At 66.8% G+C, this 461,373-nt stretch carries 429 protein-coding genes, 6 tRNA genes and 2 pseudogenes (2 of these 437 cut by a window edge); 285 read left to right on the top strand and 152 right to left on the bottom strand.

Annotation, left to right across the window (positions count from 1 at the left end):
* Positions 1-589, bottom strand: partial view of a DUF72 domain-containing protein gene (locus OM977_RS16530; RefSeq protein WP_264354976.1) — the 5' portion only. Its footprint begins 143 nt before the window's first position; 589 of the gene's 732 nt are visible here — the first part of the coding sequence; its start codon is at positions 587-589; its stop codon lies beyond the left edge, outside the window.
* 73 nt (positions 590-662) lie between these two features.
* On the opposite strand from OM977_RS16530, the gene OM977_RS16525 reads away from it, so the two are divergent.
* The 4 genes from OM977_RS16525 to OM977_RS16510 all read left to right on the top strand — a co-directional run bounded on the left by OM977_RS16525 (position 663) and on the right by OM977_RS16510 (position 4,065).
* Entirely contained in the window at positions 663-2,456 is a 1,794-nt protein-coding gene (locus OM977_RS16525; protein ID WP_264354975.1) for a glycoside hydrolase family 15 protein, read from the top strand.
* A gap of 90 nt (positions 2,457-2,546) precedes the next feature.
* Positions 2,547-2,924 (top strand): VOC family protein, encoded by a 378-nt coding sequence (locus OM977_RS16520; RefSeq protein ID WP_264354974.1) that lies wholly within the window; start codon positions 2,547-2,549, stop codon positions 2,922-2,924.
* Between the two features lie 111 nt (positions 2,925-3,035).
* Positions 3,036-3,344: a hypothetical protein gene (locus OM977_RS16515; protein ID WP_264354973.1), complete on the top strand. Its 309-nt coding sequence runs from the start codon at positions 3,036-3,038 to the stop codon at positions 3,342-3,344.
* On the top strand, positions 3,331-4,065 hold the full coding sequence (locus tag OM977_RS16510; protein ID WP_442960663.1) for an HAD family hydrolase: 735 nt from the start codon (positions 3,331-3,333) through the stop codon (positions 4,063-4,065). Before OM977_RS16515 ends, OM977_RS16510 begins: the two co-directional genes overlap by 14 nt.
* A 16-nt stretch (positions 4,066-4,081) precedes the next feature.
* On the opposite strand, the gene OM977_RS16505 is transcribed toward OM977_RS16510, so the two are convergent.
* Positions 4,082-4,975, bottom strand: coding sequence for a CHAD domain-containing protein (locus OM977_RS16505; RefSeq protein WP_264354972.1), 894 nt, complete (start codon positions 4,973-4,975; stop codon positions 4,082-4,084).
* 60 nt (positions 4,976-5,035) lie between these two features.
* Here OM977_RS16505 and OM977_RS16500 point away from each other — a divergent pair, with 60 nt between their 5' ends.
* A complete protein-coding gene (locus tag OM977_RS16500; protein ID WP_264354971.1) occupies positions 5,036-5,347 on the top strand; it encodes a hypothetical protein in 312 nt (103 codons plus the stop codon).
* Between the two features lie 157 nt (positions 5,348-5,504).
* On the top strand, positions 5,505-6,266 hold the full coding sequence (locus tag OM977_RS16495) for an SDR family oxidoreductase (RefSeq protein ID WP_264354970.1): 762 nt from the start codon (positions 5,505-5,507) through the stop codon (positions 6,264-6,266).
* A 36-nt stretch (positions 6,267-6,302) separates the two neighbouring features.
* Here OM977_RS16495 and OM977_RS16490 read toward each other — a convergent pair whose 3' ends face one another.
* The gene (locus OM977_RS16490; RefSeq protein WP_264354969.1) at positions 6,303-6,662 is read right to left on the bottom strand and encodes a sterol carrier family protein; all 360 of its coding nucleotides are present in this window, start codon (positions 6,660-6,662) and stop codon (positions 6,303-6,305) included.
* 419 nt (positions 6,663-7,081) lie between these two features.
* On the opposite strand from OM977_RS16490, the gene OM977_RS16485 reads away from it, so the two are divergent.
* The 4 genes from OM977_RS16485 (at position 7,082) to OM977_RS16470 (ending at position 12,903) form a co-directional block, all read left to right on the top strand.
* The gene (locus OM977_RS16485; RefSeq protein WP_264354968.1) at positions 7,082-8,362 is read left to right on the top strand and encodes a glycosyltransferase; all 1,281 of its coding nucleotides are present in this window, start codon (positions 7,082-7,084) and stop codon (positions 8,360-8,362) included.
* Positions 8,359-10,359, top strand: a complete 2,001-nt coding sequence (locus tag OM977_RS16480) for a right-handed parallel beta-helix repeat-containing protein (RefSeq protein WP_264354967.1) — start codon at positions 8,359-8,361, stop codon at positions 10,357-10,359. The genes OM977_RS16485 and OM977_RS16480 overlap by 4 nt, the downstream gene beginning before the upstream one ends.
* Entirely contained in the window at positions 10,356-11,420 is a 1,065-nt protein-coding gene (locus OM977_RS16475; RefSeq protein WP_264354966.1) for a right-handed parallel beta-helix repeat-containing protein, read from the top strand. The genes OM977_RS16480 and OM977_RS16475 overlap by 4 nt, the downstream gene beginning before the upstream one ends.
* Positions 11,421-11,493: 73 nt before the next feature.
* On the top strand, positions 11,494-12,903 hold the full coding sequence (locus OM977_RS16470) for a UDP-glucose dehydrogenase family protein (protein ID WP_264354965.1): 1,410 nt from the start codon (positions 11,494-11,496) through the stop codon (positions 12,901-12,903).
* 64 nt (positions 12,904-12,967) lie between these two features.
* On the opposite strand, the gene OM977_RS16465 is transcribed toward OM977_RS16470, so the two are convergent.
* The 3 genes from OM977_RS16465 to OM977_RS16455 form a co-directional block, all read right to left on the bottom strand.
* A complete protein-coding gene (locus tag OM977_RS16465; RefSeq protein ID WP_264354964.1) occupies positions 12,968-14,368 on the bottom strand; it encodes a right-handed parallel beta-helix repeat-containing protein in 1,401 nt (466 codons plus the stop codon).
* A gap of 262 nt (positions 14,369-14,630) precedes the next feature.
* A complete protein-coding gene (locus OM977_RS16460) occupies positions 14,631-15,647 on the bottom strand; it encodes an asparaginase (RefSeq protein WP_264354963.1) in 1,017 nt (338 codons plus the stop codon).
* 35 nt (positions 15,648-15,682) lie between these two features.
* Positions 15,683-17,272, bottom strand: coding sequence for a molybdopterin-dependent oxidoreductase (locus OM977_RS16455; protein ID WP_264354962.1), 1,590 nt, complete (start codon positions 17,270-17,272; stop codon positions 15,683-15,685).
* A 653-nt stretch (positions 17,273-17,925) separates the two neighbouring features.
* Here OM977_RS16455 and purD point away from each other — a divergent pair.
* Complete coding sequence (purD, locus tag OM977_RS16450) at positions 17,926-19,236, top strand: phosphoribosylamine--glycine ligase (protein WP_264354961.1); 1,311 nt, start codon at positions 17,926-17,928, stop codon at positions 19,234-19,236.
* Between the two features lie 2 nt (positions 19,237-19,238).
* Complete coding sequence (locus tag OM977_RS16445) at positions 19,239-20,195, top strand: phosphoribosylaminoimidazolesuccinocarboxamide synthase (RefSeq protein ID WP_264354960.1); 957 nt, start codon at positions 19,239-19,241, stop codon at positions 20,193-20,195.
* Between the two features lie 8 nt (positions 20,196-20,203).
* Here the strand turns inward: OM977_RS16445 and OM977_RS16440 are convergent, their stop codons facing one another.
* Positions 20,204-21,484 (bottom strand): helix-turn-helix domain-containing protein, encoded by a 1,281-nt coding sequence (locus OM977_RS16440; RefSeq protein WP_264354959.1) that lies wholly within the window; start codon positions 21,482-21,484, stop codon positions 20,204-20,206.
* A 128-nt stretch (positions 21,485-21,612) separates the two neighbouring features.
* Here OM977_RS16440 and OM977_RS16435 point away from each other — a divergent pair, with 128 nt between their 5' ends.
* Complete coding sequence (locus OM977_RS16435) at positions 21,613-21,852, top strand: hypothetical protein (RefSeq protein ID WP_264354958.1); 240 nt, start codon at positions 21,613-21,615, stop codon at positions 21,850-21,852.
* A gap of 121 nt (positions 21,853-21,973) precedes the next feature.
* Here OM977_RS16435 and OM977_RS16430 read toward each other — a convergent pair.
* The 5 genes from OM977_RS16430 to OM977_RS16410 all read right to left on the bottom strand — a co-directional run bounded on the left by OM977_RS16430 (position 21,974) and on the right by OM977_RS16410 (position 29,317).
* Positions 21,974-22,050, bottom strand: a tRNA-Pro gene (locus tag OM977_RS16430).
* 98 nt (positions 22,051-22,148) lie between these two features.
* On the bottom strand, positions 22,149-23,978 hold the full coding sequence (locus OM977_RS16425) for an ABC transporter ATP-binding protein (protein WP_264354957.1): 1,830 nt from the start codon (positions 23,976-23,978) through the stop codon (positions 22,149-22,151).
* On the bottom strand, positions 23,975-25,792 hold the full coding sequence (locus tag OM977_RS16420) for an ABC transporter ATP-binding protein (protein WP_264354956.1): 1,818 nt from the start codon (positions 25,790-25,792) through the stop codon (positions 23,975-23,977). The genes OM977_RS16425 and OM977_RS16420 overlap by 4 nt, the downstream gene beginning before the upstream one ends.
* Before the next feature lie 262 nt (positions 25,793-26,054).
* Entirely contained in the window at positions 26,055-27,002 is a 948-nt protein-coding gene (locus tag OM977_RS16415) for a metallophosphoesterase (protein ID WP_264354955.1), read from the bottom strand.
* Positions 27,003-27,004: 2 nt separating this feature from the next.
* Positions 27,005-29,317, bottom strand: coding sequence for a transglycosylase domain-containing protein (locus OM977_RS16410; protein WP_264354954.1), 2,313 nt, complete (start codon positions 29,315-29,317; stop codon positions 27,005-27,007).
* Positions 29,318-29,354: 37 nt separating this feature from the next.
* Between OM977_RS16410 and OM977_RS16405 the strand changes: the two genes are divergently transcribed.
* Genes OM977_RS16405 through OM977_RS16395 form a run of 3 tightly spaced genes read left to right on the top strand, consistent with a single transcriptional unit; the run spans position 29,355 to position 31,023 of the window.
* On the top strand, positions 29,355-29,510 hold the full coding sequence (locus OM977_RS16405; RefSeq protein ID WP_003797879.1) for a DUF4177 domain-containing protein: 156 nt from the start codon (positions 29,355-29,357) through the stop codon (positions 29,508-29,510).
* Between the two features lie 2 nt (positions 29,511-29,512).
* Positions 29,513-30,091, top strand: coding sequence for a RidA family protein (locus OM977_RS16400; protein WP_264354953.1), 579 nt, complete (start codon positions 29,513-29,515; stop codon positions 30,089-30,091).
* Positions 30,092-30,108: 17 nt separating this feature from the next.
* Positions 30,109-31,023, top strand: coding sequence for an NUDIX hydrolase (locus tag OM977_RS16395; RefSeq protein ID WP_264354952.1), 915 nt, complete (start codon positions 30,109-30,111; stop codon positions 31,021-31,023).
* A gap of 386 nt (positions 31,024-31,409) precedes the next feature.
* On the opposite strand, the gene OM977_RS16390 is transcribed toward OM977_RS16395, so the two are convergent.
* Positions 31,410-32,087 carry a Crp/Fnr family transcriptional regulator gene (locus OM977_RS16390; protein ID WP_011693220.1) on the bottom strand — a complete coding sequence of 226 codons (678 nt, stop codon included), beginning with the start codon at positions 32,085-32,087 and terminating at the stop codon, positions 31,410-31,412.
* 205 nt (positions 32,088-32,292) lie between these two features.
* Between OM977_RS16390 and OM977_RS16385 the strand changes: the two genes are divergently transcribed.
* The gene (locus OM977_RS16385; RefSeq protein WP_264354951.1) at positions 32,293-33,477 is read left to right on the top strand and encodes a MarP family serine protease; all 1,185 of its coding nucleotides are present in this window, start codon (positions 32,293-32,295) and stop codon (positions 33,475-33,477) included.
* 22 nt (positions 33,478-33,499) lie between these two features.
* On the opposite strand, the gene aroQ is transcribed toward OM977_RS16385, so the two are convergent.
* Together aroQ and acs are read right to left on the bottom strand one after the other, a co-directional pair.
* Positions 33,500-33,973: a type II 3-dehydroquinate dehydratase gene (gene aroQ, locus OM977_RS16380; RefSeq protein ID WP_264354950.1), complete on the bottom strand. Its 474-nt coding sequence runs from the start codon at positions 33,971-33,973 to the stop codon at positions 33,500-33,502.
* Between the two features lie 272 nt (positions 33,974-34,245).
* On the bottom strand, positions 34,246-36,294 hold the full coding sequence (gene acs, locus OM977_RS16375; RefSeq protein ID WP_264354949.1) for an acetate--CoA ligase: 2,049 nt from the start codon (positions 36,292-36,294) through the stop codon (positions 34,246-34,248).
* A 346-nt stretch (positions 36,295-36,640) separates the two neighbouring features.
* Between acs and OM977_RS16370 the strand changes: the two genes are divergently transcribed.
* Both OM977_RS16370 and OM977_RS16365 read left to right on the top strand, forming a co-directional pair.
* A complete protein-coding gene (locus OM977_RS16370; protein ID WP_264354948.1) occupies positions 36,641-37,294 on the top strand; it encodes a hypothetical protein in 654 nt (217 codons plus the stop codon).
* 173 nt (positions 37,295-37,467) lie between these two features.
* The gene (locus tag OM977_RS16365) at positions 37,468-38,931 is read left to right on the top strand and encodes a hypothetical protein (protein WP_264354947.1); all 1,464 of its coding nucleotides are present in this window, start codon (positions 37,468-37,470) and stop codon (positions 38,929-38,931) included.
* Positions 38,932-38,945: 14 nt separating this feature from the next.
* Here OM977_RS16365 and OM977_RS19770 read toward each other — a convergent pair whose 3' ends face one another.
* The gene (locus tag OM977_RS19770; RefSeq protein ID WP_442960662.1) at positions 38,946-39,125 is read right to left on the bottom strand and encodes a hypothetical protein; all 180 of its coding nucleotides are present in this window, start codon (positions 39,123-39,125) and stop codon (positions 38,946-38,948) included.
* Positions 39,126-39,214: 89 nt separating this feature from the next.
* On the opposite strand from OM977_RS19770, the gene nth reads away from it, so the two are divergent.
* Both nth and OM977_RS16355 read left to right on the top strand, forming a co-directional pair.
* On the top strand, positions 39,215-39,985 hold the full coding sequence (gene nth, locus OM977_RS16360; protein ID WP_442960734.1) for an endonuclease III: 771 nt from the start codon (positions 39,215-39,217) through the stop codon (positions 39,983-39,985).
* Positions 39,982-40,662, top strand: a complete 681-nt coding sequence (locus OM977_RS16355) for an NUDIX hydrolase (RefSeq protein WP_264354945.1) — start codon at positions 39,982-39,984, stop codon at positions 40,660-40,662. The genes nth and OM977_RS16355 overlap by 4 nt, the downstream gene beginning before the upstream one ends.
* 53 nt (positions 40,663-40,715) lie before the next feature.
* Here the strand turns inward: OM977_RS16355 and OM977_RS16350 are convergent, their stop codons facing one another.
* Together OM977_RS16350 and OM977_RS16345 are read right to left on the bottom strand one after the other, a co-directional pair.
* Positions 40,716-40,976, bottom strand: a complete 261-nt coding sequence (locus tag OM977_RS16350) for a YegP family protein (protein ID WP_264354944.1) — start codon at positions 40,974-40,976, stop codon at positions 40,716-40,718.
* A gap of 141 nt (positions 40,977-41,117) precedes the next feature.
* Positions 41,118-42,833, bottom strand: a complete 1,716-nt coding sequence (locus OM977_RS16345) for a bifunctional 3'-5' exonuclease/DNA polymerase (RefSeq protein WP_264354943.1) — start codon at positions 42,831-42,833, stop codon at positions 41,118-41,120.
* 91 nt (positions 42,834-42,924) lie between these two features.
* On the opposite strand from OM977_RS16345, the gene ssd reads away from it, so the two are divergent.
* The 8 genes from ssd to OM977_RS16305 all read left to right on the top strand — a co-directional run bounded on the left by ssd (position 42,925) and on the right by OM977_RS16305 (position 50,406).
* Positions 42,925-44,046 carry a septum site-determining protein Ssd gene (ssd, locus tag OM977_RS16340; RefSeq protein ID WP_264354942.1) on the top strand — a complete coding sequence of 374 codons (1,122 nt, stop codon included), beginning with the start codon at positions 42,925-42,927 and terminating at the stop codon, positions 44,044-44,046.
* 35 nt (positions 44,047-44,081) lie between these two features.
* Positions 44,082-45,302 carry a TadA family conjugal transfer-associated ATPase gene (locus OM977_RS16335; protein ID WP_264357455.1) on the top strand — a complete coding sequence of 407 codons (1,221 nt, stop codon included), beginning with the start codon at positions 44,082-44,084 and terminating at the stop codon, positions 45,300-45,302.
* A gap of 263 nt (positions 45,303-45,565) precedes the next feature.
* Positions 45,566-46,189: a hypothetical protein gene (locus OM977_RS16330; protein WP_333473985.1), complete on the top strand. Its 624-nt coding sequence runs from the start codon at positions 45,566-45,568 to the stop codon at positions 46,187-46,189.
* Complete coding sequence (locus OM977_RS16325; protein ID WP_264354940.1) at positions 46,186-46,794, top strand: type II secretion system F family protein; 609 nt, start codon at positions 46,186-46,188, stop codon at positions 46,792-46,794. The genes OM977_RS16330 and OM977_RS16325 overlap by 4 nt, the downstream gene beginning before the upstream one ends.
* A gap of 172 nt (positions 46,795-46,966) precedes the next feature.
* A complete protein-coding gene (locus OM977_RS16320; RefSeq protein ID WP_264354939.1) occupies positions 46,967-48,817 on the top strand; it encodes a hypothetical protein in 1,851 nt (616 codons plus the stop codon).
* Positions 48,818-49,055: 238 nt separating this feature from the next.
* Positions 49,056-49,430 (top strand): DUF4244 domain-containing protein, encoded by a 375-nt coding sequence (locus OM977_RS16315; RefSeq protein WP_442960661.1) that lies wholly within the window; start codon positions 49,056-49,058, stop codon positions 49,428-49,430.
* Positions 49,431-49,594: 164 nt separating this feature from the next.
* On the top strand, positions 49,595-49,960 hold the full coding sequence (locus OM977_RS16310; RefSeq protein ID WP_264354937.1) for a TadE family type IV pilus minor pilin: 366 nt from the start codon (positions 49,595-49,597) through the stop codon (positions 49,958-49,960).
* Complete coding sequence (locus tag OM977_RS16305; protein WP_333473984.1) at positions 49,957-50,406, top strand: Rv3654c family TadE-like protein; 450 nt, start codon at positions 49,957-49,959, stop codon at positions 50,404-50,406. Before OM977_RS16310 ends, OM977_RS16305 begins: the two co-directional genes overlap by 4 nt.
* A 91-nt stretch (positions 50,407-50,497) precedes the next feature.
* Here the strand turns inward: OM977_RS16305 and OM977_RS16300 are convergent, their stop codons facing one another.
* The gene (locus OM977_RS16300) at positions 50,498-52,987 is read right to left on the bottom strand and encodes a DEAD/DEAH box helicase (protein WP_264354936.1); all 2,490 of its coding nucleotides are present in this window, start codon (positions 52,985-52,987) and stop codon (positions 50,498-50,500) included.
* 54 nt (positions 52,988-53,041) lie between these two features.
* Positions 53,042-53,734 (bottom strand): GNAT family N-acetyltransferase, encoded by a 693-nt coding sequence (locus OM977_RS16295; protein WP_264354935.1) that lies wholly within the window; start codon positions 53,732-53,734, stop codon positions 53,042-53,044.
* Between the two features lie 295 nt (positions 53,735-54,029).
* Between OM977_RS16295 and trhO the strand changes: the two genes are divergently transcribed.
* A complete protein-coding gene (gene trhO / locus OM977_RS16290; RefSeq protein ID WP_264354934.1) occupies positions 54,030-54,923 on the top strand; it encodes an oxygen-dependent tRNA uridine(34) hydroxylase TrhO in 894 nt (297 codons plus the stop codon).
* A gap of 52 nt (positions 54,924-54,975) precedes the next feature.
* Here the strand turns inward: trhO and OM977_RS16285 are convergent, their stop codons facing one another.
* From OM977_RS16285 to srmL, 4 genes are all read right to left on the bottom strand, one after another.
* On the bottom strand, positions 54,976-55,527 hold the full coding sequence (locus tag OM977_RS16285; protein ID WP_264354933.1) for a hypothetical protein: 552 nt from the start codon (positions 55,525-55,527) through the stop codon (positions 54,976-54,978).
* Between the two features lie 85 nt (positions 55,528-55,612).
* Positions 55,613-56,191, bottom strand: a complete 579-nt coding sequence (locus OM977_RS16280) for a hypothetical protein (RefSeq protein WP_264354932.1) — start codon at positions 56,189-56,191, stop codon at positions 55,613-55,615.
* A gap of 40 nt (positions 56,192-56,231) precedes the next feature.
* Positions 56,232-56,693: a hypothetical protein gene (locus OM977_RS16275; protein ID WP_264354931.1), complete on the bottom strand. Its 462-nt coding sequence runs from the start codon at positions 56,691-56,693 to the stop codon at positions 56,232-56,234.
* A gap of 108 nt (positions 56,694-56,801) precedes the next feature.
* Positions 56,802-57,959: a PheS-related mystery ligase SrmL gene (gene srmL, locus OM977_RS16270; protein WP_264354930.1), complete on the bottom strand. Its 1,158-nt coding sequence runs from the start codon at positions 57,957-57,959 to the stop codon at positions 56,802-56,804.
* Between the two features lie 275 nt (positions 57,960-58,234).
* Here srmL and OM977_RS16265 point away from each other — a divergent pair, with 275 nt between their 5' ends.
* The 7 genes from OM977_RS16265 (at position 58,235) to proC (ending at position 67,378) form a co-directional block, all read left to right on the top strand.
* Positions 58,235-59,005 (top strand): MerR family transcriptional regulator, encoded by a 771-nt coding sequence (locus tag OM977_RS16265; protein WP_264354929.1) that lies wholly within the window; start codon positions 58,235-58,237, stop codon positions 59,003-59,005.
* A gap of 9 nt (positions 59,006-59,014) precedes the next feature.
* Positions 59,015-60,652: a DUF7059 domain-containing protein gene (locus OM977_RS16260; RefSeq protein ID WP_264354928.1), complete on the top strand. Its 1,638-nt coding sequence runs from the start codon at positions 59,015-59,017 to the stop codon at positions 60,650-60,652.
* Positions 60,653-60,774: 122 nt separating this feature from the next.
* A complete protein-coding gene (locus tag OM977_RS16255; RefSeq protein ID WP_264354927.1) occupies positions 60,775-61,485 on the top strand; it encodes an ArsR/SmtB family transcription factor in 711 nt (236 codons plus the stop codon).
* Positions 61,486-61,643: 158 nt separating this feature from the next.
* Entirely contained in the window at positions 61,644-64,382 is a 2,739-nt protein-coding gene (topA, locus tag OM977_RS16250) for a type I DNA topoisomerase (RefSeq protein ID WP_264354926.1), read from the top strand.
* 119 nt (positions 64,383-64,501) lie between these two features.
* Positions 64,502-64,954 carry an SseB family protein gene (locus OM977_RS16245; RefSeq protein ID WP_264354925.1) on the top strand — a complete coding sequence of 151 codons (453 nt, stop codon included), beginning with the start codon at positions 64,502-64,504 and terminating at the stop codon, positions 64,952-64,954.
* A 42-nt stretch (positions 64,955-64,996) separates the two neighbouring features.
* Positions 64,997-66,007, top strand: coding sequence for a Ppx/GppA phosphatase family protein (locus OM977_RS16240; RefSeq protein ID WP_264354924.1), 1,011 nt, complete (start codon positions 64,997-64,999; stop codon positions 66,005-66,007).
* 537 nt (positions 66,008-66,544) lie between these two features.
* Positions 66,545-67,378: a pyrroline-5-carboxylate reductase gene (proC, locus tag OM977_RS16235; RefSeq protein ID WP_264354923.1), complete on the top strand. Its 834-nt coding sequence runs from the start codon at positions 66,545-66,547 to the stop codon at positions 67,376-67,378.
* A gap of 38 nt (positions 67,379-67,416) precedes the next feature.
* Here the strand turns inward: proC and OM977_RS16230 are convergent, their stop codons facing one another.
* Both OM977_RS16230 and OM977_RS16225 read right to left on the bottom strand, forming a co-directional pair.
* On the bottom strand, positions 67,417-68,055 hold the full coding sequence (locus OM977_RS16230) for a potassium channel family protein (RefSeq protein WP_264357453.1): 639 nt from the start codon (positions 68,053-68,055) through the stop codon (positions 67,417-67,419).
* A 43-nt stretch (positions 68,056-68,098) separates the two neighbouring features.
* Complete coding sequence (locus tag OM977_RS16225; RefSeq protein ID WP_264354922.1) at positions 68,099-69,529, bottom strand: TrkH family potassium uptake protein; 1,431 nt, start codon at positions 69,527-69,529, stop codon at positions 68,099-68,101.
* 103 nt (positions 69,530-69,632) lie between these two features.
* On the opposite strand from OM977_RS16225, the gene OM977_RS16220 reads away from it, so the two are divergent.
* Together OM977_RS16220 and OM977_RS16215 are read left to right on the top strand one after the other, a co-directional pair.
* Complete coding sequence (locus OM977_RS16220; RefSeq protein WP_264354921.1) at positions 69,633-70,856, top strand: acetoin utilization protein AcuC; 1,224 nt, start codon at positions 69,633-69,635, stop codon at positions 70,854-70,856.
* Positions 70,857-70,934: 78 nt separating this feature from the next.
* Complete coding sequence (locus OM977_RS16215) at positions 70,935-71,504, top strand: ArsR/SmtB family transcription factor (RefSeq protein ID WP_264354920.1); 570 nt, start codon at positions 70,935-70,937, stop codon at positions 71,502-71,504.
* A gap of 10 nt (positions 71,505-71,514) precedes the next feature.
* Here OM977_RS16215 and OM977_RS16210 read toward each other — a convergent pair whose 3' ends face one another.
* The gene (locus tag OM977_RS16210; protein ID WP_270103041.1) at positions 71,515-72,840 is read right to left on the bottom strand and encodes an alpha-hydroxy acid oxidase; all 1,326 of its coding nucleotides are present in this window, start codon (positions 72,838-72,840) and stop codon (positions 71,515-71,517) included.
* Positions 72,841-72,959: 119 nt separating this feature from the next.
* On the opposite strand from OM977_RS16210, the gene OM977_RS16205 reads away from it, so the two are divergent.
* The 4 genes from OM977_RS16205 (at position 72,960) to OM977_RS16190 (ending at position 75,719) form a co-directional block, all read left to right on the top strand.
* Positions 72,960-73,649 (top strand): FadR/GntR family transcriptional regulator, encoded by a 690-nt coding sequence (locus OM977_RS16205; RefSeq protein WP_264354919.1) that lies wholly within the window; start codon positions 72,960-72,962, stop codon positions 73,647-73,649.
* A gap of 259 nt (positions 73,650-73,908) precedes the next feature.
* Positions 73,909-75,021 carry a 3-deoxy-7-phosphoheptulonate synthase gene (locus tag OM977_RS16200; RefSeq protein WP_264354918.1) on the top strand — a complete coding sequence of 371 codons (1,113 nt, stop codon included), beginning with the start codon at positions 73,909-73,911 and terminating at the stop codon, positions 75,019-75,021.
* Between the two features lie 194 nt (positions 75,022-75,215).
* On the top strand, positions 75,216-75,428 hold the full coding sequence (locus OM977_RS16195) for a helix-turn-helix domain-containing protein (RefSeq protein ID WP_264354917.1): 213 nt from the start codon (positions 75,216-75,218) through the stop codon (positions 75,426-75,428).
* Between the two features lie 192 nt (positions 75,429-75,620).
* Positions 75,621-75,719 (top strand): 30S ribosomal protein bS22, encoded by a 99-nt coding sequence (locus OM977_RS16190; protein WP_003792170.1) that lies wholly within the window; start codon positions 75,621-75,623, stop codon positions 75,717-75,719.
* 95 nt (positions 75,720-75,814) lie between these two features.
* Here the strand turns inward: OM977_RS16190 and OM977_RS16185 are convergent, their stop codons facing one another.
* A complete protein-coding gene (locus OM977_RS16185; RefSeq protein WP_264354916.1) occupies positions 75,815-76,633 on the bottom strand; it encodes an HAD family hydrolase in 819 nt (272 codons plus the stop codon).
* A 101-nt stretch (positions 76,634-76,734) separates the two neighbouring features.
* On the opposite strand from OM977_RS16185, the gene OM977_RS16180 reads away from it, so the two are divergent.
* Entirely contained in the window at positions 76,735-77,007 is a 273-nt protein-coding gene (locus OM977_RS16180) for a glutaredoxin family protein (protein WP_264354915.1), read from the top strand.
* 73 nt (positions 77,008-77,080) lie between these two features.
* On the top strand, positions 77,081-77,776 hold the full coding sequence (locus OM977_RS16175) for a redox-sensing transcriptional repressor Rex (protein ID WP_264354914.1): 696 nt from the start codon (positions 77,081-77,083) through the stop codon (positions 77,774-77,776).
* Between the two features lie 46 nt (positions 77,777-77,822).
* Here the strand turns inward: OM977_RS16175 and OM977_RS16170 are convergent, their stop codons facing one another.
* From OM977_RS16170 to OM977_RS16160, 3 genes are all read right to left on the bottom strand, one after another.
* Complete coding sequence (locus tag OM977_RS16170; RefSeq protein WP_264354913.1) at positions 77,823-78,530, bottom strand: hypothetical protein; 708 nt, start codon at positions 78,528-78,530, stop codon at positions 77,823-77,825.
* Between the two features lie 234 nt (positions 78,531-78,764).
* A complete protein-coding gene (locus OM977_RS16165; RefSeq protein ID WP_264354912.1) occupies positions 78,765-79,499 on the bottom strand; it encodes a hypothetical protein in 735 nt (244 codons plus the stop codon).
* Positions 79,500-79,742: 243 nt separating this feature from the next.
* Positions 79,743-80,291, bottom strand: coding sequence for a YceI family protein (locus OM977_RS16160; RefSeq protein WP_264354911.1), 549 nt, complete (start codon positions 80,289-80,291; stop codon positions 79,743-79,745).
* Positions 80,292-80,501: 210 nt separating this feature from the next.
* Between OM977_RS16160 and OM977_RS16155 the strand changes: the two are divergent.
* From OM977_RS16155 to ccsB, 5 genes and pseudogenes are all read left to right on the top strand, one after another.
* Positions 80,502-81,166, top strand: a pseudogene (locus tag OM977_RS16155) (histidine phosphatase family protein).
* 53 nt (positions 81,167-81,219) lie between these two features.
* Positions 81,220-81,810: a TlpA family protein disulfide reductase gene (locus tag OM977_RS16150; RefSeq protein ID WP_264354910.1), complete on the top strand. Its 591-nt coding sequence runs from the start codon at positions 81,220-81,222 to the stop codon at positions 81,808-81,810.
* 12 nt (positions 81,811-81,822) lie between these two features.
* Entirely contained in the window at positions 81,823-82,578 is a 756-nt protein-coding gene (locus OM977_RS16145; protein ID WP_264354909.1) for a cytochrome c biogenesis CcdA family protein, read from the top strand.
* Complete coding sequence (gene resB / locus OM977_RS16140; protein ID WP_264354908.1) at positions 82,578-84,488, top strand: cytochrome c biogenesis protein ResB; 1,911 nt, start codon at positions 82,578-82,580, stop codon at positions 84,486-84,488. The genes OM977_RS16145 and resB overlap by 1 nt, the downstream gene beginning before the upstream one ends.
* The gene (gene ccsB / locus OM977_RS16135; protein ID WP_264354907.1) at positions 84,488-85,603 is read left to right on the top strand and encodes a c-type cytochrome biogenesis protein CcsB; all 1,116 of its coding nucleotides are present in this window, start codon (positions 84,488-84,490) and stop codon (positions 85,601-85,603) included. The genes resB and ccsB overlap by 1 nt, the downstream gene beginning before the upstream one ends.
* A gap of 92 nt (positions 85,604-85,695) precedes the next feature.
* On the opposite strand, the gene OM977_RS16130 is transcribed toward ccsB, so the two are convergent.
* Together OM977_RS16130 and OM977_RS16125 are read right to left on the bottom strand one after the other, a co-directional pair.
* Positions 85,696-86,355, bottom strand: coding sequence for a hypothetical protein (locus OM977_RS16130; RefSeq protein ID WP_264354906.1), 660 nt, complete (start codon positions 86,353-86,355; stop codon positions 85,696-85,698).
* A 717-nt stretch (positions 86,356-87,072) separates the two neighbouring features.
* Positions 87,073-87,504, bottom strand: coding sequence for a PLD nuclease N-terminal domain-containing protein (locus OM977_RS16125; protein WP_264354905.1), 432 nt, complete (start codon positions 87,502-87,504; stop codon positions 87,073-87,075).
* A gap of 133 nt (positions 87,505-87,637) precedes the next feature.
* On the opposite strand from OM977_RS16125, the gene OM977_RS16120 reads away from it, so the two are divergent.
* Positions 87,638-87,946 carry a DUF4229 domain-containing protein gene (locus tag OM977_RS16120; RefSeq protein WP_264354904.1) on the top strand — a complete coding sequence of 103 codons (309 nt, stop codon included), beginning with the start codon at positions 87,638-87,640 and terminating at the stop codon, positions 87,944-87,946.
* Positions 87,947-88,058: 112 nt separating this feature from the next.
* On the opposite strand, the gene OM977_RS16115 is transcribed toward OM977_RS16120, so the two are convergent.
* The 5 genes from OM977_RS16115 to OM977_RS16095 form a co-directional block, all read right to left on the bottom strand.
* Positions 88,059-88,940: a 1,4-dihydroxy-2-naphthoate polyprenyltransferase gene (locus OM977_RS16115; protein ID WP_264354903.1), complete on the bottom strand. Its 882-nt coding sequence runs from the start codon at positions 88,938-88,940 to the stop codon at positions 88,059-88,061.
* Positions 88,941-88,988: 48 nt separating this feature from the next.
* A complete protein-coding gene (locus OM977_RS16110; protein WP_264354902.1) occupies positions 88,989-90,140 on the bottom strand; it encodes an AMP-binding protein in 1,152 nt (383 codons plus the stop codon).
* A gap of 8 nt (positions 90,141-90,148) precedes the next feature.
* On the bottom strand, positions 90,149-91,102 hold the full coding sequence (locus OM977_RS16105; protein ID WP_264354901.1) for a 1,4-dihydroxy-2-naphthoyl-CoA synthase: 954 nt from the start codon (positions 91,100-91,102) through the stop codon (positions 90,149-90,151).
* A gap of 21 nt (positions 91,103-91,123) precedes the next feature.
* Positions 91,124-91,564, bottom strand: a complete 441-nt coding sequence (locus tag OM977_RS16100; protein WP_264354900.1) for a VOC family protein — start codon at positions 91,562-91,564, stop codon at positions 91,124-91,126.
* 61 nt (positions 91,565-91,625) lie between these two features.
* Entirely contained in the window at positions 91,626-92,387 is a 762-nt protein-coding gene (locus OM977_RS16095; protein ID WP_264354899.1) for a CPBP family intramembrane glutamic endopeptidase, read from the bottom strand.
* 52 nt (positions 92,388-92,439) lie between these two features.
* Between OM977_RS16095 and OM977_RS16090 the strand changes: the two genes are divergently transcribed.
* The 4 genes from OM977_RS16090 to OM977_RS16075 all read left to right on the top strand — a co-directional run bounded on the left by OM977_RS16090 (position 92,440) and on the right by OM977_RS16075 (position 96,816).
* Positions 92,440-93,408 (top strand): metal ABC transporter substrate-binding protein, encoded by a 969-nt coding sequence (locus tag OM977_RS16090; protein ID WP_264354898.1) that lies wholly within the window; start codon positions 92,440-92,442, stop codon positions 93,406-93,408.
* Entirely contained in the window at positions 93,405-94,193 is a 789-nt protein-coding gene (locus OM977_RS16085; protein WP_264354897.1) for a metal ABC transporter ATP-binding protein, read from the top strand. Before OM977_RS16090 ends, OM977_RS16085 begins: the two co-directional genes overlap by 4 nt.
* A 3-nt stretch (positions 94,194-94,196) precedes the next feature.
* Positions 94,197-95,072: a metal ABC transporter permease gene (locus tag OM977_RS16080; protein ID WP_264354896.1), complete on the top strand. Its 876-nt coding sequence runs from the start codon at positions 94,197-94,199 to the stop codon at positions 95,070-95,072.
* 286 nt (positions 95,073-95,358) lie between these two features.
* A complete protein-coding gene (locus OM977_RS16075) occupies positions 95,359-96,816 on the top strand; it encodes an amino acid permease (RefSeq protein WP_264354895.1) in 1,458 nt (485 codons plus the stop codon).
* 132 nt (positions 96,817-96,948) lie between these two features.
* On the opposite strand, the gene OM977_RS16070 is transcribed toward OM977_RS16075, so the two are convergent.
* Positions 96,949-97,125 carry a CsbD family protein gene (locus OM977_RS16070; RefSeq protein ID WP_264354894.1) on the bottom strand — a complete coding sequence of 59 codons (177 nt, stop codon included), beginning with the start codon at positions 97,123-97,125 and terminating at the stop codon, positions 96,949-96,951.
* A gap of 140 nt (positions 97,126-97,265) precedes the next feature.
* Between OM977_RS16070 and OM977_RS16065 the strand changes: the two genes are divergently transcribed.
* The 5 genes from OM977_RS16065 to OM977_RS16045 all read left to right on the top strand — a co-directional run bounded on the left by OM977_RS16065 (position 97,266) and on the right by OM977_RS16045 (position 101,503).
* A complete protein-coding gene (locus OM977_RS16065) occupies positions 97,266-97,724 on the top strand; it encodes an SRPBCC family protein (RefSeq protein WP_264354893.1) in 459 nt (152 codons plus the stop codon).
* Positions 97,724-98,401: a pentapeptide repeat-containing protein gene (locus OM977_RS16060; RefSeq protein WP_264354892.1), complete on the top strand. Its 678-nt coding sequence runs from the start codon at positions 97,724-97,726 to the stop codon at positions 98,399-98,401. Before OM977_RS16065 ends, OM977_RS16060 begins: the two co-directional genes overlap by 1 nt.
* A gap of 182 nt (positions 98,402-98,583) precedes the next feature.
* On the top strand, positions 98,584-99,813 hold the full coding sequence (locus tag OM977_RS16055) for a thiolase family protein (protein ID WP_264354891.1): 1,230 nt from the start codon (positions 98,584-98,586) through the stop codon (positions 99,811-99,813).
* Positions 99,813-100,625, top strand: coding sequence for an enoyl-CoA hydratase/isomerase family protein (locus OM977_RS16050; RefSeq protein ID WP_264354890.1), 813 nt, complete (start codon positions 99,813-99,815; stop codon positions 100,623-100,625). The genes OM977_RS16055 and OM977_RS16050 overlap by 1 nt, the downstream gene beginning before the upstream one ends.
* A 5-nt stretch (positions 100,626-100,630) precedes the next feature.
* On the top strand, positions 100,631-101,503 hold the full coding sequence (locus OM977_RS16045; protein WP_264354889.1) for a 3-hydroxyacyl-CoA dehydrogenase family protein: 873 nt from the start codon (positions 100,631-100,633) through the stop codon (positions 101,501-101,503).
* Positions 101,504-101,515: 12 nt separating this feature from the next.
* Here the strand turns inward: OM977_RS16045 and OM977_RS16040 are convergent, their stop codons facing one another.
* Entirely contained in the window at positions 101,516-101,746 is a 231-nt protein-coding gene (locus OM977_RS16040) for a DUF6480 family protein (RefSeq protein WP_264357451.1), read from the bottom strand.
* Positions 101,747-101,866: 120 nt separating this feature from the next.
* Here OM977_RS16040 and OM977_RS16035 point away from each other — a divergent pair, with 120 nt between their 5' ends.
* Positions 101,867-102,475 (top strand): GNAT family N-acetyltransferase, encoded by a 609-nt coding sequence (locus OM977_RS16035; protein WP_264354888.1) that lies wholly within the window; start codon positions 101,867-101,869, stop codon positions 102,473-102,475.
* Positions 102,476-102,484: 9 nt separating this feature from the next.
* On the opposite strand, the gene OM977_RS16030 is transcribed toward OM977_RS16035, so the two are convergent.
* Positions 102,485-103,348, bottom strand: a complete 864-nt coding sequence (locus OM977_RS16030) for an SGNH/GDSL hydrolase family protein (RefSeq protein ID WP_264354887.1) — start codon at positions 103,346-103,348, stop codon at positions 102,485-102,487.
* Between the two features lie 270 nt (positions 103,349-103,618).
* Between OM977_RS16030 and OM977_RS16025 the strand changes: the two genes are divergently transcribed.
* Both OM977_RS16025 and OM977_RS16020 read left to right on the top strand, forming a co-directional pair.
* On the top strand, positions 103,619-104,320 hold the full coding sequence (locus OM977_RS16025; protein WP_264354886.1) for a tyrosine-protein phosphatase: 702 nt from the start codon (positions 103,619-103,621) through the stop codon (positions 104,318-104,320).
* A gap of 9 nt (positions 104,321-104,329) precedes the next feature.
* Positions 104,330-106,966, top strand: coding sequence for a trypsin-like serine protease (locus tag OM977_RS16020; protein WP_264354885.1), 2,637 nt, complete (start codon positions 104,330-104,332; stop codon positions 106,964-106,966).
* A gap of 38 nt (positions 106,967-107,004) precedes the next feature.
* Here OM977_RS16020 and OM977_RS16015 read toward each other — a convergent pair whose 3' ends face one another.
* The gene (locus tag OM977_RS16015; protein ID WP_264354884.1) at positions 107,005-107,421 is read right to left on the bottom strand and encodes a PaaI family thioesterase; all 417 of its coding nucleotides are present in this window, start codon (positions 107,419-107,421) and stop codon (positions 107,005-107,007) included.
* 158 nt (positions 107,422-107,579) lie between these two features.
* Between OM977_RS16015 and paaZ the strand changes: the two genes are divergently transcribed.
* Together paaZ and OM977_RS16005 are read left to right on the top strand one after the other, a co-directional pair.
* Entirely contained in the window at positions 107,580-109,691 is a 2,112-nt protein-coding gene (paaZ, locus tag OM977_RS16010) for a phenylacetic acid degradation bifunctional protein PaaZ (RefSeq protein ID WP_264354883.1), read from the top strand.
* 180 nt (positions 109,692-109,871) lie between these two features.
* A complete protein-coding gene (locus OM977_RS16005; protein ID WP_264354882.1) occupies positions 109,872-110,279 on the top strand; it encodes a VOC family protein in 408 nt (135 codons plus the stop codon).
* 84 nt (positions 110,280-110,363) lie between these two features.
* On the opposite strand, the gene OM977_RS16000 is transcribed toward OM977_RS16005, so the two are convergent.
* From OM977_RS16000 to OM977_RS15985, 4 genes are all read right to left on the bottom strand, one after another.
* Positions 110,364-111,209, bottom strand: a complete 846-nt coding sequence (locus OM977_RS16000; protein WP_264354881.1) for a DUF427 domain-containing protein — start codon at positions 111,207-111,209, stop codon at positions 110,364-110,366.
* 68 nt (positions 111,210-111,277) lie between these two features.
* Positions 111,278-111,883, bottom strand: coding sequence for a TetR/AcrR family transcriptional regulator (locus tag OM977_RS15995; RefSeq protein ID WP_264354880.1), 606 nt, complete (start codon positions 111,881-111,883; stop codon positions 111,278-111,280).
* Between the two features lie 24 nt (positions 111,884-111,907).
* Positions 111,908-113,236, bottom strand: coding sequence for a phenylacetate--CoA ligase PaaK (paaK, locus tag OM977_RS15990; protein WP_264354879.1), 1,329 nt, complete (start codon positions 113,234-113,236; stop codon positions 111,908-111,910).
* Between the two features lie 16 nt (positions 113,237-113,252).
* A complete protein-coding gene (locus OM977_RS15985) occupies positions 113,253-113,804 on the bottom strand; it encodes a hotdog fold thioesterase (RefSeq protein ID WP_264354878.1) in 552 nt (183 codons plus the stop codon).
* A gap of 185 nt (positions 113,805-113,989) precedes the next feature.
* On the opposite strand from OM977_RS15985, the gene pta reads away from it, so the two are divergent.
* The 4 genes from pta (at position 113,990) to OM977_RS15965 (ending at position 119,229) form a co-directional block, all read left to right on the top strand.
* Entirely contained in the window at positions 113,990-116,134 is a 2,145-nt protein-coding gene (gene pta, locus OM977_RS15980; RefSeq protein ID WP_264354877.1) for a phosphate acetyltransferase, read from the top strand.
* A gap of 8 nt (positions 116,135-116,142) precedes the next feature.
* Entirely contained in the window at positions 116,143-117,312 is a 1,170-nt protein-coding gene (locus OM977_RS15975; protein WP_264354876.1) for an acetate kinase, read from the top strand.
* A 59-nt stretch (positions 117,313-117,371) separates the two neighbouring features.
* Entirely contained in the window at positions 117,372-117,947 is a 576-nt protein-coding gene (locus tag OM977_RS15970; RefSeq protein WP_264354875.1) for a GNAT family N-acetyltransferase, read from the top strand.
* Between the two features lie 316 nt (positions 117,948-118,263).
* Complete coding sequence (locus OM977_RS15965) at positions 118,264-119,229, top strand: hypothetical protein (RefSeq protein ID WP_264354874.1); 966 nt, start codon at positions 118,264-118,266, stop codon at positions 119,227-119,229.
* 177 nt (positions 119,230-119,406) lie between these two features.
* On the opposite strand, the gene OM977_RS15960 is transcribed toward OM977_RS15965, so the two are convergent.
* The 7 genes from OM977_RS15960 to OM977_RS15930 form a co-directional block, all read right to left on the bottom strand.
* Entirely contained in the window at positions 119,407-121,857 is a 2,451-nt protein-coding gene (locus tag OM977_RS15960; protein ID WP_264354873.1) for a hypothetical protein, read from the bottom strand.
* Between the two features lie 7 nt (positions 121,858-121,864).
* Complete coding sequence (locus tag OM977_RS15955) at positions 121,865-122,575, bottom strand: peptidoglycan-binding protein (protein WP_264354872.1); 711 nt, start codon at positions 122,573-122,575, stop codon at positions 121,865-121,867.
* 118 nt (positions 122,576-122,693) lie between these two features.
* Positions 122,694-123,893 (bottom strand): NAD(P)/FAD-dependent oxidoreductase, encoded by a 1,200-nt coding sequence (locus tag OM977_RS15950; protein WP_264354871.1) that lies wholly within the window; start codon positions 123,891-123,893, stop codon positions 122,694-122,696.
* Positions 123,894-123,897: 4 nt separating this feature from the next.
* Positions 123,898-124,104 carry a DUF2945 domain-containing protein gene (locus tag OM977_RS15945; RefSeq protein WP_264354870.1) on the bottom strand — a complete coding sequence of 69 codons (207 nt, stop codon included), beginning with the start codon at positions 124,102-124,104 and terminating at the stop codon, positions 123,898-123,900.
* 163 nt (positions 124,105-124,267) lie between these two features.
* The gene (locus OM977_RS15940) at positions 124,268-126,499 is read right to left on the bottom strand and encodes a S9 family peptidase (RefSeq protein WP_264354869.1); all 2,232 of its coding nucleotides are present in this window, start codon (positions 126,497-126,499) and stop codon (positions 124,268-124,270) included.
* A 27-nt stretch (positions 126,500-126,526) separates the two neighbouring features.
* Entirely contained in the window at positions 126,527-127,522 is a 996-nt protein-coding gene (locus tag OM977_RS15935) for an LCP family protein (protein ID WP_264354868.1), read from the bottom strand.
* 73 nt (positions 127,523-127,595) lie between these two features.
* A complete protein-coding gene (locus OM977_RS15930; RefSeq protein WP_264354867.1) occupies positions 127,596-128,201 on the bottom strand; it encodes an arsenate reductase/protein-tyrosine-phosphatase family protein in 606 nt (201 codons plus the stop codon).
* A gap of 223 nt (positions 128,202-128,424) precedes the next feature.
* Between OM977_RS15930 and paaA the strand changes: the two genes are divergently transcribed.
* From paaA to galU (OM977_RS15895), 7 genes are all read left to right on the top strand, one after another.
* On the top strand, positions 128,425-129,450 hold the full coding sequence (paaA, locus tag OM977_RS15925) for a 1,2-phenylacetyl-CoA epoxidase subunit PaaA (RefSeq protein ID WP_264354866.1): 1,026 nt from the start codon (positions 128,425-128,427) through the stop codon (positions 129,448-129,450).
* Positions 129,447-129,896, top strand: coding sequence for a 1,2-phenylacetyl-CoA epoxidase subunit PaaB (gene paaB / locus OM977_RS15920; RefSeq protein WP_264354865.1), 450 nt, complete (start codon positions 129,447-129,449; stop codon positions 129,894-129,896). The genes paaA and paaB overlap by 4 nt, the downstream gene beginning before the upstream one ends.
* Positions 129,893-130,843 (top strand): 1,2-phenylacetyl-CoA epoxidase subunit PaaC, encoded by a 951-nt coding sequence (gene paaC, locus OM977_RS15915; RefSeq protein WP_264354864.1) that lies wholly within the window; start codon positions 129,893-129,895, stop codon positions 130,841-130,843. Before paaB ends, paaC begins: the two co-directional genes overlap by 4 nt.
* A gap of 11 nt (positions 130,844-130,854) precedes the next feature.
* Positions 130,855-131,409, top strand: a complete 555-nt coding sequence (gene paaD / locus OM977_RS15910) for a 1,2-phenylacetyl-CoA epoxidase subunit PaaD (protein WP_264357450.1) — start codon at positions 130,855-130,857, stop codon at positions 131,407-131,409.
* A gap of 15 nt (positions 131,410-131,424) precedes the next feature.
* Positions 131,425-132,663 (top strand): 1,2-phenylacetyl-CoA epoxidase subunit PaaE, encoded by a 1,239-nt coding sequence (gene paaE / locus OM977_RS15905; protein WP_264354863.1) that lies wholly within the window; start codon positions 131,425-131,427, stop codon positions 132,661-132,663.
* A gap of 44 nt (positions 132,664-132,707) precedes the next feature.
* Complete coding sequence (locus OM977_RS15900; protein WP_264354862.1) at positions 132,708-133,487, top strand: enoyl-CoA hydratase/isomerase family protein; 780 nt, start codon at positions 132,708-132,710, stop codon at positions 133,485-133,487.
* A 97-nt stretch (positions 133,488-133,584) separates the two neighbouring features.
* Positions 133,585-134,475, top strand: a complete 891-nt coding sequence (gene galU, locus OM977_RS15895; protein WP_264354861.1) for a UTP--glucose-1-phosphate uridylyltransferase GalU — start codon at positions 133,585-133,587, stop codon at positions 134,473-134,475.
* Between the two features lie 36 nt (positions 134,476-134,511).
* Here galU (OM977_RS15895) and OM977_RS15890 read toward each other — a convergent pair whose 3' ends face one another.
* The 4 genes from OM977_RS15890 to OM977_RS15875 all read right to left on the bottom strand — a co-directional run bounded on the left by OM977_RS15890 (position 134,512) and on the right by OM977_RS15875 (position 138,469).
* Positions 134,512-135,486 carry a GDP-L-fucose synthase family protein gene (locus OM977_RS15890; protein WP_264354860.1) on the bottom strand — a complete coding sequence of 325 codons (975 nt, stop codon included), beginning with the start codon at positions 135,484-135,486 and terminating at the stop codon, positions 134,512-134,514.
* The gene (gmd, locus tag OM977_RS15885; protein WP_264354859.1) at positions 135,486-136,514 is read right to left on the bottom strand and encodes a GDP-mannose 4,6-dehydratase; all 1,029 of its coding nucleotides are present in this window, start codon (positions 136,512-136,514) and stop codon (positions 135,486-135,488) included. Before gmd ends, OM977_RS15890 begins: the two co-directional genes overlap by 1 nt.
* Positions 136,511-137,848 carry a glycosyltransferase family 4 protein gene (locus tag OM977_RS15880; protein ID WP_264354858.1) on the bottom strand — a complete coding sequence of 446 codons (1,338 nt, stop codon included), beginning with the start codon at positions 137,846-137,848 and terminating at the stop codon, positions 136,511-136,513. The genes gmd and OM977_RS15880 overlap by 4 nt, the downstream gene beginning before the upstream one ends.
* Positions 137,849-138,004: 156 nt before the next feature.
* Entirely contained in the window at positions 138,005-138,469 is a 465-nt protein-coding gene (locus OM977_RS15875; RefSeq protein WP_264354857.1) for an Lrp/AsnC family transcriptional regulator, read from the bottom strand.
* A gap of 159 nt (positions 138,470-138,628) precedes the next feature.
* Here OM977_RS15875 and pdhA point away from each other — a divergent pair, with 159 nt between their 5' ends.
* Genes pdhA through OM977_RS15860 form a run of 3 tightly spaced genes read left to right on the top strand, consistent with a single transcriptional unit; the run spans position 138,629 to position 142,433 of the window.
* Entirely contained in the window at positions 138,629-139,882 is a 1,254-nt protein-coding gene (gene pdhA / locus OM977_RS15870; RefSeq protein WP_264354856.1) for a pyruvate dehydrogenase (acetyl-transferring) E1 component subunit alpha, read from the top strand.
* Positions 139,879-141,003 carry an alpha-ketoacid dehydrogenase subunit beta gene (locus tag OM977_RS15865; protein ID WP_264354855.1) on the top strand — a complete coding sequence of 375 codons (1,125 nt, stop codon included), beginning with the start codon at positions 139,879-139,881 and terminating at the stop codon, positions 141,001-141,003. The genes pdhA and OM977_RS15865 overlap by 4 nt, the downstream gene beginning before the upstream one ends.
* A 2-nt stretch (positions 141,004-141,005) precedes the next feature.
* Positions 141,006-142,433 (top strand): dihydrolipoamide acetyltransferase family protein, encoded by a 1,428-nt coding sequence (locus tag OM977_RS15860; RefSeq protein WP_264354854.1) that lies wholly within the window; start codon positions 141,006-141,008, stop codon positions 142,431-142,433.
* A gap of 13 nt (positions 142,434-142,446) precedes the next feature.
* Here the strand turns inward: OM977_RS15860 and OM977_RS15855 are convergent, their stop codons facing one another.
* Complete coding sequence (locus OM977_RS15855) at positions 142,447-143,049, bottom strand: TMEM175 family protein (protein ID WP_264354853.1); 603 nt, start codon at positions 143,047-143,049, stop codon at positions 142,447-142,449.
* 223 nt (positions 143,050-143,272) lie between these two features.
* Between OM977_RS15855 and OM977_RS15850 the strand changes: the two genes are divergently transcribed.
* The 4 genes from OM977_RS15850 to OM977_RS15835 all read left to right on the top strand — a co-directional run bounded on the left by OM977_RS15850 (position 143,273) and on the right by OM977_RS15835 (position 147,587).
* Complete coding sequence (locus tag OM977_RS15850; protein WP_264354852.1) at positions 143,273-144,088, top strand: MBL fold metallo-hydrolase; 816 nt, start codon at positions 143,273-143,275, stop codon at positions 144,086-144,088.
* A 239-nt stretch (positions 144,089-144,327) separates the two neighbouring features.
* Complete coding sequence (locus OM977_RS15845; protein ID WP_264354851.1) at positions 144,328-145,506, top strand: MinD/ParA family ATP-binding protein; 1,179 nt, start codon at positions 144,328-144,330, stop codon at positions 145,504-145,506.
* A 69-nt stretch (positions 145,507-145,575) separates the two neighbouring features.
* Positions 145,576-146,313, top strand: coding sequence for a GAF and ANTAR domain-containing protein (locus OM977_RS15840; protein WP_264354850.1), 738 nt, complete (start codon positions 145,576-145,578; stop codon positions 146,311-146,313).
* A gap of 59 nt (positions 146,314-146,372) precedes the next feature.
* Positions 146,373-147,587, top strand: a complete 1,215-nt coding sequence (locus OM977_RS15835) for an MFS transporter (RefSeq protein ID WP_264354849.1) — start codon at positions 146,373-146,375, stop codon at positions 147,585-147,587.
* A gap of 65 nt (positions 147,588-147,652) precedes the next feature.
* On the opposite strand, the gene OM977_RS15830 is transcribed toward OM977_RS15835, so the two are convergent.
* Positions 147,653-148,552, bottom strand: coding sequence for a phosphatase PAP2 family protein (locus OM977_RS15830; RefSeq protein ID WP_264354848.1), 900 nt, complete (start codon positions 148,550-148,552; stop codon positions 147,653-147,655).
* A 59-nt stretch (positions 148,553-148,611) separates the two neighbouring features.
* Between OM977_RS15830 and OM977_RS15825 the strand changes: the two genes are divergently transcribed.
* From OM977_RS15825 to OM977_RS15800, 6 genes are all read left to right on the top strand, one after another.
* Positions 148,612-149,952, top strand: coding sequence for a glycoside hydrolase family 32 protein (locus OM977_RS15825; RefSeq protein ID WP_264354847.1), 1,341 nt, complete (start codon positions 148,612-148,614; stop codon positions 149,950-149,952).
* Between the two features lie 21 nt (positions 149,953-149,973).
* A complete protein-coding gene (locus tag OM977_RS15820; protein WP_442960660.1) occupies positions 149,974-151,053 on the top strand; it encodes an o-succinylbenzoate synthase in 1,080 nt (359 codons plus the stop codon).
* A gap of 63 nt (positions 151,054-151,116) precedes the next feature.
* Positions 151,117-153,201, top strand: a complete 2,085-nt coding sequence (locus tag OM977_RS15815; RefSeq protein ID WP_264354846.1) for a PhoX family protein — start codon at positions 151,117-151,119, stop codon at positions 153,199-153,201.
* Positions 153,202-153,299: 98 nt separating this feature from the next.
* The gene (argS, locus tag OM977_RS15810; RefSeq protein WP_264354845.1) at positions 153,300-155,105 is read left to right on the top strand and encodes an arginine--tRNA ligase; all 1,806 of its coding nucleotides are present in this window, start codon (positions 153,300-153,302) and stop codon (positions 155,103-155,105) included.
* Entirely contained in the window at positions 155,102-156,808 is a 1,707-nt protein-coding gene (gene menD / locus OM977_RS15805) for a 2-succinyl-5-enolpyruvyl-6-hydroxy-3-cyclohexene-1-carboxylic-acid synthase (RefSeq protein WP_264354844.1), read from the top strand. The genes argS and menD overlap by 4 nt, the downstream gene beginning before the upstream one ends.
* A gap of 213 nt (positions 156,809-157,021) precedes the next feature.
* Positions 157,022-157,981 (top strand): hypothetical protein, encoded by a 960-nt coding sequence (locus OM977_RS15800; protein WP_264354843.1) that lies wholly within the window; start codon positions 157,022-157,024, stop codon positions 157,979-157,981.
* Positions 157,982-158,103: 122 nt separating this feature from the next.
* Here OM977_RS15800 and OM977_RS15795 read toward each other — a convergent pair whose 3' ends face one another.
* The 4 genes from OM977_RS15795 to OM977_RS15780 all read right to left on the bottom strand — a co-directional run bounded on the left by OM977_RS15795 (position 158,104) and on the right by OM977_RS15780 (position 162,132).
* Positions 158,104-158,907: an amino acid ABC transporter ATP-binding protein gene (locus OM977_RS15795; RefSeq protein WP_264354842.1), complete on the bottom strand. Its 804-nt coding sequence runs from the start codon at positions 158,905-158,907 to the stop codon at positions 158,104-158,106.
* Positions 158,908-158,920: 13 nt separating this feature from the next.
* Positions 158,921-159,712, bottom strand: coding sequence for an amino acid ABC transporter permease (locus OM977_RS15790; protein ID WP_264354841.1), 792 nt, complete (start codon positions 159,710-159,712; stop codon positions 158,921-158,923).
* A gap of 116 nt (positions 159,713-159,828) precedes the next feature.
* Positions 159,829-160,632, bottom strand: a complete 804-nt coding sequence (locus OM977_RS15785) for an ABC transporter substrate-binding protein (RefSeq protein WP_264354840.1) — start codon at positions 160,630-160,632, stop codon at positions 159,829-159,831.
* Positions 160,633-160,794: 162 nt separating this feature from the next.
* The gene (locus OM977_RS15780; RefSeq protein WP_264354839.1) at positions 160,795-162,132 is read right to left on the bottom strand and encodes an isochorismate synthase; all 1,338 of its coding nucleotides are present in this window, start codon (positions 162,130-162,132) and stop codon (positions 160,795-160,797) included.
* 140 nt (positions 162,133-162,272) lie between these two features.
* Between OM977_RS15780 and OM977_RS15775 the strand changes: the two genes are divergently transcribed.
* The 4 genes from OM977_RS15775 to OM977_RS15760 all read left to right on the top strand — a co-directional run bounded on the left by OM977_RS15775 (position 162,273) and on the right by OM977_RS15760 (position 166,263).
* The gene (locus OM977_RS15775) at positions 162,273-163,064 is read left to right on the top strand and encodes a demethylmenaquinone methyltransferase (protein WP_264354838.1); all 792 of its coding nucleotides are present in this window, start codon (positions 162,273-162,275) and stop codon (positions 163,062-163,064) included.
* Between the two features lie 12 nt (positions 163,065-163,076).
* The gene (locus OM977_RS15770) at positions 163,077-164,432 is read left to right on the top strand and encodes a geranylgeranyl reductase family protein (RefSeq protein WP_264354837.1); all 1,356 of its coding nucleotides are present in this window, start codon (positions 163,077-163,079) and stop codon (positions 164,430-164,432) included.
* Complete coding sequence (locus OM977_RS15765; RefSeq protein WP_264354836.1) at positions 164,429-165,529, top strand: polyprenyl synthetase family protein; 1,101 nt, start codon at positions 164,429-164,431, stop codon at positions 165,527-165,529. The genes OM977_RS15770 and OM977_RS15765 overlap by 4 nt, the downstream gene beginning before the upstream one ends.
* Before the next feature lie 557 nt (positions 165,530-166,086).
* Complete coding sequence (locus OM977_RS15760; protein WP_264354835.1) at positions 166,087-166,263, top strand: endonuclease domain-containing protein; 177 nt, start codon at positions 166,087-166,089, stop codon at positions 166,261-166,263.
* Between the two features lie 103 nt (positions 166,264-166,366).
* Here the strand turns inward: OM977_RS15760 and OM977_RS15755 are convergent, their stop codons facing one another.
* A complete protein-coding gene (locus OM977_RS15755; protein WP_264354834.1) occupies positions 166,367-166,795 on the bottom strand; it encodes a hypothetical protein in 429 nt (142 codons plus the stop codon).
* A 13-nt stretch (positions 166,796-166,808) separates the two neighbouring features.
* Entirely contained in the window at positions 166,809-167,480 is a 672-nt protein-coding gene (locus OM977_RS15750; protein WP_264354833.1) for a trimeric intracellular cation channel family protein, read from the bottom strand.
* Between the two features lie 61 nt (positions 167,481-167,541).
* Here OM977_RS15750 and OM977_RS15745 point away from each other — a divergent pair, with 61 nt between their 5' ends.
* From OM977_RS15745 to OM977_RS15705, 9 genes are all read left to right on the top strand, one after another.
* Complete coding sequence (locus OM977_RS15745; RefSeq protein ID WP_264354832.1) at positions 167,542-168,252, top strand: sirohydrochlorin chelatase; 711 nt, start codon at positions 167,542-167,544, stop codon at positions 168,250-168,252.
* Between the two features lie 142 nt (positions 168,253-168,394).
* Positions 168,395-170,143, top strand: a complete 1,749-nt coding sequence (locus tag OM977_RS15740; RefSeq protein ID WP_264354831.1) for a nitrite/sulfite reductase — start codon at positions 168,395-168,397, stop codon at positions 170,141-170,143.
* 203 nt (positions 170,144-170,346) lie between these two features.
* Positions 170,347-171,045: a phosphoadenylyl-sulfate reductase gene (locus OM977_RS15735; RefSeq protein WP_264357448.1), complete on the top strand. Its 699-nt coding sequence runs from the start codon at positions 170,347-170,349 to the stop codon at positions 171,043-171,045.
* A complete protein-coding gene (gene cysD / locus OM977_RS15730; RefSeq protein WP_264354830.1) occupies positions 171,042-171,989 on the top strand; it encodes a sulfate adenylyltransferase subunit CysD in 948 nt (315 codons plus the stop codon). Before OM977_RS15735 ends, cysD begins: the two co-directional genes overlap by 4 nt.
* Positions 171,989-173,449: a sulfate adenylyltransferase subunit 1 gene (locus tag OM977_RS15725; protein ID WP_264354829.1), complete on the top strand. Its 1,461-nt coding sequence runs from the start codon at positions 171,989-171,991 to the stop codon at positions 173,447-173,449. Before cysD ends, OM977_RS15725 begins: the two co-directional genes overlap by 1 nt.
* Before the next feature lie 165 nt (positions 173,450-173,614).
* Complete coding sequence (locus OM977_RS15720; protein ID WP_264354828.1) at positions 173,615-174,781, top strand: RtcB family protein; 1,167 nt, start codon at positions 173,615-173,617, stop codon at positions 174,779-174,781.
* Positions 174,782-175,004: 223 nt separating this feature from the next.
* A complete protein-coding gene (locus OM977_RS15715) occupies positions 175,005-176,198 on the top strand; it encodes an ABC transporter substrate-binding protein (RefSeq protein ID WP_264354827.1) in 1,194 nt (397 codons plus the stop codon).
* Positions 176,199-176,240: 42 nt separating this feature from the next.
* Positions 176,241-176,966 carry an ABC transporter ATP-binding protein gene (locus OM977_RS15710; RefSeq protein WP_264354826.1) on the top strand — a complete coding sequence of 242 codons (726 nt, stop codon included), beginning with the start codon at positions 176,241-176,243 and terminating at the stop codon, positions 176,964-176,966.
* Positions 176,956-177,927 carry an ABC transporter permease gene (locus OM977_RS15705; RefSeq protein WP_264354825.1) on the top strand — a complete coding sequence of 324 codons (972 nt, stop codon included), beginning with the start codon at positions 176,956-176,958 and terminating at the stop codon, positions 177,925-177,927. The genes OM977_RS15710 and OM977_RS15705 overlap by 11 nt, the downstream gene beginning before the upstream one ends.
* 87 nt (positions 177,928-178,014) lie before the next feature.
* Here the strand turns inward: OM977_RS15705 and OM977_RS15700 are convergent, their stop codons facing one another.
* Positions 178,015-178,476: a DUF4383 domain-containing protein gene (locus tag OM977_RS15700; protein WP_264354824.1), complete on the bottom strand. Its 462-nt coding sequence runs from the start codon at positions 178,474-178,476 to the stop codon at positions 178,015-178,017.
* A 196-nt stretch (positions 178,477-178,672) separates the two neighbouring features.
* Between OM977_RS15700 and OM977_RS15695 the strand changes: the two genes are divergently transcribed.
* On the top strand, positions 178,673-179,416 hold the full coding sequence (locus tag OM977_RS15695; protein ID WP_264354823.1) for an MBL fold metallo-hydrolase: 744 nt from the start codon (positions 178,673-178,675) through the stop codon (positions 179,414-179,416).
* 71 nt (positions 179,417-179,487) lie between these two features.
* On the opposite strand, the gene OM977_RS15690 is transcribed toward OM977_RS15695, so the two are convergent.
* Entirely contained in the window at positions 179,488-180,852 is a 1,365-nt protein-coding gene (locus tag OM977_RS15690; protein ID WP_264354822.1) for an ABC transporter substrate-binding protein, read from the bottom strand.
* A gap of 255 nt (positions 180,853-181,107) precedes the next feature.
* Here OM977_RS15690 and OM977_RS15685 point away from each other — a divergent pair, with 255 nt between their 5' ends.
* The 5 genes from OM977_RS15685 (at position 181,108) to OM977_RS15665 (ending at position 186,955) form a co-directional block, all read left to right on the top strand.
* On the top strand, positions 181,108-182,007 hold the full coding sequence (locus tag OM977_RS15685) for a carbohydrate ABC transporter permease (protein WP_264357447.1): 900 nt from the start codon (positions 181,108-181,110) through the stop codon (positions 182,005-182,007).
* On the top strand, positions 182,007-182,975 hold the full coding sequence (locus OM977_RS15680; RefSeq protein ID WP_264354821.1) for a carbohydrate ABC transporter permease: 969 nt from the start codon (positions 182,007-182,009) through the stop codon (positions 182,973-182,975). The genes OM977_RS15685 and OM977_RS15680 overlap by 1 nt, the downstream gene beginning before the upstream one ends.
* 85 nt (positions 182,976-183,060) lie before the next feature.
* Positions 183,061-184,341, top strand: a complete 1,281-nt coding sequence (cobA, locus tag OM977_RS15675) for a uroporphyrinogen-III C-methyltransferase (RefSeq protein WP_264354820.1) — start codon at positions 183,061-183,063, stop codon at positions 184,339-184,341.
* A gap of 98 nt (positions 184,342-184,439) precedes the next feature.
* Positions 184,440-185,906, top strand: a complete 1,467-nt coding sequence (locus tag OM977_RS15670; RefSeq protein WP_264354819.1) for an FAD-dependent oxidoreductase — start codon at positions 184,440-184,442, stop codon at positions 185,904-185,906.
* Positions 185,907-185,953: 47 nt separating this feature from the next.
* Positions 185,954-186,955 carry a DNA topoisomerase IB gene (locus OM977_RS15665; protein WP_264354818.1) on the top strand — a complete coding sequence of 334 codons (1,002 nt, stop codon included), beginning with the start codon at positions 185,954-185,956 and terminating at the stop codon, positions 186,953-186,955.
* Positions 186,956-186,970: 15 nt separating this feature from the next.
* On the opposite strand, the gene OM977_RS15660 is transcribed toward OM977_RS15665, so the two are convergent.
* Positions 186,971-187,798, bottom strand: a complete 828-nt coding sequence (locus OM977_RS15660; RefSeq protein WP_264354817.1) for a DUF1206 domain-containing protein — start codon at positions 187,796-187,798, stop codon at positions 186,971-186,973.
* A gap of 38 nt (positions 187,799-187,836) precedes the next feature.
* Positions 187,837-188,127, bottom strand: coding sequence for a hypothetical protein (locus OM977_RS15655; protein ID WP_264354816.1), 291 nt, complete (start codon positions 188,125-188,127; stop codon positions 187,837-187,839).
* 193 nt (positions 188,128-188,320) lie between these two features.
* On the opposite strand from OM977_RS15655, the gene OM977_RS15650 reads away from it, so the two are divergent.
* The gene (locus OM977_RS15650) at positions 188,321-188,857 is read left to right on the top strand and encodes a hypothetical protein (RefSeq protein ID WP_264354815.1); all 537 of its coding nucleotides are present in this window, start codon (positions 188,321-188,323) and stop codon (positions 188,855-188,857) included.
* A 228-nt stretch (positions 188,858-189,085) separates the two neighbouring features.
* Here OM977_RS15650 and OM977_RS15645 read toward each other — a convergent pair whose 3' ends face one another.
* The 3 genes from OM977_RS15645 to OM977_RS15635 all read right to left on the bottom strand — a co-directional run bounded on the left by OM977_RS15645 (position 189,086) and on the right by OM977_RS15635 (position 192,512).
* Positions 189,086-189,766 (bottom strand): FadR/GntR family transcriptional regulator, encoded by a 681-nt coding sequence (locus tag OM977_RS15645; protein WP_264354814.1) that lies wholly within the window; start codon positions 189,764-189,766, stop codon positions 189,086-189,088.
* Positions 189,763-190,992, bottom strand: coding sequence for an MFS transporter (locus tag OM977_RS15640; protein WP_264354813.1), 1,230 nt, complete (start codon positions 190,990-190,992; stop codon positions 189,763-189,765). The genes OM977_RS15645 and OM977_RS15640 overlap by 4 nt, the downstream gene beginning before the upstream one ends.
* A 77-nt stretch (positions 190,993-191,069) precedes the next feature.
* Positions 191,070-192,512, bottom strand: coding sequence for a PucR family transcriptional regulator (locus OM977_RS15635; protein WP_264354812.1), 1,443 nt, complete (start codon positions 192,510-192,512; stop codon positions 191,070-191,072).
* Positions 192,513-192,653: 141 nt separating this feature from the next.
* Between OM977_RS15635 and OM977_RS15630 the strand changes: the two genes are divergently transcribed.
* Positions 192,654-194,084 (top strand): gamma-aminobutyraldehyde dehydrogenase, encoded by a 1,431-nt coding sequence (locus OM977_RS15630; protein WP_264354811.1) that lies wholly within the window; start codon positions 192,654-192,656, stop codon positions 194,082-194,084.
* A 53-nt stretch (positions 194,085-194,137) separates the two neighbouring features.
* Positions 194,138-195,493, top strand: coding sequence for a 4-aminobutyrate--2-oxoglutarate transaminase (gabT, locus tag OM977_RS15625; protein WP_264354810.1), 1,356 nt, complete (start codon positions 194,138-194,140; stop codon positions 195,491-195,493).
* A 65-nt stretch (positions 195,494-195,558) separates the two neighbouring features.
* Here the strand turns inward: gabT and OM977_RS15620 are convergent, their stop codons facing one another.
* Positions 195,559-196,350: an AMIN-like domain-containing (lipo)protein gene (locus OM977_RS15620; protein ID WP_264354809.1), complete on the bottom strand. Its 792-nt coding sequence runs from the start codon at positions 196,348-196,350 to the stop codon at positions 195,559-195,561.
* Between the two features lie 200 nt (positions 196,351-196,550).
* On the opposite strand from OM977_RS15620, the gene OM977_RS15615 reads away from it, so the two are divergent.
* Positions 196,551-197,420: a universal stress protein gene (locus OM977_RS15615; protein WP_264354808.1), complete on the top strand. Its 870-nt coding sequence runs from the start codon at positions 196,551-196,553 to the stop codon at positions 197,418-197,420.
* Positions 197,421-197,456: 36 nt separating this feature from the next.
* On the opposite strand, the gene rarD is transcribed toward OM977_RS15615, so the two are convergent.
* Complete coding sequence (gene rarD / locus OM977_RS15610) at positions 197,457-198,482, bottom strand: EamA family transporter RarD (RefSeq protein ID WP_264354807.1); 1,026 nt, start codon at positions 198,480-198,482, stop codon at positions 197,457-197,459.
* Positions 198,483-198,656: 174 nt separating this feature from the next.
* On the opposite strand from rarD, the gene OM977_RS15605 reads away from it, so the two are divergent.
* The 5 genes from OM977_RS15605 (at position 198,657) to OM977_RS15585 (ending at position 205,424) form a co-directional block, all read left to right on the top strand.
* Positions 198,657-200,093 carry an FAD-dependent oxidoreductase gene (locus tag OM977_RS15605; RefSeq protein ID WP_264354806.1) on the top strand — a complete coding sequence of 479 codons (1,437 nt, stop codon included), beginning with the start codon at positions 198,657-198,659 and terminating at the stop codon, positions 200,091-200,093.
* Between the two features lie 90 nt (positions 200,094-200,183).
* Positions 200,184-201,566: a GAF domain-containing protein gene (locus OM977_RS15600; RefSeq protein ID WP_264354805.1), complete on the top strand. Its 1,383-nt coding sequence runs from the start codon at positions 200,184-200,186 to the stop codon at positions 201,564-201,566.
* Positions 201,567-201,691: 125 nt separating this feature from the next.
* A complete protein-coding gene (gene exaC, locus OM977_RS15595) occupies positions 201,692-203,215 on the top strand; it encodes an acetaldehyde dehydrogenase ExaC (RefSeq protein ID WP_264354804.1) in 1,524 nt (507 codons plus the stop codon).
* A gap of 83 nt (positions 203,216-203,298) precedes the next feature.
* Positions 203,299-203,706 (top strand): DUF779 domain-containing protein, encoded by a 408-nt coding sequence (locus OM977_RS15590; RefSeq protein ID WP_264354803.1) that lies wholly within the window; start codon positions 203,299-203,301, stop codon positions 203,704-203,706.
* A 140-nt stretch (positions 203,707-203,846) separates the two neighbouring features.
* Positions 203,847-205,424, top strand: a complete 1,578-nt coding sequence (locus OM977_RS15585; RefSeq protein ID WP_264354802.1) for an APC family permease — start codon at positions 203,847-203,849, stop codon at positions 205,422-205,424.
* 179 nt (positions 205,425-205,603) lie between these two features.
* On the opposite strand, the gene OM977_RS15580 is transcribed toward OM977_RS15585, so the two are convergent.
* The 4 genes from OM977_RS15580 to OM977_RS15565 all read right to left on the bottom strand — a co-directional run bounded on the left by OM977_RS15580 (position 205,604) and on the right by OM977_RS15565 (position 210,186).
* The gene (locus OM977_RS15580; RefSeq protein WP_264354801.1) at positions 205,604-207,172 is read right to left on the bottom strand and encodes an HNH endonuclease; all 1,569 of its coding nucleotides are present in this window, start codon (positions 207,170-207,172) and stop codon (positions 205,604-205,606) included.
* Between the two features lie 230 nt (positions 207,173-207,402).
* Complete coding sequence (locus tag OM977_RS15575) at positions 207,403-208,038, bottom strand: DUF2461 domain-containing protein (protein WP_264354800.1); 636 nt, start codon at positions 208,036-208,038, stop codon at positions 207,403-207,405.
* A 137-nt stretch (positions 208,039-208,175) separates the two neighbouring features.
* Positions 208,176-209,693, bottom strand: a complete 1,518-nt coding sequence (locus tag OM977_RS15570; protein WP_264354799.1) for a catalase — start codon at positions 209,691-209,693, stop codon at positions 208,176-208,178.
* 25 nt (positions 209,694-209,718) lie between these two features.
* Positions 209,719-210,186 (bottom strand): Fur family transcriptional regulator, encoded by a 468-nt coding sequence (locus OM977_RS15565; RefSeq protein ID WP_264354798.1) that lies wholly within the window; start codon positions 210,184-210,186, stop codon positions 209,719-209,721.
* A 92-nt stretch (positions 210,187-210,278) separates the two neighbouring features.
* On the opposite strand from OM977_RS15565, the gene OM977_RS15560 reads away from it, so the two are divergent.
* Both OM977_RS15560 and htpX read left to right on the top strand, forming a co-directional pair.
* A complete protein-coding gene (locus OM977_RS15560; protein ID WP_264354797.1) occupies positions 210,279-211,550 on the top strand; it encodes an MFS transporter in 1,272 nt (423 codons plus the stop codon).
* A 67-nt stretch (positions 211,551-211,617) separates the two neighbouring features.
* Complete coding sequence (gene htpX / locus OM977_RS15555; RefSeq protein WP_264354796.1) at positions 211,618-212,487, top strand: zinc metalloprotease HtpX; 870 nt, start codon at positions 211,618-211,620, stop codon at positions 212,485-212,487.
* A gap of 8 nt (positions 212,488-212,495) precedes the next feature.
* Here htpX and OM977_RS15550 read toward each other — a convergent pair whose 3' ends face one another.
* Positions 212,496-212,987, bottom strand: coding sequence for a YajQ family cyclic di-GMP-binding protein (locus tag OM977_RS15550; RefSeq protein WP_264354795.1), 492 nt, complete (start codon positions 212,985-212,987; stop codon positions 212,496-212,498).
* Positions 212,988-213,189: 202 nt separating this feature from the next.
* On the opposite strand from OM977_RS15550, the gene OM977_RS15545 reads away from it, so the two are divergent.
* Together OM977_RS15545 and OM977_RS15540 are read left to right on the top strand one after the other, a co-directional pair.
* Positions 213,190-213,444 carry a hypothetical protein gene (locus OM977_RS15545; protein ID WP_264354794.1) on the top strand — a complete coding sequence of 85 codons (255 nt, stop codon included), beginning with the start codon at positions 213,190-213,192 and terminating at the stop codon, positions 213,442-213,444.
* Positions 213,445-213,593: 149 nt separating this feature from the next.
* Positions 213,594-213,675, top strand: a tRNA-Tyr gene (locus OM977_RS15540).
* A 113-nt stretch (positions 213,676-213,788) separates the two neighbouring features.
* On the opposite strand, the gene OM977_RS15535 is transcribed toward OM977_RS15540, so the two are convergent.
* From OM977_RS15535 to OM977_RS15525, 3 genes are all read right to left on the bottom strand, one after another.
* Positions 213,789-214,316, bottom strand: a complete 528-nt coding sequence (locus tag OM977_RS15535) for a hypothetical protein (RefSeq protein WP_264354793.1) — start codon at positions 214,314-214,316, stop codon at positions 213,789-213,791.
* 496 nt (positions 214,317-214,812) lie between these two features.
* Positions 214,813-215,079, bottom strand: coding sequence for a hypothetical protein (locus tag OM977_RS15530; protein WP_264354792.1), 267 nt, complete (start codon positions 215,077-215,079; stop codon positions 214,813-214,815).
* A 136-nt stretch (positions 215,080-215,215) separates the two neighbouring features.
* A complete protein-coding gene (locus OM977_RS15525; protein ID WP_264354791.1) occupies positions 215,216-215,401 on the bottom strand; it encodes a hypothetical protein in 186 nt (61 codons plus the stop codon).
* Positions 215,402-215,499: 98 nt separating this feature from the next.
* Here OM977_RS15525 and OM977_RS15520 point away from each other — a divergent pair, with 98 nt between their 5' ends.
* Genes OM977_RS15520 through OM977_RS15510 form a run of 3 tightly spaced genes read left to right on the top strand, consistent with a single transcriptional unit; the run spans position 215,500 to position 217,491 of the window.
* On the top strand, positions 215,500-216,114 hold the full coding sequence (locus tag OM977_RS15520; RefSeq protein WP_264354790.1) for a DinB family protein: 615 nt from the start codon (positions 215,500-215,502) through the stop codon (positions 216,112-216,114).
* A gap of 52 nt (positions 216,115-216,166) precedes the next feature.
* The gene (locus OM977_RS15515; RefSeq protein WP_333473983.1) at positions 216,167-216,343 is read left to right on the top strand and encodes a DUF1059 domain-containing protein; all 177 of its coding nucleotides are present in this window, start codon (positions 216,167-216,169) and stop codon (positions 216,341-216,343) included.
* Positions 216,340-217,491, top strand: coding sequence for an EAL domain-containing protein (locus tag OM977_RS15510; protein WP_264354789.1), 1,152 nt, complete (start codon positions 216,340-216,342; stop codon positions 217,489-217,491). The genes OM977_RS15515 and OM977_RS15510 overlap by 4 nt, the downstream gene beginning before the upstream one ends.
* A 41-nt stretch (positions 217,492-217,532) precedes the next feature.
* On the opposite strand, the gene OM977_RS15505 is transcribed toward OM977_RS15510, so the two are convergent.
* Positions 217,533-217,982, bottom strand: a complete 450-nt coding sequence (locus tag OM977_RS15505) for a DUF1810 domain-containing protein (protein ID WP_264354788.1) — start codon at positions 217,980-217,982, stop codon at positions 217,533-217,535.
* A 235-nt stretch (positions 217,983-218,217) separates the two neighbouring features.
* On the opposite strand from OM977_RS15505, the gene OM977_RS15500 reads away from it, so the two are divergent.
* The 4 genes from OM977_RS15500 (at position 218,218) to OM977_RS15485 (ending at position 220,575) form a co-directional block, all read left to right on the top strand.
* Complete coding sequence (locus OM977_RS15500; RefSeq protein ID WP_264354787.1) at positions 218,218-218,946, top strand: MgtC/SapB family protein; 729 nt, start codon at positions 218,218-218,220, stop codon at positions 218,944-218,946.
* Positions 218,936-219,475: a GNAT family N-acetyltransferase gene (locus OM977_RS15495; RefSeq protein ID WP_264354786.1), complete on the top strand. Its 540-nt coding sequence runs from the start codon at positions 218,936-218,938 to the stop codon at positions 219,473-219,475. Before OM977_RS15500 ends, OM977_RS15495 begins: the two co-directional genes overlap by 11 nt.
* Before the next feature lie 78 nt (positions 219,476-219,553).
* On the top strand, positions 219,554-220,099 hold the full coding sequence (locus OM977_RS15490; protein ID WP_264354785.1) for an acyl-CoA thioesterase: 546 nt from the start codon (positions 219,554-219,556) through the stop codon (positions 220,097-220,099).
* 68 nt (positions 220,100-220,167) lie between these two features.
* The gene (locus OM977_RS15485; RefSeq protein WP_264354784.1) at positions 220,168-220,575 is read left to right on the top strand and encodes a thioredoxin family protein; all 408 of its coding nucleotides are present in this window, start codon (positions 220,168-220,170) and stop codon (positions 220,573-220,575) included.
* Positions 220,576-220,602: 27 nt separating this feature from the next.
* Here OM977_RS15485 and OM977_RS15480 read toward each other — a convergent pair whose 3' ends face one another.
* Positions 220,603-220,881, bottom strand: coding sequence for a putative quinol monooxygenase (locus OM977_RS15480; RefSeq protein WP_264354783.1), 279 nt, complete (start codon positions 220,879-220,881; stop codon positions 220,603-220,605).
* A gap of 101 nt (positions 220,882-220,982) precedes the next feature.
* Between OM977_RS15480 and OM977_RS15475 the strand changes: the two genes are divergently transcribed.
* Complete coding sequence (locus tag OM977_RS15475) at positions 220,983-222,659, top strand: AMP-binding protein (protein WP_264354782.1); 1,677 nt, start codon at positions 220,983-220,985, stop codon at positions 222,657-222,659.
* A 66-nt stretch (positions 222,660-222,725) separates the two neighbouring features.
* On the opposite strand, the gene OM977_RS15470 is transcribed toward OM977_RS15475, so the two are convergent.
* Positions 222,726-223,706, bottom strand: a complete 981-nt coding sequence (locus OM977_RS15470; RefSeq protein WP_264354781.1) for a DNA-3-methyladenine glycosylase family protein — start codon at positions 223,704-223,706, stop codon at positions 222,726-222,728.
* Positions 223,707-223,855: 149 nt separating this feature from the next.
* On the opposite strand from OM977_RS15470, the gene OM977_RS15465 reads away from it, so the two are divergent.
* From OM977_RS15465 to OM977_RS15435, 7 genes are all read left to right on the top strand, one after another.
* The gene (locus OM977_RS15465; protein WP_264354780.1) at positions 223,856-224,296 is read left to right on the top strand and encodes a VOC family protein; all 441 of its coding nucleotides are present in this window, start codon (positions 223,856-223,858) and stop codon (positions 224,294-224,296) included.
* Between the two features lie 66 nt (positions 224,297-224,362).
* Positions 224,363-225,748, top strand: coding sequence for a cystathionine beta-synthase (locus OM977_RS15460; protein ID WP_264354779.1), 1,386 nt, complete (start codon positions 224,363-224,365; stop codon positions 225,746-225,748).
* A gap of 72 nt (positions 225,749-225,820) precedes the next feature.
* The gene (locus OM977_RS15455; protein WP_264354778.1) at positions 225,821-227,023 is read left to right on the top strand and encodes a cystathionine gamma-synthase; all 1,203 of its coding nucleotides are present in this window, start codon (positions 225,821-225,823) and stop codon (positions 227,021-227,023) included.
* A gap of 6 nt (positions 227,024-227,029) precedes the next feature.
* Positions 227,030-228,304 (top strand): glycosyltransferase 87 family protein, encoded by a 1,275-nt coding sequence (locus OM977_RS15450; protein ID WP_264354777.1) that lies wholly within the window; start codon positions 227,030-227,032, stop codon positions 228,302-228,304.
* A gap of 123 nt (positions 228,305-228,427) precedes the next feature.
* The gene (locus OM977_RS15445; RefSeq protein WP_264354776.1) at positions 228,428-228,967 is read left to right on the top strand and encodes a winged helix-turn-helix transcriptional regulator; all 540 of its coding nucleotides are present in this window, start codon (positions 228,428-228,430) and stop codon (positions 228,965-228,967) included.
* On the top strand, positions 228,964-230,310 hold the full coding sequence (locus OM977_RS15440) for an MFS transporter (protein ID WP_264354775.1): 1,347 nt from the start codon (positions 228,964-228,966) through the stop codon (positions 230,308-230,310). Before OM977_RS15445 ends, OM977_RS15440 begins: the two co-directional genes overlap by 4 nt.
* 138 nt (positions 230,311-230,448) lie before the next feature.
* Positions 230,449-231,912 carry a glycosyltransferase 87 family protein gene (locus OM977_RS15435; RefSeq protein WP_264354774.1) on the top strand — a complete coding sequence of 488 codons (1,464 nt, stop codon included), beginning with the start codon at positions 230,449-230,451 and terminating at the stop codon, positions 231,910-231,912.
* Here OM977_RS15435 and OM977_RS15430 read toward each other — a convergent pair.
* From OM977_RS15430 to OM977_RS15415, 4 genes are read right to left on the bottom strand one after another with little or no spacing between them, the layout of a single operon-like run.
* A complete protein-coding gene (locus OM977_RS15430) occupies positions 231,795-232,985 on the bottom strand; it encodes an acyl-CoA dehydrogenase family protein (protein WP_264354773.1) in 1,191 nt (396 codons plus the stop codon). The genes OM977_RS15435 and OM977_RS15430 overlap by 118 nt on opposite strands.
* Positions 232,986-232,994: 9 nt before the next feature.
* Positions 232,995-234,518, bottom strand: coding sequence for an APC family permease (locus tag OM977_RS15425; RefSeq protein ID WP_264354772.1), 1,524 nt, complete (start codon positions 234,516-234,518; stop codon positions 232,995-232,997).
* Positions 234,515-235,732, bottom strand: a complete 1,218-nt coding sequence (locus OM977_RS15420; RefSeq protein ID WP_264354771.1) for a glutathionylspermidine synthase family protein — start codon at positions 235,730-235,732, stop codon at positions 234,515-234,517. The genes OM977_RS15425 and OM977_RS15420 overlap by 4 nt, the downstream gene beginning before the upstream one ends.
* Positions 235,733-235,734: 2 nt before the next feature.
* Positions 235,735-236,370 (bottom strand): Tat pathway signal protein, encoded by a 636-nt coding sequence (locus OM977_RS15415; RefSeq protein ID WP_264354770.1) that lies wholly within the window; start codon positions 236,368-236,370, stop codon positions 235,735-235,737.
* A 131-nt stretch (positions 236,371-236,501) separates the two neighbouring features.
* Here OM977_RS15415 and OM977_RS15410 point away from each other — a divergent pair, with 131 nt between their 5' ends.
* From OM977_RS15410 to OM977_RS15360, 11 genes are all read left to right on the top strand, one after another.
* Entirely contained in the window at positions 236,502-237,155 is a 654-nt protein-coding gene (locus OM977_RS15410) for an MOSC domain-containing protein (protein ID WP_264354769.1), read from the top strand.
* A 410-nt stretch (positions 237,156-237,565) separates the two neighbouring features.
* Complete coding sequence (locus tag OM977_RS15405; protein ID WP_264354768.1) at positions 237,566-239,677, top strand: DEAD/DEAH box helicase; 2,112 nt, start codon at positions 237,566-237,568, stop codon at positions 239,675-239,677.
* A gap of 221 nt (positions 239,678-239,898) precedes the next feature.
* A tRNA-Thr gene (locus tag OM977_RS15400) sits at positions 239,899-239,970 on the top strand.
* Positions 239,971-240,032: 62 nt separating this feature from the next.
* A tRNA-Met gene (locus OM977_RS15395) sits at positions 240,033-240,109 on the top strand.
* Between the two features lie 456 nt (positions 240,110-240,565).
* On the top strand, positions 240,566-243,676 hold the full coding sequence (locus OM977_RS15390; protein WP_264354767.1) for a discoidin domain-containing protein: 3,111 nt from the start codon (positions 240,566-240,568) through the stop codon (positions 243,674-243,676).
* 1,301 nt (positions 243,677-244,977) lie between these two features.
* The gene (locus OM977_RS15385; protein WP_264354766.1) at positions 244,978-247,347 is read left to right on the top strand and encodes a discoidin domain-containing protein; all 2,370 of its coding nucleotides are present in this window, start codon (positions 244,978-244,980) and stop codon (positions 247,345-247,347) included.
* Between the two features lie 234 nt (positions 247,348-247,581).
* Positions 247,582-250,179 carry a discoidin domain-containing protein gene (locus OM977_RS15380; RefSeq protein ID WP_264354765.1) on the top strand — a complete coding sequence of 866 codons (2,598 nt, stop codon included), beginning with the start codon at positions 247,582-247,584 and terminating at the stop codon, positions 250,177-250,179.
* 122 nt (positions 250,180-250,301) lie between these two features.
* The gene (locus OM977_RS15375; RefSeq protein WP_333473982.1) at positions 250,302-252,014 is read left to right on the top strand and encodes a multicopper oxidase family protein; all 1,713 of its coding nucleotides are present in this window, start codon (positions 250,302-250,304) and stop codon (positions 252,012-252,014) included.
* Between the two features lies 1 nt (position 252,015).
* Positions 252,016-252,828, top strand: a complete 813-nt coding sequence (locus OM977_RS15370) for a hypothetical protein (RefSeq protein WP_264354764.1) — start codon at positions 252,016-252,018, stop codon at positions 252,826-252,828.
* Positions 252,829-252,866: 38 nt separating this feature from the next.
* Positions 252,867-253,526, top strand: a complete 660-nt coding sequence (locus OM977_RS15365) for an SDR family oxidoreductase (protein WP_264354763.1) — start codon at positions 252,867-252,869, stop codon at positions 253,524-253,526.
* Positions 253,527-253,623: 97 nt separating this feature from the next.
* A complete protein-coding gene (locus OM977_RS15360; RefSeq protein ID WP_264354762.1) occupies positions 253,624-255,195 on the top strand; it encodes a Na+/H+ antiporter in 1,572 nt (523 codons plus the stop codon).
* On the opposite strand, the gene OM977_RS15355 is transcribed toward OM977_RS15360, so the two are convergent.
* Positions 255,182-256,372, bottom strand: a complete 1,191-nt coding sequence (locus tag OM977_RS15355; protein WP_264354761.1) for an ROK family protein — start codon at positions 256,370-256,372, stop codon at positions 255,182-255,184. The two genes, OM977_RS15360 and OM977_RS15355, sit on opposite strands and share 14 nt — an antisense overlap.
* Positions 256,373-256,476: 104 nt before the next feature.
* On the opposite strand from OM977_RS15355, the gene OM977_RS15350 reads away from it, so the two are divergent.
* The 8 genes from OM977_RS15350 to OM977_RS15315 all read left to right on the top strand — a co-directional run bounded on the left by OM977_RS15350 (position 256,477) and on the right by OM977_RS15315 (position 266,721).
* The gene (locus OM977_RS15350; protein WP_264354760.1) at positions 256,477-258,183 is read left to right on the top strand and encodes a glycoside hydrolase family 13 protein; all 1,707 of its coding nucleotides are present in this window, start codon (positions 256,477-256,479) and stop codon (positions 258,181-258,183) included.
* 56 nt (positions 258,184-258,239) lie between these two features.
* On the top strand, positions 258,240-259,181 hold the full coding sequence (locus OM977_RS15345) for an aldo/keto reductase (protein ID WP_264357444.1): 942 nt from the start codon (positions 258,240-258,242) through the stop codon (positions 259,179-259,181).
* A gap of 80 nt (positions 259,182-259,261) precedes the next feature.
* Positions 259,262-260,125 carry an HpcH/HpaI aldolase/citrate lyase family protein gene (locus tag OM977_RS15340; RefSeq protein WP_264354759.1) on the top strand — a complete coding sequence of 288 codons (864 nt, stop codon included), beginning with the start codon at positions 259,262-259,264 and terminating at the stop codon, positions 260,123-260,125.
* A gap of 283 nt (positions 260,126-260,408) precedes the next feature.
* Positions 260,409-261,953, top strand: coding sequence for an ABC transporter substrate-binding protein (locus tag OM977_RS15335; RefSeq protein WP_264354758.1), 1,545 nt, complete (start codon positions 260,409-260,411; stop codon positions 261,951-261,953).
* Between the two features lie 43 nt (positions 261,954-261,996).
* Complete coding sequence (locus OM977_RS15330) at positions 261,997-262,938, top strand: ABC transporter permease (protein WP_333473981.1); 942 nt, start codon at positions 261,997-261,999, stop codon at positions 262,936-262,938.
* The gene (locus tag OM977_RS15325) at positions 262,931-263,776 is read left to right on the top strand and encodes an ABC transporter permease (protein ID WP_264354757.1); all 846 of its coding nucleotides are present in this window, start codon (positions 262,931-262,933) and stop codon (positions 263,774-263,776) included. The genes OM977_RS15330 and OM977_RS15325 overlap by 8 nt, the downstream gene beginning before the upstream one ends.
* Positions 263,769-265,412 (top strand): ATP-binding cassette domain-containing protein, encoded by a 1,644-nt coding sequence (locus OM977_RS15320; RefSeq protein WP_264354756.1) that lies wholly within the window; start codon positions 263,769-263,771, stop codon positions 265,410-265,412. Before OM977_RS15325 ends, OM977_RS15320 begins: the two co-directional genes overlap by 8 nt.
* Complete coding sequence (locus tag OM977_RS15315; RefSeq protein WP_264354755.1) at positions 265,402-266,721, top strand: MFS transporter; 1,320 nt, start codon at positions 265,402-265,404, stop codon at positions 266,719-266,721. Before OM977_RS15320 ends, OM977_RS15315 begins: the two co-directional genes overlap by 11 nt.
* A gap of 20 nt (positions 266,722-266,741) precedes the next feature.
* Here OM977_RS15315 and OM977_RS15310 read toward each other — a convergent pair whose 3' ends face one another.
* Together OM977_RS15310 and OM977_RS15305 are read right to left on the bottom strand one after the other, a co-directional pair.
* Positions 266,742-267,353, bottom strand: coding sequence for an NADPH-dependent FMN reductase (locus OM977_RS15310; protein WP_264354754.1), 612 nt, complete (start codon positions 267,351-267,353; stop codon positions 266,742-266,744).
* Between the two features lie 173 nt (positions 267,354-267,526).
* Entirely contained in the window at positions 267,527-267,688 is a 162-nt protein-coding gene (locus OM977_RS15305; protein WP_264354753.1) for a hypothetical protein, read from the bottom strand.
* A 16-nt stretch (positions 267,689-267,704) separates the two neighbouring features.
* On the opposite strand from OM977_RS15305, the pseudogene OM977_RS15300 reads away from it, so the two are divergent.
* The 6 genes and pseudogenes from OM977_RS15300 to OM977_RS15275 all read left to right on the top strand — a co-directional run.
* Positions 267,705-267,839, top strand: a pseudogene (locus OM977_RS15300) (response regulator transcription factor); the annotation flags it as partial.
* Between the two features lie 51 nt (positions 267,840-267,890).
* Complete coding sequence (locus OM977_RS15295; RefSeq protein WP_264354752.1) at positions 267,891-268,115, top strand: DUF3188 domain-containing protein; 225 nt, start codon at positions 267,891-267,893, stop codon at positions 268,113-268,115.
* 22 nt (positions 268,116-268,137) lie between these two features.
* Positions 268,138-268,611 (top strand): FAS1-like dehydratase domain-containing protein, encoded by a 474-nt coding sequence (locus OM977_RS15290; RefSeq protein ID WP_264354751.1) that lies wholly within the window; start codon positions 268,138-268,140, stop codon positions 268,609-268,611.
* Between the two features lie 2 nt (positions 268,612-268,613).
* The gene (locus OM977_RS15285; protein ID WP_264354750.1) at positions 268,614-269,057 is read left to right on the top strand and encodes a MaoC family dehydratase; all 444 of its coding nucleotides are present in this window, start codon (positions 268,614-268,616) and stop codon (positions 269,055-269,057) included.
* A gap of 84 nt (positions 269,058-269,141) precedes the next feature.
* On the top strand, positions 269,142-270,350 hold the full coding sequence (locus OM977_RS15280) for an MFS transporter (RefSeq protein WP_264357442.1): 1,209 nt from the start codon (positions 269,142-269,144) through the stop codon (positions 270,348-270,350).
* A 55-nt stretch (positions 270,351-270,405) separates the two neighbouring features.
* The gene (locus OM977_RS15275; RefSeq protein WP_264354749.1) at positions 270,406-271,473 is read left to right on the top strand and encodes a UDP-N-acetylmuramate dehydrogenase; all 1,068 of its coding nucleotides are present in this window, start codon (positions 270,406-270,408) and stop codon (positions 271,471-271,473) included.
* Positions 271,474-271,513: 40 nt separating this feature from the next.
* Here OM977_RS15275 and OM977_RS15270 read toward each other — a convergent pair whose 3' ends face one another.
* On the bottom strand, positions 271,514-272,005 hold the full coding sequence (locus tag OM977_RS15270) for a hypothetical protein (protein WP_264354748.1): 492 nt from the start codon (positions 272,003-272,005) through the stop codon (positions 271,514-271,516).
* A gap of 76 nt (positions 272,006-272,081) precedes the next feature.
* On the opposite strand from OM977_RS15270, the gene OM977_RS15265 reads away from it, so the two are divergent.
* Entirely contained in the window at positions 272,082-273,191 is a 1,110-nt protein-coding gene (locus OM977_RS15265) for a winged helix DNA-binding domain-containing protein (protein ID WP_264354747.1), read from the top strand.
* Between the two features lie 3 nt (positions 273,192-273,194).
* Here OM977_RS15265 and asd read toward each other — a convergent pair whose 3' ends face one another.
* From asd to OM977_RS15215, 10 genes are all read right to left on the bottom strand, one after another.
* Positions 273,195-274,337: an aspartate-semialdehyde dehydrogenase gene (gene asd / locus OM977_RS15260; protein WP_264354746.1), complete on the bottom strand. Its 1,143-nt coding sequence runs from the start codon at positions 274,335-274,337 to the stop codon at positions 273,195-273,197.
* Between the two features lie 76 nt (positions 274,338-274,413).
* Positions 274,414-274,632: an NF038396 family protein gene (locus OM977_RS15255; protein ID WP_264354745.1), complete on the bottom strand. Its 219-nt coding sequence runs from the start codon at positions 274,630-274,632 to the stop codon at positions 274,414-274,416.
* Positions 274,633-274,634: 2 nt separating this feature from the next.
* Positions 274,635-275,225 (bottom strand): dihydrofolate reductase, encoded by a 591-nt coding sequence (locus OM977_RS15250; protein ID WP_264354744.1) that lies wholly within the window; start codon positions 275,223-275,225, stop codon positions 274,635-274,637.
* Positions 275,222-276,025 (bottom strand): thymidylate synthase, encoded by an 804-nt coding sequence (locus tag OM977_RS15245; protein WP_264354743.1) that lies wholly within the window; start codon positions 276,023-276,025, stop codon positions 275,222-275,224. The genes OM977_RS15250 and OM977_RS15245 overlap by 4 nt, the downstream gene beginning before the upstream one ends.
* A 33-nt stretch (positions 276,026-276,058) precedes the next feature.
* Positions 276,059-276,457 carry a GntR family transcriptional regulator gene (locus OM977_RS15240; protein WP_264354742.1) on the bottom strand — a complete coding sequence of 133 codons (399 nt, stop codon included), beginning with the start codon at positions 276,455-276,457 and terminating at the stop codon, positions 276,059-276,061.
* Positions 276,454-278,109: a hypothetical protein gene (locus tag OM977_RS15235; protein ID WP_264354741.1), complete on the bottom strand. Its 1,656-nt coding sequence runs from the start codon at positions 278,107-278,109 to the stop codon at positions 276,454-276,456. Before OM977_RS15235 ends, OM977_RS15240 begins: the two co-directional genes overlap by 4 nt.
* 100 nt (positions 278,110-278,209) lie before the next feature.
* Positions 278,210-279,187, bottom strand: a complete 978-nt coding sequence (locus OM977_RS15230; RefSeq protein ID WP_264354740.1) for an NUDIX hydrolase — start codon at positions 279,185-279,187, stop codon at positions 278,210-278,212.
* A gap of 11 nt (positions 279,188-279,198) precedes the next feature.
* The gene (locus tag OM977_RS15225) at positions 279,199-281,463 is read right to left on the bottom strand and encodes an RNA degradosome polyphosphate kinase (RefSeq protein ID WP_264354739.1); all 2,265 of its coding nucleotides are present in this window, start codon (positions 281,461-281,463) and stop codon (positions 279,199-279,201) included.
* A 133-nt stretch (positions 281,464-281,596) separates the two neighbouring features.
* Positions 281,597-282,598, bottom strand: a complete 1,002-nt coding sequence (gene mshD, locus OM977_RS15220) for a mycothiol synthase (RefSeq protein WP_264354738.1) — start codon at positions 282,596-282,598, stop codon at positions 281,597-281,599.
* Positions 282,599-282,859: 261 nt separating this feature from the next.
* A complete protein-coding gene (locus tag OM977_RS15215) occupies positions 282,860-283,558 on the bottom strand; it encodes a winged helix-turn-helix transcriptional regulator (RefSeq protein ID WP_264354737.1) in 699 nt (232 codons plus the stop codon).
* Between the two features lie 229 nt (positions 283,559-283,787).
* On the opposite strand from OM977_RS15215, the gene OM977_RS15210 reads away from it, so the two are divergent.
* The 7 genes from OM977_RS15210 (at position 283,788) to OM977_RS15180 (ending at position 289,929) form a co-directional block, all read left to right on the top strand.
* Positions 283,788-284,522 (top strand): permease, encoded by a 735-nt coding sequence (locus tag OM977_RS15210; protein WP_264354736.1) that lies wholly within the window; start codon positions 283,788-283,790, stop codon positions 284,520-284,522.
* Between the two features lie 184 nt (positions 284,523-284,706).
* A complete protein-coding gene (locus OM977_RS15205; protein ID WP_264354735.1) occupies positions 284,707-285,321 on the top strand; it encodes an FABP family protein in 615 nt (204 codons plus the stop codon).
* 64 nt (positions 285,322-285,385) lie between these two features.
* Positions 285,386-286,120: a flavodoxin family protein gene (locus OM977_RS15200; RefSeq protein WP_264354734.1), complete on the top strand. Its 735-nt coding sequence runs from the start codon at positions 285,386-285,388 to the stop codon at positions 286,118-286,120.
* A 22-nt stretch (positions 286,121-286,142) separates the two neighbouring features.
* Positions 286,143-287,225 (top strand): CAF17-like 4Fe-4S cluster assembly/insertion protein YgfZ, encoded by a 1,083-nt coding sequence (gene ygfZ / locus OM977_RS15195; protein ID WP_264354733.1) that lies wholly within the window; start codon positions 286,143-286,145, stop codon positions 287,223-287,225.
* Positions 287,222-287,617, top strand: coding sequence for an ankyrin repeat domain-containing protein (locus tag OM977_RS15190; protein ID WP_264354732.1), 396 nt, complete (start codon positions 287,222-287,224; stop codon positions 287,615-287,617). Before ygfZ ends, OM977_RS15190 begins: the two co-directional genes overlap by 4 nt.
* A 145-nt stretch (positions 287,618-287,762) precedes the next feature.
* Positions 287,763-288,326 carry a PadR family transcriptional regulator gene (locus tag OM977_RS15185; protein WP_264354731.1) on the top strand — a complete coding sequence of 188 codons (564 nt, stop codon included), beginning with the start codon at positions 287,763-287,765 and terminating at the stop codon, positions 288,324-288,326.
* A gap of 73 nt (positions 288,327-288,399) precedes the next feature.
* The gene (locus OM977_RS15180; protein WP_264354730.1) at positions 288,400-289,929 is read left to right on the top strand and encodes a DHA2 family efflux MFS transporter permease subunit; all 1,530 of its coding nucleotides are present in this window, start codon (positions 288,400-288,402) and stop codon (positions 289,927-289,929) included.
* A gap of 16 nt (positions 289,930-289,945) precedes the next feature.
* Here OM977_RS15180 and OM977_RS15175 read toward each other — a convergent pair whose 3' ends face one another.
* From OM977_RS15175 to OM977_RS15155, 5 genes are all read right to left on the bottom strand, one after another.
* Positions 289,946-290,656: a GNAT family N-acetyltransferase gene (locus OM977_RS15175; RefSeq protein WP_264354729.1), complete on the bottom strand. Its 711-nt coding sequence runs from the start codon at positions 290,654-290,656 to the stop codon at positions 289,946-289,948.
* A gap of 35 nt (positions 290,657-290,691) precedes the next feature.
* On the bottom strand, positions 290,692-291,717 hold the full coding sequence (locus OM977_RS15170) for a 6-phosphofructokinase (protein ID WP_264354728.1): 1,026 nt from the start codon (positions 291,715-291,717) through the stop codon (positions 290,692-290,694).
* A gap of 200 nt (positions 291,718-291,917) precedes the next feature.
* Complete coding sequence (locus OM977_RS15165; RefSeq protein ID WP_264354727.1) at positions 291,918-292,172, bottom strand: PspC domain-containing protein; 255 nt, start codon at positions 292,170-292,172, stop codon at positions 291,918-291,920.
* Between the two features lie 3 nt (positions 292,173-292,175).
* Positions 292,176-292,472 (bottom strand): hypothetical protein, encoded by a 297-nt coding sequence (locus tag OM977_RS15160; protein ID WP_264354726.1) that lies wholly within the window; start codon positions 292,470-292,472, stop codon positions 292,176-292,178.
* A gap of 1 nt (position 292,473) precedes the next feature.
* A complete protein-coding gene (locus OM977_RS15155; protein WP_264354725.1) occupies positions 292,474-294,102 on the bottom strand; it encodes a PspC domain-containing protein in 1,629 nt (542 codons plus the stop codon).
* A 124-nt stretch (positions 294,103-294,226) separates the two neighbouring features.
* Between OM977_RS15155 and OM977_RS15150 the strand changes: the two genes are divergently transcribed.
* Both OM977_RS15150 and OM977_RS15145 read left to right on the top strand, forming a co-directional pair.
* The gene (locus tag OM977_RS15150; protein WP_264354724.1) at positions 294,227-295,636 is read left to right on the top strand and encodes an ATP-binding protein; all 1,410 of its coding nucleotides are present in this window, start codon (positions 294,227-294,229) and stop codon (positions 295,634-295,636) included.
* Positions 295,633-296,307, top strand: coding sequence for a LuxR C-terminal-related transcriptional regulator (locus tag OM977_RS15145; RefSeq protein ID WP_264354723.1), 675 nt, complete (start codon positions 295,633-295,635; stop codon positions 296,305-296,307). The genes OM977_RS15150 and OM977_RS15145 overlap by 4 nt, the downstream gene beginning before the upstream one ends.
* A gap of 83 nt (positions 296,308-296,390) precedes the next feature.
* Here the strand turns inward: OM977_RS15145 and OM977_RS15140 are convergent, their stop codons facing one another.
* Complete coding sequence (locus OM977_RS15140; protein WP_264354722.1) at positions 296,391-297,608, bottom strand: pyridoxal phosphate-dependent aminotransferase; 1,218 nt, start codon at positions 297,606-297,608, stop codon at positions 296,391-296,393.
* A gap of 287 nt (positions 297,609-297,895) precedes the next feature.
* Between OM977_RS15140 and OM977_RS15135 the strand changes: the two genes are divergently transcribed.
* The 9 genes from OM977_RS15135 (at position 297,896) to rplL (ending at position 304,472) form a co-directional block, all read left to right on the top strand.
* Positions 297,896-297,968 (top strand) — tRNA-Trp (locus tag OM977_RS15135).
* Positions 297,969-298,046: 78 nt separating this feature from the next.
* Positions 298,047-298,331 carry a preprotein translocase subunit SecE gene (secE, locus tag OM977_RS15130; protein ID WP_264354721.1) on the top strand — a complete coding sequence of 95 codons (285 nt, stop codon included), beginning with the start codon at positions 298,047-298,049 and terminating at the stop codon, positions 298,329-298,331.
* Between the two features lie 114 nt (positions 298,332-298,445).
* Positions 298,446-299,282, top strand: coding sequence for a transcription termination/antitermination protein NusG (gene nusG / locus OM977_RS15125; protein ID WP_264354720.1), 837 nt, complete (start codon positions 298,446-298,448; stop codon positions 299,280-299,282).
* Positions 299,283-299,412: 130 nt separating this feature from the next.
* Entirely contained in the window at positions 299,413-299,844 is a 432-nt protein-coding gene (rplK, locus tag OM977_RS15120) for a 50S ribosomal protein L11 (protein WP_248759567.1), read from the top strand.
* 141 nt (positions 299,845-299,985) lie between these two features.
* Entirely contained in the window at positions 299,986-300,693 is a 708-nt protein-coding gene (gene rplA, locus OM977_RS15115) for a 50S ribosomal protein L1 (RefSeq protein WP_264354719.1), read from the top strand.
* 84 nt (positions 300,694-300,777) lie between these two features.
* Positions 300,778-301,875 carry a GNAT family N-acetyltransferase gene (locus OM977_RS15110; protein ID WP_264354718.1) on the top strand — a complete coding sequence of 366 codons (1,098 nt, stop codon included), beginning with the start codon at positions 300,778-300,780 and terminating at the stop codon, positions 301,873-301,875.
* A 107-nt stretch (positions 301,876-301,982) separates the two neighbouring features.
* Complete coding sequence (locus tag OM977_RS15105; protein ID WP_264354717.1) at positions 301,983-303,092, top strand: GNAT family N-acetyltransferase; 1,110 nt, start codon at positions 301,983-301,985, stop codon at positions 303,090-303,092.
* A 301-nt stretch (positions 303,093-303,393) separates the two neighbouring features.
* Positions 303,394-304,017 carry a 50S ribosomal protein L10 gene (rplJ, locus tag OM977_RS15100; protein WP_264354716.1) on the top strand — a complete coding sequence of 208 codons (624 nt, stop codon included), beginning with the start codon at positions 303,394-303,396 and terminating at the stop codon, positions 304,015-304,017.
* Positions 304,018-304,094: 77 nt separating this feature from the next.
* Entirely contained in the window at positions 304,095-304,472 is a 378-nt protein-coding gene (gene rplL / locus OM977_RS15095) for a 50S ribosomal protein L7/L12 (protein WP_264354715.1), read from the top strand.
* 160 nt (positions 304,473-304,632) lie between these two features.
* On the opposite strand, the gene OM977_RS15090 is transcribed toward rplL, so the two are convergent.
* Positions 304,633-305,148, bottom strand: a complete 516-nt coding sequence (locus OM977_RS15090) for an aminoacyl-tRNA deacylase (RefSeq protein ID WP_264354714.1) — start codon at positions 305,146-305,148, stop codon at positions 304,633-304,635.
* 7 nt (positions 305,149-305,155) lie between these two features.
* Positions 305,156-306,355: an acetyl-CoA C-acetyltransferase gene (locus tag OM977_RS15085; RefSeq protein WP_264354713.1), complete on the bottom strand. Its 1,200-nt coding sequence runs from the start codon at positions 306,353-306,355 to the stop codon at positions 305,156-305,158.
* 397 nt (positions 306,356-306,752) lie between these two features.
* On the opposite strand from OM977_RS15085, the gene rpoB reads away from it, so the two are divergent.
* The 7 genes from rpoB to OM977_RS15050 all read left to right on the top strand — a co-directional run bounded on the left by rpoB (position 306,753) and on the right by OM977_RS15050 (position 319,567).
* Positions 306,753-310,271: a DNA-directed RNA polymerase subunit beta gene (gene rpoB, locus OM977_RS15080; RefSeq protein ID WP_264354712.1), complete on the top strand. Its 3,519-nt coding sequence runs from the start codon at positions 306,753-306,755 to the stop codon at positions 310,269-310,271.
* A gap of 100 nt (positions 310,272-310,371) precedes the next feature.
* Entirely contained in the window at positions 310,372-314,271 is a 3,900-nt protein-coding gene (locus tag OM977_RS15075) for a DNA-directed RNA polymerase subunit beta' (RefSeq protein WP_264354711.1), read from the top strand.
* A 505-nt stretch (positions 314,272-314,776) separates the two neighbouring features.
* Positions 314,777-315,151, top strand: coding sequence for a 30S ribosomal protein S12 (gene rpsL / locus OM977_RS15070; RefSeq protein WP_011692814.1), 375 nt, complete (start codon positions 314,777-314,779; stop codon positions 315,149-315,151).
* A gap of 1 nt (position 315,152) precedes the next feature.
* Positions 315,153-315,623, top strand: a complete 471-nt coding sequence (gene rpsG, locus OM977_RS15065; RefSeq protein WP_011692813.1) for a 30S ribosomal protein S7 — start codon at positions 315,153-315,155, stop codon at positions 315,621-315,623.
* 69 nt (positions 315,624-315,692) lie between these two features.
* Entirely contained in the window at positions 315,693-317,807 is a 2,115-nt protein-coding gene (gene fusA, locus OM977_RS15060) for an elongation factor G (RefSeq protein WP_264354710.1), read from the top strand.
* Between the two features lie 242 nt (positions 317,808-318,049).
* Positions 318,050-319,240 carry an elongation factor Tu gene (tuf, locus tag OM977_RS15055; RefSeq protein WP_055797147.1) on the top strand — a complete coding sequence of 397 codons (1,191 nt, stop codon included), beginning with the start codon at positions 318,050-318,052 and terminating at the stop codon, positions 319,238-319,240.
* A gap of 201 nt (positions 319,241-319,441) precedes the next feature.
* Positions 319,442-319,567, top strand: a complete 126-nt coding sequence (locus tag OM977_RS15050; RefSeq protein ID WP_264354709.1) for a hypothetical protein — start codon at positions 319,442-319,444, stop codon at positions 319,565-319,567.
* Positions 319,568-319,576: 9 nt separating this feature from the next.
* On the opposite strand, the gene OM977_RS15045 is transcribed toward OM977_RS15050, so the two are convergent.
* On the bottom strand, positions 319,577-321,004 hold the full coding sequence (locus OM977_RS15045) for a GH1 family beta-glucosidase (protein ID WP_264354708.1): 1,428 nt from the start codon (positions 321,002-321,004) through the stop codon (positions 319,577-319,579).
* Between the two features lie 439 nt (positions 321,005-321,443).
* Between OM977_RS15045 and rpsJ the strand changes: the two genes are divergently transcribed.
* The 31 genes from rpsJ (at position 321,444) to OM977_RS14890 (ending at position 339,839) form a co-directional block, all read left to right on the top strand.
* A complete protein-coding gene (rpsJ, locus tag OM977_RS15040; protein ID WP_038464699.1) occupies positions 321,444-321,752 on the top strand; it encodes a 30S ribosomal protein S10 in 309 nt (102 codons plus the stop codon).
* Between the two features lie 17 nt (positions 321,753-321,769).
* A complete protein-coding gene (gene rplC / locus OM977_RS15035; RefSeq protein ID WP_264354707.1) occupies positions 321,770-322,420 on the top strand; it encodes a 50S ribosomal protein L3 in 651 nt (216 codons plus the stop codon).
* A 4-nt stretch (positions 322,421-322,424) separates the two neighbouring features.
* Complete coding sequence (gene rplD, locus OM977_RS15030) at positions 322,425-323,048, top strand: 50S ribosomal protein L4 (RefSeq protein ID WP_264354706.1); 624 nt, start codon at positions 322,425-322,427, stop codon at positions 323,046-323,048.
* Positions 323,045-323,350, top strand: a complete 306-nt coding sequence (rplW, locus tag OM977_RS15025) for a 50S ribosomal protein L23 (protein WP_018773664.1) — start codon at positions 323,045-323,047, stop codon at positions 323,348-323,350. The genes rplD and rplW overlap by 4 nt, the downstream gene beginning before the upstream one ends.
* Positions 323,351-323,379: 29 nt before the next feature.
* Complete coding sequence (rplB, locus tag OM977_RS15020) at positions 323,380-324,219, top strand: 50S ribosomal protein L2 (RefSeq protein WP_024366131.1); 840 nt, start codon at positions 323,380-323,382, stop codon at positions 324,217-324,219.
* Positions 324,220-324,231: 12 nt separating this feature from the next.
* Complete coding sequence (gene rpsS, locus OM977_RS15015; RefSeq protein ID WP_120951155.1) at positions 324,232-324,513, top strand: 30S ribosomal protein S19; 282 nt, start codon at positions 324,232-324,234, stop codon at positions 324,511-324,513.
* Positions 324,514-324,551: 38 nt separating this feature from the next.
* Complete coding sequence (gene rplV / locus OM977_RS15010; protein WP_003803798.1) at positions 324,552-324,917, top strand: 50S ribosomal protein L22; 366 nt, start codon at positions 324,552-324,554, stop codon at positions 324,915-324,917.
* Positions 324,918-325,763, top strand: coding sequence for a 30S ribosomal protein S3 (gene rpsC / locus OM977_RS15005; RefSeq protein WP_264354705.1), 846 nt, complete (start codon positions 324,918-324,920; stop codon positions 325,761-325,763).
* Positions 325,764-326,180: a 50S ribosomal protein L16 gene (rplP, locus tag OM977_RS15000; RefSeq protein WP_123257072.1), complete on the top strand. Its 417-nt coding sequence runs from the start codon at positions 325,764-325,766 to the stop codon at positions 326,178-326,180.
* Between the two features lie 2 nt (positions 326,181-326,182).
* Positions 326,183-326,518, top strand: a complete 336-nt coding sequence (rpmC, locus tag OM977_RS19630) for a 50S ribosomal protein L29 (RefSeq protein ID WP_270103040.1) — start codon at positions 326,183-326,185, stop codon at positions 326,516-326,518.
* On the top strand, positions 326,515-326,823 hold the full coding sequence (gene rpsQ, locus OM977_RS14990; protein WP_035739337.1) for a 30S ribosomal protein S17: 309 nt from the start codon (positions 326,515-326,517) through the stop codon (positions 326,821-326,823). Before rpmC ends, rpsQ begins: the two co-directional genes overlap by 4 nt.
* A 392-nt stretch (positions 326,824-327,215) precedes the next feature.
* Entirely contained in the window at positions 327,216-327,584 is a 369-nt protein-coding gene (gene rplN, locus OM977_RS14985; RefSeq protein ID WP_024366126.1) for a 50S ribosomal protein L14, read from the top strand.
* 3 nt (positions 327,585-327,587) lie between these two features.
* Positions 327,588-327,947: a 50S ribosomal protein L24 gene (rplX, locus tag OM977_RS14980; protein ID WP_264354704.1), complete on the top strand. Its 360-nt coding sequence runs from the start codon at positions 327,588-327,590 to the stop codon at positions 327,945-327,947.
* The gene (rplE, locus tag OM977_RS14975; protein ID WP_264354703.1) at positions 327,947-328,528 is read left to right on the top strand and encodes a 50S ribosomal protein L5; all 582 of its coding nucleotides are present in this window, start codon (positions 327,947-327,949) and stop codon (positions 328,526-328,528) included. The genes rplX and rplE overlap by 1 nt, the downstream gene beginning before the upstream one ends.
* Positions 328,529-328,620: 92 nt before the next feature.
* Entirely contained in the window at positions 328,621-329,019 is a 399-nt protein-coding gene (gene rpsH, locus OM977_RS14970; protein WP_056425243.1) for a 30S ribosomal protein S8, read from the top strand.
* 18 nt (positions 329,020-329,037) lie between these two features.
* On the top strand, positions 329,038-329,574 hold the full coding sequence (gene rplF, locus OM977_RS14965) for a 50S ribosomal protein L6 (protein ID WP_264354702.1): 537 nt from the start codon (positions 329,038-329,040) through the stop codon (positions 329,572-329,574).
* A gap of 2 nt (positions 329,575-329,576) precedes the next feature.
* Complete coding sequence (gene rplR / locus OM977_RS14960) at positions 329,577-329,960, top strand: 50S ribosomal protein L18 (protein WP_018773674.1); 384 nt, start codon at positions 329,577-329,579, stop codon at positions 329,958-329,960.
* 26 nt (positions 329,961-329,986) lie between these two features.
* Complete coding sequence (rpsE, locus tag OM977_RS14955; protein ID WP_264354701.1) at positions 329,987-330,673, top strand: 30S ribosomal protein S5; 687 nt, start codon at positions 329,987-329,989, stop codon at positions 330,671-330,673.
* A gap of 3 nt (positions 330,674-330,676) precedes the next feature.
* Positions 330,677-330,883, top strand: coding sequence for a 50S ribosomal protein L30 (gene rpmD, locus OM977_RS14950; protein ID WP_160664304.1), 207 nt, complete (start codon positions 330,677-330,679; stop codon positions 330,881-330,883).
* Positions 330,884-331,375, top strand: coding sequence for a 50S ribosomal protein L15 (gene rplO, locus OM977_RS14945; protein ID WP_264354700.1), 492 nt, complete (start codon positions 330,884-330,886; stop codon positions 331,373-331,375).
* 186 nt (positions 331,376-331,561) lie between these two features.
* Positions 331,562-332,872, top strand: coding sequence for a preprotein translocase subunit SecY (secY, locus tag OM977_RS14940; RefSeq protein WP_264354699.1), 1,311 nt, complete (start codon positions 331,562-331,564; stop codon positions 332,870-332,872).
* Positions 332,873-332,877: 5 nt separating this feature from the next.
* Entirely contained in the window at positions 332,878-333,447 is a 570-nt protein-coding gene (locus OM977_RS14935) for an adenylate kinase (RefSeq protein WP_264357441.1), read from the top strand.
* Positions 333,448-333,550: 103 nt separating this feature from the next.
* On the top strand, positions 333,551-334,378 hold the full coding sequence (map, locus tag OM977_RS14930; RefSeq protein WP_264354698.1) for a type I methionyl aminopeptidase: 828 nt from the start codon (positions 333,551-333,553) through the stop codon (positions 334,376-334,378).
* Positions 334,379-334,531: 153 nt separating this feature from the next.
* On the top strand, positions 334,532-335,482 hold the full coding sequence (locus tag OM977_RS14925) for a P1 family peptidase (RefSeq protein WP_264354697.1): 951 nt from the start codon (positions 334,532-334,534) through the stop codon (positions 335,480-335,482).
* 169 nt (positions 335,483-335,651) lie between these two features.
* The gene (gene infA / locus OM977_RS14920; RefSeq protein ID WP_009358723.1) at positions 335,652-335,873 is read left to right on the top strand and encodes a translation initiation factor IF-1; all 222 of its coding nucleotides are present in this window, start codon (positions 335,652-335,654) and stop codon (positions 335,871-335,873) included.
* A 69-nt stretch (positions 335,874-335,942) separates the two neighbouring features.
* Entirely contained in the window at positions 335,943-336,056 is a 114-nt protein-coding gene (rpmJ, locus tag OM977_RS14915) for a 50S ribosomal protein L36 (protein WP_009358722.1), read from the top strand.
* Between the two features lie 182 nt (positions 336,057-336,238).
* Positions 336,239-336,613, top strand: a complete 375-nt coding sequence (gene rpsM, locus OM977_RS14910; protein WP_264354696.1) for a 30S ribosomal protein S13 — start codon at positions 336,239-336,241, stop codon at positions 336,611-336,613.
* A gap of 99 nt (positions 336,614-336,712) precedes the next feature.
* Positions 336,713-337,114: a 30S ribosomal protein S11 gene (gene rpsK / locus OM977_RS14905; protein WP_018773682.1), complete on the top strand. Its 402-nt coding sequence runs from the start codon at positions 336,713-336,715 to the stop codon at positions 337,112-337,114.
* Positions 337,115-337,247: 133 nt separating this feature from the next.
* Complete coding sequence (locus OM977_RS14900; protein WP_024366109.1) at positions 337,248-338,258, top strand: DNA-directed RNA polymerase subunit alpha; 1,011 nt, start codon at positions 337,248-337,250, stop codon at positions 338,256-338,258.
* Positions 338,259-338,335: 77 nt separating this feature from the next.
* The gene (rplQ, locus tag OM977_RS14895; protein ID WP_264354695.1) at positions 338,336-338,917 is read left to right on the top strand and encodes a 50S ribosomal protein L17; all 582 of its coding nucleotides are present in this window, start codon (positions 338,336-338,338) and stop codon (positions 338,915-338,917) included.
* 31 nt (positions 338,918-338,948) lie between these two features.
* Positions 338,949-339,839, top strand: coding sequence for a tRNA pseudouridine synthase A (locus OM977_RS14890; protein ID WP_264354694.1), 891 nt, complete (start codon positions 338,949-338,951; stop codon positions 339,837-339,839).
* Positions 339,840-339,890: 51 nt separating this feature from the next.
* On the opposite strand, the gene OM977_RS14885 is transcribed toward OM977_RS14890, so the two are convergent.
* Positions 339,891-341,390 (bottom strand): sensor histidine kinase, encoded by a 1,500-nt coding sequence (locus OM977_RS14885; protein WP_333473980.1) that lies wholly within the window; start codon positions 341,388-341,390, stop codon positions 339,891-339,893.
* A gap of 431 nt (positions 341,391-341,821) precedes the next feature.
* Between OM977_RS14885 and OM977_RS14880 the strand changes: the two genes are divergently transcribed.
* A complete protein-coding gene (locus OM977_RS14880; RefSeq protein ID WP_264354692.1) occupies positions 341,822-342,670 on the top strand; it encodes a response regulator transcription factor in 849 nt (282 codons plus the stop codon).
* A 19-nt stretch (positions 342,671-342,689) separates the two neighbouring features.
* On the opposite strand, the gene OM977_RS14875 is transcribed toward OM977_RS14880, so the two are convergent.
* From OM977_RS14875 to OM977_RS14830, 10 genes are all read right to left on the bottom strand, one after another.
* Positions 342,690-343,148: an Hpt domain-containing protein gene (locus tag OM977_RS14875; RefSeq protein ID WP_264354691.1), complete on the bottom strand. Its 459-nt coding sequence runs from the start codon at positions 343,146-343,148 to the stop codon at positions 342,690-342,692.
* A 146-nt stretch (positions 343,149-343,294) separates the two neighbouring features.
* On the bottom strand, positions 343,295-344,179 hold the full coding sequence (locus OM977_RS14870) for a type II secretion system F family protein (protein ID WP_264354690.1): 885 nt from the start codon (positions 344,177-344,179) through the stop codon (positions 343,295-343,297).
* Positions 344,180-344,205: 26 nt separating this feature from the next.
* Entirely contained in the window at positions 344,206-345,138 is a 933-nt protein-coding gene (locus OM977_RS14865; protein ID WP_264354689.1) for a type II secretion system F family protein, read from the bottom strand.
* 13 nt (positions 345,139-345,151) lie between these two features.
* Entirely contained in the window at positions 345,152-346,660 is a 1,509-nt protein-coding gene (locus tag OM977_RS14860; RefSeq protein WP_264354688.1) for a CpaF family protein, read from the bottom strand.
* A complete protein-coding gene (locus tag OM977_RS14855; protein WP_264354687.1) occupies positions 346,660-347,859 on the bottom strand; it encodes an AAA family ATPase in 1,200 nt (399 codons plus the stop codon). Before OM977_RS14855 ends, OM977_RS14860 begins: the two co-directional genes overlap by 1 nt.
* A complete protein-coding gene (gene cpaB, locus OM977_RS14850) occupies positions 347,856-348,572 on the bottom strand; it encodes a Flp pilus assembly protein CpaB (RefSeq protein ID WP_264354686.1) in 717 nt (238 codons plus the stop codon). Before cpaB ends, OM977_RS14855 begins: the two co-directional genes overlap by 4 nt.
* A gap of 11 nt (positions 348,573-348,583) precedes the next feature.
* Positions 348,584-349,492, bottom strand: coding sequence for a pilus assembly protein TadG-related protein (locus OM977_RS14845; RefSeq protein WP_264354685.1), 909 nt, complete (start codon positions 349,490-349,492; stop codon positions 348,584-348,586).
* Complete coding sequence (locus OM977_RS14840) at positions 349,480-349,860, bottom strand: TadE family protein (protein ID WP_264354684.1); 381 nt, start codon at positions 349,858-349,860, stop codon at positions 349,480-349,482. Before OM977_RS14840 ends, OM977_RS14845 begins: the two co-directional genes overlap by 13 nt.
* A gap of 85 nt (positions 349,861-349,945) precedes the next feature.
* Complete coding sequence (locus tag OM977_RS14835; RefSeq protein WP_264354683.1) at positions 349,946-350,149, bottom strand: Flp family type IVb pilin; 204 nt, start codon at positions 350,147-350,149, stop codon at positions 349,946-349,948.
* Positions 350,150-350,319: 170 nt separating this feature from the next.
* Positions 350,320-350,985 (bottom strand): prepilin peptidase, encoded by a 666-nt coding sequence (locus OM977_RS14830; protein WP_264354682.1) that lies wholly within the window; start codon positions 350,983-350,985, stop codon positions 350,320-350,322.
* 307 nt (positions 350,986-351,292) lie between these two features.
* Between OM977_RS14830 and rplM the strand changes: the two genes are divergently transcribed.
* The 4 genes from rplM to OM977_RS14810 all read left to right on the top strand — a co-directional run bounded on the left by rplM (position 351,293) and on the right by OM977_RS14810 (position 354,780).
* Positions 351,293-351,736: a 50S ribosomal protein L13 gene (rplM, locus tag OM977_RS14825; RefSeq protein WP_015937805.1), complete on the top strand. Its 444-nt coding sequence runs from the start codon at positions 351,293-351,295 to the stop codon at positions 351,734-351,736.
* Between the two features lie 38 nt (positions 351,737-351,774).
* The gene (gene rpsI / locus OM977_RS14820) at positions 351,775-352,281 is read left to right on the top strand and encodes a 30S ribosomal protein S9 (RefSeq protein ID WP_264354681.1); all 507 of its coding nucleotides are present in this window, start codon (positions 351,775-351,777) and stop codon (positions 352,279-352,281) included.
* A 149-nt stretch (positions 352,282-352,430) separates the two neighbouring features.
* Positions 352,431-353,792, top strand: a complete 1,362-nt coding sequence (gene glmM / locus OM977_RS14815; protein WP_264354680.1) for a phosphoglucosamine mutase — start codon at positions 352,431-352,433, stop codon at positions 353,790-353,792.
* Positions 353,793-353,880: 88 nt separating this feature from the next.
* Positions 353,881-354,780, top strand: coding sequence for a glycosyltransferase family 87 protein (locus OM977_RS14810; protein ID WP_264354679.1), 900 nt, complete (start codon positions 353,881-353,883; stop codon positions 354,778-354,780).
* Here the strand turns inward: OM977_RS14810 and OM977_RS14805 are convergent.
* Both OM977_RS14805 and coaA read right to left on the bottom strand, forming a co-directional pair.
* Positions 354,771-355,679 (bottom strand): M15 family metallopeptidase, encoded by a 909-nt coding sequence (locus OM977_RS14805; RefSeq protein WP_442960659.1) that lies wholly within the window; start codon positions 355,677-355,679, stop codon positions 354,771-354,773. The two genes, OM977_RS14810 and OM977_RS14805, sit on opposite strands and share 10 nt — an antisense overlap.
* A gap of 5 nt (positions 355,680-355,684) precedes the next feature.
* The gene (gene coaA / locus OM977_RS14800) at positions 355,685-356,650 is read right to left on the bottom strand and encodes a type I pantothenate kinase (RefSeq protein ID WP_264354678.1); all 966 of its coding nucleotides are present in this window, start codon (positions 356,648-356,650) and stop codon (positions 355,685-355,687) included.
* A gap of 135 nt (positions 356,651-356,785) precedes the next feature.
* On the opposite strand from coaA, the gene glmS reads away from it, so the two are divergent.
* The 8 genes from glmS to OM977_RS14760 all read left to right on the top strand — a co-directional run bounded on the left by glmS (position 356,786) and on the right by OM977_RS14760 (position 369,590).
* Positions 356,786-358,678, top strand: a complete 1,893-nt coding sequence (gene glmS, locus OM977_RS14795) for a glutamine--fructose-6-phosphate transaminase (isomerizing) (protein WP_264354677.1) — start codon at positions 356,786-356,788, stop codon at positions 358,676-358,678.
* A gap of 4 nt (positions 358,679-358,682) precedes the next feature.
* Positions 358,683-359,030, top strand: coding sequence for a holo-ACP synthase (locus OM977_RS14790; RefSeq protein ID WP_264354676.1), 348 nt, complete (start codon positions 358,683-358,685; stop codon positions 359,028-359,030).
* A gap of 74 nt (positions 359,031-359,104) precedes the next feature.
* Positions 359,105-360,619, top strand: a complete 1,515-nt coding sequence (locus OM977_RS14785) for an NAD(P)H-hydrate dehydratase (protein ID WP_264354675.1) — start codon at positions 359,105-359,107, stop codon at positions 360,617-360,619.
* An 89-nt stretch (positions 360,620-360,708) separates the two neighbouring features.
* Complete coding sequence (glgX, locus tag OM977_RS14780) at positions 360,709-363,147, top strand: glycogen debranching protein GlgX (protein ID WP_264354674.1); 2,439 nt, start codon at positions 360,709-360,711, stop codon at positions 363,145-363,147.
* On the top strand, positions 363,144-365,468 hold the full coding sequence (gene treY, locus OM977_RS14775) for a malto-oligosyltrehalose synthase (protein ID WP_264354673.1): 2,325 nt from the start codon (positions 363,144-363,146) through the stop codon (positions 365,466-365,468). The genes glgX and treY overlap by 4 nt, the downstream gene beginning before the upstream one ends.
* A gap of 39 nt (positions 365,469-365,507) precedes the next feature.
* A complete protein-coding gene (gene treZ / locus OM977_RS14770; protein ID WP_264354672.1) occupies positions 365,508-367,283 on the top strand; it encodes a malto-oligosyltrehalose trehalohydrolase in 1,776 nt (591 codons plus the stop codon).
* 15 nt (positions 367,284-367,298) lie between these two features.
* Positions 367,299-368,336: an L-glyceraldehyde 3-phosphate reductase gene (gene mgrA / locus OM977_RS14765; RefSeq protein WP_264354671.1), complete on the top strand. Its 1,038-nt coding sequence runs from the start codon at positions 367,299-367,301 to the stop codon at positions 368,334-368,336.
* Positions 368,337-368,504: 168 nt separating this feature from the next.
* A complete protein-coding gene (locus OM977_RS14760) occupies positions 368,505-369,590 on the top strand; it encodes an inositol-3-phosphate synthase (RefSeq protein ID WP_264354670.1) in 1,086 nt (361 codons plus the stop codon).
* A gap of 160 nt (positions 369,591-369,750) precedes the next feature.
* Here OM977_RS14760 and OM977_RS14755 read toward each other — a convergent pair whose 3' ends face one another.
* From OM977_RS14755 to mshA, 3 genes are all read right to left on the bottom strand, one after another.
* Positions 369,751-370,467, bottom strand: a complete 717-nt coding sequence (locus OM977_RS14755) for an endonuclease domain-containing protein (protein WP_333473979.1) — start codon at positions 370,465-370,467, stop codon at positions 369,751-369,753.
* Between the two features lie 467 nt (positions 370,468-370,934).
* On the bottom strand, positions 370,935-372,695 hold the full coding sequence (locus OM977_RS14750) for a formate--tetrahydrofolate ligase (protein ID WP_264354668.1): 1,761 nt from the start codon (positions 372,693-372,695) through the stop codon (positions 370,935-370,937).
* Between the two features lie 59 nt (positions 372,696-372,754).
* On the bottom strand, positions 372,755-374,041 hold the full coding sequence (mshA, locus tag OM977_RS14745; protein WP_264354667.1) for a D-inositol-3-phosphate glycosyltransferase: 1,287 nt from the start codon (positions 374,039-374,041) through the stop codon (positions 372,755-372,757).
* 124 nt (positions 374,042-374,165) lie between these two features.
* Between mshA and OM977_RS14740 the strand changes: the two genes are divergently transcribed.
* Entirely contained in the window at positions 374,166-374,702 is a 537-nt protein-coding gene (locus tag OM977_RS14740) for a GNAT family N-acetyltransferase (RefSeq protein ID WP_264354666.1), read from the top strand.
* Here OM977_RS14740 and OM977_RS14735 read toward each other — a convergent pair.
* Complete coding sequence (locus tag OM977_RS14735) at positions 374,699-376,153, bottom strand: family 4 glycosyl hydrolase (protein WP_264354665.1); 1,455 nt, start codon at positions 376,151-376,153, stop codon at positions 374,699-374,701. The genes OM977_RS14740 and OM977_RS14735 overlap by 4 nt on opposite strands.
* A gap of 107 nt (positions 376,154-376,260) precedes the next feature.
* Here OM977_RS14735 and OM977_RS14730 point away from each other — a divergent pair, with 107 nt between their 5' ends.
* The 6 genes from OM977_RS14730 to tsaD all read left to right on the top strand — a co-directional run bounded on the left by OM977_RS14730 (position 376,261) and on the right by tsaD (position 381,894).
* On the top strand, positions 376,261-377,352 hold the full coding sequence (locus OM977_RS14730) for a PfkB family carbohydrate kinase (RefSeq protein WP_264354664.1): 1,092 nt from the start codon (positions 376,261-376,263) through the stop codon (positions 377,350-377,352).
* Positions 377,353-377,710: 358 nt separating this feature from the next.
* Complete coding sequence (gene alr / locus OM977_RS14725; RefSeq protein WP_264354663.1) at positions 377,711-378,964, top strand: alanine racemase; 1,254 nt, start codon at positions 377,711-377,713, stop codon at positions 378,962-378,964.
* Positions 378,961-379,590 (top strand): tRNA (adenosine(37)-N6)-threonylcarbamoyltransferase complex ATPase subunit type 1 TsaE, encoded by a 630-nt coding sequence (gene tsaE, locus OM977_RS14720; RefSeq protein WP_264354662.1) that lies wholly within the window; start codon positions 378,961-378,963, stop codon positions 379,588-379,590. Before alr ends, tsaE begins: the two co-directional genes overlap by 4 nt.
* Positions 379,590-380,261, top strand: a complete 672-nt coding sequence (tsaB, locus tag OM977_RS14715) for a tRNA (adenosine(37)-N6)-threonylcarbamoyltransferase complex dimerization subunit type 1 TsaB (protein ID WP_264354661.1) — start codon at positions 379,590-379,592, stop codon at positions 380,259-380,261. Before tsaE ends, tsaB begins: the two co-directional genes overlap by 1 nt.
* Positions 380,262-380,293: 32 nt before the next feature.
* Positions 380,294-380,788, top strand: coding sequence for a ribosomal protein S18-alanine N-acetyltransferase (rimI, locus tag OM977_RS14710; RefSeq protein ID WP_264357439.1), 495 nt, complete (start codon positions 380,294-380,296; stop codon positions 380,786-380,788).
* On the top strand, positions 380,785-381,894 hold the full coding sequence (tsaD, locus tag OM977_RS14705; RefSeq protein ID WP_264354660.1) for a tRNA (adenosine(37)-N6)-threonylcarbamoyltransferase complex transferase subunit TsaD: 1,110 nt from the start codon (positions 380,785-380,787) through the stop codon (positions 381,892-381,894). The genes rimI and tsaD overlap by 4 nt, the downstream gene beginning before the upstream one ends.
* A gap of 93 nt (positions 381,895-381,987) precedes the next feature.
* Here the strand turns inward: tsaD and OM977_RS14700 are convergent, their stop codons facing one another.
* A complete protein-coding gene (locus OM977_RS14700; protein WP_264354659.1) occupies positions 381,988-383,139 on the bottom strand; it encodes a glutamate--cysteine ligase in 1,152 nt (383 codons plus the stop codon).
* Positions 383,140-383,295: 156 nt separating this feature from the next.
* Between OM977_RS14700 and OM977_RS14695 the strand changes: the two genes are divergently transcribed.
* Together OM977_RS14695 and OM977_RS14690 are read left to right on the top strand one after the other, a co-directional pair.
* Complete coding sequence (locus OM977_RS14695; protein ID WP_264354658.1) at positions 383,296-385,014, top strand: glycoside hydrolase family 3 N-terminal domain-containing protein; 1,719 nt, start codon at positions 383,296-383,298, stop codon at positions 385,012-385,014.
* 63 nt (positions 385,015-385,077) lie between these two features.
* Positions 385,078-385,902, top strand: coding sequence for a shikimate 5-dehydrogenase (locus OM977_RS14690; RefSeq protein WP_264357438.1), 825 nt, complete (start codon positions 385,078-385,080; stop codon positions 385,900-385,902).
* A 43-nt stretch (positions 385,903-385,945) separates the two neighbouring features.
* On the opposite strand, the gene OM977_RS14685 is transcribed toward OM977_RS14690, so the two are convergent.
* Positions 385,946-387,178 carry a class I SAM-dependent methyltransferase gene (locus OM977_RS14685; RefSeq protein ID WP_264354657.1) on the bottom strand — a complete coding sequence of 411 codons (1,233 nt, stop codon included), beginning with the start codon at positions 387,176-387,178 and terminating at the stop codon, positions 385,946-385,948.
* Between the two features lie 55 nt (positions 387,179-387,233).
* Here OM977_RS14685 and OM977_RS19700 point away from each other — a divergent pair, with 55 nt between their 5' ends.
* The 6 genes from OM977_RS19700 (at position 387,234) to OM977_RS14655 (ending at position 395,857) form a co-directional block, all read left to right on the top strand.
* On the top strand, positions 387,234-387,710 hold the full coding sequence (locus OM977_RS19700) for a hypothetical protein (protein WP_333473978.1): 477 nt from the start codon (positions 387,234-387,236) through the stop codon (positions 387,708-387,710).
* Between the two features lie 238 nt (positions 387,711-387,948).
* Entirely contained in the window at positions 387,949-388,245 is a 297-nt protein-coding gene (groES, locus tag OM977_RS14675) for a co-chaperone GroES (protein WP_024367421.1), read from the top strand.
* Positions 388,246-388,321: 76 nt separating this feature from the next.
* Positions 388,322-389,932: a chaperonin GroEL gene (gene groL, locus OM977_RS14670; protein WP_264354656.1), complete on the top strand. Its 1,611-nt coding sequence runs from the start codon at positions 388,322-388,324 to the stop codon at positions 389,930-389,932.
* A gap of 199 nt (positions 389,933-390,131) precedes the next feature.
* Positions 390,132-392,213: an acyltransferase family protein gene (locus OM977_RS14665; RefSeq protein WP_442960658.1), complete on the top strand. Its 2,082-nt coding sequence runs from the start codon at positions 390,132-390,134 to the stop codon at positions 392,211-392,213.
* A gap of 180 nt (positions 392,214-392,393) precedes the next feature.
* Entirely contained in the window at positions 392,394-393,905 is a 1,512-nt protein-coding gene (guaB, locus tag OM977_RS14660; RefSeq protein WP_264354655.1) for an IMP dehydrogenase, read from the top strand.
* A gap of 101 nt (positions 393,906-394,006) precedes the next feature.
* Positions 394,007-395,857 carry an ABC transporter ATP-binding protein gene (locus OM977_RS14655; protein ID WP_264354654.1) on the top strand — a complete coding sequence of 617 codons (1,851 nt, stop codon included), beginning with the start codon at positions 394,007-394,009 and terminating at the stop codon, positions 395,855-395,857.
* On the opposite strand, the gene OM977_RS14650 is transcribed toward OM977_RS14655, so the two are convergent.
* Positions 395,844-396,464 carry a hypothetical protein gene (locus tag OM977_RS14650; RefSeq protein WP_264354653.1) on the bottom strand — a complete coding sequence of 207 codons (621 nt, stop codon included), beginning with the start codon at positions 396,462-396,464 and terminating at the stop codon, positions 395,844-395,846. The two genes, OM977_RS14655 and OM977_RS14650, sit on opposite strands and share 14 nt — an antisense overlap.
* A gap of 54 nt (positions 396,465-396,518) precedes the next feature.
* Between OM977_RS14650 and OM977_RS14645 the strand changes: the two genes are divergently transcribed.
* The 7 genes from OM977_RS14645 (at position 396,519) to OM977_RS14615 (ending at position 407,713) form a co-directional block, all read left to right on the top strand.
* Entirely contained in the window at positions 396,519-397,655 is a 1,137-nt protein-coding gene (locus tag OM977_RS14645; RefSeq protein WP_264354652.1) for a GuaB3 family IMP dehydrogenase-related protein, read from the top strand.
* 73 nt (positions 397,656-397,728) lie between these two features.
* A complete protein-coding gene (locus OM977_RS14640) occupies positions 397,729-399,480 on the top strand; it encodes a glycerol-3-phosphate dehydrogenase/oxidase (protein WP_264354651.1) in 1,752 nt (583 codons plus the stop codon).
* 75 nt (positions 399,481-399,555) lie between these two features.
* Positions 399,556-400,044, top strand: coding sequence for a PTS sugar transporter subunit IIA (locus OM977_RS14635; RefSeq protein ID WP_264354650.1), 489 nt, complete (start codon positions 399,556-399,558; stop codon positions 400,042-400,044).
* Positions 400,045-400,135: 91 nt separating this feature from the next.
* On the top strand, positions 400,136-401,029 hold the full coding sequence (locus OM977_RS14630; protein ID WP_264354649.1) for an SURF1 family protein: 894 nt from the start codon (positions 400,136-400,138) through the stop codon (positions 401,027-401,029).
* A complete protein-coding gene (locus OM977_RS14625; RefSeq protein ID WP_264354648.1) occupies positions 401,026-401,538 on the top strand; it encodes a DUF3817 domain-containing protein in 513 nt (170 codons plus the stop codon). The genes OM977_RS14630 and OM977_RS14625 overlap by 4 nt, the downstream gene beginning before the upstream one ends.
* Positions 401,539-401,688: 150 nt before the next feature.
* Positions 401,689-403,278, top strand: coding sequence for a glutamine-hydrolyzing GMP synthase (guaA, locus tag OM977_RS14620; protein WP_264354647.1), 1,590 nt, complete (start codon positions 401,689-401,691; stop codon positions 403,276-403,278).
* A 256-nt stretch (positions 403,279-403,534) separates the two neighbouring features.
* Entirely contained in the window at positions 403,535-407,713 is a 4,179-nt protein-coding gene (locus OM977_RS14615) for a DUF4011 domain-containing protein (protein ID WP_264354646.1), read from the top strand.
* 51 nt (positions 407,714-407,764) lie between these two features.
* Here the strand turns inward: OM977_RS14615 and OM977_RS14610 are convergent, their stop codons facing one another.
* The 3 genes from OM977_RS14610 to OM977_RS14600 form a co-directional block, all read right to left on the bottom strand.
* A complete protein-coding gene (locus OM977_RS14610) occupies positions 407,765-408,364 on the bottom strand; it encodes an RcpC/CpaB family pilus assembly protein (RefSeq protein ID WP_264354645.1) in 600 nt (199 codons plus the stop codon).
* Positions 408,365-408,723: 359 nt separating this feature from the next.
* Complete coding sequence (locus tag OM977_RS14605; protein WP_264354644.1) at positions 408,724-408,981, bottom strand: FmdB family zinc ribbon protein; 258 nt, start codon at positions 408,979-408,981, stop codon at positions 408,724-408,726.
* 135 nt (positions 408,982-409,116) lie between these two features.
* Positions 409,117-409,755 (bottom strand): 5-formyltetrahydrofolate cyclo-ligase, encoded by a 639-nt coding sequence (locus tag OM977_RS14600; RefSeq protein ID WP_264354643.1) that lies wholly within the window; start codon positions 409,753-409,755, stop codon positions 409,117-409,119.
* A 110-nt stretch (positions 409,756-409,865) separates the two neighbouring features.
* On the opposite strand from OM977_RS14600, the gene galU (OM977_RS14595) reads away from it, so the two are divergent.
* The 4 genes from galU (OM977_RS14595) to OM977_RS14580 all read left to right on the top strand — a co-directional run bounded on the left by galU (OM977_RS14595) (position 409,866) and on the right by OM977_RS14580 (position 412,840).
* The gene (galU, locus tag OM977_RS14595) at positions 409,866-410,783 is read left to right on the top strand and encodes a UTP--glucose-1-phosphate uridylyltransferase GalU (RefSeq protein WP_264354642.1); all 918 of its coding nucleotides are present in this window, start codon (positions 409,866-409,868) and stop codon (positions 410,781-410,783) included.
* A gap of 5 nt (positions 410,784-410,788) precedes the next feature.
* Complete coding sequence (locus tag OM977_RS14590; RefSeq protein WP_264354641.1) at positions 410,789-411,409, top strand: GNAT family N-acetyltransferase; 621 nt, start codon at positions 410,789-410,791, stop codon at positions 411,407-411,409.
* Positions 411,410-411,809: 400 nt separating this feature from the next.
* Positions 411,810-412,511: a hypothetical protein gene (locus OM977_RS14585; protein WP_264354640.1), complete on the top strand. Its 702-nt coding sequence runs from the start codon at positions 411,810-411,812 to the stop codon at positions 412,509-412,511.
* A gap of 253 nt (positions 412,512-412,764) precedes the next feature.
* A tRNA-Ala gene (locus OM977_RS14580) sits at positions 412,765-412,840 on the top strand.
* Positions 412,841-413,059: 219 nt separating this feature from the next.
* Here the strand turns inward: OM977_RS14580 and OM977_RS14575 are convergent.
* The 3 genes from OM977_RS14575 to OM977_RS14565 all read right to left on the bottom strand — a co-directional run bounded on the left by OM977_RS14575 (position 413,060) and on the right by OM977_RS14565 (position 414,955).
* Positions 413,060-414,100 carry an AAA family ATPase gene (locus OM977_RS14575; RefSeq protein WP_264354639.1) on the bottom strand — a complete coding sequence of 347 codons (1,041 nt, stop codon included), beginning with the start codon at positions 414,098-414,100 and terminating at the stop codon, positions 413,060-413,062.
* Between the two features lie 233 nt (positions 414,101-414,333).
* Positions 414,334-414,621, bottom strand: a complete 288-nt coding sequence (locus OM977_RS14570; RefSeq protein WP_264354638.1) for a hypothetical protein — start codon at positions 414,619-414,621, stop codon at positions 414,334-414,336.
* Between the two features lie 205 nt (positions 414,622-414,826).
* Positions 414,827-414,955 carry a hypothetical protein gene (locus OM977_RS14565; protein ID WP_264354637.1) on the bottom strand — a complete coding sequence of 43 codons (129 nt, stop codon included), beginning with the start codon at positions 414,953-414,955 and terminating at the stop codon, positions 414,827-414,829.
* Positions 414,956-415,384: 429 nt separating this feature from the next.
* On the opposite strand from OM977_RS14565, the gene OM977_RS14560 reads away from it, so the two are divergent.
* On the top strand, positions 415,385-415,645 hold the full coding sequence (locus OM977_RS14560; RefSeq protein ID WP_264354636.1) for a hypothetical protein: 261 nt from the start codon (positions 415,385-415,387) through the stop codon (positions 415,643-415,645).
* Between the two features lie 59 nt (positions 415,646-415,704).
* On the opposite strand, the gene OM977_RS14555 is transcribed toward OM977_RS14560, so the two are convergent.
* Entirely contained in the window at positions 415,705-416,250 is a 546-nt protein-coding gene (locus OM977_RS14555) for a hypothetical protein (protein WP_264354635.1), read from the bottom strand.
* Positions 416,251-416,735: 485 nt separating this feature from the next.
* On the opposite strand from OM977_RS14555, the gene OM977_RS14550 reads away from it, so the two are divergent.
* A complete protein-coding gene (locus OM977_RS14550; RefSeq protein ID WP_264354634.1) occupies positions 416,736-417,731 on the top strand; it encodes a patatin-like phospholipase family protein in 996 nt (331 codons plus the stop codon).
* Positions 417,732-417,812: 81 nt separating this feature from the next.
* Here the strand turns inward: OM977_RS14550 and OM977_RS14545 are convergent, their stop codons facing one another.
* The gene (locus tag OM977_RS14545) at positions 417,813-418,721 is read right to left on the bottom strand and encodes a neutral zinc metallopeptidase (RefSeq protein ID WP_264354633.1); all 909 of its coding nucleotides are present in this window, start codon (positions 418,719-418,721) and stop codon (positions 417,813-417,815) included.
* 347 nt (positions 418,722-419,068) lie between these two features.
* On the opposite strand from OM977_RS14545, the gene OM977_RS14540 reads away from it, so the two are divergent.
* Complete coding sequence (locus tag OM977_RS14540) at positions 419,069-420,661, top strand: ABC-F family ATP-binding cassette domain-containing protein (RefSeq protein WP_264354632.1); 1,593 nt, start codon at positions 419,069-419,071, stop codon at positions 420,659-420,661.
* An 85-nt stretch (positions 420,662-420,746) separates the two neighbouring features.
* Complete coding sequence (locus tag OM977_RS14535; RefSeq protein WP_264354631.1) at positions 420,747-421,070, top strand: hypothetical protein; 324 nt, start codon at positions 420,747-420,749, stop codon at positions 421,068-421,070.
* Between the two features lie 41 nt (positions 421,071-421,111).
* On the opposite strand, the gene corA is transcribed toward OM977_RS14535, so the two are convergent.
* Positions 421,112-422,107: a magnesium/cobalt transporter CorA gene (gene corA, locus OM977_RS14530; protein ID WP_264354630.1), complete on the bottom strand. Its 996-nt coding sequence runs from the start codon at positions 422,105-422,107 to the stop codon at positions 421,112-421,114.
* A gap of 75 nt (positions 422,108-422,182) precedes the next feature.
* Positions 422,183-422,698 (bottom strand): Lrp/AsnC family transcriptional regulator, encoded by a 516-nt coding sequence (locus OM977_RS14525; RefSeq protein ID WP_264354629.1) that lies wholly within the window; start codon positions 422,696-422,698, stop codon positions 422,183-422,185.
* Positions 422,699-422,856: 158 nt separating this feature from the next.
* Between OM977_RS14525 and OM977_RS14520 the strand changes: the two genes are divergently transcribed.
* Positions 422,857-424,098, top strand: a complete 1,242-nt coding sequence (locus OM977_RS14520; protein WP_264354628.1) for an MFS transporter — start codon at positions 422,857-422,859, stop codon at positions 424,096-424,098.
* A 60-nt stretch (positions 424,099-424,158) separates the two neighbouring features.
* On the opposite strand, the gene OM977_RS14515 is transcribed toward OM977_RS14520, so the two are convergent.
* Positions 424,159-424,665 carry an Lrp/AsnC family transcriptional regulator gene (locus tag OM977_RS14515; protein WP_264354627.1) on the bottom strand — a complete coding sequence of 169 codons (507 nt, stop codon included), beginning with the start codon at positions 424,663-424,665 and terminating at the stop codon, positions 424,159-424,161.
* Between the two features lie 132 nt (positions 424,666-424,797).
* On the opposite strand from OM977_RS14515, the gene OM977_RS14510 reads away from it, so the two are divergent.
* A complete protein-coding gene (locus OM977_RS14510) occupies positions 424,798-425,961 on the top strand; it encodes a trans-sulfuration enzyme family protein (protein ID WP_264354626.1) in 1,164 nt (387 codons plus the stop codon).
* On the opposite strand, the gene OM977_RS14505 is transcribed toward OM977_RS14510, so the two are convergent.
* On the bottom strand, positions 425,958-427,232 hold the full coding sequence (locus OM977_RS14505) for an MFS transporter (RefSeq protein ID WP_264354625.1): 1,275 nt from the start codon (positions 427,230-427,232) through the stop codon (positions 425,958-425,960). The genes OM977_RS14510 and OM977_RS14505 overlap by 4 nt on opposite strands.
* 89 nt (positions 427,233-427,321) lie before the next feature.
* Between OM977_RS14505 and OM977_RS14500 the strand changes: the two genes are divergently transcribed.
* Positions 427,322-428,305: a LysR family transcriptional regulator gene (locus tag OM977_RS14500; RefSeq protein ID WP_264354624.1), complete on the top strand. Its 984-nt coding sequence runs from the start codon at positions 427,322-427,324 to the stop codon at positions 428,303-428,305.
* A gap of 209 nt (positions 428,306-428,514) precedes the next feature.
* Here OM977_RS14500 and OM977_RS14495 read toward each other — a convergent pair whose 3' ends face one another.
* The gene (locus tag OM977_RS14495) at positions 428,515-429,564 is read right to left on the bottom strand and encodes a nitronate monooxygenase (RefSeq protein WP_264354623.1); all 1,050 of its coding nucleotides are present in this window, start codon (positions 429,562-429,564) and stop codon (positions 428,515-428,517) included.
* Between the two features lie 36 nt (positions 429,565-429,600).
* On the opposite strand from OM977_RS14495, the gene OM977_RS14490 reads away from it, so the two are divergent.
* A complete protein-coding gene (locus tag OM977_RS14490; RefSeq protein ID WP_442960657.1) occupies positions 429,601-430,554 on the top strand; it encodes an N-acetylglucosamine kinase in 954 nt (317 codons plus the stop codon).
* Positions 430,555-430,613: 59 nt separating this feature from the next.
* On the opposite strand, the gene OM977_RS14485 is transcribed toward OM977_RS14490, so the two are convergent.
* Complete coding sequence (locus OM977_RS14485) at positions 430,614-431,651, bottom strand: pirin family protein (protein WP_264354622.1); 1,038 nt, start codon at positions 431,649-431,651, stop codon at positions 430,614-430,616.
* 66 nt (positions 431,652-431,717) lie between these two features.
* Between OM977_RS14485 and OM977_RS14480 the strand changes: the two genes are divergently transcribed.
* The 8 genes from OM977_RS14480 (at position 431,718) to OM977_RS14445 (ending at position 439,571) form a co-directional block, all read left to right on the top strand.
* On the top strand, positions 431,718-432,170 hold the full coding sequence (locus tag OM977_RS14480; RefSeq protein ID WP_264354621.1) for an NUDIX hydrolase: 453 nt from the start codon (positions 431,718-431,720) through the stop codon (positions 432,168-432,170).
* Positions 432,171-432,416: 246 nt separating this feature from the next.
* Entirely contained in the window at positions 432,417-433,583 is a 1,167-nt protein-coding gene (gene rsgA, locus OM977_RS14475) for a ribosome small subunit-dependent GTPase A (protein WP_264354620.1), read from the top strand.
* A gap of 153 nt (positions 433,584-433,736) precedes the next feature.
* Positions 433,737-434,831 carry an ABC transporter ATP-binding protein gene (locus OM977_RS14470; RefSeq protein WP_270103039.1) on the top strand — a complete coding sequence of 365 codons (1,095 nt, stop codon included), beginning with the start codon at positions 433,737-433,739 and terminating at the stop codon, positions 434,829-434,831.
* Positions 434,831-435,565, top strand: coding sequence for an ABC transporter permease (locus OM977_RS14465; RefSeq protein ID WP_264354619.1), 735 nt, complete (start codon positions 434,831-434,833; stop codon positions 435,563-435,565). The genes OM977_RS14470 and OM977_RS14465 overlap by 1 nt, the downstream gene beginning before the upstream one ends.
* Positions 435,562-436,308: an ABC transporter permease gene (locus OM977_RS14460; RefSeq protein WP_264354618.1), complete on the top strand. Its 747-nt coding sequence runs from the start codon at positions 435,562-435,564 to the stop codon at positions 436,306-436,308. The genes OM977_RS14465 and OM977_RS14460 overlap by 4 nt, the downstream gene beginning before the upstream one ends.
* Positions 436,305-437,267 carry an ABC transporter substrate-binding protein gene (locus OM977_RS14455; protein WP_264354617.1) on the top strand — a complete coding sequence of 321 codons (963 nt, stop codon included), beginning with the start codon at positions 436,305-436,307 and terminating at the stop codon, positions 437,265-437,267. Before OM977_RS14460 ends, OM977_RS14455 begins: the two co-directional genes overlap by 4 nt.
* Before the next feature lie 162 nt (positions 437,268-437,429).
* Positions 437,430-438,650, top strand: coding sequence for a pyridoxal phosphate-dependent aminotransferase (locus tag OM977_RS14450; RefSeq protein WP_264354616.1), 1,221 nt, complete (start codon positions 437,430-437,432; stop codon positions 438,648-438,650).
* A gap of 66 nt (positions 438,651-438,716) precedes the next feature.
* Positions 438,717-439,571, top strand: a complete 855-nt coding sequence (locus OM977_RS14445; protein ID WP_264354615.1) for a PPK2 family polyphosphate kinase — start codon at positions 438,717-438,719, stop codon at positions 439,569-439,571.
* Positions 439,572-439,603: 32 nt separating this feature from the next.
* On the opposite strand, the gene OM977_RS14440 is transcribed toward OM977_RS14445, so the two are convergent.
* Both OM977_RS14440 and xseA read right to left on the bottom strand, forming a co-directional pair.
* Complete coding sequence (locus tag OM977_RS14440) at positions 439,604-439,849, bottom strand: exodeoxyribonuclease VII small subunit (RefSeq protein ID WP_264354614.1); 246 nt, start codon at positions 439,847-439,849, stop codon at positions 439,604-439,606.
* A gap of 78 nt (positions 439,850-439,927) precedes the next feature.
* Complete coding sequence (xseA, locus tag OM977_RS14435; RefSeq protein ID WP_264354613.1) at positions 439,928-441,214, bottom strand: exodeoxyribonuclease VII large subunit; 1,287 nt, start codon at positions 441,212-441,214, stop codon at positions 439,928-439,930.
* A 245-nt stretch (positions 441,215-441,459) separates the two neighbouring features.
* Between xseA and OM977_RS14430 the strand changes: the two genes are divergently transcribed.
* Both OM977_RS14430 and OM977_RS14425 read left to right on the top strand, forming a co-directional pair.
* Positions 441,460-442,302 (top strand): hypothetical protein, encoded by an 843-nt coding sequence (locus tag OM977_RS14430; RefSeq protein WP_264354612.1) that lies wholly within the window; start codon positions 441,460-441,462, stop codon positions 442,300-442,302.
* A gap of 87 nt (positions 442,303-442,389) precedes the next feature.
* On the top strand, positions 442,390-443,481 hold the full coding sequence (locus OM977_RS14425; RefSeq protein WP_264354611.1) for a 4-hydroxy-3-methylbut-2-enyl diphosphate reductase: 1,092 nt from the start codon (positions 442,390-442,392) through the stop codon (positions 443,479-443,481).
* Here OM977_RS14425 and OM977_RS14420 read toward each other — a convergent pair.
* Complete coding sequence (locus tag OM977_RS14420; protein ID WP_264354610.1) at positions 443,478-444,698, bottom strand: DNA recombination protein RmuC; 1,221 nt, start codon at positions 444,696-444,698, stop codon at positions 443,478-443,480. The two genes, OM977_RS14425 and OM977_RS14420, sit on opposite strands and share 4 nt — an antisense overlap.
* Before the next feature lie 118 nt (positions 444,699-444,816).
* Here OM977_RS14420 and ychF point away from each other — a divergent pair, with 118 nt between their 5' ends.
* The gene (gene ychF, locus OM977_RS14415; RefSeq protein WP_264354609.1) at positions 444,817-445,902 is read left to right on the top strand and encodes a redox-regulated ATPase YchF; all 1,086 of its coding nucleotides are present in this window, start codon (positions 444,817-444,819) and stop codon (positions 445,900-445,902) included.
* A gap of 79 nt (positions 445,903-445,981) precedes the next feature.
* Here the strand turns inward: ychF and OM977_RS14410 are convergent, their stop codons facing one another.
* Positions 445,982-446,416 (bottom strand): DoxX family protein, encoded by a 435-nt coding sequence (locus OM977_RS14410; RefSeq protein WP_264354608.1) that lies wholly within the window; start codon positions 446,414-446,416, stop codon positions 445,982-445,984.
* A gap of 60 nt (positions 446,417-446,476) precedes the next feature.
* Positions 446,477-447,499, bottom strand: a complete 1,023-nt coding sequence (locus OM977_RS14405) for a hypothetical protein (RefSeq protein WP_264354607.1) — start codon at positions 447,497-447,499, stop codon at positions 446,477-446,479.
* A 184-nt stretch (positions 447,500-447,683) separates the two neighbouring features.
* Here OM977_RS14405 and OM977_RS14400 point away from each other — a divergent pair, with 184 nt between their 5' ends.
* The 8 genes from OM977_RS14400 (at position 447,684) to OM977_RS14365 (ending at position 458,276) form a co-directional block, all read left to right on the top strand.
* On the top strand, positions 447,684-448,157 hold the full coding sequence (locus OM977_RS14400; protein ID WP_264354606.1) for a hypothetical protein: 474 nt from the start codon (positions 447,684-447,686) through the stop codon (positions 448,155-448,157).
* 149 nt (positions 448,158-448,306) lie between these two features.
* Entirely contained in the window at positions 448,307-449,005 is a 699-nt protein-coding gene (locus tag OM977_RS14395; RefSeq protein ID WP_264354605.1) for a response regulator transcription factor, read from the top strand.
* Positions 449,002-450,411 (top strand): sensor histidine kinase, encoded by a 1,410-nt coding sequence (locus OM977_RS14390; RefSeq protein WP_264354604.1) that lies wholly within the window; start codon positions 449,002-449,004, stop codon positions 450,409-450,411. The genes OM977_RS14395 and OM977_RS14390 overlap by 4 nt, the downstream gene beginning before the upstream one ends.
* 314 nt (positions 450,412-450,725) lie before the next feature.
* Complete coding sequence (locus tag OM977_RS14385) at positions 450,726-452,528, top strand: ABC transporter family substrate-binding protein (RefSeq protein ID WP_264354603.1); 1,803 nt, start codon at positions 450,726-450,728, stop codon at positions 452,526-452,528.
* A 251-nt stretch (positions 452,529-452,779) separates the two neighbouring features.
* The gene (locus OM977_RS14380) at positions 452,780-454,426 is read left to right on the top strand and encodes a peptide ABC transporter substrate-binding protein (protein WP_264354602.1); all 1,647 of its coding nucleotides are present in this window, start codon (positions 452,780-452,782) and stop codon (positions 454,424-454,426) included.
* Positions 454,427-454,640: 214 nt separating this feature from the next.
* Positions 454,641-455,570 (top strand): ABC transporter permease, encoded by a 930-nt coding sequence (locus OM977_RS14375; RefSeq protein WP_264354601.1) that lies wholly within the window; start codon positions 454,641-454,643, stop codon positions 455,568-455,570.
* Positions 455,560-456,549: an ABC transporter permease gene (locus OM977_RS14370; protein ID WP_264354600.1), complete on the top strand. Its 990-nt coding sequence runs from the start codon at positions 455,560-455,562 to the stop codon at positions 456,547-456,549. Before OM977_RS14375 ends, OM977_RS14370 begins: the two co-directional genes overlap by 11 nt.
* Positions 456,550-456,560: 11 nt before the next feature.
* Positions 456,561-458,276 carry an ABC transporter ATP-binding protein gene (locus tag OM977_RS14365; protein WP_264354599.1) on the top strand — a complete coding sequence of 572 codons (1,716 nt, stop codon included), beginning with the start codon at positions 456,561-456,563 and terminating at the stop codon, positions 458,274-458,276.
* Positions 458,277-458,395: 119 nt separating this feature from the next.
* Here the strand turns inward: OM977_RS14365 and OM977_RS14360 are convergent, their stop codons facing one another.
* Positions 458,396-459,196, bottom strand: a complete 801-nt coding sequence (locus OM977_RS14360) for an SGNH/GDSL hydrolase family protein (protein WP_264354598.1) — start codon at positions 459,194-459,196, stop codon at positions 458,396-458,398.
* A gap of 272 nt (positions 459,197-459,468) precedes the next feature.
* On the opposite strand from OM977_RS14360, the gene typA reads away from it, so the two are divergent.
* Positions 459,469-461,373: the 5' portion of a translational GTPase TypA gene (gene typA / locus OM977_RS14355; RefSeq protein WP_264354597.1), read on the top strand. It continues 24 nt past the right edge of the window; the window shows 1,905 of its 1,929 coding nt (coding positions 1-1,905); it begins with the start codon at positions 459,469-459,471; the stop codon falls past the right edge of the window.

Raw genomic sequence — 461,373 nt, 5'->3', positions numbered from 1 at the left:
CCGAATACGACCCACCATAGAGGTACTGGTGATCCGGGCCGTGCAGCCGGACGTACACGAACGGTGCTGTGGCGCGGAGGATGCAGGGAAGCCCGGCGCCGCTCATGACGCAATACGCGGCCCCGTGCCGTTCCAGCAGCGCATAGACCTCGGGGTGGTCCCAGCTGGGGTGGCGGAACTCGACGCTGACGCGGATCCACTCCGGCAGCGCGGCGAGAAAATAGTCCAGGCGGGCGTCGTCGCGCGCGAAACCCGGCGGCAGCTGGACCAGCAGCACGGCCCGCTTGTCGCCCAACTCGTGCCAGCACTTGGCGATCCGCTCCACCCAGACCTCGGGGGAGTGGAGCTTCTTGGCGTGGGTCAAACCGCGCGGGGCCTTCACCGATAAGAGGAATCCGGCCGGCAGCCGGCGGCGCCAGCTCGCGAAGGAAACGTCCCGCGGCCAGCGGTAGAAGCTGGCGTTCAGTTCCACCGTCGTGAACCGGGCCGCATAGTGCGCCAGCCGGTCCCGCGCAGGCATCCCCGGCGGGTAGAGCACGTTTTCCCAATGGTCGTAGCTCCACCCGGAAGTGCCGATCTGCAGTGTCACCTGTGGCAGCCTCCGTTCCCATACCCTCCCTGGATCCTAGTCCGGGAGCAAGGGGTGTGGCACTGTATGTCCCATGGCCCTCATCGAGGATTATGCAATGGTCGGAGATCTGCACACCGCAGCGCTGATCAGCACCGAAGGCTCCATCGACTGGTTGTGCCTGCCGCGATTCGACTCGCCGGCCTGCTTCAACGCCCTTGTTGACACCCCAGAGGCAGGGCGCTGGCTCCTGGCGCCGGAGGGCGGCGGCGAATGCACCCGACGGCACTACCGCAAGGGCACGCTCATCCTGGAAACCGAGTGGGAGACCCCCACCGGCAAGGTCAGGGTCATCGACTTCATGCCGCCGCGCGACGGGGTCGCGGACATCGTGCGGATCGTGGTGGGGGTCCGCGGTGCTGTCCGGATGCGCGGCGAGCTGGCCCTGCGTTTCGACTACGGGCACATCGTCCCCTGGGTTCGCCACGACAAACACGGGATCCACGCCGTCGCCGGACCCGACGCCGCCTACCTCGTGACCGACGCGCCACTACGGGGCGAGCGGATGCACACGATCAGCGATTTCACCGTCGAGGCCGGGGAGCGGGTGCCGTTCGTGCTGACCTGGACGCCGAGCCACCTGTACCGCCCTCGCGCCGTGGACCCCGAGAAGGTCCTCGCCGCCACCGAGTCCTTCTGGCAGGAGTGGTCCGCCAAATGCACCGTCACCGGCCCCTACCGTAAGGCCGTCCAGCGCTCGCTGATCATCCTGAAGGCCCTGACGTTCGCTCCCACCGGCGGGATCGTGGCCGCGGTGACAACCTCGCTGCCGGAGGACCTGGGGGGCGCCCGCAATTGGGACTACCGCTTCTGCTGGCTCCGCGACGCCACCCTGACGCTCCAGGCGCTGCTGGCCGCCGGCTACACGGAGGAGGCAGCCTCGTGGCGTGACTGGCTGCTCCGGGCCGTGGCCGGAGACCCCGCGGACCTCCAGATCATGTACGGCATCCACGGCGAGCGCAGGCTGCCGGAGATGGAACTTCCCTGGTTGCGGGGCTACGAGGGCTCGTATCCGGTGCGGATTGGAAACGGCGCGGCCGGGCAGCTCCAGCTGGATGTCTGGGGCGAGGTTCTGGACTGCCTGTCGCTGACGAGGAACTCGCTGCTGGAACACACGGACGAATCCTGGGACGTGCAGGTGGCGCTGATGGAGCATCTCGAAAAGGCCTGGACCTGGCCGGACAACGGACTCTGGGAGATGCGCGGCCCCAGACGCCACTTCACCCATTCGAAGGTCATGGCCTGGGTCGCGGCAGACCGGATGGTCAAGGGCGTCCGGGACTTTGGTCTGGCCGGTCCGGCTGACCGGTGGGAGGAACTCCGCGACACCATCCGCGCCGAGGTGATGGAGAAAGGCTTCGACGCCGAACGCAACACGTTCGTGCAGTCCTACGGAAGCCCGGAACTGGACGCCAGCCTGCTGCTCATCCCCCGGGTGGGATTCCTGCCGCCGAATGACCCGCGGGTGATCGGAACGATCGAGGCGGTCCAGCGCGAACTCACGCATGACGGTTTCCTGCGCCGTTACAAGCCAGCGGAAGCCGACGACGGCCTGCCGGGTGGGGAGGGAGTTTTTCTTGCGTGTTCGTTCTGGTTGGTCGAGGCCCTGCTGGGGGCCGGCCGGCATCACGAGGCCAGGAAGCTGTTCGAGCGGCTGCTGGCGCTGCGCAACGACGTCGGGCTCCTTAGCGAGGAATGGAGCGTGGAGGACGGCCGGCAGCTGGGGAACACCCCGCAGGCGTTCAGCCACTTCGCCCTCGTGCTGAGTGCCCTCGAACTGCATGAAGACGCCGTGCACCGCAGCGACACCCCGCTCCCGGGCGGCTGAATCCCGGCTTCCCCGAACCCGTAGCCTGTGCCGCCCGGTTGTGGCACTCTTTGCCGTATCAAACCGGCAACGACCACGAAGGAGAGTGCCATGTTCACGGCGAAGGATGCGTTTTCGAGCTTCAGTGTTGATGACCTGGAAAAGGCCAAGCAGTTCTACGGCGTGACCCTCGGGCTGACCGCCGAGGAAAACGCCATGGGCGTTCTCGATGTCCGGCTGCCCTCGGGCCCGCGGGTGATGATCTATCCGAAGGACAACCACGAACCGGCTTCGTTCACCGTCCTGAACTTGGTTGTCCAGGATGTCGAGCAGGCGGTCGACGAGCTCAACGGGCTCGGTGTGAAGACCAAGATCTACGATGATCCCGAGCTGCCTACCGACAGCAAGGGGATCATGGTGGGAGAGGGGCCCCGGATTGCCTGGTTCAAGGACCCCGCCGGGAATGTCCTCTCCGTGATCCAGAGCTAGCGCTTCGCCGTCCACTTGGCCAGGGCGGCGGGCAACTGGTGGGCATCCACGCGCGTCAATAAGTATACTTACTAATATCCCCGCGTGGGGAGGAGGATTAAGGAGTATGCGATGGCTGGATGTTTCGAAATCGTGGACGCGCCCGACGGCGGATACCGGATTCGGATGCTGGACGGAGCCGGGCACCTGATGGCGGTCTCGGTCACGTTCCCCACCAAGCGCGCCGCCGTTGCCGGTGTGGCACAGGCCCGCGAGATCGCCGGAACGGGCCTGATCAGGGACAGCAGCACTGGCGGCCAGTCCGCGGTGAAGGCCCCGTTTCCCCGGATGGTTCGGAGGGCTTCAGGCGGAACCAGCCGCGGCACCCCGCTGAGCGGTGGGGCGCTCGCGGCCGGAAAGAGGGCACGTGCACACTACTGATCCAGCCGAAAACGGCCAGCCGGAGCATGGGGGCCAGTGCAGAGCCGCGGTATTGTTCGACGTCGACGGCACCCTGGTCGATTCGTCCTATATCCATACCTTGGCTTGGTGGCAGGCCTTCCGGCAGGCGGGCTACGACGTTCCGATGGCCCACATTCACCGCTCAGTGGGGATGGGCGGGGATCGGATCCTCGACAGCCTGCTCCCATCCGACCGGGATGCCTCCGAGGACAGCACCATCATGACCTCGCACGCAGCCGTGTTCTCCACCTTCTGGCCTGCCCTGCGTCCCTTGGACGGCGCCAAGGAGCTGCTCGCGGGCTGCCAGAAAAGCGGTCTCGCCGTCGCACTGGCTTCTTCGGCCCGTGAGCGCGACCTTCAGGCGCTGCGGTCGACGATCGGTGCGGACGCCTTCATCGACGCGGCCACGAGCTCCAGTGACGCGAAGGAAAGCAAGCCCGCCCCGGATATCCTCGTCGCTGCCCTGAAGGCCCTGGGCGTGCAGGCCTCGGATGCCGTCTACGTGGGCGACGCCGTCTGGGATGTCTACGCCGCCGGGAAGCTCAATATCCCGACGATCGGTCTGACGTGCGGCGGCACCAGCGAAGCGGAACTGCGCGACGCCGGCGCTGTTGAGATCTACGCGACCCCCCGGGCGCTGCTGGAGAATCTTGGGACCAGCGCGATCGGGAAGCTCAGCGCCCGGTTCCAGCAGCGCTGACCGCCAGCTCCCGACGCTAGGGGCGACCCGGAAACTTCCGCCACATCCTGGCGAAGTCCGCGTCCGCGCCAGCCGCCAGGCTTTCCTCCCGGGCATGCAGCCGGCCGAAGCTGAAACTGCTCTCTCCGGCGGGCAGGGATCGCAGGCCCAGCTCAACCAGCACGGTCCGGGACATCACGGTGTCGTGGTGCAGGCCCAGCGTGGTCTGGATCCGGCGCGCTGCCTTGGCGGTCTTCCGGGACCGCTTCCCGGCCTGGCCGCGGCCTCCGCGGATGGTGGCCGCGAGTTCGGCGCAGTAACGCAGCCGCTTTGCCGCCTTTCGGACCTCGTGCAGGCGTGCGTCCCGGGCGGGGGTACTGCCGTCGGAGGCGGCGGAAAGGTCCGCCACAGCACGGACCAAGCGGGCGGTATCCCTGGAAACGGCCTTCTTGAAGACCCTGCGCGCGGGCCGGGAGGCCCGATCTGACAGCTTGCCCGTGGCGGTCAATGCGTCAAGGCCGGTGAGCAGCCGGGCGTAGCGCTGGCTGTCGAGTGCCGCGAGGACGCCCTGATGTCCGGCCGCTGCCGCCGCGTCGAGTACCTCGTCAATGAGCCGTGCGGGCCGACCCTCGGTGAGTTCCTTGGGTTCGGCCGCGAGCAGCTCCCGGAGCCTCGCCTGGACCACCCGGGCGTCACGGACGGCGCCCAGCGCTTCGGAGAGCCACCGCAACTCGGAGCGGACGTCCTCGGCCTCGCAGGTACTAAACAGCTTGCGGCTGCTGGCCAGCAGGGATCGGACCCTGCGGGCCGCCACGCGCATCTGGTGCACGGATTCGGCCTCGTCTTCCCGGACGCCCGGTTCATGCCGCCGCAGTTCGCTGAGCTGTTGTTCCAGATAGCCCAGCAAAACGTCCCCGGCGGTGGTGGCCATGCTTCACTTTACGTCTTGGACGCAACCCCCGGTGCCTCGGACCGGCGTTAGAGTGTGTCCATGAATCCAATAGGGGATGACCGCGCGGCGCCGGGCCGGAGGCAGATTATTGCCGACCTGGCGGCACCACTGCTTGCCGTGCTGTTGCTCCTGGCGGGGCTGATTCTGACGTCGCTGCCGGTGCGCTCGCAAGACGCCGGCTGGTTTGCCTATGCGCCGCTTTCGCAGCAGGCCTTCCAGCTCCAGGGTCTCGTGCTGATCGGTCCCGAGGTCTGGACGGGAATCGCCATGATCAGCCTTGGGCTGCTGATCCTCGCCTTCTGGTCCGGCTACCGCGTCGGTGCCCGGCGCCGGCACCTGGGCAGCGGCTAGCGGCCCCGCGACCCTGCAAGATGACAGCCGCGAGATGACAGTCCACGGCAATGTTTGCGCCGGATACTGCCGTGAACTGTCATCTCGTCCTACGCTGGCCGGGAACCCGGCGTCCCGCACCCGTCCCGCCACCACCATCACCACCAAGGAGCTCCGCATGACACGACAGCACCAGCCCGGCCGCGTCGCCGTCGTCACCGGCGCAGGCTCGGGAATTGGACGGGCAGTCGCCCGGCTGATGCTGGCCGAGGGTTACCGGGTGGTTCTCGGCGGACGGCGGGAGGCTCCGCTGGAGGAGACCGCCGCGGGTCACGCCCAGGCGTTCGTGGTGCCCTGCGACGTCACCGTGCCCGACGACGTCGAGCGGCTGTTCGCCGCGGCGCAGGGACGCTGGGGCCGGGTGGACGTGCTGTTCAACAACGCGGGGGTGTTCGGCCCGGCCGCCTCGGTTGACGAGATCAGCCTCGCGGAGTGGGACGCGACCGTGGCGGTTAACCTCACCGGATCCCTGCTCTGCGCCGCTGCCGCGGTCCGGGCCATGAAGGCCCAGTCCCCGCAAGGCGGTCGCATCATCAACAACGGCTCCATCGCCGCGCACTCGCCCCGGCCGCGAACGGTCGCGTACACAGTCACAAAGCACGCCATAACCGGCCTGACCAAGAGCATCGAGCTGGACGGGCGGGACTTCGGCATCACCTGCGGGCAGATCGACATCGGAAACGCGGCCACGGAACTCATGGACGAGATCGGAGTCGGCTCCGGCGCGCTGCAGGCCGACGGCAGCCGCCGCAGGGAGCCGACGTTCCCGGTGGCGGACGCCGCCCGCGCCGTGCTGTTGATGGCCGGGATGCCGCCGTCGGCATGTGTCGGGTCCGTGGTGATCACGGCCACGGGAATGCCGTTCATCGGGCGCGGCTAGGCCTGCCGCGACTGGCCCTTTGGACCCCCGCGGGGGCTAGAGCGGCAGCAGTCCGGACAGGTCAGCGCGCAGTCCCGAGGCAGCGACGCGGCCGCTGCTGACGGCATCCGCCCAGCTCAAGTGCCCGCTGACCATGGCCAGCCAGGTGGCGGCGTCGCACTCGATGACATTCGGGGGAGTGCCGCGGGTGTGCCGCGGTCCTTGCACGCATTGCGTGACACCGAACGGCGGGACGCGGACCTCGACGGAGTTTCCGGGCGCCCGGGCGGCGACTTCCTCGAGCGAGTAGCGCACCGCCGTCGCGATGGTGCTGCGGGGGACGGTGCCAGCTTCCAGCCACGCGGCCAGCGCCGAGCGGCCCTCCCCGACGGCGATCCGGCGTCGTTGAACTGTCACTGACCTGTCTCCTGCCTGGTGTCACCATGGGCTCCAACTGGAGCCCATCCCACCCTACGTCACAGCCGGAATTGGTCTGGCGAGTAGGCGCTATTTCCAAAACGGGAGGCCCGCCGGCACTTTCAGGGATAAGTATGTCTGCATTGTGTGGCCAGTAATTTGCAACCCAAACACAAGTGGAATTTGGTGCGATTCACGTAGTCCAATCGCTAGCGTGGCGCGGAGCGGGACCGCCATGCTCGAATCAACGCTCGCCAAAGAGGGGTTAGCAGTGGGCGGTGCAAACGTCACCAAGAAGTCCATATTGACGTAAGGCGCCGAATACCGACTGTAGATAGCGGCAAAAGACAAATCCAGACGACACGCGGGGATGTTCGTTTTCTGTCACCTCGCATCGGCCTATTGACCGGAGTCCGATTATGCGTTCCTTCCTTCCCCAGCAGAACTCCACTCCATCGACCTTCGACTGGTCCACTCTTAGTGACTTCTATGCCGAGGCTATCCCGTATTTCCCGTTGGCCATTGCCGGGGTTATTGTCTGGGGCCTGTGGCTTTACCGATTCATCCTCTCCCACCGTGCACGGCCGATTGTGTCCGACTTTCGCGCCTCAACCTCGGTCATTGTCCCGTCATTCCACGAGGATCCGGACATCCTCATGAGCGCTCTGGAATCCTGGCGCGAACAGCGGCCCGACGAAATAATCATCGTGCTCGATGTGGAAGACCTCGAAGCCTACGGGCGCATCAAGGCCTTGGGCGACAAAACCATCAAGCCCGTTCTCTTTCACCACGTCGGGAAACGGTCGGCGCTCGGCGCGGGCGTGCGGCTGGCGCAGCACGACATCCTGGTGCTGACTGACTCCGACACCTGGTGGAGGCCGGGTCTGCTGAAGAACGTGCAGATGCCGTTCGTGGACCCGATGGTCGGTGCCGTGGGAACACAACAGAACGTCTACATGCGGGACACGAGCATCTGGCGCCGGATCGCTGACTGGATGGTGAATCTGCGGTACCTGGATTATGTTCCGGCCATGGGCCAAGCCGGTGCCGTACCGTGCATCTCCGGACGCACCGCTGTCTACCGCCGCGAGGCCGTGCTCATGGTGCTCGAGCATTTGGAAAACGAGTACTTCCTAGGCCGCCGCTGCATCTCCGGCGACGACGGGCGATTGACTTGGCTGGTGCTGGCCTCCGGCTACAAGACCGTCCACCAGTCCTCCGCCCGGGCGCTCTCCATGTTCCCGTCGAGCTTCCGTGCGTTCGTCAAGCAGCGGGTGCGCTGGAGCCGGAACTCCTACCGGTGCTACCTGACCGCCATCGCCATGGGCTGGCTGTGGCACGTCCCCTTTGTGACCAAAGTGTCGGTTTTGCAGATCCTGCTGACCCCGCTCACGATGGGCCTGACGCTCTTCTACCTGATCTTCAACCGGCTGGACCCAACCCCCCTCGGCTTCGCGGCCGCTGCGGCCTGGATGCTGCTGGGCAGGGGTATCCGGGGCTCTTCCCACCTGCGCCGGCATCCGAAGGACCTGCTGATCCTGCCCGTCATGGCACTGACAGTCATCCTCGTGGCCCTGCCCATCAAAATGTATGCCTTCGCCACGATGAACAAGCAGGGCTGGCTCACACGCCACGCCGACCAGACGGGGGGCGACGGCCAGGACGCCCAGACGCTGCTTCCCAAGGAGGCATCGGCATGAAGTTGAGTCGCACGGCATGGTTCTCCATCCTCGCAGCAGTCCTCATGGTGGCGTCCGGGACGCTGATCCTCCAGGCCGGCAGGCTGTGGAATACCCCGGGCGCCGGATCGTCCGGCACAGGCCAGGCCACGACCCATCCGGCGGGCGGGGCCACGGGTGCCGGATCCGGTTCCGACGCAGGGGCCACCCCTGTCGGGAGTTTGCGGGCCGGCGCTACCAGCGGTCCTGATGACATCTTTCCGGGGACCGGCGCCGCCGGTTTCGGCAAGTACCTCGGCGAAGTCCAGAAAGGGATCTATCCCGGTGATCCGGAACGCGAGGCGCGGCTGGTAGACCAGGAAGCCGAACGGCTCATCTACGTGCGCACCGTGGCGTCGGCGGCCCGCTGGCGGGTGGACAGCCTGGAGGGGCCATACCGTCTCCGCACCGGCTCCACGTACACCCTGGTGCTGCCGGCCCGGGCCGAGGCGTACACGGTGGCCGATCTCGCAGCGCTCACGCCGCAGGCCTTCGTCCGACAGCCTGGCGGGGCCTATCTTCTGTCCGAGAACGTTGTGGTCCTGGCCGGCGCAACTCTTTCCCTGAAGGCTCCGGACGGTCTTCAAGGCCTCGACATCCGGCTCGAAAGCGGCCGGAACTACTTCGTTTCCATCGTTGCCCTGGGCGGGTCCCTCGAACTGTCCGGTTCAGAGACCGCGGATCTCCGCCTCACCAGCTGGAACAGCGAGGCAGGGGCGGTGGACACGTTCACCGCAGACGGCCGCTCCTATGTCCGCATCCTGGGCGGCCACGCCTCGCTGGCCCATGCCCGCCTCTCCAATCTTGGGTTCTGGAGCGGCAATACCGGCGGGCTTTCGCTGACCGGAACGGATGAAGTGGGCACGTTCCAGGGCGGACCGCCCACTTCGCCCCCGGCCTTTGAAGCGTCCGCCACCGGCGCCCGGGTGCTCCCGGAGGAGGCCCTGGCCGCGTGGACGGAACGAACGGAACAAAACTACAGCGTGGTGACCGCCGGGATCGACGACGTCAGTTTGGTAGGCAACGCCTTCGGTCTCTTTGTCTCGAACGCCCGGGATGTCGTCATCGAGGACACCACCATCACCCGCAGCCTGGTGGATGGCCTGGTCCTGCACCGGGCCGTGACGGACACGACCATCACCCGGACGTCGTCATCGGACAACGCCGTGGACGGGTTCACGGTCGGCAGTTCCACCACCCGGATTTTGCTGAAGGACGTTACTGCAAAAGGCAACACTCGCAACGGCATCTCCCTCGACGGCCGGCCGCTCGCCGAGGGGCCCAACGCCGTCGGAACCGCCACCCAGTCCTATGGCGGAAACCGGGTCACCGAAAGCACCTTGGAGCGGAACGGGCGCTACGGTATCGAGCTCAGCGGCGGCACCGACCTCGACGTCGAAAACAACTTCATCGCGGACAACGAGGTTGGCGTGGTGGTCAACCATGGCGCCACCGGTGTGGCAATCAGCCGAAACGAGTTCCGGAACCAGCGGCTCCAGGCCGTCGCTATCCGCGACGAGTTGGCCTCAGCCTCGGTGGCCGGGAACACGATCCGCGGCGGGGACACCGGGATCTACGTACGGAACGCGACGGCAGAGGTGACCGCCAACGTCTTGGAGTCCATCTCGAACCATGGCATTACGCTGGTGGGTGATGTGAGCGCCACAAGCGTCGAGGGTAATACCCTGTCTGGCAGCGGCAGCACCGCAATCGCTGCCGAACAGTCCTCGGGCGCCGTGGTGACTGATAACAATCTGCTCGGCTGGGCACCCGCCTACACGGTGGAGAAGGCGGTCAGCTCCGTCTTCCAGCCGCTGACCCTGATCTGGATCCTGCTCGGCGGCCTCCTGCTGGTGACGGCACTGACCCGACGGAAGCGGGTAACGCGGATTCGCAGCCCGTATGCCGAGCGGGTGCCGCTGGCGTCCCTGAGCCGGGGCTTCATGAGGCCCGACGACGCGACCGGGACCCGGACGTGAGATCCCCGGTCCAGCCGTGGGTCCTCGCCTTGGCTTTGGTGATAGTGCTGGTGGTCGGGGCGCTGATCTGGTTCACAGTCAGCCTCGTCCAGGACAACCAGGCTCGGCCCCCCGCCGGGAGCTCAAGCCCCAGCGGGACGCCGGACGCGCTGGCCTCGACCGCCCAGGCCGGGGGCTGCCCCGAGGCAACCGTCACGGTAACCAATGCCGCGGAGCTACGAACGGCCCTCGCAGGGACCGGGCCCGGCGCCGTGATCCGCCTCGCCGACGGCGTGTATGCAGGGAACTTCGTCGGCACCGGCAACGGCACCCCGGAGAAGCCGATCATGCTTTGCGGCACGGCAGGCAGCATCCTGGACGGCGGCCAGTTGGAGGACGGTTACGTCTTCCAACTGAACCGTGCCTCCCATTGGGTACTCCAGGGATTCGCCGTACGCAACGGCCAAAAAGGCGTCATGGTCGATGAAACTACGAATTCCACGCTCCGCGGCCTCACCGTCAGCACCACCGGTGACGAGGCCATTCATCTCCGGAAATTCAGTACCGATAACAAAGTGCTGGACAACTCGATTAGAGACACCGGCTTGCGCAAACCCAAGTTCGGCGAAGGGGTCTATATCGGGACGGCGGAGAGCAACTGGTGTGAGATCAGCAGCTGCGAGCCGGACAAAAGCGACCGGAACGAGGTTGCGGGCAACGACATTTCCGGAACGTCCGCGGAAAGCGTCGATATCAAAGAGGGCACCTCCGGCGGCATCCTCCGCGACAACAAGTTCGACGGCTCAAAAATAGCCGACGCTGACTCCTGGGTCGATGTCAAGGGTAACGGATGGACGATCGATAACAACTTTGGCCGAAACGCTCCTGTTGACGGATTCCAAACCCACGAGATTCTCGACGGATGGGGGACGGGCAACGTGTTTCGAAACAATACCGCCGAAGTGAATGGCCCCGGTTTCGGGTATTCCCTGAAGCCGGTGCGCGACAACGTTGTCGAGTGCAGTAATAAAGCCTCTCAAGCCGGAAAGGGCCTCTCCAATGAGCCCTGCAAAACCGTCTAGAGGAAAAACGGACAGTGCAGCAGCGCCAGTCCAAGCAAGCTCAGGTGCTTTCCCTGACGAAAAGAGAAAACAAATGCGCAACACTCCGTCAACCCCTCCGCCCCTTCCCAAAGTTAGCGTCGTTGGTACCGGCTACCTCGGCGCCACGCACGCCATCTGCATGGCCATCATGGGCTTCGATGTCCTTGGCGCCGACGTGGACCAGGCCAAGATCGAGTCGCTGCGCGCCGGCCGCATCCCCTTCTTCGAACCGGGACTCCCCGAACAACTCGATGAGGCGCTGGCATCGGGCCGCCTGCACTTCACCACGGACTTCGACGAGGTGGCGCAGTTCGGCGACGTCCACTTCGTCTGCGTCGGCACCCCGCAGGCAGCCGGATCCGCAGCGGCGGACCTCCGATATGTCGAGGCGGCTTTTACTGCCCTCGCCACGCGCATCACACGGAAGGCACTGCTCGTCGGCAAGTCCACAGTCCCGATCGGGACGGCGGCCCGCCTTACCAAGATGGTCCAGGAGATTTCGCCCATCGGGGCGGAGCTGGAACTTGCGTGGAACCCGGAGTTCCTCCGCGAGGGGTTCGCAGTCAAGGACACCCTCCACCCGGACCGGCTTGTGTTCGGGGTGCAGTCCGACTGGGCGGAAGCCCAGCTCCGCGCGGCTTTTGCCCCTATCCTTGCCGCCGACACACCGCTGATCGTGGCGGACCTGCCCACTGCGGAACTGGTCAAAGTCGCGGCCAACTCCTTCCTCGCCACGAAGATCTCCTTCATCAATGCCATGGCTGAGGTCTGCGAGGCCACCGGTGCAGACGTAAGCCTGCTCGCGCAGGCCCTCAGCCTGGATGACCGCATCGGCCGGAGGTTCCTGAAGCCGGGCCTCGGCTTCGGCGGGGGGTGCCTGCCAAAGGACATCCGGGCTTTCCGGCACCGTGCTGAGGAACTGGGCGTCGGACAAGCGGTCAGCTTCCTCGGTGAGGTCGATTCAATCAACAACCGCCGCCGGATCCGCACCGTGGACCTGATCCGGGAACTCGCCGGCGGCGACCTGTCCGGTGTCCGGGTGGCGGCCCTCGGGGCGGCGTTCAAGCCCAACTCGGACGATGTGCGCGACGCGCCGGCCCTCGACGTCGCCCGGCTGCTGTACCTCGAAGGCGCGCTGGTGACGGTCTATGACCCCGAGGCAAATGCCAATGCGCACCGTCTCTACCCGGACCTGAACTATGTGGGTTCGCTGGAGGAAGCGGTGGCCAATGCGGACGTGGTGGCCCTGCTCACCGAATGGGAAGAGTTCCGGCGTGCCGATCCGGACTATCTCGCGTCCCTCGTAAGCCAGCGCTTGGTCGTGGACGGACGGCACGCCCTCGATGCCAGCGACTACACGGCCAAAGGCTGGGAATACCGGGCCCTCGGGCGGCCATACCAGCCGCGGACGGTGCAGCTACTGGAGGACGCGCGCGACGGCGCCAACGGCCTTCCGCTGTGAGCGGAAGCTGCCGGCACTGCCGGACCCGTTTGGCGGTAACGCCGAACGGTCCGGCAGTGTCCGGTCAGGGCGAGCAGGTGACGTTCGTCAGGCCCCGGCCGGCGGCGCTGCCCTTGCATCCGACGATGTTGCCCAGTTTCGCGGACTGCACCCACACCTCGTAGCCGGGCACACCGCCCACCACGGTATTCCCGGACAGCTTATTGTCCCGGCCCCACCCGTCCAGGACGCTGTGGACCTGAAGGGCGTCGAGTTTGGCCGTTGTGCCGGAGTTGCCGGTCACTGTATATCCGTTGCCCTTGATATCCATCCAGGAATCCGCGGAGTTCGCTCCGGAGAGACCGGCTTCGGCGAAGGTGTTGCCAACGATAAATCCTCCGGTGCTGCCTTCCTTGATGTCGATACCTTCGGCAGAGGTACGGGAGATCCGGTTGTTCCGGATCTGGACCCGGTCCGAACGGTCCGGTTGCGACGCGGAGCCCATGACCGTGCGCCAGTTGCTGTTGGCGCTGCCCACGTAGATTCCCTCGCCGAATCCGGGCTGGGCGAGCCCCGTATCATGGATGTCCGAGTCCAGGATGGCGCTGTCAGCGCTGTTGGCGCGGAAATGGACAGCCTCGTCGCCGATCCTGCCGACGTCGAGGTTGCTGAGGACGGTATGCGTGGATCCGTCCAGCACGATTCCCTTGGCTGATTCCGTGACTGAAAATCCCGACACACGCCAGTGGCTTCCCGTCACGTGGAGTGCGTAGCCCGACTTAATAGACCCGGTGCTCAGAACGGCGGCTCGGGAGCCGGTCAAGGTGATGGGGGCAGCCGCCGTTCCGGGGGCGGCCGCAACGAACTTTCCTCCGTACCGTCCGTCCCGGAGTTGGATGATCTGCCCCGGCTTTGCTGCCGCCAGGGCGCTGGCCAGCTCCGCGGAGGTGGCCACCAAAACGGTGCCGGCGGCGCCGGAGGCGGGCGCCGTGGGTTGTGGCGCTGCAGCGGTGGGGGGCGCGCTGACGGACGGCGCTGCCGCGCCCCCCGACAGGACCTCGAACGTCGCCTCAACCCTGCTGCCGCCCTCCGCGTCCCAGCGGGCTTCGAGTTTGTGGGTTCCCGGTCCGGTTTGCACCGGCCAGGTGTACGGGGCGGTACTGTCCTGGCCGAGGTACGTTCCGTCCATTTTGAACTTCACCGTGGCACTCCCGGGGGCGTTGACGCTTGCCGTGAATGTGCCGGCCGCCCGTTTCGAGCCGTTCAGGGGGCTGCCGTCCGCGGACAGCGCCGGTACCGCCAGCTGCCCTGAGGACTGACCCGGGCTCACAGCGGAGGATTGCCCCGCGCCGCCTGTTGTCCCGGCGGAGCGGCCCGGAGCAGACAAAAGCTGTGTTGTTATCGCGGTGCCCAGCAGCAGCACTGAGAGGCCGGCAGCCACGAGCAGCCAGGCCGTCCGCGCGTGGGGCTTCTTGCCATCCATCATGCTGTTCCGATCTCTTGCAGGACCCGAGCGCGCCCCCGGGCGTGAGGCCCAGCGGGCGCCGTCCCTACGGACCGACAAGGGCCCGTAAGCCCAAGTTCCCACCGCAGCTGCAACCAGCTTATCCGCGCCGACTCCAGCCCAACCGGATCCAGCCCCGCCTAATATCGTCACGCTTAGTCCCCCCACACTTGATCCCTCTTATTGAGTCCGGCAGCGTTCAGTTGAGCGGTGCCCGGTTCAGCAGCGCCTAGTCCGGCGGTGTCTAGTCCAGCAGTGCCGAGACGGCGCGTCCCAGACGGATCCTGCCAACCTGGCGGCCGCCACCCAGCACAGGGTCAACCACCTTCTCCAGCACGCTGGAGACCTCGGGGATCTCGACGGCGCCGGCGGCAGCAAGCATGGTCAGGGCCACGAGCGTCGTGGCCCGGGTGTTGCCGTCGAGGACTTTGACAGCAACGGAGACGCCCTGCGGGGTGGCCATCACCAGGACGCCTTCGGCGCCGACCTTCGCGAGGATGCCGAGCTCGTCCATGACGATGGTGTTGGACTCTCCCCGGCCCTGCACCGCCCAGGGGTAGTCCAGCATGGACGTGGCGATGGTGGCGGCCCGGGCGTTGGAGTTCTTGTCTCCGGGAGACTTGGCCAGCTTCGAGAACGCCCGGGCCAGTCCGGTCAGCGAGACGGCCGCCACGGGGGCGCCACAGCCGTCAATCCCGAGGTGGGCGATGCTTTCCTCGCAGTACTCCTCGATTACGGACCGGATCCGCTGCTGCAGCGGGTGGTTCGGCTCCAGGTAGCTGTGGGTGTCCCAGCCGTTCTCGGTGCAGGCCCAGAGGAACGCGGCGTGCTTGCCGGAGCAGTTGAACGCCAGCCGCGACTTGCCCCGCTCGGAGTGGACCAGCCAGTTCCTGGCGGTCTCGTCGTGCGGCCAGTCGGCCGGACATTGCAGTTGTTCTTCCTTGACCCCGGCGGCCTTCAGCATGCCCTCGACCACGTCCATGTGGTCCAGCGAGCCGACGTGACTGCCGCAGGCAATCGCCACCTGGGCGCCGCGCAGGGGGACACCGGACTGCATCGATGCCAGGGCCTGCAGCGGTTTGAGGGCCGATCGGGCGAAGATCGGGGTGGTGATGTCGCCGAGTTCGGTGACGACGGTGCCGTCGGCGGCCATCACGACGGCGGAGCCGATGTGCCGGGACTCGACGAAACCGCTGCGTTCAACGACAGCCAGTTCGACGGCGGACTCGACGGTGAATGTGGCATGCGAGTTCAGGGGCATGTGGCCAGTCTATGGTGCCTCAAGGGATACTCCCGTTATTGCACGGTCACCATAACCGACTGCCAGCCGGAGGCGCCGTCGGGGACCGGATCCGCGCGCTTGTCGGTCTGGACTTCGCCGGTGCCGTCGGTTGCTCGGGCCTTGATGTAGTGCGGGCCGGGGGTCGCCTCCCAGTCGAAGGACCACTGCCGCCAGGTGATGAGGGAAGCCTCGTCGGAGAGCGTCGCCTCGGTCCAGGGTCCGTCGTCGATCTGCACCTCGACTTTGGTGATGCCGCGGGTCTGGGCCCAGGCGGTGCCGCCGATCGCGACGCGGCCGGCGGGTACCTGTGCGAAGGATTTGGGGACCTCAATGCGGGCCATGGTCTTGATCGGTCCGCGTTCGGACCAGCCGCGCTGCGTCCAGTAGGCCTTGCTGTCGGCGAAGCGCGTGACTTCGAGGTCCACCACCCATTTGGTCGCGGAGACGAAGCCGTACAGGCCGGGGACCACCATCCGCACCGGGTAGCCGTGTTCGAGGGGGAGGGGTTCGCCGTTCATGCCGATGGCGAGGATGGCGTCGCGGTCATCCGTCAGCACTTCCAGCGGGGTGGAGGCGCTGAAGCCGTCGATCGAGGTGGAGAGCACCATGTCGGCGCCCTCTTTGGGCCGGGCCATCTTGAGCACCTCGCGGATGGGCAGGCCGAGCCATTTGGCGTTGCCCGCCAGGTTGCCGCCGACCGGGTTGGAGACGCAGGTCAGGCTCACGTGGGATTCGATCAGTTCCGCGTCCAGCAGGTCCTGGAACGTGAGCCGGACCTCCTGCTCCACCAGCCCGTGGACGCGCAATTCCCAGTCCTGGACGTTGATTTCCGGCACACTCAGGGCGGTGTCGATGCGGTAGAAATCCTTGTTGGGCGTCAGCCACGGCGTCACGCCCGGTGCCTTCGACTGCACCCCGGCGGGCACGGGCGGCGCGGCCTTGGCCGGCGTGGGCAGCTGCAGGGATTCGCGGGCCTGGGCCACGTTGCTGCGGGCCGCGCTGAGCAGTCGGCCGCCGGTTGCGGCGATGGCCGAAGCTGCCGCGGTGATGCCGGTCGCAGCGAAAAAGGCGCGCCGGCTGGTGGCGGGCCGGTCCGGTTCCTTCGCCGCTACATCCGCGGCCGCGTCGGGCCATTCACGCATCCGCCATAGCCGGGTGATCAGGAGCCGGAGCACGAGCAAGCCGGCGGCAGTGCCGATCAGCGAAGGAACCGCGTCAAGCGGCTTGACGCTGGCCCGAGTGACCACACTGGCCACGATCACGCCGCCCATCAGCAGCACCCCGGCGACGCCCAGCGCCCACTTGCGGTAGGCCACCACGCCCAGCACGCAGGCGAGGAGCAGGATGGTCACTCCCATGCCGACGAAGAGCGCGGCTTTGTCGTTCGTGCCGAAGGTGGCGATCGCGAAGTCTTTCATCCACGGCGGCGTGAAGTCGATGAAGGTCGAGCCGAGGGCGATCAGCGGGGTCGCCCGTGCCGTGAAAAAGGCGCCGATCAGTTCCGCCACGGACAGGACGACGCCGGCGGCGGCCACACCTGCCAGCGCGGCCAGCGCGTTGGCACCTCCGCGCTGCTTCCGAGGCTGCCGGGTGTTGTTCTGCATGCTGGGCTTCTTCATACAGGGTGTTCGTAGCCGCGAGCCCCGCGGATTGTCCGCGTCCCACGGAACATGCTCTCCGCTCGCGCCCAGGGATGGACATAGTGCCATTGTGTCCATTGCTCGCGGCCAGGACTGGGCATGTCCAGCGCGTCCGTTCCAGCGCGTACAAGCCCTCGGCCCGCGGATTGTCCGCGTCCCACGGGACATGCTCTCCGTTCACGCCCAGGGATGGACATAGTGCCATTGTGTCCATTGCTCGCGGCCAGGACTGGGCATGTCCCGCGCTCGCAGGCGTGAGGACTGGACATGTCCCGCGGCCGGTACGAGGACTCGGCATGCCCTCCGGCCATGGACCACGGGACTGGGCATGTCCAAGCAGAATCCGTTCGAGCGCGCACGAGCCCTCGGACCGCACTGTCGCCGGCGCACGGGACATGCCCTCCGCTCGGGCCCAGGGATGGGCATAGTGCCATTGTGTCCATTGCTCGAGGCCAGGACTGGGCATGTTCCGCGCTCGCAGGCGTGAGGAATGAACATGTTCCGCGCCCGGTCCGAGGACTGGGCATGCCCTCCGGCCATGGACCACGGGGCTGGGCATGTCCAGTGGTGGACACAGCTTAGGAGCCTGCCGGGTCCACAAAGTACCCTTGGGAAGTGTGAAGGTACTCGTCATCGGCCCCGGCGGCCGCGAACACGCCATTGTCCGATCCCTGCTTGCAGACCCCAACGTTTCCGAGGTCCACGCGGCCCCGGGCAACGCCGGCATCAGCAAGCTGGTCCCCACGCACGCGATCGACGCGAACGACCCCGACGCCGTCGCCGCCCTTGCCACCAAGCTCACCGTTGACCTCGTGGTCGTCGGACCCGAGGCGCCGCTCGCCGCGGGTGTTTCCGATGCCGTGCGCGACGCCGGCATCCCGGTGTTCGGTCCGAGCAAGGCAGCCGCCCAGCTGGAAGCCTCCAAGGCCTTCGCCAAGGAAGTCATGGCCGAGGCAGGCGTGCCCACCGCGATGGCGCGCGTGGCCGGCAACGCCGAGGAAGCCGCCGACGCGCTCGACACCTTCGGGGCGCCCTACGTGGTGAAGGATGACGGCCTCGCCGCCGGGAAGGGCGTCGTGGTCACCCAGGACCGCGGCGAGGCCCTCGCCCACGCGCAAAGTTGCTTCGATGCCGGCGGGACCGTCGTGATTGAGGAATTCCTGGACGGCCCCGAGGTCTCGGTGTTCGTGCTCTGCGACGGCAGCAACACCGTGGCGCTCTCCCCGGCCCAGGACTTCAAGCGCATCTTCGACAACGACGAAGGGCCCAACACCGGCGGCATGGGCGCCTACACCCCGCTGGAGTGGGCCCCCGAAGGCCTCGTCGAGGAGGTTCTCGACCGCATCGCCCAGCCCACCGTCAACCAGATGGCCCACCGCGGCACCCCGTTCGTGGGCGTGCTTTTTGTCGGCCTGGCCCTCACCTCCCGCGGCACCCGCGTCATCGAATACAACGTCCGCTTCGGCGACCCGGAGACGCAGGCCGTCCTAGCCCGGCTCAAGACGCCCCTCGGCGGCCTGCTGATGGCCGCCGCGAAGGGCGAACTGGACAAGGTCCAGCCGCTGCGCTGGTCCAAAGAGTCCGCCGTCGCCGTCGTCGTGGCCGCGGAAAACTACCCCGGAGCCCCGCGCACGGGGGACCGGATCCGCGGGCTCAAGAAGGTTGAAGCCATCGAGGGCGTCCACGTCATCCACGCCGGCACCAAGCTCGACGCCGAAGGCAAGGTGGTGTCCGCCGGCGGGCGCGTCCTCGCCGTGGTGGCGCTGGGAACCGACCTCGTCGAGGCCCGGGAACGGGCGTACGACGGCGTCGAACTGGTCCAGCTGGAGGGCGGCCAGTTCCGCACCGACATCGGCGGCAAGGCGGCCCGCGGCGAGATCAAGGTCAAGACGCCCGGCGTAGCGGCCAGCACGAAAGCGAAGGCCTGAGCATGACCAACACCGACTCCTCCCGGCCCGGCGACGCGTCGAAGGGCCTGGACACCGCCACGCTGGACCTGCCGGGCTGGAAGCACGTCTACTCCGGCAAGGTCCGCGACCTGTACGTTCCGGAGGATGGGATTATCACCGAGCGGACGGGCCACGAATGCGTCCTGGTGGTGGCGAGCGACCGGATCAGCGCCTTCGACCACGTCCTGGCCAGCGAAATCCCGGACAAGGGCAGCATCCTCACGCAGCTCAGCCTGTGGTGGTTCGAGCAGCTGGGGGTTGAGCACCATGTGCTGGCGTCTACGGTCGACGGCGGCGTCCCCGCCGCCGTGGCGGGCCGGGCCATGATCTGTAAGAAGCTGGACATGTTCCCGGTCGAGTGCATCGCCCGCGGCTACCTCACCGGATCGGGGCTGGCCGAGTACCGGCAGACGCGCACCGTGTGCAGCATCCCGCTGCCGGAGGGCCTCGTGGACGGATCCCGGCTCGAGCCGGCGATCTTCACCCCCTCCGCCAAGGCTGAGGTGGGCGAGCACGACGAGAACATCACCTACGACGCCGTCGTTCAGCTGGTGGGCGAGGACGTCGCGGCGCGTCTGCGCGAGCTCACCCTGGAGATTTATACAAAGGCCGAAGCAACCGCCCGGGACCGCGGCATCATCCTGGCCGACACCAAGGTGGAGTTCGGCTTCGACGCCGCCACCGGCGCCATCACCCTGGGCGATGAGGTGCTGACCCCGGATTCCTCCCGGTTCTGGGATGCCGCCACCTATGAGCCTGGCCAGGCCCAGCCGTCCTACGACAAGCAGTACGTCCGCGACTGGCTGACCTCGGCCGAATCCGGCTGGGATAGGTCCTCCGACGTGCCCCCGCCTCCGCTGCCGGCCGACGTCGTGGCCCGCACCCGCAGCCGCTACGTCGAGGCCTACGAGAAGCTCACCGGAAGGGCGTTCAGCTAGCTGTTCGGCTAGCTTTTCGGCGAAGTGCTCGCCGAGGCGGCCGCCTCGGCACGGCGCTTCGCCAGCCGGATCTCGAGCACCGCGTCCAGGGCCTGCTGGACCCGGTCCGAGGCTCCGGCTGCGCTGAACTCCTGCTGCGCCTCGTCGAGGTAGATCAGGGCCTCATCGGATTCGCCGGCGGCCTTGAGCGCCTTGCCGAGCAGGAGAGCCACCTCGCCGGCGATGTGCCGGGCCAGGGCATCGTGTTCGGCGTGGATCTCGCGCAGCTTCTGGACTGCCGCGACAATGTCCCCGGTCAGGTAGAGCCAGCGGGCCCGGATGAAGGCCACTTCAAGCTGGTCCGTCCTGTTGCCGCCGACAATGGAAAGCGCCAGCTCGGCGCGTTCGATCGAGGTCAGCGTCTCCGGTTCCACAATGCCCGAGGACAATCTCACGGCGGCGGACGCCTTGTTGAAGCGCGCCCACAGATCGATATCGTTCGCGGGGGAGAGCATCTGCGCGGCGCGCTCGTGGTACTTGATCCCTTCCGCGTAGTCGTGCCGCATAAAAGCGACGTTCCCGATTACCCAGGCGACTTCGCCGGCGAGCTGGGTCATCGAATGATCGTCCATCTGCGCGTTCATGTCCTGACAGTACTGCCAGGCCTCGTCCAGCCGCCCGCTTTCGGCCAGCGCCCCGATCAGCGCCCGAAGCGCCCCGATGATGAGGGTGGATCCCTTGGGCAGGTCCGCGCACAGCCGCACCGCTTCCTGGGCGTGCGCGACGGCGACTGCAAGTTCCCCGCGCCCGTGGCAGACGGCAGCCAGCATCTGCCGGGCCCGGACGCCCAGGCCGGCCGATTCGGCCGCCATGGGGTGGTCCAGCAGCCGCTGCACGAGGTTCTGGCATTCCTTGAGCTCGCCTTGCTTCATGAGGCATTCCGCCTGCATGTAGGTCATGTTCCACCAGGCGCTGGTGTTCTTGGCCTCGAGTGCGATCTGGGCCGCTGCGGCGGCGTGGGTGGCCGCCAGCGGGTAGTCCCTCAGGTCCCAGGCCTGCCGGGCATACAGCCCGGCCAGCACGTACTCGGCGTCGCTGACGGAGACCGGTTGGCTCCAGGCCTCCAGGGCCTTGGGAGCAAGTTCGAGGCGGCGGGCAAGCTCTTCGATGACATCAGCGGTCGGTTCGCGGCGTCCGGTTTCGAGCAGAGAGATATAGCTGGGCGAGTACAAATCCCGGCCCAGTTCCGCCTGCGTGAGTCCCCGATCCAGCCGTTCCGCGCGGAGCTTCTCCCCAAATCCGTTCCCCACGGATACCTCCTAATTCCGGACATTCTTTGTACTAAATGCTTGACAGTCTCTGTGGAAATCATTTTACAATGTGTGTCAACAAGGTAGTGCTGACTTGGTGAAGACCCCGACGCTTATTGAGGATCTCTATGTTGAAGAAGATTGCAGCCGGCGCCCTGCTGGCGGGTGCCCTGGCTTTCGCCGCGGCGGCCCCGGCGGCGCTGTCAGTAAGTGCCATAGGTAACTGGCCGGATCCCATGGGCCACACCTCGGCGATCGGCAACTGGCCGGACCCGATGAGTTCGAAGGGCAGCCTTTCGGCGATCGGCAACTGGCCGGACCCGATGACGTCCTCGCCCGACATCGGCAACTGGCCGGACCCGATGTAGGCAGAACCTGCAGAGGAGCCCCGGGACATGCGCGAAGCATGCTCCGGGGCTCTTTTTGTGTGGAGCCCTACCCGGGACACAAAAGAAGAGGGCCTTCCGATTGGAAGACCCTCTTCTTGATTGGTCGGGATGACAGGATTTGAACCTGCGACCTCGTCGTCCCGAACGACGCGCGCTACCAAGCTGCGCCACATCCCGATCCGCTGCTACAAAAGCAACTTCACAAGAGTATCCGATGTGTGCCCCGGATGCGAAATCGGCCGGCTGTCCGCCCCGGACGCATCCGGAGAAGGGGCTCAGACCAGCGAGTCTTTCCAGGCTCCGTGCAGCTGGGCAAAGCGCCCTCCGCCGCCGATCAGTTGCTCCGGGGTGCCGTCCTCGACGACGCGACCGTCGTGCACTACCAGCACCCGGTCTGCGGTCTCGACCGTGGACAGGCGGTGCGCGATGATAAGTGCGGTCCGGCCGGCGTCGCTGCCGATGCCCTGCAGGAGCCGGGCGAGGCCGTTCTGAACGAGCCGTTCGGACGGGATGTCCAGCGAGGACGTCGCCTCGTCGAGGATCAGCACGGCCGGACGCGCGAGGAAGGCCCGGGCGAAGCTGATCAGCTGTCGCTGGCCGGCCGAGACGCGGCCGCCGCGCTTGTTGACGTCCGTGTCATAGCCCTCCGGGAGTTCCTCGATGAACTCGTGGGCACCCACCGCCCTGGCGGCATCCTCGATCTCCTGCCGCGACGCCTCGGGGCGGCCCAGGGCGATGTTGTCCGCCACGGAGCCGCTGAACAGGAACGCCTCCTGGGTGACCATGACAACGTTGCGCCGCAGATCCGCCGTCGTGAGCTGGCGCAGGTCCACGCTGTCGAGCAGCAGGGACCCGGAGGAGACGTCGTAAAACCGGGCAATCAGTTTGGCGAGCGTCGATTTCCCGGCTCCGGTCTGGCCCACCAGGGCCACGGTTTGGCCGGCGGGGATGTGCAGGTCCATGGTCGGGATGATCACCGGACCATTCCCGTAACGGAATTCGACGCCGCGGAACTCGATGCTGCCCTTCGCATCGTGCAGGGCCACCGGGTTCTTGGGCGGGCGGACGGTGGGGACTTCCTCGAGCAGCCCGGAGACCTTTTCGAGGGCGGCCTGGGCGCTCTGGAAGGAGTTGTAGAACATGGCCATCTGGTCGACCGGCTGGAAGAAACGTTTGGTGGACAGGATCAGGGCCAGCAGCACGCCGACGGCGAGGTCGCCGCTCAGCACCCGGAAGCCGCCGAAGAGCAGCACGACGGCGACGCAGACGTTCCCGATCAGCACCAGGCCGGGCTGGAAGATGCCGTTGAGGTTGATCGAGCGGACGGTGACCTTGCGGTAGTCCTCGGCGAGCTCGGTGTAGCGGACGGTGTTTTCGCGTTCCTTGCGGAAGGCCTTGACCGCGCGGATGCCGGTCATGGTCTCCACGAAGTGCACAATCAGCCGGGCGGAGACCACGCGTGACTCGCGGAACGCGATCTGGGAGTGCTTCTGGTACCAGCGGGCCAGGAAATACATCGGCACGCCCGCCGCCAGCACCAGCAGCCCGCTGCGCCAGTCCAGCGCGAACACCGTGGCGGCCGTAAACATCATGAACAGCATCCCGGACGCGAGCGAACTTACCCCCGAGTCCAGCAATTCGCGGAGTGCCTCAAGGTCCGAGGTCTGCCGGGCGATGATGCGTCCGGAGGTGTATTTTTCGTGGAACTCCAGGCTAAGCCGCTGGGTATGGCGGAACACCCGGACGCGCAGGTCCAGCAGCATCCCCTGGCTGAGTCTCGCCGTCGAGGTCACGTACAGGGCGGTGAGCCCCGCCGTCGCGACGGCGGCGGCGAGGTAGGCGGCGCCGGTGAGCACCAGCGGGAGATTGTCGCCGGCGCGCAGGGCCGGCAGGGCCCGGTCGATGCCGAACGCGATCAGGGCAGGTCCGGCCACGCGTGCGGCCTGGGAGAGCACCACCGCTGCGATGGTCAGCCAGAAGCGGCGCCGGACCGGGCGGATCAGGGAGCCCAGCAGGGCCAGTGAGCGCCGCCGGACGGTCTTGCTCTCGCTCTTGGACAGGTGTGCGTTGTCCTCGTTGGCGGTGCCGAAGGTGGCGGCGCTCATCGGGAAACCTCCTCGGCGTCGAGGTCTGACAGTTCGGAGTCGAGGTCCCGCGGTTCGGGGTCGAGGCTGGCGATGACGTAGCGGTAATGGGTGTTCTGCGCCAGCAGTTCGGCGTGGGTGCCGACGGCGGTGATTCGGCCGTCCTCGAGCAGCGCCACCCGGTCCGCCAGCGCCACCGTGGACGGGCGATGGGCGACGATCAGCGTGGTCGTGTCCGCGAGGACCTCCCGCAGCCGGTGCTCGACGAGTTCCTCCGTGTTGACGTCCAGGGCAGAGAGCGGGTCGTCGAGGACCAGCACCTTCGGCCGGGCGGCGATGGCGCGGGCCAGGGCGATGCGCTGGCGCTGGCCGCCGGAAAGGCTGAGCCCCTCCTCGCCGATTAGTGTGTCCAGCCCGCGGGGGAGGGAATAGGCGAAGTGGGCCTGGGCGACGTCGAGCGCCTCCTCGAGGGCCTCCTCGCGGTGCGCTTCGGAAGCGGTGCCGGGGGCACCGAGCAGCACGTTGTCCCGGACCGAACTGGAAAACAGGGTGGTGTCCTCGAAGGCCACGGCGACGACGGTCCGCAGTTCCTCCACGCTGAATTCGCGCAGGTCCACGCCGTCGATCGTGATGGAGCCGGACGTGACCTCGAAGAGCCGGGGGACCAGCTGGAGCAGGGCGCTCTTGCCGCTGCCCGTGATGCCGACGAGCGCCATGGTCTCGCCCGGGTGGATGTCCAGGCTGATGTCCTTGAGAATCGGCTTGTCGGCGGCGTCCTCGAAGGCGAAGGCAGCGTTGCGGAAGCTTAGGGCGCCCTGGAGCTCGGCGGGGCGGCGGGGGTCCTGGGGGCTGGTGATGGTGTTGACCGAATCCATGACCTCGAAATGGCGGTCTATGGCGGTCTTTGCCGTCAGCGCCATGGCCAGCAGCATGCCGCAGAACTCCACCGGAGCCGCGATCACGGCGGCGGTGGCGAAGAACGCCACGAGCGCACCGATGCTGAGTTCCCCGGTGGATGCCAGCAGCACGCCGACGACGAGCCCGGCGCCGAGGGCCAGTTCGGGCAGCAGGGTGACCACCAGGCTGAAGACGGCCAGGTGCTTGGCCTTGGCGATCTCGGTCTGGCGGAGCTCCTCGGCCTGTTCATTGAAGTTCTCCAGCGCCTCCCGGCTGCGGCCGAAGGCCTTGAGCACACGAATGCCGTGCACGGACTCCTCGACCGTGGTGGCGAGGTCCCCGGCCTGGTCCTGGCTGCGGCGGGCCACCTTGCTGTAGTGGGTGCGGAAGCGGAAGCCATAGATCATGATCGGCACCGCGGCGGCCAGGAAGATCAGGGCCAGCTGCCAGCTCATCGAGAACATCACGACGACGCCGATCGTGACGGTCAGGGTGGTGACCACGAGCATAATTGCGCCGAAGGCCATCCAGCGGCGCAGGAAGTTCAGGTCGGTCATGGCGCGGGAGAGCAGTTGTCCAGATCCCCAGCGGTCATGGAAGGACACCGTGAGGTCCTGGAGCTGGCCATAGAGGGACACCCGCATCCGGGTCTCGACCGTGGTGGCCGGATTGATCACGAACTGCCGCCGCAGCGCTACAAGGCCCGCCTCGGCGACCCCCAGGCCCAGGATCACGAGGGAGGCGATCCAGACCGCGTCCGTGCTCCCGCCCGGGCGGAGGGATTCATTGACCAGGACCCGGAGCACCTGCGGGATCGTCAGGGCCACTACGCTGGCCAGCAGCGCGCAGAGGAGGCCTAGGACAAGGCGCGGCAAGATGGGTCTGATGTGGGGGTAGAGACGGCTGATGGAGGAGAAAAACGGAGTCTGCTTGGCCATGCCTGCTTCTTTAAAACGTGCCTGCGAAGTTACTAACGCAACTGGATGTAGTTTCCTGTAGCAACTACCCTAGGCCATCGGGTGACCCGGTTCACAGGAAACCAGGTGGCAAAAGAATCTCGTCCAGTTATTACGCTACACAATGCACGGCCCGGGCGCGGCGGGGGACATGTCCAGTCCTGGCGGCCGCGGGTGGGCATATTCCCGTTATGTCCATTCGTGGGGCCCGGGGGAGGGCACGCTCCCAGCCCGGGGGCGGGGTTTAGGGGCGGGGCGTGAGGGTGAGGAGCACGGCCTCGGGCCGGCAGGCGATGCGGACCGGTGCGAAGCGGGAGGTGCCGATGCCGCCGGAGACGTTGACCGGCGTCGTGCGTCCATTGCTCTGCCAGTCGTTCAGACCCTTGGCACGCCAGGTGGGGAGGTCACAGTTGGACACCAGGGCGCCGTAGCCCGGCAGGCAGATCTGTCCGCCGTGCGTGTGGCCGGCGAACAGCAGGTCCGCCCCGTCCTCGGTGAAGTGGTCCAGGACGCGCTGATACGGGGCGTGGGCGACGGCGACGCGCAGGTGCGCTGAGGCGTCTTGGCCCTTGGTGCCGCGCGGCCAGCCCGCGTAGCGCTCGAGGCCCAGGTGCGGATCGTCCACGCCGGAGAAATCGACGCGCAGGCCCCTGATGACCATGGACTGGGACCGGTTGGTGAGGTCCACCCAGCCGCCCATTCCGAAGCCGGAGCGCAGCCGCGGCCAGTCCAGCTCGACCGGGTTCTGGCGCTCACCGGACGGCCCGCGCAGGTAGGAAGCGGGGTTCTTGAGTTGCGGGCCGAAGTAGTCGTTGGACCCGGGCACAAAGACGCCCGGAAACTCCATCAGGGGCTGCAGCGCCTGCAGCAGGGGTTCCACCGCCTTGACGTGGCTAAGGTTGTCCCCGGTGTTGACGACGAGATCGGGCTTCAGATCCGCCAGCGAGGCGAGCCACCCGGCCTTCCGGCGTTGGCCCGGCACGAAGTGGATATCGCTGAGGTGCAGCACCCGAATCGGACTCTGGCCCGGCGGGAGAATGGCCAGGGATTCCTCGCGCAGGACGAACTGGTTCTTCTCCCACAGCCCGTAACAGGCTGCGGCGGCACCCGTGGCGGCGCCGAACGCCGCGGTCACGGCAAAGCCGCGCCCGATGCCCTGGACGCGGCCTGCCAGCGTGGTTCCCCCGGCCACAGCTACTTCTTCTTGTCGCTGGGGCTCGGTGACGGCTCCGGTTTCTCGGTGGGCGTGGGTGCCGCCTCCTTAGTCGCCGGGGTGGTGGGGCGCACGACCGGTGCCGGGCCGGTGACCAGGTTGGACGGCGGGGCGGGGAACGGATTCGTTCCGTACGTCGGGGCCACCGTAGACATGAAGTTCGAGAACTGCGGACCGGCGATCATGTAACCGTCGACCCCCCGGTAGAACTTGCCGTTGATGGTGACGTTCTGGCCCGCCCGCTGCTGCGATCCCAGGGCATCACCGAACCACGATGCCGTCGCCAGTCCGCTGGTGTGGCCGACCACCCAGGTGGAGCCGTTGTTGTTCGAGGTACCGGTCTTGGCCGCGATCGGGAAGGAGGTACGGGTGGAGATCCGGGGCTGGATCAAGGAACCGGAACCCCGGTTGAGGACTTCTTGCAGGGCGAAGTTCACGCCGCGGGCCACCTCGGGCTTGAGCGCGTCGCGGCAGTTCGTCGCCTGGGCCGGAAGCTGCGCGCCGGTCTGGTCCGTCACCTCGGTGATGGCGATCGGCTCGCAGTACTTGCCGTCGTTGGCGAAGGTGGCGAAGGCGCTGGCCATGGTCAGCGGCGACGTCTGTGTGGAGCCCAGCAGGTTGGCTGTGGTGAACATGTTGATCTTCGGATTGGGGTCCGTGAGCTTGCCCGAGGCATCGCGTGTCGGCTGGCCGGAGCCGTCCCGGGCCGGCAAGCCCGAGTGGAGACCCACGGCGTCGACGGTCTTCTGGATGCCACAGAAGTCCAGCTGAGCGGCCGAGGCGAACGTGACCGTGTTGATGGAGTTGTAGAGCCCCTCCAGCACGCTCATGGAGCGGTAGTAGTTCTCCTCGGCGTTCTGCAGGTCCTCGGCGGCACCGAGACCCTTCTCGGCGGTGTTGTAGGCGCCGGTGGTCACGCCGCAGGAGTTCCGCCACCGGAAGTTCAACGGGTACTTGCGCACGGCACCGTTGACCACGGTGTTCATCGACTTGCCCTCGTTCAGCCATTCGGCAAACGTGAACGGCTTCATGGTCGAGCCCGGCTGCGCACCGCCGAGGCCGTTCAGGTCATTGCCGTCGACGTCATACTGGTCGACGCTGAAGTTCAGCTGGGAATCGAACTTGCCCTCGGCGGGGAACCACACCGTGTTTTGGGCCATGTTGGTGATCTTGCCGGTGCCGGGCTGGACGGAGACGAGCGCCGCGCCCCACTTGTCCGGATTGGCGCCGGCAGACCCGTCCACCTGGGCCTGCGCCACAGCCTGGGCGCCCGGGTCGAGCGTGGTCTTGATGGTCAGGCCGCCGCGGAAGACTTTTTTCGCCCGCTCGTCGGCGTCGGCGCCGTACGCCGGGTTGTTCAGCAGCAGGTGAAGCACGTAGTCACAGAAATACGGTGCCGTGGTGGAGTAGGCGCAGCCCTGCCGCGCCGGGGTGACCTTGGTTTCCACCGGGGTGGCGACGGCGGCGGCGTACTCCGCCTGCTGGATCTTTCCGGTGCTGAGCATCGACCCGAGCACGAGGTCGCGGCGGTTCTTCGCGTTTTCCGGATTGGCGATGGGGTCGTAGAAGGACGGGCTGTTCACGACGCCGGCCAGCAGCGCGGCCTGCGGCAGCGTCAGGTCCTTGGCGGTGGTGCTGAAGAAGAACTTGGAGGCGGCTTCAATCCCGTAAGCGTCACGGTTGAAGAACACGATGTTCAGGTAGCCCTCAAGGATCTGTTCCTTGGTGAACTTCTTTTCCAGCGCGATGGCGAGCTTCATCTCGCGGAGTTTGTCTCCGACACCCTTGTTGACGCCGTTCAGGAGGACCTGGTCGCCCTTGCCCTCGGCCTCGAGCGAAGAGTTTATGACGTTGTTGACGTACTGCTGCGTGATGGTCGACGCGCCCTGCTTGTTGCCGCGGGCGGTGCTGATGAGGGCCCGCATGATGCCGGTGGTGTCCACGCCGCCGTGCTCGTAGAAGCGGCTGTCCTCAATGGCGATCACCGCGTCCTTGATGTATGGCGACATCTGGTCCAGGGATACCCGGGTGCGGTTCTCGGCGTAGAGGTTGGCGATGACGCTGCCGTCCGCCGCCAGCACGGTCGTCGACTGGCTAGGTGGATCCACCTGCAATTCAGCCGGAAGGGTGTCGAAGAATTTGATCGACCCGCTCGCCGCGCTGCCTGAAACGGCAGCGGCCGGGACCAGCAGCCCCGCCACCAGGACACCACAAATGGCGCTCACGCCGAGGAAAAGAAGGATCTTTCCGAGGGTGGTGGCCGTGTCGAATAGAGGGTTCTTACCAGTCGCCATGTTTTCCACTTTACCGGCAAGTACTAGGCTTACGTTCATGACGAAATGGGAGTACGCCACGATTCCGCTCATTATCCACGCTACAAAGCAGATCCTGGATCAGTGGGGCGACGACGGCTGGGAGCTTGTCCAGGTTGTCCCCGGTCCGGACGGAAACGGCTTGGTTGCCTACCTGAAGCGGGAGAAGCAGTAGTCATGAGCACCCCAGCAGCGGCCACACCCGGCTCCTCGGCGATCCCGGCGCAGGCGGAAAACAACGCGGCCGGCACCGATAACGCGGGCGCGTCGTCCGCCGTCGAACAGCGACTGGCCGAGCTCGGCCTGACACTGCCGGAGGTCGCCGCTCCGGTGGCCGCCTACGTTCCCGCCGTCATCTCCGGCAATCATGTCTACACCTCCGGCCAGCTGCCGTTCATTAACGGAAAGCTCCAGGGCACAGGCAAGGTCTCCTCCGGTACGGAAGGTACCTCGGACGAGCCGACTGTTTCCCCGGAAGCCGCGCGGGACTACGCCGCCGTGTGCGCCGTGAACGCGCTGGCCGCTGTGAAGAGCGTCATCGGCGACCTGGACCGCATCACGCGGATCGTTAAAGTGGTCGGCTTTGTCTCCTCGGACCCGTCCTTCACCGGTCAGCCCGGGGTCATCAACGGCGCTTCTGAACTGCTCGGCAAGGTCCTCGGCGACGCCGGCCAGCACGCGCGTTCCGCCGTCGGCGTCGCTGTCCTGCCGCTCGACTCTCCCGTTGAGGTCGAACTGATCGCCGAATTCGCCTAGAGGGCCGGTCACTTCCCTTGCCTCAGTTAGCCCGACGACTTTTCGTTCTACCCGCCGATCTCGAAGGGGCGGCACGCAGTTGGCTGGAACACGGCGAACGGACGCCGCGCGCCGCCCGGTACGCGTCGTCGGTGGTCCTTCTCCGGGATTCCCCGACGGGTCTGGAGACCTGGCTGGGTTACCGTCCGGGGTCTTCGCCGCTGGGTGTGCTCGCCTTCCCGGGCGGCTCCCTGGAGGCGTCCGACGACGACGCTCTCGGCTGGCTGGGCCCGTCGCCCCAGCATTGGGCTGAGCAGATGGGCACGGACGACGTCGGGCTGGCGCGCCGCCACGTGGTGGGCGCCATCCGTGAACTGTTCGAGGAGACCGGCGTCCTGCTGGCCGGCCCGGACCAGTCCAGTACCGTGGAGGGCACGTCCACCCCGGAGTGGATGCGCGCCCGGGAAGCCGTGGCCGCGCAGGAGAGGTCGTTCACCGAAGTGCTGGCCAAACGCGGGCTGTCGGTGCGGACGGACCTGCTGAAGCCGCTGGTCAATTGGCTCAGCCCAGATTTTGCGCACCGACGGTTCAACACCCGCTATTTCGCGGCCACGGTGCCGATGAACCAGCAACCAACGCTGCTGGCCAGCAAGGGCGTCTGGGGCCGGTGGGTCTGCGTCCGGAAGGTCATCAACGAGCGGGACACCACGGCACTTGGCGACGAGGCGGGCCAGGAGAACACCGTCGGGCTGCCACTGGGCCAGCTGCTGGTGCCAGGCTCCGAGATCATGCTCGAAAAGATGGCCGCCGCCAACGGCTGCATCGCGTACCTGAGTTACAAACGCAAAGCCCACGTCTACCAGCCCAAGCTCGTCGAGGAAGATGACGGCCGGCTCCTGCTTGAGGTGGAGGCCGCTAAAACCGTAGCGGGGGAGCCTCAGCGGGAACGCTGACCAGGCCCGGGAGACGGGCGGTGGGTGTCGGGCTGGAGGGCAGGCCGGTGCGCACCCGCGTTCCAGCCGATGGACATGCTCTCCCCTCGTCACACCCGATGGACCTGCCCTCCCCTCGGCCCGGAGTCCACGGGACATGTCCACGCCTCGGCCCAGCCGGTGGACATATTGGCATTATGTCCAACTTTCGATCCAGGGACTGAGCATGTCCCGCGCACCTGTGAGCCATCACTGAGCATGTCCTGTCCACGATCCGGGGATTGAGCATGTCCCGCGCAGGTCTGCGCGACGGGTGTGTGGGCATGCGCCGCGGTTGGTTCTCGGCCTTAAACGCGGAAAGCCGGTCCCGTTTCACGGGCCGGCCTTCGTTGTGCTGCTGGAAACTGTTAGCGGGAACGCTGACGGAGGCGCTGCATGTCGAGGATGACGACGGCGCGGGCCTCCAGGCGCAGCCAACCGCGCTGGACGAATTCGGCGAGGGCCTTGTTGACGGTCTCGCGGGACGCGCCGACCAGCTGGGCCAGCTCTTCCTGGGTGAGCTCGTGAGCCACCAGGACGCCGTCGGTCGCCGGGCGGCCGAAACGGTCCGCGAGGTCCAGAAGGGCCTTTGCCACGCGGCCCGGAACATCGGAGAAGACCAGGTCGGACAACGAATCGTTGGTGCGGCGCAGGCGGCGGGCCAGGGCCTGCAGCAGCTGCGCGGAAACTTCCGGGCGTGTGCGCAGTAGCGCGTTGAGGCTTTCGTTCTTCAGTCCGGCGAGGCGCGTTTCTGAGACGGCGGTGGCCGTGGCGGTCCGGGGGCTCGGATCAAACAATGCCATTTCGCCAAACAGCTCGCCCGGTCCGAGGATGGCCAGAAGCGATTCCCGGCCGTCCGGAGACGTGCGGCCGAGCTTTACCTTGCCGGAGACGATGAAGTACAGCTGGTCACCCTGATCGCCTTCCCGGAATACCGAGGCTCCGCGTGAGAGGTCCACCTCGGTGAGTTCGTCCGTCAGCAGACGGAACGCCTCGTCGTCGAGCGTGGCGAAAAGTGGGGCGCGGCGCAATACCTCGATGTCCATGAAATCTCCTGACTTACTGTGTCGGCTGGGGCGCTTCAGCCATTCTTCCAGAATTTTGGCACTCCTGTGACGTAGTTGGCACCGGAAGGCGCGAAAGGGAGCTGCGGGGGCCGCTGTACTACCGGCGCAGTCAGTCCGCCGGTGCGCGGCAAACTGTCAGCCACCGCCGGTAGAATTAGTCCCTACCCGCCCCTAAGGAGGCCCGGTGTTCGGCATGACCATTCTGGACTTGGCGTTGATCCTAACGCTGCTGTCCTATCTGATCTACGGCCTGCGCAACGGCTTCCTGGTGACCCTCGGAGGTATCGCCGGCTTCGCCGCGGGTGCCGTTGCCGCCTTTTTTTCCGTCCCGATCGTCAGCGATCTCGTGGACAACCCCGGGTGGCGGCTGACGGCCGTCGTCGCTACCGCAGTCCTGTTGATGGTTATGGGCCACGGTCTCGGCACCATGATCGGGCGCAGAATCCGCAGCGTCGTGAAGATCAGCCCGCTCCGTGCCGCGGACCGAGTGGTGGGCGGCGGCGTAAACGTGGTCGTCTCCGCCCTGGTCATGTCGCTGCTGGCCTTCAGCATTGGCGCCTTGGGCGTTCCCTTTGCCTCGCAGCAGATCGCCGAGTCCAAGGTGATTCGGTTTATCGACGGAATGACGCCGAACCCCATCAAAACGTCGATGGCGCAGCTGCGGTCTGCGGTGATCGGCGAGGGTATCCCGACGCTTTTCGAGGGCTTTGCCCAGGGCCAGCCGGTGTCCGTCCCCGACGCCAGTACTGACACTCCTGCGCTGAATGCTGCGGCGGATTCCGTTTTGAAGATTGCCGGAACCGCATATCAGTGCGGACAGAACCAGACGGGCACCGGCTTCGTGGTGTCACCGGGCCGGGTGGTGACCAACGCCCACGTGGTCGCTGGGGTACCGGAGCCGGTGGTCGAGGTTCCGGGCGGGGGTGCCCTGCCCGGGCGCGTCGTGTACTTCGACAGCCAGCATGATCTTGCGGTCCTTGCCGTGGACGGACTGCGCTCCGCGCCGTTGCCGTTCGGTTCCGACCTGCCCCCCGGCAGCCCCGCAGCGTTTGCCGGCTATCCGCACGGCGGGCCGTTCCAGTCCAAAGCGGCGACGGTGCAGGACATCACCACAGTGCTCGTTCCGGACATTTACGGCAACAACGCAGCGCCCGAGGACGTCTACCGCCTGGCCGGAGACGTGCAGCCGGGAAACTCCGGAGGGCCCCTGCTTAGCACCGACGGGCAGGTCGCCGGCGTGGTGTTTGCCAAGGCCACGACCGGATCCTCACTCGGCTACGCGATCACGATGGCCGATCTGGGTCCGGTCGCCGCCCAAGCGCCGGGACTCGACAACCCAGTCTCCGCGGGGCAGTGCATCAGGAAGTAAGCCGCCGGAGCCGGGGACATGCTCAGTCGTGGCTGGCGGGCAGCCCGGCGAGGTATTCCACCGCGAATCGGTAGCCCAGGATCCCGGCCCCGGCAATTACTGCCCTGCTGATGTCCGAGAGGTAGGAACGATGCCGGAACTCCTCCCGGGCGTGGACGTTGGTGATGTGGACCTCGACGGCGGGCAGTTGAACCGCGGAAATCGCGTCCCGGATCGCGACTGAGGTGTGCGTGTACGCGCCGGCGTTGATGACAATGCCGATCGCCTTGCCGCGGGCTGCATGGATGGCGTCGACAAGGGCGCCTTCGTGGTTGGACTGGAAACACTCGACGTCCAGTCCGTGGGCAGCGCCGGCGTCCTTGGCGAGCTGTTCGACGTCGGCCAGGGTGGCGGTCCCGTACTTCTCCGGTTCGCGGGTGCCGAGCAGGTTCAGGTTGGGCCCGTTGAGGACAAGTATGGTGCCGCGGCCGGCACCGGCGGGGGTGGCTTCGCTCATGCCTGCCAATGTATCGCAGAGAGCCCCGCGGATTCCCCGGGCCCATCCCGCCGCGCTGGGCCTCACGTGACCGGACGGACTCGCGCCTAGAGCTGTCGGGCCGGATGGCTCGCGGGGAATACCGGACGCAGGAAGGTCATCAGGCGCAACATTGCGGCCGGTACGGGTGTCCGCCTGCCGGAAACGGCGGCGCCTTCCCCTGGGGGTTGCCGGCGCCGCCGTCGGTGCGTATTTGGCTGGTGCGTATTTGTCTGGTGCGGTCGGCCCGATCGCTACTTCCTCAGCGACTGTGCGATCTGGGCCATGACGGTGTTGTCGGCCAGGGTGGTCGCGTCGCCGACTTCGCGGCCTTCAGCGACGTCCTTGAGCAGGCGGCGCATGATCTTGCCGGAGCGGGTCTTCGGCAGTTCGGGCACCACGAGGATGGTCTTGGGCTTGGCGATCGGACCGATTTCCTTGCCGACGTGGTTGCGGAGCTCCTGGACGATTTCGTCGCCGGAGTCCACCGCGTCCCCGCGAAGGATCACGAAGGCGACGACTGCCTGGCCGGTAGTCTCATCCGCTGCCCCGACGACGGCGGCCTCGGCTACCGCGGGGTGGCTGACGAGGGCGGATTCAATTTCCGTGGTGGAGAGCCGGTGGCCGGAAATGTTCATCACGTCATCCACCCGGCCCAGCAGCCAGATGTCGCCGTCCTCGTCCTTCTTCGCGCCGTCGCCGGCGAAGTACATCGTCTCGAAGCGGGACCAGTAGGTGTCCTTGAACCGTTCCGGGTCGCCCCAGATGCCGCGCAGCATGGCCGGCCACGGTTCGCGGATCACCAGGAAACCGCCGTGGCCGTTGGGAACGGACTCGCCGAGCTCATCCACGACGTCCACGGCGATGCCGGGCAGCGGTACCTGGGCCGAGCCGGGCTTGGTGGCCGTCACGCCCGGCAGCGGGGCGATCATCTGCGCCCCGGTTTCGGTCTGCCACCAGGTGTCCACGATCGGCGCCGGGTTGTCTTTCCGTTCGCCGTTCTTGCCCGCGTTGGCGCCGATGACCTCGCGGTACCACATCCAGGCTTCCGGGTTGATGGGTTCGCCGACCGATCCGAGGACGCGGATCGAGGAGAGGTCATACCGGGCCGGGATCTCCTTGCCCCACTTCATGAAGGTGCGGATGGCCGTCGGGGCGGTGTAGAGGATGGAGACCTTGTACTTCTCCACGATTTCCCACCAGCGGCCCTGGTGCGGGGAGTCCGGGGTGCCCTCGTACATGACCTGGGTGGCGCCGTTGAGGAGCGGGGCGTAGGCGACGTAGGAGTGCCCGGTGACCCAGCCGACGTCGGCGGTGCACCAGTAGACGTCTGTCTCCGGGTGCAGGTCGAAGACCGCCTTGTGCGTGTAGGCGGTCTGGGTGAGGTAGCCGCCGGTGGTGTGCAGGATGCCCTTGGGCTTGCCCGTGGTGCCGGAGGTGTAGAGGATGAAGAGCGGGTGCTCGGAGTCGTGCCCCACAGCGGTGTGCTCCGGGGAGGCCATCCCCACGGTGTCCGCCCACCAGTGGTCGCGGCCCTCGTGCCAGTCCACGTCCTGGCCGTTGCGCTTGACGACGACGACGTTCTGGACGGTATGGCCGTTGTGGGCCAGGGCCTCATCGACGGCCGGCTTTAGGGCGCTGGGCTTGCCCCGGCGGTAGGTGCCGTCCGCGGTGACCACGAGCTTGGCCTCGGCGTCGTCGATTCGGGAGCGCAGGGCGTCGGCGGAGAAACCGCCGAAGACCACGGAGTGGATGGCGCCGATCCGGGCGCAGGCCAGCAGCGTGATCACGGCCTCGGGAATCATAGGCAGGTACACGGCGACACGGTCACCTTTGGCCACGCCCAGGGATTCGAACCCGTTCGCGGCCTTCTTCACCTCTTCTGTGAGCTGCGCGTAGGTGTAAGTCCGGGTATCACCGGGCTCGCCCTCGAAATAGATTGCGACCCTGTCTCCGTTGCCGGCTTCGACGTGGCGGTCCAGGGCGTTGTAGGCGGCGTTGACCTCTCCGCCGATGAACCATTTGGCGAAGGGAGGCGTGGACCAGTCCAGCGTCCGGGTGAAGTCTTTGTTCCAGCTCAGGAGGTCGCGGGCCTGCTTCGCCCAGAATGCGGGACGGTCCGCGTTTGCGTCCGCGTAGTCGGCTTCGGTGACCACGGCATTGCCGGCGAACTCGGCCGAGGGCGCGAATTTGCGGTTCTCGTGCGACAAGTTTTCGAACGCGTCGCCTTGTTGCGGCGTGCTGGCGGAAGGCGTAGCTCCGGGGGCCTGGGTCGTCGCGGCGCCGGGGGTTTGCTGGGACATGGTGAACCTCATCATTCATCGATCCGTGCTGCGCGGGCGTCCGGATGTCCTCCGCGCCGGGCCGCAGGCGCGACGTCGGGCGGCGGTCGATCACGGCCGTACCGCAAAGAACTGTTCCGCAACAAACACTAATGCCTGGGTGCGACAGAAAGTGCTCCCCGTCACAGATGCGAGCCGTGAGCGGTGCTTGTTAAGCGCCAAATGGCATCGGTCAGGGGTCCGGTCCCCCCCGCCCGCCTCCGGTTCCGGTCCCGCCGCTGCATCGGCTCTGGCGTTGCCCGTCACCGTTGGACAAAATGGAGCCAGGAACCGTTGAATTAGAGGCAAAATGAGACTCTGGGGCCCGATGCCGAGCACGGCCTGGCCCGCCGGCATGACCATCAGTGTGGACGACACTCCGCACCATCTGACCATCCTGCTCTTTGCCCGTCATGCCTGGGGGATCGCGGCGGATGCTGACGTTCCGCGGTTGGATCCGGTTCCGGACCCCGGCAGTTCCCGGTTGCCCGGCTCGGCGGACAAGGCCGAGTGGGAAGGCCGGTGGCACCGTGCCTGGCGGCGGGCCTGGGACTGGTATGCAGTGCAGGAGCCGGATCCGACGATCCACCCGGAGCCAGGATTCATCCGCGCAGCCACGCAGCCCGGCCAAGGTCTCAACCCCCTGATTCCGCCCTTGTGGCAAGCGGACTACGGCTGGGACGGACTCGACGCTGCGGCTTTCAGCGCGTGGGAGCGGGAATGCCGGCCGCGGGCCGACGGGCATGCCCGAACAAGGCTCCGTAGATCGGCGGCCGCATTGCCCGAACCGCAGAGCCTTCCAGCGCTGATCGCCGCCTGGGAGGGCGGTCTCGACACTGTCATCGTTCTGCCTTACGCAGGGTACTTTGCCCGCCGCGTCACGCAGCGCCACCTCGCTGTGTCGGCCGCGGCACGCAACGATCCCGTCAGCTACAGCCGAGCGCTCGGCACGGCGCCGGTCAGCGGCGGATCCGAAGGATGACGCGGATCTGGCGGTGCCGCGCACGGCTTGTCAGCTAGTGATCGGACGGGCACTTGGCTAGGCTGAGATGGAGTTGCGACATCCGATGGAGGCGACCTGTACCGCGCGCGGGCCAGCGTCAGCCCGCCGTTCCGCGGCGCCGTCCTGGGTTGCACCATGCTAAGGAGAACAGAATGAACGAGCAAGCTAATGGGCAGCTCCCCGCGCCCTCCGACAGCCACGACGCCGGGCCAGCCCGTCCTGCCGGCTTCGGGGACGCTCCCCGTTTCACAGTGGACAAGGCGAAGGGAAAGTCCGGCATGAAGAACGAGGCCGTCCTCGGCCCGTTCACGGTCCGGGACCTGACCGTCTTCGGCTCCACGCTAATTCTCTTCATCGCTTCCCTGATTCCGATGTTTGCCGTCCGCTACAACCTGTGGAACCTGGGGAGCCTCTTCTTCCTGGGCCTCGGTATCCTGCTGCCGCTGATTGTCAGCGCCCTCTTCGTGGCGCGCCGCGTCAGCCCCGGAACGAGGATGCGGATCGGATCCTTGTCCGTGGACCAGTTCGCCTCCGTGGTGGCGTCCTTCGCCGTGGCATTCTTCTTCCTCGCCGTGGCCGGTGCCTACGTGCCGAGCATGCTGCTGGCCCTCGTCGGGGCACTGGGACTCTTTGCCGCTACCGTCCTCGCGCGCCTGATTCCCTACCTGGCCGGCGACTTCCTGGACCGCGAGGAGGCTCCGGCGCATGTGGTGGCACGCGACGCCGCGGCGCCAGCCCGCAAGCCCCGTGCCCCCAAAGCTCCCAAGGAGCAGACGAAAGCCAAGGATCACCAGGACAGCGGCACGGGGGCCGTTGCAGGCTGGGCTAAGCGGATGACCTCCGGCGGCCCGGCGGCAACCGCGGGCTCAGCCCCGCGCACCGACGAGCCCCGTGCCGAAGCTGCGGACGACGCCGTTGCAGGCACCGCCGCCGTTGTTCCGTCTGCGACCGCGCAAGCCGCGGAAGCCGCGACGGCCCCACAGGCCGCTCCTGCGCCTAGGGCCGGTGCTACGGCGACCGGTGCGCCGGCGACCCAGATGTCCGGTGTTGTTCCTGGCACGGCGGCAGCCCCGACTGCTGCTGCGGCGCCGGCAGCCACGGCGGCCGCACCCACTGCAGCTGCTGCCCGGCCGGAGGTCGGAGGGCCGGCCGGCCCGTCCGCCGCCGAGCAGACCCGGGCTCCCGGCGTCGTGCAGCCCGCCGGGAACGCTGCGGCCGCCACGGCGGCCGCCGCTGAGCGGACCCGGGAGGAACAGCAGGCAAAGACCGCAGCCGCTGCCGAGCAGACGCGCGCGGCGGACGTCCCGGCGGCCGCCAGCAACAGCGCTCCGACCACCGTTAACCCGCAGGTTCGGTCCCAAGAGCCGATCGGGGCCACCGTCGATCCCGCGGGTCGGACAGCGCCGAACCAGGCCCAGCCCGTCCACGAGGCCTTCTGGTTTGCCGTCGCCCAGCCGCGCACCGCTGTCGATGAACTCACGGGCGTTCCGGCGTTCGTGATTGAACCCGGCGGCTGGGTCCTGGCCCTGGAAGACCGGGGAAGCGAGTTCCTGGTCCAGCACACCGACGGCAGGGTGGGCGTGCTGCGCGATCTCAGCAATATCGAGCGCGGTTAGCCGGACGCCGGTGGTCACCGCGGAGGAGTCCCAGCCCGGCAGCGTCGGGCCTGCCAGCCTTGGCGCGTCCGGGTTGGCAACGCCCGCTGCCGCCAGTCCGGGAATGGCCGGACCCGTACCCGCTGGAGCCGCACCCGCTGGAGCCGCACCCGCTGGAGCCGCACCCGCTGGAGCCGCACCCGCTGGAGCCGCACCCGCTGGAGCCGCACCCGCTGGAGCCGCACCCGCTGGAGCCGCACCCGCCGGCACCAAGGCCGCGGGCATCAAGGCCGCGGGCGAGTCCCTGCTCGGACTAAAGCGGCGGGCGCGCCGGATCAACCGGGCATTGGCGGAGCAGTACCCCTACGCGCACGCTGAACTGGATTTCCGTAATCCCTTTGAACTTGTCGTGGCCACGGTGCTCTCGGCGCAGACCACCGATGTGCTCGTCAACCAGATCACCCAGTTGCTGTTCGCCCGGTACCCGGATGCACGGAGTTTGGCGGAGGCGGATCCGGCCGAGCTTGAAGCCATCATCAAGCCCACCGGGTTTTTTCGCGCGAAGGCCCGGAGTCTCTTGGCCCTGAGCAACCGTCTGGTGGATGAGTACGACGGCGAGGTGCCCGGACGCCTGGAGGATCTCGTGACACTGCCCGGCGTCGGGCGGAAAACCGCCAACGTCGTGTTGGGGAACGCCTTCGGTATCCCCGGCATCACCGTCGATACCCACTTCGGCCGGCTGGCGAGGCGGTTCGGCTGGACGGACTCGGAGGATCCGGTGAAGATCGAATTCGACGTCGCCGAGCTCTTCGAGCCGAAGGACTGGACCATGCTCTCCCACCGGGTCGTCTTCCACGGCCGCCGGGTCTGCCATTCGCGTAAACCGGCCTGCGGGGCCTGCCCGGTGGCCAACTGGTGCCCGAGCTACGGGATGGGCGAGACCGACCCGGCGAAGGCGAAGAAGCTGCTGAAGTATGAACTGGCCCCGGGCCAGGAGGAGCTGCTGGCGAAGCTGCTTGCCGAGACCCACCGGGCCGCGGAAATCCGGATGGCATCACAGAGGAAGCCGCAGTGACGGCTCGCCAGGATCTCATCGATCTGGCGGCCGGTGTCGCGGCCGGCACGGCCCCGGCGCCGGATCCGCGCTGGCGGGAACTCACTGTCGAACCGGGGGAGCGCGTCCGCCGCGCCGCCGTCCTGATGCTGTTTGGTGCCCTTGACTATGTCCCGGCGGCCTCGGGCAAGAAACTTGCACCGGCGGAACTGGACGTCCTGCTGCTGCAGCGCGCCCAGACCTTGGATGACCATCCCGGACAGGTAGCCTTCCCCGGCGGCGGTATCGACGCCGGGGAATCGGTGATTGACGCCGCCCTGCGGGAAGCCCGGGAGGAAACCGGGCTGGACCCGTCCGGCGTCGAGGTGCTCGGAGTCATGCCCGAGTTGGCGCTGCCCCGCGGCAACTTCCTGGTGACGCCCGTCCTGGCCTGGTGGGCCGCCCAGTCACCTGTGCGGGTGGTGGACTACGGCGAGTCTGCCCAGGTCTTCCGCGTGCCGGTCCGTGACCTGCTGGATCCTGATAACCGGGTGATGGCCACCGTCAGCCGGGCCGGGCAGACCTTCCAAAGCCCCGCCTTTACCGTCAACGGAGTGGTGGTGTGGGGCTTCACCGGAATGATCCTTAACCAGCTCTTCGAGCAGCTGGGTTGGGCGGTTCCCTGGGACCGAACGCGGCTTTACGGGATCGACGTCTGAGGGGGCAGGAAGGCCCGTCAGCCGGTCCCGGGCAAGGCTAGCGTGGGACTACGCTAGCGTGGGGCGAGCCGCGGGCTCGTCCGCGTGCTGCCGGGCCGGGTTGCCTCCCGGCCGGCCGGCGCGTTCTTCCTGGGCCTCGACTTGTCGACGACCAAGCCGGTGGCGGCGTTTTCGCGCACAGCGGTAATGCCCGCGGCAGCGGCCTTGATGGTATTGAACAATGGCGAAACGGCGACCACCGTTCCATCCGGTGCGGTCAGCTTGAAGAAGTAGGCTTTCTCTCCAGCCTCGGCGATCTCAAAAATGCCAGCCAATCTGCTGCCTTCCCAAATCCATGCGTCGTTGCATCGGCCGGTGCAACCAGAACGGCTGTCGGCCTTTTCGAGCCTAACCGGGCTGATGGACCGGACACAACGCTACCGACGGGTACGTTACGGGCGGCGGTTTCCGTTGCCCTATTTCGCCTTGTCGTAGGAGTCCACAACGGCCACGCTGACAGGGAACTCGACCGGTATGCGGCCGAAAAGCAGCTCCTTGGCGGCATTAGCAGCCTCCTCGATGGCCACGATGCAGTCCCCCACCGCTTCGTCCGGGCAATGGACCATGACTTCGTCGTGGAGGAAAAACACCAGTTCCCCGGCGGGCACGCCGCCCGTGCGCATGGCCCGCAACCGCCGTCGCAATTCGGCCAGCCAGCATGCCGCCCAATCCGCGGCTGAGCCCTGCACCACGAAGTTGCGGGTGAACCGGCCCCGCGACCGGGCCAGGGAATCGGCACGGCGCTGTTCTTCGGCGGTGGCGGACCGCTGGCTCCGCAACCACCCCTCCGACGGCGGCGGGGTGCTGCGGCCGAGCCGGGAAGTGACAGTTTTCCCGGCCTCACCCTGGCGCGCTGCGTTCTCCACAAACCCGACAGCCCGGGGATAGGTGCGGGCAAGCTGGGGCATGAGGCGCCCGGACTCGCCCGTCGTTGCCCCGTAGATGGCCCCCAGGAGCGCCCCCTTTGCCTTCGCGCGGTCGCCACCGAAACCCTGCGCCGCGATGCCGGCGTAGAGGTCCTTGTCCCGGGCCGCCTCGGCCATCTTTGAGTCCTGGGCGAGCGCCACCAGCACCCGCGGTTCAAGCTGGGAGGCGTCCGCGACGATCAGCTTGTGGCCCGGATCGGCGTGCACGGCGCCCCGGATCTGGCGCGGGATCTGCAGCGCCCCGCCGCCGCGGGAGGCCCAGCGGCCCGAGACCACACCGCCGACGACATACTCCGGCTGGAACCGGCCGTCCTTGACCCATGCATCGAGCCAGGCCCAGCCGTTGGCCGCATGGAGCCGGGACAGCTTCTTGTACGCCAGGAGCGGCCCGATCGCCGCATGCGACGATTCCTTCAGCTCCCACTGGCGGGTGGTCTTCACTTCGATCCCGTTCCGGTGCAGGGCTCGCATGAGCTCCTGGGGCGAATCCGGGTTGAGCGAAGGGGAATTGAGCAGTTGCCGGAGCTCCGTGGTGAGCGCCTCAAGTTTTGCCGGACGGTGGCCCTGGGGAGGGCGCGGTCCTAAGTGGTCGGCGAGAATCTCCTCATGCAGCTCCGTCCGCCAGGGAACCCCCGCGTGTTGCATTTCCGCGGCGATCATGGCCCCTGCGGACTCTGCCGCCAGGAGCAGCTGGAGCCGCTGTTTACGGTTGTCCGGCTGGCTTCCTGCCCCCGCCTGGCTGAGCGCGTCCTGCTGCGCGGCGTATTCTTCACGCAGCTCCTCGACGCTGTGGCGGGGCGCCTGCCGAAGTGCCGGGTCGTCAAACAAAGCGCCCTGATCCGCGGGCGGAGGCGGCGGCTGGAGCACTCGCGGCGGCTGCTGCAGCTCATCGTCCTGGGTCAGCTTCTCCGCGTTTCTCGCGTACGCCGTGTGGGCTGTGAATTCCGAGTGTGCCAGGATCGCGCCGCACAGTGCGAGGTCGTAGCAGCGTTCCAACTCCACCCCGGCGGCCAGCAGGGACGGGTACCAGTCCTGCGTGCGGTGCCAAATCCAGCGCGGACGCCGCTTCTCGAGTTGGAGTACGACGCCGGCCAGTTCCGCTGCGCCGATGACCCTCGGTTCGGGGCTGGCCGGGTGGGGGGCACCCCCGGCGGCGAGTTCCAGCAGGGCTGCGCCGTCAGCGTGGGCGGCCAGCAGCAGATACATAGGTCAATTCTGCCCTGTGGCTGGGTGCGGCTTGTCCACATAGCCCGGCGCGCGGCTTACGGCCGGTCCGGCCCGGGGGCAGAGTGGCCGTATGAGCCGGCATGAGCTATTTCGCCCCGACACCCCACACCGGCGAAGCGCCGGACCCGGTGAAACGGGCTGGCTGCCGGACGCGTCGGCGGAGACGCTGCTGGTAACCGGGGACGAGGTGCTCCGCGGTGAAGTGGAGCGCATCGTGGCGGCGGCCGGGGGCACGTTGCGGACAGTGCTGGACGCAGTGGAGGCGGCGCCGTTCTGGGACCCTGCCGCGGCGGTGCTGGTGGGCAGCGACATCACCACACTCCCGCCGCGGCGCCGGGCGCCCGCCGTGCTGGTCGGACTGAACGCAGACGGGGAGGGCCTCTGGCAATTGGCAGCCGCGATAGGGGCGGAGTGCGTCGCCGTGCTGCCCGACGCCGCGGCCTGGCTTGCCGCGCACCTCAGCCGCTCCCGATCGCCCGTCGCAGGCGGGCTCGTCCTCGGCGTCAGCGGCGGTTGCGGCGGGGCGGGAGCCACCACCGCCGCCATCTGGCTGGCACAGGCCGCTGCACGGCGCGGCGCAAACGTCCTCCTCGTGGACGGGGACCCCCGCGGCGGTGGCCTTGAACTCGCTTTGGCGGCCGAGGACACGCCTGGCCTCCGCTGGCCGGACCTCGCCGGGGCAAGCGGCAGCATCGATCCGGGCCAGCTGGCCGAGTCCCTGCCGACCGCAGGAGGTTTCTCCTTCCTGTCCTGGCCGGGCAGCCGCGACGGTGCCACGGCTGCGGAGACCAGCACGGTGTCCGTCGTCCTGGAAGCTGCCCGGCGCGGCTTTGAACTGGTGGTGCTGGACATCGGTCGTGGATATGAGCCCTTGCGCGCCTTCGCCTGGGACTGCGACCGGCTCCTTCTCATCGTCCCCGCCCAGCTGCGCGCGGCCGTCGCCACCGCGCGGCTGCTGCACGATCTCCCTCCCGTGGAAACCTCCCTTGTGGTCCGGGGCAAGCCCGGAGCCGTGCTGGACGGAGGGCTGATTGCCGACTCGGTCGGACTTCCATTGTCCGGGACCATGCCGGAAGTCCGGGGCACGGCTGCGGCAACTGAACTTGGACGGCTCCTGGTTTCGGGGCAGCAACGCGTCGTTCGCCGTTTCGCCGCAGCGGTACTTGAGCAGAGCGTCGGGGAGCTCCGGTGAGCGCGCACGCAGCGGCGGGGCCCCCGGACGCAGCTGTGCACGGCAGGCGCCGCCTCGGCAGCCGGGCAGGGGCGGGCAGCCCAGCGGACGAGCACCTGCTGCAGACGGTGCGGGAGTCCGTTCTGTCCGAGGCGGGTCCGGTCACTCCGACCCGGGTGGCGGCCGCCGTGCAAGCGACCGGACGGCTGCTCGGCACCGCGGGTGCCCTGGCCGCGGTGGACAGCATCAGCGCGGAACTCACCGGACTGGGTCCGCTGCAGGCACTCGCAAGGGATCCTGCCGTGACGGACATCTTCGTCAACGGCCCGGACTCGGTCTGGCTTGACCGCGGAAACGGCCCGGAGAAGGTGCCGGTGTTCTTCTCTGGTGAGTCACAGATCCGTGCGCTGGCCGCCCGGCTCGTCGCGGCGGGCGGGCGGCGCCTCGACGACGGATCTCCGTGCGTGGACGTCCGGCTCGACGGCGGCTATCGGGTGCACGCGGTCCTGCCGCCGATCTCCACGACGGGCACCCTGCTGAGCGTGAGAATCCGGCGGGAAAGAGTGTTCACGATGCTGGAGCTGCGGCAGATCGGCATGTTCGGCACCCTCATCGGGACGGTACTGGAACGCATGATCGATCGCCGGTTGGGTTTTTTGATCAGCGGAGCCACCGGTACAGGAAAGACGACGCTGCTCGCCACGCTCCTCGGCCTGTGCCTCCAGGGGGAGCGGCTCGTCCTGATTGAAGACGCTTCCGAGCTCAACCCCGTGCACCCGCATGTCGTGTCGCTGGAGACCCGGCATGGAAACCTCGAGGGAACCGGTGTGGTGGACCTGGGCGAGCTGGTCCGCCAGGCGTTGAGGATGCGGCCCGACAGGCTGGTCGTGGGCGAATGCCGGGGTGCCGAGGTCCGGGAACTCCTGACGGCCATGAACACCGGCCACACCGGAGGCGGCGGAACCATCCATGCGAATACCGCTGGAGCCGTCCCCGCCCGGTTGACGGCGCTGGGCGCACTGGCGGGCATGGACCAGGACGCCGTGCGCCTGCAGGTGGCGAGCGCGCTGGACGCCGTGGTCCACGTGGGCCGGACCGGGAACCGGCGGCACGTGGCGAGCATCGGAGTCCTCGAGGACCTCGAAGGAGGCTTGGCTGTCACCGCGGCTCTCGAGGCGGAGGAGGGTGCGAAGGGCGGCGTCCGCTGCGGCCCGGCGTGGCCGAGGCTGGCGGAACGCCTGGGGCTGGACCTAGGGGCAGAGGGAGTCCCGGAGTGACGCCCGCGCTGATCGGAGTGTTGGCCCTCGCCGTTTGGTTGGCGCTTTCGCCGCCCGGCCGTCCGGGCCGGCGGCTCCGACGTCGGATTCCCCCGGCGTCATGGGCGGCGTCGGGGAGGGGGCCGGCCGCCAACCGTCGGGGACCCGGCACGTTGCGAGCCCGGGAACCCGCGGCTGCCCTGCGACGCGGCGCGATGGGCGTGCCGGTGCTCCCCGGTCTGCGGCCGGCGTCGTGGACTCGGTCCGGGCCGCGACACGTACCGATGGCCCAGCTGGTCGAGCAGTCCGCCGCGCTGCTCAGAGGCGGCCGCCCGCCCGCGCGGCTCTGGGATGAGCTGTGGCTGCTCTATGGCGGCGATCCTCGGCCGGGCAGGTCCGCGGCCGATGCCCCACCCGCAGGGCTCGGCTCGGCCTCCCGGGCCATCCTCGCCGCCGCCCGCGCTGCCGCGAGGTGCGGAGTGCCTGTGGGGGAGGCCATCCGCAGGGCAGGCACGGTCCCGGTCTCCGGCGAAGTGCCGGGAAGCCGTGTGTCCGACCAGGAACGCCGTGCCTGGATCGAGTTCGCCGCGTGCTTCGATGTGGCGGAGGCGAGCGGCTGTCCGTTGGCCGACGTTTTGACGCGTTTCGGCGCCCAGTTGGAGGCCGAGGAGGATGCGGAAGCGGCACGACAGACTGCCCTAGCCGGTCCGCGGGCCACTGTTCGCCTGCTCGGCTGGCTGCCCGTCCTCGGATTGGGACTCGGCGTTGTGCTGGGCGTGGACCCGATAAATATCCTGCTGGGGGAGCCGGCAGGCCTTGCAGCGCTGACGGCGGGCGTAGCACTCACAGTGACCGGACGGATCTGGTCGGCGGGGCTTGTCAAGGCAGCGGCCGGACAAACGCGATGACTGCCGAGCTGGCAGGCCTCGCCGTCGCACTACTGCTGGCGGGGGCCGCGGCGGTGGCACTTTCCGACCGCTCCCGGGCCAGGCAACGGCTCAGGCGGCGGCAGCACGAACCCTGGCGGGCAGGGGCCGAAATCCCTCGAACCGCCGAGGGCGACGCGCTGACGGCCGACGCCGCAGGCCTTGGCGACACCGCCATGATGCTCGAGCTGATCGGGGCCATGCTGGACGCAGGGTCCGGACTCGGACGGGCGTTGGAACTGGTCGCGAACCTCGCCGCCCAGGAGTTCCGCCTGCCGCTTCGCCCGGTTGTGTCAGCGCTGGCTATCGGTGCGGACTGGGACGCCGCCTGGCGTAGTTCGAACGTCCGATCGCCCCAACTGCTGGACCTGCAGGACGCCCTGGGCTTCGCCGCCCTTACCGGCGCGCCGTCGTCCGCGGTTTTGTATGCCCAAGCGGCCCGGATCCGCCGGGAACGCTTCAGGTCCGCCGAGAAAAGGGCCGCCGCCCTTGGTGTAAAGCTCGTCGTCCCCCTGGGCCTCTGCTCACTGCCGGCCTTTGTATGCCTCGGCATCCTGCCCGTGTTCCTGGCAATGATGCCCGGCTGACCCCTGGCCCATCCAAGGTTTTCCAAAGTGCACACCGGTACTGTGCGGTAGGCATCGCAGTACGAGCGCCCTCGTGTGTGACCCAGTCATTGCTACCCGCTCAGGGCGTCCGGTATCTCGGTACGTCTGAAAAAAATAATCGGGAGTTGTAGTCAAGGCAGGGGGCAGATCAATGATTCGACTGCGAAGGGCCGGCGTTATTGCGGCGCTTAATCTGTTGGTGGTGGCCGGGCTGGCCGTTGGCGCCACGCCGGCTCATGCCCTCACCTGCACCCCAGCAACGCCGGCACCTACCAACAACTTTCCGGGCACAACAGCGCTGGCCACGAGTTTCGAGGCCCAAACAATCGCAGCGTCCGGCTTCGCCGCCCCCCTCACCTCGGGATCAGGCACGGCCACGATTTCCGAGGTAACTGCCCATTCCGGTCGGTGCGCCGCCAAGCTGCACGTGACCACCGCGGCGGGCTCCCTGGCAAACTTTTCCGCGCCCCTGCCCGCCGGGAGCAAGGACGTCTACGCTGACGGCTGGTTTAACGTCACCGCGAAGGGCGTGGACGGCAACAACGTACCCTACTTCCGCTACTTCACCAATGGCACCCGGGTCCTCGACGTGTACCGCTCCAACAACGGAATCGGCCCACTGTGGCTGCGGGTCGCGTCCCCAACCGGGACCCCCACGTACACCCGGCTGGTGCCCAGCGTGAAACTGGGCAGCTGGCATCACCTGCAACTGCACGCCATCGCCAACGGAGCATCGACCACCGTGGAGATCTGGTTCGATGACAAGCTGGTGTTTTCCAGCGGCCAGGTCGCCATCGACGTCAACACCGTGTCGGCCGTGCAGATGGGCGCTGAACACCGGCGGCAGGCAGGAGACGTCTACATCGATGACGTCGTCATCAAGAGCTCGAAGGGTGTGACCGGCCAGCCCGGAACCTTTGCTCCGATCACTCCCGCCCGGATGCTAGACACCAGGAACGCCTCGGCCGTGGGTGCCGATTCCGCGGTGTCATTCCAGGTCGCGGGCGTAGGGGGCATCCCGGCCAAGGTGGCATCCGTAGTGTTCAACCTGACGGTCACGTCGCCGCGGTCCGCAGGCTTCATCACTGCCTACGCGTCCGGCACTGGTCGCCCGAACGCGTCCAACCTCAACTTCGCCGCCGGGCAAACCGTTCCGAACCTTGTGACGGTCCCGGTAGGGGCCGACGGAAAGGTCACTCTCTTTAACCGATCTCCCGGGAGCTCCCAGCTGATCGCTGACGTTACGGGCTACTACATCACCGGCGCCCCGGCAACACCTGGGTCCTTCAAGTCCCTCGCACCCTCCCGGATCCTGGACACCCGAAACGCAGCGCCCGTCGGTGCGGATTCACCGGTGTCCTTCCAGGTCGCCGGCGCCAACGGCATCCCTGCGTCTGTGGCGTCGGTGGTCTTCAACCTCACCGTGACCGAGGCCCGGTCCTTCGGTTTCATCACAGCCTATGCCTCCGGAACCGGACGCCCCAACGCCTCCAACCTGAACTTTTCTGCCGGTCAGACCGTGCCCAACCTGGTAACCGTTCCTGTGGGAGCGGACGGAAAAGTCACGCTGTTCAACCGCTCCGGCGGTACCGCCCAGCTCATCGCAGATGTCGCCGGGTACTACCTTCCCGGCACGCCGACGGCGCCAGGCGCCTTCAAGGCCATCGGGCCGACCCGGGCACTGGACACCAGAAATGCCGCGGCCGCCGCGGCGGACGCAGCGGTTGCCTTCCGGGTCGCCGGCGCCAACGGCATTCCCGCCAACGTCTCTGCCGTGGTCTTCAACCTGACCGTCACGGCGCCTCAGTCCTTCGGTTTCGTCACCGCCTACGCTTCCGGTACGGCGCGTCCCAACGCGTCCAACCTGAACTTCTCTACTGGGCAGACGGTTCCGAACCTGGTCGCAGTCCCAGTCGGCTCCGACGGGCGGGTTTCGTTGTTCAATCGGTCCACCGGCAGCTCCCAGCTCATCGCCGACGTGGCCGGTTACTTCCTCCGATAGGTACTGAGCAGGGACAGAATCAGGGTCCCGGATGATTGAGGGCCTCCTAGCCTGGTGCGTACCGCCAATGCTAGGAGGCCCACTTCATGTCCCGTGGCCGGTGTTGCCGCCGTGGCCGGTGTTGGAACGGGCGGCCCGGCGATTTTAGGCGGCGCGGGGCGGAGCCGGGCCGGGGCCGACTCGGGGCAGACCGTCCGGAGTCATCCTCCACAGCCTGCCGGATGGCCACGTTTTCCACTTGGCCGTTTTCCGGCCTTACCGGTCTGGCCGGGGTCAGGGAGAGTCGAAGGAGCCGGCGGTTCAGCCGGGTCCTTCGAAAGGAAATCACATGTCGATTCACCGAGACGCCCCGGCCGGAAACCCCCGGGAAGCCGCCGAGCCTGGCACCGCGGAGGTCCGCGAAATTTATCCCGGAGCACGCGCCGCCAACCCGGTCCACGGCAGCCGTCGAAGGCGGAGCGGGGGTTCCGAAGCCGGAATGGCGACCGCCGAGTACGCCATCGCCACCCTGGCTGCCGTGGGCTTTGCCGGGGTCCTCGTGTTCATTATGCGAAGTGACGAGGTCCGCGGGTTCCTGCTCAATCTCATCCGCACGGCACTGGCGTTGCCATGAAGCCCGGACGGCCCGAAACCGAGACTGCCCGCGGTCGGCCGCTCCGGCCCGCACTCTCCGCATACCCAGCAGTCGCCTCTCCACAGGCAGGTGACCGCCTACAGGCGGCGCGTGCCGTTTCCCCGGACAGCTCCTGCCGCGGCGCTATTACCGCCGAATTTGCCGTGGCCTTGCCGGCTGTCGTTCTCCTGCTGGCCATGGTCCTGACCGGCTCGGCCGCCGGGGTGACACAGCTTCGCTTCGAGGAAGCCGCCCGGGCGGGTGCGCGTGCCCTCGCGCGGGGCGAAAGTGCTGCCGCCGTTGACGGGATCGTGCGGCGGCTGGCCGGGGAATCAGCCGGGTCGGCGGTGACTTCCGACGGCACCTGGAGCAGTGTCACTGTCTCGGGCCGGGTCCAAGGCACCGTCGGTTCGCTCATGCCGTGGACTCTCTCCGCCAGCGCCTGGACGCGGCGAGAGACCGCCGTGGCTGCGGGCCCTGTCCGGATCGTACCGGGGCAGCGCCACCAATCGCTGGGGCTGAGTTCGTGAAGCCGCCCCCGACTTTCCCTGCGGAGTCGGCCCCGCTGAGCCACCCTGACCGCGGCTCGGGAACAGTTCTGGCTCTGGCCCTCGGGTTGGTCCTGCTCATGGCGGCGGTCCTGATCGCGCTGCTGGCGCAGGCGGCAGCGTTGGCGTCCCGGGCGGCAGCAGCAGCCGACCTTGCGGCGCTGGCGGCAGCGGATGCGGCCAGGGGGATCACCGACGGCGAGCCTTGCGCTGTTGCCAGCGAGGTCGCAAGGCGCCACCATGCGAGGGTACTGACCTGTTCCGAGGGAGAGGGGGAAACCGTTCAGGTCCGGACGCAGCTCGACTCCGGCACGATGTTCGGGGCGGCCACCGGACTCGCCCGCGCCGGTCCGCCGCCCCCGGAGCCGCCTCCCCCGGAGGCGGTGCCGCCGCCCCCGGAGCCGCCTCCCCCGGAGACGGTGCCGTAGCGTCGCGAGGGAGCGTGCCAGTGCAGATTGCCAGTACCGGCCATGGCCTAAAGAATCAGTGCAGGCTAAGACCCGGAGAGCCAGTGCGGGCTCAGGCCTGGAGGGGAGCCACGTTCAGGTCCGCGCCGCCGTATTTCCCGTTCGACCCTGACATGTCTCCAGCTGAGCCGTCGCCCGCTTGGCAGCCTCCTCCTACGTCGGAGGCACTTATTTCGGCCGTGCCGCCCGCATCCATGAAATCGGAGGCGTCCTTCAATAGGACATCGATCAGCGTGACGGCGGCATCCTTGTCCAGGGGGTTGTTCTTGTTGCCGCATTTGGGGGACTGCACACACGAAGGACAGCCGGACTCGCATTCGCAGGCATTGATCGCGTCGCGGGTGGCGGACAGCCATACCTTCGCCTTCTCGTAACCGCGTTCGGCGAAGCCCGCGCCGCCGGCATGCCCGTCGTAAACGAAGATCGTGGGCACCCCGGTGTCCGCATGGATGGCCGTGGACACGCCGCCGATGTCCCAGCGGTCACTGGAGGCAACCAGCGGCAGGAGCCCGATGGCGGCATGCTCGGCGGCATGCAGGGCGCCGGGGAACTGCGCCTCGATCAGCCCGGCTCCAGTCAGTGACCGGTTGTCCACCACGAACCAGACGGCTTTGGTGAACAAGTCCCGGGCGCCGAGCTGCAGCGGTTCCTCACCGAGGATTTCATTCGAGATCAGTGCCTTGCGCTGGAAGGAGACCACCTGTGTTGTTACCTTCACGTCGCCGAAATGCACCGCCACGTTGCCCCACCGGGTGGTGCGCTGGGTTTCCAGCACCTCGATCTGCGTCACGTCCCGGGCGGTGGTGTAGTAGTCCGGGTTGGCGCGGCGCACCACCACGCAGTGCTCGTCCTCGTTCAGGTCCTCGACCACGTAGCTCTCGCCCTGGTGCACGTAAACGGCTCCGGTGTGCGCCTGGTAGTGCGTCTGCGGCGAGTCCATGGTCCCCAGCAGGGAACCGGTGTCGGCGTCGACTATGCTCACCGGCCCGCCGCCGTCGGCCCGCAGGTTCACCATGGCCGCCGCACTCTGCGGGTGGGTCCAGAACCAGCCGGCGGGGCGTTTTCGCAGGTAGCCCTGGGCCACGAGCTGGTCCAGCAGCTTCTCTGCCGTACCGCCGAACAGCTCCAGTTCGGCGAAGCCCAGCGGTAGTTCGGCGGCCGCGGCGCAGAGGTGCGGACCCAGCACGTAGGGGTTGGAGGGATCGAAGACGGTGGCTTCCACCGAAACGTCGAAGATCGCCTCGGGATGATTCACGAGATACGTGTCCAGCGGATCATCGCTCGCCACAAAGGCGGCGATGGCATCCTGGCCGGCCCGGCCCGCCCGGCCGATCTGCTGGAACAACGACGCGCGGGTTCCCGGCCAGCCTGCCACCAGCACCGCGTCCAGCCCGGAGATGTCGATGCCGAGTTCCAGGGCCGACGTGCTGGAGACGCCCAGGAGCTCGCCGGAGCGCAAGGCCTTCTCGAGGGCGCGGCGCTCTTCCGGCAGGTAGCCCGAGCGGTACGCCGCGACCCGCTGCGGCAGGCTGGGATCCACTTCGTCCAGGAGCCGCTTCGTGATGGACGCAATCGTCTCGGCGCCCCGCCGTGACTTGATGAAGGCAATGGTCCGCACCCGTGAGGAGACCAGGTTGGCCAGCAGGTCCGCGGTTTCCGCCACCGCAGTCCGGCGTTCCTTTGCACCGTTCTCGCCCCGGAGCTCCGTCAGGGCAGGCTCCCAGAATGCGACAGTGGTGGAGCCGTGTGGGGAGGAGTCTTCAGATACGGCGCGGACCGGTGCCCCGATAAGCCTGCCGAAGGACGTCCCCGGCTCCGAGGCGGTGGCCGAGGCTGCGATGAACACGGGTCCGGGGTGCGAACCGTCCGGGCTGTAGTAGGCGCAGATACGGCGAAGCCGGCGCATCAAGTTGGCCACGTGGGAACCGAACACGCCGCGGTAGCTGTGGGCCTCGTCGACGATCACGTAGCGCAGCCGGCGGAAAAACCGTGCCCACCAGGCGTGGTTGGGCAGAATCCCGAAGTGCAGCATGTCCGGATTGGCGAGGATAAAGTTCGCGTGGTCCCGGATCCAGCGCCGCGACGCCGGATCCGTGTCGCCGTCATAGGTCTCGGCCCGCACGGTTGGGAGCTTCAGCGACCGGATGGCGGCCAGTTGGTCGGCAGCCAAGGCTTTGGTGGGAGACAGGTAAAGCGTGACCGCGCCGTCGTCATGAATCTTGCCCGGATCCGCCAGGACGCGCAGCTCCGAGCGGTGGATCGCGTCCAGCGCCGGCAGCTGGTAGGCCAGCGATTTGCCCGAAGCGGTCCCGGTGGCGATCACGACGTGCTCTCCGGCATGGGCCAGATCAGCGGCCTGGATCTGGTGGCGGTACGGCTCATGGATTCCGAGCGAGCCGTAAGCGGTTACCAGATCGGGATGCGCCCACTCGGGCCACGGCGTGTTCACCGCCGGGCGGGAGGGGATAGTGCGCACATGGCGGAGCTGTTCCGGGTCCGGGCCGCGGCCCAGCAACGGAATCAGGGACTCATGTGGGTTCACTCAAACATTCTTTCACCCGGGCTCAAATCGGCCGGGCGCGGCCCCACAGGCAGGTCAGCCCACGGACAAGTCCGAACCCTCATCCGACGCCGAAAGCATCAGCACTCGGCAGACGGTGCTCCAGCCGAGGTGGGAATACAGCTTCTGGCCGTCCAGGGAGGCCAGCAGCAGTCCGGTTTCCACCTCATACTCGAATGCCTGCGCGGCCAGCGCCCGCATGATGAAACTGCCGAGCCCGCGCCGCTGAAAGCCCGGCTCGGTGACGATTTTGTCGAAGATCGCCGTGCGGTCCACCACAAATACCCGTCCGCTCGCGGCTACCTCCTCGCCCGCGCTGACCACGGCGTGGTGTACACCGTCGGTCCTGGACACCTCGAGTTTGAGCTCGTCGTCGGAAAGCCAGGGGTCCTCCGCGTCCTGGGTTTCCATGTCCACGATCATCATGTTCTGGGAAACCGAAGTGACATTGAGGGCGTGTCGCTGCGCCAGTGACGTATAGCGATCCAGATCGTTGGTGAAGATGGTTAGGATCCGGGCGGGCACTTCCGCGGTCCGCGCGGCCAGTTGGGCAAACTCCGGATCCGAGGGATCATGGGCGAAATACTCCCACTCACGGGTTGTATCAGCGCGCAGGGCCGCCGGGAACCGGCCTTCCCTGCGCGTCTCATAACCACGGCAACCGGCCCAGCCGGCCACCCAGATTTCCACCAGATGGGTCGTGTCTTCAACCATGGCGTCCAGACTCATGAGATGAGCGTATTCCAGCCCCGCCGCAAGCAACAGTGGCCGGGTCGGGGAAGCGGGCACGCTTATGAAATTGTGACTGACCCGGAAGGCCGCCCGCGCCCCCGTCCGCCGCGCCGCGGCGGCCCCGCATCGGCACCCGCGCCCCCGTCCGCCGCGCCGCGGCGTCCCCACATCGGCACCCCCGGCACCCCAGGCTTGGCCGGATTGGCCGGGGCCGGATTCGCCGGTCCCGGCCCCCGGCCCCCGCGGCGCCGCCGGTGTCGGCGCCGTCGGACCCTCCAGTACCCTTAAATACGTGGCTTTGAATCGAATTGTGCTCTTTTACGGCTTTACCCCCCTGTCGGATCCGGATGCCGTCCGGCTCTGGCAGCGTGCCCTGTGCGAGAAACTCGGGCTGACCGGGCGCATCATCATCTCCAAGGACGGCATTAACGCCACTGTCGGCGGCGAACTGCAGGCTGTCAAGCAGTACGTGAAGACCACGCGCGAGTACAAGGCGTTCCACGGCATCGACGTGAAGTGGTCCGATGGCGGCGCCGAGGACTTCCCGCGACTCAGCGTCAAGGTGCGGGACGAGATCGTGTCCTTCGGCGCCCCCGGCGAACTCAAAGTGGACGCGAACGGCGTCGTGGGCGGCGGCAGGCACCTCACCCCCGCGGAAGTCCACGAGCTGGTCGAAGCCAGGAAGGCCTCCGGCGACGAGGTCGTCTTCTTCGACGGCCGCAACGGCTTTGAGGCCCAGATCGGCAAGTTCAAGGATGCAATCGTTCCTGACGTCGCGACCACCCATGACTTCATCAAGGAACTCGATTCCGGCAAGTACGACGGCCTCAAGGACAAGCCGGTCGTCACCTACTGCACCGGCGGCATCCGGTGCGAAGTGCTCTCCAGCCTCATGGTCAACCGCGGTTTCAAGGAGGTTTACCAGCTCGACGGCGGGATCGTCCGCTACGGGGAGACGTTCCGGGACCAGGGCCTCTGGGAAGGCTCGCTCTACGTGTTCGACAAGCGCATGCACCTTGAATTCAGCGAGGATGCCAAGACGATCGGCCAGTGCGTCCGCTGCGCGGCGCCAACCAGCAAATTCGAGAACTGCTCCAACCCGGTGTGCCGCACGCTCACACTGTATTGCGCTGAGTGCGCCGCCAGCCCCGAGACGCTGCGTTGCCCCGAAGGTTGCGCAGCCTAGGACCCGGCCGGGCCGGGCACGCTGCTGCCTGGTGCGCTCCGGCCGGCTGTCCTCAGATGCGGCTTATGCGGTAGGCGTAGTTTGCCGGGGCGTTCGCATCCACCTTGAGGCTGAGGATCGCGTCATCGGGGAGGGTCACCACACTCACCCGTGAGGTTCCGCACCGGAGACTGAGGTCCACCAGCTCGGTTTCACCGTTTTCTATGGAAAAGGACACCCGGCGCGCACTCCGGCAGGCGAGCGTCAGGGCGTAGGTGCCCTTGGGCAACTGCGCCGTCGTATCGCCCCGCTCCTCGTCGGCCTCCAGGGACCCGAAGCCGGTGTGGAAGGTCTCTCCCTTGGCATCGGGCAACACCTGCAGTACCCAGGCATCAAGTTCCGCCCCTGACACGGGCTGGTTCAGACTGGGATCCTGCGGGATTGCGGCATCGCTGCGGGTTGGCGCGGCGGACGGACCGCCGCCTTCACCGGATAGGCCTTCGTCGTACTCGTAGGCGCAACCGGTCAGGACGCCGGCAAGCAACGCAACGGCGGTCGCGGAGGCGGCTGCTGTGCAGCGCATCCGCGGCATCATTTTTCCCCGCGCAGTTTCCGTGCCAGGCATGCCCTGACTTTAGATGCGCCGAAACTGATCCGATAGAGCCGAACGGCCCAGTGTTGGACCGCCGGTCTCCCACTCCCAGCCGGACCTACGGAGGCGGGCCACTCCCGCTGATCCGGACGCCAGCAACGGCACCGGTTCCGGGACCGGAGCCCGCCGGGAACTGCACTAGATGGGCCGAGACGGAGCCGGTCTCAAGCGTGACTTCCGAAGTGGCGACTCCGCCACACTCAAGGTTGAGCTCGAGCAGGGTGCTCGCGGTTCCGCCCTGCCGGGATCCCTGGGTCACGCTCAACTGCGCGCCCGGCGCGCCGATGCACGCCGCCGTGACGGTGTACCGACCCGCCTCGATGACCTGGACAGATGTCGTGGTACCTCTGCTGGCGCTGGTGCCAAGGCCGCCGGCGCCGCTGATGATCAGCCCGTCGGGCGGGGCCCCGAGCACCCGTTCAAGCTCTGCTGTGTTCCGGGCCTCCGCGGCGGCGAGTCCGGCGTCGCGGGAAGCCCGTGGAGCGTCCGGTCCGGCCGGGGCAGACGGGCTGACAGCGGCTGGGGCCATGCCAACGTCGTCCGCGTATTCGCACCCCGCGAGTCCGGATGTACCGGCGGCCAGCGCCACCAGCAGCGCCGCTTGGCGCCGCCATCGCGGACCCCCGGCGGCTGACATGCACCTGAGCATACTGGCTGGTGCCAGAAACGCAAAGGCGCTAAGCGGCGGGAGCGAGGTGGTAGGCATAGATGAGCGGGGCGTCCACACTGGCCGTACTGATCTCCACTGCGCCGGCCGTCGGCACCGAAATGCGCGCCGTCTCGCGGCTGCCGTTGCAGGCCGCTCCCGCCTCCGTCAGCCTGCGTCCGTCCAGCGAGACCTCGAAGAAGGCCTTGCCGCCGCCCTCGCAGCTCGCAGTAAGCGTGTACAGGCCGGCAGGGACTCCTGCGGCCGCCTTGACGATCGGGTCGCGGTTGAGGATCTTACCCGCGTCCTCCAGCACAATTCCGCTGGCCGCGGGCAGCGCGGTCGCTCGCCAGGCCGGCACATCGGCGGATTCGATGGAACGGACCGGCGAGCATGCCGAGGCGGCGAGCACGACGGCGGCGCCGGCCGCCGCGCCGGCGAACCGCCGCCACGGGCCGGGGTTGCGGAGGGAACGGGAGGTACGGAAGGGCATTACTCCAACCTACCCCGCGCCAAGGGGGTCCCGCCCGACAGCCAGGGGTCCCGCCGATTCCCCGGGAGGACGGCGCTGGGACCGCGCTGGGACCGCCCCTTGCCGGCGCTAGCCGGCACTGAGTTCGAGCATCTTTCCCCGGTGCAGGGCACGGTACACCCTGTCACGCAGCCGGTTCGCTTCCCCATCGGTGAGCGTGCGGTCCAGCGGCTGCAGCACCAGTCGAAGGAGCACGTTCACTTGCTCCGGCCCCATCCGCAGGCGTTCGACGGCGGCAGGCGGTAGCGCCGCTGCCGTCGTCACCGCCACGATCTCCAGGGCCGCGAGCACATCGGCCTCCGCTCCCAAGGCGGTGCGGGCCAGATCACCCAGCAGCTCGACGTCGGCCTCGTCCGCAGTGTCCAGGACGAGGGACAGGTCGCGCCGGACCTCAGGCAGGACCGAGACCGGCCGGTACGGGTGCAGGTCCAGCATCTGCGTCCGGACGCCGGGTTTATCCGAGCGGAGGAGCCGGATGTCGGGGATGCCCTTGCGCAGCATGACGGCGCGGTCCAGCCCCAAACCCAGAGCCAGCCCGGCCCACCGCCCGGGGTTCAGCCCGGAGCCCCGCAGGATTGCCGAGTCCACCATTCCGCACTCGGCAAGCTCCAGCCATTCCCGGCTGCCGTCGGGCTGCCGGACCAGCACGTCCAATTGCTGGCCGCCGGCGGTGTAGCTGTGGTTCGACGCGGTGGCACGCCACCGCACATCCGGGTACTGGGAAGGCGGCAGCACCGCTTCCACCACCGCGGCCATCATGCTTTGGAGCTCGGCCGGCCCCAGCAGCCCGCGGGCCTTGAGCCGCCACAGGTCCACCTGGTGCGGGGCGCCGACGTGGGTGCGGTCAATCGCGTCCCGCCGGTACACCACTCCGGGCAGAACGTGCAGCCGGTCATAGTGGCCCAGTTCGCCGCGGAGCGAGTCCAACAAGGCCGGCATGCCCGCGGAGGTATGGCTGCGCAGCATGACCGTGGGGCTGACATGGCGCGAGTAGCGCGAGTCCCTTGTGACGTCGTCGGCGGAGTAACCCAGTCGGTCGTAATTGTCGGCCGTCGCCACGAGGGGACTGAGCCGGTGCGTCGAAGCCTCGACATGCCAGAGCCGCTGGAGCCCTGAGGTCACCTCGTCCAGCAACAACTGCAAGGCGTGCGGGCCGCCGGACGGATCGCTGAGGTCGCGGAGCGCGAGGGCGGACTGCAGTTCGGTAGGGGTCAGGTATTTGTTCACGGGGGGTCCTTAAATGTTCGGTGCGGGAGGGGGAACTCACTCACCCTCAGCCGCTGCGCCGGACGGACCCCGGCGGCTGCAGTTATGCGCGCGTCAAGTAGCCCGTACGGCTGGAAAGCGGCCGAGGGCTGATAAATCGCTGCTGCATCTGCATAGCTCCATGGTACGGGACTGCCGAGCAGCGCCGAAGGCCACTTGACCTTGACGCAACGTCAACCTTTAGAGTCAGAGAACAAGGCCAGGAAGCTCACAAGATCAGGGGAGGAAGGCCGCCCATGGACTGGTCAGTGCAACAAATCGCAAGGCTTGCCGGCACAACAAGCCGGACGCTGCGCCACTACGACGACATCGGGTTGCTCAAGCCCAGCCGCACCGGGGACAACGGATACCGGTACTACGACGAAGCAGCGCTTGTGCGGCTCCAGCGCATCCTGCTCCTGAGGGAGCTCGGGCTAAGCCTGCCGGCCGTTGCAGAGGTCATTGGCCAGGAAGCGGACGCAGGGAAGGCCCTGGGCCGGCACCTCGAGTGGCTCCGGCAGGAGCAGGAAAGGCTGACCCGGCAGATCGCCGCGGTCCGGCAAACCATGGAAGCTGTGAAGAAAGGAACTGGAATCATGGCAGAGGAAATGTTCGACGGCTTTGACCACACCCAGTACAAGGAGGAGGTCGAGGAGCGGTGGGGAAAGGACGCCTATGCCGCGGGCGACGCCTGGTGGCGGGGAATGCGGGCCTCGGAAAAGGACGCCTGGAAGCGGCGCTCCAAGGAACTGGGCAGCGACTGGACCGCGGCCGCGGCGGCGGGTGTCGCGCCGGACAGCCGAGAAGCGCAGGAGCTGGCCCGGCGGCACGTGGAGTGGCTGACCGGCATCCCGGGGACGCCCGCGGCAGCATCCGCCACGGGCCGTAACAGGGACATCAAGGGATACGTGACCGGTCTCGGCGAGATGTACGTGGCCGATCCCCGCTTCGCTGCGAACTACGGCGGCGAGGCGGGAGCGGCGTTCGTCCGCGACGCCCTGCGGATCTACGCGGAGAAGCACCTCTAAACTTGTCCGGTGACCGACTCAACGCACTTCATCGCCGGCAACATCCCTGACGCGCCCCGCAGCGACCTCCCGGCCCTGCTCGAAGCGCTCAGCGCGGACTTGCGGAGCATCGGCTACACCGTTGACGGGGTGGCGGAGCTCCTCGGCGAAGCCGCGCATTCCGCCCTTGGCCGGGACCAGCTGATCCCGGCGCTGATTGTCACCGGACGCGCCCTCGGCGGGGAGCCGACGACGGCGGCGCTCGCCGCCGTCGTCCGGCTCTGGCTGCTGGCGGAGCCGCAGCGGGCCGAGACCGTTGACGCCGCCCTCCCGGGCGTCCGCACCCAGGGCCTGCTGCAGCTCGGCCTGGTGGAGCCCGCCGAGAATGGCTTGGTGCGGGCAAAGGTGGACCTGCGGCCGTACGGCTGGGCCGGCATCCCGGGGGAAGGCATCGTCAGCAGCGGCGGGGCGGACCTGTGGGTCGCCAGCGACCTCGCCGCGCACCAGCGCCCGGGCGTCCTCCGCCACGACCATGTGCTGGGGATCGGCCAGGCCTCCACCACCCTGGTGCAGGTCACCGCCCGACGGCATGTTGCCCGGGCACTGGACCTCGGCACCGGCTGCGGCATCCAGACTTTCCACCTGCTGCACCACGCGGAGCACGTGACCGCCACCGACATTTCCGAGCGCGCCCTCGCGTTCACCCGCTTCAATCTCCTGCTCAACGCCCCTGAACTGCACGTGGACCCCGCCAACCTGGCGGACCGCGTGAGCCTGCGCCTGGGTTCCATGCTGGAACCGGTGGCGGGCGAGGAGTTCGAACTGGTGGTCTCCAACCCGCCGTTCGTCATCACGCCGCGCAGCACGGACGAAGCCGCGGCCGATCAGTTCACCTATCGCGACGGCGGCCTGCCGGGGGATGACATCGTCGCCTCGCTGGTCCGGGCGTTGCCCTCGGTCCTGGCCCCGGCGGGTACAGCCCAGCTTTTGGGCAACTGGGAAATCCCGGGCGGTGCGTCCTGGGACGAACGGCCGCAAAGCTGGGCCGGTCCGGACGTGGATGTGTGGTTCATCCAGCGCGAACAGGTCGGCCCCGAACAGTACGCCGAGACCTGGCTGCAGGACGCCTCCGAATCCCGGGACCGGCGGCTCTACCAGGATTCCTACACGGCCTACCTTGACGACTTTGCCTCCCGGAACGTCCAGGCCATCGGCTTCGGGATGATCTGGCTGCGGCGCCCGGAGCAGGGCGCCGGCCCGGTACTCTCGCGCTTCGAGGAAATCACCTACCCGATCGAACAGCCCGTCGGGCCGCACCTCGGCGCCGCCGTCGAACGCGCCGACTGGCTGGCCGCCCACGAACTGAATGACGCGCACCTGCTGGTGGCCGAGGATGTCACCGAGGAACGGCATCAGCGCCCCGGCGCCGAACACCCCGGCGTCATCCTGCTGCGCCAGGGCGCCGGCCTGCGCCGCACCAACCTGCTGAGCACCGAGCTGGCCGGCTTTGTCTCAGCGTGCGACGGCGACCTGTCCGTCGGCCAGATCATCGGCGCCCTGGAGGCCCTGCTGGGCGGATACGACGGCTTCGACGCCGAGTCCTTCCACGGCGGACTCCGCGCGGAAGTGGAAAACCTGGTCCGCGACGGCTTTCTGCTGCCCGCCTGACGGGGAGCCGACTGACTGTCCCTGCCAGTGGTGGCCCGGCAGGCAGGAGCGGCCGCGCGCCCACCCGGTTGAGGTGTCAAGCATTTCTTTCATGGTTTGGCGATGCTGGATAGACTGGTTGGGTGAATGCAGAAACCCCAAAGGCGGAGTCCGTCGTTCCGCCGGTTGCCAAACGCAGGCCCCGCCCGGAAAAGAAAGTGGAAATCACTGATCCGAAGGCGATCCGGGCCCTGGCCCATGCCGCCCGGCTGGAAGTTATCTCCGAGCTGTATTCCACCCAGGTCAGCCGTACGGCCACCGAACTCGCTGCCCAGACCGGCCTTACCCCCAGCGCCATGAGCTACCACCTCCGCGCCCTGCAGAAGTGGGGCATCGTGGTTCCGGCCGCTACTGCCGGAGACGCCCGCGAACGCCGCTGGAAAGCCGCAGGCACCGACTTCACCATCAACTCCGGCGGGGGAGTGGCGAGCCCGGAATTCGCCGTACTGGACCTTGAGCTGGATGCGTTCCGCCGACGCGTCAACGCCTACGCCAGAACCCGGGACGAACGCCGCGAGCGGGGCGGGGCCACGGACGGCCCCTCGTCCGTAGTGCTGGCCAGCAACCTGCTCTACCTGACCCCGGCCCAGCGGACCGAGCTGACCGAACGGTTGTTCGATTTACTGCGGGACTATGAGCTGGAGGACCCGGACCGGGTACCCGAAGGCGCCCAGCGAATGGCGACGATGTGGTCGATGATTCCGGATGACCGAGGCAACGCCGCGGCCGCGGCAGCAGGTTCCCCGAAGCCGGTCCCCGAAGCGGCCGCCGGCAGCGGCGACGGCCCCGCCTGACGGGGCTTTCAGGGGCCGGAGTGCGGCGCCGCACCACGGCCGGAAGTCGTCGCGGGAAGCCCGTGATTTCCACCCGGATGCGCGGGAATCGGCAAAATATGGTGAACTAGGCGGGTATGGGCGCATCTGCCCGAGCAACCTTTTTCTGTAGGAGCACCGTGCCAAGCAAGGCCAAAACCGGCAAGAAACTCGTGATCGTAGAGTCTCCCGCCAAGAGCAAAACCATCGCCAAGTACCTCGGCGAAGGCTTCATTGTGGAGGCCTCCATTGGTCACATCCGCGACCTTCCGCAGCCCTCGGAGCTCCCCGCGGAACTGAAGAAAACCCCGGTCGGCAAGTTCGCCGTCGACATTGAGAACGACTTCAAGCCCTATTACGTGGTGTCCCCGGACAAGAAGAAAAAGGTGGCCGAACTCAAGGCCCACCTCAAAGACGCTGACGCGCTCTACCTCGCAACCGATGGGGACCGCGAGGGCGAGGCCATCGCGTGGCACCTGCTGGAAGTGCTCAAGCCCAAGGTTCCCGTGTACCGGATGACCTTTGGTGAAATCACCAAGGAAGCCATCCACCGCGCCATGGACAACCTGCGCGACGTCGACCAGGACCTGGTGGACGCCCAGGAAACCCGCCGTGTGCTGGACCGGCTCTATGGCTACGAGATTTCCCCGGTGCTGTGGCGCAAGGTGGCCCGCGGCCTCTCCGCCGGCCGCGTGCAGTCCGTCGTCACTCGTATGGTGGTGGACCGGGAACGCGAGCGGATGGCCTTCAAGGCCGCGTCCTACTGGGACCTCACCGGCCAGTTCGGCGCCGGTTCCGGTTCGTTCAAGGCCAAGCTCGCGGCCGTCGACGGCACCAAGGTGGCCTCCGGCCGCGACTTCAACGACAACGGCGAGCTCACGTCGCGCAACGCCGTCCACCTGAACGAGGAACTCGCCGCGTCGCTCGCGGCGGGCCTGCAGGACGCGGACTTCCGGGTCCGCTCCGTCGACACCAAGCCGTATACGCGCCGCCCGGCAGCGCCGTTCACGACGTCGACCCTGCAGCAGGAGGCCGGCCGCAAGCTGCGCTTCTCCTCGAAGAGCACGATGCAGGTGGCCCAGCGCCTGTACGAAAACGGCTACATCACCTATATGCGTACGGACTCGTCCGCTTTGAGCAACGAGGCCGTCACGGCGGCACGGCGCCAGGCCTCGGAGCTGTACGGACCCGAGTACATTCCGGCGTCGCCGCGCGTCTACAGCGGCAAGGCAGCCAACGCGCAGGAGGCCCACGAGGCCATCCGCCCCGCCGGCGACTCCTTCCGGACCCCCGCCCAGGTGGCCAAGCAGCTCTCGGGCGACGAATTCCGGCTCTACGAGCTCATCTGGAAGCGCACCGTCGCCTCGCAGATGGCCGACGCAAAGGGCTCCACCGCCACCATCCGCCTCGGCGCGGTCACTGTTGGTGACGCGTCCGACCGCCGGGACGCCGAGTTCTCGGCCTCCGGCACGGTCATCACCTTCCCTGGCTTTCTCGCCGCCTACGAAGAAGGCAAGGACGAAAGCCGCGGCGACGAGGATTCCGAGGAAGCACGCCGGCTGCCCAACGTGGCCAAGGACGACGCGCTGACCGCCTCCGAGATTGTCGCCGTCGGCCACGAGACCTCTCCGCCGCCGCGCTTCACCGAAGCCTCGTTGACCGCGGAGCTGGAGAAGAAGGGCATCGGCCGCCCGTCGACCTACGCCTCGACCATCTCCACGATCCAGGACCGCGGCTACGTGCGGAAGCAGGGCTCCGCGCTGGTCCCGAGCTGGATCGCGTTCTCCGTAATCCGGCTCCTCGAGCAGCACTTCCACGACTACGTGGATTACGAGTTCACGGCCGACATGGAAGCCGACCTCGACAAGATCGCCAACGGCCAGGCGGCCGGACCCGCCTGGCTCAAGCACTTCTACTTCGGTGAAGACTCCGAGCCGGGCCTGCTGAGCATCGTGAACAACCTTGGCGAGATCGACGCCCGGGAAATCAACTCCATCCCCATCACGGACGAAATCACCCTGCGGGTCGGCAAGTTTGGACCGTACCTGGAAAGCTCCACTGCGACCGTGGATCCGGAGACCGGCGAAGTGGTGGAAGCGGCCCGCGCCAATGTTCCCGAGGACCTGGCCCCGGATGAGCTCACGGCCGCCAAGGCCGTCGAACTGATGGAAACCGCGGCGCCGGAAGAGCGCGTGCTCGGCAAGGACCCGCACACCGGGCACACCGTCGTGGCGAAGAACGGCCGCTACGGGGCCTACGTCACGGAGGTCATCCCCGAGATGACCGAGGAGCAGCTCGCCAACCAGCCGGTGGAGTACTACAAGAACGGCAAGCCCAAGCCCGCGAAGAAGCCCGTCAAGGCCAAGCCGCGCACCGGATCCCTGTTCGCCTCCATGAGCGTTGACAGCATCTCCTTGGACGAGGCGCTGCAGCTCATGAGCCTGCCCCGCGTGCTTGGCCAGGACGCGGAGGGCAACCCGATCACGGTCCAGAACGGCCGCTTCGGCCCGTACCTGAAGAAGGGCACGGACTCCCGGTCGATCGGCTCCGAGGAGGAAATCTTCACCATCACGCTGGAACAGGCGCAGGAGATCTACTCCCAGCCCAAACAGCGCGGCGCCCGCGCCGCTGTCCCCCCGCTCGCGGAATTCGGCCCGGACCCGGTCTCGGAGAAGAACATCGTGGTGAAGGAAGGCCGCTTCGGCCCCTACATCACCGACGGCGTCACCAACATCACCGTGCCGCGCACCACGTCGCTGGAGGAACTGACCCGGGAACGCGCCGTCGAACTCCTCGCCGAAAAGCGCGCCAAAGGACCGGTCAAGCGCACGACGACGGCCCGCAAGGCTCCCGCACGCAAGGCTGCCGCGAAGAAGTAGGAACAGCCACACCGAATTCGCCGGAAGCGCGCGGGTTCGCCGGAATTTTCCGGCGAACCCGCAGCGGACCGGCGATTTCGCGTTTGCGGAGCCGGTCGGAATCGTGATCGAGTAGGAACATGACTGAACAGCAGACTCCCTTGGATCCCCAGCCGCTGAACGATCTCGAAGAGCAGCTCGCCCGGGGCGAGCAGCCGGACGCCAACCCCGTTGACGTCATCCTGGCCTTCCTCAACAACGAGGTCTACGTGGTCAGCTCCGACGCCCTCGAAGGGGCCGACTCGCAGGTCGAGCCGCTCGTGCTCGCCAACTCCTCCGGGAAGCCCGTGCTGGCCGTATTCTCACACCCCAGCCGGGTCGGCGAGCAGTACCTCGAGGCCGCTCCCAACGTGCTCGGCACGCAGGGTGCAGCGATCATCGGCAACCTCGGAGACGAGCTCGGCATGGTTATCAACCCCGGCGCGGCGTTCGGTTTCGAAATCGATCCGGAAGGCGTCGCCAACATCCGCCGCGACTTCAAGCCGGCCGACGACGCGGGCGACGCCGCCGGGCCCGACGGCGAGCAGGGCTGACGGCGGTTAGGCCCGCAGCTTCGACCGGGGAATAATGGCAGCATGCGTCTTGGCGTCCTCGATATCGGTTCAAACACCGTGCACCTGCTGCTGGTTGACGCGCACCCGGGCGCACGCCCGGTGCCTTTCGCCTCGCACAAGCGCCCGCTGTCCCTCGTCCAGTTCCTCGACGGCGACGGCAACATTAACGACGCCGGCCAGCACGAGCTGATCGAGTTCGTCCTGGAAGCCTGGGAATTCGCGGCCAAGCACAAAGCCGACGACCTTCTGGCCTTCTGTACCTCGGCGATCCGCGAGGCCACCAACGGGCTTGCCGTCCTGGCCCGCGTCAAGCATGAGACCACCGTGACGCTGCAGGAGCTCACCGGCAGTGAAGAAGCGTCCATGACGTTCTTCGCTGTCCGCCGCTGGTACGGCTGGGGCGCCGGCCCTGTCCTGGACCTCGACATCGGCGGCGGATCCTTCGAGATGGCCTACGGGCAGGACGAACTGCCGGAACTCGCGATGTCCGTCCCGCTCGGAGCCAGCCGGCTTACCCGGGATTGGCTGCTTGAGGACCCGCCCTCGGCCAGGAGCGTCAAGGAACTTCGGCGCTACGTCCGGGACACGCTCAGCCCCGTGGTTCGCAACTTCGGGAAGTTGGGCCGGGCGAACCTCGTGGCCGGAACCTCCAAGACCTTCCGTTCGCTGGCGCGCATCGCGGGGGCCGCGCCCAGTGCCGCTGGGCCGTACGTCAAACGGGAGCTGTTCGCGACGGATTTGGGCCTGTGGGCACAGCGCATCTCGGCCATGCAGGTGGAGGACCGGCTGCACCTTCCCGGCGTCTCGGAAGCCCGTGCGCCCCAGTTGCTGGCCGGGGCGCTCGTGGCGGAGGCCGCCCTGGAACTGTTCGAGTTTCCCAGCATGGAAATCTGCCCCTGGGCCCTGCGTGAGGGACTTATTCTCCGGCGCCTGGACCAGCTGGTCTTCGACGGACCGCTGGAGCCCGCGCCCCACGTGGGCCAGCTCGCAGACAGTGGTCGGAGCAACAACCGGGCCGCCGACGTCCGCTGACGGTGCGGAGCCGGCCGGGCGGACAATCTGGCCCGGGCAGCCACCCTGCCCTTTGAAGTGCGGCCAATCCGGGGCTAGGGGGCCAGGCCCTCGTCTGGGTGTCCGGCCGGCGGCGTTAAACGAGTTAGCGCCGGGCGGCTCCGCAGGGGAACTGGGGGGATCCCTTCTGCAGCCGCCCGGCGCTACTATCATCACTCGCACCTGGTTGAGGCACTTCCTAAAGTAGCGGCCCACCTTGTGAGTTCCAGGAAATTCAGCTGGGTATTGGCTGGCAAACCGGCTCGGAGTTGATTCGCTCCTACGGCGCCGGGCCCTGTACCCGGCGTGGCGTTAAACGGCGAAGGCACCGGCCGTTCGCTTCGGGAAAATGGGGGAAAACCCGCTGCAAACTGCCGGTGCCAGGCAACCATCCGCATGGTTGCGGTATCACTCGCACCCTCAATGAGGTAATTCCTAACGTAGTCCCGGAGTTTGGGAAAAGGCTGCGCCGTGGATGTGAGCTGGCTGGGAATCCTGCCGGACTGCAATGATGGGGGCATGAGCAACCGAATTGCATTCCTGGGCTGTGGGTCAATGAACGAGGCAATCCTGGGCGGCCTGATCGCGGGCGGCGCCGACCCGGCGGACATCGTCGCTACAGTCCGCCGCGCCGAACGCGCCGCAGAACTCGCCGAACGGCACCAAGGCATCACGGCAATTGCCGGGGAGGAAGAGCCGGAGAACAACAAACAGGCGGCCACCGGATCCAATGTCGTGATCCTTGGCGTCAAGCCCGTGGGCATCGCCGACCTTGCCCGCGAGATCGGTGATTCGCTCGCGCCGGACACTATCGTGATCAGCGTCGCCGCCGCCGTGTCGCTTGAGCAGCTGGAAGCGGCCCTTCCGGCCGGCCAGCCGGTCATCCGCACCATGCCGAATACCCCGGCGAAGCTGGGCCGGGGCGTCGTCTCCGTGTCCCCGGGCACCCACTGCACCGCACAGCAGCTCCAACTGGCCAAGGATCTCCTGGCCGCCGCCGGCACCGTCGTCGAGATTCCCGAGGACCAGGTCGACGCCCTGTCAGCGGTCAGCGGCTCCGGCCCGGCCTACGCCTTCTACCTGGCCGAAGCCATGGCCGCCGCCGGCGTGGAGCTTGGGCTGGACCCGGACCTGTCGCTGCTGATCGCCCGGGAAACCGTTGCTGGGGCAGGTTTCATGCTGGCCGAGCCCGGCGCGGATCCGGCAGCGCTGCGGAGGGCCGTCACGAGCCCCAACGGCACCACGGAACGAGCCATTGCCACCTTTGACGAGCGCGGTCTTCCCGCGATCGTGGCCGACGGCGCACGGGCTGCCGCCGCGCGGGCAGCCGAAATCACGAAGCAACTCGCCTAGCGGGGAGCCGACTTCCGGCCTTGCGTTCCGCCCGCGCCTTACGGCCTCGCGGCGAACCTCTCGAGCAGGTCCACGTGGCCCGAAACAATGAGCATGTCCCGGGCGGAGACCTTCGTCTCCGGCCGGGCATAGGTGAAGTCCTCGCCCGGGGATTTCACGCCCACAATCGTGACGCCGTATTTGGACCGGACCTTGGACTCCTCGAGGGTGAAGCCCACTGTTTCGCGCGGCGGGTACATCTTCACAATCGCGAAGTCGTCGTCGAACTCGATGAAGTCCAGCATCCGGCCGGAGACCAGGTGCGCGGCGCGGACGCCCGCGTCCGCCTCCGGGTAGATGACGTGGTGCGCGCCGATCCGGGTCAGGATCTTGCCGTGCGAGGGCGTGATCGCTTTGACCCAGAGGTGCTGGATGCCGAGGTCCACGAGATTGACCGTGATCAGCACCGAGGACTCGATTGAGGTGCCCACCCCCACCACAGCGGAACTGAACTCCTGCGCGCCGAGCTGCCGAAGGGCATCGATGTTGGTGGCGTCGGCCTCGACGACGTGCGTCAGGACGCTGGCCCATTTCTGCACCAGGTTCCGGTCGCGTTCGATGGCGAGCACCTCACGGCCCTGCTTGACCAGCTGCTCGGCGGTGGACGAGCCGAAGCGGCCCAGCCCAACGACCAGCACCGGGGCGTTGTGGGCGGGCCGGTCGACGGCGCCTGTTGATGAACTAGCCAATGATGGGTCTCTCTTCCGGGTAGTGGTACAGCTGGCTGCGCTGGCGCAGGGCGAGGGCGGCGGCAAGGGTGACTGTCCCGACGCGCCCAGCGAACATCAGGGCGCTGAGGACATAGACCCCCGACGGCGGTAGTTCGGCGCTGAGGTTGGTGCTCAGGCCCACCGTGGCGAAGGCGGAAATGGTTTCAAACAGGACCCGGTCCAGGGACGCACCGCTGATCTGCAGCAGCAGCAGGGCCGAAACCGCCACGAGGGTGGCGCCTGCGACGATCACGGAGATGGCCACCCGCATGGTGCCCTCCGGGATGGTGCGGCCGTAGATTTTTACGTCGGAGTCGCCGCGGGCCTCGGCCACGATCGCCAGGAACATGACGGCGATTGTGGTGACCTTGATGCCGCCGGCGGTTGACGCGGAGCCGCCGCCGGCGAACATCAGGGCATCGGTCAGCAGCATGGTGGTCGAATCCATCTGGTTCTGGTCCACCAGGTTGAATCCGCCGGACCGGGTCATCACGGACGCGAAGAGCGAATGGATGACTTTGTCGGCGTCGTCCATGCCGCCGATGGTCCGGACGTTTTCCCACTCCATCAGCCCCCAGAGCACCGTACCGGCGCCGAGGAGGATAAATGACACCTGTATGGTCAGCTTGGTGTGGAGGTTCCACTTCTTCCAGTTCAGGCCGTTCTGCTGCAGCACCATGACCACGGGGAAGCCCAGGCTGCCGAGGAAGACACCCAACATGAGCGGGACGAGAATCCACAGGTCGGTCTCATAGGGAACGATGCCGTCGGAGTGGGGGGTGAAGCCGGCGTTGTTGAACGCGGAGATGGAGTAGAACACCCCGTGCCAGACCGACTGGCCGAAGCTCTCGCCGAGTGCGAGGAACCGCGGAATCAGTGCGAGGGCGAGCGCCGCCTCAATCACCACGGACGTGACGATGACGATCCGCAGCAGGGTGCCGACCTCGCCCAGCCGGCCGGCGTTCATGGCCTCCTGAGCAATCAGCTTGCCGCGGACTCCGAGTCTTTTGCTGACCATGAGCGCCAGCAGGGATGCCAGCGTCAGGGTGCCCAGCCCGCCGACGAAGATGCCGATCAGGATGATGAGCTGTCCGAAGAAGGACCAATGCGCGGCCGTGGACACCACCGTCAGGCCGGTGACGCAGACGGCGGACACCGCGGTGAAGAGCGCCTGGTGCAGGGGGGTTACCGTTCCCGTGGCTGAGGAAAGCGGCAGCGACAGCAGTGCCGTAAAGACCAGGATCACCACGGCGAACGTGGTCAGCGCGAGGCGTGCTGGTGAGCTGTTGGCGATGTTGTCGATGAAGTCGCGCAGCCGCGTGAAGATCCACAGGCCCTCCCGCTCCGGAGGGCCGGGCTGCCAGCTGACCGCGCTCTCGGACCTCGACTGGCGTTGCGTCATGTGTGGCTTGTCCTCGGTTGAAACTTCTTCCTTCAGTAGTAAACCACTAAAGTCCGCGCGATGACGGGGCTGAGGGCCCCTCGGCTCGGGTAGCCTGTGATTGATGACATACCTGCCCGGCCTCACCAAGACCGCATTGCCGACGACGGTGGTGTGGGACCCGGACATGACTGCCTACAATTTCGGCCATGGCCACCCCATGGCGCCGGAGCGGATGGAACTCACGGCCCGGTTGGCCAGGAGTCTTGGCCTGCTGGATCTGGACCACGTCAGCGTGGCGGCCCCCGAGGTGGCCTCCGACGAGGAACTCCGCACCGTGCACAGCCCCGAGTTCGTCGCCGCTGTCCGCCGCGTCAGCGAGGACCCGGACAGCATCGACCTGGAACGCGGGCTCGGCACCGAGGACGACCCCGCCTTCGCCGGCATGCATGAGGCCAGCGCCCGGCTGGCCGGGGGCTCGCTGCTCGCCGCCGCCGCCATCCTGGACGGCAGCGCGGTCCGGGCGGTTAACTTCGGCGGGGGGATGCACCACGCCTCGCGCGAGCGGGCGAGCGGCTTCTGCATCTACAACGACGCCGCCCTGGCGATCCAGCGCCTGCTGGACGGCGGCGTGCAGCGGGTCGCGTACCTCGACGTTGACGCGCACCACGGCGACGGCACCCAGAGTATCTTCTGGGACGATCCACGGGTGCTGACCGTCTCGCTGCACGAGACGGGACTGACCCTCTTTCCGGGCACCGGCTTCGCCAACGAGATCGGCGGACCGAGCGCCGTGGGCAGCGCCGTGAATGTGGCCCTCCCGGCCGGCACCGGCGATGCCGGCTGGCTCCGGGCGTTTCACGCGGTGGTGCCGCAGCTGGTCGGAGCCTTCGCGCCGGAAGTGATTGTCAGCCAGCACGGCTGTGACTCGCACCGGCTGGATCCGCTGACGCACCTGAACATCAGCGTGGACGGCCAGCGCGAGGTCACCACGGCGATCGGCAACCTTGCGGCCCGGTACTGCGACAACCGCTGGATCTCCACGGGCGGCGGCGGCTACAACGTCGTCACCGTCGTGCCCCGCTCCTGGAGCCACCTGATCGCGATCGCGGCGGGGCGTCCCGTCCCGCTCCGTACCCCGGTCCCGGAGGACTGGCGCCGCTATGTGCAGGAGACCTACGGGGCCCGCTACGGTGTGGAACCGCCTCAGTTCATGGGGGACGACGTCGACCTGTGGTGGCGTTCCTGGGAGGTCGGCTTCGACCCCAATGACGACGTGGACCGCACCGTGATGGCCACCCGCAAGGAAGTATTTCCGCTCTACGGACTGGACCCCTGGTTCGACTGACGCGACCGCGGGTCCCCGTTGCCCGCCAGCTTGAAATAGTTGATGCCATCCGGCGTATATGTCGCTAGTGTGGAGGGCATGGTGACAGACGACGTATTTGCCGTCATTGCTGAGGCAACCCGGCGTGACATTCTGGTGGCCCTCCGCAAGGGGGATAAGGCGGTGGGGGAGCTGGTCCAGGAGCTTGAGGCAAGCCAGCCCACCATTTCCAAGCATCTCAAAGTCCTCCGAGAAGCGGACCTCGTCAGCATGCGCGCCCAGGGCCAGAAACGCTACTACGCGTTGAACCCGAAACCCCTCGCGGGCATCGCCAGCTGGCTGGCAACGTTCGACGTCGGCAGGCCGGTGGTGGTTTCCGAGTCATCCGCGGACCGCGTCCCCGACAAGCTGCTCCAGACCGCTCCGGACGGACTCGCAGCCGCAGCCGCCCCGGCCGCGCCGCAGCCCGCTTCACCCACCGCGCCGCAACCCGCCGCCGCCCTGGCGGGGCGCGCCGCGGGCAGCCCGCTGAGCCCCGCCGTCGTTATCCCCGTCGGTTCCGCCGGCGAGGACAAGATGCCGCAACAGATCGGACGCACAGTCGGCCGCGCCGCCACGAAGGCCGCCGACCTGCTCGCCAACCTGCCGAAATTCGGCCGGAGGAAGTAAGCCGCCCGGGCTACCTCGGAAGCAGCCGCACGTGGTCCGGGGTCAGCTCGGAGAGCCGGCTGACGCCCAGCAGTGCCATGGTGCGGACCATGTCCTTTTCCAGGATCTGGAGGGCGCGGGCTACCCCGGCCTGCCCGCCGGCCATCAGCCCGTAGAGGTAGGCGCGGCCGATCAGCGTGAAGTCCGCGCCGAGAGCCAGCGCAGCGATGATGTCCGCGCCGCTCATGATGCCGGTGTCCAGGATGACTGCGGCATCACTGTGATCCGCATCCAGCGCTGCTGTCACGTCCGGCAGCAGGTGGAAGGGGATCGGTGCGCGGTCCAGCTGGCGGCCGCCGTGGTTGGAAAGGATGATGCCGTCCGCGCCGTGGTCCACCACCCGGCGTGCGTCCTCCACGGTCTGGATGCCCTTGACCACGAGCTTGCCTTTCCAGGTCTCGCGCAGCCAGTCAAGGTCGTCGAAGGTCAGGGTCGGGTCGAACATGGAGTTGATGAGGTCCGCCACCGTTCCCGTATAGCCCGAGAGGGAGGCGAAGGTCAGCGGCTCATGGGTGAGGAAATTGAACCACCAGGCCGGGCGGTAGGACGCGTCCAGTACGGTCTTGAGCGTCAGCGCCGGCGGGATGGTCATGCCGTTGCGCACATCGCGGAGCCGGGCGCCGGCGACGGCGGTGTCCACCGTGACCATGAGGGTATCGTTGCCGGCCTTGGCGGCCCGCTCGATCAGTTCCAGCGAGCGGTCCCGGTCCGTCCACAGGTAGAGCTGGAACCAGTTTCGGCCGTCCGGGGCCGCCGCGGCCACGTCCTCGATGGACGCGGTCCCCATGGTCGACAGGGTGTAGGGGATGCCCGCTTCCGCGGCGGCACGGGAGCCTGCATACTCTCCCTCCGACTGCATCATCCGGGTGAATCCGGTGGGTGCGATTCCTACCGGCAGCCGGGACGGCTTTCCCAGGATCTCCGTGCCAAGGTCCACCTTGGAGACATCCCTCAGGATGCCGGGCCGGAACTCGATGTCCAGGAACGCCTGGCGGGCCCGGCGCAGCGTGATCTCCGCTTCTGCAGCGCCGTCGGTGTAGTCGAAGGGAGCCTGGGGCGTGCGCCGCTTGGCCATGTCGCGGAGGTCCCAGATGGTGCTGGCGCGACGGAGCCTGGCGGCCCGGCTGAACTCCGGCCTTTTGAACTGCATCAGCGGAGCAAGGTCCGCGTACTTCGGCACGCGGCGCTTCAGGGCGGCCGGAACCAGCCCGGCCGCAACAGGGGGCCGGCCGTTCGGCGAGGCGTCCGGCGGGGTGGTGGGCGCCTCGGGGTTGCCGGGCTCGAGGGTGTGCGTCATGGTTGCCTCCGGGCAGGTTTGGTGGTGCGCGGTGCTCTGGTGCCCGGCAAAGCTTCACCGGGGTGTGGTCCAACCACAGTCTAGGCGTGTGGTCCAACCACATCAAGTACGATGGGCCCATGCGAACGCACCAGCTTGTCCTGAAGTGGATCGAGGGGCAGCTCTCCAATGGGGAGCTGGCCGTGGGGGGCCGGCTCCCGGCCGAGCGGTCGCTCGCCGAGCAGCTCCGGGTGTCCCGTACCTCCGTCCGCGAGGCCATCCGGGTCCTTGAGGCCATGGGTGTGCTCCGCGCCGGCGTGGGTTCCGGCCCGGACGCCGGCACGGTCGTGATCGCCGACCCCACCGCAGCCCTGGGTTCGGCCCTCCGCCTGCATGTGGCCACCTCGCACCTGCCCGTGCAGGACATCGTGGAGACGCGGGTGCTGTTGGAGTCCTGGGCGGCGTCGCGGGCCCGGCCCGGGTCTCCGGCGCTCGCCGAGGCCGCCCGGCTGCTGGAGGCGATGGACGGCTGCAACGGAACCGACGAGTTCCTTGCCCTGGACGTGCGTTTCCACCTGGCGCTGGCGGACGCGGCGGGCAACGCCGTGGTCAGCGCCATGATGGGTTCCCTGCGCGAAGCCATCCAGGACTACGCCGGCCGGCTCACCGGGAACGTGCCGGACTGGAACGCCATGGCGGCGCGGCTCCGGGCGGAGCACCGGGGCATCCTGGCGGCCATCGCCAACCACGACGGCGGCCGTGCAGCGCAGCTGGTGGCGGACCACATCGAAGGCTATTACGCGGCGGCCGGGCTGGGCGCCGGGAACTAGTTCCGGGAAACCAAACGGGCGGCCGCAGTGCAATGTTACGCAGCCAGGTTTGCCGCAGGGACGTTCCCGGGGCTATGGTCGGGGCTATGACAAACCGTTGGTATGCGTATTTTTCGTTGGCTCTGGAGGGGCCCGCGTCTAACTGACACGCATCCAACTTTCCTTCAGAGCCAACAGGGCAGAGATCATTCTCTGCCCTTCGCCATTTCTCGGCGGGTTCTGATCAGGGCCCGCTCCGCATCCCGGAACAGGACCGAACATGAGCATCGACGCAGCCCCCGAATCACAGCAGTCCACGTCCAACCTCCGTGTCAGCGAGTTCACTCCGCTGCCCACGCCGCAGGCCGTGATGGCCGAGCTGCCGCTCGACACCCAGGCCGCCGAGGTCGTCGGACGCGGCCGGGACGAGGTCCGCGCCATCCTGGACGGCGTCGATGACCGGCTTCTGGTGATTGTCGGTCCTTGCTCGATCCATGACCCCAAGGCAGGGCTGGAGTACGCCCGCCGGCTGGTCAGCCAGGCCGAGAAGCACCGCGAAGACCTGCTGATTGTGATGCGCACTTACTTCGAGAAGCCGAGGACCACCGTCGGCTGGAAGGGCCTGATCAACGATCCCCGACTCGACGGCAGCCACGACATTGCCGCCGGGCTCCAGGCCGCCCGCCGGTTCCTCCAGCAGGTCACCGCGCTCGGGCTGCCCACGGCCACCGAATTCCTTGAACCGATCAGCCCCCAGTACATGGCGGACCTCGTCTCCTGGGGAGCCATCGGGGCGCGGACCACCGAAAGCCAGATCCACCGGCAGCTTGCGTCAGGGCTTTCCATGCCGGTCGGCTTCAAGAACGGGACCGACGGCGACCTCCAGGTCGCGCTGGACGCGTGCAGCGCCGCCGGCGCGGCCCAGGCTTTCCTCGGGATCGACGACGAGGGCCGGGCGGCGCTTGTGGCGACGGCCGGCAATCCGGATGCGCACGTCATTCTCCGCGGCGGGCGCAAGGGACCGAACTACTCAGCTGCAGACGTCGAGGCTGCCTCCGCCGCCTTGGCCGCGCGGCAGCTGAATCCGCGTCTGATCGTGGATGCGAGCCACGCCAACAGCGGCAAAAGCCACCACCGCCAGGCCGAGGTTTCCCTTGAAATCGGTTCCCAGCTGGAAACCGGGGGAGCGTCGGCGGGCGCCATTGCGGGCGTCATGCTTGAGAGCTTCCTGGTCGGCGGGGCGCAGAACCTGGACGTTGCGGCGCACGCAGCGGGACGGGACGACCTGCTCTACGGCCAGAGCGTCACCGACGCGTGCATGGACTGGGAAGTGACGGCGTCGGTGCTGGCGCAGCTGGCCGCGTCGGCCCGGACCCGCCGCACCCGGAGTTAGGCGCGGATTCCGCGGTGAGGCCGGAGTTTCCGCAATTCCTGCGGAAACTCCGGCGGGATTACTGCGGAACTCTTTCACAGGGGCACCATGAGCACCTAGAGTATCTATCACATGGTTGTTGGATAGCTCAGCATCGGCACACCGCCATGTCATCTAGATGGGGCTGCCGCTTGTTGAATAAAGGGATAAAAGAAATGTCACCGGAGGCCAATTTCTCCAATGCACGATTCCTGACCGTGGCGGAAGTCGCGGAGGTCATGCGCGTGTCCAAAATGACGGTGTACCGTCTCGTGCACTCCGGCGAGATGCCCGCCGTCCGATTCGGCCGCTCGTACCGGGTGCCCGAAAGCGCCGTCGAACAGTATCTCAAGGGTGCCGTCGTCGACGGTCACACCGGGACTGCCTGAAACCTGTAGGTCTGAGGACCCCGACCGCGGGCCCCGTGCCGCGGCGTCGGTCATGGTGTGCCCCGGATAGGCGGTACCCTGTTAAGGAACGTTTTACGTCATTGTAAGAACCTGTCCGTTGTACAGTCTGCTGCTTAGCCCGCGGACCCTTACCAACAGGCAGGTACTACATCTAGCCGGTAAGGAACTTTCGTGGGTTCAGTTATTAAGAAGCGTCGCAAGCGTATGGCCAAGAAGAAGCACCGCAAGCTGCTTCGCAAGACGCGCCACCAGCGCCGCAATAAGAAGTAGCAATACTTCGAACTGCGGAAGAGATGCCCGTTGCCTTTCAGGCGGCGGGCATCTTTTTTCGTCTGCCGCGGGGGAAGCAGCCGGTCAGCCCCAGGTCACCGGGTGGGGCCCCGGAAGCGGGAGAATCCCCGCCATAGGCCATAGATGGCACCGCCGAGCGTTGCAGCCTTGAGGCCCAGGGTGGCGGCTCGCCGCCCGGCGCGGAAGTCGTACACAGGCCAGTTGTTTTCCCGGGCGTGGCGTCGGAGCCGGGCGTCGGGGTTGATCGCTACGGGGTGCCCCACCATGCTCAGCAGCGGAATGTCGTTGTGCGAATCGCTGTAGGCCCAGCACCGGTTGAGGTCCAGGCCTTCGACCCGCGCTATCTCCCGGACTGCCACGGCCTTCGCCGGGCCGTGCAGGATGTCGCCCACCAGCCGCCCCGTGTACGAACCGTCCAGGATCTCGCCGACGGTCCCGAGGGCTCCCGTGAGTCCCAGCCGGCTGGCGATCACCGTGGCGACCTCGATCGGCGTGGCGGTCACCAGCCAGACCCGGCGCCCCACCCTGAGGTGCTGCTCGGCCAGGGCCTTGGCACCCGGCCAGATGCGGGATTCGATCATCTCGTCGTAGACCTCTTCGCCGAGCGCCTCCACATCTTCGACCGTGAAGCCGGAGGCCAGGGTCAAGGCAGAGTCGCGCACGGCGTGCACGTCGTCCATGTTTTCGCCGCGCAGCACGAACATGAGCTGCTTCCACGCAAAGCCGGCCGCCTGCGGGATGGTGAACGCCCCGCGCTGATGCATTTTGCGGGCCACGTGGAACAGGCTGGCGCCCTTCATGAGGGTGTTGTCAACGTCGAAGAAGGCCGCTTCGCCGTGCTGCGACGATGCAACAGGGTTCGTGGCCACAGCGACGTACTTCTCCTCGGGCATGCATCGAGTCTAGTTCCTGCCGGGGCGGGGCCTTTCGCACCGGACCGGAGCGCGACGGCCGGGCGTCGACGCCGGATGGCCGGCCGGGCTACGGTGGAACCATGTCCAAGCCCGCGCGCCTCCCCGATGTCGTTCTGGTCACCAAAGCCGACTGCCACCTCTGTGCCGAGGCGCGCGCCGCCGTCGGGCGTGTCACCGCCGCCCTCGGCATCGGCTGGACCGAGCAGTCGGTCGATCAGGACGCGGCGCTGCGGGAGCGCTTCGCCGAGGAGATTCCCGTGGTGCTCGTCGACGGCATTCAGCGGGATTTCTGGAAGATCGACGAAGTCCGGCTTGCCCGCACCCTGCGAAGGGCGCTGGACACGCAGTCCTGAGCGCCATTGCTTTGTTGGCTGAACTGCGTGGGCTCTAGAGTGGGAAGCACAACGCGACGCAATGGAGCAGATAGTGACTTCGCTGGATTCATCTCCCGAGGCTTTGCCCGGGGGAGCCGGGACTGCCTCTAAGCAGATTCCGCCCGCGGCCGTGGCCCGGCTGACAATTTATCTGCGCGCCCTCACCACCCTGCTGGCGGAGGGGGTGGACCGGGTTTCCTCGGAGTCCCTCGCCGAGGCCTCCGGCGTCAGCTCGTCTACGCTGCGCAAAGACCTGTCCTACGTGGGCTCCTACGGGACGCGCGGGGTGGGCTACGAGGTTCAATACCTCAACCGGAATATTGCCGCCGCGCTGGGGCTGACGCACGACTGGAGGGTTGCGATTGTCGGCGCCGGCAACCTGGGCAAGGCCCTGGCCCGGTACGGCGGCTTTGAGTCCCGTGGATTTGAGATCGTCGCGATCTTTGATGCCGACCAGATGGTGGTCGGCAGCGAAGTGGGCTGGCTGCGGGTCAGCGACGCGGCGGACCTCGAGTCGGTCCTGTTGCGGACGGGCACGAACATGGTGGTGCTGGCACTCCCCGCCGCGGTAGCGCAGAGCGTGTGCGACCGCGTTGTTGCCGCCGGTGTGCGCAGCATCCTCAGCTTTGCCCCGGTGATGCTGCAGGTCCCGCCGGGCGTTAACCTACGCAAGGTGGACATGGCGACCGAGCTCCAGATCCTTGCCTATCACGCACAAAGGGCGCAGGATCCGGAGGACGCAGACTAGGGTCTGACGTTCCGGTTCCTGCGCCCAGTGCGCCGGAGGTGGCGGTCTACTTCTGGAACGGGCCGCCCGGCTGTCCGTAGGGATTGGCGAAAGGCTGCTGCTTGCGGAAGTACGGGGAGGTCGCAGGCAGGTAAAGCATGACGATGCCCGCGATACCGGCCAGCACCGCAAGGGTGCCGATGCTCAGCGGGAACAGGCTGAAGACCGAGAGCGCGGCGAAGACCGTGCCCAGAATCCGTGCCCAGTTCTTACCCTTGCGGACGTTCAGCGCCACGAGGGCGTAAAGGGCCGCGCTGATCAGGGCGAACACGACGATGGTCCCGACCAGGAAGGGCTTGATCTCATTGAAGTTGACGTCCGCGCCGCTTGCCGCCATCTGCTCCTGGAACATGTCCCGCACGGCGGGGGTGTCCAGGGTGCCGATGGACAGCAGGAGCGAGAGCAGCCAAACCACTCCGGAGCCGACAATCAGCCAGAAGGCAATGTTGACGAGCTTCGGCACACCGTCGCCCGATTGCTGCTGGCCTGCCGGGTACTGGGCATAGGGTGATTGGCCGTATTGCGGCGCGTTTTGGCCGTACTGGGGTGCGTTTTGACCGTACTGCGGCGCGTTTTGGCCGTACTGCGGGGCGTTTTGGCCGTACTGGGGTGCGTTCTGGCCGTATTGGGGTGCGTTTTGACCGTATTGGGGCGCGGGCTGATCGCCCGGAATGGGACCGTCCGGGTTTGACGGCGGGACTGGAGGAATACTCATGGTCGGTCCTTTGTAAGTCGATCTGGATCGGCTACCGGGACCAGTAATCCTGCCCTGCCCCCAGCATGGTTTTAGTTCAACCGTACAGCGGACCAAGCGCTGCGCGGATCATTCCCGAGAGGTATTCTCGGCCACGGATTCCCAGACGGAACCCGGATGCCGGCAGGGCACCATTTTCGGCGCCGCGAAGCGGTTTTTCAGCGGTGCGGCCGGGTCCTCCGGCCGCACCGGCGGTCAGACACGGCCGCGCAGTGACGCGAACCAGGCCTGCGAATTAGGCAGCCACATCAGCACGGTCGCCGCCAGGCTGATGATGAAGCCCGGCCAACTGCTGCCGCTTCGTCCGTCCGTGGCGCTGGCGCTGATGATGGTCAGGAGCAGGGATACGCCGGCCAGAATCGTGAGGGCGAGCCGGGCCCATTCACGGCCTTCCTTCATTTTCATGGCCAGGATGAACTGGGCGGCGGCCAACGCAAGCGCCACCAGCACGAGCAGCAGCACCACGATGCCGATGCCGGGAGCGACGGTAAGAAGGACGAAGGATCCGAAGAGGCCAATAACGCCACCCAGCAGCCCGAGCAGACCTCCGATGAGCCAGATCCAGTAGGACACTTTCAGCTCGGTCGGCATGCTGGCGACGCTGAACATGCCGGAGAAGCCCCCTTGGGGCAGAACATCGTTGACGTTCCGGGGCCGGTCGGCAGGCATTTCGAAGCGGAAGCCCCCCGGCGCTCCGGGCTGCCCCGGCGGCTGGTATCCCGGAGCCTGGCCGTGGCCCTGCGGCGGTGGCTGATAGCCCTGCGGCGGTACGTAGTGACCCTGCTGCGGCGGCTGGTATCCCGCTCCTGCCGGAGGGCCGGCCGGAGCTCCTGCCGGAGCCGGTTCGGAGCCGGTGGGCGGTAGATTGCCGGGCTGCGGGGGCTGGGCACCCGGCTGCTGCGGCGGCCGGACATCATCAGGGTTGCTCATGGCTCTCACTGTAGACCGCGATACCCCCGTTATCTAGGGAATTTGAGCCCGGTCAACAGCACGTCGGAACCATTCCTGGTTTGGTCGGCAAAGCCGGAGGCAACCAGGTGGGAGGTCGGGCGCCGGGGCTGCGTTCTACGAAGCCTCGCCGGCTGCCCCGCAGCTTCACCGCACCCGTACGCGGTTAAACAAAGCACCCCGCTCCATCCCAAGGATGAAGCGGGGTGCCGCTGCAGCGGATGATTATGCTGCGGGAGCGATGAAGGCCAGTTCGAGGTTGACGGCAACCTTGTCGCTGACGAGTACTCCACCCGCTTCAAGTACTGCGTTCCAGGTCAGACCGAAGTCCTTGCGGCTGATCGTGGTTTCGGCGGACAGGCCGGCGCGGGTGTTGCCAAACGGATCAACAGCAACGCCGTTGAACTCGGTCTCCAGGGCCACCGGGCGGGTTACGCCCTTGATGGTGAGATCGCCCTGGAGTTCGTAGGCGTCGCCCTTGGGGACGATGGTGTTGGACACGAAGGAGATTTCGGGGAAGGTCTCGACGTCGAAGAAGTCTTCGCCGCGGACGTGGCCGTCGCGGTTGACGTCGCCGGAATCGAAGCTCGCCGTTTTGATGGTGGCGTTCACCTTGGAGTCGGCGATGTTCTCGGCGAGCTCGAGGGTGGCCTCGGCGTCCTTGAACTGACCGCGGACCTTGCTGATGCCTGCGTGGCGGACGGTGAAGGCGATCTCGCTGTGCGAGTTGTCGAGGGACCAGGTGCCGGTGGTGACGTTGGCGGGAAGAGCCATGATGTTTTCTCCTTGAGTCGGTTGGGTTGTGCGGTAGGTCTGATCGCTGGTCGAAACGATTCGTTGAAGTCTCAACTAACTGCTTCACCCAGTATAAACATGCATTTGCATCTTTTATTCCAACAGCAGGGAACATTTCTTCAAACTCTTCAGTTCTACCTCTTGTAGAAGATTTCGTCATTGACGCTGCCCTTTGAGAAACTGGTACACATGCCCCAAGCCATCGTTCATCTGCTCCGCCACGGCGAGGTCCACAATCCCGACGCCGTCCTGTACGGCAGGATGCCGGAATTCCACCTCTCCGAGCTTGGCCGGCAGATGGCGCTGACGCTCGCGGAGCACTTCCAGGACCGCGTAGCCCAAGGGGCCAACATCGTCCATGTGGCCGCCTCTCCGCTGACCCGTGCGCAGGAGACGGCGCAGCCCATCGCCGAAGCGCTCAATCTCGAAATCACCACCGATGACCGGATCATCGAGGCTGCGAACTACTTCGAGGGCCTCCACGTCTCCAAGGCGGAACTCCTTCGGCCGAAGCACTGGCCGATGCTGCGTAACCCCTTCCGGCCCTCCTGGGGGAGCCCTACAAGCAGCAGGCTGCCCGCGTCATTGCCGCCGTGCAGGACGCGCGGCTGCGGGCCATCGCCCTAGGCGGCGGGGACGCCGAGGCGATCCTGGTCAGCCACCAGCTGCCCATCTGGGCCACCCGGCGCAGCGCCGAAGGCAAGCCGCTCTGGCATGACCCGCGGAAGCGGGAATGCACCCTGACTTCGGTCACGTCCCTCGTGTTCGACGACGCCGGCAACCTCGTGCGCGTCGACTACAGCGAGCCCGCCGCCGCCCTCCTGCCCGGCGCGTCAAGCACCCCGGGGGCCTGAGCATGACCGGACAAAACGCACCAGGGTCCGGCGCGCAGCCGGCCAATTCGGCTATGAGCCGCCGCAACGTCCTGACGGCGGGCGGCGCCGCGCTCGCCGTCGTACTGGGGCTCTCCGGCTGTGCCCAGGAAGATGCGCTGGCCAAACAGGCCAGGGCAGGTGACAACAAGAACTACGTCGCCGGTGACGGGTCGGTGACGGAGTTCGCCGCCGCGGACCGCAAGAGCCCCGTTGACCTTCACGGCACGCTGTTCGACGGCAGCACGGTGGCTGCAGCGGATTTTCAGGGCAAAGTCACTGTGCTTAACTTCTGGTTCGCCGCCTGCGCCCCCTGCCGGGTGGAAGCGCCCTCGCTGGAGGCCCTGCACCAGGAGTTCCAGAGCCAGGGTGTGCAGTTCTACGGAGTGAACCTCCGCGACGAGAAAGCCACCGCGGAGGCCTTCGACAAGACGTTCAACCTGACTTACCCCAGCTTCAACGACAAGGACGGCGCCGTGCTCCTCGCCGTCTCCGGCCTCGTGCCCCCGGGGGCCGTCCCCACCACCCTGGTGCTGGACAAGCAGGGCCGGGTCGCATCCCGGGTCCTCGGCGAGATCCAGAAAGGGACGCTCAAATCCCTTATCGCCGCTGCCGTGGCAGAGTAGCGGCCTGCCACCATGAACAGTCCCTTCGCCGAAGCCATCCTCAACGGTTCGCTCCTGCTGGCCATCCCGGTGGCGCTGCTGGCCGGGTTCGTCTCCTTCCTCTCGCCCTGCGTGCTGCCCCTCGTCCCGGGCTACCTGGGCTACGTCACCGGGCTGACCGGCGTCGACCTCCAGAAGCAAAAGCGCGGCCGCATGCTGGCAGGCATCGGGCTCTTCGTCCTGGGCTTCTCGGTGATCTTCGTGTTGCTCGGCGGCGCTTTCGGCCAGCTGGGGACCCTCATCACGGGCTCGGAGAACAGGTGGATCACCCAGGTTCTGGGAGTCCTGGTGATCATCATGGGTGTCGTGTTCATGGGCGGGTTCGGCTGGTTCCAGCGCGACGCGAAGATCCATGCCAAGCCGCCGGCCGGGCTGTGGGGTGCACCATTGCTTGGCATCACGTTCGGACTCGGCTGGGCGCCGTGCATCGGGCCGACTTATTCCGCGGTGCAGCTCCTCAGCCTCTCCGGCGGATCTTCAGCGGCCAAAGGCGCGTTCCTGGCCTTCGTATATAGCCTGGGCCTGGGCATCCCCTTCCTGCTGATTGCCTTGGCCGTGCGCCGCGGTGTCGGTGTGATGTCCTTCTTCCGCAAGCACCGGCTCGCCATCCAGCGCACCGGTGGCGGCATCCTGATCGTGCTGGGCCTGCTGATGGCCAGCGGCGTGTGGGGGACCTGGGTTTCCGGGTTGCAGTACTGGTTCCAAACCGATGTGAAATTGCCGATCTGATGAGCGAGCGAGTGAACGTAGAGAAGAAGTCCCCGGCCCCCGGCAACCCGCCCGACGCCCCCGCTACGGCAGACCCCGCCGGTATGAAGGGCGCGGACGGCAAACCCGTCCCGGACGGCACGCGCACCGCTGCCGCCAAGGCGGAAGCTGTCCTGCCCGCGCTCGGACCGCTGGGCATGCTCCGCTGGGCGTGGACCCAGCTGACCAGCATGCGCACTGCACTGTTCCTCCTGTTGATGCTCGCTGTCGCGGCGGTGCCCGGCTCGCTGTTCCCGCAGCGGCCCGCCAACCCCTCCACCGTCACCCAGTACATCAAGGACCACCCGGACTACGGCAAGCTCCTGGACACGCTGCAGCTGTACGACGTGTACTCCTCGGCGTGGTTTTCCGCCATCTACATCCTGCTGTTCATTTCCCTGATCGGCTGCGTGGTTCCCCGGGCCATCGCGCACTACAAGGCCATGCGCTCCCAGCCGCCGCGCACTCCGGCACGGCTCTCCCGCCTGCCCGAGTACGGCACGCTGGTCATCCCCGGCGACGCCGGGATCCCGGCGTCGCAAGCCATCACCGAGGCCGCCGGACTGCTGAAGAAGCGCGGTTACCGGGTGGATGTCCGGGACAGCGACGGCGCGCGCCCGTCCCTTGGCGCGGAGCGCGGCTTCCTGCGCGAAGTGGGCAACCTCGTCTTCCACACTGCGCTGATCGGTGTGCTGGTGTCCGTCGCCATCGGCGGGCTGTTCGGCTACAGCGGGCAGCGGATCCTGGTGGAGGGCGACACGTTCGTGAACACCCTCGTCGGCTATGACCAGTTCACGCCCGGGACGAACTTCCAGAGCAGCCAGCTACAGCCCTACTCGGTCCAGCTGGACAAGTTCCAGATCACCTTCGACCGTGAATCGCAGGGCAAATTCGGCCAGCCCATCGACTTCAAGGCCGAGGTGACCACCAAGGAGTCCCCGGACGCGCCTGCCAAGAAGGAGGTGCTCAAGGTCAATGATCCGCTGACCCTGGGCGGCACCAGCATGTACCTCACCGGCAACGGCTACGCTCCTGTCGTCACCATCCGCGACGGCGCCGGGAACATCGCCATGCAGGGCCCGGTTGTCGCCAAGCTCCAGGGCGAGAACTACTACTCCTCGGCGGTCATCAAAGTGCCGGACGCCAAACCCGAACAGCTCGCGTTCGCCGGCTTCTTCTTGCCCACGGCCTTCGTCACCGAGGAAGGCGTGTCCTTCAGCGGCGATCCGGAGCTGATCAACCCCCAGCTGACGCTGAACTCGTACTTCGGAGACCTCGGCCTGGACGACGGCGCCCCGCAGAACGTCTTCGAGCTCGACGTGGAGAAGCTCACGCCGCTCAACGCCCGCAACCTCGACGCCGGCGGCATCACGCTGACGCCCGGCGCCAGCTACACACTGCCCGACGGCAAGGGCTCGATCAGCTTCGACGGCGTGAAGCGCTACGTGGGCGTCGACATCCACCACAACCCGGGCCAGCTCTACGCCCTGATTTTCGCGCTCCTGGCGGTCGCCGGCCTGGTGACATCCCTGTACGTCAGCCGCCGCCGCGTCTGGGTGCGGACCGGAACGCACGCGGACGGCCGCACCATGGTGGAATACGGCCTGCTGGCCCGCGGCGAGGACCACGGGCTCGCCGGCGAAGCTGCCAGGATCCGGGCGTTGCTCGTGGAGGAATGGGAGCTCCGCGATGCCGGTCCCGACGCTGCCTCCGAACCCGGGGGGACCGGGTCCACCACTGACTCCCAGTCAGCTCCCAGCGCGGTGGCGGATAATGACCGGGCGGATGCGGACGTGCCCGGCGCCAGCAGCGAGCCGGCCTCCCAGGACCATCCCGAAACAGACTTCATCCCGTCATCAGCCGGCTCGCCTGAGTCAAAGAAGGATTCGTAATGCTCCCCATCAACGAAACCATGGGCCAGTACAGCGAGCTGTTCATGCTCCTCGCGGCCGGAACTTATACGGTGGCGTTCATCGCGTTTGCCTGGGACCTGGCCAAGAGCAGCAAGGTGCTGCGCGCGGTGGACCTCAAAGCCGCGGAGCTTTCGGGTGCCACCGGTCCCGGGACCTCCCGCGTCCCGGTTGCTGCCGGCGTCGGGTCCGCTGGTGCCGTTGACCGCGCCGAGTCCGACGTGGCCGGGCCGGTGGGCCGCGCCGAGCGTCCGTCGTCGTCCGTCTCCCGCAGCGCATCCGCGGGAGGTGCCGGAATAGGCGGGACTGCCGACGGCGGCATGCAGTACGACGCCGAACGCCGAGTCCCGGCCCGGGTTGCGGTCGCCCTGACCGTCCTGGGTGCGGCGATCCACGCCGCCGGCGTCATCACCCGCGCCATCGGTGCGGGCCGGGTGCCGTGGGGCAACATGTACGAGTTCCTCACCACCGGCGCCTTCGTGGCCGTGGCCGTCTTCCTGCTGGTGCTGATCCGTCGCGACCTCCGCTTCCTCGGCACCTTCGTGATCGGCCTGGCCGTCATCATGCTCGTCGCGGCCGCCGTGGCGTTCTGGACGCCCGTGGGCCACCTGGTTCCCGCCTTGCAGAGCTACTGGCTCATCATCCATGTCTCCATCGCGGTGATCTCCTCCGCACTGTTCACCCTGACCTTTGCGATGTCCGCCCTGCAGCTGGTCCAGGCCCACCGGCAGAAGACCGTTGCCGCCGGCGGCGGGGACAAGCTGGGCTTCATGCGCCTGGTGCCGTCCGCGCTCAGCCTCGAGAACCTCTCGTACCGGATCAACGCCATCGCTTTTGTCGGCTGGACCTTCACGCTCATGTTCGGCGCCATCTGGGCCGAGAAGGCCTGGGGACGGTTCTGGGGCTGGGACACCAAGGAAGTCTGGACCTTCGTGATCTGGGTGGTTTATGCCGGCTACCTGCACGCCCGCGCCACGCGCGGCTGGACCGGAACCCGCGCAGCCTGGCTGTCGGTTGTCGGCTACCTCTGCGTCGTCTTCAACTTCACCATCGTGAACCAGTTCTTCAACGGCCTGCACTCCTACTCGGGGCTGTAGGCGCAGCGCACGTAGCCCGCCGCCAGCCGGGCGGCCTTTACACCGGGCCCGGACGCCTCGATTTGCCACGGACGGCCGCTAAGTGACCTCGCTTAGCGGCCATTTGTGTCAGATGGGCGGGCTGGCGCCCGGGTTGGCTTCGGATTCTTCGCGTCGGCGGGTGCCCAGCCGCGCTCCCTCAGTGCCGCCCGGACGCGGGTCACTGCACTCGGCTCCATCCCCGGCGCGAAGGGCGTCAAGTCCCACTGAGTCAGGACAACGACGCGCCAGCCGGCGTCTTTGGCGTTCTCATCCCGGAAAATGTCGCTTCGGCGCTGTGCTGGCGTTGCATGGTGGCCACCGTCGTATTGGATCGCCACTTTCTCATTGTCATAGGAAAGATCCGGGTCCTGGATCCAGCCGCCGGACTGGTCGAAGATCGGGGCGTTAATGTCGGGTTCAGGCAGCCCATGACGGAGCAAAAGCAGGCGCAATTCGGTCTCCTTGGGCGAGTCGGTGTCCGCCCGGATCAGCGCCAGGGCTCGCATGGCCCGCCGGTAGCCCGGGTATCCCCGCTTGCCGTCGAGGTAGGCATCCAGTTCCCGCTGGGTGGTCAACGGGTTTCTCCGTCGCAGCAGGAAATCTCCGGCAACCACCAGTTCATCAAGGCTGAGGATTCCCGCGAGGTCGAACCAAGTCCGCAGTGGAGACGTGCAGGCCACATGACGTCCCGGCGTGATCTCCTCGGGCTGGAGGGCCTGTTGGTGACCCACTACACCCCTGCGTCGAACAGCCCGCCTCCCCGGCAGAACGGTCAGATGGATAAGCACCAGATGTTGCAGCGCGAGTGGCAACGGGAATCCCCAGAGCACCGCGGCCGAGGCATGGCTCACGACGGCGCCGGTAACGCAGGTGAGGGCACGAACACGTTCCAGCAGGCCCTCGCCGGCGCAGGCTGTGGCGCGTACTCCGTGGCAGGGGGTCACCAAGTCGGCGGCGCGCGTCCGACGCCGGCTCAGCCCGGCGGAGCGAGCCTGGGACACCGTGAAGGGCTGGCATCGGAGGTGACTGGGAAGCTCTCGGGGACGGCGCATGTGAGCATTCTCCGCCGACATCGGAAGGCCTCAGCGGTTGTCCACAGCGCGGGCAGGGTGTGGGGGAGGAGTCGGCAGCCGCGGGATCCATTCGGTGGCGCGGGCCGGGGACGGCGATTCACCGATAGGGGCCGCTACCGCTCCTCGGATTCCGGCCGGATGCGGCAAACGGGCGAGAAACGCGCGGCGCATCCCGGGCCGGACCTGGCCACCTGCCGCGGACCTCAGCGTGGCGCGGCCGGGGACGGCGATTCACCAAAAGCGGCCGCTACAGCCTCGCGGATTCCGGCCGGATGCGGCAAACGGGAGGGGTTCCGGCAACGAATCGGGCTGCGGACGTAGCCGGCGTGGTCCGGCCGTGGAAGGAAATGCTGGCAAGGAAGAGGCAGGAACGCCTTACTTGACCTCGTCGGTGCCCGGCGTGCCGGCGTCGCCGGAGCCGTGGGTCTCGCCGGATTCGGCGTCGTGGCTCCCGGCTGGGCCGTCGCCGTCGCCGAGCTTGCGGTCCTTGGCGTCCAGTTCTTCCTTGAGCTTCTTGAGCCGATCCGCTTCGGCCTGGTTGCGGCGACGGAGTTCAAGGTTGCGCAGGAAGTCCGGGTCGTCGTCGGGCGCCACGGGGTGGCTGTAGGTGGCAGGGGTTGGGCCGGTGCCGCGGGGGCGTCCGATGAGGAACCACAGGACGGCACCGATCACCGGAAGGACGATCTGCACCACAATCCAGGCCGGCTTCGAGATGCCCTTGGTCTGGCGTGGGTCAGTGCGAATCACGTCGACGAGTCCGTAGACAAATACGACGAGAACGGCGACGGTGACCACTACACGGAGCATGTAATCAGTCTAGCGTCAGGGTGAGTCTCCGGCGTTGCCAGGTGTTCCCGGTCCGCGAGGCAGCGGCCCGGTGCAGAGAGTCCCATGGGCCGCTTGGCCGGATGGGCCGGCCGCCGGCGGCTAAACTTGGAGTGTGGCCTTCCTCAAATACTCCCTGATCCGGCTCGCACTGTTCGTGCCATTGTTCGTGCTGTTCATTTACCTGCAGTTGGGTTGGCTGCTCGCCGTCCTCTGCGCCGGCATGATGGCTTTCGCCATCAGCTACCTTTTCTTCCAGAAACAACGCGATGCGGCGACGGCAACGCTCCATAGTCGTTTCTCGGGCAAGGCCAAGCCGCTGCGTTCGGCCAATGAAGTCGCCGACGCCGACGCCGAAGACCGTCTCGTCGACGCACATCCGGACATCACCGTCCAGCCGGTCAACCGCCCCAAGGATGCCTAGAAACCGCGGCCCAATCCGCGGCCCAATACGCGGCTAGGGCGCGGCCGCCGCCCAATACGCGGCTAGGGCGCGGCCGCGCGCGCGCGGCCAAACGCAGGGCGAAGCCCCGGGCTTAGAACCCGTGGCTCAGCACGAGTCCCAGCGAGAACAGCACGGCGTAGCCGAGGTTGATCAGCCCGGTCTGCTTGAGCACCGGAATCAGGCTCTTGCGCCGCCGGCCCGCGATCATCAGCCAGGATGGCATCAGACTGGCCGGGATAAGCAGCAGCACAATGAGCATCCAGGGCCGTCCCGGCGCCAGCACAATCACCAGCAGGATGGCGACGGCGAGCATCAGCACGTAGCTTTCCCGGGCATGCTTGTCCCCGAGCCGCACCGCCAGGGTCTTCTTCCCGGCCTTCCGGTCCGTGGGGATATCGCGGACGTTGTTGGCCATCAGCAGGGCGCAGGCAATCAGGCCAGTGCCGATGGCGCCGATGATGGCCGCGAGGCTCAGTTGGCCGGCCTGTGTGTACGTGGTTCCGAGCGTGGCGACGAGTCCGAAGAAGACGAACACGAACACATCGCCCAGGCCCAGATAGCCGTAGGGGTTCTTGCCCCCCGTGTAGCCCCAGGCCGCGAGGACGCAGCCGAGGCCGACGAGGATCAGCCACCAGGTCTGGGTCATGATCACCAGCGCGAGACCGAACAGCATCGCGAGACCGAACGCAGCGAATGCCGCGTACTTGACCTGTTCGGGCTTGGCTGCGCCGGAGCCGACGAGCCGCATCGGGCCCACCCGGTCCTCGTCGGTGCCGCGGATGCCGTCCGAGTAGTCGTTGGCGTAGTTCACGCCGATCTGAAGCAGCAGGGCAACGAGTGCGGCCAACACGGCGTTGAGCGGGCGGAAGGCGCCCATCTCGAACGCGGCGGCGGTACCGATCAGGACGGGCGCGATCGCGGCGGGCAGGGTGCGCAGACGGGCGCCTTGGATCCATTGAGCGGCTGTGGCCACGTTCAGTACCTCGTGTTGGTTCGGCGACGCCGGGAGTGCCCGGCCTATCTATTTTCCCTGATGCAGCTCGGTGAGCCGAACCGTCATGCCCAGCCGGTCGGGTTTCCCGTTGGGCAGCATCAAGAGTTCGCCGGTGGCGAGCACCGTCTTCGGGGCCAGCTGGCCCAGCCCCGGCGCCCAGGCGGCGTCAGCGGTGAAGTCCGCAATGCTCTCCGGGGAGCTGTCGACAAGCGCCACATAGGCGGCGAGGGCCTGGCCCCACTCGGCCGACGGGACGCCGGCCACAAAGGCCGCCAGCACGCCGTCGAGCTTCTCCAGCTCGGCCTGCACGTGCCCGGCGGACACCTTCACACCGCCGGTGATGACGACGTCGTCCGCCCGGCCCGCAACCACCAGGCTGCCATCACGGTCCAGTTCGCCGAGGTCGTTCGTGCGGTACCAGCGGACCCCGCCGTCCTCCACGAACGCCTCCGCGGTGAGTTCCGGGGCATCAAGATATCCGGCGGCCACGGTGGCGCCGCCGAGCAGGATGCGTCCGTCGGCGGCCAGCCGGACCTCGACGCCGTCGAGCGGCACGCCGTCGTAAACACAGCCCCCGCACGTCTCGGCGGAGCCGTAGGTGGTCACCACCCGCACGCCCGCCGCCCGCGCCGAGGCGAGCAGCTCCGGGGCCGCCGGGGCGCCGCCGAGCAGCACCCCGTTGAAGCGGCGCAGCACCGCGAGCGTGTCGGCCGAAGGGGAGTCCAGCAGCCGCTGCAGCTGGGTGGGAACGAGCGAGGTGAACCGGATTTTGTCCGTCAGTTCGAGTGCGGCGGCGGTGAAGGCCTCCGGGGTGAAGCCGCCGCTGAGGTCCATGACCCAGGGCCGGGTTCCGGCGAAAAGCGAGCGGACCAGCACCTGCACGCCGGCCACGTACTGCACCGGCAACGCCAGCAGCCACTGGCCCTCGCCCTTGAGCGCCAGCGCAGTCGCCATCGAGGAGGCCGCCAGCGCATCCACGGTCAGCACTGTCGCCTTGGGCGTGCCGGTGGAGCCGGAGGTCCGCACCACGACGGCGGCGTCCTCGAAACCCGGGGTTTCAACGAACTCGACTACCGGCGCGCCGTCCGGGCCGGCGGACAGTTCGACGGCGGGACCCTCGCCGCGGAGGGCGGCGGCCAGCGCCGCGAGGGCGGGTTCAATCTTTCCAGCTGAAGTCACAGGTGGCCTTAGAAGTAGTAGGGGAACTGCGACCAGTCGGGATCGCGCTTCTCGAGGAAGGCTTCCTTGCCTTCCACCGCCTCGTCCGTCATGTAGGCCAGCCGGGTGGCTTCGCCGGCGAAGACCTGCTGGCCCGCCAGGCCGTCGTCGGCGAGGTTGAAGGCGAATTTCAGCATCCGGAGGGCCTGCGGTGACTGCCGTGCGATGTCGGCCGCGTATTCCAGTGCCACCTCCTCGAGCCGGGAGTGGTCCACCGCCTCGTTGACGGCGCCCATCCGGACCATGTCGTCAGCCGAGTACTCGCGGGCCAGGAAGAAGATCTCCCGGGCAGCTTTCTGGCCGATCTGCCGGGCCAGCAGCGCCGAGCCGTAACCGGCGTCGAAACTGCCCACCGTGGCATCGGTCTGCTTGAACTTGCCGTGCTGGCGGGAGGCGATGGTGAGGTCCGAGACGACGTGCAGCGAGTGCCCGCCGCCGGCTGCCCAGCCGTTCACGACGGCGATGACCACCTTGGGCATGGTGCGCATGAGCCGCTGGACCTCGAGGATGTGAAGCCGGCCGGCACGCGCCGGATCGATCGTCTCCGTCGTCTCACCCTCGGCGTACCTGTAGCCGTCGCGGCCGCGGATCCGTTGGTCCCCGCCGGAGCAGAACGAGTGGCCGCCGTCCTTCGGGGAGGGGCCGTTGCCCGTCAACAGGACGGTGGCCACGTCCGGGGTCATCCGGGCGTGGTCCATGGCGCGGTAGAGCTCGTCCACGGTGCCGGGGCGGAACGCGTTCCGGACCTCGGGCCGGTCGAAGGCGATGCGGACCGTGGGCAGGTCCCGCACCACGGTGCCGTCCTCGGCGCGCTCCACCTGCCGGTGGTACGTCATGTCCTGGAAGTCGTCGAAACCGGACACGGTGCGCCACCGGGTGGGGTCAAAAACGTCGGATACCTTGGCGGGAATTTCGTTGCTCACTGTCCGAGTCTAGTAATCGCGTCAGCTGATGCAGAACTCGTTGCCCTCCGGGTCCGCCATGGTGTGCCAGGAATGCGGCCCCTCGCTGGCGGTCCACAGGAACTTCGCGCCGCGTGCCTCCAGCGCAGCCCGCACCGCGTCCTTGTCCGCACCCGCGAGCCTCACGTCCCAGTGCACCCGGTTCTTGATGGTCTTTTCCTCCGGGACCGTCTGGAAGAGAATGCGGCGTGCGGGGGACTTGGCGTCCAGTTCGTCCGGCGGGCGGATGGCGGCGCCGTCCCGCCACACGAGTTTGCCGTTGTGCCGCGAGGTTTCGTCTTCGGTGGCAAAACCCTGGTCGATCATGGAGCGGATGAAGTCCTCGTCCTGCGGCTCCACGGCCCATTCCAGGGTTTCGGCCCACCAGTCGGCAAGCTCATGGGGTTTTCTGCAGTCCACGGCGATCTGGATGTTGAGTGTCATGGAAAGAACCTACGACGCCGGGCCCTCCCGCCGGAAGAGCCAGGGCGCTGTTGTTGCCGCGTCAGCCCTGCATGCGCTGCAGCTGCTCCAGAACCTCGGGCGGGATGGCGTAGATGAAGATGACGGCCAGCAGGTTCTTCGAGGCGTGGACGAAGTACGAGAACATCACGTTCTTGCCGGTCCAGACGTAGACGAACACCAGCACCGCGCCCATCGCGACGTAGGGCATCAGCACCGGCAGGGTCAGGTCTTCCTGGCCAACAATGTGGAGGGCCGCAAACAGCACCACAGACAGGGCACAGCAGATCCAGATATTGACCCGCCGGCTGAGCTTGCCGATCAGCAGGTGACGGAAGATGTACTCCTCCACGAACGGGCCCACCACCACCAGCAGCGGGACCATCAGCCAAGCCGGAACCTGCTGCATGAGGGCCTGCAGCCCGGCCTGGTTGGCGGAGGTCTGGACGGGCCCGCTGAGGGCAACGAGGATCGCGGTGAGGACCATCATGACCACAACCGCCAGCGGGATCATGAGCAGCGTAAACCACGGTCTCGTGGCCAGGACGCGGAGGTCGCGCACGGCGATTTTCCGCGCCGCGGCCACTGCCAGGACACCGATGGTTCCGTAAAAGAGCAGGTTGACCGAATAGGACGCCACCGCCGGGTTGCCCGAAATCTGGAGCATCAGCGGGGCCAGCAACTCGCCGGCCAGGGTAAAGAATGCGGCCACGGCAACGTAGAGCCCGGCGGTGGTGAGATCGAGCCGGGAGAACCGGTAGAGCTCCGGCCGGGGAGCGGGTGGTGTGCGGAGAGCGGTGCCCATGCCACCAGCCTAGCGCCGACGCCGGGCGCCAAGGGCAAGTACAATATTCGGTATGCCTAAACTTTCGTTTCGGTGCGCCAAAGCTGCCGCCCGAATCTGTAGCCTCCGCACCGCCGGAGCCGCCGTCGTCGCCATTCTTCTGTGCCTGTCCCTGGCCGCCTGCGGGGGTGCCTCCCTGGGGCAGGGTTCCACGGCCGAGAAACCCGTGGTGCTGACCACCTTCACGGTGTTGGCCGATGTCGCGCAGAACGTGGCGGGCGACAAGCTGCAGGTCGAGTCCATCACCAAGGCCGGAGCTGAAATCCACGGCTATGAGCCCACCCCCGGGGACATCCGAAAGGCGTCCAAGGCGGACCTGATCCTGGACAACGGCCTGAACCTGGAGGCGTGGTTTGCCCAGTTCGTCGAGGGCCTGGACGTTCCGCACGCCGTGGTGAGCGAAGGCGTGGAAGTCATGTCCATCAGTGAAGACTCCTACCAGGGCAAACCGAATCCGCACGCGTGGATGTCGCCGGTCAACGTCCAGATCTATGTGGACAACATGGTGGAGGCGTTCTCGAAGCTCGATCCGGACAACGCGGCGGCCTTCGAAGCGAACGGCGCGGCGTACAAGGCCAAGCTGCAGTCCGTGAAGGACGAGATGGTCCAGAAGCTCGCGACCGTCCCCGAGGCGCAGCGGGCCCTCGTGACGTGCGAGGGAGCCTTCTCCTACCTGGCGCGGGACGCCGGCCTCCGGGAGGTCTACATCTGGGCCGTCAACGCCGAACAGCAGGCCACCCCGCAGCAGATCACCAAGGCGATCGAATTCGTGAAGGCCAACAAGGTCCCAGCCGTATTCTGCGAGTCCACGGTCTCCGACGCCCCGATGCGCCAGGTCGTCGGAGCCACAGGTACGACGTTCGGCGGGGTCCTCTATGTGGATTCGCTCTCGAAGTCGGACGGGCCGGTCCCCACATACCTGGACCTCATCCGGCACGACTCGAAAGTCATCACCGAAGGCCTGACGGGAGCGGCATCATGAGCAATCCGGCCATTCTGGTGGAAAACGTCACCGTCCATTACGGCGAGGTCCTGGCGCTCGACGCCGCGTCGCTGTCCCTTGACGCTGCCCGGATCTGCGGTCTGGTGGGCATGAACGGCTCCGGCAAGTCCACGCTCTTCAAGGCAATCATGGGAATGATCAAACCCGACGCCGGCAGAGTGCTGATCAACGGCGAACCGCCCGCCAAAGCACGCAAAGAAGGCGGAATCGGCTACGTCCCGCAAAGCGAAGACGTGGACTGGCAGTTCCCGCTGTCCGTCCGCGACGTGGTGATGATGGGCCGCTACGGGCACCAGGGCTTCACCCGACGCGCGTCCAAGGCGGACCGCGCCGCCGTCGACCTCGCCCTGGACCGGGTGGAACTGTCCGAATTCGCCAACCGGCAGATCGGCCAGCTCTCCGGTGGCCAGAAGAAGCGCGCCTTCGTGGCCCGGGGGATCGCCCAGGGAGCCACCATGATGCTCCTGGACGAGCCGTTCGCGGGCGTGGACAAGCGCTCCGAGGCCACCATCACCCGCCTGCTGAAGGAGCTCGCCTCGGACGGCTGCACCATCCTGATCTCAACCCACGACCTTCACGCCCTGCCCCAACTCTGCGACGAGGCCGTGCTCCTGATGCGCAGGGTCCTGATGCACGGCCCGCCCGAGGTGGTCCTGCAGCCAGAGCACCTGGCGATGGCCTTCGGCCTCGACGTCCTCAACCGCGACCTTCCGCACCGGGATCTCCCCAGACTTGACCCTTCGAACCCGCAAGGCAGGAGCTGAGCCATGGACCTCTTCGATATCCTGCTGGAACCGCTGGGCTACGACTTCATGGTCCGCGCCATCGCCACGACTGCGCTCGCGGCCATCGTGTGCGCCGTGTTGAGCTGCTGGCTGGTGCTGATTGGCTGGTCCCTGATGGGTGACGCCGTCTCCCATGCCGTGCTGCCGGGCGTTGTGCTCGCCTACATCGTCGGGGCGCCCTTCGCTTTGGGGGCATTGGTGTTCGCGTTGATTGCGGTGACTCTGATCGGCGTGGTCCGCAACACCAGCCGGGTGAAGGAGGACGCCGCGATCGGGATCGTGTTCACCTCGCTGTTCGCCCTGGGCCTGGTGCTCATCTCCGTCACCCCCAGCCAGACGGACCTGAACCACATCATCTTCGGCAACCTGCTCGGCGTCAGCATCCCCGACCTTATCCAGGTCCTTGTGCTGGGGGTGGTCGCCTTCACCATCCTGATCCTCAAGCGGCGTGACCTGACGCTGTACGCCTTCGACCCCACGCACGCGCACGCGATCGGGCTGTCTCCGAAGCGCCTCGGAGCCCTGCTGCTGGGCCTGCTGGCGCTGACCTCCGTCGTGGCGCTGCAGACCGTGGGTGTGGTGCTGGTCGTTGCCATGCTGATCATCCCCGGAGCCACGGCCTACCTTCTGACGGACCGGTTCTCCCGCATGCTGGTGATTGCCCCGGTCGTTTCCGCGGTGTGCTCCGTCGCCGGCATCTACCTCAGCTACTACCTCGATACCGCGTCCGGCGCGATGGTAGTCCTGACGCAGGGGGCCGCGTTCGCCCTTGTCTACCTGTTCAGTCCCAGGCAGGGGCTGATCGGTACCCGGCTGGCGAAGGCCCGGCACAGGAAGTCCGTCGCGCTCAGCGCCTGAGCCGGGAGGCGAACCGCTGCCCCGTCAGGGCGCCAACGTGCGGCGTCCGGCAGAACAATATTCTGCGAAACGGACGCAGCGCCGTCCTTAATTAGCGGTGTATCGCGATTGGTGTTGTCCGCGTCACGTCAGGCCGGCAAACCTAGTACGATAGTTGAGCCGCGCGAAGCTTCGACCCTTTGTGAGGTTCGGTACACGTTGTTGTCCCCCCAGGACAATTCATCGAATTTTGTGTATCCGGATCCCGGTCCAGTCCCGGCAACACTCCGACCTACAAGGAACACCTGTGCCATCACTTACCCCCACAGAACTTAAGAGCGCGCCGGCGCAACCCGCCGTCGACTCGACCCTCAGCGCCGAGGGCTACAAGAAGACCCTGAGTGGCCGCCACGTGACCATGATTTCCATGGGCGGCGCCATCGGCGTCGGCCTGTTCATGGGAGCCGGCGGACGCCTGGCCTCGACCGGCCCGGCTCTGATCTTCTCCTACGCCATTGCCGGCGTCATCGCGTACCTGCTGATGCGGGCGCTGGGCGAGCTCATCATGTACCGCCAGACCTCGGGCTCCTTCGTCAGCTATGCCGGGGAGATGTTCGGCAAGAAGGGCGCCTTCGTTGCCGGCTGGATGTACTTCATCAACTGGGGTATGACGGGCATCGCCGAACTCATCGCAATCGGCCTGTATTTCCAGTTCTTCTTCCCCAATGTGCCGGTCGAAGCGTCCGCCATAGCCGCACTCGCGCTCCTTGTCGCTGTCAACCTGCTCAGCGTCAAGGCGTTCGGCGAGTTTGAATTCTGGGCGTCCTGCCTCAAGGTCGGCGCCATTGTGATCTTCCTGGCTGTCGGCACCTTCATGGTGGTCACCAACGCCCGGGTGGGCGACGGCAACGCATCCGTGGCGAACCTGTTCCACGACGAAGGCGGCATGTTCCCCAAGGGTGCCCTCGTGATGGTGCTCGTCCTGAACGCGGTCATCTTCGCCTACAACGGCATCGAACTCGTCGGCATCACCGCCGGTGAAATGCAGAATGCCAAGCGTGAAGTGCCCAAGGCGATCCGCGCCGTCGTGCTCCGCATCGTCGTGTTCTACGTCGGTTCGGTGCTGCTGCTGGCCATGCTGCTGCCGTCCGACCAGTACAAGGCCGGGGTGTCGCCGTTCGTCACGGTCTTCGGGCAGATGGGTCTCGGCTGGGTCGGCGACGTCATGAACATGATCGTCATTACCGCGGCGCTCTCCTCCTGCAACTCCGGCCTGTACTCGATCGGCCGCGTTTTCCGGACCATGGCCAACAACGGCCACGCCCCGCAATGGCTGACCCGGATGTCCTCACGGCACGTGCCGTACATGGCGATCCTCGCCATCGCCGCCTTCTACCTCGTGGGCATCATGCTCAACATCTGGCTCGGTGGCTCGCACGCCTTCGACCTCGCGCTCAACACGGCCTCCATCGGTGTTATCTTCACCTGGGGCGCCATCTTCGCCAGCCAGATCGCGCTGCGCCACCAAAAGGGACGGGTCTCGAGCCTGCCGATGCCGGGTTCACCCTGGACCAGCTGGGCGGGCCTCGTCGCCCTCCTGGCCATCACCGTGCTGATCGGCTTCGACACCATGACCAGCAAGACCGGAGAGGTGTTCCACCTCGGACTGTGGACCCTGGCCACTATCCCGTTCTTCGCAATCGTGCTGTGGCTCGGTTGGCAGAAGGTCAAGAACAACGAACCCAAGAGCGAGCTCTTCAGCTAGCCCCTGGCTCTCGTCGAACAAAAAAGCGGGCACTCCTCCGGGAGTGCCCGCTTTTTTCGTCGCCCTGGGGCGGCACAAAAAAGCGGCGCCGGCCTTCCCCCAAAGGAAAGTCCGGCGCCGCCGTTCTGCAAATCAATCCTTCTTGAAGGAGTCCTTGACGTCCTCGCCGACCTTCTTCGCGTCGGCAACAACCTGGTCCTTCTGGCCCTCGGCCCGCAGCTGGTCGTTATCCGTGGCGTTACCCGTAGCTTCCTTGGCCTTGCCGCCGAGGTGCTCTGCCTGGTTCTGAATCTTGTCTCCGATACCCATGGTGTAAGCCACCTTTCGTTTCCGGTTGAAATTCAACGAGGTTTCACCATAACACAAAGCATACTTACTAATTCAAGGGGCCCCCGGCGGGCCGTGGAAAAGGATGAATTTTTCCGCCGCACCCGGCTAGGCTCGAAGTCATGGACCACAAAACCAGCCTTACCCAGCACATCAACGCCCCGGCGGACAAGGTATGGGCGGTCATTTCGGACATCCCCGGCTCGGCCGCAACGCTGTCCGGGATCGACTCCATCCAGATGCTCACCGACGGACCCTACGGGGAGGGCACCCGCTGGAAGGAAACCCGCACCATGATGGGGCGCGCCGAAACCGTGGAATTGTGGGTTGCCCAGGCTGACCCTCCGCGGAGCACCACGGTGAAGGCGTTGCAGGGCGGGGCCGACTACACCACCCGCTTCGCGCTGGACGAGCGGGACGGCGGCACGGACGTCACCCTGACGTTCGGTGCCGAAGCGCTCAAGCCGACGCGGCTCAGCAAGGTTCTCATGGCCGTTTTTGGGCCCATGGGCATGCGGATCACTCGTAAGGCCCTCGCCAAGGACCTGGCAGAAATTGCGGTCAAGGCCGAGTCGCTCTGATGGCAGCAGTTTCCCGCGCACCCAGGGCCTCCAAGGTCACGGCGCCGCGGCTGGCAGCCGTCCGCCTGAACGACCTGCGGGAGGACCCGTCGCCGGATTTCCGGCGGGGGGAGCGGTACGACGGCGTCCGGTACAGCCGCGCACTCGCCGACGGCCTGGAACTGAGCGGCACGGACTTCGCCGAGTGCGAGTTCGCCGGCGCCTCCTTCAACGAGACCCAGCTGCGCGGTGCCAGCTTCCGGGACTGCATCCTGTCCGAGCTGTACGCCCCGGTCTTCACCGCGGCCCGGAGCAGCCTGCGCGACGTCGAGATCCGCAACCCCCGCTGGGGGTCCGCCGAACTCTATGAAAGCGGCTGGCAGTCGGTGCGGATCGACGGCGGCAAACTCGACTACCTGAACCTGCGCGGCTCCAAGGTGGCTGATGTGCAGATCAGCGACTGCATCATCAACGAGCTGGATCTCGGATCCGCTACTGCAATCCGCGTGTCGCTTAAAAACTGCACCATCGGCACCCTCGATGTGACCGGCGCAAAACTCAAGGACTTCGACCTCCGCAGTACGGACTTCCGCATTCTCAGCGGACTGGGCAGCCTGGCCGGCCTCGTGATTGACGAATACCAGCTCGGACTCCTGGCGCCGCTGCTGGCCGGTCACCTCGGCGTCGTCGTCGCGTAACCCTGCGGCGGTCCGGTTGACCGCCCTGCCCTGCCGTGTAATCTTTATAGAACGAACGGTCGGTAAATTAGTGCACTTGCCGGCCAGCGCCGACCGCCGCCGCCGGCCAGCGCCTGCCGCCGCCACTGACCGTTCGCTTGGCTTTCGATGACAGAGACGTTAATCGCGGAAAGGGTGTACCCATGGCATCAGCAGTTGCAGGACCACAGGCATTTCTCGTGGGCGGGGCCCGCACGCCCGTCGGCCGCTACGGCGGAGCGCTTTCCGCCGTCCGTCCCGACGACCTGGCGGCGCTCGTGGTCCGCGAGGCCGTGGCCCGCGCCGGCGTCGACCCGGATGCCATTGACGAGGTGATCCTCGGCAACGCCAACGGCGCCGGAGAGGAAAACCGCAACGTCGCGAGGATGGCCACCATCCTGGCCGGGCTGCCCCTGCACATCCCCGGCATCACGGTGAACCGGCTGTGCGCCTCGGGCCTCAGCGCCATCATTCAGGCCAGCCAGATGATCAAGTCCGGCGCGGCGGACATCGTGATCGCCGGCGGCGTTGAATCCATGAGCCGGGCCCCGTGGGTCCAGGAAAAACCACAGACGGCCTTCGCCAAGCCGGGCCAAATATTTGACACCTCCATCGGCTGGCGGTTCGTCAACCCGCAGTTCCAGAAGGGCGAGCTCGCCCGCGGGGGCAAGATGACCTACTCCATGCCGGAGACGGCCGAGGAGGTCGCCCGCATCGACGGCATCTCCCGCGAGGACGCCGATGCGTTCGCGGTCCGCTCGCATGAGCGTTCCCTCGCCGCCATCGCCGCGGGCCGGTTCGCCGGGGAGATCGTCCCGGTGACCGTCAGGACCCGTAAGGGCGAGACCGTCGTGGATACCGATGAGGGTCCCCGCGCCGGGACCACCATGGACGTCCTCGCCGGGCTCCGCCCCGTCGTTGCCGGTGGGTCGGTTGTCACGGCCGGAAACTCGTCCACCCTCAATGACGGTGCTTCCGCGATCATCGTGGCCTCCGAAGCCGCGATCAAACGCTTCGGTCTCACGCCCCGGGCCCGCATAATCGACGGTGCCTCGGCCGGCTGCGAACCGGAGATTATGGGCATCGGCCCCGTCCCCGCCACACAGAAGGTGCTCGCCAGGGCCGGCCTCAGCGCCGGTGACCTCGGCGCCGTCGAGCTCAATGAAGCGTTCGCCACCCAGTCACTCGCCAGCATGCGGCGGCTCGGCCTGGACCCGGAGATCGTGAACCGCGATGGCGGGGCGATCTCGCTGGGGCACCCGCTCGGTTCCAGCGGGTCGCGGCTCGCCATCACCCTGCTTGGCCGGATGGAACGCGAGGATGCTGGCGTTGGCCTCGCCACAATGTGCATCGGTGTCGGCCAGGGTACTGCCATGCTGCTGGAGCGGGTCTAGTGGCGGCCGCCGGCGCGGGGCTCAACCCGGACGACTTCGGCACCCTGAAGGTTGAGGAGCGCGCGGACCGGCTGGTGGTGCTGCTCAACCGTCCCGAAGTCCGCAACGCCATTGACCAGCAGATGGTCGATGAACTCCACCTGGTCTGCGCCTACCTGGAGCAGGTCCCCAAGGTGCTCATCATCGCCGGTACGGACGGCGTTTTCGCCTCCGGTGCGGACATCGGCCAGCTCCGCGAACGCCGCCGCGACGATGCGCTGCAGGGCATCAACTCCACCATCTTTGTCCGGATCGCCAGGCTTCCGCTGCCGGTCATCGCCGCCCTCGACGGCTACTGCCTCGGTGGGGGCGCCGAACTCGCGTACGCCGCGGACTTCCGGATCGGCACGCCCGGCGTCCGGATCGGCAATCCCGAAACGGGTCTGGGCATCCTGGCCGCGGCCGGTGCCAGCTGGCGGCTCAAGGAGCTGGTGGGTGAGGCTGTGGCCAAGGAAATCCTGCTAGCCGGAGCCGTGCTGCGCGCGGAGCGAGCCCTCGCGGTCAACCTCATCACGGAGATCCACGAGTCCCCTGAGCTGATGGACGCAGCCCACGCCCTCGCCGACAGGATCGCCCGGCAGGACCCCCTGGCGGTGCGGATCACCAAGTCCGTCTTCCACGCCCCCGCGGAGTCCCATCCCCTGATCGACCAGCTCGCCCAGGGCATCCTCTTTGAGTCCCAGGCCAAGTTTGACCGCATGCAGGCGTTCCTGGACAAGAAATCAGATAAGAAGTCGGCCACAAACCCCTCCACGACCTCCGAGCGGAAGTAGTAGACATGAGCGACACCGCAATCCCAGCGAACCTGCCCGCAACCGTCGGCGTGCTGGGCGGCGGCCGCATGGGCGCCGGCATTGCCCACGCTTTCCTGATCAACGGGGCCGGCGTCCTCGTGGTGGAGCGGGACGAGGAAGCCGCGAGGGCTGCCCGCCAGCGGGTAGAGGGTGCGGCAGCCAGAAGCATCGAACGCGGCACCACCGGCGCCACCCTCGATGAGCTGGTCTCCCGGCTGTCCGTGACGGCGGACTACGACGATTTCAAGGACCGCCAGCTGGTCATCGAGGCGGTGCCCGAAGACTGGGACCTGAAGGTTTCGTCGCTCCGCGGGATTGAGGAGCGACTGGCCGCTGACGCCTACCTCGCGTCCAACACATCCTCGTTGTCCGTCAACGGGCTGGCCCGCGAACTGGCGCGGCCGCAGAATTTCCTGGGCCTGCACTTCTTCAACCCGGTGCCGGCGTCGACTCTCATCGAGGTCGTACTCGGCGAACACACCTCCGAGCAGCTGGCCCGGGCGGCGCGTGGCTGGGTGGCGGCGCTCGGCAAGACCGCCGTCGTCGTCAAAGACGCCCCGGGCTTCGCGTCCTCCAGGCTGGGCGTGGCCATCGCCCTTGAGGCGATGCGCATGGTGGAAGAAGGCGTGGCCTCGGCCGAGGACATCGACAACGCCATGGTGCTTGGCTACAAGCACCCCACCGGCCCGCTGCGGACCACGGATATCGTGGGCCTCGACGTCCGCCTGGGCATCGCGGAATACCTTGCCTCCACCCTGGGCGAACGCTTTGCGCCGCCGCAGATCCTGCGCGACAAGGTGGCACGCGGCGAGCTGGGCCGGAAGACCGGCAAGGGCTTCTTCGAGTGGGCCGACTAGCCTGCCCTATGGCTAGAGCAGGCCCACGATGTAGCCGACGAAGTAGAGCAGGAACAGCAGGACGCCACCTAGGATGGCCGCGATCCAAAAGACCTGCATGCCTTTTCCGGACCCGCGCTGGGTAGGCTCGTGCGTGCCCGCGACGGAGCCTTCTCCGGGCGGTGTCTCGCCCGGAGGGACACCGCCGCCGGGTTCCAGACCTGTGATCTTGTCGTCCTGCGGATCCGGATTAGGTCCTGACACGTCGACTCCCTCGCTGGCTGCGCTGATGCGGTCCGCCGGAATGCCGGTGTTATCCGGCATCATCCGGCGGTGGACCTTTTCAGCCTACGGTGCGGCGCGGGGCTGGCCTAGGCTGGTGGAGTGACTTTTCTGGAACCCCTCACCCTGACCGGCAGGTACGTCGTCCTTGAGCCGCTGCGCGAGGACCACCACGACGGCCTCGTCGAGGCGGTCCGGGACGGCGAGTTGTGGAAACTTTGGTACACCGGGGTCCCCGCACCCGAACAGATGGCGGCTGAAATCAGCCGGCGCGTGACTCTCCAGGAACGCGGCTCCATGCTCCCCTTCACCACGAGGTTGGTTGATCCGGCCACCGGAGGCCCGGGCAAGGTGATCGGGATGACCACCTACATGAACATCGACGCCGACACGCCCCGAGTGGAGATCGGCTCCACCTGGAACGCGGCGTCCTCGCACGGCAGCGGCAGCAACCCGGACTCCAAGCTGCTGCTGCTGGCGCACGCCTTCGACACGCTGGGCTGCCCAGCGGTCGAGTTCCGGACACACTGGCTCAACCACCAGTCCCGGGAAGCCATCGCACGGCTCGGGGCCAAGCAGGACGGCGTGCTGCGCAGCCATTCCCGCTCCGCCGACGGCGCCCTGCGGGACACCGTGGTCTTTTCCATCCTGGAACACGAATGGCCGATGGTCCGGAACGGGCTGGAATTCCGGCTGGCCGGGCGACGCTAGCGCGCCTGGCTAGGGGATCCGTGCCGCAGCCAGCGCTGCGGCGTAGCCCTGGGAATAGCCGGTTGCCGTGGGATGGAAGGGATCGAACGGGCTCGGACTGCAATTGACTGCGGGGTCGCAAAGTCCCGCCGGCGGAACGATCCAAGGATCAGCGGAACCGATTCCGTGGCCGGTGAACCGCTCGGTGACGCTGACATACTTGACCCTGTTGACCAGGGCCGAGTAGCCGATAGTGGCGTTGAGCAGATCGGCGGACGCATTCATCATCCGGACCGCCTGGTTCTGCTCGGCCGTAAACGCCGCGCTGACGGTGAACAGCCGGGGGTACCCGGTCAGGACAATCCGCGCCTGGGGTGCCTTCTTCTTGACGGTGTCCAGCATGGCCTTGATCTTGCCGGGCAATTCGCGAAGCTTCACCCCGAGGGAGTTGTACAGAGCAGCGGTGCAGGCAGCCGAGCCGGGCGAGACCGTACATGCGACGGCGGACTGGACGGCGTCGACGTCGTTCCCTCCGACCGTCACGGTTACCACCGAGGCGCTCTTCAGGGCCGGGGCATAGCGCTCAGCGACGGCGGCCACATCGAGGGTGGTGGCCCCGGCGCAGCCCAGATTAAGCGTGGCGTTTCGGAGAACCGGATAGGCCGCCGCGGTCTGCAGGCACTCACCCGGGAGGCCGGACGGGGGCGCGATGTACGCCCCGCCGCCTGTGCCGGCGGCATAGGAGTCGCCCAGGGCGATGTAGACGGGCGGGGGAGCCTGCGAAGTGCCCGGCGCGGCGGTTGCGGGTGCGGCGGTGAAACCGGCTACCAGCGCGAGCGCGGCCCCGGCGGCCGCGAAACGCGCCGACCAGCGCGCGAATGACAAGTCGTTCATGAGTGAGTCCCCTTTGAATCCGGTCCAGCGGGAGAATCCAGCGGGCGCACCGAGCGGCGGCGGCCAACGGAATCTCCCGGGAATCCCGCTGGCGGACAGACCACCGGAGCGTACCTGCCTTGCGCGCCCCCGACAGTCATGCGGCCACATTACGCGCGGGGCCAAGGGCAGGACACGGTGGTTAATACTTGTTTGCCGGGTCGCGTAGCCGGCCCCACTACTTTGTTTTTCCGATGCCAACTACCCGGTTGCCTGTGATTAGCTGGCGGCATGGAAGAATCCGGGCGTTCCGTGCAGTGGGAGGGAGCGGTGAACGGGTGGCATGTTGCCGGCGGCGTGTTCCGCATGGGCCGCCGGGAATGGCTCACCGAAGCAGGCTGGCGGCAGGCCTTCGACGTGGGCGTCCGTACGGTCATCGACCTTCGAAACTCGGAGGAGCGGCAGGGCCGGGAGACCGACCCGCCGGTGAGCGCGGCGACGCTGGCGGCGTTCGACGTCGTACTGGCTCCCACGGAGGACGCCGGGAACAGCGAGTTCCGGCAGATCTGCGGGCCGTACCTGAACAATCCCGCGTCCTACGCGGACAACGCCCGGATTTTCCCCGACAGGTTGGCGGGGGTGTTCAAGGCAGTCGCGGCGGCGCACGGCGGCGTCGTGATCCATTGTTCGGCGGGACGGGACCGGAGCGGGATGATCGCCGCCATGCTCCAGGAACTCGCCGGAGACAGCGAGGAGGCGATTGTGCGCGGCTACCAGCGCGCAATGCAGGGAATCAACGAGCATCACCGGCGGTCCGCCACGCCGCATCCGCACGAACGCTACCTGCCGGAAGAGGTGCTGCGGCCCCTGCTCGAGGAGCGCGGCGAAAGCCTCCTCGGATTTCTCCGCGCCCTGAAGACGGAGGAGTTTCTCCGACGCAACGGCGTGACGGAACGGGAGCTTACAGCCATCCGGATCCACCTGGGCAGATAAGGTAGCCGGGTGAAGACTCCGAAGATTCAGCTGGCCCTGCGGGCAGTATCGGCTGCCGCCCTTGCCCTGGCCGGCTCGTTCAATGCCGTTCCGGCGCTCGCCATTGGTGATCCGGAACCCGCGACGGCGGCGTCCGCCTCCGCGACGGCGCCGGCCTCCGCGACGGCGGCGGTGGCGTCTTCTGCTGCGCCGAAGGCGCCGGCGCCGGCGACTCCGGCCCCCAGCGATGCCGGTCTCGCGCAGGCCGTCCTGCGGGACCTCGGCATGACGCTCGGCGAATTCAATGCCGCGGGTGAACAGGCAAAGCGCGCCGCCGACGCGTTGCCGTCGCTGCAGAAGCTCCCGGGCTACGCCGCGGTGAAGCTGAACGGTGGCCGGATCGTAGTCGAGGGCGCCGGATCCGAACTGCAGTCCCGGGTGGACGAGTTGAACCAGGCGGGCCCGGCAGATTTCATGCTCGCGGCCCCGGGGACCGTCCCGGCAACCGCAGCAACCGCAGCCCCGGCAGCAACCGCAACCCCGGCCGCGGTTCCCTCGGATACGCCGCTAGCGCCGGCCGCCACGCCTGAGGCCAAGAGCTCGGCGGCCGAGCTTGTGGCCTCCAGCACCGAGCAGCTGTTCGAGGCCTTCGTCCGCGAGGTCGGCACCGCCGGACTCCAGGCGGTCGCTTACTCGGACGGCCGCTTCATCATCCGCACCGGGGGAGAGAACACGGCCGAGGCCGGACTGTCTGCCGAAGCCGTCCTGGCCGGCGGGGCCGGTTCGAAGGCGGCGCCAGCCGGAACAGCGCCCGGGAAGGTTTCGCCGGCCGACTTCGTGGCCCGCTACGCCAACGTGGCGCTGGAGAAAGGTTCCCCGATTGCCACCGAGGAGGACGTCTTCGGCGGGCAGGGCTACGTCACGGAAGCGAACGCCATCTGCTCGGCCGGATTCGGCGCCTTCGATCCCGACGGCAAGCCGGTGGTGCTGACGGCGGGACACTGCACCCAGGACGGCAACGCCAAGAGAGCGAGCGTCGAGCCGCGGAGCTCGGCCCCTGCCTCCGGAACGGCCGTCCCCTCGGCTCCCAGCTACCCGGCACTCGGCACCTTCGGTTTCAGCCAGTTCGGCGGCGACCAGAGCTCCTGGATCACCGGCGACGAGAACAACCCGGGCAACGTCGGAACTGACATCGCGGTCATCGAATCGCTCCGGAAGGGCATCGACATCCAGCCTTCCGCGACCGTGTGGGCTGCCGGCAACCCAGTCGACCCTGCGTCCGACCCCGGCCCCACCGCCGTCAGGATCATCGGAATGGTTGCCCCGTTCGAGGGCCAGCAGGTGTGCCGCTCCGGACGGACCACGGGCTGGTCCTGCGGCACGGTGCAGGAACTGGGAATCTATGTCGTCGGGGGCACCACCCCTGATCCGGCCGACCTTCGGGCATTCCGGGGCTTCCTGTCCAAGGATGTCCAGTCCAGCGGCGGCGACTCGGGCGGCCCCTGGATCAGCGGCAACTTTGCCGTGGGAACCCATTCCGCCGGCGACGGCGTGGGGGCCACCGAAAACTTCGCCATCGCAACAACACTGGAAGACTCCCTTGCCCGGATTCCCGGCGGCGTTCAGCTGCAGCTCTTCCTGAACAAACCGGAGCTCCTGGCGCCCGAGGACCAGACCGTGACGGCGGGGCAACCCGTCGCCGGCCGCGTACCGGCTGCCCCGGCCTCTGCCGTGGCAGCCAACTCGAAAGTCCGCGTGACCATTGCCGGTGATCCCGCTGTTCCGCCGGTTGAAGTTCCGGTCGACGCCTCGGGAAACTGGTCCTTCCCGGCGCCGTCGTCCACCGGACCCCTCCGGTTTTCCGCCGAGACCGTGAACGGGTTCAGCGGGTCAGGAAAGGCCTCGTTCTCGATCGAGGTCTCCGAGCTGGCCGCACCGGTCATCACCAGCCCCGCCGAGGGAGCTGCCCTCAAGAGTGTGGACCGCATTGACGGGACAGGAACGCCCGGGCTCACGGTGACGCTTACCGGCGACGCCACCGGAACGGACACGGTCTCGCCGGACGGCCGCTGGAGCATCGGATTGGCCGGCAAACCGGTCTACGGCCAGCTCACGGTGACGGCAGCGCAGAACGCCCCGCAGCATACAGACAGCCCACTCGCTGTCCGTAACTTCACCGTCGCCCCGCCGGCCCCGGCCGTCTCCACAGTCCACGAAGGCGGACAGTTCGAACAGTCCTCGCTTCCCGGAACGATCTCGGGGACCGGCCTTGACGGCGCTCAGGTGACGCTCACAGTCGACGGGTCGCCCGCGGGGACCACTACCGCCGAGGGCGGCCGCTGGAGCCTGCCGTTCCCGGCGGGACTGGCTCCCGGAGTTCACGGTCTATCCGCGAGCCAGTCGGTCGAGGGCGTGGCTTCAGACGCCTTGCTCGCCACGTTCACTATCAATGCGCAGGCCGAGCCGGCCGCGCCCGCCGCTCCGTCGGAGCCGGCCGTGCCGGCGCCGGCCGCCGTGTTCCCGGCGGGCACCCCGGGCCAGCTGGCCAATACCGGGGGCGGTTCCATCCTGCCGACGGCCGTTCTCGCGGCCGGTTCGCTCCTGCTCGGCGCGGCGCTCCTTGTGCTGGGCCGGCGCAAGCGGACGGCGACGGCGCCCCAAGCCTGAGGTCGCCTCTCCGCCGAACGTCCCCGCGAAGCCAGGACTCAGTCCTTGCGGTCCAGCAGCAGGTTGGTGATCCGCAGCGTGCAAAGCCGCTGGCCGGCCTCGTTGGTGATCACGACTTCGTGGGTGGTCACAGTCCCGCCGAGGTGAATGGGGGTGGCTGTGATGGTGATGATCCCCTCCCGCGCGGATTTGTGGTGGGTGGCCGAGACGTCCACGCCCACGGCCGTCTTCCCGAGCGTACTGGCGTGAATGACGGCTGCCCAGGAGCCCACCGCCTCGCCGACGGCCAGCGAGGCGCCGCCGTGGAGCAGGCCGAATGACTGCCGGTTCCCCTCCACCGGCATGGTCGCAACGACGCGCTCGACCGATTCCTCGACGATTTTCACGCCCATCTTCTCGTCCAGTTCGCCGAGCGTGATCTTCCACAACTCTGCATTCCGCGGCTCGGGCATCATGGCTTCTCCTTTGTGGCCGGATGGCTCAGGCCGGTCTGTGCTGCCCCAACTAGTGTGCGGCAGGCCTCATTCATGTACTGTAGACATATTACCGAACGGACGGTCAGTAATGTTCTGGCCGTGTTGATCTTGCCCCGCGTTGGAAGGACCCGTCAACGATGACCACCACTGCAACTGCCCCGGAATCCACAGTAGACACTGTCGACATCGTTCCCAGTTTCATTCGGGATTCCTGGTGGACTCCCGAGGCCGGCTCCGCGGCGGGTGCGTCTCCCGTCCTCGACGCAAGTACCGGCGAACTCCTGGCCAGGGTGAGCACCGAAGGGCTCGACCTCGGCGCCGTCGTCGACTACGGACGCTCCACCGGGCAGGCGGGACTGGGCAAGTTGACCTTCCACCAGCGCGCGCTCAAACTCAAGGAGCTGGCGCAGTACCTCAACGGCCGCCGCGACGAGTTCTACGCTCTTTCGGCCCAGACCGGCGCCACGAAGATCGACTCGATGATCGACATCGACGGCGGCATCGGCGTGCTCTTCACCTTCGGCTCCAAGGGCCGGCGTGAGCTTCCCAACTCCCAGGTGGTGGTGGACGGCCCCATGGAGGTGTTGTCCAAGGACGGCTCCTTCGCCGGCGAGCACATCTACACGCGCATCCCCGGCGTGGCCGTGCAGATCAATGCCTTCAACTTCCCGGTCTGGGGCATGCTCGAGAAGCTCGCCCCGGCCTTCCTCGCCGGTGTGCCGACCATCGTCAAGCCCGCCACCCCCACCGGCTACGTGGCCGCGGCCGTGGTCAAGGCCATCGACGAGTCCGGCATCCTGCCCAAGGGCTCGCTGCAGCTGATCTCGGGGTCCGTCCGCACCTTGCTGGACCACCTCGACTACCGAGACCTCGTGGCCTTCACCGGCTCCGCGTCCACTGCGAACACGCTCAAGTCCCACGCCAACGTGGTCCAGGGCGGGGTCCGCTTCACCTCCGAAACCGACTCGCTCAACGCCGCGATCCTGGGCCCGGATGCCGTCAAGGGCACGCCGGAATTCGACGCCTTCGTCAAGTCCCTCGTCACCGAGATGACGGCCAAGGCCGGCCAGAAGTGCACCTCCATCCGCCGCGCGATCGTGCCGCAGGAACTGGTATCCGACGTCGTTGCCGCCGTCGGGGCGCGGATCCGGGAACGCGTCGTGCTGGGCGACCCCCGCGCCGAGGGGGTCACCATGGGTGCCCTGGCCTCCCGCGAGCAGCTCGCCGACGTCCGCGCGGCCGTCCAGACCATGCTCGACGCCGGCGGTGAACTCGCGTACGGCACGCTCGATTCGCCGAAGGTCACCTCCACCGACGGGACGGTGGGCGTTGTCGAGGACGGCGCCTTTATGTCCCCCGTGCTGCTGAGCTGGGCCGATCCGGAAGCCGAAGAGGTCCATTCGCTTGAAGCATTCGGCCCCGTGTCCTCGGTGATCGGCTATACGGACCTGGCCGACGCCGTCCGCCTCGCCGCCCGGGGCGGCGGCTCCCTGGTCGCCTCGGTCTGCACCAACGACCCGGACGTGGCCCGTGAACTCGTCACAGGCATCGCCGCCCACCACGGCCGTGTCCTGATGCTCAACCGCGAGGATGCCCGCAGCTCCACCGGCCACGGCTCACCGGTCCCGCACCTGGTCCACGGCGGTCCGGGCCGCGCCGGCGGAGGCGAGGAGCTTGGCGGCATCCGCTCGGTCATGCACCACATGCAGCGCACCGCCATCCAGGGCTCCCCGAACATGCTGACCGCCGTCACGGGCGTCTGGCATACCGGTGCGGACCGCAACTTCACCCTGGACACGGAAGGCCTGCACCCGTTCCGGAAGTCCCTGAGCACGCTGCACATCGGCGACGCCATCCGCTCCGAGCTGCGCGAAGTCTCCCTGGAGGAGATCACGAAGTTCGCTAACTCCACCGGTGACACCTTCTACGCCCACACCAACCAGGAGGCGGCAGCGGCCAACCCGTTCTTCCCGGGCATCGTGGCGCACGGCTACCTGCTGCTGGCCTGGGGCGCCGGACTCTTCGTGGAGCCCGCACCGGGCCCTGTCCTGGCCAACTACGGCCTGGAAAACCTGCGCTTCATCACCCCGGTGGCCGCCGGCGACTCCATCCGGGTCACCCTGACGGCCAAGAAGATCACCCCGCGCGAGACCGACGAATACGGTGAGGTGGCCTGGGACGCCGTCCTGACCAACCAGAACGACGAAATCGTGGCGACCTACGACGTCCTGACCCTCGTGGAGAAATAGCTCTCCGGACCCCCCTCCCGTTGCTCTATCACTCGTGGCTGCCAAAACGCCGGAATGGCAGCCACGAGTGATAGAGCAACCAAAGAGGGGGCAGAGGGTGCGTCGCCTGTTCGGGGGCGCAAGTAGCAGGCTCTTTCCACCCCGCCCCGGCGTAAAATCTTGATCGTAGGAGGTGGCGAAATGACCCTAGTACTCAACAAAGCCACAACAGTCCTGCCAGTCGATGATGCAGAACGCGCGCGGCGTTTCTATGCAGAGACGCTCGGTCTCCCGCACCGTGGAGTGGCGGACGATGGGAGCGAACTATTCGGCAGCGGCGACGGCCCCATGCTGCAGCTCATGCCGGTCAGGGACGGAAAGCATTCCGAGCACACCGCCCTGAGCTTCGAAGTCAGTGAGATTGAGAAGACAGTCCAGGAGATGGAATCCAAGGGAGTCCGGTTCCAGGACTACGACCTCCCGGACCTCAAGACCGAGAACCACATTTGTACAACAGATTCGGAGAAGTGCGCCTGGTTTATGGATTCGGAGCACAACATTCTCTGCGTGCACGAGAACATCACCACGCAGGCGGATTACCAGCTCTGAACCCGGCTGCTGGAAGCGAGCAGGCGCCAGTTACGCGGGATGACAGATGACGGCAGTACCGGACCCCCGGACTGCCGTCATCTGTCATTTCGGTGGGGCGGACCACGGCGTCACGGGGCGGGGCTGGAGCACGCCATCGACACTCAGGTCCACTCTCTCGTTGAAGAAACTGATAAGGCCGTGGATCTGGACGGCGTCGCGGAACCGCCGGTCATAGCTCCATGCGACGTTCAGGCCCTGCCCGGACGCCGGGTAGCTCCAATAACTCGCCTGGCCCTTGTAGGGGCAAACGGTCCGCTTGGGGCTCTCCTTCATCAGGTCCAGCCGCACATCCGACGGCGGGATGTAGTACCGCACCGGAAGCAGCGTCTCGTAGAGCAACTGCGCGCAGTTCGTCTTGGCCAGTGTCACGCCGTCGAGCGCCACCTCCACGGCTGCGGACGACGCGCGGATATCGACGCGGTGGAACGGATCACGGGGATGGCCGATGATCTCCTCGTCGTCCTCGAGCCAGTCGAATGAGGTGAAATCCAGCACCACGTAGCCGGCCAGGTCCGGGTCCTCGGGACGGAAGGCCCCCCGGGGAACCGTTGCCGCTGACGTTACGACGTCGAGTTCCTCGCCAGCGCAGGTGTGCCTGCCAAACTTCGTCCCGGGGTCGAGCGAGGTTGGGGCCTCCCCTTTCCGAAGGGCGAAGGCGTGCTCCTCGACAGCAGCCGCCGGCAGTGCCGGTGGGGCGAGTTCCGCCAACAGCTCCCGCTCCGGCACGGCAAAGATGGGAGTGACCCGCCGGGGCTCCCAAACCAGCCAAGCCCGTACCGTATCGACGACGACTTTTCCGTCGAGACTTGCACGGATCCTTTTGGCAGTGGGTTCGTAACGCAACTGGGGGAAAGTGCCGGTGAGCACCTTCGATAATCTGGTGGCCATCCTGACAGCGTGGCCCAGCGGCCCGCTGCCGTCAATGAGCCCCGGGGGACGGTAGGGGAGGTCCCGGCCTAGCGGGGGACGTGCAGGCCGTGGAACGCCATGGTGATGACGTCGTCGGCCAGCTTTTCCGGGGACAGCGAGCCGCCGGGCTTGTACCACTCGACGATCGAGTTGATGGTGCCGAACAGCAGGCGGGTGACGGTGCGGGGGTCGATATCCTGGCGGAGCGTGCCCTCGTCCCGGGCCTCGGAAATCAGGGCGGCTACCTTGTGGTCGAAGGTGCGGCGCCGTTCCAGCGCGTCCCGCTCGATCTCCGTGTTCCCGCGCAGGCGCAGCAGCAGCGTCACGAAGGGCAGCCGCTCAACCAGCACCGAGATGGTCTGGCGGACCACGAACTCCAGCCGCGCATCGGCCGAACCGGTGGTGGCCCCGGGCTGGTCCAGGATCGCCTCGAGCCCGCCAAGGGCATGGTCCAGGGCAAGTTTCAGGAGGTCGCCCTTTGACGGCACGTGGTGGTAGATCGCGGACTTGGAGATACCCAGGTTCTCGGCAAGGATGCCCATCGAGGTGGCGTCGTAGCCGTGGCGGTTGAAGACGTCGACGGCGATCAACAGCACCGACTGCTGGTCATAACCGGGGCGGCCGCGCTTCGTGGTGGTTGCTGTGCTGGGCATAGTGGCTAGTTTCTCACGATCGGTTCAGGCCTTCGGCCGCAGGTCGTAGATCCGGCGCAGCTTGCCGTTGGACCGTTCCAGGGATCCGGGCTCCACGACGTCCACGCGGCACGTCGATCCCACCTGGATCTTGATTTGCTGCTGGAGCGCTTTGGCCGCCGCGGCGCTTCCCGCCAGGGTGACGGATTCGCGGCGTTCGATCTTCACCGTGAGCTGGTCCATGCGCTGGCCCTCAGGGCGCGTCAGCTCAAGCTGGAAGTGCGGGCTTAGCTCCGGGATGCGCAGCGCGATCTCCTCGATCTGCGAGGGGAACAGGTTCACGCCGCGCAAGATGATCATGTCGTCGCTCCGGCCGGTAATCCGGCCCATGCGGCGGTGCGCCGGGCGCGCCGTGCCGGGCAACAGCCGGGTGAGGTCCTTGGTGCGGTACCGGATGATCGGCAGCGCTTCCTTGGTGAGCGAGGTGAAGACCAGCTCGCCGTGCTCTCCGTCGCCGAGAACGACGGAGGGGTTAAAGGCGTCAATGATCTCGGGGCGGAAGTGGTCCTCCCAGATGTGGCTGCCGTCCTGGGTTTCCACCGCTTCGCCGGCCACGCCTGGGCCCATGACCTCGGAGAGGCCGTAGATGTCGCAGGCCTTGATGTTCATCGTCACTTCCAGCTCGTGGCGCATTTCCTCGGTCCACGGTTCGGCGCCGAGCACGGCGTACTTCAGCGACGTGGAGGCCGGGTCGATTCCCTGCTTGACCATGGCATCGGCAATCGTCAGCAGGTACGTCGGCGTGGCCAGGATGACGTCGGGCTCGAAATCCTGGATGAGCGTGATTTGGCGTTCAGTCTGGCCGCCGGAGATGGGGATGACCGTGCAGCCCAGGGCTTCGGCGCCGGCGTGGGCGCCCATACCGCCGGTGAACAGGCCGTAGCCGTAGGCGTTATGGACCTTCATGCCGGGACGGACCCCGGAAGCGCGGAACGAACGCGCCACCAGCTTGGCCCAGTCAGCGAGGTCCTTCTTGGTGTACCCGACCACGGTGGCGCGCCCCGTGGTGCCGGAGCTGGCGTGGATCCGGGCCACTTCGCGCTGCGGTACGGCGAACATGCCGAAGGGGTATTCGAGGCGGAGGTCTTCCTTCGTGGTGAACGGGAACTTGGCGAGGTCGGCGAGCTCGCGAAGGTCCGTCGGGTGGACGCCGGTCTCGTCGAACTTGCGCTTGTACAGGGGCACGCGGTCGTACGCGTAGGCCACGGTGTGCTGCAGGCGGCTGAGCTGCAGCGCCTCGAGCTCGTCGCGGGAGATCGTTTCTTCGCGGTCCAGGACGGCATCACTGGTGGCGGCGACGGTTTCTTGGGTCATCTGGGGTCCTAAGTTTCTATTTCTTGGAGATGGTGCGGCTGCGGCCGCGGAACTCGGCGATGAGCTCCCCAGCTGCGGCGGCACCGGTGGCGGTGTCGGCGGGCAGCTGGCCGGGTAGGGTGGCTGCGGGAGCCGTGGCTGTGTCGGCCCCGGGGGTGTGGGGCGCCGCGCCGGGGACGGGAGGGGCGGGATCGGCGGCGTAGATCTGGATGTCGTACAAGCCGCTGCGTCCAGTGCTGGCCCGGCGGTTTGCGACGGCGGTCAGCACTTGGCCGCGGAACGCCGGCTTCAGGAAGTTGATGTCGACGCCGGCGGCGACGGTGATGTTGGCGTCCTCGCCTGGCAGGGGGTTGACGGGGTTGCACGCCAGCGCGAAGGCGGTGTCGCCGAAGGCGAAGATCATTCCGCCGTGGGCCATACCGAAGCCGTTGAGCATTTCCTGCCGGAGGGTCATGCGGACCGTGGCGTGACCATCGTCCAGTGCCACGACCTCGATGCCCATCCATTCCGAGGCATAGTCGTCCTTCAGGATCGGGTGGATGTTCCCGGAAATCGTCAGTTCAGCCATGCGCCATTGCCTCCAGCTTTATTTACCGAATGTTCATTAGGTAATCCCATTTGGGTGCCCACTGTCAAGAGGAGACAGGGTGTGCAGCCGCCACCGCACCCGGCACGGCAGAGCGGGTGTGGGCTTGTCGGCCGGAGAAAGTAGGGTGGGATGAAGCAGCACCACATTCCAGCAAAGGGCGGGCCATGGCTAAAGGAATCTATGTCAGTGCGACCACTCCGGGCTCGGGAAAGTCGCTGGTCGCGCTGGGCCTGGCGGACACCCTGCACCGGCACGCGGACCGCATCGGCTTCTTCAAGCCGGTGGTCAACGGCTCCGATGTTGCCTCGGACCCCATGGTCGCCTTGATGAAGGCCCGGTTCGACCTCGACGACGACCGCTGCCGCGGCGCGCTGACCTTCGCCGAGGTCCGCGGCCTGCTCGCCGAAGGAAAACGCGAGGAAATCGACTCCCGCTGCGTGGAGATTTTCGCCGAGATGTCCCGACACTGTGACGTCGTGATCGTCGAGGGGACCGACCTGACCGGCCAGGATGCCGCCGTCGAGTTCGACCTCAACGCCCGGCTCGCGAACAACCTGGCCGCACCCGTCGTCGCCGTCGTCGGGGCGAAGGGCCTGACCGTGGCGGAGGCCGTTGACGCCGTCGAGGTGGCCCGCAAGGAGCTCCTCGCCGAAAGGTGCGCACTCCTGGCCATCATGGTCAACCGCGCCGAACCTGCGGCCGTCGACGCCATCGCCGCGGCAGTTAGGCCCGGCAGCAGCGGCCGGCCCGTCTATGTCCTCCCGGAGCTCGAGGACATCGCCCGCCCCACCACGGGTGAGGTCGCCGCGGCCCTGGGCCTCGGCCAGGTGGCCGGGCTGCCCGACCTGGAACGCGACGTGCACTCCATCAAGGTGGCCGCCATGAGCGTTGCCAACTTCCTGCACGTGCTCGACGACGGCGCGCTGGTGATTGTGCCGGGCGACCGGGCGGACGTGCTGGTCGCCTGCCTCGCGTCCTCCTTCTCGCCCGAGTTCCCGGTGCCGTCCGCGCTCATCCTCACCGGCGGCCTGGCCCCGGAGGCCAACATCTATTCGCTCCTGGCGCAGGCGCCGTTTCCGGTGTTCGCCGCCCGGGACGATACCTATGTCACGGCCAAGCGGGTCTCCGAGGTGCGCAGCGAAATCTGGTCGGGGCACCGCCGCAAAGTGGCTTCAGCCCTGGGCCTCTGGTCCAAACGTGTGGACGAGGCCGAATTGATCGAACGGCTGCACCTGCCGCGGCCCGAGCGGATGACGCCGCTGCGCTTCCTGCACGAGCTTATCGAGCGGGCCCGCTCGCAACGCCGGCACATCGTCCTGCCGGAAGGCAAGGATGCCCGGATCCTGCGGGCGGCCGAAATCCTGCACCGCCGCGACGTCTGCGGGCTGACCGTCCTGGGCCGGGAATCCGAGGTCCGCGAGGTCGCATCCACCCAGGGCATCGACCTCACAGGCATCGACATCATCGACCCGGCCACCTCGGAGCTCCGCGAACGGTTCGCGCAGGAATACGCGAAATTGCGGGCCCACAAGGGCGTGGACCTGGCCAAGGCGCAGGAAGTCATGCTGGACGGCAGCTATTTCGGCACCATGATGGTCCAGCTGGGCGTGGTGGACGGCATGGTGTCCGGAGCCGCGCACACCACTGCCCACACCATCCGCCCGGCGCTGGAGTTCGTGAAAACCCGCGAAGGCGTCAAGATCGTCTCTTCTGTGTTCCTGATGCTGATGCCGGACCGGGTGCTGGTGTACGGCGACTGCGCCGTGAACCCGGATCCGAACGATGAGCAGCTGGCGGACATCGCCCTGGCCTCCGCCGAGACCGCCGCGCAGTTCGGCGTGGAGCCGCGCGTGGCCATGCTTTCTTACTCCACCGGTGGTTCCGGGACCGGCGAAGCCGTGGACAAGGTGCGGCAGGCCACCGAGCTGGTCCGCAGCCGGCGCCGGGACCTCCCGGTGGAAGGACCCATCCAGTACGACGCCGCAGTCGACGCCGCCATCGCCGAATCCAAGATGCCCGGCTCCTCGGTGGCCGGGCAGGCGACCGTCTTCGTCTTCCCGGACCTGAACACCGGCAACAACACGTACAAGGCGGTGCAGCAGTCCTCCGGGGCCGTCGCCGTCGGGCCGGTGCTGCAGGGGCTGCGCAAGCCGGTGAACGATCTCTCCCGCGGGTGCACCGTCGAGGACATCGTCAACACGGTTGCCATCACCGCGATCCAGGCCCAGTCCACCGAAATCCAGTCCACCGACATCCCGTCCGCCACCCCCAGCTCTGTCGAAAACCAGCCCACGGAAGCCAAGGCTTAGGAGGCCCCATGCTCGTGCTCGTCATCAACTCAGGCTCGTCCTCGCTCAAGTACCAGGTCCGCGACGTCGAAGCCGGCAGCGTGCTGGCCGAGGGGCTCGTCGAAAGAATCGGCATGGGCAACGGCGGCGAGGGCGACGGCGAAATCGTGGGTCCCCGGGACCACGCGGAGGCCCTGGAACAGGTGGACGCCGCCATCCACGCGGCACTGGGGGACCGGGTGCTGGACGCCGTGGGCCACCGCGTCGTGCACGGCGGAGAACGCTTCGCCGAGCCGATGCTCGTCAACAACGAGATCACCCGGGCGATCGAGCGGCTCAACCCGCTCGCGCCGCTGCACAACCCCGCCAACGTGCTCGGCATCCGCGCCATCTCGAAGAAGTGGCCGGACCTGCCCCAGGTGGCCGTGTTCGACACCGCCTTCCACCGCACCTTGCCCGAGTATGCCTGGCGCTACGCGGTGCCGGAAACGCTGTACACGGAGCACGGCATCCGCCGCTACGGCTTTCACGGCACCTCGCACGGGTACGTGGCGCACCGGGCTGCAGCGCTGCTGGATGTCCCGGTGGACGAGTTCGACGCCGTCATCGCCCACCTCGGCAACGGCGCCTCCGTCACCGCGATCCGCGGGGGCGAGTCAGTCGACACCTCGATGGGCTTCACGCCGCTGGAGGGCCTCGTGATGGGCACCCGCTCGGGCGACCTGGACCCGTCCATCCTAGTGTTCCTCGCGCGGGCCGGGTGGTCCCCGGAGGACCTCGATTCCATGCTCAACCGGCAGTCCGGCCTCAAGGGCCTGGCCGGCAACAACGACATGCGCTCGGTCGTCGAGGCGGCGGAAGCGGGTGACGCCAAGGCTGCCATGGCTCTCGCCGTCGCCTCCTACCGGCTCGCGAAGTACATCGGCGGCTACCATGTGGCAGTCGGCGGGGCGAAAGCCCTCGTGTTCACTGCCGGTATCGGCGAGAACTCGCACCAGTTCCGTGCCCTGGTGGCGGAACGGCTCGGTGCGCTGGGCGTGGAGCTTGATGCGGGCCTGAACGGCCAGCGGTCCAAGGAACCGCGGGTGATTTCCACGCCCTCCTCGGCCCTGCCGGTGCTCGTGGTGCCCACCGACGAGGAACGCGCAATCGCCGAGGCAACGGCCGCCGTCGTCGGTGCCGCGTCGGTTGCTCCGTAACGGCCCTTTTGAGGGCTCATAACGGCAGCTACGGAGCAATCGATGGGTAGCGTGAGGGCATGACCGAACTGAACCTGCCCATCCGCACCGCCCGGCTGGTGCTGCGCCGCTTTGAGGCCACTGACTTGGACGCGTACCACGCCTACCATTCACTGCCCGAAACCGCCCGGTTCCTGCCCGGGGAGGCAAAGAGCTACACCAAGTCCATGGAGTCCGTGGGCAAGTACGCGAATTTTGTCTTCGAGAAAGAGGGCGACTGGATCTGCTTGGCCATCGAGGCCGCGGCTGCGCCGGGCATGCTGCTCGGCGAGGTGGTGCTGAAATGGCTGCCCGGCTGTGGTCAGGCCGAGATTGGCTGGAGCCTCGCCCCGGAGGCGCGGGGACGGGGCATCGGCGCGGAAGCGGCCGGGGCGCTGCTGAAGCTCGGATTTGAGGACCTGGCCTTCCACCGGATCGACGCCAAACTGGACGAGCTCAATACCGCGTCGGCCGCCCTGTGCGAACGCCTTGGCATGCGGCTGGAATCGAGGCAGGTCGACAAGTGGCACTACAAGGGTGTGTGGGCCACGGAACTGGTCTACGCCGTCCTTGCGGAGGAATGGCGGGCACGCAAGCCGGAAGATCCTGCATCCTGATGATCTGACGGCAAGGGCCGGAATAAGAGCTCCCATTCCGGCCGGATTCGTCCAACGGTGGTCCCGGCCAGCCCAAACGGGCCGGCGGGGCGCTGGGGATCCGCGCGCCGCCTTGGCGGAGCATTGGCGCCCGGGTTCCGTTCCCTCGCCAGGGCGGGGCTGCCGGGTGCTCTCCCTCCCACACCCCAGTAGGGACTACTCGTTTTGTCACGGAAGTCTCGCGCTACCCTGTCGTGCAAAAGCACCAGCCCACCTCCGTTGCCAAATTTCGCCGGATGCCATGAGGAGAATCCAAATGAAAAGATTTGCACGATTGGTGGGCGTTGGCCTGGTCCTTGGCCTGGGCATCTCGGGAAGTGTGAACGGGGTTGCCGGCGCCGCCACAACTTACAGTTTCGCGGTGATCGGTGACCTTCCCTACGGCAGCCCGGAAGTAAGTTTGTTTCCCCGCAAAATCAGTCAGATCAACGCGGACCCCGATGTGCGCATGGTCGGCCACCTTGGTGACATCGGCACGGGCAATTGCTCCACGACCTACTACCAGGGGATCAAAACCAACTTCGAAAGGTTTGCGGACCCTCTCGTCTACACCCCGGGGGACAACGAGTGGGCTGACTGCCACAGGGCGAGCGTCGGCCGAGCCAATCCCTTGGAGCGGTTGTCCGCCGTACGCTCCGTCTTCTTCCCCACAGCCGGGCGGACCTTGGGTCAGAACAAATTGTCCGTGACGGCGCAATCAGGCTACAAGGAGAACGTCTCCTTTGCGGCCGGGGGGCTGACCGTTTCGACGCTGCACGTGGTCGGATCGCAAAACGATCTGGTGCCCTGGAACGGCTTGGGCTATACACAGGCGACCACTGCCCAGCTTGCCGAGGTATCCGCCCGGGTAGCCGCCGTCACCGCCCAGATCCGCAGCGTGTTCTCCTCGGCGAAGGCGGCCAACAGCCGCGCCGTCGTCCTCATGACCCAGGCCGACATGTTTGCACCGGGCACTCAGAGTGCCGGGTACCGCAACGCGTTCCAAAACATTGTGCGCACCATCGCGAGCGAAAGCAAGAGCTTCCAGCGTCCTGTCTTCCTGTTCAACGGCGACACTCACGTGTACCTGCAAGACCGGCCGCTGACGAGTGCAAAATGGCTGTCCTTCTACGGTATCTCGGGGAGCGTGCCCAACCTTACCCGGGTCACCATCGAAGGCGCAGCCGGCGTGAACGAATGGATCAAGGCCAACGTGGTGGCAGGACCTGAAGTGCTGCAGATCCGGCGCGTGGCATACCAGTAACCGCCACGTACCGGACCACGGGGAGGAACCGTACCGGACCACGGGGAGGAACCAGGGAGCTGGCCCTCGGGAATCTGGCGGCTACACCCTTGGTGATATGACAAGTCCGACCGGAACGCCCACTCGCATTCCGGTCGGAACTGTCCAGCGGCGGAGGTGACGCCCGTCCTTGCGTCCCTAGGGTTTCGGGGCCGCCGTGGCGGGTGTCACCGGCGGCCCCTGGCCTGCGCCGGAGGTCCGAGTCGGCGTCGTGCCCGGTGACGGGGCCGTGGTATCTATAAACGGGGTGGGCTGCGACCCGGTCGTCGGCACGCCGCCTGTGGGAGCCGGCGCCGGAGCAGTCGTGGCGGAGCCGCCCGAAGGCCGCGGGGTTACATCGGCTCCCGATGACGGTGACAGCGTGCCGCCTGGCGTCGGGCTCGCACTCGTGGACGGCGTGGTGGATGGCGTGGGCGTCGCGGTCGTTGACGTGGACGGGCGGGCAGGACTGCCCGGCCGGGCCGTCGGATCGCTTTTGATGACGTCCATGATCTGCAGCTTGAACGCGTTCAGGCGTCCCTGGATTTCCGAGAGCGGGACCTGCTGAAGGGTCCGGCCGAAGTCCGCGATCTGTTGCCACAGCTCATTCAGCCGGGCCGCTCCGTCCGCACTGAGCGGCCCCTCCAGCGTAAGAACCAGCTGGTCCGCCAGGGCGTAGGTGAGGCACCGGAGGCAGTTGACGTTGGCGGCGGCCGAGAGGTTCTCCGGGACGATCACGTCGGTCTGGCCCACGATCAGGACCACCTGGAATCCCACCGCCACCGCGGAGCAGTCCGCGCAACTGGCGAAGGCGTAGGCCTCATTGCGGGTTTGGACGTCTGTACCGTCGTCGGCCCAGACCAGTGCGAAGGCGACGTCGTAGACGACGGAGCCGTCGGTGGTGTTGACGGCGAGCGACTGGTTGCCGTCCTCCTCGGGCGCGGCCGGCCGGTCGAAGGGGAAGACCCAGGACGGCGCCGCCGCGGGTCCGGCTTCTCCGGACGCGCCGGTCTGCCGGGGCACGAGGACCAGGCTGAGCTGAGGTTCGTCCCTGGTCGGCTTCCTCGCACCTTCCGGCCACAGCGCGACGGTCCTGCCGGCCTGGCCTTCCCTCATTCCGGGGCTGGCAGCTGCCGGGAAGACTGCCGTGGTGGCGTCCGCGAGGGTGCCGCGCTCGTACGGCTGGATGGGACGGTAGCTCTCCCCGCCCGGCCACCAGGCCCAGGTGAGGCCGGCCAGTACTGCGGCGATGGCAATGAGTCCGGTGGCCCGCCGCAGGGCGTTGCCCCTTGTCTTCTGCCAGAGACCCGTCAGGACCTGCCGGCCGAGGCGCAGCAGGACGTAGAGGACCGCCAGCACGGGCAGCGCCACGGCGGCGATGGCGAGGACGCGCAAGGATGCGTCGAGAACGTCGCCGTCGCCCAGGCTGGCGCTGAGCATGGCGAATTGCCTCTGCGTGCTCGCCCAGGCGGTGCCCAGGAGCCGCGGCAGGGACAGGACCATCAGGACCATGCTGAAGAGGAGCAGCGGTACGGTAACGAGCACCCAGAGCGTCACGACGGCGCGCGCCCACGGTTTGAGCGCCTGCGCCGCGGGGTCTTTCCGGCGCCAGGGCAGGAGGCTGAGCAGGGTGGGTTTGATCCGCTGGAAGAGGTCCGGCACGCCGGTGGCGTCGGCAAGGATATGGTATCCGTCGAAGCGCACCAGCGGGAGGAGCTGGCGGACCATCTGCAGGAGCTGGGTGACGATGACGAGCAACAGGGCGTCGTAACCGGTGGCCCACCAGATCGCCAGAATGGCCACGGCCACGATTGCGTTGAAGTACAGGCCGCCAAGGTCTGTCCGGATGCGGCCGCCCCGGCCCAGCCGGTACGAGTCGGTCACATCCGTGTAGAACGCCGGCCAGATCAAGTAGAGCCCGGTACCCATGGCTCCGGGTGTCGCGCCGCCGCGCCGGGCCGCGGCCGCGTGGCCGAACTCGTGGAAACCGGCGGACAGCACGGTGACCAGCAGGATCAACAGCAAAAGGCCGGGATTGGCAAAGGCATCATGGGTGGCCGAAGCGAGTCCCTTGACCATCAGCACCCACCAGCACGTCGCGATGAAGGCCACGGTGACGGCAGCCACGATCAGCGGGTTGAACAGGACAGCAAAGGGCGCGGTGAGCTTGCGCGTGCGCTCGGGGTCCGTCACCGTGTAGCGGAAGCGCATCCCGAGTAAGGGGTCCGCTTTCCGAAGTTCGGGTTGCGAGCCGTCCGCAAGTTGCAGCAAGCCCAGCGGCAGCAGCTGGGAGTCGATCAGGGTCCGGACGTTGTCGGCGCTGACCAGCCTGCCGGATTCGGAACTGGCGTGGCCGGCGATTTCCTCCAGCCCGCGCCGGCCGTCAACCGCTTCGAGAATGAGGTAGAGCAGGCGCGTCAGCTGGAGGGTCTGGCCATCGGCGCGCCTGACCAGCGATGGTGCTTCGCGGTAGCCGGAACCTTTGGTCTGGCCGATTAGTTGCACTCCGTCGGCCCGGACGGGGATCTGCTTGGTGTCGACGGCGGAAGCTGGCGCCGAGGAGGCCGGCGGGCCGTCCGCTGTGGACGGCCCGCCGTGCGTGGTACTCATTCAGGAACTACTGACGGAGGTCGGACTGCTGGTCGGCGGCGGCCGTGGCCTCACCTTCGATGTCCTGGTTGATGATCGCGTCCTGCTGTGCCACGGCAAAGGCGTCACTGTCGATCGAGCCGATGTTTGCCGCCACGGCAGCATCGATCGGTGCGGCGACGTTGGCGTTGGCGGCCACTGCGCCGTTGATCGGAGCAGCGATGTCCGCGTCGGCGGCGAGGTCCACGTTCACGTTGAGCAGGTTCGAGTTGACGGCGCCGGCAGCGTCCGTCGGCAGTGCGCCCAGATCGGGAGCCGTCGATCCGGGGGCGGCCGTGTCGGGAGCCGTCGTACCGGGCTCGGCCGCGCCGGGCTCGGCAGAGCCGGTGTCGGCGCCGTCATCGGCGGTGCCGGTGGCCTGGTCAATGGTGCTGTCCTGCGCGGACTCCGCAGTGGCGTCTGCCTCGATGCCCTGGTTGATGATCACGCCTTGGTCGGCGAGGGCCTGGGACTCGGATCCGAAGGACAGGATGTTCGCGGAGGCCGCGGCGTCAATCGGAGCCGCGACATTGGCGTTGGCCGCCACGGCGAGGTCGATCGGTGCGGCCGCGTTGATACCTAGGTCCAGGTCGGCGTTGAGGTCCAGCACGGATGCAACTTCCTTGTCCGGAAGGGCGGTGCCTGCCTCGGCCATCAGTTCATCCTCGGACAACGGGGTGAGTTCCTGCTCGGTGCTCATGGCAAACTCCATCTCTGGCACCTGGGGTGCCCGGTAATGGTTCTACGGCGACCCGTCCCCAGCGGACGGGTTCCACGCCATCATGCCAGTAAATAGTAAGCAGGGTGATCATTCAAGCTTAGGCGCGGCCCTTAAGGATCAAATTCCAGTAGACCCGGGGGAAGATGTCACGGTCCACAATCCACGATGCGCGGCTCTCTTTCCACGTTGGCACCTTCGGGATTGACGGCATCGGCCTGTACTTGTCGTCGAATTCGGCGAAGACAACGGTGGAGCGGGAAACCGTGAAGGGGCACACGGAGTAGCCGTCGTATTTTTCCGGCAAAGGTTTGCCCTGCCGGGCGGCTACCAGGTTCTTCGCCAGCACCTTCGTCTGCTTCCGCAGCGCCCCGCCGGACTTGGAGTTGGTGGTTGCCGCCGCATCACCCAGGGACCAGATGTTCGGAAAACGGACGTGCCGGAGGGTCTGCGGATCCACTTCCACGAACCCGCCGGAGTCGCCCAGGGCGGGCAGCTCCGTGGCCTTGAGCCAGTCCGGGGCCGACTGCGGCGGCACGGCGTTGAGCACGTCATAGCGCAGCTCCTCCGTGGCGCCGGTTGCGTTGTTCCGGATCAGCGCCGTTTGTCCGGTGGCATCAACCGAGGTCACCTCGCTGTTGCAACGCAGTTCAATGCCGTACTCGGCAATCTTCCGGTTCAGCTCGTCATCCACGCCGGCTACCCCGAAGACCGTGCTGGTCGGCTGGACCATCACCACCCGGATGTCCGGGAGCACCCCCTGCTCCCGCCAGTAATCGCAGGCCAGGTACATCGGTTTCTGCGCTGCGCCGCCGCACTTGATAGGCCCGGCGGGCATGGTGAAGACGGCAGTGCCGGCCTTGAGGCCACTGAGCAGCGTCCAGGCCTTGGATGCCAATCCGAATTCGTAGTGGGACGCGCCGAACGGGGAATGGACGGCCTCGGCCAGCCCCGGGATCCTGTCCCAGTCCAGCTGCAGGCCGGGGCAGACCACCAGGTGGCCGTATGCAACTTGGGCTCCGGACGCCAGCGTCACTGTATTGCCGGCCGGGTCGATGTCCACGGCACCGTCCCGGATCCACGTCACGCCTTTGGGAGTGACGGAGGCCTGGGAACGGACGGCCTCGGACGGCTTTGCCCTGCCGCCGGCGATGTGGGAAAACAGCGGTTGGTAGTGGTGTTGGTCTTTAGGTTCCACCAAGGCGACGTCTTTAACGCCGTAGCGCTCCAGACGTGCCGCGAGGGAAACACCGGCGTTCCCGCCGCCGATGATGAGGACCTCATGGTGCTGCCCGGCCATGGCCTTACTTCTTTTCAGTCAGGGCAGAAGCCTTGTGCGCAGCCCTGGCACCGGTTTTGGCGGACTCCACCACATACTGCGGCTCGTCCTCACTGGCCCGGTGTTTACGTCCGTCCAGCTCGAAATCACTGACTTTTTTCTCCACGATCTTGCCGTGGGTGGGGCCTTGGGGCGTGTTCCATTCCACGGGTGTTCCCTTGCTCAGCGACATAGGTGCTCCTCAACTAGGGCGGTTCCGGCGGCGTATGCAGGGCCAGCAACCGGATCCTCAATAGTAAGCAGGATGAGCTTTCTGCGGTACCGGTGCGGTACCGGGCCGTACCGGCGGGTACCGGCCGTACCGGCGGGTACCTGTGCGGGCTGACAGAATCCCGCTACTTCAGCCCCGCTCCCGGCAGCAGTTCGGTGGCGCCCAGGGAATCGGCGACGAAGGCGTAGTCCCAGGCCCGCTCACGCCAGTGCACGTACCGGCCTGAAGCGCCGCCGTGGCCGCCTTCCATCTCGATCTTCATCACGATGGGATTGCGGCCCGTGGTCGATTCGCGCAGCCGCTGCACCCACTTGGCCGGCTCCACGTAAAGGACCCGGGTGTCGTTGAAGCTCGTGACGGCGGCGATCTTGGGGTACGCCACGCCTCGGACGTTCTCGTACGGGGTGTACGACTTCATGTAGGCGTACACCGACGGGTCTGTGATCGGGTTTCCCCATTCCTCCCATTCGAGCGCGGAGAGCGGGAGCTCCGGGTCCAAAATGGTGGTCAGGGCGTCCACGAACGGCACGGCGGCGACTATTGCGGCGTACTTTTCCGGGGCGAGGTTGGCGACGGCGCCCATCAGCAGGCCGCCGGCGGAGCCGCCCATGGCCGCGACCCGTGCCGGGTCCACCCAGCCGGACTGCGCGAGCCAGTCGGTTGCCGCGATGAAGTCCGTGAAGGTGTTCTTCTTGTGCAGCTTCTTTCCCTTCTCGTACCAGTGCCGGCCGAGCTCGCCGCCACCACGGACATGGGCGATCACAAACACCACCCCGCGGTCCAGCAGCGAGATCCGGGGGATCGCGAAGCCCGGGTCCATGCTCAACTCGTAGGATCCGTAGCCGTAAACGAGGCCGGCCGCCGTCGCGTCCTGTTTCACGGAGGCGTGTCGGAGTACGGAGAGGGGGATCCGGGTGCCGTCCGCGGCCACGGCCCACTCCCGCTCGGCGACGTAGTCACCGGGCGTGTAGCCGCCCAGCACCGGGTTTTCCTTGCGCAGGAGCAGCTCGCCGTCGGGCAACCCCGGCGTCGGAAGCACGAAGTCGTAGATCCGCGACGGGGTGAAGTAGGAGGTGTAGCCCATCCGGATGACGGGAGCCTCGTAGTCGGAACCGGCGACCTCCGCCGTGTAGAGCTCCTCCTCGAAGGCGGGCTCCACCGGCGCGGCCTGCTCCGGTGTGCCGAGCCCTGCCAGTGCAAGGACCTGCACCCGCTCGATCGTGTCCTTGCGGACGGAGACAACGACATGCGTCGAGGTGACGCCGGCACCGTTGACGCGGACGTCGTCGGAATGCTCGACGACGGTGGTCCAACGCTGCTCGGCGAGCGGCCTGGCGAGTTCCGCCGGGTCCACCAGGGAGATCATGGAGTTGATCGCATCCCGGTTGTGGGTGAGGAGGATCCGCTCCTCCGCGGACCCGGAAGCATTCTCCAGCAGGAACGGCTCCGCCTCGTACAGGATGCGTTCGCCGCGGGAAATCACGGTGCTGAGCCCGGCGTCGAGCGCGTCAAAGCGCAGCAGCCTGGTTTCGCTGAACTCCGAGCATCCGATGCTCAGCACGAGGTGGCGCCGGTCCGAGGAGAGCTCGAAGCCGAGCCACATGGCGACGTCGTCCTCCTGGTAGATGACCTCGTCGTCGGTGACGGGCGTGCCCAGCACATGGGACTTCACTTGGTACGGCCGCCACGAGTCGTCGACCACGGTGTAATAGATCCGCGTGCCGTCCGGGGAGAAGGCGATGCCGTAGAAGACATTCTCGATCACATCGGGGAGCAGCGCGCCGGTCCGGAGATCCTTGAAGCGCAGCGTGAAGCGCTCGTCGCCGGCGTAATCCGCGGCGTAGGCGTACAGCGTCCCGTCGATGGTCACGGCGGCCCCGCCCACCGAGAAGAAGGGCTTTCCCTCCGCCTCCACGTTGCCGTCCAGCAGGACTTCTTCCCCGGGGATGTCGACGCCGGCCTCCACGGCAGGGGGAGTCCAGTCCTCGACACGGTCTCCGGTGTCCTGGGCCTGCACGCGGCACTGGATGCCGTATTCCTTCCCTTCGACCGAGCGGGTGTAATACCACCAGCCGTCCTTGCGGTACGGCACGGAGAGATCGGTTTCCTGGGTGCGGCCCTTGATCTCCTGGAAGATGGCCTCACGCAGCGGCTCCTGGTGGGCGGTCACCGCCTCCTGGTAGGCGTTTTCTGCCTTGAGCAGGTCCACGACCTCCGGGGACTCCTTGTCGCGCAGCCACTCGTAGTTGTCCTCGAACGAGTCGCCGTGGTGGGTGCGGAGGGAGGGAACCTTCCTGGCGACGGGAGGCTGCACTTCGTCAAGGTGCGCAGCGGGCTGCGAAGGAGTGTGGGTCATTGACCCAATGTACCGAAAAGCGCCGACTCAGTTGCCGTTCTGCAGATTGTTGGCGGCCACATACTCGGCCAGCGTCTGCCCGGCCAACGCGGCGGACACCGCCGCGGTCGCGGCCGGGTCCTGCAGCACGATCGACTGACCGTCCCGGCTGGTGCCTGTTCCCGCCGTCGGAAGTGTGAAGAACACGCCGCGCCCGGGTGTGATGCTGCGGAGGCTGTAGACAAGGTTTTCCAGCGACTCCAGGCTGAAGCCTGGGCTCAGCGTGACGTGTGGCAGTACGGTCTGGACCAGTTGGCGGACGGTGTCGCGGTCCGCCAACCCGCCCTCGTTCAGCAGCTTCGCGAGCGCGGCTTTCAGGAAGGTCTGCTGGTTGCGGACCCGCTGGTAGTCACCGTCGACGAAGGCGTGCCGCTCCCGGACAAAGGAGAGCGCCTGGGCACCGTTAAGCCTGTTCAGGCCGGCCGGAAAATGATACGGGGTGTCCACCGTGGACGAGAACGGCAGCTTGACGTCGACCTCAACGCCGCCGAGGGCATCCGTCAGGGCGCTGAAGCCCTCGAAGTCCAGCATCAAGGTTTGGTCGATACGCTGGCCCAGCAACGCCGCCACGGTCTGTGTCTGAAGCGGCAAGCCACCCAGTTCGAGGCCGGCGTTGGCTTTTGCGGGACCGTACCCGGGGATGTCCACCCACAGGTCCCGCATGATGGAAATGCCGTAGACGCTCTGCCGGTCAGCGGGGAGGTGGATGAACACGAGAACGTCGCCGCGCTGGTCGGAGAGGGCGCCCGAGGCGGCGTCGGCACGGGCGTTCACCCGGCTGTCGCTGCCCACGAGCAGAATGTTCAGGGCGACGGGCGGAGGCTCCGGCGTCGGCGTCGGCGTCGGCGTGGGGCTCGGGGCCGATGAGGTCTCCGGGGCGGCGGCAGGGGGGACGGCGGTCTCTGCGGGGGCCGAAGTCTCGGCCCTTGGCCGGCTCAGGAGGTATGCCGCGCCCGCGACGGCGAGGACCAGCAAGGCGGCCACCGCAATAAGGAGGGGGCGCTGGTGGCGCCTGCCCGCGGGAGCCGCAACCCCGCCCACCGCCGGCCCGCCCACGTCAGACCCCCGCCGGTGCGGTCCGGTGGGCGAAGCGGAGGATGGTGAGGACCGCCGGCGCCAGCTCGTCCTCCATCCGCTGGTAGGCCTCCGGTCCCAGCCGGTAGGGGTCCGCCACGTCATTGTCTGCGGCGTCGTTCACCAGGGCGAGGTGCCGCACGGCTGCGGCCCGTTGCGGAAGCGCCTTCCACCACGTGACCAGGTCGGCGTCCGGCGCCGGGCCGGCATCGCGCTCCTCGAGGGCCTTCAGCATTCGCGCGAATTCCCGGATCGTGAAGGTCCGCTTGAGCGCTGACGGCTCCAACCTGACGACGGCGCTGCGGTGGCTCGCTGTCATGGTGAGGACGATGTCCGCGCCGCGGAGCATTTCCGGGGTCAGTTGGCGGGCTGCGAAGCCGTCGGGCCTTCCGCCGCGGGATTCGATGATCCGGGCCGAGGGGAGCTGGACCGGGGCGCCGACCACGGCCAGGGTTCCGGCGCTTGCGACGAGGAAGGTACCGGACCTGACCGCGTCGAGCCCGGCCTGGAGCATCCGCTCGGCGACGGGCGAGCGGCAGATGTTTCCGGTGCAGACCGTTAGGATCCGGACATTTGAGGAGTTTTCCACAGTTCCTAGTTTCCGTCGCCCAGTTCCCGGTGGCCACGCGGTCACCCCGTTGTCCGCCGTCAGGGCAGCTTCGGCGGCGTGTTCCAGAGGCTACCACCACGGACCCCGGCAAAACTTGGAAATCGCTGGTACCGCCGTGGTGCTTCGCTTGACCATCTCGGAACCTCCGCATATCCTGAACGAACGGTCGGTAATTATTTATCGGAAATGCATAGGAGCAACCATGGCATCGCAGACCCTGCAGTCAGCGCCCGCAGAGCCAACACCGGGACGGCAGAACCTGAGCCCCGAAGATGCGGCGCAGCGGGACGCGGAGGGACAGGCCTACTTCGACAAGGTCATGGCGGACGATTCACGCATCGAGCCCCGCGACTGGATGCCGCCGGCCTACCGCAAGACCCTGTTGCGGCAGATCTCGCAGCACGCGCACTCGGAGATCATCGGCATGCAGCCGGAGGCCAACTGGATCTCCCGCGCCCCGAGCCTCAAGCGCAAGGCCATCCTGATGGCCAAGGTCCAGGACGAGGCCGGCCATGGGCTGTACCTCTACTCCGCCGCCGAAACGCTCGGCCAGCCCCGCGACCGGATGATGGCCGACCTCATTGCCGGCAAGGCCCGCTACTCGTCGATCTTCAACTACCCGGCCCGAACCTGGGCGGACATGGGCGCGATCGGCTGGCTCGTGGACGGCGCCGCCATCTGCAACCAGGTGCCGCTGTGCCGTGCTTCCTACGGACCCTATGGCCGGGCCATGGTCCGGGTCTGCAAGGAGGAGTCCTTCCACCAGCGGCAGGGTTTCGAGATTTTGCTGGAACTGTCCAAGGGAACACCGGAACAGAAGCAGATGGCGCAGGAGGCGGTGAACCGCTGGTACGCTCCGGCGCTGATGATGTTCGGCCCGCCGGACGATGATTCGCCTAACTCTAAGCAGTCCATGGCCTGGAACATCAAGCGCTTCGGCAATGACGAACTCCGCAGCCGGTTTGTCGGCATGATGGTCGAGCAGGTCAGGGTCCTCGGGCTCACCCTCCCGGACAAGGAAATCCGATTTAACGAGGAAACCAGGAAGTGGGAGCATGGCCCGCTCGACTGGAACGAGTTCAAGGAAGTCCTCGCCGGCCGGGGCCCCTGCAACGCCCAGCGCCTGGAGCGCCGCCGCGAGGCCCACGAGAACGGCGCCTGGGTGCGCGAGGCCGCAGCCGCCTATGCGGCGAAACAGTCAATGAAGACAAAGGAATACGCAGCATGAGTCCCCACGGCAACCCGGAAGTCCCGGCAAGCTCCGCCCCAGAAATCAACCGCGACGCCGAGAAGGTGCCGGCTGGCCCGGACTCGACAGCTTCGTCAAGCTCAGCCACCGGAACCCCGGCGGCCCAGCCCACCGAGACCCGTCCCGCGCCCACCGAACACACAGGTAACGCCTGGGGCCTCTGGGAGGTCTTCGTCCGGTCCAGCCGGGGTCTCTCCCACGTCCACGCCGGTTCCCTGCATGCCCCGGATGCCGCCATGGCCCTGCGCAACGCCCGCGACCTGTACACCCGCCGCAACGAAGGGGTGTCCATCTGGGTGGTTCCGGCCGACGCCATCGCCGCCAGCGATCCGGACTCCAAGGGGTCTTTCTTCGAGTCGCCCCAGGGCAAGGACTACCGGCACGCCACGTATTACACCAAGAGTGAGGGCGTGAAGCACCTGTGAGTTCCGTACCCGAAGCTGCCGGAACGGCAGCATCCGCAGCAGCAGAGCACGGCGGCCATGGCGACATCTCCGTCGGTGTCGCCGGAGCCAGCGGCGACGGCGCCGCGAGCGCCACCCGCATCACCCCCGGCAACGCCCTGCGTCCCGAGGACATCGCCCTGGCGGTGACCCGGGGCACCGCTAAGCCAAGCGGGGACGTCGCCGAGTACGCCCTGCGCCTGGGCGACGACGCCCTTATCCTCGCCCAGCGGCTGGGCCACTGGATTTCCCGCGCGCCCGAACTGGAGGAGGACGTGGCCCTGGGGAACATCGCCCTGGACCAGTTGGGCCATGCCCGGTCCTTCCTGAGCTACGCCGGAGGCGCCCTCGACGGGGACGGCGGAGGTAAGACCGAAGATGACCTGGCCTACTTCCGCCGCGAGCACGAGTTCCGGTCCGCGCATCTGTTCGAGCAGCCCAACGGCGACTTCGCCGTCACCATTGCCCGCCAGTTTGCGGTGAGCTACTACCAGTTCGAGCTGTACCGCCGGCTGACGGAGTCCACGGACGCCACGCTCGCGGCCATCGCGGCCAAAGCCGTGAAGGAAGTGGACTATCACCGCGACCACAGCGCGCAGTGGATCCTCCGCCTGGCGCTCGGCACCGAGGAATCCCGCCGGCGCATCATCCACGGGCTTCGGCTCATCTGGCCGTACCTCGGCGAGCTCTTCGAGGACGACGAGCTGACCACCCGCCTGGCCGAAACCGGTGCCGCCGTCGAACCGTCCAGCCTGAAAGCGGATTTCGACCGCCTGACCGGTGAGGTCCTGGCCGAAGCGGAGCTGGAGGTGCCAGAGGTGCCGTTCGCGCCGGGCGGCGGCCGGCGCGGCCAGCACTCCGAGCACCTGGGTTACATCCTCGCCGAGATGCAGGTGCTGGCCCGGGAACATCCCGGGGCAAGCTGGTGACCGCCGTGGACATGTTCGTACAGGACGGCGGGACCAGAACCCGGGAAGCCACCGCGGAGCAGAAGGCCTGGGCCGTCGCCGCCACGGTCTGCGACCCGGAGATTCCGGTCCTCACCATTGAGGATCTTGGCATCCTCCGCGACGTCCGGCTATTCGACGACGGCGGAATGGTCCCGGCCGTCGGAGTCACCATCACGCCGACTTACTCGGGTTGCCCGGCCATGGACGCCATACGCGACGACCTTAAGGCGGCGTTCCAGGCAGCGGGTTACCCCAGCGTGCATGTGGAACTCGTGCTCGCCCCGGCCTGGACCACGGACTGGATGAGCGAGGCCGGCAAGGCCAAGCTGCGGGAGTACGGCATCGCCCCGCCCTCAGGCCGCGCCGCCGCCGGCGGCGCGGGACACACCTCCCGGGGAACCGTCCGCCTCAGCCTGGCTGTGAAATGCCCGCAGTGCTCGTCGTTGAACACCAAGGAACTCACCCGCTTCGGTTCCACCTCCTGCAAGGCGCTGTATGTGTGCCAGGACTGCAAGGAACCGTTCGACTACTTCAAGATTTTGTAAGGAACAGGTGCTCCCATGCCCGTTGTCCGCCAGACTGCCGCCGAATCGGCGCAGGCCACCGGCCGCCGTCGTCCGTCCTTCCATGCCCTGACGGTGAGCGAGGTCCGCCGGCTCACCGAGGACGCCATCGAGGTGACGTTCGCGGTTCCCGCCGAGCTGGCCGGGCAGTTCGATTACCTTCCCGGACAGTACGTGGCCCTGCGCACCACCCTGACGGACGCGGACGGTGAGCCGCACGAGGTCCGCCGCAGTTACTCCATCTGTGCCGAGCCGCGCAGCTTCGCGGACGGCAGCAGTGAGATCCGCGTCGCCATCAAGAAGGACCTGGGCGGCCTGTTTTCCACGTGGGCCAATGCCGAGCTCAAGGCCGGCGACGTCCTGGACGTCATGAGCCCGATGGGCGCGTTCGTCTCCAGGCACGGCCGCGACGGTAAATCTGTCGAGCAGAACGTCATGAACTCGATGAACCGTCCGCAGGTCATGGCAGACCAGCTGGCGGGGGAGCCGGGCTCCTTCGTGGCCATTGCCGCCGGATCCGGCATCACCCCGGTGATCAGCATCGCCCGCACGCTGCTGGCTGCGCACCCGGAAACGCGCTTCGATCTGGTCTACGCCAACAAGGCCGCAATGGACGTGATGTTTTTGGAAGAACTCGCGGACCTCAAGGACAAGTACCCGTCGCGGCTCGCCCTGCACCACGTGCTCTCCCGCGAGCAGCGGATCGCGCCATTGCTCAGCGGCCGGATCGACGCCGAGAAGCTGCAGGGGCTGCTGAGCACCGCCATCCACAGCGACGACGTCGACGAGTGGTTCCTGTGCGGGCCTTTTGAGCTCGTCCAGTTGTGCCGCGACACCCTCGCCGCCCGCGGCGTCAAGCCGGAACATGTCCGCTTCGAACTGTTCACCTCGGGCAAGCCGGACCGTCCGGAAGGGAACATCGGCCGACCCGTGATCGCTGACCAGTCCAAGGAAACGTTCAAGATCACCTTCAAGCTGGACGGGCTGCAGGGTGAGGTTGCCAGCCCCACCCACGCCCGCGAATCCATCCTCAACGCCGCGCTCCGGGTCCGGCCGGATGTCCCCTTCGCCTGCGCCGGCGGGGTCTGCGGAACCTGCCGTGCCAAGGTGGTCACCGGTGCCGTCACCATGGACGAGAACTACGCGCTGGAGCAGGATGAGCTGGACAAGGGCTACGTCCTCACCTGCCAATCCCACCCGACGACGCCGGAAGTCACCGTCGACTTCGACGTCTAGCCCGGTCCCGAGACCCGCCGTCCCCCACTCCACCGAGGAGCCCCATGATTTCCCTCTCCATCGCCGACGGCATTGCCGAAATCGTGCTGGACGCGCCGTACAAACTCAACTCGCTGGACGAGCAGGCGCTGGCCGACCTTGGGCAGGCGTACGACGACGCCGCTGACGCCGCCGTGCGCGGCGAGGTCAGGGCGCTGCTGCTCCGAGGGGAAGGGCGGGCCTTTTGCGCCGGCCGGGACATCGCCGGAGTGACACCGGAGAGCGACGACGCGGAGGCCTACCTTGGCGGGCTCGTGCAGCCGCTGCTGCAGAAGATGAGTTCCTTTCCGGCACCGACCTTCGCCGCCGCCCAGGGCGCCTGCCTCGGTGTCGGGCTCGGGCTGCTGCTGGCCACCGACGTCGTCTATGTCGCGGAAAACGCCAAGTTCGGGTCCCCGTTCGCCAAACTCGGCGCCACGCTGGACTCCGGCGGGCACTGGTACTTCACCGAACGCCTCGGCATGCACCGGACCCTGGACCTTATCTATACGGCCGAGCTCATCAGCGGTGCCGAGGCCGTGGCGCGGGGTCTGTTCAGCCGGGCCATGCCCGCGGACGCGCTGCTGGAGAACACCCGCGCCATTGTGGCCGGCGTGGCCACCGGTGCCACCGGGGCCTTCAAAGCGAGCAAGGAACTCGTGGCACACATCCGGGACCAGCGCCTCGGGCTATGGGAAGCGATGGCTGAGGAAAACGCGGAGCAGGCGCGGCTGTGCAAGAGTGCGGATTACGCCGAGGGATTCCGCGCGTTCCAGGAGAAGCGGCCACCGGTTTTCAGGGGCTAGGACTTCGGCTGCCTTGGTACTGGAGACCAAGTTGTCTCTATACCTGTCTTTCGCTGGGACCATTCTCATTTGGAAATTGCGCTTGTAGGGTTCGGGTATGACTTCGGGGAAACGAGTAATCAAGGCTGTCATTCCGGCCGCAGGGCTCGGAACACGCTTCCTTCCCGCCACCAAGGCGATGCCCAAGGAAATGCTGCCGGTGGTGGACCAGCCGGCCATCCAGTATGTGGTGGAGGAAGCAGTCCGCGCCGGGCTGACCGATCTGCTGATGATCACCGGCCGCCAGAAGCGCGCCCTCGAGGACCATTTTGACCGGGAGCCCGCCCTGGAACGCGCCCTCGAGCTCAAGGGCGACCTCGACCGGCTGGACGCGGTCCGGCACGCCTCCAGCCTGGGCCCGCTGCACTACGTCCGCCAGGGCGACCCCAAAGGCCTGGGCCATGCGGTCCTGTGCGCCCGCCAGCACGTGGGCCATGAGCCCTTCGCCGTACTTTTGGGAGACGACCTGATCGACGAGCGTGACGAGCTGCTGAGCACCATGATTGATGTGCAGGCCAGGACCGGAGGTTCGGTGGTCGCCCTGATCGAGGTCTGCCCGGCCGAAATCAGCGCCTATGGTTGTGCCGACGTGTCGGCCATCCCCGGCGAGGACCACGTGAGGGTCAACGGCCTGGTCGAGAAGCCGGACGTCGCGGATGCCCCCTCGAACCTGGCCGTGATCGGCAGGTACGTGCTGCACCCCGCGGTATTCGATGTCCTGGAAGGCACCGGGCCCGGCCGCGGCGGAGAGATCCAGCTGACCGATGCGCTGCAGACCCTGGCGGTCTCCGACGGCGAGGGCGGTGGCGTCTGCGGTGTGGTCTTCAAGGGCCGCCGCTACGACACCGGCGACAAGCTGAGCTACCTCAAGGCTGTGATCTCGATAGCTGCGGAGCGGGTGGAGTTTGGCGAAGAGCTGAGGTCGTGGATGAAGGGCTTCCTCAGCTGATCGGCCAACTCCACCACGCTCCACCACACGCGGCGTTCAGGCCCTGAGGTGGCCGCTGTTTGCGCGGTACCACTCGACGGTGCTCTTGACGCCGTCGATCAGGCTGATTCGCGCCGACCAGCCGGCCGCTGCAAGCCTGGAAACATCCAGCAGCTTTTGCGGCGTGCCATCGGGTTTGCTTGCATCCCAGCGAATCTGCCCATCGTAACCGACAGCGTCCGCCACGATTGAGGCCAACTCCTTGATCGTGACGTCGGAACCTGTTCCCACATTCACCTGGTCCGGACCGTCGTAGTGCTCCAGCAGGTGCAGGCAGGCGGACGCCATGTCGTCCACATGCAGGAACTCGCGCCGCGGGGAACCCGTTCCCCAGTTGGTGACACTGCCGGCTTTGGTCGCGGCCGCCTCGTCGAAGCGGCGGATCAGGGCAGGCAGGACGTGGGAGCCCTCGGGGGAGAAGTTGTCCCCCGGCCCGTACAGGTTGGTCGGCATCGCGGAGATCCAGGGCAGCGAATATTGGCGCCGGATCGCCTGGACATGCATGATGCCGGCAATTTTTGCTATTGCGTAGGCGTCATTGGTGGGCTCAAGGTGGCCGGTCAGCAAAGACTCTTCACGAATGGGCTGCTCAGCAAATTTGGGGTAGATGCAGGACGACCCGAGAAACAGGAGCCTCTCAACCCCGTGCTCGCGCGCCGCGTCCAGCACATTCACCTGGATGCGAAGGTTGTCGCTGAGGAAATCCACCGGGTACGTGTTGTTGGCCAGAATACCGCCCACCTTGGCCGCGGCGAGGACCACGTAGCGAGGCTTGGCGGAGGCAAAGAAGTCGAAGACGTCCGTACGATCCTTGAGGTCGAGCTCCCCGGAGGTGCGACCGACCAGGTCGGTGAACCCTTCGTCCTCGAGCTTCCGCCAGATAGCCGAACCGACCAGCCCCCGGTGGCCCGCTACATAGAACGTCGAGGATCGGTCCAGCGGCGCGGGTTCGAAGCTGGCCTTCGCCCCCACTAGTATTTCCAGCTTTCAAGGTCGACGGTGTCGATCCAGCTGTCACCCGAATGCTTCAAGGCCTCGATGTCGGCGTCCACCATGATGCGGGCGAGCTCCGGCGTGTGGACGGAAGCCTTCCAGCCGAGTTTTTCCTGTGCCTTGGAGGCGTCGCCGATCAGGGCGTCAACTTCCGTCGGTCGCAGGTATCGTTCGTCGAACCGGACGTGGTTCTCCCAGTTCAGGCCCGCGTGGTCGAAGGAGATCTGCAGGAAGTCACGGACCGTGTAGTTGCCGCCGGTCGCGAGCACGAAGTCCTCGGGCTCGTCGGCCTGGAGCATCCGCCACATGCCTTCAACATACTCCGCGGCGTAGCCCCAGTCCCGGACGGCGTCGAGGTTGCCCATGTAGAGCAAATCCTGCTTGCCTGCCTTGATCGCGGCGACGGCGCGGGTGATCTTGCGGGTGACGAAGGTTTCGCCGCGGCGGGGGGACTCGTGGTTGAAGAGGATGCCGTTTACCGCGAACATGCCGTAGGCCTCGCGGTAGTTCCTGGTGATCCAGTAGCTGTAGACCTTGGCCGCACCGTACGGGGACCGCGGATAGAAGAGCGTCTCCTCGTTCTGGGGAGGAGGGGTGGCGCCGAACATCTCGGAGGAGGATGCCTGGTAGAACTTCGTTTCTATGCCCGACATCCGTACGGCCTCCAGGAGGCGGATCGTGCCGACACCGGTCGTATCTGCCGTGTGCTCGGGTTCATCGAACGAAACGCGAACGTGGGACTGGGCGGCGAGGTTGTAGACCTCGTCGGGATTGATTTGGGCCAGCAGCGTGACGAGTCGAGCACCGTCACTCAGGTCTCCGTAATGGAGGAAGAGCCTGGCATTGGGATCGTGCGGATCGACATAGAGGTGATTGACCCTGGCCGTGTTGAAGGTCGATGCCCGGCGGATGAGACCGTGCACCTCATACCCCTTGCTCAGGAGCAGTTCTGCAAGGTATGAGCCGTCCTGGCCCGTAATGCCGGTGATAAGCGCGCGCTTGGTCATTTTGCCCCCCATATGTGCGAAAGAATAAAGTGAGCGGGCTTTAGGCGGCCCGCGGGTATAAAGCTGTGAATGAATTCGTCGTACTGGGCCATCGCCGTGGCTTCGGACAGGGTCAACTGCCGGAACCTCAGCCCGTTTTCCCCGAGTTCCCTAGAGAAACTCTCGTCGGAGCCGAGCGCCTCGGCCGCCGCGACCAGCGCGGCCGGATTATCCGCATCGACCCGTACTCCAGCTGCCGCTGAGGCGATCTCCTCGGCCGTCACGCTGCTCGGGTCCGTCGCGGCGAGAACCGGCACGCCTGCGTTGAAATAGGAAGTGAGTTTGCTCGGCACCGACATTTCTTTTACGCCGGGGAGTTCGTTCACCAGAAGGACATCAGCGGCGGTAAGCGCTGTTTGGAATTCGGCGTCAGGAAGTGAATCAACGAACGATATGGTGCCGATTCCTTCGGCGGCCCGTTCCAGGGCCGGCCGCTGATTGCCATCCCCCATCAGGACGAACCGCACGGTGCTCTTGCCTGCTTCTGCGAGGCGGGCAGCCGCGATGACGTTTTCGAGTCCCTGCTTCTTCCCCATGTTCCCGGCGTGCAGAACGATCGTCTCGTCGGCTTTCCAGCCGAGTTTTTCCCGAAGATCCTGCTGCCCGGTGGCCGGAGCCGGCGGGAGATGGGTCCAGTTCCGGATCACGCGCACGTCCCGACCGGAAATATCCAGGGTGTCGGTGATGTAGGTCCGGAACCGTTCATGGATCGCCACCACACCGTCCGCGCTACCCAGGATCGCTGACTCCAGGCGGATGGCGAGGCGGGCGAACGGCCCTGCTGCCATCTTGGTCTCCACCACGCCCCGGCTGTACAAGTCCTGGACCCAGATAAGGCACGGGGTCCTCTTCCAGGAAAGCCGGGCCCGCAACGCTGCGAGGCCGGTGGAGATGAGAGCCGGGCTGACCAAGACGATGACGTCAGGCCTGTCCCACCGGGCAGTCACAACCCGCAAACCGAAAGTCAGTTCCAGAAGAATTCTCCGGAAACCGGTGGGCTTTCGTGGAATGTAGTGACGGAGTCTTTTTATCTTGACCCCATCACGCGACTCAGTCTGCTGCCAACCGTCATAGCCTTCTTGACGTTGCCATTCGGGGTAGTGCGGAAAACCGGTCACGACACTAACCGAGTGGCCGGCAGCGGCGAGGTTTTTAGCCAAATGAGTGGTGTACGGGGCATTACCGGATCGCTCCGGAGCATAATTTAGCCCGATGATAGTGATTCTTGTCATTTTGAGACCGCCAAATAACTGGTTACGAATTACCGCGGATGTAGCATCGACTGCGCCCTTCACACCGCCGATGCAACTGCGTGTTGCTGACGATCTTAGGAAGGGCGTGACGTGCCCGGCACGAGTACCTACTACTTGTTTTTGCAGGGAGCTACCCGTGCCGAAGGACGGGGAATTTCCGCGTAAATTCGAGGTCACATGGCGGTGTAACCGAACGTCCTAACGTGTATCCACGTCTTCAAAGACGAGGAAGGTCTGCGTGTCGAGCACGCCGGGCATCGACTGGAGTTGGTCGAAGATGACGCGGCGCAGGTCGATGTTGTCCACGGCGCGGACCAGCAGGATGACGTCGAAGTCCCCGCCCACCAGGGCGATGTGATGGACCTCTGGGATGGCACGGAGCAGCTCGCGCAGTTCCCGCCAGGAATGCTGGCGGACCTTGAGGGTCACGTACGCCGACGACTTCAGCCCTGCCTTGATGGGGTCCACGAGCGCCGTGAACTTGGTCAGCACCCCTTCGCCGGTCAGCCGGGCGATCCGGGTGTAGGCGTGCGCACGCGAGATGTGGACATTCTCAGCCACCTGCGTCACCGACATCCTGCCGTCCCGGGTCAGCTCCGCGATGATGTCCCGGTCTACATCGTCCAGCGGCACTGCCGCCGGCTCGGACTCCGTCTGCGCCATTCGTCTACAACTCCCGCGGGTAATCCAGCTCACACTTACGATTCGTCTTCCAGAGTAGGCCCAATTTAGAGACTTCTCCACGATTTCCCGCGGAGGTGGATACGAAACATTGGCCGGCAGCATACTGGGAGTGAATAGTGGCTACAGAAGGACGGACCAATGACGATCTCCGCAGACCACACTGCACAGCACCCTGCCGCTGAGAACGCGGGTCTCGGGGCCACAGCGGCGGGCCAGGCCGTAGCGTCGGACCGGACGCCGGAGGACGCCGCTACCGAGGCCGTCCGCAAGTTCGGCATCACGGTCGAGGACTATATGCTCCCGGCGCGGCACCAGATCCAGATGGTGGGTCCGGACGGAACCCTGAACCCCCACACTGAACAGGGCGCCCAGCCCGGCCACGAGTACAGCCTCCCCGGCGACGACGAACTTGTCGCAGCTTACGAGCAGCTCGTCGTCGGACGCCGGGTCAATGACCAGAACTCGGCCCTCGTCCGGCAGGGCCGGATGGCCGTCTACCCCTCGAGCCACGGCCAGGAGGCCTGCCAGGTCGCGGCCGCGCTTTGCCTCTCCGAGGGCGACTGGATGTTCCCCACGTATCGCGACTCGGTGGCCGTGATGGCGCGCGGCGTGGACCCCGTCCAGACCATGACGCTCTTCCGCGGCGACTGGCACGGCGGCTACGACCCCGCCAAGCACAAGGTGGGCATCCAGTGCACGCCGCTGACCACGCAGTTGCTCCACGGCGTCGGCGTGGCCCACGCCGCCAAGCTGCGCGGCGAGGACACGGTTGTCCTTGCCATGTGCGGCGACGGCGCCACGAGCGAGGGGGACTTCCACGAGGCTCTCAACTTCGCCGCCGTATTCCACCTGCCGGTGGTCTTCTTCGTCCAGAACAACCAGTACGCCATCTCTGTCCCGCTGGCGCACCAGTCGGTAGCACCGTCGCTGGCGCACAAGGCCGTGGGCTACGGGATGGCCGGTGAACGCGTGGATGGCAACGACATCGTGGCCCTGCTCGCCGTGCTGCGCCGCGCCGTCAAACTGGCCCGCGAAGGTTCCGGACCCCTGCTCGTGGAGGCGCACACTTACCGGATGCAGGCCCACACCAACGCCGACGACGCCACCCGGTACCGCCAGGACAGTGAAGTCGCGGAGTGGGTGGCCAAAGACCCGCTCAGCCGGATGAAGACCTACCTGACGGACCGCGGACTGCTCGATGACGAACGCGCCGCCCGGATCGCCGGGACCGCCGAAACGGTTGCCGCGCAGCTGCGCGAGGGCCTGAGCGAGGAGGTCCCGGTGGAACCCCAGGACCTCTTCAAATACGTCTTCGCCACGCCCACGCCGCAACTGAAGGAACAGTCCGCCCTGCTCGCCGACGAGCTCTCCCGGGAAGAGGCAGCAAAATGAGCACCTCGATCGCCACCTCCTCCGAGGCAAACGGCAACGTCAGTTCCGCGACAGCACGCGCGGCGGCCAAGGCGGCAGGCGCGGCAGCGCAAGATGCAGACCAGACCGGCCCGCAGTCCATCACGCTCGCCAAGGCGCTTAACACGGCCATGGCCGACGCCATGCACGCGGACCCCTCGGTCCTGGTCTTCGGCGAGGACGTCGGCATGCTCGGCGGCGTCTTCCGGATCACCGACGGACTCACCAAGACCTTTGGGACCAGCCGCTGCTTTGACACCCCGCTGGCGGAATCCGGAATCGTGGGCATGGCGGTCGGCATGGCCATGAACGGCATGCGCCCGGTCATCGAGATGCAGTTCGACGCGTTCGCCTACCCGGCCTTCGAACAGATCGTCAGCCACGTCGCCAAGATGCACAACCGCACCAAGGGGGCCGTCAAGCTGCCCATGGTCATCCGGGTGCCGTACGCGGGCGGAATCGGGGGAGTGGAGCACCACTGCGATTCCTCCGAGGCCTACTACGCCCACACCGCCGGCCTGAAGGTCTTCACCCCGGCCACCGTGGCGGACGGCTACCGGATGCTCCGGGAAGCCATCGACTCGGACGATCCGGTGATGTTCATGGAGCCCAAGAAGCTTTACTGGTCCAAGGACCAGGTGGACCTGGACGCGCTGCGGGCCGAGCACGCCGCGAACACCGAGCGCGGGACCTCCTCCGAGGGCCGCGCCGCCGTCGCCCGCCCCGGCACAGACGCCACGCTGATCGCCTACGGGCCCTCCGTGCCGACGGCGCTCGCCGCCGCCGCCGCGGCCGCTGAGGAAGGGCGGTCGCTGGAAGTGATCGACGTGCGGTCGATCGTGCCGTTCGACGACGAAACGGTCTGCGCCTCGGTTCGAAAGACCGGCCGCGCCGTCGTCATCGCCGAGGCGCACGGCTTCGCGTCCGTGGCCTCCGAGATCGTCGCCCGGGTCCAGGAACGCTGTTTCCACCACCTCGCCGCGCCGATCCGCCGCGTCACCGGCTTCGATGTGCCGTACCCGGCGCCGAAACTCGAGCACTACTACCTGCCCGGCGTGGACCGCATCCTCGACGCCGTTGACGACCTCCAGTGGGAAGACTGACCATGAGCGAAACGAAAGTATTCCTCCTCCCGGACCTCGGCGAAGGACTCACCGAAGCGGAGCTCGTCAACTGGCTTGTGGCCGTGGGCGACGAGATCCGCGTGGACCAGCCGATCGCCGAGGTGGAGACCGCGAAGTCCATGGTGGAGGTGCCCTCCCCGTACGCCGGCACCGTCGCCGTGCTGCACGGCGAGCCCGGCCAGACGCTCGACGTCGGCAAGCCGCTCATCTCGGTGACGCCTGTGGGTGCCGGTGGGGCCGCCGCGGATGACGCCGCTTCGGGTTCTGCACCTGCCGCTGTTGCTGCCGAAACTTACCGTGAGGAGGAGAAGGCCGGGTCCGGGAACGTTTTGATCGGGTATGGGACGCCTGGCGGGCATGGGGTTGCCCGGCGGACCCGGGCTCCTAAGCGATCCGTTGCCGAACGGGTTCCTGAGGTGTCCGCCGCCGAGAAGGCTGCCGATGATTTGATGCTGTTGCGGACCCGGGTGCCTGGCAAGTTGGGGGCTGTTATTTCTCCGCTGGTCCGGCGGATGGCGCGTGAGCATGGGGTTGATTTGGGCGAGCTCCAGGGGTCGGGGGCCAGCGGGCTCATAATGCGGCGTGACGTCGAGGCCGTGATCAAACCGCCGGTGGTGCTTGGGCGCCCGGCGGTGGAGCGGCCGGCCGCGGAGCCTGCGGCACAGACCGACACCGATTCCCGCACCGGTCTGGGCATCACCGGACGCACGGCAGTCCGGGGAGTGCGGAAGGCCGTTGCCGCGAACATGTCCCGCAGCCGCTCCGAGATCCCGGAGGCTACCGTCTGGGTGGATGTGGACGCTACGGCGCTCATCGAGATGCGCGCCGCCCTGAAGAAGGCGGATCCGCACCACACGCCAGGACTGCTCGCCTTCATCGCCCGCTTCGTCACCGCGGGGCTCAAGAAGTTCCCGGAACTCAACACCCGGATCGTCACCACGGAGGACACCACGGGCGGGGCAAGCCAGGAGATCGTGGCCTTCGACGGCGTCAACCTGGGCTTTGCAGCCCAGACCGACCGCGGCCTGATGGTGCCGTCGGTACGCAACGCGGACAAACTCAGCGCCCGCGAACTGGACGCCGAGATCCGCCGGCTCACCGCCGTCGTCCGGGAGGGCAAGGCAACCCCCGCGGAACTTGGCAGGGGCACCTTCACGCTCAACAACTACGGCGTATTCGGGGTGGACGGTTCGGCCGCGATCATAAACCACCCCGAGGTGGGAATCCTCGGCGTCGGGCGGATCATCGACAAGCCCTGGGTGGTCAACGGCGAACTCGCGGTCCGCAAGGTCACCGAGCTGACCCTCACCTTCGACCACCGTGTCTGCGACGGCGGCACGGCCGGCGGCTTCCTCCGCTACGTCGCCGACGCAATCGAGAACCCGGGATCGGCGCTCGCGGACATGTGAGGCCGGCGGGCCACTACGCCGTCGCAGAAAACCGGCGGGTCAGCCATGACACCGGCACAAGCAGCAGCCACAGGAACGGCGTGAAGGCGTTGAGGGCAAACGCCGCCGGAATCGACACCAGGAAGACCAGCGCCCCGGCCACCCGGGCGTTGAACACCTTCCGGTAGCGGTGGGCGGCCGTGTCCCGGTCCATCAGGCCTGCGTGCCTGGCGTAACCCCAGATTGCCGCCATCGTCAGGTATACGGCGGCGATGTTGGCCGCGTAGAGGACACTCGGCCACGGGGCGGGGTCGTCCCCGTACTCGCTGAGCACTGACGTGGGGCCGGGCAGCATGGCGATGAAAAACAGGAGGGCGAGATTCAGCCGTCCCAGGTTCACGTTGAAACGGAGGATCCCGGCGAAGTCCGCGTGGTGAGCCATCCAGGTCCTGGCGATGATGAGGAATGACAGCGCATACGCGAGCAGTTGCGGCAGCGCCGCGACCAGGGCGTCGTCCAGCCCGTCCGCCGGGATGCCGGTAGGCAGCTTCAGGTCCAGGGCCAGCAGCGTCAGCGCGATCGCGAAGACCGCATCGCTGAAGAACACCATCCGGTCCAGTGACGTGCCGGAATCCATCGGGAGCCACCTCCGATCATCCGGTGGAGGAAGTGGGCGGGCAAGCGGCCGAGCAACTGGAGTAGCCATAGGTTACACGCCGGGCGCGCCCCAGGCGATGGCTTCCCGCCGGGGACCCGGCGTCGGGCATGCCTCCGGGAATTGTCGGTGGGCCATTGGTAGAATCGAGGCCTGCACATCGCAACACCAACGGCGCTTAACAGCGTTGGAATATGGAGATTTCATGTCACGATGGCTCGAGGTCGGTCCGGACAACTACGTTCTGACAACCCAAGGATCCCTGCTGAACACAGGCCTGGTGGTCGGTACCGAACGCGCCATGGTGATCGACACCGGTGGCGGCCCAAGGCAGGGACGCGAGATCCTGGCCGCCGTTCGGGAGAAGACAGATCTTCCCCTCATCGTGGTCAACACCCACGCGCACTATGACCACTTTTTTGGCAACGCTGTCTTTGCGGACGACGGCGCGTCTGAGTTCTGGGCGCACGAAAACTGCGCCGCGGAGATCGAAGAGAGCGGGGACAGCCAGCGCCGGGCCGTGGCCGCCGAGGAACCGGAAATGGCCGCCGGTGAAGGCAGCGACGTCGAACTGGTGGTGCCGAACGCGATCGTCCAGGACCAGCCGGTCCTGGTGGACCTCGGCGGCCAGGCCGTCACGCTCTTCTACCTGGGCCGCGGGCACACCGACGGGGACCTCCTCGTGGGAACAGCCACGACGCTCTATGCCGGTGACCTCGTGGAGCAGGGTTCGCACCCCTCGTTTGAGGACTCGTACCCGGAGGAATGGGCGGGCGCCCTCCGGCACCTGTCCGCGCTGCGCCACCGCTACGAATTTCTGGTTCCTGGCCATGGAGCGCCCTGCAGCGACCAGTTCGTCAAGACCATGGCCAACACCATGAGCACCGCCGTGAGGCAGGCGATCCAGGCTACCCGGGAAACCCCCGATGACGCCACCAAGGCAATCCCGATCCTTCCCTATGGCCCCGAGCAGTCACGATGGTTCATCACACGGCTGCAGGAGACACGCGCGCACCACTGACGCGGTCAATTTCGTCCCGATGATAAGGGTACTCACCTTCCTCGCCTAGACTTGCCCTTTGAACGACGTCAAACAAGCGCCGCAGCGTGCCCCGCTGTGAGTCCTGGGAGAAATCAACGATGCCCGAATCGGTGGAAGACAATACAGCTGCCACTACTGACAACTCAGGACAGCCTGAAACCCGCCGTCGACGCGACTTGCGTCGAGCCGACGGCGAGGACGCTGCCCGGACAGGAACCATGCCGGTCGTCAATCCCCGCACCAGCCCCACCGAACCCGCAGTCCCGAAGCGCCGCAGTTCCTGGGCCGAGGCCGCCGAAGCCGCCGATGAACGCAATTCGTCGCCGGACACCGGCCCTGCACCCGTGATCCGCCCGGTCCTCGCGGCTCCGCTGCCCCCCGCGCCGGAGACAGCACCTGCCGTGCCAGCCCAGCCCGGCCGCTCCACCCGCACCGCCACCCGGGCAGCCGCCCTGGCGACTGCCCCGGTTCCCGACTTCATCAGCTCACCCGGACTGTTCGTCCGCGAGCAGAAGCCCAAGCCTGTCGGCGGCTTCCGCGGTGCCGTGTACCAGATGACCGGCGGCGGGATCAATCTCGGTCCGAGCGCACGCCAGCGCGAAGAGGACGAACTCGCGCGGCGCATTTCCCGCCAGCTCCAGGGCAGCTACAACACCGCCGTCCTGAGCCTCAAGGGCGGCATCGGCAAGACCTCCACCACCGTCGGCGTGGGACTCACCCTGGCGGAATTCCGTGGGGACCCGCCCTGCGCAATCGACGCGAACCCGGACTCCGGCGACCTCGTGGAGCGCGCCCTGGGCGAGGGCCTCTACCAGCAGCAGAGCCCGCGAACCATCACGGACTTGCTCAAGAACATCGAGTCGGTCGACTCCCTCACCGCCCTCGCGCGGTACATGCACCATGCCGGACGGCTCCACCTGATCGCCGGAGAACAGGACCCCGAGGTCTCAGACTCGCTGACGGCCGAGGAGTACCTGCGGATCCGCAAACTCGTCTCCGGCTACTACTCGGTGGCCCTCACGGACTGCGGCACGGGCGTCACGCACAACGCCATGAGCGGCATCCTGCAATCCGCGGACAACCTCATCATCGCCGCCGGCTACGCGGTCAGCGGAGCCAAGCGGGCCCGCAGCACGCTGCACTGGCTGGCAAGCCACGGCTACGAGGAGCTGGCGCGCAACGCCGTCGTCGTCATCACGGACAAGGACGAGGTTTCCTCCCGGGTGGACAAGGACGCGATCGAGGACCACCTGTCCGGAATTTGCCGCCAGCTGATCGCGGTCCCGCACGACCGCGGGGTGGCCGACGGCGACCTGGTCACCCTCGATGTGCTCCGGCCGGAGACGCGGCGCGCCTACCGGGAGATCGCGGCTGCGATCGTGGACGGCTACGTCTAACCGATCTGAAGGGGAGGGGTCGGCCCTGCCCGCAAAGTCCGCCCGCCGGCGACCGACTACCATTTAGGGATGAACAACAACTTCGCCGGGGATGAAGCAGTCCTACAGCTGCAGGAACTCCTCTTAGGTACCGCGAATGTGGAGGATTTCCTCAATCGTCTCGCGGAGTTCTCGGCTGCAACGCTAAGCCGGTCCGTCGGCGCCGAGATCGAATGCGGTGTGACGCTGCAGCGCCGGAAGCGGTCCATGACGGTGGCGGGGAGCAGCCCGCGGGCAATCATGCTCGACCGGATCGAGCACAACATAGGTGATGGTCCCTGCATCGCGGCGCTGCGGAGCAAGGCTGTGGTCCTGCTGGCGGACGTGGACACGGATCCCCGCTGGCCCGCGTACCAGCGGGAGCTTGCCGCGCAGGAGTGTCACAGCACCCTGGGTGTACCGCTCGAAATCGGCGAGGATGCGTCCGCCGCGTTGAACTTCTTCGCCTCGGACACCGGCATCTTTACCGACGAGATCATCAAGGAAGCCGCGGGTTTCGCCGACCTTGCCGGCCGGTCCCTGCGGCTGGCCGTCCGGATCGGGACCGCCCAATCCCGGGCCGAAGACCTGCAGGCCGCCATGGAGCACCGCACTTCGATCGATCTGGCCTGCGGAGTCGTGATGGCCCAGAACCGTTGCTCCCAGGAAGATGCCATGGCCATCCTCACCAAGGTCTCCAGCAACCGGAACCAGAAGCTCCGGGATGTTGCCGCCGACGTCCTGCGGAACCTCACCAAAGTTGAGGTCCGGACCCACTTCGAGGCCTGAGGCGGCCGGCGCCGGGACTTCGCGCCACGGCGTGCGGAGCCCGCCTTAGGATGAAGGGGATGACCACCACACACCCCGCCCCCTTCAGCCTCCGCAGCATCGCCGTGCCCGCCTTCGGACCGGCCCTGCTGTTCAGCGTCGGCGAAGGGGCAATCCTTCCGGTCGTGGCGCTGTCAGCCCGCGACCTGGGCGCCTCGGTGGCCGTGGCCGCGCTGGTTGTCACCCTGATCGGGCTCGGATCCTGGTTCTTTAATCTTCCGGCCTCGCTCATCACCCTGAGGTTCGGCGAACGCTGGGCGATCGTGGGGGCCGCCACCGCCAGCGCCATCGCCCTGGCGGGTGCGGCCCTGTCCGCGCTCGTGCCCGGCGGGCTCTGGCTGCTCGCGGCGGCAATGCTCGTCGTCGGTATGGCCGCCAGCGTCTTCAGTCTCGCCCGGCAGAAGTACCTGACCGAGGCGGTGCCGGTGATCCTCAGGGCCCGTGCACTGTCCACCCTCGGCGGCGTAAACCGGATCGGCATCTTCATGGGCCCGTTCATCGGCGCCGCCGTGATGCAGTTTGCCGGTATCCCCGGAGCCTACTGGGCCGGCGTCGTGGCCATGGCCGCGGCAGCGGCACTGTCCGTGACCATCCCGGACCTCGTGACGAAGCCCGCTCCGGTGGACGGCGCCCCGCAGGAGCAGGCGACGATGCGGGGCGTAGCCGCATCCCATGCCGGGGTCTTCCTGACCGTCGGGATGGGCGTGATGCTCCTCAGCGCGCTGCGCGCCTCGCGCCAGGTTGTGATCCCGCTTTGGGCTGATCACCTCGGCATGGACGCCACCCAGGCCTCCCTCATCTACGGCCTTTCCGGTGCAATCGACATGCTGGTGTTCTACCCTGCCGGCAAGCTGATGGACCGAAAGGGCAGGCAATGGGTCGCAATTCCATCAACGCTCATCATGGGCACCGCGATGCTGTTGATCCCACTCAGCACCGGCTTTGTAGGCCTGCTCCTCGCGGCGCTCCTGATCGGCTTCGGGAACGGCATCAGCTCCGGCCTGAACATGACCCTGGGGGCCGACTTTTCGCCCGACAACGGCCGCGGCCAGTTCCTGGGGATGTGGCGCTTTCTGGCCGATGCCGGCTCCACCGGCGGCCCCGTGCTGCTTTCCGGAGTCACCGCCGTCGCGTCACTGGGGGCTGGCGTGGCGGCTACCGGCGTGCTCGGATTCGCTGCTGCCGCCGTTTTCGGCGTCACCATTCCCCGCCTCAAACACCGCCGGAACTACTAGGCGCCCCAGACCAGGGTGTGCGCGATCGCTGCCCCGAAGTACGGCAGGACGCGCCGGATCCCGCCTCAGCGCCGCGGTGCCCCATGCCGTCGTGCGGCATGTCCGAACAGCCACACCCCGGCCACCGTCGCGAGGTACCCGGCAATCACTATCAGGGAGGTTCCGGCCCAGAAGTAGTTGGTGGTGCTGCCTTCCTGGCCCGGACCGGGTGCGATCCTCAGCAGTGCGAAGCTCGCCAGGGCGGCGGAGGCGAGTCCTGCCAGCATGGGCAGCGCGAGCCACAGCCGGGAGGCTGCCCAGTGTTCCCCGTAACCGGTCCAGGCATTCCAGCGCGGTCCGGTGCGGATGATCAACCAACCGGCCGGGAGCATGAACGCCGCCACCACGAGGAAGGCGGCTACGACGTCCGCGGGTCGGTGCCACTGGTTGATCAGGGTGGAAACGCCGGTGGCGACGGCGAAGCTGCCGCCCAGGAACCCGGCCAGCGGGCGCCAGCGCGGCGAAACCACCAGGAACACAGCCGCCGCGGCCGACGCCGCCAGCGTCGTGTGTCCCGACGGCAGCGAGTTGAACTCCAGCGTCTCAATTCCGCGGTACGGCCGGACGGGGACCAGATCCTTGAGGATTTGGGTCGTCACGTTGGCGCCCACGCAGGCCGCCATGGCTATCCCGGCAGCGGTCCAGCGCCGCCGCAGGATGGTGACAAAGAGGACGACGACGGTGGCGATCAGGACGGACACGGCAGGCAGCGAGTCCAGCAGCTTATTGGCGGCCTTGCCCGCCGTGCCATGGATTTCGACGGCCTCGACCAGCGCCGATTCATCGATGAACTGGCCCGTGGTGGTGCGGACAAAGAAAAAGTAGGTGGCGGCAAGCGCGGCCAGGCACGCAAGCGTGGCCACTACGAACGTTCGGCCGAGGCCCCTGCCCGGGTGCTGGTCTGTGGGTTCAGAACGAAAATCCATCGCTATCAGGGTCCCACAGAACGCTGCGAGGCGCCTGAGCACGCGGGTAGTGTGTGGCCATGGACACCGTGGCGAATCACCCGGACCCCGCCTTTCCCCGCTTCCATCCCCGGCCCGCAAAGGGCTGGATCAACGATCCGAACGGCCTGAGCTACGTCGACGGCCGCTATCACGTCTTCTTCCAGTACAACCCTGACTCCGCGCGCCACTCCGCCATCCGATGGGGACACCTGAGCTCGCCGGACCTGGTCCGCTGGGTCGAGGAACCGGTAGCGCTCCGGCCCCAGCCCGGTGGTCCGGACGCCCTCGGCTGCTGGACCGGGGTGGTGACCGACGACGACGGCGTCCCCACCGCCGCCTACTCCGGCGTCGACTCCACGGACGGGAAGTCCCGGGTCGTCCTGGCGCGGGGCTCCGGCGACCTGACCGCCTGGACGCAGGATGGCCACGTGGCGGCCGGGATGCCCCCGGACCCTCAGGTCACCGCGGTGCGGGATCCGTTCATCTTCCACTTCCAGGGCCGGCGTTACGCCCTGCAGGGAGCCGGCCTGGCCTCGGGCCGGGCTGCCGTCCTGCTCTACGGCGTGGACGAACTCAGGACCTGGAAGTATGAGGGGGTTTGGTTCAGCTCCGACCAGCCGCTCGCTGCCAGGCACTTGCCCGCGGAGATCTGGGAGTGCCCCCAACTGGTCCGCGTCCCTGATTCCTCCGGTGCGGAGACCTGGCTGCTGATGGCTTCGTTGTGCCTCTCCGGGGACCTCCACGAACACGCCAATGGTGTCGGCTACCTCCTGGGCTCGGTTGTGCCCGGGATCGCCGGGCAGCCGGTCTTCGCCCCGGAGACGGGCGGAAAGGCGGATCTCGGCCGGGATTTCTACGCGCCGCAGATCCTGCCGCTGCCGAAGCGGACTTTGCTTTGGGGCTGGTCCCCGGAAGCGGCGCGCGGCGGGGAGCGGCCGGGACGCAGCCAGGAGCAGACGGACGACGCGGGCTGGGCCGGCATCCTGACGTTTCCGGGGCAGCTCTCCGTCCACGGCGGTGCGCTCGCCGTGGAACCGGCGGCAGAACTGCAGGCCTACCGCGGTGCACGACTGTACGCGGGCGCCGCCGGAACCCTGAGCCTGCCCCGGTATGCCGAGGCGCACGTCTCCGGGGGCGAGGGCCGGATCCGGCTCATCCTTCGCTCGATGCGGGGCCAGCGCACCGTGTTCACCGAAGAAGCGGCAGGCGGTGACGACTTTCGGATCTTCGTGGACGCCTCGATCGTGGAGGCCTACCACCACGGTTCCGTGCCCACCACCGTGCGCGCGTACCCGGACCCCGATGAGGCGTGGCAGCTGGAATTGCCGCATGGCGCGTCGGCCGATGTCTGGGAGCTGCGGTACCCGGACGACGCATAGCGCCCCGGGTAGAGTGAAATGATGCCCAGCCATCCGTCCCGGCCCGCTCCGGATCTCCCCCCGAACCCGGCCCTGTCCCGTCCCGGGCACATCCCTGAGCTGGAAGAACTCCTTGCCGGCGCCCGGGTGGTGAGCTTGCCGATGCGGGTGAAATTCCGCGGCATCCTGCACCGCGAGGCCCTGCTGCTGCGCGGGCCGCTCGGCTGGGGCGAGTTCTGCCCCTTCCCCGAATACGGCGACGCTGAGGCTTCCCGCTGGCTTGCTTCCGCCATCGAGGCCGGCTGGCAGGGGTTCCCCGTACCACTGCGGACCACCATCCCGGTCAACGCCACCATCCCCGCGGTTTCCGCCGACCGGGTGCCGGAGATCCTCGCCCGGTTCGGACGGGTGGACGCCGTCAAGGTCAAAGTCGCCGAACGCGGCCAGCCTCTGGCGGACGACGTTTCCCGCGTCGCAGCGGTCCGCGAGGCCCTGCCGGACGCCCGGATCCGGGTCGACGCCAACGGCGGCTGGGACGTCCCGACCGCGGTCGAAGCGCTGACCCGGCTCTCCGCCGTCGGACTCGAATACGCCGAACAGCCGGTGCCCGACATTGCCGGCCTCGCCGAGGTGCGGCGCAGGCTGCACGACGCCGGGAACCCCCTGCTCATCGCCGCCGACGAAAGCGTTCGCAAGGAGGAGGACCCGCTCAAGGTGGCGCGTGCCGGCGCCGCGGACCTGATCGTGGTGAAAGTGGCACCGCTCGGGGGAGTGCGCCGCGCCCTGGACATCGTGGCGCAGGCCGGGCTCCCCGCCGTCGTAAGCTCGGCCCTTGACACCTCGATCGGGATCCGCGCGGGGCTCGCGCTCGCCGCCGCACTCCCGGACCTGCCGTACGCGTGCGGGCTCGGGACCGTATCCCTGCTGGCGGCCGACGTCACCCGCGACCCGCTGCTGCCCGCCGACGGCGCCATCCGGCTCCGCGAGGTATCCGCGGACCCGGCATTGCTGGCGGAGCACGCTGCCGCCCCAGAGCGCAGAGACTGGTGGCTGGACCGGCTGCGCCGGGTCCACGCAGAGTTCATAAGAACACTGGAGTTCACCGCACCTTCATCTGGGTGACGGCTATCGGTTGGTAAAGGCTGACACGGTGGGCGGGCACATCCCACCCATGGAAGGTCTCCCATGTCTGTCATTCCCGGCCGCAAGTTCACCCTGCTCCCCATGCTCGGCCACACCAAAGGCAAGCGCAGCGCCGTCACCTGCGCACTGAAGTGCGACAACGCCTGCTCCGGCGAAGTCTGCAACACCAGCTCCAATGACTACTTCCGGGACATCGCTTCCGCCACCATGTCCCGCCGGGCCGTCCTCGGCTTCGGGGCCGCGGGAGCCCTCGCTGTCGCGTTCGGTGGCGCGCTGGCCTCGGCAGAGTCGGCCGTGGCCGACGGCGGTCCGGGCCTCGCGGCCGCCGCCAAGAACGGCTTCGGCCGGTCCAAGCTCACGTTCACGGCGATCGCGCCGGTGGACGCCGCCGTCGACGCCTTCACTGTGCCGCAGGGCTTCGGCTGGCGGCCGGTCATCCGCTGGGGCGACCCGCTGTTCAACGACGCCCCGGACTTCGACCTCAACAACCAGACCGCCGCCGCGCAGGCCCGGCAGTTCGGCTACAACAACGACTACACGGACATCCTCGAAGTTCCCGGCAGCAAAGGCCGCCGTGCGGTGCTCTTCGCGAACCACGAATACACGAATGAGACCATCATGTTCCCGGCCACGATGCCCGCCGCCGAGGTCCGCGCCGTTGCGGCCGCCGCGCACGGGCTCACCGTCGTGGAGCTGGAACGCGGGAACAAGAACCAGCCGTGGAACTACGTCAAGGGCGCCAGGCTCAACCGCCGCTACCTCAACGACACCACCTACGAACTGACCGGCCCGGTGGCCGGTTCCGCCCTGGTCCGGACCGTCGCCGATCCCGCCGGGCGCTCCATCCGCGGCACCCTGGGCAACTGCTCCGGCGGCACTACCCCCTGGGGGACCGTCCTCTCCGGCGAGGAAAACTTCAACGGCTACTTCGTCTCCGCAGGCACCTCGGCGGCGGACAAGCGCTACGGGCTCACCAACAAGCCCACCGCGCGGCAGTGGGAACTCGATGATCCGCGGTTCAACACCAACAACCCCGGCTACGAAAACGAGGCCAACCGCTTCGGCTGGGTTGTGGAAGTGGACCCCTTCGACCCCACCTCCACGCCGAAGAAGCACTCCGCCCTGGGCCGCTTCAAGCATGAAGGCGCCAACGTGATCGTGGCCAAGTCCGGCCACGTGGTGGCCTACATGGGCGACGACGAACGCTTCGACTACCTGTACAAGTTCGTCTCGGCCGGCACGTACCGGGAAGGCGACCGCGCCCACAACATGACCCTGCTCTCGGACGGGGACCTGTATGTGGCCAAATTCGCGGGCAGCTCCCCGGCCCTCCAGCTCGACGGGACCGGCACCGTTCCTTCCGACGGCGGCTTCGACGGTACCGGGCAATGGCTGCCGCTCGTGGTGGACGGCAAGTCCGCGGTGGCGGGGATGTCGGTCGAGGAGGTCCTCGTCTACACGCGCCTGGCCGCGGACAAGGTTGGACCCACCAAGATGGACCGGTGCGAGGACGTTGAACCGAGCCTGCACACCGGCAAGGTCTATGTCGCCTGCACCAACAACTCGGACCGCGGCAGCTTCGGCAAGGAGGGGGCCACCGAGGTCAACCCGCGCAACAACAACCGTGACGGCCACATCGTCGAAATCACCGAGACCGGCGACCAGACGTCAACGGCCTTCACCTGGAACCTCCTGATGGTCTGCGGCGATCCTTCCCAGGGCGATGTCACCTACTTCTCCGGCTTCCCGGTGGACCAGGTCTCGCCCATCTCCTGCCCGGACAACCTCGCGTTCGACTCCGTCGGCAACCTCTGGATCTCCACGGACGGCGCCCCGTCCGGCATCGGCAAGGCGGACGGACTGTTCAAGGTCACCCTGGATGGCGCCGAGCGCGGCCGGGTGGAGCAGTTCCTCGCGGTTCCGCGCGACGGCGAAACCTGCGGGCCCATCATTCACGACGAGGAACGCATGGTGTTCGTCTCCGTGCAGCACCCGGGCGAGGACGGCTCGTTCGACGCGCAGCTGTCCTTCTTCCCGGACTACGTCGCGGCCGGGACGGCAGCCGCGCCGGGCCAGGCCCGGGCCCCGCGCCCGTCCGTGGTGCAGGTCTTCCGCACCGGCGCCTGACCCTCCGGCTATCGGGTCCCGGGGCTCGGGTCCCGGGGCAGGGGCCTCGGGGCCCGGGCTGAACTGCTAATTTGAACAGTGTGAATAATCCGGCCGAGATGGTTGTCCCCAGAGTCCAGGCAGCGATTGCCAGCGCCTTCGGCGAAGAGTACCGCGGCACGGATCCTGTGGTCCGGCCCTCGCAGTTTGCGGACATCCAGGTCAACGCCGCCATGGCGCTGGCCAAGAAGGTCGGTATGCCGCCCCGGGATGCCGCCGCAAGGATCGTCGGCGCCCTGGACCTGGACGGCATCTGCACCGCCGTCGAGATCTCCGGGCCCGGCTTCATCAACCTGACCTTCGACGGGACCTGGATCGAGGAACTGCTAAACGACGAGGCGACCACGGCGGCCGGTGCCGCAACGCCCGCCGGGCCGGTCCGGGAACCCCGACGCGTCGTCGTCGACTATTCCTCCCCCAATGTGGCAAAGGAGATGCACGTCGGGCACCTGCGCACCACCGTCGTCGGCGACAGCCTCGTCAAGGTGCTGGAGGCGCTGGGGGACACGGTCATCCGGCAGAACCATATCGGGGACTGGGGCACCCCGTTCGGGATGCTCATCGAGCACTGGCTCGAAGTCGGCGAGGACTCGCCGGAGGCGGCCCTGCTGGTGGATGACCCCAGCGCCTTCTACCAGGCGGCGCGCGCCAAGTTCGACGCCTCCGCCACCGAGGACGACGGTTTCGCCACCAGGGCAAGGCTCCGCGTGGTCGCGCTGCAGAGCGGCGACGAAGCGACGTTTGCGGTCTGGCAGCGGCTGGTCGCCCAGTCGAAACGCTACTTCAATGCCATCTACTCCACGCTGGGCATCAGCCTCACCGACGACCACATCGCCGGCGAAAGCTCCTACGACGCGCATTTGGCGCAGCTGTGCCAGGAACTTGAGGAGCTCGGCATCGCCCGGGTCAGCGACGGCGCCCTCTGCACCTTCCCCGCAGGGTTCACCGGCCGGGACGGCCAGCCGCTGCCGCTCATCATCCGCAAGTCCGACGGCGGCTACGGTTACGGCACCACCGACCTCGCCACCATCCGGTACCGGGTCCGCGACCTGCAGGCCGACCGCATCCTCTACGTCGTGGGCGCCCCGCAGAACGTGCACCTGCGGATGGTTCTGGCCACGGCGCGCGATGCCGGCTGGCTGCCGGACACCGTCGAGGCCGTGCACGTGCAGATCGGCAATGTCCTGGGCGACGACGGGAAGATCCTGAAGTCCCGCTCCGGCGCTCCGGTCAAGCTCATGGCCCTGCTGGCGGAAGCCGTGGACCGGGCCCGCGCCGTGATCGACGCCAGCCGGCCCGAGCTGACCGAGGAGGAACGCGCGGTGACCGCCCGGCAGGTGGGCATCGGCGCCGTCAAGTACGCGGACCTGTCCGTGGGGCATGACACCGAATACGTCTTTGACTTCGACCGCATGCTGGCTCTCAGCGGCAACACCGGACCCTACGTGCAGTATGCCGCAGCGCGGATCCGTTCAATCCTGCGCAAGGCCGGAGTGCTGGAGCAGCACGTAGCCGCCGGGACGGACACGGCCGCCGCCGGCCTCGACACGGCCGGCCTGAACGCGGACGGCGGGGCCCCGGCGACGGCCATCGCCGTCGTCGAGCCCGCCGAACGGGCCCTTGCCCTGCACCTGCTGGAGTACGGCGCCACGCTCAGCCGGGTGGGTGAGCTGCTCGAGCCGCACCGGCTGTCCACGTACCTGTTCGAGCTCGCGCAGCTTTTTACGGCGTTTTACGACCAGTGCCCGGTGCTGAAAGCCGAGGAATCGGTCCGGGACTCGCGCCTGGCCCTGTGTGCTTTGGTGCTGCGCCGGCTCTCCGGCGGCCTGGAGCTGCTGGGCATCGAGACGCCGGAGAACATGTGAGTGCGGCCAGCGGGCTGGGTGCCCTGGACGCGGCGCGCATCGCCGTCGCCGCGCTGCTGGACGCGGGGGTGCGCTGCGTGGTGGTGTCGCCCGGCTCGCGGTCCGCACCGATGGCGTACGCCCTGGCCGAGGCGGATGCCGCCGGACGGGTGGAGCTGCTGGTCCGGATCGACGAGCGTTCCGCGGGCTTCACCGCCCTCGGCCTGGCCCTGGCCACCGGGGCGCCCGCGGCCGTACTGACCACCTCCGGGACCGCCGTCGGGAATCTGTTGCCGGCCGTCATGGAGGCCAACCACGCCGCCGTGCCGCTGGTAGTGATTTCGGCGGACCGGCCCGAGGAACTCCGGGGTGCCGGGGCGAACCAGACCACGATGCAACTGGACCTGTTCGGGGACCACGTGCGCTTCGCCGTCGACATCCCGGCCGGCACTGACCCGCAGCGCGCCGTGGAGACCGCCCTGAGCGCGGCCACCGGCGCCTTCGAGGACACCCCGCCCGGGCCGGTGCAGCTCAATCTGGCGTTCCGCGACCCGCTGGTCCCGGCCCCGGCCGAGAAGCTCCCGCCCGAATCCGGCCGCCGGGTGTACCGCGCCGCCCGCGGACCCCTGGCTTTGGACTTCCCGCCTGCTTCCGGCGAGCTCCCGAAGCGGCGCACCGTGGTGCTGGCCGGGCATGATGCCGGTCCGGTCGCCGAGGCGTTCGCCCGCGCCCACGGCCTGCCGTTGCTCGCCGAACCGTCCTCCGACGCCCGCTTCGGGCCGAACGCGGTGGGGCCCTACCGGCTGTTGCTGGAGCACTTCGGGCCGGAGTCGGCGCACCCGATCGAACGCGTGGTGCTGTTCGGCCGGCCCACGCTCTCCCGGCCGGTGAGTGCCCTGCTGGCCCGCGCCGACATCCCCTCGGCGCTGTACCAGCCGGTCCCGGTGGCCTGGTACGAACCCGGCCGGCGCACCGAGCTGCCGCTGAACAACCTGACCGACCTGGCCGACTTCGCGGGGCGGGGCTCCGCGGCCTGGCTGGATGCCTGGCTGCTCGCCGGGGCCGCCGCGCAGCACACCGTCGACTCCGTGCTGGCGGGAAGTGCCGCCGCCACCGGACCGTCCGTGGGCGCCCTGGTCTGGCAACACTCGCGGGGGCAGCTGGTGCTCGGGTCCTCCAACGGCATCCGCGACGTCGACCTCGCCGGCGCGCCCGCACCGGAACCCCAAGCCACCGTCTTCGCCAACCGTGGCCTGGCCGGGATCGACGGGACCATCTCCACGGCCACCGGCATCGCCCTTGGCGGCCGGCAGGAGACCACCGTGCTGCTGGGCGACGTCACCTTCCTGCATGACGCCGGCGGACTCCTGCTCGGCGCGGGGGAAGCCGAGCCCGCCCTGCGGATCGTGGTCCTCAACGACGCCGGGGGCGCCATCTTCGGGCTCCTGGAACACGGTGCCGTCGAGTCCTCGGGCCGTTACGGGGACTCCGTGGAGCGCCTCTTCGGCACGCCCCACTCCGTGGACCTTGCCGCCCTCGCCGCGGCGTACGGTGTGGCGCACCGCCGGGTCAGCACGACGGCGGAGCTCGCCACGGCGCTGGTGGAACCGTGGCAGGGCCGAAGCATCATCGAGGTGCGCACAGACCGGCACGGGCTCCGCGAACTCCACGTCCGGATTCGGGCCGCCGTCGGCGCGGCCGTCGCACCGATCCTCCAAGCCTAGCTGCACAGGGAACCGCGGGGCGGGCAGGCTGGGCGACGCGCACATTGCCTCGCGACGCGGAACATACCCTTCGACGCGATAACGCGCTGGCGCGGCCCGAATTCCAGTAGCGTCAGGGCATTTGCGCGTCGCAGAACGAACGGAGCATCGAAGTTCTCCACATTGCCGCGCAACGGGATGGTGCCTACGTGCACGGGCTGCGACAGTCGTCGCATGAACGAGCTGCCCAGGCTGATCCTGTCCCGTGACCATGTGCACCATGGGATCACGCCCAAAGAGCTCGCCCGGAGGTGCGGTTCGGGCTCCCTCGTCCGGTTGCGCCAGGGCGTCTATGTCGACGGGCCGTCCTGGCAGGCGCTCCAGCCCTGGGAACAGTACCGGATCCGAGTCGGCGCAGCGGCGGAAACGTTTAGGGGGCCCACGGTGTTCGCCAGGCACTCCGCTGCCTCTGTGTGGGGGATACCGACCATGGGACGCCGCCACACGGTTCACGCCCTTACCCTTCAGAACGACGGCGGCCGCTCGCGTGCGGGCGTGCAGCGGCACTATGCCTTTCCGGCTGGGCTGAAGGTGGTCCGGCGCGATGGGCTGCTGATCACCGGGAGAGTGCGGACCGTGCTTGATCTGGCCGCGTTCACACCGTTTGCCGAGGCAGTAGTTCCCCTGGACCACGTGCTCCGACCGGACGCCGCGCAGGGCCTGGCGGGACTCACCAAAGAGACGCTCCTGGCGGGGATCGACGGCAACTACACCGCGGCCTCCGCGAGGCGGATACGGGCGGCGGTGGATTTCGCGGACCCCCGGTCCGGCTCTGTTGGCGAATCCTACAGCCGGGCACTGATGCGCGTTGCAGGCTTCGAACCGCCGGACTTACAACACGAAATCCGCGACCGTACCGGGCTTGTGGGCTACACGGATTACTACTGGGACGGCCCGCGGATGGCCGGAGAGTTCGACGGCATCGAGAAATACCTGAAGTCCGCGTATCTGCAGGGCCGGACCGCCTCACAGGCCGTCGTGGACGAAAAACTCAGGGAAGACCGGATCCGGGCGGCGGGGAACAAGGTAGTCCGCTGGGTCTGGGCGGACCTGATGGCGGCCGGGCAGCTGGAGCGGAAGCTGGCAGCGGCCGGTGTGCCCCGGCGTCGGGCCAGATCCGCGCGGTGGCCGTAGCGCCCCTCGACGCGCGACTTGCCTCATGACGCGCAAACGCCCTGGCGCGACGGGAATTCCAGTAGCGTCAGGGCATTTGCGCGTCGTCACGTCCGAAAACGGTGCGGAAAGAGGCGCGGAGCCTACTCCGCGATGTCGATGTGCGTCGGGTCCAGCACCCGCCGGAGGAATTCCTTGGTGCGGGCCTGGGTTGGTGCGCTGATGACCCGTTCGGCCACGCCTTCCTCCACCACGACGCCGCCGTCCATGAACACCACGCGGTCGGCCACCTCGCGGGCGAAGCCCATCTCGTGGGTCACCACCAGCATGGTCATGCCTTCCTTCGCCAGGTTCCGCATCACGGCAAGCACATCGCCCACGGTCTCCGGGTCCAGGGCAGACGTCGGCTCGTCGAACAGCATGAGCTCGGGGTCCATGCTCAGGGCGCGGGCGATCGCCACCCGCTGCTGCTGGCCGCCGGAGAGCTGGTCCGGGAAACGGTCCGCCAGGTGCTCGAGGCCCACCCGCTCCAGATTCTTCATGGCCACGGCGGACGCATCGGCCTGGCTGCGCTTGAGGACCTTGGTCTGTGCGATCGTGCAGTTCTGCAGCGCGCTCAGGTGCGGGAACAGGTTGAACTGCTGGAACACCATGCCCACCTTGCGGCGCATCTTGTCGATGTCCACATCAGGGTCGGTGGACTCGAAGCCGCCCACGTGGATGGTGCCCACATTAGGCTGCTCCAGCAGGTTGACGCAGCGCAGCAGGGTGGATTTGCCCGAGCCCGAGGGCCCGATCAGGCAAACCACTTCACCCGGCGCGACGTCCAGATCGATGCCCTTCAGCACCTCGTTGGAGCCGTAGGACTTCCGTAGGTCCTTGATGGAGACCCCGGCGGCATTGACGGCCCCGCTGCGGCCGTTGGCGTTCTGTACGACGTCGTTCATGAGACTGTCCTGCCTATCGCTTCGTCCGCGCGGAGCGGCTTTCGAACTTCCGGGCCAATAGGCTCAACGGGATGGTGATCACCAGGTAGAAGGCGCCGGCCACCAGGAGCGGCGTGAGGCCCGCGCCCAGACTGGAGATGCCATCGCGACCGAACTTGGTGAGCTCGTACTGTGAGGCGGTCAGGCCCAGCACGTAGATAAGCGAGGAGTCCTTGGTCAGCAGGATGACCTCGTTCGTCAGCGGCGGCAGGACGATTTTGAACGCCTGCGGGATGACGATGGACACCATGGCCCGCCACTGCGGCATGCCGAGGGACCGTGCGGCCTCCAGTTGTCCCTTGGGCACGGCCTGCAGGCCCGCGCGAAGGGTTTCAGCGATGTAGGCCGCTGCCACCATGCCCAGCGAAACCATCACCACGACTGTCACGTTCCAGGAAACGCCAAACGCGAGCGGAACGCCGTAGCCGAAGGCGATGAACACGAGCAGGGCCGGGATGCCGCGGAAGAACTCGATGTAGCCGGTGGCGATCCAGCGGTAGAGCGGGAAGGACGAGAGCTTCATCAGGGCCAGCAGCAGGCCGCCCGACAGGCCAACGATGAAGCCGAGTGCCGTGTAGATCAGGGTGTTCTTCAGGCCGACCAGGAAGATGTCCGGGAACATCGGGCCGATTTTGCCAAAGTTGAAGACGCTGTTGCCGATGGTCTTCCAGTCTGTCGCCAGAATCAGGGCGACCAGCGCCACTACAAAGATTGCGGCCTGAACATACAGGCTGACTCTGGCTCGTTGACGTGCGGTCATTGCCATGGGGTGCTCACATTCGTTATGCGTGGCTGAGGCCCCGGACGGGCTGCGGTGCAGCTTGTCCGGGGCCCCGGCTGCGTGGATCTCAGGGCTGCGGAGGCGTCAGGCCGAAGCGCTGGCTACTTGGCGGTCTCGCCGAACCAGGTGGTCTTGAACTTCTCCAGGGAGCCGTCGTCGGTCAGACGCTTGAGCGTTCCGTTGACCTTCTCGGCCATGGCGGAGTTGCCCTTCTTGATGGCGATACCCAACTGCTCGCCCGTGGCAAACTTTTCGACGCTCTTGAACTTGGAGTCGTCCTTGATGGCGTAGCCCAAGACGGACTGGTTGCCCAGGGCGGCATCGATGGTTCCGGCCTGGAGGGCCTGGACCAGGAGGCCGGTGTCCTCGAACTGCTGGGCGTCGAGACCCTTTTCGGTGGCGTAGTCCGCGCCGGTGGTGGCCTGCTGGACGCCCACCTTCTTGCCCTTGGCGGCGTCCAGGCCGGTGATGCCGGACGAGTCGCTGGCTACGAGGGCGAGGTCGTCGTCCAAGTACGGGGTGGAGAAGTCCATGACGGACTTGCGGGTGTCCGTGATGGAGATGGAGGAGATGGAAACGTCACACTGGGTGAGCGCGGTGCCGGTCTCGATGGCCTCGAAGGAGCTGTCCACGACGTTCAGCTCGGCCTTCAGGTCCTTGGCAACCTCGGCTGCGATGTCCATGTCGTAGCCGACGATCTTGCCGTCCTTCTGGAATTCGAAGGGCTCATAGGGAACATCCGAGCACACGGTGAGCTTGCCGGCGTTGATGAGTGACACGCCACCCTCCGGGGAGGCTGCCGGCGTGGAGCTTCCGCCGCAGGCGGTCAGGGCGAGGGAGCCGACGGCGAGGATTGCGGCTGCTTTGGCGGCAAGCCGTGCCGTGGCGAGGGACTTGAGCTGCATGGATTTTTACCTTTTGTTGCGGGGGCAGACGTGACTTGGTCGGCTTATAGTGTAACGCCTATAAGAGATGTGCATCACAGAAAACTTCTATTGACCATTGGATAACTAAAACTAGGGCTGGCGCAAGCCGGGCCGGGCCCCGACTGTCTGCCATCCCGGAATCTAGGAGCTGATGCCGAGGGACTCCAGCATCGGCCGGAATTTCGCCCAGGTTTCGGCGAGCTCGGCCTCGGGCACGGAGCCTTCCACCACGCCGCAGCCGGCATACAGCCTGACGCTGTCTGGCGACTCGATGACCGCGCCGCGCAGGGCGATGCCCCATTCGCCGTTCCCGGCCGCGTCGAGCCAGCCCACCGGTCCGGCATAGGGCCCGCGGTCGAGGTGCTCGAGCTTGCGGATCAGGGCGCCTGCCACCGTGGTGGGGGTGCCGCAGACCGCCGCGGTGGGGTGCAGCGCGTTGATCAACGCGAGGCACGTCGGCACATGGCCCTCAATCTCGGCCAGCTCTGCCTTCACGTCGGAGGCGAGATGCCACACGTTGGGCAGTTCGAGGATGAACGGCTCGCTGTGGGCAGTCAGGGCCTCCGAAAACGGGGCCAGCTGGGTGGTCAGGGATTGGATGGCGATGTCGTGTTCGTGCCGCTGCTTCTCCGAGCCAGCCAGCACACGCTCGGCGAACTCCAGGGGCGAGCCGGCCATCCCCTCGGCATCGCGGCGGTCCAGGGTGCCGGCCAGGACCCGGGCCTGCGCGGTGCGGCCCTCCACCTGGATCAGCATCTCGGGCGTGGCGCCGACCAGCCCGTCCACGCCGTAGGTCCAGCACTCGCGGTAGCGGACGGCCAGCTGCCGCAGGATCTCCGCGGCGTTCACGCCGTCGGGCACGGTGGCCACGATGTCCCGGGCCAGCACCAGCTTCTCCAGCGCCCCGGTCCGGATTTCCGCGACACCGGCGGACACGGCCGCCATCCAGTCATCTTCGCTGAGCGACCCGGTCACCAGCTTTGCCTCCCGGGCGGGAACCTGGGCGGCAACGTCCACCGGGAGCGCGACGTCGGGAGCGTCCAGCCAGCGGTCCAGCGCGGCGCGGGCGCCCGCTTCGGTGAGTCCGGCGTCGTCGAACGTCAGCTGGGTCAGCCACGCCTTGCCGTCGCGCAGGCCCACCACAATCTCGGGAACGATCAGCCGGGATTCGTGGGTGGACGCCTTGGAGAAGGCGAAGGAACCGAAGGCAACCGGGCCGGTGCCGGGGCATTCCACGGCATCGGTGATGTCCGCCTCCAGCACCAGGTGGCGCCACCAGATGTCAGCCTCGAGGAAACGCTCGGGGCCGGTGGCCGTGAACCGGGCGACTTCGCCGAAGCCCACCAGGCCGGCCTCGCGGCGGGTCCAGCAAAGGACATCGTCCCGGACCAGAAACGACGGCAGCCCCCCGGGGAATGATTCTGCATCGAGGGGGACTGTCAGTGTTCTGATAATTCTGGTACGGAACGCGCTCGTCATGATGAGACAACATTACTCCCGCCCCGGACGCGGCCCGTCCGGGGCGCTTCCGGTCCCCGCGGCGGTCCGGTTCCGGCCCTGCTCCGGCCCTGTTCAGGGGGTGGTTCGTGGGGGTGCCGAACATTTGAGACAATGACAAGGTGAACCGAGCATCCTTGGATAAGCGTCCGGACGAAGTGGCCACGATGTTTGACGACGTCGCCCCCAAATACGACGTCGTAAATGACGTCCTGTCCATGGGGCAGACGCGGCGCTGGCGCCGGGTCGTGGTCGACGCGATGGATGTGCAGGCGGGCCAGCGGGTACTCGATCTCGCCGCCGGCACGGGGACCTCGAGCGAGCCGTATGCCGACGCCGGCATCGACGTGATCGCCTGCGATTTCTCCCTCGGCATGCTGAAGGTTGGGAAGCGCCGCCGCCCGGACATCGACTTCATCGCCGGGGACGCCACCCGTCTTCCGTTCGCGGACAACACCTTCGACGCCAGCACCATTTCCTTCGGCCTGCGCAACGTCAACGAGCCGAAGAAGGCCCTGGCCGAAATGCTGCGGGTCACCAAGCCCGGCGGCAAGCTGGTCATCGCCGAGTTCTCCCAGCCCGTGGTGCCGCTGTGGCGCACCATGTACACCGAGTACCTCATGCGTGCCCTGCCCGCCATCGCCGTCAAGGTCTCCTCCAACCCGGACGCCTACGTCTACCTCGCCGAGTCCATCCGCGCCTGGCCGGACCAGGACCACCTGGCCGCCTGGCTGCAGGAAGCCGGCTGGGAGAATGTCACCTACCGGAACCTCAGCGGCGGGATCGTGGCCGTGCACCGCGCCGAGAAGCCGGCAGGCCCGGCGGCCGGCCCCGCAGCTGGCGCAAACGCCCTGGCCGCCCACACCGGTCCCGTGGCCAAGCTGCGCCGCAACATCAACCGGACCGCGCGTTAGCTTGCAGCCGCTGTGAAAGTACTGATCGTCGGAGCCGGTCCGGCCGGATCCACCGCCGCGTATTACCTGGCCCAGGCAGGCGTGGACGTCACGGTGCTGGAAAAGACCAGCTTTCCCCGCGAAAAGGTCTGCGGCGACGGGCTGACCCCCCGGGCCGTCCGTGAAATCCAGAAGCTTGGCCTGCCGCACCCCGAGGCAGAGGGCTGGCGCCGCAACAAGGGCCTGCGCTTGATCGCGGGCGGCCGCACCATTGAATTGCCCTGGCCTGAAGTCTCGGACTTTCCGCAGTACGGCCTGATCCGCACCCGGCTGGGCTTCGACGAGGAGCTGGCCCGGCATGCGCAGTCCGCCGGCGCCGTCGTCCTGGAACGCCACAGCGTCACGGAGGCGCTGCGTTCCGAGGACGGCCGCGTGACCGGCGTCCGGGCCGCGTTGTTGGACGCGTCCGGCCGCAAGACCGGTGAAGTCCGGGACTTCGACGCCGACGTCGTCCTGGCCGCGGACGGAAACTCCACCCGGACCGCCGTCTCGCTCGGCATCCCGAAGCGCGATGACCGCCCCCTCGGCGTCGCCGTGCGTACCTACTTCACCAGCCCGCGGCACGACGACGACTGGATGGAAGGCTGGCTGGAGCTTCCCGGCCGCGACGGCAAGCTGCTGCCCGGCTACGGCTGGGTGTTCGGCGTCGGCGACGGCACCTCCAACGTGGGCCTGGGCATCCTGAACTCCTCAAAGGAGTTTGGCAAGCTCGACTACAAGCAGGTGCTCCGCGAGTGGACCGCCGGCATGCCCGCCGAGTGGGGCTTCACGCCGGAGAACCAGGTGGGCGAGATCCGTGGCGCCGCACTCCCGATGGGCTTCAACCGCACGCCGCACTACTCGCCCGGGCTGCTGCTGCTGGGCGATGCCGGCGGCATGGTCTCGCCGTTCAATGGCGAAGGCATCTCCTACGCGATGGAATCCGCCCGCTTTGCGGCCGAGTTCATCATCGACGCCGCCGCCCGGCAGCGCACCGGAGCCTGGGATACCGGCTCAGCGTCCGACGCCGACGCTCACCTCGCTCGCTACGCCGACTACGTCCGGGGCCAGTGGGGTTCGCACTTTACCCTGGGCCGCGCCTTCGCCGCCGTGATCGGCCGACCGGCCGTGATGAAACTCGCGCTCCGGACGGGCATGCCCATCCCTCTGCTGATGCGGTTCGTGGTGCGGCTGCTGGCCAACCTGACCGACCCGGCTGCCAACGGCTTCGAGGACCGCGTCATCCGCGTCCTGGAACGGCTGGTTCCGGCCACCTCCAATACCGGCGGCCCTCCGCCCTTCAGCACCAACTCCGCGGTTTCCGCAACAAAAGTTAGGGTTAACCCGTGACCAACTCTGCAGACCAAAGCTGGACGCACGCCGGACACGGCCTGCCGAGCTCTGAACCCAACCTCAACACCACCGCCATCGCCACCGGCCTCCAGCTGCCGGCCGGTTTCGCGGCGATCGCGGGGGACCCGGAACTGGGGCCCGCCATTACGACGAACCTGGCGCGCGTCGAGAAGAAGCTGCGCGAAGCCATTGCCAACTCCGATCCGCTGGCAGACGCGACGTCGCGTCACCTCGTGGAAGCCGGCGGCAAGCGCATCCGGCCGCTTCTGACGCTGCTCTGCGCCCACCTCGGCGACGCCTCGCTGCCGGCCGTGGTGCAGGCCGCCGTCGTTGTGGAGCTCACGCACCTGGCAACGCTCTACCACGACGACGTGATGGACTCCGCGCCGTTCCGCCGGGGCGCGCCCACCGCGCACGAGGTCTGGGGCAACTCGGTCGCCGTGCTCACCGGCGACCTCATCTTCGCCCGGGCATCCATCCTGGTTTCCGAACTTGGCTCCCGCGCACTCGGCATCCAGGCCCGCACCTTCGAGCGGCTCTGCCTCGGCCAGCTGCACGAGACCGTGGGCCCCCGCCCCGATGAGGATCCGGTGGAGCACTACCTGTCCGTGATTGCTGACAAGACGGGCTCGCTCGTGGCCGCCTCTGGGCAGCTCGGCGCGATCTTCGCCGGCGCTGACGAGGCCTACGAACCCCTGCTCGTGGAGTACGGCGAAAAAGTCGGGGTGGCGTTCCAGCTCGCCGACGACGTCATCGACGTCACCGGCATCAAGGTCAAGTCCGGCAAGTCACCCGGCACGGACCTCCGCGAAGGCGTTCCGACCCTGCCCGTGTTGCTGCTCCGCAAGGCCGCCCGGGAGGGCGACCAGTCCGCCGTCGAACTCCTGAAACTGATCGACGGCGATCTCAGCTCCGACGAGGCGCTTGCCGCGGCCGTGGCCGGCCTGCGGGAGCACTCCGTCACCGCGGAATCCTGGGTTGTGGCCCGCGCCTGGGCCGATGAAGCCATCGCCGCCCTGGCCCCGCTGCCCGAAGGTGTGGTGAAGGCCTCGCTGTCGAGCTTCGCGCGGGCCGTGGTGGACCGCAGCAGCTGACCGCCTTTCCGGATTCGCCCGGCTGGCCCCGCTTAAACGGAATGGCCCCGGTTCCTCACAACGTTCGAGTCAACCGTTGTGTCGAACCGGGGCCATTTCTCCGTTCGCATCAGGTCCACCGGAGGCATTTGGTGAACCCAGAAATGAGCCTATGACAAAAATGTCACAGTGTCTAGGGTTGCTGTAAAACAATGTGTCACAGACATTCAGTGCGGTCCGGGGGCAGGGTTTCCCCACCTTTCACTGGCACGAGGCGCCGGACGTCGGCAACTCGCGGGGACGCGCCGTCGGAGGCGTCCAAAGGTGGGGAATTCGGGGACGCGGGCTTTGCACATACGACGCCGACGGACTCCCTGGAGCGGGTATCGGACGCTGTGCTGGACCCATGGAACTCACCACGTACCTCAATCACGCCACGGGCTCCTGTCCTGTGTGTCGGCGGCCGGCCACCACAGGCTCTGGCGGCTTCACCCACCCGAGCGGCTGCATTTGCTGTGTCGCCACGGCAACGCGGCCGGCGTCGTGATCCACCGCGGCAGCGTGGTCCGGCCCGGGAGTTGGACGGCGCCTCGCACCTCGAGGCGAATCAGGTCCGAAAGGACCGGCGACGGAACAACGCCAGCACCCTGACGGGCTATGCCGTGCTGCGGTACGGCTACGAGGACGTTGTCCATAACCCGCAGAAGGTCGTGGATGAGGTGTGGCAAGTACTGCGTGGCCGGGTCATCCACTGAAATTCCCCAGCTCTGGACCGAGGACTCCACGACCAGAGGGCAGTTGGCCGGACACGCCGGCAGGGCAGTCCAAAGGTGGGGAGATTCCGCCAGGCGCGGAGGCCTAGTCCTCGTCTTCGTCGTTGAAGGCCCACTCGAACATATCGAAGACGAACTCGGAGAACGTTCCCTCTTCGCTCTTCCACTGTCCGCGGGCGTTGTTGCGGCGGTACACGATCGGGTCCGGGATGCTGAGGTCGCCGATGCGGAAGCCCCAAGTGAACTGTTCCTCCTCGTCCTCGAGGAACATCAGGAAGCCTTCGTCATCGACTTCGAGCTCTTCGGGGTCCCAGAAGTAGTGGTACGCCTCCATGATGTCCTCGCAGCCGCCCACGGCCAGGTAGAACTCGCGCAATACCAGCGGCACCTGGAACTGGTGCTCGGCGAGGGCCGCATCCACCTCGTCCGCCGGGAGCCCATCCTCTTCCTGCCATTCGTCTTCGAGATACTTCGGAACAAGCGCGCGGAATTTCTCGAGGAACATGTCAGTCATGGTCTTATCCTAGCTAATCCTTGGCTCCACTTTCCGCCGCGTCCAGGCCCAGGCGGTGCCAGCCGCGGACGGCCAGCGGAACGTACCAACGGCGGCGCCAGGCCGTGACCCGGAAGGCGAAAACGACGGCGGCCACCGCACTCGCGGTGAGCGCGTTGAAGGTCCCTGTGACGGACAGCAGCACCGTCAGGGACGCCCCCGCGAATGCCGGCAAGGCATAGAGGTCCTTGGGGTCGAACAGCTGGGGCACCTCGTTGGCGGTGATATCCCGCAGGAGGCCGCCGCCCACCGCCGTCGTGACCCCCAACAGCACCGCCGCTATCGGGTGCATGCCGGCGGCCAAAGCCTTGAGCGTGCCGCTGATGCAGAAGAGGGCCAGGCCGCCGGCGTCGAACAGGATCAGCAGCGAGGTGAAGCGCTGGACGCTGGAGAACAGAAAGTACACCAGCACCGTGGCCAGCAGCGGCGGGGCCAGATAGGCCGGATTCGTGAAGGCCGCCGGCGGGCCCGCGTTGATGATGATGTCGCGGATGACGCCGCCGCCCAGGCTGACCACCGAGGCGAGCAGCAGCGAGCCGATGATGTCGAACTGTTTCCGCGCCGCGAGCAGGGACCCGGAGACCGCGAAGAAGAAGACACCTGCCAGGTCCAGCCAGACCAGGACGAGGCTAAAGGAAAAAGTCATGGAGCGTCCCGGTCGGTTATCAGGGGGCGGATGGGGCGGCTCCAAGGTTACGCTAACGGCTATGAATAGCCCCATCCTGATCGCCTGCGCCCACGGCACCTCCAGCGTCCTCGGTGCCGCCGAAGTCAACGCCCTCCGCGACGGGATCGCCGCCCTGCGGCCGGGACTCGACGTCCGCGAAGCCTACGTCGACGTGCAGGACCCCGAACTGCCGGCAGTCGTGGCCGGGCTGCCCGCGGGGGAGGCCGCCGTCGTCGTTCCCCTGCTGCTCAGCGTGGGCTACCACGTGAAGGTGGACATCGCCCGCGCCGTTCGGAGCCGGCCGGATACCTTTGCCGCCGCGCCGCTCGGGCCAGATCCGCGGCTGGCGGCAGTCCTGGACCAGCGTCTGCGGGAGGCCGGGGTGGTCGAGGGCGACACCGTGATCCTGGCCGCCGCCGGCTCCTCCGATCCCTCGGCCGCGCTGAACGTGGAGGAGCTCGCCGGGCAGCTGCGGCTGCTGCGGCCCAACCGCGTCATTGCCGCGTACGGCGCGTCGGCCAAGCCGTCGGTGCAGGACGCCGTGCATGCAGTCCGCGAGGAAGGCGCGCTGGTGGCCGCGGGGCCGCAGGGCCGGGTGGTCATCGCCTCCTACTTGCTGGCCCCGGGCTTCTTCCATGACCAGCTGGCGAAGGCCGGCGCTGACCTCGTCACCGCCCCGTTGCTGCCGTCCCCGGTGCTCGCGGAAATCGCCCTGGAACGCTACGACGCGGCTCTCGCGGCCCGGTCCTGAGCCGGTCCGGCGTACCGGGAATCATGCACACGGATCGGTCCACTTCAAGGCTCCCCGGCGATTCGTGACGATTTGTTTCCCTAGGTGACCTCCCGTTTCCGGCCCTTTGTGACGGGATTACGGCCACCCCTACAGTCGATGCATGACTGATACAGCTCTAGCCGGAGCGTCCCCGGACCAGGCTGCCCCAGGCCGCGCCAAGCGCCCCACCTCCCGCCCCGCTGCGAAGCCGCACGGCCAGTGGAAGGTGGACGGGACCGCCCCACTGAATGCCAACGAAACCTGGAAGCAGGAAGACAACGGCCTGAACGTCCGCGAGCGTATCGAGTCCGTTTACTCCAAGCACGGCTTCGACTCGATCGACGGCACCGACCTGCACGGCCGCTTCCGCTGGTGGGGCCTGTACACCCAGCGCAAACCCGGGATCGACGGCGGCAAGACCGCCACGCTCGAACCGCACGAACTCGAAGACAAGTACTTCATGTTGCGCGTCCGGATCGACGGCGGCGCCCTCACCACCGAGCAGCTCCGTGTCATCGGCCAGATCTCCGTGGACTTCGCCCGCGACTCGGCCGACCTCACCGACCGCCAGAACATCCAGCTGCACTGGATCCGGGTGGAGGACGTCCCCGAGATCTGGCGCCGACTGGAGTCCGTGGACCTGTCCACTACCGAGGCTTGCGGCGACGTTCCGCGCGTCATCCTCGGCTCCCCGGTTGCCGGCATCGCCAAGGACGAGATCATCGACCCCACGCCGCTGATCCACGAGCTCGCCGAACGCTTCATCGGCGACCCGGAACTGGCCAACCTGCCGCGCAAGTTCAAGACCGCGATCACCGGCCACCCCAGCCAGGACGTGGTCCACGAGATCAACGACGTCGCCCTCGTCGGCTTGGTACACCCCGAGCTCGGCATCGGCTACGACCTTTGGGTGGGCGGCGCGCTCTCCACCAACCCCATGCTGGGCAAGCGCCTCGGCGCCTTCGTCCGGCCGGACCAGGCCGCCGACGTGTGGCTCGGCGTAACGAGCATCTTCCGCGACTACGGCTACCGCCGGATGCGCACCAAGGCCAGGCTCAAGTTCCTGCTCGCGGACTGGGGGCCGGAAAAGTTCCGCCAGGTCCTCGAGGACGAATACCTCGGCTACAAGCTTGCCGACGGCCCGGCAGCCCCCAAGCCCTCCTCCCCGGGCGACCACATCGGCGTCCACGAACAGAAGGACGGCAGGTTCTTCATCGGCGCCACCCCACTGGCCGGCCGCCTCTCCGGCAGCCAGCTGGTGAAGCTTGCCGCTACCCTGGAGGCCCACGGCTCGCAGCGGCTGCGCACCACCCCGCACCAGAAAATCGTCGTCCTCGACGTCCCCCAGGCGCAGGTCGAGCCGCTGGTGGCAGAACTCGATGCGCTGGGCCTCTCCGCCCGGCCGTCCGTGTTCCGCCGCGGCACCATCGCCTGCACCGGCATCGAATTCTGCAAGCTCGCCATCGTGGAAACCAAGCTCACCGCGGCCACCGCCGTCGCCGAGCTGGAGCGCCGCCTCGCCGACCTCACCGCGAGCAAGCAGCTGCCCGAGGCACTGTCCCTGCACATCAACGGCTGCCCTAACTCCTGCGCACGGATCCAGACGGCGGACATCGGCCTGAAGGGCATGATGCTGCCGACGCCCGACGGCGACCCCACTCCGGGTTTCCAGGTCCACCTCGGCGGCGGGCTGGCATCCGTGGAACGTGAAGAAGCGGGCCTGGGACGCACCGTCCGCGGCCTCAAGGTCACGGCGGACGAGCTTCCCGACTACGTTGAACGCGTCGTCCGGAAGTTCGTTGCGGACCGGTCCGCAGACCAGACCTTCGCCGAATGGGCCTTCGCCGCCGACGAAGGAGACCTGCAGTGATTCCCCAGCCGCTCCCTAGCCTCGCAAGTCCCCAGCCGCTCCCTAGCCTCGCAAGCTCGGCCAGGGAACCCGGCGGCCGTGGGCCCTCGGCCAGGGAACCCGGCGGCCGTGGGCCCTCGGCCAGGGAACCCGGCGGCCGTGGGCCCTCGGCCGGGGACCCCGGTGGCCGTGGCCCCTCCGCGGATACGGCGCCGCCTGCGGTACTGCGTTCCCACGGGGAACTCAAGGCCGTGGCCGAAGCCGGCGCCGCAGAGCTCGGCTGGGACGCCCCGGCCCGCGAAGTCATCGCCTGGGTGGCACGGAACTTCGACCTGCCCGCCGTCACGGTCGCCTGCTCGATGGCCGACGCCGTGCTGCCGGCCCTCGTCGCGGACCAGCTTCCCGGCGTCGACGTCCTGTTCCTCGAGACCGGCTACCACTTCCCGGAAACCTACGCCACGCGCGACGAAGTGGCCGCCAACCTCCGCGTCAACGTCGTCGACGTGCTGCCGGAGAACACGGTCGAGCAGCAGGACCGGCTCCTGGGCAAGGACCTCTTCGCCCGCGACGCCGCCCAGTGCTGCGCGCTGCGCAAGGTTGCCCCGCTGCGCCGCACCCTCGCCGGCTATGAGCTCTGGTTCACCGGAGTCCGCCGCGACGAGGCCCCCACCCGGACGAACACCCCGCTGGTCACCTGGGACGAAGCCAACGGCCTGGTCAAGGTCAACCCGCTCGCGGCCTGGAGCTTCGACCAGCTCGTCCAGTACTCCGATGACAATCTCCTCCCCGTCAACCCGCTGCTTTCACAGGGCTACCCGTCCATTGGCTGCCAGCCCTGCACCCGCAAGGTGGCGCCCGGCGATGATCCCCGCGCCGGACGCTGGGCAGGAACCGACAAGACAGAATGCGGACTACACGTATGAGCACTTTCCTAACCGAGGAGACCCCCCAGGTGACTGAAGCAGCCGATTTCACGCGCCTCTCCAGCCTGGACACCCTTGAGTCCGAGGCCATCCACATCATCCGCGAGGTTGTGGCCGAGTTCGAGAAGCCTGCGCTGCTGTTCTCCGGCGGCAAGGACTCCGTGGTGATGCTGCACCTGGCCACCAAGGCGTTCTGGCCGGGCAAGGTTCCGTTCCCGGTGCTGCACGTTGACACCGGCCACAACTTTCCCGAGGTCATCGACTTCCGCGACCGGACGGTGGAGCGGCTGGGCCTGAAGCTGGTGGTGGGCTCCGTGCAGGAGTTCATCGACAGCGGCGAGCTGGCCGAGCGTGCCGACGGTACCCGCAACCCGCTGCAGACGGTGCCGCTGCTGGATGCGATCCAGCGCAACAAGTTCGACGCCGTCTTCGGCGGCGGCCGACGGGACGAGGACAAGGCCCGCGCCAAGGAGCGGATCCTGAGCCTGCGCGATGAATTCGGCCAGTGGGACCCGCGCAACCAGCGCCCCGAGCTGTGGAACCTCTACAACGGCCGGCACACCGTGGGCCAGCACGTCCGCGCGTTCCCGATCAGCAACTGGACCGAACTGGACGTCTGGCGCTACATCGAGCGCGAAGGCATCGAACTGCCCGGTCTTTACTACGCCCACGACCGCGAGGTCTTTTCCCGCGACGGCATGTGGCGCGCTGTCGGCGAGGTTTCCCAGCCGCGGGACTCCGAGGAAGTCCTCACCAAGACCGTCCGCTACCGGACCGTGGGGGACATGTCCTGCACAGGAGCGGTCGAATCCGCCGCTGCCACCGTGCGCGAGGTCGTGATTGAAGTTGCCGCCTCCACCATCACCGAACGTGGCGCGACCCGGGCAGATGACCGCATCTCCGAGGCCGCCATGGAAGACCGCAAGAAGGACGGCTATTTCTAATGAGCACCGACACCTCGTTCCTCGGCACAGACCTGTCCTCGCCGGTCCTGTCCACGACGCTGTTCCGCTTCGCCACCGCAGGCTCGGTCGACGACGGTAAATCCACCCTCGTAGGCCGGCTCCTGCACGACTCCAAGGCCATCCTCGCCGACCAGCTCGACGCCGTCGCCCGCACGTCCGCGGACCGCGGCTTTGGCGGGGAGGGCGCCACAGACCCGGACGGGAAACAGCGGATTGACCTCGCCCTGCTGACCGACGGCCTGCGCGCCGAGCGTGAGCAGGGCATCACCATCGACGTCGCCTACCGCTACTTCGCCACTGACCGGCGCAGCTTCATCCTGGCGGACTGCCCCGGGCATGTGCAGTACACCAAGAACACGGTCACCGGCGCGTCCACCGCGGACGCCGTCGTCGTGCTGATCGACGCCCGCAAGGGTGTCCTGGAGCAGACCCGCCGGCACCTGTCCGTGCTGCAGTTGCTGCGCGTGGCCCATGTCATTGTTGCCGTGAACAAGATCGACCTCGTCGACTTCAGCGAGGACGTGTTCCGCGGGATCGAAGCCGACGTCCAGCAGGTGGGCCGCGAGCTCGGGCTGGGCCGGGACGATTCAAACTCCGGCGGGCTCTCCGATCTCTTCGTCATTCCGGTGTCCGCGCTCGACGGCGACAACGTCGTGGACCGCTCGGACCGTACGCCCTGGTACGACGGCCCGGCCCTGCTCGAAGTCCTGGAGACGCTGCCCGCCGCGGACGAGCTCGAGAGCCACCTGGAGAGCTTCCGTTTCCCGGTTCAGCTCGTGGTCCGGCCGCAGGGGGCGCTGGCCCCCGACGCCGTCGCCGCCGGGCTGGACGTGGCGGCGTACCGGGATTACCGCGCCTACGCCGGCCAGATCACCGAAGGATCGGTGAAGGTGGGGGACAAGGTCAGCGTCCTGACCCCCGGCCAGTCACCGCGCACCACCACGGTGACCGGCATCGACTTTGCCGGACGTGAGCTCACCGAGGCAGTGGCTCCGCAGTCAGTGGCGTTGCGCCTCGCGGACGAATTCGATGTGGCCCGCGGTGACACGATCGCGGCCGCCGGGCCCGCCGGTGGCAAAGTATTGGAGGCCTCGGCTGACCTGTATGCGGCGCTCTGCTGGCTCTCGCCGAAACCGCTCCGCGAGGGCACCAAGGTTCTGGTCAAGCATGGCACCCGCACGGTCCAAGCCCTGGTCCGGAACGTGACCGGAAAACTGGACCTCGCCAGCTTCCAGCTGGAACCGACCTCCACGCTGGAACTCAACGACATCGGCCACGCCCAGCTGCGACTCGCTGCGCCGCTCCCGCTGGAGAACTACCTGCACCACCGCCGCACCGGCGCGTTCCTCGTGATCGACCCGCTCGACGGCAACACCCTTGCAGCCGGGCTGGTCAAGGACCACCCGGGAGACCACGAGGACGAGCGCTACTCGATCTGAGGCCTGCTCGAAGTGGCTGAACGTAGCCCGGCAAGTTTGCGAGTCGCCGGAAACGCGCGGGGTCGCCGTAGGTTTACGGCGACCCCGCGCGTTTCCCGCGTATTCGCCGCTTTTGGCCCTTGCCTCCCGGCCGGCTGACCCTGATCATCGTCATGGAGGGGTGCCGTGGAAACCATTAACAGCCGGCTCATCAGCTGGGCCTCCATCCTGGACGAGCAGACCCGCGCGCAGGCCGTGTCCACGTCCCGGCTGCCCTTCATCCATCCGCATATTGCGCTCATGCCGGACGCCCACCTGGGCATGGGGGCCACCGTCGGCTCCGTCATTCCCACGCTTGGCGCCATCCTGCCGGCGGCGGTTGGCGTCGACATTGGCTGCGGCATGATCGCTGTCCGGACCCAGTACGTGCTGCCGGATCTGCCGGCGGACCGGAAGCCCCTGCGGGAGGGCATCGAGCGGGCCGTGCCGCTGTCCGCCGGCCACAACAACCGCCAAATCACTGCATCCGCCGAACCCCGGCTGGCCGAGCTGCGGGGGCTGGCAGCCAAGGCCGGCTTCGACCCCGCACGCTACACGGCGAAGTGGGAACTGCAGCTCGGGTCGCTGGGGTCCGGCAACCACTTCATCGAGGTGTGCGTGGACGAGACCGGCGCCGTGTGGCTTTTTTTGCATTCGGGCTCCCGCGGGGTGGGCAACAAGATCGCCCAGTGGCACATCGCCGAGGCCCAGAGCGTGGTGAAGCGCAGGGGCGTCGTCCTGCCGGACCGGGACCAGGCCTACCTGGAGGAAGGCACGCCCGAATTCGACCGGTACATCCGGGAACTCCGCTGGGCCCAGCACTTCGCCCTGCTGAACCGTGAGGAAATGATGGACCGGGTGGTCCGGCAGTTTGAAAGATGGATCGGCGGTCCCGTCCGGGAGACCGAGCGGATCAACTGCCACCACAACTTCACGGCCAAGGAAGAGCACTTCGGCAAGTCCGTCTGGGTCTCACGCAAGGGTGCCATCCGGGCCGAAGCCGGCGACCCGGGGCTCATTCCCGGCTCCATGGGCACGGCGTCCTATGTCGTGGTCGGGCTGGGGAACCCCGTTTCACTCAACTCCTCGCCGCACGGAGCCGGGCGGGAGTACTCCCGGAACGCCGCGCGGAAGACCTTCACGCTCGCCGAGTTGAAGACGGCCATGCGCGGTATCGAGTTCCGTCCCAGCGAGGCGTTCATCGACGAGATCCCGGCCGCCTATAAACCCATTGACCAGGTCATGCGGGACGCCGCGGACCTCGTCACAATACGGCACAAGCTCCGGCAGCTAGTCAACGTCAAGGGCGATTGACGGGCCCGGGAACCGGGATGCCGGTCCGAATATGACGCTCCGTGAACCCCTGTGACCCCCGGTTTCCGGACCATTGAACCGCGTTAAGAACACTCCCTATGGTGAAACCATGACAACCCGAAAAAGCCCCTCCGGCCGCCCGCGCCGGACTTTCCGGGGGCGATGTCGCCGGAGCTGACCACCCGCCCGGCCAACCCGCCTTCCCGAGAACAGGACTTCCGCCATGTCATCAACGCCCGAAAACCCCACCTCCGCCCCGCAGGACCCGCAACCGACGCCCGGCACCACGCGGATCGTCGCCGGCGAGTCCGGCAAGCCCAAGCGCAAGCGCACCCTTGAGATCAGCCTCGCCGCCGGACTTGCGGTGCTGATCGGCGCGGGCGCCTCGGTGGCGTCCACCGTGTCCCGCAGCAACGCTGAGGCCGCCGCTCCGGCCGCCGTCGCGGCGGCGCCCGCCACCGAACTCAAACTCGGTTACTTCGGCAACATCACCCACGCCCCGGGGCTGGTCGGCGTCAGCCAGGGCCTGATCGCCAAGCACCTCGGCGACACCAAACTCAGCACCCAGGTCTTCAACGCCGGCCCGGCCGCCATCGAGGCCCTCAACGCCGGCGCCATCGACGCCACCTACATCGGTCCCAACCCGGCGATCAACTCCTATGTCAAGAGCAAGGGCGAATCGATTAACATCATCGCCGGCGCCGCGTCCGGCGGGGCGCAGCTGGTGGTGAAGCCGGAGATCACCTCGGCTGCGGACCTCGTGGGCAAGAAGCTCGCGTCGCCGCAGCTCGGCGGCACCCAGGACGTGGCCCTGCGCGCCTGGCTTGGCAAGCAGGGCTACAAGACGTCCACCGACGGCAGCGGCGACGTCGCCATCAACCCCACCGAAAACGCCCAGACCCTGAAGTTGTTCCAGGACGGCAAGCTCGACGGGGCGTGGCTGCCGGAACCGTGGGCGTCCCGGCTGGTCCTTCAGGCCGGCGCGAAGGTCCTCGTCGACGAGAAGGACCTGTGGGATAAAGGCGAGTTCATCACCACGGTCCTGATCGTCAACAAGAACTTTGCGGCCCAGCACCCGGACACCGTCAAGGCTCTGCTGAAGGGCCACACCGAGTCCGTGGACTGGCTCAATGCCGCCTCCGACGCCGACAAAGCCGCAAGGCTGAACGCGGCCCTGAAGGAAGCCGCAGGGGCAACCCTGCCGCCCGAGGTGATTGACCGTTCGCTCAAGAACATCGCCTTCACTGTCGATCCGCTCGCCGGGACGTACCAGAAACTGCTCCAGGACGGGGTGGACGCCGGCACCACCAGCCAGGCCGATATCAACGGCATCTTTAACCTCACGGCACTGAACAGCGTCGTGGGCGAGGGCTCCTCGGGGAACAGGATTTCCGCGCAGGGACTCGGCAAGGACTAGTCCACTTCCGCTCCACCCGCTCAAAATAGTAAGGACGTGACCATGCCAGTCGTACTGGAAAACCTGGGCAAGCGCTTCGGCGACGGCGCCCCGGTGCTGGACGACGTCAATGCCACCATCGAGCAGGGCGAATTCGTCGCCCTGCTCGGTGCGTCCGGCTGCGGCAAGTCCACCCTGCTGAACATCATGGCGGGACTGGAGGCCCCGACGTCGGGAGCGCTGGAGGTGCCCAGCGACGGAGCCGCCTTCATGTTCCAGGACGCGGCGCTCTTCCCTTGGCTCACGGCCCGGGAAAACATCGAACTGGCACTGAAGTTGCGCGGCGTCGGGAAGGCCGACCGCCGGGTGAAATCCGATGAGCTACTCGAGCTTGTGCATTTGGACGGGGCGGGGGACAAACGCCCGCATGAGCTGTCCGGCGGGATGCGCCAGCGCGTGGCCTTGGCCCGCTCGCTGGCGCAGGACCGGCAACTGCTGCTCATGGACGAGCCGTTCGCGGCCCTGGACGCGATCACCCGGGACCTGCTCCACGATGAGCTGGAACGGATCTGGAAGGAAACCGGCCGCACCATCGTCTTCGTCACGCACAATGTCCGTGAGGCTGTGAGGCTCGGGCAGCGCGTGCTGCTGCTCTCCTCCCGCCCCGGCCGTGTTGTGCAGGAATGGCACGTCAGCGAAGAACACCGTACCGACGCCGGCCTGGCCGGCCAGCTCACGGGTGTCATCACCGCCCGGCTTCGCGAGGAGATCCGCCGTCATGCCAAGTAAGTCCTTGTTCTCCGCCGCGGCCGATGCCGCCGCGGACCCCGCGCGCAACGGCGCCTCGCCCAGGGCGGCGTCCGTCACGGCGGCGCTGACCCGGTCCTCCACCGGAAAGGCCGACCTTCGTGAGCTGGAATCCGGGCTGGACTCGCTGCAGTCCGACGCCGGGCACAAGGCCCGCATCGACTGGAGCCGGATCCTGCTCCCGGTCGCCGCGGTCGTGGTGCTCGTTATCGTCTGGCAGCTCTACGTGTCGATGGGCTTCAAGCGGCGCGATCTGGTTCCCGGCCCGCTGGACGTGCTGGAACAGTTCGGCAATCTCTGGGCAGGGGGCAAGCTCCAGGAAGCCGTCTGGACCTCGCTGCAACGCGGACTCCTGGGGTTCCTGATCAGCGTGGCCATCGCCACTCCGATCGGACTCCTGCTGGCGCAGGTGGCACCGTTGCGCCGCGCGTTCGGCCCGCTGATTTCAGGGCTCCAGGTGCTGCCGTCCGTGGCCTGGGTGCCGGCCGCCATCATCTGGTTCGGCCTCACGGATGCCACCGTGTATTTCGTGGTGTTCATGGGGGCCATCCCATCGATCATCAACGGGCTGATTTCCGGGGTGGACCAGATCCCGCCGCAGTACCGCAGCGTCGGCACCGTTCTTGGCGCCTCGCGCCTGCAACTTGCCCTGCAGATCATCCTCCCCGCCGCTCTGCCCGGCTACCTGAGCGGACTAAAACAGGGCTGGGCGTTCTCCTGGCGTTCCCTGATGGCCGCGGAAATCATCGCGGTCGGCGGAAGCATCGGCTTCGGGTTGGGTTCCATGCTCAACCAGGGCCGCGACCTCTCGGACATGACCGTGGTGATGTCCGCGATCCTGCTGATCCTCGCCGTCGGCATCCTGATCGAACTGCTCGTCTTCGCACCGATTGAAAAGCGGCTGCTCCGCCGCCGCGGCCTCCTCGCCGGTAGCACCCGCTAGCCAGCGGCACGGCTCAACGGGGAATCCCGCGGCTTTGGCCGCATGTGGCCTGTCATGGTGTCTCCGTCGTAGCAGGCTCCGTCGTCGTCAGAGTGTCCGCGTCGTCGCGGTTCCGCGGCGGCTGGACGAGAGCGCCAGGCCAATGGCGATCATGCCAAGGCCCAGAACCAGGTGCAGCCAGTTGTCCGCAGTGTTCACCGGGACGAAGTTGGCCGGAGAATTGTGGTCTACCAGGAGCCCGTACAGCCACAGCACGATGTAGATGGCACCCCCGCCGACCAGGTAATTCCGGGCCTGGGCTGGCGTCCGGCCGAGCAGCAACCCCGCCACCCCGAAGAGCAGGTGGACGATGTTGTGCAGGATAGAGACCTGGAACACGCCCAGCAGCAGTGCCCCCGACTCATGCCCGGCCATGCCGAGTGCCTGATAGTTGGCGGTGATCCCGGGGATGAAACCCAGGATGCCGACCAGCACGAATACTGCTCCAACCGCTTGCGCCGCTTTTTGAATGGCGGTGCTACCCGCCGCAGGGCGGCTTGCCGTTGTCATGGTGAACTCCATTTCGCTAGCGGGCCGTCGGGTCCGCGAGCGGAGCCCGACGTCGCTTTTGGTCGCAAGGGCTGGGCGGGATGCCCGACCTGCCTAGATAATAAGACTACTTACTAGCAATCTCCAGAGCCGAAGGTCCCCTCCAAAAGCCTGCAGGCCCTCGGCACTCGAACGAGGACGACGGGAAGGAACATCCATGTCGATAACTGCCGTAGCCGAGGGTGTGCACCTCATTTCGGAAGCACACGTCAATTTCTATCTTGTGGAAAGTGATGAGGGAGTGACGGTGGTTGATTCCGGGCTCCCGGCCATGTGGGGAACGCTCCTCGATGCGCTGCGGAGCCTGGAACGCCGGCTGGACGACGTGCAGGCGGTGGTGCTGACCCACGCCCACTTCGACCATCTCGGATTGGCTCGAAGGCTCCGCACCGACCACCAGGTGCCAGTCTGGGTGCACCGCGAGGATGCCTACATTGCCCGGCACCCGTACCGCTACCGTCACGAGAGATCACGCTTGGTCTTTTCGCTGAGCCACCCGTCCGGTTTGCCGGTGCTCGCCAAGATGGCCCGGGCCGGGGCCCTCCGGGTGCGCGGACTCGAAGACCTCAGCTTCTTCCCGGCCGAGGGTGCACTGCCCGTCCCAGGCCGACCGGAAGTCGTGTTCTCGCCGGGGCACACGAGCGGCCACTGCGCGTTGTTCCTTCGCAGCCGGGGCGTTCTGTTCAGCGGCGATGCCCTGGTGACCCTCGATCCCTACACCGGACGCACCGGGCCCCGGATTGTGGCAGGGGCAGCCACCGCCGACAGCGGCCAAAACCTGGAGTCCCTTACCGCGCTGGAGCGGACCGGGGCGGGGTTGGTGCTACCCGGACACGGTGATCCCTGGACCCGCGGCATTGAGGAGGCCGTTGCTATCGCGCGGCACCATGGACCCGCATAGCCAGGACGCAGGCGGGACCTATCAAGCCGGTCCCGCCTGCGTCGTGCGCGTTAGGCCACGAGGCGTTCTGGCTAGGACCCGGCCTGGTCGAAGGCCCGCTTGGCTGCCGCCTGGGCGTCCGCCAGCGCTTTCTCCGCGCTCTTCTCGCCGAGCAAGGCTGAGGCCACCGCGTTCTTCAATTCGGTCTTGATCGCCTGGCCCGCCGGCGATGCTCCGAGGGACTTCCCGGTGGGCAGGACGTCGTAGAACGTCGCGATCGTTTCGTCGAAACCGGCGTTGCCGCTGGCCTTGACGAACTTGTCCCGGATCAGCTTGTCCGCCGAGGGGGACCCGGTGAAGAGCCCGGTGTTGATGGCTCCTGGGGTGGCCGCGATCTTGTCCGCCCGTGCCGCACCGGCGGCGGACCAGGCGTCATCGGTTACCAGGGACGTCATCCAGGCGCAGGCAGCGTTCGGGTTCTTGGCGCCGGCCGGGATGACGAAGGACGTTCCGCCGGCCACGGTGACCGGGCTCCCGGATTTGTCCTTGAACGGCACGGCGGAGATGTTCAGGCTCTGGGCGTAGGGGGCGAGCACGTTGACGTACCACTGGGCATTCACCTGCGCGGCCACCTGGCTCTTGACGTACTGGTTGTCCTTTCCGAAGGTGTCAAAGGCGTCGGTGAAGCTCTTGACCTTGGCGTAGCCTCCCTGGGCGTCGAGGATCTCCTTCAGGAGGTCAAGGGCCCCGGCGTTTGCGGGGTCATCGAGGGCGGGCGCCCCGTTTTCGTCCATGAGCCGGCCTCCGTTGGCGAGCAGCCACAGCTCGGGCTGGCCGGCGGCAACCGGATCAAGTCCGAGGGTGCTGGGGTTGTCACCGCTGGTCTTGTAGGTCTTGGCGACGGCCGCGAGGAGTTTGTCCTTGTTCGACGTGTCGATCTGGTCCTTGTCCACGCCCGCGGCCTGCAGTACCGACTGGTTGAGGATGATGGCGGCCGGCTGGTAGAACTGCGGCACCGCCCAGATCTGGTCCTTGTATGTGATCTGTTCCGTCACGGCCGGGTAGAACTGCTTGGCCGGGTCCATGCCCTGCGCCGTGAAACAAGCGTCGAGGGGCTTGATCAGTCCCTGCGCGGCGTAGGTGGCCACGAAGGCGCGATCCATCTGCACCACATCCGGCACGTCGCCACTGGCGGCGCGGGTGGTGAATTTCTGGGCGTCGAAAGCTGTCTGGTCCATGGTGATCTGCAGGTCTTTGTGCTGGTCCGCGGCATAAGCCATCCGGGCTTTCCCGACGTCGTCCGCGTTGTCGAAACCCCAGGCATTCAGTGCCCCGGACGCCTCCTTGGAGAATTCCGGCTTCTCCTCCGCACTACCGCTGCTTTGTCCGCCGCATGCCGTGGTAGCAGCCAGGGCCGCTACTACGGCAAGGGCCAGCACAGTCTTCCTTGCGCCCATGGGTTTCCTTCCGTCCATGTTCCAGCCACAATGCCAGAACAAATATGAGTGGAAAGACAGTTGTCTTTCAAAATGTAAGTACACTTGCTATTTCGAAAGCTAGCGTAACCCGGGAGGGCGCGCAAGGCGGCGGGCGGGCCCGCGGTCAGGCGTGCCCACTGCTCCGGGACGGAAGAAACGGAGCACTCTGTGAGCGCAGACCTGGCCCGGAGATCGGGGTCGCAGAGCACTAAACGCCGTGCGCGCAGCGGGAGGGTGAAGTACAACCGCCGCGAAGCGCTGGCCGGCTACCTGTTCATTTCGCCCTGGATCATCGGATTCGTCGTGTTCATGCTGGGAGCGATGGCCTACAGCCTGGTGATCTCCTTCAGCCGGTACAACCTGGCGACCAACGTGGCACGGCCGGTGGGCACAGCCAACTACGCGCTCCTGTTCGACGATCCCAAGGTGGCGCTCTCGCTTGCCAACACGCTTTTCTACGCGGTGCTGGCCGTGCCGCTGGAGATCTGTGTGGCCCTGGGGCTGGCGCTGCTGCTGAACCGGGTTGGCCGGGGTGCCGGCTTCTTCCGGACCGTCTACTACCTCCCCAAGATGACGCCCTCCGTGGCCACAGCGTCGGTGTTCCTGCTGCTGCTCAATGGAAATACCGGGGCCATCAACCAGGCGTTGGGCTTCTTCGGGATCGCCGGTCCGCAGTGGCTGATCGACCCGGCATGGGTGAAACCCTCAATCGTCCTGATGACACTCTGGGGAGTCAGCGGCACCATGGTGATCTTCCTGGCCGCACTCAAGAGCGTGCCGAGGGATCTGTACGAGGTCGCCGCCCTCGACGGTGCCGGGCCGGTACGGAAGTTCTTCTCCATCACGGTCCCGATGATCTCCGGCGCCCTCTTCTTCAACGTCATCGTGCTGACGATCGCGGCCCTGCAGGTGTTTGACCAGGCCTATCTGCTGTTCTGGCGGGACCAGACGAATTCCTCGCCGGAGTCCTCGCTGTTCTACGGCATCTACCTGTTCCAGCAGGCCTTCCGCGAATTCAACTTCGGCTTTGCTTCGGCGATGGCGTGGGTGCTCTTCGTGATCATTCTGCTGATCAGCCTGTTGCAAGTGAAGATCGGCAACCGGTTTGTCTACTACGAGGGGGACAAAAACTGATGGCAACCATAGGAACCACCCCGCCAGGTTCGACGGCCGACGCGCCAGAGGGGCCGGATGCCGCCGGACCGGGCGGACATGCGGGCCAGGCCCGACCAGCCGGGCGGCGGAAGCGTCGCCGGTCGCCGCGTTCGACTGCTGCCCAAGTGGCATTGTGGGCCCTGCTCATCGTCATCAGTGCTGCGTTCCTGTACCCCCTGGTCTGGCTGATCTCGGCGAGCCTGAAACCGCGCGCCGAGGTCTTCGACAACTCCCTGATACCGCGGACCTTCGCTCCCGAGAACTACGTCGAAGTATGGGATCAGTTGCCCCTCCTGCACTGGGTGGGCAACAGCTTCATCATTGCCCTGCTGGCCGCGCTGCTGGTCACCGTCTCCAGTTCAATGGTGGCGTTCGGCTTCGCCTATTTCCGTTTCCCCGGCCGCACCCTCCTGTTCGGCCTGGTGCTCGCCACAATGATGCTGCCGGGCGCCGTCACCATGGTCCCGCAGTACCTGATCTGGAAGAACCTCGGGGTGCTGGGGACCTGGATCCCGATGTTCGGCATGAACCTGTTCGGCTCAGCGTTCTACATCTTCCTGCAGCGCCAATTCTTCCTGGGCCTGCCCCGGGAGCTCTTCGAGGCCGCCCGGATAGACGGTGCGAGCTACTTCGGCCTGTTCCGCCGGATCGCCCTGCCGCTGTCCATCCCCTCGCTCGTGGTGATCTTCATCTTCGAGTTCCAGGCCAGCTGGAACAACCTCCAGTCCGCCCTGATCTACCTCAACGCAGGCTCGGTGGAAGGGTTCACGGCCCCGCTCGGGATCGCCTACGCCATGACCAAATTCAGCCCGACCAACGGCGGCCAGGGCGACTACCAGTACGTCATGGTGGCGACGCTGCTGATCACGCTGCCGATGCTGGTGCTCTTCGCCGTCGGCCAGCGGCACTTTATCGAGGGAGTGGCCACCGAGGGCAGGAAGGGCTGAAACCTATGTGACGGAACGTTACCCCGCGTGAACGGGTGTTTCCGCGCCGTTGTTCCGCTTCAGAACGGGGCCCTATCGTCGATGCATGGCAATTCAGGACATTTACCCCACGGCGCTGCGCCTCCTCGGCCGCCCCGTGCTGGTGGTGGGCGGCGGCCCGGTCGCTGCCCGCCGCGCCAGGGGACTGCTCGACGCCGGCGCCCTCGTCACCGTCGTGGCCCCGCTCGCCTCGCCGGCGCTTCTTGGCCTTGCCGACGCCGGCCTCCTCACCTGGAAGCCGCGCCCGTACCGGACGTCCGACGTCGACGGCGTCTGGTTCGTCCAGACCGCCACCGGCATCCCCGCTGTTGACGCGCAGGTCTCTGCCGACGCGGAAGCGCAGCGCGTCTGGTGCGTCAACGCCTCCGACCATGAATCCTCCGCAGCCTGGACCCCGGCCGTCGCAGTCGTGGACGATATCAAGATCGCCGTAAACGCCGGCGGAGACCCGCGCCGCGCCATGGCCCTCCGCGACGCCGTCGCCACTGCCCTGGAAACCGGCGACCTGCCGTTGCGCCGGCGGCGGGCGTCCGGCGGTTCCGTGGCCCTGGTCGGCGGGGGACCCGGCGACACCGGGCTTATCACGGTCCGCGGACGGCGGCTGCTCGGCCAGGCCGACGTCGTGGTGGCGGACCGTCTGGGCCCCCGCGAACTCCTCGGCGAGCTGGCCCCGGACGTCCGCGTCATCGAAGTTGGCAAGACCCCCGGACACCATCCGGTCCCGCAGTCGGAAATCAACCGGATCCTGGTTGACGAGGCCGTGCAGGGACACCGCGTAGTCCGGCTCAAGGGCGGCGACCCCTACGTTTTGGGCCGCGGCGGCGAGGAAGCCGAGTTCTGCCGGCAGAACGGCGTCGAGGTGGAAGTGGTCCCGGGCGTGACCTCGGCCATCTCCGTTCCGGCCGCCGCGGGAATCCCGGTCACGCACCGCGGCCTCGCCAAAGGCTTCAGCGTGGTCACCGGCCACGAGGAGCTCTCCGAGGTCCCGGCCCGCGCCGATCACACCGTGATCCTGCTCATGGGCGTCGGCCAGCTCCGTGACTCCGCCGCTTCCCTGGCCCGTGCCGGTTTGCCAGCAGGGACACCTGTTGGCATCGTAGAGAATGGCTACCTGCCGAACCAGCGGGTGACCATCGGAACGCTCGGGACAATTGCGGACCAGGCGGAGGCCGCCGGCGTCGCGAACCCTGCCGTGATCGTCATCGGCGACGTCGTCCGCGTCAGCCCGTTCGCGCCGTCGCACTTCAAGACCGCAGACTACAGCACCACCTCCCCGAACGCTCCCCGCACGCCCCGCACCACCAAGTCCCGCGCACTGACCCCGTAGCCCGACCCAACGAGCTCGCAGCAGAGGCCGTTATGAGCCCTCATAACGACCCTTAGCTGCGAATCAGTTGGGCCGGAACAGAAAAAAGGAACACAGCCGTGTCAATCAGCACCCCTGTAGGAACCGCTGCCCGCCCGCTGCGCATCGCCGTCGTCGGCTCCGGACCGGCCGGCGTCTACGCCGCCGACATCCTCACCAAGAGCGAGGCCGTCAAGAGCGGCGAGCTCACCGTGAGCATCGACCTCTTCGACCGCTACCCGGCACCCTACGGCCTGATCCGCTACGGCGTTGCCCCGGACCACCCGCGCATCAAGGGCATCGTCAACGCCCTGCACAAGGTCCTGGACCGCGGCGACATCCGCTTCTTCGGCAACGTGGACTACGGCACGGACCTCTCGCTCGAGGACCTCCGCACCCACTACGACGCCATCATCTTCGCCACCGGCGCCATCAAGGACGCGGACCTGAACATCCCGGGCATCGAACTCGAGGGCTCCTACGGCGGCGCCGACTTCGTCTCCTGGTACGACGGCCACCCCGATGTTTCCCGCGAATGGCCGCTGGACGCCAAGGAGATCGCCGTGATCGGCAACGGCAACGTGGCCCTCGACGTGGCCCGCATGCTCTCCAAGCACGCGGACGACCTCCTGGTCTCCGAGATCCCGGACAACGTCTACGCCGGGCTGAAGTCCTCGCCCGTCACGGACGTGCACGTGTTCGGCCGCCGCGGCCCCGCCCAGGTCAAGTTCACGCCCTTGGAACTGCGCGAACTCTCCCATTCCAAGGACGTGGACATCATCCTCTACGCCGAAGACTTCGAGTTCGACGCCGAATCGGACCGCCAGATCCAGAGCAACAACCAGACCAAGACCATGGTTGGCACCCTCACCAACTGGATCGCCGAACAGCCCGAGGAGCTCTCCGAGCTGACGGCCTCCCGCCGGCTGCACCTGCACTTCCTGCACAGCCCGGTTGAGGTCTACGACGACGCCGAAGCCCCCGGCCGCGTCGCCGGCATCAAGTTCGAACGCACCGAACTTGACGGCACGGGCAACGCCCGCGGCACCGGCGAGTTTGTGGATTACCCGGTCCAGGCCGTGTACCGCGCGATCGGCTACTTCGGGTCCTCGCTGCCGGAGGTGGAGTTCGACCACAGCAAGGGGGTTGTGCCGAACGACGGCGGCCGCGTCCTCGACGCCGCCGGCACCCACGTGCCGGGCATCTACGCGACCGGCTGGATTAAGCGCGGACCCGTGGGCCTGATCGGCCACACCAAGGGCGACGCACTGGAAACCGTGACCTACCTGCTGGAGGACCGCGCACAGCTGCCCCTCGCTGCCGCCCCCGCGCCGGAGGCTGTCGTCGAGCTCCTCACGGGCCGCGGCGTCCAGTACACCAGCTGGGAAGGCTGGCTGGCCCTGGACGAGCACGAGCGTGCCCTGGGCGCCAAGGCAACGGCTGCCGGCGAGTCGCACGGCGTCCCGGTCCAGCGCGAACGCATCAAAGTAGTGCCCCGCGAGGACATGGTGGAGATCTCCCGCGGCGGGGTCGCAGCCCAGCTGTAAGCACCGGGGCTGCCCATTCGCCGTCGGTAGTCAGTAGGCTTACCGTCATGAGGCTCCGTCACAGCAACGCGTCCGGCCGCGGCTACCGCCGGGTTCCCGCCGGTACCGGGTTCAGTTACAAGGACCTGGACGGGTCCACACTGCCCCCGGGACCGGTGCGGGAGCGCCTGGAAGGCATCGGGATCCCGCCGGCCTGGACGGACGTCTGGATCGCCCCGTACGACAACGGGCACATCCAGGCCACCGGCCTCGATGCCGTGGGCCGGCGGCAGTACATCTACCACCCGTCCTGGCGCGAACGGAAGGACCGGCTGAAGTTCGACCGTTCGCTCCAGCTGGCCGAGACGCTCCCTTCCGCGCGCCGCCTGGTGACCATGGACCTGCGCTCCGAGGGCCTGACCCGCGAGCGGGTCCTGGCAGCCGCCTTCCGGATGCTCGACAGCGGGTCCCTGCGGGTCGGCTCGGAGCGCTACACCAACGAAAACGGCAGCCACGGCCTGGCCACCCTGCTCTGCGCCCACGTCAAGGTGCACAAGGACGAGCTCAGACTCAGTTTCCCCGCCAAGAGCGGCAAGACCTGGGAGTCGCGGATCAAGGACGCCGACCTTGCCGCGGTCGTGCGGCAGCTCAAGCGCCGTGGCGGCAACGCGCGGTTGCTGGCCTACAAGGACGGCCGGAGCTGGCACCCGGTAACCAGCGCCGACATCAACGAGTACGTCAAGGAGCGCACGGGGGAGGACTTCACTGCGAAGGACTTCCGCACCCTGCGGGGCACGGTCGCCGCAGCTGTCAGCCTGGCGAAGAGTGGCCCGCAACCCAAGGTGGCGGCCCGGAAGAGTGCCGTGAGTAGCGCCATGCAGGACGCCGCCGCCGTCCTGGGCAACACACCGTCGATCGCCCGGAAGAGCTATGTGGACCCGCGCCTGCTGGACCATTTCGCCGAGGGGGAGACGATCGACGCGAAGCGGCTCGACTCCGCCGAATCCGAGCTCCGGTCGCTGCTCTATCAGGAGGGCGATGTGGTCCCGCTGCGGAAGGCCGCCGGCTGAATCTCCGAGCCGCGGCTACATCCGGCCAAAGCGCGCGCGGACCAGCGCGAACGCCCCGTAGGCAATGAATCCGGCCCCAATGGCCACCAGCAGAACCGGGCCGAAGGGGTGGTCCTGCAGGGCCTTGAGGCTGCCGTCGAGCCCGGTGGACGAGCCCGGGTCATTGGTGGCCGCGGCAATGACGAAGAGCAGCCCGGTCAGGATCAGGGCCACACCCTTGGCGATATGGCCGGCGACGCCCAGGACGCTGACGAGATGGCCGCGGTGCGTTCCCTCGAAATAGCGCAGCTCGTCCTTAAACTTCTTCCCGGCCCCCTTAATGATGAAGTACACCCCGATCCCGATGATTGTCAGGCCGAGGGCGATCAGCACCGGGACGCCGAAGGGGCTCTGCACGAGCGCCCTGCTGAAGTCCCGGGTCGAGTCGCCCGAATCACCCCGGTTGCCGACCGCGAAACCTGCGAAGCTCAGCCCGACGCTGCCGTACGCGATGCTCAGGAAGCCGGAGGAGACGAGCTTTCCCAGCCGCTTGCCGCGCGGGAGGTGGCGGGCGCGCAGCGTTGCCTCGCTGAGCTGCCAGAGCGACAACCCGGCGCAGCCGATGAATCCGGCCCACATCACGGCGGGCCCCCAAGGGTTGGCGGCGAGTTGCTCGATGGCACCGGTCGGCTCGGCCTGGCCCGGGGCACCCAGCACAAGGGCGACGGCGATCGCGCCGATGACGATGTGCAGCAGCGCCATCACGGCGAAACCGGCGCGCGCGACGACGTCGAGCACGGTGCTGTTCGACGCGGCCTCCGCGGCGTCGGCGGCTTCCCCGATGGCCGTTTCATTGGATGGCATCCGCTTGGTCCCCGTTCGTCCGTTCAACTGTTCAATTTTTACCCGTTCATGGGCCCCTCGGGGTGGACTTTTCCCGCGCCCGCACCCACGATCGTCACGGTGCACCGGACGATGAGTCCGCCGGGCGCGGAGTCCACCTCGATCAGGGTCTCGCCCTGTTCGATCACCGCGTACGTTTCCATCCCCGCTTCCACGTCGAAACCGCGCGAGGCGGCGTCCTGCTTCGCGTTCGCCAGCGCCGCTCCGCGGAGGCTGTCCAGGTAGCCCGGCTCGTGGGCCCGCGACGGGTCGCCGAAGGACCAACCGAAGAGGTGACCAGTTTCTTTCATGGCCATGATCTTACGCGCCGGTGCCGCTCTTCCGGGGTTGTCGGCCGCCGAACTCCGGGACTACCAAGATGTTGGTAAGTGTGCTTACTATAGCGGGATCATGCCCGCGGTTTTGGACATGCTCCCGGCGGCAACGGCGTCGGCGGCTGCCGCCGGTACTCCGGATTCGACTAAAAACGATAGGAAGCTCGACATGGCAGGTAATCTCATTGCCCGATCCATTCACGACCTGACGGCTGGCGCCTGGTTCGGCGGCTCGCTGATGGGCGCCATTGGGCTGAACGGTGCCGCGGCGGAGGCCAAGGACCCCGCCGAACGTACCCGGCTTTCGAGCCTGGGCTGGAAGAAGTGGGCGCCCGTCCAGACGGCCGCGTTCAGCGCGCATATCCTTGCCGGGCTCGCCGTCATCTGGGAGAACAAGGACCGGATGGCCAAGCAGGACGGCGTCACCCGGCTGACCATCTACAAGTCCATCGTCACCCTTGCCGGCGCCGCCGTGACGCTGTACGCAGGCCTGCAGGGCACCAAGGTCGAGAAGCTGGCCAACGAGGGCGCTGAAGGGGCAACGGAGCCGAAGCCCGGCGCATCCGACGAACTCCGTTCCGCGCAGCAGCAGTTGAAGGTGCTGCAGTGGGCCATCCCGGTGTTCGCCGGCTGGGTGATCGTGCTCGGTGCCAAGCACGGCGAGATGCAGCGCCCCAAGAACGTCTTCAAGGGCCTCTCCCGCTGATCGGCGGCGCGCCGCTGCCGGGATAGACACAAAGGCCTCCGGACGGAACGTCGGTTCCGACCCGGAGGCCTTTGTCGTGCCGGGCCCCTGCTGCTGGGCGCAGGGGCCGGCCGTTCGAATCCGGCATTGGCAGGCGCCGATGTCAACTCCGGTCAGCGGGCGATTGGGGGCGCTTGGGCTGACCGCTGAGTTGAGCATCTTCCCGTGACCTTGGGAAACCCTTGAACGTTACTCCCGGAGCCACTCCGCACAGGAATTCAGGTTCCGGGTGACGCTCTCGACGGCGGCGGCCTCGTCCCGCGCGGAAATCGCCTCCAGCAACTCACCATGACCCTCATGCGGCAGTCCATCAAACCCTTTCCGGCGCTGCTGCCGGAGCAGATCGGCGGAGAACACGACGCCAAAACTGACATAGAGCTCATGCAGCAGGGGGTTGGCGGACGCCTTGGCCACCATCAGGTGGAAGTCCCAGTCGGCGCTGGCCCAGGTGGAAAAGTCTTCGGCCAGCCAGGCGACGCGGCGCGCCGCCAGCAGTTCGTGCATGGCGGCGATGTCCCCGGCCGTCGCATGGCGGGCAGCGAGCCGTGCCGCCTGGGTGTCGAGCCCCACCCTGACTTCGAGAATGTGCTCCCCGGAATGGTCCTGGTACATCCGCTGGGCGGCGCCGGAAATCTCGCTGGTGGCCCGGACGTAGGTGCCGTCTCCGCGGCGGACGTCCAGCATGCCGCTGTGGGCGAGGGCCTTGATCGCCTCGCGCAGGGTCCCGCGGGAGATCCCGAGGGCGGCCATCAGCTCCGGTTCGGCCGGGATGCGCTGCTGCAGCGGCCATTCCCCGGAGTGGATCAGGGCCCGCAGCTTGGCGGTGACCTCTTCCACCAGCGGGGGCCGGTGCGAAGCGGTGAGGCTCATCGTTGCTCCTTGGGTGAGGCGGTGAGGAGATGGCCGACGGCGATCTGGCCGAGGGCCACCGCCAGCAGCAGAATCAACGGGAGCAGCCAGGAACCGGTGGCGCTGTGCAGCAGGCCCATGCCGAAGGGGCCGAGGGTCGCCAGCAGATACCCGGCCGACTGGGCCACGGTGGACAGCGCGGTGGTCTCCGCGGTGGTCCGGCCGCTGCGGCTGATCATCACCATGACCAGGGGGAAGATGCCGAGCCCGAAGCCGAGCAGGACCGCCGTGAGCGGAGCCCAGTCGACGGGCAGGACCAGCATCGCCAGGACACCGAGCGCCATCGTCACCGTGGCCAGGTAGAACGCGGTCCGCAGCCGCCGGGGGCGGGAGCCGATTCCGACCAGGATCATGCCGGCGGGGACGGACACGAGCTGCATCAGCCCGAACATCAGCCCGCTGCCGGAAGTAGTCATGCCCATGGTGACCAGCAGGTAGGGAAACCAGCTGAGCACCGCGTAGGCCAGCAGCGCCTGCACGGTGAAGCCAAGGGTGATCAGGGCCCCGGTGCGGGTGCGCAGCAGCGGCCAGGGCGCTACCCGGGCTGCCTTGGCCGCGGATGCATTGCGGTGCGCGTACAGGGCAATCGGGACGAAGCCGAGGCACGCGCAGAGGGCCAGGAAGCCGATGGACCCGAGGCCCGCGGAGGCCGATCCGAGCCCCTGCGCCACGGGGACGATCAGTACCGCCACCACCGTGGCGCCCGTCGTCATGGTCACCGTGTAGAGGGCGGTCATGAGCGAGGTGCGGTCCGCGAAGTGCACCCTGATGAAGGACGGCATCGCCACATTGCAGATGGCCAGCCCGGACATGCCCACCACGGTCCCGGCCAGCAGCATCCCGGTCGACGGGACGCCGCGCAGCAACAGGCCAGCGGCCAGCATCACCAGGGACAGCAGGATGGCCTTCTCGAGCCCGAGGCGCCGGGTGAGCCAGGACGTGGCGGCACCCGCCACGGCGAAACACAGGGTGGGGATGGACGGGATGACGGCGGCGATCAGCGGCCCGTAGCCCAGCACTGCCTGCAGGTCGTGCAGCAGGGCGGCCGCCCCGGTGATTCCAGCCCGCAGGTTGAGCCCGATCAGCACGAGCGCGACGACGCCGGCCACAAGTGCGCCCCGCGGCCGGGCTGGTGCGGTGGAGCGTGCGTTCTCGGAAAGGGCGGACTCCGCCGTGCTGCTAGCCATGCTTACCATGTTTAAAGGTTAGACGTTTGACGTTTGGGCACCCGACTTTTATGACGCACGCCTCACCGGGATGCCCGTCAGCGCGGGTGGCGGGCCCCCAGCCGTTGCACGGCGAGCGCCAGCCACAGCTGCACCCGGTCCGGCGTCTGGGCGGGGTCATAGCCGGTCAGCTCGGTAATCTGGGCCAGCCGGTAGCGGACGGTGTTCCGGTGCAGCGTCAGTTCCTCGGCGACGGCGGCCACCGAGCCGTTGTTGGTGAGGTAGCTTTCCAGGGTGGTCATCAGCTCCGCCCCGTGCGTGGCGTCGAAAGTGCGGAGCGGATTCAGGGACTCGTTCGCCATGTCGGCCAGCGGCACATCCTCGCTGGCCAGCAGCAGCGAGGTCAGGCTGAGCCGCTCCGGCTCGTTGACGGGCAGGCCGTGGCTGACCGCATCGCGGGCCTCGAAGTAGCTCCAGCGCAGGCCGTTCGGCTTTGTGTAGGCCCCGCCGATTCCGATTGTCGCGTGGAGCCCGGCCTCGGCCAGGTGGTCGCTGAGGCCGCGGGCCAGCGCGCTGGCCCCGCTGCCGTCGTCGGGAATGACCGCGATCAGATCCTTGCCGACGACGGCGCTCACCGCCTTGTCCAGCGGCTGCGGCAGCGAGGTGCTGCCGAGCTGTTTGGCGTGTGCCGCAGATTCGGCGAGCAGCACCACGTTCTTGCGGGTGCTGTTGATGCCGATGCCGGCGAGCCGGCGGGTGGCCTCACTGGAATCAAGGGTTCCGTGGATCACGTCCTCGAGGACCTGCCCGGCCAGGGCGCGCTGCGACTGCCGCTGCTTGACCATGTTGTTCAGCTCGACGCTGATCAGGTTCTGGGCGTAGCCAACGATGCCGGAATCTTCGAAGGGCTGCTTGATCCAGAGGGTGCAGGCGTCGCGGCGGCCCGTGGGGATGGGGTACGAAGCCCAGCCGTCCGCGTTGGGAGCGGGATTGCCGGCCACGCTGTTATAGAGCTGGGCGGTGAACTGGGTCAGTACAATCTCGGTGCGAAGCATCGAGCCGAGGTGCTTGAGCAGCTCGGCCAGGCCGCCGCCGGTCAGGAGGGCCCGGGCAAGGATCTGGTGCCCGGCGATGAGGCGCTCCAGCTTGCCGTAGTGGTCCGCGGACTGTGCGTCGGCCACGAGTTTCCCGATGGCGATGAAAGGGGTCTCGTACGGGACTTCCACCACCGGCAGGCCCCAGCGGTTGGCCTCGGCGACCAGGGCCGGAGGTACCACCTCGTGCGTCAGTCCGATTCCGAAGCCGATTCCCACGGCGCCGGCCCGCTGGACCTGCCGGACGAAGCGCCGCTGGTCCGCCGCGCTGCGCAGCCGCATGCCCGTGGTGAGGACGAGTTCACCGCCGTTGAGGAACCGCTGCGGGTCCTCCTGCTCGGTGACGGCCACCCAGTGGATGTCCTGGTGCCAGGTGGTTTCGGCGAGGCCTGCCTTGGTGAGCTGCAGGGACGGGACCCCGAGCAGGGCGGCGAGTGAAATGGCCATGGCTTCAGGATAGCGGGGGCTGGTCAAGCGCACTAAACTCCGGCGGATACGGTGTGCAGGTGACTATTCCCTGCGGATCGGCGCTGGCATAGGCTCGGAGCAGTCTAAATGGGCCCTCCAGCACGAAAGAGGTTGTACACCGTGGTTCAAACCTTGCAGAACTTCATCAACGGCGAGTTCGTTACTCCCGCCGGCACCGGGACACTGGACATCGTCAATCCCACCAACGGTGAAGTGGTGGCGAAATCGCCCATCTCCGGGGCCGCCGACGTCGACGCCGCCATGACGGCGGCGCAGGATGCCTTCAAGAGCTGGAAGCACGCGACGCCCGCGCACCGCCAGCTTCTGCTGCTCAAGCTTGCCGACGCCATCGAAGCGAACAGCGACGAAATCGTCGAGGCCCAGCACCGGAACACCGGTCAGGTCCGCTCCCTGATCGCCGCCGAGGAGGTTGCCGCCGGCGCGGACCAGCTGCGCTTCTTTGCCGGCGCCGCCCGCCTCCTCGAAGGCAAGTCCGCCGCGGAGTACCTCGAGGGACACACCTCCTACGTCCGGCGCGAACCGATCGGCGTCGTGGCCCAGGTTGCGCCGTGGAACTATCCGTTCCTGATGGCCGTCTGGAAGATCGGTCCCGCCCTGGCGGCCGGCAACACCGTGGTGCTCAAGCCCTCGGACACCACGCCCGAGTCCACCCTGGTCCTGGCCCGCCTGACCGGCGACATCTTCCCGGCCGGCGTCCTGAACGTCGTGCTCGGCACCGGCGAGACCGGCGCCATGATGGTGGAGCACAAGGTTCCCGGGCTGGTCTCCATCACCGGGTCCGTCCGGGCCGGCATCGCCGTCGCCTCGGGAGCCGCCAAGGGACTCAAGCGCGCCCACCTGGAACTCGGCGGCAAGGCCCCGGCCATCGTGTTCAAGGACGCGGACGTCAAGAAGAGCGCCGCCGCCATCGCAGAATTCGCATTCTTCAACGCCGGCCAGGACTGCACCGCGATCACCCGCGTGCTGGTCCAGGACGAAGTGCACGACGACGTTGTGGCGGCCATGGTGGAGCACACCAAGACCCTGCACACCGGCTCGCAGAACGACGAGGACAACTACTTCGGCCCGCTGAACAACGTGAACCACTTCAACGCCGTCACCGCCGTCGTGGCGTCCCTGCCCGAGAACTGCAAAATCGAAATTGGCGGCCACCGTGCAGGCGAAAAGGGATTCTTCTTCGAACCCACCATCGTCACCGGGGCAAAGCAGAGCGATGACATCGTCCAGCAGGAAACGTTCGGGCCGGTCATCACGGTGCAGAAGTTCAGCACCGAGGCGGAAGCCGTTGAGCTGGCCAACGACGTCGAGTACGCCCTGGCCTCCAGCGTCTGGACCACCGACCACGGAACCGCCATGCGCGTGAGCCGCGACCTGGACTTCGGCGCGGTGTGGATCAACACGCACATCATGCTTACCGCCGAAATGCCGCACGGCGGCTTCAAGCAGTCCGGCTACGGCAAGGACCTGTCCATGTACGGCGTCGAAGACTACACGCGCATCAAGCACGTGATGTCTGCGTTGGACGCATAACGCAGTCACTCAAACGCCGTCGCATAACTCCCCCCGCTGAGAAAGGCTTTCCCATGACCACCACCGCACATGACATCACCTACCGTCTTGAGCAGAAACGCCGTGTCCAGGCGGACTTCCCGGGCCCCAAGTCCCTCGCCTTGACCGCCCGCCGCAAGGCCGTTGTGGCCGCCGGCGTTGCGTCCAGTGTCCCCGTCTTCGTCGCCGACGCCGACGGCGGCATCATCCACGACGTCGACGGCAACTCCTTCATCGACCTCGGCTCCGGCATCGCCGTGACCAGCGTCGGCGCCTCGGATCCGGCCGTCGTCGGAGCCGTCAAGGAGGCCGTGGAGCACTTCACCCACACCTGTTTCATGGTCACGCCGTACGAGGGCTATGTCGCCGTCGCCGAGCAGCTGAACCGTCTCACCCCCGGCGACCACGAGAAGCGCACGGTGCTCTTCAACTCCGGCGCCGAGGCTGTCGAAAACGCCGTGAAGGTGGCCCGGCTGGCCACCGGCCGGGACGCCGTCGTCGCGTTCGACCACGCCTACCACGGCCGCACCAACCTGACCATGGCGCTGACCGCCAAGGCCATGCCGTACAAGACCAATTTCGGCCCGTTCGCGCCCGAGGTCTACCGGATGCCGATGAGCTACCCGTACCGCGAGGAAAACCCGGAGATCACCGGCGCCGAGGCCGCCAAGCGCGCCATCACCATGATCGAGAAGCAGATCGGCGGCGAGCAGGTTGCCGCGATCATCATCGAGCCCATCCAGGGCGAGGGCGGCTTCATTGTCCCCGCCGAGGGCTTCCTTCCGGCGCTGGCAGCGTGGGCCAAGGACAAGGGCATCGTCTTCATCGCCGATGAGGTCCAGTCCGGCTTCTGCCGCACCGGCGAATGGTTCGCCGTGGACCATGAAGGTGTGGTGCCGGACATCATCACGATGGCAAAGGGCATCGCCGGCGGCATGCCGCTGTCCGCGATCACGGGCCGGGCTGACCTGCTCGACGCCGTTCACCCGGGCGGCCTCGGCGGCACCTACGGTGGCAACCCGGTGGCGTGCGCCGCGGCGCTGGCCTCAATCGGCTCGATGGAGCAGTACGACCTCAACGCCCGCGCCAAGCACATCGAGGAGCTCGCCCTCGGCAGGATGCGGGACCTCGCGTCTGAGCAGTCGGTCATCGGTGACGTCCGCGGCCGCGGCGCCATGCTCGCGATCGAACTGGTCCAGGCCGGCTCCAAGGAACCGAACCCGGAACTGACCAAGGCCGTTGCCGCGGCCTGCCTCAAGGAGGGTGTCATCATCCTCACCTGCGGCACCTACGGCAACGTCATCCGGCTGCTCCCGCCGCTGGTCATCAGCGACGAGCTGCTGCTGGACGGACTTGAGGTCCTGGCCGCGGCCATCAAGGCCAACGCCTAACAGGCAAGCAAGCCAGCAGAAGAGCCGCCGACCACAGGTCCGCGGCTCTTCTGCCGTATCAGCCGCTATTTCCAGGGGGAAGAGTCCAGCTGAAGAGCCACCACGTACAGGTGCTGGCCCTGCTGGATCTTTTCGACCTCGTACACGCGCACCCTGGTCTCCGGAACAGCCGGCATCGGGCGGCCGACGCCGAGTCCGTAGCTGAGCACCCCTTCGAAGTCGCCGGCCGGCGCATAGCTGGTGAGGGCCTTATAGCCGACGCCGGGTGGGGGAGCGCTCGTGACGGTGCTCGCGGTCCCGTCGGCGGTGTGCGCCTGGGCGCCGCGGAACACCACCTTGAGGATGGCGCCCGCGCCCGGCAGCGGGACGGGCAGTCCGCTGCCGTCGGCGAGCAACTCGGGCACAAACTCGATGTCGTAGCTCGGGAAGCCTCCGGTGAACCGGAAGCTCAACTGGTCATAAGGCGGGGTCTCGGACGCGTGCTGGCCAGCGCCGATCGCGTACAGCGTGGGCAGCGGAGCCGCCGGCGGGGATGCGATCGGCACCGGATTGTCGTGCGTGGCCTTGAACGTCCGGCCCGGCCCGGGCCAGGACCAGTCGAGGGCGATACTGCTCGCGATCACCCTGTCGCCGCTCTGCGGCGGCCCGATCTCGTCCGTGTCCCCGGGCGGCGCCGCCATGGACGGAACCGCGGTGGGCGTGCCGGTGGGCGTTGCCGGGGCTGACGCCGTTCCGGTCTGGCTGGTGCCGCCGGGCTGCGGAGCGGGCGGGGTGCAGGCCGGCAGGAGCAGCAGCAGTCCCAGGATCCCCGGCACGAAGGTGCTGGCCCGAAATTTCCGACTACTGGCTGCACTCACGCTGAGCTCCCCTCGACCGTCCCAGCGTAGGCCGGAAGAGATTCCCCTGCTCAGGGCCGAAAGTCACCTGCCTCACGGGATATTCGACGCACCGCTGGACTAGAGTCGTTCCTACCACTGCAGAAACGCAGACCGGCCAATGTCGCCCGGAAACCCCGGAGCATGGCTGGCTTCTGCCCAGACCCATAAGGGGTTCATCCATGCGATACGTAGTTGGCTATACACCCAACGAACGCGGCGCCGACGCCGTAGCCCTGGCCTCGGCCATGGCCCGCGCCCAGGGGGCGCACCTTGACTTGGTTTATGTGGCGGACCGGCGTGCCGCCAGCGCCGCTCCGAAGGCCGAGGGGACCGGCAGCGCCGCCGGGCAGGAAGCGCTGGCCGCGGAGCGCGAAGGGCTGGCGCTGGTACCGACGGACCTCGAGGCAAAGTTCCACGTCCGGCAGGCCGAGTCGTTCGCCGCGGGCCTGATCGATGCGGCCGTGGAATTCGAGGCCGGCCTGATCGTGGTGGGCGCGGCGAACAACGGTCTCTTCAAGCGGTACAGCGTGGGAAGCGTGGCCAACGCCCTGCTCCATGCGTCGCCTGTCCCGGTGGCGCTGGCGCCGCGCGGCTACCGCCGCACGGACCCGATCACGCGGCTGACTCTCGCCGTGGGCCGGCGCACCGGCGCGGAGGCGGCGATCGACGTGGCGATCGAATCCGCGGGACGCCGCGGCGTCCCGTTGCGGCTCGTCTCGCTCGTGGAGCTCGATGCCGCAGGGGACAGCGGGGAGAACATCAACGCTGCCCATATCCACGCCAACACAGTTCTGACGGAGGCTTCACGCCGGCTGCCGGCGGGACACAACGCCGGCGTTGAAGTGGCACACGGCAGGACCATCGAGGAAGCAATCGACGACCTTGAGTGGGACGGCGGCGAAATCCTGATCGTGGGCTCGTCGCGGCTCGGGGAAAAGAACAAGCTCTTCATCGGCAGCACGGCCAACAAGGTCCTGCGCGCCCTGCCGGTCCCGATGGTGGTGGTCCCGCGGGACTACGAACCCGTGGCTTCCAGCCCGGAGGTATGACCGCCGCACCGACCGGTGCCGCCGTCGGGGGATACCTCAGGCGGCGGCGCGGGCCTGCTTCCGGCTGACGGAGTTCTTCCGGGTGGTGAGCAGCATGTCCACGGTGAGGACCAGGAGTGCAAGCCAGACGACGCCGAACCCGATCCAGCGCTCAGTGGTCATGGCTTCCTTGAACACGGCCAGGGCCACGATGAACTGCAGGACCGGCGCGAAGTACTGCAGCAGTCCGATGGTGGTCATCGGCAGGCGGCGCGCGGAGGCACCGAAGAACAGCAGCGGCACGGCGGTGATGATGCCCGACGCCGCGAGCAGCCAGAAGTGGCCGGCACCATTGGTGGACAGCGTGGCGGCCCCGCTGACCGCCAGGAAGATCATGGTGGCCGCGGCGAGCGGCGCCAGCACAATCGTCTCCACGGAGAGGCTGGTGATCGCATCCGCGCGGGGCCCCACCCGCTTTTTGACGAAGCCGTAGAGGCCGAAGCTCAGGGCCAGGGTCAATGCGATCCACGGCAGTTTCCCGTAGGAGACAGTCAGGACGCCGACGGCAACGAAACCGATGACGACGGCGGCCCACTGCAGCGGGCGGAGCTTCTCTTTAAGCACGAAGACGCCCAGCAACACGGAGACGAGCGGATTGATGAAGTAGCCCAGCGAGGCCTCCACGGCCTGGCCGGTGGTCACGCCGTATGTGTAGGTCAGCCAGTTCACCGCAATCAAACCGGCTGCGAGGGCAAGCGGGCCGATTACCGTGCGGTTACGGAACGCGGCCCCGAGCACCCGCCAGGAGCGCGTGACCGTGATCAGCAGGGTGCAGAACAGCAGCGACCAGACCACGCGGTTGGCGACGATCTCGACCGCGCCGGCCGGGGCCAGCACGAAGAAATACAGCGGCAGCAGCCCCCACAGCCCGTAGGCGCCGATGCCGAACAGGACGCCCGCCGTCGTGTCCTTGTCCACGGCCTTGAGCGCCGCAGGCTGCGTCCGCGCAGGGCTTCCCGATGGTGTGGCGGCATCCGGGGCGGTCAGCGTGGCTGGGGAGAACGATCCGTCGGGTTTAGGCACAAGATCAATAACACCACCGCTGCCGCCGGTATTCCGGCCGATTGGTTCCCGGCGCAGGGCACGGGCCCTGCGATCTCAGTCACCCGGCACCCCACCGGTTCCCGCGGACATTTAGAATAGGGAGTTGTGCGCTGCATGACCTGGCGCAGTCGCCAAGACTCAGAAGGGCTACCGGTGTCCAACTCGGCCGAATCCACGTCCAAACGTCCGCTCCGCGTTGCGATTGTCGGCGCAGGACCGGCCGGCGTCTATGCCGCGGACATCCTGACCAAATCCAATGAGGTCAAGGACGGCGATTTCGAGGTCAGCATCGACCTCTTCGAGGCTTACCCGGCGCCCTATGGCCTGATCCGGTACGGAGTGGCCCCGGACCACCCCCGGATCAAGGGCATTGTCAACGCCCTGCACAAGGTGCTGGACCGCGGCGACATCCGGTTCCTCGGCAACGTAACTTACGGCCGCGACCTGACCCTGCACGATTTCCGCTCGTTCTACGACGCCGTGATCTTCTCCACCGGCGCCATCAAGGATGCGGAGCTTGACATCCCCGGGATTGGGCTCGAGGGCTCCTTCGGCGGGGCCGATTTCGTCTCTTGGTACGACGGCCACCCGGACGTGCCGCGCGACTGGCCGCTGGAGGCCAAGGAAATCGCGGTGGTCGGCAACGGCAACGTGGCTCTGGACGTTGCCCGCATGCTGGTCAAGCACGCCGAGGAACTCCTGGTCACCGAAATCCCCGACAACGTCTACCGGGCGCTCAGGAATTCCCCGGTCACGGATGTCCATGTGTTCGGCCGCCGCGGCCCGGCCCAAGTGAAGTTCACCCCGCTGGAACTGCGCGAACTCTCCCATGCCAAGGACGTGGACATCGTCCTGCACCCGGAGGACTTTGAGTTCGACGAGGCCTCCGACGAGGCGATCCGCAGCAACAACCAGATCCGCACCATGGTCAACACCCTGACGAACTGGCTTGTCGAGGAGCATGCTGAGGCCGAGGAGCCGTCCTCCCGCCGGCTGCACCTGCACTTCCTGCATAGCCCGGTCGAGATCTACGACGATCCCGCCAGCCCCGGCAAGGTTGCGGGAATGAAGTTCGAGCGGATGCAGTTGGACGGCACCGGAAACGTCAAGGGCACGGGGGAGTTTCTCGACTACCCGGTGCAGGCCGTCTACCGGGCGATCGGCTACCACGGCTCGCCGCTGGACGAACTGGAATATGACTCCAAGCGCGGCGTCATCCCCAACGAGGGCGGGCGGGTGCTCAATGCCGAGGGCAACCCCGTGCCCGGCATCTACGCCACCGGCTGGATCAAACGCGGGCCCGTCGGCCTGATCGGCCACACCAAGGGCGACGCGCTGGAGACCATCGGATTCCTGCTTGAGGACCGGCTGACCCTGCCCCCGGCACAGAACCCGGACCCGCAGGCCATCATCGATCTCCTCGAGGAACGGGGCATCGAATACACGACGTGGGAGGGCTGGATCAAGCTCGACGCCCATGAGCTGGCACTGGGGGAGGAGTGGTCCGCCGCGGAGGACGCCAGCGGCATTGTCCGCGAACGCGTCAAGGTGGTTCCTCGCGAGGACATGATCGAGATCTCCCGCGGCTAGCCGGGCCCTAGCCGGGGCGCGGTCAGGCCATTAGACTTGCCGGACGCGGCTGCCTCCGGCAGGTCGTCGTGCCCGTCAGGTGGGAGTTCAATGAGGAATCCGGTCCATCCGGCAGCGCCCGGTGGCTACACCGTTGACCTGCGCCAAAAGTTTGCCCGCACTGGCCATGAGCAGCTGGACTCCCGGGGCCTGCTCTTCCCGGACCCCCGGCAGCTGCCCGGGCTCAGCCCCGTAATCCAGGAATCATGGCGGCGGTCGGCCCAGCTGCGCGCCAATCCGGACAATCCCGAGGCGCCGCTGGCAATGGACCGCGAGGAACTGGAAGAGTACCGGCGCCAGCATCCGCTGGCCGCGATCATGCCGGTCATCCACAAGCTGCTGGTCCTGCCCAGCCACGACAGCGGGATGCTGGTGGCAGTGGGCGACGAGCTGGGCCGGCTGCTCTGGGTTGAGGGCGACGCCGACATGCAGCATAAGGCCGAGGGCATGATGTTCGTTCCGGGCGCGGACTGGTCCGAGGCGACCGTTGGTACCAGTGCCCCCGGCACCGCGCTTGCCCTGGGCCGCGGGATCCAGATCTCGGGAGCGGAGCACTACAAGCGCTCCGTCCATCCGTGGAGCTGCACGGCCGTGCCGTTCCACGATCCCGATTCCGGCGCCCTCCTCGGCGTCGTCGACATCACCGGCACCGAGTCTGCCGTAGCGCCGCACACCCTGTCCCTGGTCGAAGCCACTGTCGCCGCGGCGCAGGCCCACCTGCGGGTGGAACGGCTCCAGCAGGCCGCAGCGAATCGGACGCCGCCGGCCCGGCGGCGCGGCCCGGCCGCTCCGGCGGCTGCCGGCGCCGGGGCGGCCACGCGGGACGCCACGAGCCTGTACCGCAACAGCCTCCAGCTCCTCGGCCGGGACCAGGCGCTGCTGAGCATCGACGGCCGGACCGTCGCCCTGTCCGCACGGCACAGCGAAATCCTGGTGCTGCTGAGCACGCACCCGGAGGGGCTGAACGCCGAAGAGCTCTGCTCGCTGCTGTACCCGGGGGCGGCGTCCACCATGACGCTGCGGGCCGAGATGGTGCGCCTGCGCAAGGTCCTCCAGCAGCTCAACCCGGACGCGGTCCCCGAATCCCGGCCCTACCGGCTGCCCGTGGATCTGGTGCCGGACGCCGGCCAGGTCCTCAGTTGCCTGCAGCGGGGCGCCCACCGGATCGCCTTGGAGATCTACCGTGGCGCGGTCCTCCCACGCTCGGAAGCGCCCGGCATCACCGAATTGCGGAGCCGGGTCTCCTCCCTGCTGCGGGAGGCAGTGCTGACCGACGGGAGTGCCGAGTCACTGCTGAAGTACGCCGGGCTGCCGGAGGCAAGGGACGACGTCGAGGTCCGGCTCGCGGCGCTGAAGCTGCTGCCGCCCCGCTCGCCCCGGCGGGCCGCCGTCGTCGCCGATCTTGAACGGCTGGACGCGGAACTCAGCGCGTGACGCCAGGGCGTGATCCGGCTCACTTAGGTTGCAACCTGACTGCAACCTCCCCGCTCCTAGGCTGAGGGCTACGGCAACTGCCATCGTCAGTTCGCCATCGATCTTGCACAGCAAAGGAGCTAGCAATGACTGTCTACGCACAGCCCGGTACCGAGGGCTCGAAGGTCACTTTCAAGGACCGTTACGAGAACTGGATCGGCGGCGAATGGGTTGCCCCGGTCAAGGGCCAGTACTTCGAGAACATCACCCCCGTGACCGGCAAGGCCTTCTGCGAGGTTGCACGAGGCACGGCGGAGGACATCGAACTGGCGCTGGACGCGGCCCACAAGGTGGCACCGTCCTGGGGCAAGACTTCCGTCGCCGAGCGCGCCGCCATCCTGAACAAGATCGCGGACCGGATCGACGCGAACCTCGAAATGCTCGCCGTCGCCGAAACCTGGGACAACGGCAAGCCGATCCGCGAAACCCTCAACGCCGACCTCCCGCTCGCCGCGGACCACTTCCGCTACTTCGCGTCGGCCGTCCGGGCCCAGGAGGGCCGCCTCTCCCAGCTCGACGACGACACCACCGCCTACCACTACCACGAGCCGCTCGGCGTCGTCGGCCAGATCATCCCCTGGAACTTCCCGATCCTGATGGCCGTCTGGAAGCTTGCGCCGGCCCTCGCCGCCGGCAACGCCGTGGTCCTGAAGCCGGCCGAGCAGACGCCGACCTCCATCCTCGTCCTGATGGAGCTCATCGGCGACCTCCTTCCCGCCGGTGTCCTCAACGTCGTCAACGGCTTCGGCGTCGAAGCCGGCAAGCCGCTGGCCTCCAGCCCCCGCATCCGCAAGATCGCCTTCACCGGCGAGACCACAACCGGCCGCCTGATCAGCCAGTACGCCAGCCAGAACCTCATTCCGGTCACCCTGGAACTCGGCGGCAAGAGCCCCAATATCTTCTTCAACGACGTCGCCGACACCAACGATGCGTTTTACGACAAGGCCCTTGAGGGCTTCACCCTCTTCGCCTTCAACCAGGGCGAGGTCTGCACCTGCCCGTCGCGCGCCCTGGTCCAGGACGGCATCTACGACTCCTTCATGGCCGACGCGCTGGCCCGCACCCAGAAGATCATCCAGGGCAACCCGCTGGACACCGACACCCAGCTCGGCGCCCAGGCCTCCAACGACCAGCTCGAGAAGATCCTCTCCTACATCGACATCGGCAAGCAGGAGGGCGCCAAGGCACTCACCGGCGGCGCCCGGGCCGAGTTGTCCGGAGACCTTGCCGGCGGCTACTACGTCCAACCGACCATCTTCGAAGGCCACAACAAAATGCGCATCTTCCAGGAGGAGATCTTCGGCCCTGTGGTATCCGTGACCCGCTTCAGCGATTACAACGACGCCATGGGCATCGCCAACGACACCCTGTACGGCCTGGGTGCCGGCGTCTGGTCCCGCAACGGCAACGTCGCCTACCGCGCCGGCCGTGAAATTCAGGCCGGCCGGGTGTGGGTCAACAACTACCACGCCTACCCGGCAGGGGCCGCGTTCGGCGGGTACAAATCCTCCGGCATCGGCCGCGAGAACCACTCGATGATGCTCGACCACTACCAGCAGACCAAGAACCTGCTGGTCAGCTACAACGAGAACAAGCTCGGCTTCTTCTAAGCCGCACCGACCCGGGCGGGGACGGATCAGAACTGATCCGTCCCCGCCCGCACCACTTCCCAGACAACCCAGATGAGGCCCCGATGTCCCAGACCCGGCTCGACGCCGCCGTGACCCGCCCCGGAGAGGACTTCTCGCGGGTGGCGCTCACCCCTGAGTCCGTTGACCTGCTGCGCAAGCTGTGGAAGCAGCATGGGCCGCTGATGTTCCACCAGTCCGGGGGCTGCTGCGACGGTTCCTCGCCGATGTGCTATCCGGCCGGGGAGTTCATCACCGGCGACTCGGACGTGCAGCTCGGGCTGTTCGACATTTCGGACGGGTTGCAGCCCCAGCCGGTGGAATTCTGGATGTCCAGGGAGCAGTTCAATTACTGGAGCCATACCCACTTGACCGTGGACGTCGTACCGGGCCGGGGGAGCGGGTTCTCGGTGGAAGCTCCCGAGGGCAAACGCTTCCTAATCCGCTCCACCCTGATGGACTGGCCGGTCTGAGGCCGCGCCAAACCGGTACGGATCATCCTGGCGACCACCGTGAGCGTCTCAGTATGTGGGACAAAAATGGTCGTCCACTGGATGGACACTACGATGGATAGGTCTGTTTCCAACAAGTTATCGAGATTGTGGACTTTCCTATGAACCTATTCCGGACCAAAACCATCGAGCAGTCCATGGCTGACGCCGATGAACCGGGACGTACGCTCAAGCGGTCACTCAGTACCTGGGACCTCATGATTATGGGCGTCGCCGTTGCTGTCGGCGCCGGAATCTTCTCCGTAGGGGCCAAAGCCGCCGCGAACTTCTCCGGACCGGCAGTGACGATATCTTTCGCCATCGCCGCCGTCACGTGCGCTCTCGCTATCATGTGCTACGCCGAGTTCGCCACGGCCATCCCGGTGGCAGGCTCGGCCTACGTGTTTACCTACGCCACCATGGGTGAATTGCTCGCATGGATCATCGGCTGGAACCTGATCCTGGAACTCTTTACGGCCGGCGCCGTGATCGCCAAGTACTGGGGCATCTACCTCAGCAAGGTGTTCGCGCTGATGGGCGTCGACATTCCGCCGTCGATCTCCCTCGGCGGGGTCGACCTCTACTGGGGTGCCTTCCTGATCGTGGCGGTGTTCACCGTGCTGCTGGTGCTGGGGACCAAGCTGTCGGCCCGCGTCGGAAACGTTTTCACCCTGATCAAGATCGCCGTCGTGCTGTTCGTCATTGTGGTGGGCTTCACCTACGTGAAGTTTGAGAACTACGCACCGTTCGTGCCGGCCTCGGAGCCGACCGGCGGCACCGGAACCGCCGACGTCCTCAAGCAGTCCTTCTTTGGATTCCTGACCGGCGCGGCGCCCGCTCAGTACGGCACGCTGGGAATCTTCGCCGGCGCTGCCCTGGTCTTCTTTGCCTTCATCGGCTTCGACGTCGTGGCCACCTCGGCCGAAGAGGTCAAGAACCCGCAGAAGACGCTGCCCCGCGGCATCTTTGGCGGTCTCGCCGTCGTCACCGTCCTCTACATCCTCGTGTCGCTGGCCTTGACCGGCATGGTGTCCTACACCGAGCTGGCCGAAGCCGAGAATCCGACACTCACCACCGCCTTCGAGGCCGTGGGGAATACCGACGCGGCCAAGATCATCGCCTTCGGATCCCTCGTTGGCCTCACCACGGTGATCATGGTGCTGCTGATGGGTCTTTCCCGGGTGGTCCTGGCAATGAGTCGCGACGGCCTGCTGCCGCGTTCCCTGTCCAAGACCAGCGCCACCCGCGCGACGCCGGTCCGCCTCCAGATCATCTGCGGCGCAGGCGTGGCCCTCGTTGCCGGGTTGACGAATGTGGACCTGCTGGAGGAAATGATCAACATCGGCACGCTGTCCGCGTTCGTGATGGTGAGCCTGGGCATCCTGGTGCTGCGCAAAAAGCGCCCGGACCTCAAGCCGGCGTTCCGCGTGCCGTTCGGTAAGGTGCTCCCGATCGTCTCGGCGGTCCTGTGCCTCTACCTGATGACGAACCTCGCCGTTGAGACCTGGATCTTCTTCGCCGGCTGGCTCGTGATCGGTGTCATCATCTACTTCTCCTACGGTCAGCGCCACTCGCGGCTGAACGAGAAGTTCGCCGACGCCAAGGCTTCCGTCAACGGCCCGGCGGTCGTCGCCGCTCCGGCCGCGGAACCGGTGGACCAGAAGGTGCAAGACAACGACGACGAGTTCACCCGCGCCTAAGCTTCCGCGCTGTCCGTGGGAACTGTCCCGCGTTGTGATTCCCCGCAAGTGACCCAAACCGCCCGTCGATCACCTGATCGGCGGGCGGTTTTGCGTCCTCCGGCACCGACGCGGACTGCGCGGGATGCTGACCGTGCCTGCCTGCCTGCCTGCCGGCCGGCCTGTCCCTTGCGTTTCTGTCAGCAGCGGCGGATCAGGCTGCGCCCGGGGAAGCCGCCCGGACCCGTTTGAGTGTCTTGGCATGGTGCCGGAGTTCGCGTCGGAAATGTCGGGCCGTTTGAAGTCATAGCTGCCGGGGCGGTGAGTGGACTTCGGGCACCTGAGCTTTGGGCACTTGATCGCCGGAGGGGCGTGCCGGGCTGGGGTGGTGCGGTGGAATGGTAGGTGTGGCCGGTGGGGGTGGTGACTTCGAGGGTGTGTCGCCGTCTGGGTTCGTCGCCGCCGGCGGGTCCGGGGCATGGACGGCTGGTCCAGCCGGGGGTTTCTTTGGTGTGGTTGCAGGCTTCGCAAAGCCCGGCGCCGTTGGCCGCGGTGGTGGGTCCTCCTTCGGCCCAGGGGAGGACGTGGTCCATGTGGCGGATCGGGGCGTCGCAGTAGGGGGTGCGGCAGGTCTGATCGCGGGTCTGGAGGAAGCGGCGGAGCCCGGGCGGAAAGAGCCGGGCGCGGGAGTCCATTCCGACGAGGTCCCCGGTGCCGGGGGCGGTGTAGAGCCGCCGCAGCCAGATCTGCAGGTAGCGGTTGCCGGGGTCCCCGTCGGTGCCCCGGCCGCCTTCCGTGCCGGGATGCGAGCCGGCGGGCAGGCCGGAGCCGCCACCGGGCGCCGAGCCGGAGCCGGCACCCTTGATCAGTTCGCGGGCCCAGCCGGCGGGGACGATGCCGTAGCCGGGAAGCCGGGCTGGTTCGGAGTCGCCCTGAAACAGGGTGCGGTCGGTCAGAACGAGCTGGATCTCGATGCCGCTGATCCCGCCTGCCCTGCCGGTGGTGCGTTCGACCAGGGCGTCCGCCATCAGCTGGCCGCGGCCGCGGGAATCCCCGGCGGTGCAGGCGGTGTCGGCGTGCCGGGACAGGGCGGTGTAGGCCGCGACACCCTCCGCAACCGGCAGCAGCGCGGTCAGGTAGGTCATGGTGTCCGGCGCGGGACGGAGGCTGACATGCCGGTCGGCGGCGGCATGGGCCGCCCGTTGGGTGACGGACCGCGGGTCCCGCCGATACGCCGCCGCGCGGGCCGCGGCGACGATGGTCCGGTCCCCGGCGCCGGTGAAGGTGCCTGTGTCGGCGGCGAGTTCCTCGTCGACGGCGGCCCGGTCCGCCGCGGGCAGGCAAGCGGTCTCCTTCACAAGCAAAGTGGCGCGCCATTCGTTGAGCTGGCCGGTCTCCAGCGCGCCGAGGGTGTGCGGCATTTCGGTCACGAGGGCCTTGGCCAGGCCCAGGAGCCGGCCGCCCTTAGCGGGGGATTCGCGCCGGGCGAGCGCGATCTGCGCCGCCACCCCGGTCCCGAGCCCGCCGACGGGGACGCCGGCGGCCTGCTGGGCGCGGCGCTGGGCTAAGTCGAAGGCGACGGCGTCCCGGGCCTGGCGGGCGGCCAGGGCGGACTTCAGGTCCTCCAGGCAGCGCAACTCGTTGATGAGGGCGGCAGGGCTGTCCGGGGCAGGCAGGGCGGCCACGAGCCGGACCAGGTCCGCGACGGTCACGCCGTCTCCAGCGCCGTGCCCTGCCCGAACCACTTCGGGCTTCCGATTGCCGTCCATGTCCCTAGTCTTTCAGGCACCTGTGACAATAAGAGGATCCTGCACCCGCTCCCGCCGAGACTCAGGCCGGCCGAGCAGGCGGACGGGATCGGAGCGTAAGTGGCTGTGGTGACCCCGATGCCGTTTGAGCCAACCACCTATTGGTCGAACATCGCGTTCACCCTCGCCTGACCGGTTCTGGTTCTGACCCCTTCTGGCTCTGAGCGACTTCGGCGTTTGTCCGGTCACCGTTAGGGTGCGGCGTAGCGGCTGATCCACTCCACCAGCGGCCGCAGCTCCTCCCAGCGCCGGGCCACCTGGTCGGCTGCTGCAGGCGTGGCGAGCCAGCCGGGCCGGCCCACGTTCATGCCCGCGGTGAGTGACTTGTGCTTGAGCAGATCGGCCCGTGGATGATCCTTGTCGAATCCCCGCGGGACAGTCTTGAGGCGCTCGCCCTCCACCTCGAAGCCGGACGAAGCAATCGCCTCCACGATCCTTTGCAGCTCCTGGCCGCTTGATTCGGCATCGACGGAGCCACGCAGGCGTGCGAGCTGCGCCGGCGAGTGGGTGTGACAGCCCCCGCCAATGAGAAGGCCATCAGCGCTGAGCTGGACGTAGAAGCCCACACCCTCCGCCGTCGAGGCGAACGCCCCCTGGGCCGTCTTGTAGGGTGATTTATCGAGCGAAAACCGGACATCCCGGTTGGGCCGGAAGAGCTTCGCCGCACCAAAGGCCGGCTCCAGTTCGGCAAGCAACCGCGTCAGCGGTGCTTTCACCGCGGCGTCGTAGATTGCCTTGTGTTCCAGCCACCAGTCGCGGTTGTTGTTTCGTTCGAGGTCGGAGTAGAACCGGAAGGCGGCATCCGGGATGCCTTCGAATGGGGTCATGGATGAATCGTACGGACGTGGCTGGCCACACTGCGAGGGATGCGGCGTCCATGTGGAAAAACGCAAACACCCCGCCGCGGCTGGTCGAGTTCCAGCCGCGGCGGGGTGTTTCATTGTCCGGAAGACGGAATGGGGTGTTAGCCGATCTTGTTCGCCGCTTCGGCGTCGGAGGTGCCGCCGACGACGCCGGCGTCAGCCGCGCCCAGGTTGGCGCGCAGCTTCGCGCCGAGCTCGGCGTCGACGTTGGTCCAGTACTGGATGGCCCGTTCCTTGATGCCGGCGTTCTTCACGCCGCCCACAGCACCGGTAATGGTGTCGAGCAGGCGGGCCTTTTCGCCGTCGTTGAACACTTCGCGGTATAGCGTGCCCGCCTGGCCGAAGTCGCCGTCCTCAGCGTGGAGGGAGTGCGCGGAGAGCGTCAGCGCCCCGTCGTTCTCCCAGCCGCCGGCCGGGCTCTGCGGCTCCACTGCAGCCGGACCACCGACGGAGTTGGGAGCATAGACCGGAACCGAGGGAGCGTTGAAGTGGTAACGCCCGGCGCCGTCCTGGCTGTAGTTGTTGACCTGGCTCTTGGGCAGGTTGACGGGGAGCTGCGCGTGGTTGGTGCCCACGCGGTAGCGGTGTGCGTCCGCGTAGGAGAAGATGCGGGCCTGCAGCATCTTGTCCGGGGAAGCGGCAATGCCCGGCACGAAGTTCGAGGGTGCGAAGGTGGCCTGCTCGATCTGCGCGAAGTAGTTCTCCGGGTTCCGGTTCAGCTCCATGGTGCCGACCTTGATCAGCGGGTAGTCCGCGTGCGGCCATACCTTGGTGAGGTCGAAGGGGTTGAAGCGGTACGTCTTGGCGTCTTCATACGGCATGACCTGGACGTGCAGGTCCCAGGACGGGAAGTTGCCGGCGGCAATGTTTTCCTGCAGGTCGCGGATGTAGAAGTCCGCGTCCGAGCCGGCCAGTGCCTCGGCCTCGTCGCCCGTGATGGAGTTGACGCCCTGGTTGGACTTGAAGTGGTACTTGACCCAGAAGCGCTCGCCCTCGGCGTTGATCCACTGGTAGGTGTGCGAGCCGTAGCCCTGCATTTCACGCCAGGAGGCCGGCAGGCCGCGGTCGCCCATGAGCCAGGTGACCTGGTGTGCGGACTCGGGGGAAAGGGTCCAGAAGTCCCACTGCATGTCGGCGTCGCGCAGGTGGCTGCCCGGCAGGCGCTTCTGCGAGTGGATGAAGTCCGGGAACTTGATGCCGTCGCGGATGAAGAAGACCGGGGTGTTGTTGCCGACGAGGTCGTAGTTGCCCTCGGTGGTGTAGAACTTCACGGCGAAGCCGCGGGGGTCGCGCCAGGTGTCGGGGGAGCCGCTCTCGCCAGCGACGGAGGAGAAGCGGATCAGCATCTCGGTCTCAACACCGGGCTGCAGGAAAGCAGCCTTCGTGTACTTCGAGACGTCCTCGGTGGTCTTGAAGGTACCGAACGCGCCGCCGCCCTTGGCGTGCACTACGCGCTCCGGAACCCGCTCACGGTTGAACTGTGCCAGCTTCTCGATCAGGTAGTGATCGGTCAGGATGATTGCGCCATCGGCGCCGGTTGCCTGGGAATGGGCATCGGACGTGACCGGGGCGCCTGACTGGGTTGTCGACACTGCGGGCGCAGAGATGTTCTGGGTCATCTTTCTCCTATTTCTAGTTTCTTGCTTAGTTTCGTTCGGAGGGAAGTTTTTGGCTGCGCTGGCAGTCCTCGCAGATGCCTTGGTACATCACATCGGCGATCTGGATGGTCATCGGCTTGGTGCCCTCGTCCCAGTGCGGGGTGAGGCACGGAGCGTGACCGACGGCGCATTCGACGTCTTCGACGCGGCCGCAGCCGATGCACACGGCGTGGTGGTGGTTGTCGCCCACGCGCGTCTCATACAGCGCTGGGGAATGCGGGGGCTCGAAGCGGCGCAGCATCCGCAGATCCGTCAGGTCGCCCAGGACCACGTAAACGGACTGCGCCGTCAGTTCGGGCAGCTCCTGGCGGGCGGCGGCGAGAATGCTCTCGGCCGGGGAGTGCGGATGGTGTTCGACGGCGGCGAGCACGGCGAGGCGCTGCTTCGTCACCCGGCGTCCGTGGGCGCGCAGGGCTGCAGCCCATGCATCGTGAGTGCCCGCGGAAACTGTCATGACCCCATTCAAGCACTTATTATGATTGCCTCACAATAAGGCAAGGCTAACCCGGTTCCACGGCAGCGTTCGCGGCCCTCTAAAGTGACCGGGTGGGGAAATTTTTGGCGGACATCACGCCGTTGCGGGAAAGTCCGGCCTTCCGCCGTCTATGGCTGGGCTCAGCCGTCTCCGCGCTGGGCAGCCAGCTGACCCTCGTGGCGGTCAGCCTTGAGGTCTACCGCCTCACCCAGGACAGCCTCTATGTGGGGCTGCTCAGCATTTTCGCCCTGGTGCCGCTGGTGTTTGGCGGCCTGATCGGCGGTTCGATCGCGGACGCCCACGACCGCCGCAAGGTGGCACTGCTGGCCTCCTCCGTCCTCTGGTTGACCACCGCCTGCCTGGCGCTCCAGTCCTGGCTGCAGCTGGGGAACGTCTGGCTGCTGTACGTCCTCGTTGCCGTGCAGAGCGGCGCCCAGGCCATCAACCAGCCTGCGCGCAGCGCCATCATCCCGGTGCTGGTCCGCAAGGAACTGCTGCCGGCCGCCAACGCCCTGAGCATGATGAGCTTCGGCCTGAGCATGACGGCCGGGCCCCTGCTGGCCGGCGTGCTGGTGGCCTCGATCGGCTTCGCTTGGACGTATTCGATCGACGTCGTCAGCTTCGCCTTCGCATTCTGGGCGCTCCTGAAGCTGCCGCCCATGCCGCCGGGAGAGCATGCACGGCCCGCGGGGCTGCGGTCCGTTATCGAGGGCTTCCGGTTCCTGGGTACACGGCCCAACCTGCGGATGACCTTCATCATCGACCTTGTCGCCATGATTTTCGCCCAGCCCCGGGCCCTGCTGCCCGCAATAGGTGCGCTAATGATCGGCGGCGGCGAAGCCACGGTGGGAATCCTGCTGGCGTCGACCGCCGTCGGGGCCTTCCTGGCGGGGCTTTTCTCCGGGCCGTTGGGAGCCGTGCGCCGGCAGGGGGTCGCCGTCGTGTGGTCCGTGATGGGCTGGGGAGCATCGATTGCCGGCTTCGGCCTGGTGGTGGTGTTTGCCGGTCGCTCGGGCGAGAGCGGGGTGACGCTGTGGCTCCTGCCCGCGGCACTATGTTGCGCGCTCGCTGGCATCGCCGACTCCATCAGCGCGGTCTTCCGCACCACCATTCTGCAGGCCTCCGCCCCGGACCACCTGCGGGGGCGGCTGCAGGGTGTCTTCATCGTCGTGGTGGCCGGTGGCCCGCGGGTGGGGGACATGCTTGCAGGCGGCGGGACTAAACTTTTGAGTGAGGGTTGGGTCCTGTTGCTCGGTGGTTTGTTGTGCATCGCAGTGGCATGGGTGGTGGCGCACCTGCAGTCGGGCTTCCTAAAGTACGACGCGCGGAACCCCGTCCCGTAGCGGCTCGTTTTCCGGAACAAAGCGGTTCCCGGAACGCCACAACCGGGAGCCCGGTGTGGGAGGGACAGTGCATCGACATCACAATGGCCTGAAGACCGCGGCCCTCTTCGGTGTGCTGTGGGCGGTGTTGCTCGGACTGGGCGCGCTGATCGGATCCAGCACGCGCAGTTCTGCCCCGATCTGGATCATGGCCCTGGTCGGGGTGGCCACGACGGCTTACGGATATTGGAACAGCGACAAGATCGCCATCAGGGCGATGCAGGCCTTCCCGGTGAATGAGGCCGAGGCGCCGCAGCTGTACCAGGCCGTCCGGGAACTGTCCGGCCGGGCACAGCAGCCGATGCCAAGGATCTACATTTCGCCAACGATGGCCCCGAACGCCTTTGCCACCGGACGGAACCCGCAGAACGCGGCGGTGTGCTGCACCGCGGGGATCCTCCGGCTCCTCGATGCCCGGGAGCTCCGGGCGGTGCTGGGCCACGAGCTGATGCACGTCTACAGCCGGGACATCCTGACCTCCTCAGTGGCCGCCGCCGTCGCCGGCGTCATCACCTCGGTGGGGCAGCTGCTGCTGTACTTCGGCGGTGGTGACCGGCGCAATGCGAACCCGCTGGCCACACTTGCCATGGCCCTGCTGGCCCCGTTTGCCGCGTCATTGATCCAGATGGCCATTTCCCGCACCCGGGAGTTCGACGCCGACGAGGACGGTGCCGTGCTGACCGGGGACCCGCTGGCCCTCGCCTCAGCCCTGCGCAAGATCGAGCAGGGCGTGCAGTTGGCGCCGCTGCCGACGGACCAGCGGCTGGTCAATGCCTCGCACCTGATGATCGCGAACCCGTTCCAGGGTGGCGGAATGGCGAAGCTGTTCTCGACCCACCCGCCAATGGATGAGCGGATCGGGCGGCTGGAGCGGATGGCCGGGAGGCCGCTGGCCTAGCCAGCCTGCTAGCTGCGGAAGTTCACGAACTGCAGGTCGGCCTCGTCGAAGCCCTTCAGGATATTCATGGTCTCCTGCAGGTCGTCGCGGGACTTGGAGGTCACGCGCAGCTCGTCGCCCTGGATCTGGGACTTGACCGACTTGGGGGCCTCGTCACGGATCAGCTTGTTGATCTTCTTGGCCAGGTCCTGGGCGATGCCTTCCTTGATGGAGGCTTCCAGCCGGAATTCCTTGCCGGAGGCGTAGGGCTCGCCTGTGTCGAGGGACTTCAGGGAGATGCCGCGGCGGATGAGCTTGGACTGCAGCACGTCCAGGACCGCAAGCACCCGCTCTTCGGAGTTGGCTTTCATCAGGATTTTCTCGTCGCTGAAATCGACCTCGGCGCCCACGCCCTTGAAGTCATAGCGCTGGACGAGTTCCTTTTGCGCCTGATGCAGTGCGTTGGCGACCTCCTGCTTGTCTACCTTGCTGACGACGTCGAACGTGGATTCGCCTGCCATGACTGTCCTCCTGGTGGTTGTTGGGCGCCTGCTGTTAGGCCCTGGTGTCTGCATTCCAGCCTAGTACGGATGCTCCGGATATGAAGGCCGGAGAGGCGGTGCCGGATTCACAGTTTCCTTAAAGCCGAGGCAGGGCGGGAACGAAGCTTGGGCGGCCATAGTTGCAAGGGTTGTTGTTAGAACTGCTCGAAAGGCGATGAGCATGCACCGCAAGGCCATCCGATATGTCACCCGTTCCACCGCTGCCGCCGCCGGAAGTATCGCCACGGCCGCGACGACGGTTGCCGCTGCGGCGCTGGCCGCCTCCATCATCTTCAGTCCTGCCGCGGATGTGTCCTCCCGGCTGGACGGGGTCCAGGCGGACCTGGCGCGTGCCGTCCAGCTAAATCAGATCACGGAGGAGCAGGCGTCCAGGTTCGAGGCAAAGATCGCTGCGCGCATCCTTGGGGACGCCTGATATTCCGGGCTTTTTGGACCCGCATGGCGCCGATTCGATTCTTCGGCGGAAGTTCTGTAAAGTTGTCTTGCCCGCGGTTGCTGGAAGCGGAACGGACTGGAAACAGGCGTTCTGAAGCCGAAGCCGCGAGTGATCTTCATTTGAAGTTCGGCAGATTACCCGAGCGGCCAAAGGGGGCTGACTGTAAATCAGCTGGCAACGCCTACGGGGGTTCGAATCCCTCATCTGCCACCCTTGGAAAAGCCTCCGGAACCACCAGGTTCCGGAGGCTTTTTCTTTGCCTGAATCAAGGTTCCGTGTCCGGGGACTCCCGATGGGAAGCCCGACAAACCGAAGCCGGCTCCCTACGAGTACTTCAGGCTGAGCAGGAGCGACTTCAGCTGTTTGTACTGTTCCGTCGCCATCCAGGCTTTCGCCGCGTCGGGTGTCGCGAACACGGGCTGCCGGGTGTAGTCAAAGACCACGTAGGCGGCCATGATCCCGTTGGCGAGGGGGACCTGGTTGGATCCGGAGCTCTCCTGGCTGGGCAGGAACTCGGCGGCGAGCCGGACATCCATGAAATAGTACGAGCTGCCGTCGGGCTGGACCTCGTCGAGGGCGAAACCGAACTCGGCGGGTTTGCCGGTGGCATCGATGACCCCAGGTACCGGTGCCTGGTCCAGGACAGTCCGCTTAACCGGGCCCGCGGCGCCGTCGCCGTACATGCCGCTGGAGATGCTGGCGACTTCAGCGCCGGTCTGGTCCTGCACCAGCGCCTCCACGGATCCTGCCTTGGACGCCTCGTCCAGGTACGGGCCCTGCTTCGTCTGTACCGTCCATCCCGCGGGGTACGCGAAGGAGATGTGTCCGTCCGGAAAGGTGAAAGTCTGCACCCGGGCGGCTTCGGCCGGCGCCCCACCGGACGGTGCCGGAGCGGGGATCGGCGCCGACGCCGTCGTCGTCGCGCCTGCGGTTGCTGACGCGGCCGCTGCTGGTGACGCGGCCGCTGTTGGTGACGCGGGCGCCGTAACGGGTGGCGCAGTGCCGCCCGCGGACGCCGTCCCGGAGCCCTGTGTGGAGCAGCCGGTGGCGGCTAGAAGGGCGGCAACTGTAGCCGAAGTTAGGGTGTTGCGGAATCCGGATGCCGGTATTTTCAAAGTGTCCCCAATGTTCGTCCGTCTGGCCAGGCCGTGTTTCTTCCTATTATTGGGCCCTTCTGCCGGGAATACACCGAATAGGTGGGGCTAGACTCATCGCGACTACGCCTGGCCGTCGCATCCCTGGTGACGGCCGGGACGGCCTTGCTGGGTGTCGTCCTTGCGTCCGTCGGCGTCCTCGCCGCCATCGGGTATGCGATTGCCGTCCTGTGCAGCGGGGGCCCGCAGGCGGCTAGTCCGCCATGCCGGGGTGAACGGCCACGAACTCGATCTTGTGGGCCGGCTGGACCGTTTTCTTAGGTGCCCGGGAGTATCCCTTCGCATCCAGATGGTTCTCAGCCCGGTACACGGCCAAGGCTTCGTCATAGGCCTTGTTGAGCTGGCGGCCCAGGAACTGCTCCGTGGACCCGTCATTGAAGGTGATGGAGATGAGCGTGCTGCCGGGAAAATGCCGGTTCATGCGGATGAAGCCGTCGGCGTCCTGCTGCAGATTAATCAAGGTGGTCCTGCCTTTGTGATCGGAAGCTTCCAGTCTTCCGTATGTTTCCCGATGCGACTGTTTTCCTGAGACGACGGCGGTGCCCACCGGGACGAGCGGAAGGCCCCTCGTGGAGGAGCCTTCCTTGTGCTGCGGGCTAAACCTTCTCGCGGGTGCGGTCAACCGGTGCCGGTTCCTCGACCGTGAACTCCCTGCTGCGGCGGGGGAAGGTCCAGAACTTGAAGTCCTTCTCTTCCACCCGGGTCTCGGGGCGCTCCTCAGATTCCTTTGCGGCATCCTTCTGGACGTCCTGCCGGAAATCCCTATGGTACTGATAGCACATCACTAACCTCCTTATGGTGACTGCCCTTTTAATCCTCCTCCGCCTCGGCCCGTCCGTCGATACCCGGACTGGCACAGGCATTGGGTATAGTCCGCGTCATGGATGAAAAGGCGACTTTGCACCGGTACCTGCGCGTCCGCCGGGCCGACCTGTTGGGGAAGCTCGACGGCGTCAGCGAGTACGATGCCCGTCGTCCCTTGACGGCAACCGGGACGAACCTCCTGGGCCTGGTCAAGCATGTCGCGAGCGTTGAGCTTGGCTACTTCGGCGAGGTTTTCGGCCGGCCGAGCGGGCTGGAGCTCCCCTGGCTGGCAGACGACGTCGAACCGGATGCCGATATGTGGGCGGCCGCGGATGAATCGCGGGAGCAGATCCTCGAGTTGCACCGGCTGTCGGCCGCTCACAGCGATGCGACGATCGAGCAACTGCCGATCGACGCCGGAGGCGAGGTGCCGTGGTGGCCCGAGGAGCGGCGCCACGTGACCCTGCACCAGATCCTGGTCCACATGTGCGTCGAGACGGCCCACCACCTCGGGCATGCGGATATCCTCCGCGAATTGATCGACGGGACAGCGGGGCAGCGCCCCGGCGACCCGAACCTCACCGGGCGGACGCCGGCCGAATGGGCCGCGCACCGCGCAAGGATCGAGGCGGCGGCGCGAGAAGCAGCCGCCCTGGCCCCGCGTGTTCCGCCGAAAATCGGCGGGATTTGAACGAACCCGGGAGTAGTGTTAGGCCATTCGCGTCAAAACATAAGGAGCCTTAGTGAAGTCATTTGCCTGCGGTGATGTGGTACCCGGTTGCGAAGCCCGTTGGGTGTGCAGCACGGACGACGAAATCCTGGTCAAGGTGGCAGCGCACGCCGCCTCCGCCCACGGACTTGCTGAACTGCCGGCGGACCTGGTCCAGTCGGTGCACAGATCTATCGTTCCGGTTAGTTGATTCCCGCGGCGGACGGTCCGCCTCCCAGCGCCGGCGCTTCTCCCGGCACTAACTGGGACGAGCTCCTGGCGGCCGCCTGCCGCGGCGAAGGACTGTCCTCGGCGTACCAGCCGATTGTCGATACTTCCCGCGGCACCGTGGCGGGGTACGAAGCCCTCGCCAGGTTCCCCGGATTCATCGAGAAAAACCCCGAAGTGTGGTTCGCGGCCGCGCGGTCCCACGGCAGGTCCGCGGAACTGGAAGCGGCCGCCTTGCGGACCGCGCTCGCGGCCCGGGATACGCTGCCGCCGAACTGCTTCCTGACGGTGAACGTCTCACCCGAACTGCTCCCCACGGAGAACATCCGAAGCGTGTGGCGGGAAGAGGGCAACCTGGGCGGCCTCGTCGTCGAACTGACCGAGCAGACCCCCATCGACTCCTACGTCGGGCTGGAACCGGACCTCAACCAGCTGCGCGCAGCCGGAGCGCTGATCGCCATCGACGACGCCGGTGCCGGCTACGCGGGACTGCGGCACCTCCTGGCGCTGCGGCCCTCGCTGATCAAGATTGACCGAGAACTCATCCAGGACGTCGACCGGGATGAGGCAAAGCGGGCCCTGATCAGCATGCTCGGAACTTTCGCCAGCCGCGTGGATGCCTGGATCCTCGCCGAGGGGGTGGAGCGCGTGGAAGAGCTCGATGCCCTGGTGTCCCTCGGTGTGCCGCTGGTGCAGGGATACTGCCTGGCCCGGCCCGCGCCGCCGTGGTCACCTATCGACCTTGACGTGGCGCACCGGCTGGCCTCGAAGCGGCCCGTGGCACACAAGACCGTGATCCGGGACGTCCTGGAAACGGCGCCGACAGCCACCACAGCTGCCCTCGCGGCGGAAGCCTTCGCGGGGAACCCCGCACTGCAGTCGATTGTGCTGCTTGGCGACCATTTGCGGCCGGTTTCCGTGCTGGACGCGGACACCGCCGGATTCGGTCTGGTGAGCCCGGGGATGCGCGTGAACCTCGATACACCGCTGAGCGAAGCCCTGGCCCGCTCAATGACGCGGACGAAGGCGAGCCGCTTCGAGCCACTGCTGGTGACTGACAATGCCGGCCGTTACGTCGGCGTCGCGCGGCTGGAACGCATGATCATCGCGTTGACGGAGCCCGACGGGTAGGGCTTCGCCGAGGGGAGCGGCGCCTTGCGGGACGGGGCGCCCTAGCCTCGTCCGCCGAGGAGCTGGTCGGTGGCGGCGTCTGGCAGGCCCTCGAAATACTGATCAAGCAGGCGCTGGAAGATGGCTTCCTCCGGATCTGCCCGCAGGAACAGGGTGATCGAGGAGCGCAGCTTTTTCTCATCCGTGCCGCCGAAGATCTGCCCGGCGGTACGCCCCGTATGGCCGGCCACAGCCGCGGCGCTTTCGAGCAGGCGTGGACCAAGCACGGGGTGCCGGAGGTAGGCCCGCGCCTCGTCCAGGCCGGACACGGCGTATCGCCTGGCCGTGGGGCTGTGCCCGAGGCCCGCCAGCTGGGGGAAGACGAACCACATCCAGTGGCTTCGCTTGGAGCCCTGGCGAAGCTCCGCCAGCGCCTCGCGGTAGGTTCCGCCGCCATCCTGGGCGCTGACAAAGCGGTCAAGATCATAGGGGTCATCGACGCTTTCCTCCACGGTTTCCTCCTCCTCCGGAGTCCTTGGTCGATGCTACTGCTCGGGACGCAGTGAAGGGAGGGGGCTCCCTGCAGGACGTCGGCGGCGATGCCGTGGAGCCGGGTGTCTGAGGCCGCGGTTGGTGCAGCAGTTCCATCCCTACAGCTGGCCAGGGTGTCGTTGCTAGAGTCGGCTGTATACGCGGATGGCACCGGCCGGGCCCGCTCGTCCCGCCCAGCCAGGAAGGGCGCACGGCATGGTCGAAATGCTGGGACTGTTCACCGACACGAGCCTGGTGGAACTCCTGCTCCTGCTCGCCACCTTCGTGCTGACCTCTCTGATCGGGATTGAACGGCAGATCCGGCAAAAAAGCGCCGGCTACCGGACCCACGTGTTGGTGGGGTTGGGCTCGTGCGCGTTTACGCTGATCTCGGCCTACGGATTTGCCTACGTACTCGACCCCGGAGTGACGCTGGATCCGTCCCGGATAGCTGCGCAGATCGTGAGCGGCATCGGCTTCCTCGGCGCCGGCGTCATCTTCAAGGGCCGCGACGTCGTCAGGGGACTCACGACGGCCGCGACCATCTGGGTGGCCGCGGCGGTGGGGATGGCCTGCGGTGCCGGAATGGTCTCCCTTGCCGTGGCGCTGACGCTCTTCCACCTCATCACGTTGTTCCTGGTGGCCCCGGCGGTCCGGAAAATCCCCTCGGTGGACCGGAACCGGGTCCTGCACATCACCTACGCCGACGGCCGGGGCGTGTTGCGGCAGGTGCTCGAAGTCGCCACCACGATGGGGTTCAGCTCCTCGATCCTGCGCACGAGGCGTACCGGCGAGGAGCAGAAACCGATGGTCTCGATGGACGTGCGGTTTTTCGGGCACCACCCGCTGCGGAACCTTGTTCCGCAGCTGATGGACCTTCCCGGCGTGGAGAGCGTAATCGTCCGCGGTATCGACACGAACGGGGACGACGACGATGCAGCCTGAGTCTCTGCTCGTGGGCGGCGTCCGGGTAAGGGTGGTGCGGCTGTCCGACGCCGAACGGCTGAGCGCCGCGTATCAGCGCAACCGGGAACACCTCGCTCCGTGGGAGCCGCGGCGGAACGAGGACTTCTTTACCGTGGCCGGGCAGACGGCCAGCATCGAGTCGAAGCTGGCCTTGTTCATCGCCGGCTCCGATGTTCCGTGGGTGCTGCTGGACGCGGGGCGCATCATCGGAGTAATGACGCTGAGCGGTATTGTCCGTGGCCCGTTCCTCAGCGCCCACGTCGGCTACTGGGTGGACAAGGAGTACAACGGGCAAGGAGTCGGCTCCGCGGCCGTGGCCTACGCTGTCGGCGTGGCGCGCACGGAACTGGGACTGCACCGGCTCCAGGCCGCGACCTTGCCGCACAATGCCGCCTCGCAGAAGATCCTGAAGCGCTCCGACTTTGAGGAGATCGGGCTGGCGCCCGCCTACCTCAAGATTGCCGGGGCCTGGCAGGACCACATCCTGTACCAGCGCGTTCTGTTCTAGACGGCCCGCCAGGGGGCGCTATGGGGAGCAAGAGCGGAATGCTTGGCCCCGTTGTTACTGGCGGGTAACATAATGCCCATGCACCTGCTCTTCCGCACCCTGGTCCTGCTGTTTACGTCGTCCCGGAGGACCGCGCTCAGCATCTGGGACACCTCGTCCCTGCCGCTGCGGGTCCTGCCGACGGACATTGACATCGCGATGCATGTCAACAACGGCATGTACTTTTCCTTGATGGATCTGGGCCGCTTTGACCTTCTGGCCCGCAGCGGCACGTGGAAGGCCATGCGCCGGCGCGGCTGGAGCCCGGTGGCCGCAGGCGAGACAATTGCTTTCCGCCGCTCGCTGCAGCTCTGGCAGCAGTACAGCATTGAAACGAAGATCATCGGCCTCGATGCAAAGGCCATTTACTTCGAGCAACGGATGGTAGTGGACGGGGAAATCTACGCCCGGGCCTACATCGCCACCCGGTTGGTCAGCAAGGGAAAGCCCGTCAGCCAGGAGGAGATCCTGCGCGAGTTCGGCGAGCCGCCGGCCGGCCTCGAGCTGCCCGGCTGGATCCACGAATGGCGGGAAACCAACGGGCTGCCCGGGGCCCGGCGTCCCGCCCCGCACGCCTGGGTTTGAGCCGCTCGCCGCTGAGCCATCAGCGAAATGCGAGGGACAATCCCCGGCGGCTCGCGTACCGTTGACCCATGGCTACCGTAGACATCACAGGTGAACAATTCGCATCGACCGTCGAGGGCAACGACATTGTGCTCGTTGATTTCTGGGCAGAATGGTGTGGGCCCTGCAAGCAGTTCGGCCCTACGTACGCGGCAGTTTCCGAGAAGCACCCCGATGTGGTGTTCTCCAAGGTGGACACCGAGGCCGAGCAGCAGCTCGCCGCCGAGGCCGGAATCACGTCGATCCCCACGCTGATGGCTTTCCGCGAAAAGGTGTTGGTCTTCTCGCAGCCCGGCGCCCTGAATGCCCAGCAGCTCGAGCAGGTTGTCGACGCAGTCAAGGCCCTGGACATGGAAGAAGTCCACGCCCACGTGGCCCGCTCGCAGGCCGCCGCCGCAACGAACACGCAGGACGGCACACAGATCCCCGAAGCGTAAGCTCCAGCTTCCTGGTGCCCCTGCCGGCTAGAGCCGCTCGAGCCGGACGGGCTCGGCCAGCAGGGCGCTGAGGGACTCGTTGAGGTCCTGGACGGCGGTGCCCTTGGAGTGCTTGTCCAGGTCCTCCTGTGAGGCCCACTTTTCGGTCAGCACCAGCCGCTGCTCGCTGGCTTCGGTGAGCTCGTAGCGGATGCAGCCGGGTTCGTTGACTACCTCGTCAATCGCGATTTCCAGCGCGAGCTTTACGCGGAAGAATTCGCCGTCGTTGGGGATGAAGATGGCCTGAAGGTCAATAGGTGCGCTCATGGTTTTCACCATACCGGGCCCGGGCGCGCACGCCGGAACATTTCGTAGGACCTCCTAGCTTCGCTCTTCTCTTGGCGCTGGACTGTTGGTAGCGTCGCAGCATGCTTGCTTACACAGCCGGGGACACTGACGTTCCGCTGCTCGAGGAAACAATCGGCGACAACTTTGAAACGGTTGTTCGGAAATTTCCCCTTCACGACGCCTTGATCGAGGCGGCGGCGGTGCCGGGGGAGGAAGCCCGCCGGTGGAGTTACACCAAACTGAACGACGACGTCGACCGCGTTGCCCGCGCGTTGCTGGCGCTGGGTGTCGCCAAGGGCGAGCGGGTCGGGATCTGGAGCCCGAACTGCGCGGAGTGGACGATCCTGCAGTACGCGACGGCCAAGATCGGCGCCATCCTGGTCAATGTCAATCCGGCCTACCGCAGCCACGAACTGGAGTTCGTGGTCAAGCAGAACGGCATGCGCCTGCTGGTGGCCGCGCCGTCGGACCGCAACAGCGACTACACCGGGATGGCGCGGCAGGCGCTGGGGGTATGCCCCGAGCTGCGCGAGCTGGTCTTCCTGCCGGATGCGGGCCTCGCCGAGCTGACGGCCGGCGTCCCGGAATCAGCGGCCGAGTGGACGTACGGGGAACTGCTCAGGCGGGCCGACGACGTCGCGCACTCAGCCCTCAAGGCCCGGATGGCGGAACTGGACCCGCACGACGCCGTCAATCTGCAGTACACCTCCGGAACCACCGGCTTTCCCAAGGGCGCCACGCTGACGCACGTCAACATCCTGAACAACGGCTACTCGATCGGGGAGCTGCTGGAGTACACGGAGCATGACCGGGTGGTGCTGCCGGTGCCGTTCTACCACTGCTTCGGCATGGTGATCGGGAACCTGGCTGCCCTCAGCCACGGTGCCGCCACTATCATCCCGGGCCGCGGGTTCACTCCTGCTGCGGCGCTGGAGGCGGTGCAGGACTTCGGCGGAACCTCGTTGTACGGGGTGCCGACGATGTTCATCGCTGAGCTGGCCCTGCCTGACTTCGCCTCCTATGACCTTTCCACCCTGCGCACGGGGGTGATGGCCGGATCGCTGTGCCCCATCGAGGTGATGAACCGGGTCATTTCGGAGATGAACATGGTGGATGTTGCCATCTGCTACGGCATGACCGAGACCTCGCCGGTGTCCACCATGACCCGGAGCGTGGACACCCTGGCCCAGCGCACCGAGACCGTGGGACGCACCATGCCGCGGCTGGAGAGCCGGGTGGTGGACCCTGTCACCGGGGAGGTGCTGCCACGCGGAGAGATCGGCGAGCTGTGCACCCGGGGCTATGCCGTGATGCAGGGCTACTGGAACGAGCCGGACAAGACCGCCGAGGCGATCGACGCCGAGGGCTGGATGCACACCGGTGACCTGGCCCGGATGGACGCGGACGGCTACCTCGTGATCGAGGGCCGGATCAAGGACATGGTGATCCGCGGCGGTGAAAACGTCTACCCGCGGGAGATCGAGGAATTCCTCTACACCCACCCGGACATCCAGGATGTGCAGGTGATCGGTGTCCCGGATGCACGGTACGGCGAGGAGCTGATGGCCTGCGTGATCCTGAAACCCGGGTCGGCGCCGTTGGACGCGGCAGCCGTGGCGGAGTTCTGCCGCGGCAAGCTCGCGCACTACAAGATTCCGCGCTACGTCGACGTCCGGGACAGCTTTCCGATGACGGTTTCCGGCAAGATCCGCAAGGTGGACATGCGGCAGGAAGCGGTGGCCCGGCTGGGTCTCTAGTTGGTGTTCCGGTTGATCGTCCGCGTGCCGGCCACCAGGCCGACTGCTGCAGTAAGCACGGCGGCCTCAGTGCCCGCGGTGGTCCTGAATCGTCATGCGGGCGCCGAACGTGGGCTTGCGGAAGCCGCTAAGCCCGATCATCCGCACAACACGCTGCCGGTGGCCGGCCCACGGCGCCAGCAGGCGGAGCATTCCGGCGTCGTCCGTCCTGCGGCCGGTCAGTGCCGCACCCACATATGCCGCCAGGTGGTAGTCGCCCACCGAGACCGAGTCGGGGCAGCCATGGGTGCGTTGCACCACCTCCGCCGCGGTCCAGACGCCGATCCCGGGAATCGCCTGCATCTTCTGCGCCGCTTCTACGGCCGGCAGGGCGGCAAGGCGTTCCAGCGCGACGGCGGAACGCAGCGCGCGCATCACGGTCGCGGAGCGCTGGGGTCCTACGCCCGCCTTGTGCCATTCCCACGACGGAATACGGAGCCATTGCTCGGCCGTGGGCTGGACCATCAGGTTGGCGGGGGCCACGCTGCCGGCGCCGGGGGCCGCGGTCCCGAAGCGGTACATCAGGTAGCGGTAGCCGCGGCGGGCCTCGATGAGGGTGACCTTCTGCTCCATGATCGTCGGGACCAGCGCATCGATCATCCGGCCGGTGGCGGGCAGCCGTAGGGCCAGGTTCCGGCGTCGGGCTTCGGTGACCATCCGGGGGAGCGTGGCGGAGAACCCGGGCTCATCGAAGCCGGACCAGTCGTCGTCGCGCCCCAACATGCGGGGGACGGCCTCCACCGCGCAGGCCGCTCCCGGCCCCCAGGCGAGGGCGTCGACGGCCATATCGGCACGGGAGCCGAGCGTGGCCAGGCGCAGCGTGGCCGGACCGGCCGGCGTCGTGAAAGCCAGCCACGTCCCGTCCGGCGCCGTGCGGACGGACGGATCACCGTGGCCGCGGAGGAGTGTGCCGATGGTCTGCTGCAGGTCGACGGGGCCGTCCGGGCGCCAGCGCAGCGAGGCGTCCGCCGCGGCGGCCAGGCCCGCGGGGGTCTCTGCGATGGTCATTCAATCATGTTCCCACGCCCGGACTGCGGCTCCGGAACCGGGGGCGGACGGCCCTGATTACCCCGGAGGTCCGGGACTAGAATCTGGGTGTGGCGTGGACCGCCCGCGCCTGGCCTTTTGGCCCTACTTTTGAATGTCAGGTGAGCGCGATGGCCCGAGGAGTAGTGCACTTCGAGATCCCGGTGGACGACGAAGAACGTGCAGGGAAGTTCTATAGCTCCGCGTTCGGCTGGGATGTGCAGCCCATGCCTGAGCTGAGCTACACCATGATTAGGACCACGCCGACGGATGACAAAGGCATGCCGTCCACACCGGGCATCATCAACGGCGGCATGTTCCGGCGCGAGGGAAACATCACCTCTCCAGTGGTCACCGTGGACGTTGACGACATTGATGCGGCGCTCGAGAAGATTGGTTCCCTGGGCGGCAGCACCGTCCTGCCACGCCAGGAAGTAGGCAGCATGGGCTGGGCCGCCTACTTCAAGGACACCGAAGGCAACGTCGTGGGGCTCTGGCAGAACGCGGCACCCGAGGGCGGGCCCTCAGAGGCCACCGGCACGGGGGCGAGTGCAAACGACATCGGCGCCTGAGCGCGGCCGGAGCGCGTCAGGGCTCCGCGACGGCCCCCGGTCGCGGGAGACGGTAACTTTGTACCTATGAAGTACGCCCAGTCCATCCTGGACCTCATCGGCCACACGCCGCTCGTCAAGCTGAACCACGTCACCGACGGCATCGGGGCCACGGTCCTGGCAAAGTTGGAATACCTGAATCCCGGCGGTTCCATTAAGGACCGCATCGCGGCCAAGATGATCGAGGAGGCCGAACGCACCGGCAAGCTCCTGCCCGGCGGCACCATCGTGGAACCCACCTCCGGCAACACCGGTGTGGGGCTGGCCCTCGTCGCCCAGCAGAAGGGCTACCGCTGCATCTTCGTGGTCCCGGACAAGGTGGGCGAGGACAAACGGGCGGTGCTGCAAGCCTACGGCGCCGAGGTGGTGGTGACTCCCACCGCTGTTCCCCCGGACAGCCCGCAAAGCTACTACGGCGTCTCGGACCGGCTGGTCACCGAAATCCCGGGGGCGTACAAGCCCGACCAGTTTTCCAACCCGGCCGCGCCGGCCAGCCACTATGAATCCACCGGCCCGGAAATCTGGCGGGACACCGACGGCACCATCACGCACTGCGTCATCGGGGCCGGCACCGGCGGCACCATCACCGGCACCGGCCGGTACCTCAAGGAAGTTTCCGCCGCGCGTGCCGAGGCCGACGGCGGCGTGGTCAAGATCATCGGCGCGGACCCGGCAGGTTCCGTCTACTCCGGCGGCAGCGGCCGCCCGTACTTCGTCGAAGGCGTCGGCGAGGACATGTGGCCGGCCAACTACGACAAATCCGTTCCGGACGATGTCATCGCGGTCAGCGACGCCGACTCCTTCGCGATGACGCGCAGGCTGGCGCGGGAGGAAGGCCTGCTGGTCGGCGGATCCTCCGGCATGGCGGTCGTCGCCGCACTGCAGATCGCCAAGGATCTGCCCTCGGACGCCGTCGTCGTGGTCATCCTGCCTGACTCCGGCCGCGGATATCTTGCCAAGATCTTCAACGACCAGTGGATGCGCTCGTATGGCTTCCTCGCCAGCGGCGACGACGCCTCGGTGGGGGAGATCCTCAAGGCCAAGACCGGCGAACTGCCGGACCTCGTGCATATCCACCCCAACGAGACAGTGCGCGACGTCATCAACATCATGAACGAGTACGGGGTCTCGCACATCCCGGTGCTCTCCCAGGAGCCGCCGGTAGTCATGGGCGAGGTCCTTGGCTCCGTCGACGAACGCACCATCACCGCCAAGCTCTTCCGCGGCGAAGCGAAGCTGACGGACAAGATTTCCGAACACATGGAAGCCCGGCTGCCCGTCATCGGTTCGCTTGAGTCGATCTCGACCGCCCGCGAACTCCTCTCCGACGCCGACACCCTGATGGTGACGTTCGTCGGTGCCCCGGTGGGGATCCTGACCCGCCACGACCTCCTCGCCTACCTCAGCAACTGACCTCAGCCAACTGACCCGGAGACCGGAGCCGCCCTGCCGGGCGCTTTGGGTCGCCGGCCGAAAGGACCGCCCATGTCTGTGCCTAAGAACTCCGGTTTCAACACCCGCGCCGTGCACGCCGGCCAGGCCTTCGAGCCGCGCACCGGCGCCGTCGTGCCGCCGGTCCACTTCTCGTCCACCTACGCGCAGGAGGCCATCGGCGTGCTGCGCGCCGGCTACGAATACGGCCGGGGGACCAACCCCACCCGTGATTCGCTGCAAGAGCAGCTGGCCGCGCTGGAAGGCGGGGCCGCCGCGTTCTCCTTCAGCTCCGGCCTGGCGGCCGAGGACTCCATGATCCGTGCGCTGACCCGGCCGGGCGATCACATCGTGCTCGGCAACGACGCGTATGGCGGCACCTACCGGCTGATCAGCCGGGTCCTGGGGGAGTGGGGCATCGGGAACACGCCGGTGGACATGTCCGATCTTGACGCCGTGGCGAAGGCCGTCGCGAACGGTGGCGCGGCCGACGGCGGCGGCAAGACCCGCCTCGTCTGGGTGGAGACGCCGTCGAACCCGATGATGAAAATCACCGACATTGAGGCGCTCGCCAAGCTGGCTCACGACGCCGGCGCCCTCCTCGTGGTGGACAACACATTCGCCTCGCCGTACCTGCAGACCCCGCTGGCCCTCGGCGCCGACATCGTGGTGCACTCCACCACCAAGTACATCGGCGGCCACTCCGACGTCGTCGGCGGCGCCATCATCGTCAACGACGCGGAGCTGGCCGAGAAGATCGGCTTCGTGCAGTTCGCCGTCGGCGCCATCTCCGGACCGATGGATGCTTTCCTCACCACCCGCGGCCTCAAAACCCTTGGCGTCCGGATGGACCGGCACAGCGACAACGCCCAGGCCGTGGCCGAATGGCTGCTCCAGCGCCCCGAGGTGGAAGCCGTGCTGTACCCGGGACTGCCCTCGCACCCCGGCCACGAGCTTGCCAGGAAGCAGATGAAGAAGTTCGGCGGCATGATCTCGGTGCAGTTCAAGGGCGGCGAGGCCGCGGCCCGCAAGGTGGCCGAATCGACCTCCGTGTTCACCCTCGCCGAATCCCTCGGCGGCATTGAGTCCTTGATGAACTACCCGTCCGAGATGACGCACGCCTCGGTCAAGGGCACGGAACTGGCTGTCCCGGTCAACTTGATCCGGCTCTCCTGCGGCATCGAGGACGTCGAGGACCTCATCGCAGACCTGGAGCAGGCCCTCGACGGCCTCGCCGACGCCGAGTCGGGCAGCTAGCACGCAGTGACCACCACCACCCGGGCCATCTCCTCCACCACCCGCGGCTGGCTCGCGACGGCGGCCGGTGCGCTCGCCGTCGTCGCAGCGCTGGTGGTGCTGTACAGCGCCTACATCCCGCTGATGAACGACTTCGAGGTCTACTTCTACGGCGGGAGCCGGGTGCTGCAGACCGGCGAGACCGGCGTCAACGAGCTGTATGCCCCGCGGGACGGGCTGCCGTTCACCTACCCGCCGTTCGCCGCCTTGCTGTTCGCGGCGCTCGCCTCGCTTGGCCAGGGTGTTGCAAGCATGGTGTTCATCAGCACAGCGCTGCTGGGCGCCGGGATTGTTTCCGCCTGGCTGGCCCGGCACTATTTCGGCCTCGGCCGCTGGCGGGACGCGGTTGCCGACTGGCGCTTCCGGGCGGTGGCGCTCGCCGGAACCGCCGCGATCCTGCTGCTCGGGCCCTGGCGGGACACCTTCGACTTCGGCCAGATCAACATCATCCTGATGGGCCTGATCCTCGCCGACTTCGCGCTGCACGGCAAGGCCCGGGCCGGGGAGATCCGCTGGCCGGCCGGGCTGCTGATCGGGATTGCGGCCGGAATCAAGCTGACCCCGCTGGCCTTCGGGCTGTACTTCCTGGTCCGCCGCGACTTCAAGGCGCTCGGCTGGATGGCCGCCGGGTTCTTTGGCTCGATCGGCCTGGCCTGGGCGCTGCTGCCCACCGCCTCGGTCACCTTCTGGACCAAGATCCTGCCGGACACCGGGCGGATCGGCGGACCGGCCTATGTGGACAACCTCTCCGTCAAGGGCCTGCTGCTGCACCTGGGCCTGCCGGACTCCGGCCTCACCAGCATCGTGTGGCTGGTGGTCGCGCTGGCCCTGGCCGCGGTGGCGGCGCTAACGATCAAGTGGGCCGTGGACGCCGACGAGAACTTCGTGGCCGTGTCCGCCACCGCCGTGCTGATGCTCCTGATCAGCCCGGTGTCCTGGTCGCATCACTGGGTGTGGATGGCCGTGGCACTGCCCTGCATGGGCTTCGCGATCCACCGGGTGCCGTCGCGGGAAGGGAAGATGCGCCTGGCCGGCTGGATCATTGTGGCGTTCTCGGCCGTGGCCTTCTATCTGACGCCCAAGTACCTGGCGGTGATGGCGGGAGCGCAGGAGTGGGGCAAGGACCCGCAGACCCAGTGGCAGCTCATGATCGCCAGCCTCGGGGTGCTCTGCGGCGTCGCCATGCTGGCCTATTGGGCGCTGGCCTACCGGCCCTCCCGGTCCGCCCTGCGCCAAGGCTGACGCTCCGGCGCTGGCCGCCGCGAGATGACATTTCGCGGCAGTCTTCAGCGGGAACATCGCCGTGTGCTGTCATCTGGGCGCGAAACCCTAGCTTTCTCCAAGAGAGTCAGCTAGGGTTTCGGCATGGCACTTCGATCCGACTGGTCCGCGCGGACCTGCAGCATGGCCCGCGGCCTGGACATCCTGGGCGACCCGTGGGGCATGCTGGTCCTGCGGGAGATCTTCTTTGGCAATGGGCGCTTTGACGCCATCAAAGAGCGGCTGGGGGCAGCGGATTCCGTGCTCACCCGGCGGCTCGCGGCGCTGGTCGCGGCCGGGCTGCTCACCCGCCGCCCGTACGACGACGGCGGCCGCACGCGCCAGGAGTACGTGCTCACCGCCAAGGGTGAGGACGCCCTGCCGGTGCTCAACGCCGTCGTGCTCTGGTCCGAAAAGCATCTCCCGGCGCCGTCCGAGCAGGCCCATATGTTCGTGGTCCATTCCACATGCGGTGCCCGCACTTCCTCTGCCGACAGCTGCACGGCCTGCGGGCAACGCCTCACGGCCGACAACACCAGTTGGCACAGCCTTACGCGCAGCACCGACCCCGTTCCGCTCGCCACCGCACCCTCCACTCCGGGCGATTCCCGGACGGCCTCCTCCCAGAACGGAACCGCCGCATGAGCGCTCCCAAGACCACCCTTCTGCCCGCGCCCAAACGGCGGCTGCACCCGGCGTGGATCGTGGCGGCTGTCGCTTTCCTCGCGCTGGTGGGTGCCGCCGGATTCCGCGCGGCACCCGGCGTTCTGATGGTGCCCCTGCAGAACGAATTCGGCTGGTCCACCACGGTGCTGTCGGCCGCGGTCAGCATCAACCTCGTGCTTTTCGGACTCACCGCGCCCTTCGCGGCCGCGCTGATGGAGCGCTTCGGCATCCGTGCCGTCACGTCGGTGGCGCTCGTGCTGATAGGCGCCGGGAGCGCCCTGACCGTACTGGTGAACCAGTCCTGGCAGATCCTGCTGACCTGGGGGCTGCTGATCGGGCTCGGAACGGGCTCGATGGCGCTGGTCTTCGCTGCCACCATCGCCAACACCTGGTTCGCCAAGAGCCGCGGCCTGGTGATCGGCATTCTCACGGCCGGCAGCGCCGCCGGGCAGCTGGTCTTCCTGCCCTTCATCGCCGCGCTGGCCCAGAACCCGGGCTGGCGCCAGGCCTCCCTGCTGATCGCCGCGGGGGCGCTGGCAGTGGTCCCACTGGTACTGAGGTTCCTCAAGAATTCCCCGGCCGACGCCGGTGTGTTGCCTTATGGTGCGGAACCCGAGGCGCGGGCCGACACGGACGGCGAGCCCTCGACGGACGCGCCGGAGAGCCCCGAGGGGCCCGCGGAGCCGCGCCGTAACGCTGCCGTGCGGGCGCTGCAGGTGCTCAAGCGCGCCAGCAAGGTCCGGACGTTCTGGGCGCTCGTGGCGGGATTCGCGATCTGCGGGGCGACCACCAACGGGCTGATCGGCACGCACTTCATCCCCTCGGCGCACGATCACGGGATGCCTGAAACCACGGCCGCGGGCTTGCTCGCCGTCGTCGGGATCTTCGACATCCTGGGCACGATTGCCTCCGGCTGGCTCACGGACCGTTTCAACCCGCGGATCCTGCTCGCCGTGTACTACCAGTTCCGCGGCATCGGGCTGCTGGTGTTGCCGCTGCTGCTCAGCGCCACGGTCCAACCCAGCATGATCGTGTTTGTCGTGATCTACGGACTGGACTGGGTGGCCACCGTGCCGCCGACCGCGGCGATCTGCCGGCAGGTGTTCGGCGCCGACGGCAGCGTGGTGTTCGGCTGGGTCTTCGCGGCCCACCAGCTTGGAGCCGCGGCGGCTGCCCTCGGAGCCGGTGTCATCCGGGACGCCACCGGCCAGTACACCTACGCCTGGTTTGGCGCCGCGGCGATGTGCACCATCGCCGCCGTGATCAGCGCAACCATCCGCAAAGACGCCGGAAAGAAGGAAGCGGTCCCCGTCCCGGCCTAGCCGGCAACGGCCCCCCGACACGGTGCGCCGCCGAATTCGGTGTCGTAATTCGCCCTCTGTAGGATGAAGCAGCGCGGCCAGCCCGCCGACGACCGGCTCCCAGGGACGCCGCGCCGCATTCAATATTGGGGGACACGAATGTCACTGCTCGACGCCGAAAAATCGCACGCACCGCCCGCCGGGACTTCCCGGAAGGCCCTGCGGCCGCTGCTGCGAATCGCCACGTCACTGTTCCTCGCCGCTGTGGCCTTCCTCGTGTGGACCTGGCTCGCGGCCTGGGCCAAGCACGGCCTTGACTTCAGCGTCTACTGGTACGGCGGGTCGATCCTGAATGAGGCGGGCCAGTCGCCGTCGGACCTCTACGAAGGCAACGTTGACCGGGCCGGCGGGCCGAGCCTTCCGTTTACTTATCCGCCGTTTGCCGCCCTGCTCTTCAGCCTCCTGGCCCGGATGCCCCGCCTGGTCGCCTTGAATCTCTTCAACGCTGCCGGTGTTGCCGTGGCGATCTGGGTGGCCATCCGGTGCGTCCACTACTGGACTGCCAAGGCGGACTGGCGCAGTATGGTCCGGTCGACCCGCAACCGCTGGGGCGCCGGAGTCGTGCTCCTGGCCGTCCTGAACCTGGGCCCGTGGCGCGAGACCCTGGCGTTTGGCCAAATTAACATCCTGCTGATGGGACTGATGATGGCAGACCTGCTGGCCCGCAACCGGCGGTGGAACCGGGGCCTGCCCGGGAGCGGCTTCCTGGTGGGCGTTGCCGCCGGCATCAAGCTGACGCCGCTGGTGTTCGGGCTGTACTTCCTGGTCCGCAAAGATTGGCGCGGGCTGCTGAACATGGCCGCGGGGTTCGCCTCCACAGTCCTGATCGGTTTCCTGCTGCGTCCCGCCGAATCCCAGCAGTTCTGGCTCGAGATCCTTCCCGACACCTCCAGGATCGGCGGCGCCGGCTATGTGGACAATCTGTCGATCAAAGGTGCGCTGCTGCATTTCGGCGTCCCCGGCCCGGCGGTCACCGAGCCGTGGCTGGTGTTGAGCCTGCTCGTGGTCGCCCTGGCCGCGGCGATCATCAGGTTGGCCAGCGACCAGGGTGCCCGCGTTGTCGCCATTTCGACGACGGCGCTCGCCATGCTGCTGATCAGCCCTGTGTCCTGGTCGCACCACTGGGTCTGGGTGGCGGCGGTCCTGCCCGCGTTCGCCTGGACCCTGCGCGAAACCCCGCACCGCTACCACGGGCTCCGCTGGCTCATGGGCGGGGTGCTGGGCGTTTCCGTCCTGGTGTTCCTCTTTTCGCCGAAGACCATCGGAACAGCGCTCGGCGCGGAGAACCTCGACGTCCAGACACCGGGCCTCTGGATCATTGCGTCCAGTGCCGGCGTCTTCTGCGCGCTCGCCATTCTGGTGTGCTGGCTCATCGTCCTTCGGCGGGGCTCCCTGGCTCCGGCCTTCGGCGCCGTCCGCGCCGGGGAAACCACGGGGAGAACGAGCTACCGGAAGGCCGCGAGGCCGGTGATGTGCTGGCCCAGGATCAGGGTGTGGACCTCGTCAGTGCCCTCGTACGTGCGCACCGATTCGAGGTTTGCGGCGTGCCGGAGCGGCGAATAGTCCAGGGTGATCCCGTTCCCGCCCAGGATGGTGCGGGCCTCGCGGGCAATGGCGATCGCCTCGCGCACATTGTTCAACTTGCCCAGCGAGATCTGCTCGGGCCGCAGCTTGCCGGCGTCCTTGAGCCTGCCTAGCTGCAGCGCCAGCAGCGTGCCTTTCTGGATTTCCAGCAGCATGTTCACCAGCTTTTCCTGCGTCAGTTGGTAGCCGGCGAGGGGCTTGCCGAACTGCAGCCGTTCCTGGGAGTACTTCAAGGCCGCCTCGTAGGAATCCCGGGCCGCGCCCATGGCGCCCCACGCGATCCCGTACCGGGCCTCGTTCAGGCAGGTGAACGGGCCCCGGAGGCCGAGGGCAGCCGGCAGCAGTGCCTCGGGACCCAGCCCGACGCCATCGAACCTGATATCGCACTGGATCGAGGCGCGCATCGAAAGCTTCTGCCCGATCGGCGTCACCGTCAGCCCGGGGGTTCCTGCCGGGACCAGGAAGCCGCGGACGCCGTCGTCGGTCCTCGCCCAGACCACCAGCACGTCCGCCACCGAGGCCAGCCCGATCCAGCGCTTGGCGCCGTCCAGGATCCAGCCGGCGTCCTCGCCCGGGCCGTCCCGCCGGGCGGACGTCGTCATCGAGGCTGGGTCCGAGCCGGCGGTGGGCTCGGTCAGGGCGAAACTGCCGATCAGTTCACCGGCGGCCATCCGGGGGAGCCACTGCTGCTTTTGCTCCTCGGAGCCCCAGGTGTGGATCGCGGTCATGGCGAGGGAGCCCTGCACCGAGACGAAGGTGCGGATGCCGGAATCGCCCGCCTCCAGCTCCATCGCGGCCAGACCATATTCGACGGCGGTGCGGCCGGGACAGCCGTACCCTTTCAGATGCATGCCGAGGACGCCGAGCTCGCCCAGTTCCGGAGCCAGCTCCACCGGGAAGACGCCGTCGTCGTACCATTTCGCGATGCCCGGACGGATCCGCTGGTTCGTGAAGTCGCGGACCTTCTCCCGGACGCCCAGCTCGGCGGCGCTCAGCAGGGAATCGATCGCCAGGACGTCCGAAGCATCGGAAAATTCAGCAGGTCGGCTCATTCCAGCATCCTACGGCCGCCCCGGCTGAAGCGCGCCGGCCGCGGGCTGGCGCTGCAGGAAGTAGTTCCGGGTTGACGGGGCGAAACGGCAGACGGCGGCCAGCACCACGCCCAGCGCCAGCAGCACCACGCCGCTGACAAACGCCCCGCCGACTCCGAAGATCTGGGTGTCGCCGTAGGCCGGATCCCACATCTGCACCGCGGAGACGAAGAAGGCAGCGGTGAGCAGGAGGGCCCCGATCAGCGGCAGGATCCCGCGGAACCACAGGTTGCGGGCCGAGCCGCGAAGGGTGGCACGGAAGTACCAGACGCAGGCGAAGCCGGTCAGCGCGTAGTAGAAGGCGATGAAGAGGCTGATGGAGCTGATGGAGTCCGCCAGCAGGTTCTCGCTCAAGAGGCTCATCAGCACGTAGTAGCCGACGGCCGCGGCGCCCATGACCTGGGTGGAGAATCCGGGCGTCTGGTTGCGCGGGTGGACCTCGCCAAACTTCGGCGGCAGCGCCCCGTGAACACCCATGGACAGGGTGCCGCGGGCGGTGGGAAGAATGGTGGTCTGGGTCGAGGACAACACGGAGGCCAGCACCGCGACGACGATCAGCCAGCCCCAGGGGCCCAGCACCACGTCCTTCATTGCGAGGAAGACGTCGCCCTGGTTGGCTTCGTTTCCGAGGCCGATCCCTTCCGTGCCCACTGAGGCATACATCATCACCAGCAGGGCCACGGAGACGTAGATGGCCACCAGGACGAACGCCGAAATGACCGCGCCGCGGCCGGGTGTCGTGGCGGGATTCTCGGTCTCCTCGTTCACGGCGAGGCACGTGTCCCAGCCCCAGTAGATGAACAGTGCCAGCAGCGCGCCGTGCACCACGGCGCCGGGGTCGGCGAAGGCGCCGACCGGGTTGAACCACTCGACGTCGAAGGCCTGGCCGGCCGTGGACCCGCCGGACGCATCGCCCGCGATGTGGACGATGATGGCCACGGCGAAGACGCCGAGCGAGACGTACTGCACGTACGTCAGGACACGCTGGACATGTTCCCCGAGCCGGATGCCGCGGTAGTTCACCAGGGTCATGAAGACGATGAACAAAACCCCGGTGGCGGTGACCAGCAGGCTGTTCCGGGCCAGGGAACCGTCGCCCACCAGCAGCCACAGGTACTGCCCGGCTATCTGGGCCAGGTTCGCGAGGACCACGACGCCGGCCAGGGCCACGCCCCAGCCGCCCAGCCAGCCCGCCCACGGACCGAAGGCGCGGCGGGCCCAAATGAACGTGGTCCCGCAATCCGGCATGGCGCTGTTCAGCTCGCGGAAGGCGTAGGCGATGAAGAGGACCGGCACGAAGCCCAGCAGCAGGATCAGCGGAGTGTAATTGCCGTTGACGGCCACGATCAGGCCAAGGGTCGCCGCAAGCGAATAGACCGGTGCGGTGGAGGCCAGCCCCAGCATGACGGAGTCGCCCAGGTCCAGGATTCCGGCCCGCAATCCCTTGGCGGGAACCGGCACCGGGCCGCCGGGCGTCGTCGTCTGCGTGCTCATAGGGTGATTCCTGCCTTGCTGGAGTGCTGATTCGAAGTCGGGAGAACGGGCGCCGGCGCGTCGATCGTGTTGGGCACGAAACGGCAGAAGTAGTCGGTGATCGGACCGTCAGACTCGCGGATGCCGCAGCCGACCGATTCGCCGTCGACCACCCATAGACCCAGCACCGGGCGGTTGCCGTCGAAATCAGGCAGCGCGTGGAACTGCTGGTAGCACCAGCCTTCCCGGCCATAGTCGCCGGGCTGTTCAAGATTGATGCCGGCGGCGTGGATCTTGATATTGTCCCCTTCCCGGCCGTGCAGCGGTTTGGCGACCCATTCGGTCAGCGGCCCGGGCCCGTCCAGGTACGCCGGCAGCAGATTGGGGTGGTCCGGGTAGAGATGCCACAGCGCGGCGAGCAGGGCTTTGTTGGACAGGAGCATCTTCCACGCCGGTTCCACCCAGCGCGGATTGTGGGCGCGCTGGAGCAGCCGGGGCCCGAACGGCTCCTTCATCATCAGTTCCCAGGGGTAGAGCTTGAACATGGTGCTGATCAGGAAGTTGTCCAGGTCCACGAAGCGGTTTAGGTTGGGGTCCCAGCCGATGTCGGACATGTTGATGCCGATGGTGGTCCAGCCCGCCTGGCTGGCCACGTCCCGCATGTAGGCCGCCGTCATCCAGTCCTCACCGGATTGCTCCGCTTCGGAGTGGGCGACGTGGAGCGTGCTCATCCCGGTGCGGTACTGCAGCTTCTTCCATTGCCGGATGAGGGCTTCATGGATGCCGTTCCACTGGTCTTTTTCGGGAAAGACGTCCTGCAGCCAGAACCACTGGGCGACGGCGGCCTCAATAAGTCCGGTGGGGGTGTCGGCGTTGTATTCGAGCATCTTGGCGGGGCCGCCCCGGCCGTCGTAGATGAAGTCGAAGCGGCCGTAGACGTCCACGTCACCGGCCTGCAGCGATTCGGCCGCCAGCTCCAGTGCCTGCGGCCCGATCCCGATGGTGCCCATGGCGCCGGTCGCGAGGAACTTGGCGGCCTCCACGCACATGCGGTGCATGTCCTCCGCGGTCTGTTCGAGCGTTTCCACCTCGTCCATGGTGAATTCGTAGTACGCGGCCTCGTGCCAGTACTCCACGTTGGTGCCGTCGGGCAGCGTGGTGGTGGAGAAGACCAGGCCCTGCTCTTCGATCCGCTTTTTCCAGTCCGGCCTCGGCTCGGATCGCAGTCGTTTCATTCCTAGCCCCCCGTGCTTCCGCCCTTGGAGCTGCCGCCGAAGCCGCCCCTGCTGACGGTGCCGCCCTTGGTGCTGTAACCCGTCGACGTCTTGGCCCCGGTCGGGACCGTCCTGGTGTAGCTCGGGTATGCCGAGCGGTTCTGGCCCAAGCCGGGCACGCTGGCGCCACGGGAGTAGAAATACCAGGCATAGATGCCGGAGCTCCGACCGTCCGTGCTGCTGTTGTCGCACTGCGTGTCCTCGACGCGCTCGCCGGTGTCGTCGTTGAAGCACACCTGGGCGTAATCGGGGTCCTGCTCGTTGCTGGCCACCATGGCCGTGATCGTGCCGGCCAGGAGCGCCGTGACGCCCAGGCCCACGACGACGGTGCGTCGCTGGGAGCGTTTCTTCCGCGCCGCGGCAGCGGCCACCTCGCGTTCCCGTTCGCGTTCGAACGGGTCGAACACGGCGTCTGGCGGTGTTGTGTGTGCCGTGGTGTCATCCGGACGGCCCGGTGAAGCGTCCTGGGGGTGCGGGGGCTGGCTGGCCGGGTGTTGCAGATCCGGCCGGAGTTCAGGCTTGGGCACCTGCCATGGCGGAGGCTTAGGTCCGCCGTTTTTCCTTGGCAGGTCATCGCCCTCGTGCTTGCCCTTATCCATCGTCTCCCCCTGCTTCCGAATTCTGATGCCAGCCTAACCGGCTTACCGGCTCGGGTCAGCGGAATCAACCGGCAAACCTGCCGGTGGCCGCTGCTTCCCCCGGTTGGCGGGGGCAGGCCTACACTGGTCCCATGGACACCGCAGCTGTGCTTGCCGTGTGCCGGGTTCACCAGCTGCTGGCGGATCCCGGCAGCGTCGGCGTGACCGCAATCGACAAGCGCGCCGTGGACGGACCGGTCCGGGTGCACAAGCTCGGACTGCACGGCGATATCCAGGCCAGCCGGATCCATCACGGAGGCGAGGACCAGGCGCTGTACGCCTACTCCCAGGATGACGCGGACTATTGGATCGGCGAGCTGCAGCGCGAGTTGCCGCCGGGAATTTTTGGCGAGAACCTGCGTATCACAGGGATCAACACCACAAACGCCATCATCGGCGAACGCTGGAAGATTGGGCTCGACGTCGAGGTGGAGGTGACCTCGCCCCGCACCCCCTGCGCCACATTCCAGCGGCGGATGGATGAGCCGCAGTGGGTCAAGAGGTTTGGCGACGCGGGCAGGGTGGGCACCTATCTCCGCGTGGTCCGCACCGGAAGCATCCGGGCGGGGGACCACATCCACCGGATCTTCGTCCCGACGCACGGGGTGACGATCGGCAAGTGGTTCAGTGACCCCACGCTCGAGGACATGGAGGCGCTGCGGGATGCGGACGCCGACGGCCAGATCCGCCTGCAGCCCGAGTACCACGAGGAATTCGCGAAACTGCAGCGCCGTCTCGGAGTGTAGCGGGCGGCCTTCGGGCCGCTGCCGATGCTGCCCGTGTGCGCAAGCTCACCGCCGTCGTCGGCCGCTCAGTTACCTAAGTGCGGATCTATACCCTACACTTGAACTATCCCCCACTCCGGAAATCCCTTATTTCCTGCCCAATTCTTGAGGCAAGACTGGTAAGTGTTGGGGCCCGCGCAATTGAGATGCGGGCATTTTCATAGGGAGAGCCGGCTAAAGAAAACGCTGTACAGACTGCTGGGATAGCAGCCAAGAGATGCAGCGGGAAGTCCTGCCACGGGATTGCGAAAGCGCCGGACTTCTATGTGACCGGCCGGTCAAAGTATGCCCGGCAATTACGGCACGCGTACTGCGGCTCCGCTCACCTCGGGTTGTGCCGCTTGGCCCCTATGGATGAGGAAAATTCACCTATGCCCGAAAATCAGAACAACTCCGCCGACACCGAAAACAATCAGGTCGACGTCGAGACTTCTGAAACGGTTGCCCCCGCAGCCGAGTCCGCCCCGGTAGCCACCGAGGCTCCTGCTGCCGCCGAGGCTCCGGCCGCCGAGCAGGCTGCTGACACCAAGGCCGCTGACACCAAGGCTGCCCCGGCCAAGGACGAGGAAGCCGAGGAAGAGGGCGTCAAGTTCGTGGACCTCGGCATCGACGGCCGCGTCCTTGCCGCCCTGCAGGACGTTGGCTACGAGAAGCCGTCCCCGATCCAGGCAGCAACCATCCCGCTGCTGCTCGAAGGCCGCGACGTCGTGGGCCTGGCCCAGACCGGAACCGGTAAGACTGCAGCATTCGCAGTACCGGCTCTGTCCCGCCTGGCCGAGCTCCACGACCTCAACGGCCCGTCCCGCAAGACCCAGGCCCTGGTGTTGGCTCCGACCCGTGAGCTTGCCCTTCAGGTTGCCGAGGCCTTCACCTCCTACGCCAAGCACATCGACGACTTCACCGTCCTCCCGGTGTACGGTGGCTCCGCCTACGGCCCCCAGCTCGCCGGCCTGCGCCGCGGTGCCCAGGTTGTTGTCGGTACCCCCGGCCGCGTCATCGACCACATCGCCAAGGGTTCCCTCGACCTGTCCGAACTCCAGTACCTGGTGCTGGATGAGGCTGACGAGATGCTCCGGATGGGCTTCGCCGAAGACGTTGAGCAGATCTTCCAGCAGACCCCCGCGGGCCGCCAGGTTGCGCTGTTCTCCGCCACGATGCCCAGCCAGATCCGCCGGCTGTCCAAGCAGTACCTGAACAACCCGGCCGAGGTGCAGGTCAAGTCCAAGACCACCACGGGCGCCAACACCCGCCAGCGCTACCTGCAGGTCATGGGCCCGCACAAGCTGGACGCACTGACCCGCATCCTCGAGGTCGAAGAGTTCGAAGGCGTTATCGCCTTCGTCCGGACCAAGATGGCCACCGAAGACCTGGCCGACAAGCTGCGTTCACGGGGCTTCCAGGCTGCCGCCATCAACGGCGACATCCCGCAGCAGCAGCGTGAGCGCACGGTCGAGGCCCTGCGTGACGGCAAGATCGACATCCTGGTCGCCACCGACGTTGCGGCCCGTGGCCTTGACGTTGAGCGTGTCAGCCACGTGGTCAACTACGACATCCCTCACGACACCGAGTCCTACGTGCACCGCATCGGCCGCACCGGCCGTGCAGGACGCTCCGGTGACGCCATCCTCTTCATGACGCCGCGGGAGAAGTACCTGCTGCGTTCCATCGAGAAGGCGACCCGCCAGCCGGTGGAGCAGATGCACCTGCCCACCGCGGAATCGGTCAACACCCTGCGTCTTGGCAAGTTTGCCGAGAAGATCACCGAAACGCTTGCATCCGAGGATGTCGCCGCATTCCGCGACCTCATCTCCTCGTACGAAGAAGAGCACAACGTACCGGCGTCGGAGATTGCTGCTGCGCTGGCCGTCATGGCCCAGGGCGGTCAGCCCCTCCTGGTCAAGGAACTGCCGGCCGCACCTGAATTCCAGAAGCGCGAGCGGTCCAAGGACGGCTTCGGCTCACGCGGCCCGACCCGCACCCTGACCGAGGGCAATGCCACCTACCGGATCGCCGTCGGACGCCGTCAGCGCGTCATGCCGGGTTCCATCGTTGGCGCCATTGCCAACGAAGGCGGCATTTCCTCGGCCCAGATCGGCGGCATCGACATCCGTGCGGACCACTCCCTCGTGGAGCTCCCGGCGGACCTGAGCCCCGATCAGCTGAAGGCCCTGTCCCGCACCCGGATCGGCGGCGAGCTGATCCACCTCGAACTGGACAACGGCCGTTCGCCTGCAAGCGACCGTGGCGGCTACCAGGGCGGCAACCGCGGCGGCGACCGCGGCGGCTTCTCCGGCGGCGGCGACCGTGGCGGCAACTTCAAGGGCAACGGCGGCTTCAAGCGCGAATTCCGCAAGACCGACGGCGAGCGGTCCTCCGCGGACCGGGGCGGACGCTCCTTCAGCGACCGCGCCGAGCGTGGGGTCGGCTCCGATTCCCGCAAGCCGCGTACCGAAGGCGGCTTCAAGCCCCGCAACAAGTGGTAATTCCGCTTCCACAGTGAACTGAGAACGGGCCGGCTTCCAGCCGGCCCGTTCTCGTCTTAAGTTCGCTTCGTCACACCCCGCCCGGACGGTCTTCCCGGGCGGCGCGCAGAGCCGTCCCGAGGCCGCCGCCGCCCCGGATTTCCGGGGCTTTTCGGGGCTACGGGCCTTTCTGGCAGCCGATTTGTTGACCGGGCAATCTTCCGGTAGAGTATTTACTCGTTGCCCCCCTAGCTCAGTGGTAGAGCGCGTTCTTGGTAAGAACGAGGTCACCGGATCGATTCCGGTGGGGGGCTCTGAATGAGGGCCTGTGTCAAGGCGGTTTTTGACCGGCTTAGCGCAGGTTTTCCTCATTTATGGCGGCGTAGCTCAGTTGGTTAGAGCGCACGACTCATAATCGTGAGGTCGGGAGATCGAGCCTCCCCGCCGCTACCAGATAAGACCCCCGGAATCCTTGAGATTCCGGGGGTCTTTCTGTTTGTGGGCGGGGCTCGGTACAGGGAAATTCCCCGGCCGTTCCTGCGCGAGGTGCTCTCGGCCCTGTCGCTCTCCCTGGCATTCAAGGTTTCCCAATGCTGCCCTGCCTAGCGTGTGTCTTGTCACCGGAGACCAGTGCCGCAGGAGGCTCGGATGAATCGCTCTGTAGCATCGCTCTTCCTCCCCTCGATGCGGACCACTGGGAGGCACCGAGCTGGACGCGGCGTACCGCGGCGTCCAGCGTTGCTGATTCGGCGGCCCCTCGGATTTAGTCTCTCGTTCACATTTTTGGTGATACTTCTGGTCTTCGTAGGGGAGGTAGTCTCGGCTCCTCGCGATGCCTCCGGTGCTGCCGGATCGCACCTTCATTCGGGGGCAATCCCAGACGACACGGCCATCAACGCCGGCCCGCACATGCACAATGCAGCGCTGACGCCTGCCGCGATGGAGGCCCCTCCGGCTCCCTTGCCACGCACCGGGTGGACGGCTTCGGCCAGCGATGAAGAAGTTGCCGGCGGGGATGGACGCGCCGCCAATGTGCTTGACGGCAATGCGGCCACGATGTGGCACAGCAGGTGGTCCCCGGCGCCGGCGGCACCGCTGCCGCACAGCATCACGATCGACACCAAGGCGACACGAAGCATCTCGGGGCTGCGTTATCTCCCGCGTACTGACCTCGCGAACGGGCGGGTCGGGAGCTTTGATATCCGGGTGAGCACCAACGGCACCACCTGGAGTGCACCGGTGGCCCACGGGACCTGGCCGGACACCATTGAGGAGAAGACGGTGACTTTCCTTGCGGTCAGCGCCCGGTACGTCCGGTTGACCGCGACCACGGAGGCGGCCGACCGCGGCCCGTGGAGCACTGCCGCAGAGATCAACCTGCTCGCCGGGCAAACCGCACCCCCTACCAGCGAACTCCTCGGCCCCTGGAACACCGCCGCCGCGATCAACGTGCTCGCCGGGCAAACCGAGCCCCCTACCGGCGAGCTCCTCGGCCCGTCGCGGGGGTCCTGGGGTCCCACGATCGGCTTCCCGATCGTCCCGGTAGCGGCGGCCCTGTTGCCTGGCAACCGGCTGCTGGCCTGGTCCGCATATTCGCCGGTCGCCTACGGCGTTGACAAGGGATATACCCAGATTTCCATCATGGACCTCACCACCGGTGCAGTGAGCCCGGCCCAAAGGGTCAACACCGGTCATGACATGTTCTGCCCCGGGGTCTCGCTGCTGCCGGACGGGAGGATCCTGATCAGCGGCGGCGGCGACAGCGCCCAAACCACCCTGTACAACCCTGCGACGAACGCCTGGACCTCGGGGCCGGACATGAAGATCGCCCGCGGCTACCAGTCCAACGTGACCACCTCCACCGGTGAGGTCTTCACCATCGGCGGATCGTGGTCGGGCGGTATTGGCAACAAGAGCGGCGAGGTGTGGTCCGCCACCGGCGGCTGGCGGACGCTGCCCAATGTCCTGGTCGACAACATCCTGACCGACGATCCCCGTGGCGGGTACCGTTCCGATAATCACGCGTGGTTGTTTGCCGCCCCCGGCGGCCGGGTGTTCCATGCCGGGCCGAGCCGCCAGATGAACTGGATCTCCACCACCGGCAAGGGCAGCATCACCTCGGCCGGACTGCGGTCAGACAGCCCGGACGCAATGAACGGCGACGCCGTGATGTACGACGTGGGGAAGATTCTCACCGTGGGCGGCTCGACTGCCTATGACAGAGTCCCAGCTACGGCTCGCGCTTACACCATCGACATCAACAACGGTGTCAAAACAGCGCGGACCGCAGACATGGCGGTTACGCGGTCATACGCGAGCGGGGTCGCGCTGCCCGATGGCCAGGTGCTCGTCGTCGGCGGACAGGCCACACCAATTGTGTTCACCGACACCGGCGCCAGGATGGCGCCGGAAGTCTGGAATCCGGCGACCGGAAAATGGACCACGCTTGCTCCGATGGCCATTCCCCGGACGTACCACAGCGTCGCCCTGCTGCTCCCTGACGCCCGGGTCTTCGTCGGCGGTGGCGGGTTGTGCAACAACTGCTCGACCAATCATCTGGACGGAGAAATTTTCACGCCTCCCTATCTGCTGAACGCCGACGGCAGTGCACGCACCCGGCCGAAGATTGTGGCCGCACCGGCCACCGCCGCGACCGGCAGCACGATTGAGGTGACCACCGGGGCTCCGGCTACGAAGTTCTCCCTGGTGCGGATGAGCACGGTGACCCACACAGTGAACACCGACCAGCGGCGGATCCCGCTGACCGCAATCTCGGTGTCGGGCAACACCGCTTCGCTGAGGTTGCCGGCGGATCGCGGCGTGCTGGTGCCAGGCACCTATATGCTCTTCGCGATGGACAGCAACGGGGTGCCCAGCGTCGCCTCTACGATCAGGATTAACTCTTCGGGAGGTTCGGAGGCTGAACCAGGGACACAAATTCCAATAGCGCCGTTCCGGGCGTTGGATACCCGGACCGGTTCCGCGGTCGGTGCTGACTCGTCGGTGTCGTTCCAAGTCGGCGGCGTGAGCGGGATTCCGGCGAATGTCTCTGCCGTGACGTTCAACCTCACTGTGACCGAGCCCCGGTCCTTCGGCTTCGCTGCCGCTTACGCCTCCGGCGCTGCGCGCCCCAATGCTTCCAACATCAACTTCGCCAGGGGCCAGACTGTCCCGAACTCGGTGACCGTTCCCGTGGGTGCGGACGGGAAGGTCACGATCTTCAACCGCTCCTCGGGTACCACCCACTTCATCGCCGATGTCTCCGGTTATTACTTTGCGGGCACCCCGACGGTGGCTGGTGCGTTCAAGCCCACAGCGCCGTTCCGGGCGTTGGATACCCGCGTCCGTGCCGCGGTCGGTGCTGACTCGACGGTGTCCTTCCAGGTCGGCGGCGTGAGCGGGATTCCGGCTAAGGTCTCTGCCGTGACGTTCAACCTCACTGTGACCGAGCCCCGGTCCTTCGGCTTCGCTGCCGCTTACGCCTCCGGCGCTGGGCGCCCGAATGCTTCCAACGTCAACTTCACCGCAGGCCAGACTGTCCCGAACTCGGTGACCGTTCCCGTAGGTGCGGACGGGAAGGTCACGCTCTTCAACCGCTCCTCGGGTACCACCCACTTCATCGCCGATATCTCCGGCTATTACATTGCGGGCACCCCGACGGTGGCTGGTGCGTTCAAGCCCACAGCACCGTTCCGGGCGTTGGATACCCGCGGTCGCGCCGCGGTCGGTGCTGACTCGACGGTGTCCTTCCAGGTCGGTGGCATGAGCGGGATTCCGGCTAGGGTCTCTGCCGTGACGTTCAACCTCACGGTGACCGGGCCCCGGTCCTTCGGCTTCGCCGCCGCCTACGCCGGTACTCTGCGCCCGAATGCTTCCAACGTGAACTTCGCTACGGGCCAGACTGTCCCGAACTCGGTGACCGTTCCCGTAGGTGCGGACGGAAAGGTTACGCTCTTCAACCGCTCCTCGGGTACCACCAACTTCATCGCTGACGTTTCCGGCTACTACATCGGCGGATGATGACGTGACAGCGTCTACGAGCGAGTGTGCGCCGCAGCGGCGGCCGTGGCGAGCGACCCGCCGTGGGCGCGGTAATGCGGTTGACCTCGGTGAGGTCCTGCTCCGGGTACCTGTTCAGCTGCGTGGAGTCGCAGTCCAGGGTCTTGGTCTGCGCGAGTGACAATTCGGCGACGCGGCCACCGACGTACGGGAGGCTCGGGTCGCCGGGAGTTACAGGTACGGTATCGCGGCACTTGTCCACCTGGATCGTGGCGTCATGTCAGACGGTGACCGCCGTCTTAGGGGAGGTGAATGTCAATTCCAGGGTGGTGACCCGAGCTTCAGAGAGTTCGGACCTTGAGCAGCTGATGATTCTGAAGCCAGGGGTCGGGAGTATCACCTCTACGTGGACTCGACCCTCGTCGGGTTGGAGAAGTACTAAGGCAAATACGTCAACTTCGTCATGAACTATCAGGCGCAACAGAATGACGGAGCTGACGCCGACGCCGAGACATTTGGGATCGAAAGCAATCCGAGATGCTCAGGATCATTGACAACTTTACAGTTATCTTCTCGCCGGAGGTCTGAAATCCGGCATTCGGGAAACCGGGTGAACCAAGCGACGCCGGCAAATCACGCACCTGGCGGCGAGACATATACGTCGCCTGCCTGGACTGGCCAGACAGCCTTCGCGGGGCGAACTGCTTTGTCCCGAGACTCCGGGACCGTCAGCAAAGCACGGATGATTACGAAAGCGGCCGCCAGCTAATGAGGTCGTAGATCGAGCCTCCCCACCGCTACCAAATAAGACCCCCGGAATCCTCGTGGTTCCGGGAGTCTTTTGTTTGGGCAGGATTCGGCCCGCGCGTTCCTCCTCGAGTGCCCCTACGACCAATAGCCGCGTGCGCGCCATCTCAGCGTCGACGCCGGCGCCCTCAGGTTTTCCCATGCTGCTATGCCTAGCGTCTGTTTTTGTCATGGGGGACCAGTGCCGCAAGGAGGCGCAGATGGATCGTTGGGTAGCGCCGATCTTCCGCTCCGTGACCCCATCCCCGGGGAGGCACTCGCGTCATAGGGGCCCGGTTGCTTTTTTCCTGCGGCGCTGCACTAGTCTGATTCGATTCCTCAATCTTGTTCCGGCGGCCAGCCGCCGGGCTGGACGCGGCGTACTGCCGAGCCAAGCCTTTCTGGTGCGGCGGTCCCTTGGACTTCGAATCTCGTCCACTTTTCTGGTAGTACTGCTGGTTATCGTGGGGGAGGCGGTCGCGGCTCCGCGCGATTCCTCGGGTGCTGCCGGATCGCACCTGCACACGGGCGCAGCTATGTACGACCCTGCCGGTGCTGCCGGATCGCACATTCACAGTGCGGCTCTCCCGGCCGCCGCGATGGAGGCGGCCGCGCTTCCCTTGCCACGGACCGGTTGGACGGCTACGGCCAGCGATGAAGAGGTTGCCCGTACGAATGGACGCGCCGACAATGTGCTTGACGGCAATGCGGCCACGATGTGGCACAGCAGGTGGTCCCCGGCGCCGGCGGCACCGCTGCCGCACAGCATCACGATCGACACCAAGGCGACACGAAGCATCTCGGGGCTGCGCTATCTCCCGCGTAATGACCTCGCGAACGGGCGGATCGGCAGCTTCGAGATCCGGGTGAGCACCAACGGCACCACCTGGACTGCCCCGGTGGCTCGCGGGACCTGGCCGGACACCATTGCGGAGAAGACGGTGACTTTCCTTGCGGTGAGCGCCCGGTTCGTCCGGCTGACCGCGACCACCGAGGCCGGCAATCGCGGCCCGTGGAGCAGTGCCGCCGAGATCAACCTGCTCGCCGGCCAAACCGCGCCGCCTACCGGTGTGTTGTCCCGGGCTGGGTGGACGGCTACGGCCAGCGATGAAGAGGTTGCCCGCACGAACGGCCGGGCCGCCAATGTGCTTGACGGCAGCGCGGCCACGATGTGGCACAGCCGGTGGTTCCCGGCGCCTGCGGCACCGCTGCCGCACAGCATCACGATCGATACCAAGGCCACGCGCAGCATCGCGGGCTTCCGCTATCTCCCGCGTTCTGACGGAACGAACGGGCGGGTCGGCAACTTCGATATCCAGGTGAGCACCAACGGCACCGCCTGGAGCGCGGTCGCCAGCGGAACCTGGCCGGACACCGGCACGGAGAAGACCGTGAACTTCACCGCGGTCAGCGGCCGGTACGTCCGGCTGACCGCGACTACCGAGGCCGGCGACAGAGGGCCGTGGAGCAGCGCAGCGGAGATCAATCTCCTGGGCCCGCTACTTGGCTCCTGGGGTCCGACGATCAGCTTCCCGATCGTCCCGGCCGCGGCAGCGCTGTTGCCCGGCAACCGGCTGCTGACCTGGTCCGCCTATTCCCCGACCGCTTTCGGGGGCAGCAGGGGCTATACCCAGACGTCCATCCTGGACCTCACCACCGGCAAGGTATCCCAGGCCCAGGTGGCCAATACAGGTCACGACATGTTCTGCCCCGGAACCTCTCTGCTTCCGGACGGGAGGATCCTGATCAGCGGCGGCAGCAACAGCGCGCAGACCACGCTGTACAACCCTGCGACGAATGCCTGGACCTCGGGGCCGGATATGAAGATCCCGCGCGGCTACCAGAGTAACGTGACGCTCTCCACCGGTGAGGTGTTCACCCTTGGCGGGTCCTGGTCCGGCGGTGCGGGCAACAAGGACGGTGAGGTCTGGTCCGCCGCCGGCGGCTGGCGGACGCTGCCCAACGTGCCGGTCGACAACATCCTGACCGACGATCCCCGGGGTGGGTACCGTTCGGATAACCACGCTTGGCTGTTCGCGGCCCCCGGCGGCCGGGTGTTCCATGCGGGACCGAGCAGCCAGATGAACTGGATCTCCACCACCGGCAATGGGAGCATCATCTCCGCCGGGCTGCGCTCAGACAGCCCGGACGCGATGAACGGCGACGCGGTGATGTATGACGTCGGCAAAATTCTGACCATGGGCGGGTCAACCGCCTACGAGAACACGGCTGCAACCGCGCGGGCGTACACCATCGACATCAATAACGGGGTCAAAACGGCCCGGACCGCAGACATGACTGCCACCCGGTCATTCGCGAACGGCGTCGCGCTGCCGGATGGCCAGGTAGTCGTGGTCGGCGGCCAGGCCACCCCCGTTCCGTTCACGGACACCGGCGCCAGGATGACACCGGAAATCTGGAACCCGGCGACCGGAAAGTGGACCACGCTCGCGCCAATGGCCATCCCCAGGACGTACCACAGCGTCGCTCTGCTGCTCCCTGATGGCCGGGTCTTCGTCGGCGGTGGCGGGTTGTGCAGCACCTGCACGACCAACCATCTCGACGGAGAGATCTTCACCCCGCCCTACCTGCTGAACGCCGACGGCAGTGCGCGCACCCGGCCGGCGATTGTGACCGCACCGGCCACCGCCGCGGCCGGCAGCACGATCGCGGTAACCACCGCAGCGCCAGCCACCAAGTTCTCCCTGATGCGGATGAGCACGGTGACCCACACCGTGAACACCGACCAGCGGCGCATCCCGCTGACCGCAACTTCGGTCTCCGGAAGCACCGCGTCGCTGAAGCTGCCGACGGACCGCGGCGTGCTGGTGCCGGGCACCTACATGCTCTTCGCGATAGACAGCAAAGGCGTGCCCAGCGTCGCCTCGACGATCAGGATCAGTTGATCACCCCCAAGCGTACTTAGCCAACAGGATGGTTGCAGCTAGTGACGGGCTTGAACGGCTTGTCTCCCGCCCAGCAACTCCTCCCCGCGCAATCACCTATTTTGCCGCTGAGGGCTCGGAAATACAGTCACTTGCCCGGTTCTCCGCGCAATAGCAGCCGGCTCAAGGTTTCCCAATGCTGCCCTGCCTAGCCTGTGTGTTGTCACCGGAGACCCGTGCCGCTAGGAGGCGCAGATGGATCGCTCTGCAGCACCGATCCTCCGCCCCGTGATCCGGGCACCTGGCAGGCATCGGGCAGGCGGCAGACGCCTGCCACGGCGGGCTCTCCTCTTGGCCCTGCATGCCGGCGTGCACCGCGCCGCCGCGGTTCTGGTCGGACTCGCGTTGATCCTGGGGTACGGCGTCGTGGCTCCGCACGAGTCCTCGAGCGCGACCGGATCGCACCGGCACACGGCGGCGGCCCCGCATGAAGCCTTGAATGCGGCGGCGGCCCATGTGCACACGGCGGTGTTGCCGGACGCCGCGATCGAGGCCGCTCCGGCTCCCTTGCCACGTACCGGGTGGACGGCTACGGCCAGCGATGAAGACGTTGCCGGCGGGGATGGACGCGCCGCCAATGTGCTTGACGGCAATGCGGCCACGATGTGGCACAGCAGGTGGTCCCCGGCGCCGGCGGCACCGCTGCCGCACAGCATCACGATCGACACCAAGGCGACACGAAGCATCTCGGGGCTGCGCTATCTCCCGCGTAATGACCTGGCGAACGGGCGGATCGGCAGCTTTGATATCCGGGTGAGCACCAACGGCACCACCTGGAGTGCCCCGGTGGCTCAGGGGACCTGGCCGGACACCATAGCGGAAAAGACGGTCACTTTCCTAGCGGTCAGCGCCCGGTACGTCCGGCTGACCGCCGCCACCGAGGCCGGCAACCGCGGTCCGTGGAGCACTGCCGCCGAGATCAACCTGCTCGCCAGCCAGACCGCGGCCGCCACCCGTGTTCTGCCGCGGAGCGGGTGGACAGCGTCGGCCAGCGACGAAGAAGTAGCGCGCGTCAACGGCCGGGCCAGCAATGTGCTCGACGGCAGTGCGGCCACGATCTGGCACAGCCGGTGGTCTCCTGGCCTGGCGGCACCGCTGCCGCACACCATCACGATCGATACAAAGGCGGCGCGCAGCATCGCGGGATTCCGCTACCTCCCGCGTTCTGACGGAACGAACGGGCGGGTCGGTAAATACTCGGTCGGAGTCAGCACTAACGGAATCACCTGGAGCGCGGTAGCCAGCGGGACCTGGCCGGACACCGGCACGGAAAAGACCGTGAACTTCACCACTGTTACTGCCCGGTACGTCCGGCTGACCGCGACTACCGAGGCCGGCGACAGCGGGCCGTGGAGCAGCGCAGCGGAGATCAATCTCCTGGGCCCGCTACTTGGCTCCTGGGGTCCGACCATCAGCTTTCCCATCGTTCCGGTTGCCGCGACGATGTTGCCCGGCAACCGGATGCTGACCTGGTCCGCCTATTCCCCCACCGCTTACGGTGGCAGCAGGGGCTACACCCAGACGTCGATAATGGACCTCACCACCGGCAAGGTATCCCCGGCCCAGGTGGTCAACACCGGTCATGACATGTTCTGCTCCGGAACCTCCGTGCTGCCGGACGGCAAGATCATGATCAGCGGCGGCAGCAACAGCGCGAAAACCACGGTGTACAACCCTGCGACGAACGCCTGGACCTCGGGGCCGGATATGAAGATCCCGCGCGGCTACCAAAGCAACGTGACCATCTCCACCGGCGAGGTATTCACTCTCGGCGGGTCCTGGTCCGGCGGTGTCGGCAACAAGAACGGCGAGGTGTGGTCCGCCGCCGGCGGCTGGCGGACGCTGCCCAGTGTGCTGTCCGACAATATCCTCACGAACGATCCCCGGGGTGAATTCACTGCCGACAACCACTCATGGTTGTTTGCCGCCCCCGGTGGACGGGTGTTCCACGCCGGGCCGAGCCGGCAGATGAACTGGATCTCCACCACCGGCAACGGGAGCATCACCTCGGCCGGCCTGCGGTCAGACAGCCCGGACGCGATGAACGGCGACGCTGTGATGTACGACGTCGGGAAGATTCTGACCGTGGGCGGGGCGACCGCCTACACCGCAGCCCCCGGCACGGCGCGCGCATACACGATTGACATCAACAATGGGGTGAAGGTGACCCGCACCGCAGACCTGGGCTTCGCCCGCTCGTTCGCGAACGGGGTCGCGCTGCCCGATGGCCAGGTGCTCGTCATCGGCGGGCAGGCCATCGCCTCATCGTTTAACGACACCAACGCCAGGATGGCTCCGGAACTCTGGAACCCGGCAACGGGAAAGTGGACCACGCTGGCCTCGATGGCCATCCCACGGACGTACCACAGCGTCGCGCTGCTGCTCCCTGACGGCAGGGTCTTCGCCGGCGGTGGCGGGCTGTGCGGCAACTGCACCACGAACCATCTGGACGGAGAGATCTTCACCCCGCCCTACCTGCTGAACCCCGACGGCAGCGCGCGTACCCGGCCCTCGATCGTTACCGCACCGGCCACCGCCGCGGCCGGCGCCACCATCAAGGTGACCACCGGAGCGCCGGTCACGAACTTCTCCCTGATGCGGATGAGCACCGTGACCCACTCCGTGAATACTGACCAGCGCCGGATCCCACTGACCGCAACCCCGGTGTCCGGCAACACGGCGTCACTGAAGCTCCCGGCGGACCGCGGCGTGCTGGTCCCGGGCACCTACATGCTCTTCGCGATAGACAGCAAAGGGGTGCCCAGCGTCGCCTCGACGATCAGGATCAATTGAGTAATGAGCGGGGCTGCAGGTCAGTGGCATTTACAGGGTTTTTGCAAGAATCCGGCTTGATAGTTGGCACTGGAAATCATCTTGGTATCCAACCTGCTCCTGTAAGAACTCTGGAGGTTCCCGTGGCAACTACGCGAAGGAATGTACTGAAGCTGGGCATGATGGGCGGTTCGGTCGCCCTAATGGGCGCAGGTGGGGGCAGCGCCCTGGCCGGGGTGCCGCTGGCCGGGGACGCCGGGACGCTCACCCCCAGCAAGCTGGCCCCAAAGAATACGCCGGTTCCGTACACGGAGTCCTTCCGCCGCCCGCCGGAACTGATCCCCTACGAGACGGGCATCGATCCGGACGGGCAGCCATTCGCGAAGTATTCGCTGTCCCAAAAGATCGGGCAGGCGCAGATCGCCCCGGGACTGTCCACCACCCTGGCCGGGTACAACGGAATCTTCCCGGGCCCGTCCATCCAGGTTCCGCAGGGCACCCGCACCGAGGTGAGGATCAGTAATCGTTTGCCGACCACCGGCCTGCTGTACGCAGACCCCTCCAACACGGTCACGCACCTGCACGGCTCGGCGTCACTGCCGCAGTACGACGGATACGCCAACGACCGGACGGCGCCCTCGAAAGTGAAAAACTACCACTACCCCAACTGGCAGGCAGCCCGGACGCTCTGGTACCACGACCACAACCACATGCTGACCGCCCAAGGCGTGTATTCGGGGCTTGCGGCGTACTACTCCATCACAAACGAACCTGAGCAGGCGCAGCTCCCACAGGGCGAATTCGACGTCCCGATCCTGGTCTCGGATCTCATGTTGAACGCCGACGGGTCGCTTGGCTACAACGACAACGGCCATTCAGGGCTGTGGGGCGACATCGTTCTGGTGAACGGCGTGCCGTGGCCCACCATGAAGGTTAAGCCCCGGATCTACCGGTTCCGGTTCCTGGTCGGCTCGATCACGCGGTCGTACCGCTTCTCGTTGTCCAACGGGGACCCCTTCTACGTGGTGGGCACGGACGCCGGCATGACGCCCAAGGTCCAGGCCGTGCCGTCGTGGCGCCAAGGCACCGCGGAGCGCTACGAGGTCCTGATCGATTTCCGGAAGTACAAGCCGGGGCAGTCCGTGGAGCTGCGGAATCTGAGCAACAAGAACAATGTGAACTTCGCCAACACCGGCAAGGTCATGAAGTTCCAGGTGGTAGCCGATTCCCCGTCCCTGGACCCCAAGTCGCGCTCGATTAGCTCAATCCCCACGACACTGGATCCGGGTGAACACCCCACGAAAGCCAGCGGCGGCCTGGACCCAATGTCCCTCACCCCCGAGATGGCGGTGGCCAAAAGGATCCTGCGCGTGCAGCGGAAGAACGGGGAATGGACTATCAACGGCGAAACCTGGGACGACGTGGAAAAGTCCAACTTCACCCGGTGCTTCGCCAACCCGCAGAAGAACCAAGTGGAGCAGTGGACCATCGTCAACGAGTCGGGAGGATGGTTCCACCCGGTGCACATCCACCTCATTGATGGAAAGATCCTCGGCCGCAACACCAACAACGGACAGCCGTTCGCCTGGGAAGGCGGCCCGAAGGATGTGTTTTACGCAGGCGAGAACGAATCGGTCACGGTCCTGATGCAATTCGACACCGGAAAACACGAGGGCGGCCGCTACATGGTCCACTGCCACAACCTCGTGCATGAGGACCACGACATGATGGTCCAGTTCGCCGTCGGAGACCTGAAGAACAACGACCCCATTAATGCCGACATGCCGGTGGCGGAAGAGTGGCCGGAGGCGAGATTCTCCTCCTACTACAAGCCGGCCTACCCAGCAGGAACCTGACATGAAACGGGTGCTCCTGATCGTGCCGGCGGTGCTGCTATCCCTCGCCCTGGGCGGCTGCACCGGCGGCCCGGCCGCCCCCCCGGCTTCCGCGGGAGCGGCCAGCGAGTCCGCCACCGTCGCGACAGTCGGGACGCTGTCGGAGGAAGGGCAGGACCTGGGCAACAGCCGGCCCACGGTCAGTTTCGACGGACTGATGGTCAGGCGCCGAGTGGTGATCGCCGTCGAATCCGCCAACGACGCCGATCTGGCCGGCGTCCGGACCGATCTCGAATCGGCTGCCGCCGCCGCGGGCTCCACGCTGGAGAGCATTTCCCCCGATGTGCTCGAACCTGCCCTGCTGCAGAAGATGGTGCCGGAGCTGATCGTGGCCCTTCCGGCCGGGGCCACTGTCGACCAAGGCCGGGCCATCGTGACCAAGGCAACCGAAGAAGCGGGCGAGGCCAAGGCCGGCGTGGACAACTTCTACGTCCTGCCGGTCCTGGTCCACGATCTCCGTTTCACCGCCGACACTGAGGATCCCACCGCGCTCTCAGCGGCAGTGGATTTGGAGGGAATCGTTTCCGACGCGCTGGGGAACTACTCCACTACGGTGGAGGACGGACGGCTCAGCATCGATTACACGGGCCCCCTGCTGGGGGACGAAACCGTCGAGAGCGTCCGTGCCGGCATCGCCCGCCAGGCCCACACGGCGGTGTCCGCCGCCGTCGGGCCGAGGTCAAGCGCCGGGGAGGGTGTGGACATGGCCACGGAACCGGCCTGGGACCCGGAACAGCTTGTCAGCCCACAGGAACACCCCCACCCCGCCGGCTGACGGGTGCGGGCGGTGGCGCTGTGGGACAGAATGGGTCCATGACGCGAATCGCAATCATCGGCGGCCATGGAAAAGTGGCCAGGGAACTGTCAAGCATCCTCGCAGCGGAAGGGCAGGCTGTGACGTCCCTCGTCCGCAACCCGGACCACGCGGCCGACGTCGCCGCCACCGGCGCTACGCCCGTCGTCCTGGACGTCGAGAACTCGACGACGGCGGAAATCGCCGCGGCGCTGCGGGACCACGACGCCGTCGTCTGGTCCGCCGGAGCCGGCGGAGGAAACCCTGAACGCACTTACGCCGTGGACCGGGACGCCGCGATCCGTTCGATGGATGCCGCCGTCCAGTCCGGCGTCGGGCGCTACATCATGGTGTCCTACCTCGGAGCCGGGCCGGACCACGGCGTCCCCGAGGATAATCCCTTCTTCCATTACGCGGAGGCCAAGGCCGCCGCGGACTCCTATCTCCGCGGCACCGGTCTGGACTGGACCATCCTCTGCCCCGGTATGCTGACCGGCGGACCGGGCACCGGCCTGATCGACGTCAACCCGGACGGCACCTGGCAGGGCACCGACACAGCCCGCGCCAACGTGGCCCTCGTCGCCGCCGCGGTCCTGGAGCTGCCTGCCGCGGTCAGCCGCACCATCGGGTTCCGCGACGGCGGCCTGCCCATCGCGGCCGCCCTGGAGGCCATGACCTAGCTCGACCGGCTTCCGGCAGGACCCCGATAAAGTGGTGGGGGCGGCCGGCGCATCCTGAACGGATGGCGGCCGCGATTACTCCGGGGGAAGCGAGCACATGGACCAGTTGGCACTCATCATCGGATTGCTGCTGGCCACGGTGGTGGCCGTGGGTGTGGGGGACAGGCTGAGGCTGCCTTACCCGGTCCTGATGCTGATCCTGGCCGCGTCGCTGACCTTCATCCCCGGCTTTCCGGAGATGGAGATCTCGCCGGAGCTGATCCTGCCCATCTTCCTGCCGCCGCTGTTGTTCGCCACCGCGCAGCGCACGTCCTGGGCGGTATTCCGGGTCCGCTGGCGCACCCTGCTGATGCTCGCCGTCGCCCTGGTGGTCGCCTCCACCGTTGTTGTTGCCGGTGCCGCCTGGCTCATGATCCCAAGCATCGGAATTCCGGCGGCGATCGCCCTGGGCGCCATGGTTGCCCCGCCTGACCCTGTGGCCGTGGAATCCATCGCCGGCCGGGTCCACATGCCGCGCAGGCTCATCACCGTTCTGCAGAGCGAAGGCCTCTTCAACGACGCCGCCGCCATCGTTATCTTCCAGGCCGCAGTGGCCGCAACGGTGTCCGGCACGAAGATCGCCCCCGACGTCGTGCTGCAGTTCGCTCTCGGTGCCGCGATCGCCGTCGCGGTGGGCATCGGCATGGGCTGGCTTACTAATGCGATCACTCGTCTGGTGCAGTCCATGGTGGCCCGCAGCGCCGTCACCCTCGTGGTGCCGTTCGCCGCGTACATCCTGGCCGAAGAGGTGCACGCGTCCGGTGTGATCGCCGTCGTCGTCACAGCCCTGGAAATGCAGCGCCACTCCAGGCCGCAGGACGCCGCCGAACGGGTCACCCGGACGGCCTTCTGGGATGTGGTGGAGCTACTGGTCACCGGCCTTGCCTTCGGCCTGGTGGGGCTGGAGATCCGGCAGGTCATCCGGAATGAAGGCGCGGGCATCTACGCCATGATCGGTTCCGCCGCCGTGGTGTGCTTGCTGGTGTTCGCGGTCCGGTTCCTCTGGCTCGCCATGATGTCCGGGCTGGCCCGGAGCCGTAAGGACGTGCTGCGTCCCACGTCGGCCAAGGAGGTCCTGATCCTCACCTGGTGCGGGATGCGGGGCCTGGCCACCCTGGCTCTGGCTCTGGCACTCCCGCTCACGCTGGCCGACGGCAGCCCGTTCCCGGCCCGCAGCCAGCTGCTGGTGATTGCCTGCGCCGTGCTGCTGGCCACCCTGGTCCTGCCCGGACTCACGCTGCCGTGGCTCATGCGGGTCCTGAAAGCCTCCGAGGACGGCGCGGAGGAACGCGACGCCGCACGCGTGCTGGCCCGGCGCGCGCAGCAGGCGGCGATAGCAGCGCTGAAGGACAACGAGTTGATGAGGGAGCTGCCGCCGGAAAAGGTGGCCCTGGTCAAGGAAAAAATGACCCGCCTGCACGCCGAACTGCTCGACGGCAGCCTCCGCAACGAAAGCGTGGGCGAAAAGCGAAAGCGGGGGCGCGAGCTCGCCATCGCCGTGCAAACCATTGCCCTGGATGCCGCCCGGCAGGAAGTCGTGGCGGCCCGCAACGAGCCGGGCATGGATCCCGAGGTCGCGGACCGCGTGCTGCGCCAGCTGGACCTGCGCACCATGATCATGCCGGAGTAGGAAGCTCCAGTTCCAGCGCGTTTTCCTCGACGTAGTCCAGGGCATGCCGGATGGCGCCCATCGTGACGATCGAATCCCCCAGCGGTGAGACCGTCACGCGCGGCGGGGTCGCGGTGAAACGGGGGAGCAGGGCGCTGATACGGGGGAGCAGGGCGCCGGCGGACTCGGCCACGGCGCCGCCAATCACCACCTGCTCCGGGTTGATCAGGCTGGCGATCGAGGCGATCACGCGCGCCATCCGTTCCGAGATCCGGTCCAGAATCTGCTGCGCCGCAGGATCCCCCGCGGCCGCGTCCTCGAACACCCGCCGGGCGCTCGCCGCCCCTCCGGCCTGCGGTCCTCCACCTGCCGTGGACCACTGCCTTGCCAGGCTGGCGATGCCGTCGCTGGAGCCCACGCCCTCGACCAGGTCCAGGTAGCCCATCTCACCGGCGGCGCCGCCCCGGCCGTGCAGCAGCCGGCCGGACTCCATCACCCCGGCGCCCAGCCGCTCGCCGGCCAGGAGCACGACGAGGTCATCGACGCCGGCGCCGGAGCCGCGCCATCGTTCGCCGAGCGCGGCAAGATTGGCGTCGTTCTCCAGCAACACGGTCCAGCCGTGCAGCTCCTTGAACGCGGCGCGGAGTCCGACGTCGAACAGGCTCCAGAAGTGCTGGGTCACCAGGACGTTGCCGTCGCGGTCCACGGGGGCGGCGATGCCGGCGCCGGCCGCAAGAACTTTGGCAGGATGTGTTCCCGCTGCCGTCAGTGCCCGCCGGCAGGCCCGATCCACGACGGCGATCCGCTCCTGAGCGGGGATGTCGACGGCGCGGAACGCCTCGCTGGAACGTGCGACGACCGTTCCTCGCAGGTCCGCGACCGCGGCCGTGGTCGTCGCCGCGCCGATGTCGATGCCGAGGACGTAACCTGCCTCGGAGTTGAGTTCGAAACGCCGGGCCGGCCGGCCCTTCCGCGGGGTGCCGGGCGACTCGGGGCCGCGCGGGGGAGTGTCAAGTTCCCGGATCCAGCCGCGCCGGGTCAGGTCCTCGCAGACGGCGATCACGGACGCCCGGGTCAGTCCGGTATGAGCCATCAGCTCGGTCCCGGTGGCCACGTCCAGTCCGCGGACAATGCCCAGGACCGCCTGGGCATTCACCCTGCGCAGGAGCTGCGGAGTGGCGGCGGCGGGTTGCGGCATCAAATCTTGACCTTCCCCGGATCCGGGACCCATAATTGTTCAGGCAATATATTTAGCTTGTATCTAAAATACCAGACCGGTTCCGAGCCCCGAAGGATCATCCCTTGACCAACACCGCCACGCTGGCAACCCTGTCCGGTTCCGACCTCGCCGCCGACCCCAACTGGTGGCGCCAGGCATCGGTGTACCAGATCTACCCGCGGAGCTTCTACGACTCCAACGGTGACGGCCTGGGCGACATCAAGGGCATCACGGCCAAGGTCCCGTACCTGAAGGAACTCGGGATCGATGCCGTCTGGCTGAGCCCGTTCTACCCTTCCGCGCTCGCGGACGGCGGCTACGACGTCGACGACTACCGCGACGTGGACCCCAAGCTCGGCACCCTCGCGGACTTCGACGAGATGTCCGCCGCGCTGCACGCAGCCGGCATCAAGCTGATCGCGGACATCGTCCCGAACCACTCATCCGACCGGCACGTCTGGTTCAAGGAGGCCCTCGCCTCGCCGAAGGGGTCCGCCGCCCGTGAGCGCTACATCTTCCGCGACGGCAAGGGCGAGAACGGCGAGCTTCCGCCCTCCGACTGGGAATCGGTCTTCGGCGGGCCCGCCTGGGAACGCATCACCGAACCCGACGGCACCCCCGGGCAGTGGTACATGCACATCTTCGCCAAGGAGCAGCCGGACCTGAACTGGGCCAACCGCGAAATCCGGGATGACTTCCTCAAGACCCTGCGCTTCTGGTCCGACCGCGGCGTGGACGGCTTCCGCGTCGACGTCGCCCACGCGCTGACGAAGGACCTCACCGAGCCGCTGCTCTCCAAGGTGGAGCTCAGCGCCGCGGGGTCTGGCGCGGACGGCCACGAAGACGGCTCGCACCCGTTCTGGGACCGCGACGAAGTCCACGAGATCTACGTCGAATGGCGCGAGGTTTTCAACGAATACAACCCGCCGCGTACCGCCGTCGCGGAGGCATGGGTGCACGCCAGCCGCCGTGGCCGCTACGCAAGCCCAGAGGGCCTGGGCCAGGCATTCAACTTCGACCTTCTGCAGGCCGACTTCGACGCCGAGGAATTCCGCGAAATCATCACCCGGAACCTTGCCGAGGCCACCGAGTCCGGCGCGTCATCCACCTGGGTGTTCTCCAACCACGACGTCGTCCGCCACGCCACCCGCTACGGCCTGCCCAAGGGCGGCGGCAGGCACGCCAAGGGCCAGGACGGCAAGGGCTGGCTCCTGGCCGGAGCTCCGGCTGAAGAGCTCGACGTCGAACTGGGCCTGCGCCGTGCCCGCGCGGCCACCCAGCTGATGCTGGCGCTGCCGGGCTCCGCGTACCTGTACCAGGGCGAGGAACTCGGACTGCAGGAAGTCGGCGAAATCCCCGACTCCGAACGCCAGGACCCCACGTTCTTCCGCAACAAGGGCGTCGAGGTCGGCCGCGATGGCTGCCGCGTGCCGCTGCCCTGGGCCGTGGAAGGCAACTCCTTCGGCTTCGGCGACGGCGGCGCGCACCTGCCGCAGCCTGCCTGGTTCAGCCGCTACGCGGTCGCCGCCGAGGACGGGGTGGCAGGATCCACCCTCGAGTTCTACCGCAAGGCCCTGAAGCTGCGCCGCGAACTGCAGACTTCGGAGGAGCTGGAATGGCACGCCACCGCCAGCCCCGATGTCCTGCACTTCAGCCGCCCGGGCGGCTGGCAGACGGTGACCAACTTCGGCGAGCAGCCGGTGGAAATCCCGGCCGGCGAGGTGCTGCTAAGCAGCGCACCGTTCGAGGGGGACCTCCTTCCGGGCAGCACCACCGTCTGGCTGCGATGAGAGGGACGCCGCTGAGCGCCGAGAGCAGCGAACTTCTGACCCAGGGGCCGGTCCCCGTGCAGGAGCTGATCTATGGGTGCATGGGGCTCGGCGGCAGCTGGTCGGCGGAGCCGTACTCGTCCGCGGACGTGGACGAGGCGGCTGCCGCCGTCGACGCGGCCCTCAACGCCGGCATCACGCTCTTTGACCACGCCGACATCTACCGCAACGGCAAGGCCGAGGCGGTGTTCGGCGAGGTGCTGGACCGGACGCCGGGGCTGCGGGAGCGCATCCGGCTGCAGACCAAGTGCGGCATCCGGCTGGACGAGCAGGGCCTGGAGACGCACTACGACCTGAGCCGGGACGGCATCCTGGGGCGGACCAACGAGAGCCTCGCCCGGCTCCGCACGGACTACGTGGATGTGCTGATGCTGCACCGGCCGGATCCCCTGATGGACCCGGCGGAGGTGGCCTCCGCCGTCGGGCAGCTGATGGCCGAGGGCAAGGTCCGGGCCGTGGGCGTATCCAACATGTCCGGGCCGCAGATCGAGGTGCTGCAGGACCGGCTGGAGGCCCCAGTGGTCGCGAACCAGCTCGAAATGAGCCTGCTGAAACGGGCCTGGCTGGAAAGCACGGTGCTGGTCAACCACGCCGAGGGAACGGACTACAGCTTCCCACACGGCACGGTGGAGCACTGCGTCCGGCACGGGATCACGCTGCAGGCCTATGGTGCCCTGGCCCGCGGCCTTTACACCGGGGCGCCGTCGGCGCGGCCGACGGCCGCGGAGGAAGCCACCACGGCGCTGGTGGCGCAGCTTGCCGCGGAAAAGAATACTACGGGGGAGTCAATCCTGCTGGGATGGCTGATGAAGCATCCGGCCGGGATTGCACCGGTGATCGGCACGGCCAACCCGGAACGCATCCAGGCCTGCGCAGGCGCGGCGGAAGTTGCCGCCGGCATGACCAGGGCCGAGTGGTACCGGCTTTGGGTCACCGCGCGGGGCAGTAACATCCCGTAGCCTGTGATTTTGGTCGTAATGGACACCCCTCAGGGCCGGAATACTTAGCCGGATGTCCCGGGTGCGGATAGCGTAGAGACATGACCTCTACCACCGCAGCCGGGACCGTCCGGCCCCAACGCAATGTCCCAGCAGAAATCGCCCGATCGTGGCTCCTGGTCAATGCGATGAAACCCGAGCTCTTCGACCAGTCCGCCGTTTCCCGCGCGGACGCCATCATCCTCGACATCGAGGATGCCGTGGATCCCTCCCAGAAGGATGCCGCCCGCGCCAACGTGGTGGAATGGCTTACCGGCGGCGGCGCCGCCTGGGTCCGGATCAACGACGCCACCAGCTCCTTCTGGGCCGACGACCTCGCCGGCCTCCGTGGCACCCCGGGACTCCTGGGCGTGATGCTCGCCAAGACCGAATCCGCGGACCAGGTCACGGAAAGCTTCCACCGGATGGACGGCAAGACTCCGGTGATTCCGCTGGTCGAGTCCGCCGTCGGCATCGAGGAAGCCAACAAGATCGCCAAGGCCCAGGGCGCGTTCCGGCTCGCTTTCGGCTCCGGCGACTTCCGCCGCGACACCGGTATGGCCGCCACGCCCGAGGCCATGGCTTACCCGCGCGCCAAGCTGGTGGTCGCCAGCCGGGTCGGCAACCTGCCCGGTCCCATTGACGGACCGACGGTGGGCACCAGCCACCCGATCCTGCGCGAGCAGACCGGCATCACCGTCACGATGGGCATGACCGGTAAGCTGTGCCTGGCCATCGATCAGACGCCCGTCATCAACGAGGTCATCAGCCCGACGCCGTCCGACGTCGCCTGGGCCACCGACTTCATGGCCGACTTCGAGGCCAACGGCCGCGTCATCCGTGACGGCTCCGACCTGCCCCGCCTGGGCCGCGCCGAGAAGATCATGCGGCTCGCAGTAGCCTTCGGGGTGCAGCCGGCGCTGTAGCCGCCCGTACCTAGCAACGAGACCCCGTGGCCCGATACCCGATATCTGGTCCACGGGGTCTTTTGGGATCGGTCCGCGGCGTGCGGCACCGGACGCGCGGTCCTGCGCCTCCAAAACGCCATCGGCACGCTCGCCGACAGCACGCTCGCCGACAGGGCGCTATGTGACGGCCCCTCAGTAGTCTTTTGGAACAGTGAGTTAGGTTAGCCTAAACTACCTTTGGCCTTCATCGGTCCAGTCAATCCCGCCTGCCGGTCTGCAGGCGTCGAATCTAGGTGGTTTCGTGCGCTTTTCCCTCCCGTCAACTTTGTCCCTTGGGCTCGTGGCGCTCCTTTCACTGTCCGGCTGCGGCTTCAGCGGCCCGGCCGCAGACACCAAGGCGGTCAAGACCGACCAGCGGATCATAGTGGACAACTTCCGGGCTCCGGTGGCGAACTGGGCCCTGGAGAGCGACGCCGCCTACATTCTGTCCCTGTCCGGATGCCTCGAAACCCTGACCCGCTACGACGAATCGCAGGGGAAAGTTGTGCCGCTGCTGGCGACGGAGTGGAAGCAGGTCTCGCCGCTGGAATGGGACTTCACCATCCGCGAAGGAGTCAAGTTCCAGGACGGGAGCGCGCTGAGCGCCGAGGCCGTGGCCGGCTCCCTGCAGCGAGTCCTGGGGGCAGCCGTACCCGCGCGGGCCTTCAATCCCAAGGTAGTCAGCGGAGTCACCGCGGTCGACGCCCGCACGGTGCGGGTTACCACCCCGACCGAGAGCCCGCTGGTTCCGTACCGCCTGGCGAGCGTCAATACCGGCGTCCTGGCCCCCGCCGCGTTCCAGGGCGAGACAGTGGATCCGTTCGGCCACTGCACCGGTCCCTTTGAGCCGGTATCCGAAAAGCCGAAGCAGTCGCTCACCCTGGACCGCAATGACACGTACTGGGGCGGCGAGGTCAAGCTTGCCGGTGCTGAGATCCGCTTTATCACCGACGGGGCGACGCGGGCCGCGCAAGTCCAGACCGGCGAGGCCGACATTTCCCTTTCCATTCCCGTGTCCGGTCTGCCGGCGCTGGAAGCGGATGCCAAGGTCAGGGTCCTCAAGGCGGATTCTCCGAGGACCGCAACGCTTTACATGAACAACGGCAGGGCGCCATTCGACGACGTCGACTTCCGGAAAGCGGTCCGCTCGGCACTTGACCTTGAGGCACTTGCTGCAAGCGTCTACGAAGGCGCGGCCATCGCCGCCAACGGGCCCTTCGCCCCGTCGGAACCCTGGGCCATTGAGGGAGCCGAAGCGCCCAAGCAGGACGTTGAAGGCGCCCGGAAGCTGCTCGCCAACGCCGGATACAGCGCCGACCGACCGCTGGAGATCATCGCCATCGTGGAGCGCGCGGAGTTTGCGGATGTTGCAACGGTCATCCAGGAGGACCTGAAGGCAGTGGGCATTCCCATCAAGATCCAAACCAAGGAATACGCGGCAGCGGAGCCGGACGTGCTCGCCGGCAATTACGACATGGTGCTGAGCCAGCGCAACCGGCTGATCGACATCGCCGACCCGATCGGGTTCCTGACGGCGGACTACACCTGCGACGGCAGCTACAACCTCAGCCATTTCTGCGACCAGGACTATGATGCGGCCATTTCCAAGGCCGCCACGACTGCCGACGCGGACCAGCGCTACCGCCTGTACGCCGAAGCCGGGAAGATCCTGCAGGAGCGGGCCGTGAACGTGTGGCTCGTCAACGAGCAGGCCATCGACGCCGTCCGCGCCGACGTCCAGTCGCATGTCCAGGATCCCCTGTCCCGTTATGTGGTCAGGGCTGAGACGGCCAAAACCGGATCCTGACTGTGCTTGTGCCTGCTGAAAGACAAGCCGAACGGGGCCCGGAGTGATGCCGTTCCTCGCCCGGCGGGCGGCTGCCCTGACGGCAGCCGTTCTCCTGGCCTCCTTTACGGTCTTCCTCATCCCCTACGTGACCCCGGGGGACCCTGTGCGGAAGATCATCCGCTCCCGGGTAGCCGGTGACGTGGTCGACGACTCCGCCGTCACCGCATTGGGCCAGCAGCTGGGCCTTGACGACCCTCTGTGGGCGCAGTACCTTCGCTGGCTTGGCCGGCTGGTCACCGGCGACATGGGGTTGTCCTACACCAGCCGCACTCCTGTGGCCGACCAGGTGCTGCCGGCGCTCTGGATTACGCTGAGCCTGGTAGTCCTGGCCCTCAGCATAGCGGGGGCACTCTCCGTGGTCCTCGGCGTCACAGCCGCCCTGCAGGAGGGGCGGCCCGCCGACAGGGTGATTACGGCGGTCACGCAGGCGTTGATCGCCATTCCGGAGTACTGGCTGGCACCGTTGCTTGTTCTGCTCTTTGCACTGCAACTTGCCCTGTTGCCCTCGGCGGGATGGGAAGGCCCGCAGTCCGCGGTTCTCCCTGTGGCCGTCCTCGCGCTGCGGCCCACGAGCTACTTCACCTCGGCGGTGCGGGAGGGAATCCTCGAGGCGCTGGCAGCGGAGCATGTTGTCGCCGCGCGGAGCAGGGGCGTCTCCCGCTTCCGAACTGTGGCGAAGCACGTGATTCCCAATGGACTGCTGCCGCTGACCACGCTGGTGGCGGTGTGGTTCGCCGGGCTGCTCGGCGGATCTGTCATCGTCGAGGTCATCTTCGCGATCCCGGGCATGGGGCGGTTGCTGTTCGACGGCGTCCTGAACAGCGACATTCCGCTGGCGCAGGGAGCGGTGGTGGTCGTCGTCGGGCTCGCCGTCGTCCTGACCACGGCGGCTGACCTGGTACACGGACTGCTGAATCCCCAAATCCGGATGAGCCATGCGTAAACTTCCCCTTCACGTCCTGGTCGCCGGATCGATTCTGGCTCTTATCGTGACGTCTGTGGCGCTCGCCGCCTGGCTGGCGCCGTACCCGCCCGCTGACCAAGACCTCGCCGCCAGGCTCGCCGCACCCAGCGCCGCCCACTGGCTTGGCACGGACAACCTGGGCCGGGACACGCTGAGCAGGTTGCTCGACGGCGGCCAGTTCTCTTTGACCATCGCCGCGCTGGCCACGCTGCTGACAGCCGTCACAGGTACCGCGGTGGGTGTGCTCAGCGCCCGACGGCGGGGCTGGTTGGACGAATTCTTCACCCGCACCAACGATGTACTGCTGGCCATGCCGGAAATGGTGGTGGCCCTCTTCCTGGTGGCCGCCATGGGCACCGGCTACCACTCGCTGCTGCTGGCCCTTACTGTGACCGGGTGGACCCCGTTTGCCCGCTTGGCCCGCTCACTCGCCTATGACATTTCGGCGAGGGGCTTCATCGAGGCAGCCCACGTGGTGGGCTGCCCGCCCTCATTCATCATTTTCAGACACATCCTGCCCCACCTGGCCGGGCCGCTGCTGGGTCAGGCCACTCTTCGGTTCGGGCAGTTCCTCATCAACGTTGGCGCCCTCTCCTACCTGGGCCTGGGGGTGCAGCCGCCGCAGTCCGACTGGGGATCGATGCTGGCAACTGCCCAGCCGTTTGCGGCCCGGGCGCCGATGCCGATCCTGGTTCCCGGACTGATGATCTTCATCGTCGCGCTTTGCGTGACCTTGATTGGGCAGTACGTGTCGCGCCGGACCGGTAGAGGCCTGTTGCCCGACTCTGCTCCCGCACGGGTGGCCGCGGATGCCTGAAGGACTGATCATTGAAGGGCTGCACGTCGGCCACCGGGCACGCGCAACAGGACGCCCGTCGGGTTCCCGGCTGGGCGCCCCCAACGCGATCCTGTCGCAGCTGGACCTCTCCGTGGCGCCCGGGGAGTTTGTGGCCCTGGTGGGGACGTCGGGAAGCGGCAAGACGATGACCGCCCTCAGCGTCATGGGCCTGTTGCCGCAGGGGATCCACATCGAGAGCGGCTCGGTCCGGTTCGGCGGGACGGACCTTCGGGCGCTCGGCGAAGCGGAGCTTAACCGCGTGCGCGGAGGCCGGATCGGCATGCTGTATCAGCAGCCCAAACGGATGTTCAACCCCCGGAAGACCATTGCCAACCATTTGGCTGAGCCGCTGAAACTTCACCGCGGGCTCCGCGGGCGCAGTGCCAGGACGGAGGCGCTGGAGCTGTTGACGGAAGCAGGGTTCGAGGATCCGGACTGGTGCGCAGGGGCCTATCCGCACCAGCTATCGGGAGGGATGGCCCAGCGGGCCATGTTTGCCCTCGCCATGGCGGGGCAGCCCGAACTGTTGCTCGCGGACGAGCCGACGTCCGCCCTGGACAAGGTGCTCGAGCGGCAGATCCTCGAGCTGATCGACCGGCAAAGGCGTGCCCGGGGACTGGGTGTCCTGTACATCACCCATGATCTCGCCACAGTGTCCGCCTTCGCCGACCGGGTCGTGGTTTTGGAAGCTGGCAGCGTCCAGGAGTCAGGGCCGGTCAGGCGGGTGTTGTGCACGCCTCGGACCACGTCCACCAAAGAACTTCTGAGGGCCTCCGCCCTTCCGCCGGCCTCTGCTCCGGCCGCCGCGCGCTCCCGTCCGATTCTTGGCCTGCGAAATGTCACCAAGCGGTTTTCATCCAACCGACGCGGCGCCCGGCCCGCCGTGGAAGACATTTCGCTCGAGCTCCACGAAGGCGAAATTCTCGGCGTCCTGGGACAGTCAGGATCCGGTAAGAGCACCCTGGCGCGGCTGATCCTCGGACTTGAGACGCCTGACAGCGGAACCATCACCCGGTTCCTTGGCGCTGCGGTCAATCGGGCCGGGACTGCGGGCAAAGAGATCCAGCTCGTGTTCCAGGAACCGCACGATGTTTTCGATCCGCGCATGAAGCTTCGAACCAGCCTGGAAGCACCATTGCTGCCGCGGCGGGATTGCACGGCTGAGGAACGCGGTGCACGCATCGATCGGGTGGTCCGCGAGGTCGATCTGGACCCCGTGCTGTTGGACCGATACCCCAGCCAGTGTTCCGGCGGACAGCTCCAGCGGCTCACAATCGCCAGGGCGCTGCTGCTGGAGCCGACAGTCTTGATCTGCGACGAAGCCACGTCCGCGCTGGATGCTGTAACACAGCGCACGGTCCTGGACCTGCTGCTGCGCCTGCACCGCGATCGCCAGCTGTCGCTCATTATTATTTCCCACGATATGAACGTGCTCCGGTACATGAGTCACCGGGTGGCCGTTCTCTTCCAGGGCGCCGTGGTCGAGGTGGCGCCGAACGCCGAATTCTTCGCCACCCCCCGGCACCGGCACAGCAAGGAGCTCGTGGCCGCGGCACTACCCGTCCCCAAACCGGTCAGCGGCGGCCACCGGATCGAACTGCTCGATGTCATTTAGTCGCCCCCGGGGTGAAGCCGGGACCCTGCTCGGCGCCCAGTTGGTCTTCAACCTCGGCTTTTACGCGGTCATTCCCTTTCTGGCCGGCGCCATGGGCGGGGAATATGGTCTGGACGCCGTCGCCGTCGGGCTTGTCCTGGGTGCCCGCACGTTCAGCCAGCAGGGGATGTTCCTGCTGGGAGGCCTCGTCTCGGACCGGTGGGGCGCGCGCCGGGCAATCCTGCTGGGCTGCCTGGTCCGCATCTCCGGCTACGCTGTCCTGGCGGCAGCATCGGATTTCAGTTCGTTCCTCCTCGGAGCGGTGCTCACTGGCGCCGGAGGGGCCCTGTTCTCGCCGGCGCTCGAGTCCCAGTTATCCCACGCCGACCACGGAACCGAGGACTCCCGGCCGGCCGGGAGGAAGAAGGGTCGGCGGTCCGTGTTCGTCTGGCTCTCGATCACCGGGGAAATCGGGGCGCTGTTCGGCCCGGTGCTGGGAGCCTCCCTGCTGGGCTGGGGGTTCGACGCAGCCCTTGCCCTAGGGATAGGCGTCTTCAGCGTCGTGACTGTCCTGCTGTGGTTCCGCCTCCCCTCCTCTATTCCTGCCAATCCACCAACAACGGCGGCCGCGGAACCGGAATCCCCACATACCGGGCACCATGGCGCGCTCGGATGCCTGCGGAACCGGCGCTTCGTCCTGTTCTGCGTGCTCGCCAGCACCAACATGCTGGCCTACAACCAGCTCTATTTCGCTGTTCCCCTCGAGCTCGGCCGTCGTGGCCTCGACGCTTCCTGGCTGGCCGGGCTCTTCCTGCTGGCATCCGTCCTGACGCTGGTCCTGCAACTGCCGGTCTCGTCGGCTGGCCGACGGCTGGGCCCCGGCCGCGCGTTGTCGGTTGGCTTCGTGCTCTTGGGCTCCGCGTTCGTAACTGTCGCGCTGACCTCTGACCATGCCGGCTCATCGGGAAGCTCGATCGCCCCGCTGGCGGGAGCCACCGGGCTTCTGATCCTGGGCCACATGCTGCTCACCCCGACCATCTTGTCCCTGATCCCGGAATACCTCCCGGCGGACGGGGGAGCCGGCGGGCGGGGTGCCTACTACGGACTGGCGGCGAGCTGCGGAGGCATCTCGGTGCTGGCAGGCAACGCCGTGATGGGGCAGCTGGTGGACCTCACGGACCGGCTCAACTGGTGGCCGGGCACGCCGTGGGTGCCGCCGGTCCTGCTCGCGCTCCTCACCGCGGTGGCACTGCCGCGGGCCCTGCCACCGAAATCAACGGTGGCTCCGGCTCCCTATGCGACGGCAACGGGGTCGGCCGCGGACGGATAGCGGACGACGATGCGTCCTGCCTAACGGGACAGCTTCTGGGCGTCCGGCTGCGGATCGCCGATGTGGCCCGGTGCGTTGGCCGCCAGGACGCGCTGGACGAACGCGGCGTACTCCTCCATGTAATGGCGGAGGAAGGCTGCGGTGGATTCGTCCTTGACCTCGCCGTCGTCGCCGAAAGCGTCGGGGTTGAACTTCACGTACGCCTCGGGTGCGTTGAGCTGCGGGGCGTCCAGGAAACTCAGCACGGCCCGCATGGAGGACTGCATCACGGCTGTGCCGATGCTTCCGGGCGAGGCGCCGATGATGCCGGTGGGTTTGCGGGCGAACGAGTTGGTGCCCCAGGGGCGCGAGCCCCAGTCGATGGCGTTCTTCAAGGCCCCGGGGATTGAGCGGTTGTACTCCGGCGACACGAACAGGATCCCGTCGGAGGCTTGAATGGCGTCCTTCAGTGCCCGGCCCTCCGGCGGGTAGTCGGCGTCGTAGTCGTAGCTGTACAGCGGCAGATCCTTGATTGGGATTTCGGTGAATTCGAGATCCTCCGGAGCGAGCTTGATCAGGGCCTCTGACAGGGTCCGGTTGATGGAGCCGCTGGCCAGGCTCCCGACGAAATAGCCGATCTTGTACGTTGCCATGCGCTTAATCCTTCCATTTGCCGGAACTGGCCGGGCGGGTCGACGATGCGTGGGCTCCGGACCGGCGGAAGCCGCCCATCCCAGTTCAACACGGAGGACCCGCATCAGACAGGCCTTCGCGGATTTTTCCAGCGAAGCGGATCGAGAGCTATCGGCCCGGTCAGTACGCCTGCCTAGCGTTGAAAGGCTTCCTTGACGCGCGGAGGCGTGGCTTCCTGCATGACCCAGCGGTTGCCGTCAGGGTCGCTGAAATAGGCGAAGGCGATTCCGCCCATGTCCTGGACCTCACTGATCTCTGCTCCGCGTTGAAGCAGCTCAGCCCGCGTGGATGCCATGTCCGGGACGACGAAACGGATGTTCGTGACGGAATCGACGGTGAAAACCCATGTGGGACGGATCCTGATGAAACTCGGCCTGCGTGACCGCGTCCACGCCGTCATCTTCGCCTACGAACATGGCTTGGCCGGCGCCCGCCGGACCCATTGAGGGGCAGGGGACCCGGAGCGGCGCGGGAGCCGGGGCCGGTAGACTGGGGCGGTGCTGAACGAATTCTGGGCCTCCGCGTCAACCACCTACAAGGTGCTCGTTTTCAGCGCCATGGGCCTGATTGCCCTCGGCATCGTTCTCAACCTGGTGGGCAACAGCTCCCAGAACCAGGCCCTTGCCGTTGCCTCGCTGCCGGTCATCGGACTGGGACTGATCCTGCACATCGCCGGGATTGTGGTCCGTGGCCAGACCATCCGGAAAAACCTCAAGCGCTGAGCGCTGGCGCTAGGCTGGATCCATGACTATCAATCCGGATCTGCAGGGCCGTAGCTACCCTGCCGCAGAGGTGTACGACGTCGGCCGCGAGAAGATCCGCGAGTTCGCCCGCGCGGTCAAGGCCACCCACCCCGCCCACTTCGACGTCGACGCGGCCGCCGCCCTCGGCCACGGTGACCTGGTGGCGCCGCCGACTTTCGCGATCATCATCGCCCAGCGCGCCGACGCCCAGCTGATCGAGGATCCGGACTCCGGCATCGACTTCTCCCGGGTGGTCCACGCCGACCAGCGCTTCATCCACCACCGTCCGATCATCGCCGGTGACCGGCTCGTCGCGGAGCTGCACGTCGACGGCGTCCGGGCCATGGGCGGCGGCGCCATGATCACCACCCGCTCGGAAATCTTCGGGCTCACGCCCGACGGGACCGGCGAGGATTCGCGCGAGCCCGTCGCCACCGCCACCTCGTCCATCCTGGTCCGCGGAGAGGGACAGTAACCATGACAAGCACCCCCACCCTCGCCAGCCTCGCCGTCGGCCAGGACATCGGCAGCCGCAGCGTCGACGTCACCCGGACGGACCTGGTGAAGTATGCCGGCGCTTCCGGTGACTTCAACCCCATCCACTGGAACGAAGCCTTCGCCACGGGTGTCGGACTGCCCGGTGTGATTGCACACGGCATGTTCACCATGGGCGCGGCTGTCCAGCTGGTCACCGACTGGGCCGGCGATCCGGCCGCCGTCGTTGACTTCCAGACCCGGTTCACCAAGCCCGTGCCGGTGGCCGACACTACAGGAGCGCCGGAGCCCGGCGCCGTGATCGAGGTCAGCGGCGCGATAGGAGCGCTCGACGCCGACGCCGGCACTGCCCGCGTGGACCTCACCGTCGTCTCGGCCGGGCTGAAAGTCCTGATGAAGGCCCAGGCCGTCGTCAGGCTGCTCTGAGCCTATGGTGCTGCCTTGAGTAACCGCACGGCTGTGGCGACCGAGGTGACGCTCTGGCGGAACGCCGTCGTCGTCGCGTACGCCATGAGCGGGGTGGCGTTCGCCAGTTGGGTCTCCCGGCTCCCTGCCATCCGCGACGGCCTCGACCTCACCCCCGGAACCATCGGCCTGCTGCTGTTATGCATGACGGCGGGTTCTTTTCTCTCGGTCTCCGCGTCGGGGCTGATCGTGTTGCGGTTCGGTTCCAAACGGACCATCCGGATCGGCAGCATCATGGTGGGCTGCGGACTCGTCCTGGCCGGCTTCGGGACCTCCGTCCTGGTCAACCCCCTGGCCGTTGCCGCGGGCCTGGCCGTGATCGGCCTCGGCACCGCAAGCTGGAACACGGCCTCCAACGTGGAGGGCGCCGCCGTCGAGCGGGCGGTACGCCGGCACATCATGCCCCGCCTGCACGGAGCGTTCAGCCTCGGCACCGTCGCGGGCGCCGGGATGGGCGCCTGGGCCGCCGGGGCCGGGACCCCGGTGTTCTGGCACCTGGCCGCGGTGGGCGTGCTGGTGGCGGTCTCGGTGGCCACGGCTGCGTCGTGGTTCCGTGCCGACACCACCCCGGTGGAGGCCGCGGAAAGTTTCAAGCCGGACAGGCCGGACACCTTCGAGGATCCTTCCACCGGTCCGCTGCCCATCACCAGCCAGGCAGCCACGGGACACCGGGAGGAACCGCTGGACAACAAGCGCCAGATCGCGCAGGCCTGGCGGGACCGCCGGACCCTCCTGCTCGGCGTGCTGGTGCTGGGGCTGGCCCTGGCCGAGGGGGCGGCGGGGGACTGGGTGGCCCTGGCGCTCGCGGACGGCCACGACCAGTCCGACGCCGCCGGCGCCGCCGGGTATGGTCTGTTCGTCACGTTCATGACCGTGGGCCGCTTCGCCGGCACACTCGTCCTGGACCGGTTCGGCCGGGTCCCGGTGATGCGCTGGTGCGCCGCCATGGCCGTCCTGGGCCTGGGACTGTTCGTTTTCGCCCCGGTTCCGTGGCTGGCCTATGTGGCCCTTGCTATCTGGGGACTCGGCGCCTCGTTGGGCTTCCCGGTAGGCATGTCCGCCGCGGCGGACGACCCCCTTAAGGCCGCGGCCCGGGTGTCGGTGGTCTCCACGATCGGCTACGGGGCTTTCCTCTGCGGGCCCCCGCTGCTGGGCCTGCTGGCCGAACACGTCGGCATCCTGCACTCGTTGCTGGCCGTGATGGTGATGCTGGTGGTGAGCTTCCTACTCTCGCCCGTGGCCCGGAAGCTCTAGGCGCATCACCGGCTCCGCTTACGGCGGGTGCCGCGATCCCGGCTAGGCTGGTTAGGTGACCCAGACACTGCTTTCCGCCCTGACCACGGCCGCCGTCGGCGGTCCCGCCGGCACCTTCCTTGAGGCCCGCACCGAGGCCGAAATCATCGACGCGGTCCGCGCGGCCGACGCCGCCGGCGAACCGCTGCTGATCATCGGCGGCGGCTCCAACCTGCTGGTGTCCGACGGCGGATTCCCCGGGACCGTCCTCAAGATCGCCTCTGAAGGGTTCACCGTCAACGCCGAGGATTCCTGCGGCGGTGTGTCCGTCGTGGTCCAGGCCGGGCACAACTGGGACGCCGTGGTGCAGCACGCCGTATTGCACGCCTGGTCCGGGATCGAGGCGTTGTCCGGCATCCCGGGCGCCACCGGCGCCACCCCCGTGCAGAACGTCGGGGCCTACGGCTCCGACGTCTCCCAGACCCTCGCCGCCGTCCGCACCTGGGACCGGGAACGCAACGCCGTCCGGACCTTCACCAACTCCGAACTGAAGTTCGGCTACCGGGATTCCATCCTGAAGCAGACCACCGTCAACGGCTCCCCGCGGTATGTGGTCCTCACGGTCGAGTTCCAGCTTCCGCTGGGCCGGATGAGTGCCCCCATCCGTTACGCCGAGCTGGCCAGGGCCCTCGGTATCGAGCCGGGCAGCAGGGCATACTCCAACGACGTCCGGCGCGAGGTGCTCCGGCTCCGGGCCTCCAAAGGCATGGTCTGGGACGCCGCGGACCGGGACACCTACTCCACCGGTTCGTTCTTCACGAACCCCATCGTGCCCGCCGACGCGGCCGCAGCCCTTCCCGAGGACGCCCCGCGCTACCCGGGCGGGCAGGACGGGCTGACCAAGCTCTCGGCGGCGTGGCTGATCGATCGGGCCGGCTACGCCAAGGGTTTCGGCCTCGAGCAAGGCAGCCTCTCGGGCGGCCGCGCGTCACTGTCCACCAAGCACACCCTGGCCATCACCAACCGCGGGGGCGCGCGCACCGAGGACATGCTGGCGATCGCCCGCGAGGTGAGGCGCGGCGTCGTCGAACGCTTTGGTATTGAACTGCACCCGGAACCGCTGCTGATCGGCGTCGAGCTCTAAGCGGCCTTTCCGGGCGCCGCGGCGCCGGGCCGGCGGCGGGTCAGCTCCGGCCGCCGCCCGCGGACACCTTGCTGAACAACAGGAACGTGAAACCGGACGCCGCGGCGCCGAGCAGGAAGACCTGGCAGAACGCCACAGACTGGGCGCTGGGGCCGCTCCGGAGCACCAGGCCGGCGCAGGCAAAGGCGACGGCCCCGGCGAGCAGGGCGAAGGAACCCAGCAGGAGGCTTTGGACCGTGGCGGGAAGCTCGGTCCCGGACTCACGCCGCAGCCCGTCGTCCGCGTGCCGCGCCGGAGGCCCGGCTGCGGTGCGCGGCTGCAGCGCCGCCGCGGTGACGAATGCGGTCACGGCGACGGCCATGCACACGGCGGCCGTCAGCTGCATGGTGCTCATCATCGCGGAGAGGCGCGTTCCGCTGGCAATCGCAACGGCCAGTCCGGCAGCCATTCCGGCGGCGCTGGACGCCCAGCCCAGCAGGGCGAGCCTCCGGCACAGGGGCCGCAACTGCGGCCACATCTCACTCATGGTCATCCACCAAGGGTAGGCAGTCCTGCTGGAAGGCGGCTGGGAACTGCCGTGGCGACGGCGGCGGCCCTACGATGATGCCATGACAGCAGTGTTGCGTGCCAGCCTCAGCCCCGGGATCATGGGCCGGCTCCGGCTGGCCTCCCAGGGACTCTTAGAACCGGGCAAGGCAAATGTTGGCGGGGCCGTGCGGGGGATGACGGCAATGCAGGCCCAGGACCTGCAAGCTGCCCTCTGGGCGGTGGGGCAGCGGGTCCCCGGCTCCCGCCTGGATGATGTCCGGAACGCGCTGGACCGGGGCGAGATCGTCCGTTCCTGGCCGATGCGGGGCACCCTGCACCTGCTGGCCCCCGAGGACTTGAAGTGGATCCTGGACATTACCGCAGACCGCCTGATCCGGGGCATGGCGGGGCGCCACCGGGAGCTCGGAATTTCTGCGGCGGACGTTGACGCGGCTGCCGAAGCCGGGCTGCAGCTGGTTTCCAACGGCGGAGCCGCCAGCAGGGCGGAGCTGTTCGAGGCCTTTGAAATGGCTGGCCAGTCCATGGCGGGCCAGCGGGGGATCCACCTGCTGGGCATCCTGTGCCAGCGCGGATTGCTGGTGCAGGGCCCGCTGGCAGGCAACCAGCAATTGGTGGTCGCCTTTGCGGACTGGATCAAGGTGTCGCGGAGCCTGGACCGCGCGGAGGGCATCGCCGAGTGGCTGCTGCGGTACCTGCGCAGCCACGGCCCCGCCACGGAGCGTGACTTCTCCTGGTGGGCCGGGATCCCGCTCACCGAGGTCCGGACGGCACTGGCCGAGGTTAAGGGCCAGCTGGTGGAGCTGGAGTTCGAGGGCGCCCGCTACTGGCTTGCTCCGGAGACCGCGGCCCTGCTCGACGGCGGCGGCGTCCCCGGTGCACGGTCCGTGCTCGCGCTCCCTGGCTTCGATGAGTTCCTGCTGGGTTACACCGACCGGTCGCTGGTGCTGCCGCCGGAGCATGCGAACAAGATTGTGCCGGGCGGCAACGGCGTGTTCAGGAAGACGATTGTGGCCGGCGGGCGGGTGATCGGGACGTGGAGGGGCCCGGGGACCCGACGGGACGCCGCCGTCGTTCCCGAGCCGTTCGACAGCGTTAACGGACTGCGGCCTGCCGCCCAAAAGTCCTTTGAGCTGCAGGCCGCGAAGTACCGGAGGTTCCTCGGGGTGTGACGCCTAGAGGTTTCCGGTGGCGATGTTGAGCATGCGGCGCAGCGGTTCTGCGGCACCCCAGAGCAGCTGGTCACCGACCGTAAACGCACTGATGTACTGCGGGCCCATCTCCAGCTTGCGGATCCTGCCAACCGGGATGTCGAGGGTGCCGGAGGCCGCCACGGGGGTCAGGTCCGCCATCGACGCCTCCTTGGTGTTGGGAACCACCTTCGCCCACTCGTTGTCGGCGGCCAGGAGCTTCTCGATCTCGGCGACGGAGAGGTCCTCGCGGAGCTTGAGCGTCAGGGCCTGGGAGTGCGAGCGCATGGCACCGATCCGGATACACAGGCCGTCCATGATGATGCGGTCTTCGCCGGAGGTACCCAGGATCTTGTTGGTCTCGACCCCGGCCTTCCACTCTTCCTTGGACTGGCCGTTGCCGAGGTCCGCGTCGATCCACGGGATCAGCGACCCGGCCAGCGGGACGCCGAACTGGCTGGCGTCGATGGACGTGCGCTGGTGGGCCAGGACCTTGCGGTCGATCTCGAGGATGGCCGACGCCGGATCTTCCAGTTCGGTGCTGACCTCGGCGTTGAGCGTGCCGAACTGGCTGAGCAGTTCGCGCATGTGCCGGGCGCCGCCCCCGGAGGCCGCCTGGTACGTCATTGAAGTGCCCCACTCGACGAGGCCGTTCTTGAACAGGCCGCCAAGGCCCATGAGCATGCAGGAGACGGTGCAGTTTCCGCCGATGTAGTCCTTGACGCCGCCGGAGAGGCCGGCATCGATCACATCGCGGTTGATCGGGTCCAGCACGATGATCGAGTGGTCGTTCATCCGCAAGGTGGAGGCGGCGTCGATCCAGAGGCCGTCCCAGCCGCGGCTCCGCAGCTCCCCGTGGACCTGCTTGGTGTAGTCGCCGCCCTGGGCGGTGACGATGATCGGCAGCTTCGCCAGCGTCTCGACGTCGAAAGCGTCTTCAAGCTTGCCCGCATCGCCGCCGGCAGCACCCGCGAAGGTCGGGGCGGCACCTCCTGCGTTCGAGGTGGAGAAAAATACCGGGTTGATGTTGGCGAAGTCGCCCTCGTCCTGCATGCGCTGCATCAGGACGGAACCGACCATGCCCCGCCAACCGATCAGGCCGACGGACGGAGTAGCTGCTGTAGTCATTGGGCCAGTTTAGACTTGACGGCCGGCACGGCGCAGTCGGTTACGTCACCCCGGCCGTTTCGCGGCGGCGGAACCGCTAGTCGCGGTGGTGCTCGGGAAGCAGGGCGTGCTTGCGCTTCCGCAGGGCATAGACCGCGCCGAAGGCGAAGAACTGGGTGACCACGACGAGCACGATCGCGCCGACGATCTTGTTGCCGCCCAGGATCATGGTCAGCCCCACGATGGCCGAGAGCAGAGCAAGCAGGGGCAGGAGCATGTAGCCGAGGACGAAGAGGGTTTCGGGTTTCTTCAGCATTTCTAGGCCTCCGTCCGGCGCCACAGGGTGATCCGGTAGCGGGTGCCGTTCTCCGCGGTCAGCCAGCCGTCGGCCGGCAGGGACGCGCCGGCGGTCCAGTCGTAACCGAGGTCCGGGGCATAGGTGTCACCCTCCGCGGTGGTGTCGATCGTGGTGATGACGGCGACGTCGGCGAGGTCCATCGACTGCGCGAAGATCTCGCCTCCGCCAATGATCCAGACCATCTCATGTCCGGGCGCGAACTGGGACTCCAGGAGCGCTTCGTCCAGGGACTTCACAGCGAGGGCGCCGTCGGCTTCCGGCGTTCCGCCCCAGCCTTCCTTGCGGGTGATGACGAGGTTGGTCCGGCCCGGCAGGGGGCGGAATTTGTCCGGGAAGGACTGCCAGGTCTTGCGGCCCATGATCACCGGGTGGCCGTTGGTGAGGCGGCTGAAGTGCAACAGGTCCTCCGGCAGCTTCCAGGGCATGCCGCCGTCCTTGCCGATGACGCCGGTACTGGTCTGGGCCCAGACGACGCCGAGGCCGGTGATGGAGGCGGCTAATTCCTTGGTGAAGTCGGCGGGCTGCGCGTCGTGGCTGGCTTCGTTGCTCATACGGCTATCGGGGCCTTAATCGTCGGGTGGTGCTGGTATCCAACCACTTCGAAGTCATCGAGGGTGTAGTCGAAAATGGAATCCGGTTTGCGGGTGATCTTGAGCTGCGGGTAGTCGTAGGGCTCACGGGCCAGCTGCTTGAGGACCTGGTCCATGTGGTTGTCGTAGATGTGCACATCGCCGCCGGTCCAGACGAACTCGCCGGGTTCCAGCCCGACCTGCTGGGCGATCATGCAGGTCAGCAGGGCGTAGGAGGCAATGTTGAACGGCACGCCCAGGAAGGTGTCCGCCGAGCGCTGGTACAGCTGGCAGGAGAGTTTCCCGTCGGCCACATAGAACTGGAAGAACGCATGGCACGGCGGCAGGGCCATGTCCGCGAGTTCGGCCACATTCCAGGCCGAGACGATGTGGCGGCGTGAGTCCGGGTTGGACTTGAGGTTCTCGATGAGTTCGGCGATCTGGTCGATGTGCCCGCCGTCGGGAGTAGGCCAGGAGCGCCACTGGACGCCGTAGACCGGGCCGAGTTCGCCGTCGGCGTCGGCCCATTCGTTCCAGATCGTCACGCCCTGGTCCTGCATCCACTTCACGTTCGTGTCCCCGCGCAGGAACCAGAGCAGCTCCACGGCCACGGACTTGAAATGCACGCGCTTGGTGGTGATCAGCGGGAAGTTCTTGCTCAGGTCGAAGCGCAGCTGACGGCCGAACACGCTGAGCGTGCCGGTGCCGGTGCGGTCCGATTTGTGGGTGCCGTGTTCCAGGACATCGCGCAGCAGGTCTTCATAAGGCGTTGGAATGCTCACCGTCCCAGTCTACTGAGAAGTGGCTTTCTCTCCTTATCCGTCTTGCTGGCTGAGCCTGGATTGCAGGATAGCCAGCAGGGCGGCGTCGTCGAGTCCGGCTTCGCGGCCTGCCCCGATGTAGCGGTCGACGGCGGCGATCACCTCGGCGCTCACAGCGGGCGGCATCCTGACGGGGGCCGTTGGGGCAGACATCCCGGCGACCACCGTGCCGTTGCGGCGCCGGGTTTCAATCTGCCCTGACTGTTCGAGTTCCTTGTAGGCCCGGGCGACCGTTCCGGCCGCGATGCCGAGATCCGCCGCGAGGCTGCGGACCGTCGGCAGGCGGGTACCCGGTGCCAGGGCCCCGACGGCGATCAGCGACGTGATCTGCGCCCGGATCTGCTCGTACGGTGGTGTCGCGGAGTGCAGGTTTACGGAGATTCCGGCTGTCATGCGGAATGCTCCCTGTCCGGATGCGGAGCCGGCGCGGCCGGCGTCCGCGCCGTCATCCGCACCGGTATCACCGCGATGACTGTTGCCGCGGCGCCCAGCACTGCGCCGGCCAGGGACACCTGCCACCAGGGCCCGCCGGCGGGGTCGGTTCCCGCGAAGGCCGCCGGCCCGAGCACGGCCGCCCAGGCCTGCGTGTGCGTCAGCAACAGGATCGCGGCCTGGGCGGTCAGCGCGGCGGCGAGGGTCCGGACCGTCCGGTGGATGGTGATGGCGCGCAGGGCGGCGTCCATGCCGGCGGGAAGCCCGGGCACGGACTGACGGAGCCGGGCGGCCAGGAATGCCGGCAGCGAGGTGACGCCAATGCCGGCAGTGAGCAGCGCCGCGGGAATCCAGTCCGGTTCCCCGCCGAGCAGGGCCTGCCCTCGCGCGGTGAAGACGAGGACCACCACGAACACGAGCAGCGCCAGGACCGCCGTGGTCAGCAGGGCAGGGCTCACCGGCTGCCGGGGCCAGCTGCGTGGCGACTCCGGTGTCCCGTAGTTTCGCTGCAGGAGCAGTTCGCCGGCGGCGATCACAAGCAACACGGCTCCGGCCATCAGTGCCACGACGCAGGCCAGTCCGGGGCCGGCCGCGGCTATCAGGACGGGGGACAGGAACACGGCCCCCACCAGGGGCACGGCGGCCGCAAGGCCCAGGAGTGCGCCGAGCGAGGAGACCAGCCGTGCCGCTGGGTGCTGCCTGCCCACGGCGAGCCCGGACTCCGGCCGGTTCCGGGCGCCCAGCCCGGCGGCCGCAAGCCGCGGCGGACGCCAACACCACATGGCGAGCAGCACTACGGTAGCGGCCAGACCCGCCAGGTTCATCCACGACGTCGACAGCGGCAGAGCGGGATCCGGCTTGGTGGCGTAATTCCCCGCGATGGCGGCCAGCCCGGCGGCCACTGTGGCGACTGTCCGCAGGAGCCGGTTCATGGCAATTGTGCGGAGCAGCGCATTGTCGGCGGCATCGAGGGACTCCAGCTGCCGGCGCCGCGCGATCAGCCGCAGCACCAGCCAGGTTCCGCCTGCGAGCAGCAGCAGGGCACCGCCAAGCCAGCCGGCCACGTCGGGGCCGGGGAGACGGCCGTCGCCGCCTGCGCTCTGGTAGGTGTAGGGCTCCTCCCCGACGGAAACCGGGGGCGCCGCGGCAAAGCCCGGCAGGGTGGCGGTCCAGGCGACACAGACCGCAGCCCCAAGAAAGATCACCGCTGTGGCCCAGGCCAGCCGCCGCGGCACGAAGTCCCGGATCCTCCGGACCGCCAGGATGGCCTGCCGCCGGGCCCGCCGTGGGCCCGGGTAACTGATCTGGCCCAGGGCATGGACCGCCAGACAGCCCAGAACCGGCCAGCCCAGGGCCGGGACAATGGCCTCCGGCGTCAGCAGGGGTGCGCTTGGAACGGGAGTGGCCGGGATGATGCCCAGGTTCATGGCGCCCTGGAGTGAACTCGCCAGCCAGCCGATCACCCCAACCCACAGCCCGTGTTCGGACACACTCTGCGGCGAGGTCCCGGTCCCGGGAGCCCAAATCACCCAGCGCAGCAGCGCATACACGACGACGGCGGCCAGCAGCGGGCCGAGCAGCAGCAGCGGCGGCAGGGTGAACTGCACCGGCATGGATCCCCCAAAGATTTCCGGCAATGTATCAACTAGTTGATACAAAGTACGGCCTCGGACTCGGCGAATCAAGGGCTCTGGAACCTGTGGTGCGGGGACCTCAGTCGTCGAAGGGCCTGAACCGCTCCACGGCTACCACCTTGTTCTTGCTGCCGTGCGCCACATGGCACACGATGATCTCGCCCGGGGCCAGGAAGGGGTCCGCGGATGGCAGCTTGGCCTTCAGGCGCGAGCTCATGTGCTTCTCGAGCTGCTTGAAGACCGTCGGCAGCGCCGGGCGGTGCGTGCACAGGGCCACTGCGCGCTTCTTGTCGAAAAGGGCGGCGACGACGGCGGCTGTTTTCTGCGGGCTGCGGCCATGCCGGTGCTCGGTGAGGGCCTCGTTGAGCTTGACCTTGGCGTCCGAGGCCTTGGCATACGGTGCGATCGTGGCCACGCAGCGAAGCCAGGGGCTCGATACGATCCGTGCCGGTTTCCACGCCTGCAGGAGCCGGCCCACCGCCTGGGCCTGCCGCATGCCCGTAGCAGCCAGCGGGCGCTCGCCCTCGGCCTTGGTCCACGAGGACCGCGGCTTGGCCTTCGCGTGGCGAACGATCAGCAATGGCCAGGTGTCCAGCTCGCCGTGCCCGTGGGCCGTCACCAGATGCTCGAGGGGACCGACGTCGCTGGGATTGCTCAGCAGGCGGGCTGCCTTCTCCGGCGAACACCACATCACGCTGTCCACTTCCTTGCCGTCGGGCACAAGCTTGGCGCCGTCGACGTCGACGGCCCAGTAATGGACCACCTTCAAACCGGCAGGCACGTGGTAGTGGATGGGAGGAAGCGGGATGCCCAGCGGGGCGCTGAGCCCGATCTCTTCCTCCACCTCGCGGGCGGCACATTCCGGCACCGTCTCACCGGGATCGATCTTGCCCTTGGGCCAGGACCAGTCGTCATACCGCGGGCGGTGGATCAGCAGGACCTCCAGTTCGTCCTTGTTCGCCGAATTGAGCCGCCAGGGGATGGCGCCGGCCGCGGTGACCGCAATCGCTTCGCCCGGGTGGTCCGTCTGGTCTGCAACCAGTGCATCGCTACTCAACGTCAAGGCCCCTACCTAAGGCCCGCCGAGCGCTGCCGGGACCGGGACGCGAGCAGCCAGGACTGCACGTCCTCCAGGCTCTGCCCGTCCTCGGTGACATGGTGGCGGTTCCACTCGCCCGAGCTGTCCAGGTGCCAGCTGGCCGTCTCCGGATCCATGTAACGGCGAAGCATGTCCAGGACATAGGAGGTGTCGTCCCCGCTGGTGAGCTGGACGAGCGCCTCCACCCGGCGGTCCAGGTTGCGGTGCATCATATCGGCCGAGCCGATGTAGACCACGGGGTCGCCGGCGTTGGCGAAGGCGAAGACACGGGAGTGTTCCAGGAAGCGGCCCAGGATGGAGCGGACCGTGATGTTCTCGCTGAGGCCGGGGACCCCCGGGCGCAGCGAGCAGATGCCGCGGACAAGAACGTCCACCGGGACGCCCGCCTGGGAGGCCCGGTACAGGGAATCAATGATGGCCTCATCCACCATCGAGTTGACCTTGATCTGGACCCGCGCCGGGAGGCCTGCCCTGGCATTGCGGATTTCGGTTTCAATCCGGTCAATGAGCCCGGACCGCACCGAACGCGGCGCCACCAGGAGCCGCTTGAAGGTGGACTTCGGCGCGTAGCCGGAGAGCTGGTTGAAGAGCTTGGAGAGGTCTTCGCCTACCTGCTCGTTGGCCGTCAGCAGGCCCAGGTCCTCGTAGTAGCGGGCTGTACGCGGGTGGTAGTTGCCGGTGCCGATGTGGCAGTAGCGGCGGAGGCCGTCCACTTCCTGGCGCACCACCAGGGACAGCTTGCAGTGCGTCTTGAGGCCCACGATGCCGTAGACCACGTGGACGCCGGCCTGTTCCAGTTTCCTGGCCCAGGAGATGTTGGCCTGTTCATCGAACCGGGCCTTGATCTCCACGAGGGCAAGGACCTGCTTGCCGGCTTCGGCGGCGTCGATCAGCGCATCGACGATGGGGGAGTCGCCGGACGTGCGGTAGAGCGTCTGCTTGATTGCCTGGACCTTCGGGTCCGAGGCGGCCTGCTCCAGGAAGGCCTGGACCGACGTGGAGAAGGAATCGTAGGGGTGGTGCAGGAGGATGTCCCGCCGGCGCATGGCCGCGAAGACATTGGCTGCCTTGGAGGTTTCCGATTCGTTGAGGTACCGGGAGGTGTGCGGGACGTGCTTCGGGTAGTGCAGGTCCGCGCGGTCGATTCCGGCGATGACGGAGAGCCCGCGGAGGTCCAGCGGGGCCGGAACGGAGTACACCTCGGATTCCTCGACGCCGAGTTCGCGGATCAGCAGGGCCCGGATGTTCGGGTTGATGTCGTTGGTGACCTCAAGCCGGACGGGCGGACCGAAACGGCGCCGCAGGAGTTCCTTTTCCAGCGCCTGCAGGAGGTTCTCGGCGTCGTCCTCTTCCACTTCAACGTCCTCGTTGCGGGTGACGCGGAAGATGTGGTGCTCCAGCACCTCCATGCCGGCGAAGAGCTGGTCCAGGTGGACGGCGATGACTTCCTCGAGGGCGATGAAACGCGCCACCCGCCCGGGAACGGAGCCGGCGCGGGGGCCGTCGATCGAGATCAGCCGGGGTAGCTGGTCAGGAACCTTGACGCGGGCGAAGAGTTCCTTGTCGCTGACCGGGTTGCGGACCACCACGGCCAGGTTGAGCGACAGCCCGGAGATGTAGGGGAACGGGTGGGCCGGGTCCACGGCCAGCGGCGTCAGGATCGGGAAGACCTTTTCCGCAAACATGGCACTGAGCTGGTCCTGGGCCTGGGAGTCGAGTTCCTCCCAGTGCATGAGGTGGATGTGCTCGTACGCAAGGGCGGGACGGATCTGTTCGGCGTAGACCCGGGCGTGGCGCTGCTGAAGCCGGTGGGCCTCCTCGCCGATCTGCTCCAACACCTGCATGGGGCTCAGCCCGGCGGGGGAGGGGACGGCAAGGCCCGTGGCGATGCGTCGCTTCAGCCCGGCCACCCGGACCATGAAGAACTCGTCCAGGTTCGAAGCGAAGATGGACAGGAAGCTGACCCGCTCCAGCAGGTACAGGTTTGGGTCCTCCGCCAGCTCCAGGACGCGGGCGTTGAAGGCCAGCCAGCTGAGTTCGCGGTCCAGGAAGCGGTCAGGGCTGATGTCCCCTTCCGGCTCCAGGTTGGGAGCGAATTCGGGAATGTCGATCCGGTCCTGGGTGGCGCGCGACGCCGGCACTTCGGAGGAGCCGAAGCGGGCACGCAGGGGACGCACGATTTTTTCCGACTTACCGGTTTCAGACGTGGCGGTCCGGGCAGATTCCCGTGGCATGGTCTCTCCTATTGCTGGCGCGATTTAGCTTCAACCTTACAATCAATAGCATTCGGCCGAGCCTAGATTTCGGAGCCGGCCGGCCGCATGTCCGCCGATTTGATTAACGGCTGCGGCTCCGGCCCGGGCCGGACTATCCTTCGTCCACCGGCGCATACATGACGTCCACGTCCCAGCGTGTGAAGCCCAACCGCCGGTAGAGCGCGACGGCCGGAATGTTGTCAGCGTCGACGTAGAGCATGACGGCGTGCAGTCCCTGCCGCTGCAGGTGCTTGATGCCGGCGATCGTGAGTGCCTTGCCGAGCCCGGTGCCCTGCGCCTCGGGCGTGACGCCGACGACGTAGACCTCACCGATTGCGGGGTGCACGCCGTGCCGTGGATGCACCTTGGTCCAGTGGAAGCCGAGCAGCCTGCCTCCGGAGTCCACGGCAAGGAAGAAGCCTGCGGGGTCGAACCATGGCTCGGCCATCCGGGCGTCCAGGTCAGCGCGCGTCATGTTCCCCTGTTCCAGGTGGTGCGCGAACGCTGCCCCGTTCGCGGCCAGCCAGGCCTCTTCGTCCTGGCCCGGCACGAAGGCCCGGAGCGTGGCGCCGCCCGGCAGGTCGACGTCGGGCAGTGCGCCGTCGTCCGGCAGCTGCGCAGCCGATGTGGTGAGCCGCATCTTCCAGAGCTCCCGCACGGGACGGTAGCCGTAGCGGGCCGCCAGCTCCGCTGCCGCTTCGTGGTTACCGTGGGACCAGGCCTTGAGGCCGGCAAAGCCCCGGGTCGCCCGGAGCTCTCCCACGAGCCGGTCCGCCACGCCCTGGTTGCGGTAGCTCGGGTGCACGGCGACCTCCAGCACGCCCGTGCCATCCGGCTCCTCGACGACGACGGCGACCCCGGCCAGGTCCTGGCCGGTTGCCGGATCGGATTTTTCATCGGGGCTGTAGAGGGCGAGCGTCAGCACGGTGTTTGTACCTGAGGACGCGCGGGCGCCGGCCGCTCGGAGCGTCACCAGGGTCTGTTCGGACAGCGGCGGATTGCCGTCGGATTCTTCCGCGGCGGCCACGAGGGCTCGAACGTCCTTCAGGAGTTGCTCATCCGCAGCCCCCTTGGCGACGAGTACGGGCCAGTTTTCCGGATGCGCAGGACTCATGGTGCAAGGCTATACGCTGGCGCCCTCGAGGCGCCGATTTGGCGCTGCCGGAACCGTTACGTATAGTCGTTAACTCATCCGGTGGTTGGCTTTCCAATTGCGCCGGATGATGAGGGGGATCCACCACTGGGGTGGCCTCGATACGTTCGACCCGTATGTCCTCCACCAAAAAGATAAGCCCCGGACTCCTGAGTCCGGGGCTTATCTGTGTCTCATATCTGTGTCCGCCGCGGGGTAACTGCCGTGGGGTCCGGCCGGTGGCTAGGCCTCGGTCAGTTCCTCTTCGGGGTGGCGCACCAGGGTCAGGCGGTAGCCGACGTTGCGCACGGTGCTGATGAGGTTCTCGTGGTCGGCGCCGAGCTTGGCCCGCAAACGGCGGACGTGGACGTCCACCGTGCGGGTGCCGCCGTAGTAGTCGTATCCCCATACTTCTGTCAGCAGCTGCTGCCGCGTGAAGACGCGGCCGGGGTGCTGGGCGAGGTACTTGAGGAGCTCAAATTCCTTGAAGGTCAGGTTCAGTGCCGCGCCGTTAACGCGGGCGGTGTAGCTGGCCTCATCAATGACGACGCCGGCGGCCCGGATCTCGGTCGGGGCATCGTCCTGGTCCGGCACCGCGCGGGCGACGCCGAGCCGGATGCGGGCTTCCACCTCGGCGGGTCCGGCGGACTCGAGCAGGATGTCGTCCACCGCCCAGGCCGAGGACACGGCGGCCATTCCGCCCTCCGTCAGGATCAGCATCAGCGGCGCGCTCAGGCCGGTGGCCTTGAGTAGCTGGGTAAGGGAGCGGGCGCCGACCAGGTCCTTGCGGGCGTCCAGGAGGACGATGTCACAGGGATCGGTATCCAGCAGGGCGGTGGGTTCTGCGGGCAGAATGTGCACGCGGTGGTTCAGCAGTTCCAACGCAGGCAGGACGTCCACCGATGAGCCGGTGCTGTTCGTCAGGAGCAGGATGTGCGACATGATTCCTCCAAGGGGTGTCCGCGCATCATTGGGCGTCTGTAGCTGAGACTGAGTATACCCAAGCGACCCTTTCCAGACATGCTCCCGTTGCCCGGGGCGGGTCCTTTTGCGACATAAAACGTTCACATAAGGCAGGATTGAGCCGTCAGGGCCCGCAGTCCTGAAATAGGCGATCAGGTCCAAACGGGGTCCGCAGTGAACGAAGGTACGGGTTGATGGCGGGTATGCAGTGAAGGCGTGGAGCATAGGAATCGTCGGCCTGGCCGGTCTCGTCGCTGTCATCGCAGGCGCCTACTCGGCGCCCGAGGCCCTGCTTGCCGTCGCATGCCTCACTGCCCTCGGCATCGGGATCGGCTGGCCGCATTTTCTCGGGATCCCGGCCAAGAAGACCCTGGCAGCCCTGATCGGGCTGCCCGGTGTGGGGTCCGCCATTGCGGCCACCTACCTCCCCGCGCCGGGTTTCCTGGACTGGACTCCGTCCTTCATCGCCGCGGGCGTAATGGCCATCTTCGTCATGCAGCTGGTCCGGGGCACCGGCCAGGCCCAGCGACTGGAGTCGACGCTCGGCTCCTGTGCGGGTGTGATGCTGTCCTGCCTCGGAGCCGGGTGGATCGCCGGCTCCCGCTTCAACGGGGTCCGGGAGATGGTGCTGGTCGCGGGCGTCAGCGCAGCGATTGCCCTTCTGGCGGGCCTGATCCGCTGGCCGGACCGTGTGGTCGCCCCGTTGGGTATTATCGGTGCCGGACTGGCCGGCCCGCTAGCCGGGCTGGTTTTTTCCGACATCGCCGTATTGCCGGCGGCGCTTGTGGGCGTCGCCGTGGGGTCCGTGCTGGTGAGTTTCCGCAGGCTCGTGGTCCTCCGCGGCGAAGCTCTGAACTTTCCGGCGGCCCTGGGGATGGGCCTGGCCCCGGTCTCCGCCATCGGTTCTTTGGCTTACTTCATAGACAAACTACTCATCTACTAACGCGTTAGGATGGCATCATGTCCGTACTTGCATTTGAGATCTTCTTCCTTGTTCTGCTTGGCATCGCCAGTGTTTCCATGGCCTGGTTCGCCGGCTTTGTGGTCTACCGCCTCTTCAAAGGCCAGAAGTAACCAGCCCAAAGCAGACACCCGCCCAGAACCCGTAGTTTCCAGAGGTCGCAGCCGTGCCCATTGAAATTCCTACAGATCTGACACCGGAAATCGTTCCGCTGTCCTGGCTCATTGGTGAGTGGGAGGGCAGCGGCCGCCTCGGCGCAGGGGACGAGGATTCCGAGCACTTCCTGCAACACGTCTCCTTCACCCACAACGGCCTGCCTTACCTCCAGTACCGGGCTGAGAGCTGGCTGACCGATGACGAGGGCACCAAGCTGCGTCCGCTGACGGTCGAAACCGGTTTCTGGGCCCTTGAGCGCAAGCAGCGCGAAGAGGACAGCGGGCCGGGCCTGATACCGGGCGACATCGTCCCGGTCCTCAAGAGCGCCGACGAGGTCGAGGCGCTGCGCAACAGCGACGGCGGCTTCGACATCTCGGTCTCTGTTGCCCACCCCGGCGGGATCTCCGAGCTGTACTACGGCCAGATCAAGGGGCCACAGATCCAGCTGAGCACCGACATGGTGATGCGCGGAAGCCACTCCAAGGAATACACCGCCGCGACCCGGATCTTCGGACTCGTCGACGGCCAGCTGCTGTGGCGCTGGGACGTCGCAACCGGCAAGAACACCGCGCCCGGGAGCGGGCTGGAGGCCCACGCCTCGGCCATCCTCGCCAAAGTAAGCTGACCGGGCCTGGCCATGAGGGCTCACTGATTTTCCGTTGTCCACAGCGAACACAGGGAGCCGCACAGTGCCAGAAGCAGCAGCCACACCCGGGGAGAAGAAGAGCTACGCCGACCTCAAGGCCGTATTCTTCAACGGGACGCTCAAGAAGTCGCCCGAGACGTCCAACACCCAGGGACTGGTCGACGTCAGCCGCCGCATCATGGAGAAGCAGGGCGTCAGCACGCGGGTGATCCGCACGGTGGACCACGACATCGCCAGTGGCGTCTACCCGGACATGCGCGAACACGGCTGGGCCACCGATGAATGGCCGGAGCTGTACCCGGCCGTCCTGGCGGCGGACATCGTCGTCGTCGCCGGGCCCATCTGGCTGGGTGACAACTCCTCGCAGACCAAGAAGCTGATCGAGCGGCTCTACGCGCACTCCGGGCAGCTGAACGAGAAGGGTCAGTGGGCTTTCTACCCCAAAGTCGGTGGCTGCCTGATCACCGGCAATGAGGACGGCATCAAGCACTGCTCCATGAACGTCCTTTACAGCCTCCAGCACATCGGCTTCACGGTCCCGCCGCAGGCCGACGCCGGCTGGATCGGTCCGGTCGGGCCCGGCCCGAGCTACCTCGACGAAGGCTCGGGCGGCCCCGAGAGCGACTTCACCAACCGCAACACCACATTCATGACCTGGAACCTGCTGCACCTGGCCCGGACGCTCAAGGACGCCGGCGGCATTCCCGCCTACGGCAACCTGCCCGAAGCGTGGAACGCCGGCACCCGCTTCGACTTCGAAAATCCGGAATACCGCTAGGCCCTAAGGACTTCTACTAGATATGACTACCAAGAGCCCCCTGTTGTCGCGCCCGGGCGCGGTCGAGGCCGGCGGCGCTGACGCCGGCGTCGCGTCCCACTATGGCGAGCCGCTGCGGGAGCAGCGGGCGCTGGCCGCCGGCACCGCCGTCGTCGACCTGTCCCACCGCGGCGTCGTCACCGTCAGCGGGCCGGACCGGCTGAGCTGGCTCAACACGCTTTCCTCTCAACAGCTCACGAACCTTGCGCCCGGCCAGTCAACCGAACTGCTCCTGCTCAGCGTGCAGGGCAGGATCGAATTCGACGCCCGGGTAGAGGACGACGGCGCCACCACCTGGCTGATGGTCGAAGCCGCCGAGGCCGGACCGCTCGCGGAATGGCTCAACCGGATGAAGTTCATGCTGCGCGTCGAGATCACCGATGTGTCGGCCGAGTGGGCCGTGCTGGGCTCCACCCGCCGGGTCCCGGAGTGGTCCGCGCTGCAGGCCTGGGAGGACCCCTGGCCGCATGTCGGTGCCGGCGGCTACTCCTACGCCGTCGTGGGCGAGGAATCCCACCCCGGCCTGGAGCGGCCGTGGTTCGAATACCTGGTCCCCGCCGCCGAACTCGAAACCACGGTGGCCGGGCGTCCGCTGGCCGGCGTCTGGGCCGCCGAGGCGCTGCGGATCGCGGCGTGGCGGCCCCGCTGGGGCGCCGAGACCGACGACAAGACCATTCCGCACGAGCTTGACCTGCTGCGTACCGCCGTCCACCTAAACAAGGGCTGCTACAAGGGCCAGGAAACGGTGGCCCGCGTCCATAACCTGGGCCATCCGCCGCGCCGGCTCGTGTTCCTGCAGCTCGACGGCTCGCAACACACCATGCCCGCCGTCGGCAGCGAGGTCCGCGCCGGTGACCGCAAAGTCGGCACCGTGACGTCCGTGGCCCAGCACTATGAGATGGGCCCGGTGGCCCTGGCCGTCATCAAACGGTCCGTCGCCCCGGACGCGGCACTGACCGTCATCGACGGGGATGAGCCTTACACCGCGGCGCAGGAAGTTATTGTGGCTCCCGACGCCGGCCAGGTCGTGGGACGTCAGACCGGATTCCTGAGGGGGACACGATGACCAGCGGAAGCGCCGCACCGGACGACGAGACGCTCGCCCTGGCCCATGCGCTGTTCGATGCGGCCCGGGAAGGAAACGCGGCCCTGCTTGGCAGCTACCTGGCCGCCGGAGCGCCGGCCGGCCTGACCAACGCCGCGGGGGATTCGCTGCTGATGCTCGCGGCCTACCACGGCCACGCCGACGCCGTCCGGTTGATCCTGCAGCACGGCGCCGACGCCAATGCCGCCAATGACCGCGGCCAGACGCCCCTCGCGGGGGCAGTCTTCAAGGGCTACGCCGACGTGGTGCAGGCGCTCGTGGCGGCCGGTGCAGACCCCGACGCCGGCACGCCCTCCGCCCGGGCCGCGGCCCAGATGTTCGCCCGCGCGGACCTCCTCGCCCTGCTGGGCTGACTCTGGGCGGTGGAGGTTCCGCGGCGCCTTGCGCCCCACTATTCCATGTGGAATAGTTCTTGTGGAGTAATCGCCTGGGTTGCGGTCAACCCGCGGCGGCGGGGCTCCGCGTTCCCGGATACCGCGGGGAAAGGAGGACGGCACCATGGCTCGAGCCGCGCCCCTGACCCCCCTCGGCGTCGCCGCACTCTCCCTGCTGGTGGAACAGCCGATGCATCCCTACGAGATGTACCAGCTCCTGATGGCCCGGCATGAAGACCGGCTGGTGAAGGTCCGCCCCGGAACGCTGTACCACGCCGTCGGCCGGCTGGAGGAGCAGGGGCTGGTCGCGGCCACCGGGACGGATCGGGAGGGCAACCGTCCCGAACGCACCACCTATGAGATCTCCGCGGCAGGACGGCAAGCCCTGACCGAGCGGATCCGGGATATGCTCGCCGCGCCCGTCAACGAATACCCCGCCTTTCCGCTGGCCGTCTCCGAGGCATACAACCTGCCGGCCGGCGTCGTCGTCGCACTGCTCGACCAGCGCCTTAACGAACTGGAGGGGCAGCTGAAGTTCCTCTTCGACGCGGAGGAGCGGGTGCGGGCCAAAGGAGTCGACCGCAAATACTGGATTGACATGCAGTACCAACAAACCATGCTTGGCGCCGAGATCGGCTGGATCCGGAGCCTCCAGGAGCAGCTCGGCACCGGCCAGTTGCCCTGGTAGCCGCCTTCCGGAACCGGGTCGCCCCGCTTCTCCAGCCTTACCGACCAACCCTCTCAGCACCCTAAGGAACCCCATGGAAAACGTAGCCAGGCCGTGGCCGGCACTCTGGTCCCTGGTGATCGGCTTCTTTATGATCCTGATCGACACCACCATCGTCTCGGTGGCCAACCCCCGGATCATGGAAGGGCTCAACACCGACATCAATTCGGTGATTTGGGTGACCAGCGCCTATCTGTTGGCGTACGCCGTCCCGCTGCTGATCACCGGCCGGCTGGGCGACCGCTTCGGCCCGAAGAAGCTCTACCTCAGCGGGCTCGTGGTATTCACGGTTGCCTCGCTCTGGTGCGGGCTCTCGGGCGACGTCCAGACCCTGATCCTGGCCCGGGTGCTCCAGGGCTTCGGCGCGGCGATGATGACGCCGCAGACCATGGCCGTCATCACGCGGATTTTCCCGCCGGACCGGCGCGGCGCCGCGATGGGCATCTGGGGCGCCACGGCCGGCGTCGCCACCCTCGTGGGCCCGATCCTCGGCGGCGTCCTGGTGGACGGGCTCGGCTGGGAATGGATCTTCTTCATCAACGTTCCGGTAGGCATCGCCGGCTTCATCCTCGCCTGGCGCTTCGTGCCGGCCCTGAGCACGCACCCGCACAAGTTCGACATCCCCGGCGTGCTGCTGAGCGCCGTCGGGCTCTTCCTGCTGGTCTTCGGCATCCAGGAGGGTGAGACCTACAACTGGGGGACCATAAGCGGACCGCTCACCGTCTGGAGCCTCATTATTGCCGGCCTCGTGGTTCTGGCCGGGTTCGTGGTGTGGCAGCGGTACAACAAGGGCGAGCCGCTGCTTCCGCTGTCCCTCTTCCGGGACCGCAACTTCTCGCTCGCGAACATCGGGATCACCACGGTCGGGTTCACGGTGACCGCCTTCAGCCTGCCGCTGATTTTCTACTACCAGATCGTCCGCGGCCTGACCCCGACCCAGTCCGCGCTGATGATGGTGCCGATGGCCGTCATCTCCGGCGGCCTCGCCCCCGTCGTCGGCAGGATCATCGACCGCGTCAACCCGAAGTACATCACGGCGTCCGGCCTGGTCCTGATGTCGGTGGCGCTGTTCTGGAACGGCGCCCTGATGCACCCGGACACGCCCATCTGGCTGTTCCTGCTGCCCAGCGCCGTGCTCGGCTTCGCCAACGCCGGCATCTGGGCGCCGCTGAGTACCACCGCCACCCGCAACCTCCCGCCCCGGCAGGCGGGGGCGGGAGCGGGCGTCTACAACACCACCCGCCAGATCGGCGCCGTGCTGGGCAGTGCAGCCATCGCAGTACTGATCCAGGCCCGGCTCGCGGCGGAGCTCCCGGCAGCCCCGGGCGGCTCCGGGGAGGCCAGCACCATGTCGTTCGGCGGCGCCCTGCCTGAGAGTCTGCACGCAGGATTCTCGACGGCGATGAGCCAGTCCATCCTGCTCCCGGCGGCGGTCATCCTGCTCGGCGCCGCGGTGGCCCTGTTCTTCGCCAAGCCGCAGCCGGCACAGAACTGGGGGGCCGTCCCGGCGGCGCCGGCACAGGCGGCCTCAACGGGTGAACAGGCCGCGGCCAAGCCGCGTTAATGACCGGGCATCCGGATCAGCCCAGCAGCACGCTGGTCTGGATGCCGCCGGCGGCAAAGCCGAGGCTCCGGGCGATGGCGAGGGACCCCTTGTTACTGACGTCGGAGCGCCACTGGAGCGTCAGGCCGGAGGTGAGCGCCTCGTGCGCGGCGATCGAGGCCACCAGCGAACCCAGGCCCCGGCGGCGCCACTCCGGAGCGACCAGCACCCCCATGTGCGCCAGGATGCCCTCCCACTCGGTGTACGCGCCACACGCCACGGGGGTCCGCCGGCCGTCCTCCAGATGCAAAATGGTGAACCGGTGCTCCAGGTCCGAGAGGCCCACCTCGTTGACGTCATCCGGCGGACACGCCGCTTCCAGCTCGATCGCTTCCGGGTTGCCGTGCGAGACGGTCAGCTCCTCGGACGGCTGCTGCAGGGGCAGGTCGTCCGCGAAGAAGAGTGCCGCCGCGCCGAGTCCGTGGCCGCCGTGGCTCCGGGTGATGGTCAGGAGAGTGATGTGCTGGGCGAGCTCCTCGTCGGGTAGCCCCGCGGCGGCGTCCAGCGCCCATTGCGGCCCCACCAGGGCGGAGCTGCCGAACAGGCGGACGAAATCCACCGTGCGGCGGGACTCATCCGCCCGGGTGAGGCGTTCGCCGGCGGACGCGGCGAAGTCGGCGTCGTTGAATCCCAGGTGGCGGGCCCACGCGAGCTGGATGATGTCAGCGGAACCGGGCTCAAGACTCATGACTCAACCCTACCCACCGCGGTGCCGCCCGCGACTCAGCCGAAGAGGACCGCGGCCTCGTCGTAGCGGTGCTGCGGGACGGCCTTCAGGTTGCCCAGGGCAGCGTCGAAACCCACGTGGACGATGTCGGTGCCGTTGAGCGAAACCATGGTGCCCCAGCGACGCTCCACGACCGAGTCGATGGCTGCCATGCCCAGGCGGGTGGCGAGGACGCGGTCGAACGCCGTCGGGACGCCGCCGCGCTGGATGTGGCCAAGGACCGTGGCGCGGGTTTCAATGCCCGTCATGGCCTCAAGTTCAGGGGCGAGCCGTTCGGCGATGCCGCCCAGGCGGGGCCGGCCGAAGGTGTCGAGGCCGCGTTCGGAGTGCGGCGTCTCCTGGCCGTCCGGGACGAAGCCTTCCGCCACGACCACAAGGGGTGCGCGGCCGCGTTCGTGGGCCGAGCGGACCCAGTCCGCGATCTGTTCCATCGAGGCTTTCTGCTCCGGGATCAGGATGGCATGCGCGCCGGAGGCCATGCCGGCATGCAGCGCGATCCAGCCGACGTGGCGGCCCATGACCTCGGCGATCATGCAGCGGTGGTGGGATTCCCCGGTGGTGCGCAGGCGGTCGATCGCCTCGGTGGCGATTTCCACGGCGGTGTCGAAACCGAAGGTGTAGTCGGTGGCGTCGAGGTCGTTGTCGACCGTCTTCGGGACCCCCACGATCTTCAGTCCGGCATCGGTGAGCCGCTTGGCCGCGGCCAGGGTGCCCTCGCCGCCGATGGCGATGATGGCGTCGATGCCGAGGCGTTCCATGTTGGCCTTGATGACCTCGGGCCCGCCGCCGTTCTCGAAGGGGTTGGTCCGGGAGGTGCCAAGGATGGTCCCGCCCTGCTTCGCGATGCCCCGGACCATGGTCCGGGGGATGTCGATGACGTCGGCTTCTACGACGCCGCGCCAGCCGTCCAGGAACCCCACGAATTCGTGGCCGTGGACGGCGATGCCCTTGAGGACGGCGCCACGGATGACGGCGTTCAATCCGGGGCAGTCTCCGCCGCTGGTGAGGATTCCAATTTTCATTTCTCGGCTCAAATCCTGGTTCGAAGGTGTACAGGCAGAGCGCCACGCTGAGCTCACCATAGAGTCTAATGGCGGATGTGGGGCAGGACACAAACGGTTACCGCAGCGGAGTGCCCCCACCGATTTGGTGGGGGCACTCTCCGGGGCCCCGCGGGTCCGGGCCGGCGTCCGGGGGCGTAGGCGGGCGTCTTAGCGGCGCTTCAGAGGCGGCGCGACCGGTTCTCGAGGAAGGACTGCAGGACGATGGCGTTGCGCTGGTCCGGCACGATCAGCCACGCCGCGAGGTAGAAGACGAAGGCCGGCCCCGGGAGCAGGGCCAGGAGCAGGAACGCGATCCGCACGAATGCGACATCGACGTTCAGCTTGGCGGCGATTCCGCCACACACCCCGCCCAGCCAGCGCTGCGGACCACGTTTCAGGCCGAGGCCCCGGACGGTACTGAAGAACTTATCCATGGTTCAAGACTTCCCTGTTGATGAATCTTTGTCACGTCCGCGGGCTGAGAGCAGCCCGCCGATCACCAATGCTGCGCCGGCGCCGAGCATTAGCCCGATCAGGACATAGGTTCCGTCCAGGGCCACCAGGCCCAGCCGGGCGACGATGATGAGCGCGGCGAGGGCCAGCACGATCAGGCCCCAGACGATCGTCCCCACGCGTGCGGGGGAACTCTCTGGCTGTTCGGCGTTGCCGGGGTTGAGGGGAGTGGTCGGCCCGTCGCCCGCGGAGCCGTCCGTCGGTGCGTTGTAGCTGCTCATGTCAGTTTCCTTCCTGGATCGTCACGTTGCTGACGGTGCCGGAGATCCTGAGGATCAGCCGAGCGCCGGGCTGTCCCGTGTTGTAGTCGTTTTGCTGGGTTGTCATGCCGCCGTGGCTGCGGCCGCCCTCGTTCAGGTTTCCCATGGTCATATCCGCCTGGATCTGCACGGGCACGGTCTGCGGGATGACCACGGTCACGTTGCTCGCCGTGACGTCGATGGGGACCACGACGTCGGTGCCGAGCGGCGGGTTGAGTGCCAGCTTGGTGAGGTCGACGGTCCCCCTGCCGCCGGTGATCTCAAACCCGTTCCGGGCCTGCTCGATGCTGGCCGGGGACCAGTCGGCGTCCTGGAAGCGGAATCTGTCGCCGTTCGGGACCACGTTGAAGACTGCCCCGATGATCAGGGCCACCACCGCGAAGAACCCGAGGATGCCCGAGGTGCGGCCCCGGAGGCCGGCGAAGAGGATCCCGAGGCCCAGGACTGCTGCCCCGCTGGCCCACACGACGGCGTTGCTCGAGTCGCCGAGGTCGATCACGTTGGCGGCGTCGAGGGCCTTGATCCCGCCGCCGACGAGGAGCGCAAGCCCTGCGGTAACAGCCACGGCGGGGGCGCCGGGGCCAAGGTTGCGGGGCTTAGCGGGAGGAACGGGGCCGCCGGGACGGTAGCCGTTACCGGGCGGGGGCGTGGGGCCGGCTGGCGGAGGCCCGCCCCAGGCCGGACCGGCCACGGTGCCGCCATACGAGGTGCTGCCGTATGAGCTGCTCCCATAAGAGGTGCTCCCGGAGGAGGGGGTGGCGAAAGAGGCCGTGTTGGCTGCAGATGCCTGGCCCGGGCCTGCCGGCCCGGCCGGGTCTGCAAAATTCGTCGGGCCGCCGGGGTGGGCGTGCGCGGACATGAGTGGGGCTCCGTTCGGGGTTCGATTGCGTCGGATCAGGTAGTAGACGAGGTAGCCGATGCCGCCCAGCCAGAAGACGGTCCAGATGAAACCGCCGAAGCCGTGCCGGTCCCAGCCCCAAACGCCGCTGCCCAGGCCGGGCAGGCCGATCAGGGTGGTGATCAGTGCGCCGGTCATCCCGCCGCTCCACCGGCCTGCGGCAGCCTCCTGCACGTGGATCCGTCCGTCGGGTTCAGGCAGCAGCGCCCAGGCGAGGCCGTACAGGAGTACGCCGACTCCGGCGAAAATGGCCAGGACAATGAAGATGCCGCGGACGATCAGCGGGTCAACGCCCAGCCGCTGCGCGATGCCGCTGGCAACGCCGCCGACCCACCGGTCGCGTCCTCGGTAGATTCCCTGGCTCCTTACCCAGTCGAAAAATGACTGCGACTGGGCACCGTGCGGGGGCGGCGTCTCGCCATAGGGAGGCGTGGCGCCGTAGTACGGCGGAGGCGGAGGTGGAGGCGGGGGAAGCGTTCCGGACCAGCCCGGCTCGTCGGAATCGGCCGGAACGTCCAGCGGGACGGTGGGCGACGTGCCGCCCGGAACCTTCAGCGGAACGGTGGGCGACGTGCCGCCCGGAACACTGGCCGGCGTCTCGGAGTCGGCGGGAGAGGCTGCGGACGGACCAGTGCCTGCTGCGGGGCGGGACGGGTCCTGGCTTTCATCGGGGTGCGGGGTGTGCGGATTCATACTTCGATCCTCCCGGTCCCGGCCGCGGCGCTCTACTGGGGAACACCCTGAACTGTCCCTGAGTCAGCCCGGGTTCGGGCCGAAAACGGGTCCGGGGGACCCTGATCCATGCTTGGATTGATTCATGACAACCGCCGTTTCCCGCCCGCCGCTGGTCCGTGGCGGCGACCGCGTGATTGCCGGCGTCTGCGCCGGTCTCGCCCGCCACCTGGGCTGGCCGGTGCGGATGGTACGGATTGGAATGGCAGTGGCGGCGCTCGCCGGCGGCGCCGGCGTCGCTTTCTACGCCTGGCTCTGGATCATGGTGCCCACTGCCGACGAGAGCGCCAGGCGCAATGCCCGCCGGCCGGCGTCGCCCATTGCCCCGGCGGTAAGCGCACCGTTTGCCGGCCCCGACGCGGGTCAGTACCCGGGCGGCTACCAGGGTCCCGCAGCTGCGGACTCCAGCGTGGCGAACGTTCCCGCGCCCGACGCAACGCCCCAAGGGCCGGCCGTCGCGGCCACGGAGTCCTGGCCGAGCAGGGTCAAGAGTATGCCGTACGGCAAGGAGATCCTGCTGGGGTCCGGACTGCTGCTGGCCGCGGGAATCCTGATCGCCAGGATGCTCGGCTTTGACGTGCCGCTGGGGACCCTTATTCCGGTGGCCGCCATCCTGGGTGGCGCCGCGATCGCGTGGATGCAGTTGGACGAAACCCGGCGGGCGGGCCTCCTCGACAAGACCAAGGCCGACCAGGCCGGTGGTTGGGCCCGGCTCGCGGCCGGCCTGGCGCTTGTGGTTGCCGGCGTGCTGGTGATGGTGTCCGGCTCCGGATCGTGGGAGCAGACCTGGCTCGCGCTGCTGGCCTCCGTGGCGGTGCTCGGCGGCGTGGCCCTGGTGCTGCTGCCGTGGGGGCTTAAGTTCTGGCGAGACCTGGAGGCGGAGCGGTCCGGCCGCGTCCGCGCCACCGAGCGCGCCGAGATCGCCGCCCATCTGCACGACTCCGTCCTCCAGACGCTGGCCCTGATCCAGCGGCGCGCGGGCAACGAGCACGACGTCGTCCGGCTGGCCCGCGCGCAGGAACGCGAGCTGCGGGGCTGGCTGTACCGGGACCCGGGCAAGGAGGCCGGGCAGCTCTCGGAAGGCATCAAGGCGGCCGCGGCGGAAGTGGAAGATGCGCTGGGCCAGGCCGTCGAGGTCGTCAGCGTGGGGGACTGCGGCATGGCGGAACGGCACGAGGCCCTGGTCCAGGCTGCCCGTGAGGCGATGTTGAATGCCGCCCGCCACGGCGGCAGCGCCGTGTCCGTCTACCTGGAAGTCACTGACGGCGCCGCGGAGGTGTTCGTGAAGGACCGCGGACCCGGGTTCGATCCGGACTCAGTCTCCGCGGACCGGCTCGGTGTCCGCGAATCGATTATCGGACGGATGAACAGGCACGGCGGCACGGCCGCCATCATCAGCAGCCCGGACGGCACCGAAGTGCGGCTCAGGCTGCCGCTGGCCGCCAGCCCCGCGGCCGCTACGGGTGCCGCCGACAACGGAGAGGTAAGACTGTGAGCAACGCAGATACAGGAAACACGGCGCGGGCGATCCGCGTCGTGATTGTCGATGACCACGCGATTTTCCGGTCCGGCCTCAAGGCGGACCTGGATCCGGCCATTCTCGTTGCGGGCGAAGCCGGAACGGTCGAAGAAGCCGTTGCGGTCATCGCGGCGGTCCGCCCCGACGTCGTGCTGCTGGACGTCCATCTGCCAGGCGGACTCGGCGGCGGCGGGCGCGAGGTGATTGCCGGTTCCATCCCGCTGTTGGCGACCACGCGGTTCCTCGCCCTGAGCGTCTCGGACGCGGCGGAGGACGTCGTCTCGGTCATCCGGGCCGGCGCGCGCGGCTACGTCACCAAGACGATCTCAGGAGCGGAAATTTCCGACGCCGTGCGGCGCGTGGCCGGGGGCGACGCGGTGTTTTCGCCCCGGCTGGCGGGGTTTGTGCTGGATGCCTTCGGCACGGCGCCGGCGGACATCGCCGACGACGAACTGGACCGGCTCTCCGCCCGGGAGCTCGAGGTGATGCGGCTGATCGCCCGCGGCTACAGCTACAAGGAAGTCGCCAAGGAGTTGTTCATCTCAATCAAGACGGTTGAAACCCACGTTTCGGCGGTGCTGCGCAAACTCCAGCTCTCCAGCCGGCACGAACTGACCCGCTGGGCCGCCGAGCGGCGCCTGCTCTAAAACCGAGATGCGCTATCACTTTTGGTCCTTATCCGGGGCTGGATAAGGACCAAAAGTGACAGCGCAACGGGGTTGGAGCGGGACTACTTGGCCTTGCCGAGGAAGTCCTGGAGGCGGGCGACGCCGGTGGCCAGGTCCTCGTCGCCGAGGGCGTAGGACAGGCGGAGGTAGCCGGACGGGCCGAACGCCTCGCCCGGAACCACCGCCACCTCGACCTCGTCCAGAATCAGGGCGGCCAGCTCGGCCGACGTCGCCGGCCGGACCGGTCCGTTCGCGGAAGGGAGCTCCTTGCCCAGCAGCGCGCGGACGTCGGCGTAGACGTAGAACGCACCCTTCGGCGTCGGGCACTCGACACCCTCAATGGCATTCAGGCCCGCCACAATTGCCTTGCGCCGGCGGTCGAAGGCGAGCTTCATTTCGTCCACCGCGGTCAGCGGCCCGGAGACCGCCGCGATGGCGGCGACCTGGGGGATGTTCGAGACGTTGGACGTGGCGTGGGACTGCAGGTTCGTAGCGGCCTTGATGACGTCGGCCGGGCCGATCATCCAGCCCACCCGCCAGCCGGTCATGGCGTACGTCTTGGCGACGCCGTTGAGGATGACGACCTTATCGCCCAGTTCCGGGACTGCCGTGGCGATCGAGGTGAACGGCACGCCGTCGTACGTCAGGTGCTCATAGATCTCGTCGGTGACCACCCACAGGCCCTTCGCGGCCGCCCACTGGCCGATCTCCTTGACCTGCTCCGGTGAATACACGGCACCGGTGGGGTTGGACGGCGAGACGAACAGGAGGATCTTGGTGCGGTCAGTGACGGCGGCGTCCAACTGCTCCACGGTGACCAAGTATTCCTGTTCCGGTCCGGCAAACACCTCGACCGGCACGCCGCCGGCGAGACGGATGGCCTCCGGGTAGGTGGTCCAAAACGGGGTGGGGACGATGACTTCGTCGCCCGGATCCAGCAGCGTTGCGAAGGTGTTGTACACGGCTTGCTTGCCACCGTTGGTCACCAGCACCTGGGCGGCCTCGGCCTTGTAGCCGGAATCCCGGAACGTTTTGTCCGCGATGGCCTGCTTCAGTTCGGGCAGGCCGCCCGCGGGGGAGTAGCGGTGGTACTTCGGCTGGCTGGCGGCATCGATGGCGGCCTGCACGATGTAGCCGGGAGTCGGGAAATCCGGTTCGCCGGCGCCGAAGCCGATGACCGGCCGGCCGGCCGCCTTCAGCGCCTTCGCCTTCGCGTCGACGGCCAGTGTGGCGGATTCGGCAATCGCGGAGATGCGCTGTGAAATGCGGGCGGCAGGCATGGCGGGTCCATTCTTCGCTTGCAGCTGGAGGGCTGTTTGGGGGATTCGACGGAACCTACTCTATGCTGTTCAGCGGATCGCCCGGAGTGCCGGCGCGGAAATGTGACTGCGGGTAAGTCAGCTGGTTTCCGCGGCGCCTTTTCTCTGCGAGGCGGCGGTCCGGGAGAACCCGGTTCGACGTAGGCGCAGTTGTTGCGTAGACTGGTTCTCCGGTGTTGAAAACACGATGATGGTCTGCGCCTCAGGAAAGTCTGGGGAAGTGCGAGTCTGGGGTTTTCGATCCACCTAGGGTAGTGGCGCAATTGGTAGCGCAGCGGTCTCCAAAACCGCAGGTTGCAGGTTCGAGTCCTGTCTGCCCTGCGCAAGCTGTTCCGGGTCAACCGGAGCAAGCGCAGCAACCATGGTTCAGTTCAGAGCCGGGTATCCGACATTGCGAGGATGAGTGAGGATCAGGTGACCGAAACAGCTGCCAGCAGCTCCAAAGGCCGCCCCGCCAAGAACGCCGAAAAGGCCGGCTTCTTCGCTCGAATTGCGCTCTTCGTCCGCCAGGTAATCGGCGAGCTGAAGAAGGTCGTTGCACCGACCCGCAAGGAATTGATCAACTACACACTTGTGGTGCTGGTGTTCGTGGTCATCATGATGCTCATCGTCACCCTGCTGGACCTGGCCTTCGGGACCGGAGTTAGCTGGGTCTTCGGCGGCACGGCCCCCACGGACCGCTAACCCGACCGGTCCGCAGACCGCGTGGATATCCCCGGGAGACCGGTGCTTCCGCGGGGTGTGCGGAATTGAGTCATTTAAATAGGCATGTAAGGCAATGAGGAAGCAGGAGACCAAGTGTCTGAGCAGGAGCTCGAGGTAACTGAGACTGAGCTGGATAAGAGCCAGGACGCCGCGGTGGAAGCCGGGGAAGAGTCCGAGGCTGTGTCTGCTGCGCCCGAATCCGACGCCGCCGCTGAGGCAGATGCAGTAGCCGACGACGAAACCACCGACGCTGACGACGTTGAAGCTGCCGACGAAGCAGAAGCAGGCGAATCAGGCGACGTTCTCGCGGCCGCCGCTGCTGCCGCTGAAGTGGACCCGGCCGATGAGTTCAAGGCCAAGCTGCGCCGCCAGGAGGGTGACTGGTACGTCATCCACTCCTACGCCGGCTATGAAAACCGCGTCAAGGCCAACCTTGAAACCCGCATCCAGACCCTGGACATGGAAGATTACATCTTCGAGATCCAGGTGCCAATGGAAGAAGTCGTTGAGATCAAGAACGCTCAGCGCAAGGTCATCAACCGCGTCCGCATCCCCGGGTACGTGCTTGTCCGCATGGACCTGACCGACGCCTCCTGGGGCGCCGTCCGTCACACCCCCGGCGTCACCGGCTTCGTAGGCAACGCCCACAACCCGGTTCCGCTGCGCCTCGACGAGGTCTTCTCCATGCTCGCCCCGGTCTTCGAAGAAGAGCAGGCCGAGAAGGGCAAGCCCGTCAAGCACGCCGCCGCCCAGGTTGACGTCGACTTCGAGGTGGGCGAATCGGTCATCGTCAAGGAGGGTCCCTTCGAGACCCTTCCGGCCACGATCTCCGAGATCAAGGTGGATTCCCAGACCCTCGTGGTGCTGGTTTCCATCTTCGAGCGCGAAACTCCGGTCACGCTGGCGTTCAACCAGGTCAGCAAGATCTAGCTTTCCCCACAGAATTCGCCCCAGGCTGCCCGCTTAGCGGCCCCGGGGCGGCCGGCCGCCTTGCCATGGCGGCCACCAACCTGAGGCACGCTCCTGTGTCCCAGGACGCAATTGAGAGAAGGACCCTACATTGGCTCCCAAGAAGAAGGTCACCGGCCTCATCAAGCTGCAGATCCAGGCAGGTGCCGCTAACCCGGCCCCGCCGATCGGTCCTGCGCTTGGCCAGCACGGTGTCAACATCATGGAATTCTGCAAGGCGTACAACGCTGCGACGGAATCCCAGCGCGGCAACGTCATCCCGGTTGAGATCACGGTTTACGAGGACCGCTCGTTCACGTTCATCACCAAGACCCCGCCGGCTGCAGAGCTCATCAAGAAGGCTGCAGGCGTCGCCAAGGGTTCGCCCACCCCGCACACCGTCAAGGTTGCCAAGCTGACGCAGGCCCAGGTCAACGAGATCGCCACCACCAAGATGGAAGACCTCAACGCCACGAGCCTCGAAGGCGCCGCGAAGATCATCGCCGGTACCGCCCGTTCCATGGGTATCACTGTCGAAGGCTAATAGCCTTCACCGCCGGGCAACCGGCACCACCTAATCATTTGAGATGTTGGAAATCCGGTTCGGATAAAACCGCCGGAGTCCCGACTGTGGCAGGGCCCAGCGCGGTCCGCAGACCACAACTGCACAAGGAGAATAAGCAGCATGGCAAAGCGCAGCAAAGCATATGAGGCAGCCGCAGCCAAGATCGACGCGGAGAAGTTCTACGCGCCGTTCGAGGCAGTGACGCTGGCTAAGGACACCAACCCGTCCAAGTTCGACGCCACCGTTGAGGTTGCTTTCCGCCTGGGTGTAGACCCGCGTAAGGCTGACCAGATGGTCCGCGGCACCGTTAACCTGCCGCACGGCACCGGTAAGGTTGCCCGCGTCCTCGTCTTCGCAACGGGCGACAAGGCCGAAGCAGCAATCGCTGCCGGCGCCGACTTCGTTGGTTCCGATGACCTGATCGAAAAGATCGCAGCCGGCTGGACCGACTTCGATTCCGCCGTTGCTACCCCTGACCTCATGGGCAAGGTTGGCCGCCTCGGTAAGGTCCTGGGTCCGCGTAACCTGATGCCGAACCCGAAGACCGGCACCGTGACCGCTGACGTCGCCAAGGCCGTCAACGACATCAAGGGTGGCAAGATCGATTTCCGCGTCGACAAGCACTCGAACCTGCACTTCATCATTGGCAAGGTTTCGTTCGACGCCATCAAGCTGGCGGAGAACTACGCAGCAGCGCTGGAAGAGGTCCTTCGCCTCAAGCCGTCCGCTTCCAAGGGACGCTACATCCAGAAGGCCACCGTCGCCACCACGTTTGGCCCGGGCATCACGGTTGACCCCAACGTCACCAAGGTCCTGACCGAGGTCTAGTCCTCGACAGCCCAAGCTGAAAAGACCGTCCCGCAACCGCGGGGCGGTCTTTTCCGCGTTCCGCCCGCCGGTTAGGCTGTGCCGGTGACCACAGCGCCGTACCGCATCGAACAGCTCGCCCTGCCGGCATCGCTTGATTCCCCGGACGACGGCGACTTCCGGGCTGTCGGGGACCTGTGCGATGCCATCACGCTCGAAACCTGGGGCAACCTGGACCGGTCGGCCCCGCCCGCGGTCCGGCTTCAGGACTGGCGGGACAATGCCTACCGCACGGTCCGAGTCTTCTTCGTGCGCCAGGAAGGGCGGGTGGTCGGCAGTTCGTGGATCAGGTGCGAAGTCCGGGAGAACCTGCGCAGCGCCCTCTTGCACGTCCAAGTGCTGAATGCATTCACCGGCCGGGGGATCGGCCGGACGCTGCTGCAGCACGCTCAGGAGCTGGCCGCGGCCGAGGGCCGCACCATCCTGCAGAGCTTTACGGAACATCCCGCCAATTTCGACGTCGACGGTCCCGGCCGGCTCCGGCCGGCCACCGGAGCCGGATTCCTGCCCGCCGACGCGCGGGGTGTCCGCTTCGCGCTGGCGGCAGGCTATCGCCTCGAGCAGGTCGAACGCTTCAGCGTCCTTGATGTCCCGGCGCACGCCGGGACTTGGGATGGCCTGGAACGCGAGGCGGTGGCCAAGGCCGGGGAGGATTACGAGCTCCTCGGCTGGACGGGGACCTGCCCGGACGGGTACGTCGACGAGTTTGCCGTCCTGATGTCCCGGATGAGCACCGACGCGCCGACCGGAGAGCTGAGCTATGACGAGGAAACCTGGGACGTCGCCCGGGTTCGGCACGTCGAGGACAAGTGGAAGAAGGCAGGGATCGTGTCCCTCGTGGCCGCTGCCCGGCACCGGCCCAGCGGGAAGCTGGCCGCCTACTCGGTGCTACAGCTCACTCCCTCGAAACCCTGGCTGGCGGACCAGGACGACACCCTCGTCGCCAGGCCCCATCGCGGGCACCGGCTCGGCATGCTCGTGAAGCTGCTCAACCTCCGCCGCCTGCGCTCCGAATACCCGGACGTGGAACGCGTGATCACGTTCAACGCGGTCGAAAACGATCACATGCTGGCCATTAACATCGCGCTTGGGTTCCGTCCGGCGGGCTGGGACGGCGAGTGGCAGCGGACCGTCGCGACGTAACCCATGGAACAGCGGCCCAAACCGGCATATGCTGGCGGTCAAAGCCCGGCCTAAGCCGGGCTTCCGGCACCCTTAGTGGATGCAGAACGGCTGGGACGGTGCCCTCGATGGAAAATGACGTACGGATTGAGCAGCTTTGGATCCCCGACACCGTCGACGGACCGGACGCCGTGGATTTCCTTGCCGCGATAGAAGTGGGCCGCAAGGTGCGGATGCAGACCTGGGGGAGTGACGATCTCGCGTACGCGCCGCAGGAGAAGCTGCTCGAGATGGCGGACCCGTACGAACGCCAGGTGATCCTCGTGGCCAAGATCGGCAGCGAGATCGTCGGGACCGTGGACATTGCGCTGCCGCTCTCTGACAACCTCGATCTCGCCGAATTCACGCTCGACATCCTGCCGGAGTTCCAGGGCCGGGGCGTGGGCCGGCAACTGCTCGAAGCAGCCGAACATTTCGCCCGGGACGAGGGCAGGCACAGGATCCTGATCGACACGAACCATCCGGGAGCGTCCCTGGGCGACAGCGAGGCCGGGCAGCTCGTCCCCGGCAGCGGCCTCGGCTTCGTTCCGCTGGGCAGCCGCGAGGTGGAGTTCGCCCGGCACACCGGGTACACCCTGCAGCACATTGAAAAGTTCAGCGCCTGCGCCCTGCCGCTCGACACGAAGCTCGTCGCCGAGCTTGAGGCCGAGGCCGAGGAAGCCAACGGTGGCCGCTACCGCCTGCACCACTGGACCGACCGATGCCCTGACCAGTGGCTTGAGTTTGTCGCGTCGCTGGAAAACCGTGCCGGTGAAGACGGTGTGCCTGGAGCCGAAACGGAGGACATGGTATTCGACGGCGGCATCCTCCGGGAGGCCGAAGAAGTCGCTATCGCGCAGGGCCGCCGGACGGTAGTCACCGCTGTCGAAGATATCGCCACCGGCGAACTCGTCGGCCTGACCACCATCAGCGTGCTCGCGCTGCGCCCCGACGTCGTGTTCCAGGACGACACCGTGGTTCTGCAGGAGCACCGCGGCAACAAGCTCGGCCTGCTGATCAAGGTCGCCAACATGGTGCGGCTCTCAGAACAGTTCCCCGACGCCAGGGTCCTCTACACCTGGAACGCCCCGGAAAACCGCTACCTCCTCAAGGTCAACCAGCAGCTCGGTTTCACCACTGCGGGCGTGACCGGGATCTGGCAGAAGGAACTGCCGGACTTCGGGCCCAGCGTCAGCTGACCCCGGGCCCCGATTTGGCGCTTCCGTCCGGGACCCCGTAAGCTGGGAGGACCAAAGACCGTCGGTTGTTGGAAATCCACTCTCCCAAGCAAGACTCAATTCTGCAGTCGCGCCGGGAGGGCCAGTGGATCTCTGGACGAAGGACCCTGAACATAGGGCGGCCGGCGCAGGTGAACGAAGCAAAGCTCCGCGGTTCTGACCGCGTCGAGACAAGCCCCGTGCATCTGCGCGGGGCGTTTTTAGTTTTAGCTCTGTTGAGCGGGGACCGGGAAACACCGGCACTATCCCCGGAAGGAGGGTTATGGCAACGCCTAGCAAGGTTTCAGCAGTAGCTGAGATCACTAACGATTTCAAGGAATCGAACGCCGCTGTCCTGACCGAATACCGTGGGCTCACCGTTGCACAGCTCAAGCAGCTGCGTGTCTCTCTCGGCCAGGACACCAAGTTCTCGGTCGTAAAGAACACCCTGACCGCCATTGCAGCCAAGGAAGCTGGAGTTGAAGCATTCAACGACCAGCTCTCCGGCCCCACTGCAATCGCGTTCATCAAGGGTGACGCAGTTGCCGCTGCCAAGAGCCTGACGGATTTTGCCAAGGCCAACAAGCAGCTGGTTATCAAGACCGGTTACTTCGAGGGCAAGGCACTGAACGCGAGCGAAGTCGCTGCCCTGGCAGCACTCGAGTCCCGCGAGCTGCAGCTCGCCAAGGTTGCAGGCATCCTCAAGGCTCCTGCTGCCGCCGCTGCACGCATCATCGACGCACTGCGCCTCAAGCTTGAAGAAGAGAACGGTGCACCGGCAGCAGCCGAAGCACCCGCCGCTGAAGAAGCTCCGGCCGAAGCTGAGGCCCCGGCCGACGCTCCCGCAGCAGATGCAGCAGTAGCAGCCGAAGCTCCGGCCGACGCCGCAGCCCCCGAAGAGAAGTAACTCTCTTTCAAACCAGACTCCGGTGTGAAGGCAATGGCTCCGGCCGCCGAGCACCACTATAGGAAGGACGCCACACCATGGCGAAGCTCACCAACGAAGAGCTCATTGAAGCTTTCAAGGAACTGACCATCATCGAGCTCTCCGAGTTCGTCAAGCTCTTCGAAGAGACCTTCGAAGTTACCGCAGCCGCGGTTGCAGTTGCTGGCCCCGCCGGCGGCGGCGCTGCTGAAGAAGCAGAAGAGCAGACCGAATTCGACGTCGTCCTGGAGCACCCGGGCGACAAGAAGATCGCAGTGATCAAGGAAGTACGCGCCATCACTTCCCTGGGCCTCAAGGAAGCCAAGGACCTGGTTGACAGCGCTCCCAAGGCTGTTCTCGAAGGTGTCACCAAGGAAGCTGCCGAGAAGGCTGTTGCACAGCTCGAAGAAGCTGGCGCTCGCGTTACCCTCAAGTAACTCGCCGCTCCGGGAAGGGTCGGTATCGGCCTGTTCCCAGCTTGGTTTCGGGAAACCCCGTCCACTTCGGTGGGCGGGGTTTCCTGCGTTGTGGCACAGGGTTGCCAGCCTCGTCGGCCCGCTGCACCAATTCCGGGCCGGGGGAGTTAACCCGCCCGGGCTAGTTCGGTTCCGAGATGTCCGCGAGAACAGCGCCCAGGGCGGCCGTCAGCGCATCGGCGTCGACGAAGGCGCTGTAACCGTGTTCACCGGCGCCCATCGAAATCCGCCGGCCGCTGATGCTCCGGTCCGCATACACCGGCCAAGCCACCGTGCTGCCGAGCGGGGTGATGGTGCCGCGCTCGTAGCCGGTGGCCGCCAGGGCGACGTCCGCCGTCGGCAGCGACAGCTTGTTGACGCCCACCAGCGCCCGGAGCTTGGGCCAGGAAATCTGCCGGTCCCCGGGGATCAGGGCGAACAGGAAGCTCCCGTCCTTGCGCTTGACGACGAGGGACTTCACAATGTCCCCCGGCCGGATGCCGAGGATGCGTGCCGCCTCCTCGAGGCTGTTCGCGGCGAGGCGCTCGACGACGCTGACCTCCAGCCCGCGGGCGGCGGCGTCGGCGAGGAAACGCTCCCGGCCGTTTCCGCCGTCGGCTCCGGCCGGGCCGACGGCGGCTGGTCCCTTGTCCGTCACGACCGGCTCAGTCGCGGTACAGAAGCAGGGCCTCGCCCTGGCCCCCGCCGCCGCAGAGGGAGACGGCAGCCTTGCCGCTGCCCCGACGCTTCAGTTCATGCGCCGCGTGCAGCGCCAGCCGGGCGCCGGAGGCGCCGATCGGGTGCCCCAGGGCAATGGCCCCGCCGTGAAGGTTGCACTTCTCCAGCGGATACTCGAGATCCTTGAGGGACTGGACGGCCACGGAGCCGAAGGCCTCGTTGATTTCGATGAAGTCCAGGTCCGCGGCGGACCAGCCGGCCTTGCCCAGCGCGCTCTTGATGGCATTGGCGGGCTGGGAGTGCAGCGAGTTGTCGGGCCCGGCCACCTGCCCGGGCTTGCCGACCACGGCAAGGTAATCCAGCCCGTTGTCCTCGGCGAACTTCCGCGAGCAGAGCACGAGGGCCGCGGCGCCGTCGGACAGGGGAGAGGAGTTGCCTGCGGTGATTGTCCCGTCGGTGACGAAGGCCGCCCGCAGTCCGGCCAGTGACTGCACCGTCGTGTTGGGGCGGATGCCTTCGTCGGCCTCCACGACGACCGGATCGCCCTTGCGCTGCTTGACGCTGATCGGGGCAATCTCGCCGTCGAACACGCCGTCCTTCGCCGCCCGGGCAGCGCGCTGGTGCGAGGCGGCCGCAACCTCATCCTGCGAAGTGCGGTCGATGCCCAGGACGAGGTTCTTGCTCTCGGTCGACAGGCCCATGGACTGGCCGTCGAAGGCGTCGGTCAGGCCGTCGTGGGCGGCGACGTCGAGCGCCTGCACGGTTCCGTACGTCCAGCCCTGCCGGGATCCGGGAAGGATGTGCGGGGCACGGGTCATGGATTCCTGGCCGCCGGCGACGACCACCGTGGCGTCGCCGCCGCGGATCATCCGGGCCGCGTCAATCACGGCGGTGAGGCCGGAGAGGCAGACCTTGTTGATGGTCACGGTGGGGACGTTCCAGCCGATGCCGGCGGCGATGGCGCTCTGGCGGGCGGGGTTCTGGCCCGCACCGGCCTGCAGCACCTGACCCATAATGACAGAGTCCACCTGATCGGCTTTCACCCCGCAGGCAGCCAGCGCCGCCCGGATGGCGTGGGCGCCGAGCTCCACGGCCGTGAAGCTGGCCAGCTGGCCATTGAGGCGGCCCAGGGGCGTGCGGGAAGCGGCGAGGATGACAACATCGTTGTTGTCCGCGGAGTTGCTCATGGTTTCTCTTCCGATCATTTTCGAGTTAAACCTAGGTTATCGTGAGCCAGATCACCGAGCCACACGATTCCGATCGGGCCGGCGGCGCCGCCGGGCAGCCAGTGGGCCGCGGACGGCAGCCGGTGCTTGCAATCGGAACGGAAGTGGGGTAGACAAGTAGGTTGCTTTGCCGTATCGTAGATATTTGCGTCTTCCCTGTTTACCTTCAGCCTTCATATAGCGGTGGGCTTAGCCTGGCAGCTGCGCCATCAATGTGCCGTCAACAACGGCACCAACATGGACAGCGCGGGTCCCGGGTCATATAGCGGAACCGGACTGGTAGCACTGCGGAGTCACTCTGCAGGGTGCATAACGGGGGAGATCTGAAAACGCCTGAAGGTCTGTGGAAGGATCCCTCTTGGTCGCCTCGAGCACCTCTAATGTAAACAACGCTGCAACCGCTATCAATGCCGAAAGCACCGACGGTGCAACCCGGCGGCTCTCATTCGCAAAGATTCACGAACCTCTTGACGTTCCGAATCTGCTTGCCCTGCAAACGGACAGCTTCGACTGGCTGGTCGGAAACGAACGCTGGCAGGCCCGCGTCGCGAAGGCCGTCGAAGAAAGCGACCTGAGCGTCGCCACCTCCTCCGGTCTTTCCGACATCTTCGAAGAAATCTCCCCGATCGAGGATTTCCAGGGCACCATGTCCCTGAGCTTCTCCGAGCCGGAGTTCGCTGACCCGAAGTACACCATGGCCGAGTGCAAGGACCGGGACGCTACCTACTCGGCTCCGCTGTACGTTAAAGCCGAATTCATGAACAACAACACGGGCGAAATCAAGCAGCAGACCGTGTTCATGGGTGACTTCCCGCTGATGACCGAAAAGGGCACCTTCGTCGTCAACGGCACCGAGCGTGTTGTCGTCTCCCAGCTGGTCCGCTCCCCGGGCGCGTACTTCGAGCGCACCGCCGACAAGACCAGCGACAAGGACATCTTCACTGCGAAGATCATCCCGTCCCGCGGCGCCTGGTTCGAACTCGAAATCGACAAGCGCGACCAGGTCGGCGTTCGCCTCGACCGCAAGCGCAAGCAGTCCGTCACGGTGCTGCTGAAGGCCCTCGGCTGGACCGAAGGCCAGATCCTCGAAGAGTTCGGCCAGTACGACTCCATGCGCGCAACGCTGGAGAAGGACGCCACCGAAACCCGGGAAGATGCCTTGCTGGACATCTACCGGAAGCTGCGACCGGGCGAGCCGCCCACGGTCGAGGCTGCCCAGTCCCTGCTGGACAACCTGTACTTCAACTCCAAGCGCTACGATCTGGCCAAAGTCGGCCGCTACAAGATCAACCGCAAGCTTGGCATCGACCGCTCCCTTGGTGACAAGGAAGCCTCCGTGCTGCACGTTGAAGACATCGTCGCCATGATCAAGTTCCTCGTTGCGCTGCACGCCGGTGAGAAGACCCTCACGGGCAAGCGCGACGGCCAGGACCACGAGCTGCGCGTTGAGATCGATGACATCGACCACTTCGGCAACCGCCGCATCCGCGCCGTCGGCGAGCTCATCGAGAACCAGGTCCGCACCGGCCTGTCCCGCATGGAGCGCGTTGTCCGCGAGCGTATGACGACCCAGGACGTCGAGGCCATCACGCCGCAGACCCTGATCAACATCCGCCCCGTCGTTGCAGCCATCAAGGAGTTCTTCGGAACTTCCCAGCTGTCACAGTTCATGGACCAGAACAACCCGCTCTCCGGCCTGACCCACAAGCGTCGTCTGTCCGCGCTGGGCCCGGGCGGTCTGTCCCGTGACCGCGCAGGCATGGAAGTCCGAGACGTTCACCCGTCGCACTACGGACGCATGTGCCCCATCGAAACTCCTGAAGGCCCGAACATCGGCCTGATCGGATCGCTGGCTTCCTACGGACGGATCAACCCGTTCGGCTTCATCGAGACCCCCTACCGTCTCGTGTCCGAAGGTGTTGTCTCCGATGAGGTCCAGTACCTGACGGCCGACGACGAGGCCGAGGTCCTGATCGCACAGGCCAACGCTCCGCTGGACGAGAACAAGAAGTTCGCCGAAGAGACCGTTCTGGTCCGCGCCCGTGGTGGTGGAGGCGAGCCCGTGCTGGTTCCCGCCGCCGACGTCGAGTTCATGGACGTTTCCCCGCGCCAGATGGTGTCCGTGGCAACCGCCCTGATCCCGTTCCTCGAGCATGACGATGCAAACCGCGCACTCATGGGTGCCAACATGCAGCGCCAGGCCGTGCCGCTGGTCCGCTCCGAGGCGCCGTTCGTCGGCACCGGCATGGAGCGCGCCGCAGCTGTGGACGCCGGTGACGTCACCATCGCCAAGAAGGCAGGTGTGGTTACCGAGGTCTCCGCCGAGCTCGTCATCATGCTCAACGACGACGGTACGGAAACCAACTACCGGATCAATAAGTTCGCACGTTCCAACCAGGGCAACTGCTACAACAACCGTGTCCTGGTGAGCGAAGGCCAGCGCCTCGAAGTCGGCGGGATCATCGCCGACGGCCCGGCAACGGACCAGGGTGAACTTGCCCTCGGAAAGAACCTGCTCGTGGCATTCATGTCGTGGGAAGGCCACAACTTCGAGGATGCCATCATCCTGTCCCAGCGCATCGTGGCTGAGGACGTCCTTTCCTCCATCCACATCGAGGAGCACGAGATCGATGCCCGCGACACCAAGCTTGGTGCCGAGGAAATCACCCGTGACATCCCGAACGTGTCCGAGGAAGTCCTGGCAGGCCTGGACGAGCGCGGCATCATCCACATCGGTGCTGAAGTTGAAGCCGGCGACATCCTGGTCGGAAAGGTCACGCCCAAGGGCGAGACCGAGCTGACCCCGGAAGAGCGCCTGCTGCGCGCCATCTTCGGTGAGAAGTCCCGCGAAGTGCGCGACACCTCCCTGAAGGTTCCGCACGGCGAGTCCGGCACCGTGATCGGTGTCCGCGTCTTCGACCGCGACAACGATGACGAGCTGCCCCCGGGTGTTAACCAGCTGGTGCGTGTCTACGTCGCTGCCAAGCGTAAGATCACCGACGGCGACAAGCTCGCCGGCCGTCACGGCAACAAGGGTGTCATTTCCAAGATCCTCCCGATCGAGGACATGCCCTTCCTTGCCGACGGTACCCCCGTTGATATCGTCCTGAACCCGCTGGGTGTTCCGGGCCGTATGAACGTCGGCCAGGTGCTCGAAACCCACCTCGGCTGGGTTGCCAAGACCGGCTGGAAGATCGAAGGCGAGCCCGAGTGGGTCAAGCAGCTGCCGAACCTGCCGCGCGAGAGTGGCTCGACCACTGTTGCAACGCCGGTGTTCGACGGTGCCCGTGAAGAAGAAATCACCGGCCTGCTCGACTCCACCAACGTCACCCGCGACGGCGACCGCCTGATCAACTCCTCCGGCAAGACCCGCCTGTTCGACGGCCGCTCCGGCGAGCCGTTCCCGGATCCGATCTCGGTCGGCTACATGTACATCCTGAAGCTCCACCACCTGGTGGACGACAAGATCCACGCGCGCTCCACCGGCCCGTACTCCATGATCACGCAGCAGCCGCTGGGTGGTAAGGCACAGTTCGGTGGCCAGCGCTTCGGTGAAATGGAAGTTTGGGCGCTCGAAGCTTACGGTGCCGCCTACACGCTCCAGGAACTCCTCACGATCAAGTCGGATGACATCCATGGTCGTGTGAAGGTCTACGAAGCCATCGTCAAGGGCGAGAACATCCCGGAGCCGGGCGTTCCTGAGTCCTTCAAGGTCTTGATCAAGGAAATGCAGTCGCTGTGCCTGAACGTGGAAGTGCTTTCCACGGACGGAACCACAATTGAAATGCGTGACTCTGATGACGCAGTCTTCACGGCTGCGGAAGAACTGGGCATCGATCTGTCTCGTGCAGAGCCCAGTTCCGTAGAAGAGGTCTAAGGAGTCCGACGACGGCGGGCCGTACGTCCGCCGTCGTCCTCCTTCCTCATTCCGCACCCAAGACTTCAGAATTTAGAGAACAAGAGAGAACAGGGACCATATGTCCAGCGAATCCTCCTTCGGCCTCATGCAGATCGGCCTCGCCACCGCGGAAGACATCCGTGGCTGGTCTTACGGCGAGGTTAAGAAGCCGGAAACCATTAACTACCGCACGCTCAAGCCTGAGAAGGACGGCCTCTTCTGCGAGAAGATCTTCGGCCCGTCCCGCGACTGGGAGTGCTACTGCGGTAAGTACAAGCGCGTGCGCTTCAAGGGCATCATCTGCGAGCGGTGTGGCGTTGAGGTCACCCGTGCGAAGGTGCGCCGTGAGCGCATGGGCCACATCGAACTGGCCGCCCCGGTCACGCATATCTGGTACTTCAAGGGTGTCCCGTCCCGCCTGGGCTACCTCCTTGACCTGGCACCGAAGGACCTCGAAAAGGTCATCTACTTCGCCGCCTACATGATCACGAGCGTCGACGCCGACAGCCGCCACGAAGAACTGCCCAACCTCCAGGTTGAGCACGACATCGAGAAGAAGCAGCTGATCGACAACCGCGACTCGGACATCGCCACGATCGCCCGCGACCTCGAGAACGAGCTTGCCCGTCTCGAAGGCGAAGGCGCCAAGGCTGCCGACAAGAAGAAGGCCCGCGACTCGGCCGACCGCCAGATGGCTAACGTCCGCAAGCGCGCGGATGCTGAAATCGAGCGCCTCGAGCAGGTCTGGGACCGCTTCAAGAACCTCAAGGTCGCCGACCTCGAAGGTGACGAAGGCCTGTACCGCGAACTGCGCGACCGCTACGGCATGTACTTCGAAGGCTCCATGGGTGCCGAGGCCATCAAGAAGCGTCTTGAGAACTTCGACATGCAGGCCGAGTCCGACATGCTGCGCGACATCATCGCCAACGGCAAGGGCCAGCGCAAGACCCGCGCCCTGAAGCGGCTCAAGGTGGTCAACGCGTTCCTGACGACCAACAACAGCCCGCTCGGCATGGTGCTGGACGCCGTCCCGGTGATCCCGCCGGAACTGCGCCCGATGGTCCAGCTGGACGGTGGCCGCTTCGCGACCTCCGACCTCAACGACCTCTACCGCCGCGTGATCAACCGCAACAACCGTCTCAAGCGACTGCTTGATCTCGGTGCCCCGGAGATCATCGTCAACAACGAGAAGCGCATGCTTCAGGAAGCTGTTGACAGCCTCTTCGACAACGGCCGCCGCGGCCGTCCGGTCACCGGACCGGGCAACCGTCCGCTGAAGTCCCTGAGCGACATGCTCAAGGGCAAGCAGGGCCGTTTCCGCCAGAACCTCCTCGGCAAGCGCGTCGACTACTCCGGCCGTTCGGTCATCGTCGTCGGCCCGCAGCTGAAGCTGCACCAGTGTGGCCTGCCGAAGCAGATGGCGCTGGAGCTCTTCAAGCCGTTCGTGATGAAGCGCCTGGTTGACCTCAACCACGCGCAGAACATCAAGTCGGCCAAGCGGATGGTCGAACGTTACCGCCCGCAGGTCTGGGATGTCCTCGAAGAGATCATCACAGAGCACCCCGTGTTGCTGAACCGTGCACCCACCCTGCACCGTCTCGGCATCCAGGCGTTCGAACCGCAGCTTGTTGAAGGTAAGGCAATCCAGCTCCACCCGCTGGTCTGTGGCGCCTTCAACGCTGACTTCGACGGCGACCAGATGGCAGTCCACCTGCCGCTGAGCCCCGAAGCCCAGGCCGAGGCGCGCATCCTGATGCTGTCCTCGAACAACATCCTGAAGCCGTCCGACGGCCGCCCGGTGACGCTGCCTTCGCAGGATATGATCATCGGCCTCTACCACCTGACCACCAAGCGTGTCGGTTCAGCTGGCGAAGGCCGGATCTTCTCCTCCGTTTCGGAAGCCATCATGGCCTACGACCTGCACGAGCTGCACCTGAACTCCCAGGTCAAGATCCGTCTTGAGGGCTTCGTTCCTTACGCCGGCTGGGAAGCTCCGGAAGGCTGGGAGCCGGGTCAGACCGCTCTCGTCCAGACCTCCCTGGGCCAGGTTCTCTTCAACGAGACCCTGCCCGCGGACTACCCCTGGGTCGAGGATGTTGCCGACAAGGGCGAGCTGTCCCGGATCGTCAACGACCTCGCCGAGCGCTACCCGAAGGTGATCACGGCGGCGACGCTGGACAACCTGAAGGATGCCGGTTTCTACTGGGCCACCCGCTCCGGCGTCACCGTGGCCATCTCCGACATCGAGGTGCCCCAGGACAAGCCGCGGATCCTCGCCGGTTACGAGACCATGGCTGCCAAGATCCAGGGCCAGTACGACAAGGGCCTGATCGACGACGACGAGCGTCGCCAGGAACTGATCGAGATCTGGAACAAGGCAACGAACGAGATCGCCCAGGCGATGCGCGACAGCCTGTCTCCGATGAACACCATCAACCGCATGGTGTCCTCCGGTGCACGTGGTAACTGGATGCAGGTACGTCAGATCGCGGGTATCCGTGGCCTGGTGGCCAACCCTAAGGGTGAGATCATCCCGCGTCCGATCAAGTCCTCCTACCGCGAGGGCCTGTCGGTGCTGGAATACTTCATCGCCACGCACGGTGCCCGTAAGGGTCTGGCCGACACCGCGCTGCGTACCGCCAACTCGGGTTACCTGACCCGTCGTCTGGTGGACGTCTCGCAGGACGTCATTGTCCGTGAAGAGGACTGCGGCACCGAGCGCGGCCTGGTCACGGCGATCGCCGTGGCCGACGCCAACGGCGAGCTGGTCCTGGACGAGAACGTCGAGAACAGCGCTTACGCCCGTACCTTGGCCGTGGATGTCGTTGACTCCAAGGGCAACGTCCTGGCCGCCGGCGGCACTGACTGCGGCGACGTCGTCATTGCCGAGCTGTTCGCAGCGGGCATCACCGAGGTCAAGGTCCGCTCCGTACTCACCTGTGAGTCCAGCGTCGGTACCTGCGCCCTGTGCTACGGCCGTTCGCTGGCCACGGGCAAGACCGTCGACATCGGTGAGGCAGTCGGTATCATCGCCGCACAGTCCATCGGTGAGCCGGGCACCCAGCTGACCATGCGTACCTTCCACACCGGTGGCGCTGTTTCCTCCAGCGGTGGAGACGACATCACCCAGGGTCTGCCCCGTATCCAGGAGCTCTTCGAAGCCCGTACTCCGAAGGGTGTCGCACCGATTGCAGAAGCAGCCGGCCGCATCACCATCGAAGAGTCCGAGCGCCAGATGCGCCTGGTCATCACCCCGGATGACGGGTCCGAAGAGATCGCCTACCCGGTGCTGCGCCGTTCACGTCTTCTGATCGAAGACGGCGAGCACGTCAGCGTCGGACAGAAGCTCATCAACGGTCCGGTCGACCCCAAGCAGGTTCTGCGCATCATGGGTCCCCGTGCCGCGCAGAAGTTCCTGGTGGACGAAGTCCAGGGCGTGTACCGCAGCCAGGGCATCGGTATCCACGACAAGCACGTCGAGGTTATCGTCCGCCAGATGCTGCGCCGCGTCACGGTCATCGAGTCCGGCGATTCGGATCTGCTGCCCGGCGAGCTCGCCGAGCGCAGCCGCTTCGAGGATGCCAACCGCCGCGTTGTCTCTGAGGGCAAGACGCCGGCTTCCGGCCGTCCTGAGCTCATGGGCATCACGAAGGCGTCCCTGGCGACCGAGTCCTGGCTGTCCGCCGCTTCCTTCCAGGAGACCACCCGCGTCCTGACGCAGGCGGCCATGGAAGGCAAGAGCGATCCGCTGCTCGGCCTCAAGGAGAACGTCATCATCGGTAAGCTGATCCCGGCCGGCACGGGTCTCCCGCGCTACACCGAGATCGCGGTGGAGCCGACTGAAGAAGCAAAGGCCAATCTGTTCACCGGCCCCAGCGCCTTCAGCGACTTCTCCTACGATTCCCTGGGCGGCGACGGAGCTCCTGAGTTCCACGCCATCCCGCTGGATGACTACGACCTGGGCAACGACTTCCGCTAGCCGTTAGGCCGGCGAGAGCCAACCAAGGGATGGTCCCGCACCGCAAGGTGGGGGACCATCCCCGTTTAACGATCGATTGCTGAGCAAAGGCCCTTATGGAGGGTCTAAAGGGCGTTTGCTCAGCAATGGATGGGGATTCGGTGGCCGAGCTTGCGGGGCGAGAGGGCGGTGAGGGGCCCGGAATCCCCGCCGATTAAGGGCTCGGAGCCGTCCGTGTTAGACTTGAGACTAATTGTTATTGTGGCAGTGGATGAGTGCGCCGGTTGAGCTGAAAGGCTCCACCAGGACGACGTTTCCGGTTTGCAGGGTTCTTGTGCAACGTATGCCACATTTTCGCATGCCTAGGGGCAGTTCAGGATGGAAGTCCGCGGATCCCGGCATGCGGTCCGACTATTAAGGCTTCGCCTCAGCCGCTATGGAGAGATCTTCAGAGCTCGAGCGGCGGGGCGCAGCGACAAGAGAGCGGCTGCCAACGGCCGCTCCGGATAAAACGGAGAACACGAGAGTGCCTACGATTAACCAGCTGGTCCGTAAGGGCCGCACGCCGAAGGTCAAGAAGACCAAGGCCCCCGCGCTTAACGGCAGCCCGATGCGCCGCGGTGTTTGCACCCGCGTGTACACCACGACCCCGAAGAAGCCGAACTCGGCTCTGCGTAAGGTTGCCCGTGTGCGCCTCAACGGTGGCGTTGAAGTCACCGCTTACATCCCCGGTGTAGGCCACAACCTCCAGGAGCACTCCATTGTGCTCGTACGTGGCGGCCGCGTTAAGGACCTTCCGGGTGTCCGTTACAAGATCGTCCGTGGCGCCCTCGATACACAGGGTGTCAAGAACCGTAAGCAGGCTCGTAGCCGCTACGGCGCAAAGATGGAGAAGAAGTAATATGCCTCGCAAGGGTCCGGCCCCCAAGCGGCCGCTAGTTCTAGATCCCGTTTACGGCTCCCCGCTGGTCACCCAGCTGATCAACAAGGTGCTGGTTGACGGCAAGAAGTCCACCGCAGAGCGCATCGTTTACGGTGCCCTCGAAGGTGCTCGTGCCAAGTCCGGCGGCGACCCCGTTGCAGCCCTCAAGAAGGCCATGGAGAATGTCAAGCCTTCCCTCGAGGTCCGCTCCCGCCGCGTCGGTGGCGCCACCTACCAGGTTCCCGTTGAGGTCAAGCCGGGCCGCTCCACCGCCCTCGCACTGCGCTGGCTGGTCGGCTACTCCAAGGCCCGCCGCGAGAAGACGATGACCGAGCGCCTCCAGAACGAGATCCTGGATGCCTCCAACGGTCTCGGTGCCGCTGTGAAGCGTCGCGAAGACACCCACAAGATGGCCGAGTCCAACAAGGCCTTCGCACACTACCGCTGGTAATACTTCCCGGACGCCGCCGGCTCAACCGAGTCGGCGGCGAACGTGCAGTCCATCCGAAAGGGAGACACCGTGGCACAGGACGTGCTTACCGACCTTAGCAAGGTCCGCAACATCGGCATCATGGCCCACATCGATGCCGGCAAGACCACTACTACCGAGCGCATCCTGTTCTACACGGGTGTGAACCACAAGATCGGCGAGACGCACGACGGCGCTTCGACGACTGACTGGATGGAACAGGAAAAGGAACGCGGCATCACCATCACGTCTGCCGCCGTGACTTGCTTCTGGGAAAACAACCAGATCAACATCATTGACACCCCCGGCCACGTGGACTTCACGGTTGAGGTTGAGCGCTCCCTGCGCGTCCTCGACGGTGCAGTTGCCGTGTTCGACGGCAAGGAAGGCGTGGAGCCGCAGTCGGAGACTGTCTGGCGCCAGGCTGACAAGTACAACGTCCCGCGCATCTGCTTCGTCAACAAGATGGACAAGCTCGGCGCTGACTTCTACTTCACCGTCGACACCATCGTCGGCCGCCTCGGTGCCAAGCCGCTCGTCATGCAGCTGCCGATCGGCGCCGAGAACGACTTCATCGGCGTCGTCGACCTCCTGTACATGCGTGCACTGGTCTGGCCCGGCGACTCCAAGGGTGACGTCACCATGGGTGCGAAGTACGAGATCCAGGAGATCCCGGCTGACCTCAAGGAAAAGGCCGAGGAGTACCGCGCAACGCTCGTCGAAACCGTTGCCGAGGCTTCTGAAGAGCTCATGGAGAAGTACCTCGAAGGTGAAGAGATCTCCACCGACGAGCTCAAGGCCGGCATCCGCAAGATGACCATCAACTCCGAGCTGTACCCCGTGTTCTGTGGCTCCGCCTTCAAGAACCGCGGTGTCCAGCCGATGCTTGACGCTGTTGTCGATTACCTGCCGAACCCGCTCGACGTCCCGCCGATGATCGGTCACGATCCCCGCGACGAAGAGAAGGAACTGACGCGCAAGCCGTCTTCCGAAGAGCCGTTCTCGGCTCTGGCGTTCAAGATTGCAGCTCACCCGTTCTTCGGTCAGCTCACCTTCGTCCGCGTGTACTCCGGTCACGTGGAAGCAGGCGCCCAGGTGGTCAACTCCACCAAGGGCAAGAAGGAGCGCATCGGCAAGCTGTTCCAGATGCACGCCAACAAGGAAATGCCGGTTGACGGCGCTACCGCCGGCCACATCTACGCAGCGATCGGCCTGAAGGACACGACCACGGGCGACACCCTGTGCGATCCGTCCAACCAGATCGTTCTCGAGTCCATGAGCTTCCCGGAGCCCGTGATCTCTGTTGCGATCGAGCCGAACACCAAGGGTGACCAGGAGAAGCTCTCCACGGCCATCCAGAAGCTCTCCGCCGAGGACCCGACCTTCCAGGTCTCCCTCAACGAGGACACCGGCCAGACCATCATCGCCGGCATGGGCGAGCTCCACCTGGATATCCTCGTGGACCGCATGCGCCGCGAATTCAAGGTCGAGGCAAACGTTGGCAAGCCGCAGGTTGCTTACCGCGAAACCATCAAGCGTGCTGTAGAGCGTCACGACTACACGCACAAGAAGCAGACCGGTGGTTCCGGCCAGTTCGCCAAGATCCAGATTGCGATCGAGCCGCTGGACACGTCCGAAGGCGAGCTGTACGAGTTCGAGAACAAGGTCACCGGTGGCCGTGTTCCGCGCGAATACATCCCGTCGGTGGACGCCGGTATCCAGGATGCGCTGAACGACGGCGTCCTGGCCGGTTACCCGGTTGTCGGCATCAAGGCCACGCTGATTGACGGCGCGTACCACGATGTTGACTCCTCGGAAATGGCGTTCAAGATCGCCGGGCGGATGGCTTTCAAGGAAGCCGCACGCAAGGCGAACCCCATCCTGCTCGAACCGCTGATGGATGTCGAGGTCCGCACCCCTGAGGAATACATGGGTGAAGTAATCGGTGACCTCAACTCCCGCCGTGGCCAGATGCAGTCCATGGAAGATGCCCAGGGCGTCAAGGTCATCCGCGCGCACGTCCCGCTGTCCGGCATGTTCGGCTACATCGGTGACCTGCGCTCGAAGACCCAGGGCCGCGCTGTGTACTCCATGACGTTCCACAGCTACGCCGAGGTCCCGAAGGCATTTGCCGACGAGATCATCCAGAAGAACCGCGGCGAATAGCCTCTACGGCTCTCGCAGCAAAAAACTCGGGTGCGTTTCCGGTTCCGGAAATTCCCCTGGTGCAGATGGCCGGCTCCGGCCCGGCCGGCGGCCATCTGCACCGACAGGCTCGTGGGACTAGTATTAGTTCCTGAATCTGCAATTTCATCAATCCAAAGCCCCCCAAGTAGACTTACTGAAGTTTCTGCCGCGACAAGCGCGGTCGAAGGGTAAGTCATTTGAAAACGTTCTAGGAGGAACCTGTGGCAAAGGCAAAGTTCGAGCGGACTAAGCCGCACGTTAACATCGGCACCATTGGTCACGTTGACCACGGTAAGACGACGTTGACGGCCGCGATTTCCAAGGTGCTGTACGACAAGTACCCGACACTCAACGAGCAGCGCGACTTCGCGTCGATTGACTCTGCTCCCGAAGAGCGTCAGCGCGGCATTACCATCAACATCTCCCACGTTGAGTACCAGACCGAGAAGCGCCACTACGCACACGTAGACGCTCCGGGTCACGCTGACTACATCAAGAACATGATCACCGGTGCTGCACAGATGGACGGTGCAATCCTCGTGGTTGCCGCCACTGACGGCCCGATGGCTCAGACCCGTGAGCACGTTCTGCTTGCCCGCCAGGTTGGCGTTCCCTACCTGCTGGTCGCGCTGAACAAGTCGGACATGGTTGACGACGAAGAGCTCCTCGACCTCGTCGAAATGGAAGTTCGCGAGCTGCTTTCGGCTCAGGGCTTCGATGGCGATGAAGCTCCGGTTGTCCGCGTTTCCGGCCTCAAGGCTCTCGAAGGCGACCCCGTTTGGGTCAAGTCCGTCGAGGACCTCATGGAAGCAGTCGACGAGTCCGTTCCGGACCCCGTACGTGACCGTGACAAGCCGTTCCTGATGCCGATCGAAGATGTCTTCACGATCACCGGCCGTGGCACCGTTGTAACGGGCCGCGCCGAGCGTGGAACCCTCGCCATCAACTCCGAGGTCGAGATCGTCGGCATCCGCCCGGTCCAGAAGACCACGGTTACCGGTATCGAGATGTTCCACAAGCAGCTCGACGAAGCATGGGCCGGCGAGAACTGTGGCCTCCTGCTCCGCGGTCTGAAGCGCGACGATGTCGAGCGTGGCCAGGTTGTCGTCAAGCCGGGTTCCATCACCCCGCACACCGACTTCGAGGCTAACGTCTACATCCTCTCCAAGGACGAAGGCGGACGTCACAACCCGTTCTACTCCAACTACCGCCCGCAGTTCTACTTCCGCACCACGGACGTAACCGGCGTTATCACCCTGCCGGAAGGCACGGAAATGGTTATGCCTGGCGACAACACTGAGATGACCGTTGCGCTCATCCAGCCCATCGCAATGGAAGAGGGCCTCGGCTTCGCTATCCGCGAAGGCGGCCGCACCGTTGGTTCGGGACGCGTCACCAAGATCATCAAGTAACTACTTGCTGATCTGAGTTGGATCTCTGACCGGCCCGGCCGTCTGACGGCCGCCGGAAGGTGAGGAACAGCCCCGCTGCATCGCAGCGGGGCTGTTCTTTTTTGTGCCGGTTCCGGTTGCGCCCCTCGATCCGGTGTCCTGTTGGTGCTTTCCTGTTAAGGTTGCAGGATCAGCCGTGCAAGAGAATGAAGGGGGTCCGGCATGGAATGGCTAATTTTCCTTGTGCTGGTGGTTGCCGTCGTTTCAGGTGTCATTTGGGTGCGCAAGCACTTCCGCCAGGAGATTGAGCGGGCGAAACGGATCAACCGCGCCAACAAGAACCAGTAGGTCCGCCAGTCAGGCCGGCCGGGCCCGGCTGAGCGCCTGGTACCAGTAGTAGGAATCCTTGGGCGTGCGCCGGAGCGTCTCAAAGTCCACGTGCACCAGCCCGAAGCGCTGCGAATAGCCGGCCGCCCACTCGAAGTTGTCCATCAGGGTCCAGACGTAATAGCCCAGGAGTTTGACGTCCTCGGCGATGCCGCCGGGACCTGTCGCTTCGAGGGCGTGGCTGAGGTGGGACGCCAGGTAGCTGATCCGCTGGTGGTCCCGGATGGGCCCGCTGACATGGTCCGGTTCCGGGAAACTGGCGCCGCTTTCCGTGATGTACACCGGAGGCAGGGCCGCGCCGTACCGGTCTTTGAGTTCCCGCAGCAGGATCCCCAAGTGGTCGGGGGCCACCGGCCAACCAAACCCGGTGGTTCCATTTTCAGGGTAGCCCACCTCGTGGAAGGGCAACCGTGCGACGGCCTTATGGGTATTGGCCGGGATGGCAACCGTTCCGCGCCCTAGGGCGACTTTGACCGGGAAGTAGTAGTTGAGTCCGTAGAAGTCCAGGGGCTGGTGGATCGTCTTCAGGTCGGCGTCGGAAATCTTGCCGAGTGAACGGAGCCACGGACGGGCCACCAGGGGCAAAGAGGGATAGCGCCCCAGCAGCACCGGATCCGCATAGATCCTGTTCATGAGCAGGTCGTAAAGCTTTGCGACGATCCTGTCCCCGTGCTTTCGGCTGGCCGGACTGACGGGGGAGTGCAGATTTGTGACCCCCACGGCGCCTTTAACCCCGGCAGCACGCAGTGCCTGGACGGCCAGGCCATGAGCCAAAAGCTGATAGTGGATGGAAGGGACTGCGTCGAACATCAGGGCCTTCCCCGGTGCATGGACGCCCAGTGCGTATCCGTTGAGGGTCACCGAGACGGGTTCGTTGAGAGTCACCCACTGCGCTACGCGGTCGCCGTAGCGCTGGCCCGCGGCCGCGCTGTACTCTGCGAAGCGTTCCGCCGTCGAGCGGTTCAGCCAGCCGCCCCGGTGCTCCAGGGGGAGCGGCGTGTCCCAATGGTAGAGCGTGGCCATCGGCGAGATTCCCGCCGCGAGCAGCTGGTCAATCAGCCGGTCGTAAAAGTCGAGGCCCTCCTTGTTGAAGGGGCCGGTCCCATCCGGCTGGATGCGTGGCCAGGAGATGGAGAAGCGGTAGGAGTCGATGCCGAGGTCACGCATCAGCTCGACATCTTCCGGCGCCCGGTTGTAGTGGTCGCACGCCACCGCGGGGGAGTGCCCGTCCAGGATGCTGCCGGGCTTCTCCGCGAACGCGTCCCAGCCGGAGGGGCCGCGTCCGCCCTCCGAGAGGGCGCCTTCGATTTGGAAGGCCGCGGAGGCAACTCCGAGCTTGAAATCGGGGCTCAGGCGCGCGGCAAGGGCCTGAACTGCAACAGAGTCCTGCACAGTCATGTCCCTATCATCCATTCACCGGTTGCTGAAGGCAATGATCGGGACGCAGGCCGTGTGAGTTCCGCCACTGTCAGGCGCGGAGCAGGGGCGGCCTGTGGTCCCTGATTCGCTTCTGACCATTAATTCCGGCATACTAGATGAGTTGTTCAAGCGCTCCTTCGCGTCCCGATCCGGATAATGCCGGGTGTCAGGGTCCAGGTAGGAGACCAAACATAACCCACTCCCCATGGAACTGCGGGCGAATGCGCGCTGCAAAGCGCGACACGCCCGACCGCGGGGGTCGGTTACGCCGGCAGGTTGAGGAACCCGGATTCTTCCGGATTCAGCTTGTGCGGCGGATGGTAGTTACGACTTCAAATGCTTCGGCAGCCATGCAACGAGTAAGTAAACAGGGCAGCCCTAATCAGGGGAAGCACAGACTGAAAGAGAGTCAGGCGACATGGCGGGACAAAAAATCCGCATCCGGCTGAAGTCATACGACCACGAGGTCATTGACGTTTCAGCTCGGAAGATCGTTGAGACGGTCACGCGCGCAGGCGCCACGGTTGTAGGCCCCGTGCCGCTTCCGACGGAGAAGAACATCTACTGCGTAATCCGCTCTCCGCACAAGTACAAGGACAGCCGTGAGCACTTCGAAATGCGTACTCACAAGCGTCTGATCGACATCATCGACCCCACGCCGAAGGCTGTTGACTCGCTTATGCGTCTCGACCTGCCGGCCGACGTGAACATCGAAATCAAGCTGTAGGGAGGTGCTGAGAGACTATGACCGCAACCCGTAACGTAAAGGGCCTGCTGGGCACGAAGCTCGGCATGACCCAGGTCTGGGACGAGAACAACAAGCTCATCCCCGTCACTGTGGTCCAGGCTGACTCGAACGTCATCACGCAGCTGCGCAATGCAGAGACTGATGGCTATGTCGCCGTTCAGATCGGCTACGGCCAGATCGATTCCCGCAAGGTCACCAAGCCGCTGGCTGGTCACTTTGAAAAGGCGGGCGTCACGCCCCGCCGCCACGTCGTAGAACTGCGCACTGCAGATGCTGACTCTTACGAGCTGGGCCAGGAGCTCTCCGTAGAGCTCTTCGAAGCCGGCCAGAAGATCGACGTCGTTGGCACCACCAAGGGTAAGGGCTTCGCCGGTGTTATGAAGCGTCACGGCTTCCACGGCGTTGGAGCTTCCCACGGTGCCCACAAGAACCACCGTAAGCCCGGTTCTATCGGTGGCGCATCCACCCCGAGCCGCGTCTTCAAGGGCATGAAAATGGCCGGCCGCATGGGCGCCGTTCGTCACACCACGCTGAACCTCACGGTCCACGCGGTTGACGTCGAGAAGTCGCTGCTCCTGATCAAGGGCGCCGTTCCCGGTGCCCGCGGCCAGGTCGTACTCGTACGCACCGCCGTGAAGGGAGCCTAGTTCAATGACTAGCACTGTCAAGGTTGACCTGCCTGCAGAGATCTTCGACGTACAGACCAACGTGCCGCTGCTGCACCAGGTCGTCGTTGCCCAGCTCGCTGCTGCTCGCCAGGGTACCCACAAGACCAAGACCCGCGCCGAGGTTTCCGGTGCAGGTCGCAAGCCGTTCAAGCAGAAGGGCACCGGCCGCGCCCGTCAGGGTTCAATCCGTGCTCCTCACATGACCGGTGGTGGCGTTGTCCACGGCCCCACGCCGCGTGACTACAGCCAGCGCACCCCCAAGAAGATGATTGCTGCTGCACTGCGCGGCGCTCTCTCTGACCGCGCCCGTAATGGCCGCATCCACGTTGTCGCTGAACTGGTAGCCGGCACCAAGCCGTCCTCCAGCGCCGCCCTGGCAACGCTGCGAGGTGTCTCCGAGCGTAAGAACCTGCTCGTCGTCATCGAGCGCGCCAACGACGTTGCCGCACTCTCCGTGCGCAACCTCACGGATGTTCACGTTCTGTACGCAGACCAGCTGAACACCTACGACGTTCTCGTTTCCGATGACGTTGTCTTCACCAAGGCTGCCTACGAAGCATTCGTTGCTGACAAGGCAGTGGCAAAGAACGAGGAGGATGCCAAGTGAGTGCAGCCACCATCAAAGACCCGCGCGACGTCGTGCTTGCACCCGTCGTCTCGGAAAAGAGCTACGGCCTGATCGATGAGGGCAAGTACACCTTCCTGGTGGACCCCCGCTCGAACAAGACCGAGATCAAGCTGGCCGTGGAGAAGATTTTCTCCGTCAAGGTCGAATCGATCAACACCATCAACCGTGCCGGTAAGCGCAAGCGGACCAAATTCGGATGGGGTACCCGCAAGAACACCAAGCGTGCAATTGTGAGCCTCAAAGAAGGCACTATCGACATCTTCGGCGGTCCGCTCTCGTAGCGGAGACCACTTTAACGAGGAAATAAATTATGGGAATCCGTAAATATAAGCCGACTACCCCGGGCCGTCGCGGCTCGAGCGTAGCGGACTTCACCGAAATCACGCGGTCGACGCCGGAAAAGTCGTTGGTACGTCCCCTCCCGAAAAAGGGTGGCCGTAACAACACCGGCAAGATCACGACCCGTCACAAGGGTGGTGGCCACAAGCGCCAGTACCGTCTGATCGACTTCCGTCGCCACGACAAAGACGGCGTCAACGCCCGCGTTGCTGAAATTGAGTACGATCCGAACCGTACGGCTCGCATCGCCCTCCTGCACTACGTTGATGGCACCAAGCGTTACATCATCGCCCCGAACAAGCTGGCCCAGGGTGACACCGTAGAGGCAGGTGCCGACGCTGACATCAAGCCCGGCAACAACCTCCCGCTGCGCAACATCCCGGTCGGTACCGTAATCCACGCAGTCGAACTGCGTCCGGGTGGCGGCGCCAAGATGGGCCGCTCCGCCGGCGCATCGATCCAGCTTGTGGCAAAGGAAGGCCGTTTCGCCCAGCTGCGTCTGCCTTCCGGCGAAATCCGCAACGTTGACGTGCGCTGCCGCGCAACCGTCGGCGAGGTCGGCAACGCCGAGCAGTCGAACATCAACTGGGGCAAGGCCGGCCGCATGCGCTGGAAGGGCGTCCGCCCGACCGTCCGTGGTGTCGCCATGAACCCGGTCGACCACCCCCACGGTGGTGGCGAGGGTAAGACGTCCGGTGGACGTCACCCCGTCAACCCGAACGGTAAGCGCGAAGGCCGCACCCGCCGTCCCAACAAAGAGAGCGACAAGCTTATTGTTCGTCGCCGTCGTACTGGCAAGAACAAGCGATAGGAGCCTGGACACATGCCACGCAGCCTGAAAAAAGGTCCTTTCGTTGACCAGCACCTCTTTGTGAAGGTAGCAAGGGAAAACGAAAAGGGCACCAAGAACGTCATCAAGACCTGGTCCCGCCGTTCGATGATCGTCCCCGACATGCTCGGCCACACGATCGCCGTGCACGACGGACGCAAGCACATTCCGGTGTTTGTCACCGAGTCGATGGTCGGGCACAAGCTCGGCGAATTCGCTCAAACGCGGACATTCCGCGGCCATGTCAAGGACGACCGTAAGGGCAAGCGCCGCTAGGCGCCTGCACTTACGTCATAGACGAGAGAAGGAAAGCAATGGAAGCCAAGGCAATTGCGCGTCATATCCGCGTAACGCCTATGAAGGCCCGGCGCGTCGTCAACCTTGTTCGTGGTAAGCAAGCGAATGAGGCTCTGGCAATTCTGAAGTTTGCCCCCCAGGCAGCTTCGGAGCCGGTATTCAAGGTAGTACAGTCAGCAATCTCCAACGCCCGGGTCCTCGCGGACCGCGACGGTGTGGCGTTTGACGAAGGTGACCTCATCATCAGCGAAGCGTTTGTTGATGAAGGCCCGACCATGAAGCGGTTCCAGCCGCGTGCCCAGGGTCGTGCATTTCAGATCAAGAAGCGCACGAGCCACATCACCGTGGTAGTCGCTACCCCGGAGAAAGAGGAGGCTCGCTAAGTGGGACAGAAAGTTAACCCGCACGGGTTCCGACTCGGTATCACCACCGATCACGTATCGCACTGGTTCGCCGACAGCACCAAGGCCGGCCAGCGGTACAAGGACTTCGTCCGCGAAGACATCCGTATCCGTCAGCTCATGTCCACGGGCATGGAGCGCGCCGGTATCGCCAAGGTCGAAATCGAGCGCACCCGTGACCGCGTCCGTGTGGATATCCACACGGCACGTCCGGGCATTGTCATCGGCCGCCGCGGTGCAGAAGCAGACCGCATCCGCGGCGAGCTCGAAAAGCTCACGGGCAAGCAGGTCCAGCTGAACATCCTCGAGGTCAAGAACCCCGAGATGGAAGCGCAGCTTGTTGCCCAGGGCGTTGCTGAGCAGCTCACTTCCCGCGTGGCTTTCCGCCGTGCGATGAAGAAGGCCATGCAGTCCGCACAGCGCGCCGGTGCCAAGGGCATCCGGATCGCTTGCTCGGGTCGACTGGGCGGCGCAGAAATGTCCCGCTCGGAGTTCTACCGCGAAGGCCGTGTGCCCCTGCACACCCTCCGCGCGAACATCGACTACGGCTTCTACGAGGCCAAGACCACCTTCGGCCGCATCGGCGTGAAGGTCTGGATCTACAAGGGTGACGTCACCGCCAAGGAACTGGCTCAGCAGGCAGCTGCTGCTCCGTCCCGCGGCCGTGGTGCCAGCGACCGCCCGGGCCGCCCGGGTGGCGCTGACCGTGGTGACCGCCGTCGTCGTACCGACCGCCCGGCCGAGGCTGCACCCGCTGCTGCCGAAGCTCCGGCGGCTGAGGCAGCTTCTGCCGCACCGGCACAGGCAGCAGAAGGAGGACAGGCTTAAATGCTTATCCCACGTCGAGTCAAGCACCGTAAGCAGCACCACCCGGGTCGTTCCGGCGCTGCTACGGGCGGCACCAAGGTCTCCTTCGGTGAGTGGGGTATCCAGGCTCTGAGCCCGGCATACGTCACCAACCGTCAGATCGAGTCTGCCCGTATCGCGATGACCCGCCACATCAAGCGTGGCGGCAAGGTCTGGATCAACATCTACCCGGACCGTCCGCTGACGAAGAAGCCTGCCGAAACCCGCATGGGTTCCGGTAAGGGTTCTCCGGAATGGTGGGTCTCAAACGTCAAGCCGGGCCGGGTTCTCTTTGAGATCTCCGGTGTCGAGGAATCGGTTGCTCGCGAGGCACTGCGCCTGGCAATCCACAAGCTCCCGTTGAAAGCACGCATTCTGCGTCGCGAAGGTGGTGAATAGAAATGTCAGTAGGATCCAAGGAACTTGCATCCGCACAGCTGGACGGTTTCGACAACGAGCGCCTCGTTGAAGAACTCCGTAAGGCCAAGGAAGAGCTGTTCAACCTGCGTTTCCAGTCCGCCACCGGTCAGCTGGAGAACCACGGTCGTCTGCGCGCGGTAAAGAAGGACATCGCACGTATCTACACCGTTCTCCGTGAGCGCGAGCTGGGCATTCGTGCCGAGGTTGCCGCACCGGTTGTGGAAGCCAAGGAAGAAAAGAAGTCCAAGAAGTCCGCAGCCAAGGCTGAGAAGGCTGAAAAGCCGGCCGAGGCTGAGGCTGAGGAGGACGCCAAGTGAGTGAAAAGGACGAGAACGTGACGGAAACTGTTTCCGGCGCAGCTACGGCTGACGAGCGCGGTTACCGTAAGACGAAGCGCGGCTATGTGGTCTCGGACAAGATGGAAAAGACCATCGTTGTCCAGGTCGAGGACCGTGTGAAGCACGCCCTCTACGGCAAGGTCCTTCGCCGCAACACGAAGATCAAGGCTCACGACGAAGAGAACAGCGCCGGCATCGGCGACCTCGTTCTCCTCGCCGAGACCCGCCCGCTCTCCGCTACCAAGCGGTGGCGCCTGGTGGAGATCCTCGAGAAGGCCAAGTAACACCTGCGGCTCGCTTAGCGGATGCTGTACGGAAACCCTCGTTCCCCTTGTGGGAGCGGGGGTTTCCGCGTTGCCGGCGGGCTGCCGGAGCGCCGTCGCCTGTGGTATGGGCTGATTCTGTCTGCGGGCCCAATCGTGCTAGGATATTGAGTTTGTATGGCGCCCCTGTGCGCCATCGTCAACCTCGTAAACAATCGTGCCACGGCATAGTGCCCCCTTGCGTCCCGACCCGTCGGGACGCGTCTGGGAAGCAAATGTTTTTGGCACGGGCGTTTAGGCCTGGTCTGGCAAAATCCAGGCAGGTCAAGAGACACCCCGATCAACCGTTCCGCAAGGCTCATTCCGTAGGAAGATTTTCGGTCTGAGAACCAGCGCGACGCAAGGAGTAAATAGTGATTCAGCAGGAGTCGCGACTCAAGGTCGCCGACAACACGGGTGCTAAGGAAATCCTTACCATTCGCGTTCTCGGTGGATCTGGCCGTCGCTACGCAGGCATTGGCGACGTAATCGTCGCTACCGTCAAGGATGCAATTCCGGGCGGCAACGTAAAGAAGGGCGACGTCGTCAAGGCTGTCATCGTCCGTACCAAGAAGGAACGCCGCCGTGCGGATGGTTCCTACATCAAGTTTGACGAGAACGCAGCTGTGATCCTGAAGGCTGACGGTGACCCCCGCGGTACCCGTATCTTCGGACCGGTTGGTCGTGAACTTCGCGACAAGAAGTTCATGAAGATCGTTTCTCTGGCTCCGGAGGTGCTTTAGTCCATGGCTAAGATCAAAAAGGGTGACCTGGTTCAGGTCATCACTGGCGCCAAGGCTGAGCGCGGCGGCGACCGTGGCAAGCAGGGCAAGGTTCTGCGCGTATTCCCGGAGACCAACCGCGTGTTGGTTGAAGGCATTAACCGCGTAACCAAGCACACCAAGGTCGGTCAGTCGCAGCGCGGCACCAAGACCGGTGGCATCGAGGTTGTCGAGGCTACCATCCACATCTCCAACGTGGCTCTGGTTGACCCGTCCACCAAGAAGCCCACCCGCGTCGGGTTCCGCACCGAGACCGTTGAGCGCGATGGCGTGAAGCGTGAAGTGCGCGTCCGCGTGGCCAAGAGCTCCGGGAAGGACATCTAATGACTGAGACTCTCGAGACTCCGGCAAGCAAGATCGTTCCTCGTCTGAAGACCAAGTACGCCGACTCCATCAAGGGCTCGCTGACCGAGGAATTCAAGTACCAGAACGTCAACCAGGTTCCCCGCCTGGTGAAGGTCGTTGTGAACATGGGTGTTGGAGATGCCGCAAAGGACTCCAAACTGATCGACGGCGCTGTCCGCGATCTGACCCTGATCACCGGCCAGAAGCCGATGGTAACGAAGGCCCGCAAGTCCATCGCACAGTTCAAGCTGCGCGAAGGCATGCCGATCGGTGCGCACGCAACTCTGCGTGGCGACCGCATGTGGGAATTCCTGGACCGTCTGGTCACGCTGGCTCTGCCGCGTATCCGTGACTTCCGTGGCCTCAGCGGCAAGCAGTTCGATGGCAACGGCAACTACACCTTCGGTCTGACCGAGCAGGTTATGTTCCACGAGATCGACCAGGATTCCATCGACCGCGTACGCGGCATGGACATCACCGTCGTGACCACTGCCAAGACCGACGACGAAGGCCGCGCGCTGCTCAAGGCGCTTGGCTTCCCGTTCAAGACCGAAGATTAATCTAGCTACGTAAAAGGTCCGTTGCGCTGGTCCGAATTCTGTTCGGAAGACAGCACGACGGAAACCGTTATGAGGAAGGGCAAGAGCCCACCATGACAATGACAGATCCCGTCGCAGACATGCTTACGCGTCTGCGCAACGCAAACTCGGCATACCACGATTCCGTGTCTATGCCGTACAGCAAGCTCAAGGCACGCGTTGCCGACATCCTGAAGGCCGAAGGTTACATCGCCTCCTGGAAAGAAGAAGACGCTGAGGTTGGCAAGAAGCTGACCCTCGAGCTCAAGTTCGGACCGAACCGCGAGCGTTCAATCGCTGGCGTTCGTCGTATTTCCAAGCCGGGACTGCGCGTTTACGCAAAGTCCACCAACCTGCCGCACGTGCTCGGTGGCCTGGGTGTCGCAATCCTGTCCACCTCTTCCGGCCTCTTGACTGACAAGCAGGCCGGCAAGAAGGGCGTGGGCGGCGAAGTCCTCGCTTACGTCTGGTAACGGGAAAGGAAGAGAATAATGTCACGTATTGGACGTCTCCCCATAACCGTTCCTGCCGGCGTTGAGGTCAAGGTTGACGGCTCTGTCGTCAGCGTCAAGGGTTCCAAAGGCGAGCTGAGCCACACTGTGGCCAGCCCGATCGAGGTATCCCTGGAAGAAGGCACCCTGACTGTCGCCCGCCCGAACGACGAGCGCGCCTCACGTTCGCTGCACGGCCTGACCCGCACCCTGATCGCCAACATGATCCAGGGTGTCACCGCAGGCTACGAGAAGAAGCTTGAGATTGTCGGTACTGGTTACCGCGTCCAGGCCAAGGGAACTGATCTGGAGTTCGCTCTGGGCTACAGCCACCCGGTTAACGTCTCGGCACCGAACGGCATCACCTTTGCAGTTGAGACCCCGACCAAGCTCTCTGTTTCAGGTATCTCCAAGCAGCAGGTCGGCGAGGTTGCTGCCAACATTCGCAAGCTGCGGAAGCCGGACCCCTACAAGGGCAAGGGCATCCGTTACGCAGGCGAAGTCATCCGCCGCAAGGTCGGAAAGGCTGGTAAGTAACCATGGCGATCGCAATTAACAAGAAGCGTACGAACAAGAGCAAGTCTGCCCAGCGCAGCCGCCGCCAGCTTCGTATCCGCAAGCGCATCTCCGGAACGGCTGTACGTCCTCGTCTGGTCGTCAACCGCTCCGCACGCCACGTATTCGTCCAGGTTGTCGATGACACCAAGGGCCTGACCGTAGCGAGCGCCTCCACATTGGAAGCCGACCTTCGTGCATTCGACGGTGACAAGACCGCCAAAGCCAAGCGCGTTGGCGAACTGGTCGCCGAGCGTGCCAAGGCTGCCGGTATCGAAGCTGTTGTCTTCGACCGCGGTGGTAACAAGTACCACGGCCGGATCGCCGCCGTCGCTGACGGCGCACGTGAAGGCGGACTGGCACTGTGACCGAAAATAACGAAAAGGACATTCAGGTGACTGAAGCTGTAGCTGCTCCGGCAACTGAGACCGCTGCGCCTGCTACCACTGACGACCGCCGTGGTGGCGCTCGTCGTGGCGAGCGTGGCGACCGCGGCCAGGGCCAGGGCCGCGGAGACCGTGGTGGCCGTGGTGGCCGCGACGGTGGCCGCGAAGCCGAAAAGAGCCAGTTCGTAGAGCGCGTCGTAACCATCAACCGTGTTTCCAAGGTCGTCAAGGGTGGTCGTCGCTTCAGCTTCACCGCCCTCGTCGTCGTCGGTGACGGCAACGGTATGGTCGGCGTCGGCTACGGCAAGGCTAAGGAAGTTCCTGCCGCAATCGCGAAGGGCGTTGAAGAGGCCAAGAAGTCCTTCTTCCGCGTTCCCCGCATCGGCAACACCATTCCTCACCGCGTACAGGGCGAAGCCGCTGCAGGCGTTGTAATGCTGCGTCCGGCTTCCGCCGGTACCGGTGTTATCGCCGGTGGTCCGGTCCGTGCAGTACTGGAGTGCGTGGGCATCCACGACATCCTCTCCAAGTCGCTCGGTTCCTCCAACGCCATCAACATCGTTCACGCGACCGTTGATGCCCTGAAGCGTCTCGAAGAGCCGGCAGCAGTGGCAGCACGCCGCGGCCTCCCGCTCGACGAGATTGCTCCGCCGGCAATGGTGAAGGCACTCCTGAACCAGAAGGCAGGTGTCTGAGTTATGGCTAAGAACGTGCTTGTCTCCGACGCACAGTTGGAGATCACTCAGATCAAGTCCGCCATTGGCGGCAAGCAGAACCAGCGCGACACCCTGCGGTCCCTCGGCCTGAAGCGGATCGGACACACCGTTGTCCGCACCGCCGACGCCGTGACCGTCGGAATGCTCAACACGGTTCCGCACCTGGTAAAGGTAGAGGAGGCGAAGTAAATGGCAGAGAAGAACGCCGAAAAGGCACAGGGCGCCGCTGCTGAGAAGCAGAACGCTCTGAAGGTTCACCACCTGCGTCCCGCCCCGGGTGCCAAGACCGCCAAGACCCGTGTTGGTCGTGGTGAAGGTTCCAAGGGTAAGACCGCCGGTCGCGGTACCAAGGGTACGAAGGCCCGCTACCAGATCAAGGCTGGCTTTGCCGGCGGCCAGCTGCCGCTGCACATGCGCCTGCCGAAGCTGCGCGGCTTCAAGAACCCGTTCCGGGTTGAGTTCCAGGTAGTTAACCTGGACAAGCTCAACGAGCTGTTCCCGGAAGGTGGCGCTGTCACCGTGGAGAACCTGGTCGAAAAGGGTGCCGTTCGCAAGAACCAGCCCGTCAAGGTGCTGGGCACCGGCGACATCACCGTCAAGGTTGACGTCACCGTCCACGCATTCTCGGCCAGTGCCGCAGAAAAGATTGCAGCAGCAGGCGGAAGCACCACCGCTCTCTAAGGAGCGGTGGGCAGAAGCCCGTTGTTGAAACTCCCGGTACCGAGGGGCTCAGGCCTCCCGGTGCCGGGAGTTTTTTGCACTTCCGCGCCCCGCCGATTGTCCGCAGGGCGCATCCACCCGTTAGACTCTGTTGTTGGGTTTATTTGACCTGCCTCACACGACTTTACTTACCACTCAGGAGGACGCTTGCTTAGCGCATTCGGCCGGGCCTTTCGCACGCCTGATCTGCGACGCAAGTTGTTGTTCACGCTGGGAATCATCACAATCTTCCGCTTGGGCGCTTTCATCCCCTCGCCTGGTGTGAACTACCAGAATGTCCAGCAATGCTTGCAGAACGGTCAGACCACGGGCGGCATCTACCAGCTCGTCAACCTGTTTAGCGGCGGTGCATTGCTGCAGGTCTCGATCTTCGCGCTCGGGATCATGCCGTACATCACGGCGAGTATCATCGTGCAGTTGCTCCGGGTGGTCATTCCCCGCTTCCAGATGCTCTATGAGGAAGGCGCGTCCGGCCAGTCAAAGCTGACGCAGTACACGCGTTACCTCACCATCGCCCTGGGCCTCCTGAATGCCACGACCCTGGTGTCGTTGGCGCGCTCCGGCCAGTTGCTGCCCAACTGCCAGCTGCCGATCATCCCGGACACGAGCATCGTCACCACGATCCTCATTATCATTACGCTGACGGCCGGCACCGGCCTGATCATGTGGATGGGCGAACTCGTCACCGAAAAGGGTGTGGGCAACGGCATGTCGCTGCTCATTTTCACGTCCATCGCTGCCGGATTCCCCGGATCGCTCGGCGCGATCTGGACGGCGCAGGGCCCGGGTACCTTCTTCATGGTCCTGGCCATCGGCCTGCTGACCGTGGCGCTCGTGGTCTTCGTCGAGCAGTCCCAGCGCAGGATCCCTGTGCAGTATGCCAAGCGCATGATCGGCCGCCGGACTGTAGGCGGTACCAGCACGTACATCCCCATCAAGGTGAACATGGCCGGCGTCGTGCCCGTCATCTTCGCATCCTCGATGCTGTACCTGCCGGGCCTGATTTCCCAGTTCAACCAGCCGGCGCCCGGCGAGCCGTTGGCGCCCTGGGTTGAGTGGATCAACAACAACCTGACCCGTGGCGACCACCCCATATACATGGCTCTCTACTTCGCCATGATTGTGTTCTTCACGTACTTCTATGTTGCGATCACTTTCAACCCTGAAGAAGTTTCTGACAACATGAAGAAGTACGGCGGCTTCATTCCGGGGATCCGTGCCGGCAAGCCGACCGCAGACTACCTGCAGTACGTGCTTTCCCGGATCACCCTGCCCGGTGCCATTTACCTGGGCTTTGTGGCGCTCATCCCGCTGATCGCACTGGTCCTGATCAACGCCAACCAGAACTTCCCGTTCGGTGGCACCTCGATCCTGATCATGGTCGGCGTCGGTTTGGAGACCGTCAAGCAGATTGACGCGCAGCTACAGCAGCGTCACTACGAAGGGCTTTTGCGATGACGAGAATGTTGATTATCGGACCTCCCGGTTCCGGCAAGGGAACGCAGGCGGAACGCATTTCGGAGCGCCTCGGCGTCGTGGCGATCTCCACAGGCGACATCTTCCGAGCCAACGTCAAGGGCGAAACCCCGCTGGGCATCGAGGCCAAGAAGTACATGGACGCGGGGGACTTCGTTCCGGACAGCGTGACGAACAAGATGGTCCGCGACCGTCTAAGCGAAGGCGACGTCGAAAACGGCTTCCTGCTGGACGGTTACCCGCGCACCACTGCGCAGGTGGATTACCTCGACGCGATCCTGGCCGATGGCGAACAGAAGCTCGACGTTGTCCTGCAGCTCACGGCCGATGACGAGGAGCTCGTCTCCCGCCTCCTGGGCCGTGCGAAGGAAACCGGTCGCAGCGACGACAACGAGGCCGTCATCCGACACCGCCTTGACCTCTACCACGACCAGACGGAGGCCGTGGTGGCGAAGTACGCCGACCGCGGCATCCTGACGCGCGTCGACGGTATCGGCGGCATTGACGAGGTCACCGACCGCGTCATGCAGGCCATCAAAGAGGCCCAGAAGGCCTGAGCCTGACCCTTGATCTTGAGGCCCCTCCCGGACCACCGGGAGGGGCCTCCGCCATTTAGCCGCGCAGTCCCGAAACGGGCGCGGCTCCATTGAAAGGACGCTGATGGCCTTCGGCCAGCCCCGCATCGAATACAAGACCAACGCCCAGATGCGCATCATGCACCAGGCCGGACTGGTGCTCAGCCGCGCCCTCGATGCTGCAGTCGCCGCAGCGGTGCCCGGCAAGACCACCCGCGACCTCGACGCCATCTTCGCGGCCGTCCTCAAGGAAGCCGGCGCAACCTCGAACTTCCTCGGCTACCACGGCTTCCCGGCCACCATCTGCACCTCGGTCAACGAGGAAGTCGTCCACGGCATCCCCGGCGACCGGGTGCTGCGGGACGGGGATATCCTCTCGATCGACGGCGGCGCGATCCTGGACGGCTGGCACTCCGACTCGGCCCGGACCGTGATCGTCGGGACGGCCGACCCGGAGGACCAGCGGCTTTCCGACGTCACGGAATCGGCGATGTGGCACGGCATTGCCGCCCTCGCCACCGGCAAGTTCGTCGGTGACATCGGTTCCGCCGTCGACGATTACGTCTCGTCCGTACCGGGTAAGCCGCTCGGGATCCTGGAGGACTACGTGGGCCACGGCATCGGCTCCGAAATGCACATGGCCCCGGACGTGCTGAATTACCGGACCAGCCACCGCGGGCCCAAGATCCGGCCGGGACTGTGCCTTGCCATCGAACCCATGCTGGTGCGTGGCAGCATCGACACCGCCGTGCTGGCGGACGACTGGACCGTGGTGACCACGGACGGCAAGCGCTCCTGCCAGTGGGAGCACTCCGTGGCGGTCCACGAGAACGGCATCTGGGTCCTGTCGGCTCCGGACGGGGGAGCGGCGAAGCTGGCACCGCTCGGCGTCGTGCCGGTTCCGATTCCCTGACCTCAAGTCTGCCCGCGACGCCCACTGCGGCCCGCGACACTCAAAATCCCTGGCGCAACCGGTGTTCCGGTGTCGCCAGGGATTTTCCGTGTCGCCAGGGAGCCTTCGCCGCGTCAGCTCCTGGGCCGTTCGTCAGGGGCGCACAATGGAGCCATGACTTCGATCACCGACGTGCCGGGAATCAGGGTGGGCCACGCGACCAGGACCACTGACGGGTGGCTGAGCGGAGTGACCGTGATCCTCCCTCCGCCGGGCACGATCGGGTCCGTGGATGTGCGCGGCGGCGGCCCCGGAACCCATGAGACCGACGCGCTGGACCCCACCACCCTGACGTCCCGGATCGATGCCGTGGTGCTCACCGGCGGCAGCGCCTACGGCCTCGTGTCCGCCTCCGGTGCCCAGCGCTGGTGCGAGGAGGACGGGCGCGGCTTCCCGGTGACCGGCGGCGTGGTCCCCATCGTGCCGGCCGCGGCGATCTTTGACCTCGGCCGCGGCGGGGACTTTACGGCCCGGCCGGACCTCGCCATGGGATACGCGGCAACGGCCGCTGCCGCCGCCCGGGAGGACGGGCACGACGTCGACCGCGGCAACGTGGGCGCCGGCACCGGAGCAGTCATCGGCCGGGGCACATACAAGGGCGGAGTAGGTACAGCCTCCATAACCCTGGAGAACGGGGTAGTTGTAGGGGCCCTGGCGGTGGTCAACGCGCTGGGCTTGCCTTACAGGGGTTTCGAAAAGCTCGATGACCAGCGGCAGAGGGTTTCGGCTCCGCCGCCCTTGAACACCACCCTGGTAGTCGTTGCCACGAATGCAACCCTGGACAAAGCAGAGTGCAAACGGACCGCGTCGGCCGCCCATGCCGGCCTGGCCCGGGCACTGAATCCGAGCCACACCCTGGCAGACGGGGATACGGTGTTTTGCCTGGCCACCGGCGCCCTCGCGCTGGACCGCAGCAGCGACGCCGCCCGGCAGTACAGCCTCATCACCCTGCAGAGTGCGGCGGCCGACGTCGTCCGGCTGGCCATCCTGGACGGGGTCGCCAGCGCGGACGCCGTCGACACCCCTGCCGGGGAATTTCGTGCATACGGGGACGATGTGCGCTAGCATTGCTGGATTTAACATTCGGCCGGTAATGGCGTAGTGTTGTCTGTTGGTTGTCTGCCCTGTTGTGCCCTTTTGGGTGCCGGGAGGCATCAGCCAAACAATCAAAAACGTCCGCGGTTCTTTCCGGTGCAATCCGGGAGGCTGTGGCAAACAACAGTTAGCGGAGGGTATGGCCAAGAAGGACGGGGTCATTGAGATCGAGGGCGTTGTGACTGAGGCGCTGCCTAACGCGATGTTTCGTGTTGAGCTCACCAACAAGCACATCGTTCTGGCACACATCTCTGGAAAGATGCGCCAGCACTACATCAGGATTCTCCCTGAGGACCGGGTAGTGGTGGAGCTGAGCCCGTACGACCTGACACGTGGTCGTATCGTCTACCGCTACAAGTAAACACTGGGCGGCCAGAGCAACAGCCGAAGGCCGGTCCAGCTGACCAACTGCAACACGCAAAGGAATGCCATGAAGGTCAAGCCGAGCGTCAAGCAGATCTGCGAAAAGTGCAAAGTGATCCGCCGTAATGGCCGGGTCATGGTGATCTGCGAGAACCCGCGCCACAAGCAGCGCCAGGGCTAATTTCCCTTTCGGGAAACCCTGGGTTGCTAACCCACGCAAGTAAATAAAGGCAGCACAAGCTGATCTGGGACACTGAGCAAGAACGAGTCCGGACAGCTAACCCCCGGTCGGAGGCTGGGGCCGCACGGAACGTGCGGGTGTACTGCCTACGACCTCCGGTTTATTCAAGGAGCACTGCCACTATGGCTCGTCTCGCTGGCGTAGACATTCCCCGCGAAAAGCGGTTGGAAATTGCGCTTACTTACATCTACGGCGTGGGCAAGACCCGTGCACACGAAACCCTGGCTGCCACCGGCATCAGCGCTGACGTTCGGGTCAAGGACCTGTCCGACGCCGAGCTGGTCCAGCTTCGTGACTACATTGAAGGCAACTACAAGGTTGAGGGTGACCTTCGCCGCGAGGTAGCCGCTGACATCCGCCGCAAGGTTGAGATCGGCAGCTACGAAGGCCTGCGCCACCGCAAGGGCCTGCCCGTACGCGGACAGCGTACGAAGACCAACGCACGTACCCGCAAGGGCCCGAAGCGTACCGTCGCCGGCAAGAAGAAGACTCGCTAAGTCCCATTTGCCCCCTAAAATCGCTAGCGCGATTTCAGGGAACCCGGCAAATGAGGGAACAGCGGATCTTTCCCCCGATAACTTTCTGTAGGAGAAAAAATGCCCCCGAAGACTCGTGGCGCGGTTCGCAAGCCGCGTAAGAAGGACAAGAAGAATATCGCGCTGGGCCAGGCGCACATCAAGAGCACCTTTAACAACACCATCGTGTCCATCACGGACCCGAACGGTGCTGTCATCTCCTGGGCTTCGTCCGGTGAGGTTGGCTTCAAGGGCTCACGTAAGTCCACCCCGTTCGCTGCCCAGATGGCCGCCGAAGCCGCCGCAAAGCGTGCGCAGGAGCACGGCATGCGCAAGGTTGACGTGTTCGTCAAGGGACCGGGTTCCGGACGCGAAACGGCCATCCGTTCACTGCAGGCTGCTGGCCTTGAGGTTGGATCCATCCAGGATGTAACCCCCAGCGCCCACAACGGCTGCCGTCCGCCGAAGCGCCGCCGCGTCTAAGGCTTTCAAGCGCTCTGGAGCTTGCCCGGACCCTCACCGGTCCGGGCAGGCACAGCCGCGTTAAGTCTTCAGACCGATTTTTCCACCACCTGTGTTGCGTCATATAGCGGATGCTCGCCGAAAGGAAACCTAAGTGCTCATTGCACAGCGCCCCACCCTCTCCGAAGAGGTCGTCTCCGATAACCGCTCCCGTTTCATTATTGAACCGCTGGAGCCGGGCTTCGGTTACACCCTCGGAAACTCCCTCCGCCGTACCCTGCTCTCCTCCATCCCCGGTGCCTCTGTAACGAGCATCCGGATCGATGGCGTGCTGCACGAGTTCACCACGGTTCCCGGTGTCAAGGAAGATGTCACTGAGATCATCCTGAACATCAAGAACCTGTCGGTCTCCTCCGAGCACGATGAGCCGGTTGTTGCTTACCTGCGCAAGCAGGGACCGGGAGTCGTCACCGCCGCGGACATCGCTCCGCCGGCCGGCGTCGAATTCCACAACCCGGATCTGCACATTGCCACGCTGAACTCGAAGGGCAAGTTCGAACTCGAACTGACCATCGAGCGCGGCCGCGGCTACGTTTCGGCAGCTCAGAACAAGTCCGGCGATTCCGAGATCGGCCGCATCCCGGTCGACTCGATCTACTCGCCGGTTCTGAAGGTTACTTTCCGCGTGGAAGCTACCCGCGTTGAGCAGCGCACTGACTTCGACAAGCTCATTGTCGACGTCGAGACCAAGCAGGCCATCGCCCCGCGCGATGCTGTTGCTTCGGCAGGTACCACCCTGGTGGAACTGTTCGGTCTGGCCCGCGAGCTGAACACCGCAGCTGAGGGTATCGAGATTGGCCCGTCGCCGACGGATGCTGCCCTGGCAGCTGACATGGCCCTGCCGATCGAGGACCTGGACCTCACGGTCCGTTCCTACAACTGCCTCAAGCGTGAGGGCATCCACACCGTGGGTGAACTCGTGGCTCGCTCCGAGGCTGACCTCATGGACATCCGTAACTTCGGTGCGAAGTCCATCGATGAGGTCAAGGCAAAGCTGGTTGAACTGGGCCTGTCCCTCAAGGACTCGCCTCCCGGTTTTGACCTCGCAGCACGCGCCGCCGCAATTGAAGAGGACGACGCCGCGTTCAGCGACGACGAACTCTAACAAACAGATCTTGGCCGGCTGGCTGGATGCACCACGGTGTGCGCAGCCCACTGGCTTCCATATGAGGAGAAACTATTATGCCTACCCCCGCTAAGGGTCCGCGCCTCGGAGGCGGAGCGGCTCACGAGCGTCTTATGCTCGCGAACCTGTCCGCCGCACTGTTCGAGCACAAGCGGATCACCACCACGGTGACCAAGGCCAAGCGACTGAAGCCCTACGCCGAGCGCCTGGTGACTTTCGCCAAGCGTGGCGACCTGGCTTCCCGCCGTCGCGTGCTCGGCCTGATCAGCAACAAGGGCATTGTCCACGAGCTGTTCACCGACATTGCACAGGCAGTGGAGAACCGCGACGGTGGCTACACCCGCATCACCAAGATCGGCAACCGCAAGGGCGACAACGCTCCCATGGCTGTCATCGAACTGGTCCTCGAGCCGGTTTCCGCCAAGCAGGCCGTGGTAGCCGAGGCTACCTCGGCTGCCAAGCGCGACGCCGACAAGAAGGACGCTGACAAGGCAGAAGCCGCTCCGGTTGCTGAAACCGAAGTTGCCGCTACCGAAGAGGCTCCTGAAGCTGACGTCGTCGAGACTGAAGCTGCCGCTACCGAAGAGGCCCCGGCCGCCGAGGAAGCAACCCCCGAGTCCGAGAAGGACGCGAAGTAATTCGCTGATTTCTTCGCATAGACTTAAGTCTATGAACGACCAGAAACCCGCTGCCCCCGTTAGAGGGGGCGGCGGGTTTTTGCGTATCCGGCTTGATCTCGCGTACGACGGCGGACCGTTCAACGGGTGGGCCGTCCAGCCGGGGCGGCGTACCGTGCAGGGTACCCTCGAGCAGGCCCTCGAGCTGCTGATCCGGCGTCCGATCCGGGTCACCGTCGCCGGGCGTACCGATGCGGGCGTGCACGCGCGGGGTCAGGTGGTCCATCTCGATCTCAGCGCGACGGAATGGCTGGGCCTGAACCGGGGCGTTGAACTCGACCCCGCCGTCGCCCTGCTGCGCCGGCTCCGGGGCGCCCTAAGCCGCGGCCTGGGGGACCTCACCGGGGCGATCGAAGTGCACCGGGTCAGCGTGGCTCCGGAGGGCTTTGACGCCCGGTTCTCGGCACTGTGGCGGCGCTACAGCTACCGGATCGCGGACGGTCCGGCCCTGTGGGATCCGCTGGGGCGCACGTCGACGCTCTGGCACAAGGAACGGCTCGACGTCGGCCTGCTTAACGAGGGCGCCTCCCAGTTGCTGGGGCTGCAGGACTTCCGGTCCTACTGCAAGCCGCGCGAGGGCGCCACCACAATCCGCGAACTCCAGCGCTTCGAGTTCGAGCGGACTGCCGATGGCGTCATCGTGGCTACCGTGCAAGCGGACGCGTTCTGCCACAACATGGTGCGCTCCCTCGTGGGGTCGGCCTTGTATGTCGGCGAGGCAGTCGAGGCGCCGGGTTGGCTGCACGAGCGGCTCCTGGCGCGTTCGCGTGACGCCAAATCCATCCTGGCCGCCCCGCACCCACTCGTGCTGGAGGAAGTGGCCTACCCGTCCAACACCGGGCTCCTGGCCCGGGCAGAGTTGACGCGCGCGCGGCGGCAGTAACCGTTACTGCACGCTTTATTGCTCCAGCACGATCTACTGCTCCGGCAAGCCTTACTGCTCCAGCTGGGCCGGCGCGCCTTCCGCCGGCAACGTCATGGTGAAGGTAGTGCCGGAACCGGGCGTGCTGATGCAGGAGATGTCCCCGCCGTGCCTCTCGACGATGGCCTGCGTGATGGAAAGGCCCAGGCCCACGCCGGGGATGGCTGCCTGCCTGGCGGCGCGGGTGCGGAAGAAGCGGGTGAAGATCCGGGTGGCTTCCTCCTCGCTGATGCCCATTCCGGTGTCCTGCACCTTGAGCTGGACCCATGAGTCGTCACTGCGGGCGCTGACGGTCACGGAGCCACCCTCGGGCGAATACTTGATCGCGTTGGACACGAGGTTGTCCAGGGCCTGGCCGATGCGGAGCGGGTCTGCGTGTGCCCAGAGAGGCACCGGAACGTCGGTGCTCAGGGAGACGTTGGTGGCATCGGCCTGGGCCTGGGCGGACCCTATGCTGGTTTCGACCAGCCCGGCGAGGTCGGTCCGCCGTGGATGGACAGCCAGGACTGTCGAAGCGGAAACGAGCAAGTCGGAGACGAGCGACAGCAGCCTTTCGGCGTTGCGCTGGACCACCTCGAGCCTCCGGACGGCCACAGCCGAGTAGCCTTCCACTTCGCCGAGCACCAGGTCCACGTTGCCGAGGACTGACATCAGGGGACTCCGGAATTCGTGGCTGACGTTGGAAATCAGGTCTTCCTTGGCCGCCAGGGCCTCGACGAGGCCTGTGACGTCGCTGTGAACGATGACGGCGCCGCTGAAGCCGCCGTCGTCGTTCTTGATGATCCGTGCTGCCGTTGAGATGGCGCGCTGGTCCGTCGCCTCGCCAATCCACACAAGGTAGTCCGCGAACGTCTCGCCCGCCACCGCCCGATGAATCGGCCGTTTGTCCGCGGGAAGGGGCGTCACCCGGTCCTGGCCGAACATGAGCTGACGCGACTCTTCGGCCTCCGTACCCGAGGCGGCAGGGGAGGCGGCTTGCTGGAATATTGCCTGCTGGCCGTTGACCAGGATGGTCCGGCCTTCGGCGTCGACGGCGACAATTCCGACGTCGATGGTATCCAGCACGGTCTTGAGCAGGCGTTCGCGTTTCCGGCTTTGAACCAGCAGTTCGCGGAGTTCTTCGTCCTTCTTTTCCAGCCGCTGGCGTTGAACCCGGACGTTGGCACTGGCGAAGCGGATCGCCAGGGAGACCGCGAGCATCATTAGTGGCAGGAGAATCGCGGTCGTAATGTCTGCAGGTGAAATGTTGGGAAACTTTTGCAGCGCCGACGGCAGCGTGATCAATAACGTGCAAACAACGCTTAGGAAAACGGTGGTGCGGGCGAAAGCAGCGGACGTCGACAGCCAGATGACCGGAAATATGGCCAGCACGCCAAGTCCGGCAACGGCCGGAACGGCACCATTGCGTGCGAGCCCAATGACCACGAAATCCAGGATCGGAATGACGAGGTAGGCATTGGCAGGCAGCCGTTCCCACGGGACCAGGAAGCACGCCACAAATAGGCCGGCCATGAGGAGAATGGACGCAATGAATACGCCGTTTGCTATCAGGGTAGGCCAGACCGCGGGCGCTGCCACGGCCAATCCGGCGAGCAGGACTGTTACTGGAAGCTGGCAAAGAGCCACCTGAACCCGGGGTTTTAGTCGTCGAAAAAAACGGTCCGTGTCGCGGACCAGTAAGTGCTCACCCAATGTTGCCGCATCCATATCTGGCCAGCGCTTTTGGTTTCCGTGACCGCAAGTGCATTAACCGAGGCATGAAGACCATTATGCATGGCGTTTGCTTCTGCAATGAGACAAGGGGCCGTTACGGGGGCGGCGAATAAAATGATCTGGCGAATTTAAGGCATCCAGCCCTGCGCACGTTGTAGCGTGGGACATCTGGAAGTGCTTCCGCACTAGCGCTGGGCTATGTGGAGGCATTGTCGGATAGAGGGACAGCTGTGAGTGATCTTGGTGTTGCCGTAGTAATTGAAGATGATGACGATGTACGTGGTCTCCTCGATGCCGTACTTCGACAGGCCGGTTTTGAGGTGCACTCCGCGGCCACCGGTGGTGATGGCGTGGACCTGGCCAAGCATCGCCAGGCCAATGTGATCACGCTGGACGTCGGACTCCCGGACATCGATGGTTTCGAGGTTCTGCGCAGGATCCGGCAGTTCAGCGACGCCTACGTGGTCATGCTGTCAGGCCGGGACGAGGAACTGGATACGATCACGGCGCTGCAGGGTGGGGCTGACGATTACCTGATCAAACCCTTCCGTCCCCGCGAGCTCCGGGCGCGTATCTCGGCGATGATGCGCCGTCCCCGGCAAGCCGCACTGCCGTCGGGGACCGGTGAAGCCGCCGGCGCCGCGCTCGGTGCGGAGGCCTCGGCACCGGCTGCTGCAGGGGTAGCGGTGCCGGACGCTGAGCACCAGTCCGGGTCCGCTCCTGATTCCGGGGAGTCCGCCGGCGGCGAGATCCTGCGCCACAATGGCCTTCTGCTGAACGTCTCCACCCGGACGGTGGTTTCGCGGGGAACGGAGTTGGTGCTGACCCGAAGCGAATTCGACCTCCTCCACGAGCTGCTGCGGGGGACCGGGGCGGTGCGCACGCGGTCAGACCTGGTGCGTGTGGTGCGTGGCGAGCACTACCGGGACGACACCTACATCAGCGGAGCCGACGAGCGGGCGGTGGAGGTCCACATCGGAAATCTCCGGCGCAAGCTCGGCGAAGATCCGCAGGACCCCCGCTGGCTGATCACGGTTCGCGGAGTGGGCTACCGGCGGGCCCCCAAGCGAGCGGAGTGACTCCGCATCAAGTGGCGGGCTATTCGTCCGGCGACAGGTAGCACTGCTGGAGGGCCTGGATCGTGGCCTGGCCCACTTCGGCGATGGCGGACACACGCGCCTGCGCCGAGGGCAGGTCCCCGTTCCGGAGGATCCGTTCAAGATCGACAGCCAGGCTGGCCAGCCGGGAACCGCCCACCATGAACGCCGAGTTCTTCAGGCTGAGTACGGCGTCCATCGCGGCATCAGGGTCATTGTCCGCCAGGGACCGCATCAGATACGTTATCCGCTTGTCCCAGATGCTGATGTAGTCCTCTGCGAAGGACCGGGCTACCTCGGAATCACCTAATTCCTCTTCGAGCTGCCGGAGCACGCTCAAGTCCACCAGCGGCACGCCGACCCCCGGAATCGCCGGCGTTCCGGGCTCCGCGTCGCGGGATTCGGGGAAGCAGACGCTGTTGGCGCTACTGTCGCCCGCGCTGGACCCTGAAATGGACATGGTTCAAGGCTACTTTCGGACCTTGGGAAAACCCGGAGTATCGGTGTAACTTGCGGAAACCCTGAGGGTAATCCTGCGGGAAGGATGCGGGCACACTCCAAGCCGTCCCGGCCCCGGCGCGTTCCCTGCCTTGTCGAGACGGTCCGTCACAGCCCGCCCAGGGTGTCTACGACATTGATGGCGGCGGGGCCGAGCAGTGCGATGAAGAGCACCGGCAGGATGCAGACCATCAGCGGGAAAAGGACTTTGACGGGGATCTTCATGGCCTGCTCCTCCGCCCGCTGCCTGCGTTTCCTCCGCATTTCGCTGGCCTGCGTCCGGAGCACGGCAGAGATGGAAATTCCGTATCGGTCAGCCTGCAGGATGGCGTTGACGAAACGGCGAAGGTCCGGCGCCCCGGTCCGGTCCGCCAGTGCCAGGTACGCTTCGCGGCGAGACATCCCGATTTGCATGTCCTGAAGTGTCCGGACGAGTTCGGCAGCGAGCGGCCCTTTTCCGTTTTGGCCGGTCCGCGACATTGCAGCGTCGAAGCCCAGGCCGGCTTCAACGGCGATGGTCATCTGATCCAGTGTGTCAGGCAGCTCCAGACCGATGGCCGTCTGGCGCTCGAGGCCCCTGCTGTAGATCAGGAGATCGGGAATGAAATAGCCGAGGACGGACACTGCGCCTGAGAGCCACATCATCTTGACGCTTGGATCGTTCCTGATCAGCAGCAACCCAAGAACGATCGCGATGGCGGCCGCTGCAAACTTGGCCGCCATGAGGCGCTTCAGCGGCCAGGCGGGAGGACGGCCCGCCAGGGCAAGCTGCCGGTCCAGGTTGGCCACCAGACGCCTCGGAGTAAAGCGTCCGGCAAAAGACTCCAGCAGGGAGCCCCCGGCTTTGGCCGGCTTCTTGGCCACGGGGAACCCCCGGGAAAGGTTGTCCTTGATGGCGTCCTTGCCGGGGATGCGCGTCCGGATGACGGACCACGACGCCAGGGCAAACGCGGACAGGATCAGTCCGATAGCGGTGATGACGGTGGCTGACATACAGCGTTCCTCCTCTCAGGCAATGCTTAGAACTTGAATTGAACGACTTTTCGCAGCCAGAGTCCGCCCGCGGTGAGAAGGAGTGCCGCCACAGCGATCATGGCCAGACCCATCGGCGTTTGGACCATCGGGTCCATGTAGCCCGGGCTCATCAGCATCAAAGCACCGGCAATCACCAGCGGCAGAAACATCAGCACCAGCGCCGAGATCTTCCCTTCCGCACTGAGTGCCTTCACCTGGCCGCGGATCTGGCTCCGCTCCCGGATGGTCTGGCCCACCTGATCCAGAACATCCGCCAGGTTTCCGCCCACCTCCCGATGGATGGCGATGGCCTGGGCCACCCAGGAAAAATCCTCCGAGCGCATACGCAAGGCAGCGTCGTCCAGTGCCTCTCCCAGATCCCGCCCGAGTCTGGTCTCGTTGATGATTCGGGAAAACTCTTCGGTGGTCGGCGCCTCGGCTTCGCCGGCCACCGCATCAATGGCGCGCAGCAGGCTGTGGCCGGCGCGAAGACCACCGGCGAGAAGCTGCAGGGTCTCATCGAGCTGCTCGGCGAACTTCGCCCGCCGTCGCGAAGCCAGGAACTTCAAGACAAAGCGGGCCCCGAACGGCGAGAGCAGCAGGAGAACCAGCGCCGGAAACGGTCCCATCACGACCAGGAGGCCGACACCAACCACGGCTGCGCCGGCCAGGGACAGCACCAGGAATTCGGGAGCTTTGATGCCGAGGCCCGCCTGCTCCAGCGCTCCCGCCATGGCAGCGGTGTAGTTGCGCCGCTTCAGAAGTGATTCGACGGCGGCAGTAGCCCGCGCGCCCACTCCTCCGGCCAGAGTTCCTTGGCCGGGAACGGCGGAGGCGCGCCGGTTCAGCAGGGAAGCTGGCCTGCGCGGCGCGATGACGAACAAAACCGCTACCCCCAAGGCGGCGTAGCACAACAGGAATCCCAGGATCAGTGCCATGAGTTCACCGCCGTCACCGGACCCGCTCCGTTGCGGGAGCAGGGTTGAAGACCTCGGGCGAGAGCTCTATGCCGAGCTCCTTGAACCGGTCCGTAAAGCGCGGACGGACTCCGGTGGGCATCGGCTTGCCGAGGAACCGGCCGTTGAGATCGAGTCCCGCGCTGTAGTCGAACACGAACGCGTCCTGGAGGGTGACAACCTCTCCTTCCATGCCCTGCACCTCAGTGACGTGGGTGACGCGGCGGGTGCCGTCACGCAACCGGGTGAGTTGAACGATGACGTCCACGGCGGACGCAATCTGTTCCCGGACGGCGCGGAGGGGCAGGTCCATCCCGGCCATCAGGACGAGGGTTTCGAGGCGTGCGATGGCGTCACGGGGGGAGTTTGAGTGCACGGTGGACAGGGAACCGTCGTGGCCGGTGTTCATGGCCTGCAGCATGTCGAGGGTCTCGCCGCCGCGGACCTCACCCACCACAATCCGGTCCGGCCGCATGCGGAGGGAATTCCGGACAAGGTCGCGGATGGTGATTTCACCCTTTCCTTCGATATTGCTGGGCCTGCTCTCCAAGCGCACTACGTGGTCCTGCTGCAGCTGGAGTTCTACCGCGTCTTCGATGGTGACGATGCGTTCGCCCTCGGGGATAAAGGAGGACAGCACGTTGAGCAGGGTGGTCTTACCCGTCCCGGTGCCGCCTGAGACGATGATGTTCAGCCGGGCTTTGACGCAGGCGTTGAGGAGCTCGGCCATTTCCGGGGACAGGGTGCCGAAGCCAATGAGGTCGTGGACCTGGAAGGGGTCGGTGGCGAACTTGCGGATGGTCAACGACGATCCGTTGACGGCCAGAGGCGGTACGACGGCGTTGACCCGGGATCCGTCGGCCAGGCGCGCGTCGACCAGCGGGGAGGACTCGTCGATTCGACGTCCCACGCGCGCCACAATGCGTTCGATGACCTTGCGGAGATGTGCCTCGGAGGCGAAGCGGACCCTGCTGCGGGTAAGTTTGCCGTCCTGCTCCACATAAATCATGTCCGGGCCGTTGACCATGATCTCCGTGACGCTTTCGTCGTCGAGCAGCCGCTGGAGCGGCCCGTAACCGAGGACGTCGTCGCTGACGCCCTTGATCAGCCGTTGCCTCTCATCCTTCGTCAGCGGCACTTCCTCGGCCTCGACCACTTCGATCAGCTCCTGCTGGACCAGGGCGTGCAGCTGGTCTTCGGTCAGGGAGGTGTCGATCAGCCGGGTACCCAACCTCTCGAACAGGATGGCACCGGCCCGGTCCTTCAGCTTGGCCAGGGCGTCCCGTGCCGGGGCATCCGCCGCTGCGGGTTTCCGGGGACTGCCGGTGGCGCGCGGGGGAGACGGCTGGGTGGTGACCGGCGCTCGCACGGGGCGGGCGTCCACCACAGTCTTGGCGGGTGCCAGTGCCGGTGCCGGCAGCGGGGGAGCCTGGCTTGCGGGCGCGTCGGGAACAGGCTGCACGGCAGTGCCGCGGGCAGCCTGCAGTCGTTGGGCGAGATTCATCAGGCTCCTACCCGGTGGCGTGGCCCGAACCGGCGCGGCGGGGCGATGGGGGCGACAAAGCGGGCGAGTAGTTTTTGCAGGGCCTTGGTGGCCGGTCCGCGGACGGTTCCGTTGAGCAGCGGCGAGCCCTGGTTGGTGGACAGGGCGACGGCGCGGGAGTGCGGAATCACCACATCCACACTGGTTCCGAGCGCCGTTTCCACGTCGCGCAGCGAGACGCCGGCCTTGAAATCCGCGCCGTTGAGGACCATGTGCCGCTTGAGCGGATGCATCCCCAGCTCGGCCAACACGTCCAGTTCCTTGCGCATGCCCCGGACGCCCGGCACATCCGGACCGCTGACGAAAACGAAGTCTGAGGCCTTGTCCAGGGCAGCCAGCGTGGTGTCGGACAGGCCCGGGGCCGTGTCCACCACGACGTAGCGGTACTGGCTGGCCAGTTGTTCCAGCAGGTGGGTGACGTCCTCGCCGGTCAGTTCCTCAGCCGTGTCCGGCGACTCCGGAGCGCAAAGGGCGTAGAGGCCACTCGGATGGGCGCTCAGGAACGTCTTGAGCACCATCGTGTCCCGCCGTGCGGGTCCGTGCACGGCGTCGGAAACCGAGTGTTCCGGGGTGATGGCCAGGGCGCTGCCAATGTCGCCGAACTGCAGGTCCAGATCCACCAGGACAGTGCCGTGGGGCGCCGATTTGGCGAGGCCTATGGCTAGGTTGCTTGCGACGGTCGTTTTCCCGACGCCGCCCTTGGGTGAAACCACGGCGATGATCCGCCCTGCAGTCACTTTGGTCTGGGCTTGATTTAGCGGCGAAGTTCTGTGCCGGGCGGCGCTCGTCACCGCGCGGTGCAGCAGGGCCGCGATCTCGGCTGCGCCGGCGTCCGGCTCCAGCAGGTCGCGAACTCCGGCACGCAGCGCGGAGAGCACGACGTCGGGGTCCGGCCTTGCTGCCAGGAGCACCGCTACGTCCGGAAATTCCGTGTCGAAGGCCGCCGCAAGCGCCAGAGCCAGGTCAAGAGGCATCCCCGGGCCCAATATCAGGACGTCGAGGTCTGCCGGCCGTTCCAGCTGGCTGCGAACGTCGGCCGGGCGCACCGGAAGCCTGCTGCCCTGCCACTGGTGGACGTCGCCTGCCAAGTGGCCCGCGGCGGCGGTCTGCAGACGGCCGGGCAGGCCGGGGTCATCCGATACGACTACGTAGCGGCTCACTTGTAGATTCCTTCCCTGGTCAGCTCGCGGGTGCCCTCTTGCACTGCGGTAGAGGGCTCGTCGGAGAGCCAAATCGTCCCGAATTCCTGGCCATAGACCACCTTCTCGGCATCGGCTGCGGTCAGCGCGAGGGTGATCATTACGTCCTCGGACGCGGCGCCGGAGCTGGCGTCCGAGGCCGGATCAGCCGCGGCGGGGGTTCCCTGCACGGCGGTGACGAGGACTTTGTGCAGGGTCAGATGTGTGACTTCCGGCGGCGTCTTCATGGAAACAAAGACCCCCACTGTGTCCCCGGCCTGCAGCTGTCCGCCTACGGAGCGCTGCGGCGCCAAGAGGATCGATACTTCCTGCATCCCGGCCGGCACCGCGACGGTTCCCGGCGTCTGCATGGTTGCCGGGTCCTGGAACCTGCTGCTAAGGAGCTGCTCGCCGGGAACCAGGTCCACCGTTGTGACAAGACCGCCGATGGCTGCGGGATCGGTGACGGCGTCAGCCGGCACGGCTTTGGCCGGCACCGCTTGCTTGCTGGCGCTCTGCAGTACGACGTCGGCCGGCGTGCCGGCCGGTACCTCCGCGCTGACGATGAATACCTCGGCGGTCTGGACGCCTGCTAAGGCGCGCTTCTCCGCGCCGTTGGTGTAGGCGATCAGCAGGAAGCTCCCGGCGATTGCCAGCACAGTGGCGGCTACGGCTGCCAGGACTCTGCTATTCAAGGTGGTGGCTCCTACAGGCTTAGTGAGACGAAGAAGGCGTTGAGTGACTCCCCGCCCAGCTCTTCAACGCCGAACGACTGGAGATCTTCGAGGGAGACCAGCGTGATGAATTTTCCTTTGATGCCCGTGCATTTATTGCAGCCCGTCTCGGATATGGACTGATTGGGCCAGCTGTGAGCCGTGACTTTGAAGGCGGCAAAACCGTCGATGACATAGGAGACGTTGTTTCCCTGTCCGGACGCGCTTTCGTATACCGGCAAAAGAATGACTTTACCGTCCACATCGCAGTTTTGCGGTCCGCTCTTACCCGGCTCACCCTCAATGATTTGGTCGACGTCGACAGAGGCCCTGCAGCTCTTCTTTTCGTCTTCGTCGAGCCACCCAAAAGCGCCAGGTAGGGTCTTGCCACCGGCACCGGTACAAGTGGAGGTACTGGTAATCCAGAGCTCAACGTCCGTGGGAGCCGAATTGAACATGCAGCGGGGGGCTGTGAAAGGAAAGACCGACGCCTTGGACGGGCTGCCCCAGGACGCCTTCGCCACGGCCTCAACCTTCGTGGAATCTATGCCCAGAACCGGGGCGAACCAGTGCCGAACGGCACTGCCGCCGTCCGGGGTGGCGGTACTGGTCCGAACTGTAACGGACTTCCCGGAAATGACGGCTGTGGCCGCCGAGACGCCGTCATGGGAGTTCTTCCCGGCCAGTGAGGTGGCCGCGGCACCCGGGTTGGCGCAGTTGCCCACGGCGCAGTCCTGCGCAATGGCAAGCGCGGCGGCGTCGGCGCCGTTCTGCAGTTGGAACCGCTCGGCGTAGATCAAGCCGACGTCAACCACAATTGCGGTTATGCCCAGCAGGAAAACCATGAGGAGCGCCGTGATCACGGCCACGGCGCCGTCTTCTCCGCCGGTCAGCCGCCGCATCGCATGACCGCCCGTCCAGTGAGCGGAATGGCGTCAGCGAAGAGGCCAGACAGGAGATCCATGGAGTAGGTGATGGTCACCGTCACATCCGAAGTGGCCCCGCAGGAAGCCGGCGTGACCTGGATGTTCCCTGCTGTTAGAAGGGGACGGAGGTTCGGAGCCGCGGCAATCGCCGCGCCAACGGCGGTAGCGGGCTGCTTCTGGATGGCCATGACTCGTACCGATTCACGGGCGGCGGCGCTGAGCTGGAGCTGGGCGTTGAGAACCCGGCCGAATTCGACAACCCCAAGCAAAAGCAAAAGTAGCAATGGAACGATCAGTGCGAACTCGACCGCGGCGGCGCCGCGGTCAGACCTTGATCGTTCCATTGCTACTTTCTTGAGGCGTGGGTGCGCAGCGGCCGCCTGCACCCGCGGAGCTTCCCCTGAGGGTCAGTTGCTTAGCTCAATCTGACTAAAGCTTGAGATCCGAGAAGAGGGTTGTGAAGAAGGAGTTCAGCGAAGAGCCGAAGGCACCAACACCGACAACGAGGACCACGGCGATCAGGGCGACCATGAGGCCGTATTCGACGGCCGTGGCGCCCTTTTCCTCATTGCGGAGGCGGGACTGGAGAGTGAAACCGAGCGTGTGCAGGCTTGCTGCCAGACGAGCGAACATTGTGACCCCTGGAGGTAGAAGCGGCTGGCCCAGCGCCAGCACATATTCCACGTTAGGACGCGAAGAGGCGCTTCCGGCCGGAGCTTCGCCGAACCTGCGCAAAGGCTTGCCTTCCGACCCGTTCCTGCGTTTGCCTTGTGCTGGCGGTGGGCGACGGAATCCTCGGACTGCTAGGACGTGAACAAAACGAGCGCCAGGGCGGCCGCCAGCATTGACGGACCGAAGGCTACCTCGGCGGGTTTCTCCGGACTTTTTCGCCTCATCGCAATCAACGAGAACACACCGCCGAGGACGAAGCCGAGGGCACCGCCGTAGAACAGCTGGCCCCAGCCCAGGTAACCCAGATACAGGCCCACGGGTGCGGCGAGCTTGACGTCGCCCATTCCTAAGCCTTTTGGGGACACAACGGCAAAGATCAGGAAGACGGCGAACAGGACGGCGGCGCCGGCTGCTGCCCGGAGCAGATCGGACCAGCCGGCCGTGACGGCGCTGCTTACCGCCAAGAGCGCCAGGCCGGCGAGGAGCAGGGCGCCGACCAGCGGGTTTGGCAGGAGATGATGCACCAGGTCAATGCGGGCCAGCTGGACGGCCAACACTCCCAGCACCAGGAAGGCCGGCAGCGACCAGTCCATTCCGAATCGCAGCGCCAGTGCGGCGCAGAGAATACCGGTCAGGGCCGCCGTCGTGATTCTTGACCTTCTGGCCGGCAGGGCGCCAAGCCGGGGGAGGGAGCTGGCGATCACCAGCTCGCTCAGCATCCCGGCGAGCAGGCCGAACAGGCCCGCGGCGAGGGCAAGCAGCGGCCCGGCGCTGGCTGCTATACCTGTTAAAGACACGAAGACTCCCTGGCTGGAACAGCGGGCGGCAGGCCGGGCTGACCGTGCACGATGCACGAGGACACCCCATTTTGACCCAATGGCCGCTCTTCCGCTATTCTTGGTAGTCGTTGTGCGTGTCCTTTCCGATGATGCGTGCCCGTATGAGAATCCGGTTGCAGGATAGCTACTCATCGTGCACATTCGGGACCATAGGACGACTGGTTACATGGAGCCCTCACCTCTGTTCCGGTAGCGCATAGATAGTAGGTGCACCCCCGTGTGACGCCTAAAACAAGAACGCCAGAACAAGAACGAGGCAAACACCGTGCGTACGTACACCCCGAAGCCCGGCGATATCAACCGCCAGTGGCATGTCATTGACGCCACAGACGTTGTCCTTGGTCGTCTCGCGAGCCAGACCGCAATCCTGCTGCGCGGCAAGCACAAGGCCACCTTTGCGTCCCACATGGACATGGGCGACTTCGTCATCATCATCAACGCTGAAAAGGTTGCCTTGACCGGCGCCAAGCTGGAGCAGAAGCGCGCATACCGCCACTCCGGTTACCCGGGCGGCCTGACCTCCGTCAACTACGCAGAGCTGCTGGAATCCAACCCGGTCCGCGCTGTGGAGAAGGCCATCAAGGGCATGCTCCCCAAGAACTCCCTGGCTGCCCAGCAGCTGGGCAAGCTGAAGGTCTACCGCGGTGCAGAGCACCCGCACGCCGCTCAGCAGCCCAAGACTTTCGAAATCACCCAGGTCGCCCAGTAGTCCTGGCCACCAAACAACTTATCTATACAAGGAGAATCGTGGCTCAGAACGAAGAGACCACCGAGGCCGTTGTGGCTGAGGAAAACCTGACCAGCTACACCTCGGAAAGCGGTCCTGTGGAAGCAGAAGCGCCGAAGAAGGAACGCCCGGCCCTCACGGTCGCCGGCGCAGCAGTTGGCCGCCGCAAGGAAGCTGTTGCCCGCGTGCGCATCGTCCCCGGCACCGGCAAGTGGACCATCAACGGCCGCGCGCTGGACAACTACTTCCCGAACAAGCTGCACCAGCAGGACGTCAACGAGCCCTTCAAGATCCTTGATCTTGACGGCGCCTACGACGTCATTGCCCGCATCCACGGTGGCGGCATCTCCGGCCAGGCCGGCGCCCTGCGCCTCGGCATCGCCCGTTCACTGAACGAGATCGACACCGAGAACAACCGCGCCACCCTCAAGAAGGCCGGTTACCTGCGTCGCGACGCACGCGTCATCGAGCGCAAGAAGGCTGGTCTCAAGAAGGCCCGTAAGGCTCAGCAGTACTCCAAGCGCTAAATCCGCTTGCACGAAAGCCCGTTCCGTCCTTGTGGCGGGGCGGGCTTTCGCCGTTAAACCGGTTCAACGGCGCGAATCAACGCAGAACCAGATCGCCGGATGGCTCCGCAAGGGCCGAATGTCCGCCCTCATCGACTAAACTTGATCCGATGTCGAGATTATTTGGAACAGATGGTGTCCGAGGTTTGGCGAACGGCCTCCTGACTGCGGAGCTGGCGTTGCAGCTGGCCCAGGCCGCCGCCGTCGTGCTGGGACACGACCGCGCTGCCAACGGAGCGCGCCCCCGCGCCGTGGTCGCCCGCGACCCGCGTGCCAGCGGCGAGTTCCTCGCTGCCGCCGTGGAAGCAGGGCTCTCCAGTTCCGGCATCGACGTATATGACGCGGGTGTCCTCCCGACGCCGGCGGCCGCCTACCTGGTGGCCGACCTGGATGCGGACTTCGGCGTAATGATCTCCGCCTCCCATAACCCCGCCCCCGACAACGGGATCAAGTTCTTCGCCCGCGGCGGCCAGAAGCTGCCCGACGACGTCGAGAACGCCATCGAGGAGCAGCTCGGCAAGGAGCCCTTCCGTCCCGTGGGCGGCGAAGTGGGCCGGATCCAGCGCTTCTCCGACGCTGAGGACCGCTACATCGTGCACCTCCTGGGCACGCTGCCGCACCGCCTGGACGGGATCAAAGTTGTCCTGGACTGTGCCCATGGAGCGGCCAGCGGCTGTTCCCCGCAGGTGTTCAAGGACGCAGGCGCGGATCTCGTGGTGATCGGCGCCGAACCCGACGGGCACAACATCAACGAGGGCGTTGGCTCCACCCACCTGGGGCCGCTGAAGCGCGCCGTGCTGGAGCATGGCGCCGACCTGGGCATTGCCCACGACGGAGACGCGGACCGCTGCCTCGCGGTGGACCACGAGGGCAACGAGGTTGACGGCGACGAGATCATGGCCATCCTTGCAGTGGCACTGAAAGCCGCGGGGAAGCTCAAGGACAATGTCCTGGTGGCGACCGTCATGAGCAATCTCGGACTCAAGATCGCCTTGCGCGAGGCCGGTATCAGCCTGCGCGAGACCGGCGTGGGGGACCGCTACGTCCTCGAGGGCATGCGCGAGGGCGGTTTCAACCTTGGCGGCGAGCAGTCTGGCCACGTCATCTTCGCCGACCACGCAACCACAGGCGACGGCGTCCTGACCGGTCTCCAGATCGCCGCCCAGGTGGCCCTCACGGGTCTTCCCCTCAAGGAACTGGCCACGGTCATGACCAAGCTGCCGCAGGTCCTCATCAACGTCACGGGTGTCGACCGCACCCGCGTGAACGGCGACGAGGCCGTGGCCGCGGCTGTCGCCCGTGCCGAGGCCGAGCTGGGTGACACCGGACGCGTCCTGCTGCGTCCCTCCGGCACCGAGCCCGTGGTGCGCGTGATGGTCGAAGCCGGAGACGAGGAGACCGCCCAAGCCGTGGCTGAACGCCTTGCCCAGGTGGTCCGGACCGAACTGGCGCTGGCGCTCGTTCCGGAGTGAGCGGCAGCCTTGCCTGCTGCGCTGATCCACGGTAAATCTTGCGTGTTTTTGAAAGTTCCGGCGAGGCGCGGCATGGGATCATCGGAGCATGGGGAAATTTTCCGGCACGCAAGTAGTTGACACGCGCGCGCCCACGAGCCGCTGGTCTGATTTCGCGTTGAAATATCCGCTGTTCATGAGGCTGGCGGTTATTTTGATATGGCCGCTTGGTTTGTTTATTGCCTTTCTGTCCCTCAAAGCGGCAGCCTTCGATGGCCCAGTCGGGATAGACACGCATGCCTATTGGCTTGCGGCCCAGGGCGACCTTGTTTACGGCCGGGCGCCGGGCCAAAAAGACGCCTACCTTTACTCCCCGGCCTTCATCGCGGTAATTCGGCCTCTGGCCATGCTCCCCTGGCCGGCCTTTTTGGTGCTGTGGGTCTGCCTGGAAGCAGCAGTTCTTATTTGGCTGCTAAAGCCGCTGCAGCTTCGATGGTCGATCCCGACTTTTATGCTCTGTTTGCCCGAGCTCGTCGTGGGCAACATCTATATATTGCTCGCCGCTGCCGCTGTTGTCGGCCTGCAAAAACCTGCGATGTGGACCGTTCCCATCCTGACAAAGGTGACGGCCGGAGTTGGACTTCTCTGGTTTGCAGCGCGCGGCGAGTGGCGCCGACTCCTTCAGGGCGCGGGCGCACTGGCGCTGATCGTGCTTGTTTCGTATGCATTGGATCCCACCGGATGGCAGGCGTGGCTGCAATTTCTCTTCGAGCATCGGGAGGGGACACCGGACAGCCGCGCAAGCTTCCTGCTGCGGTGCCTGCTCGCGATAGCGTTGGTGGTGATCGGGGCACGAAAGCAATGGCCGCTATTCATAGCTCCCGCCATGGTCCTGGCGTCCCCAGTACTTGTCGGCTATATCCCTTGGACGATCTTGGCCGCGGTGCCCAGACTTTCCGGGATGGCCACACGGAAGGCGGAACCTGCCTCCTCTGAAAGTTACAGGTAGGCCGGGGCGGCTTCCAGGCCGAAGTACTCCTCGAGCGTCGCAATGCCCCTTGTCTTCATCTCGGTGGCGGCCTCGGGCCCGATATAACGCAGATGCCAGGGCTCGTAGTAATATCCGGTGATCTCGTGCAGCATCCAGGGGTAGCGCACCACAAAGCCGAACAGGTGGGCGTTGGCCTGTGCCCAGACCGCTGCCGGCCGCTGGGCAAACTGGGGCTGGAAGCTGTCGGCCCCACTGCCGTCGCCGATATCAAAGGCCCAGCCGGTCTGGTGCTCGGAATAGCCGGGGCGGGCGGAGGCGGTGTCCGCTGCGGCTTGTCCCCGCGATTTGACGTAGCCGTTGTACGTGGCCGCCTGCGTGACGTAGGAACGGTACCCGCTGGCCAGGGTGAGGATCACGCCGGCCGTGGCCGCGGCGGCGAACATCTTCTCCGCGGCCGCCGCCGTCGTGCTGTTGAGCAGGGATGCCTCACCGGCGACGGCGAGGCGTACGGCCGGGGTGACGAGGTCCGCCGGCTTGAACGTGGAGGGCGCCAGCGGCCGGTGCTTGTTGACGACAACCCACGGACTCGCCGGGTCATCGAGGGAGTGCCGCGGCGCCGCAGGCGTGCTTGTGGCGGGCGGTGCCGGCTCGGGTGCGGCGGCCGCGGACGCCGCTGTCGAACTCGCAGCCGGGCTTACCGGGGAGGCGGGCGACAGGCTGGCGCTCGGCGCCGGGGCCGCCGTGGACGTGGCCGAACTGGCAGCTGACGACGGCGGGGGAGCCGTTTCCGGGGCGCAGGCGGCAAGGGCGGCAAGCCCGGAACCGGCCATCAGCATGCGGCTGAAAGCCCGCCGGCTGGGGCCGGCCGGTCCGGAGTCCGGGCGTGGTTCCTGCCCGGCGGCACGGTCGTGGCACACCTGTGCTAAACCTTCCTCAGAAGCATCCGACGGATGGAGTGGTCGGCGTCCTTCGTGAGGACCAGCTGCGCCCGCCCCCGGGTTGGCAGCACGTTCTCTTCCAGGTTCGGCTCGTTGATGCGCTTCCAGATTTCGCGGGCCGTCTGCTCGGCCTCGCCGTCGGAGAGTGTGGCGTAGCGGTGAAAGTAGGACTCGGGCTGGGCAAAGGCGGTGGTTCGCAGCTTCCGGAAACGGTCCACGTACCACTCCTCGATGTAGCTCGTTTTGGCATCAACATAGATCGAGAAGTCGAAGAAGTCACTCAGGGCCAAGCCCTGCCGGCCATCATGCCGGGGCCGGGCCGGGGCCAGCACGTTGAGTCCCTCCACGATCAGCACATCAGGACGCCGCACCACAACTTCCTTGCCCGGCACGATGTCGTAGGTCACGTGCGAGTACCAGGGGGCCCGGACTTCCTCGGCACCGCCCTTGATTTCGCTCACGAAGCGGAGCAGGGCGCGGCGGTCATAGGACTCCGGAAAGCCCTTGCGCTCCAGAAGCTGCCGGCGTTTGAGCTCGGCCAGCGGATAGAGGAAGCCGTCCGTGGTGATGAGTTCCACGTTTGGGGTCCCGGGCCAGCGGCGGAGCATCTCGCGGAGCACACGGGCAATCGTTGACTTCCCAACCGCGACCGAACCGGCGACGCCGATTACGAACGGCGTGCGCTGGGTCTTCTCGCCCAGGAACGTGGTGGTTGCGGAATGCAGCTGGCCGGCCGCCTCCACATACAGGTGCAGGAGCCGGGACAGGGGGAGGTAGACCTCGCGGACTTCCTTCATATCGAGGGGATCGCCGAGACCGCGAAGCCGGAGCACGTCCTCTTCATTAAGAGGCTGTTCCATCTGGGCAGCGAGCCGGGACCAGGTCTGCCGGTCCAGCTCCACGAACGGGGAGACGCCGTCGCCGTTCGCTTCATTGCGTTGCAAAGTCACCCTAGAGATTCTGCCCTTCGCGGGGCTGAGAGCGAAATGGAAGGGCCCGCCATGCCCGGCCGGAAGGACGCGGAACGCCCGTCACACCGGCTCCTCCTACGTCTCCTCTTCGCGAAACCAGCTAGGCTTGAGACCATGTGTGGAATCGTTGGATATGTAGGCCACTCCGCTGGCCGGACAAATACTGGACACAATGCCCTGGACGTTGTCCTTGAAGGATTGCGCCGCCTCGAGTACCGCGGCTACGACTCGGCCGGCATCGCCGTCGTGTCGGACGGAACCATTTCCTCGCGCAAGAAGTCCGGAAAACTCAGCAACCTGATCACCGAACTGGACGCGAACCCGCTCCCGGAATCCGTGACCGGCATCGGTCACACCCGCTGGGCGACCCACGGCGGCCCGACGGACCAGAACGCGCACCCGCACCTGGCCGACGGCGGGAAGCTGGCGCTGATCCACAACGGCATCATCGAAAACTTCGCCGAACTCAAGCAGGAGCTCCTGGGCAAGGGCGTGGAGTTCCGCTCCGAGACGGACACCGAGGTCGCGGCCGCGCTGCTGGGCGACATCTACCGGAACCAGCTCTCCGGCGACCCCGCCGCCGGCGGTCTCACCAAGGCCATGCAGCTTGCCTGCCAGCGTCTTGAAGGCGCCTTTACCCTTCTTGCCGTGCACGCCGACCAGCCCGACGTCGTCGTGGCCGCACGCCGGAACTCACCGCTCGTGGTGGGCCTCGGCGAGGGGGAGAACTTCCTCGGCTCCGACGTCTCGGGCTTCATCGACTACACGCGCCGCGCCGTCGAACTCGGCCAGGACCAGATTGTCACCATCACCGCCGACACCGTGGACATCACCGACTTCTACGGCGCCCCCGCGGAGGGCAAGGAGTACAAGGTCGACTGGGACCCGGCGTCGGCGGAAAAGGGCGGCTTCCCGTCCTTCATGGAAAAGGAAATCCACGACCAGCCGGACGCCGTCCTGCAGACTCTGCTGGGCCGCTCCGACATCCACGGCAAACTGACGCTGGACGAGCTCCGGATCGACCCGCAGCTGCTCAAGAGCGTCGACAAGATCATCGTCCTTGCCTGCGGCACCTCCGCCTATGCCGGCCAGGTCGCGAAATACGCCATCGAGCACTGGTGCCGGATCCCCACGGAGGTGGAGCTCTCCCACGAGTTCCGCTACCGTGATCCGATCGTCAACCAGAACACCCTGATCGTCTCGATCTCCCAGTCCGGCGAAACCATGGACACCCTGATGGCCGTCCGTTACGCCAAGGAGCAGGGCGCCAAGACGGTCTCCATCTGCAACACCAACGGATCCACGATCCCCCGCGAGTCCGACGCCGTGCTCTACACGCACGCCGGCCCGGAGATTGCGGTGGCCTCCACGAAGGCGTTCCTGGCGCAGATCACAGCCGCCTACCTGCTGGGCCTCTATTTGGCACAGCTGCGTGGCAACAAGTTCCAGGGCGAGATCAAGGACATCCTGGCGGACTTGGCCAAGATCCCGGCCAAGATCCAGAAAATCCTGAATAACGAAGCCCAGATCAAGGAACTCGGCGCCTCCATGCACGATGCCAAGTCCGTGCTGTTCCTGGGCCGCCATGTCGGATTCCCGGTGGCCATGGAGGGTGCCCTCAAGCTCAAGGAGCTCGCCTACATTCACGCTGAAGGCTTCGCCGCCGGTGAACTGAAGCACGGGCCGATCGCGCTGATCGAGGAGGGCCAGCCGGTCTTCGTTGTTGTCCCCTCGCCCCGCGGCCGGGACTCGCTGCATGCCAAGGTGGTTTCCAACATCCAGGAGGTCCGGGCACGGGGTGCCAAGACCATCGTGATCGCAGAAGAAGGCGACGAAGCGGTCCAGGCTTACGCCGAGCACGTCTTCTACATCCCGGAGACGCCGCCGCTGCTGGCCCCGCTGCTCAGCACGGTCCCGCTGCAGATCTTCGCCCTCGCACTTGCCTCCGCCAAGGGATACGACGTGGACCAGCCGCGCAACCTGGCCAAGAGCGTGACCGTAGAATAGCCGCATGATTGTTGGGATCGGCGTAGACGTCGTAGACATTGAACGGTTTGGCCGGCAACTGGAGCGCACCCCCGGGCTGCGCGACAGGTTGTTCGTCCCCGCGGAACGCGAACTGAACACCCGGTCGCTGGCCGCGCGATTTGCCGCAAAGGAAGCCGTGGCGAAGGTCCTCGGGGCTCCTGCCGGAATGAACTGGCAGGACTGCTGGATCGGCCTGGACCAGAACGGCCCCACAATCCAGGTGAAGGGCACTGTACTGGCCGTGGCGGAGTTGAAAGGCGTCAAGCGCTGGCACCTCTCGATGAGCCACGACGGCGGGATCGCCACCGCCACGGTCCTGGCCGAAGGCTGAACAAGCCAGCCTGAGCAGGAAAGGCATTTCCACAGCGATTTCCAGAGCGCCTGTACCGCGAACGGATTGAAACCATGATCAGCGCCTATACCGGAACCCAAGTACGCGAGGCTGAAAAGCCGCTGCTGGGATCTGGTACGGGCGCTGCTCTCATGCAGCGGGCCGCCTACGGACTGGCCAACGCCGTCGTCCGGGAGCTGCTCCGCCGGGGGCAGCGCCGCTACGGCGCGAGCGTGACGGTGCTTGCCGGCAAGGGCAACAACGGCGGCGACGGACTGTTTGCCGCCGCGCTGCTGGCCGGCCGCGGCATGAGCGCGACGGCGGTGCTCACGTCGGCGGACGCCCACCCCGAGGGCCTTGCGGCCTTTGAAAAGGCCGGCGGCCGGGCAGTGCGCCTGACCGCGGAGAACGTGCCGGAACTGTCCGCCGCGGCCCGACGCGCCGATGTCCTCATTGACGCCGTCCTGGGAACAGGCGCACAGGGCGGGCTGAGGGGACCTGCGGCGGCCCTGATCCGGGAACTTGCGCGGTCCCGGCCACGCCTGGTCGTGGCGTGCGACATTCCCAGCGGCGTCGACGCCGACACCGGGAAGGCCCAGGCCCCCGTCCTTCCGGCCGATTTGACAGTGACCTTTGGAGCCACGAAGACCGGACTGCTCACCGACCCGGGCGCGGATTTTTCCGGGCGCGTGCAGCTGGTCCCGATCGGGATCGAGACCCATCTGCCGGAACCGGACCTGCGCAGGCTTGTAGCCGACGACCTGGCGCGGCTGCTGCCCCGCCCCGAACGGCGCTCCCACAAATACTCCCGCGGCGTCCTCGGCATTGTGGCCGGCTCGGAGCGTTATCCCGGCGCCGCGGTGCTGGCCTGCCAGGGCGCCCTGGCCTCCGGCGTCGGCATGGTGCGCTACCTGGGCCCGCCCGGGGTTGCCGATCTGGTCCGGCGGGCCTGCCCGGAGGTCGTCTGCGCCCCGGAGGGCCCCGCTGATACCCATGTCCAAGCCTGGCTGCTGGGTCCCGGGCTTGACGACGGCGCCTCCGAACAGCTTGAGCGGGTCCGTGAGGCCGCCGCCACCGGGCTGCCCATTGTGGCCGACGCCGGCGCCCTGCCCGCCCTGCCGCGCAAGCTCAGCGGACAGACGGTCCTCACGCCGCACGCCGGGGAACTGGCAGCCCTGCTGGGCAGGTATGGCGCCGAATCCGGCCGGGACAGCGTGGAGGACGCGCCACTCGCCGCGGTGCGCCGGGCGGCTGGGCTTACCGGCGCCACGGTGCTGCTCAAAGGCGCCACCACCCTCGTCGCGGCGCCGGCCGGAGAGGTCTTCAGCCAGGCGGAGGCGACGCCGTGGATGGCTACGGCCGGCAGCGGGGACGTCCTCGCCGGGGTGCTCGGTTCGCTGCTGGCCCAGCTCGCCGGCACGGAGGAGGCGTTCGCCGCCCACGGCATTGCGTCCCGGGACCGCTGGGCCGGGATTGCCGCGATGGCTGCGAGCCTGCACGGCCGGGCCGGAAGCCGCGCTTCTGCCGGAGGACCCGTGACCGCCAGCGCCATCGCCCAGGCCCTCCCGGCCGTGCTGCGGGAGTTGTAACGAAGGTCACAAAACCGCGCCGACAGGGATAGTAACCCTACTTACCAGTAGTCTGTCTAGAGATTGTCCGCATCGCATGAGGAGAACACATGGAAGTCTGGCCCGGATCGGCTTATCCGTTGGGAGCCACTTTTGACGGCACCGGCACAAACTTTGCCCTGTTCAGCGAACGCGCTGAACGGGTGGAGCTTTGTCTCCTGTCCGACGACCTGACAGAGACCAGGATCGAACTCACCGAGATCGACGGTTACGTCTGGCACTGCTACCTGCCGCACATCCAGCCCGGACAGAAGTACGGCTACCGCGTCCACGGACCGTACGAACCGGATCGCGGCAACCGCTTCAACCCCAACAAACTGCTGATGGACCCCTACGCCAAGGCCGTCCAGGGCCAGATCGATTGGGACCCGGCGCTCTTCTCCTATGAGTTCGGCGACCCCGACTCGCGCAACGACAGCGACTCCGCGCCGCACACGATGCACGGCGTCGTCATCAACCCGTTTTTCGAGTGGGACGGCGACCGCCAGCTGCGCATTCCGTACCACGAATCGGTGATTTACGAGGCACACGTCAAGGGCCTGACGGAGCTGCACCCCGAGGTCCCCGAAGAGCAGCGCGGCACCTACGCCGGTGTGGCGCACCCGGCCGTGATCGAGCACCTCCAGAAGCTTGGGGTCACGGCGATCGAGCTCATGCCGGTCCACCAATTCGTTAACGACGGCACGCTGGTGGAGAAGGGCCTTAATAACTACTGGGGCTACAACACCATCGGCTTCTTTGCCCCGCAGAACACCTACAGTTCCTCCGGCGACGTCGGGCACCAGGTCCAGGAATTCAAGGCCATGGTCCGCGAGCTGCACAGGGCCGGCATCGAAGTGATCCTGGACGTGGTCTACAACCACACCGCGGAGGGCAACCACCTCGGCCCCACGTTGTCCTTCAAGGGCATCGACAACGCCGCGTACTACCGCCTGGTCGACGACGACCAGAAGCACTACATGGACTACACCGGCACCGGCAACTCGCTGAACGTCCGGCACCCGCACTCCCTGCAGCTGCTCATGGACTCCCTGCGCTACTGGGTGACGGAAATGCACGTCGACGGCTTCCGCTTTGACCTCGCGTCCACGCTGGCCCGCGAATTCTATGATGTGGACAAGCTCTCCACCTTCTTCGAACTCATCCAGCAGGACCCCATCGTCTCCCAGGTCAAGCTGATCGCCGAGCCGTGGGACGTCGGTCCCGGCGGCTACCAGGTGGGCAACTTCCCGCCGCAGTGGACCGAGTGGAACGGCAAATACCGCGACACTGTCCGTGACTTCTGGCGCGGCGAACCCTCGACCCTCGGCGAGTTTGCCTCCCGGCTTACCGGTTCCGCGGACCTCTACGAGAGCTCCGCCCGCCGCCCCGTCGCTTCGATCAACTTCGTCACCGCACACGACGGCTTTACGATGCGCGACCTCGTCTCCTACAACGAGAAGCACAACGACGCCAACGGCGAAGACAACAACGACGGCGAATCGCACAACCGGTCCTGGAACTGCGGCGCCGAAGGGGACACCGACGACGAAAAGGTGCTCACCCTGCGCGCCCGCCAGCAGCGAAACTTCATCGCCACGCTGCTGCTCTCCCAGGGTGTCCCGATGCTGCTGCACGGCGACGAGCTGGGCCGCACGCAGCAAGGCAACAACAACACTTACGCCCAAGACTCCGAACTGAGCTGGATTCACTGGGATGCGATGGACCAGCCCCTCGTGGAGTTCACCGCGGTGGTCAACAAGATTCGCCACGACCACCCCACCTTCCGGCGCAGCCGCTTCTTTGACGGCCGCCCCGTGCGACGCGGCGAGGGCGAGAAGCTCCCGGACATCGTCTGGCTGAACACCGACGGCAGGGAAATGCTCCCCGAGGACTGGGACAGCGGTTTCGGCCGGAGCATCGGCGTGTTCTACAACGGCCACGGAATCCAGGAACAGGATTCCCGCGGACGACGGATTACCGACGACAGCTTCCTGCTGGCCTTCAATGCCCACGATGACAATGTGGACTTCCAGCTGCCGGCCGAGGAGTACTCGCCGTTCTGGGATGTCCTGGTGGACACCGCCGACCAGGCCGACACGGAACATCCCGTCAAGGCAGGATCCGTGCTGCAGCTGGCGGCCAAGTCCCTCGTGGTGCTGCGCGCCTACTCGGGCCCTGAGGTGGAAGTGGACTTCTCCGCGGCCGCTTCCCTGGCCGCCATGGCTGAGCATGAGGACGAGCATCAGGAAGGCGCTGCTGCTGCGGCAGTAGCTCCTCCGGAGACGCCCGAAACGCCGGCCCCCGAGAGTGCAGCGACCGCCGAGGCACCCGCTCCGGAGGCCGAAGCGGCCCCGGAAACCCCGGCTGCGGAGGAGCCCGCCAAGGGTTCCGCCGACGATTCCGGCAAGGGCGATACCAAGAGCGCCGCAAAGGGCACAACGAAGGGATCCGCCTCGAAAAAGTCGGAGACCAAGAAGCCCAGGACCCGGAAGGGACCGGCCAAGTGAGGACGCCCGCATCCACCTACCGGCTGCAGATCCGGTCCGGCTTCACGCTCCAGGACGCCGCCGACATGGTGCCGTACCTGAAGTCGCTCGGCGTGGACTGGATCTACCTGTCGCCGATCCTGACAGCGGAACAGGGCTCGGACCACGGCTACGACGTCACCGATCCCGCCGTCGTCGACCCTGACCGCGGCGGCGCCGAGGGGCTTATCGCGGCCTCCCGCGCCGCCCGGGAAGCCGGCATGGGCGTCCTCGTCGACATCGTGCCCAACCACGTGGGCGTGGCAACGCCCGCCCAGAACCCGTGGTGGTGGTCGCTCCTCAAGGAGGGACAGCAGTCCCGCTACGCCCAGGCGTTCGACGTCGACTGGGACTTCGGCGGCGGCCGCATCCGGATCCCCGTGCTCGGGGACGACTCCGACCTCGACGCCCTCGAGATCCGTGACGGGGAGCTGCGGTACTACGACCACCGCTTCCCGCTCGCCGAAGGCAGCTACACCGCAGGTGACTCCACTGCCGATGACCCCCGCGAGGTCCACGACCGGCAGCACTATGAGCTGATCGGCTGGCGCCGGGCGGACAACGAACTGAACTACCGCCGGTTCTTCGCGGTCAACAGCCTCGCCGGCATCCGGGTCGAGATCCCGGAGGTCTTCGACGAGGCCCACGAGGAGATTGTGCGCTGGTTCCGCGAGGGACTGGTGGACGGGCTGCGGATCGACCACCCGGACGGTCTCGCCGACCCGGAAGGCTACCTGCGCCGGCTGCGTAAGGTCACCGGCGGCAGCTACCTGTTGATCGAGAAGATCCTCGAGCCCGGGGAAACGCTTCCGCCCAGCTTTGAGTGCGAAGGCACCACCGGCTACGACGCCCTGGCGGACGTGGACAGGGTCTTCATCGACGCCGCCGGCCAGGGACCGCTGGATGCGCTGGACACCGAGCTGCGCGGCGGCCAGGCCGCCGACTACGAGGAGATGATCCGCGGCACCAAGCGCAGGATCACGGACGGTATCCTGCACTCGGAGATGCTCCGGCTTGCCCGCCTGGTGCCAGCCGGAGCCGGCCTTTCGGTTGAGGCCGCCGCTGATGCGCTGTCCGAAATCATCGCGGCCTTCCCGGTCTACCGCAGCTACCTGCCGACCGGCGCCGAAGTCCTGAAGGAAGCCTGCGAGCTTGCCGTCCGGCGGCGTCCTGAACTGGACACCGCCGTCGGCGTGCTGCTGCCGCTGTTGCTGGACGCGGAGGAGGAACTGGGACGCCGTTTCCAGCAGACCTCCGGCATGGTCATGGCTAAGGGTGTGGAAGACACAGCGTTCTTCCGCTACACCAGGCTGGGTACCCTCACCGAGGTCGGGGCGGATCCTACGGAGTTCGCCGTCGCGCCGGAGGAGTTCCATGTCCGGATGGCACGCCGCCAGGCGGAGCTTCCGCTGTCCATGACCACGCTCAGCACCCACGACACAAAACGCAGCGAGGACACCCGCGCCCGGATTTCGGTGCTCGCGGAGCTGGCTTCCGAATGGAAAGCATCCCTCACCCGGTTGCAGCAACTCGCGCCGCTGCCGGACGGTCCGCTGGCCAACCTGTTGTGGCAGGCAATCGCCGGCGCGTGGCCGGCTGACCGCGACAGGCTGCAGTCCTATGCGCAGAAGGCTGCCCGCGAGGCGGGCAATTCGACCAACTGGACGGATCCGGACGCGGGCTTTGAGGAAAAGCTCACGGCCGTCGTCGACGCCGCCTTCGACAACGCCGAGGTGCGCGCCGAACTGGAGAAGCTGGTGGCACAGCTGGACCCGTACGGTGCCGCCAATGCCCTGGGCGCCAAGCTGGTTCAGCTGACCATGCCCGGTGTCCCGGACGTTTACCAGGGCACGGAATTCTGGGACCGGTCGTTGACGGACCCGGACAACCGCCGCCCCTTCAGCTTCGACGCCCGGAAGCGGGCCCTGGCCGCGCTCGACGCCGGCGAGCGGCCGGCGTCGTTCCTGGACGAAACGGCGAAGCTGCTGGTGACCTCGCGGGCTCTTCGCCTGCGCCGCGACCGGCCGGAACTCTTCACCGGCTACACGCCGGTAACAGCCTCCGGTCCGGCGGCAGGGCATCTGCTGGCGTTCAACCGCGGCGGCGGTTCGGCGGGAGCCCTTACGCTCGCGACCCGGCTGCCGCGCGGACTGGAGCAGAAGGGCGGCTGGCAGGACACTGCGATCCGCCTGGACACCGCCATGACCGACGAGCTGACGGGCCGGTCCTTTGGCCCCGGCGAGGTCCAGGTGGGGCAGATCCTGGCGACCTACCCGGTCGCCCTGCTGGTGCCCACCGCCTAAGCACACCTGAAACACCGACATGGGGAACGGAAGAATGCAATGACCTTGCCTGCACACGGAAGCGAACGCTTCGATCTCTGGGCCCCGGAAGCGCAGGCGGTCACCCTGCTTGCTGCCGGGCAGCAGTACCCGATGAACCGCGCCGGTGCGGAGCGGGACGGCTGGTGGACAGCCGCCGGCGCTCCGGCCGAGGGGGAGGTGGACTACGGCTACCTCGTCGACGGGGAGACCACGCCGCTGCCGGACCCGCGGTCCCGGCGGCAGCCGGAGGGGGTCCATTCCCTCTCGCGGACCTTCGACGCCGCCAGCCACGCGTGGGCGGACGGCCAGTGGGAGGGCCGTGCGCTGCAGGGTGCCGTGATCTACGAGCTTCACGTGGGCACCTTCACTCCTGACGGAACCCTGGACGCCGCCGCAGAAAAGCTGGACTATTTGGCCGGGCTCGGGATTGACTTCGTCGAGCTCCTGCCGGTCAACGGCTTCAACGGCACGCACAACTGGGGCTACGACGGCGTGCTCTGGTACGCCGTGCACGAGGGCTACGGTGGCCCCGCCGCGTACCAGCGGTTTGTCGACGCAGCCCACGCGGCCGGCCTCGGCGTCATCCAGGACGTGGTGTACAACCACCTCGGTCCGAGCGGAAACTACCTGCCGAAGTTCGGGCCGTACCTCAAGTCCGGGGAGGGCAACACCTGGGGCGACTCGGTTAACCTCGACGGCCCAGGCTCCGACGAGGTGCGCCGCTACATCCTGGACAACGCCGCGATGTGGCTGCGGGACTACCATGTGGATGGGCTGCGCCTCGACGCCGTCCACGCCTTCAAGGACGAGCGGGCAGTGCACCTGCTGGAGGACTTCGGCGCGCTCGCCGACGAGGTCGCCGCCGAAACCGGGCGTCCCGCCACCTTGATCGCCGAGTCTGACCTCAACAATCCGCGCCTGCTCTACCCGCGGGACGTCAACGGGTACGGGCTGGCCGGGCAGTGGAGCGACGACTTCCATCACGCAGTCCACGTCAACGTCAGCGGCGAGGCGACGGGCTATTACGAGGACTTCGAGTCCCTGGAGGCACTGGCCAAGGTCCTGCGCTCCGGGTTCTTCCACGACGGCAGCTACTCCACCTTCCGGGAGCGGCACCACGGCCGGCCGATCAACCCGGCCCTCGTCCACCCGGCCGCGCTCGTGGTCTGCAGCCAGAACCACGACCAGATCGGCAACCGGGCCACCGGTGACCGGCTGTCCCAGTCGCTGCCGTACGGCCGGCTGGCGCTCGCCGCCGTCGCGACCCTGACCTCACCCTTCACCCCGATGCTGTTCATGGGGGAGGAATACGGGGCCACCACGCCGTGGCAGTTCTTTACCTCCCACCCGGAGCCGGAACTCGGCAAGGCCACCGCGGAAGGCCGGATCAAGGAATTCGAGCGGATGGGCTGGGACCCTGCCGTGGTGCCGGATCCCCAGGACCCGGAAACATTCAAGCGTTCCAAGCTGGACTGGTCTGAGGCCGCGGACGGGGACCACGCCCGGCTGCTGGAGCTCTACCGCTCGCTGATCGCGCTGCGCCGTTCGACGCCGGAGCTCACCGGCCTCGGCTTCGAGGACACCGCCGTGGACTTCAGTGAGGCGGAGGGCTGGCTTGTGCTGCGGCGCGGCCGGGTCCGGGTGGCGATGAACTTCTCGACGGAGCCGCGGCGAATTTCCGTCAGCGGCGCCTCCCTGCTGCTGGCAACGGACGACGCCGCCGTGCTAAACGGCACTGGCGGCGGCGGCCACCTCGATCTTCCCGGCCACAGTGCCGCCATCATTTCGGAATAGGACAGGACCCTACGCATGACTTATGTTGCGGCTGAGAACCGATATGACTCCATGCCCTACCGCAGGGTGGGACGCAGCGGCCTGAAACTGCCGGCCATTTCGCTGGGCCTGTGGCACAACTTCGGCGACGACAAGCGCTTCGACGAACAGCGTGCCATTCTTCGCCGAGCCTTCGACCTCGGCGTAAACCACTTCGACCTGGCCAACAATTACGGTCCGCCGGACGGTTCCGCCGAGACCAACTTCGGACGGCACCTGCAGGACGACTTCAGGCCCTACCGCGACGAACTGGTGATCTCCACCAAGGCCGGCTACTACATGTGGCCGGGCCCCTACGGAGAGTGGGGATCACGCAAGTACCTGATCTCGAGCCTGGACCAGTCCCTGCAGCGGATGGGCCTCGACTACGTGGACATCTTTTACAGCCACCGTCCCGACCCCGAAACCCCTTTGGAAGAGACCATGGGGGCGCTGGACTATGCCGTCCGTTCCGGCAAGGCCCTGTACGCTGGCATCTCCTCCTACACGCCGGAGCAGACCCTGGAGGCGGCCCGGATCCTGAAGGAACTGGGCACCCCGCTGCTGATCCACCAGCCCAGCTACTCCATGCTCAACCGCTGGACCGAAAACGGCAGCCCCAACCTGTACGAGGCACTTGACGAGGTAGGGGCGGGCTCCATCGCCTTCTCGCCGCTGGCACAGGGAATGCTCACCGACCGCTACCTCAACGGAATTCCCGCGGATTCCCGAGCCGCGAAGGCACGCTTCCTGTCCGAGGATGCCATCACTGACGAGAAATTGGACCGGATCCGCGGCCTGCACGGGATTGCTGCCGGCCGCGGGCAGTCGTTGGCGCAGATGGCCGTTGCCTGGATCCTGCGGGACCAGCCGAAGGGCTCGCCGGTCACCTCCGCACTGGTGGGCGCCTCCAGTGTCGCCCAGTTGGAGGACACCCTGTCCGCCATCAACAACCTCGACTTCTCGGCCGACGAACTCGCGGCGATCGACAAGTTCGCCGTCGAGTCGGACATCAATCTCTGGGCCCAGAAGTAACGGCCCTGCCGTGTAACAGAAATACCGGGGCCGCGGGGAACAACCACGGCCCCGGTACCGTTGACTAGAATGCTAAGGGGCGCCGTATGGCGCCGTGCCCGCCAGCCGCCGTCGTGCATCAGAGTACTTCCGCGCCGGGCACAGTACGTTTGTTCTCAAAGGAGTTCCGTGTCTTCAAATCCGATTCGTGTTGCAATCGTCGGCGTAGGTAACTGTGCCGCATCGCTGGTCCAGGGCGTCCAGTACTACCAGGACGCTGATCCGCAGGCCACGATCCCCGGTCTGATGCACGTGGAGTTCGGCAAGTACCACGTCAACGACGTGGAGTTCGTGGCCGCTTTCGACGTCGACGGCAAGAAGGTCGGCATCGACCTCGCCGACGCGATCGGTGCCAGTGAAAACAACACCATCAAGATCGCCGACGTTCCGCCGACCGGCGTCACCGTGCAGCGCGGCCCGACCCTCGACGGGCTCGGCAAGTACTACCTCGAGACCATCGAGCAGTCCGCCGAAGAGCCGGTCGACGTCGTCCAGGCCCTCAAGGACGCCAAGGTGGACGTGATGGTCTGCTACCTGCCGGTCGGTTCGCAGGAAGCCGCGGAGTTCTACGCCCAGAGCGCGATTGACGCCGGCGTGGCGTTCGTCAACGCCCTGCCGGTCTTCATCGCCGGCACCAAGGCCTGGGCGGACAAGTTCACCGCAGCCGGCGTCCCGATCGTGGGCGACGACATCAAGAGCCAGATCGGTGCCACCATCACGCACCGTGTCATGGCCAAGCTCTTCGAAGACCGCGGCGTCACCCTGGACCGCACGTACCAGCTGAACGTCGGCGGCAACATGGACTTCAAGAACATGCTGGAGCGCGACCGCCTCGAGTCCAAGAAGATCTCCAAGACCCAGGCCGTCACGTCCAACGTGGAAGCCGAGCTCGCCGCCAAGGACGTCCACATCGGCCCGTCGGACTACGTCCAGTGGCTTGACGACCGCAAGTGGGCCTTCGTGCGCCTCGAGGGACGCAACTTCGGCGACGCCCCGGTGTCACTGGAGTACAAGCTGGAAGTCTGGGACTCGCCCAATTCCGCCGGCGTAATCATCGACGCCATCCGCGCCGCCAAGATCGGCCTGGACCGCGGCATCGGCGGCCCGCTGCTCTCGGCGTCGAGCTACTTCATGAAGTCCCCGCCGGAGCAGTTCAACGACGACCTCGCCCGCGAAAAGGTCGAGGCCTTCATCCGCGGCGACCTGGAGCGCTAACCCGCACTCCCTTCCCGACGCTCCCGCAGGTTTGGTGGGTTCTGACCCGACGCTCCCGCACCTTTGGTGCGGGAGCGTCGTGCGTCCGGGGAGGGTTCACGTCTGCTTCGCGGAAACCCTACCCTCCATCACGTTGTGCAGGTATCGGGCGAGCGCTCACTCAATCCGCGTTACTGAAGCCGGCAGCAGACGATGGGCTGAGGTACGCGGTGCGGAGGGTTCGCTTGATCCTGGCGGTGGCGCCGGCGAATCCGTCGGCAAGGTCGTCTCGCGTCAGGACCAGCACCGTCCATCCTGCTGACTCGAACGCTCTGTCACGGCGCCGGTCGCTGAGGATCTGGGCGGGGAGCAGGTGGTGGCCGCCGTCGTACTGGACAGCCATCCGTCGGCGGCGATAGCCAAGGTCCGCCGTCGGGGAACCCGGCGTCTCCGGCCGGAGCGGGAGCTGCAGCTCCGGCTCCGGGAGGCCGGCGTCGCACATCGCCAGGCGCAGCAGCGTTTCCGGACCTGAATCGGATCCCACGCGCATCAAGTCCAGGGCCGCCCGGGCCCGGACGATTCCCTGCAGATTCGGGTGGCGGCCCACCATTGCACGCAGCGCGCCGATCGTTGCAAAGGGCTCGCTCCGTCCCTCCAGACCGAACCGGGGGATCCGGACCAGCTCGTCGCCCGTGCAGACCAATTCGGACAGGCTCAAGTGCCGGGCAAGGTCGAGCCACGTCCTCGGACGCGTGCTGATCCGGATTCCATCCGCAGTTTCGACCTCGTCGTCCAAAGCCAGAAGCGTGTGCCCGACGATGCCCTTGCGTCGGACCTCGGGCAGCCCCCGCGGCTTGCTCAGGTGCAGCTCCTCAGAGTCCGAGAGCCACGGAGGCAAGATCTGACATCTAAGCCTTGCGGCCGTGACGTGCGAAATCCATGCTCCTGGCGTCGCAGCGGACAAGGCGCGAGCGGCGGCCTCCAACTCGAAGCTCCATCCCGCGGGTCGGTAGAGACCCCTGCTGATGTGGCTGACATCGGAGCGTCTGAGCCTGGTTCTCGGCACCCCCAAGGACCGGGCGGCGTCGATGGTGAAAGGTCCCGCACTGAGTAGAGCGGGGAGCTCCATCCGCGTTTTCATGCTGGAATTGTGGACCCATTTTGATGACCATGCAGGAGTTATCCACAGACTTTCCGGATCGGTCCAAAGTCTTACCTAATGGTCCAGCGGATCCGTCGATGGCGGTGGGGCCGGATGTGCGGGAGGGTCGGTGGGGGTGGGGCCGGATGTGCGGGAGGGTCGGTGGGGGTGGGGCCGGATGTGCGGGAGGGTCGGTGGGGGTGGGGCCGGATGTGCGGGAGGGGTCAGAAGAGGCCGACGGGGTTGCCTTCGGCGTCGACGTCCATCCGCATCGCGGCCGGGACCTTGGGCAGGCCCGGCATGGTCATGACCGCGCCGGTGAGTGCCACGATGAAGCCGGCCCCGGTCTTGGGGATCAGGTCCCGCACGTGCACGGTGAAGCCCTTCGGGGCGCCCAGCCGGCTGGCGTCGTCGCTGAAGGAGTACTGGGTTTTCGCCATGCACACCGGGAACCCCGACCAGCCGTTCTTCTCGATTTCCGCGAGCCGTTTGAGCGCCGGCACCGAGAAATCCACGCCGTCGGCCCCGTACACCTCCTGCACGATGGTGCGGATCTTGTCCTCCACCGACATCTCCAGCGGGTACAGGTGCCGGAAGGTGTGCGGCGCGTCGATGGCCGCGGCAACCTTCGCGGCAAGCTCATCCCCGCCGTCGCCACCCCCGCCACGGCCCCAGACGTCGGCGACGGCGGCCTGGACACCTGCCGTCGCGCACCAGTCCAGCAGCCAGTCAAGCTCCTCTTGGCTATCGGTGGCGAACTTGTTGATGGCCACCACCGGGGTGATGCCGAACTTCTCCACGTTCCGCACGTGCCGCTGGAGGTTCGCGACGCCGGCGGCCAGGGCCCCGACGTTGGGCTCCCTGAGCTGGTCCTTGGCGATGCCGCCGTGCATCTTGAGCGCCCGGACGGTTGCCACGACGACGACGGCGCAGGGGGCGACGTCGGCCACCCTGGCCTTGATGTCCATGAACTTCTCCGCACCCAGGTCCGCGCCGAAGCCCGCCTCGGTGACCACGATATCCGCGAGGCTGCGGGCGGTCTGGGTGGCGATCAGGGAATTGCAGCCGTGGGCGATGTTCGCGAACGGGCCACCGTGCACCAGCGCTGGTGTCCCGGCGATGGTCTGGACGAGGTTGGGCTTGATCGCATCCTTGAGGAGCAGGGTCAGCGCGCCCTGGACGCCGAGGTCGGCGACCGTGACGGGCCGGCGGTCGTAGGTGTAGCCGAAGGTGATCCGCCCGAGCCGTTCCCGGAGGTCCGCCACATCCGTGGCCAGACAGAACACGGCCATGATCTCGGAGGCCACGGTGATGTCGAAACCGTCCTGCCGCGGAATGCCCTGCGCCGGGCCGCCGAGGCCGATCACGACCTCCCGGAGCGAGCGGTCGTTCATGTCCAGCACCCGCTTGAAAGTCATCCGGCGCGGGTCGATGTCCAGTTCGTTGCCCTGGAAGATGTGGTTGTCCACGAGGGCCATCAGGGCGTTGTTCGCCGAAGTGATGGCGTGGAAGTCGCCGGTAAAATGCAGGTTGATCTCATCCATCGGCAGCACCTGGGAGTAACCGCCGCCGGTGGCTCCGCCCTTCATGCCGAGAATGGGCCCCAGCGACGGCTCACGCAGCGCGATCATCACCTTGTGTCCCGCCCGGGCCAGCGAGTCAGCCAGCCCCACGGTGGTGGTGGACTTGCCCTCGCCGGCAGGTGTGGGGGACATGGCCGAGACCAGCACCACCTTCCCGGCCGGACGGGGCGCCCCGTCCGCCCGGACATCTCCGGCCCCGCCAGCCCCGCCGGTCCCGAGCTTCGCCGGATCGATCTTGGCCTTGTAGCGGCCGTAGAACTCCAGCGCGTCAGGGTTGATGCCCGCCGCGGCGGCGATCTCCTCGATCGGCCGCATCACGGCCCGCTGGGCGATCTCCAGATCACTGGGCGTGGCAGGGGCTGCGGCGGCTTCGGGGCCTCCGGGGATGGTGTTGTCAGACATCGGTGTCCTTCGGCTCGTGGCGTCGGTGGGTGTTCCGGCCAGTGGTGTCAGGCCCGGGGTTACCGGCCTGTTGCCCCGGCTGCGGGAGTGTGGCCCACCGGGATGGTCAGGTTTCGAAAATACTGGCTCAGCGCGGTGTGATAGCTCTCCAGGGTGATAGCAGCGGTCCGCTGCCACCCGAAGCCCTGGGCATGCAGGGACGCGGCCCGGCCCATATCCTGGCGCGTGGCGGGGTCATCGTGCAGCGCCTCGAGGACGTCCGCCCAGTCACCGGGCTTGTGGCCCTCCACCAGCAGTCCCGTGCGTCCGTCGAAAACCGCGCGGGAGAGCCCGCCGACCTTGGTCGCAACCACCGGGGTCCCGCAGGCCTGGGCCTCGAGCGCCACAAGCCCGAAGGATTCGCTGTACGAGGGCATCACCACGACGTCGGCCGAGCGGTACCAGGCGGCGAGCCTCGGCGCGTTGACCGGCGGGTGGTGGGTGACGACGTCGTCCATCCCGGCAGAGCTGATCAGGGTCTTCAAGTCAAAGTCCTTGGCCCCGCTGACCGCGCCCACAATGGTCAGCTGCAGGTCGATGTCCGGGCGTCGCTCACGGAGCAGTGCCGCGGCCTTGATCAGGATCTGGGGTCCCTTGAGCCGCTGGATCCTGCCGGCAAACAGCAGGTGGAAACGGCCCGGCGGCACCCCATGGTCCGCCCGGGCCCGGCTCCGGAAGGCCGGCGTGAATACAGTCAGGTCCACCCCCGGCGGGGCCACGTCGACGTGGTCGATGTCCGCGTTGTAATGGGAGACGAGTTCCGCGGCTTCCGTGCCGGTGTTGGCGATCAGCCGCGTGGCGCCGTCGACGATCCGATGTTCGCCGTCCTCGCGCCGCCGCGGTTCGGGCTGCTCGCCGGACTCCAGCAGCAGGTTCTTGACCTTGGCCATGGTGTGCATGGTGTGCACCAGCGGCACGCCCCACAGCCGGGCGAGCTCCAGCCCCGCCACGCCGGAAACCCAGTAGTGCGAGTGAATCACGTCGTAGCGGCCGTGCGGCTGGAGCTGACGAATCCTGTCGATCTCAGCCACCATGCTGTGCAGCAGTCCGGGCAGCTCCTCCTTGGGCAGCTTCCGCGGCGGGCCGGCCAGCACGTTGTGGACGCACACGCCCGGGGAAGGATGTTCGACGGCGGACTGCCCGGCGGACGTGGACCTGGTAAAGATCTCCACCTCGACGCCGGTTTCCGCAAGGGCCGCTGCCAGCGCCCGGATGTACACATTCATGCCCCCGGCGTCGCCGGAACCGGGCTGCTCCATCGGCGAGGTGTGCAGGGACAGGAAGGCGACACGGCGGACCAGTGACATCCTTCTCCTCCCTCTGTGGCCGGAACTGCATGTCGATAAAACACTACTCCTGAAGTTCCGCGAGGTTCACAGGCTGTTTCGAGGCGCCGGTCACAGCGCCCCGGCCGCTGCTAATGTGGCCGCTGTGAGTGCAACTAAAGACGCTGAGGTCCAGGCCGGCGCATGGGAAATCCGTCCGGCCAACGCACGGGACTGGCCGGCCATCTGGGAGATCCTGGAGCCGGTCATCAGGGCGGGGGAGACCTTCACGTGGGACGCGGACACCCCGGAGGAACAGGCCCGTGAACGGTGGTTTAAGCAGGCCCCCGGACAGACGTTCGTGGCCGTCGGCCGAGGCGCGCTCGACGGCGTGGTGCTCGGGACCGGCGAGCTGCACGCCAACCAGGGCGGCGGTGGAAGCCACGTGGCTAACGCCGGCTACATGGTGCACCCCGCCCACGGGGGCAAGGGCCTGGCACGGGCACTCTGCGCCTACTCGCTGGACGCGGCCCGGGCCGCCGGCTTCCGGGCCATGCAGTTCAACGCCGTGGTGGAGAGCAACGTCCGGGCGGTGGCGGCCTGGAAGTCGATGGGCTTCGAAGTGCTCGCCACCATCCCGGAGGCCTTCCTCCACCCGCGGCTGGGTTACGTGGGACTGCACCTGATGTACCGCACGCTCTAGGAGCCGCCACCCTTGCTGAGGTTGCCACTGTGCCAGAGCTGCCGCAGTTCCGGGAAGGCGGCCTCATAACCGGCGAGCAGCTTCGCCGCGAGCACCTCTGAATCGACGAGGGGATGACGGGCGAAGGCGGCGAGGGCCGCTTCGCGCCGCGGGTTTCCGGCTGCCGGCCAAGCCGGCCCGGTGTCCTGGCCTGCCGGTCCGGCGGCCTGCACGACGAGCCGTTCAACCTCCTTAACCCGCCGTATCAGGGCGAGTTGCGCGGGGGCCGGGCGTTCCTGCGGGAGCGGCACCACGCCGTCGGGCGTCACCCGGCAGGGGACCTCGACGACGGCGTCCGCGGGCAGACCCGGAATCGCCGCGACCGCGGCGTCCGCCCCCGGCACGGCATTCGGGGTGTTCAGGACCAGCTCCGCAGGGCCGCCGCCGGAGAGCGCCCGCATGACCGCCAGGGCCACGCGTTCGTAGCCGCCGCCCGCGAGGTCCGTCTCGTCCCGGCGCTCGCCGGCCGGGCGGGCCTCGGCCAGGTACCCTTCCTCGCGGGACCTGCGGGCGGCCTCCCAAAGCGGGTACGCCGCCGCCCCGGCCGCGGCGAGCCTCGGGTAGAGCTCGGCTTGCTGCCGGTCGATGGACTCGCCGCGGGTCTCGGCGGCGGAGCGGATGCCGGACAGGGCACGTCCGGTCTCGTAGTAGTAATAGAGGTACTCGTTCGGCAGGCACCCGAGTTCGGCGAGGAACGCCCGCGGGAACAGCCTGCCTTCCTCGAAGCCGGCGAGGGCCCCGGCGTCCGCCAGCAGCCCGGGCAGGGCATCCCGGCCGCCGGACTCCAGCCGGTACAGCCAGCCGAGGTGGTTGAGGCCGTAGTAGCCGACGCCGTCGAGACTGCCCTCGGGCAAGGCAACGCCGGCGGCCCGGGCGGCCCGGTGCACAAGTCCGCCGGCTGAATCGCAGATGCCGACGACTCTGCGGCCGAGCACCGGCACCAGGGCCTCGGTGACCATCCCGGCAGGATTGGTGAAGTTCAGCAGCCATGCCTCCGGGCAGCGCTCGCGCATTTCCGCGGCGAGCTCCAGCATCCTGGGGATGGACCGCAGCGCATAGGAAATGCCGCCGGCGCCCGTGGTCTCCTGGCCGAGGAGCCCCAGATCCAGGGCGATCCGCTCATCGGCCATCCGGCCCGCGGTCCCGCCTGGGCGGATGGCGGCAAACACGATGTCCGTGCCGTCGAGGGCCTCCGGCAGCGACGTGGTGGTACGGACCGTGGGCCTGTTCCCGGGGGACAGGCCGCCGGATGCCTCCGGGGACGACAGGACCGCGTCGACGGCGGCCAGCCGGCCGGCGTCGACGTCGTACAGCACCAGCTCCCGGACCAGCCCCGCGAAGGGGCCGGAGCAGAGCGCCCGGTAGACCAGCGGAACCCGGAATCCGCCGCCGCCGGCAATCAGAAGCCGCATGCGGACAGTCTATGCATACCGGCGCTGGCCGGGCTGGGCTGGCGGCTCGCCCCGTCGGGCGGGGGAGCGTCTTTCCTGCCACACCTGGACGGCGTAGTCTGCCGTACATGGACGAGACCCCGCCGCGGCGCTTCGACCCGCTTTCCTCCGTCCGATCCCCGGCTTCGGAGGGTTTCGACCTGCTTCTGACGGGCACGGTGTTTCAGGACATCATTTTCACCGGGCTTCCGCACGCGCCCGTGGCCGGGACCGAAATCTGGAGCGAGGGGATGGGAAGCTGCCCGGGCGGCGTCGCCAACCAGGCGATTGCCGCGGCGCGGCTGGGTCTGCGGACGGGCCTGGCGGCTGCCTTCGGCGACGACGGCTACGGCGATTACAACTGGAAGATTTTGGCCGGGCAGGAGCACGTGGACCTCTCCCTCTCCCGGCGGGTATCGGGCTGGCACTCTCCCGTGACGATCTCGCTCAGCGTGGAGCAGGACCGGTCCATGGTCACTCATGGTCATCCTGCGCCGGTTACCTCCTCCCAGCTGATCGGCACGCCGCCACCGGCGCTCGCCGCAGTTGCCGGACTCGACGAGGACGTGGAGCCCTGGGCCCTCGATGCCCACAAAGCCGGCGTGCGCTTGTTCGGCGACGTCGGCTGGGATCCCACCGGGGCATGGTCCTCGACCCGGCTGGACAATTTGAAGTACTTCCACGCGTTCATGCCAAACCAGCAGGAGGCGATGGCGTTCACGGGACGGGACAATCCGTGGTCGGCGCTGTATTCGCTGGCGGACCAGGTGCCGGTGGCCGTCGTGACGCTGGGTTCCCAGGGGGCGATGGCGGTCGACTCGGAAACGGGCGAGGAGGAATGGGTGCCGTCCCTGCCGGTCGCGGCCTATGATCCGACCGGCGCCGGGGACTGCTTCGGCGCAGCCTTCATCGTCGGCTGCCTGGCGGGCTGGCCGCTCGGCGACCGGCTGCGCTTCGCCAACCTGTGCGCCGCGCTGGCCGTCCAGGAAGTCGGCGGTTCGCTGGCCGCGCCCGGCTGGGGCGACATTGCCGACTGGTGGCAGCGCGCCAACGCGCGGAAGGAACGGCAGAGCAGCCAATGGTTGCGCCGCTACAGCTTCCTGGACGACATCGTCCGCGACGTGCCGGCCGAGGCGCAGCGGCGGGCGACGGCGACCATCGCGCACCTCTCCGACGCCTAGCCGCCGTTCGCTGAATTCGGCGCTTGTTCCGGTTACGCCCCTGCTGCCGCGGGGAGAGGTGCGGTGCGGGAGCCCGGGTCTGGTGCCGCGGGACATGCTCTCCGGTCGGGCTGTGGGATGGGCATAATGCCGTTGTGCCCCACTCGTTGGCGCGAGCAATGGGCATGTCCCTCCGGCGTGGCGCGGGAGCCCGGGTCTGGTGCCGCGGGACATGCTCTCCGGCCGGGCTGTGGGATGGGCATAATGCCGTTGTGCCCATTCGTTGGCGCGAGCAATGGGCATGTCCCCCCGGGAGCGGAGAGCATGCCCAACCTCAGCAGAATTAAGCCGGATGCGCTCCCGCCCCTAGAATCGTTAAGTGACTTCTCCAGCAGCAACCGGCGACTTCCGTTCCGCTTCGAAGGCCGAGCCTGCCTTCGCTGAAGAGCGCTCGGCAGTGATCGATCTCGAGGCCATCCGGCACAATGTACGGCGCCTCGCGGCCGTCGCCTCGCCCGCGCAGGTGATGGCGGTGGTCAAGGCCGACGCCTACGGCCATGGTGCAGTGCCCGTAGCCCGTGCGGTGCTCAGCGCGGGCGCCAGTTGGCTCGGCGTGGCCCACATCTCCGAGGCCCTTGCACTGCGGGCGGCCGGCATCGAGGCCCCGCTGCTGGCCTGGCTGCACACTTCTGACAGCAACTTTGCCGCCGCCGTCGCCGCCGGGATCGACATCGGCTGCTCCGGCTGGGAGCTGCAGCGGATAGTTGCGGCGGCTCGCGAACAGGAACGGCCGGCCCGCGTCCACCTGAAAGTGGACACCGGGCTCGGCCGCAACGGCGCGACCCTGAACACCTGGGACGGCCTCGTCGGCGAAGCCATGGAGTACCAGGACCAGGGACTGCTGCGGGTCGTGGGCATCTTCTCCCACCTGGCCGTTGCCGACGAACCCGAGCGACCCGAAACCGACGACCAGCTCGCCGCATTCCGCGTGGCCCTCGCGATCGCCCAGGACGCCGGCGTTGACCCCGAGGTGCGGCACCTGGCCAACACTCCGGCAACGCTGTCCCGCCCCGACACGCATTTCGACCTGGTCCGTGTGGGCCTGGGCGTCTACGGGCTGTCCCCCTTCGAAGGCCAGAGCTCCGCGGAATTGGGCCTGCGCCCCGCCATGACGGTCCGCACGGTCGTCTCGCACTGCAAGGACGTGCCTGCGGGCCAGGGCGTCTCCTACGGACTGAACTACCGCACCCCGGGCAGCAGCACGCTCGGGCTCATTCCGCTCGGCTACGCCGATGGCGTCCCCCGCATCGCCACCGGCGGACCGGTCCGAGTGGAGGGCGTGAACTACCCGGTGGTGGGCCGGATCGCGATGGACCAGATGGTGATCGATCTGGGCCCGCTGGAGGTTTCCGCCGGCGGGCACAGCGTGCTCGGCTCCGAAGCGGTGCTCTTCGGCAACGGTGCCGACGGCGGACCCACCGCCGAGGACTGGGCGCGGGCTGCGGGCACCAACAACTACGAGATCGTCACCCGGATCAGCCCCCGGGTGCCGCGCCGCTACATCAACGAGGAGTCCGGCAACGAGAAGTCAGGCAACGAGGAGTCCCGCCGCGCCGGAGAGCCGGCACAGTGAGCGCCCCCGCGTGGGAGCTGACGCTGGAAGTGCGGACGGCCGAGCAGACCCATGCCCTCGCCGCGGGCCTCGGTGCGCAGTTGGAACCCGGAGACCTGCTGGTCCTCACGGGCGAGCTTGGGGCGGGGAAGACCACGTTCACGCAGGGGCTCGGTGAAGGCCTGGGGGTCCGCGCCGGGATCATCTCGCCCACCTTCGTGCTGGTCCGCATCCATCCGAGCCTTCCCGACGGCCCCCGGCCGGGCGGTCCTGACCTCGTACACGTCGACGCCTACCGGCTTGGGTCCGCCTCCGAGATTGACGATATTGACCTCGAAAACACCATGGACAGCGCTGTGACCGTGGTGGAGTGGGGCCGGGGCCGGGTGGAGCACCTGAGCGACAGCCGGCTTGAGGTGGACCTCGTCCGCACCCTCGGCGGCGCCGGCCCGGTAGCACCTGCCCCGGCCGCGCCTACCCCTGGGGCAGCCGACGCCGACGAAGTGACCCTGGACTTTGATACCGACGACGACGACGAGCCCCGCACCATCGTGATTCGGGGCTACGGTCCGCGCTGGGTTGCCCCGCCGGCCCTGCCCGGAACCAGCCCCGAGCCACTGACTGAGCCCACGGAACGGACCTCCTGATGCTGATCCTCGCAATCGACACCTCGGCCGTAGCCAGCGCGGCGCTTGTCTCGGACGACGCCCCGGAATCGGTGGTCGGAAGTTTTGCCACCGAGGACACCCGCAGCCACGCGGAAGTCCTGGCCCCGGGAATCGATAACCTGCTCGCCGAGGCGGGACTGAGCGGGGACGACGTCGACCTCATCGTCACCGGGGTGGGCCCCGGTCCCTTCACCGGGTTGCGCTCCGGCATCGTCACCGCGCGCACCCTGGCCTTCGCTTGGGGCAAGCCGCTGTACGGGTTGATGAGCCTCGACGCCATCGCCCTGGAAGTGGCCGAGTCCGTAGACGCGGCGCCGGAATTCATTGTCGCCACGGACGCCCGGCGCAAAGAGGTCTACTGGGCCCGCTACACGCTTGTCGGCGGGCAGCTCCCAGAGCTGCTGGACGGGCCGCACGTCGGCTTCGCGGCCGACCTGCCGGACCTCCCCGTCTACGGCGCCGGTGCCGGGATCTACGCCGACGTCGTCAAGGCCGTTGACAGCTTCAGTTCGCGCCAGCCGGAGGCGCTCTCGCTGGGCCAGTTTGCGCTCGCGCGGTTGGCCGCGGGGGAGCAGCTGCTGGACTCGACCCCGCTCTACCTGCGCGAGTCCGACGCCCAGGTTCCCGGTCCCCGGAAGCGCGCGCTGTGAGCGGCCGGAACGCAACGGCGCTGCCGGGCGGGATGGAGCTGCGGGACATGACCACCGCGGACATCCCGATCGTGCACGACCTTGAGCGCCGGCTGTTCCCGGTGGACGCCTGGCCCTTGCAGATGTTCCTTGATGAGCTGGCGCAGGCGGAAACGCGCCGCTACCTGGTCGCCGAGCATGCCGGACGCATCGTGGGCTATGCGGGGCTCATGTGCATCGAGCCGATAGCGGATGTCCAGACCATCGCCGTCGTGCCGGAGCAGGAAGGCAAGGGCATCGGCTCGGCACTGCTGAGCGAACTCATCCGGGAAAGCCGGCTGCGTCACGCCGAAGACGTGCTGCTGGAAGTCAGGGCGGACAACCCCCGGGCCCAGCAGCTGTACCTCCGCTTCGGTTTTGAACAGATCCACGTCCGCCCCCGGTACTACCGTGACGGCGTCGACGCCCTGATCATGCGCCTCCGGCTGGAGCCCGGCTCCGACCACGGCCCGCACACCACCCAGCCACGGGAAGCAGACCGCCCATGAACCGCACCCAGCCCCTTGTGCTCGGCATCGAGTCCTCCTGCGACGAGACCGGCGTCGGAATCGTCCGCGGGACCCGGCTGCTGACCAACACTGTCGCCTCCTCGATGGAGGAGCATGTCCGTTTCGGCGGTGTCATCCCCGAGATCGCCTCCCGCGCCCACCTGGACGCCTTCGTGCCGACGCTGCGGGAATCGCTCGCCGACGCCGGCGTCACACTGGAGGAGATCGACGCCATCGCCGTCACCTCGGGCCCCGGGCTCGCGGGAGCACTGATGGTCGGCGTGTGCGCCGCGAAGGCGCTCGCCGTGGCCACCGGCAAGCCGCTGTACGCGATCAACCACCTTGTGGCGCACGTCGGCGTCGGACTGCTCGAAACGGACGACGGCGGCCCGCAGCCCTTCGCCGGTTCCTCCCGGCAAAGCGCGCTGCCGAACAACCTCGGCGCGCTGCTCGTCTCCGGAGGCCACACCGAAATCCTGCGGATCCGCAGCATTACCGACGACGTCGAACTGCTCGGTTCCACGATTGACGATGCCGCCGGCGAAGCGTACGACAAGGTCGCGCGGCTGCTGGGTCTGGGGTATCCCGGCGGGCCGGCCATCGACCGGCTGGCGCGCACCGGCAACCCCAAGGCGATCCGGTTCCCGCGCGGGCTCAGCCAGCCCAAGTACATGGGAACCGCGGACGAACCGGGCCCGCACCGCTACGACTGGTCCTTCAGCGGGCTCAAGACCGCCGTCGCCCGGTGTGTGGAGCAGTTCGAGGCGCGCGGCGAGGACGTGCCGGTGGCGGACATCGCCGCTGCCTTCCAGGAAGCCGTGGTCGACGTGATCACGGCCAAGGCGGTGCTGGCCTGCCGCGAGAACGGCATCACCGAGCTGCTGCTGGGCGGCGGCGTGGCCGCGAACTCCCGGCTGCGCCAGCTCACCGAGCAGCGCTGCAGCGCGGCAGGGATCCGGCTGACGGTACCGCCGCTTTCGCTGTGCACCGACAACGGCGCCATGGTCGCAGCCCTCGGCGCCCAGCTGGTCATGGCCGGGATCGCGCCCAGCGGCATCAGCTTCGCGCCGGATTCGTCGATGCCGGTCACCAGCGTTTCCGCCTGAGCCCGGCCATAAGCCTGGCCCCGCCCGAGCCTGGCCCTAAGCCTGGCCCCGCCCGAGCCTGGGCCCGCCTGAGCCTGGGCCCGGCGCCCGGAACTAGGCCTCGGGGCCCTTGCGCATCTGGTTGACGAGGTCCAGGACGACGGCGCGCAGGTCGCCGCCGTGCTCCGCGGCAACCCGGCGCTGCCGCTGGCAGCCGCCGCCGCGTTCGACGATCTTCAGGACGTCCGCCAGCTCGGCGCTGCAGCCGAGCTTTGCCGCGACCGGCTCCAGCCGCTGGACCGTCTCGCGGAGGTGGTCGGTGACGAGCTGTTCATTGCCTTCGGCGTCCAGGATGATGATGGCCTCAAGGCCGTAGCGGGCCGCCCGCCACTTGTTCTCCTGCACGTGCCATGGCGGCATGGTCGGGATGGTGCCGCCGTTGTCCAGGGTGGTGGAGAACTCGTCCACCAGGCACTGCGTCAGGGCGGCGATGGCGCCGACTTCCTCCAGGGTGGCCAGGCCGTCGCAGATGCGCATCTCGATGGTGCCAAGGGCTGGGACGGGGCGGATGTCCCAGCGGATCTCTGACAGAGTATCGATCACACCTGTGGTGAACATGTCCTGGACATAGGACTCGTAGTCCTCCCAGCTGGAGAACTGGAAGGGCAGGCCGGCGGTGGGCAGTTGCTGGAACATCAGGGCACGGTGCGAGGCGTAGCCGGTATCTTCGCCGCCCCAGAACGGACTGGAGGCAGAGAGCGCCTGGAAGTGCGGGAAGTAGTTGACCAGGCCGTCGAGAACAGGAAGGACCTTGTCGCGGCGGTCGAGTCCGACGTGCACGTGGACGCCGTAAATGACCATCTGGCGGCCCCACCACTGGGTGCGGTCGATGAGCTTCGCGTAGCGCTCCTTGTCCGTCACGGGCTGGAGCTGGGGCGGGCTGAAAGGGTGGCTGCCGGCGCAGAAGACCTCAACGCCCATGGGGTCGGTGACGTCCCGGACCGCGGCCAGGGAACTGCTCAGGTCCGCCTTCGCTTCCGCCACCGTGTTGCAGATCCCGGTGACCAGCTCCACGGTGTTCAGCAGCAGCTCCTGCTTGATGTGGGGGTGCTCGTCATCCTCGTTAAGCTCGGGATGCGCGGCGGCAACCCCGCGGAGCACCTCGTTGGCTACCGAGGCGAGTTCGCCGGTCTCTGCGTCGACGAGCGCGAGCTCCCATTCCACACCAAGAGTTGATTGCCTGGATGAAGCAAAATCAATCTTCATGTGGTCCCTTCGCTGTTCTGCTGTCCGTTGCCGTGACCCCATCTGGCAGCGGTACTGGCAGGGCGGTTGGCGGGGGCAACGGTGGTCCAAGTCTAGTGCAGGGGTAGCATGGAGTCGGTGCCCAAGTTGTCGCGAAGAAGTGAAAGATTTCACAAAATGACTACGCACGCAGCAGTATTGGCGGCGCTGCTGGGGCTGGCGCTCGGAACAGCCGCCTGCTCCGGGCCCCCGACGTCAGAGTCCTCGGTAGGCCAGCCATCCCCGGAACAAACGTCCGCCGCGCCCTCCCCGCGACCTCCCTCGACCACTCCCGCCGCGCCTGCGGACCGGACCGGAATGGCCGGCCTGCAGGACCCGGGATCGCGGCCGCTGGGCTGGGGACCGCAACAGCAGGACGCGGACGCAGCGAGCCAGGCTCTTGCCGGTATGGGCCTCGAACAACAGGCAGGGCAGGTCCTGCTTCCCTTCTACACCGGCCTGGACCACGAGACGCGCGCCGCGGACATCGAACGGCTCCACCTGGCCGGCTCCATCATCATGGGCGACAACGTCCCAAGAACACCCGGCGGGCAGGTGGACACCGGCGCGATGAGCGCTGTCACCCTCAGGCTCCAGTCCGCCGCCACGGCGGACGGCCGCAGCTGGCCCGGAATGATCGCGGTGGATCAGGAAGGCGGGGCAGTGGCCCGGCTGCGTGCCCCGTTGACCGAGTGGCCCGCGCCGATGAGCTACGGCGCCGCAGGGAGCGGACCTCTGGCCACCGAGGCCGGACAGGCTCTGGCCTCCGAACTCTCCGCGCTGGGCTTCAACGCCGATTTCGCCCCCACCGCCGACGTCACGATGGGACCCTCCGACCCGACCATCGGGGCACGGTCGATGTCCGGTAGCGCCGGCGCGGCCGCGGACCTCGGTGTTGCGTTCTCGCGGGGGATGCAGGCTGCGGGCATGCTGCCCGCGGCCAAGCATTTCCCGGGCCACGGGTCCGTGAGCGTCGATTCGCACCTGGGCCTGCCCGTCCAGCCGGCGTCCCTGGACCAGCTCCGGGCCAAGGACCTGCTGCCCTTCCAGGCGGCAGTCAACGCCGGGCTGCCCATGGTCATGACCGGTCACATCGTGGTGCCTGCCCTGGAACCGGAGGTGCCCGCGTCCGTCTCGAAAGCAGCGTACGCGGAGCTGCGCGGGATGGGATTCCGCGGCGTGGCGGTGACGGACGCGCTCAACATGGAAGCGCTCAAGGACCGCTTTCCGCACGGTTCGGCGGCACCGGCGGCCCTGGCCGCGGGCGCGGACCTGCTGCTGATGCCGGCCGACGTCGGAGCCGCCCATGCCGCGATCGTCAGCTCCGTACGGAGCGGCGCACTGGCACCCGAAAGGCTCGCCGAGGCTGCGCAGCGGGTGGTCACCATGATGATCTGGCGGGGCCGGACCGGCGCTCCGGAGGGAAGCCAACCGGGAAGCGGCGCGGACATCTCGCGGAAGATCTCCGCGGCGGCGATCACCGTGCTGGCGGGCCCCTGCAGCGGGCCGATGGTGCCCCCGAGCGTGCGCGTCACCGGCGGCACGGACCAGGACCGTGCCAGGTTCGCGGCCGCCGCCCGCGACGTCGGGATCAGCATCGGCGAGGGTCCCCTGGTCTCCCTGATCGGCCACCGCAGGCCGGCACTCGATCCGGCGGCACCCGTGGCGGACGTCGTCGTCACCCTCGACGCGCCGTGGGCGCTGGCCGATTCGGCCGCGCCGGCAAAGATTGCCCTGTACGGCCGCAGCCCGGGCGCCTTCGAGGCGCTCGCGGCCGTGCTCGCCGGGAAGGCCGCCGCGCCCGGGAAACTTCCCGTCGCCGTGGGCGCGCAGAACCCCGGCAGCGGTTGCGGCTGACTTCCCGACTCAATCCGGGCGCGGCTGGCGTTTAATGGAGGCGTGCCCATTCTGAACAAAGACATGACCCTCTGCATCTCCCTCTCGGCCCGGCCGAGCAACAACGGGACGCGCTTCCACAACCATCTGTACGAACAGCTGGGCCTGAACTGGATCTACAAGGCCTTCGCACCCACCGACTTGGCCCAGGCGATCGCCGGAGTGCGGGGCCTGGGAATCCGCGGCTGCGCCGTGTCCATGCCGTACAAGGAGGATGTCATTGCCCTCGTGGACGTGATGGACCCATCAGCCAAGGCCATCGACTCGGTCAACACCATCGTCAACGACGGCGGACGCCTCACCGCGTACAACACCGACTACACGGCAATTGAGCAGCTCCTGCAAAGCAACGCCGTCCCAACAGACTCCTCGGTGCTGGTTCTGGGTTCCGGCGGCATGGCCAAGGCCACCGTGGCCGCGCTGCGCGATGCCGGCTTCACGGGCGTGACCGTCGTGGCCCGTAACGAGAACTCCGGCCGCGCCCTGGCCGAACAGTACGGCTTCGCCTGGAGCGCGGAACTGGGCTCGGCGCAGTCCGGCACCGGCACGGCCGACATGCTCATCAACGTCACACCTATCGGTATGGCAGGGAGTATGGCCGGCGGACCGGACGCAGAGGCGCTGTCCTTCCCGCTGGAGGCCATCGACGCCGCCAAGGTGGTGTTCGACGTGGTCGCCCTCCCGGCCGAGACGCCGCTCATCAAGGCCGCCCGCGCGGCCGGCAAGACCGTGATCACGGGAGCCGAGGTAGCCACGATCCAGGCGCTGGAGCAGTTTGTGCTCTACACCGGGATCCGGCCCACGGATGAGCAGATCCGGTCCGCCGAGGACTTCATGCGGGCACAGTAGCCCGATATTCCTGCCGCTTCGCCCGGACCGGGCTCCGGCGCAGCTAGACGGGTTCCACCGAGATGGCCACCCGGTCCTCGCCGATCCTGGTGAGGACCAGGGTGGCCGCCTTTTTGCTTTTTTGTTTGCCGGCCGTGTTCTTCCCGCCGGGGAGGAGCTGCTTGCGCAGCTCCTCGGGCGTCACCGACGTGCCGCGTTTCTTGATGTCCAGCACGCCAACGCCGCGGTCCTTGACCCAGGCCTTCAGCGCCTTGACGTTGTAGGGCATCACTTCCAGGACCCGGTACGCCCGGGCGAACGGCGTGTCCACCAGCTCCGGTGCGCAGATGTAGGCGATGTGCTCGTCCACCAGATGCCCGCCCAGCTGGAGGGCGACGTCGGCCACCAGCCCGGCGCGGATGACGGCGCCGTCGGGCTCATAGAGATACCCCTCGACAGCGCCCACCGGGGCGGCCGGGCCGCCGTCGAACTCCTCGGCGCTGGTCAGCTCGGCGGCTCCCTGCGGCCCCAGCAGCAAGGCGGCACGCCGGACACCCGGACGCCGCACGGCGTTGAACCACAGGGCCACCTCGGTGACGTCCCCGCCGACCGAGACCCACTGCGCCTCGCAGCCCGCGGGCACCGCCTCATGCGGCATACCGGGGCCCATCTTCACGCCGACGGCGACACCGGAACCGGCCAGGGATTCGGCAAAGGACAGCGGCGGGGAGAAGTCCTCCGGATCCCAGAGCCGTTTGGTCCCCGAGGTTGAGGTGGTTCGGCGGGCGGGATCCAGCCAGACGCCGTCGATTCCCGCCAGGGGCAACGCGGTGGCGTCAGCATGGACCACCGTGGCGTTCCGGAACGGGATCAGGTTCATGGTGGCGCAGGCTGCCGTGGTCTCATCCATCTCCACCGCTGTGACCTGGATGTCCAGGGAGGCCAGCGCCATCGCGTCGGCACCCAGGCCGCAACCAAGGTCCGCGACGTGCTGGGTTCCGGCCTCCGCGAAGCGCTGCGCGTGCCGGGCCGCCACCGGAAGCCGGGTGGCCTGTTCCAGCCCCGCCTGGGTGAAGATCATCTGCCGGGCGAATTCACCGAACTTGGCCTCGGCCTTGGTCCGGAGCCGGGACTGCGTGAGCGCCGCCGACACCAGTTCGGGGGAGTGACCCGCCTTGCGGAGCGAGGCGTTGAGCCGGAACGCCTCATCCTCCCGGTACGGTCCCAGCGACGCCAGCAGTTCCCAGCCTTCGGGATTGAGGAGCGGGGCGATCTGGTCCTGCGGTGCGTCAGCCATGGCATCAAGCGTAGTTCAGGCGCCGCTGCCCTGACTGACCGCTAGGCTGGACGGCATGGATGACAGCGGCAGGGAAACCAGCGGAACCCAGGGCGCCTACCCGGAAGCCGGCACCGCCGGCCCGGACGCTGCAGCTGACGGCACCAATGCTGCTGTTGACGGCACCGATGCTGCTGTTGACCGCCCGGGCCGTTCCGGCCTTGGCAGGTTCGCCCGGCCGGCGCTGGTCGCGGGCCTCGTGATTGCCGTCGTCTGCGCCGCGTTGCTGGTCATTATCTTCTTCCTCGACTCCTTTAACGCCACGGTCTACTCGGTGGGTGGCAAGGACGTGCAGGACGCCACCGACGAGGCCCGTTCCATCCGCGAGAGCTACGCCGCCGCCCGGATCGGCGGCATCATCTTCCTGCTCATCGGCCTCGCGCTCGCCGCCGCCGGCGGGTTCCTGTTGTACCGCGACCGGAACGCGCCGGGCCGGAACGGCACGGGGGACGAGGGCGAGGACGTGGACTTCGAGGACCTCGGAGGACGCTAGGCCTCGGCCCCGAAACCTGCCATAGCGCGCCCCGGGGCGTTCACTCCCGACGTATTTCTGGCACTCGCCTTGACCGAGTGCTAACCATTTACATAGAGTCGTCCTTAGCACTCTCCCTAGGAGGGTGCTAACACCTGAAGCTTCACAGCCTGGCTGCTGCCGGCACCGCGACGACGGTCTGTACGCCATGGCACCACAGCTTAAAGTCCACGAATTTGCTGACGAATAGGAGAGGTCCTTGTCGGTCTCTATTAAGCCTCTTGAGGATCGTATTGTTGTCCGCCCGCTCGAAGCCGAGCAGACCACGGCTTCCGGCCTGGTTATCCCGGACTCCGCGCAGGAAAAGCCGCAGGAAGGCGAAGTTGTCGCAGTAGGCCCCGGCCGCTTCGACGACAACGGCAACCGCGTCCCGATCGATGTCACCGTCGGCGACGTCGTCATCTACTCCAAGTACGGCGGAACCGAAGTCAAGACCGGCGGCACCGAGTACCTCGTGCTGTCCGCCCGCGACGTCCTGGCGATCGTCGTAAAGTAACTCTCTTGGACCCCGCGCCGCCGATCCTTCTTTGACGGGTCAGTTGCGCGGGGTTCTGTCTTGAAAGGACAAAACCATGGCAAAGCAGCTTGCGTTTAACGACGCTGCCCGCCGGTCGCTTGAAGCCGGCATCGATAAGCTCGCCAACACGGTCAAGGTGACGCTTGGCCCGCGCGGCCGCAACGTCGTGCTGGACAAGAAGTGGGGCGCTCCCACGATCACCAACGATGGTGTCACCATCGCCCGTGAAGTCGAACTGGACGACCCCTACGAGAACCTTGGTGCGCAGCTTGCCAAGGAGGTCGCCACCAAGACCAACGATGTTGCCGGTGACGGCACCACCACCGCCACGGTGCTGGCACAGGCCCTGGTCAAGGAAGGCCTCCGCAACGTAGCGGCCGGCGCCGCTCCGGGCCAGATCAAGCGCGGCATCGAGGTCTCGGTCGAGGCCGTCGCCGCCCGCCTGCTCGAGAACGCCCGGCCGGTTGAAGGAACCCAGGTCGCCAACGTGGCCTCCATCTCCGCGCAGAGCGACGAGGTCGGCGAGCTCCTGGCAGAGGCATTCGGCAAGGTCGGCAAGGATGGTGTGATCACCATCGAGGAATCCTCCACCACGCAGACCGAGCTGGTCCTCACCGAGGGCATGCAGTTCGACAAGGGCTACCTGTCGCCGTACTTCGTCACCGACGCGGAACGCCAGGAAGCAGTCCTCGAGGACGCGCTGATCCTGATCAACCAGGGCAAGATCTCCTCCGTGCAGGACTTCCTGCCGTTGCTGGAAAAGGCGCTGCAGAGCTCCAAGCCGCTCTTCATCATTGCCGAAGACGTCGAGGGCGAGGCACTCTCCACGCTGATCGTCAACCGCATCCGCGGCACCCTGAACGTCGTTGCCGTCAAGGCTCCGGGCTTCGGCGACCGCCGCAAGGCCATGCTGCAGGACATCGCCACCCTCACCGGCGCCCAGGTTGTCTCCCCGGAACTGGGCCTCAGCCTGGACAGCGTCGGCCTTGAGGTGCTGGGCACCGCCCGGCGCATCACCGTCACGAAGGACAACACCACCATTGTCGACGGCGCCGGTTCGGCCGAGGACGTCGCAGCCCGGGTCTCCCAGCTGCGCGCCGAGCTGACCCGCACCGATTCCGACTGGGACAAGGAAAAGCTCCAGGAACGCCTGGCCAAGCTGGCCGGCGGCATCGGCGTGATCAAGGTCGGCGCAGCCACCGAGGTGGAGCTGAAGGAAAAGAAGCACCGCATCGAGGACGCCGTGTCCTCCACCCGCGCTGCCCTCGAAGAAGGCATCGTGGCCGGCGGCGGCGCCGCCCTCATCCACGCCCTCAAGGCGCTCGACGAGGATCCGGCCGTTCAGGCTCTCGAAGGTGACGCGGCAGCTGCCGTGGGCATCGTCCGCCGCGCCCTGACCCAGCCGCTGCGTTGGATCGCCCAGAACGCCGGCTTCGACGGCTACGTCGTCGTTGCCAAGGTTGCCGAATCCGCAAACAACCAGGGCTTCAACGCCAAGACCGGCGAGTACGAAGACCTGATTGCCGCCGGCGTCATCGACCCGGTCAAGGTGACGCGCGCCGCACTGCGCAACGCCGCCTCGATCGCGGCACTGGTGCTCACCACGGAAACCCTCGTGGTGGAGAAGCCGGCCGATGAAGACCAGCACGCGGGCCACCAGCACTAAGGAACGCCGCAGGCGCCACCTGGCGTCGTAGCATTCTGAACACCAGTTCCACAACAGGAGGGCCGGACCAGCAGCAGCTGGTCCGGCCCTCCTGCCATATCAGGCTTGGGGACGGCTCCCGCGGCAGCCCCGTGATTGGCCAGGAAGATTACGGTTCGGTAACATTGATGCTTTGTAATCCGGCCTGAAGGGTCTATTTGTGTCGAACGAGCGAACCATCGCCAGCCCGCGTGCCGCGGAAGCGGGTTCCTTGGCGCGCCAAAAATCCAGTTACCGCCCGGAAGTCCAGGGCCTCCGGGCTCTCGCCGTCCTCATGGTGGTCACGTACCACGTGTGGCTCGGCCGGGTCTCCGGCGGGGTGGACATCTTCCTGCTCATTTCCGCCTTCCTGATGACGCTCAGCTTCGCCCGGAAAGTGGAAAGCGGGAAGCCCCTGAAGCTCGTGAGCCATTGGCTCCACCTGCTCAAGCGGCTGCTGCCGGCCGTCGTTGTCGTCATTCTTGGCGTCCTGGCCGGCACCCGGGTCATCCTCCCGGAGAGCCGCTGGCCGGATGTGCTGGATCAGGCCTGGGCTTCCCTGCTGTACCGGCAGAACTGGCTGCTGGCGGATACCGCCGTCGACTACTACGCCCAGGACCATTCCGGGGCCAGCCCCCTGCAGCACTTCTGGTCATTGTCCATCCAGGGCCAGGTCTTCCTGCTCTGGCCGCTCGTGTTCGCCGGCGCGGCCCTGCTGCACCGGCTCCTTCGACGCTGGCCGACGGTGCAGGACAGGCTGGGTTACCCGGCGCTGCTGGCCGCGGCCTTCGGCGCCATCTTCGTCGCCTCACTGCTGTATTCCATCCAGCAGACCGCCACTAACCAGGCCTACGCCTATTTCGACACCCGCACCCGGCTCTGGGAATTCGCCCTCGGCTCCCTGCTGGCCCTCGCCCTGCCCCACCTCAAGCCCGGCCGGGCGCTGCGGGTGGTGCTCGGCTGGACGGGCCTTGCCGCCATGCTGTCCTGCGGGCTGTTGCTCACCGTGGACCGTTCCTTCCCGGGTTTCATCGCGCTGTGGCCCACCCTCGCCGCGGCCGCCATCATTGTGGCCGGGCAGAGTGGCAGCCGCTTCGGCGTCGACCGCTTCCTGACCTGGAAGCCGCTCGTTGCCCTTGGTGACAACTCCTACGCGCTGTACCTGTGGCACTGGCCGCTGCTGGTGCTGGGCCTGGCCGCGACGGGGATCAGCTCACCGAACCTGGTGCAAGGCCTGGCCATTGTGGCCGCGTCCGTCGTACTGGCGGTGCTCACCACGCGGTTCGTGGAGAAGCCGCTGCGCGACTGGCACTGGCCGAAGCTGCGGACCTGGCGGACCGCCGTCGTGATCGTGGCGTGCGGTGTCCTCCTCGCGGGCCCGGTTTCGGTGTGGCAGAGCAAACTGCTGGCCGACGAGGCCGCGGCGGCGTCTCAGCCCAGGGAACTGACCCCGGGAGCCGCGGCCCTGGCCCCCGAAAATGCCGGCAAACCGACGCCGGACGCCAAGATCATCCCGGCCCCGGTCGCGATGAAAAACGAGTGGGCGGACATCGATGGCCTCTGCACGGACGGAAACGTCCCAAGCGACCCGCTGCTGGCCGGGTGCCTGCAGAACAGCCCGCCGGAGACGGTCACGAAGCGGATCGTGGTGCTCGGCGACTCGCATGCCCAGCAGTACATGGCCGCCCTCGGCCCCATCGCCCGTTCCCGCGGCTGGGAGGTCGTTGCCCTGCTCAAGGGCAACTGCCGCTTCGGCGGCGAGTCCCCGGACCGCGACGCCGGGTGCAACGCCTTCAACAAGGCCAGCGCCGCCTACGTCCAGGAACACCGCCCGGACGCTGTCTTCACGGTGGCTTCGCTGACGCACATCGGGGCGCCGTTCGAGACCGAGGTGCCCGGCTACCTTGAAGGCATTAAGCCGTTCACGGACGCCGGCATCGACGTGGTGGGTGTCCGCGACAATCCGCGCTTCGGCCAGAACATGCCCGAATGCGTACAGAAGCACGGCCCGGGCGCCCCGCAGTGCAACGTACCGCTGCAGGAATCCCTGGCCGGCTCCTCGCCGCTGGACGCCTACCGTGGGAAAGTCCCCGGGCTGCACCTGATGGACCTCAGCGACTTCATCTGCGCCGGCGGCACCTGCCCCGCCGTCGTCGGCAACGTGTACGTCTACAAGGACGACAACCACCTGACCAAGACCTACGTCCAGAGCATGATCCCGATGTTCGAACAGCGGCTGCTGGCGGCCACCGGCTGGAAGTAGCCCGCCGGAGGCAGCAGCGGGGATGCCGTTGCTCACATTTGCGCCCCGGAATATGGGGATCGCCGCCAAGGTTCTACTATTTATTCAACACTTCTGCACAGGCCATGCCCGTAATGACGGGCTGGTCATCTGCTGCAACCCCTGCCCGTGAATCCCGTAACCAAGGTAAGAGGCGCACTCATGACCCAGCCCGAACACAACCCCTTCGGCTTCATCGGCCTGACCTACGACGACGTCCTGCTGCTGCCCGGCCACACGAACGTCATCCCCTCCGAGGCGGACACGTCGTCCCGGATTTCCAAGCGGATCTCGGTCCAGACTCCGCTGCTGTCCGCGGCCATGGACACCGTCACGGAGTCGCGGATGGCCATCGCCATGGCGCGCCAGGGCGGCCTGGGCGTGGTGCACCGCAACCTCTCCATCGAGGACCAGGCCGACCAGGTGGACCGCGTGAAGCGCAGCGAGTCCGGCATGATCACCAACCCGCTGACCATCGGTCCCGAGGCCACGCTGGCCGAGCTGGACGAGATCTGCGCCCGCTACCGGGTTTCCGGCCTTCCGGTGGTGGACGAGGGCAACAGGCTGCTGGGCATCGTCACCAACCGCGACACCCGCTTCGTGCCGGAATCCGATTTCCCGCTCCGCCTTGTCAGCGACGTCATGACGAAGATGCCGCTCGTGACCGGGCACGTCGGGATCAGCCGGGAGGAAGCCTCGCACAAGCTGGCGACCAACAAGATCGAAAAGCTCCCGCTCGTTGACGAACAGGGCCGCCTCAGGGGCCTCATCACCACCAAGGACTTCACCAAGGCCGAGCAGTACCCGCTGGCCACGAAGGACGAGGAAGGCCGGCTGCGTGTCGGTGCCGCCATCGGGTTCTTCGGCGACGGCTGGGAGCGGGCCATGACCCTGATCGACGCCGGCGTCGACGCCCTGTTCGTCGACACCGCCAACGGCCACTCGCAGGGTGTGCTCGACATGATCCGACGGCTGAAGTCCGATCCCGTCGCGGCGCACGTGGACATCATCGGCGGCCAGGCTGCCACCCGCGAAGGTGCGCAGGCACTGATCGACGCCGGCGCCGACGGCATCAAGGTCGGCGTGGGCCCCGGCTCGATCTGCACCACCCGCGTCGTGGCCGGCGTCGGCGTCCCGCAGATCACCGCCATCTACGAGTCCGCCAAGGCGGCCATTCCCGCGGGAGTGCCGCTGATCGCCGACGGCGGCCTGCAGTACTCGGGCGACATCGGCAAGGCGCTGGTTGCCGGCGCCGACACCGTCATGCTCGGCTCCCTGCTGGCCGGCTGTGACGAGTCCCCTGGAGACCTGATCTTCGTCAACGGCAAGCAGTTCAAGAGCTACCGCGGCATGGGTTCGCTCGGCGCCATGCAGACCCGAGGGAAGAACACCTCCTACTCCAAGGACCGTTACTTCCAGGCCGACGTCTCCGGCGACGACAAGCTCATCCCGGAAGGTATCGAGGGCCGGGTGGCCTACCGCGGCCCGCTCGCGTCCGTGGCTTACCAGCTGGTCGGCGGCCTCCGCCAGACCATGTTCTACACCGGCGCACCGACCGTCCCCGAGCTCAAGGCCCGCGGAAAATTCGTCCGCATCACCCCGGCCGGGCTGAAGGAATCGCACCCGCATGACATCCAGATGACGGTGGAAGCACCGAACTACGGTTCACGCTAGGCCCTCGACGGATCGCGTGAACGGGCCATGGGGAGCGCTCCCCATGGCCCGTTCATGTCCGGGGGCAAGTGCCTGTCGGACCCCACAACTAGGCTGAAGCCATGTCCGAACTTCGTCCCGCGCACGAGCCGAAGCGCAAGCTTGCGCTGAGACCGTACGCCCGCGCCGTCGCGCAGGTGCTCCGCGTCAGTTTCCGGGCCTCGCCGGCCGCCGTGGTGATGAAGATTGTGGGCTCGCTCATCTCGGCCCTGCTGCCGCTGGTCACCACCTACTTCGCGGCCCTGACCACGACGGCGCTGGCCGCGGCCTACGCCGGGGACGCCGCGGCGGGCCAGCAGGCCGTCGTGTACGTTGTCATCACCGCGGCCCTGGGCCTGTTTTGGGGTGCGTTCAGCAGCGTCGACCGCTACATCCAGCAGCTGATGAGTTTCCGGGTGGGGGCGATCGTCGGGGACCTGATGTACGAGCGGTTCCTGGCGCTTGAATTCTGGCGCTATGACGACAAGGAAACGGTCGACCTCTACGACCGGGCCAAACGCTTCTCCGATTCCTACGCCCGGGTGCTGGACCGGATCGCGGCCATCTTCACGCAGCTGGTCTCGGTGATCCTGGCCATCGGCGCCCTGCTGCTGGTCAGCTGGTGGATCGCGGTGATCGTCCTGGTGGCGATCGTGCCCAGCGTGTACCTGCAGTTCAAACTTTCGCGTGAACAGATCGCGCACTGGAACACCCAGGTGGATTCCCGCCGGCAGCGCCGGATGATCGAGACCAATCTCCTGCGCCCGCAGCACATCGCCGAGATGCGCCTTTACGGGATCGTCGGCTATCTGATGGGGCTGCGCTCCCGGCTGCGGGACGCGGACGAGAAGCGCCGGCTGGATTTCCAGAAACGCTACATCCCCAAGCAGCTCGCGGCCGACGCCCTGCAGTACGGGGCGGAGGTGGTTTCGTTGATCTGGGTGGTGGGCCAGATCATCGCGCGGGCCCAGCCGGTGGGGCAGTTCCTCTATGTCCAGCAGATCGTCAGCCGCGCCCTGTCTACCGCCAACAACCTGGTTTCCTCGCTCAGCTCGATCGACGAGGACCTGGCGAACCTCAAGGATTACGAGCTGTTCATGGCACTGCCGGTGCACTCCAGCCACGCCCCGCCCCTGCTGCAGGCACCGGCGACGGTGGAACTGCGGGACATCCGTTTCACTTACACCGGCAGCGACCTGGAGGTCATCAGGGGCATCTCGCTGACCATCAAGGAGGGCCAGCACATCGCCATCGTCGGGGAGAACGGTGCAGGCAAGTCCACCCTGATCCGGATCCTCGCAGGGTTGTACCGCCCGGACTCCGGACAGGTGCTGCTCGACGGCGTCGACCTCGCCGCCGTGGACGTGAAGTCCTGGCACCGCCATCTGGCGGTGCTGAGCCAGGAATTCCTCAAGTACGAGTTCGCCACCGCTGCCGAGAACATTTTCTTCGGCGACGTCGACTCGCCCCGGAACGACGGGCGGATCCGCCGGGCCGCGGCCGATGCCGAGGCGTTGGACTTCCTGAGAAAGCTGCCCAACGGGCTGGACAACCACGTCAGCAACTGGATGGAGGATCCGCGCGGGCGGAAGGGGAGCGGGCTGTCCGGCGGTCAGTGGCAGCGTCTCGCGATGGCCCGCAACTTCTACCGCAGTGCCTCCTTCATGGTGATGGACGAGCCCACCTCGGCTATCGACGCGCTGGCCGAGCACCGGATCTTCACGCGCCTTTTCGCGGACCGCAGCAGCACGATCATTGCCATCAGCCACCGGCTCGCGACGATCGAGAAGGCGGACGTCGTGTACATGCTGGAGGAGGGCCGGGTCGTGGAACAGGGCACCCACAAGGAACTCGTGGCGTTGCGGGGCCGTTATTACCGGATGTTCGAGTCCCAGCTCACCGTTCCGGACCCGGAGAACGTCAGCGGGGAGTGACGGGAGCGCCCTCGATGGTGGTCCGGACCCGGGCCAGGCTGGGTTCCGGGGGAACACTGCTGAAGCCGAACCCGACGGCGGGCCGGATGGCGGCGAGCGGGCCGGCGTCGGTGCCGTCCCAGCTGACGCTGGCGGAGTCGATGCGGTGCAGGTCGGTGACGCCGTAGTACTCCTGCCGGCCGCCCTTCGCTGTGCCGGCCGTGTGGACGCCCGGCAGGATCCGGGCCGCGAGCGGGCTGACCGCGCGAAGCCAGCGCGGGTGCACCGCCAGGGCCCGCGGGACCAGCCGCGCGGCGCCGCCCAGACGCGTCCGCCCCCCGAGACCGGCACGGATCCGCAACGGCCCGGCGTCGACGTTCAACTGGCCAGCGGCGAGGGAGGCCGCCAGCGGGACGACGCGGGTCTCGTCGAAGTTGTACACGGCGCCGATGAAACTGCCGGCTTCTTCCGTTGGCGCGAGCAGGATGCGGTGGCCGGACGGGAGCTGGACCATTGCGTCGGTCAAGGGCCCGAACGGGGACTGCGCCCATAGTCCGACTACCGCCCGCAGGCCGGACGCGGTCCCGATCCCGGCAATGTGTCCATCGAAGATCCAGCGCTGGTTCATGACGCCACTGTACGTCGACGCCGAGGCTCCCGTCCGCTGGGATAACCTAGAGCAGTGACTTACGAGATTGAGATTGGCCGTGGCAAGCGTGGGCGTCGTGCCTACTCCCTGGACGACATTGCGATTGTCCCCAACCGACGTACGCGTGACCCCAAGGACGTATCAGTTTCCTGGCAGATCGATGCCTACAAGTTCGATATGCCGGTCATCGCGGCACCGATGGATTCGGCGATGTCACCGGAGACGGTGATCGCGCTCGGCCGGCTCGGCGGACTCGGCGTGCTGGACCTCGAGGGCCTCTGGACCCGGTATGAGGACCCGCAATCCGTGCTGGACCAGATCGCGGCGCTCCAGGACGAGACCAACAGCCCGGCTGTCACCCGCCGCATGCAGGAGCTCTACCAGGCTCCCATCCAGCCCGAGCTGATCACCTCACGGCTCGCTGAGATCCGCGCCGCCGGCGTTACCGTCGCCGGCTCCCTGACTCCGCAGCGGACCCAGGAGCACTACAAGACCGTCGTGGCCGCCGGCGTCGACATCTTCGTGATCCGCGGGACCACCGTCTCGGCCGAGCACGTCTCGAAGGACCACGAACCGCTGAACCTCAAGCAGTTCATCTACGAACTGGACGTCCCCGTGATTGTCGGCGGCGCGGCCGGCTACACCCCAGCTCTGCACCTGATGCGCACCGGCGCGGCCGGCGTACTTGTCGGCTTCGGCGGCGGCGCCACGACGACGACGCGCCGCGCCCTCGGCATCCACTCGCCGATGGCCTCCGCCATCTCCGACGTCGCGGCGGCCCGGCGTGACTACATGGACGAATCCGGCGGACGCTACGTCCACGTGATCGCCGACGGCGGCATGGGTTCCTCCGGTGACATCGTCAAGGCCATCGCCATGGGTGCCGACGCCGTGATGCTGGGCAGCGCCCTGGCCCGCGCCGACGAAGCTCCCGGAAAGGGCTGGCACTGGGGCCAGGAGGCGCACCACCTCGAACATCCCCGCGGCGACAGGGTCAACGTCGGCACGGTCGGTCCGCTCGAGGAAGTGCTCTTCGGGCCGGGCCACCACACCAACGGAACGTCTAACCTGATCGGTGCCCTGCGCCGTTCGATGGCGACCACAGGCTACTCGGACCTGAAGGAATTCCAGCGCGTCGACGTCGTCGTTTCGCCCTACGCAGGCAACTGACCGCCCCTGCCCATCCGGAGAACTTGGAAGTAGTCTGGTGCCCTACGAGGTTCGATCCGGATGGAGGCGTGACATGAACAGTTTTCCCGGCGGTTCTCCCGTGGCCGGAGGTGCGCTGGGCCCTGCCGAGCGCGAGGCTTCAATGGCGGTGCTCAAGGGCTCCACGGAGCCGGGCAGGGAACTCGACATCCTGATCGTGGGCGGCGGCATCGTCGGCACCGGCGCCGCCCTTGACGCCGTCACGCGCGGCCTGAGCGTGGGCATCGTGGAGGCGAACGACTGGGCCGCCGGAACTTCCTCGCGGTCCTCGAAGCTCATCCATGGCGGCCTCCGTTACCTTGAGATGCTCGACTTCGGGCTGGTCAAGGAGGCGTTGCACGAGCGCGGCCTGATTCTCTCGGTGCTCGCCCCGCACCTGGCCCGGCCGGTCCCGTTCCTGTACCCGCTCACCAAGCCGTTCCTCGAGCGGCCCTACATCGGCGCAGGCATCGCCCTGTACGACGCGATGTCCATCACCGGCGGCCACAGCCGCGGCGTGCCGTTCCACAAACACCTGACCCGCCGCGGCACCCTGCGCGCCGCGCCCAGCCTCAAGGACGACGCCTTCGTGGGCTCCATCCGGTACTACGACGGCCAGGTCGACGACGCCAAATATGTTGCCAACCTCATCCGCACCGCCGCGTACTACGGAGCCCACGCGGTGAACCAGACAGCCGTGGTGGCCTTCCTGCGCGAGGGCGAACGCGTGGTCGGCGCCAAGGTGATCAACCATGAGGACGGCTCCACGTTCAACGTCCACGCCAAGCAGGTCATCAACGCCACCGGCGTCTGGACCGACGAGACCCAGGCCATGGTCACAGACCGCGGCCAGCTCAAGGTCCGCGCCTCCAAGGGCATCCACCTGGTGGTCCCGCGGGACCGCTTCCAGTCCACGGTGGGGCTCATCCTGCGGACCGAGAAATCCGTGCTCTTCGTCATTCCCTGGGGCCGGCACTGGATCATCGGGACCACCGACACCGACTGGCACCTGGACAAGGCCCACCCGGCGGCCTCCAGCAAGGACATCGACTACATCCTCGAGCACGTCAACAAGGTCCTGAAACGCCCGCTCACCCGCGAGGACGTCGAGGGCGTCTATGCCGGGCTGCGCCCGCTGCTGGCCGGCGAAAACGATTCCACCGCCAAACTTTCCCGCGAACACGTCGTGGCCCATCCGGTGCCCGGCCTCGTCGTCGTGGCCGGCGGCAAATGGACCACCTACCGCGTCATGGCCAGGGACGCCGTTGACGAGGCGACCCGCAGCATGGATGAACGCGTCCCGGACAGCTGCACGGAAACCATTCCGCTGCTCGGCGCGAGCGGCTTCAAGGCCGCTTGGAACAGGCGGAACCGGATGGCGGAAGAGTCGGGCATCCACGTGGCCCGGATCGAGCACCTGCTTAACCGCTACGGCGCCATGACCCCCGAGGTGCTGGCGCTCATCGCCGAACGCCCGGAACTGGCGGAACCACTGCCGGGAGCGGACGACTACCTCGGCGCCGAGGCCGTATACGCCGCCACCCATGAAGGGGCCCGCCACGTTCAGGACGTTTTGACCCGGCGCACCCGCATCTCCATCGAGGCGTGGGACCGGGGCGCATCCGCCGCTCCGGTAGTCGCTAAACTTATGGGGGATGTTCTCGGCTGGAGCGATGCGCAGCGCGAGAGTGAAATCAAGCATTACCTGGCCCGGGTCGACGCCGAGCGGTTGAGCCAGGAGCAGCCGGATGATGAATCCGCCGACGCCGCGCGACTGGGCGTCGAGGATATCGTTCCGCTGCGCTGACCGGCAACGCCGGACTGCAGCCCCATTGCTGGGGGTGCAGGACGGCCTGCACACGCCACTTCGAAGGGACACCTCTTGGCGGAACCACTGGACAGGTATGACGCCGACCTCACCACCCCCGAGATGGTGATCCTCGAGATGGACGCCACGGACAAGCTCGACGCCGCGTCCCAGCTCGCCGAACGGATGCATGCCGCCGGGCGGATTTCCGATCTGGAAGGATTCCTCAAGCACGTCAACGCGCGGGAACATCAGCTGGCCACGGGCCTACCGGGCGGCATCGGCCTGCCCCACGCCAGGAGTGAGTTTGTCTCCCGGACCTCGATCGCCGTCGGCATCACCAAGTACGGCAGGGCCCTCGACTTCGGCGCCGCCGACGGCCCGGCCACAGTGATCCTTCTGATCGCGACCCCGGCGAGCTCTTTCTCCGACCACCTCGAAGTACTCGCCACGCTGGCCCGCTCGCTGTCCAAGGAGTCGTTCCGTGAATCGCTCCGGCGTGCCTACGATCCCGAAGTGATCGCGGAGCTCATCAACTCAAGCCTGGTCTTCTTCGACCACTGAGATGGGGGCAGGCTGCCCCACTCTTGTAGCGCAGGCCGCTGTAGTACCAGCCGTTTCGTTGTTCTACACGAGGACGAAGTACGGTTAAGGGGTGCTGAAAACTGCCCTTAAGCCCCGTTGGATTGCAGGCCTCGTGTTTGCGATCGCCATATCCGGGGTGTTTGTGCTGCTCAGCCAATGGCAGTTCGGCCAATCGACGAAATCAGACACGCCGGTGGCCAGCACCACCGAGGAACTCAAGCCGCTGACTACGGTGCTAAAGCCGGGTGACTTCTTCCCGGGCTCGGTAGCCGACCAGAAAGTGTCCGCGACCGGCAGCTACGCCCCGCAAAAGCAGGTCCTGGTCCCGGGCAGGCTGCACGACGGCGAAAAGGGCTACTGGATCGTGTCCGCGTTCGCCGTCGCGGATGCCCCTGTCCTGGCGGGGGAGGGCGCCTCGCCGCAGACCTGGATCCCGGTGGCCCGCGGCTGGGTGGCGGATCCAGCGGACGCCGTGGCGCCGCCGTCGGGCACCATTGAACTCACCGGCCGGCTGATCCCGTCCGAAGCCCCGCTCCCCAAGACCGACGCCGGTCCGGGACGGGCCAGCGCCGTTTCCGTGGCGGAACTCATCAACATCTGGGAGATCAGCAGCTACCCCGGCTTCGTGGCCGCGGACACCGAAATGGCGGGCACCGCCGACGTGTCCGCCGCCGCCGGCGGCAATCTCCAGCCGCTGAACATCGGGCCTCAGCCCGCTGCCCAGAAAGTCAACTGGCTGAACATCTTCTACGCCGCCGAGTGGGTGGTTTTCGCCGGCTTCGCACTGTTTATCTGGTGGCGCCTGGTGAAGGACGACTACCGCCGCGAACTCGAGGACGCGCTCGACGCCGAGCACGACAGCATTGGAGCCGGTGCACGAGACGGACAGCACGTCCCCGAGCAGCACGCCCCCGAACAGAACTCCCCGCAGCAGATCCCCACCGACCCGAGAGTGCAATCATGATCGAGCCCCAGCCGGCAGTCCAGCCGCAGCAGACCAACGGAACGGGAAACGCCACCGGCAAAAAGCGCCGGTTCGGCGGGACCGAGGCCCAGGTCCGCTCCGCCCTGAAGTTCTACAAAGTCCTCGCGTACCTGACCGGCGGCATGTTGCTGCTCCTCTGCGCCGAGATGATTGCCCGCTACGCCTTCGGCCAGTACCTCTTCGCGGGCGGCACCCACGGCCTCACCGGCGAGCCGTTCGGGCTGGGATTCGCCGACGCCGAACCTCCGGGAGTTATCGGCGGCTTCAATCTTTCGATCGCGATCCTGATTGTGCACGGCTGGATGTACGTCGTTTATCTCATGTCCAACTTCCGGCTCTGGTCCCTGATGCGCTGGCCGTTCGTCAAGCTCATCGTCATGGCGCTGGGCGGCGTCGTGCCGTTCCTGTCCTTCTTCGTCGAGAAGAAGTTCCACGCCGAGGTCGAAGCCGAACTCGCCGCCAACCCGCAGGCCCCGCAGCGCTACTGAGCGCGCCACAGCGCAAGGCGGTCCGCCGCCGCGCAGCGGCGCCAGGAGGCCGCCGGCACGCGTGTGAGATCCCTTACCCGGCGGCCGATTCCGGGCCCGGACGGGCTTCTCAATGTGCGGGCGGACCACAGCGCAAAGTAGGCTAGTGGGGTGACTACTCCCACTGCATCCCAGACGTCCCACAAGCCCGTCCTGGTTGTTGACTACGGCGCCCAGTACGCGCAGCTGATTGCCCGCCGCGTCCGGGAAGCGAATGTGTATTCGGAAGTGGTTCCGCATACCTACAGCACCGAGCAGCTGCTGGCCAAGAACCCGGCCGCCATCATCCTCTCCGGCGGCCCCTCCAGCGTCTACGCGGAGGGCGCCCCGAGCGTCGGCGCGGACCTGTTCGAGGCCGGCGTCCCGGTGTTCGGCATCTGCTACGGCTTCCAGGCCATGGCGAACGCGCTGGGCGGCAAGGTGGCCCAGACCGGGCTCCGCGAGTACGGCGCCACCGAGACCACCACGATCGGCGACGGCCGTTCCATCCTCGAAGGCATGCCCCAGCACCAGAGCACGTGGATGAGCCACGGCGATTCCGTCCACGAGGCGCCCGATGGCTTTGAGGTCCTCGCGACCACGGCCGGCGCCGATGTGGCAGCTTTCGCCAATGAGGCCAAGGGCCTCTACGGCGTGCAGTGGCACCCCGAGGTGAAGCACTCGGCCTACGGCCAGCAGGTCCTGGAGAACTTCCTGTTCAAGGGCGCCAAGCTGGAACCGAACTGGACCACCGGCAACATCCTTGAGGAACAGGTCGAACGGATCCGCGCACAGATTGGCGACGCCCGGGTTATCTGCGGCCTGTCCGGCGGCGTTGATTCCGCCGTGGCCGCGGCCCTGGTCCAGCGCGCCGTGGGCGACCAGCTGACCTGCGTTTTCGTGGACCACGGACTGCTGCGCGAAGGCGAGGCCGAACAGGTCGAACGCGACTTCGTGGCTGCCACGGGCGTCAAGCTCTACGTCGCCAACGAGCAGGAGCGCTTCCTGAGCGCTCTGGCCGGCGTCAGCGACCCCGAGACCAAACGCAAGATCATCGGACGCGAGTTCATCCGTGCCTTCGAGGAAGCGGAGCTGGCCATCATCTCCGAGGCCGCCGCGCACGGCGAGAAAATCAAGTTCCTGGTCCAGGGCACGCTGTACCCGGACGTCGTCGAATCCGGCGGCGGCGAAGGTGCGGCCAACATCAAGAGCCACCACAACGTGGGCGGGCTGCCGGAGGACCTGCAGTTCGAACTCGTGGAGCCGCTGCGGGCCCTGTTCAAGGATGAGGTCCGCGCCGTTGGCGCGCAGCTGGGCCTGCCGCAGGAGATCGTGGGCCGCCAGCCGTTCCCGGGTCCCGGCCTCGGCATCCGGATCGTCGGCGATGTCACGAAGGAACGCCTGGAGCTGCTGCGCAAGGCGGACGCCATAGCCCGCGCGGAGCTGACCGCCGCCGGCCTCGACAATGAGGTCTGGCAGATGCCGGTCGTGCTGCTGGCGGATGTCCGCAGCGTCGGGGTCCAGGGCGACGGCCGCACCTACGGCCACCCGATCGTGCTGCGTCCGGTGTCCTCCGAGGACGCCATGACCGCCGACTGGTCACGGCTGCCTTACGATCTGCTGGCCCGGATCTCCAACCGGATCACCAACGAAGTGGACGGGGTCAACCGGGTGGTGCTGGACGTAACCAGCAAGCCGCCGGGAACCATCGAGTGGGAATAACCTGCTAAACGGGTGAAGCGGCCGGCCTCCAGACGGGGCCGGCCGTTGTGTTCTGGCCGGTGTTCTGCCGCCTGCCAGCAGCGGAGCATTTCTGGTCAATTTAGCCGGCGCCAGTGTTGCGGACTCTTGCTCACCGCTGATTCGGGCTACTCTCGAAGGCATGCCGGTATGGTCCAGGGCGTCACGCTCGAACACGGAAAACGCGAGCACGGTTAGCGCGAGCCCAGTAAAAGCGAGCACAGAAAAGAAGGCAGCAGTGTCAGTTGGTCAAGGCCACCACGAGGGCTCCGAGGAGCTCAGGAAATGGCTGTCGGGGCTCAAGCCCGTCACCGGGGCAGATACGATGCTGCGCTTCACGAAGACGCCCGAGGGTTCCATCGACCTGACCCACGCGCACCCGTCCGGCCTGGCACAGCTCATGGCGGGCCGGCGTACCCGGCTTTCCACCCTGATCAGGGACCGCCAGCAGTTCGTCGTCGCCGCCCGCGCCTCGCGGAACCTGCGCTCTAAGATTTTCGAACTGTCGAACGACCGCGGCATCGACGCCGGATATTTCTCCGCCGGCACCGTCGTCTGGACGTCCGCCGTGGGGGGCAAGCCGCAGCGCGTCTCGGCCCCCGTCCTGCTGATCGCCGTGTCGCTCACCGTCCGGCCGGGCGAGGACGACTACGAACTCCAGCTGACGGAACAGGCCCGCATCAACCCTGCGCTGATCCGGCACCTGAAAACCATCCACGGGATCGTTTTCGACGTCAACGCCGTCACCCGCATGGCGTACAGCACCGCCCGGTTTGATCCGCAGCCGGTCCTGGACCGCCTCGGCACCCTCATCCAGCCCATCCACGGTGCCGAGGTGGAACACAACCTCCTGGTCTCCACGTTCTCGGACCTTTCCGGGAACCTCGAGGATCCCTGGATCAACGAAAACAACGCGCTCGTCGCTGCCCTGGCCCGCGCCGCCGCCGGGTCGCCTGCGGACGTGCCCGAACTCAAGCCGAACCGCTTCCCGAGCACGGATTCCCGCAACCCGGCGGAGGAACTCCTGCTGCTCGACGCCGATGCGGACCAGCAGTACGTTGTGGACGCCGTCCGGGCGGGGGACTCGCTCGCGGTGAGCAGCCCGCCCGGGACCGGACAGACCCAGACCGTCATCAACACCATCGGCGCGCTCGTCGACGAAGGCAAGACCGTCCTGGTGGTGGGGGACAGGCGCGCCAGCCTGGCCGAGATCTCCGGCCAGCTGGAGACGCTCGGCCTCGATTCCATGCTCTTCCAGCTTTCCGGCAACGCGGCGCCGCTGCAGCTCAAGGGGCAACTGGTCCGCGCCATCGTCCGTAACGAGAAGTCCCTCGAACCGCAGCTCAGCAACCTTCACACCACGCTGACCGAGCACCGCCACGCCCTCATGGACCACGTCTCCTCGCTGCACAACGTCCGCCAGCGCTGGGGCTGCTCGCCGTACGAGGCGATGCAGTCGCTGGCCGAGCTGACCTCGATCCATCCCGCACCGGCCACCACGGTGCGGCTCAAGCGCAGCGTCCTGGACAACATCCGGGACCGTGAGGAACTGGCCGGACGGCTCCGCCGGGCCGCCGAGCTGGGCAGTTTCAGCCGCGCATCGACCACCAGCCCCTGGCATGGGGCGCGGCTGCTGACCCGGAAGGAAACCCAGGAGGCGCAGCAGGTCGCCGTGTCCGTGGCACAGAAGCTGCCGTTGCTGCGCGAGCGCATGAACGGCGTCGCGGACCACGCCGAAATCCGCCTCGGCCACACCTTCGCCGAGTGGGGCGAGCAGATCGAACTCCTCGTCGCCGTCCGCGAGAGCCTCGACAAATTCACTCCGGACATCTTTGACCGTCCGGTCCACGACCTCATTTCCGCGACTGCCTCCTCCTCCTGGCGGCGCGAGCGGAACATCGAGATGCCGTCCATGCAGCGCTCCCGGCTGCGCCGAGTCGCAAAGGAATACGTCCGCCCCGGCGTCCACATCGCCGATCTCCACAGCTCACTCGTCCTCGTCCAGGACCAGCGGGCCGCGTGGTCCGGCTACGCGACGACGCAGCGCCATCCGGCCGTCCCGTCCGGGCTCGCCGACATTTCGGGCCTCTACCGTGAACTCGGAGCCGAGCTCTTCGAACTGGGACTGGCCGTCAAGCACACCGCAGCCGGCGGCGAGCTGCTCTCCACCCCCTACGAAGAGCTGATGGAGCGGCTGGAACTTCTGGTCTCTGACACCGGCACGCTGGAGACCCTTCCGGAGCGGACCCTGCTCGTGGAGAACATGCGCGAGCATGGTCTTGGCGAACTGCTCGCCGACCTGGCCGAGCGCGAGGTGCCGGCGGAATCGGTCGCGGCCGAACTCGAGCTGGCCTGGTGGCAGTCCGCCCTGGAAGCCATGATCAGTGGCGACGACTACCTCGCCATGTCCGACGGCGACGCGCTGCGCCAGCTTGAGGCCGAATACCGCCTCGCTGACAACGCCCACATCGCCAGCGGCGCTGCCCGGCTGCGCTGGAAGCTCGCCGAGCGCTGGCGCGCGGCCATCGCGGAGAACCCGCGGCAGGCGGACCTGCTGCGCAGCCTCCTCAAGGACGGCCGCGTGACCCTCGCCGCGCTTTCCGGGCAGGCCCCGGAACTGCTGCCCAAGCTGGTGCCCGTCTGGTCCGTCAGCCCATATCTGATGTCCGGGTTGCTGCCGATTGAGCAGAAATTCGACGCCGTGGTCATCCTCGACGCCGAGGCAACCTCATTGCAGGCCGTCCTGCCCGCCATCGCGCGCGCCCAGCAGGTCATCGCCTTCGGCGACGACCAGATCGCCAGCCCCAGGACCTTCACCGTCAGCGTGGAGCGTCTCGCCGCCGGCGAAAGCTCGCACCAGGGCGTTGAAAGCGCCTACAAAGCCCTCACCGCCGTGCTGCCGGTCCGGAAGTTGCGGAACGTTTACCGGGCGGTCGACGAGGACCTCGTGCGGCAGCTGAGCAAGGCGTTCTACGACGGCGGGCTCCGCCGGCTCCCCGAAGGCCAGTCCGCTACCGGGCTGGACCGCGCGCTCAGCCTGGAATACCTGCCGGACGGCACCGGACTGCCGAGCGCGGACCAGGACGGCGTCGAATCCGTCGTCGCCGAAGTCAACCGCGCCGTGGAACTGGTCTTCGAACATGCGCGCCTCCGTCCGCGCACTTCCCTGGCCGTCGTCACCGGCAGCCTCCGCCATGCCGCCAGGATCGGGGAGTCCATCCGGCTCCAGCTGCCCAACTATCCTATGCTCGCAAGCTTCTTCACCGCCGGCGAGGAATCCTTCCGCGTGGTGGACCTGGACCGCGCCCAGGGTCTGGTCCGTGACCACATCATCTTCTCCCCGGGCTATGGACGCACCCCGCACGGGCGCGCCCTGCACAGTCTCGGCCCGCTCTCGGCCGAGGGCGGACGGGCCAAGTTTGCCCTGGCGATGACCCGCGCCCGCCGCTCCCTGCACGTCCTCAGCTGCTTCCGGCCCGAGGATCTTGACGTGACCCGGCTGAGCCATGGAGCCGTGGACTTCTACGAACTGCTGGACCGGGAAATCACCGGAAACTCCGATCTCGGCAGCCCCGCATCGCGGGCCGCCGCCAGCGAGCAGGCCCTGGGCGCCGACCCGCTCGTGGCCGATCTTGGCGACCGGCTCCGGGCCCGCGGTGCCCGGGTCTGGCACCAGTACGACGGCGTCCTCAACATGGTGGCCGCCGCCGACCCGCTGCACACCATAGGCCAGGACGACGCCGAGATCCCGCAGCCCGTGGCGATCGAATCCGACGGAACCGAACAGTACCGGAGGATGACCGTGCGGGAACGCAGCAGGCTCCGGCCGCAGCAGCTGGAACGGCTGGGCTGGCGCTACATGCCCCTCTGGACCATCGAGGTGTTCACCGACCCGTCGGCCTGTGCCGACCGGATCGGCGGGTACCTGGGACTGGAAAAGCCGGCGGTGACCAGCCGGCACCGGTCCTCGGGCTTCTTCGATGACGACGTGGAACATCTGGCCGTCAACGATGCCCAAGCGGCGGCGGGGCGTTCCGCGTCAACGCAGGGGACCGCCGCGCCGGGCGCCCCCGCTTCTTTTGCCGCCGAACCAGCAACCACCGGCTCTCATGGCGGAGAGCAGCAGCAAGCAGCAGCACCGGGCACTAAGGAGGCCGACCGCATGAGCGCAGACGGCGACGTTCAAGACACAAGCGCCAACGAGGCGCACGACGAACAGTGGGCCGCCGAGACGGGCGCATCTGAGGAGGCGCCGGCGGGCGCGGGCGTGCCCGCTTCGGCTGCCAGCAGCGCGGTGGCCGAAGGCGTGCTGCCGAACAAGGCGGCCGAGGACGACCCGCGCCGCTGGGGAGACCGCCCCGACGGCTACGACCACGATTCCTGGCTGCAGGAACAAAAACCCCCGCACTGGGGCTAGGACTCGCCGAGGGGTGGCCGACCCGGCGGGGTGGGGCCCCGGGAGCGCCGCCTAGCCAGGTACCGGCGGGACCAGGACGAAGAACAGCTTCCCTTGGGTGGAGGCGCCGGCGAGCCGCCGGGACTGATCGGCATCGGCGGCCACGACGATGAGACCGTCCGTCTCGGCGTCCCCAAGCCACTGCGCCGCCTTGCCGCCCTGTGCGGAGGTCCACAGCACCGGCACGCCGGCGGCCAGCACCTCGGACGTGCCGGGCCGGTCAAAGCCGTTGTCGCCGGACATCACCACGTTGACCAGCTGGCCGGCGGAGACCAGCCGGACGGAGGCCGGGTCCGCCATCCGTAGCGGCACGGCAGCCGACCCCGGCGGACTTCCTGCCAGCAGGCCTGGACCCAGGAGCTGTGTGTCTGCGATCAGCTGGCCCTGCCGCAGGGGTATGGCCAGTTGCTTCCCGTGGAGCGTCGCGCCGTCGCCGAAGCTGCCGGCGGGGAGCAGCCCGGGAGGGATGTTCAACACCATCATGTCGGCGGCGTCGAGGGTTTTGCCGGCCGGCAGATCTCGGGCAGCGGCGACGGCGGCAACCGTATCGTCCGGCGCCGGCGTGAGTTGTTGGACGGTGATCCCGGCCGCGATACACAGCAGCAGAGCCACTGCCAGCCGGCGGTTCCGGTTCAGCCATCCCCTCAGGCGGCTGCTTCCCCGACTCCCGCCCGGACCGCCGCGGGCACGCGGTGGACTTCCTCGGTGCGGGCCGTAGCCGTGCGGGCCAGAGCGGCTGGGTGGTGCTGCACGGCCGCGGCTAAGGAAGGAACCCGTGCGGAAGACTGCGCCAAGAAGAATCCGCGCAAGGAAAATGCCGCGCGTACGAACAGGGGTAGCGACTGTAGCCATGACGCCACGCTAGCCCGACCGGGACGGCGGCGGCAGGCGCCGCGGTGCCTATGTGGACAACCCGCAAGGCGGATTCGTCGGTGCCGGAAAAGCGGCGGACCGCCGCCGGCAGCGGATGTTCAGTTCGCGGCAGCCGGAGCGGGAGCGGCCGGAGCGGCCGGCGTCGCAGCGGGTGCAGGGGAAACGGTGCTGCCCTTGGCGTCCCTGGAATCAGTCCGGTAGAAGCCGGAGCCCTTGAAGACGACGCCGACGCTGTTGAACTTCTTGCGCAGAGTGCCCTCGCACTCGGGGCAGGAGGTCAGGGAGTTGTCCGTGAATGACTGCACGATCTCGAAGGCGTGGCTGCAATCCTTGCAGGCATATGCATACGTGGGCACTGGAAATCCTCCTTTGGGACAAACGAGCAGGTCCGGTGCTGCCCGGTCCGGATCGCCAATATGTCTACCGACGGCTTCCGGCACTTAGCAGTCGCAGGGCCTGAGTGCTAATTCTATCATCCCGGGATCGTGGCTTCAGAGCAGGCGGACGAAGCCGCCGGGGGTCAGGGCGGACGGGACCCGGCGGTCATAGGACTCCACGGGAATGCTTCCGGCGGGCAGGACCTCACCGTCATAGACGACGGCGATTGCGGGGAGCGGCGGAAGCCGTCCGCCGCCGTCGGCCGGCGCGAACCGGCCCGGGAAAAGCATCTCCAGCGTCGTCAGGAACTTGTCGTAGTACCCGCCGCCTTGGCCGATCCGGTTGCCGGAGAGGTCGACGGCGGTGGCCGGCAGGAAGAGGCCGACGGCGGACCGCATGATCTCCGGACCAAAGGGTTCGCCGACCGGTTCTTGGATTGGGGCGAAGCGGCTGCGGACAAAGGCGGACGCCGGCGTCCAGTACACCCAGCTGAGGGTGATGCCGGGTTCGCACACCGGCAGCAGCACCCGGTGTCCGGCGTCGTGCAGCGCCGACAGCAGGGGGAGGGTAGGAGGTTCGCTCCCGACTCCCAGGTAGGCGGCGAACGTTCCGGCCTGGCCGCCCGCCAGTCCGTTCGCCCACATCAGCCCGTGCTCCGCGATCGCTGCGCCGGCCGCGTCGAGCGCTGGAGGCCGCAGTAGTGCCCGGCGCGTCCGGTGCCTCGCGCGGATCTCTTCTTTCGTTGCGTTCATCTCGCGGCCTTCCACCTGTGGGCATCCCGCACCGCATGCGCGGCCGATCCGTGCCCTTAACCGGCTGTAGCTAATTACCGAATGTTTAATACCTCCGTTAGATTAGTCGGGTGACTACACCTATCGCTTCCGTCCGCAAGGCCGTCATCCCCGCTGCGGGCCTCGGCACCAGGTTCCTTCCGGCCACCAAGGCCATGCCCAAGGAAATGCTTCCCGTCGTGGACAAGCCTGCCATCCAGTACGTCGTCGAAGAGGCCGTAAATGTCGGTCTGAGCGACATCCTGATGATCACGGGCCGCAACAAGCGCGCGCTGGAGGACCACTTCGACCGTGTCCCCACCTTGGAAGCCACGCTTGAAGCCAAGGGCGACACGGCCAAGCTGGAATCCATCCAGGCCGCGAGCAACCTCGGTGACATCCACTATGTGCGTCAGGGCGATCCCCTGGGTCTGGGCCACGCCGTCCTGCGCGCGAAGCAGCACGTCGGCTACGAACCGTTCGCTGTTCTGCTGGGCGACGACCTGATCGATGCCCGCGATGAGCTCCTCAGCACCATGATCGAAGTCCAGGCCAAGACCGGCGGGTCGGTTGTAGCACTGATCGAGGTGGACCCTTCCCAGATCAGCGCCTACGGCTGCGCCGACGTCCAGGCGATCCAGGGCGAAGAGTATGTCCGCATCAACCAGCTGGTGGAAAAGCCCAACGTTGAGGATGCCCCCTCCAACCTCGCCGTGATCGGCCGCTACGTCCTCCACCCGGCCGTCTTCGAAGTCCTGGAACGCACCGCGCCCGGCCGTGGCGGCGAGATCCAGCTCACCGACGCGCTCCAGACGCTCGCCGCCGGCGACGGCGAAGGTTACGGCGTGTACGGCGTCGTCTTCCGCGGCCGCCGCTACGACACCGGTGACAAGCTCAGCTACCTCAAGGCCTGCGTACAGCTCGCCTGCGACAGCGATGACCTCGGTCCCGGCCTGCGTGAGTGGCTGCCCGACTTCGCCTCCAGCCTCACCGCCAGCCTGACAAAGTAACTCCCGTGGGGGGCAGCTTCAACTGGCCGGTGACGCTGGAATGCGGTGACATCCTGCTGCGGCCGATCCGGTACCGTGACCGCAAGGAGTGGACGGAAGTCCGTTCCCGCAACAGCGAGTGGCTCGCCCCCTGGGAGGCATCCAACCCCCTTCCGGGCGGCGGACTTCCCGACTACCGTCAGATGGTGCGCTCCCTCAAGGCACAGGCGGCGCAAGCCTCGGCGCTGCCGTTCGTTATTACGGAATGGACGCCGGGCTTCCGGGAGCCGGTGATCGTCGGACAGTTGACGGTGTCATCCATAGTCTGGGGTTCGGCGATGATGGCCACTCTCGGCTACTGGGTGGACCAGCAACGGGCGGGCCACGGCATCGCCCCCACCGCTGTGGCCATGGCCACGGACCACTGCTTCGGCACTCTCGGGCTGCACCGGATGGAGATCAACATCAGGCCCGAGAATGCGGCCAGCCTCCGAGTGGTGGAGAAGCTTGGCTTCCGGGACGAGGGCTACCGGCCGCGTTTCCTACACATCAACGGGGAATGGGCCGACCACCGAACCTTCGCGCTGACCGCCGAGGAAGTGCCCGAGGGTCTGCTTTCCAGGTGGCTCAAGACCCGGTCGTCCTGATCGGCTGAATCCCGTGATGACCAGCCAGAACGTCGTAAATCAAGTCATTTGCCGGTTGCCTCGCGACACACCGCGCCCAATGCGGGCCCGTCGGCCGTGTTGCTCATACCGTTTTGACTGTGGACTTCCCTCTTAGCAGCTCTGTGATCCTTGTCATTGCTGTTGCGCTCTGGATTGTATGGGTGGCCCCCTACGTGCTCCGGAACGGACGGCACCAGCTGCAGCCTGCGGGCGAGCTCCTGGCGGATGTCGTTGACATTGCAACAGCAGACCCCCAAGCCGGGAAGGTCATGATGATGACGCCCCAGCAGGAGAAACCCATGACCAGTACACAGCGCGCCGTTCCTGCCACGAGTTCCACCCCCTGGATGGACTCCGGCAGTCGGGGACCACCGCCCCGGTGTTCCGAATTCGGTATGGTCGCCTGGCCCTCGCCCTGGCGGGGTTGCTCTCGCTGCTCACCGGCATCATCTCGGCAGCCCTGCGAATTTTTGGACTCGGCCCGTCCTGGTTGCCCGTGGTGGCCCTGCTCGGTGCCGGTGGCGCCGTCGTGCTGCTCCGACGTCTCGCTGTGCGTGATCGCCGGCGCAAGGTGGACGAGGCTTTCCGCTCAGCCATGAGCGCACCATCCAGAATCGCGCCGGGGGATTCCACTCAACGATCAGCAGCGTCGCAGGAGTCTGATCAGCGTCCTGACAGCCCCCTCTTCGACGCGCAGGCCGTTGCTGCCCCGCCGCGGCCGGCGCCGAAACCCCTCACCGCCCAGGAACTCCGGCAGGCCGCTCTGGCCGAAGCCGTGGCGTCCGGTGACCTCGCAACCGCACTGGACACCGGGTCGTCCAATGCTGAAGCCGCCAGCTGGGAGCCGGTGGAAGTGCCCAAGCCCACGTACGTCGAGGCCGCCAAAGCTGAGCGGGCGGCTCCGGAGCCGTTGGATCTGCCGGAAGCCCCCAAGGCAGTCGGCAAGCCTTCGCTGAAGCAGGGCCTCAACCAGGCGGCGGCTGCAGCCTCGGCCGGCGCTGACGACGACGCGAAAGTCGTTGGTAAGGGGCAGCGGGCCCTGAGCAACCTGGATGACGTCCTCCAGCGCCGCCGCGCCTGATTCGTTCTTCGCAACCCCGGGCAGCCCACTGCGGCCGCCCGGGGTTTTTGCGTCCAGCGGGCGACCGGTTCAAACGGACGCGCCGCGGCCGCTGCCGCACGAGCCGCTGGAAAGTGTCTCCTGGCCGTGCTGGACATGATCAGTGGTGCGCGACACGGCAGCGAGACCTTGCGTGGCTGGCTGGCAAAGATCGCCAATACTTTGTAGCCTAGGTTCACCGGCAACGCCGTTCCTCCTGGACCGGCGTTGCTTCGGGGCTATAGCTCAGTTGGTAGAGCGCTTCGTTCGCATCGAAGAGGTCAGGAGTTCGAATCTCCTTAGCTCCACCATTTGCAAGGGTTTTGGGGTCGCGGTGGACCCTGAATAAACACTTTGATAACACTTCGGGCCTTGTAACGGCCGCCGCCCCTTGGCACAGGCATGCGGCGTAGCGAGCACGCTTGGGGTGGGTAGGAAAGTTGTCCTCCGGTTGCACGACAGCGGAATAGTTGGGATTTTTCCGCTCGAGGGCAGGACGAGCCTTCGCCCGACAGCCGCCGCAGATCCGGTTAGGCCAGCCAGCGCCACCAGCGTGACCGCTCCGGTTCCGGCGTCGGTTCCGGCTCCGGCTCTGGTTCCTCGCCCAAGGCCAGCGTGGCCTTGACGATGTCGTCCGCGGTGAGCGTCATGACGGCCTCACGATCAAGCGCGTCGAGACTTTGTTCCTCGTCGAGCGACAGCCGCAGCGCCTGCCGGTTGATCGCCTGCTCGAACAGCGTGCGGGCGAACCGTGCGTTGCCGGAGTCCTCGCCCGCGTGGAGCCCGGTGAAGATGCGGCGCAGCATCTGGTCCGCATCCGGCTCCAGCGTGTACTCGTGCTGGGCCAGCATCTGGTGGAAGATCGTCTGGAGTGCGTCGACGGAGTAGTCGGGGAACGTGATCTCGCGGGCGAACCGGGAGCGCAGTCCGGGGTTCGAGAGCAAGAAAGACTCCATCAGCCGCGGGTACCCGGCCACGATCACGACCAGGCGGTGGCGGTGGTCCTCCATCCTCTTGAGCAGGACCTCGATCGCCTCGGGGCCGAAGTCCATTCGGCCGTCCTCCGGAGCCAGCGCGTAGGCCTCGTCGATGAACAGGACGCCGTCCAGCGCACGCCGGATCACCCGGTCCGTCTTGATGGCGGTCGCGCCGACGTACTGCCCCACCAGGCCCGAACGGTCGACCTCGACCAGGTGGCCTTTCTGCAGCAGACCGACCGCGCGGTACATCTCGGCCAAGAGCCGCGCCACGGTGGTCTTGCCCGTGCCCGGGTTTCCGAGGAACACCAGATGCTGTGATGTGGCCACCTCCGGCAGGCCGTGCGCCTTACGGCGGGCCTGGACCTGGAGCAGTGCGACGAGCGCCCGCACCTGTTCCTTCACGGTCTCTAGTCCGACCAGCGCGTCGAGCTCGGCCTGCACCTCGGACAGCGGACGCGCCGGCCCGGGCCTCGCGCCGATGAGATCGCCGACCAGGTCATCAACGCGCTCCGAACCGTGCAGCCTGAGCTGATCGGCCAGATGGCCGATGGTTTCGCGCAGGTCGTCGAGCGGATTGCGGCTGGTAGCCATGCATCCACTGTAGTACTCGATTCCCGACCGGGATGGGGTTGGCCTTACCGGAATCAACCCCCTTTTGGTGAGAGGGCAACGTCAGGCTCGCTGCGAGAGGGCGCGGGCACTGTGGAGCAATCGGTGGGCTGCCTCGTCCCCGGTGCGGAGGGAAAATGCTTCAATGGTCGTCATGGTCACTATGTGTATGCACGGGACCGCCGCTAAACAGGCCACCGCGGCGTCTCCTTCCTTTATGACCGGGGGAGGGTGAAGAAGGCCTTGGGGTCGTCGGCGCCCAGCAGGTCGCGGTGGAAGGGGATGGCGTCGACCGGCTGGGTATCCACAAAGAGGACCGCGGCCGAGCGGGAGTGCACCACGGTGTACCTGGTGGCGTCTTCCAGCCACGAGGTCAGCCCCGTGAAGTCCTCGACGACGAGGCCGTCGCCCAGGAGCCCGCGTCTCGCGAGCAGCTCTTCGACTGCGTGCCAGGCCCAGTCCATGAGCTCGTTGATCGCTGCTTCCACCGTTGGAACGCTCATACTTCGATGGTGGCACCGGCCACTGACGTCCAAGCGGACATGTCCCCGCGTGTCGTCCCTACCAGTCGGTTTCGCCCACATTGGGCCTTCCTTTCCCTGCTGCGGTCTTCACGGGCAACTTAGGTGCCGGCAGGTGCTGGTCAGCGGAGCCTTGAAGGTTGAAGTGATAGCAGGTCAGCCCCGGACCGGTCCGCATGAAGCCGGCCTACTCGGCAGCATTCATCTCCACGGTGCCGTTTTCGAATCCGTGGGCGATGGACACGCCGTCCTGGAATGGGGGGCTGCGGAACATCTCACCCGCGTTGCCGGCCGAGGCGAAGCCGGAAACCTTCACGATGGCGTCCTGGGGGCCGCGGCGATGGCGTCCAGGAGCCCTTGGAAAGTCAGTTGAGTGGTCATGGACAGCCAAGAAAAATAGGGGGAAATATGCACAGAAGAGTCTCGGGGCTGCTCGCCGCCTTGGCGATCACCGGTCTCGTCCTGACCTCGGCACCGGCCGCCAACGCCGCACCCAAGGAGGGGGCCCGGCAAGTCGGCCGAACGCAAGGCGACAGCTAGGGAAGTCGCCGAACTCAAGAAGCTGCAGAAGATCGCCGGTCAGCCAGTTATCTACCAGCAGGTGCCGACTGAGGCCACCAGCGGGATGATCACCACGCAAGCCACCTTCGACCCGTAGGTGTGCACCCTCTACCCCTCAGTCGTCCACCTGCGGTCATCGTCCGGCTACGGCTCCGTTGGGGCCAAGCCTTATACAAAATGCCTGATGGGAACGCCGAGCCAGATCAGCCACACCAGCGTGCTGTACATGGTGGAATGGGCAGGCCTTTCCTGGGTCCCCATGGCGAGTCGAGGCCAGACCGGCTACTACACCCGGAGCCTGACGCTGACCTCGCTCGAGTGGTTCTGCAAGAATAGGAACACCTCGACGTACGTGCAGACGACCAACGGGACCAGCGTGCAGGCCGGGCGGATGTACTATTCGTCAGTCTCGACGGTGAAGTCGCCTTTGGCCTGCGGTAAGTAGGTCCCTCCAGAGTTGATCACTGAGGGCGCCGCGCCTGGAGCACGGCGGCCTCAGTTGTGTCAGCGGGCTTTCGGTACCGACGAGGCCAGGTCCGTGGACGGGGTGACGTAGAGAGCTTCGAGTTCCGGCAGTGATTCCACCTCGGACAGAACCCGTGCGGGCCCTCCAAGGATGCTGGAGTCAAGGTCGATGTTCGTGCCCAGGCACCAGCTGCCGCCTGGGGGCCACAGGTAATTGGGTGTAAGCCCGTTTCCTTCAGTCCATCCGAACGCCAGCGCGCTCATCCAACTCGCATCTGCTATTTCGCCGCTTTCAATGCTGAAGAGCATGTACTGCTCGCCCTGGATGACGACGGTGTCGCCGCGGCGGATAAAGCGTGCTGCCTCGCTGTCGGCAGAGATCGGGTCCCATCCGGTCCAGAATGCTGCCAGGAACGGGCCGTCGGTCGTCTTCGTTAGCACTCGGGCCAGGGCGCGGAATCCGGCGGCGTCGAGCCGTCCCTCCTCAGGCGGGTAGACAGTCCCCAGCCCCTGCGCAGACGCAGGCTCCCCGTACGCGCCGGAAAGATCGGCCCACTTGGTCTCTGGCGCGAGCCGGCGGCCCAACGCCGACGCGACATCCTCGGCGGTGCCGTGAGTGACTACTTTCCGGCCTTGTGGCGTGCTTCGCCCATACCTGATTGAACTATCAGCCGTTGGTGCCGCCGGGGTAAGACGGCGGCTGATGGTGCGGTGATCCGCACCTTCTCCGGCCGGCTCCGCGAGCATAGGCCCGGGCCTTGATCACCGTGACGGCCTTGCGCTGGCTCATCGTCAATCCCATCCCTCAAGGATGTCCGCGGCCAACGTTCCCGGACCTTTTCCAATGAGGCAACGTATCCCGCTACGCGGACCTTTCCCATGAGTCAACGATGCCTGTTGCGCACCGCATTGCCAGCGTGCTAGCGTCCCGTTGATCGTGATCTATCGGCAGGAGGTGAGACCCATGAACGCAGTATCCGCAATGGGCGCTCCCCTGCAGTACACGGCCGCGCGACTGAGATAGTCGCCTCCGGGAGCGCCCGACAGGCAATTCGCGAAAGGCGACTCCCATGACTACAACACCTTTTTCAACTCGGCACTTCACCTCGACGTCGGCCTCCGACCGGCCCAGGTCCGACCAGGATCAGCCGCAGGTCGACGCCTCAAGGCGGGTGCGCGCCGCGGGCGAGCGAGCGTTGGTCCTCGGTGGTGGCGGATCGGCAGGCAATGCGTGGTTGATAGGCGTCATCGCCGGCCTGTTTGATGCCGGGTTGGACGTGACCGAGGCCGATCTCATCATCGGGACGTCGGCCGGATCGACGGCCGCGGCCCAGATTACTAACGCGAGCCCGACTGAACTGCTTGCCGCCACCCTTTCCGCCGCACCCCAACCACAGACTGCTCCGGGTGGATCCGACGGTGGACGCGTTCGCATTGGGCCGGTGGCGAACCACATCGAGAGAATGAGCCGAATCATCGCGGACGCTGAGGATGCGGCCGACATGCGCCGCAGAATGGGCGCGGCCGCGCTCGAAATGGGTGCGGCGTCGGACGGTTCCAAGCAATCGCAGTGGCGCGCTACCGTCGCAGCCCGGCTGCCCAGCCAGCACTGGCCGCAACGAACGGTGCTCATCACGGCGGTCGATGCCAATACCGGTGAACCCGTCGTGTTTGACCGGCACAGCGGCGTCGACCTGGCGGATGCCGTCGCCGCCAGCTGTGCCAGCGGCTTCGCCTATGGGATCGGCGACAGCCGATTTATCGACGGCGCCTACCGACGATCCAGTGAGAATGCCGATCTGGCAGCCGGGTACGGGCGGGTGCTGGTGCTGTCACCACTTGGCGGCAGATCACGGGCGCCGCTGGAGTGGGCCGTGCATCTTGCAGCGCAGGTCGACGAACTACGCGCCCGCGGCAGCAAGGTCGAAACCGTCGTCCCGGACAGCAACCACCGGGACATGTTCGGCGCCAATGCGATGGATCTGTCGCTGCGTCCGCCGGCCGCTCGAGCCGGCTACGACCAAGGCACAGCCCTTGCCGAGCAGCTCACCGAATTCTGGCGCTGACGCCCTCGAAATCAGACGACTCGGTAGCGCCGGAACCGCCCTGGTTGAAGATCGCCGACGCCGGAACTGCTCCCGAGTCTGTTACCCCGCGAGGATCGGCGTTTCCGGCGTGAACGAGTTGCAGCCCGGAAGGCCGCTGGTGTATCCGAGCTGGAACGCGGCCACACGCTCCGCCACCGGGACTGCCACCTCGCCCGGATCCGGGGGAGCGACGGCGGCCATGACGGCGTTCAGATCGCCGAGATCCGCCGGGAAGTTGAGGTTCCCTGCCTGTGCTGCATGCTGCGCCCAGGCCCCGGCGATGCAGTCGGCCTGCTTTTCCAGCACCGCATTTTCCTCGGGCGTTTCCGGCTCCGGGACCTGCATGAAGGTCTGGACATGGTGTCCCCATTCATGGGCATAGGCAACAGCAGGAGCCGCGAAGCCGACGCCGTTGTAAAGCACCCACAGGGCGTCCTGGCCGGTGTAGATCGCCCGGTCCACCGAGCAGTAGGAGAGATCGGTGCTGATGTACGGGTCGGGGGTCTCGTCGTCCTTGAGACACGCGGTGGGCCCGGTCAGGCCCGCGGCCACGTAGTAGAGAGCCGCCGGGCGGCTGACTGTGCCGTACTTTTCGTCGAACAGTGGGGTGACCGCGGCGAGCAGGGTGTCGAAGTAGCCCGCCATGTCCGCGTAGCTGCGGCAGCCAGCCGTCGCGCCCTTCGGGCAGTAGAGCGACGCCCGGTTGGCAGCCAATTTATCGGCCGGTGCGGGGACGGCCGCCTTCAACGTGGTCGGGGGAGGTTCCGGCGCGGTGGTGGTTGGCGCGGCCGTCTCGGCCGCCGTCGCCGTCGGTGTTCCGGTAGCGGTTCCGCCCGGGGACGACGTCCCGGTGGCGGCTGCGGTGGTCCCTGCCGCCGGGGGCGGGGTGCCGCCCGGTGAACACGAGGTCAGCAGCATCGCTGCCGCTGCCAGTAGGAGTGGGATAGTTGCTGCTACGTGGCGGGCCATGGGGGGACTCCTCGGTTATCCATGAGACCAAAGTGATTGCCGTGTCCGACGTGACCCATGTGAGTCAATCCCCCAGGGCACAAGGATAGGAGCCTTCCATTCGGGTGTCCATGTCTCCGGGCCAGCGTTATGAATCCGCAATCCCCTGCCGCTGGAGCGGGAAGCTTCCGCAGCATTGCCGTCACGGCCGCGGCGGCCAAACACCGGTGCTCCGGATGGACTAAAATGGCAGGGATGCCGGAGCGAATTCCGGCTGCCTACAAGCGTGGCCCTCCCGGCCGGCGTACCCGCCGGCATGGAGGGCTTTCTCTTTGGCGCCCCAGGAACACCCCTCGAGAGGACAGCCAATGAGCCTGATCCGGTTGCACGACGTCAGCGTCCGCTATGACAACACCCAGATCCTGCGCGAGGCATTTTTTCGCCTCGAAGCCGGGGACCGCGTCGGCCTGATCGGCAAGAACGGTTCGGGCAAGACCACAATCCTCAAACTGGTCCTGGATCAGGTGGCACCTGACTCCGGAACGGTAACCCTGGAGCAGGGCACGAGGGTCGGCTACTTCTCCCAGTTTTCCGAGCTCAACGGCGACGCCACAATCCTTGAGACGCTCGACGGCCTGTTCGTAGAGATCAAGGCCGTGGAGGCAGAACTGGCGTCCATCGATGCCGCAATTGCCCAGGATCCCGCCGGCGCCGAGCTGGACCGTCTCATCCAGCGCCAGGCTGAGCTTTTCGAGGACATGGACCGGCTGGACGGCTGGGATTATCCGCGCCGCATCGACACCGTCCTCACCACCCTGGGCTTCGACGAGGCCCACCGCAGCTGCGCCATCGACGAACTGTCCGGCGGCTGGCGCAACCGCGCCGCCCTGGCCAAGATCCTGCTTGAAGGCCCGGACATCCTGCTCCTGGATGAGCCCACCAACTTCCTCGACGTGGCCGGCGTCGAATGGCTCGAGGGCTGGTTCCGGGACTTCCGTGGCGCGGCCATCATCGTCTCCCACGACCGGAAGTTCCTCGACGCCGTCGTTACCCGGATCATCGAGGTGGAGCACTATCATCTGCACGAGTACCCGGGCAATTTTGCCGAGTATGTGATGCAGAAGCAGTTCCGCCTCAAGACCCTTGAGTCGCAGTTCGTGCACGAGTCCGAGCTGCTGGCTTTTGAGGCGGAGGGCATCGCCGACCGCCGCGAAGCCGCCAAGGCGGCCAGCCGCGGGTTGGGGAACCAGCTGGCCAAGATCAAGAAGTCGCGCACGCCCCGGCCGGTGGACCAGATCGTCACCGAGATCTACGGCGGCCTCCACGTGAAGGATGTGCTCTGCCGGGTGGAGGGGCTGGCCAAGTCCTACGGCGAGAAGGTCCTGTTCGAGGACCTGGGCTTTGAGATCCGCCGGGGCAACCGGATTGTGGTGCTCGGCGCCAACGGCAGCGGCAAATCCACGCTGCTCAGGGTGCTGACCGGCGACGAGCAGGCCGACGCCGGCGTCGTGACCTGGGCGAAGGGGCCGGGTTTCGTCTCGTACAACCAGATGCTGGAGGACCTCGACGACGGCGACACAGTCTCCCATGCGGTCAACGCCCTGCCGGACAGCCTGGCCTTCAGTGCCACGAAGAAGTCCGTCAACAGGTTCCTGGCGATGTTCCAGTTCTCCGAGGCCGATCTCAAGCAGAAGATCGGAAACCTTTCCGGAGGGCAGAAGGCACGGGTCGCCATGGCGCAGTGCCTGTTGTCCGGCGCGTCCGTGCTGCTGCTCGACGAGCCCACCAACCACCTCGACATGTCCAGCACGCAGGTCATGGAACGGGCGCTGGTCCACTTCCCGGGGGCCGTGGTGGTGGTCAGTCACGACCGGTTCTTCAGCGAGAAAATCGCGAACCGGCTTCTGGTCTTCGGCGCTGACGGCGCGGAGGCCGGCGAAATCGACGTACGCGCCGCCTAGCCCGGGCCACGCCCCGAGGCTGCGCGTCCGGACCTGCCACCCCCGGAGCAGGTCCGGGCGCACTGAACCGCGGGATAATGGAAATATGACTGAGCAGGATCAGGATCGGGACCCGTGGGAAGAGTTTGACCGGCTGAAGCCGGCAGGCCCGGACCGGATCGCGGGGTATCCCGGCGGCGAGCCGCAGGGCTTCGGCTTCCGCACGGGGGTGCGGAGCGCCAGGGTGGCCACCGCCTTCGCCGTCTATGCCCTGACGCTGGGGACCGTCCTGGTGGTCATCGGGGTAGTCGACTTCGTGGCCCGGGGACAGTGGCTGGGGTTGGGGCTTCTGATCCTGATCGAGGTCCTCTTTGTGCTGGCGTTTACCCGCTTGCTGGCCCAGGCGCGGAACCGGCGCTCCTCCCGATAGCGGGGCGCGCCGCGCCGCCCCGCCGCATGGCTGGCTGGCGGCTAGAGCCAGCCCTTCCTCTTGAAGATGGCGTACATCAGCGCTGCCGTCGCTGCCATAAGCAGGATGGCCATGGGGTAGCCCAACGTCCAGTGCAGTTCCGGCATGTGGTCGAAATTCATGCCGTAGACGCCTGCCACAAAGGACGGCGCAAAGAGGATTGCGGCCCAGGAGGAGATCTTTTTGACCTGCTCGTTCTGTAGCGCGCTAGCCTCGTTCTGGCGGTTGGCGGTCAGCGTGCCGTCGAGGGTGAGGGCGTTCTGCAACAGGTCGCGGAAGGAATCGGCGCGGGAGATGAGCCGCTCCACGTGGTCCTCCACGTCCCGGAGGTTGTGCTGCAGCTCCGTGTCCACCTGATACTTTTCAAACCCGCGGCGCAGCTGTTGCATCATGGCGGGGAGCGGATGGATGGCCCGCTGGAACTGGATCACTTCGCGCGCCAGTTCGTAGATCCGCCGGGACACCTTGGGGTCCCCGCTGAACAACTGGTCCTCGATCTCATCGATGTCGTTCTCCAGGCCGGCCACCACCGGGACATAGTCATCCATGACTTGGTCCAGCAGGGCGTACAGCACCGCTTCGGGACCGTGCCGCAGGAGATCCGGGCGCCCTTCCAGCCGACGCCGCACCTGTGCGACCCCGCCGGTCTCGGCATGTCGCACGGTGACCACGAAGTTCTTGCCGGTGAAGATGTGCAGCTCGCCGAACTCCACGGTTTCGCTCTCGTCGATGTACCTCGCCGGCCTGAGCACGGTGAAGAGGTTGTCGCCGTAGCGCTCCAGCTTCGGGCGCTGATGAGCTGAAATCGCATCCTCGACGGCCAGCCCGTGCAGCTCGAACTCCGCAGCAACGGCGGCCATTTCCGTTTCAGTTGGCCGGTAGAGACCGATCCACGCCATCCCGCCATGTTTGTTGAGGGTTTCGAAGGTCTGCTCGAGGCTTTCCGGTTCAGCGCTGCGGACGCCGTCGACGTAGACGGCGTTATCGATGATAGTCACGGCCCAATTATGGTGCCTGCTGCGGGGGCCGGGCGCCAGCCCTGGCGGGCCGGGCGGGCCGTCCCGGTTCCGCCGTCACTGGGACCGGCCCGGTGCCAGGCTGCTGCCCTGGGACAGGCGGCTGATGAGCGGCTCTGTCCGGTACTGGATATGGGTGTGCAAAGCCAGAACTGTCTCAGTCCGGATCACGCCCTTGATCCTGAGAATGGACCGCAGGGCGGCCTGCAGGTTGTGCGTGTCGGTTGCCACCACCCGGCACCAGACATCGCCGCGCCCGGAGATTTCGTGGACCTCCAGCACCTGCGCGATCAGGCGCAGGGCGCCCACCACTCCGTCCAGCTCCCGGTGGTTCACCTCGATGGTCACAAAAGCGACGACGTCGTAGCCCACCGCCTCGAGGTCGATCTCACGGCCGCCGTCGTGCAGGAGCCCGGATCGCTGCATCCGCCGCAGCCGCGACTGCGCGGTGTTCCTCGCGATGCCCAGCGTTTCGCTGATCTCGCCGATCTGGATCCGGGGATCACGTATCAGTTCGAGCAGAATTTTCAGGTCAGTAGGGTCCAGGGAGTTCAAATCATCACTCCTGTTCATTCCGGCAGTCCGCAATTGATGGTTTTGATCAATTCTGGCATGCAAACCCGCCGGATAAGTCACGAATGCCGCATTGTTTTAGGTATCAATCTTCGACCGGACCTCACAGCGCCTCCACCCCGTGCGCTGCGAAGGCCGATTTCCGCAGGGGCACGGACATGACTGTTTTCAGCGAACTCCGCATGCGCCCGGCCGCCGCTGAACGCTGGGGCTGGGATGCTTCCGTTACCGCACGGCTGGTGTTGGCCGGCGTCGTGATTTTCGCGTTGCTGGTCGGTGCGAACCTTGCGACGCCGCTGTACCCCCTGCTGCAGGCCAAGCTCGGGATCACCGCCCTGGATGTCACGGTGGCCTTCGCCGCCTACGTCCTGGCGCTGGTGGCCACCCTGATGCTCGCCGGGCACTGGTCCGACCACATCGGACGCCGGGCTGCCCTCGTCCTGGCGGTGCTGGTGGGGCTGGCCGGCGGTGCCGTTTTTGCCTCGGCGGACGGCCTGCTACTGCTCTCCGCCGGCCGGGTGCTGCAGGGCGTCGCAGTGGCGCTCGCCACCGGCGCCAGCTCCGCTGCCTTGCGTGAGCTGCTGCCCAGCCGTCCCGAGTGGGCTTCCCGGTTCACCCTCCTGGCGTCAGCCGGAGGAGTAGCGGCCGGGCCGGCGGTCGGCGGAGTGCTCTCGCTCCTGCCCGGACCGACGTCAACACCCTACTTTCTGCACTCCTGCGTCCTGGCCGCGCTGCTGGTCCCGCTGTTCCTGCTCAAAGCACGGCCGGCCATCAGGGCGGCCGCCGGTCCGCAACCGCTGCGTGTTCTGGCGCCGCGCCGGCCATCCGTGTCCAGGGAGGCGCGGGGTGCCTTCTGGCTGGCTTCATCCGTGGGCTTCCTGAGCTTCACCGTCTTCGGATTCTGCCTCTCGCTAGCGCCCAGTTACTTTGCCCAGATCGTGCACGCCGAATCGCGGCCGCTGATCGGCCTCCTGGCCGGGCTGACGCTTGGCTCGTCGGCCGTGAGCCAGTTGATCGCCGTGCGCGGCCGCTTTGTGGTGCCGGTGGGGCTGGGCCTGCTGGCGGTCTCCGTGTCGTTCATCGCCGTGGCAGCCGCGTGGAGCAGCCCCTGGCTGCTGGTCCTCGCAAGCATCACCGCCGGCCTCGGCCAGGGCGTCTCCTTCCGGACCGTCTTCAACGACGTGGCCGGAAAGGTCGAGGCGTCGCGGCACGCCCAGATCATCAGCACCGTCTACGTCATCACCTACCTCGGCAGCGCCCTCCCGGTCATCGGGCTGGGGCTCGCGGCGGGAGCGGTGGGGCTCCAGGCGGCCGTCGCCGGATTCGTCGTGCTGTGCTCGGTAATGGCAGCCGCCATGGCCGCAATCACCCTGCGGGCGGCGCTACGCCCGGCGGCCTGACCCCGGGACCCGCGGCACCGGGGCTGGCTGGCACCGCGGGCACGCTTCGTCGGGTTGGCGTCAGTCCGGGAGCGGCCCGTGGTTGCCCTGGATGTGGTCGAACACCAGCGTGGTTTCGGTGTGGCCCACCACGGGATCTGTGGCCAGATTGTCCAGCACCCAGTCCCGCAGATCCTCGGTGGTGGCCACCGCGATGTGCAGCAGGTAGTCCACCGAGCCGGACGTATGGAAGGTCGACAGCACGGCTGGGAGCTTGGGGACCCGTGAGGTGAAACGGTCGATCTGCTCGCGGTCATGGGCCCTGAGCCGAACGGCAATCAGTGCCTGCACCGAGCGTCCGATGGCCGACAGGCTGAGCTTGGCCTCAAAGCCCTGGATGATTCCGCGCTCGGAGAGGGCACGGGTGCGCATCAGGGCCGTGGACGGCGCGATGCCCACGAGTTCAGCCAGCTGCTTATTGGAGATGCGGGCGTCCGCCACCAGCGCGGCGAGAAGGCGCTCGTCGACCGCATCCAGCGGCTCGCCTGCGCCCGCCCCCGGCCGAATATTCTTCGCACTGCTCGTCACGGATCCTCCTTAAAGTGTTATGAGTTCATCATAAGCGGTGGATTCCGGCAGTTCCATTCGTACGCTCTGTGAAAGTCCGAATTATTGCCAGATACTTGCCGCATTCAATGGTGAATATTCATAAGGAGCAAGGTGCTTTCTCAAGACTCGCTGGCCGTCCACGCCGGCCGGAACGGCCTCACGGAACTGGGCGTGCACGCCGTGCCCATCGATCTATCCACCACGGCGCCCCTTCCTTCGGTGCACGACGGCGGCCTTGCCTATGAGCATATGGCCACCGGCGGCACCCACGTGGAAGGCCAAAGCACCGTTTACCAGCGCCTCTGGAATCCCACGGTGGCACGCTTCGAGGAAGGCGTTGCCCTGCTGGAGGACACCCCGGAGGCGGTGGCTTTCGCCACGGGCATGGCGGCCCTGAGCGCCGTCCTGCTCGCTGTGGTGGCCACGGGCAAAAATCATGTCGTGGCCGTTCGGCCGCTCTATGGCGGCAGTGACTATCTCCTCGCCTCGGGGGTGCTGGGCAACGAGGTCACGTTCACGTCGCCCGAGGACGTCCGCGCCGCCCTTCGTCCCGACACCGGCCTGGTCATCCTGGAAACGCCGGCCAATCCCAGCCTGGAACTGGTGGACATTGCCCGCGTGGCCGCCGCGGCGGACGGCGTCCCGCTCCTCGTCGACAACACCTTTGCCAGCCCGGTGCTGCAGCAGCCCTTCAAGCACGGCGCGGCCATGGTGCTGCACAGCGCCACCAAGTTCCTCGGCGGCCACGGCGACGCGATGGGTGGCGTCGTGGCCGCGGCTCCCGAGTGGGCCACCAGGCTGCGCCAGATCCGGGCCGTGACCGGCGGCATCCTGACGCCGTGGCCCGCTTACTTGCTCCACCGGGGGCTCGCGACGCTGCCGGTCCGTGTGCGCGCCCAGCAGGCCAGCGCCCAGAAAGTCGCGGCCGCCCTTGCCGGGCATGGGCTGGTCGAACGCGTCTACTACCCGGGGCTGCCGGAATGTGATCCGCGCGGCCTGATCGGGACGCAGATGGCCGGCCCTGGTTCGCTGCTCGCCTTCGAGGTGGCCGCGGCCGAGCACGCCGAGCGCATCCCCTCCGCCGTCCGGATGATCACCCACGCCGTGTCCCTCGGCGGCATCGACACGCTGATCCAGCACCCGGCGGGGCTCACGCACCGTCCGGTGGCCGCCGGCGCCAAGCCGCACGCGAACCTGCTCCGGCTCTCCGTGGGGCTCGAGGACCCCTCGGATGTGGTGGCTGACCTCGTGCAGGCCATCGAGGCGACCCGCTAGGACGTTGCCGCGTCGGGTGCCGGAGGCGTCGAGGGATGCACGACGGCGGTGATCACCGCCGTCGTGCAGGCCAGCCCGATCACGGCCAGCGCCAACGCGGTCCAGCCCAGGGACTGGAAGACCAGCCCGCCGGCCCAGCCGAGGAGGCTGGAGCCGAGGTAGTACGCGAGGTTGTAGAGGGAGGCGGCCTGGGCGCGGCCCGTGCTGGCGATCACTCCGGTCCAGCCTGCACCGATGCTGTGGGCCGCGAAGAATCCGCCGGTGAACACCAGCAGCCCCAGCAGGATCAGCGGCAGCTGCTGCGTCAGCGTGAGTGCCAGCCCGCCCGCCATGAGCCCGGTCCCCGAGACCAGGACGTTGCGGCGGCCGAAGCGAAGTGTCAGGCCCGCGGACCAGCGGGCCGAGACCGTCCCGGAGAGGTAGGCCAGGAAGATCAGGCTGATGGCGGTGGCCGGCAGGTTGAAGGGTTCCCCGGAGAGGTGGAAGCCGAGGTAGTTGTAGACGGCCACGAAGCCGCCCATCAGCAGGAAGGCCTGGATGTAGAGGGCCAGCAGCCTGGGGTTACGCCCGTGGCCGGCCAGGGTGCGGACTGCCGCTCGGAAGCCGCCTGCCGCAGCAGCTGTGAACCCCCGCGCCCTGGGCACCAGGACCAGGAACAGGACGGCAGCGGCCGTGGCGAGGACCGACACCGCCAGCGCCGCGGCCCGCCAGCCCCACAGTTCACCCACGGGGCCGGCCACGAGCCGCCCCGCCAGTCCGCCCAGTGTGGTGCCCGCGACGTAGCTGCCGGCGGCGAGGGCGGCATGGGCCTTGTTCACTTCCTCGTTGAGGTAGGCGATGGCGATGGCCGGGATACCGCCGAGGGCCATCCCCTCCAGCATCCGCAGGCCAAGGAGCGTCGGGAAACTGGGGGCCAGCGGCACCAGGAGTCCCAGGATGGTGGCGGCCGAGATGCCCCACATCATGGCGCGGACCCTGCCGATGCGGTCCGCCACGAACGACCACGGGAGCACGGTCACCGCGAGCCCCACGGTGGCAAGGGAGATGGTCAGGGCCGCCTCCGCTGCCGTCACCCGGAGGTCCGCCGCGAGAATGGGCAGCACCGCCTGAGTCGAGTACAGCTGCGCGAACGTCGCCACGCCGGCGAAACTCAGGCCTGCGAGGATCCTGCCGTAGGCCTGCGAGCCCTTGGCGTGCCCTGCCCACGGTGGCGCGGGCGTTGGGGCCGGAAAGGTGGCGTCGGAGCGGCGGAGCAGGCGGAATCGGAGCATGTGCCCAGAATATGCTTCCCAAAGCCATGCTTCCAATGCATGATTTACATGTAATCAATGCTTCAGACGGAACGATTGGAAGTGCGCTCATGGACATGGAGCACAAGCAGCTAGTGCAGCTGCTTCCCCTTCTGCCCCTGCTGGCCGAACTGGGCCGCACCCAGCACGTGACGGCCGCCGCCGCGGTACTGGGCCTGCCGCAGTCGACCGTCAGCCGCGGGATCGCGCGGGCCAGCGCCATCGTCGGCACCGATCTGCTCATCCGCGACGGGCGCGGGGTGCGGCTCACCCCTGCTGCGAAAGCGCTCCTGCCGCACATCGAGGCGGCGCTGGGCGAGTTCCAGACCGGGCTGGACCTGGTCCGGCACGAGTCCGAGGTTGTCCGCGGCCGGATCGCGGTCACTTTCCAGCACACGTTCGGCGAGGCCATGCTGCCGTTGCTGATCAGCGCCTTCCGCAATCGCCATCCGCAGACGGCGTTCGAACTCAGCCAAGGCGCCAGGGACGGCTGCCTTACGGAACTCGCCGCGGGGGACGCCGATGTGGCCCTGACCGCACCGGTAGCGGCGCCCAGCCGGACCATTGGATCGGCCGCGCTGTACCGCGAGCCGCTGCGCCTGGTGGTCCATCACCGGCACCGGCTGGCGAAGCGCCGGCGCGCCGGGCTCGAGGAGATCCGGCAGGAGCCGTTTGTGGCCATGGGGCCGGGCTACGGCATGCGCTCCCTGACCGACGTGCTGTTCCGGGAGGCGGGTTTCCGACCCCGGATCGCCTTCGAAAGCCAGGACACGCATACCGCCCGGGGGCTCGTCTCGGCCGGGCTGGGCGTGAGCATCCTGCCGCCGGGCGGTGCTGCCCCCGGCAGGAACCCCTCGGCGGACTCGGGCGAGCTGGGCTGGGTCGAGCTCGCCCTGGATTCCCGCCTTGCCTACCGGGAGATCGGGTTGGCCTGGCGGGAACGCCGTGGGGGAGCGGACGCCGAACCGGATCCGGTGCGGCTGTTCCGTGAGCTCGTCCTGAGCGAGGGGCCCGCGCTGCTGGCGGGATTCGTGCGGGAACGCTCCGGCAGCTGAGGTCCAGCGGTCCACCTGGGCGGCCGACGGGGCAGCCGGCTGGCGAAAGTCGGCGAGTTCGCCGGAAGACTGCGAAGTCGCCGGAACCTTCCGGCGAACCCGCACGTTTCCGGCGACCTGGCCGGAGGCCTGCGGGTGGGGCTGCCTGGCCGGCGGCCTGCGGGTGGGGCTGCCGGGGCGCCGGCCTGCGGGTGGGGCCGCCGCGGCCATCAGCCGCCCAGAAGTCCGGCCAGGATACCCGCGACCGGTCCGGCCTGCGCCTGCTGCCACCCGGTGCCCGCCCAGAGGTTCAGCCGCTCGGGGTCCCCGGCGGCAGCTGCCGCCGCCCGCACCGGCGCGGTGAGGTGATGGACGGCCGGATACAGCTCGGGGGCGTCGGGATGGTCGCGGACAAACTCGTTCACCAGCGCCCGCGCCGGCCGGCCGGTGAAGGCGGCCGTGAGCCGGGTCTGCGTGAAGTGCGGGCTGGCGAGGGCGTCCTTGTGCAGTTTCCGGGCACCGCTTTCGTCCGAGCGGAGGAGGGCTGTGCCCAGCTGGGCAGCCTCTGCGCCGCCGGCCAGTACGGCGTCCAGCGCCGCCCGGTCCATGACACTTCCCGCGGCGGCGAGGGGAAGGTCGACGGCGGACCGCACCGAAGCGACCAGCTCCGCCGTCGTGCCCGGCCGGCCGCCATCCGGCCCGCCGCTCCGTCCTCCGGCGCCGGACTGAAAGGCGGCGCTGTGGGCGCCGGCGCTCCAGTGCTGGACCACCAGCCCATCGACGCCCTGCTCCGCGGCAGCCTCTGCCTCGCCCGTGGTGGTGACGGTGGCGAGCACCGCGGAGCCGGCCCGCTGGAGGGCGCGCACCACTTCCGGGCCGGGGAGGCCGAAGACGAAACTGACCAGCTCCACCGGGTCGGCCAGGAGCGCGTCGATCTTTCCCTGCCAAGCGTCATCGTCGTCGAGCCGAAGCAGTGGAAGCTCGGTGCCATACCGGGCCGCATCGGCCCGGAGCCGGGAGCGGTAGTCCTCCAGCCGGGCGACCAGCGCAGGGGAGGGACGCAGCTGCACCGGGTCCGGGACAAAAACATTCATTCCGAACCGGGCGCCGGACGTCCGGGTGGTGCGCATCTCCGCCTGCATCGCCTCCACGCTTTTGTATCCCGCGGCGAGGAAACCGAGGCCGCCCGACGCGTGGACGGCCTGCACGAACGCCGGGGTGGAGGTTCCGCCCGCCATCGGGGCGGCGATAATGCGGGTACCGAAGAGGTCGTGCGGCATGGCTTGCTCCTGGGGACGATTCAGTAGGCTGTTCTCGTGACTAATACTGACATCCCGCCGGCGGCGGACTCTGTTTCCCCGTCTTCAGGTACCGCCCCCGTTACACCCGGCGGCGCCGTGATCGGGCTCGACATCGGCGGTACCAAGACCCACGGCGTCCGATTCGAAGACGGCCGGGCCGTGGCGGACGAGTCCGTGGGCAGCTCAAATGTCCAGAATGTGAGCCGCGATGAAGCGGCGGCCAACCTCGCCGAGCTGTTCTCCCGGATCGGGAGCGGAGCCGTCGCGCAGGTGTATGCGGGAGCAGGCGGGATCGACACCGACGACGACGCCGCTGCGCTCGCCGCGCTGATTGCGCCGCACGTGCCCGGCGCACGGATTACCGTGGTCCACGATTCCCGCCTCCTGCTCGCCGCGGGAGGCGCCAGTACCGGTGTCGCGGTGATCGGCGGCACTGGCTCCGCGGCCTGGGGACGGAACAGCCAGGGCGAGGAGGCCCGTGCCGGCGGCTGGGGCTATCTGCTGGGCGACGAGGGCGCTGGCTACTGGCTGGGCCGCGAGGCCGTCCGCCACAGCCTGCGCCGGATGAACCAGGGCCAGGAAGCGGACGAACTCACCACCGCCCTGTTGGCCTCCTGCGGACTGGACCACCCCAACAAGCTGATCGCGCTGTTCCACTCGGTCTCCACCGGGCGGCGCTACTGGGCTCAACGGGCCCGCCTCGTGGTCGAGGCGGCCGACGCGGGCCATGCAAAAAGCCGCGAACTTGTCGACCAGGCCGGCCGTGACCTGGCGCAGCTCGCGGAACAAACGCTCCGGCAGCTCGGCCTCGATGGTCCGGTGATCCTGGGCGGCGGGCTGGGCATGAAGGTCCCGCGGCTGCAGGAGTCGTTCCGCTCCACCCTCGCGGCGGCCGGCATCAGCGACGTCCGGGTTCTGGACCAGGATCCGGTGTTCGGCGTGCTCCGGCTGGTCGCCGAGAACGGCTGACCGCCGCGAACGGCTGACGGTCGAGAGCGGCTGACGGCCGACCTGGACCTGCCGCGGAATCAGAACCGGCGGCGCGGCCTCAACTGCACGCCCGGCAGGGGAGGGGCCGGAATGCGCCCCGCCTCGCGGCCTGCCTCCGGGCCGTGGCCCCGCACCAGCCCGAAGCGCGCCGCTGCGGCAGCGGAATCCGGAAGCCTGGCCTGATCTTCCCAGTCCCGCCGAAACTCTTCGATCTCGGCGTGGGTGCGGCCAACGAAGTTCCACCACATCAGCAGCTCCTCCTCGAACGGCTCGCCGCCGAGCAGGACAAACCGGGTGCCAGGGAGCGCGTCCAGTTCAAGGCTGCTCCGGCCGGTGCCAAGGTAACCCAGCGGACCGGGAAGTACCTCCTGGCCGTCGAGGCTGAGGCCGCCGTCGAGCACCAGGACGGCGTGTTCGAAGTCCGGGTTGAGCGGCAGGCTGACCCTGCCGCTGCAACTGAAGTCCGCCCCCACGATGGGGGAAAACATGGTCGCCGGGGACGTGGTGCCGGCGAAGCTGCCCACCATCACGGTGGCTGCGTAACCCTCCCCGGTGACCCGCGGCAATTCGCGGTGCTGTTCAAAGGCGGCGGTCCGGTGCCGCTCGTGCTTTGGGAGCGCCACCCAGAGCTGGAGCCCGCGCTGCAGCGGCAGCTGCCCGGAGGGCCCATCCGCTCCCTCGCCTCCGGGTTCGGGGAGGACCGCGAATTCCGAGTGTGAGACGCCCTGCCCGGCGGTCATGATATTGAGCTCGCCCGGCCGGACCAGCACGTCGCTGCCCACGCTGTCCCGGTGCCGGATGGTTCCGAGAAGCGGCCAGGTGACGGTCTGCAGGCCAGTGTGCGGGTGCGGGAGTACGGACATCGCGACCCGCTCGGGGCCGAAGCTGTCGAGGAAACACCACGCGCCCACAGTGGGCAGCCCCCGCTGCGGCAGTGTGCGGGACACCTTCATGGCGCGGACGCCGCCCAGCGGCACCTCGCGGGCGGGCCACAGCTGGAGGCATGGGCCGGCGCCGGGGCCCTCGTGCGCGGGCGGACAGACTTCTTCGATCGGGAGGACTTCAAGGTTGGTCACAGTCAAACTCTAGGACGGAACCGCCCGATCCGGCAGGGCCCGTGCTCCGGACACTACGCTGGGAGGATGAGCCTGAATTTCGATACCCGCCCGGCCGCCTACGCCGTCATTGTGCGCGACGGTGCCATCCTGCTGGCGTACTGGAAGCAGGGCGGCAAGGAAGGCTGGACCCTGCCGGGCGGCGGGCTGGACCTGGCCGAGCACCCGGTGGACGGATGCCGCCGCGAAATCTACGAGGAAACCGGCTACGACGCCGAGATCGGCGCCATGCTGGGGATCGACGTCGGACACTGGCCCGCGGAGATCCGGATCGACGGCGGGGAACGTGATTTCCAGTCGCTGCGGCTCGTGTACGAGGCGTGGACCACCGGCGGTGAGCTTCGGCATGAGGTGGACGGGAGCACCACGCACGCGGCCTGGATCCCCCTGACGGAGCTCGCGGGTCTGAACAAGGTCTCACTTGTCGACGTAGCGCTCCGGCTCTACCGGGAACGGCCGCTGAACGGCCAACTTTCCTGATCGCTTCCCCTAGCCAGGCCCGTTCCGGCGTGGCTATCCTAGGAACGTCGCCGGGACGCCCCGGCAGGACGGCTAGCGGAGCGGGGAGGTGGAGATGATGACTGCCATTGCAATGCGCGCCGCGCGCGCGAACAGCCACATCATTATTCCTGCCCCGGCTTTTAGCACCTCCTAGCCTCAACAGCTGCCCGGTTCCCCCAGAACCCGCAGCGGGCACGTGCGCCGGGGCCCAGCAAAGGGTTTCCATTGACTTCTTCTTTTGCACATCCGGACGCCGCTGGCGCCCGGCCGTCCGCCGGCCTCCCCGCGGGTCCGGTCCAATTCGGCTTCACCGCGGCCGTCGCGGACCGCTTCGCGGCCCACCCCGTACCGGGCGGAACCCGGCCCGGCCGCGTCGTCCGCGTGGACCGGAACCGGGTCCTCGTCGCCGTCGCGGACGGCACGGACCACCTGCCTTACCCCCGTGCCGCCGGGGTTCCTGCCACCGGGGACTGGGTCTGGCTCGGCGACAACGGAGCGGGGGAGCCCGAAATCGTGGGCATTCTGCCGCGCCACTCGGAGCTGAGCCGCAAGCGCGCCTTCGAGGATTCCTCAGCATCGCAGGTCCTGGGCGCGAATCTGGACGTTGTGGGCGTCGTCGTCCCGGTGGACCGGCCGCTCACCCACAACCGGCTCGAACGCACGCTCGTGGCCGCGTGGGATTCCGGCGCCAGGCCGCTTGTGATCATCACCAAGGCGGACCTTGCGGACGTCGCGGACGACGTCGTCGGGCAGGTGGCCCAGCAGGCCGCCGGCGTGGATGTGGTGACCACGTCAGCCGAACAGGGCGACGGACTCGACGAGCTCCTGGCCCAGCTTCCTCCCGGGGGAACCCTCGTGCTGCTGGGGCCGTCCGGGGCGGGGAAGTCCACGCTCATCAACGCCCTCGTCGGGTTCGAGGCGCAGGAAACGGGGGAAGTCCGCGCCGGCGACGGCAAGGGCCGGCACACCACGACGTCCCGGGAGCTCGTTCCGCTGACGGGTGGCGCGGTCCTGATGGACACCCCCGGAGTGCGTGGCTTCGGACTGTTCGACGCCGACGACGGCATGGAGGAGATGTTCGGCGACCTGGATGAACTCTTCGGGAACTGCCGCTATTCAGACTGTGCCCACAACCGAGAACCCGGCTGCGCGGTCCGGGCCGCGCTCGCGGACGGTTCGCTCGAGGACCGCCGGTGGGCCAGTTACCTGAAGCTCCAGCGCGAGCTTTCGGCACTGGCCAGACGGCACGACGCAGCGGCGGGCCGCGCCTATCAGCGGGAATGGCACCAGAAAATCGCAGCAGCCGGCCAGAGCCAGCGCGCCGCCGAACGGCACCGCCACGAGAACACCGAGCGCCGGAAAACAAAGGGCACCCATCCGAAATCGTTGTGACACCGAAGCCTTAGGGTGGCCCCGGCGCCGCTGACTTCGTCGGTTGTGCTGGCTACGCTGGGTCTTACCTGCTTTACAGCCAAAAATCAGCATGCATATGATCAGTTGGCTGGACCGTCCGATGTTGCCGCCAACAGTTAGGTAAGCCCGGAAATGGCCGAAGCCATGATCGAGTTCCAGAGCGTCACCAAGCAATACCAGAGCGGACAGCCTGCCGTTGATGAGCTGACCATGTCCATCGACAAAGGCACCATCACGGTCTTCGTCGGACCTTCCGGCTGCGGAAAGACCACTTCGCTGCGGATGATCAACCGCATGGTCGAACCGACGTCGGGCACCATCACGGTCGGCGGGGAGGACGTCACCTCCGTACCGGCGGCAAAGCTGCGGCGCTCCATGGGCTACGTCATGCAGTCCTCCGGCCTGATGCCACACCGTTCCGTACTGGACAACATCGCGACCGTTCCCCGCCTCAACGGCGTATCCAAGGCCGAAGCCCGGAAGCGCGCGCAGGAACTGCTCGACGTCGTCGGGCTGGCCTCGGCGCTGGGCAAGCGCTACCCCTCCCAGCTCTCCGGCGGCCAGCAGCAGCGCGTTGGCGTGGCCCGGGCACTGGCCGCCGACCCGCCCGTGCTCCTCATGGACGAACCCTTCAGCGCCGTCGACCCGGTGGTCCGCGACGAACTCCAGCAGGAACTCCTCCGGCTCCAGCGCGACCTGGCCAAGACCATCGTCTTCGTCACCCACGACATTGACGAGGCCACCGTGCTCGGGGACAAGGTGGCAGTGTTCGGCATCGGCGGCAAGCTTGCGCAGTACGCCACCCCCGAGGAAATCCTGCGGGCGCCGGCGAACGACTTTGTCGCTTCATTCGTGGGCCGGGACCGTGGCTTCCGGCACCTCGGATTCAGCCCCTCCGACGGCGTCACCATCCACCCCGTGGGAACCCTCACCGTCGCCGACCTCGAGCGTGAGGGCAGTTCCCCGGACGACTGGGAGTTGGTGGTGGACGACGCGCTGCGTCCGCTGGGCTGGGCCGGCCCCGGCCAGGGCAGCTCGATGGTCCCCGGCGGATCGCTGTTCCGCAAGGGGGACACCCTCCGTCGGGCGCTCGACGCCGCGCTGTCCTCGCCCTCCGGACTCGGCGTCGCCGTGGACGCCGACGGCAGCGTGGCCGGCGTCATCAAAGCCGATGAGGTACTGGCAGTCATCGAATCGCACCGCCGGGTCCGGCAGGGCGCGATCTGATGGAATGGTTCCTGGCCAACAGCGGGCGGGTATACAGCCTCGCCGGGCAACACCTGGTGCTCGCCGTGCTGCCGATGGTCTTCGGACTGCTGATCGCGGTTCCACTGGCCCAGTTCGCCCGGCAGAGCCGTGCCCTGCGCTCCGTCGTGGTGACGGCGTCCTCGCTGCTCTATACGATCCCGTCGCTGGCGCTCTTCATTATCCTGCCGACCGTGATCGGCACGAGGATCCTAGACCCGCTCAACGTGGTGGTGGCCCTGACCATCTACGCCGTCGCGCTCCTCGTCCGGGCCGCGCTGGACGCCTTTGATTCCGTGGACGAAGACCTCCGCCAGGCTGCCGTGGCGATGGGGTTCAAACCAGCCGCCCGGTTCCTGCAGATCGACCTCCCGCTGTCGCTCCCGGTGCTCTTCGCCGGGCTCCGCGTCGTTTCGGTCAGCAATATCTCGCTCGTCAGCGTCGCCGCGCTGCTTGGCATCGGGAACCTCGGGATGCTGTTCACCTCCGGGCTGCAGCGCGACTTCGTCACCGAGGTCATCGTGGGCATTATTGCCATCCTGGTCCTGGCGCTGCTGATGGATGCAGTGCTGGTGTTGCTGGAACGGCTGCTTACGCCATGGACCCGGGCCGTGGCACCGCGCGGTGCGGGCCAGGACCGCGGCGGGGCAAGGACCGGCCCCACGGCAGCAGCGCTGCGGCTTTCCGACGCGAAAGCCGCCGGTGATGCCGCTTGAGCAACGTCATCACGGATACCTTCGACTGGCTGGCCGAGCCGGAACATTGGACCGGCAGCGCCGGGATCCCTGCCCGGCTGGTCGAGCACCTGCAGTACACCGGCCTCGTCATGCTGATCGCCACCGCCATCGCAGTGCCGATCGGTCTCTACGTCGGACACACCGGCCGCGGGCGGGTGGCCATTGTGGCGCTGGCCGGCGCCCTCAGGGCACTGCCCACCCTCGGCCTCCTGACGCTGTTCGTGCTGCTCGCCGGCATCGGACTCATGCCGCCGATCTGGGCGCTGGTAATACTTACGGTGCCGCCGCTGCTGGCCGGCACCTACGCCGGGATCTCCAGCGTCGACCGGAACGTCGTGGACGCCGCCCGCGCCATGGGCATGACCGAACTCCAGGTCCTTTTCCGGGCCGAGTTCCCCAATGCGCTGCCCGTGATGTTCGGCGGGTTCCGCACCGGCGTGCTCCAGGTCATCGCCACTGTCTCGGTGGTCGCCTACATCAACCTCGGCGGACTCGGACGCTACCTGTTCGACGGGCTCGTGCTCTCCGATTTCCCCCAGATGCTCGGCGGCTCGCTCCTCATTGCGGGGCTCGCAATCGCCGTCGACCTCGCCCTTGCCCTGTTCCAGCGGCTCTTCCTGTCACGGGGAGCCCGTTCTCAGCCAGACCGGAGCCATCAGGCTGCGGTTGATCTCACAGACCCCGTAACCGCGGAGACTGTTGTTCAAGGAGGTACGTCATGAAGGAAACCCGCCAACGAGCACTCGGCAGGCGCGCATTCGGCGGCCTGGCCGCCGGCGTCGGCCTGGCCATGGCACTGTCCGCCTGCGGAGGCTCGTCCGATCCGCTGTCAACGGCCCCCGCCACCGGCGGAGCCACGTCCGGCGCCGGCGCGGCCCTGGTCATCGGTTCCGCAGATTTCCCGGAGAGCCAGATCATTGCCGAGGTCTACGCTGGTGCGCTGAACGGAGCGGGCTTGACTGCGAGCACCAAGCCGAACATCGGCTCCCGCGAGGTCTACTTCAAGGCTGTACAGGACGGTTCCGTGGATGTCATCCCCGACTACAGCGGAAACCTGCTGCTGCACGTCAGCAAGGACGCCACGGAGGTCTCGGCGGAGGACATCTACAAGGCGCTGCCGGGCAAGCTGCCCGACGGCCTGGCCGTGCTGGAGCCCTCCAAGGCCGAGGACAAGGACGCAATGGTCGTCACGAAGGCCACCGCCGAGAAGTACCAGCTGAAGTCCATCGAGGACCTCGCCAAGGTCTGCAGCGAGATTGTGGTGGGGGCGCCGGCAACCTTCGCCGAGCGCGCCTACGGGCTGCCCGGCCTGCAGAAGAACTACAACTGCGTGCCTAAGAAGCTCGAACCGTTCAGCGACGGCGGCGGGGCCGTCACGCTCAAGGCTTTGCTCTCCGACCAGGTCCAGGTGGCCGACATCTACACCACCACGCCCTCGATCGCGGACAACGACCTGGTGGTGCTGGAGGACCCGAAGAACAACTTCATCGCCCAGCAGGTCCTGCCGCTCTACAACGAATCCAAGATGACGGACAAGGCCAAAGAGGCCCTGAACGCAGTGTCCAAGGTCCTCACCACCGAGGACCTGATCAACCTCAACCGCTCCGTCAGCGGCAGCCAGAAGCAGAACCCGAAGGACGCCGCGGCAGCGTGGCTTAAGGAAAAGGGACTGGTCAAGTAGGGCGCACGGCTTCTATTCCTGACGTACGACGGCGGCCGCCGCGCCCACCTTGTTACTCAAGGGGGTGCGGCGGCCGACGTCGTTCCCGCGCCTCTGGCGGCGGGATCAGCCTGTGAGGCAAGTCTCACGGGAAGTACATCCCCGATATGGCATATTTGATGGATGGCAGAATTCAAGCAGTCCACCAAGCTTCATAATGTCCTTTACGACATCCGTGGACCGATCCTTCAGGCCGCCCAGCAGATGGAGGCGGAGGGTCACCGGATCCTCAAACTGAATATCGGAAACCCCGCCCCGTTCGGGTTTGAAGCGCCGGACGCCATCCTGGTGGACATGATCCGCCACCTGCCGCACGCCCAGGGCTACAGCGATTCCCGGGGCATCTTCTCCGCCCGCACCGCCGTCTCGCAGTACTACCAGACGCGCGGGATCCAGAACATCCATGTCGATGACATCTACCTGGGCAACGGTGTCAGCGAACTCATCACAATGTCGCTGATGGCACTGCTGGACGACGGCGACGAGGTCCTCATCCCGACCCCGGACTACCCGCTGTGGACCGCGTCCGTGGCGCTGGCCAGCGGCCGTCCGGTGCACTACCTGTGTGACGAGGAATCCGGCTGGCAGCCTGACCTTGAGGATATGGAAGCCAAGATCACGCCCCGGACCAAGGGCATCGTGGTCATCAACCCCAACAACCCCACCGGTGCGGTGTATCCGGAGGAGACGCTCAAGAAGATCGTTGCCCTGGCCGAGAAGCACGGCCTGATCCTCTTCGCCGACGAGATCTACGAGAAGATCCTCTACGAGGACGCCGTCCACGTGAACATGGCCAGCCTTACCGGCGACGACGTCCTGTGCCTCACCTTCAGCGGTCTGTCCAAGGCCTACCGGGTCTGCGGCTACCGGGCCGGCTGGATGGCCATTTCCGGCCCCAAGCACGACGCCGCCGATTATCTGGAAGGCATCAGCCTGCTGGCCAACATGCGCCTGTGCGCCAACGTGCCGGCACAGCACGCCATCCAGACCGCCCTCGGCGGATACCAGAGCATCAATGACCTCATCCTGCCCGGGGGACGGCTTTTGGAGCAGCGGAACAAGGCCTACGACCTGCTCAACGCCATCCCGGGTGTCAGCACGCAGCAGGCCCGGGGCGCGCTGTACCTCTTCCCGCGGCTGGACCCGGAGGTCTACCACATCCGGGACGACGAGAAATTCGTGCTGGACCTGCTCCGCGAGCAGAAGATCCTGGTTTCGCACGGGCGGGCGTTCAACTGGGTCCGTCCGGACCACTTCCGCATGGTCACGCTCCCGCTCGTCAAGGACATAGAAGAGGCAATCGGCCGCATGGCGGACTTCCTGAGCAGGTACAAAGGGAACTAGCCTGAGGGCAGCAGCGCAGCCGGGCGACCTTCCGGCGCACAGGCTGCCCGGACGGAAGAGGCTTCCATGACAGACGCTGTGACTTTCGAGAAACTCCCCTCGGAGATGCTGAAGGCCGGAAAAGGCTTTCGGCTTAAGGATTCCGATCCGGATTCAACTCCCGGGTATCCGGGGGAGAAGTCCGACGGCACGGAACTTCTGGCCGAGCTCGACGGGAAGCTGACCACCCTGCAAGAGCAGCTCTTCGCCGAGTCGCGCTTTGGCGGGACCAAGCGGATCCTGCTGATCCTGCAGGCCATGGACACCGCCGGCAAGGGAGGCATCGTCAACCACGTCATGGGGACGATGAACCCGCAGGGCGTGCAGCTGAAGTCCTTCAAGGCGCCCACGCCCGAGGAAAAATCCTACGACTTCCTCTGGCGGATCGAGAAGGCGGTTCCGGCCGCCGGGATGGTCGGCGTCTTCGACCGCTCGCATTACGAGGACGTCCTGATTCACCGCGTGCACCGCTGGGCCAGCCCGGAAGAACTCGACCGCCGCTACGTCGCTATCAACGAGTTTGAGGCCAGGCAGGCGGACGCGGGCACCAAGATCGTCAAGGTCATGCTCAACATCAGCCGCGACGAACAGAAGCAGCGATTGCTTGCCCGGCTTGATGACGAGACCAAGCTGTGGAAGTACAGCAGCAACGACGTTAAGGAGCGGCCCTTCTGGGACGACTACATGGATGCGTACCAGAAGGCCATTGAGAAGACGAACACCGAAATCGCGCCCTGGCACGTCGTCCCGGCCAACAAGAAGTGGTATGCCCGGATTGCCGTCCAGCAGCTGTTGCTGGACGCGCTGGCGGGGTTGGACCTCAAGTGGCCGGTCCCGGAGCTGGATGTCTCGATGGAGCGGGACCTCGTCGAACGGTCCTGACGCGGTGCCGCCGGCAGGGGCAGCCTGCCGGGCTAGTTGCCCTGGCCGGCCTGGTCCTTGGCGGCGGCCAGGCGCCTACGGGCACCCTCGAGCCACTCTTCGCAGCGCTTGGCCAGCGCCTCGCCCCGCTCCCACAGCGCGAGGGATTCCTCCAGGCTGGCGCCTCCGGCCTCCAGCCGGCTCACCACAGCGACCAGCTGTTCGCGGGCGTCCTCGTAGCTAAGGCTGTCGATGTCCGTATTCGGACTGCTCGTGCCGGAAGTGGTCTCTGCTGCCATGTGGTGCTCCTTGGTTGATCCTTGGGGATGCTGTGTCAGTTGTTGCCGCGGAGCCGGAGGGCCGTGCGGGTTGCGGGGTCAGTCGTCGGCGGGCACGTGGCCGCCGGTGGACTGCGCGGTGAATCTGCCGCCAGCCACACGCACGGTCAGCCCGGCGCCGGCAGGAGCCTGCGAGGGATGCCGGACCACTTCCCGCCGGGCGCCGGGTACTGACTGGCCGTCGGCGAGTTGCACCACGGCATAACCGCGGTCCAGGGTCTTCTGCGGGGACAGCGCCAGCACCTGGGCCTTGAGGTGGACCAGTTGGTCGGCGGCTCGCATCACCGCCGTCGTGATTGCCGCGTGCGAGCGGCTTTTGAGCCGTTCGACGTCGTCGTGCCGGGCGGTCACTATCACCTCAGGCGAGGCCAGCACCGGGCGGGAGCGCAGCGACGACAGCCGGTCCGTTTCCCGCTCCACCAGCCGGGTGGCGCCACGGCGGAGATGCTCCCTTGCCTGCCGGACCCGGGCGAGTTCTTCCGCCACGTCCGGCACAATCCGCTTGGCGGCGTCGGTGGGCGTCGACGCGCGGAGGTCGGCTACGTCGTCGAGGATCGGACGGTCTGCCTCGTGCCCGATCGCGCTCACCACCGGCGTTCCCGCATCCGCCACGGCACGGATGAGTTCCTCGTTGCTGAACGGGAGCAGGTCCTCCAGGGAGCCTCCGCCGCGGGCTATGACGATCACGTCAACATCCGCGCGCGCGTCCAGTTCCCGCAGCGCGCCGATGACCTGGGCGACGGCGGTGTTGCCCTGCACGGCCACTTCGCGGATCTCGAATTCGACCGCAGGCCAGCGCAGGGCCGCGTTGCGGAGCACGTCTTTCTTTGCGTCCGAGTCCCGGCCGGTGATCAACCCGATCCGGTGGGGAAGCAGCGGCAGGCGCTTCTTGCGGGCATCGGAGAAGAGTCCCTCCGCCGCCAGGGCGTGCCGCAATCGCTCGATCCGGGCCAGCAGGTCACCGAGCCCCACCGGCCGGATGTCCTTCACGGACATGTTCAGGCGGCCCGTCTTCAGCCAGAACTCGGCCTTGATCAGGGCCACCACCCGGGAACCGCGTTCCAGCGGCGTTTCCTGCCGGTCCAGCACGTTGGTCCAGACGGACGCCGGAAGGGAGATTTCGGCATTGATGTCGCGCAGCGTCAGGTACGCGTTGGTGCCGCGCCGGTTCAGCTCAATGACCTGGCCCTCGACCCAGGCGGACGGAGCGCGGTCGATATGCATCTTCAGTTTCTGCGACAGCAGCTGTAGCGGCCATGGGTTGTCCGGGCTGGTGTCCGCAGCCATGGCCGGTACCGTCGAGGCTGCCGCAACGTCTTCAGACATGCGTGGCCCCCGAGGCGGGGCGGGCGGTGTACATGTGCGTGCTGGTCCTTTACATGCTGGTCCGTGCGTGCTGGTCCCTTGCGTGCCTGTCCTTCGCAAGAGTGTCCTCAACAAGGCGGAGTGTGGTCGGCTTCAACTCTATCCGTAGCTTTACCACGGGGGCGCGACGATATTGCCGGCTTTGTTTCCCGCCGCGGCGGCCCCCGTAGGATGGCACTACCCCCAAGACTTCCTAGGACACTCTCTTGCGCACTTTCGTCTCCGCCGTAGCCGTACTCATCGGGCTTGCGATGGCGGCCGTCGCCGTCCCTGCCATGTGGGTGGACCGGAACATCGTCCAGGAAGACGGCTTCGTTGCGCTGACCGCTCCGCTCGGTAAGGACCCTGCCTTCCAGCAGCGGCTGGCCGCCGCCGCCGTGAACAACTTCAGCCCGGATCAGATCCCCGAGTCCGTCGTCGATTTGATCCGTCCGGTTCTTGAGGACGCGGCCCAGTCGCTGACCGGGCTGCCGGGCTACCCCGAGGCCTGGACCGAAACCCTCCGCAAGAGCCACCGGCTCAGTTTCGCCGCTCCGGACTCCTTGCCCGCGGAGATGCAGGGGACAAGCTCCCTTACCCTGGACGTTGCACCGCTCGTCGGGCTTGTAGCGAAGCGCGTGGCAGAGGCCACAAGTCTGCCGCTGGAGAGCCCGGAGCAGGTACTGATCACCATCGGTCAGCCAAGTCAGCGCCAGATCGTTGAGCAGGTCTCGGCCTACGCGCCGATGGGCTACGCAGTGGCGGTGGGATCCGCCATCGCGTTCCTCCTGGCCTTGGTTGCCGCGCGCCGACGTTGGACCGTCCTGGCCGGGGCCGGCATCGGTGCAGTTATCCTGTCAGCGCTCTGGGTGCTGGCGGCGGAGGCCGTCGGCCGGGCGGTGGAGGAGGCCTCCAGCGGCAATGAGGTGGCGGAGATCTTCAAGCGCGAATTTGTCGCGGCCTCCACCGCCGGTTTCGGCCAGTGGACCCTGGCCGCCGCGGTGGCCGGTGCCGTGCTGTTGGCACTCGGGATCGTGCTCAGGGTCGCCGGTGGACGCGGCCGGTCCTGAAGTAGGTCCGGTGTGCGGGCGGAACGTTGCTGGTGCCGGTCCTGAGCCAAAACAGGTCAGGGCAGCCATCACCGGTAGCATTGAGGGATGACCTCCACCGCTGTTTCCATTCCGATGCCAACCGTTCCGCGCCGGCGGCGCACACCGGAAGACGTTTTGGCGGCGGCCCCGGTCGCCGGGCCGAAGAGGGTGCTGCTGGCAGCCCCGCGCGGCTACTGCGCCGGAGTGGACCGGGCTGTCATCGCCGTGGAAAAAGCCCTTGAGCACTACGGCCCTCCTGTCTACGTGCGCAAGCAGATCGTGCACAATGTGCACGTGGTCAGCTCCCTCGAAGAAAAGGGCGCCATCTTCGTGGACGAGACGGACGAGGTCCCCGAGGGCGCCCTGGTGATCTTCTCGGCCCACGGCGTCTCACCGGCCGTGGTCCAGTCCGCCGAGGACCGGGGCCTGCGCACCATCGATGCGACCTGCCCGCTCGTGACCAAGGTGCACAAAGAGGCGGTCCGCTTCGCGAAGGACGACTTTGACATTCTGCTGATCGGCCATGACGGCCATGAGGAAGTCGAAGGCACCGCCGGTGAAGCGCCAGAGCACATCCAGATCATCAACGGCCCGCACGAGGTGGACAAGGTCACCGTGCGGGACCCCGAGAAGGTCATCTGGCTCTCGCAGACCACCCTCAGCGTGGATGAGACCATGGAGACCGTGAGGCTCCTGAAGGAACGGTTCCCCACCCTGCAGGATCCGCCCAGCGACGACATCTGCTATGCGACCACCAACCGCCAGGTGGCCATCAAGAAGATCTCGCCGCAGGCCGACCTCGTGATTGTGGTCGGGTCTGCCAACTCTTCGAATTCAGTCCGTCTGGTGGAGGTCGCGCTGGAATACGGCGCGAAGGCCTCCTACCGCGTCGACTTCGCCAACGAGGTGGACGAGGCCTGGTTCGAGGGCGTTGCCACCGTGGGCGTGACCTCGGGGGCGTCCGTTCCGGAAGTCCTGGTCAAGGACGTGCTGCGGCTGCTGGCCGACTACGGCTACGGCTCAGTGGAGGAAGTCGTCACGGCCGAGGAGGACCTGCTCTTCTCCCTCCCGAAGGAGCTCCGTGCCACCCTCAAGCAGGCCGGCGACGTTACCCGCGCTCTCGGCGGCCGGGGCTCCCGCAAGGCAGAGCACTCCTAGGCGGCGGACTCCGCGGCTTCGTGCGCTGACTGCAGTTCCGGGGCCGCCACCGAGCGCGGCGTGGCCTCGATGGACACCGGGGTGGTGAGCCCCGCAGCGTCGAGGGAGTTAAGCTTCCTGGCCGTCGGCAGGACCCTCGCCTCCAGCGTGCCGACCATGGAGTTGTAGCGGTCCACCGAGGTCTTCAGCGAAGTGCCGAGTTTGGTGACGTTCTCGCCCAGCGTGCCCATCCGCTCATAGAGCTGGTGGGCGAGCTCGAAGAGTTCCCGGGCGCTGTCAGTCAGCACGTCCTGACGCCAGGTGAACGCGACCGATTTCAGGACCGCCAGCAGGGTTCCGGGCGAGGCGAGGACCACGTTCTTCGACAGCGCATAGTCCAGCAAGGCCGGGTCCGCCGATAGTGCCGCCGCCAGGATCGACTCCGCCGGCAGGAAGCACACCACCAGCTCCGGGGAGTTGCCCGGGATGTCCCAGTACTTCTTGTTGCTCAGCGCGTCCACGTGGGTCTTGAGGGCCTTCGCATGGGCCGCGAGCAGAACCTGCTGCCCGTTGGGTCCGTGCTGCGCGGTGCGCTGCCCGGCGGCACCGAGCTCCTGGGCCTCCAGATACGCGGCCAGCGGAACTTTGGCGTCCACCACCAGCTGCTTCGCCCCGGGAAGCTGCACGACGAGGTCCGGCCGGACGCTGCTGTCCGTGGCTGCGCTGTGCAGCTGTTCATGGAAATCGACATGCCGCAGCATCCCGGCCGCTTCAACGACGCGGCGCAACTGGACTTCGCCCCACTGGCCCCGGGCGCTGTTGGACCGCAACGCCGACTCCAGGGCGTGCGTCGAGCGCAACAACTGCTCGTCCGAGAGCCGGGCTTCCTGCAACTGCTGGGCCAACTGCCCATACTGCTCCAGCCGGTCCCGCTCCAGCAGGGAAACCTGCTGCTGCACCGCCGTGAGCTTCTCCGCCACCGGGGCCAGCGCGCGCAGCACACTGCCATCCTGGGTCCTAGATTCGCCGAGCTCCCGGTTCTGCGCCGCGAGAAGGCGCCTCTCGGCGTCGGCCGCCGCAAACTGGGCGTTCACCTCGGAAAGCCGGGCCGAGACGCCGTCGAAGTCCTGTTCGACGGCCTGATAACGGCGGCGGAGGAACACGTAGGCGGCAACGGCGCCGGCAACGGCGCCCACGAGCAACATGAGCAGGGCGAGAATCAGTGCAAAAGCATCCATAGCTTCACTTTGGCACGCTCCTCTGACAGTTTTAGCGCCGACGCACGGCAACGGACTGCCCCCCCGCGTGGAGGGACCCCGCGAGGATCCCCAGCTTCAGCGGGTAGAATCTATGCTCGTGGCTCTTACTATCGGCATCGTCGGACTGCCCAACGTCGGCAAATCAACTCTTTTCAACGCACTGACCCGCAACCAGGTGCTCGCAGCGAACTACCCGTTCGCCACGATCGAGCCCAACGTCGGCGTCGTGAACCTGCCCGACCCCCGGCTTGCAAAGCTCGCCAGCATCTTCGGCTCAGCCCGGCTGCTGCCCGCTCCCGTGTCCTTCGTGGACATCGCCGGGATCGTCAAAGGCGCCTCGGAGGGTGAAGGCCTGGGAAACAAGTTCCTCGCGAACATCCGTGAGGCCGAGGCAATCGTCCAGGTGGTCCGGGTGTTCGACGACCCCGACGTCATCCACGTGGACGGCAAGGTGAATCCCCGCTCGGACATGGAGACCATCAACACCGAGCTGATCCTGGCCGACCTCCAGACGATCGAAAACGCGATTCCCCGGATCGAAAAAGAAGTCAAGATCAAGAAGCGCGAGGCCGCCGAGCTCGCTGCCATCAAGGCGGCGCAGGCGGTACTGGAGCGCGGCGACACCATCTTCGCCTCAGTCAAGAGCGACAAGCTGGAGATGGGGCACCTCAAGGAGCTCAGCCTCCTAACCGCCAAGCCCTTCATCTATGTCTTCAACGCCGATGAGGGAATCCTCGGCAACCCGGAAAAGCAGGAAGAACTGCGGGCCATGGTTGCCCCGGCCGACGCCATCTTCCTCGATGCAAAGCTCGAATCCGACCTCGTCGAACTGGACGAGGAGGAAGCCCGCGAGATGCTGGAAATGAACGGCCAGGACGAATCCGGCCTCGACCAGCTGGCGCGCGTCGGGTTCCACACCCTCGGACTCCAGACGTACCTCACGGCAGGACCCAAGGAGACCCGCGCGTGGACCATCCACCAGGGGGACACCGCCCCGCAGGCGGCGGGTGTGATCCACTCCGACTTCCAGCGCGGCTTCATCAAGGCCGAGGTGGTTTCCTTCGATGACCTGATCGAGGCGGGCTCGATGTCCGAGGCCAAGGCCCGCGGCAAGGTCCGGATCGAAGGCAAGGAATACGTCATGGCCGACGGCGACGTCGTAGAGTTCCGCTTCAACGTCTAGTACGGACGAACCCGTTACTGAACGGCGGCGGCCACGCACCCGGGTGCGCGGCCGCCGTCGTCGTCTCTTCTGGCAGCGGCTAAGCCAGGACCTTCAGCCGGGAGCCGCTGCGTCCGAACAGGGCATGGTCCAGTGAGAAGCGGCCCGGCCCTGCGAGGACCACAACCAATGCGGCGGTGGCGAGAATGAGGACGAGCTCGTACCCACCCTCGCTGGCGAAGATGCCGGCCGGGGCATGGACCAGGACGAGGGCGCCGAGCATGTCCGGGATGAGCAGGGCCGCGAAAATCCGGGCCAGCACGCCGACGATCAAGGCGATGCCGCCCACCAGCTCGAGCGTAGCAATGACAGGGGCTGCGATTTCCGGTGCCGGGACACCCGCTTTCGCGAAAGATGCCTGCGTTCCGGCGATGGTGAACTGGTTGAACTTCTGCCAGCCATGGGCGGCGAAGATGAATCCGGCGACTACACGCAGGATGGTCAATGCTGTGGTGGTCAGAGTGGACTGGTTCATGGGACTATCACCCCTCGGCTCGGCTGTGGTTGTCAATGCTTGCGCGGCCCGGCAAACGGGTCAGCGTGTCAGCGGCGCGGTCAGCCCGGTGGTCGAAACGCGTGGAGTCAGTTTGCTCGTGGCCGGAACGGGGAAGGGGAAGCCGAGAACAGCAAGGCGGCCCCGCACCTGGTTCTGGGCCTGGCAGTCCTGCACGCACTCCGTGGACGGGTTGGCGACCTCGACGGCGTCCTCACCGGTCACCATTCCCATCCGTCCGCCGCTGGCGACATCCCAGATGGACATGCCGCCGCAGTGGTCCCGGGTTTCAGCGAGGCCGAGGGCATTGGTGAAATCCGGGCCGCACGCGGTCTGCCGGACGCGGGTGGCCACCTGTGCGCTGTCGCGGACAACGAACTTGGATGAGACTGCGTTGCCGATGTTGACCCGGGGAGTCACCCTGACGCAGAACTGGCTGGGCGGTCCGGTCCGGACGCTCGTGCAGGTGGAGCCGAGGAACTGCCCGAGTTTGGCCCGGAAGTTGGAGTTGTCGAAATAGAAGGCACTGGCCGCCAGCCGGTGAACGATCCGCGTCCTGGTGCCGTCGCCGCGTTCGGGCTCCATCTGGAAGAGTCCGCCGGAGGCACAATCCTTGGCCTGGATGGACATGGAGAGCCCGCCGGTGCCCGTCCGGATCAGCCGCACCTCGGAGTCCTTGACCTCAAGCTCCACGCCACCGGTCAGGGTCAGGCCGCGGTGATCGGGGATTTTGCTGGCGAAGACCGGCGTCAGCCGGCCGCCCGTGAGATCCAGTTCGTTGGGTGCTCCCGTGAAGGCGTAGTTGTGGATGGCGAAGTTTGCCGGATCGACGTCGAACTGGACGTACTTGCCCTGGACCCGGAACCGAGTCCCGGGCGCGGTCACGGTGCCTTTGAAGTCGCCGGCCTTCCCCAGGACTCGGAATCCGCCGCCCACACAACCTTTCGAGGAGGCTGCCTGCGCGGGGCTGGACGCAGCGACGAACCCGACAGCTGAGGCTGCCAGGGCGACGGCGACTGCCGCTGACCGGAATTTCAGGCTTGGTTTGTACCTCATGGTGTTCATCAGATCCTCCTCGCTGGCCGGCATCGCAGAACCCCGCCTGGGAGTTCCCATCCCGTCAACCGGGAACAGACTATGAGTTGCCCTGCTGCCGGGACCGGAAAAATGACAACTACGGGAAGAATCTTGGACAGTTCTTGGATTTCCGGGCGACTGATCCCTTCCCACGGGTCCTACAGTGGACCACATGAGAACAAGAGCAGCGGTCGCGCTTTCTTTTGCCGGCGTCCTGATCACCGGATCCGCCGCTCTCGCCGTGAACACCCAGACTCTGAGCAACTCCACCACGGGCACCACCGGTGACGCCAACAGAGTCCTTTTGCCGGAGGATTCGGCCGCCGGAACGCCCGCCGCCACCCTCGCCCCCACCCCTGCGGACGTTGCCGGGCCGGATGCAACCCCGGCGGCTTCCCCTTCACCCGGACCGGGCGACAACACGGGTGGACCTCCAAGCCCCGCGCCGGCTGATCAGGGCATCGTGCCGGTGCCGGTTCTGCCCGGCGCCGGCGTCCCCGTCCCGGTTCCGGCTCCGGTCCCGGTCCCGGTGGTCCCAGTTGTACCGGGCGACGACAAGGGCGGACTGCGCAACGCGCCCGAGCCCGGCGACGACAGCGGCGGCCACGGCGGCCGCAGCGGCAGTGGCGGGGGAAGCGACGATTGAACCCGGCCATGTCCCGGGATGCCTCAACTGGTTCCTGGAGCTCCCGGTCGGGCCGCGGGCCAGCGCCCGGGTGGACGGAAAGCGCCGAATTGACCCGGACATTGGCAGGGCGCCACGATTCGCAAGACCGCGGGGAACATAATCAGGATATGCAGATCTTGGTGGTGGAGGATGACGACTCAGTTGCCGCGGCGGTCCTTGAAGGCCTTACCCGTGCCGGTTTTCGAGCCCGGCACGTAGGCACGGGAAAGCAGGCCCTCGACGAGGTCCGGGCGGCCCGCCCGGATTTCGTCCTGCTGGACCTGGGACTGCCGGACATGGACGGAACCGACGTCTGCCGTGCCGTCCGCGCCCTGACCGCTACGCCAATCATTGTTGTCAGCGCCCGCGATGAAGAGATTGACAGGGTGCTGGCCCTGGAACTGGGCGCCGACGACTATCTGGTCAAGCCCTTCGGAATGCGGGAACTCATCGCGCGGATCAGAGCCGTGGCCCGCCGCACCGAAGAGCGGGCGCCGGAGGGCCAGGGGGGATCCGACAGCAGCCGGGAGATCGGCAGCGTGAGCGTAGGCAGCCTCAGCATCAACCAGCGCTCACGCCGGGTCCTCCTCGGTGGCGTCGAGGTTCACCTGACGGCTAAGGAGTTCGAACTGCTCTCTTACCTCGCTGCCGATCCGGGGGCGGTATTCCAGCGCCGGGAAATCCTCTCCGCGGTGTGGGACGGCGACTGGTACGGCACCACGAAGACAGTCGACGCCCACGTGGCGGCGATCCGCAGGAAACTCGGAGACCCGAGGTGGGTCGAGGCCGTGCGCGGGATTGGGTTCCGGCTCGGGATGCCTGGATGAGATGGCGGTTGATCGGCGCCTTCATGCTCATCACCTTCCTTGTCGTACTGGTGCAGGACATTCCGTTGGGCAACTACCTCGTCCGCGTCGAACGCGACCGGATCACCACGTCCCTTGAACGCGATGCGTTCCTACTGGGCGGCAGGTCCGCGGATGCCTTGAAGGCGGGCGGTCCGTTTCCAAGCGAGGTGGCCGCCGACGTGCGCCGGTACGGCCAGGCCAGCGGCGCCCGGGTAGTGGTAGTCGACGCGGCGGGGACGGCCGTGGCCACCTCGGACGATGACCAATCGGCCACCGGATCCGTCTACAGCTCACGGCCGGAAATTGCCGCCGCACTGACCGGGCAGATCAACGCCGGGCAGCGGTATTCGCAGAGCCTGGGCCAGGAGTTGCTCTACGTCTCGGTCCCGGTGCTCAGTGGTGAAAGTATCTCCGGTGCCGTCCGGCTGTCCTACCCGGCGTCCGTCGTCTCCGATCAGGTGGAAGGCCAGCTGCGGAGTATCTGGTCGGTGGCAGCAACGACAGTGCTGCTTGCAGGCATTCTGGCCTTCTTTATGGCGCGCGCCGTTACCCGGCGGCTCCAGCAGTTGCGGACTGCCACCGAGCTGCTGGCGGACGGTAACCTCGACACCCGTACCGAGGAAGGCGTCGGCGCGCCCGAGCTCAGGACACTGGCGGCGGCCTTCAACCGCATGGCAGACCGGCTGAAACACCTCCTCGAGCAACAACGGGGTTTCGCCTCCGACGCCTCGCACCAGCTCCGCACGCCGCTCACGGGACTGCGGCTCAGGCTCGAGAACGCCCTCGACGCCATCCCCACAGACCCCGGGGCCGCCAGGACCATGGTGGCGGCTTCCCTGGAAGAGACCTACCGGCTGCAACGGATCATCGACGGCCTGCTGCTGCTCAGCAGGGCCGAGGGGCAGTCCTTGGCTCCGGTCCGAATCAATCTCTCCGACGTCCTCCGGACCCGCAAGGAGCAATGGGATGACCTTGCCGAGGAGACCGGGGTCCGCATCAGTCTGGTGGCCCCGCCCGCGGCGCACATCCTGGTCCTGCCCGGGGCCGCCGAGCAGATTATCGACAACCTGATCGACAACGCGCTCGCCGTCGCCCCGGCAGGGTCTCAGGTCCAGCTGGTGGTTGCCCGAGGGGAACAGCCCGGCATCACCGAACTGCATGTGCTGGATGAGGGGCCGGGACTCTCCCCGGAAGACTGCCAACGGGCCTTCAACCGGTTCTGGCGAGGCACGGCCGGGAGCGAGGGCACCGGTCTTGGCCTTTCAGTCGTCCGGCAGCTGGCCCAGGCCAGCGGAGCCACAGCCGCGCTTGCGCCCAGAACACTCGAACCGGCGACGGGCGCTACGGGCCTGGACGCCTGCGTGAAGTTCAGGACATCCGCCTGAGCGGTCTGCCGGCAATCCGAAAGTAATATAGGACCAACTCGACACTGCAAATTGCGTGCGGCGGGGGCGTTCTTGTTCCAGGACTTTCTTTGCGGAAAGTTACCCGCCGGTCACATTGTTGAGGAATGCAATTCCGGGCGGCCTGCGCCGGAATGTTGCAGCTGGATAACGAACGTGACGGGAAGTCAATTTCCCGGGCACGCGGGTTAGGCTTCATCCCGTATGGGACGAGCCACCTGTTGCCGGGGGAGGGGGACGCCTGCCCGATGTCTTCCGCCACTGAATTGTCCGAACAACGGAAATGAGGAGACCGGATGCGCTTGCGTATGACTGCAAGGGTCGCGGTTATGGCGGCGGCTGTTGCCCTGGTCCTCAGTGCCTGCTCAGGCAACAGCGAGGTCGCCACCCCCACGCTTGCCGTGGCGCCGAGCGTGTCCGATGGGTCGGCAACAGTGGTCGAGGTGAACGCTTTTAGCACGTTCAATCCCAACACCGCCCAGGGCAACACCGACATTAACGCGAAGATCAGCTACGCCACCCACTCCGGTTTTTTTTACATCGACAACAAGCTGAACATCGTCCGCAACGAAAAGTTCGGCCGGATGGAAAAGACCTCGGATAACCCGCTGACGGTCAAGTACACGGTCAACGAGGGCGTGAAGTGGTCGGACGGAACGCCCGTCACGGCAGCGGATCTGCTGTTGCAGTGGGCCGCCTTCTCCGGGTTCTACGACGACGCCGACGCGGAAGCCGGTACCGGAACGTCCTACTTCTCCTATGCGGGGGACAGGAGCGGAGCTGCGACGACCGACTTTCCGGAATTAGGCGCGGACAACCGCTCCATGACCCTGAAGTATTCCAAGCCTGTCGCCGACTGGGAGGTCGCTTTCGGCGGCCCCGGGATCGACATCCCGGCCCACGTCCTCGCCAGGAAATCCGGGCTGAACGACGTCGACGCCCTCATTGACCTCCTGAGGCGTTCGCCGCGCGGCGAATCCGGGGCACCGGAGCCCGCCAATGCCCAGCTCCGGGCGATTGCAGACATGTGGAATACCGGCTTCGATACCAAGACGTTGCCGGCCGATCCCATGCTGTACCTGTCGAACGGTCCCTACATCGTCAGATCGGTCGAGCCGGACCAGTCCCTGACCATGGTCAGGAACAAGGACTACAACTGGGGCCCGGAACCGAAACTGGACGAAATTACCGTCCGCTACATCGGGTCCGCCGCGGCCCAGGTGCAGACCCTTAAGAACAACGACGCCGATATTATCGCCCTGCAGGCGTCCGCCGGAACAATGGACCAGCTCGCCGCATTGCAAAGCCAGGGCGTCACGGCAGAAGTGGGCAACCAGCTCGCCTATGACCATCTCGACTTGAACTTCACGGGCCCCTTTGCGGAAAAGAATGTCCGCGAGGCATTTCTGGAAACCGTGCCGCGCAGGGAGATTGTCGACAAGATCGTCAAGGGGCTTGACACGAACGCCGCGCCGCTCGATTCGCAGGTGTTCTTTCCCGACCAGGCAGCTTACGCCGGCGCGGTCCTTGACAACGGTTCCGCTGCCTATCGGGACGTGGACATCGAGGCCGCAAAGAGGCTGTTGAACGGCGCCTCCCCGGAAATTCGCATCCTGTACGACCGGGACAACCCCAACCGTGTCCAGGCCTATTCGTTGATCCGCGAGTCTGCCAGCCGGGCCGGCTTCCGGATCGTCGACGGCGGCCTGGGCGCCTCTGACTGGGGCCGGGCGCTGGGCGGCGGCACCTACGACGCCGCCATCTTCGGCTGGATTAGCGCCGGCGTCGGTGTGGCCGGCGTTCCGCAGGTCTTCAAGACGGGCAGTGACTCCAACTTCAACGGGTTTGGCGACCCCGACGCCGACAGGCTGATGGACGAGCTGATCACCACGACCGAGCGCAGCAAGCAGGACGATCTCCTCCTGCAAATCGACAGGAAGATCTGGAATTCCGCCTACGGCGTGCCGCTGTTCCAGACCGTCGGCGTTGTCGCGTACGGCAAGAACATCACCGGCGTGAAGTTCGCGCCGAGTCAGACCGGCGTCTGGTGGAACTTCTGGGAGTGGGACCAGGTCAAAACACCTGCAGGGGCCAGTTAACCGCCGATAACCCAGGGCCGCCGTCGTGCCGTATACTACCAGCCAGTAGCGTGTGACCTGCAGTACATTGCACCGACTCCGGCACTCACGCTCCGGCCGGGTCACGGTTTGGCAACAGAGTTCCACTATTCGGACTTCTTGGCGCTAGGCTACTTCCATATGTAGGCCAGATCACAGGGATATCCCTGTGCCTGTCTGCGGGGAAGCACAAGTTTTTCCCATACGAACTCCCACAACTCATAGGAGGCGGAATGCGTTTTCAGCGCACTTCCAAAGCACTGGGCATGATGGCTATCGCCGCACTTGCCCTGACAGGATGCGGTGCCGGTGGCGGCGCGACGGCATCGGGCAGCGGCAGCACCGGTGGCGACACCAGCAAAGTTATCCTCGCGGACGGCTCTGAGCCCCAGCGCCCCCTGATGCCGGCCGACACCAATGAGGTCGGCGGCGGCAAGGTCATCGACATGATCTTCGCCGGCCTCGTCAGCTACGACCCGAGCGGCAAGCCCGTCAATGAACTCGCCGAGTCCATTGAGGGCACCGACGGCCAGAACTTCACCATCAAGATCAAAAAGGACCAGAAGTTCACCAACGGCGAGGCCATCACGGCAAAGTCGTTCGTCGACTCGTGGAACTTCGGTGCTGCAGCCAAGAACGCACAGCTCAGCGGCGGCTTCTTCGAAAGCATCAAGGGTTACGACGAAGCCAGCGCAGAAGGTTCCACCGTTGACACCATGTCCGGCCTGAAGGTCGTTGACGACCAGACGTTCACCGTGGAACTCAAGCAGCCCGAATCCGACTGGCCGCTGCGCCTTGGCTACACCGCCTTTGTCCCGGTTCCCTCCGGTGCGCTCGCCGACCCCAAGGGTTTCGGTGAAAAGCCCGTTGGCAACGGCCCGTACAAGCTGGCGGAGGGCGGCTGGCAGCACAACGTGCAGATCCAGCTCGTTCCGAACCCGGAGTACAACGGCCCCCGCAAGGCTAAGAACGCCGGTGTGACGTTCAAGATCTTCCAGAACGACGACGCCGCGTACCAGGACCTGCTGTCCAACAACCTGGACATCCTGCAGACCATCCCCACCAGCGCGCTGAAGAACTTCAAATCCGACCTCGGCGACCGCACCATCAACAAGCCCTACGCCGGCAACCAGACCATCGCCATCCCGGAATACCTGCCGGAATGGAGCGGTGAGGCCGGCAAGCTTCGCCGCCAGGCCATCTCCATGGCCATCAACCGTGAAGAAATCACCAAGGTGATCTTCAGCGGAGCACGCCAGCCGGCCAAGGACTTCACGGCTCCCGTGCTGGACGGCTACAGCGACTCCATCCCCGGTTCCGAGAACCTGAAGTTTGACGCCACCAAGGCCAAGGAAGCCTGGGCCAAGGCCGACGCCATCCAGAAGTGGGATGCCTCGAAGACCTTTGACATCGCCTACAACGCCGACAAGGGCGGACACAAGGCATGGGTTGAAGCAGTTGTGAACCAGCTGAAGAACACCCTCGGCATCAAGGTTGAAGGCAAGCCCTACGCGACCTTCAAGGAAGCCCGCAATGACGCCACGGCCAAGACCCTGACCGGTTCCATCCGCGCCGGCTGGCAGGCAGACTACCCGTCGCTGTACAACTTCCTCGGCCCGATCTACAAGACCGGTGCCGGGTCCAACGACGCCGACTACGCCAACCCGACGTTCGACAAGGCCATCTCCGACGGCCTGAACGCCTCCACGGTTGCCGACGGCAACAAGGCCATGAACAAGGCCCAGGAAATCCTGCTGCAGGATCTCCCGGCCATCCCCTTGTGGTACCAGGTCGCCCAAGGCGGCTGGAGCGACAAGGTAACCAACGTTGACTACGGCTGGGACGGCGTCCCGCTGTACTACAACGTCACCGGCAAGTAACAACACCACGACGGCGGGGGCTGCCCAGATTTTTGGCGCCTCCGCCGTCGGCTTGCCTCCACATATTTTCCAGCCCGGCTCTCCGGGCGAACTTTTCGCAGTCGCTCCCTGAGCAAACCGGCGTCGTGCTGCATCCATAATGAAAAGGTTCTTTGATGGACAACTCCACCGCATCCCCGGACAGGATGCCCGCTGACGGGGGCGTGCTTCGCTGATGACGACCTACGTTCTCAAGCGTTTCCTGCAACTGATTCCCGTCTTCCTGGGCGCAACCCTGCTGGTCTATTTCCTGGTCTTCAGCCTCCCCGGAGACCCCATCGTGGCACTCTTCGGCGACAAACCCGTCAATGAGGCGGTAGCGGCGAAGCTGCGGGCCCAGTACCACCTGGACCAGCCGTTCTGGATCCAATACCTGCTTTACCTGAAGAGCATCTTCACCTTTGACCTCGGCCAGGACTTCTCCGGACGCCCCATCGCTGCGGTCCTCAGCGAAGTCTTCCCCGTCACCGCCCGCCTCGCCGTGATGGCCCTTATTTTCGAGGCTGTCTTTGGCATCCTCTTTGGCCTCATCGCCGGTCTGCGCAAGGGCAAGTTCTTTGACGCCACGGTTCTGGTGGCCTCCCTGATCGTCATCGGTATCCCGATCTTCGTGCTCGGGTTCCTGCTGCAGTTCTTCATCGGCGTCCAGCTCGGCTGGGCCAAACCGACGGTCAGCTCCGCGGCGACCATCCAGGACCTGATCCTGCCGGCAATCGTCCTCGGGCTGGGCTCGTTCGCGTACGTCCTCAGGCTGACGCGCACCAGCGTGATCGAGAACATGAGTGCCGACTACGTGCGCACCGCCACGGCCAAGGGCCTGTCCCGTTTTCGGGTGGTCCGCGTGCACATCCTGCGCAACTCCCTCATCCCGGTCATCACGTTCCTCGGCGCGGACCTCGGCAGCCTGATGGGCGGCGCGATCGTCACCGAAGGCATCTTCAATGTGCCGGGCGTCGGCAACCGGCTATACCGCGCCGTGCTGTCAGGGGAAGGCCCGACTGTGGTCTCGATTGTCACCGTTCTGGTTCTGATCTACTGCCTCTCCAACCTGCTCGTTGACCTGCTGTACGCCTGGCTTGACCCGAGGATCCGCTATGACTCCTGATTTCAACACCTCAAAGCACGGCGCCGCTCCCGCGCAGCGCCACATCGAGCACTTTGTTGCAGACTTCTCAGAGACGCCCCTCCTGGCGACAGACCGGGTCAAAGAGGACAACGCGCCGCTGAGCCTCTGGGGCGAGGCATGGCGGAACCTGCGCAAGCAACCGCTGTTCCTGATCTCCGCTATCCTGATCCTCGTCGTCGTCGCCGTGTCGCTGTTCCCCGGACTCTTCTCCCAGATCGATCCGTCCTCCGAGGCGTGCCAGCTGGCCAACTCTGACGCGGGTCCCGCCGACGGCCACCCGCTCGGGTTCACCCAGCAGGGCTGCGACGTCTACGCGCGCGTCATCTTCGGCACCCGGTCATCCGTAACGGTGGGCCTGTTCACCACCATCGGGGTGCTCCTGATCGGCGGCGTCATGGGCGCCCTGGCCGGCTACTACGGCGGCTGGGTGGATGGCGTCCTGGCGCGCATCAACGACATCTTCTTCGCACTGCCGCTCATCCTGGGCGCCATCGTGCTGATGCAGCTGCCGATGTTCCGCGCCAACCGGACGGCCTGGACGCTGGTGCTGATCCTGGTCACCTTCGGCTGGCCGCAGATTGCCCGCATCACCCGTGGGGCAGTCATCGAGGTCCGCAACGCGGACTTTGTCACGGCAGCGCGGTCCCTCGGTGTATCGAAGTTCGGGGCGCTCATGCGCCACGTCATGCCGAACTCGCTGGCGCCGATCATCGTCGTCGCAACGATTTCGCTGGGCACGTTCATCGTGGCCGAATCCACGCTGTCCTTCCTCGGCATCGGGCTGCCGCCCAGCGTCATGTCATGGGGCAACGACATCCAGGCGGCGCAGGCCTCGCTGCGGTCCAATCCGATGCCGCTGCTCTATCCGGCCATCGCGCTGTCCATCACCGTCCTGAGCTTCATCATGCTGGGCGATGCCCTCCGCGATGCTCTCGATCCCAAAGCGCGCAAGCGATGAAAGGGGACGCCATGAACGCCTCTGTTGAAATCCAGGAAGCGGTCTACGCCGCTGAGCGCCCGCTGCTCGAAATCAAGGACCTGGCGATCAGCTTTTCCACCAGCAACGGCGAGGTCAAGGCTGTGCGGAACGCACACCTGACCATCATGCCGGGCGAGACCGTCGCAATCGTGGGCGAATCCGGGTCCGGTAAGTCCACAACGGCGCTGGCCGCGATCGGGCTGCTGCCGGGCAACGGCCGCGTCTCGGCGGGCCAGGTCCTGTTCGACGGCGAGGACATCTCCTCCGCCAGCGAGAAGCGGATGATCGAACTCCGCGGCAACAGCATCGGCATGGTCCCGCAGGACCCGATGTCCAACCTCAACCCGGTATGGAAAATCGGCTACCAGGTCCGGGAAACGCTGAAGGCCAACGGGCTCCCCAGCGGCCCGGACGACGTCGCCAAGGTCCTCTCCCAGGCCGGACTGCCCGACGCCGCGAGGCGGGCCAAGCAGTATCCGCACGAGTTTTCCGGCGGCATGCGCCAGCGAGCACTCATCGCCATCGGCTTGTCCTGCCAGCCGCGCCTGCTGATCGCCGACGAGCCGACATCGGCGCTGGACGTGACGGTGCAGCGGCAGATCCTCGATCACCTGGATAAGATGACCACGGACCTGGGAACCGCCGTGCTGCTGATCACCCACGACCTGGGCCTGGCCGCGGAGCGCGCCGACAAGGTGGTGGTCATGTACCGCGGCCAGGTTGTCGAGTCGGGGCCGTCACTTGAACTGCTGCAGAACCCGCAGCATCCGTACACCCAGCGGCTCGTCGCCTCCGCGCCGTCGCTGGCATCACGCCGCATTCAGGTCGCCAAGGAACAGGGCGTCGAAACCGACGAACTGCTCGCTCCGGGCGCTGACGTCGTGGTGGAGCCGTCGCTTCCCGAAGAGGTGTTGCAGATCGAGGACCTGAGCAAGGTCTTCAAGCTGCGCTCCGGCTTCGGTCGTACGACGGACTTCACCGCGGTCGACAACGTCTCCTTCAGCGTCCGGCGCGGAACGACGACGGCGATTGTGGGTGAGTCGGGCTCCGGCAAATCCACCGTCGCGCAGATGGTGCTGAATCTTCTCAAGCCCACCTCCGGAAGGATCGTGTTCGACGGCGTGGATACGTCCACCCTGAACAACAAGGAGATTTTCGCCTTCAGGCGCCGGGTACAGCCGATCTTCCAGGATCCCTATGGTTCCTTGGACCCGATGTACAACATCTTCCGCACCATCGAGGAGCCGCTCCGGACCCACAAGATCGGGGACAAGGCCAGCCGCGAGAAAAAGGTCCGCGAACTCCTGGATCAGGTCGCGTTGCCGCAGTCCACCATGCAGCGGTATCCGAATGAACTCTCCGGCGGGCAGCGTCAGCGTGTGGCCATCGCGCGAGCCCTGGCGTTGGATCCGGAAGTCATCATCTGCGATGAGGCCGTCTCCGCGCTGGACGTCCTGGTCCAGGCGCAGGTGCTGAACCTGCTCGCCGATTTGCAGTCCCGCCTGGGCCTGACCTACTTGTTCATCACGCACGACCTCGCCGTGGTCCGGCAGATCGCGGACCACGTCTGTGTAATGGAGCAGGGCAAGCTGGTGGAGACCGGGTCCACGGACGACGTCTTCGATTCCCCGCAGCGGGACTACACGAAGGCGCTGCTGAACGCCATCCCGGGTGCACGCCTTATGCTGCCCCCGGAAGTTGCCTGACCGGGACCGTACCGCCGTCGGGCCGTGGCCTAACTGCGTCTGGCGGAAGCCGGTGCCTGCCCTTCGGGGCGGGTGCCGGCTTCCGGCGTTCGGGCTCCGGGCGTGACCCGCAATTCCTGTTACCGGTCGTCGGCCTGCAAGTGCATGTCCTTCAGCCGGGTGCCCAGAATGGCGCCCAGTTTCCGGTGGCCCTCCGTGCCCAGATGCACGCGGTCCTCCGCGTATTGCAGCAGGTCATACCTGCTCATCCAGTCGCCGACGCTGACAAAGGGAACGCCCTGCTTCGCCGCAACCGTGCCCAACAGTGTGTCCACCTCGGTGCGGCGGCCGCCGCCAAGGCCGGTGCCGAGGGCAAGCGTGCCGATCATGGCCAGGGTGGCGCCGGGGTAGCGTTGCCGGATCGCGGCGATGAGCATCTCGGCGTTGGCCGTAATCGCGCCGTCACTCGCTCCCTGGCTGGCATCGTTCCCGCCGCCCTGGATGACCACCAGCGCAGGTGACCCGTACGGGAGTCTCCAGTCGCCGCGGTTCAGCGCATCGATGTAGTTGCCGGTCTTGGCGTTCGCCGCCACGAACCCGGTGCCGCCCGCGCCGCAAAAATAGACGTGGTAGCCCAGTGCGGTGAGGGCCTGGCGGGGCCATCCGACGGCGGGGGCGGACTGGGAGTCGCCGATCAACAGCGCGGTGTGTCCTTGGTCTTCCAGTACGACTTCCTCCCGGCCGCTGGCGGGATTCCGGTAGATCGAACACGGCGGCATTGCGGCCGGATCGGGGCCCGGTGTAGGCGTGGTCAGCGTCGACGCCGCGCAGACGTCAGGGTTGAAGGGCTGGGGTGGGGTGGTCTGCCCGCAGCCGCCCACGAGTACGCTTGCGGCGATGATCGGTGCGAGGAAACGGAACAGGGCCGTTGCGTTCCGCATGAAGAATCTCCGGGCTGGCTTGCTGCTTTCTCAGCAATCATGGGGCATGGCGGCGCGAAAATCCAGTGAGATTGGTCATAGTCCGCGACTCAGTCCGGTGCATTCGCGCCTGTAGTGGCTGCCCCTGCAATCCGGCATTTTAGGCCAATAAATGACCTAGCGTTTAGACTTGTAGAAGGTGCCCTGTGCGAAAGGGGCGTATCTGTCGTGCGTTCCGGTTGGAAATGTCGCGATACCACAGCTGACTTCACCACTGAATCGAGCAATAACGCATGTCTGAAACCACCACCAACACCGCGGTAGCCACTGCATCGCGCAGTGATCTGCGCAACGTCGCGATCGTGGCCCACGTTGACCACGGCAAGACCACACTGGTCGACGCCATGCTCAAGCAGACCAACTCCTTTGCCGCCCACAACCACCTCGAAGACCGGGTCATGGACTCCGGCGACCTCGAGCGCGAAAAGGGCATCACCATCCTGGCCAAGAACACCACGGTGGCCTACAACGGTCCGTCCTCCAAGGGCGAGACCATCACGATCAACGTCATCGACACCCCCGGCCACGCCGACTTCGGCGGCGAGGTCGAGCGCGGCCTGTCCATGGTTGACGGCGTCGTCCTCCTCGTCGACGCATCTGAGGGCCCGCTGCCGCAGACCCGTTTCGTGCTGCGCAAGGCCCTCGCCGCGCACCTCCCGGTGATCCTCCTGGTCAACAAGACCGACCGTCCCGACGCGCGGATTGAAGAAGTTGTCCACGAGTCCATGGACCTGCTCCTGGGCCTCGCTTCGGACCTGGCCGACGAAGTTCCGGACCTGGACCTGGACAAGATCCTCAACGTTCCGGTTGTCTACGCCGCCGCAAAGGTTGGCCGCGCGTCCCTCGAGCAGCCGGCCGACGGCTCCGCTCCGGACAATGAGGACCTCGAGCCGCTGTTCCAGGCCATCATCGAGCACATTCCGGCACCGACGTACAACCCGGACGGCGTCCTTCAGGCCCACGTCACCAACCTCGACGCTTCGCCGTTCCTCGGCCGCCTCGCGCTGCTGCGTATCTACAACGGCACCCTGCGTAAGGGTCAGACCGTCGCCTGGGCCCGTGCCAACGGTGAAATGAAGAACGTCAAGATCACCGAGCTGCTGGCCACCAAGGCCTTGGACCGTGTCCCGGCCGAGTCCGCAGGCCCCGGTGAGATCGTCGCCGTCGCCGGCATCGAGGAAATCACCATCGGTGAGACCCTGACCGACGTCGACAACCCGCAGCCGCTGCCTCTGATCACGGTTGATGATCCGGCCATCTCCATGACCATCGGTATCAACACCTCGCCGCTGGCCGGCCGGGTCAAGGGCGCCAAGGTCACGGCCCGCCAGGTCAAGGACCGCCTGGACAAGGAACTGATCGGTAACGTCTCCATCAAGGTGCTCCCCACTGAACGCCCGGATGCCTGGGAAGTCCAGGGCCGTGGCGAGCTCGCGCTGGCCATCCTGGTTGAGCAGATGCGCCGCGAAGGCTTTGAGCTGACCGTCGGCAAGCCGCAGGTTGTCACCAAGACCGTCGACGGCAAGATCCACGAGCCGATGGAGCACATGACCATCGACGTGCCGGAAGAGTACCTCGGCGCCGTCACGCAGCTCATGGCCGCCCGCAAGGGACGCATGACCAACATGGCCAACCACGGCACCGGCTGGTGCCGCATGGAATTCATCGTTCCGGCCCGTGGCCTGATCGGTTTCCGCACCAAGTTCCTCACCGACACCCGCGGCGCCGGTATTGCGGCCTCCATCTCCGAGGGCTACGAGCCCTGGGCCGGCCCGATCGAGTACCGGACCAACGGCTCGATGATCGCGGACCGCGCCGGTGTTGTGACGCCGTTCGCCATGATCAACCTGCAGGAGCGCGGCTCCTTCTTCGTGCGCCCCACCTCCGAGGTTTACGAAGGCCAGATCGTCGGCGAGAACTCCCGCGCAGACGACATGGACGTCAACATCACCAAGGAAAAGAAGCTCACCAACATGCGTGCCGCTTCCTCCGACACCTTCGAGAACCTGACGCCGCCGCGCGACCTGACCCTCGAAGAGTCCCTCGAATTCGCCCGCGAAGACGAGTGTGTCGAGGTCACCCCGGAGTCCATCCGCATCCGGAAGCTCATCCTGGACGTCAACCAGCGCGCCAAGTCC

The sequence above is a fragment of the Pseudarthrobacter sp. MM222 genome (assembly GCF_947090775.1).
GTDB lineage: Bacteria > Actinomycetota > Actinomycetes > Actinomycetales > Micrococcaceae > Arthrobacter.
Note: the sequence above shows the minus strand (reverse complement) of the source record. Positions and strands in the feature narration are given on the sequence as shown.

Coding starts and splice junctions, on each gene's coding strand:
- OM977_RS15780 (WP_264354839.1), bottom strand. CDS start 162,132: ATGACGAGCGCGTTCCGTACCAGAATTATCAGAACACTGACAGTCCCC.
- OM977_RS14525 (WP_264354629.1), bottom strand. CDS start 422,698: ATGAACAGGAGTGATGATTTGAACTCCCTGGACCCTACTGACCTGAAA.
- OM977_RS15045 (WP_264354708.1), bottom strand. CDS start 321,004: ATGACTGTGCAGGACTCTGTTGCAGTTCAGGCCCTTGCCGCGCGCCTG.
- tsaB (WP_264354661.1), top strand. CDS start 379,590: ATGCTGATCCTCGCAATCGACACCTCGGCCGTAGCCAGCGCGGCGCTT.
- OM977_RS16330 (WP_333473985.1), top strand. CDS start 45,566: ATGGCCCAGCTGGTCGAGCAGTCCGCCGCGCTGCTCAGAGGCGGCCGC.
- rplJ (WP_264354716.1), top strand. CDS start 303,394: ATGGCAACGCCTAGCAAGGTTTCAGCAGTAGCTGAGATCACTAACGAT.
- mgrA (WP_264354671.1), top strand. CDS start 367,299: ATGACTTATGTTGCGGCTGAGAACCGATATGACTCCATGCCCTACCGC.
- OM977_RS16210 (WP_270103041.1), bottom strand. CDS start 72,840: ATGACGCACACCCTCGAGCCCGGCAACCCCGAGGCGCCCACCACCCCG.
- OM977_RS15460 (WP_264354779.1), top strand. CDS start 224,363: ATGAAGTACGCCCAGTCCATCCTGGACCTCATCGGCCACACGCCGCTC.
- OM977_RS14655 (WP_264354654.1), top strand. CDS start 394,007: ATGTCCGAACTTCGTCCCGCGCACGAGCCGAAGCGCAAGCTTGCGCTG.
- gmd (WP_264354859.1), bottom strand. CDS start 136,514: ATGACCAAGCGCGCGCTTATCACCGGCATTACGGGCCAGGACGGCTCA.
- OM977_RS15525 (WP_264354791.1), bottom strand. CDS start 215,401: ATGTGCTATCAGTACCATAGGGATTTCCGGCAGGACGTCCAGAAGGAT.
- OM977_RS15500 (WP_264354787.1), top strand. CDS start 218,218: ATGGTCGAAATGCTGGGACTGTTCACCGACACGAGCCTGGTGGAACTC.
- OM977_RS15290 (WP_264354751.1), top strand. CDS start 268,138: ATGACTATCAATCCGGATCTGCAGGGCCGTAGCTACCCTGCCGCAGAG.
- OM977_RS15225 (WP_264354739.1), bottom strand. CDS start 281,463: ATGCCACGGGAATCTGCCCGGACCGCCACGTCTGAAACCGGTAAGTCG.
- OM977_RS16435 (WP_264354958.1), top strand. CDS start 21,613: ATGTTGAAGAAGATTGCAGCCGGCGCCCTGCTGGCGGGTGCCCTGGCT.
- aroQ (WP_264354950.1), bottom strand. CDS start 33,973: ATGAGCGAAGCCACCCCCGCCGGTGCCGGCCGCGGCACCATACTTGTC.
- cobA (WP_264354820.1), top strand. CDS start 183,061: ATGGCAATTCAGGACATTTACCCCACGGCGCTGCGCCTCCTCGGCCGC.
- rpmC (WP_270103040.1), top strand. CDS start 326,183: ATGTCAGTAGGATCCAAGGAACTTGCATCCGCACAGCTGGACGGTTTC.
- OM977_RS14570 (WP_264354638.1), bottom strand. CDS start 414,621: ATGAGCGTTCCAACGGTGGAAGCAGCGATCAACGAGCTCATGGACTGG.
- OM977_RS15480 (WP_264354783.1), bottom strand. CDS start 220,881: ATGAGCGCACCTATTGACCTTCAGGCCATCTTCATCCCCAACGACGGC.
- OM977_RS14395 (WP_264354605.1), top strand. CDS start 448,307: ATGCAGATCTTGGTGGTGGAGGATGACGACTCAGTTGCCGCGGCGGTC.
- OM977_RS15565 (WP_264354798.1), bottom strand. CDS start 210,186: ATGACAGTTTCCGCGGGCACTCACGATGCATGGGCTGCAGCCCTGCGC.
- OM977_RS16220 (WP_264354921.1), top strand. CDS start 69,633: ATGACATACCTGCCCGGCCTCACCAAGACCGCATTGCCGACGACGGTG.
- OM977_RS15305 (WP_264354753.1), bottom strand. CDS start 267,688: ATGGCATCCACGCGGGCTGAGCTGCTTCAACGCGGAGCAGAGATCAGT.
- paaE (WP_264354863.1), top strand. CDS start 131,425: ATGCCCGTTGTCCGCCAGACTGCCGCCGAATCGGCGCAGGCCACCGGC.
- OM977_RS16425 (WP_264354957.1), bottom strand. CDS start 23,978: ATGAGCGCCGCCACCTTCGGCACCGCCAACGAGGACAACGCACACCTG.
- OM977_RS16470 (WP_264354965.1), top strand. CDS start 11,494: ATGCGCAACACTCCGTCAACCCCTCCGCCCCTTCCCAAAGTTAGCGTC.
- OM977_RS15650 (WP_264354815.1), top strand. CDS start 188,321: ATGGCAGGTAATCTCATTGCCCGATCCATTCACGACCTGACGGCTGGC.
- OM977_RS15310 (WP_264354754.1), bottom strand. CDS start 267,353: ATGGCAACGTACAAGATCGGCTATTTCGTCGGGAGCCTGGCCAGCGGC.
- OM977_RS16320 (WP_264354939.1), top strand. CDS start 46,967: ATGATTCGACTGCGAAGGGCCGGCGTTATTGCGGCGCTTAATCTGTTG.
- rplC (WP_264354707.1), top strand. CDS start 321,770: ATGACCGCAACCCGTAACGTAAAGGGCCTGCTGGGCACGAAGCTCGGC.
- OM977_RS14685 (WP_264354657.1), bottom strand. CDS start 387,178: ATGGCTGACGCACCGCAGGACCAGATCGCCCCGCTCCTCAATCCCGAA.
- rplF (WP_264354702.1), top strand. CDS start 329,038: ATGTCACGTATTGGACGTCTCCCCATAACCGTTCCTGCCGGCGTTGAG.
- OM977_RS15700 (WP_264354824.1), bottom strand. CDS start 178,476: ATGACAACGGCAAGCCGCCCTGCGGCGGGTAGCACCGCCATTCAAAAA.
- OM977_RS15455 (WP_264354778.1), top strand. CDS start 225,821: ATGTCTGTGCCTAAGAACTCCGGTTTCAACACCCGCGCCGTGCACGCC.
- OM977_RS16090 (WP_264354898.1), top strand. CDS start 92,440: ATGCCTAAACTTTCGTTTCGGTGCGCCAAAGCTGCCGCCCGAATCTGT.
- OM977_RS16200 (WP_264354918.1), top strand. CDS start 73,909: ATGAGCATCGACGCAGCCCCCGAATCACAGCAGTCCACGTCCAACCTC.
- OM977_RS15795 (WP_264354842.1), bottom strand. CDS start 158,907: ATGAACGACGTCGTACAGAACGCCAACGGCCGCAGCGGGGCCGTCAAT.
- rpmD (WP_160664304.1), top strand. CDS start 330,677: ATGGCTAAGAACGTGCTTGTCTCCGACGCACAGTTGGAGATCACTCAG.
- paaD (WP_264357450.1), top strand. CDS start 130,855: ATGTTCGTACAGGACGGCGGGACCAGAACCCGGGAAGCCACCGCGGAG.
- OM977_RS16150 (WP_264354910.1), top strand. CDS start 81,220: ATGAGCCGCCGCAACGTCCTGACGGCGGGCGGCGCCGCGCTCGCCGTC.
- OM977_RS15280 (WP_264357442.1), top strand. CDS start 269,142: ATGAGCGGGGTGGCGTTCGCCAGTTGGGTCTCCCGGCTCCCTGCCATC.
- OM977_RS15705 (WP_264354825.1), top strand. CDS start 176,956: ATGCCAAGTAAGTCCTTGTTCTCCGCCGCGGCCGATGCCGCCGCGGAC.
- pdhA (WP_264354856.1), top strand. CDS start 138,629: ATGACGATCTCCGCAGACCACACTGCACAGCACCCTGCCGCTGAGAAC.
- mshA (WP_264354667.1), bottom strand. CDS start 374,041: ATGTCACTGGTCCGCCGTGTCGCCTTCCTGTCCCTGCACACCTCGCCG.
- OM977_RS14695 (WP_264354658.1), top strand. CDS start 383,296: ATGACTACGCACGCAGCAGTATTGGCGGCGCTGCTGGGGCTGGCGCTC.
- OM977_RS15590 (WP_264354803.1), top strand. CDS start 203,299: ATGTCCCAGACCCGGCTCGACGCCGCCGTGACCCGCCCCGGAGAGGAC.
- asd (WP_264354746.1), bottom strand. CDS start 274,337: ATGACTACAGCAGCTACTCCGTCCGTCGGCCTGATCGGTTGGCGGGGC.
- OM977_RS15570 (WP_264354799.1), bottom strand. CDS start 209,693: ATGACCCAGAACATCTCTGCGCCCGCAGTGTCGACAACCCAGTCAGGC.
- OM977_RS15390 (WP_264354767.1), top strand. CDS start 240,566: ATGCACAATGCAGCGCTGACGCCTGCCGCGATGGAGGCCCCTCCGGCT.
- guaB (WP_264354655.1), top strand. CDS start 392,394: ATGACCCAGCCCGAACACAACCCCTTCGGCTTCATCGGCCTGACCTAC.
- OM977_RS14650 (WP_264354653.1), bottom strand. CDS start 396,464: ATGAACCAGCGCTGGATCTTCGATGGACACATTGCCGGGATCGGGACC.
- OM977_RS16100 (WP_264354900.1), bottom strand. CDS start 91,564: ATGACACTCAACATCCAGATCGCCGTGGACTGCAGAAAACCCCATGAG.
- cysD (WP_264354830.1), top strand. CDS start 171,042: ATGAGCACTTTCCTAACCGAGGAGACCCCCCAGGTGACTGAAGCAGCC.
- OM977_RS16390 (WP_011693220.1), bottom strand. CDS start 32,087: ATGGACATCGAGGTATTGCGCCGCGCCCCACTTTTCGCCACGCTCGAC.
- OM977_RS15830 (WP_264354848.1), bottom strand. CDS start 148,552: ATGGATTTTCGTTCTGAACCCACAGACCAGCACCCGGGCAGGGGCCTC.
- OM977_RS14870 (WP_264354690.1), bottom strand. CDS start 344,179: ATGTCAGCCACCGTCATCACCGCTATCGGACTGATCCTGTCCGCGTTT.
- OM977_RS14450 (WP_264354616.1), top strand. CDS start 437,430: ATGGCAGAATTCAAGCAGTCCACCAAGCTTCATAATGTCCTTTACGAC.
- OM977_RS14790 (WP_264354676.1), top strand. CDS start 358,683: ATGATTGTTGGGATCGGCGTAGACGTCGTAGACATTGAACGGTTTGGC.
- OM977_RS15845 (WP_264354851.1), top strand. CDS start 144,328: ATGCCGGTCGTCAATCCCCGCACCAGCCCCACCGAACCCGCAGTCCCG.
- OM977_RS15485 (WP_264354784.1), top strand. CDS start 220,168: ATGGCTACCGTAGACATCACAGGTGAACAATTCGCATCGACCGTCGAG.
- OM977_RS16520 (WP_264354974.1), top strand. CDS start 2,547: ATGTTCACGGCGAAGGATGCGTTTTCGAGCTTCAGTGTTGATGACCTG.
- OM977_RS15635 (WP_264354812.1), bottom strand. CDS start 192,512: ATGGCCATTTCACTCGCCGCCCTGCTCGGGGTCCCGTCCCTGCAGCTC.
- OM977_RS16325 (WP_264354940.1), top strand. CDS start 46,186: ATGACTGCCGAGCTGGCAGGCCTCGCCGTCGCACTACTGCTGGCGGGG.
- OM977_RS15755 (WP_264354834.1), bottom strand. CDS start 166,795: ATGACTGACATGTTCCTCGAGAAATTCCGCGCGCTTGTTCCGAAGTAT.
- OM977_RS15050 (WP_264354709.1), top strand. CDS start 319,442: ATGGAATGGCTAATTTTCCTTGTGCTGGTGGTTGCCGTCGTTTCAGGT.
- ccsB (WP_264354907.1), top strand. CDS start 84,488: ATGCTCCCCATCAACGAAACCATGGGCCAGTACAGCGAGCTGTTCATG.
- OM977_RS16280 (WP_264354932.1), bottom strand. CDS start 56,191: ATGTCAGCCGCCGGGGGTCCGCGATGGCGGCGCCAAGCGGCGCTGCTG.
- OM977_RS15385 (WP_264354766.1), top strand. CDS start 244,978: ATGTACGACCCTGCCGGTGCTGCCGGATCGCACATTCACAGTGCGGCT.
- OM977_RS15860 (WP_264354854.1), top strand. CDS start 141,006: ATGAGCGAAACGAAAGTATTCCTCCTCCCGGACCTCGGCGAAGGACTC.
- OM977_RS14625 (WP_264354648.1), top strand. CDS start 401,026: ATGATCGAGCCCCAGCCGGCAGTCCAGCCGCAGCAGACCAACGGAACG.
- glgX (WP_264354674.1), top strand. CDS start 360,709: ATGGAAGTCTGGCCCGGATCGGCTTATCCGTTGGGAGCCACTTTTGAC.
- OM977_RS16505 (WP_264354972.1), bottom strand. CDS start 4,975: ATGGCCACCACCGCCGGGGACGTTTTGCTGGGCTATCTGGAACAACAG.
- acs (WP_264354949.1), bottom strand. CDS start 36,294: ATGTCCCAGCAAACCCCCGGCGCCGCGACGACCCAGGCCCCCGGAGCT.
- OM977_RS15235 (WP_264354741.1), bottom strand. CDS start 278,109: ATGCCGGTGCAGTTCACCCTGCCGCCGCTGCTGCTGCTCGGCCCGCTG.
- OM977_RS15185 (WP_264354731.1), top strand. CDS start 287,763: ATGGCTCGAGCCGCGCCCCTGACCCCCCTCGGCGTCGCCGCACTCTCC.
- OM977_RS14865 (WP_264354689.1), bottom strand. CDS start 345,138: ATGGCACTGATCCTGGGATTCCTGTTGTGCTACGCCGCCTTGGGGGTA.
- OM977_RS15580 (WP_264354801.1), bottom strand. CDS start 207,172: ATGGACGGCAATCGGAAGCCCGAAGTGGTTCGGGCAGGGCACGGCGCT.
- OM977_RS14885 (WP_333473980.1), bottom strand. CDS start 341,390: ATGGCCGGCCTATTTGTGGCGTGCTTCCTGGTCCCGTGGGAACGGCTG.
- OM977_RS15270 (WP_264354748.1), bottom strand. CDS start 272,005: ATGACCATGAGTGAGATGTGGCCGCAGTTGCGGCCCCTGTGCCGGAGG.
- rplE (WP_264354703.1), top strand. CDS start 327,947: ATGACTGAGACTCTCGAGACTCCGGCAAGCAAGATCGTTCCTCGTCTG.
- rplA (WP_264354719.1), top strand. CDS start 299,986: ATGGCAAAGCGCAGCAAAGCATATGAGGCAGCCGCAGCCAAGATCGAC.
- OM977_RS19700 (WP_333473978.1), top strand. CDS start 387,234: ATGGATGACAGCGGCAGGGAAACCAGCGGAACCCAGGGCGCCTACCCG.
- OM977_RS15815 (WP_264354846.1), top strand. CDS start 151,117: ATGTCTGTCATTCCCGGCCGCAAGTTCACCCTGCTCCCCATGCTCGGC.
- rpmJ (WP_009358722.1), top strand. CDS start 335,943: ATGAAGGTCAAGCCGAGCGTCAAGCAGATCTGCGAAAAGTGCAAAGTG.
- OM977_RS15600 (WP_264354805.1), top strand. CDS start 200,184: ATGAGGAATCCGGTCCATCCGGCAGCGCCCGGTGGCTACACCGTTGAC.
- OM977_RS16025 (WP_264354886.1), top strand. CDS start 103,619: ATGGAAGAATCCGGGCGTTCCGTGCAGTGGGAGGGAGCGGTGAACGGG.
- rplV (WP_003803798.1), top strand. CDS start 324,552: ATGGAAGCCAAGGCAATTGCGCGTCATATCCGCGTAACGCCTATGAAG.
- OM977_RS15255 (WP_264354745.1), bottom strand. CDS start 274,632: ATGCTGAAGAAACCCGAAACCCTCTTCGTCCTCGGCTACATGCTCCTG.
- OM977_RS15995 (WP_264354880.1), bottom strand. CDS start 111,883: ATGCCCAGCACAGCAACCACCACGAAGCGCGGCCGCCCCGGTTATGAC.
- OM977_RS15585 (WP_264354802.1), top strand. CDS start 203,847: ATGAACCTATTCCGGACCAAAACCATCGAGCAGTCCATGGCTGACGCC.
- OM977_RS14455 (WP_264354617.1), top strand. CDS start 436,305: ATGAAGGAAACCCGCCAACGAGCACTCGGCAGGCGCGCATTCGGCGGC.
- OM977_RS15850 (WP_264354852.1), top strand. CDS start 143,273: ATGTCACGATGGCTCGAGGTCGGTCCGGACAACTACGTTCTGACAACC.
- OM977_RS14400 (WP_264354606.1), top strand. CDS start 447,684: ATGAGAACAAGAGCAGCGGTCGCGCTTTCTTTTGCCGGCGTCCTGATC.
- OM977_RS14365 (WP_264354599.1), top strand. CDS start 456,561: ATGAACGCCTCTGTTGAAATCCAGGAAGCGGTCTACGCCGCTGAGCGC.
- OM977_RS15440 (WP_264354775.1), top strand. CDS start 228,964: ATGAGCGCTCCCAAGACCACCCTTCTGCCCGCGCCCAAACGGCGGCTG.
- OM977_RS14545 (WP_264354633.1), bottom strand. CDS start 418,721: ATGGCCCGCCACGTAGCAGCAACTATCCCACTCCTACTGGCAGCGGCA.
- OM977_RS14375 (WP_264354601.1), top strand. CDS start 454,641: ATGACGACCTACGTTCTCAAGCGTTTCCTGCAACTGATTCCCGTCTTC.
- OM977_RS16295 (WP_264354935.1), bottom strand. CDS start 53,734: ATGAGTCTGGACGCCATGGTTGAAGACACGACCCATCTGGTGGAAATC.
- OM977_RS14840 (WP_264354684.1), bottom strand. CDS start 349,860: ATGGAACGATCAAGGTCTGACCGCGGCGCCGCCGCGGTCGAGTTCGCA.
- OM977_RS16165 (WP_264354912.1), bottom strand. CDS start 79,499: ATGAGCAACCCTGATGATGTCCGGCCGCCGCAGCAGCCGGGTGCCCAG.
- ssd (WP_264354942.1), top strand. CDS start 42,925: ATGAGCCGGCATGAGCTATTTCGCCCCGACACCCCACACCGGCGAAGC.
- OM977_RS16125 (WP_264354905.1), bottom strand. CDS start 87,504: ATGCTCCGTGTAGTGGTCACCGTCGCCGTTCTCGTCGTATTTGTCTAC.
- OM977_RS15490 (WP_264354785.1), top strand. CDS start 219,554: ATGCACCTGCTCTTCCGCACCCTGGTCCTGCTGTTTACGTCGTCCCGG.
- OM977_RS14535 (WP_264354631.1), top strand. CDS start 420,747: ATGACTGAGCAGGATCAGGATCGGGACCCGTGGGAAGAGTTTGACCGG.
- OM977_RS16065 (WP_264354893.1), top strand. CDS start 97,266: ATGGACCACAAAACCAGCCTTACCCAGCACATCAACGCCCCGGCGGAC.
- OM977_RS15950 (WP_264354871.1), bottom strand. CDS start 123,893: ATGGCCGGGCAGCACCATGAGGTCCTCATCATCGGCGGCGGGAACGCC.
- OM977_RS14445 (WP_264354615.1), top strand. CDS start 438,717: ATGACAGACGCTGTGACTTTCGAGAAACTCCCCTCGGAGATGCTGAAG.
- secE (WP_264354721.1), top strand. CDS start 298,047: ATGAGTGAGGATCAGGTGACCGAAACAGCTGCCAGCAGCTCCAAAGGC.
- OM977_RS15140 (WP_264354722.1), bottom strand. CDS start 297,608: ATGCCTGCCGCCCGCATTTCACAGCGCATCTCCGCGATTGCCGAATCC.
- OM977_RS14575 (WP_264354639.1), bottom strand. CDS start 414,100: ATGGCTACCAGCCGCAATCCGCTCGACGACCTGCGCGAAACCATCGGC.
- OM977_RS15825 (WP_264354847.1), top strand. CDS start 148,612: ATGGACACCGTGGCGAATCACCCGGACCCCGCCTTTCCCCGCTTCCAT.
- OM977_RS15155 (WP_264354725.1), bottom strand. CDS start 294,102: ATGAATCCGCACACCCCGCACCCCGATGAAAGCCAGGACCCGTCCCGC.
- OM977_RS15405 (WP_264354768.1), top strand. CDS start 237,566: ATGCCCGAAAATCAGAACAACTCCGCCGACACCGAAAACAATCAGGTC.
- OM977_RS16345 (WP_264354943.1), bottom strand. CDS start 42,833: ATGTATCTGCTGCTGGCCGCCCACGCTGACGGCGCAGCCCTGCTGGAA.
- OM977_RS15550 (WP_264354795.1), bottom strand. CDS start 212,987: ATGGCAGGCGAATCCACGTTCGACGTCGTCAGCAAGGTAGACAAGCAG.
- OM977_RS15575 (WP_264354800.1), bottom strand. CDS start 208,038: ATGACCCCATTCGAAGGCATCCCGGATGCCGCCTTCCGGTTCTACTCC.
- OM977_RS15655 (WP_264354816.1), bottom strand. CDS start 188,127: ATGAAAGAAACTGGTCACCTCTTCGGTTGGTCCTTCGGCGACCCGTCG.
- OM977_RS16245 (WP_264354925.1), top strand. CDS start 64,502: ATGACTGAACAGCAGACTCCCTTGGATCCCCAGCCGCTGAACGATCTC.
- OM977_RS15495 (WP_264354786.1), top strand. CDS start 218,936: ATGCAGCCTGAGTCTCTGCTCGTGGGCGGCGTCCGGGTAAGGGTGGTG.
- OM977_RS15955 (WP_264354872.1), bottom strand. CDS start 122,575: ATGAGCACCGAGCAGGAACTCACCCCGTTGTCCGAGGATGAACTGATG.
- OM977_RS16445 (WP_264354960.1), top strand. CDS start 19,239: ATGACCAACACCGACTCCTCCCGGCCCGGCGACGCGTCGAAGGGCCTG.
- OM977_RS15160 (WP_264354726.1), bottom strand. CDS start 292,472: ATGAGCAGCTACAACGCACCGACGGACGGCTCCGCGGGCGACGGGCCG.
- OM977_RS14520 (WP_264354628.1), top strand. CDS start 422,857: ATGACTGTTTTCAGCGAACTCCGCATGCGCCCGGCCGCCGCTGAACGC.
- OM977_RS16045 (WP_264354889.1), top strand. CDS start 100,631: ATGAGCGACACCGCAATCCCAGCGAACCTGCCCGCAACCGTCGGCGTG.
- OM977_RS15745 (WP_264354832.1), top strand. CDS start 167,542: ATGAATAGCCCCATCCTGATCGCCTGCGCCCACGGCACCTCCAGCGTC.
- OM977_RS14465 (WP_264354619.1), top strand. CDS start 434,831: ATGGAATGGTTCCTGGCCAACAGCGGGCGGGTATACAGCCTCGCCGGG.
- OM977_RS15900 (WP_264354862.1), top strand. CDS start 132,708: ATGATTTCCCTCTCCATCGCCGACGGCATTGCCGAAATCGTGCTGGAC.
- OM977_RS15665 (WP_264354818.1), top strand. CDS start 185,954: ATGAGGCTCCGTCACAGCAACGCGTCCGGCCGCGGCTACCGCCGGGTT.
- OM977_RS15180 (WP_264354730.1), top strand. CDS start 288,400: ATGGAAAACGTAGCCAGGCCGTGGCCGGCACTCTGGTCCCTGGTGATC.
- rpsK (WP_018773682.1), top strand. CDS start 336,713: ATGCCCCCGAAGACTCGTGGCGCGGTTCGCAAGCCGCGTAAGAAGGAC.
- OM977_RS16055 (WP_264354891.1), top strand. CDS start 98,584: ATGGCATCAGCAGTTGCAGGACCACAGGCATTTCTCGTGGGCGGGGCC.
- OM977_RS16515 (WP_264354973.1), top strand. CDS start 3,036: ATGGCTGGATGTTTCGAAATCGTGGACGCGCCCGACGGCGGATACCGG.
- OM977_RS14560 (WP_264354636.1), top strand. CDS start 415,385: ATGGGAACGCCGAGCCAGATCAGCCACACCAGCGTGCTGTACATGGTG.
- OM977_RS15475 (WP_264354782.1), top strand. CDS start 220,983: ATGCTTGCTTACACAGCCGGGGACACTGACGTTCCGCTGCTCGAGGAA.
- OM977_RS16495 (WP_264354970.1), top strand. CDS start 5,505: ATGACACGACAGCACCAGCCCGGCCGCGTCGCCGTCGTCACCGGCGCA.
- OM977_RS15740 (WP_264354831.1), top strand. CDS start 168,395: ATGACTGATACAGCTCTAGCCGGAGCGTCCCCGGACCAGGCTGCCCCA.
- OM977_RS16180 (WP_264354915.1), top strand. CDS start 76,735: ATGTCCAAGCCCGCGCGCCTCCCCGATGTCGTTCTGGTCACCAAAGCC.
- OM977_RS15710 (WP_264354826.1), top strand. CDS start 176,241: ATGCCAGTCGTACTGGAAAACCTGGGCAAGCGCTTCGGCGACGGCGCC.
- OM977_RS15355 (WP_264354761.1), bottom strand. CDS start 256,372: ATGCCGCAACCCGCCGCCGCCACTCCGCAGCTCCTGCGCAGGGTGAAT.
- OM977_RS16400 (WP_264354953.1), top strand. CDS start 29,513: ATGAGCACCCCAGCAGCGGCCACACCCGGCTCCTCGGCGATCCCGGCG.
- glmS (WP_264354677.1), top strand. CDS start 356,786: ATGTGTGGAATCGTTGGATATGTAGGCCACTCCGCTGGCCGGACAAAT.
- OM977_RS16030 (WP_264354887.1), bottom strand. CDS start 103,348: ATGAACGACTTGTCATTCGCGCGCTGGTCGGCGCGTTTCGCGGCCGCC.
- OM977_RS14425 (WP_264354611.1), top strand. CDS start 442,390: ATGACCTCCACCGCTGTTTCCATTCCGATGCCAACCGTTCCGCGCCGG.
- OM977_RS14785 (WP_264354675.1), top strand. CDS start 359,105: ATGATCAGCGCCTATACCGGAACCCAAGTACGCGAGGCTGAAAAGCCG.
- OM977_RS16145 (WP_264354909.1), top strand. CDS start 81,823: ATGAACAGTCCCTTCGCCGAAGCCATCCTCAACGGTTCGCTCCTGCTG.
- paaA (WP_264354866.1), top strand. CDS start 128,425: ATGGCATCGCAGACCCTGCAGTCAGCGCCCGCAGAGCCAACACCGGGA.
- OM977_RS16240 (WP_264354924.1), top strand. CDS start 64,997: ATGCGTCTTGGCGTCCTCGATATCGGTTCAAACACCGTGCACCTGCTG.
- OM977_RS15970 (WP_264354875.1), top strand. CDS start 117,372: ATGACCGAACTGAACCTGCCCATCCGCACCGCCCGGCTGGTGCTGCGC.
- gabT (WP_264354810.1), top strand. CDS start 194,138: ATGACCACCACCGCACATGACATCACCTACCGTCTTGAGCAGAAACGC.
- OM977_RS14890 (WP_264354694.1), top strand. CDS start 338,949: ATGAACGACCAGAAACCCGCTGCCCCCGTTAGAGGGGGCGGCGGGTTT.
- glmM (WP_264354680.1), top strand. CDS start 352,431: ATGTCGAGATTATTTGGAACAGATGGTGTCCGAGGTTTGGCGAACGGC.
- OM977_RS15190 (WP_264354732.1), top strand. CDS start 287,222: ATGACCAGCGGAAGCGCCGCACCGGACGACGAGACGCTCGCCCTGGCC.
- OM977_RS14540 (WP_264354632.1), top strand. CDS start 419,069: ATGAGCCTGATCCGGTTGCACGACGTCAGCGTCCGCTATGACAACACC.
- OM977_RS14835 (WP_264354683.1), bottom strand. CDS start 350,149: ATGTTCGCTCGTCTGGCAGCAAGCCTGCACACGCTCGGTTTCACTCTC.
- OM977_RS15215 (WP_264354737.1), bottom strand. CDS start 283,558: ATGTCGCACATCCTGCTCCTGACGAACAGCACCGGCTCATCGGTGGAC.
- OM977_RS15175 (WP_264354729.1), bottom strand. CDS start 290,656: ATGAGTCTTGAGCCCGGTTCCGCTGACATCATCCAGCTCGCGTGGGCC.
- OM977_RS14500 (WP_264354624.1), top strand. CDS start 427,322: ATGGACATGGAGCACAAGCAGCTAGTGCAGCTGCTTCCCCTTCTGCCC.
- OM977_RS14480 (WP_264354621.1), top strand. CDS start 431,718: ATGAGCCTGAATTTCGATACCCGCCCGGCCGCCTACGCCGTCATTGTG.
- OM977_RS15105 (WP_264354717.1), top strand. CDS start 301,983: ATGGAAAATGACGTACGGATTGAGCAGCTTTGGATCCCCGACACCGTC.
- galU (WP_264354861.1), top strand. CDS start 133,585: ATGACTTCGGGGAAACGAGTAATCAAGGCTGTCATTCCGGCCGCAGGG.
- rplQ (WP_264354695.1), top strand. CDS start 338,336: ATGCCTACCCCCGCTAAGGGTCCGCGCCTCGGAGGCGGAGCGGCTCAC.
- OM977_RS15325 (WP_264354757.1), top strand. CDS start 262,931: ATGCGTAAACTTCCCCTTCACGTCCTGGTCGCCGGATCGATTCTGGCT.
- OM977_RS16460 (WP_264354963.1), bottom strand. CDS start 15,647: ATGCCCCTGAACTCGCATGCCACATTCACCGTCGAGTCCGCCGTCGAA.
- OM977_RS14495 (WP_264354623.1), bottom strand. CDS start 429,564: ATGCCGCACGACCTCTTCGGTACCCGCATTATCGCCGCCCCGATGGCG.
- OM977_RS14810 (WP_264354679.1), top strand. CDS start 353,881: ATGGGGAAATTTTCCGGCACGCAAGTAGTTGACACGCGCGCGCCCACG.
- OM977_RS14640 (WP_264354651.1), top strand. CDS start 397,729: ATGAACAGTTTTCCCGGCGGTTCTCCCGTGGCCGGAGGTGCGCTGGGC.
- OM977_RS14390 (WP_264354604.1), top strand. CDS start 449,002: ATGAGATGGCGGTTGATCGGCGCCTTCATGCTCATCACCTTCCTTGTC.
- OM977_RS15445 (WP_264354776.1), top strand. CDS start 228,428: ATGGCACTTCGATCCGACTGGTCCGCGCGGACCTGCAGCATGGCCCGC.
- OM977_RS14380 (WP_264354602.1), top strand. CDS start 452,780: ATGCGTTTTCAGCGCACTTCCAAAGCACTGGGCATGATGGCTATCGCC.
- OM977_RS16095 (WP_264354899.1), bottom strand. CDS start 92,387: ATGGGCACCGCTCTCCGCACACCACCCGCTCCCCGGCCGGAGCTCTAC.
- OM977_RS15545 (WP_264354794.1), top strand. CDS start 213,190: ATGCACCGCAAGGCCATCCGATATGTCACCCGTTCCACCGCTGCCGCC.
- rplR (WP_018773674.1), top strand. CDS start 329,577: ATGGCGATCGCAATTAACAAGAAGCGTACGAACAAGAGCAAGTCTGCC.
- OM977_RS15945 (WP_264354870.1), bottom strand. CDS start 124,104: ATGTCGCTGAGCAAGGGAACACCCGTGGAATGGAACACGCCCCAAGGC.
- OM977_RS15430 (WP_264354773.1), bottom strand. CDS start 232,985: ATGAGCCGACCTGCTGAATTTTCCGATGCTTCGGACGTCCTGGCGATC.
- rpsM (WP_264354696.1), top strand. CDS start 336,239: ATGGCTCGTCTCGCTGGCGTAGACATTCCCCGCGAAAAGCGGTTGGAA.
- OM977_RS15725 (WP_264354829.1), top strand. CDS start 171,989: ATGAGCACCGACACCTCGTTCCTCGGCACAGACCTGTCCTCGCCGGTC.
- OM977_RS15075 (WP_264354711.1), top strand. CDS start 310,372: ATGTCCAGCGAATCCTCCTTCGGCCTCATGCAGATCGGCCTCGCCACC.
- OM977_RS16525 (WP_264354975.1), top strand. CDS start 663: ATGGCCCTCATCGAGGATTATGCAATGGTCGGAGATCTGCACACCGCA.
- tsaD (WP_264354660.1), top strand. CDS start 380,785: ATGAACCGCACCCAGCCCCTTGTGCTCGGCATCGAGTCCTCCTGCGAC.
- OM977_RS14470 (WP_270103039.1), top strand. CDS start 433,737: ATGGCCGAAGCCATGATCGAGTTCCAGAGCGTCACCAAGCAATACCAG.
- OM977_RS14925 (WP_264354697.1), top strand. CDS start 334,532: ATGACTTCGATCACCGACGTGCCGGGAATCAGGGTGGGCCACGCGACC.
- OM977_RS15360 (WP_264354762.1), top strand. CDS start 253,624: ATGGACCAGTTGGCACTCATCATCGGATTGCTGCTGGCCACGGTGGTG.
- OM977_RS15615 (WP_264354808.1), top strand. CDS start 196,551: ATGCGATACGTAGTTGGCTATACACCCAACGAACGCGGCGCCGACGCC.
- OM977_RS16275 (WP_264354931.1), bottom strand. CDS start 56,693: ATGCCCTTCCGTACCTCCCGTTCCCTCCGCAACCCCGGCCCGTGGCGG.
- OM977_RS15085 (WP_264354713.1), bottom strand. CDS start 306,355: ATGAGCAACTCCGCGGACAACAACGATGTTGTCATCCTCGCCGCTTCC.
- OM977_RS15265 (WP_264354747.1), top strand. CDS start 272,082: ATGACAGCAGTGTTGCGTGCCAGCCTCAGCCCCGGGATCATGGGCCGG.
- OM977_RS15520 (WP_264354790.1), top strand. CDS start 215,500: ATGGATGAAAAGGCGACTTTGCACCGGTACCTGCGCGTCCGCCGGGCC.
- rplL (WP_264354715.1), top strand. CDS start 304,095: ATGGCGAAGCTCACCAACGAAGAGCTCATTGAAGCTTTCAAGGAACTG.
- OM977_RS15680 (WP_264354821.1), top strand. CDS start 182,007: ATGGCAACCATAGGAACCACCCCGCCAGGTTCGACGGCCGACGCGCCA.
- rplP (WP_123257072.1), top strand. CDS start 325,764: ATGCTTATCCCACGTCGAGTCAAGCACCGTAAGCAGCACCACCCGGGT.
- OM977_RS15835 (WP_264354849.1), top strand. CDS start 146,373: ATGACCACCACACACCCCGCCCCCTTCAGCCTCCGCAGCATCGCCGTG.
- groL (WP_264354656.1), top strand. CDS start 388,322: ATGGCAAAGCAGCTTGCGTTTAACGACGCTGCCCGCCGGTCGCTTGAA.
- OM977_RS15640 (WP_264354813.1), bottom strand. CDS start 190,992: ATGGCTAGCAGCACGGCGGAGTCCGCCCTTTCCGAGAACGCACGCTCC.
- OM977_RS15240 (WP_264354742.1), bottom strand. CDS start 276,457: ATGACAGCCGGAATCTCCGTAAACCTGCACTCCGCGACACCACCGTAC.
- OM977_RS15370 (WP_264354764.1), top strand. CDS start 252,016: ATGAAACGGGTGCTCCTGATCGTGCCGGCGGTGCTGCTATCCCTCGCC.
- OM977_RS14875 (WP_264354691.1), bottom strand. CDS start 343,148: ATGTCCATTTCAGGGTCCAGCGCGGGCGACAGTAGCGCCAACAGCGTC.
- OM977_RS14360 (WP_264354598.1), bottom strand. CDS start 459,196: ATGCGGAACGCAACGGCCCTGTTCCGTTTCCTCGCACCGATCATCGCC.
- OM977_RS16085 (WP_264354897.1), top strand. CDS start 93,405: ATGAGCAATCCGGCCATTCTGGTGGAAAACGTCACCGTCCATTACGGC.
- OM977_RS14440 (WP_264354614.1), bottom strand. CDS start 439,849: ATGGCAGCAGAGACCACTTCCGGCACGAGCAGTCCGAATACGGACATC.
- argS (WP_264354845.1), top strand. CDS start 153,300: ATGGTTGTCCCCAGAGTCCAGGCAGCGATTGCCAGCGCCTTCGGCGAA.
- OM977_RS16185 (WP_264354916.1), bottom strand. CDS start 76,633: ATGCCCGAGGAGAAGTACGTCGCTGTGGCCACGAACCCTGTTGCATCG.
- OM977_RS15960 (WP_264354873.1), bottom strand. CDS start 121,857: ATGAGTACCACGCACGGCGGGCCGTCCACAGCGGACGGCCCGCCGGCC.
- OM977_RS16080 (WP_264354896.1), top strand. CDS start 94,197: ATGGACCTCTTCGATATCCTGCTGGAACCGCTGGGCTACGACTTCATG.
- OM977_RS14690 (WP_264357438.1), top strand. CDS start 385,078: ATGACCCTCTGCATCTCCCTCTCGGCCCGGCCGAGCAACAACGGGACG.
- paaB (WP_264354865.1), top strand. CDS start 129,447: ATGAGTCCCCACGGCAACCCGGAAGTCCCGGCAAGCTCCGCCCCAGAA.
- infA (WP_009358723.1), top strand. CDS start 335,652: ATGGCCAAGAAGGACGGGGTCATTGAGATCGAGGGCGTTGTGACTGAG.
- ygfZ (WP_264354733.1), top strand. CDS start 286,143: ATGACTACCAAGAGCCCCCTGTTGTCGCGCCCGGGCGCGGTCGAGGCC.
- OM977_RS15660 (WP_264354817.1), bottom strand. CDS start 187,798: ATGCCATCCAATGAAACGGCCATCGGGGAAGCCGCCGACGCCGCGGAG.
- OM977_RS15800 (WP_264354843.1), top strand. CDS start 157,022: ATGAACGAGCTGCCCAGGCTGATCCTGTCCCGTGACCATGTGCACCAT.
- OM977_RS15840 (WP_264354850.1), top strand. CDS start 145,576: ATGAACAACAACTTCGCCGGGGATGAAGCAGTCCTACAGCTGCAGGAA.
- OM977_RS16485 (WP_264354968.1), top strand. CDS start 7,082: ATGCGTTCCTTCCTTCCCCAGCAGAACTCCACTCCATCGACCTTCGAC.
- OM977_RS16005 (WP_264354882.1), top strand. CDS start 109,872: ATGACCCTAGTACTCAACAAAGCCACAACAGTCCTGCCAGTCGATGAT.
- OM977_RS14385 (WP_264354603.1), top strand. CDS start 450,726: ATGCGCTTGCGTATGACTGCAAGGGTCGCGGTTATGGCGGCGGCTGTT.
- OM977_RS15820 (WP_442960660.1), top strand. CDS start 149,974: ATGCCCAGCCATCCGTCCCGGCCCGCTCCGGATCTCCCCCCGAACCCG.
- OM977_RS15985 (WP_264354878.1), bottom strand. CDS start 113,804: ATGGCTGAACTGACGATTTCCGGGAACATCCACCCGATCCTGAAGGAC.
- OM977_RS16015 (WP_264354884.1), bottom strand. CDS start 107,421: ATGATGCCCGAGCCGCGGAATGCAGAGTTGTGGAAGATCACGCTCGGC.
- OM977_RS14505 (WP_264354625.1), bottom strand. CDS start 427,232: ATGCTCCGATTCCGCCTGCTCCGCCGCTCCGACGCCACCTTTCCGGCC.
- pta (WP_264354877.1), top strand. CDS start 113,990: ATGGCTAAAGGAATCTATGTCAGTGCGACCACTCCGGGCTCGGGAAAG.
- OM977_RS15315 (WP_264354755.1), top strand. CDS start 265,402: ATGTCATTTAGTCGCCCCCGGGGTGAAGCCGGGACCCTGCTCGGCGCC.
- resB (WP_264354908.1), top strand. CDS start 82,578: ATGAGCGAGCGAGTGAACGTAGAGAAGAAGTCCCCGGCCCCCGGCAAC.
- mshD (WP_264354738.1), bottom strand. CDS start 282,598: ATGAGTCCTGCGCATCCGGAAAACTGGCCCGTACTCGTCGCCAAGGGG.
- OM977_RS15975 (WP_264354876.1), top strand. CDS start 116,143: ATGCTCGTGCTCGTCATCAACTCAGGCTCGTCCTCGCTCAAGTACCAG.
- OM977_RS14845 (WP_264354685.1), bottom strand. CDS start 349,492: ATGCGGCGGCTGACCGGCGGAGAAGACGGCGCCGTGGCCGTGATCACG.
- OM977_RS15435 (WP_264354774.1), top strand. CDS start 230,449: ATGTCACTGCTCGACGCCGAAAAATCGCACGCACCGCCCGCCGGGACT.
- OM977_RS15410 (WP_264354769.1), top strand. CDS start 236,502: ATGGACACCGCAGCTGTGCTTGCCGTGTGCCGGGTTCACCAGCTGCTG.
- OM977_RS14550 (WP_264354634.1), top strand. CDS start 416,736: ATGACTACAACACCTTTTTCAACTCGGCACTTCACCTCGACGTCGGCC.
- OM977_RS16420 (WP_264354956.1), bottom strand. CDS start 25,792: ATGGCCAAGCAGACTCCGTTTTTCTCCTCCATCAGCCGTCTCTACCCC.
- paaZ (WP_264354883.1), top strand. CDS start 107,580: ATGACCACCACTGCAACTGCCCCGGAATCCACAGTAGACACTGTCGAC.
- rpsH (WP_056425243.1), top strand. CDS start 328,621: ATGACAATGACAGATCCCGTCGCAGACATGCTTACGCGTCTGCGCAAC.
- OM977_RS15695 (WP_264354823.1), top strand. CDS start 178,673: ATGTCGATAACTGCCGTAGCCGAGGGTGTGCACCTCATTTCGGAAGCA.
- OM977_RS15285 (WP_264354750.1), top strand. CDS start 268,614: ATGACAAGCACCCCCACCCTCGCCAGCCTCGCCGTCGGCCAGGACATC.
- rimI (WP_264357439.1), top strand. CDS start 380,294: ATGGAGCTGCGGGACATGACCACCGCGGACATCCCGATCGTGCACGAC.
- OM977_RS16070 (WP_264354894.1), bottom strand. CDS start 97,125: ATGGGTATCGGAGACAAGATTCAGAACCAGGCAGAGCACCTCGGCGGC.
- OM977_RS14750 (WP_264354668.1), bottom strand. CDS start 372,695: ATGTCTGACAACACCATCCCCGGAGGCCCCGAAGCCGCCGCAGCCCCT.
- OM977_RS15645 (WP_264354814.1), bottom strand. CDS start 189,766: ATGAGCCTCACCGCTTCGCACCGGCCCCCGCTGGTGGAAGAGGTCACC.
- rpsS (WP_120951155.1), top strand. CDS start 324,232: ATGCCACGCAGCCTGAAAAAAGGTCCTTTCGTTGACCAGCACCTCTTT.
- OM977_RS15250 (WP_264354744.1), bottom strand. CDS start 275,225: ATGAGCAACGAAGCCAGCCACGACGCGCAGCCCGCCGACTTCACCAAG.
- OM977_RS14600 (WP_264354643.1), bottom strand. CDS start 409,755: ATGAACGCAACGAAAGAAGAGATCCGCGCGAGGCACCGGACGCGCCGG.
- proC (WP_264354923.1), top strand. CDS start 66,545: ATGAGCAACCGAATTGCATTCCTGGGCTGTGGGTCAATGAACGAGGCA.
- OM977_RS16480 (WP_264354967.1), top strand. CDS start 8,359: ATGAAGTTGAGTCGCACGGCATGGTTCTCCATCCTCGCAGCAGTCCTC.
- OM977_RS15940 (WP_264354869.1), bottom strand. CDS start 126,499: ATGACCCACACTCCTTCGCAGCCCGCTGCGCACCTTGACGAAGTGCAG.
- OM977_RS16205 (WP_264354919.1), top strand. CDS start 72,960: ATGCGAACGCACCAGCTTGTCCTGAAGTGGATCGAGGGGCAGCTCTCC.
- rplX (WP_264354704.1), top strand. CDS start 327,588: ATGGCTAAGATCAAAAAGGGTGACCTGGTTCAGGTCATCACTGGCGCC.
- OM977_RS15380 (WP_264354765.1), top strand. CDS start 247,582: ATGGATCGCTCTGCAGCACCGATCCTCCGCCCCGTGATCCGGGCACCT.
- OM977_RS14935 (WP_264357441.1), top strand. CDS start 332,878: ATGTTGATTATCGGACCTCCCGGTTCCGGCAAGGGAACGCAGGCGGAA.
- rplO (WP_264354700.1), top strand. CDS start 330,884: ATGGCAGAGAAGAACGCCGAAAAGGCACAGGGCGCCGCTGCTGAGAAG.
- OM977_RS16170 (WP_264354913.1), bottom strand. CDS start 78,530: ATGAGTATTCCTCCAGTCCCGCCGTCAAACCCGGACGGTCCCATTCCG.
- OM977_RS16455 (WP_264354962.1), bottom strand. CDS start 17,272: ATGCAGAACAACACCCGGCAGCCTCGGAAGCAGCGCGGAGGTGCCAAC.
- OM977_RS15715 (WP_264354827.1), top strand. CDS start 175,005: ATGTCATCAACGCCCGAAAACCCCACCTCCGCCCCGCAGGACCCGCAA.
- OM977_RS15165 (WP_264354727.1), bottom strand. CDS start 292,172: ATGGATAAGTTCTTCAGTACCGTCCGGGGCCTCGGCCTGAAACGTGGT.
- OM977_RS16500 (WP_264354971.1), top strand. CDS start 5,036: ATGAATCCAATAGGGGATGACCGCGCGGCGCCGGGCCGGAGGCAGATT.
- paaK (WP_264354879.1), bottom strand. CDS start 113,236: ATGACCCAAGAAACCGTCGCCGCCACCAGTGATGCCGTCCTGGACCGC.
- OM977_RS14370 (WP_264354600.1), top strand. CDS start 455,560: ATGACTCCTGATTTCAACACCTCAAAGCACGGCGCCGCTCCCGCGCAG.
- OM977_RS14410 (WP_264354608.1), bottom strand. CDS start 446,416: ATGAACCAGTCCACTCTGACCACCACAGCATTGACCATCCTGCGTGTA.
- OM977_RS15790 (WP_264354841.1), bottom strand. CDS start 159,712: ATGGCAATGACCGCACGTCAACGAGCCAGAGTCAGCCTGTATGTTCAG.
- OM977_RS15415 (WP_264354770.1), bottom strand. CDS start 236,370: ATGGATAAGGGCAAGCACGAGGGCGATGACCTGCCAAGGAAAAACGGC.
- OM977_RS16195 (WP_264354917.1), top strand. CDS start 75,216: ATGTCACCGGAGGCCAATTTCTCCAATGCACGATTCCTGACCGTGGCG.
- OM977_RS15690 (WP_264354822.1), bottom strand. CDS start 180,852: ATGGGCGCAAGGAAGACTGTGCTGGCCCTTGCCGTAGTAGCGGCCCTG.
- xseA (WP_264354613.1), bottom strand. CDS start 441,214: ATGTCTGAAGACGTTGCGGCAGCCTCGACGGTACCGGCCATGGCTGCG.
- OM977_RS15465 (WP_264354780.1), top strand. CDS start 223,856: ATGGCCCGAGGAGTAGTGCACTTCGAGATCCCGGTGGACGACGAAGAA.
- OM977_RS16060 (WP_264354892.1), top strand. CDS start 97,724: ATGGCAGCAGTTTCCCGCGCACCCAGGGCCTCCAAGGTCACGGCGCCG.
- OM977_RS16410 (WP_264354954.1), bottom strand. CDS start 29,317: ATGGCGACTGGTAAGAACCCTCTATTCGACACGGCCACCACCCTCGGA.
- OM977_RS15340 (WP_264354759.1), top strand. CDS start 259,262: ATGACCTCTACCACCGCAGCCGGGACCGTCCGGCCCCAACGCAATGTC.
- OM977_RS14700 (WP_264354659.1), bottom strand. CDS start 383,139: ATGAAGATTGATTTTGCTTCATCCAGGCAATCAACTCTTGGTGTGGAA.
- OM977_RS14860 (WP_264354688.1), bottom strand. CDS start 346,660: ATGAATCTCGCCCAACGACTGCAGGCTGCCCGCGGCACTGCCGTGCAG.
- rplB (WP_024366131.1), top strand. CDS start 323,380: ATGGGAATCCGTAAATATAAGCCGACTACCCCGGGCCGTCGCGGCTCG.
- OM977_RS15365 (WP_264354763.1), top strand. CDS start 252,867: ATGACGCGAATCGCAATCATCGGCGGCCATGGAAAAGTGGCCAGGGAA.
- OM977_RS15875 (WP_264354857.1), bottom strand. CDS start 138,469: ATGGCGCAGACGGAGTCCGAGCCGGCGGCAGTGCCGCTGGACGATGTA.
- OM977_RS16365 (WP_264354947.1), top strand. CDS start 37,468: ATGAACGAGCAAGCTAATGGGCAGCTCCCCGCGCCCTCCGACAGCCAC.
- OM977_RS14730 (WP_264354664.1), top strand. CDS start 376,261: ATGGACGAGACCCCGCCGCGGCGCTTCGACCCGCTTTCCTCCGTCCGA.
- OM977_RS16215 (WP_264354920.1), top strand. CDS start 70,935: ATGGTGACAGACGACGTATTTGCCGTCATTGCTGAGGCAACCCGGCGT.
- exaC (WP_264354804.1), top strand. CDS start 201,692: ATGACTGTCTACGCACAGCCCGGTACCGAGGGCTCGAAGGTCACTTTC.
- OM977_RS15420 (WP_264354771.1), bottom strand. CDS start 235,732: ATGAAACGACTGCGATCCGAGCCGAGGCCGGACTGGAAAAAGCGGATC.
- rpsG (WP_011692813.1), top strand. CDS start 315,153: ATGCCTCGCAAGGGTCCGGCCCCCAAGCGGCCGCTAGTTCTAGATCCC.
- rpsJ (WP_038464699.1), top strand. CDS start 321,444: ATGGCGGGACAAAAAATCCGCATCCGGCTGAAGTCATACGACCACGAG.
- OM977_RS16225 (WP_264354922.1), bottom strand. CDS start 69,529: ATGACGCAACGCCAGTCGAGGTCCGAGAGCGCGGTCAGCTGGCAGCCC.
- OM977_RS15425 (WP_264354772.1), bottom strand. CDS start 234,518: ATGAGCACGCAGACGACGACGCCCGGCGGCCCGGTGCCGGTTCCCGCC.
- OM977_RS15170 (WP_264354728.1), bottom strand. CDS start 291,717: ATGAAAATTGGAATCCTCACCAGCGGCGGAGACTGCCCCGGATTGAAC.
- OM977_RS15470 (WP_264354781.1), bottom strand. CDS start 223,706: ATGACCATCGCAGAGACCCCCGCGGGCCTGGCCGCCGCGGCGGACGCC.
- OM977_RS16465 (WP_264354964.1), bottom strand. CDS start 14,368: ATGATGGATGGCAAGAAGCCCCACGCGCGGACGGCCTGGCTGCTCGTG.
- OM977_RS14420 (WP_264354610.1), bottom strand. CDS start 444,698: ATGGATGCTTTTGCACTGATTCTCGCCCTGCTCATGTTGCTCGTGGGC.
- OM977_RS15865 (WP_264354855.1), top strand. CDS start 139,879: ATGAGCACCTCGATCGCCACCTCCTCCGAGGCAAACGGCAACGTCAGT.
- OM977_RS16160 (WP_264354911.1), bottom strand. CDS start 80,291: ATGGCTCTTCCCGCCAACGTCACCACCGGCACCTGGTCCCTCGACAAC.
- OM977_RS16285 (WP_264354933.1), bottom strand. CDS start 55,527: ATGCCTGGCACGGAAACTGCGCGGGGAAAAATGATGCCGCGGATGCGC.
- OM977_RS15150 (WP_264354724.1), top strand. CDS start 294,227: ATGACAACCGCCGTTTCCCGCCCGCCGCTGGTCCGTGGCGGCGACCGC.
- OM977_RS15320 (WP_264354756.1), top strand. CDS start 263,769: ATGCCTGAAGGACTGATCATTGAAGGGCTGCACGTCGGCCACCGGGCA.
- treZ (WP_264354672.1), top strand. CDS start 365,508: ATGACCTTGCCTGCACACGGAAGCGAACGCTTCGATCTCTGGGCCCCG.
- rplD (WP_264354706.1), top strand. CDS start 322,425: ATGACTAGCACTGTCAAGGTTGACCTGCCTGCAGAGATCTTCGACGTA.
- OM977_RS15785 (WP_264354840.1), bottom strand. CDS start 160,632: ATGCAGCTCAAGTCCCTCGCCACGGCACGGCTTGCCGCCAAAGCAGCC.
- OM977_RS16405 (WP_003797879.1), top strand. CDS start 29,355: ATGACGAAATGGGAGTACGCCACGATTCCGCTCATTATCCACGCTACA.
- OM977_RS16370 (WP_264354948.1), top strand. CDS start 36,641: ATGCCGAGCACGGCCTGGCCCGCCGGCATGACCATCAGTGTGGACGAC.
- OM977_RS15750 (WP_264354833.1), bottom strand. CDS start 167,480: ATGACTTTTTCCTTTAGCCTCGTCCTGGTCTGGCTGGACCTGGCAGGT.
- OM977_RS14735 (WP_264354665.1), bottom strand. CDS start 376,153: ATGCGGCTTCTGATTGCCGGCGGCGGCGGATTCCGGGTTCCGCTGGTC.
- OM977_RS16000 (WP_264354881.1), bottom strand. CDS start 111,209: ATGGCCACCAGATTATCGAAGGTGCTCACCGGCACTTTCCCCCAGTTG.
- OM977_RS14405 (WP_264354607.1), bottom strand. CDS start 447,499: ATGAACACCATGAGGTACAAACCAAGCCTGAAATTCCGGTCAGCGGCA.
- map (WP_264354698.1), top strand. CDS start 333,551: ATGGCCTTCGGCCAGCCCCGCATCGAATACAAGACCAACGCCCAGATG.
- OM977_RS16265 (WP_264354929.1), top strand. CDS start 58,235: ATGGACTGGTCAGTGCAACAAATCGCAAGGCTTGCCGGCACAACAAGC.
- OM977_RS15855 (WP_264354853.1), bottom strand. CDS start 143,049: ATGGATTCCGGCACGTCACTGGACCGGATGGTGTTCTTCAGCGATGCG.